The sequence below is a fragment of the Alkaliphilus flagellatus genome, assembly GCF_018919215.1.
GTDB classification, from domain to species: domain Bacteria; phylum Bacillota; class Clostridia; order Peptostreptococcales; family Natronincolaceae; genus Alkaliphilus_B; species Alkaliphilus_B flagellatus.
Genome location: NZ_JAHLQK010000002.1, coordinates 1 through 461373 on the forward strand (window position 1 = coordinate 1; position 461373 = coordinate 461373).

Below are 461373 nucleotides of genomic sequence, written 5' to 3' on the forward strand. Positions count from 1 at the left end.
AGCTGATAGGTACTAATAGGTCGAGGGCTTGACCAATATATTCTAACATTGTATAGTTTTGAGGGAATTATTTTCTCTTGACATATTACTTATTAAAGTGGTATGATTAAAATCCAGTTGAAAAACAACTTGATTTTCAAAAATATCGTGGCAATAGCGAAGGGGTCACACCTGTTCCCATACCGAACACAGTAGTTAAGCCCTTCAGCGCTGATGGTACTTGGCGGGAAGCTGCCTGGGAGAGTAGGTCGCTGCGATATATTTAAGAACACAGTTACAATTTATGTAGCTGTGTTTTTTTATTGTCTAATTTTCTGTAAAATACATGGTTCACTATGAAAAGTTAGTTATCTAATAAAAAGATCTCTGTGCCTATGTTAATACAATGTATATTATTTATCAATATGATTTACATTATTTTGTTGAAGAGTAATTGATATATAATTTTTAAAATAGGCAGGTAACTAAAATATATTGTTGAATTAATTAGTTAAAAGACATTGTAGGGGAGTGAATAAGAATGGTTTGGGGGAAAAACAAGCAACTTGAAAAGATGAATGCCAAGGTCATTGAAATTTCACAAGGAGATTTAACTTCAAGGCTAGAAGTTGGAGGGAATAAACAAGTTAGGGAGCTAGCACAATCTATAAATGAACTTTTATTTGGATTTAGGAATTTTATTGGTAAAGTATATAGTTCTAACGAGAAAACACTAAACTTTACTAAAGAATTAGAACATAATGCAAAGTATATCTCTGATTCTTCAGAGGAAGTAGCGGCTGCTGTAATGGATATTGCATCAGAGGCAACATCTCAGAATCAAGCGATTTTTCAAGCACGAGAATATACAGAGAAAATGGAAAAAGATATATTAAATATTTTAGAACAATCTAAAAAAACACAAGATATATCAAAGGAAATGGTTTCAGTAGTTAAAGATAGCACGGAGGTATTTGAAAAAGCCGTTGATCTACTTAATATAAATACTAATTGGAGCATTAGCCTTTCTAGTAAAATGAAGGATTTAAAGCAAGAGGCTGAAAAGGTTCAGCAAATAACTTATGTAGTTACTAATATTAGTGATAATACAAACTTATTGGCTTTAAATGCATCTATAGAGGCTGCTAGGGCAGGTGAGTCCGGTAGGGGTTTCGCTGTAGTTGCTGATGAGGTTAAGAAGTTAGCAGAACAATCTTCACAATCAGCAGGGGAGATAGAAATTATTATTAATAGTATTATGGAAAAAGTAAATAATATCACACAGGAAATTGAAAACGAGGTAGGTAGGTCTAGGGAAAATATTACAACAATAAACGAAAGTAAAAATCAACTAGGCCATATTTTACAATCTACGGAAAATACATATAATGCAGTTGAAAGTATATATAACTTAGCTGAGGAAGAAGTAAAGATAATACAAATATTTAATGAAGCAATAGAAAAAATTACATTAGCTGCTGAAAAATCAACCTCTTTTGCTCAGGAAGCTGCAGCTTCTGTACAGGAAGAAACGGCTTCGGTGCAAATAATGTTTGAATCTATTAAAAAACTTGGATTAATGACCAGTGATATTCAGACTATTATTAATGGTTTTGTAAAAGAGTTTATTATGGATGGGCGTATGAAAAGTCTAGTTAATAATGGTATTGAAGTATTAAAGAATACCAGCCAAAATAAAAAGGTACATGATATGAATGAATTTGTTTCATGTGAAATACTACTTATAGAAATAAAAAAACATAATTTCTTTGAGCTTTTAGCTGTAATGAATAATACAGGAGATAGCAAAGCTATTGTTCTTAGGGATTCAAGCCATGGCGATGAAGAAATAAGGGGAAATTATGCACATAGACCTTATTTCCAAGAAGCTATTAAAGGGAAAACCTTTATTTCAGAGCCTTATATTTCTTTGTCTTCTAACACATATTGTGTTACCATAGCTGTACCTGTTATAAATGACCAAGGTAATATAATAGGAATTATAATGGGAGATTTATCTTTAGAATAATAAAAAATCCGAATACTAAATATGAAAGAGATGGGTATGTTATGCCTGTCTTTTTTGCATAATAGTATAAAAGACTTGTTTAAATAGCAGATTCTATTTTTTATATAATAAAATAATTTTAAAATTTTTATAAAAAGCACTTTACATACCCTATGGGGGTATGGTATATTTAAAACAAGGGAGGTGATTGTATGGAAAATTGTTGTGGCGTAGATAAAGAAACAAAGAAACCAACAGAAAATTCAATTAAAGCTCAAAAATCTGTTTTAGATAGACTTAATAGAATAGAAGGACAGATTAGAGGTATTAAAAATATGATTGAAAATAACACTTATTGTGATGATGTTATTAATCAAATAGAAGCTTCCAGATCTGCTCTCCATTCTGTACAAATTATTTTATTAGAGAGTCATATAAAGAATTGCGTAGTTGATCAGCTTCAATATGGAGATACTGACGTAATAGAAGAGGTTTTAAAAACCATTAAGAAGTTAACAAAATAATCAAACATAGGGTTACAAAACTATATATTATGAAGGGGTGAAATATTTATGAAAACTACTACTAAAACAGTAAGTGTTAAGGGTATGACCTGCGCTTCTTGTTCATCTGCAGTTGAAAGAAACATTTCCAAGGCAGATGGAGTTACAAAGGCTACTGTAAACCTGGCTACAGAAAAACTTACTGTAGAATATGATACAGAAAAAATAAGCATGGAAGATATGGCAGATAGAATAGATAAACTAGGATATAAACTTGTAGAAGATACAGATGTAAGAGAAATAACTATTCCTATTAAGGGTATGACCTGTGCTTCTTGTAGCGCTGCTGTAGAAAGGGCCTTAAAAAAACAAAATGGAGTAATAGAGGCTAGCGTTAATCTTGCTACAGAAAAGGCTAAAGTGAAATATGATAATGATATAATAAAAATATCTAAAATTAAGCAAGCTATTGAAAAAGCTGGATATAAACCATTAGATGTAGAAGTTGAAATGAGTAGTGATAAAGATAAAGAAGCAAAGGAAAAGGAAATAAAAACTCTTTGGAAAAAATTTATTATAGCTGTTATATTTACTGCACCACTTTTTTATATTTCTATGGGACATATGATGGGGGCACCTTTACCAGAAATTATAAATCCTCATTATAATCCTCTAAACTTTGCCTTAATTCAATTATTTTTAACTATACCTGTTATGTTAGCTGGTAGTAAGTTTTACACTATAGGCTTTAAAACATTGTTTAAAGGCAGTCCTAATATGGACTCTCTAATAGCTATAGGTACTAGTGCTGCTTTTGTTTATGGTATTTACGCTATTATGGAAATAGTCGGTGGAAACCATGATATGGCTATGGAACTATATTTTGAAACAGCGGGTGTTATTATTACTTTAATAATGCTAGGTAAGTATTTAGAATCTGTGTCTAAGGGAAAAACATCAGAGGCTATTAAACAACTAATGGGACTACAGCCTAAGGTAGCAACAATTATTCAGGATGGAAAAGAAGTTAAAATTCCTATAGAAGAAGTAGAAGTAGGACATATCATAGTTGTAAAACCTGGCGAAAAAATACCAGTAGATGGTATAGTAAAAGAAGGATATACTTCTGTTGATGAGTCTATGCTAACTGGTGAAAGTATCCCAGTAGAGAAAAACAAAGGTGATAGAGTAACTGGTGGAAGTATTAATAAAAATGGATCTATTACTTTTGAAGCCACAAAAGTTGGAAAAGATACGGCATTAGCACAAATAATTAAATTAGTAGAAGATGCACAAGGTTCTAAAGCTCCTATTGCTAAAATGGCTGACATTATTTCAGGATACTTTGTACCTATAGTTATTGGTATCGCTATTATTGCTGGTGCAATATGGTATCTAACAGGAAGCTCGCTAAACTTTGCTTTAACTATATTTATATCAGTACTAGTTATTGCTTGTCCTTGTGCCTTAGGTTTAGCTACACCTACAGCTATTATGGTAGGTACAGGTAAGGGAGCAGAATATGGTGTGTTAATTAAAGGTGGGGAAGCATTAGAAACTGCTCACCAAGTTAAAACCGTTGTATTTGATAAAACAGGTACTATTACAGAAGGTAAGCCAAAGGTAACGGATATAGTTGTGCAGGAAGGTATAACAAAAGAAGAACTTCTGCTTCTTGCAGCATCTGCAGAGAAGGGTTCAGAGCATCCACTTGGTGAAGCTATTGTTAAAGCTGGGGAAGAAAAAAACTCAGAGTTGAAGAAGGTAGATAAGTTTATTGCTATTCCAGGACATGGTATAGAAGTTACAATTGAAGATAAAAACATGCTACTTGGTAATAAAAAGTTAATGGATGATAGAAAAATTGCAATTACTCTACAAAGCGAATCAGATAAATTAGCCACTGAAGGTAAGACACCAATGTATATTTCTATAAATGGAGAACTAGCAGGTATTATTGCTGTTGCAGACGTTGTAAAAGAAAGCAGTAAAGCTGCTATAGATGCTCTTCATAAACTGGGAATTGAAGTAGCTATGATAACTGGAGACAATAGAAGAACTGCTGAAGCTATAGCAAAACAGGTAGGAATTGATATAGTATTGGCAGAAGTATTGCCTGAAGATAAGGCTAATGAAGTTAAAAAGCTACAGGCTACAGGCAAGAAAGTTGCAATGGTTGGGGATGGTGTTAATGATGCACCAGCACTGGCTCAGGCTGACATAGGAATGGCTATAGGATCTGGTACAGATGTTGCTATGGAATCTGCTGATATTGTATTAATGAGAAGTGATCTTATGGATGTTGTAACAGCCATTCAGTTAAGCAAGAAGACTATTACGAATATTAAACAAAACCTATTTTGGGCATTTGGATATAATACTGCAGGTATTCCAATTGCGGCAGGGGTATTATATGCACTAGGTGGACCACTATTAAATCCAATGATTGGAGCGGCAGCCATGGCACTTAGTTCTGTTTCAGTAGTTTCAAATGCTTTAAGGCTAAGGGGCTTTAAGCCATCGCACCGCTAGATAGAATTAAAGTACGGCAATACAGAAAAAATCTTAATATATATTTTATATGAAAAACAGGAGGAATATAAAATGAAAAAGAAAATTATGATTGAAGGAATGAGTTGTGGACACTGTTCAGGAAGGGTGGAAAAGGCATTAAAAGATCAGGGGGCTGTAAAGGAAGTGACTGTTGATTTAGCAGGTAAAAATGCTATAGTAGAACTTTCAGCAGATATCTCTGATGAAGCTATTAAAGAAATAATAGAAGATGCAGGATATGATGTAGTAGATATTGAAAACTTATAGAGTTATTTAACAAAAGAGCGTAAAGGATACCAATACTAAAGGGTAGCCTTTACGCTTTTATTTATACATTAATCAGTGCTATTTTAATATCTTACAAAACATTACTTATTATAGTGAAAAATTTAATAAGTATTTAATTTTATATAAAGATGGTTTATTAAATTAAATATGTGTATTATTATCAATAGAAAACCTCTACGGTTAGGTTTATATAGAAATTGAAAGGATGAATTTGGACTTATAAAGTATAAATTGTATAGAAAAGATGTGGTTGTGTAGAATAAATGGGTACAAATACTACAAATGGTAAAAAGTACTTATTGTCTACAGCCATATTATAACATTAAGTATGCTAGAAAAAATATTTGCAAATATGGGATAAGATGTAACAATTCATTAGGGGTGATGATGTGGAGTATTTTTATGAAATAGTTGAGTGGTATGATGGATTTCCAGTAAAAGCATTTATCCATAGTGTAGGGGGATTTAAAACTCATTGGCACAATGAAATAGAAATATTATTAGTGCTGGAAGGAGAAGTAAATATAGGAGTAGGGGATAAAGAGTATACTCTTAAGGAAAATGATCTTATATTGATAAATCGAAATCAAGTGCATAATATTAGCCGTACTAAAAGTGATAATATGCTATTAGCCCTTCAGATAGATCCTAGTATGTTTTCCAATTATTACTCTGAGTTTGCTAAAATGATATTTAATTGTAAATCCTTCATTTATGGTCAGGAAGAACAAAAAGCATTTGACATAATTAGGCATTACATGGCTAAAGTAGTTTGGAATTTTAATAAGAAAAAACAAGGATTTCAACTTACTATAGCTAGTCAAGTGTATTTATTAGCTGATTATCTAGTCAATAATTTTGCTACTGGTATTATAGATAGAGAAAAAGAAGAAATGAATGATAAAGATCTAGCTAGACTTCAGGCAATTTTAATATATATAAATGAAAATTTAGGAAGTAAAATAACTCTTAATGATATCGCTGAAAAAGAGCATTTAAGCTACTATTATGTATCCCACTTTATAAAGGAAAAATTAGGGATGACCTTCCAGGACTATTTAAATACTTTAAGATTAAACAAATCCTTTAGTTTGCTATTGGATAGTAGCAAAACAATAACAGAAATATCCTATGAAAGTGGGTTTTCTAGTACAAAATTCTTTAATAAGCTCTTTAAGGAAAAGTTTAATTGTAGTCCTACTGAATATAGAAAATACAATATGAATGTAGATTCTAAGGTTAAAAGTTTAACAAACAATAAAGAGATTTATAAAAGCAGAACTTATTTAGATGTAAATAGGAAGGCTGGACTAAAAAAGCTACTTAGTTATTTACAACCTCAGGAGATACAAAACCAGGATAAGAATAATTATAAAACCAATGTAGAGTATATTTTTGCGAATGCAGAGGAAAAAGGAAAACACTTCAAACATTATTGGAAAAAGCTAACTACATTTAGTAGGGCTTCTGAAGGACTAAGGGCTCAATGGCAAGGTCAGCTTAAAGAAGTTCAGAGAGAGATTGGATTTGAATACATAAGATTTCACAGTATTTTTTCTGATGATATGATGGTATGTAACATTAACGATGAAGGTAATATTGTGTACAATTGGTCTTATATAGATGAGATCTTGGATTTTTTTAAAGAGGTAAATATAAAGCCATTTATTGAGCTTAGCTTTATGCCTTCAGAGTTAAAAAAGACCGATGAAGTAACATTTTGGTGGAAAGCAAATATTTCTCAACCCAAACATATTAAGCTTTGGACAAATTTAGTAGAAGAATTTATAAAGCATTGCATAAACAGATATGGTTTAAAAGAAGTGGAAACCTGGTATTTTGAAGTATGGAACGAACCAGATATAGAGCATATGTTTTGGATTGGAGGAAAAGATAATTATTTTGAATTTTATAAAGAGACCGCATTAGCAGTTAAATCTGTTTCAGATAGGCTAAAGGTAGGAGGCCCTTCCATTACTCATCAAGCTATTTTTGATGGAACTTGGTTAGAAGATTTTTTAGTGTATTGCAGTCATAATAATCTTCCTTTAGATTTTGTTTCTTTACATATATATCCGGAATCCTATGAGTCTAAGAAAAAAGTACAGAATATAATGTTGAGAAGTAAACAAGGAGAGAGCCAAAATCAATTAGTTGCAGAATGGATAAATATGCAGAGAATATATTTTGATAAGAATCATACCTATGACACGATAAATTCAGCAAAGGATATGATTGATAACTCCTGTCTTTCCGGTCCAGAAATTCATATAACAGAATGGAATGCTTCATCTTATGGAAGAAACTTGATACATGATACATGCTTTATTGCTACTTTTATTATTCGAAATATTGTAAATTGCATAAATACGGTGGATTCTTTAGGTTATTGGACCTTTACAGATATAATGGAAGAAACAAAGGCAGGTATTTCAGCATTTCATGGGGGTTTTGGATTAATTAATAAGAATGGATTGAAGAAACCATCATATTTTGCATATTACCTTCTGTCTAAACTAGGAAAAATAATTATTGAACAGGGTGAAGAGCATATTATTACAAGGGAAGATGAAGATATTCAAGTATTAGCCTATAATTATGCATATTTTGATGACTTGTTTTTAAAAGGAGATACTTCTTCATTAACTAATTCAGAAAGATATTTAGTTTTTGAAGAAAAACCAACAAAAGAGATAGTGATTAATATAAGTGGACTGGAAGGTTACTATAAAATTACAAGATATCAGCTAAACAGGGAAGATGGTTCAGTATTTGATGAATGGATAAAAATGGGTATGCCAGAAAATATGACACAGGAAGAACTAGAGTATTTAGGAGGAAAAGTCCGGCCTAATATTACTGTAGGCTATTTAAAAGTAAAGGGAGAATATAAAGAAAGACTATATATACCTGTACATGGTGTTGAGTTGATAACCTTGGAGAAGAAAATATAGTTAGCTAAAAAGACAAATAGTTAACCATTATTTAGCAAAAATGAGGATGAAATAATAGTAATAAGAAGTTAAAATATATATAAAAAAGGAGCTAAGTAGTTGGCTCCTTTTTTATAGTGTAAGAAAGTATAAACTTCTTGACTATTTAAGTTTTTTAAAGAAGTAGGATGTTGGCAATATTTTAAGCACTTGAAAATTTAGAATAAATTTTAAGTGCGCCATGAGTCGATGCGATAGCATCAGACGAATTTTTTTATATTATATGAAAATAATGGTTTTTACTACTATTAGGAGGAAATATGAAAAGACATGCTGCAATTATTATTTCCATAGTAATCTTTCTGCTTACTATTTCAAGTGTTATTTATATTAATTATTTTCCCAACGATAAGATACCTAAGGCAGAGGCTGGAAGCTTACTGATTCAAGATTGGGATTTTAAAACAAAAGGTACTATCAAATTGATGGGAGAATGGGAGTTTTATCCAGGAAAGTTGATTTTTCCTGAAAGTAATAACAACATATTTGATCAGTATGGGGATATAAAGAAAATTGTACAAGTACCTGGAGTATGGGATAACTATATTTCAGATGAGAAGACTGCATTTGGTGTGGGAACTTATCGTTTAATGATTTATGTACCAAAGGGTGACATATATGGAGTTAAGACTAATATAATTCGTAATGCGAATAGGATTTTTATGAATGGTAAAGAAGTAGGTTCTAGTGGAATTCCTACAGAAAATGTTAAAGGTTTTAAACCCAATATTTTGATGTATACAGGGTTTAATTTGATTGAAGGAGAGCAGGTGGAATTGGTTGTTCAAGTTGCTAACCATGACTATCCTACAGGAGGAATTATTAATGCCATTGATTTTGGACCATACCAACAGTTACTACGTAAAAGAGATGCACAGCGAGCGTTAGATGCTTTTCTTGTTTCTGGATATCTTGTTTTAGGCTTATATTTTTTAGGATCTTTTTTTCAAAGAATAGAAGTAAAGTATATTTTATATTTTAGTTTGTTTTGTATTCTGCAATCAATATATGTATCTACTTTAAACGAACGGTTATTAGACTTAATAGTGCCTAATGTAGAACTTTACCCTTTAGCTGAATTTCAAATACCTATAATGTATTTATCTATTTACTACTTTTTAATGTTTACATATAATTTTTTTAAAGAATATGCCAATAAAAAAATAGTTATAATACTTAGTTGCTTTATATCTTTTATTGGTATTCCATTAGCACTTGATCCCTTTAATATATTTACACTTATAGGTGTAGAGTTGTATACTATTCAAATAATGGTAGCTCTTATAGCAGCAATTAACTATATATATATACTATTGATAATGTGTAGAGCCTTGTACAATGAGGTTGAAGCTTCAGAATATGTATTAACTATCGTTACAACGTTTGTTTGCTATGGTTTGTTGTTAGGATTAAACTTTTTGTTTGAAGTAAGTATTGGAAATATACCGGTAATATTATTTTTACTTATGGTTTTTGGTTTGGCACTATTAATGACCTATCGATTTCAGCTAGCATATCAGCAGGTAGACAAGTTATCTCAAGAACTATTGAACTATGATCGATTAAAGGATGAGTTTTTAGCTAAAACATCCCATGAGCTAAAGACACCATTACATGTTATCTTGAATTTATCCCAATTTTTGATAGAAGGCACTGAGGGCCCATTAAATTTAAAACAACAACAAAGCATTATGGTAATTAATAACGAAGGAAAGCGATTATCAAGTTTGGTGGAGGATTTATTAGACGCCTCTAAGATAAAAGAAAGTGAGATTAATATATATCCTAAACCCGTAGATATAAAGATTATAAGTGATATATTATTAGAAATGAATTATCTGATTCCAGAGGGTAAAGCCATCAAATTTATAAATAATATTCCTAATAATATTCCTTTAATTTATGTAGATGAAAATCGCTTAAAACAAATCATTTCTAATTTGATTCATAATGCAATCAAATATACGGAAGAAGGACAAATAAGTATTTCAGCAAACGTTGAGGAGAATAATGTATATATATCTGTTGCAGATACTGGTATGGGGATTGAAAAAAAATATTGGGAAGCTATTTTCACATCTTTTTATAGTGTAAAAAATCATCAAACCAAAGGACTAAGAGGACTCGGATTAGGGTTAGGAATAACGAAGAATTTAGTAGAATTACACGGTGGAAGGATTTGGGTAACATCCGAAATTGGAAAAGGTTCAATATTTACTTTTACTTTACCCTTGGCAGATCAAAATAATACAACAGATATAAAGGAAGAAGGTACAACAAAACAGGCCAAAGAAGTCGAATATATTGGAAAACCCCTTAAACCATATAAGGAAAATAAAGATAATTTAGGTGTTTTAACCATACCAGAAAGATTAGATGGCATAGGCGAATTTACTATATTAGTAGTTGACGATGAACATCCAAATCTAAAGGTTCTTATCAACCTAATCAAGGCCCTTAACTATACTGTTATTGCTGTAGACAATGGGAAAGATGCTCTAGATATGTTAAAAAACAAAACAATAGATATGATGATTTTAGATTTGATGATGCCTGATATGTCCGGCTATGAGGTATGCAAAGTTGTAAGGCAGGAATATCATATGGTGGAGCTACCTATTTTAATTCTTACTGCTTCTGGCCAATTAACAGATATGCTGACTTCTTTTCATGCAGGAGCCAACGATTTCTTACAAAAACCTATTTGTTCAGAAGAGCTAAAGGCTAGGGTGGAATCCTTAATATCAATCAAAAATTCAGCCCAAGAGGCTGTAAGGCATGAGTTGAATTACTTACATTCTCAGATTAATCAACACTTTTTACATAATACCATAACTACTATAATTGGATTAAGCTATAAGGATAGTGAAAAGACTCGGGAAGCATTATACCACCTATCTACCTATTTTAGAGGGAAATTAGATTTTCACAATTATAATTCTATGATTCCAATAGAAAAAGAAATTGAACTACTTAAAGCTTATTTGGCAATCGAAAAAATGAGATATGGTGAGCGATTGAATATACACTATAACATCGATGAAAGCATTGAAGCATTATTACCGCCTTTAACCATTCAGCCTTTTGTTGAAAATGCAGTACGTCATGGAGTCGCTACAAAAAACTCAAATGGAAACGTGAAAATTTCTGTTCAAAAAGAAGAGCTAGAAGAGGTACGAATTACTATAATAGATGATGGCCCTGGCATTTCTCAAGAAAAACAGAAGAAACTATTACTTGATGAAAATAACAGTATTAGTTTTTCTAATGTATTAAAAAAGCTAAAGCTTATAAAAGGATCAAAGTTTTTATTAGATAGTAAAGAAGGTCAAGGTACAACCATAACTATAGTTTTACCAGAGGTGAAGAATAAATGAGAGTGGTATTAATCGATGACGAAGAAATTGCATTAGATGTTTTAGAAATATTACTGAAACAGATAGATGGAATCCAAGTTGTAGGAAAATTTACAGATCCTAATACAGCGCTAAACCAATTGAAAACTTTAGAAGTTGATGTTGTGTTTTTAGATATGGAAATGGGAGAATTCCATGGACTTAAGTTTGCAGAGAAGCTTATGATAAAAAAATATGATTTGAAAATTGTTTTCGTAACAGCATTTTCTCAGTATGCTTTGGAAGCCTTCGAAGTAAATGCCATTGATTATTTATTGAAACCAGTGAATATGGATCGGTTGAAAAAAACTATTTTAAAACTACAAGAGAGGAATCAAAAATATGTAAGAGACAGAGTCTTATTAGAAACTCAAGATGATAATTTATTTGCTTACACCATGGGAAGCTTTAGGATAATGGAGTCTCAGCCTAATTTAATAAAATGGCGTACAAAAAAAGTAAAAGAACTGTTTGCATATCTATGGCATCATCAGGAAAAACCTATGTGCAGAACACGTATAATAGAAGACCTATGGCCATATGTAACAGCAGACAAGGCAGCTACATTATTGCATACTACGGTATATCAACTTCGAAAAACCATTAAGGAAATTACGAATATAAATCCTATCATCTTAATGAACGAACAGTATATATTAAAACTTGATATAAAAAGCGATTTATTGGAATTAAGAAATATATTACAAGCTGATGAAATAAATAATTCTAATATTGAAAGAGTATTAGAATTATATCAAGGAGATTACTTAGAAGAAGAGAATTATCCATGGGCATTATATGAACAGCAGAAGCTTAGACAATCCTTTTTAAAATATCTAGAAAAATACTTATTTATTGCAAGACAAGAAAAGAAGTTAACTTCATATATTGAAAACTGTCTAGTAAAAATGATGCAATTAGATCCATATAATGAAAAATATGCCTATTTGCTTATGGAGTACTATGGTGAGATAAATGATAAAACTAAACTTATTAATTTATATACATCATTTAGAATAAACATAAAGGAAGAATTAGGTATCAATCTACAGAGAGAAACTATAGAGCTTTATCGTAAATATATAGATTATTAGAAAAATAAATAATTAAGGCACCTAAGGATTTATTATCCTAAGGTGCCTTTTTAGTAGAATAAGTATTGAACTAAGTAAATAGAGCTATAATTGTAAAAAAATTCTTATTTTAAACAGAAAATCATTCTTAATGTTCAGAAAGTGTTCAGACATATTTTGTTAAAATTTACATATGCTTTTATAGTTATAGTATCAGATAAAAATATTATAGGCAATACAGACCTTTGGCCTATAATATAAAGCTATTTCAATAAAGCTGTCATATAAGCTATTTATGAAAGGAGCGGATTATTACAGTGTTGTAAGGAAAATACAATGCAGATTAAATATGATAAGAGCATCAAGCAGTATAAGGTCATTAATTTAAAAGAAGGGAGGACGTTTTTAAAATATGATATTTCAAAAAAGTAGAAAGAAACGAAGAATCAGTGGGTTTATGATTTTAGTTATGTTGTTAACAGTTATGAGCGGTGTTTTTACAGAAGGCTTTTTAGCCTATGCGAATGAAGGAGATACGGATTTAGTAGAAGTAAGTGGTGAAGTTGTTTCTACTGAAAATAATGAAGATGATAATACAGCACAAGAACCAGAGGATTTAGAAGAACTAGAACTGGATGAAAATGAAGAGAACATAGAAGGTAGCGAAGAAGATACAGAAACTATACCTGAAGATGAAATAGAAGAAGTAGCACCTGAAGATGAAACAGAAGAAGTAACTCCAGAGGAAGGCACTACCGAAGAAATAGAGGAACCTATATTATTTCCTATAATACCAATGGGTGAGGCTACAGAAGACCCTAAAGACTTAGGAGATATCTTTACTTTTAAAAGTTTAAAAGTAGGAGAAGAAGAATTTGACGAAAATAGCCAATCAATTATTATAGAAAAGGATATAATTGTAAAACTTGAATATGGCTGGGAAATTGAAAGTGGAGTTGCTGTAAACTCGGGAGATACAGCAAGTATTAAAGTACCACAAGCTTTTAAATTTCCAAAAGATTTTAATGGTAATATAACGGTAGATACAGTAGATGGTAAAACTATTGTAGGTACATTTAATCTATCTGCCGAAACAAACATATTAGAGTTTGTTTTTAATGATGAAATTGCAAGTAGTGGAGTAAAAAATGGTGTTGTAGGTTTTGGAGTAGAATTTAACTTAGAGAAGTTTAATGAAAGCACTATTCAAAAAATCGAATTTAATGACAAAGCAAATAAGGAACTAACAATAACTCTTAAACCTAAGGAAGAAGCCACTGCAATAACTAAAGCAGGGGAACCTGATTCAAAACAAGATGCTAAAGAGATTACATGGACTATAGATGTTATAAATACAGAAAACTCTAAAATAACAGACGCTAAGGTTGAAGATATTATACCTGATGGATTAAAATTACCTACAGAAATAAAAATTTATCCATTAACCCTAGGCTATAATGGTAGTAAAAATATAGGAGTCGAACGTTATATTAGTCCAACAGTAGATGGTAGATCCATTACAGTAGACCTTGGAGAAATAGAAAGCTACAGTGGATATAGGATTGAGTTTACTACTGAAATAGAAGATTATAGTAAAACTTCATTTGAAAATACTGCTGAATTTTCTTATGATGGATCCGGTCCACTAGAAGCAACAAGTACTCCAGTGAAGATTATTAGAAGTAAGCTTATAGAAAAAGACGGGAACCAAGATGGAGAAAAAGATATAATAGAGTGGACTATCGACGTGAACAAAGCTGGACGTAATATAACGGATGCTATTGTTGAAGATGTACTACCAGAAGGATTAACCTTAATTGAGGATTCTATAAAAATATATGAGCTTACAAAAAATGGAGAGAATTGGATCGAAACTGATGTAACTAGTGAATTTGATTCAGGGGATGTTTCTGATATTTCTAATATTGAATTAGGAAATATCGGAACAAAAGCGTATCGAATTAAGTTCAAAACAGATATAGATTATAGCAAAGTGAACAATGGTAATTATGAAAAAGACGGCAATTCATTTACTAATAAAGTAATTTTGAAAGATGGAAGTGCCGAAATCGATTCTAGCGAAAAGAAAGTTTATGTAGCAAGAAAACCTATATTAAGAAAAGAAGGTAGATCTGCTGAAAAGTATGATGACAAAACTATTACATGGACCATACATGTAAATGAAGCTAGGCATCCAATAACAGGAGGAAGAGTTACTGATGAAATTCCGGCAGGGTTAAAGTTGAACAAAGATAATATAAAAATATTTAAAAATAATACAGAAGTAAATGAAGGATATACTATAACTACTAATCCCGAAGAGCCTACTGGAAAAGAAGATACAACTCTAACAATAAATTTAGGGAATATAGGCAAAGACTATTATAAAATAGTATATGTTACAGAAATAACTGACTTTACTGAAGGGAAAATATTTAAAAATGAAGCTTGTTTAACGGGTGATGGTGTTGGAAACGGTGGTACAATACCCCCAGTTCCGGTTAAACCTAAAGATAATTCGTATAAGAAAGAATTTGTTAGCACTGACTATGAAGCAAAAACTATTAGGTGGAGAATTACTATAGACCCAATTAAAGATCCTATAACAAACCTTAAAATTATAGATACTTTCCCCAATAAAGGTTTAATATTGTTAGAAGATACATTAAAAGTGGAACCAGGGCTCGAGAAAGATGCCGATTATACACTTAAACCACTTACTGAGGATAGTGTAACAGGATATCAAAAAGGATTTGAAATTGAATTTAAAGAAAAAGCTTTACCCCTAAATAAGAAAATCACTATTACCTATAAAACTTCTTTTGATCCAGAAAAAGGGATAGAAGATAATACTGCAAATGGATTATATGAAAACAAAGCTCAATTTATAGGAACAACTAAAAGTGGTGAAGATATAGAAAAAGATTCTAAGGATTCAACAACTGTAAATACAGAATCTTGGTTTAGTGGTAAAAAAGAAGGTAAAAGAATACATGAAGGTGAAGAAGGACGAACTAATGGATGGATCAGCGGTAAGGAGAGAAAACTTCAATGGGAAGTATATATAAACTATCTGAAACAAAACCTTGGTAGTAGTGTTACTGTAACTGATACTTGGGAATATGATGGACTTCTTGATGAAGATAGTATTGAAGTTAGACAGTATAAAGTAAACCCAAATGGAACAACAGAGATTCTTAATGACTGCTTAGTAAAGGGAGAAGACTATACAGTTTCTTCTAATGAGGATAAAAAAGAGTTTATACTAACCTTTAATAAAGAAGTTAAAGAAAGATATGTAATAATATATATAACCAGTGTAGATGGTAAATCTAAAAATGAATATATGAATAGAGCTGAAGTTAAGATTGGAGAACAATCATCAACATATGCAGGTACAGTAGCTTATTCCGAGTATGACGAGCTCCTATCAAAGGAAGCTATAAATGTAAATGGGACAAAAGTTTATACAGATGACGAGCTTAACTGGGAGATTATTATAAACAGAAGCTTGTCAGAAATTGAAAATGCTAAGGTAGTAGACACTATAAGCCCAGGTCTTGTATATGTGGTAGATAGTCTTAAGGTATATAAAATTGTTGGTGAAGAAGAGGTTATTCTAACAAATGGGTATACTTTAGAAACAGAAAATAATGATTTAAATGAAACTATTTTAACGATAGAATTTCAAGATAAAATTGATTCTAAGTATGTAATAAGATATAGTACAGTAGTTTCAGCAGAAACTGGAGAAGTTAATAATAAGGTTTCCTTTAGTGGTTCTGAAGAAATAGAAGAAATAATAGAAACCACAAAGCTCAGTGCAAGGCAATTTTCTTGGGTAGGTGGAGAGATAGATCCTAACAAAGGTAATATTAAGCTAATAAAAATTGATGGAGATTCACCTAATGAAAAAATAAAAGACGCTGAGTTCCAATTATACTATTATTTAAATGGCGAAAAGAAACTAGTTGGTGAACCTATTAAGACCGATGCAGATGGAGTGATTTTATTCCAAAATCTATCCTTTAGAACCTACTTCTTGGAGGAAGTTAATCCACCAGAAGGATATCAGGCATTAGAAAAACCAATAGAAATTAAGCTTGATAAGGAAGAAGTAAGCGAGGATTACGATAATAATACAAGAACGAAAACTTTAGAAGTTAAAAACTACAAGCTTGGTTCACTAGCTATCAAGAAAGTAGATTCTAAAGATGAAACTAAGGTTTTAGCTGGAGCAGAATTTAAACTTAATAATACTGAAACTAACAAGGAGTATATTTTAATAACAGATGATAACGGATCAGCAAAGCAAGAAAATTTACCCCAAGGCACATATACTTTAAGAGAAACAAAACCACCAAAGGGATATAAATTAGACTCCAAGACTCGCACCATAGTTATTAGTGGAAGTGATGAAGAAGATAAGGAACTTCATATTGATCTATCTATATCAAATATAAAAACACCGCCACAACCAATTTTAGGTGGGTTAAGTATTAAAAAGGTAGATAGTAAAAATAGTACAATAGTATTATCAGGAGCAGAGTTTGAGCTTAAAGACTCTAAAGGAGAAGTAGTAGCTGTACTAACAACCGACGAAAATGGAGTAGATACGGTTACAGGTTTACCATTAGGGAAATATACACTAGCTGAAACAAAAGCACCAAGAAGATATGATTTAGACGAAACTATTCATAAAATAACAATAAGTAGTTCTATTACTGTTAATTTGGTTTTGGAAAATATTAAAACACCAACTACACCTGGTGGAGAAGAACCAGATAAGCCAGACAAACCAGATAAACCAAATAGACCAACAGAACCAACAAATCCAACGAAACCAACAGAACCAGTAGAACCACAGGAGTATGTTGAGCCAGAAGAGCCAGAGACTCCTGTAATCGAAGAAACTCCTGTAGATGACGGGGTTGAGGTACCAGATGATGGTATACCACTAGGAACTATAACAGATTTTGAAACTGAGAAGCTACCTCAAACAGGTGAAGGAAGTCCTCTTATGATGTATTTGGCTGGGCTGTTACTAATTATTTTAGGTTGGGTAACAATAAGAAAGAAAGCTGCTCAATAAAAGGCATAAGTAACAGAGTTTAACAATAAATATACTTAAAGCATTTAGACAATAAGTTCTCCAACTGAAGAAGATGGAGGACTTATTGTTCCATTAAGTTAAAAGCATCATTATTTCTAATGATGGTAAGAGGAGATAAAATGAGATAAAATGAAAGCTTTTTTTGTAAAAAAGAAAAAATCATTAAATGTTAGAAATAGATTGTACTATTATATAAGTTTATTAATAATTACGTTTATTCTTGTATTTACTGTGACAGCAACGATTATATGGAAACTAGATCAGGATGGACTCCAAATAGATCAAAGTAAGGTTTCTTACTCTAAGGGATCTACACCAGTAACTGTATACTTTTCTGATATATTAAAGACTACTAAGTTAATCCAGTTTGACGAGCAAGAATATATTTATGAGCTTTGGAGGGTGTCACCACATACAGGTGAAAGGTTAATAATAGGTGCATCAACAAAATTGATTAAGCCAGTGGAAAGAGCCTTTAAAATAACAATAAGGGTAATAGTAAGTATGTTAATGGTTCTGTTGATAAAGACTATCTTAGAATTGAAAAACCGTAAGAAGGAACTTGAACAAATTGCCTTTTTCGATATGCTAACAAATCTGCCAAACCGACGTTTGTTATATGACAGATTACAGCAGGCAGTTACCCAAACCCAAGATACTGGAAAAGTCCTAGCTATATGCTATCTTGATATAGATAACTTGAAGCCTGTCAACGATACAATGGGCCACCAAACTGGAGATCTTCTATTGATAGAAATAGCTCATCGTTTTAAGTCTTGTGTAAGATCGGGAGATACGGTAAGCCGTATAGGTGGTGACGAGTTTGTTATTATATTACAGAATCTAAAATCTTTAGAGGAGTGTGATGTAATTCTAAAGCGTATCTTAAAATCGACAAATACTCCAATTATATTGGGACATAATTGTATAGAGACATCTGTTAGTATTGGAGTAAGTTTTTATAGTGGTGATAATAAGGACATAGATACACTAATTAGACAGGCTGACCAAGCTATGTACCAGGCTAAAAGATTAAGTAAAGGCAATTATCATATATTTGGATGCCAGGATATTAATAGTGTATAAATTTATTGGAGGATATAATGAAAAATAGATTATCTATCAAAAATGTACTAGCAATAACATTAATCGTTATTGGTAGTGGCATTATTTTGTACCCAAATTTGCGTAATTTTTATTATGATATAAAACAACAAGAGATTAAGAATAATTATATTAAAAGTATGAGTGCAATTCGTGCTATAGATGATGATACGAACCAAGATATAGATAACATTAAAGAGGATATAATTGAAGAAGATGAAAGTCTTGAAGATCAGATGGTACATCAATCGGAAAATAAAAAGATGTTAGAATTGGATAAAAAATGGCCTGTTGAAGCCACTTTAATAATTGAAAAAATTGATCTATTAATGCCAGTATTAAAAGGTGCAACAAAGGAGCATTTAAATGTTTCTATATCCAGTATTAATAACACTGGAAAGCCTTGGGAAGGAAATAATTATGCAATAGCAGGACATAGAAGTAGAAAATATGGGCGTCATTTTAATAGATTAAATGAATTAGAAATCAACGATGAAATTTCAGTGATGGATACAAAAAATAATGAATTTATTTATAGGGTTTTTAGCAAAGAAATAGTAGACGAGAATGAAATTTCAGTATTGGAAGACCGTAATAAAAGTGAACTAACATTGATTACTTGTGATCCTATTAATGTAAAAAATCCACCAACACGATTAGTCGTGAAAGCCATCCAGATTAATTAAACTTTATTTTGATAAAAGTAAGTATATTTAGCTGTATTAAAAAATTATATGTTAAGCTTATATAAGTTAGGGTATTTATATGATAGCAAGCTAGATAAAAATAATATGATTAATAATAAGAATGTATTTGAGATTATTGATAGTATAATAAAAAAGAAATATTATTAAATAAATTATTAAAAACAAATATTTAAAACAAATATTTAAAACTTTTGTACTATATAAAACTAGGACAAATTGTAGTATAGTAAAAGATAATTAAATATATTTATCAGGTGCTTTCCACCGATAAAGGCAAATCTAGTGAAAGCTAGAGACGCAAAGCTAAAGGGCCTTCCTTAGAAATAAGATGGTAGCCAGTTACCGAAAGGGGAGTTTTTATGTTAAAGCTACGTAAAGTAATTTCTTTGTTAGTTATTATTTTATCAGTATACTCCACGGTAGTCTTTGCACAAGCTTCTACTCCAGGTATTGATAAAACCAAATTAGATGCTGGATTAGTAAGTATTAATTATGATCCTCAAAAACAAGTGACTACAAAAGTAATTATTAGTAAAGGTGATGTGAAATATACTTATAATCTAAAATCAAATAATAGTTTTCCATTACAGTTTGGAGATGGAGAGTATACGATTTCTATTTTAGAAAATGTAGAAGGCAATAAATATAAGCTAGTAAAAAAAGAGGATGTTATTTTAGAATCAACAAATAAAAACGAAGTATTTTTACAATCCATCCAAATGATTCACTGGCATAACGATATGGCTCCCATTAAAAAGGCTAGGGAATTAACTAAAAATGCTCAAAATGATAAAGATAAAGTTACTGCAATATATAATTATATTATAAACAATATTAGTTATGATAATAATAAAACAAACAACATTAGCACAGAATATATACCTTCTATAGAGGAAACATTAAAAGTATCCAAAGGAATATGCTATGATTATTCAGCCTTATTTGCGGCAATGCTTAGAAGTGTAGATGTTCCTACCAAACTAATAATGGGACGTAAAAATGATATTGATACATACCATGCTTGGAATCAAGTATACTTAAAGGATACTAATGAATGGATTACTATAGATACTACTTATGATGCCGCTAAAAAAACAAAATCACCTAATTTAATGATTAAAAACGAAAAAGAATATTCTATAGAAAAACAATATTAAATCCTATTATTATGTATAAAAATTAATTGTATATAGAACTAAAGCAGTTGGCTTTTCTTTAAAGCTGACTGCTTTTTAATTGATTCAATAATTATGTTTAATAACTTATAAACAACATATTCATTATATATAGTGTAGATATATATAATGAATATGAATAATAAGCAGTAATAACAAAGACCATTAAAAGAGCATATACTATTTGGATTTTTTGTTATTATTATACCATTTATTAAGATAAAACCTACCTGTATAATAAATTGAGGCTGTGATTGTGATTAAAAACATAAATATCCAAATGATGTTGAAATGAAAATAATAAAAAAACATCCTATTTATAGTGAAGAACTTCTTTTAAAGCAAGATTCTTTAAGCAAGTGTGCTGCAATAGTAAAATATCACCACGAAAAGTGGGATGATTCAGGATGTCCTGAAGGGATAAAAGGGGATGGAATACCGTACTTAGCAAGGATATTAAGTATAGTAGATGTATATGATGCGCTTACTACAGATCAGCCTTACAGAGAAAAGAATTTTACCCAAGAAGAAGCTTTAGAAATCATCTTGAAAGGTAGGAGTAAACAATTTGATCCCAACTAGGTATCAATATTTATTAACTACTTCGAACAAATAATAGGAAACGGTAATAAATATAAAGGTACTAAAACAAAATTTGATGTAGTAGGAGGTTATTGACATGATGGGAAAAACTCATCTTAAAATAGGGGTATTAAGCTATTGCATAATATTGACAATACCTTTATTTACAGTGATTCCATATGTAACTACAAGTGGAATTAGCCTGGTTCAAATTATTATAGCTGGGATTGCTACACTTATGCCTGACGCAGATAGTCAACATAGTTATATAAATCGCTTAAATCCAGCTACTGGAGTAGCTAATAAGGCAATAGATACAGCCGAGAATATATTAATTAAAGCTGTTACAATTGCATTTACAATAGGAATTGGCCTTTTGATTATAATTAGTCCTGGCAAGTTGATTCAAATGTTAATGGCCATGGGGATTTCATCCAGTAAATCTAAAATACTTATTTATGGGATTGGGATATTGCTTTCCTTACTTGGACTCATAGGTGTTAAAGGCGAGCGAATTTTAAAAAGAATACCCTTTGTTGGTAATATATATAAAAGCGTTATAAAAGGTATCAAGAAGGTAGCTACAGTGTTTAGAAAATATGCATTGATGTCAATTTATATAGGCGCGGGCATATGGATTATTTTTTACAACTTCAACAAGTATAATGATTTAAATTTATATTTAATAGGGCTAATTTTTATAGGCATAGCTATATTTCCACATCGGAGTTTTTTACATTCAATCGAAGGATTAGTTGCACTTACAATGGCAGTATCATATTTAAGCAATAAAATAGGATATCCCCAAGCTACACCAGCTTTTTTCATCGGTTATTTTAGTCATCTTTATTTGGCTGATATATTTACAAAGGAAGGTATTCCATTATCTATATTGCCTAGAATATTGAAAAAGACTGGATTACACACTTATTTAAGAAAGTCTAAGATATATATGATGATATATAGAATTTTAGATATTCGTTTAGTGGTTCCAGTAATGAGCACTGGAAGTAAAAAAGGTAACATTATTGAAGCTAGTTATGTGTTAGCATTATTAGCCATACTTATCGTTTCTGTAGTAAGATATGATGTTGCGATCAGGTTCTTGTAAGGCATGAAATATGAATTAGAAGGTAATAACGAAAAAAGAGAAGAACTAGAATAAAGCTATGATATAATAAACTTATCCTTCCAGGATCTAAGGGAGGTGAGTTATAATTGTCACGACGCACAGAAGAGAAAGAAGAGTACATAATAAAACTTATGACAGCAATCGCAGCCTTAATTACAGCATTAGCAGCATTAATAACCGCAATAAAGTAGAAAAAGCAGGTGTTCGCAGCACCTGCTTTTTCTTTTGTTATAATTGTCCAACGCACATTTATCTTTTTACTTTGCTTATTTATAATATACCACATTTGCCAAGACTTATGCAATAATTTAAGCAAATTTACTGTTAGTTCTCATAAAGTTTGGAAAAAAATATTCTTATTAATTAGATTTCTCATATGTTTATCTCAAATAGTTTGAGTTCTAAACTTAAAAAGTTAGAAAAAAATTACTAAATCTCAAATAGTTTGAACTATTTAAGCTTATATTTTTAGAAATTTTTCAGCTATTCTAGAAGTACTTTTTCTTCTAATTAATATAAATACTTATTTTTACCTACTATTTTTAAGTAACAACTTTATACACACTTAACTCTATTTTTCAATATAGAAAGTGTGATTTACATTTATATACTGTTAAATAGCTTTTCTAGCCTCAAAATAACTAAAATTTCTATCTTAATCAATTTTCCACAAATCAATAATATTTATATCTTTACTATCAGTCTTGCGTACTCACCCTTGCATATCCAAATTTCAAGGTAAATTCCCCCTTTCATCATACATTCACTATACCAAAAGGGGGTTTGAAATGTGTATATTGGTAGATACATTTTGGTTATATTTTTGGTTATGTATTTTAGTAGATTTTGAGTTTTTTAGAGAGTCTCCTTTTCTGAAACCAAAAACGGTCGTTTCAGGTAAATCTCATGATGAAGTTTATGGATATTTATGTTAATATGGAGAAGAGATTGTGAAAAGGTACACTTAAACTAAATGTGCAGGTTAGTTGAAGAAGGAATAATTCTCAGTAATGTAGAATCTATTAAATATTAAACAAGTATTTAAAGGAGAATTTTATGAAAATTAAATATCCAACATCCCTAAAGCCAGACAGTTTAATAGGTGTAACTGCTCCCTCAAGTGGCGTTGAAGAAACATTACATATACTTGTAGATGAAGCAAAGCTACAAGTAGAGAAAAAGGGTTTTAAAGTCTTAATCGGCGAAACTGTACTAACTCAACACAAAGGGAGAAGTGCTTCTAAAGAAAAAAGAGTAGAAGAATTAATGGATTTTCTTCAAGATCATAGTATTAGTGTAATAATGCCTCCTTGGGGAGGTAGTTTTGCAATGGAAATCTTACCATTTATCGATTGGGATAAACTAAAAGAATTGAATCCGAAATGGATATTAGGTTACTCAGATATAAGTACATTAATTTTTGCTTACACTACAATAACGGGTCATGCTTCTGCTCATGGTGTAAATTTCACTGAACTATCAGCTCCTGAATGGGATGGGCTATCTAGTATGTGGATAGATGTACTCAGTTGTAATGAAAATGAAGAAATTACACAATACTCATCTGAAAAATATCAATCCAGTTGGGATAAGGTGTATTCAAATCCTGCTAAAGGATTTTATCTCGATTCACAAACTGAATGGAAAACTTTAAACAAAGAAGATGAAGTGACATTTTCAGGGAGATTGATTGGAGGATGTGTAAATAGTTTACAAGTTTTGGTGGGCACTCCATTTGATAATGTTAATAATTTTGTGAATCAATACTGTCATGAAGAAGGTGTCATTTGGTATCTTGAAACGGTTGGAATGGATGCAGCAGAAATTTATAGAGCTTTATGGCAAATGAAACAAAATCATTGGTTTTCCAATATTAAAGGTGTGCTTTTTGGACGAACGAGTGGATATAAAGATATAGGTGATTTTACATTAACTGATGCCTTGAAGGATGTTTTTGAAAGTTTTAATATCCCTGTTATTCTAGATGCTGATGTTGGTCATACACCCCCACAAAATATTTTGGTGAATGGTGCATATACGACAGTAAAATATAGTAATGGTAAGGGTTCCATCATAATGAAATATATTTAGATACAGAGAGGAAAATAGATGGTTTATTGCTTATTAAAGTAACGGATGCTTTAGCTTAACAAGCCAAATTAAAAAGTCGGTTTCTTAGTGTTAGGAATTCGACTTTTTTAGGTTAGAATTTGCTTAGCGTATAATATCTGCGTTTTGTCGTTAGGACCCCTTATAATACCTTCCTTAGTATTAGATATATTATCTGAATTATATCTATTATATGTTAATACATCATCATAATTAAGAGAAATTGCTTGAGAAATCATTTTAAGACGTTTAGCAGCAGTTACAGAGTTGATTCTATTCTTATATTTTACTTCCTTATACTTCAACTCTTTTAATATCCATTCAACTGGACATGAATTCAGATTGGATAGTCTGTATATATAGCTTAATAAGCTTTCATCATCAAGAGGAACAGGATAACGCAAAAATTTCATTTTATCGCTCTCCTTAAATATAGAAAATGAGAATAACCGTTAAAAGTTATTCTCATTTTTGTCTTTTCATATTTTGCAAAATAACCTTTTCAATATTTTCGAGATAGTTTTTCAAACTTTTTGAGAATTTTTTCAATCTTTTTGAGAAACGACATTTTTTATTTCTATTCATAAATTACACACATTAAAACTGGGAACACAATTCTTTTATAGTATTTTATCGGTTATTCTGACTTTGCTATATAGAGAGGAATACAATTAGCATTAGTCTAAAATTCGAACTTACATTTAATAGATGAGTATAAATTTTAGACTAATACAGAAAGTAGTACTTCATTAGATATTATTCTATTAGGCAGGATATAAATTCGGCAGCTATAGGTAAATTAGATCCACTATATTTAAAGTTTTTTCATTAATTTATTCCCAATACCAATTCAAAGACAATCCAGTCCCTTTAGCATATGATGATATCTAAAATAGAACTAATTTATCCAGGGCAAGCGTGGCCAATGCTATTAGGTTTTTAGTTAGACATAATTACATTACCAGGATACAAGGACCAGATAAAATTTACAGTTATGCTGTTTTAAACGATAATATAGACAAATTATTAGAAGGTAAAAGAGATGTACCTTAAAGAATTTAGAGAAGAACTATTAAAACAAGATCTATCTATGAATACAATTGATGGTTATACCAGGAATATAAAAGGTTTTATAGACCTCTATAAGGAGCCTACAGGTGAGAATTTTAATCCGATGGAAATTATTGAGCTAGACATTAGGACATTTAAAGATTATCTGCAGAACACAAAGAGACAACATTCAAGAACCATAAATCGTAAATTGACAGCTTTAAGAAAATATTTTGAGTTTCTTGCTGCCAAAGATATAATATAAAAAAGTCCCGCCAATACAACTAAGCTAATGGAATATCAAAGAAAAAGAATTGTAGATATTATAGAGGACAATGATTTATATAAAACCAGGATAAAAGTTTATAGCGAAGACAATAAAAGAGATATTGCTATTTTCGAAATCTTTAATAACACCGGAGTAAGGGTTTCGGAGCTCTGTAGTATTCACATTGAAGATGTGAAATTTACGGATGGACAGAAAAAGGCTACTCTTGTTGTGTATGTAGGCAAGGGTAGAAGATATAGAGAAGTACCATTAAATAATGATGCTAGAAAAGCAATTATAGAGTACTTAGCAGTAAGGCCTATTAGTGGAGAGCCTTTTTTATTCATTGGAGAAAGGGGTCCACTTACTAGAAATGGAGTATATAGAATTCTAAATAAATATGCTTACCATGCGAAAATAGAGAGTCTTCATCCACATATGCTTCGCCATAAGTTTGCTCATAGGCTAATTAATAATGGAGTACCAGAATCTACTGTAGGAGAACTTTTAGGACATCAAGATCCTAATTCAACAAGAGTTTATACAAGCCCTACTCAAAAAGATAAGGAAAGAGCAGTAGAATCTATTAATTCACTAGACTAGGATTTAACTTAATATGAGATCCCTTATGATAAAGTACGTCTGTCCAAAATGTAGAACGATAATAAGAGCTACAAAGGATGTAAATGTAGTATATGGAGATTATGACGAACCTTTTGAAAAGCAAGAGAAATAATACTGTAGTAATTACAATGAATAATAGGTGGAGATATTAACACTCTGTCTATTATTTTTTTATGCCCTAATGCAAAAGGGTACGTATAGTATACGAGTCGAATTTTAAGGATCTATAAGTTTATTTAAGAGTTTTAGAAGATTAAGTTACATTTACATATCAACCATTTTTTCTAACTTTAGATCTACTCCCCTTAATTTGTAAGTATTTTTATTTACACATGTCAACAAGCATCAGTATTAGCAAGATTCGATAAAACAAGACATTTTATGTCCGTTTACAAATTCCACTATAAACTCGCTTGAAATTAATATAGGCTGGGGTTTATTTACAAAAAAGGGGGGTTTGTATGGAATTATACCACTTATTGATAAGAGCTAAAAATAATGATGAGGATGCTATCTATGAGATAATAAAAGACTTTGATGCTACCATAAAAAAGCTTAGTAATAGTTTATATTATGAGGAAGCGGAAACTGATTTGATTATTGAACTTCTAAAATTCATACGAAACATTGATATGAAAAAGTTTAAGAATTCAACTCACAAGCAAATAGCCAAGTATATACACATGCATCTGAGAAAAAGAACCCTAGATTTACTTAAGAAGAAAGAGAGCTTAAATATCAAAACATTATATCTAATTTAACTGAAAAGCTAAATTTGGTAGAAGAGATCAAAGAAGATGTATTAGAAATAAAAAAGTTTGTATTCACAGAGAAAACTTAAAACTTCAATGTAGTGACATTTTTACTAAAAATAGAAAAAATAAAAATTTTTATTCAAGAGTGGTTTACATTTTGCCCCTAAAGGTCGCTTGTATATAGTGAGAAGGAAATAACCGGTTAAGAATTCTCAATAGATATTAGGCCACAAAAAAATAATGAATCAAGTATCAAAAATAAAGTAGAGAGAAAAGGGGAGATTTCATATGGCATTACCAAAACTAGGAGAAAAGAGAACGGTTACAAAGTACGTTAGTACAGACCAAATCAGAAAAGAAATTGGCATAGGTGAGAATGTAAGTCTACTTTTATATGTACCTACAACAGTATCTGTAATCTTCGATATTTTTAAAGTAGCTGTAGTCAACTTTTTACCATATACAGTATTTGGACTAACATTAGGACTATATTCAAAGTTCTTGGAGATTATGATAGAAAGACATCTTGATGCAAAAGGATTCAATATTTCAGAACAATATGAATGGAATGTTGATCCAATCATGGGATATGAAGACGTTGCAAAATGGAGATCTATTCCGAGTACAAGGAAATATACAGCAGTATACTAAAAAATGCAGATTTAAAGCTGATATCTATATAATATAGATATCAGCTTTAAACTGTTTTAAGACAGATATTAATTTTAAACTACATTAAAAATTACAGTCTAAACATTCAAATACCCAAATAATTTCATTAAAAATAGCATAAAAAAGATAAATGATATTATGTAAAGACTTATCAATTGAAATTTTCTATCAAGATCAGAAATAGTTTTTCCGCTAGGTAAATAATTCGTATGCAAAAGTAATGCTCTTATAAATGTTATTGAAAACCATAAAAAATACACCACCATACTCTTAATCATAAAATACCTCCTAGCAACTATAAATTTAGTCTATTTCAATTATAACATAATACTATTCCATATATTTCAAAATGTCACTAATTTTTAACATCTGGCAAATTGCTCTACAGTACTTAATGTGGTATGCAATAGTTTATATACGTATTTTGTTAATAGGTACCATTAGTACGCCAACTAAAAATAAACGCCTTAGAAGGCATTCTAGGAGTACTAAAAATAAGTGATAATAAGAGATATTGCATTACAAGATCCTGCCAACATTTCTCGTATAGGCCCACGCTTAAAACCTATTCAGAAATATTTTAATCCAGAAATGAACATGTATATTTAAAATTGCATTAGGCCATGGGCACCACCAATCAAGTAATAAATATACACTTACTATCAAATACTATAATACACAATAGTAAAATTGCTTTCGCCGCCGCCCGATGGCTTCTAGGGGAGGTGCGAGTCTAGATTCGATGCAAAATTTTGATAGGAAAACTAGCACTGTTGTTTTATATTGGGTATTATGATATTTAATAGGAACATAGTATTATGGGAAGATTTTTGGAGGTGCTTTATGGAGCTCTTTTTAGATGAGTATGAGTTAGGGTATTCGGTGTATTTGTTTTCAGACTAAAATCAGATACTGCAGCTCGTGATTATAAAAGAGAAATCAATAGCTTTAAGAAGTTTATAAGTAAAGATATAGTAAGGGCTACTAACTAGGACGTAAATAATTACTTAGAGTTACTGAAGAAAGAAGGGAAGGCTGCTGCTAACATTCCGTGGATCTATAGCCAACTGCTTGTAAGCTTGCAGATATACCTTTGCTTACTAGCGTTGAAATATAAATACTTATAATAAATATACATTATTTTATACTATCATGATACATCTAAAAAGACTCCCAAAGTGCAAGAGTCTTTTTAGATACTAGTTTGTACAGTTTATTATATATCTAATATCTACATAGTCTAAACTATTAATATTAATTAGGTTATATTCAAAAGCTACTTTTTTGATGCAGTGATTCATATATTATTTTAGCTTCATTTAATTTAGGTAATAGTGGTTTGTAGCGTTGTTCAGAATGAGCTAACAGGTCTGCTTTTTGAAAACAGAAAAGGTATGGCATAAGTTCATCTCCTACCAAATTAATTCCTTCTTTAACGCCTTCTGCTGTAGGGATGATTTGATAATCATGATATTTAATAAGTCTACATATCTTATCTATAAAATCTACTTCATATCCAAGTCTTGTTAAAATTAGGTTTGCGATTATTACACTAGCTTCCTCATGTCCCTTAAAACTATCAATATTATTAACAGTAGTTTTTCTATAAGGTTTACCTATGTCATGTAAAAGTGCTGTTATCTTCAAAATTAAATCAAAATCTACTTTGTTCACTGTTTCTAATATGTGATCAAGTACATTGTAAATATGATAAGGCATATTCTGTTCACAATCAATACAAATAATAAGTTCTGGAATAATTCTAAGGATTTCATCCTTATCATCTTTTATATCCTTGCTTGAAACAAGTATATGGTTTAATTTCTCTTTATCTGCTGAATATGTCATACTATCTCTCCTTTTAATAAATCAATATATTATATATTGATCTGTATTACACTAAAAACCTAGTCCAACGCCTTTAACGGTATTGGGCTAGGCTTAACTCATTCTAATTATTGTAACATAACCACATTAACTGATAGATTTCCATTATGGAAAGAAGCTATTTTGCTAGCTTGTCAATAATAGTCATTATCTCCTCAATTTTTTCACGCTGATCCCCTGCTTCAAAGGCATCTTGTACACAACTTCCTAAATGATCATGAAGTACATCTCTGTTAATTTTGCGTAAGATAGCTTGCGTAGCCATAAGTTGATTGGAGATATCAATACAGTATCGGTCATCCTCAACCATCTTTAAAATACCATCTATCTGCCCTCTTGCAGTTTTTAAAAGACGCGTAGCTTGTGCCTTATCTGACTTCATACTCCACCTCATTTCTAATTTAAATTTAGTTGTATTAGCTAAATAAACCTTTCTTTTCTGTAATAAAAACAACATCAAAGTCTACTATAACATCGACTTATTGTTTTATACGGTACCCCTAGGGGGGTGGTTAAGTAAATAATACACCTAATCCTATAATTTGTCCATAGCTTTCAAAAAATATCTTTTATTATTCTCATAATCTCTACGAGTCTAAATTAGTAATTGTAATAGAAGAACCCATTTATGGCTCTTTTATATAAAATAGAAACAAGAGCAGTAACACTCTTGTTTCTATTTTATATAAGAATATTTTTTTATGTCAGTCAGGCAGTTAATTACTTTGACCAATAGGTTGGTCGAACCAGCATCATAGGTAGCTTCGTGAGGGAATCACCCTTAGCCGTATTGAGCTGAGCTTGGGTAAGAAAGATGCTATTTGTGAGATTAGCTCCACTAAGATCGGCATCTCGCAAATCAGCCCCGATGAGATCAGCCCAACTCAAATCGACTCCTCTAAGGTTTGTCGCAATAAGACATGCTCCCCTTAGGTCTGCACCTTTAAGATTGGTTTTTCTTAGGTCTGTGCCAAAATAATCTAATTGACGAGAGTTGGCATTCCGATTGCTTGAAGGAGTGTTCTTTCCACTGCGGGCTTTAGTACGCACCAGCTCGCTGGTATTTTTAAGCAACATGTTAACCTTGGTTCGATGAGCTACAACATCCAGTGCTAATAGAGAATCAATATCAAGAAGGGTAAGTCGTTTAGTATTGTCCAACAATGAACTTATCTCCTTTTTGATACCATGGTCTGTTTGCAGGATAAATGCTTGAGTAAGATACCATAGCATTTCATGAAGCTGCCTCATAATCAGGAACGCCTCAAACATTTGATTAGCAGATTCGGGAGCTTGTCTCCAGTCATGTCCGCCACAGGTAACTTGAGCTATCTTTTGACCAGCACCAAAGCAGTCATAAGCAGTACAGCCCTTAAGACCCTTATCCCTAAGATTTTTGTGAACAGAGCAGGTAAAGTTCGATTGTAAGTTTATGCAAGGCTTACCGGCGTCTTTATTCGTTGGGAAACCTTCCGAAGCTGAAAAGTACAATGCTACACAGCATAGACCGAAACAATTTTCACAGTCAGCACTCAATTCTTTATTACGCTTATCTTCATGTGTATATATCATATTCATTTACCTCATATTAGAAAAATACAAATAACTTTTACTTTTAAAGTATATCATATACAGCGTGTATTTCAACGTCTATATAACCATCGCGTTGTAATTTTTTACGATTCTACAATAAATTATAGCTAAATTATACCGTTACATACAAGGTATTACTATATCCTAACGAGGGTGGTTTATACTAGTCCAGTTTAAAATGAGAAAAAGAAGTACTCAGTTTTAAACCGAGCTATAGTTCAATCAAAGTTTTAATAGCTATAATAAAATCTAGGAATATAATCCTATTTAGATGAAAATGGATTGGAAGGAAATAATATCTACGCTATAATACTTTCTGTAGTCTGTTATAGAAAGAAGAAATGATAAGCTTGTATTTAAGTTTTGCCCTAAAGATATTACACAAGGAGGATTAATTATGAGATATGAAGTTAAGCTTGATGGTTTTGAGGACAAAAAAATCGAAGTTGAAGTGAAATCTATCAGAGGACCTCGTTTATTAATTAATGGCAAAGCTATACCAAAGGATAGAAAAAACAAGATGATACTTTGCCGAGATGATGGAGTTGAAGTTATTGCTACTTGGAAAAGTAATTTTTTAAGTGTTGATGCGGTACCCAAATTAGTAGTTGACGATAAAGAAATTCAAGTTGCAGAACCTTTAAAATGGTATGTTAAGGTATGGTGTAGTTTGCCTCTATTACTTCTTTTGTGGGGTGGTGCACTAGGAGCGATGTGTGGATTTATCGCTATTTCTATTAATTCTAAAATTTTTAGGTCTTCAATGAATCAGTTTCTAAAATTTTTAACAACTATAATAATATCTTTATTGGCGGCAGTTGTATATTTTATAATAGGATCTTTGGCATATTTAGCGTTAGAACCTAATATATAACTATAGATTTTTATTAGCGCAACAGGTTATATTATACTGCATAAAAGTGTTATATTAGAATATTCCTGAAATTTTAAGTATGCTTAATAAAGAAAAAAGTATTGATATTTTAGTACTTTTTTTCAATTGGGACTTATACAAATTTATATTCATACATATTATCCATCTGATGTTTTCTCTTATATAAATAATTTTTATTTCACATAATTATATCATTGATTACTATTTTATAGTTTATTTATAGTAAAATTTATTGCCCAAATAATAAGATAATATATAAAACCTTATTATTTGGGCATATTTAAAATTAAAACTATTAAATTTCTATTTATTTCTTATTTCTATTTCGATATTTATCTACATATTTTAAATGTTCATCATATGTTTTGGTAAACACATGACCGTCCTCTTTTTCACTTAATACATAGTATAGATATTCGTGATCTTCTGGATATAGGGCTGCATGTATGGAAGCCTTACTTGGTGATGCTATAGGTCCTGGGGGTAAACCAATAACTTTATAGCTATTAAATGGAGTAGGTTTTTCAAGATCAGATGTATATATATCCGATTTATGTTCCTTACCTTTGCCAACTCCATATATGACTGTTGCATCAATTTGAAGAAGCATGTCCTTTTCTAAACGATTATAAATTACCCCACTAACCGCAGATCTCTCTCCATCGTGCTTTGCTTCTCGTTCTATTAGAGAAGCTACAGTAAGTATATCATGTATTGAAAGATTTAGTTCTTTTGCTCTATTTTTATATTCATCTGTAAATACATTATCCATTGTTTGTGCAAGACGCTTGACTATGTCTTCAACTGGTTGTTTTTCTGTAAAATGGTAAGTATCTGGATATAAATAGCCTTCTAAATTAAAATAAAGATTTTTAGTATCAAAATCATAATTACCATTATCAAAGTATTTTTGTGTAGCTTCAATAAATTCATCTTTAGTACCAAAACCAAGTTCTTCTACCTTCTGGGCAATTTGATAAAGAGTAAATCCTTCAGGTATAGTTAGTATAACAGGTTTGTCTGGAATACCTTTTTCCAATAATTCAAAAATATCATTTAATGTGGAGTTAGAAGGTATTGAATATGTCCCGGGTTTAATTTTACGGTCTACCCCTGCAGCCTTCGCCTTGTAACGGAACCAAATCTTACTTTTAATTATTCCTTTATCTAATAATGTATTAGATACCGTGTTAAGAGAAGCACCCTGGGGAACTATTATTTCTATAGTATCAACATTGGTAGACGTAGATAAATATGATGGTACAAATAATACAGAGGATCCTACTAGAAGCCCAATAACTATTAATATATATAATATTTTTTTCATTTTACACCTCACAAGTTTCAAATAAAAGCTTTTATACTATTTTAACACTTTATTTAAGAAAGTGCATTAATAATTATTAATTAAGGGGCCGAATAATAGTTTTGAAACCCCTAGTTATTGGATAAAATTGCAGCTAATGGGCATAAGTGCATGGGTTTATAAATTATGCTATAATATCTTTAGTTTATTTAAGGTGGCTTTTTATAATAAAAACCTAATATTAATAGGAAAGAGGAGATTCTTATGATTGAAAAGGAGAGAATAGATGAAACCAATATTATTCGGGGCATTGCTTGTTTATCAGTAGTATTAGTCCACATTACGGCAGGACCTGTAACTACACTTAAAGTGGGTAGTATTCATAGTATTATATTTACTCTATTAAATCGTGGGTCAAGATTTACAACTCCAACTTTTATTTTTCTTAGTGGATTAACGTTATTCTATAGCTATGAAGAAAGAAATTTTAAATATGGAAAATTTTTAAGAAGGAGATTTAATGCTACACTAATACCTTATGGGATTTGGAGCATTATTTATTTTTTGTACTTCTATTCTCAAGGTGTATACACATTATCTCTAAGGACGTTTGTAGAAAATATTTTGTTGGCTAATATGAGCTATCATTTATATTTTATATTAACAATTACACAGTTTTATATATTATTTGGAATATTTCTTTACGGATATAAGAGATTTAACTCCCATATTTTATTAAGCTTATCTTTACTGTTTAACTTGTTATTTTTAAAATATGTATCGATGCCATATTCTGATAGGTTTTTTATGACTTATATATTTTTCTTCTCACTAGGATGCTATGTAGCTAAAAATTTATCTATAATTAAGAAGCTTGTTGTGAAGCTAAGGTACCTCCTTCTAATATGCTATATTAGTGTAGTAATTTATGATAGTTATTTATTTTATCAATACTATATTTTAAATAAAGCAGTAGATGTTTTTGGAGTTTTAGTAATATGGATTTTGTTTGGAACTATTTCAATTTTTTTACTTATGTCTATAGGTATTGGCATTTTAGAAGGATATACAAAAATTACTAATGTTTTAAAAACTATTAGTAAAAGCTCCTATTATGTTTATTTAAGCCATCCATTAATACTTAATATATCGGATAAGTGGCTTTTAGAAAGTGGAATTTACTCTATAACAGGAAGAGCGATACTTAATGCGATTATTGTTTACAGCGTTACATTAGGGTTAAGTATTGGATATACAAAGTTGAAAATAAATATAAAAGGTAGAACTGATATGTTAAATAAAAAAGCTTCTATCTAAATTGTAATAAATTACATAGAATTGAAAGTTATTAACGATTAAAAATAAAAGAAAGCCTAATAAAAGAAGTAAAAGAGCTTAGAAATAAAGGCTTATCTTTTAGTAAAATAAGTAGAAAAACAAATTTAGATAGGAGAACCGTAAAAAAGTATTCTGAAATAGATGGAACTTTTATACATGGATGAATAGGTAAAAAACATAAAAGTAGATTAGATATTTATAAAGAAACTATTGTATCTTTATTAGAAAATTGAGTAAATGGATCTACTATATATAAAAAAATTAAAGAAAAAGGTTATGAAGGATCTAGCTCTCTAGTAAGGAATTTTATTGATGAATTTAGAAAAGGCAAAGGTAATGAGTTAGGCATATTAAAAGAAAAAGTTCTAAGAAGAACCTTAATCAGTCTTCTTTATAAAGAAATAGATTCAGTAAAAGATATAACTAAAAAGCAATTAGATAAAGCTTTAAATGTATATCCAGAGTTAAAAATAATATATGATATAGCTAAAGATTTTAAAGCATTACTTTTTAGTAAAAGAGAATTTGATTTAGAAAGCTGGATGGAACGTGCAAAAACCTTAAATATCAAAGAGTTAAATAGTTTTATTTCGGGCATAAAAAGGGATTTAGAAGCAGTTAAAAGTTCTATTAAATATGGGTTTAGCAATGGGCTAGCAGAAGGAACTGTAAATAAAATTAAAGTAATAAAAAGGATAATGTATGGTAGATGTAGTTTCGAAATGTTGAGAAAAAAAGTATTACTACAGAATTTCAACTAACAGTGGAAAGAACCAATAAAATCTTGACATTAATATCTCCCTTGAATTATATTTACGATTCATGCATAGTAAAGAAAGACCCAAAGGGATAAGAGAAACGCAGAAAGGGGAAAAAATTATGTTCACGAATATATTAGTTGTGGATGATGAAAAGGAAATTGCGGATCTGGTGGAATTGTATCTCCGCAACGAGGGCTTTACCGTGTATAAGTTCTACACCGCTGCCGAGGCACTGAAATGCATCAGCACCACAAAACTGGATCTGGCAATTCTGGATATCATGCTCCCGGAAACGGATGGATTTACCATTTGCTCGAGAATCCGGGAGAGTTATCACTATCCTGTGATTATGCTGACTGCCAAGGTCGAGGATATCGATAAAATCAAAGGCCTTACCCTCGGTGCCGACGATTATATCACAAAACCCTTCAATCCATTGGAAATGGTTGCAAGAGTCAAGGCCCAGCTAAGACGCTATACCCGCTACAATAATTCTGAGGGAAAGACTCTTGAAGATAGTAACGAGTATGATTTTTCAGGGTTGATCATCAATAAGGATACTCATAAATGTTCTCTTTACGGACAAGCCTTGACGCTGACTCCTATCGAGTTTTCGATTCTCTGGTACCTATGCGAAAACAGAGGCAAGGTGGTCTCCTCAGAGGAGCTTTTTGAGGCGGTTTGGGGCGAAAGTTATATGGATAACAACAACACCGTCATGGCACATATCGGACGGATTCGGGAAAAAATGAAGGAAGCACCGAGGAACCCGAAATTTATTAAGACAGTATGGGGGGTTGGTTATCAAATTGAACAAGATGAATGATAGAAGCTTCCGAGATAGACTGACCGTTCGATTATTCAGGCAGTTTACCTTTGTGGTTACCGTATTTACCATAGTGCTAGCGGGAATATTCCTTCTAGGTTACTTTATCGGACATAATGTCATTGATTGGCATGGTCCCTTGAATTTTGCTTTTAAATTCGTTAAAACCATTGACAATTTTAAAATTTATATTTTCATCCTGGTATGGGTGATTGGGTTTCTGGTGATTACGATGAGCTTGTGGAGGAAAACCATAGGCTATGCCACTCAGATGATCAATTCCATCGAGGGCCTGTATGGCTCTGATACAGATCTGGTCAATCTGCCCGATGAACTGAAGGATGTAGAAGACAGACTGAACCAAATCAAGTATAACAGCCTCCGAAATCAACAATTAGCGAGAGAAGCCGAACAGCGGAAAAACGATCTGGTAGTCTATCTTGCCCATGACCTGAAAACACCTCTGACCTCTGTCATTGGCTATTTGACCCTGCTTCGTGACGAACAGCAGATTTCCGCCGAATTGAGAGAAAAATACTTATCCATATCGGTAGAAAAAGCGGAACGCCTGGAAACACTCATCAATGAATTCTTTGAAATCACCAGATTCAATCTCAATGAGATGGTTTTGGAAACCACGAAGGTAAATCTTACACGAATGCTGGAACAGATCACCGATGAGTTTAAACCGATGATGCTTCCCAAGGGTCTGACCTGCAAGGTAAAAGCAGAGAAGGATATCCTGATCCGCTGTGATGTAAAAAAGCTGGATCGTGTCTTTGACAATCTGATTCGGAATTCTATCAACTACAGCTATGAAAACAGTGAGATCCTGATAACTGCAATCCCAAGCGAACAAGTTGTTACCTTGAAGTTCCGCAATCACGGAGATACCATCCCGGAACAAAAGCTAAACCACATCTTCGGACAATTTTATCGTTTGGATACGGCGAGAACGACACAATCCGGCGGAGCTGGCCTCGGACTTGCCATTGCCAAGGAAATTATAGATCTTCATGGAGGTTCGATTACGGCATACAGCGAAAACGACATAATCGAGTTTACCATTGAACTCCCAGTGGAGTTAATAGAAAAAGTAGGAAAATCTTAAGATATTCATCTGTAAATATGAGGTTTTCCTTAAGGATAATCAAATAAAAAGCACTGGTTGATTCAGTATAATAATAGATACTGAGACAATCAGTGCTTTTATTTTGTCGATTTAAGCACATCACATTCATCGTGAAAGTAAAATAAGGGGAGGAATCCAAAATGAATGACATAGGAAAATACCACGCTAAAACCAAAATATCCAGAACCATAAAAGTTTTATCTTATGGGCTGATCGTAGGATTATTATTGATCATAGCATACGCTGCAGATTTTGGACCAGATAATAATCAAAATGCCTTTTCTCGTTTAGAGAACATGGGAGCTTATGATAAATTTACCAACTATGTTGATGGGTACAGCTTGAACGTAGATCAGAATATGAAGGTGGATATGAGCTATTCCGGTGTCGGTGCGGTTTTAGAAAATCAAAACAAAAGAATAGAAATTTATAAGCAGGAGCTGCCTAAAGATGTAAGCCAGACGGCTTATATCAATTACTCCAACAAGTTTTTATCTAATACGGCTAATCATGTAAAAGAATATGAAAGCAAATCGATAAAAAACGGGAAAAACGTTCATATCCTTCAATGGTCTAGACAAAAGCTTAGTCGGGTTGAAAATGATATGAATTACTATGTTTCTATAGAGATACTTTCCGGGACAAGAGTGGTATACACCATTTTGGTGAAATCCACAGTTCCTCTTGATACGACGGGTGGTTACCAGTATCTCATCGATCATTTCACCACTTTTACTCCAACCAAGGCTCCTTACATGAGAGTGGCAAAGTCTGTTCCCGTGGAGGAAAGGGGCTGGAATCAGGAGACAAAGGATGCACTTCAAACATATTTTGGTAAGGATAGTGTTCTGACCTGGGGGATTTTCGAACCTAGCGCGCCGGATGACTTTACCCAGCTGAAGCATCTGGAAACCTCCATGGAATATGAGTTTCCATTCCTGCTGAATTACACTAGCTTTGAAAACAAATATCAGCACCCGAACCTGAAGTCCCGTCTTGAGAACGCGTATAAGAATCATAAAATTCTGGAGCTGACGCTGCAGACCTCATGGAAGCAAGAAGGGGAAGGGAATATGGTCTATGATGTTTTGAACGGGGAATATGATGAATTTTTGAAGGATTATGCCAAGACTGTAAGTGAATTTGACCATCCGGTTCTGTTTCGGCTGGGCAATGAAATGAATGGTGACTGGTGTCCTTATTCGAGCTACCATACTTCCAAGGACACGATGATTTTCAAGGAATTCTACCGTTATGTCTATCAAATATTTGAAGAGGCAAAGGCTGATAATGTGATCTGGGTCTGGAATCCAAACGGAAAATCTTTCCCGGACTTCAACTGGAATGATGCTTCCATGTATTATCCGGGAGACGAATATGTCGATATCGTCGGTTTAACTGCCTATAATACAGGAACCTATTATCCAGGAGAGAACTGGACGGAATTCGATGTTCTGTATGATCCTCTCTATGCTGAGTATGATAAGCTTTATGAAATGCCGATGATGATTACGGAATTTGCTTCCAGCAGTGTCGGCGGAGATAAGAATCAATGGATCAGAAACATGTTTTCCCATATTAAGAAATATGAAAACATTAAAATTGCAATCTGGTGGGACGGCCGTGACTTGGATGCTGACGGAAACGTAGCAAGACCGTATTTTATCGATGAGACACCGGATATTATCCAGACATTCAAGGAACGGCTGAAGACATTCAAGAAATAGCTGAATCGGAAGCCGTTGGATTAGGATCTGCTTACGGTTGATATTACTCATATACCGGAAACAAATCAGGGGGATATTGCATTAGAGTTTAGTATTGGATATACAAAGTTGAAAACAAATATAAAAGGTAGAACTGATATGTTAAATAAAAAGGCTTCTATCTAAATTGTAATAAATGACATATAATTGAAAGTCATTAACGATTACTGTATAATTAGGTTAGTTTAATTAATTATGGAGGTGTTTAATATTTTATCTCAAAAGCTTAAAAGTAGCTCTTCAAATAAAGTAATTTTTTATTGTATTATTTATTTAATAGCATTACAATTTATAATTAATGCCTTTGTTCCAAGTAAAGTAGTATATAACCATAGACTAGATTATGACTTGGTTAAAGATAGGCCGACAAATATAGAAGCAGTTCTAAAGGAAATAAAAACAACAATAGCTAATGAAGAATTGGATGATTATGTTGTTATCTTAGGGGACTCTGTATCCTATAGTAGTCCAGGGCCTTCTAATACTTCCATAGGGTACTATTTAAATCAAATAGCCCAAGATAAAGGGAAAAAATTTAGAATCTTTAATTTAGCAATGCCATCTATGCAGGCGGGCGATATCTATACTTTATTATTAAAAATGGATCAGTATGGAATATCGAGAGATAATGTAATAATTAATGTACTTTATGCAGGGTTTGTAGAGAAACTGGATACACCTCCTGTATTTTGGCTGGATAAGCAACTAAAGCATATGGATCCCATTACTTACAAAGAGATCAATACTTTAGGTGCTAAAGAGGAGAAAAAACAATCACAAATTGTAGCTTTGGCTCAAAATATTAAAGACAAGCTTTATGAAAACATACCTCTTTTTCAATATAAGGATTATTTACAGGTTTATATAAAGGAACAATTAGGGAAGCTTAGAGGTCATGTTGTATATGCTAGTGAGCCAGTACAGCCATGGTATGAAAAACCTTTTTTAAAGGATCTATTGGGAGAATATGAATATCAAGTTGGGTTTAATTCTACTCCGTTTATAATGGATAATACAAACACACAAATACACCTTCTTGATAAAATTATTAATCTTCAAGAAGGAAAGAACACACTCATATATTTAGCTCCTATTAACGAGGAACTGGTAGGAGAATATTTAGATAAAGAAAATTATTTTAAAAATGTCAAGATGATCGATGAATACTTCGAAGAAAAGCCAGTTAAGTATATTAATTATTATGGTAAGATATCTTTTGATTTCTTTTCCGACCAGGTTCACTATACCTCTGATGGATATAAGTATTTAGCGGATTTATTATGGGATCAAATAACAGTGTGGAATCTTAAGTAGATAAGAAACTATTAGATGGAGGGAGAAGCCTATGCTTTTTCACAGCTTTGAATTTATTTTTCTATTAATTATAGCTTTTATTTTATTCTATCTTTTTCCAAAGAAAAGATTATGGATGTTAGCAATAGCTAACTTAGTATTTTATGGTGTATCGGGATTTGGGTATCTTTTAATATTTTTAATTGCATCTTTAATAACCTATTATTGCTCTCGTAAGTTATCGTCTTCAAATGGAAGGATATACTATCTAATTGCAATTATTGTTAACTTGAGTAACCTAGCGTTTTTTAAATATACAGGATTTATTTTAAAAAATATTGAGATGGCTCTTAATATTCATTTTCCATGGCAGGACGCTTTATTAGCAAAAATTATACTGCCTGTTGGTATTTCTTTTTATACATTCCAGCTTATAGCATATATAGTAGATGTTTGGAGAAAGGATATAGAACCTTGTAAATCTTTTGTTGAGTTTTGGGTATTTATTGCATTTTTTGCCCAATTAATTGCAGGTCCGATTATGCGTGGAGAAGAATTTTTACCACAGGTTGAAAGGTTGAAAGAAATTAAATATGATGAAAAAAATATTAGATATGGACTATATTATATTGCAATGGGTATGACTAAAAAGCTAGTATTTGCAGATATACTAGCCCCTAAGGTTCAATATTATTTTGGTCAAGCTAGCCAGTTAGGAACATTAGATTCTTGGTTTGCAGCATACCTGTTTGCCTTTCAAATTTACTTTGATTTTTCTTCCTACAGCGAAATTGCCGTAGGTATTGGCCATTTATTTGGATTAAAAATGGCGATTAACTTCAAGACACCTTATCTAAGTGGAAATGCATCGGAATTTTGGAAGAGATGGCATATTACATTGTCATCTTGGATAAAAGATTATATTTATATTCCATTAGGAGGCTCTAGAAGAGGATTTCCTATGCAATGTGTATTTTTATTAACTGCTATGACTCTTTCTGGTCTATGGCATGGAGCAGCTTGGGGTTTTATTGTTTGGGGTATTTATCATGGACTTCTTAGTGTAGCCCATAAAGTATATACTCGTATGTTAAAAGGCAGAAATCTAACATTTATTAAAAGTAAGGCTTATAGATGGATTACTGTATTTGTATTCTTTCAATTAACTACTATTGGTTGGGTATTCTTTAGGGCACAGAGCCTACAAGATGCTATTCGTATGGTATGGAAGATGATATCTTTCTCAGATATTAGATTCAGTAGTATATATATTTTTTACTTTGGATTTATTGCATTTTTATGGTTTCTACATTTTGTGGAATTTGCTATACGAAACAATGCATATAAACTTATTAATACATGGAGGGTTTATTGCCCAGACTATATTAGGGCAGCGGCTTATGTAATGATATTTATAACCTTAGTAATGTTTACTCAAAGAGAACAAAGTTCATTCATTTATTTTCAGTTTTAGATAAAGCAAAACACCTGTACAGGACAGGTGTTTTTGCTTTATAACGCACAGGAATGTATGAGTATTCTTAATATATTTTTATAAAATGATATTTCAGCAAGCTTCTTAATCTAAAGAGCTCCGACAGAAGTCTATGTTATATCTAATAGATGGTATTTAAAACAGTGTATGTAAATATATTAGAGTTATATAATAAAAAGTTATTATAGGTATAATATATTTTGCATTAGAGGGGTTATAGCTTATGTCGACTAAAAAAAAATTATTAACTGCTTTAAGTATATTAATAGTAATTTTCATAATATATAAATTAGAAAAACAAAGCATACACAGGCCTGGTTTTAATGTAGAATATATACAGCATATTGTCGAATCCTTCGGCATACTAGGAATATTAGTATATATTTTAATAAATTCTATTAGACCGTTTTTATTTATCCCAACTACCATTATGTTCATTAGCGGTGGTGTTATTTTTGGAACTATTAGAGGAAGTATATATACATTAGCAGGACTAATGGCTGCTTCATCCCTATCGTTTTTTTTGGCAAGAAGGTTTCAAAAACCATTTAAAAAGATATTCGGAAATAAGTATTTAAGTAAAATAAATAGTTTAAGTAGTGATCAGGTAATAAGAGGATTATTTGTAATGAGGGTATCACCAGCTTTTCCTTTTGATCCTGTTAGTTATGGTTCAGGGATATCTCATATGTCTTACAAGCAGTTTTGTATTGGCACCCTATTAGGTGCATTCCCTAAGGTGATACTTTATACATTTTTAGGTGATCAAATAGATAATATATTTTCCTTGCAAACATTGATAGTTTTCGTCATATTATTAATTTTAGCCCTGTGTCCATACTTTTTTCGAAAAAAATCTCAAGCTTTCAACAAATAATACATATTTCCCAGGAAATGTTGCAGGATTTTACAAGCTTATGTAGAATTATCCCTTAAGATAGTATTTAAGGGGTGACATTAATGTTTCAAATGCTTATAGGTATCGCTTTTTTAGGACTAATTACTATACCAGTATTCATATTAATTTTAGCTTTACGTCAAAACTTACTTGAATGTTTAAAACCTAAACCTAAAGCAAAGCAAAAACATGTTACAACCAGATCTTATTATAAAGATTCGGATGAGTTATTGCCAGTAAAATTAAGAGTTATAAAATAGTCTATTTCCACATGAATGGGGATAGATTTTTTTATTGATTAAGTCAAATTTGTTTCGAACAATGTACAGGAATAGTGAATAACATAGTAAATATAGGGCAAAATAAAAGGTAAAACAAGTTATTATAATAACTATGGCAGAAAGTTGTACAAAGTTTCAAGAGAATATACTTATTTAACATCTGAGGCTTATGCCTGAGAACGTAAAGTCAAAATTTTTTTATAAGGTTGGTGGATATATATGGATGAGAGATTACAGTGTCATCTTTGCAATAAAGAAGATAACGAAGGAATTATTATACTTAATAAATACATATGTAGAGAGTGTGAACTGGAAATAATATCTCCATCAGTTGATGAACTTAAATATGAAGTAATTAAAAGAAGCATTAAGGATATTTGGAAAGGTGTTTTTATTAATATAAATGTAAATAGTAATGGGATTTCCTTTTAGGAAATCCCATTACTATTTAAGTGAAAATTACAATATCAGACGATATTTTAACACTTAAAAAAATTATCATAAATTCTAAACTCAATAGGAACACATAATTTTACTTAAACCTAGTAACTTCCAATTTTGTTTTTCATATTTTCAAAGGATATTTTTCCTCTTTCACTTTTAACTTGTTCTATAGGGACGGAAAGCATTTGGGAGATTTCTATATCTGACTTTTTACTACCATAAGCCATTAAAAATTCCTTTAAGTTGGTAATTTTATTTTCTCTCATTAGCAGTCACCATCCTTTTCTAAGAACATTTTACATAGAAAATGAAAAAATCCTACACTACTATCAATATTTTGATTTCTAAGACTTTACATTGACTTATATATTACACAGACATAGTCTGTAGTAATATTATTTCTAAAAGATAAAGGTTTTATACATTGAAAGGGGAAAATTTTTTTCTCTCGAATAATATATATAAAGTCGTATTATGATATTACATAACTAAAGTAAAAAAAGGAGGTAAAAAATGACTAGTGCTCCTATTATAGATCAACTATTAAAACTAAATAATCAAGACATAGTATCATTTCATGTCCCAGGGCACAAAAATGGGAGGATTTATAATAAAATTTCATATAAAAACTTTCAAGATATTGTATATAGCTTAGATACTACAGAAATTCCTGGAACTGATAACCTGCATAATGCTAAAGATATAATTAGACAAAGTCAGGATAAGGCTAGCAAAATTTTTAAAAGTGAGGAGACATTTTTTTTGGTAAATGGTAGTACAGCTGGTATATACAGTATGATAATGGCATCCACCTGTCCGGGAGATAAAATACTTATAGATAGGAATTGTCATCAGTCAGTAATAAATGCTAGTATACTGGGCGATTTAGTACCAACATATGTTTATCCTAATATGGATGAAGAACAAGGAATTGCAATGGGAATATTACCAGAAGATATTGAAAAACAATTGATAGAGCATAGTGATATTAAAGCAGTAGTACTTACTTATCCAACTTATCATGGTATTGCATGTGATTTAAAAAAAATAAGGGAAATAGTACATAAATATGATAAAATACTATTAATAGATGAAGCTCACGGCGCACACTTTGGATTAAGTGAATATTTACCTCCATCTGCCTTAAGCTGTGGAGCAGATGGAGTGGTGCAAAGCACTCATAAAACATTACCTTCCTTTACACAAAGCTCTATGCTCCATGTGCAGGGAGATAGAATAGATAGGGAAAAACTGAAGTTTATGCTTAGAATCCATCAAAGTAGCAGTCCATCATACTTATTATTATCTTCTTTAGATTTTGCGGTTATGGTTTATGAAACTGAGGGTAAATATTTAATGAAAGATTTACTTGAAAACATTAATAATTTTAGGGAAATGGTTTATAAACTAGACAAAGTAAGTATAATGAGTAAGGATATAATAGGGATTAATGGAGTCCATGCTATAGACCCTACTCGACTATGGTTTGGATTAAAAGGTATTACAGGATATAGGCTGGAACAAAGACTTAGAGATGAATTTAATATACAGATGGAACTGTCTAATAATTATGGTGTATTGGCAGTAACATCAATTGCTAATGACACACAAGATTTTTACAGGTTGCTAAGTGCTCTTGATATAATTTCTAAAGAAGAAACAAATAAAGGCTTTTATGACTTACAATCTTTTATATATAAAATACCTGAACAGGTTTTTACTCCAAGGCAAGCTTTATATAAGAATAAGAAAAGAGTATTACTCAAGGAAAGTAGCGGCTATACTAGTGGGGAATCTATAATACCATATCCACCAGGTATCCCATTAATTGTTCCAGGAGAAAAAATTAATGATGAGGTTATAGAATATGTTACAGCTATTATTAAGTCTGGTAAAGAGATTTTAGGACTTAAAGATGCTAGTTACCAGTGGATTGAAATATTAGCATAGGTCAATCTATAGAATAAGCAAGGACTTAGTTCTTATGGAGTTTTAGAACTATTAACCATCGAACAAAGTATAAAATAAAATAGCATATGAGGTGATTAGGTGAACAAAGGATTATTTATTACTATAGAAGGTCCAGATGGTGCTGGGAAATCTACACAAATTCCTTTTATTAAGAGATTTTTAGAAAAAAAAGGGTATGAAGTATTATTAACAAGAGAGCCTGGAGGAACTGTAATAGGAGAGAAAATTAGAGGGTTAATCTTGGATAAAAACCATCAAGAAATGTCAGATATTACTGAAGCTCTATTATATGCAGCTTCTAGAGCACAACATGTGGCAGAGCTTATTATTCCAGCTCTTAATGAGGGAAAGGTTGTACTATGCGATAGATTTGTAGATTCAAGTATGGTTTACCAAGGAAAAGGTAGGGGTATAGGGCTAGAATCTATTAGAAACATTAATGACTTTGCTACCAACGGACTAAGGCCTAATCTTACTATTTTACTAGATATAGATCCTGAAGTGGGATTAAAACGTATTAAGGCTACAAAAGAAGTAGATAGATTGGAGCAGGAAAAATTAGATTTCCATAGAAAAGTTTATGAAGGATATATGGAGCTTATTAATATGTATCCAGAGCGTATTAAGGTTATTAGTGGGAATCAATCTATTGAAGACATAAGTAAGGATATTGAAAGTAAATTAAAAATATTAATAGGGGAGGAATAATTTTATGAAATTAATTATTGCTATTGTTCACGATGAGGATGTTCACCATCTTATAGATGATTTAACTAAAGATAAGTTCATGGTGACTAAATTGGCTACTACAGGGGGATTTTTAAAGGCTGGAAATACAACACTGTTAATCGGTGTAGAAGATGATAAAGTAGATAGGGTTATTGAAATTATTAAAAATAATTGCGAAACAAGAAATCAGATGGTTACTTCACCAACTCCAATATCTGGAGCTGCAGGAGTTTTTATTCCATATCCTATAGAGGTTAAGGTTGGAGGAGCAACAATATTTGTTGTAGATATAGAAAAACATTTAAAACTGTAGTAGAAAGTAGGGACAGAGAATGGCCTTTAAAGGTATTGTTGGGCAGGAAAAAGCTATAGAGAGCTTAAAACGAGCTCTAGAGCATGACCAAGTGGCCCATGCCTATTTGTTTGAGGGAGCAGAAGGACTAGGGAAAAAAGCTATAGCTCTAGAACTAGCCTCTGCTCTAGTTTGCAATAGTAATAAGGACAGGCCATGTGGCAAATGTAGTAGTTGTGTAAAGGTAAGCAGTGGTAACCATCCTGAAATTAAAGTAATTGAAGGTAAAGGAACAATAAAGGTTGATGAAATACGGGAGCTTATAAAGGATATACAACTAAAGCCCTATGAAGGCACACGAAAAGCCTATATTATATGTAATGCAGATAAAATGAATATACAAGCACAAAATGCTCTTTTAAAAACATTAGAAGAACCTCCTCTTTATGTTACTTTAATTCTGCTAACTACAAAGGGAAATAGCCTACTGCCTACAATTGTTTCTAGATGTCAAACCATAAAGCTAAATCCTGTACGTTTAGAGGATATAAAATCATATTTAATTAATAATAAAAATATTGATATGGAGAAGGCACAGATGCTTGCGGCTTTTTCTGGAGGTATTGTAGGTAGAGCAATCGAATTATTAGACAACCCTGATTTTCATCAAAGAAGAGAAGGGGTTATTAAACTATGTAACAATTTAATGGGTACAAAACTCCTTATCATATTAGATCAAATTTCGTTTTTCGAGGAACAAAGACCACATACTGAAGAGATTTTTGATCTTATGATTAGCTGGTATAGGGATCTTATGGTATATAAGGAAACAGGAAGTATGGATCTTGTAATAAATGTAGATAAAAAAGAAGTGATAGATTTTCAGGTAAAAGGAATAGATTTAGGGAAAGTTAGAGATATTATTTTTATAATAGAAAAAGCAAAAAATAATTTGAAAAGCAATGTTCAATTTCACTTGAATATAGAAGTAATGCTTTTAAATATCCAGGAGGTATTATCTAAATGGTAACGGTTGTAGGAGTAAGATTCAAAAAGGCAGGAAAGATATACTATTTTGATCCTAGCGACATAGAAATAAATAAAAATGATTTTGTTATTGTTGAAACTGCTAGAGGGGTAGAATTTGGACAGGTTGTAGTTGGGCCAAAGCAGGTTTTAGAAGAAGATATTGTTAGTCCTTTAAAATCCGTTATCCGTATTGCCACAGAAGAAGATGAAAATCAGCATACAGAGAATAAGATAAAAGAAAAGGAAGCCCTAGAAGTTTGTACTGAAAAAATCCGAAAACATGACCTAGATATGAATCTAGTAGATGTTGAGTATACATTTGATAATAATAAAGTCATCTTCTATTTTACTGCAGATGGTAGGGTTGATTTTAGAGAGTTAGTAAAGGATTTAGCTGCTGTTTTTAAAACAAGAATAGAACTAAGACAAATAGGTGTAAGAGACGAGGCAAAAATGCTCGGAGGAATTGGTCCATGTGGTAGATCTCTTTGCTGTTCCACTTGGCTTGGCGATTTTGAACCAGTTTCAATTAAAATGGCTAAGGATCAAAATCTTTCTTTAAATCCTGCTAAAATTTCGGGTATTTGTGGTCGATTATTTTGTTGCTTAAAATATGAACATGATGTATATGCACAAATCCTACAAAAACTACCGAGTGTAGGCTCTATAGTCTTAACTCCAGATGGAGAAGGTATTGTAGTTGAAGCTAATGTATTGTTAGAGTTTGTAAAGGTTAAAATTAATAATCCTAATGATAATAATGGAGAAATTAAATCCTACTTTTTACATGATGTAACTAAGGTTAAAGAAGTTGAAGTTGAGGTAGAAGATGAATTAGATATTCCAGAAGAGCTAAAATCTGAATTGAAAAAACTAGATGAAATATAGATTTATATAGTATGTAATAATAATAAAAGGAAAAGCTTATATAGAATGATTTATACATTACCCTAGGAGGTGGTTATGATGGCTTATGTAATTACTGATGAGTGTATTAGCTGTGGTTCTTGTGAACCAGAATGTCCAGTAGATGCTATTACAGCTGGCTCAGACAAATATGTTATAGATGCTGCAACATGTATCGAATGTGGAGCTTGTGCAAATGTATGTCCAGTAGATGCTCCAGTTCCACAATAGGACCCTTAGATAAGGGTCTTTTTTATTGAAATAAAAAATATAGGTTTTCTAATTACTAAAGTATTATTAACTGATTTTTACGACTTTTATAACTAATGTAACATATTAAATAATCAATGTTTATATATTTATAAGACATTTTTATGGAGTTTGTAAAAAATAGTAGGTCATATTTACTTATTACTATTGCAAAGTTAAGTAATATTTTCTATTATAGTATGGGAGCATTATTATATAGTTATTAATGAAATATATAGCCTGAATTATCTAAAAGTTATAGGAGTTGATATTATGGCAGAACATGTAATAGATAAGGCAAAAAAATGTTTGCAATGTAAAAATCCAAGATGTCAAAAAGGGTGTCCTATCAATACCCCTATAAAAGAAATGATCAATTTGTTTTTAGAAGGAGACATTAATGGGGCTGGAAAAATTGTATTTGAGAACAATCCATTATCTGTAGTGTGCTCTTTAGTATGCCCCCATGAAAGACAATGTGAGGGTAGTTGTATATTAGGAATAAAATCAAGTCCTGTTAAAATAGGTGATATAGAGAACTATATTTCAGACTATAGTTTAAATTTAATAGATTTAAAACCAGATAAGAAACGTAAAGGTAATATTGGAATAATAGGTTCTGGTCCAGCAGGTATCACTATAGCCTTACTGCTAGCCTTAAAGGGATATAATATTACAATATTCGAAGCTAAAGATAAGATAGGCGGAATGCTTAGATACGGAATTCCAGAGTTTAGATTACCTAAAGATATTTTAGATAAAATTAAAAATAGATTAGTAGAGCTAGGGGTCGTAATTAGGCCTAACGTATTAGTAGGTTCTAGAATAACCATTGAAGAGTTGTTTAGAGACGGATTTGATGCTATATTTATCGGTACAGGTGTATGGCAACCTAAAAAGCTAAATATTAGAGGTGAAAGCTTAGGACATGTTCATTTTGCAATTGATTATTTAAAAAACCCTGATGTATATAAATTAGGGAATAAGGTGTGCGTTATTGGTGGTGGAAACGTTGCAATGGATGTAGCTAGAACAGCTATTAGAAAAGGTTCTAAAGAGGTTACTATAATGTATAGGAGAGGCACTGAAGATATGCCTGCAACTAATCATGAAATAGAATATGCTAAAGTAGATGGAGTTAAGTTTGAGTTGTATAGGGCTCCTGTTGAAATTACAGAGGAAGGCATAATTTATATTGAAACTAAGATGGTAGCTGACGAAGCTGGAGAAAGACTTGTTACTGTAGATGGTTCTGAAAGCTTATTTGAGTGTAACTCTATTATGGTTGCAGTTAGCCAAGGACCTAGAACTAATATAATATCAACAACAAAAGGAATAGAAGTAAACGAAAGAGGGTTAGCAATAGTAGATGAACATGGCAGAACTACTAAAGAAGGAGTTTTTGCATCTGGGGATGTTGTTACTGGAGCGAGAACTGTTGTAGAGGCAGTAAAATATTCGAAGCATGTAGCTGAGGCTATTGATAAATATGTTAGTGGAAAATATGAAAAGAAGGCTAATAAAGTATGTTAATTAAAATAAAAATCAAGGGTATAGACATAGGTGCTTATTCTTGATTTTTTTTTAATTTTATTATTTAGAATAAACATATAAAAGGGCATTATTTTATATTTGTATATCTTTTATGTGATAATCATATGAAATTTATATCCAATTTAAAGTATTCAAAAAATAATACGTGATAAAAAAATATCAGGAGTTGAAAAAATATTCTAAAAGATGTATTATTGTCTTATAGAAAGTTATATAAAAAACATACATACAGTACCAGATGATAACAACGAGAGATATCCACTAGGGTAGCCGAAGAAGCAATGTAAAAGATGCCGATTTTTTTGCAGAAACTTTCAGGCAGAAGGATCGTTGTTTGATGGAACTCTGAAGAGCCCGTATATACGGCGCCGTAGGAGAAATACATTTTAGTGTAGAAACTCTCAGGCAAAAATACAGAGGACATGATGGCAGATTTTCTTACTATTCCATTATGTTCTTATTTTTTGCATAAATTATTAGAATATATTTTAAATTTGGGAATAATTTTGTATGGAGGAATTTCCTCATACTATTAATTAAAATGATGTACTAGCTTTAATTTAGGGTAAACTATTATAAAAGAGGAGGAGATATTTATGACCGAGCTGCGCAGAACATCCTTGTATGAAGCACACAAGAGACATGGCGGCAAATTAGTTGATTATTCAGGATGGGAAATGTCAGTACAGTTTGAGGGATTAACAGCTGAACATGAAGCAGTAAGAACAGCAGCAGGAATATTCGATGTATCTCACATGGGGGAAATCGAAGTAAAGGGGAATCAAGCAGAGGATTTTGTTCAGTACCTAGTTACAAATGACATATCTGTGCTTGAAGATAATCAAATTCTTTATACATTCATGTGTTACCCAGATGGAGGAGTAGTGGATGACCTTTTAGTTTATAAGTTTAACAATAATCATTACTATTTAGTAGTTAATGCAAGCAATGCTGATAAAGATTATGAGTGGATGAAGCAAAACTTAGGTAAATATGATGCAGAAATAATTAATATTTCTGATGATGTATCAGAAATTGCTATTCAAGGACCGAAGGCTCAAGAAATATTGCAAGAGCTTACTGACACAGATCTTTCAGAAATAAAGTTCTTCTATTTAAAGAGAGATGTAAATATAAATGGTGCTAACTGTCTTGTTTCAAGAACAGGCTATACTGGGGAAGATGGTTTTGAAATTTACTTAGATCATAAAGATGCTGATTCTTTATGGGAAAAGCTTATGGAAGTTGGTAAAGATAAAGGATTAAGGCCAGCAGGACTTGGAGCAAGAGATACCTTAAGATTTGAAGTTGCCTTACCTCTTTATGGCAATGAAATCTCTCAGGATATTAGTCCTCTAGAAGCAGGATTAGGCTTTTTTGTAAAGTTAAATAAAACTGACTTTATTGGTAAGGATGCCCTTGTTAAGCAAAAAGAAGAGGGATTAAAGAGAAAACTAGTGGGATTTGAAATGAAAGAAAATGGAGTACCTAGACATGGATACGAAGTGATGGCCGATGGAAAGGTTATAGGCTTTGTAACTACTGGGTATAATTCTCCAAGTCTGAAGAAAAATATTGGTTTTGCTCTAGTTGATGCTGAGTATGCAGCCTTAGGTACACCAATAGAAATTAAAGTTAGAAAGAGAACTTTAAAGGCAGAGGTAGTTGGTAAAAAGTTCTATGATAAGCATACGAAAAAATAACTTTAAATAAATATCTAAAGAAATAAAAGATAATAAAAACAATTCAAGGAGGAGTATGGTATGAAAATTGTAGAAGGACTTTTATATTCAAATGATCACGAGTGGGTAAAGGTAGAAGGAAATAAGGCTTACATTGGAGTTACAGACTATGCACAACATGCATTAGGAGAAATCGTGTATATTGAAATGCCAGAAGTTGGAGATGAGTTTGACAAAGGTGATGTTTTTGGTGTTGTTGAGTCTGTAAAGGCAGCTTCTGACTCATATCTACCAGTTTCAGGAAAAGTAGTTGAGATTAATGAAGCTCTAGAAGATTCTCCTGAACTTGTAAACGAAGATGCTTTTGCTAACTGGATTTTAGCAGTTGAATTAACAGATGAATCCGAACTTGGAACATTAATGAATGATGTAGAATACAAAGAGTTTTGCGATAAGGAGGAATAGTATGCATAGGTACATACCTAATACAGACACCGATGCCAAGCGAATGCTGGAGGCTATTGGAGCTAACTCCATGGAGGATCTGTTTAAGGACATACCTAAAGGACTTCAATTAGGTAGAGAACTTAATATAGAAGGACCATATTCCGAAATGGAAATAGTTCGCCATATGAAAGACCTTAGTGGCAAAAACAAAAGTACAGATGATTTAGTTTGCTTCTTAGGAGCAGGGGCATATGATCACTATATCCCTAGCGTAATTAAACATCTAGCGGGAAGATCAGAGTTTTATACAGCTTATACTCCATATCAACCAGAAATTAGTCAAGGTACCCTACAAGCAATATTTGAGTATCAAACTATGATCTGCAACTTAACAGGTATGGATGTAGCAAATGCTTCTATTTATGATGGTGCGACTGCGTGTGCTGAAGCGGCAATAATGGCAGCTGATAATACAAGACGTAAATCTATTGTTGTTTCTTCAACGGTACATCCTGAAGTAAGAAATGTTTTAAAAGTATATATGGGATTTAGAAATATTGAAGTAGTTGAAGTAGATATGCAAGATGGAGTAACAGATATAGACAAATTAAAGTCTGTAGTTGGGAAAGACACCGCAGGAGTTATAATCCAAAACCCGAACTTCTTTGGTATTATTGAAGATATAACAGAGGTTGAAAAAATTACTCATGAAAATAAAGCGCTATTTATTAATTATGTAGATCCTATTTCATTAGGAATATTAAAAAGTCCAGGAGAACTAGGTGCAGATATAGTTGTTGGAGAAGGCCAATCCTTAGGAAATAGCTTAAACTTTGGTGGACCATATTTAGGCTTCTTTGCAACTACATCTAAGTTAGTTAGAAAGATTCCTGGAAGAATAGTTGGTCAGTCTGAGGATGTGGATGGTAAGAGAGCGTTCGTTCTTACATTACAGGCAAGAGAGCAACATATTAGAAGATATAAAGCTACTTCAAATATTTGTTCTAACCAAGGGTTAGTTGCTCTTATGGCTTCTATTTATCTAACTACTTTAGGTAAAAAAGGAATTAGGGAAGTAGCTATGCAAAGTACTCAAAAAGCCCATTATGCTTTTAATGAAATTACTAAGGGTGGTAAGTTTAAACCATTATTTGATAAGCCATTCTTTAAAGAGTTTGCAGTAACTAGTAATTTAGATAGCTCTAAAGTTAATGAAGAGCTATTGAAGAACAACATCCTTGGAGGATATGAACTTAAGAAAGAATATTCAGAGTTAGATAATGGATTGTTGTTATGTGTAACTGAGAAAAGAACTAAGGAAGAAATAGATAAATTAGCTAGAGTAATGGAGGTGATATAATGAATACGGACTACACTAAACTAATCTTTGAAGTTTCTCAAGAAGGTAGAAAGGCATATAGCCTACCTAAATGTGATGTAGAAGAGGTTAATATTGAAAGTCTAATTCCTAGTGAGTTTTTAAGTGATAAGGAATTAGATTTGCCAGAGGTAAGCGAAGTAGATGTTATTAGACATTATACTCAATTATCTAATAAAAATTATGGAGTAGATACAGGTTTTTATCCATTAGGATCTTGTACTATGAAGTATAACCCTAAAATAAATGAAGATATGGCAGATCTTTCAGGATTTAGAAACATACATCCTTACCAGCCAATAGAAACTGTACAAGGAGCTTTAGAGCTTATGTATGGACTAGATAAAATGCTGGCAGAAGTAGCTGGTATGGAAAGAATGACTCTTCAACCTGCTGCAGGAGCGCATGGAGAGCTTGTAGGATTAATGATAATAAAGGCTTACCATGATAAGCGGGGAGATAAGAAAAGAACAAAGATTATAGTTCCAGATTCTGCACATGGAACAAACCCAGCTAGTGCAGCTGTTGCTGGATTTGATATTGTGGAAGTAAAATCAGATAAAAACGGGGCTGTTGACATAGAAAGTCTTAAGTCAGTTCTAAGTGATGAAATTGCCGGATTAATGTTAACAAACCCAAGTACCCTCGGACTTTTTGAAACAAATATTAAAGAAATTGCAGACTTAGTTCATGAAGCAGGTGGCTTATTATATTATGATGGTGCTAACATGAACGCAATTATGGGTGTTACAAGACCGGGAGATATGGGGTTTGACGTAATTCATTATAACCTACATAAAACCTTCTCTACACCTCACGGTGGTGGAGGCCCTGGAAGTGGTCCTGTAGGAGTTAGAAAAGATTTAGTAGAGTTTTTACCTTCTCCAGTTGTAGAGAAAAAAGGAGATAACTATATACTAGATTATGATAGACCACACTCTATAGGTAAAATAAAGAGTTTTTATGGACATTTTGGAATACTTGTTAGAGCATATACTTATATACTTTCATATGGACCTGGACTTAAAGAAGTTAGTGAAAAGGCAGTGCTTAATGCAAACTACATGATGCATAAATTAAAGGAAAAATATTATCTTCCAATAGAGCAAGTATGTAAACATGAATTTGTATTAGGAGGCCTAAATGAGGATATACTAGGAATATCTACACTTGATATTGCGAAACGTCTACTTGATTATGGATACCATCCACCTACAATTTACTTCCCACTTATAGTAAATGAGGCAATAATGATAGAGCCAACGGAAACTGAAAGTGTGGAGACTCTAGATAGATTTATAGATGCGATGAATAAAATTGCTGATGAAGCGAAAGAAAACCCTGAGTTATTGAAGAATGCTCCTCATAATACCCATGTAAGAAGAATAGATGAAGCAAAGGCAGCTAGAAACTTAATAGTTAAGTGGGAAAAAAGTGAGTAAAAACAATAGTTAACATATTTATACTGTTGTAACTCCCTCTTGGAAAAGAGGGAGTTACAACGTTTAATAAAGAAAACTTACTTCAGATGTAGTGCTTAATTTCTCGTCTATAAAAGCGGGAATATTAGCAATATACCAAAGATAAATACTAAGGAGGAAAGATAATGTTGTTTGGACAAGATGGGAATTTAGAACAAGATTTGCTAAAGAGTATAAAGGCATCTATAGATGATAGAGTTGCTAGCGCTTGCGAAACGTGAGACATGGCAAGTGTACTTGCACCCGCCTGGGGCGTTAAAGAAATGGCAGATCCAAATAAAGCACAAGAAATAAGAGAATACATGCAAAGTGTGGCAGGCTCTAATTTCACACTATCATCTGGTGAAACAGTAACTGTAATAAAAGGTGATGTAAAGGAAAAGAATGGTGAGGCAATACTAATTTTTAGATACCAAATAGTAAAATAGTATTGCAGTATCATAAAAAATAAATAAGAATACCCTCTGTTTATATGGCAGAGGGTATTTTTATCAATTATAATATAAGTATGAGGAAATTACACTAGTCATTAATTAAATACTAATATTAATTAGAATTATAATATACGGCTTCTTCATATATTAAGTCATGCAAAAGGGGTGGTTTTATGGAGTGTAGTCATAATAAAGACTGTAATAATAAAGATACAATCTGTGTTTCTAGAGTTCCAATATTTAACGGGCTAAATTGGGATGAGACTATGGAAGTTGCTAACATTACAGAACATATGAAGTTTAGAAAGGGAGAAGTAATCTTTTTGGACGGAGATAGACTAGATAAACTCTATATTATCAATGAAGGCAGGGTTAAAATATATAAAATATCTGAAGATGGTAAAGAACAAATCATTAGAATACTAGAGCCTGGAGATTTTATGGGAGAGCTTTCTTTATTTAAACAAACTCCATCAAATAGTAATGCAGAAGCTTTGGAGGCAACTATAGTGTGTGTTATTGAAGGGAAAAAAATAAAAGATATCTTATATAAAAATCCAGGTATTTCTATTAAAATAACCGAAGAATTAAGTAATAGGCTAGCAAAGGCTGATAACTTAATTGAAAGACTAGTGCTACATGATGTAGAAAGTCGTGTTGCACACATTCTTTTAAGTATGATAGGACCAGATGGGAATGTTAATCTAACTATTAGTAAAAAGGATTTGGCATCTTATATAGGAATGTCTCAAGAAACATTAAGCAGGAAGCTATCACACTTCCAAGCCATGGGTTTGATAAAACTGGTTGGACAAAGGCAAGTAAGTATATTAGATAAAGAAGGCCTAGAGAATATGGCTAATTATTAAGAGAAAGAATTTACTTAATGAGGGAGTTAAGCCTATCTCAACTGAGTCTAGTTTACAATAAGGAGAAGGTCTATGAAAAAAAAGTTAGCTATTTTATGTTATAGCCAGGCAACCCTAAATATGTATTATGAGCAAATAAGAAGTTTGTTCCAAGAAAATCTCCATATTGAAAAATACTGTATAGAGGGTGGCTCTATTACAAAGGAAATAATAGCAGATTTAGTTCTAGTTCCTTCTTTTGATGCCTTTGATAAGGTTCGGCGATTTATTAAAAAAACGGATAAGGTTTTATTCGTACATAGAACAATATCAAAATTAGGACTAGATAAGATTATGGATATTAGGAAAGGAACGGATACTTTCCTTTTGGATGAAAGCATAGAAATGTCAAAGCAGATGGTTTCCACCCTATATCAGATTGGAGTTAATCATATTAACTTAATACCCACATGTCCACAGGAAAAATTGGAACTGGATAATAAAACAATAATCATTTTAGGTAAATCTAGCTATAATCTTGATGGAGCTAAGGAGATTATTAATATAGGAAATAGTTTATTGGATATTAATACAATAATTGAAATTGGAGTCAGATTAGATCTCTTATACATATTAAACAGACAAAATATTGGAAAAAGCTATAGAGAGATTGCAACAGCCAATTATGGCCTTTCGCAGATTTTAGGTATAACAAATATGTCTGAAGGACAATTGGATATACTACTTCAAATTATAGATGATGGAGTAATAGGAATCGACTCTAAAGGAACTATATTTTTATATAACGAAAATGCAGAACAGACAACAGGGTATAAAAGTAAAGAGGTTATGAATAGGGATGGAATAAAATTATTTCCTCAAATTCCATTTAAAAATGTCTTAGAAAATCTACAGTCTGTAAAAGAAATACTAATAAAAATAAATGGTATTGATTTAATAGTATCAGTAGATCCTATTATTCACTCAGAAAGACTATATGGGGCCGTAGCTATTATTAGAAGGTTTAGTGATGCAGAGAAGAAACAGCATAGGTTAAGGGCTAAGGTTATTGGAAAAGGTCATAAAGCTAAATACAATTTTGGAGATATAACGGGAGAAAGCGATGCTATAAAAAAATCTATAGAAATAGCAAAACGAATGGCAAAGTCTAATTCTTCTATATTAATAACCGGAGAAAGTGGAACAGGTAAGGAGCTTTTTGCTCAAGCAATACATAATAATTCCCGAAGAAGAAATTTTCAATTTGTTGCTATTAACTGTGGTGCTCTACCTGAGAGCCTTTTAGAAAGCGAACTTTTTGGATATGAAGAAGGGGCCTTTACTGGGGCCAGAAAAGGTGGTAAGCCGGGTCTATTTGAACTTGCTCATAATGGAACACTATTTTTAGATGAAATAGGAGAAATGCCACCAAGTCTTCAAATGAGACTGTTAAGGGTCCTACAGGAAAGAGAGGTAATGCGCTTAGGTGGAGATAGTATAATAAATGTTGATATTAGAATAATTGCTGCTACTAATAAAAATTTAAAGGAAATAATGGAAACAGGAGAGTTTAGAGAGGACTTATATTATAGACTAAATGTGTTACCCCTTAAAGTTCCTCCATTAAGATCTAGAAAAAAAGACATATTGCCATTGATAGAACAGTTTAAGAGAGAGTTTAGAGGTTCCTTTCAATTATCATTACCTGCAGAGGAATTGATTCTATCATATAACTGGAAAGGCAATGTAAGGGAACTAAAAAACTACATAGAATATTTAGTTAGTTTAGAGATAAAAGAAGTAGATATAAAGGATTTGCCATTCGAAATAGCAGATGTATTAAAAGAAGAAGCATATGATGGAATAAAATATGAAGGATGCGATAAAGCGGTAGAAGAAGAGCTTGTGGAGAATCTTACAAAAGATATAGGGAAAAACTTAGATAAATATATTTTTGTATTAGATGAATTAGAAAAGGCTTTTATACAAAATAAAAGATTAGGACGAAGAAGCATATTATATACAGCAAGGGAAAAGAATATTTTTATTAGCGAACAGGAAATAAGAAATATTATTACTTCTTTAGAAGAAAAGAAAATGGTTAATATTTTTAAAGGACGTGGAGGAACTGTAATTACAGAGCATGGGATAAGAGTATTAAAAGAATTAAAAAGGGTCTGAAGAATTCAGACCCTAATTGTTGCTATACCATATAAGGTTTTTAAATCTCTTTTAGTAAGTTAGCCATTTCAATAGCAGTAACAGCTGCATCATAGCCTTTGTTTCCTGACTTAGTCCCTGCTCGTTCAATAGCTTGCTCGATAGTATCTGTTGTAAGCACGCCAAATATTATAGGAATCTCTGTATCTAGGGAAACGCTAGCAACGCCCTTAGTTACTTCGTTAGATACATAGTCAAAGTGAGGAGTAGCACCTCTTATAACAGCACCAAGGCATATTATGCCATCATATCTTTCAGACTTAGCCATTTTTTTTGCCACAAGTGGGATTTCAAATGCTCCAGGTACCCAAGTAATATCAATATCTGCCTCTTCAACACCGTGACGCTTTAAGGCATCAAGTGCTCCTGATAAAAGTTTGCCTCCAATAAATTCATTAAATCTTCCTACTATAATACCAAATTTTAATCCCTGAGAAATTAATTTACCTTCAAATATATTCATTATTTATGCCTCCTTAAATTTCAACATATGTCCTAATTTTTCTTGTTTAGTTTTTAAATAATAAGCATTTCGCTCATTATGATTCATTTGGATGGGAACTCTTTCTATAATTTCCATGCCATATCCAGCTAATCCTGATAACTTTCTAGGATTATTAGTCATTAGTCGAATCTTTTTGACTCCAAGATCAGCTAATATTTGAGCGCCGATACCATAATCTCTCATATCCTCAGGGAATCCTAGAGCTAAATTTGCTTCAACCGTATCCATTCCCTTATCTTGAAGAGCATAGGCCTTTAGCTTATTTATTAATCCTATGCCTCTACCTTCCTGACGCATATAGACTAATATTCCTCGACCTTCCTTATTAATTTGTTCCATAGCAGTAGCATATTGTTCACCACAATCACAACGTATAGACCCAAAAGCATCCCCGGTAAGACATTCAGAATGGACACGAACTAGGACAGGCTCTCCATCATCTACATTACCCTTCACTAAAGCAACATGATGCTCCCCATTTAATTTATTTTCATAGCCTATGATTTTGAAATCGCCGTATTTTGTGGGCATATTAGCTTCTGTTACATGTTCTATAAGCATTTCATTTTTTCTTCTATATGCAATTAAGTCAGCTATTGTAATTATTTTTAAATCATGCTCTGTTACAAAATTCATTAGTTCGGGGATTCTTGCCATAGTGCCGTCTTCATTCATTATTTCACAAATTACACCAGCGGGATATAATCCAGCAAGTCTTGCTAAATCAACAGCAGCTTCTGTATGACCAGCTCTTTTTAATACCCCGCCTTTTCTTGCTTCTAATGGGAATATATGTCCTGGTTTTCTAAAGTCTGAAGCTTTCGTATCTGGGTCTAAAACTTTTTGGATTGTAAGGGCTCTTTCCTGGGCAGATATTCCTGTAGTGGTCTCAATAGCATCAATAGATACGGTAAATGCGGTTTGATGATTATCAGTATTATGCTGCACCATTTGAGGAATGCACAGATCATTTAGTCTACTTCCAAGAATAGGCATACATATTAGTCCGCGACCATATTTAGCCATAAAATTTATAGCTTCTGGAGTTACCTTTTCAGCAGCCATAAGAAGATCTCCTTCATTTTCGCGGTCTTCATCGTCTACAACTACTATAATTTTACCCTGTTTCATATCCTCAATGGCTTCTTCTATAGTGTTAAATTTGGACATTTTTAATTCACTCCTTTTATTTGATGGATTACAGTGAAGGTTATTTTAAAACTTACAAAAAACCATGGTTACTTAAAAACTCCATATCTACTTCTAGTTTAGAGGGAGCCTCTTCTTTAAAGGATAGAAACCTTTCGATATATTTTCCAATCATATCTCCCTCAAGATTTACTTCCTCACCTATGTTTTTTGTAAGGAGAGTTGTTATTTCCTTTGTGTGGGGAATGACAGACACTTTGAAAATCTCATTATCTACATAAGCAACTGTAAGACTAATTCCATCAATTGCAATGGAGCCTTTATATATTACATACTTTAAAATATTAGAAGGCGCGGCTATGGAAACCCAGATAGCATTGTCTTCTCGTCTAAAATCTTTAATAATACCTACTCCATCAATATGACCGCTTACTAGATGCCCACCTAAACGATCTCCTAGCATTAATGCCCTCTCTAAGTTAACTTTACTTCCAGGTGTTAGGTTATTTAAGTTAGTTTTCCTCATTGTTTCTGCCATAACGTCTACTTGAAAGCTATCAGAACTAAAGGCTATTACGGTTAAACATACACCATTGGTTGCGATACTATCTCCTAGCTTTATATTCTCTAGCACTTTTTTAGCTTTAATGACAATACTTGCAGACCTAGACCCCTTTAAAATCGATTGAACAGTTCCTATTTCTTCAACAAGTCCTGTAAACAAAGGCTATACCTCCTTTTTTATATAGGCTTCTATTATTACATCATCCTTAAATTTGAAAACATCTATATTCTTAAGGAATATGGCATCTTTCATATATGGAATACCCCTTCCACCAACTGGGCTTTTAGCTGAGCTTCCACCTATAATCTTAGGTCCTATAAATGAAATTACCTTATCCACAATTCCTTCTGCGAGAGCTGTATAGTTTAGGGTACTCCCACCTTCTAAAAGTACACTATCAATTTTTCTCTCTCCTAAGGATTTCATAAGATAGGATAAATCTACCTTATTGTTTTTAAGAGGTACAATGATGAACTCTACCCCTAATTCTTCAATATATTTTAGCTTTTCTCTATTAGTGGCTTCTGTTGTTGCTATTATAGTTTTTGTATTATTATCACATTGTAGAACCTTTGCATCTAAAGGGATATTGCCCCTTGTATCTACAACTATTCTAATGGGATTTTTTTTATCTATACTATCTAGCCTGGTTGTAAGTAGAGGATCATCAGCTAAAACCGTGCCTATTCCAACCATTATGGAAGTAAATCTATGGCGCAGCTCATGAACATAGTGTCTAGATTCTTCGTTGGTAATCCAACGGGAATCTCCAGTATAAGCTGCAATTTTACCGTCTAGGGTCATTGCTGTTTTAAGAACACAAAAGGGAAGTCCTGTTGTAATAAATTTAATGAAAACCTCATTTAGCTTTTTTGCCTCATTCTCTAATACACCTATAGCTACTTCGATCCCATGTTGTCGTAATATATTAATTCCTTTACCAGCCACAAGAGGGTTAGGATCTTCCATGGCAACCACAACCTTTTTAATACCTTTTTTAATAATAGTATTAACACAGGGCGGGGTCTTTCCAAAATGAGAGCAGGGTTCTAGGGTTACATACATTGTAGCCCCTGCAACATCTTCTTTAGTATTGTTAAAGGCATTAACCTCAGCATGGGCGTCTCCGTATTTTTTGTGATAGCCTTCGCCAATAATCCTGCCGTCTTTAACTATTACTGCTCCCACTAAGGGATTAGGATTTGTATAACCAATACCGAGCTTTGCTAAATCTAAAGCTCTAGTCATATATAAATAATCCATATTTTCACCTCAATTTTTTAAATATAAAAAAGCCCTGATAAAAATTATCAGGGCTTGGTTCCACAAATTAACCCAATAAGAACTATACAAAAATAGAACTTAAAGAGTATAATAACTTTTCCTTCTTTCATCCAGACTTTACTGTCGGTACTGGAATTGCACCAGTTCTGCCAAATAGGCTCGCGGACTTTACCGCCGGTAGGGACTTGCACCCTGCCCTGAAGGACGTTCAATATTCATTTAACAGCTTAAGATTAACATTGATTTTAAATTAAGTCAATATGTATTTTATAATTTTAAGAATTATTATTAGCTTATTTAGATGAATTCTTAAGTGGTATTTTTAATAGTATAGTGATAAGAATTTAAATGTATTTAAGGGTTTAATGGGTGAAGAAATTTACCCCATTAAACCCTTAATTTATTTAATGGGATAAAAATAAAAGCTACTGTGGCTGAAAAGTCTAAATATTTAGTCATAAAATTTTGGCATAAAATTTGCAAGTCTAATAATAGGATAAATTATTAAAATGAAATCATTATTACTTTACACTTTGATAAAGTATAGATTTTCTAACTATCAATAGCCTTCTAAGAAGTAATAGGTTGGTAATATTTTGAGCACTTGAAATTTTTAAGAAAGTTTAAAGTTTAAGTGCGACATGACTCGATGCAATAGCATCAAACGAATTTTATAAATATAGGAGGGGGACAAAAAATGAAACAATTACTTACAGGTAATGAAGCTGTTGCCCGAGGGGCCTATGAAGCAGGTATTACATATGCTGCGGCTTATCCGGGTACACCAAGTACAGAAATTCTAGAAAACATTGCACCTTACAAAAAGGAAATAATAGCAGAATGGGCTCCAAATGAAAAGGTTGCCTTAGAATCCGCAATAGGTGCTTCTGTTGTTGGTGCTAGATCTTTAGCTGCAATGAAACACGTAGGTGTAAACGTAGCAGCTGATCCATTTTTTACATACGCATATACAGGAGTCAATGGAGGAATGGTACTTGTTTCTGCAGACGATCCAGGATGTCATTCTTCTCAAAACGAGCAGGATAATAGACTATATGCTAGGTTTGCAAAGGTAGCAATGGTAGAGCCAAGCGACAGCCAAGAGTGTAAGGATATGGTAAAGGCTGCTATAGAAATAAGTGAAAGATTTGATACCTTAGTCCTTTTTAGAATGACAACTAGGGTATGTCATGGAAAGAGTCTTGTTGAATTTGGCGAGAGGGAAGAAGTAGGTATAAAGACTTACGATAAAAAGCCTCAAAAATACGGTGCAATACCAGCCCATGCAAGACAGCTTAGAGTAGTATTAGAAGACAGATTAAAGGAATTAGAAAAGTTTTCTAATGAAACAGATCTAAACTTCTTCGAGTGGAACGATAAAAAAGTTGGTATTATTTCATCTGGAGTAGCTTATCAATATGCTAAAGATGTATTTGGAGATACTGTTTCATATTTAAAGCTAGGATTTACCCATCCTCTACCGATGGATAAAATAAATGAGTTTGCTAAGGAAGTAGATACACTTTATGTAATAGAAGAGCTAGAGCCTTATATTGAAGATCAGTTAAAAGCAGCAGGGATTGCCTGTATAGGAAAAGATAAAATTCCTAATATAGGAGAGTTAAATCCTGATATTATTGCAAAGGCATTATTGGGAGAAGAAAGAGAAATAGTTGATTACGACAGGAATGTTGCTGTAAATAGACCTCCAACACTTTGTGCAGGATGTCCACATAGGGGCTTCTTCTACGAGCTAAGCAAGAGAAAAGGTATTATAGTTAATGGAGATATTGGATGTTATGGCTTAGGTATAGCGCCACCACTTAGTACAGTAGATACTATTATATGTATGGGGGCTAGTATTAGTATGGCCCACGGGGCTCAAAAAGTGCTTAACAGACATGAAAGCAATAAGAGAATGGTAGCTGTAATAGGTGACTCAACATTCTTCCATACTGGTGTTAATAGTCTGATCGACACAATGTATAATAGAAGCAATACAATAAATGTTATTATGGATAACAGAATTACAGGTATGACTGGTCATCAGGAGAATCCTGGAACAGGGTATACTCTTCAAGGAATGCCTACAAAGGAGATAGATATCCCTGCTTTATGTAAGGCTATTGGAATAGAGCATATTAGAACGGTTAACCCATTAGACTTAAAAGAAACTAAGGAAGCTTTAGATTGGGCAACAAGCTTAGATGAGCCTTCTGTTATTATTACAAGATGGCCATGTGTTCTTAAAAAACTTTCGACTCAGGACAAAGAAGAATTTGGTGATTATAAAGGATTATGTGAGGTTAATCACGAAAAATGTATTGGATGTAGAATGTGTGTTAGAACAGGATGTCCTGCACTTCGTTTTGATAAGTCAATAAAGAAAGTTACAATTGATAAAAATCAATGTGTAGGCTGTGAAGTATGTCTTCAAGTATGTCCGACAAAAGCTATTAGTAAGGTGGGTGAATAATATGTCAGAGGTTAAAAGTTTATTATTAGTTGGAGTAGGTGGACAGGGAACTATTCTTGCTAGTAAAATATTATCAGCAGGTTTAGTAGATGCCGGCTATGATGTTAAGATGTCAGAGGTTCACGGTATGGCCCAAAGAGGTGGAAGTGTTACTACCCAAGTTAGGTTTGGAGAAAAGGTATATGCTCCTATTATAGGAAAAGGGCAGGCAGATATTTTAGTTTCCTTTGAGGCTATGGAGGCTATTAGATGGCTAGAATATTTGAACCCTAAAGGAAAGGCTGTAGTTAATGAGTATGAAATACCTTCTGCACCAATACTTATGGGAAATGCAGATTACCCAGAAGGAGTGATAGAGAAGATAAAAGAAAAGGTAGATACTAATGTGTTAGATGCAGGTAAGATTGCAGAAGACTTAGGGAATGCCAAAACTATGAATATAGTTCTTTTAGGAGCCCTAGTTAAAGCCATGAATCTTACTGATATAGATTGGGAAAAGGCAATAAGAGAAAGCGTAAAAGAACAATTTATAGACATTAATATAAAAGCATTTAACGAAGGAATGAAGGCAGTATCTTAATCAACCATATTAGAGGAGGAAAACAAGTGTCTTTTAAAATACTAGCTATAAACCCAGGATCAACTTCAACAAAAATCGCAATATATGAGGATACTAAAGAAATATATAAAAAGAATATAGAGCACCCTAGTGAAGAGATCGCAAAATATAAAAGTATTACGGATCAATATGAGATGAGATATAAGCAAATAATGGACTTTTTAAATGAAAATAACTTTAATGTAAAGGAGCTTACAGCAGTGGTAGGTAGGGGTGGCCCACTTCCTCCAGTACGTTCGGGAGCCTATAGAGTAAACGATGCGATGGTTGATAGATTAAAGAACAGACCAATAATTGAGCATGCATCTAATTTAGGAGCAATAATAGCTAAGGAAATAGCAGAATCCATCGGAGTAGAAGCATTTATTTATGATTCTATTTCAGTAGATGAATTAGATGATATTGCAAGAATTTCAGGTGTAGCTGATATAGAAAGACAGAGCCTAACCCATTGTCTTAATATGAGGGCAGCTGCTATAAAGACAGCTGGAAATATAGGTAAAAACTATAAGGAATGTAACTTCGTAGTTGCCCACTTAGGTGGTGGAATATCTTTAAGTGCTCATAAAAAGGGTAGAATGGTAGATATGGTATCGGATGTGGAAGGACCATTTTCACCAGAGAGAGCTGGCGTGCTACCTACTGACAAACTAGTTAGTATGTGTTATACTAATGAACAACCTATTGTAAAGAAAAAACTTAGGGGTAATGGCGGTTTAGTATCCTACCTAAATACAAATAGCGCTCTAGAGGTAGAAAATAGAATTAATAATGGAGACGAATATGCAAAACTCGTATACGAAGCTATGGCTTATCAAATTGCAAAGGCCATAGGTGAGCTTTCTGTGGTGCTGGAAGGCAAAATAGACAAAATTATACTTACTGGTGGAATTGCATATTCAAAAATGCTTACAGATTGGATTGTAAAGAGGGTAGCTTTTATTGCTCCAGTGGAAATATTACCAGGAGAGAACGAGCTAGAGTCTCTAGCGCTAGGGGCTTTAAGAGTGCTTAAAGGGGAAGAAGAAGCATACGAATATGATTTAAATTAGCAAATATATTGATATTGAGGAGAGTGTAGGTTATATGTCTAAAAATCTGTTTAGAAAAGAACTAGATGCACTAAGACCTTATGTTCCTGGAAAACCTATTGAAGAAGTACAAAAGGAATATGGAATAGATCAAATAGAAAAATTGGCATCTAATGAAAATCCTTTAGGGCCTTCACCAAAGGCAGTAGAAGCTATTAAGAGAGAAGCAGAAAATATTAATATTTATCCAGATGCCTATGCAATGAAATTAAAACAAGAAATTGCTAAAAGAACTAATTTAAGTCACGAAAATATAGTTACAGGGAATGGTGGAGAGCAGATTATACAAATAATTGCTCAAACATTTATAAGCCATGGTGACGAAGCTTTAATGGCGGACACTACCTTTGGATTATATGAAACAAGTGTACTTAATATGGGCGGTGTTCCTGTTCAGCTACCATTAAAAAACTATAAGCACGATCTAGATGGATTTATCGAAAAAATTAATGATAAAACAAAGATAATATATATTTGTAATCCAAACAATCCTATAGGCAATATTCTATCAAAGGATGAGATTGAAAACTTTGTAGCTAAGGTGCCAGAGGATATTGTAATTGTATTTGACGAGGCATACTATGATTATGCTAAGGTTAATCCAGACTATCCAGAATCTCTTCATATTTTGGCTAAAAGACCAAATACTATTTTACTTAGAACCTTCTCTAAGGTGGCAGGTATTGCTGGAGTTAGGGTAGGCTATGCCCTTACATCTAAGGAAATTGCAGCTCAGATGGGAAAAGTTAAGGATGTATTTAATGTTAACGTATTAGCCCAAGCTGCTGCATTAGGCGCGTTAGAAGATACAGAGCATATTGAAAAAACTATTAAGTTAAACTACGATTCCATAGCTATTATGGAAAAGTATTTTGAGGAAAATGACTTAGAATATATAAAATCTAATGCAAACTTTATATTTGCAAATATAAATACCCATTCTAAGCCAGTATTCGAAGAGCTAATGAAGCAGGGAATAATCATTAGACCAGGCTACCTATGGAAGTGGGATAATTGGATAAGAGTTAGTACTGGAACTATTGAGCAAACAGAGAAGTTTATTGATAAGCTTGATGGGATTCTTAAGGTTGAAGCGGTTAGTTGTTAGGTAATTTAGGACTTTTTAAAACACCAACTTTGTCTGGTAATAAGATAAGTTGGTGTTTTTTTATGAAATGAATAGTATTTAGAATAAAAATAGCTAAATTCGACTATTTTCAACATTGTTTTTGTTTGTACTATGATATAATCTATTCGAACTTAAAGACTTAATATTGTTTATAATTTGAATATTTCAGTTTTAACAAATGTATTATACTATTTTGGGAGGCGCTATTAATGAAATTATTTTGGAAGATATTTTTTATCTTTCTTATTATCTTTACTGTTATAGGGATAGGGTTTTCAATTACTATAAAAAATACCTTGAAAGAAATTCAGAATCCAAATATTATAGTCGCTGAGATAGATAATGCAAAAACTGATAATGATAATACTTCGAAAGGTCCTATAAATATATTAATTGCCGGTATTGCAGATTACTCATTAGCAGATTCAATAATACTATGTAGCTTTTATCCAGAAAAAAAATATTTAAATCTTATGTCTATACCAAGAGATACTTTCTATCATAGAAAAGGTTTCAACAGAGCAGATCTCAAAAAGATTAATGCAAGCCATGCAGTAAAAGGTGGAAGTGATATAAAGGCTAAATCATTGATAGATTCTGTAAGTGACTTATTAGGCGTTGAAATACATGATTTCATTAAGTTGGATTTTGAAGCTGTTGAAAAATCAATAGATGCTATTGGTGGAGTGAAAATAGATATCGAAGATGATATGTATTATTTTGATTCTGAATATTCGACTCCTCTATTAATTAATTTCAAAAAAGGTAAACAAAAGTTAAATGGAGAGGATTCATTAAAATATTTAAGATATAGAGAAAAGTCAAAAGGAGATTTAGGAAGGATAGAAAGGCAACAGAAATTTATAAAATCATTTATCACCCAATCATTAAACTTAAAAATATTTAAAATTTTAGAGATAGCAACTGAACATGTAGAAACTACAATGAGTGCAAAAGATATAACAAATTATTTAAGTCAATTATATAAAATGAAAAATGAAAATATTAATTTTACTGTATTACCAGGTAAACCAGAATATATAGACGGTGTTAGCTATTATAATCATAATAAGATAGAAACACAAAAATTAATATCGAACATATACAAAATTAGCGAAGGGAAAACTAGATGAAAAAAATTGTAATTGCATTGTGAAGGAGAACCTATTATGAGTCAAAGTATTTCAAAAAATACAAAAAAGCTTCTTGAGTAGCACAAGAAGCTTTTTTGTATTAAAAATCTATTTAATAATGGAAGGAGAAACAATATCTTTCAAAATACTATTTGGAATTTCAAACTCTATTATGCCAGCTGCATAAGGAGCTATTTCGTATTGACCAAAGTAAATAACTAGCTTTCCATCTTTTATAAAGAAGGATTGTTCATCACTAATGCCGCTAAATACTTCTACTTCATCTGGGAAAAACTTATCTGGGTCTTCTTTTATTTGTTTTTGTATTTCTTCATTAATTATTTTTTTGTAGTCACTTCCTTCTTTAAAGAACTCTCCTAAAGCAATTTCTTTACCAGTTCTTAGATCAAAGTTGTAAGGAACTCTTACACTCATACCGTGGGCACCACCAGTGTATTGGTAGTTTAAAACTGTTACGCTTATTAACTCACTATTTGCTGTATGAACTTCGTAATCTACTAATAACTCATATTTATGAAGTTCTATATTTTCTTTTTTTGCATCTTTAAAATCATTCTCAGCCATTTGTGATATTTCTTCTTTTATTTTTAATGCATCTTTTTCAAGAAGAGTGTTTATTTCATTTAAAAGTTCTTTATTATTTTCGCTAGAAAAAACAGGAAGTTTAATGCTACTTTCTAATGCCTCATTATCGTCGGATATTGCTTTAGTTTCTACTTCTAATGTTTGTACCATGCCTTGCTGTTTACTACTATAGGTTGATGGAGTCATTCCATTTGCACAACCTGCAGTCACCGAACCAATTAATATAAGCATTACAGGAATAAAAATTTTTCTTTTCATAAATATCTCTCCTATCAAATTTTATTTAATAATTTAAAGCATAATAAGATTTACTACTTGAGTTTTCTATATTATGTATTGATTTTATAGTATATCTTATGAACTTTTTTTGCTTTACAAACTAATTAAAAAAAATTACAAAAAGGTTAAAGAAAAAGGTAATAGTTACTAATAGGTAAAACTTTAACTTTTTTCATAAGTTTAAGGCCATATTTTATAGCTAGATGAAGAAAACTATAGTAAAATACAGATAAGTAGGTAAGCGAGTATATAAATAAAGGGCAGGTGTTATGTATGCAAGAAGAAAGAATAAAGGTACTAGTTGTGGAGGATGAGTCCTCTATTAGAAAATTTTTATCTATAAATTTAAATAGAGAAGGTTTTGAGGTTTTAGAAGCTGCATCTGGAGAAGAAGCTCTGGATATAATACGAAGAGTACAACCTAGAGTAGTAGTCTTGGACCTTATGCTTCCTGGTATAGATGGATTTGAAGTATGCCAGAGTGTTAGAAAATCTATACCAAATATAGTTATTATTATGCTAACGGCTAAAAGTCAAGACATGGATAAAATAATGGGATTAGAGCTGGGCGCAGATGACTACATGGTAAAGCCATTTAATCCACTAGAGCTAATTGCTAGAATAAGAGCAAACCTTAGAAAAATTGACAATGCAAGGGGTCAATTGAAAAAGGCTATTACCTTTAGAGAATTTGAGTTAGATTTAGAGGCACAAAAGTTCTATAAAAGAGGAATCGAAATAGAGCTCACTCCCATAGAGTTTTCAATGATGAAGATGTTTATGGAAGGCAACAATAAGGCATTTAGTAGAGATGAAATTTTAAATATAGTATGGGGCAAAAATTACTTTGGCGATATGAAAACTGTAGATGTCCATGTTAGAAGAATAAGAGAGAAAATAGAGGATGATCCATCAAGTCCACAAATAATAGAAACTGTTTGGGGAGTTGGTTATAGACTAAGGGGAGCAAAGTAATATGAAGAGTATAAAAAAGAGATTAGCAATTAATTTCATATTTATTGTTGTAATTACCGTTGTTACTCTTGAAATATTTTTGATTAATATAGTTAAGGAAAATTACTATAAAAATTTAGAAGAAAGTCTAAATAATCAAATTAGGCTTTCTGCCGATTTATATTCTAGATATTTTTCTGATGCAACGCTTCACGAAAATATATTAAATAATGTAGATACTTTTTGGAAGCAAACAAAGGCTCAAGTAGAAATATTAGACAAGAGTGGGATGATATTAATGGATTCTATTGGAGTCATTTCACCTAATCCTGTAAATACAGAGGATGTAGTTAAGGCTATTAATGGTGAAAAAGGAACATGGATAGGAAAAGTGGAGTACGATGAACATAAGGTTATGGCTATTTCATATCCTCTAAAATCTGGAGAAAATATTGTTGGGGTATTAAGGTTTATTACATCCTTAAGAGAGGTAAATCAAGATATAAAAACTATAGCTTTAATCTTTATTGGATTTGGAGGTATCGTAATTTTAATATCCAGTCTTGTTGCTGTTTTATTAGCCAACACTATAATAGGTCCATTAAAAAGCGTAACTGAATCTGCTGAAAAAATGGCTCTTGGAGATTTTAAAACAAAAAGCATAAAAAAATATGACGATGAAATTGGAAAACTATCGGATACTTTAAATTATATGGCTCAAGAGATTATGAAGAAGGATGCACTTAAAAATGATTTTATTTCGTCTGTATCTCATGAGCTAAGGACTCCCTTAACCTCTATTAAAGGTTGGGCAATTACTTTAAAGCATAGTTATGATGATCGAGAAATTTTGTCCGATGGATTAGATATTATTGAAACTGAAAGTGATAGATTGACTAATATGGTAGAGGAACTTTTAGATTTTTCTAAGTTTGTATCCGGAAAGATAACTCTTGAAAAGGAAGATTTGAATATTAATAACATAATGGACCATATTAGAAAACAATTAACACCAAGGGCTACTAGAGACAATATAAACTTTAAGGTTATCGTAGAGGATAATATGCCAATTACCTGCTCTGATGGTAATAGGTTAAAGCAAGTATTTATTAATGTTTTAGATAATGCATTTAAATTTACTCCATCAGGAGGGAATGTTGTTTTAACTGCTTCTTATGAAGACAATAATTTTGTTTTTAATATAAAGGATACAGGCTGTGGTATAGCTGAAGAAGATTTGCCAAAGGTTAAAGAGAAATTCTATAAGGGAAAAACTAGTCAATCTCAGAGTGGAATTGGATTATCTATATGCGACGAAATAATTAAGTTAATGGATGGAACATTTGAAATTAGAAGTGAACTTAATAGAGGTACAGAAATAATAATTAGTGTACCATTCGAGGAGTGTGTTTAGATGAAGACAGTTAAGATATTAGTTTTTTTACTTGCTATAAGTCTAATGCTTTCTGCCTGTTCAAGTCCTAGTACAGATTCTGCAGAAAAGATAGTATCTCCTCAAAATCAGCTAATACCAATTAGAGGAACCTGGGAAATATCTGAGGTTTTAATGACTGCTTCTTCTAATGAAGAGGAAGATAAAGAAGAATGGCTGGGTAAAAAGGTACAGTTTTCTGACAGATATATGTCCCTAGGAGAATCTATCTTAGAAAATCCTCAATATCAAATGAAGAGGGTAAATGGAGAAGAATATTTATTGTTCAATTCTAAATCATTACCATCGAATTTTGTATTTCCAAATAAGGAAGTAGAGGTAATTACTGTTATAGATCAAGACAAGTTTTTTTGTGAGGTTTTAATAATAAAAGAGAATGAGCTAATATTTAAAATACAAGGTAATAGTTTTTATTTAAGTAAATTATCAGACGAAGTTGACCAATATATTTCAAGTAAAAGTGATGATGAAAATAATCAAGATATAAATATACAAATGGAAAAAGATAGCTTAATTAGCACTGGTGTTTTAATAGGTCTTAGATCTGAAAATAAGAGTAATAGCGATGACTCTGAAAATGAGTACAACTACAGAACATTGTGGATTTCATCAAAAAATAATGAAATAAATCCTATTTTAGAAATAGAAAATATATTTTTTCCACGTAGAAGTGGGTTTTGGAAAATAGAGACGAAAAAGGCAACACAAGATAGTAGATCAGAACAATATATATTAGCTAATAATGTTTTGATGGAAGACAACAAGGCAGAAATACAATTAAAGGCTAGAATGATGCGGAATGAGGAGATACCTGCAAATGATGACGATGTAACACCAGAGCTGGATTTTTCTAGGTGGGGAGAAAAAATAGGAGAAATAAAAAGGAAAATTAATTATGTTGGTAATGATTATATATCCGTTGAGACTATAGGCAAAGGAGAATATATTGTAGGAAGTGAAAACTGGGAAAGTAGTAAACTACAGATACTGCCTATAGATGGATTGCCTAATGGTCGTGGAGTAAAAATATCAGATATTTTAGATGAAACCGGTGTTATATCTATAAAGTCTGCATGGGAGAGGGCGATTAACTATCTAGAAATAGATAATCCCAATATTTTATATAGGGAAGAATTACTAGAAAACTTTGGAATGGAGAGAAAGCTAGGACATTGGTTTTTAAAAGGAAGAATTAATTATACTAAGGAGAAAGAATTTAATGCAGCTGATTATAGTATTAACTTAATACCGCCTCCCAAGGTAGTAGTTTATGATACTTTATTTGTACCTTGGACAAATATAAAAGATAGAGTACCGAGGGCTTTAGATGCATATACATCTCCTAATAAAGATATAGCTATAGTCCTTACAAAAAGAGAGCTTCTTATTTATGATATATATGGTAATGATTTAGGAAGATATCCTAGGGAGAAATTAAAGCTAAAAGAAGGAGAAACCATTATAATGGCAGAATGGGCAACAGGGCAATATGTAGAAGGCTGGGAAGGTATATTCCAAAAATCTGGAGGTCAGCTATTAGATTAACAGAAAGTTTTATAAAAATATTTAGTGGGATGAGAAGTTAACTTCTCATCCCTTGCTATTTGTTTAATAAAGTATATTTTTATGGAATTAACAAGGATTTTTATAATAGATATAGAATAGTAGAGACAAGATTATTTCAAAATATTAAGAAAATTGATTCTTTTAAACAGGGGGGAAAAGAATGAAGTATTTAGCAAAAAATGATGATGTCTGTATTAAATGTGGAGAATGTGAAAGAGTATGTGCTAAGGCTTTTTTCAAAACAGAGGATGTGAAGAAATCTGCTATTCATATTACAGATGATGAAAAAATTATAAAGGTATGTAACCAATGTGGTGTATGTATTGATATTTGTCCAAGTATGGCTATTAGTAGAGATAGAAACGGTATAGTTAGAATTGATAAAAACAAATGTGTTGGCTGCTTTATGTGTGTAGGCTTTTGCCCTGAAGAAACTATGATGTATCATGATGACTATATAGAGCCATTTAAATGTGTAGCTTGCGGTCTATGTTCAAAAAAATGTCCTACAGGTGCAATTTTTATAGAAGAAAAAGCGGAAGAACAAGTAGCTGCATCAATTGAATAGATAAGAAGGAAAAAGGGGGCGGAATTATGGATTTAAATACTTTAAGAGAAAATAGTATCTTACTTAAGGATTTTTCCTATAATCTAGGGAAGATTGAAAATGGCTATACAAATAGAACATTATATATTAATTTATCGGAAAATAAAATCGAATCAAAGCCAGTTACACAGATGATGAAGGATAAATTTATAGGGGGTAAAGGTTTTGGGCTATGGTATTTATGGAATGGTGTAACTCCTGAAACAAAGTGGAATGATCCAGAAAATGAAATTATTATTGCAGGTGGACCCCTATGTGGTATTACACAGTATCCAGGAGCGGGAAAATCATTAGTATGCTCTATATCGCCACTTACAGGAATACCAATAGATAGTAATGTAGGTGGTTATTTTGGACCACTTCTTAAGTTTTCTGGTTGGGATGCTCTGGAGATTCAAGGAAAATCAAAGAAAGATATAATAGTATATATAGATGGAAATAAAGGAACAGTAGAAATAATAGAGTCCCCTCTAGATGCAATAGACGCCCACGTACTAGGAGAGCAGCTTACGGAAATGTTTGCAGACTCAGAAGAGGACAAGAGGAATGTTGCAGTTGTAACAGCAGGTACAGCAGCTGAAAATACTCGTATTGGACTGCTTAACTTTACTTTTTATGATCCAAGGAGACAGGCTACAAGGTTAAAGCAAGCCGGTAGAGGTGGCATAGGAACTGTATTTAGAGACAAAAGAATAAGGGCTTTAGTAGTTAAGTTTAAAGGAGTTAAGGGAGACCTTAACAATCCTGTAGATAAGTCCATTATAAACAAGGCGGGTGTAAAGTTGCATAAGGAAATATGCAGACTTGATGATAAACAAAATAAAATGAGGAAAATTGGAACAGCTAATATAATAGAGGTAATGGATAAATACGATCTACTTCCTACCCATAACTTTAAATTTGGAGGTCATTCAGATACATATAAAATTGCATCTACTGTATTTATTGAAAAGTATATTACACAAGGTATGGCAGATGGATGCTGGTACGGATGTTCTATGGCCTGTGCAAAGGCAGCAGACAAGTTTGAGCTAAAGACAGGTCCATATAAAGGACAGCTTGTTACTATAGATGGACCAGAATATGAAAATGCTGCAGGGCTAGGGTCTAACTGTGGTATATTTGATCCAGAAGCTATACTAGAGCTAAATTTCTATTGCGATACATATGCAGTAGATACTATATCATTTGGTACATTAACAGCATTTGTTATGGAATGCTATGAAAATGGAATTATTAATAAGGAAATAACCGGTGGGTTAGAGCTTAACTTTGGCAATACTAACGCAGCTTTAGAATTGCTTCATCAGATGTCTCGTGGAGAAGGTTTTGGGAAAATAGCAGGTCAAGGTGTTCATAGAATGAAAAAGCTATTTGTAGAGGAATATGGGGCAGATTCTAATTTTTTATTTGATATAGGAATGGAACAAAAAGGTTTGGAATATTCTGAGTACTTATCTAAAGAATCTTTAGCACAGCAAGGTGGTTATGGACTTACGAACAAAGGCCCTCAACATGATGAAGCTTGGCTTATATTTATGGATATGGTTAATAATCAGATTCCAACATTTGAGGATAAAGCAGAAGCTCTTCATTATTTCCCAATGTTTAGAACTTGGTTTGGCCTTTATGGTTTATGTAAGCTTCCTTGGAATGATATAGTGCCGGAGAGCAATGCATTATCAGATGAGCCAGCTAAAATACCAGAGCATGTTGAAAACTATATTGATATATGTAATGGTGTTACAGGAAAAAATATAAATAAAACTGAGATGATAAGAGAATCTGAAAGAGTATATAACTTTCAAAGAGTATTCAATATTAGAATGGGCAAGGGTCTTAGGGAAAATGATAGGGTTCCATATAGATCCATGGGTCCAGTAACAAAAGAAGAATATATATCTAGGGCAGAAAGATATGATAACCAGCTAAAAGAGCTTTTAGGATATGATGTAACTAGAGAATCAATAGAGAAAAAGATGAAGATATTAAGAGAACATAGAGAAGATCAATATGAAAAACTAACAGATGCAGTATATAAGAGAAGAGGATGGACAAATAAGGGAGTGCCTACAGTAGAGCATTTAGAAGAAATAGGTATGGATTTACCAGAGGTTTTGGAAGTAGTAAAAGGGTACTTATAAAAGTTTTAAATGTCTAGGTGAAGAAACAATTTAATCACTTCATGGATTTCAAAACATTAAAATAGTGAAGGAACGGTGGTTTAATATGGATTATAAAAGGATTATTGAACTAATGATTACTTATCTTGAAGAAGGTGTAATTGTTGTAGATTCAAATCTGAACATTATCTATTTTAATGAACCATCCATAAATATTTCAGGATTTGATCCACGAGAAGCAATTGGTAAAAACTTTTTTCAGGTTTTTCCTAATATTAGTCGAGATAGTAGTACCTTTTACAAAGTGATTAATAGTGGCAAACCTATAATTAATCATGTTCAAAACTATATAAATTATAAGGGAAAGAGTGTTTCCATTGTCACATCAACAATACCAATAATAAATGGATGTAAAATAGAGGGAGCTATAGAGATTTTTACAGATTTCACTAATGTAAGAGAATTATCTGAGAAAATACTTATGCTACATAGTACTTTGCATGGGAAAAGTACAGGAAAGAATAAGTTTTTACCAAATGGTAGTCAATATAGTTTTGCAGATGTAATTGGTGATAGTTCCCCTATGATACAATTAAAATCAAAGGCTCAAAAAGTAGCTAATAGTAGTTCTCCCATGTTTGTATTTGGAGAAACAGGAACTGGAAAAGAGCTTATCGTTCAAGGACTGCATAATTTAAGTAACAGAAAGGATAAACCTTTTATTGCTCAAAACTGTGGTGCATTGCCAGAGAACTTACTTGAAGGTATACTTTTTGGTACAGCCCAAGGTAGTTATACTGGTGCTACGGATAAACAGGGTTTATTTGAATTGGCTGATGGAGGGACATTGTTTTTAGATGAACTAAACTCTATGAATTTAGAGCTACAATCAAAGCTTCTTCGAGTAATAGAGGATGGGGTTATAAGAAGAATAGGAAGTACTACAACAAAGGTTGTGGACGTTAGGATAATTGCGGCATCAAATATTGAGCCTAGAAAACTTGTAGAGCAAAAAATATTAAGGGAAGATTTATATTACAGGTTGAATGTAATATATTTGTGCATACCTCCACTTAGAGATAGAAAAGAAGATATTCCTATGCTAGTCCAACACTTTATTAATACTTGTAATAATAAAATGAATAAATGTATTAAAGGTGTAGATAAAAATGTAATGGAATATTTCTTCAATTATGATTGGCCTGGTAATGTAAGAGAATTAAAAAACATAATTGAATCTGCGATGAACTTTGTAGAAAGTGAATATATAACATTAGAAGATTTACAAATGAATAATATACATTATATCAATAGAATGCAGATAAAATCGGATAATTTAAGTATACCAAATGATATAAGTTTAAAGGATGCTGTAGAGGAATATGAAAAACAGCTTATTCAATCGACTCTTAAAGGAACTGGGGAGAATTGTGCTATGGCAGCTAGAGCTCTTAAAATTCCAAAACAAACACTTCATGGTAAGGCAAAGAAATATGGATTGCTCTAATTAGATAGACAAGTATTAAGATGTAATATTTATAAAACTAAGCCTATTATCCATTCGGCCTAGAATTATTTTTAATAAATATAGTTGTATCTAAATAGTTTGTCCAAATATGCTATATAGGAAACTATAGAATTTGAACTAAGGATATAGTTAGGGTATTCTAAAAGATATAGAGATGATAAATACTGCTTAAATATAAAAATTTTACTGATTGGAGGGATATAAATTATAAAAGTAAATGGAAGAGATTTTCAGTGGGAAGAAAACTTAACTGTTGAAGGTATATTAGAAAAGAAAAAATATACTTTCCCTAAAATTATAGTAAAGGTAAATGGAGAATTGGTTTCTCCAGAAGAATATGGTACAAAAGTAATAATGGATGGCGACGACGTAAAGGTTATACATCTTTTGGCAGGGGGATAATTTCTTTATTAAAAATGCGACAATGAAAATTCAAATTCACTGTCGCATTTTATATTTATAGCTATACAATTTTAGTTGTCCAAGTCTCACAGTTCCAAACATCTGTAACAACATCCCGATAAAATTCAGGTTCGTGACAAATAAGAAGAATGCTTCCCTTATAGTTTTTTAGAGCCCTCTTTAACTCGTCCTTCGCATCTACATCTAAATGGTTAGTGGGCTCGTCTAAAATTAATAGGTTAGTTTCCTTATTAATAAGCTTACATAAACGTACCTTGGCATGCTCACCACCACTTAGTACAACTACTTTACTTTCAATATGTTTTGTAGTTAATCCACATTTTGCAAGTGCTGCACGAACCTCATATTGGCTAAGGGAAGGAAAGTCTTGCCATACTTCTTCAATACAGGTGTTGTAGTTTGCTTCCTTTATTTCCTGCTGGAAATAGCCAGTGGCTAGGTTATCTCCAAGCTCTACATCACCAGAAATAGCCTTTATTTCTCCAAGTATACTTCTAAGAAGTGTTGTTTTACCAAGTCCGTTGGCACCAATTAGAGCTATTCTTTGTCCACGTTCCATTCTTAAGTTTAGTGGCTTAGAAAGAGGCTCATCATATCCTATTACCAAGTCTTTTGTTTCAAATATTAGCCTACCAGGAGTTTTAGCTTCTTTAAAGTTAAATTCAGGTTTTGGTTTTTCGTCTGGCAGCTCTATAATGTCCATTTTATCAAGCTTCTTTTGTCTAGACATTGCCATGTTTCTAGTGGAAACTCTAGCTTTGTTTCTAGCCACAAAGTCTTTTAAATCTGCAATTTCTTGTTGTTGTTTTCTATGGGCAGCTTCAAGCTGTAATTTTTTAGACTCATAAATATTAGTAAAGTTATCATAATCCCCTACGTAACGATTTAATTCCTGATTTTCCATGTGATATATTAAGTTAATAACGCTATTAAGGAAAGGAATATCGTGTGAGATTAAAATAAAGGCATTTTCATATTCTTGTAAATATCTTCTTAGCCACTCAATATGCTGCTCATCTAAATAGTTGGTAGGCTCGTCTAATAGAAGTATGTCTGGCTTTTCAAGAAGAAGCTTAGCTAGTAAAACCTTTGTCCTTTGTCCACCACTTAGGTCCTGTACATCACGATCAAGACCAATATCTTCTAGTCCAAGTCCTCGACCAATTTCTTCAACTTTAGAATCGATAATATAAAAGTCATTATTAGTTAATGTATCTTGTATTGTGCCCATATCCTCAAGGAGTTTTTCTAATTCATCTTCTGATGCGTCAGCCATCTTGTCACATATTTCGTTCATTTCAGTTTCTAGATCAAATAAATATTTAAATGCTCCCTTGAGCACATCTCGTATAGATGTTCCCTTTTCAAGAGCTGTATGCTGGTCTAAATATCCAACTCTTACACGTTTTGACCATTCAATCTGTCCATCATCTGGATCTAATTTTCCAGTAATTATATTCATAAAAGTAGATTTACCTTCACCATTAGCTCCTATAAGACCAATATGTTCTCCTTTTAAAAGACGGAAAGAAACATTATTGAATATGGCACGATCTCCAAAGCCGTGGGTTAGATTTTTAACTGTTAAAATACTCATATTATTCTCCCTTCGATACTGTTATACAATGACATACATAATAGATTATATATGACAAAAGGGATATTTAAAAGAAAATTTTCTGCATTCGTTTTTTAGCCATATACATTGCCCCTATAATTCCAGGATCTTGTATTTGAGACAACTCTATATGTATTTTATTCTTCATAACAGGGTATATATATTGGTTAAATTTATTATTTACCCTTTCGATAAAATTAGGTGTAGAAACTGTAACCCCTCCACCGATTACGAAAATGTGAGGATTTACAACATGTGCAATTGCTGACATTCCTCTTGCTAGTGAATCAACTACTATTTCTGCAATTTCAGATGCTATAGTATTACCATTATCAGCTAAACTAAATATTTCATTAGCATACTGTATATTTAAGCCTTTATCCTTAGCCATTCTTAAAATACTAGTGCCACTTACAAAACTTTCTAAGGATCCATAGTTTAAGTAGCCATGCTTAAATTTACTTTCTTTTACTATAATATTAGCAATTTCTCCTGCATGTCCAGTAGAGCCTGAAATTATTTCTTCATTTATACAAAGACCACCACCAACACCAGTTCCTATAGCAATATAAAAAACTATTGGGAACCCTTTTCCTGCTCCATCTAAAGCCTCTGCAAGCGCTCCTACATTACAATCATTTTCAATAAAACAAGGAGTGTCAAAATATTCTTCTAGAGTTTTTGATAAATGAATATTTTTCCATCCATGAAGATTAACAGCATTTAGTACTATACCTTTGTAAGGGTCTAGTGATCCAGGCATACCGATTCCAATAGCTTCAATATTATAGTTACCTTTAACTGTACTTATCATAGATTTTAATTTTTCTATAATATATTCTGGCCCATTTTCAGCCTCCGTCAATTCTCTTTTTTCTTTTAAAATAACACCTTCATTATTAAGCAAGCCTACACGAATATTTGTACCACCTAAATCGATTCCTATCCAATATTTTTTATCCAATTACATCACCCCACAAAGTTATTTTAGATTTAAAAACTCAGTTAAGGAAAACATACCATGGCATTAGTATACTGTCAAATTAAAAAACATAAAAAATAATATCGTAAATTACATGAAAGTTATTATCTTAAATAATACAAATAACAAAAATTTATTATTAAAAGTCTTAATATATAATTAAATCATAGTGATAAACAGAGGATTAATAAGGGATAATAGGATTTTTCAATGGAAATTGGTAATACTACAATAGATGATGAATAAGTATATATTTTTCAAGAAAAATCAAAATTGAGTTATTTTGCGAGAAATTATACAATTAAAGAGAAGAAAAAATAAAAATTAGAGGTGTTATCAATGGGAACTAATAGTTCAGACAGCGATGATAGTGACAGTGATAGTGATAGTAATAGGAATAATCAATCTGGATTAAAGCTATGGAATTATAAAAAGGAAATTACAATCAACATCACTGATGAAAGCGGTAAAATAGGTTATATAAAGGGAGTGTTACTAAATACAGAGCATATTCTTAAAGAGCTAAAATCTGATGAGGTATTAAAAGTTCTAGAATTTAACGACAAGGAAGATGAGGAAGAAATAAAGAGCTTCTATATTCAAGTATTGTCTAAGGGTGACTGTAGAAACAACGCATTTTATATTACCGAATTGTTCATCGAGAAACAACATCGAGGAAATGGCATAGGTAGAAGGATATTTGATGAGCTACCACGGTTTTTATATGACCACATAGATAGGGATATATCTTGTATATATTTGATGCCTGGACCTTTAGAGAAGATAGACGGGGAAGTAAAATATATTATGAACCCTAATGATGAACAAATGATAGTATTGAAAGAAAAACTTATAAAATTTTATGAATCAGTAGGTTTTGAAAGGATTGGTAAAACAGAGTTTTTTCATAAGTATCAGGTTATTTAGTTTAAAATAATATAGTGAAATATTTAATATATTAAGAAGGAGCCTTGGTAAGTTTACTTACTAAGGTTTTTTTGTATATTAATCCAACTATCAATATTATGAATGAATAATAGGAATTTCTTTTGGTATAGACGAGTTTTGTCTAAGTCAATAAAATGGAAAAATAAAGTATAAATAGGAGTATGAAGGAAACAATACTATTGATAATTTTATTAACTTAAATAAAAAATTTGTATGAAAGTATTCTCAGGATTGTAAACCTAGGGATACTAGATGGAGTGGCTAAGTCATGGCATCTAAAGTACAAATTTTTAATAATGGAGGTACTAATGATTAAAATTGGCTTACCAAGAGCAATGTCCTACTATTATTTATATCCTTTTTTTAAAACATTGATTTCAGAATTAGGTGGAGAAGTGATCTTATCTAAGCTAACTACTAAGGCGACCTTAGAAGAGATGTCTGTCTGTCCTACTGATGAACCTTGTTTAGCAGTTAAATTATATTTTTCCCATGTAAAACAATTAATAGATGAGGATTGTGAATACATATTCATACCTAGATTGATTAGTGTAGAAGAGGGAAATTTTTGTTGTCCTAAAATCATCGGTATAGCAGATATGATTACAAATACATTTGATATTGGTGAAAGAGTACTATCCCCTAGGATAGATATGAGCAATAAACAGCAAATGGTAGAGGATTTACACTATATTGCAAAGTGTCTAGGATTTAAAAAAAATAAAGTCATAGAGGTACTTGATAAGTCTTGGAAATTCCAAAAGGATTTTTCAAAATTTATGGTAGACAATAAACTTACAACTGAGGAAGCTTATGCAATACTAGATAAAAAATCAGGGATTGATCACTATAAAGAACATGAAGAAGATAAGGAACAGGTGCCAGCTATTGGTGTAATAGGGCATCCATATGTTTTATATGAATGGGTAAGTCATAACTTAATACAACGGTTTAGACAATATGGAAAAGTATTTACTCCAGAAATGGTGGATAAAAAACATATTAAAGATCAAATGAAACAGATTTATGAGGGAGAGAAGCTTTGGCATTTTGAAGCACAGATGCTTGGATCAGCTCTTTATTTGATGAAAAATCGTCTAATAGATAGGCTTGTATTAGTAGGTCTATTTGAATGTGGACCAGAATCTATCGTCGAGGCCTATATTGAAGAAGAAGCAGACCGGTTAGGAATTCCACTGTTAAAACTTTTTTTAGATGAACAAACGGGCGAAGCTGGACTAGTGACAAGGATTGAAGCCTTTATGGATACGGATATACAAAACTTAGAGGAGGAAGTCACTGTAGTTCATAAGCCTTTTCATACTGAAAAAGTACTATTAAGAGAGAAGCCTATTGTTGGGTTTCCAGCAATGGGACAATTAGACATTGTTATAGACTCTATATTAAAAGAATGTGGAGTTGAAACTGTCAAGCCCCCAGCTCTATCTACACGCTCTATTGAACTAGGAAAAGAGTTAGCTCCCGAATTTGTCTGCTTACCTTTAACAGCAACCCTTGGTCAGATGATAGAGATGCTAGAATTAGGGGCTAATTCCTTTCTTATGGTTAGTGGAAAAGGAAGATGCAGATTAGGCTGGTATGCACAAATACAGGAACTACTACTAAAGAGAAAAGGGCTATCTTTTAATATGATGATTATAGATTCTCCTTTTCCATTAAGAAAAAATGGACTAAATTTCTTTAACACAATTAAGCAGGTTACAAATGGAGCTAGATTTGATCGAGTTATTAAGAGCTTAGCTCTTGGATATCATAAGCTTGAGGTGTTGGAGAATGCTCAAGCAGTTTGCAGACGGATTAGGGCCTATGAGAGTCAACGTGGGCAGATAGATCAGGTATTTAATCTACTAAGAGCTGGCATTGATCAAGCTTCAGATTATAGGACTGTAACAAAATTTTATAAGAATTTTATGGAAGAGACAGAGACTATTAAATTAGAAGATACAAATCCTTTAAAAGTTGCCCTTGTTGGAGAAATTTGGGTATTGCTAGAGCCATTTGTTAATATGGAAATTGAAAAGTTTTTAGGTAGCAGAGAAAATATTCGAGTTGTAGTAGAAAGGGAACTAACTGTAAGTCATTGGTTGCAAGGAAATATTTTGTATACTAAAAAGGCTGTAAAAAGAGGAAAAGAAATACAGAAAGCCGCATCCCCCTATCTAAAGGAGTATGTTGGAGGGCATGGGCGTGAAAGTATAGGATTAACGGCATTAGCTTCACAAGAGGGAGTTGATGGAGTAATTCATTTAATGCCCTTTACTTGTATGCCTGAAATTGTGGCACATAATATTTTGACACAGGCAAGTGATAAACTTGACATTCCTGTTCTATCGTTTATCATTAGCGATCAGACAGGGGAGGCTGGATTTGAAACGAGATTAGAGGCTTTCTTAGAATTACTATTAGAGAGAAGATTTGAAAAAACATATCCTATGGGGTGGTCATAATGGGTTATTATATAGGTATTGATGTAGGTAGTGTAACTACGAAACTAGCATTAATCGATGAGCAGGGTGAAATGATATGGAGTACTTATTTAAGAACGGAAGGTGGACCAATTGAGGCAATTCAAAAATCTTTTGGTCAGCTTTCTAAGCAAGGCTATGATATAGAAAAAGACATTAAGGGTGTTGGAACAACAGGTAGTGGAAGACATCTAGCTGCCACTATGGTTGGAGCAGATATCATAAAAAATGAGATTACAGCCCATGCTACTGCCGCAAAATTTGTAGAGCCTGAAGTAAGAACTGTAATTGATATAGGTGGTCAGGATTCAAAAATTATATTTATAAAAAATGGGGTATCTGTAGGTTTCAATATGAATAGTATCTGTGCTGCAGGAACAGGGTCTTTTCTAGATCACCAAGCAACCAGATTAGGAATTCCCATAGAGCAGTTTGGCGAATATGCTCTAAGATCTAAAAGTCCTGTAAAAATATCTGGAAGATGTGGTGTTTTTGCAGAGTCTGATCTTATTCATAAACAACAGTTAGGTTATAAAAAAGAAGATTTGGTTGCTGGTTTATGCATCGCCTTAGTGGGCAATTATATAAGTAACGTGGCAAGGGGAAAAAGGATTGAACCAGTTACAATATTCCAAGGTGGTGTAGCTGCTAATGTTGGAATTCGTGCCGCTTTTGAACAGAAATTAGGAATGTCTGTACTTGTTCCAAAATATCATTCTGTAATGGGGGCATGGGGCTCTGCTTTATTAGCGAAACAATGGAAAGCAAGAGTAAACGAAAGCACAAAATTCCGTGGTATAGAGTGCATTAGTTCCTATGAATGTACCCCAAAGACATTTTCTTGTATGGATTGCTCTAATAATTGTGAAATTAACGAACTGTATATTGAAGATCAGCTAGCCAGTAGATGGGGAAGTCGTTGTGGAAAATGGGCAAGTCTTGAAAAGTCTTCAAGTGATCAGGAAGAAATTAGGGACTTTCCATTAAAATCAGGCTTAGAAAAGCAGGCTGTGAATTATGACCTTTAGTGCTAAAGCTTTATAAGTTGGTAATATAGATTTTTATCATAAGTATCAGGCTATTTAGTTAAATATACTAAAGTTAAATATTTAATATATAGAAATAGAGCCTTGGTAAGTTTACTTGCTAAGGTTCTTTTTATTATTTTCTAAATATGTATTTTACATTAATTTATAAAATATATACTATATACAAGGAATTGATGTAAGTATGAAGAATTATATAGAAAACTAGATTCAGGCGGAGTTTTAACTCCACCTGAATCTTAGTTGAACTTATTTCGAGGATGTAGTGCTTGACCTACTGTTTGAATAAACGGGAGTCGTAGCAATGCACCGAAGATGAAATAATGAAATTTCTCAACTTGATAAGGAGGTTATTATTATGCTAGAAGATCTTAACAGGAAAATTCATGATTTGGAATCGAATATTAAAGAGATTAAAGAAGCTATTGCAGCAGGAAACAGTGCTCAAATTGCTTTAGAAAAAGTAATAAAATCTCTTGAAAGTGCTAAGGGCTGGGGTATATGGGATATGTTTGGCGGTGGATTTTTAGTTACTGCTGCAAAGCATTCAAAATTAGATAAAGCCAAGGAACAAGCACAACATGCACAAAGGATGCTCAGTGTATTTAATAGGGAATTATCAGATATAAATTTACCAACAGATATTAATATAGAAATTGGATCCTTTGTAACCTTTGCAGATTACTTTTTGGATGGTCTTATGGCAGATTGGTTTGTACAAGGTAAAATACGGGATTCATTAGACAAGGCAAAGGATACTTATAATAGAGTAAATAGTATATTAAGTACATTACAATCAAGGCTTAAGGAATTAAATAAGGAGTTAGATATGCTAAAAAAGAAATGAGATTATTAATTAAGGGAGCTTAAGACGAAAAGAGGTAATTAGATGAAAAATATATGTTCTAGGGGGAATTTTCATGATTAATGAAGTAAGGGAGTACTACGATAAAGCTGCAGAGGCAGAGTGGAATAGATTAAATAACCCGTACTCAAGAATAGAGTATAATTCTACAGTTTATTTAATAGAAAAGTATTTTCCTAAGACTGGCCATATTATTGATATAGGATCAGGACCAGGAAGGTATTCTTTGGAACTTTTGAAAAAGGGATATAAAGTTAGCCTTTTAGATATATCAAACAATGAGCTAGAGATTGCTAAAAGAAAAATAGAAGAATTTAATCTAAGGTCTGAAGATTATTATTGCAAGAGTGCATTGGAGTTAGATTTTTTACCTGATGAAGCATTTGATGGAGTTTTGGTAATGGGGCCGTTGTATCATATACATTGCCAGAAGGATAGGCAAAAGGTATTGAAAGATGCCTATAGAATATTGAAAAAGAATGGTACTGCACTGATATCTTACATTAATACATGGGGTGCACTTAGGGCAAGTGTAAGTGAGTTTCCGGAGAGTTTTCAGAATATAGAGCATTTTCAGAGATATATTGAAGGAGATTTAAAGTTTTCAGCAGAAGAGAGCTTTACAGTTACATATTTTGCTACACCACCATTGGTATTAGAAGAGATAAGAGAAGTAGGCCTTAAAATAATATCATATGCTGGGGCAGAAAGCTTTTTATCAGGATTAGGCACACAAGTAAATAATCTTTACAGATATATGCCAGATGTATATGAAAACTATTTAAAATCTGCTGCTGAGTATTGCGAATTACCTCAATATAGGGATGCTACGGAACATTTGCATGTTATTGTAAAGAAGGAGTGATCTGGATAGAATCGATTTTTGATATTATTATTGACGTTTTAGAATTCATACTTAAAAGATGGGATAAATTAAAGCTCGGATATAGAGCTATTATATTCGCTCTTGTAGTATTACTATTTAATTTTTGCTACCAGTATTTTAAGTAATTATTTACTGGAGTGATTTCATTTGCATGTAATTATGAAGAAATAAGAACTATTAAAAAATTTGCATAGAGGGATAGAGTATGAAAATTAAACTGGATAAGGCAGATGAATCAAATGCAAAGGAAATACATGAAATGCAAATGGTTTCATTTAAACCTTTATTTGAAAAATATCAAGGCTACGAGATCAACCATGGTAATGAAAAAATAATGATAGAAGTAGGGGTACCATAAATTGAAAGTGGAGGGATATTTATGAATAAAGTAGCGGTTATATATAAATCAAAATATGGTAGTACAAGAAAATATGCAGAGTGGATAGCTAATGAAGTGGCTGGAGATTTGTTTGAGTATTCAGAGGCTAAAGCACAAAATTTATTGTCTTATGACACAATAGTTTTCGGAGGTGGACTTTATGCAAGTGGAATTAATGGTGTATCTCTTATTACTAAGAACTTTCAAACTCTAAAAAATAAGAATCTAATTATTTTTACTGTAGGGCTTGCTTCAACGGATGACAAAGAGATTTTCAAGCCAATTATTGAAAAAAACTGCACAGAAGAAATGCGTAGGAAAATACAATTTTTTCACTTGCGTGGGGGAATTGATTACAAGAGATTAAATTTTGTACATAAACCGATGATGGGGATGCTTAAAATGATGGTTTCTAAGAAAAAACCAGAGGAATTGTCTGAAGATGATAAAATGATGTTAGCCACATATGGCGACAAAGTTGACTTTACCGATATAAAAACAATAGAACCTTTAGTATTATATGTTGAGAAGCTTACTAAATGAAAACTATCTTTGTTTGACGAGTAATCTTATTCTTAAATAAGGAAGAACAGAAGTAATTAATAGAAAAAATACATAGTTTACTAAGTGAAGATAGTGGAAATGAGAAATAGCATAAATATATGTATGCCTTATAAGTTTTAAGAAATTAACACAATATGTGTACATAGACTCTCTTATAGAAAAAGTTTAAATTTAAGCAAATGTGTTTTTTAACCGAGAGAACTGTATAAAAGATATTTAATAGAGCCTGCAAAGATACAACAGATAAATAGACTTTAAAAATCCAATGAGAAGTAAATATTACTGAACTTAAGTTAGTGAATACCTCTAAATATGATATATGAAGCAAACTTGGTGTGGGTAATAAAAATTTAGGTGAAAGTGAGTAACTCATTTGATAGAATTTCTTTTGGGTCTTTAAAATCATAGAAAAATAGAATGATTTGTAATGATTTATGAGATTGAAGATATCGATTTATTGCCATGTACATTCATTAATCCACACATTATATTACCTAAATGATTGATTTTATGTATTGCTTAATAAATTAATTGTAATACTTACTATTCATTACTATTATAAATTTCTAATATTTGACTAAGATCTCTTTCTAGTTTCAAAATAATATATTTCGGTAATATGAAACTGTTATATTCACTACTATGTGTATAAAAAATAATCTCTTTTTTTAGTATTTTATAGGAATAGTATTCTGAAAAGAGAAGTGTATTTATATTTTCATAAGCGATAATGCTCATACATATTACATCCTCTATTTTTTAGTAAGATCTTATCTATTGACCAATTCTTATATCTTACAATATATAAAAGTAAATTTTTATAATAATTGTAAACCTATTTGAAAAAAATTTTAATTTTCTAAGATAAATAACTAATACCAGAATTTTACTAAGTGATACACTATATTTGTAAAGGTTAAATAAATGGCTATAAAAAAGAAAAATAAAGTTATAACAGAAGCTAGGGACTAGTCCCTAGCTTCTGTTATTGATCTTACATATTTTCTTAGTTCATCTTCGCTATTTGTATTTATTACTCTTATAATCTCACTTCCTATAATTACCCCATCTGCTCCATTTTGAAAAACTGTTTTAACTTGATCAGGACTATATATACCAAAACCAACTTGGATAGGTATATCTACTATGTTTCTTATTCTTTTCATTGTAGCAATGTATGCATCTGAAAGCTGACCTTTTCCTCCAGTTGTACCTGCTCCTGACATAACATAAGCAAATCCTTTGTTATTTTGTATTCTTTCTGTTATCATCTCATCAGACATTTCTTGATTATATATTTGAATTAGTTTAGCATTATCATTTTCAGATGCAACAAACTGGTCTGGACATAAAATAACATCGTAAAGATCATTTTTATCTAATAGATTATACTGATCTATACCTTTTTTATAAGACATTATGGTAATAGGAAGGCGTGGATATTTTTTGCGTAGCTCTGATAAATACTCAACTAATATACTTTCATTAAAGCCATTTTGTATTACTTTAGCATGAGTATCAGCGATAGTTTTTCCATCTAAAGAAGGATTTTCAACAGGTATTCCTATTTCAAGGATATCCATTCCTTCTTCAACAAGAATATCTACATGCTTAAAAAACTCATCCTTATTTGGATAACCAAGTGTTAAATATAAAGTAACGCATTTGTTATTATTCTTAAAGATTCTTTCGATATTATTCATTACCCTATTACCCCCAATATCCAACCAAGTATAGGTCCAAAGAATGCATAGTCTGTTTCACAAAGCACTCTCATAACTGACTCATACCCTCCTATATAAGGGATTAAGAAAGCTTGTCCTAAAATAAGAATCAAACCATTAATAAATGAACCTGCAATAGCTCCTCTTCTTCCGCCTGTGGAGTTACCGAATATTGCAGTAATTGCACCAGTAAAGAAAGTAGGTATTAAAGCCGGGAATACTATTATTGGATATTTCATTAATCCTAATAGTCCCATTCCTATTAAGCTTGCAACTAAGCTTGTTATAAATCCTACTATAACTGATGTAGGGTGACTTGGGAATAGTAAAGGTATATCTAATCCAGGTACTGCATTTGGAACTAGTTTATCAGAAATACCGTGGAAAGCAGGGATTATTTCAGAAAGCATCATACGAACTCCAGTAATGATTACTGTTATCCATAATCCAAATGTTAAACCATTTAGGATAGAAAATATTACTATATCCTTTCCGCCACTAATGTTTTCCATAACAAATTTAGGTCCTGATATTAATGAAACTATAAAGAATATAATAGTCATAATAACACTTAATGCAATAGTTGTTTCTCTTAAGAAGCCTAAAGACTTAGGAAGCTTAATATCTTCTAAATCTTTATCTTTGTTTCCAACTACTTTACCAACAGTTGCAGCTATTAAGCAACCTATTGAGCTTGAATGTGCAATAGTGTATCCTTCCCCACCAGGAATATTTTTCATAAGTGGAGCAGTATAAGCACAACTAAAAGTTAAATAAAGTCCTAATAGAATTGAACCAATAATAGTAATCCATAAAGCTGATAAATTTGTTCCTACTGTTAGAAGTGCAGCTATAAGGCCTGCATAAAAGAAAGAAACATGTGCTGAAAGATGTATATACTTAAATTTAGTAAATCTTGCAAGTAATACGTTAACTATAAATCCTAAAGCAAATATCAATGTAGCAGCTGCACCAAAAGTACTCATACTTGATCCAACAGCCGCACCAATATCAGCTACTTCAGCTTTCATTCCAAATACAGTTTGTAGCATAGACTGCATAGGGAGTAAAGTCATTCCCATACTTTGAGCTCCAGTAGTTATAAGCAAAAATCCAACCATAGTTTTAACTGTACCTGCTATAACATCACTAAATTTTTTCTTTTGGGCTACTAGTCCTAATAAGGCAACAATACCAATTAGAAATGCTGCCTCACTTAGCACATTTGATATAAGATACATAATGATGGCTTTCATATATTAACCCCCTTATATAATATGTGTAGACGTTTTTTATAGCTTGTTATTTTATGTTTTTTATAGCTTCTAATAATTGTTCTTTCAAATATTCCTTATCTGTAAGATTATCAATTCTTATTATTTGAGCTGTTGTGTTTCTTATAACATTTGCAAAGTCAGAAGTAGTAACAATTATATCTGCTCCATTTGGATCCAATGAACCTATATCTGTGGCATCAACCTTTGCTTCAATGTTTTCTTTAGTTAATATTTGCTGAGTAAAAACCTTTAGCATCATACTACTTCCTACCCCAGCTCCACATACAGTAAAAATTTTTAACATTTCCTATCATCCTTTCTTTTCCACATTATTATTTTATCTGAAATTAAAATAAAAATTCATATAACTCTTTACTAGTTTTACTGTTTAATATATTATTTAATTTTTCTTCATTTCCGAGTATGTCCATTAGATTTGCTAATGCTTCAATATGTGCTGTGCTGTCAATTGCTGCTAATGCAATTAATAGTTTTACTGGGTCGTTTTTTTCATGTCCAAAATTCACCCCATTCTGAAGTGTTATTATTGCTATAGAAGTTTGCTTAACTCCATCCTCTGGTCTAGCATGAGGCATGGCAATTTGAGGTGCTATAACAATATAGGGTCCTAACTCTGTAACTTTTTCAATCATTGCATCTATATATCTTTCTTCTATACAATCTGAAGAAAGCAACAATTGACCTGCTTTTCTTACAGCCTCTTTCCAACAGTCAGCCTTTACGTTAACAGCTATGTTCTCTAGTTTTACAAATTCATTTATCATACTTTATTCCTCCTGTTTAAGTAGTTCATAAATTTCTTTTTGAGTTGATGAAGTAGTTAATTTTTCTATATTTTCTTTTACAGACAATATTTCTAAAAGGTGTACAAGTGTTTCGATATGTGTATAATTATCTGTAGCCGCTAAAAAAATCACAGTATGAACCGGGTCGTTTTTCTCATGATTAAATTTAACTGGGTTTTTCAAAGTCATAATAGATAATGAGGTTTTATTCACATTGCCATCACCTATTCCGGCATGAGGCATTGCTATTCCTGGAGCAATAACCATATATGGTCCGTGTAATTTGATTTTTTCAAAAATACTGTCTATATATTTTGTATCAATAAAACCTTTTTCAAGTAATGGTTTTGCGGCTTTGTGTATTGCATCTTCCCATGTATTACATTCAACCAAAACTTGTATATTTTCTTTGCATAATATATTTTGGGGTGTCCACGAGCTTTTAGAACTATATAACCTATTAATGTTATTGAAAAGTGATGTTATATCTGTTTGGAGAGCATCAAAGTTTTCTATAGTGCAATGTTTAGATATGATATCCATAACATTCATAATTAGTCCGGTTTTATTATATTTAAAATTGTCATTCATCATTAAATAACTTGAAAGTATCTTTATATCCCTCTTATTTAATAGTGGTGAAACTACAATTACAGGTAGTTTTGTTTTCTTTATAGGAATAGTAGATATAATAAGGTCAATCTTATCAGAGTCCATGTAATTATTTACATCTTGGTAAGATACTGTATCAATTATATTAAATGCTCTAAAATATGATAGTAAGTTTGCTTTTAGCAGTCTAGATGTACCTATACCGCTGGCACAAACTAATAGAATGTTTGTATTTCTGTTTATTTTAGGTCTCTGTGCCTCTATTGCAGCTCCAAAATGCATTGCTATATAAGCAGTTTCATGGTCATTTACCTTAATTTTAAATTGTTGTTCTAAATATATTTTAGCTTCATTACAAGCATCAAATATATACTTGTATTTTGAGATTATTTCTTTTAATAATGGGTTTTGTAAAGGTTTATTGTATTTTAGTCTATGGATAGTAGGCATAAGATGAATGTACAAATCCTTTTTTAGTGAGGCTTGATTAGTAAAAACTATATTCAAATCTTTTTCTACACTTTGTATCATCTTGTCAATTATTAGTAATAGCTCACTATTCTTTTTAAAGTAATTTTCTTGATCACCTACATAGCTTAGCTTAGATCCAATTAAATGCAAAGTAATATAGCCAGTTTCATCTAGAGGGATTCTAAGATTAAAAAATTGTGAAATATTTTTACTTATGCTCTTAGCTATATTAAATTCCTCTTTAGACATTAATTCCTGTAATTGTTCTTTACTCATTAAAATATCTTTACCTAGAGAAACCCGTTCAATTGCTAAAGCTAAATGGGATAATAAGCTTACGAATCCTTCATAGCTAAATTTAATCATAAGTTTTTGTTGAGCTTTCTGTATCTCATCTCTAATAAAATACAAATCAATATTTGGAAACCATTCTTTTAGTGAATCTATATATTTTTCAACAGATTCATTATCATTTGTTTGCTTATGCGGATTAGCTAACTCTTTTAACAATGAACTAATTGCATTTCTTTTGTTTTCTTCATTTCCTTCTACATATATTCCGTAACCTTTTTTACGTATAAGCTTAATTTGGTATTCTTTTAGCCATTTACTAATATCATCTAGATCATTTGCTATAGTAGTTTTACTTACACAAGTTTTTGCTGCAAGGTCTATTAAGTTTACAGCTTTGCTTTCTTTTAGTATGTTTAGTAGAACAAGCTCCTTTCTTTCTTCTGGTGAAAGAACATAAGAATAAAAATCATTACTATTAAGCCTACCTTTAATTAGTTCTCTTTCTTTTAAATTGGATTCTAGAAGTACACCCTTCCTAGGAAGTCTACTCAATGGTTTAAAACCATTGTCTACAAGCCAATTATCCAAAGAATCTAAATCATATCTGATTGTCCTTAGGCTCACATTAAATTGGACAGACATTTCTTTAATTGTAATGAAATTATCCTGCTCTAATAAATAGTTGATAATTAGTGCCTTTCTTTCATCTAACATGCTATTCACTTCCTTGCCACATTATAGTATGAAATGTGAATATCTAATACTTTAGCTTGTTGTAATATATATACCACCAACAGTATGTTTTATCAAGAATTATCAAAAGATTATAACAGGAAATCGTTTCATGATTAATGTGGCAAAAAGTGAATTGAACAACAAGTGATAGGTTTGAATCTTTAGTGTATTTAAAATAATAAATTTGTATGCAAGGAAAATAAAGTTATATGACGAATATGTATAATGAATAAAATATTGGAAATTGTAAGTCATCGAATAAAAGATTTACATAAGGCATAAGGAGTGAAACAGTGGATAAAAAGATTAACACAGTAACTATAATATTAGTATTACTTTCTTTAGTATTAGTTTGTTGGCTTGTATTTGGAGGACCATTTGATACTTTCTATTTAATTTGGAATTTAATATTAGCCTGGGCACCTATGGTGTTTGCACTAATATTTAGGAAAAGCTTAAGAGGGAAATTATCTTCTACAAAGAGTATTATTACATTTTTTTCAAGTTTTTTATGGTTATTCTTTTTTCCGAATGCAGTTTACATAATAACGGATTATATCCATTTAAGTAATGAAAAGTTTTATTATCCAAATCCTAATTATACCCCTTATTCTGGGGAGAGTAGAGTATTATATAACTTTGATCTTCAAACATGGAATAACTTTTTTTCAATAACTTTTGGAGTTTTCTTAGGCTGTGCATTAAGCGTTTTATCACTTTATATATTTCATAAATACATAGAAAAGCGTAAAGGTAGGTTAGTTGGATGGATATTTGCAATTACTGTTCACTTGCTTAGTGGATATGCAATTTATTTAGGAAGATTTATTAGATTTAATTCTTGGGACGTGATTTTTAATCCTTTAAATATAGTAAAATTTGTAATATCTAATATAGATAAAATTGCTGTTACCTTTACTTTTTACTTCTCTCTACTAAGCTTGCTTATTTATGGTATATTTTATTTATTTATATACCTAGGTGAGGATAAGATTACTAATTAAGAAGCATAAGAAAGTTTAAATATTTTTAGGACTTATATTGACTCTCCTGTTAGGGAAGAGTCTATAATTTATTTAAGGGCTCCCAAATATGTGCACATAGGTGATTAAAATGTTTAAAATTGGAGATTTTGCAAGACTAAACAAGGTGACAATTAAAACACTAAGACATTATGACAGTCTTGGTTTGTTACAGCCTGAAAAAATTGATTCTTTTACAAAATATCGGTACTATTCAGCTAGTCAGATGCCAAGGTTAAACCGAATACTTTCGTTAAAGGACATTGGATTTTCTCTGGAAGAAATTGCTTTGATTCTAAATAAGAATATGGATTTAAAGCAAATACAAACTCTTTTGGAGTTGAAGCATTCAGAAATTGCAGACAAAATAAGGAATGAACAAGCAAGATTAAGTCGTATTGAAACTTTTATTAAAATATGTAAACAGGAGGAATATATTATGGAGTATGATATTGTGTTAAAAGAAATTGAACCTGTAAGAGTTGCAACACTAAGAGATATTATTCCAACCTATAGTGATCAGGGACATTTGTGGGAAGAATTGGGATCTCATATAGAAAAGTATGATGCTAAAATACTTCCACCATGTATGGTTATATACCATGATACAGGATATAAGGAAGAGTGTGTTGATGCTGAGGTAGTTGAACCAATTGACGGCGACCTACCTGATACTGAAAGAATTAAGGTGAAAGAGCTGGAGAGTGTAAAAGAAATGGCATGTGTTGTTCATAAAGGACCATACCAGACTCTTAATATGGCTTATAATGCCATCTCCAAGTGGATTGAAGAGAATAAGTATGAGATCATCGGATCACAGAGAGAATTGTACATAAAGGGAGAGTGGATAACTTTAGACCCAAATGAGTATATTACTGAAATCCAGTTTCCAGTACAGAAAATAAAGGGATAAAACTGTATAAATAGCCCTACAGAGTTACTGTTATGAGTGATTCTGTAGGTTTTTTTTACTTAAGATATTGGATTTATATAAAAGGAAAATAAAATTAGGTATCGAATATATATAATTAATCAAATATTTTGAATTCAGATGTATATAAGATATAAATAGAATATTTTTAAAAGTATTCTAAATTTCAGGAGGTAAATATTATAATTGATGAAGTAAGAGAGTATTGGGAATCACCTCAATATAGGGATGCTACAGAACAGTTGCAAGAGCAAACGGAGCAAATCAAATCTCTATTCTTATTCCTTGTCATAGAATAATCAACTCAAATGGGGATTTAGGTGGTTATGGAGGTGGAATGTGTCGAAAGGGGTGGTTATTAAACCTTGAAAGAAATAGTTAGAATTAACAGTATTAATGTGAATTATTAAATTAAAAGATTTAAAAAGACAATAGCCCAAAAATCAGATTTTGATTAAATTGAAATTTGTGTAAAAATCTAAGTTAATAGAAAAAGAGAGTGATTTGCAATGATTTATGAGATTGATTATTGTGATTACTATAAAATAAGTCATTTGATAGAAGATGTGAAAAACTTTCCTGAAGTACGTGCTATTATAGATAACAATAATCCAGGAAAAATATATGTTGATGACAAAGATAAACCTAGATCAGCTTTAGTATGGAATCGAGGAATACAGGGGTTTTACTTTATTGGTGATGATAATAACGATAACTTTTTAAAATATATAAATGAGTATATCAAAGATAAGATAATTAATGGATTAATAGATAAAGAAATAAATTGGTTTGAGATATCCGGTGTTAATATTAAATGGGAGCGAAGGATTGAAGAGCTGTTTAAAGAAAGAGGTGTTAAATACGGATATCAATTAGTATATGGGTTGAATAAAAATAGATTTACATATGAGTCACATTTAATTAATGGCTTTGACATAAGGAAAGTGAATAAAGGGATATTTGAAACGGAGATTAGAAATCTGGATTTTGTTATATCTGAACTGGAGTTGTTTTGGGGCACAATTGATAATTTTCTTGATAATGGAATATGCTATTACGCCATAGAAGACAACAAAATAGTAAGTATTTGTTATTCGGGATTTAAAGCAAGCAAAACTCAAACAATAGGAATAGAAACATTAGAGGAATATAAAAGAAGAGGATATGCTTATGCATTAGCGAGTAAGTATATAGAAGACTGTTATAGACAAGATATCATACCTTACTGGGATTGTAGCGAAGATAATATTGGTTCGAAGAAATTGGCAGAAAAACTAGGATTTGAAAAAAGAGATCAATATAGATGCTATTGGTTCAATTTTTAGTTATAGCTAAAGGTGTATTCCTATTGGGTCAAGCTCACCACATTGTTTCATCGGGTGCAAGCACTACCAGAAAGCATTCCTTAATGGTCCGATTTAACGACATCACAGATACTAAACGTTAGACGTCATATAAGATAAGCATAGACGAGGGGGAAAAACAGTGAAAACAGTTGTAAATTTTTATGAGAACTACGATGAAGAGAGCAGACTTACTATTAATAATGCAAGAAAAATAGAATTCATTATGACAACTAGTGCCTTAAATAACCACATAGAAAGACACCATAAAGTGCTAGAACTTGGTGCTGGAACAGGGGTATATTCTTTTTATTATGCGGGAAAGGGTAATCCAGTAGTTGCTACTGATATCACCCCAAAACATATAGAAATTATTAAACAGAAGTTAAAAGAAAGGGAAGATGCAATAAGTTTACAAGCTGAAGTAGCAAATGCTATCGATTTAAGTGAATATGAATCAGAAGATTTTGATGTAGTTTTGTGTCTTGGACCAATGTATCATCTTACAGATGAACATAATAGATTTAAATGTATTGAAGAATCTTTAAGGGTGTTAAAGAAAGGTGGATTATTAGCGGTTGCATATATAAACAAACATTTTGTATTAAACTCAGTAATGATAAGGGATAAAAACTTTCTTACACATAACTTTATAGATAAGATTTTAAATACAGGGGTTATAAGAGAAGGAGAAGATGAATGTTTCTGGACAGATGCATTTTTTACCACTCCTGATAGTATGGAGTCATTAGTTAATAAATTTGATATAGAAATAATAGACCATATAGCAACAGATGGATTAAGTCCATATTTACGAAATGTTATAGATGAAATGAATGATGAAGAATATAATGCATGGATATATTATAATTTAAAAAGTTGCAGAGAAAAGAGTATTCTAGGGATGAGTAATCATGGATTATTATTATGTAAAAAGAAGTAAATTACAATTTAAATACTTATGTAATTAACATACAGATTAAATGTAGGCATTGTGGTCAACTGAATGATAAAGAGCAAAATTTTATAAAGTCTGTGGTAAGAATATATAATTTAGATTTTTAAATAATCTAAGATAGATTTTTTTAAAAAGTGTGATGAAATAGTAGAATATTGTGCAATAAGAGGAGAAGGCAATTATGATTAAAAAACTTAATTTAAAAGAAACAGAAACAGCAAAAAACGTATTGAAACTACAAATAGCTTCATACAAAGTTGAAGCTGAGATTATAGGTTTCTATGAAATTCCGCCCCTAAAGGATACAATAAATAGTTTGAAAGAATGTAATGAAATTTTTTATGGATATCATATAAAAGACACTTTAGCAGGAATAATTTCATATAAGATTATTGATGATGTTTTAGATATACATAGAGTTGCAGTACATCCTCAATTTTTTAAAATGGGTATTGCAGGAAAACTGATTAACTTTGTAGAAGGACTTGAGAGTAATATAACTAAAGTAGTTGTATGTACTGCAAAGAGGAATCTACCTGCTATTAACTTATATTTAAAAAATGGATATAAAGACATAAAGGATATAGAAATTAGCGAGAATATTTATTTAACAGAGTTTGAGAAAATATTATAATCAAAAATCGAGTAGATCGAATAGTGCGTATTGTTCTTATGTTGAATAGTAGTAAAATTATGTACACTAAAGATTATTTATGTAGTCCCTGTAAATTATAAGTATTGACTACCACCTTGGGGATTGGTTTATGATAGTTTTGAGGTGATTAAAATGCTAATTAAAGATGTTTGTCAAGAATGTAGATTAACAAAAAAAGCAATTGAATATTATGAAAAGCAAGGATTGATAAAGCCCGAGATTCAGGAAAATGGTTATAGAAATTATGATGATAAAGATTTAGCGGTATTAAAGGAAGTATCTATTTTGCGAAAATTAGGTATCAGCATTTCTGATATTAAAACGATCCTTAAAAGTAATAATAAAGCTGTTGCACTATTAAAGTGTAAGTATATTCTGGAATTAAAATTACAGAAGACAAATGAACAGCACAACTGTATTGAACGTTTAATCAGTAACTATGATATTAGTAGAGAATTTAAAATTGTCCAAAACAGTATTGACGAGTTGTTTACAATTAAAGAAAGGCTGATACAAGCATTCCCAGGAACTTATGGAATGTATTTGTGTATTCATTTTGGAAAATTTCTAAATGAAAAGATAGACAGTGTAGAGAAAGAAAATGCATACTATAAAATAATAAGCTTCCTTGATAATATCGATAATTTCGAGATTTCTAAAGAACTTGAAGAATATATGGAAAACTGCTTTCCGATAATGCAGAAGGTAGAGATGGAGAAATTCGATAGCGATATTTTTAATTCTGTTGCTGATATAGAAAGTTATATTGAGAACAATAAAGAAACATTGGAAGAATATATAAAGTTTAGAACTTCAGATGAATTCAAAGATACGCATGCGTATAAAATACAACAATTACTTTTGAAGTTTCATCAAAGTAGTGGTTATTATGATGTTTTTATTCCAAACTTAAAAATTCTTAGTGCCTCTTATGCTGAGTATACAAAAAAGCTTGAGTCAGCGAATAAAATTTTTCTTGAAAAATATCCTCAAACCCAAAATCTATATGATGAGTAGGAATAAAAAGAACATGGGAGCATAATCTGTATCTAATGTGAAAGCTAATACGTATAATTAATAATATAGATTAAGGCAATTAATAATAAAATTGTAAAACGAACATCGAACAACAATTTTTTGAGGAGTAAAGTCAAATAAATTAGAAAAACATAAAATTATATCACTAAATATAGAGTGGGATATATACCAAGAAGAATAGTCTTAGTAGTAATCTACCCTTGAAATAAATAGATCTGAAAGTATATTTATACAAATAACAATTAAATACAGCTATCTGTATATAGACTATGTAAAAGATGACTAGTTCATCTTTTTTTACTATCTAAATCAATTTGATAATTCAAGATATAACACCAAAGAGAAATAAGTTAACTAATGAAATAATTAAGTAGACTGAAACCTTTATGTAAAATTATACCATAAAATGATATAATGGTATTATATAGGTAAATTGAAAGATATAATAGACTATAAATGGACTAAAGATGAAGAATTAGAAATTACCTTTCAGCCAAGTAATCGATTTGCTTTAAAGAAAGAAGTAACTAAGGTGTGGACTATAAGGGCAGAAGATAAAGAAAAAATTGATGAGATATTTAATCGTTACATAGATATAGAAAGGTAAGATTAGAGAGCAAGCTATTGGTTTATTAACAACTTTTATATGTGTTAAGAATAATAGCTAGATAATACAATCCAATCGGGCCGTTATGTTCCCATAGCGGCCTGTTATACTATTGATTGGAGTGTTTTTTGCTCATAAAAAGCCCTCCCATCGCAAAACTGCCACAGGAAGGCCCTTAAAAGCGCGTTATTTAATTACCTACCACTTCCTTATTGGATAAGTAGACAGTTAAAAATTTATTCTATCGGCTTATACTGAAAATATTAAAAATTAAATTCATCTTCCCAGTTAAAACTTCTTGATTCCTCTAAATTTTGGGGCCAATGGCTACACCATTCCGGCACACCGGGCGCTTCCACCCTGTCAAGGCTCGGTGTATATGGTTTTATATCGAGTACGAGCGTACCATCATTGGCGTCAATATAGGCAATTTGAATAATACCTTTTTCGTAGTCAATACGGATAATTTCTATCACAGACAAAGCAATCGGATTTGGGCGGATAGGCGACCTTGTGGCGAAGATACCCATTACAGCTGGGGCCTTTTTATATGGCTGTTGTGTTTCAAGAGTATTCCTGGCTTCTTTATTATCAAAGTCGCTAAACCACCAAATGATATTAAGATGGCTAAATCCGTCTAACGCTTGCAAAGCTGGAATATACTTCGGTTCAAGTTCAATAAACATTCCCCGCTCGTTGACACTGATTTTACCAATAGAGTTTACCTGAAAATTCTGCATATTGCATTCCTCCACATGATTTTTATTTTATCTGTAAATCCAGTGTAGACCCTAACACCATGTGAGAGTCAATATTAAAAAAGCGTCTTACAGAAAAATTCTGCAAAACGCTTTTAACTATATTTTCTCCAGTGAGATTTGAATTTCGGTTAAATATTTATCGGGGCTTTCCTCATTCCACGGCCCCCGGTGAACGATTTGTCTGTTCTGTCCGGTCATTCTATACTGATTATGTTCCTGCAACCAATTTGCAAAGGCGAGATATGCGCCTGCTATGTTCTCAAATTTCCCATATACCATTGTGCAAGCCATTATCGGTACAGACTCCGTATTACGATATACAAAGCCATTCATATTTTCCCCCATTCTGGCCACGGGTGCACATATTTCAATATCAACATCTTTTTCTCTATAATCTGTATCGTGATATATGGTAAAGGTATTGCTTGAAACAGGAATATCATTTTTATCTGCAAAGGCCGACATTTCTTTCCATAATTGACCTTCGGCATAATAATCAGGAACAGTTCGTCTTAAAGAAAACACTTGATAACTGGGAATATATTTGATTGAAACATTGTAGTGTATCGCTATCTTTTCCTGCCGAATATCCTTTTTTGCCAGCTCGATTTTAGATAGTTTATCCTGTTCAGATTTAATCATATTCTCAATTTCTAGACGTTTGTTTTCAAGCTGATTTGTAATAAATTTATTATCCCAATGGTTAAGGGCAACCGCAATTTCAGAAACATTAAAGCCTAAATCCCGCAAGAATATAATCTTGTTTAAAGTGGAGATTTGCTCCGTGGAATATAGCCTGTAATTCGTAAACTTATCGATTTTCGCAGGTTTTAACAACCCTGTTTCATCGTAATACCTTAACATTCGGATTGATACTTGCGTCAATTTGGAAAACTCGCCTATTTTGAACATTCGCACCACCTCTATATTGAAATATTATATCGTGAGTATTCTGAAACTGCAAATAAAATACATTACCCGTCCGTGGCTATCTATCTCGCTATTGTTGGTATTCAGTAGTTGCTTCCTTATTGACCATGCCAATTAGCGATATAAATGAAGCAGTTCTAAGATTCTGGAGGAATAGAGGGTTTAAAGAAATAGAAAAAGTTCAGTTACAATGGGCGGATACCTTATTGGATGCTGTAGTTATGAAAAAGAACTTATAGATAGAATAAATGACAAGCTATCTTCTATAAATAAAATTTATAATTTTCAAAATACTTTTATGAATCTTTGAGAAAGAAACGTTCATTAAACTAATAAGTAGAATGCAAGAGTATGATTATGTATAATAAGAATTAATTATATTTGCTTAATGTGAGGTGTTATATATTTGAAACACACTAAGTAATTATAAATACCTTTTGTAATTTAGGATGAAACTACAAGCTGAAAGGAATGAGTGAAATGGATATAGTTTTTATTTTATTATTGGCAATTTTTCTATTTGCTATTATTTATTTTGCTGTTAGATTAGCCATTATACCATTATTATATAAATCGGAAGAAGTAGTTACAGATAACCAAGACTTCGGTTTAATTTACTTACGAGATATAGAAGTATTAAATAATACTGAACTTGAAGATGTAATTAAATTCTATAGTGACAAAAACTCTAAAATGGAAGATTATAAACAGTATCAAAAATATGTTAAAGTTTTAAATGAATTAAAAGAATTTGGTTATTATACTGATGAAGCATATTTCATTAAAGTAGAAAAACTGAAAAAACATTTTAAAATTGATTAATATTCTATCTAGAATATTGAAATGATTTTTATAAGAGGAACTTCTAATAAGCTTTTAGGAGTTCCTTTTTGATCTAAGAAGTTTCTCTATAGCATAAAATATTAGATCAAGTACAAGGAATTAAGAAAAATATGAAGAATGATATAAATACATATATTTTCCTAATATTAAGAAAAATTACTAATTCAATAGAGGATCAAATGATATTGATAGGAAGAAATATGTATAAGATAGTTTTTAATATAAATATTGTTTAAATCGGGGGAAACTAATGAGTCAAAATGTATATGATAATGATCTATTTTTTGAAAAATATAGGGAGCTTAGAAATAACCAAGATAATTATAATACCCTTATTGAACAACCAGCGATAAAAGCATTGCTTCCTGATTTAAAAGGAAAAACAGTTCTTGATTTGGGTTGTGGATATGGAAACAATTGTATTGATTTTATTAAAAAAGGTGCATTATCAGTTGTAGGCATAGATATTTCTCATAAGATGCTTGAAGTTGCCAGAAAAGAAAATCCAAATGAATTAGTAGAATATATGCTTATGGATATGAATAAAATCGGAAGTTTAACCCAAAGGTTTGATTTGGTTTTTAGTTCTTTGGCATTTCATTATGTAAAAGATTTTAAAAAACTATTGTATGATATTAGAGTTTTACTGAATGATGGTGGAATTTTGCTATATTCTCAGGAGCATCCATATACAACAGCACCTAAAGTTGGACCAACTTGGACAAAGGACGAGTATGGAAATAAAGTGCATTATAACTTATCTGATTATATGCATAGTGGGAAACGATATTCAAAATGGTTTATTGATAATGTTGAAAAATACCATCGTCCAATATCAGAGGTCATTAATTCAATAATATCTGAAGGGTTTATAATTAATAGTATAGTTGAGCCTGTTCCAGATAAATATGCTTTAGATAGAAGACCAGACTTTAAAGATGAATTTGATAAGACTACTTGTATTATTATAAAAGGAACAAAAGCCTAATAGATTAAGATTTTAGAAGATATGTGTATTATACTTTACCTATAAAAATTGTAATACATATTTATTTTACAAAGTAAAAATTATTAGTATTTTGTATGAGAGGAAGTGACTTTAGTGAAAAGAAAAAAGCGAATTAACTACTCGGTGCAGTTAATATAATCTGATAGCAGATTGTACCGGGATTGCCAAATTTGTTATCAGTTAACTGCACTGCTTTTCATCAAAGTAAATTATGAAAAGGAGCATAGTTATGGATTATATGAAATTAAAAGAATACTGGATATCAGAAGAAGAAAAGAGTTTTAAAGGATGGGACTTTTCTTATATTAGTAAAAGAAAATTAGAGGAACCATTGCCATGGAACTATGATAATATAGTTCGCCAATATTTAAAATCTAATTCTATACTATTAGATATGGGTACTGGAGGTGGGGAGTATTTGTTGACTCTAAATCACCCTTATAATAACACATTTGTAACAGAAGCATATCCACCTAACTTTGAATTGTGTAAAAGAAAACTAACACCATTAGGTATTGATGTTAGACAAGTTTTTGATGATAGCTGTTTGCCATTTGAAAATAATATGTTTGATGTAATAATCAACAAGCATGAGAGCTTTGACATCAAAGAGGTTTATAGGTTGCTAAAGCCTACTGGTTTATTTATTACACAACAGGTTGGAGGTTTAAATAATAAAGAATTATCGAGATTTTTAATAAATGATTTTGAAGAGGTCATTAGTAGTGAACATAATTTAGAAAATAATTTGATGTTGATTCAAAACCAAGGATTAACTATTTTAAAGTCAGAAGAATGCTTTCCAAAGCTAAAATTCTTTGATATTGGAGCACTAGTCTATTTTGCAAGAGTTATTGAATGGGAATTTCCCAATTTTTCAGTTGATAGCTGCTTCGAAAAATTATGTCAATTACAATCAATAATTGAGCAGCAAGGATATATTGAAAGTGAAGAGCATAGATTTATTATTGTTGCTCAAAAACCTAAAAAATGACTATCAAGATAGCAAAACTTTGTATACAATCTGCTATAGAAAGGGTGTATGGGTAATGAATAAAAAAAGATAGACATGCTTATTCAAAACTTGGCTAAAAGAAACATAAAAGATTATTTATTTAAACAATTTCGATGAAGCAGAATTAAGGCTATAGGAGATGCTTGTTAAATATAGTAGCTTACTTATATAGGAAATAACATAATTATAAGAAGGTGTTGCTATGAAAAAGAATAAGGGTTATTATTTTATAATTCCCATTATTATTGTATTTTTTAGTTATACCATAGGGTATGCTGCAGATCAGTTGTACCGGTTAATGCATAATGATCATGATGCCCTTGTTATAGGGGAGGTCACAGAGTCATCAGAAAATGAAATTACTGTTGATGTAGAAAAACAAATTGTTAGTTCAAAGGATATAAGCCTAGTCTCACCAAATAAACAAATTACTATAAAAGGAACAATAACAGTGGGAAGAGTTACAGAGTATGCTTTGTTTTATGAAGATAAGTCTACAGAAAGTAGACCTCAAAAGGGTGACTATGTATTAGTATCTATTAATAAAACAGGCAATAATTTTATAAATGCGTGGGGTATTTACAAGCTAGATTCTAAAGATTATAAGACACTTAATATCATTTATCCAAAAGATGCATCAATTTATATTAAAATGGATGCGGCTGCTATAAAATACTTTGTTAACAGTAATGGTACAAAAAATGAATTTAGCTTTGATGGTAATCAAGGTAAAGTATACTCAGGTAAAAAATTAATTTATGATGGAAGTTTAGAAAATGAAAATAGTTCAGTTTATGAGGATATATCTGCATTGGTACATATTGATGAAAATAGTGGAGAGTCCAAAGGCAATACTATATTAAATTTCAACAATAGTACATTATTTCTTGTAACTACGGGGACCATTTTAGCTGTAGGAGTAATTTCTGCATATATGATTAAGAGAAAGTAGATCTATTTTATGAGTGCAGAGTATAAGTTAGTGAAAAGAAAATGAACTATGATGAAAAAAGAATATCTTGATGAGAGCATCTGAAAATGTAGAAACTAATATATTTATAAAAATGCAAGTAGGTCATTTAAAGGATTTTATGGCTTTCTATTATTATAAATGATACATGTTTTAGATATGCATGGTGGGAGGTATTAGTTAAAATTATGAGTTTAAATATTGGAAATAGCATTATGTTTATTATATACGTTGAAAATCAAGAAATATCTAAATTATTTTATCAGGAATTATTAGGGATAGATCCAATATTAGATGTACCAGGTATGACTGAATTTCAACTTTCACAAAATGTAACACTAGGAATAATGCCAGCAGAAGGGATAGTAAGGGTTCTTGAGAATAAAATCCCTAATCCTCAGAATGGAAAAGGAATACCAAGATGTGAAATTTATCTATTTGTTGAAGATCCAGATGATTTCTACTATAGGTTGATAAAGGCAGGAGGTATAGGAATAAGTAAGACAGAATTAAGATCATGGGGACACTATGTTTCTTACGGTTCAGATATTGATGGCCATATAATAGCCTTTGCTAAAAAGTAAATAATAGTTCATAGTTTTATAGTACTTTGGGTATAGCCTAATATTAGGTAAAAGACATTGTAAATTATTATATATTCATAGATGAAAGTACTAAAGTCTAAATATTTAGTAATACAGGTCAAGATTTTATTGATTAAAATACATTATTCTTTGTATAGGAGGTGAAGGCATGGAGAGATGGGAAAAAATCAATGCAGTTCAGCGTATGCAAGACTATATAGATGCACATATAACCGAACCAATTACATTACATATGCTTGCACAATCTGCTGGATATTCACCGTGGCATTGTGCAAGAATATTTAATTGAGGAACTATTGGAAGTTATGAAAAACTATAAACCTGAGATATATGGTTTTGAATGGGCAGATGAAGATGGACCTAGATTTCAGCTTGCTCCCATGGGATACAGGGGTTATATAGAAGCAAGGCCAGTTAGACAAGTAAATGGAAAATAAGATATATGAACTAAGGGGTTAACATTAACGTTGGCCCCTTAGTATTAGGTTATCCAGTATAAACTACTATGGACTTATATTTTCTGCATTAAAAATGCATGCAACAATTTCTTTTGCCTTTACATCACAATATGCTAAATATTCTATCCTATTATTCTTGTAACTTACTCCAAGAATGATAATTGAGTATATTTTATTTGATTTATTTTCTCTTTCATAGGTTTGGTATAACTACTTGACAGAGAATATTTATCTCTCAATTCATTTACAAATTGATATAATTGATTTTTATATGTTTTATCGGCACTACCAGTTTTATAGAGAGCTAATAAATCATTGTATAGATGTGGAAACTCTTGTCGGATAAATTCAAAGAATAATGACCTAGTCTGTCCTCGTAAATAGAGAGTTCCAGGTAACACATAGTGTACATTGACTTCTTGAGCATTTTTAAAAAGTGAATTTATATTTTCAAAACTGTCGGTAATATAGGGAATGATTGGCATAACATGTAATCCAACAGAAGCATTCGTTTTCCTAAATTCTTTCAGCGCAGCAAATCTTCTAAGTGAATCAACACCCTTAGGCTCTATCTGTTTTCGTATATTTTCGTCCATAGTTGTAATAGTGGCAGCAACATTGACATATGTAATTCTTGATAATTCATCAATCAAATCATAATCCTTAGTATTAAATCAGATTTTGTAGATATAATTGCTGGTGTTTTATATTTTATCAACAGCTTAAGTATTTTAGGCATAATTTTATATTCTTCTTCTATTGGCTGATAGCTATCTGTTACTCCACCAATATTGATAATTTCCCTCTTCCAACTGGAGCTACTTAATTGTTCTTCAAGCTTTTGGACAATGTTTGTCTTTATAAAAATATTACCGAAATAATCTTTTGACCCTAGGTACTGATGGGAATACATAGCATAACAATATTTACAACCATGCTCACATCCACGATATATATTTAAGTCCCAACTATATGGCATATGCCTTTTTAATTTAGTACAGGCAACTTCGCAAATTATCTCGTTATATTTTCTCATAAATATCTTTTCCCCTACTTTAGATTACAAAAATATATTGATATTACAAATAGAAATAGCAGAAGAATAAAACTTTCTCATCAACAGCTACTAATTCTTCTGCTACTATTCATTTGTTTATCACTAAAATAATCTAATTCTACTATTTTAGATCTTCTTCACAATAGGAAGCCATACTTCAGATTTATATGTGGGAGATTGTTGGTCTCCTTCAAAATAAATCTCTATATCTGGAGCATTAGCATATTCGTATCCAGATGTCGGTAACCATTCCGTAATAATCCGCTTTTGCAAATCCTGTATAGCATTTGGCATTGCCCCAACACATTCAAAAATTGCCCAAGTAGAAGCAGGGACTTCATACTCAACAGTACCTGGAATAGTTGGTTTATCAGTTGCAACAGCAATGTAATAATTAAAGTCTGTACCATTTATACTAGTACTAACACCAAGTACCCCAAATGGTGGCTGATTCATTAATTCACACATTTTCGGAATTATACCACTTTTAATAGTACCTGCCCAAAATAGTGGTACTCTTGCAAAACTTTCCTCAATGTTCATGTTCATGTGTTCTTTAACACCGATAATTCTAAAAGCATTCTTTTTCTCAATTCTGTAATTCATTTCTGCATCTCCTTTAATTGAAATTTTGAAGGTTATGCGTGGAAAAGCTTTTAGCATTACCCCTTCTGTATGAGCAGCGGATGGCGTAATTCCATGAACATTCTGAAATGCACGATTAAATGATGTTGGTGAATCATAACCATATTTCAGTGCAACATCAATTACCTTCATCTTCCTACTTTGCAAATCGAATGCTGCAGATGTCATTCTTCTACGGCGAATATATTCGGACAACGGTATACCTGCAATATAAGAAAACATCCTCTGGAAGTGAAAGGTTGAGCAGCAAGCAATCTGTGCAGCCTTGTCATAATCAATTGTTTCACTTAAATTATCTTCAATATAATCGACAGCTTGATTAAATCGTTCCAACCATTCCATAACATTACCTCCTTACAATCAAAGTTTAGCACTATAAAACAAATATATCCTCTCATTTAATGCACTAAAATGTAAGATTATATAAAAATTCTATTATCTCTTTATGTATGTGCCAATTTAAAAATGAATCTACAATTCATTCTCCTAAGCTGGATTAAGTACTATTTTTTCTTTTAAAATTTTACTACCTTATTATACCACTTTACTTCAAATAAAGGTCAATATATGAAATGTAAAAACTATTAAACTCTTTTTATTTTCACATAAAATAAAAAAGACCTCTTTTATGCAAAGAGGTCAAAGTCAATGTCACATAGATCTCCGAAAGATTAAATACCGTCCATCAAATTTCTATCAGTAAGGCGGTGACATTGGCTATGTTTTAGAATAGTATGGTCTCAATCCGGTACAAGGAAACAACCAGTCGTCAACTTAAAGGATGGATACAGTCACAACCTAGTTATATCAAGTGTTTAATTGGTGATTTATGCTGCTAAAATTGAGATGTTAATTTTTTCTGTACGTCATAGCTGAGATAACTCCATCGGTGTCTCTCGAAAAAACAAGAATGTTTTTAATATGGCCATCGTCATCGATATAGAACTTGTCAGAAAGACCTACCTGATCTTCTTCAAACAAGTACTCGAAGGATATTTCAAATTTACGACCCTCAAAGTGGTAAGTAATCATACCAGCTTTATCAGGAATAACTTTTTGCACGGATTCTGGAATGAGCGTTGATTCTGCTAGTAGAGCTTCGATATCCATTGGTTCCTCATCTATGTCTTCTTGAGCTGGTGTCTGTTGATCAATCAGTGTCTGAAGATATTTTTCAGCTTTCTCCGGGTTCCCTTTTGATGGGTCTAGAGGCAAATCAAACAGGACATTGACGCCCTCATAATCGGCGTTAGGAATAACCTCACCCGTTTCTAAGTTGAAGTGATAGGCATTGGCATCATAGAACGTGCCAGAGCTAACACCGAGGTACAAGCCTCTGTCTGCAAAAATCTCTATATTATCACATTCCACAATCCGATACATTGTGCCATCTTTTACGAACTCGCTGTAACCGCCATTCATTGTAATAATGTTAAATCTATTAGGATTCTGACCTTTTATAAATGGTGAAACAAAAAACGGAATCTCGCCATATGCCGCATCATGGGTACTTGGCATCGGTGTACCATTGGCATTTGCAATAGCTACCACTGCATAGCTTCTGTTAGGATGAACGATGTCATCAACTGAGCTTTCAAAATCACTGATTTTTTCACCAGATACAATTCCAAGTAAACTCACCTTATAATCTCCACTGATCTGAGTCTGATTAATGGCTAATGCATCTTCCCCCTCAAAGGCAATGGCAAGACTTTCATTGCCCAGATTTTCCGCGATCTGTTTTGGTGTGAGTAACTTCCACACTGCAAATGCTGAAATTGACGTTGATAAGATAAGCATCGCACATATTGCTACAGTGGACATTCTTTTTTTATTTACACGTTTCATTTTACTTCTCTCCCTCACCTGACTAATTATTTTTTGATTTAAACTTTCATCTGGTTCATTATTTGAAGAAATGGCTTGCCGTAACAGCCGATCTAATTTTTCAAAATCCCTCATATCCATTTACCTCCATAAATTCTTTAATCACTTTTCTTGCCTTGTGAAGTCTACTCTTTACAGTACCAGTTGGAATCTTAAGTGCGGAAGCAATATCCTCAACTGATAACTCAGAAGTGTAGTACATATACAGCGGTATTTTTAATTTGTCATTCAATGATGCTGAAGCCATACCAATCATTTTATGAAGTTCATTGCTTATCGCAACAAGCTCTGGCGTACTGGTATCGATTATCTGAGAGGTATTAGCAAAATCATCTTGAAATTCCTCCATCTTTGCAATCCTCTGTCGCCAACCAAATTTTCGCCGCTGATTCTTCCACGTATTCGCTGCAATAGCGATTAGAAACCCCTTTGGATTCTTAGCCTTATCTATTTTGTGATACAGTTCCGTAGCTTTTAAGAAAGTTTCCTGATACAAATCATCAGCTTGGTGTTTATCTCTTGTCAACTGATAGCAAAATCCATAAACAGACTTACCATGGCTTTCAATTAAATGACTTAATTCTGTAACATCCAATCTGCTATTTCCTCCTTTCCCTTAATTTGACGGCATCTTCAGCCTTAAAAAGGCTTATGTATTAATTGATCCTTCATATATATATTGTAATAACTTCTGATCTGGTTCACAAAATTATATCATTTTATAGTATAAAGGAACTTATAATTCATAGCTATTGATAATATGTATACTTTTGACTATCAGTACAATACCTTATAATATTTGAAGGTAGACTTTATGGGGGGAAAGAATATAAAATATGTGTAGAAAGAATATCTTAATGTAGGAGATAAACAAATGAAAAAATTTAAAAAGTTTTATATCGAGATTACAAATGTGTGTAATCTTGCTTGTAGTTTTTGTCCACAAACAAAGAGAAAGCCTGAATTTATGAAAATAGAAACATTTACTAAAATATTAGATCAAATAAAACCTCATACAGATTATATATATTTTCATGTAAAGGGCGAACCTCTTTTACATCCAGAAATAGATAGGTTTTTAGATTTAAGTTATGAAAAAGGATTTAGAGTTAATATAACTACAAATGGAACCCTTATAAATAGAGTTAAGGATAAGGTACTCAAGAAGCCAGCATTAAGACAGGTTAATTTTTCACTTCATAGCTTTGATGGAAATGATGGAGGAAAAAATAAGGAGGAATACATCAATAGTATACTTGCATTTGTAAAGGAAGCCACAGATAATACCGATGTTTTTATATCATTAAGACTATGGAATTTAGATAAGGACAATGTAACAAATCTTCAAAGGAAAAGAAATCGTCAATTACTTGAAATAATAGAAAGAGAATTTAACTTATCCTATAAAATTGAAGAGAAAGTCACTCCAGGTAGTGGGACTAAAATTGCTGATAGAATATATTTAAATCAGGATCATGAGTTTGAGTGGCCAGATTTAAAAGAGAAAGAAGACGAAGGAGAAGGTTTTTGTTATGGACTCAGGAACCAAGTAGCTATATTAGTGGACGGAACTGTAGTACCTTGTTGTCTTGATGGTGAAGGAGTAATTAATTTAGGAAATATAAATAAAACTCACTTTTCTAAAATAGTAGAGAGTGATAGAGCAAATAATCTGTTTAATGGCTTTTCAAGAAGAGAAGCAGTTGAAGAGTTATGCAGGAAGTGTGGATATAGAAAAAAATTTGGTATATAGGTTAATATTATAAAAAATTACTATTCAGTAGACTGTTACTAAATACAGTCTATTTTTTGATTTAAAAGATCTATATAGATTATATCATTGTAGAATGATATACACACTTATTGCTAATTTATGCATTTGAATATGTATACATAATCCGTTATAATAATAATATTATTCAAATGCAGAAAGGGTGGTAAAATGTCAAATTTAATAGAAAAGTGTGCAAGGTTAAGGGATGCTTCCCATTTATTAGCAGCTACTCCCACCAATTCTAAAAATGCAGCATTACATCTTGTAGCAAATAGTTTAAAGAAAAATTCATCATATATATTAGCTGAAAATGAAAAAGATATTGAAGTTGCAATAAAAAAAGGCACAAAAGAGAGTCTGATTGATCGCCTAAGATTAAATGAAGATAGAATTCAAGGAATGATTGATAGCATTAATACTATTATTAAGCTGAATGATCCTATTTGGAAAAGCAATGATGTATGGACCCTGGAAAATGGACTAACAATTAGTAAAATGACTGTACCATTAGGGGTTATCGGAATTATTTATGAATCAAGGCCTAACGTTACTTTGGATGCATTTGCATTAGCACTAAAAAGTGGTAACTGTATTTTATTAAGGGGAAGTTCCTCTGCAATTCATTCTAATAAAGCCTTGGTTAAAGTTATCAAAGAAGGTTTAATGGAAAGTGAAATAAGCCAAGACGTAGTTCAGCTTGTAGATGATCTTGATCGAAGTATTGTGAAGGAAATGCTAACATTAAATGAATATATTGATGTAATTATTCCTCGAGGTGGAGCAGATTTAATTCGTTTTGTGATAGACAATGCTACAGTTCCTACTATCGAAACAGGAGTTGGCAATTGTCATATTTATGTGGATGAGTCAGCTAACTTAGAAAATGCTATTAAAATCATTACGAATGCCAAGGTACAAAGGCCAGGAGTTTGCAATGCTTGTGAAACCACGTTAATTCATGAGAGCATAGCATCTAAGTTTTTACCAATGCTATATGATGCATTAAGCGATAAAGTTGAATTAAGAGGGTGCCCTAAAACAATAGAATTAATTAATATAAAGGGAGCCGTAGATTCGGATTGGGCAGAGGAATATCTGGATTATACCCTTGCAATCAAGGTTGTTTCAGATATAAATCAAGCAATCGACCATATACAAAAATATGGTACGAAACATTCTGAGGCCATTATTACAGAGAACTTTACTAACGCCAATTACTTTTTAAGAAGGGTAGATGCAGCGGCAGTATATGTAAATGCATCAACTCGATTTACAGATGGTGGGGCTTTTGGTTTTGGAGGAGAGATGGGAATTAGTACCCAAAAAATCCATGCTAGGGGACCAATGGGACTAAATGAATTAGTTACTGTAAAGTACACAATTATAGGAAACGGGCAAATTAGAGAATAGAGGGATTAAAATGTTATCGGAAGTAATGAAGAAGAGTAGAAAAATTGTAATAAAAATCGGTAGTAATACACTTTCCAATGAAGATGGTACTATTAATCATGTTTTTATAGAGGAGCTATGCAATCAAGTATCTTTTTTAATCGCTGAAGGAAAGCAGGTCGCAATTGTTACTTCAGGTGCTAGAATTGCTGGCATTAGTAGAACAAATAAGTGGTCTAGAAAAGAGGACATGCATTATAAGCAGGCTTTATGTGCAATTGGACAAGTAGAGCTAATGTCTGCCTATAATAGTCATTTTTCTCAACATGGAATCTATATAGGTCAACTTCTTTTAACAAGAGAAGATTTTTTTGATAAAACTAGAACTTTAAACATGAGAAACACACTGTTTACTTTAGCAGATGAAGGTATAGTACCAATTATTAATGAAAATGATACCGTAAGTGTGGAGCAAATTAAAATTGGTGATAATGATACTCTAGCAGCCTACTCAGCAAGTCTATGGAATGCTGATTTATTGATACTTTTAAGTGATATAGATGGTATTTATGATAAGAATCCTAAGGATTATGATGATGCCAAACTGTTAGAACAGATAGAAAATATAGATATCATGTTAGAAGAAATTGAGATTGGACAATCTAATTCCTTTGGTACAGGTGGAATTACAACTAAGATAGAGGCAGCAAGAATTGTAAATCGTTATGGTATACCAATGATCTTGGCTAATGGGAAGACACATGACATTTTAATGAAGGCCTACAATAATGAAACTAAAGCCACTATATTTTTACCAGAAGAGAAATAAATAGCAATATAATAAGCTTGAGTAGTTAGACAATGTATAAATTAGCTAGTAGTTTTAAGTAGCAAAATAGAAGAGGTGTAACAATGGATAAAAAAATAGGATTTATTGGAGCAGGAAATATGTCATCTACCATAATTGGTGGACTTATTAAGAACTTTAAAGGTATGAATAATTTAATATATGTTACAAATAGATCTAAAGAAAAAGCAGAAAGATTATGTAATGAAGTTAATATAAATTTTTGTAACAGTAATGTTGACTTAGCTAAAACCTGTGATGTAATTTTTTTAGGTATTAAACCAGATATGTATGGAGTGGTTTTAAAAGAAATAGCCCCATATGTAACCGATGATAAGTTAATAATTTCATTAGCGGCTGGAGTAACTACAAATAATGTAGAGGGCTATTTCAAACGACCAATGAAAATAATTCGAATTATGCCTAATATTGCTGTAACTGTTGGGGAGGGTATGATTGCTTTAACCGCTAATAAGAATGTAGCCGAAGAAGAGATTGACCTAGCAACAAACTTACTAAGTAGTATTGGTAAGGTGGATAAAATTGAGGAATATATGATTGATGCAGTAACTACTATAAGTGGTTGTAGTCCAGCCTTTATTGCATTGTTTGTAGAAGCTTTAGCAGATGGAAGTGTATTGCAGGGTATGCCGCGAGATAAAGCATATATATATGCAGCTCAAACCTTAATTGGAACAGGTAAGATGATGCTTGAAAAAGAAATACACCCAGGAGCACTAAAGGATATAGTTTCATCCCCTGGAGGAGTTACTATAGAAGGTGTTTATGCTTTGGAAAAAAGAGGTTTTAGAAGCATTCTTATGGAGGCTGTGGAAGCCTGTGAAAGAAAAATTAAATTATTAAATAGTAAATAAAACTTTGATCTGTGCTGAGGACTCAGAACGATGATGTATTTAATAGCTACTATAAATAAGGAACTAAAAGTTAAAGCTCACAGGTATTTGCCTGTGGGCTTTAAATATTTAAAGTACGGTTAATTAGCAATGAATTGTGGCAGAATTTATATAGCACTATATTTGGTATATGCAATTTTACAAGGAGTAGATAATGGTGAATAAATATATCGAATTTAAAGATGTAAAAAAACTACATGATCTCTGTAGTACTAACATTAGTATTTGCAGTTTTTGTTAATATGGTAATGTATTATAAACTTAAAAATGTAGAAATGGTAGAATCTTTAAAGAGTGTAGATTAGGGAAGCTAGAAACTAATGCTATACATAGATAGATATTAAAATTAATAGAGATATATGGGCTATGGATATTAATTCATGGCCTTCTGTTATTATATAGCAAAAGATATTACACAATTAAAGGAATTAATGGTAAAATGCAGAATAATACAGCAATAGGACAACAAAAGGAGAGGATTTTTATGTCTATTATAATTAAACCAATTGAAGAAATAGATGCAGAAGAACTTTTTGAGTTTGAAGTTGAAAATAGAAGTTTTTTTGAATCGATAATACCTTCAAGAGGTGATGAATATTATAAGTTTGATAATTTTAAATCTATATTGAAGGAAATAGTAGAGGAACAAGAAGAAGGTCTGATCTATATGTACCTAATAAAAGATGCAGATAATAAAATAGTTGGCAGAGTAAATCTTGTATCAGTAATAAGGGGAATCTTTAATAAGGCAGAACTGGGATTTAGGATAGGAAAAAAATATAATGGTAAAGGTTACGCTACAAAAGCTGTTAAGCTTATTTTAGATGAAGCCTTAAATAAACACAAGCTTCATAGAATAGAGGCAGGAACTGCACCAGAGAATATTGGTTCTCAAATTGTATTAATAAAGAATGGATTTGAGTTTGTTGGTAGATCTAAACAGTATATTTACTTAAATGGCAAATGGCAAGACAGTATAAACTTTGAAAGAATTCTAGATTAAGGTTCATTAAGAAAATATGATTAATATTAAACCTATATTATAATGGATAATATGAAATTTATATAAGGATTTGTTAAAGACCTATTTATGTATGGAGGAAAAGTATATGCAAGGATATAATGTTATATTGGTTTATAATATGAATTTAGATAAATTATTGATGTGTAAACGTAAAAAGGATCCTTATAAAGGGTTATACAATTTGGTCGGTGGCAAGATAGAACTTGGAGAAAATGGACTTAATGCGGCGTATAGAGAATTATATGAAGAAACAGGTATTTCAAAGGGTGATATAATTTTAAAGCACCTTATGGATTTTAAATATTACTATCAGAAGTGTTATGTAGAAGTGTATGTAGGCAAACTCCAACATAATGTTAACCTTGTAGAGGAGGCAAATGAGCTGTTTTGGTCAGATTTAAACCATGATTTTTTTGATATGTCTATTTATGCAGGAGAGGGAAATATAGGGCATATGATTGAACAAGTAAACATGTATAAGGATATTATTTTAGGTGAGTAAAGTATTTTATTATAATCATCATATAAAATTGATATAATCTTCAGATCTTATTGACTCATATTGGGTAACTAGAAAGGTATATTTCAAGGTGAAGATTATTTGGTATAAATCATATACCAAAATTTTAGAGTGTAAAAAATTTTAATAAAGGAGAGAAATCTATGAAGAAAGAAATAATTGAGTGGGCTAAAACCATTATAATTTCATTATTGGCTGCATTATTAATAACAACTTTTGCTTTACCAACAATTGTTTATGGAACATCAATGGCTCCTACATTAGATACTTATGATTTATTATTAATAAATAAATTATTATATAAAGTCCAAAATCCAGCTTATGGAGATATTGTCGTTTTTGAATTTGAACCAGAAAGAAAGAACATGATTAAGAGAGTTATAGGAATTGAAGGAGATACTGTTGAAATTAATAATGGTATAGTATCTGTAAATGGCACAGAGTTAGAAGAAGGATATATTTATGATACGGATATTTCTTCAAGGGATTTAAAAATAGTAGTTCCGAAAGGTAAGATTTTTGTACTAGGTGATAATAGGAATGATAGTAGGGATAGTAGAAGTAAGGAGATTGGTCCAGTAGATAAGGATATAATTATAGGAAAAGCCTATTTTAGATTATTTCCATTTCCTAAAATAGGTAAAATAAAATAAGAGCGAATATATTTAGGCTGTGGATGTTAATTCGCAGCCTTTGCTGTAGAATAGTAAAGATATTGCTAATTAAAAGGAATCATTAAGAAAGTGTAGAACAATATAGCAGATATATTTCTTCAATATTGTAAAGTTGAAAGAAGTTTATATTATTCTAATAAGTCAGGCTTAGTTTGTAAAGGAGGAAATGAGATTGATTTTAATAAGAGAGATGAAAATAGATGAAGTTGATAAAATAAAGGAAATTGATCGGTCAGAAAGAATAGAATTAATATATAGATATAAAGAAGGAATATTAGGAGAAATCAAAGCAGGGCATGATTGTCCGAATTGGAGTCAGGATATTATTGATGAAATGATGGAACGTTTTATTTACGAATTGTCTAATGGTGGAACTGCTTTCGGTGCATACGATAAAGAGCTATTAGTTGGATTTGGAGTTCTAGCACATAAATTTAGAGGTAATGATAGGGATCAGCTTCAAGTAGACTTGATGTATGTATCTAGGTCATATAGGAGGAAAGGTATTGCTTCTAGTATTATGAATGAATTAAGTAAAGTAGCATTAAGTAGAGGAGCTAAGTATTTATATATTTCATCAACTGAAACGGAATCAGCAGTTAATTTTTATAGAAGTTATGGAAGTCAAATAACTAATGAAGTCGACAAAGAATTATTCGAAAAAGAGCCAGAAGATATACATATGATAAAGAGATTATAAATGGAAATTAAATAACAAACTTGTTCTTGGAGGACTATAGTATGATAATTTGGATTAATGGAGCATTTGGAAGTGGAAAGACCCATACAGCATATGAGTTAAGTAGGCGAATAGAAAATTCTTATGTTTATGATCCAGAGGAAGCAGGGTTTTTTATACGTGATAATATACCTAAGGAACTGAAGTTAAATGATTTCCAAGATTTTCATATATGGCGAGAATTTAATTATCAAATGCTGGAATATATAAGTAAGAAGTATAGTGGTATTATTATTGTTCCCATGACAATTACAAACCAAATTTATTTTAATGAAGTAGTAGATAGATTAAGACAGGAAGGTATCGATATTAAGCATTTCACATTGATGGCAAAGAAAGAAACCTTATTGAAAAGGCTAAGACAAAGAGGGGATGGAAAAAACTCATGGGCAGCGCAACAAATTGATAGGTGTATTAGCCAATTAAGCAATTCTGTATTTAAGGAACATATACATACAGATGATATGACAATTGATCAAGTAGTTGGTTACATAGGGGAATTGTGTAATATAAAATTACTAAAAGATAATCGAAGTTGGATAAGAAAAAAATGGGATAGGATTATGATTTGGTTTAGACATATAAGAATATTTGGTTGATATAACTTCTAGTTTAAGTTTAATACTTTAGACAACTTATTAAATATATAAGAGAAAAACTTAGAGCAGGATGTGCTATGGGAAGTATTGCAGTATTTTTTTGTTTTTTGACTATACCAATATAGATAGTATTATAGAATGTATAAAAGAATTCTTATTATTAGAAGAATGCTAGGAAATCTATAAATATTTTATAACCAAATTAAATATAAAAAAGAGAACTTTTAGGCGAAATTAATAAATTATAAAACCAATAAATCATTATGGAGGAGTCATAGATGATTAAAATAAGAACCGAAACTGTAAGCGACCATAGTAGTGTTTTTAAATTGAATTATGAAGCATTTGGGAATAGGGAAGATGAATCTAAGCTGATAGAGAGAATCAGATTATCCACACAATTTATTCCAGAGTTATCCATTGTAGCAGAAGAAGATAATGAAATAGTAGGTCATTTATTATTAAGCAAAGCAGAAGTAATAAATGGTGATAATAGTCATGAAGTAATAGTACTGGCTCCAATTGCAGTCAAACCAAGTCTACAAAAAACAGGAATAGGTGGCCAACTAATTCAAGAAGGATTAAAAAGATGTAAGGATTTAGGATATGGGATTGTATTGTTGATAGGACATCCGACATACTATCCTAAATTTGGATTTAAACCAGCGAGAAATTTTGGACTAGAACTAAAACAATTTAAAGTATCGGATGAAGTATTTATGGTATGTGAATTAATAGCAGGAGAGTTAGATAGAATTAAGGGAGAATTAATATATCCTAAATCATTTTTCAGTTGATTCGAAGGTGGGATTCAAGAGTGTGGAATTAGAGTAGGGGGAGATGGGGGAAATGAAATTAAACAAACATAGGAATATAGATACTTTTTTAGAAGAAACCTTAAAGTATTTAGAGCAAAGCGAAGCATTAAATAATCTTATGTTAGGTATTTGCAATACAATTAAAAACAACCCAGATTATTATAGTGATGTTTATCTTGCTACTGTAAAACAAGGAGAGGAATTAGCTATAGCGGCGGTTATGACACCTCCTAATAAACTAGTTGTATATAGCAACAGAGAAGAGTGTGATGACGCAATAGAATTATTAGTAGGTGATTTACGTAATAGAAATATTGATATACCTGGTGTTATAGGTCCTAAAGAACTATCAAAAAGAACTTGTGATATTTGGAGCAAATATAACGATTGTAAGGTAAAATTAGAGATGAATATGAGGGTTTATGAACTAAGGGAAGTAAATAAAAATACAATTGGAGAAGGAATATTAAGACCAGCCGATGAAGAAGACTTAGAGTTTGTAGCACAGGGGCGGTATGACTTTGAAATTGATACTGGATTAAATGCTTCACCAGATAAAGAAAAATGTTATGAGGTAGTTAGAAATAGGCTACCAGAAAAAACTATTTTTTTATGGGAAGATGCAGGTAAAGTAGTATCAATGGCAGCTAAAGCTAGGCCTACACAAAATGGGGCTACCGTTGCTTTAGTTCATACACCAAAGGAATTAAGAAAAAGAGGCTACGCAACCAGTTGTGTGGCAGCATTAAGTCAACATTTATTAGATTCTGGCTATAAGTTCTGTTCTTTATTTACGGATCTAGCAAATCCTACTTCAAACAGTATTTATATGAAAATAGGATATAAACCAGTTGGGGATTATGATAGCTATATTATAGAAAAAGGGGAAATAACAATAACAAAGCTAATACAAATTGAATTATTAGAATAAATATTGACATTATATGTGTTTTCCTGCTAATAAACAGCTGGAAATTCTATAAATCTTTAGTTTAAATATATTATAAAGGAGAGTATTTGCATTGGATAAGTTTACTTTAATTAAGGAAGAAGCTGTTTTAATGGTAATTGATATTCAAGAACGGTTAGTACCAGTAATGAAATATGGTGAGGAAGTAATTGGTAAGACTAATACTTTAATTTCAGTTGCAAAAGATTTAGAGATTCCTATTTTAGTTACAGAACAATATCCCAAAGGCTTGGGTAAGACAGTTTTAGAATTAAATACTAATTTAGATAAAGCATTAACCTATGAAAAAACAACGTTTTCTGGCTATACCGAAGAAGTAATTTCAAGGCTTAATCAACTAGGAAGGAAAAAGATTATTATTACTGGTATGGAGACTCATGTTTGTGTTTTTCAAACTGTTAGAGATTTAATAGCTAATAATTATCAAGTTTTTGTGGTGGAAGATGCAGTATGTTCACGTACAAAAGCAAATTACAAAAATGGCCTAGATTTAATGTCGACTATGGGAGCTGTGATTACTAATACAGAGACAGTGTTTTTTGATTTAATAAAAGAGGCAGGCACTCCTATATTTAAAAAACTGTCAAAGCTAATAAAATAGGTCATATATTTAACGGATAATGTGGAATTCTCCCATCCTCTTTAGGTGGGAGATGGATAACATCTTTTTTATTTGGGCTAAATCCCCAAATAAAAAAAGGTTGAAACATTGGGAAATATATTCCGTTATATATTCAGTAGTATAATTAAGAAAGAGGTATAATCCAATGAAATTAGACACAAATAATCATTCAGTATTCTTATTAAACTATCATTTGGTGTTAGTTATAAAATACAGAAGAAAGGCTATAAACAATGTCATATCTAATAGATTAAAAGAAATATTTGAACATATAAGTCCTAAATATAATATCACTTTAGAAGAATGGAATCATGATAATGACCATGTTCACTTGTTATTCAAAGCACAACCCAATACTGAAATATCAAAGTTCATAAAAGCATATAAAAGTGCTAGTAGTAGATTGATAAAAAAGGAGTTTCCACTAATAAGAAATCAATTATGGCAAGAACACTTTTGGAGCAGAAGCTATTGCCTACTTACAACAGGTGGAGCAACTATAGATGTAGTTAGAAAATACATTGAAAATCAGCAGATAAAGTGAGGTGACATTGTGTTACGAGCATATAAATATAGATTATATCCCGATAAAGAACAAAGACTATATCTAGCTAAAACATTTGGTTGTACTAGACTTATATATAATCTTATGTTAGCTGATAGGATAGATACTTACAATAAATATAAAGATGATAAGGAAGAATTGAAAAAACAAAAATATCCAACACCAGCTCAATATAAAAAGAAATATGAATTCTTAAAAGAAGTTGATAGTTTATCTTTAGCAAATGCACAAATAAATTTAGATAAAGCATATAAAAACTTCTTTAGGGATAAATCAGTAGGATTTCCAAAATTCAAGAGTAAGAAAACAAATAGACATAGTTTTACTACAAATAATCAGAATGGAACAGTATATATTGAAAATGGATATATAAAAATACCTAAACTAAAATCTATGATAAAGATAAAGCAACATAGAGAATTTGAAGGATTAATAAAATCTTGTACTATATCACAAACACCAAGTGAAAAGTATTTTGTATCAATATTAGTAGATATAGAAATAAAGGAGTTAGATAAAATAGATAAAAAAGTAGGAGTAGACTTAGGAATTAAAGATTTTGCAATCACTTCAGATGGAGAAGTGTTTGAAAATCCAAAATGGTTAAGAAAATCAGAAAAGAGACTAACTAAACTACAAAGAGATTTATCAAGAAAGAAAAAAGGTAGCAATAATAGAAATAAAGCAAGATTAAAAGTTGCTAAACTACACGAAAAAATAACAAACCAAAGAAAAGACTTTTTGCATAAGTTGTCTTCTAAAATTATAAACGAAAACCAAGTGATAGTTTTAGAAGGTTTGAAAGTTAGCAATATGTTAAAAAATCATAATCTAGCAAAATCAATATCAGAAGTATCATGGTCTGAATTTAGAATACAATTAGAATATAAAGCAAATTGGTATGGTAGAGAAATAATAATAGCTCCATCTAATTATGCAAGCAGTCAATTATGCTCTAATTGTGGTCACAAAAACAAAGAAGTAAAAAACTTAGCACTTAGAGAATGGATATGTCCAGAGTGTAATACACATCATGATAGAGATATAAATGCTAGTAAAAATCTACTGAAACTAGCAATATAGTTTTGGTATTATCGGGGTAGGAACTACCCTTAGAGCTTGGACAAACTTGGTACATTAGTGCTATTGACCAGGAAGCTCCCACTTCAACGAACGAATGTAAGTAAGTGGTGAGTAGTTCACTGAAATAATATTTGAAGATAAAATAGATCTGGAATAAAAACTTATTTTGTGCTGGAATATTAATAATTATAATATAGTGTAATATTGAGGTGAGTTAAACTTTAGAGGAATGAATACAGGAATGGCATTATTTCTAAATCAAGAAGAAATACAAATAAAAGGGTTTATTAAATAAAAATAAGAAGATTTTAGGTGTTAAAAATGAATAAAAAAGTGATTTTAGTTCATGGATATACTAAACATTATGATGATATGCTTGTTTTGAAGAAAAATCTAGATTTTTTAGGATATGAAGCAATATTAGTTGACTTGCCATTAACCTTTAAATATATAACGGACGCTGCTATTATATTTGAAGAAAGAATTAATGAAATTATATGTAGCTTAAAAGAAGATGAAAAGATTAGTCTTGTAGGCCATAGCACAGGTGGACTAATAATAAGATTGTTATTATCTAATACAAAATATATAGAAAAGATACACAGATGTGTCTTAATAGCTACTCCAAACAAGGGAAGTGAGTTAGCAGATATAGCTTCTAGAATATCTCATATATTTATTAATATTTTTAAGACTTTGAAATCCTTGAGACATGAAAATGTAGAAAAGTTAGATTTAAAGCAAATAGATGGTATTGAAATAGGCGGAATCGCAGGAAATAAAAGTGATTTACTATTAGGCAAATTGTTGAAAAATGAAAATGATGGTAGAGTAGAGGTTAACTCTGTAAAATATAAAGAATTAAAAGATTTTATTATTGTTCCTTACAATCATGAAGAAATTCATTATAAATTTGAAGTAGCAGAACTGGTTGATAACTTTCTAAGAAATGGGAATTTTAACAAATAGTAAGAAGTCGAATTCATATGAATAGATGAATGAAGTGGTTAGAAGGGAGAAAATAGGAATGATTTTAGGAAAAAATACTATTATTAGACCAGCTGAATTAGGGGATGAAGAGTACTTATACAAATGGTGGAATGATGGTGAAATGATGAGCCATGCGACATTGGCTTTCGGTACATTGCAAAGTAAGGAAGCGATAAGAAAAAGCATTATAGAATCCATTGAAGATAGTAGTATATATCCTAAAAGGAAGAGGTTTATAATATGTAAAAAGGATACTTTAGAACCTATTGGTGAAGTAAACTATGGAGACTGGAATGAAAGAAACCAAAAGTGTGAATTTGGCATAAAAATATGTGAAACATCTGAACAGGGAAAAGGCTATGGAAAAGATGCATTATATCATTTTATAGATTTTATGTTTCGATTTTTAAATCTTAATAAGATTGAATTAACGTCAATTATAGATAATATAAGAGCACATAATTTATATAAAAAATTAGGTTTTAAAGAAATAGGAATAGTTAGGGAAGGATATTTTGATAGCAGGACTGGTGTATTTACCGATGTGATGTATATGGATTTATTGAAGAAAGAATGGTTGGAGATTAAATCGAGTATTGAATTTTAAAATATAGGCGATATTATGAATCGAGTTTTAGCACTGGAAATGCTCTAAAAATTTATTATAAAAGATTTGGTTATTGGAGGTGCTATATTTGCTACAGCATAGTTACAATCAATATCTAAGAAAGGTTGAATTATGTAGGGATAAGATATCTTCATTTTCCAAATATCCTTTTTGTTTAGATGCAGTGAAAAATCTATATAGTCTAGATATTCACCCGAAAGTAACCTTTATTGTGGGGGAGAATGGTACTGGAAAGTCAACTATACTAGAGGCCATTGCTACAGCCTATGGATTCAATCCTGAAGGTGGAACAAAGAATTTTAACTTTTCAACTGCTAAAACACATTCGGAATTATATAACTATCTAAGATTAGTCAAGGGATTTAAAGCCCCTAAGGATGGATTTTTTCTAAGAGCAGAGAGTTTCTATAATCTTGCTACAAATATTGAAGAAATGGATAAATATGGGTGTGGGCCCAGAATTATAGACTCCTATGGAGGACGTTCCTTACACGAGCAATCCCATGGAGAATCTTTTTTTGCTGTATTTATGAACCGATTTAGTGGTAAAGGATTATACATTTTAGATGAACCTGAAGCTGCATTATCACCAACAAGGCAGTTGGCTATGCTTTCTAGAATTCACGAATTAGTTCAGAAAGATTCTCAATTTATAATAGCTACACATTCGGCAATTATAATGTCTTATCCCAATTCAACAATTTATGAAATAAATAATGGATTTAATAAGGTTAAATATGAAAACACTGAACATTATCAGATCATGAAGGGATTTATGAATAATACTGAAAAAATGTTGAATATAATTATGGAGCCATAATATAGAATATGGCTAAACAAGGTTTCTAAGAGATGGGGCGATTTTTATTAAAATCCGGCTAGTATTAATAGGAATAATAACTATTATAATTATAATTGCAATGAGTTTAGGGGGTTACTCTTTTATTTCTTCATTTGCTCAGAATATTTTTTATGTACTTTATATTTCTATTTCATTATATTTATTTTATATTCTAAGAAGAGAAGGACAAATTAGATTGCCTCATACTGTACTTATACTTTTATCTATTGTATTGTCAGTTATTATGCTTAGAAACGCTATAATAGCACTTCCACTACTATTTGTACTACCTATGTTAGCGGAAAAACAATCTCATATTATTGTTAAGTGCGTATCGTGGATTACATATATTGGAATATGCCTGTTTTTTTGCTTAATTGTTTTAGTAAGATTTGGATTTGCGAGGACTTATATATTATCTACAGAAATGTCTCCAGACAAGAAACATAGTGCTTCTATTATTGTACACGATGAAGGGGCTTTAGGTGGAAGTATTGAAGTACAATATGAACGATTATATGGAGGTATCATCAAGAAAAGCAGGCCTATTTATATAGATAGGCTAAGTGAACCAAAGATTGAGTGGATTGATAATTATAAGATACAAATAGATGATGTGATTATCAATATTAAAGATAGGGATGTTATTTATAGAAGAAAATAAGGATATTATTAGTGAAAGTTATTTTTTATTTAAACATATACCAACCAAAACATATCATAACTTATATTATAGTATTAAAAATTGTGGCATTTATACATTTGCTGGATATAATGTATCAAAGGCTACTATTATTATTAATATATAATAAAGAGTAAAAATAATATCTGTTATGGGGGCGAGTATATGTGGACTAGGGAACAAATTAAAACAAGAGCGAAGTCAGTACTTAGAGGATCATATTGGAAAGCCTTTTTAGTTAGCATTATTCTAGGTATTGTAGGTGGTGGCACAGGAGGATTTAATTTTAGGTGGAACATTAACAGTAATGATAGCGGGTATGGAAGATATGTTCCGCAATCAATTATGGATAATACAAGACATATGATTCCATATATTATTTCAATAGCTACTATTGCTATTATCATAACTTTATTAATATTCTTATTTAGAATATTTTTAGGCTATGCTATAGAAGTTGGTGGCAAGCGCTATTTTGTTAGGGCAGCAGGTAAAGATGTTGACTTAAATAACATAGGATATTCCTTTAATGGTGAAAGGTATAAGAACATAATAAAAGTTATGCTCTATAGGGGTGTATTGATAATTTTGTGGACTTTACTGCTTGTTATCCCGGGTATTATAAAATCATATGCCTATAATATGGTGCCTTATATTTTAGCGGATAATCCTCAAATAGGATATAAAAGAGCAATTGAGATAAGCAATGGTATGACAGATGGCGAGAAGTTTAACATGTTTATACTAGACCTATCCTTTATAGGTTGGTATATACTAGGTGCATTAGCTTTAGGAATAGGAGTTTTATTTGTTAATCCTTATGTACATGCAACACAAGCAGAATTGTATTTAGTATTTAGGCAGAAGGCTATAGACAGTGGAATATGTTCTGCAGAAGAATTAATGATAGATAGATTAATATAATAGCCACAACAGAAAACATTATTTTTAAAATATTGCAATAAATTAGAAGGTATGTTATATTGATTATAGTAAATACTATTATTGTAAAAAATCTCAGGAGGTACCGTGGAATGAAAACTAAGACAAACAAATCAAGAAAATTAAATATGATTATTTTGTTTGTCAGGTAAATAGGTACCCTATTTTTGTTTAGTTTTTTGCACATCCTTTTTGTATTTAATTTAAAAAGTTTATTAATTATTTAATTGATTAGACTAATATAAAAGGCAATGTAAATACGTAGGCTATGGGTATTATTAATTCATGGCCTTTTATTATTGTCTAAAAAATATAATTTTTTATAACACATAGGGAATTATGTACTTTTTAAACTTAAGATAAGTCATAGTTTTCGTAATGTGTTTCAACAAAGCCAACTTTGACAATCTTTGAAAAGGTTTTGTTCATCAATGGGTACTAATTGCTTCTATATAAATTAAACTCATATTTCTAAAGTAAAAGGGAACCTCGACAAACTTATTTGAGGTTCCCTTTTTGTGTTTTATAACACATAAGAAATTATGTACTTTCTAAATTTAAGATAAGTCATAATTTCCATAATGTGTTTCAACAAAATCAGCATTGAGAAGCTTTGAAAAAGATTTTGCTCTTTTAGATGATTATTTGCATGATTTAACACTATTAATTTTAGAGGAGGAAGTATGAGTTAATGGAGATTATAAATATTGGTATTCTTGCCCATGTAGATGCTGGAAAAACTACAGTAACAGAACATCTTTTATATAAGAGTGGTTCCATAAAAAAGCTTGGCCGTGTAGATGACGGTGATACACAAACAGATTCCATGGAGCTTGAACGCTCCAGAGGTATTACAATAAAAGCCTCAACCATTGCCTATGAATGGAAGGGTGTAAAAGTTAATATTATAGATACTCCTGGCCATATGGACTTTATCGCAGAAGTAGAAAGGTCACTTAGGGTCTTGGATGGCGCAGTACTTGTTATTTCCGCTAGAGAAGGCATTCAATCACAGACAAGGATTATACTTGAAATACTAATGCAAATGAAAATACCCACTGTTATATTTATCAATAAGCTAGATCGAATGGATGCGGATTCTCAGAAGGTAATAGATGAACTTAAAACAGAAATGTTGGTAAAACTTGTTCCTATCCACAAAGCAATAGATGAAGGTACAAAAAATGTTAGGATTGAAAATACTATTTTAGATAATTATGTAGATGAGGATGTATATGAAATATTATCTGATCTTGATAATAGCATACTGAAGAAATATATAAATGAAGAAGCCATTACATTTGAGGAGGTTTGGCAATCTATTTGTAAATATTCAAAAGAAGGCTCATTGTATCCCGTTTTTATGGGAGTAGCACTTTCAGGTCTTGGTATTGAAGAGCTTTTAGATGGCATTAATAAGTGTCTTCCAACCACTAATAATTGTGGAGAAGGGGAGGTATCTGGTGTAGTTTATAAAATAGCAAGGAGTAACGATAATCAGAAGTTGGCCTACATCCGCATGTATAGGGGGACTATTAAGCTGAGGGACACATTTAAGGTGATGGAGGGTGAAACAATTGACAAAATAACAAAAATCCAAGTGTTTCGTAATGGAAAACTATGTGAAACAAATAAGTTAATGGGTGGAGATATGGGAATAATTTCAGGGCTAAATCATTTTCGTATAGGAGATATTATTGGATCTCCTAATGAGAAGATAAAAAATCCATCCTTAACAAGACCAACCCTAAGGGTTAAAGTAAGTGTTCATGAAAAAGAGAATAAAAATAAGCTTTTTAATGGATTATTGGAATTAGCTGAGGAAGACCCTCTATTAGAATGTGATATTGATCTAATAGAAAATGAAGTTTATATAAGTATTTTCGGTGAGATCCAAATGGAAATTATTAAAGATTTACTATCATCTAAACATGGAATAGATTTGAATTTTTCAGAGGTTATGACAATTTATAAGGAAACCATAATTCAAAAGGAAAGTGCATCTGCTAACATGTTTGGGCGTACAAACCCTTTCTATGCAGCCGTTGATTTTGAAGTTGAGCCATTAAAAAGGGGCGAAGGATTGAAATATGTTTCTCAGGTTTCATCCGGATATTTGTCAAAATCCTTTCAAAATGCAGTTGAAGAAGCTGTATTTCAGACATGTCGCCAAGGTATTTATGGTTGGGAAATTACAGATGTACTTATAACATTTAAAGATGCTATTTATGACAGTGTTATGAGCACACCTTCCGATTTTAGAAATTTAACACCTATGGTATTAATGGAGGCTATTTATAAAGCTAAAGTCAAACTTCTTGAACCTATTTATGAATTCCATCTTAAAGTACCAAATGAGGCAGGCAGTCGAGTCGTTGTTGATTTACAAAATATGAGGGCTACATTTTCTGAGACAGGAAGCATGGATAATCAGTTTTATATAAAAGGGTATATTCCTATAGAAACCTCAAAAAACTACAATATTAAATTAGCCTCCTTTACCGAAGGAAAAGGGATATTTTATACAAAGTTTTATGGATATATAGATTTACCGGAAGATGTTATAAAAAGCAAATCAAAATATGGCTTAGATCCTCTTAATAAACGCAAATATTTACTTCAAAAGTCATCGGCAATTAAAAACTAATCTAAGTTATATAGTTATAAAAGGAGAGATATAAATGCTTCTAAACGTAAACAGTATTACAAAATATATCAAGGATAAAAAAATATTAGAGAATATATCATTTAAGATATATGAAAAACAAAAGATAGGTCTTATTGGAGATAACGGAGCAGGTAAGAGTACGTTACTTAAAGTTATTATGAAGGAGATTGTATCCGATGATGGAAGTGTGGATGTAAGAGGTAATATAGGTTATTTGCCCCAGGATTTTTCCATAGATGAGGATAAAACTGTGGAGGAATTTTTAAAGGACTATGAATTTCATCATAATTTAATCCCTACTTTAAGTAGACTTAATCTTAATGAAAAGTATAAACAGAGAATAGAAACTTTAAGCGGTGGAGAAAAGACAAGATTATATATTACTAGAATTATTCTTTCAAAGCCTCAGTTACTTATTCTCGATGAACCTACTAACCATTTAGACTATGAAGGTATTACATGGCTTGTGGATTTTATATCTAAGTTTCAAGGTGGAGTTTTGATTGTAAGCCATGACAGGTACTTTTTAGAAAAAACTGTAAATAAAATATTAGAATTAGAAAAGGGAAGTCTAAGGGAATATAATGGTGGATACTCCTTCTACAAAAATACTAAGGAAAAGGAACTTGAAAGAGAGATAATTGCCTATGAGGCCTATAAAAAAGAGAAAAAGAAGCTAGAATTAGCAGCAATAAAAGTAATGGAAAGGTCTAATAAATATAACAACATGTCTCAAAATGACTTCTATAGAGGTAAGGCTGCAAAAATAGCTAAAAGATCAAAGGCTATTATTTCTAGGTTAGAACAGATGGAGGAGGTTTCCAAACCTAATCAGCCATTAAAAATAAATTTAGCCTTTGGTAAAGAAGGCAAAAGACTAGGGGATATTTTAGTTAGGGGAGAAAAATTAAAAAAGGTATACGACAATACGATATTTGAAAATATTAGCTTTCAAATTCAAAGAAATAAGAGAATTGGGATTATAGGTAAAAACGGTGTGGGAAAGAGTACTCTTTTAAAAGCCATAGTTGGAATTGAAAGTGTTGATGGAAACCTTACTATTTCACCATCGGTAAAAATAGGTTATTTTTCCCAAGAATTAAAAAACTTAGATGAGAATTTAACCTTATTAGATGAAGTAAAAAAGATTGATGCAAATCAAAGCAAGATAAGAAATTTGATGGCATGTATGCTTTTTAAAGGGGAGGATGTATTTAAAAAGATTAGCAATTTAAGTCTTGGAGAAAGGGTAAGAATTATTTTTTTAAAACTTATTTTAGGTGGATACCAGCTTTTAGTTTTAGATGAACCCACTAACTTTTTAGATATTATTTCTAGAGAAAAAATAGAGGAGGCACTATTAGATTATGAAGGTGCTATTTTATTCGTTTCTCATGATCATTACTTTGTTAGAAGAATGGCGCAGGAAATATGGGAAATGGATAATAAGGGGATAACTAGATATTTAGGTGACTATGAATATTATTTAAATAAGAAAAATCAAAAAGGAGAGAAAAACAAGAGAATAGCAAAGGAGGAAATATTAAATCTGGAAATGGAGCTTTCCACTATTTCATTTAAGCTTATTTCCTGTAGTGATAACGAAAAAAAGGAACTTGATAAGAAGTATTCTGAAGTCTTGCAACAGTTGAAATATCTAAAAAGCAACTTTAGATAAACATAGCAAAGGTCCTACTTAGTATAGGGCCTTTGTCATATTAATAGTATTAAACTATGAGTAGTATTCTTTGGGATAAAACTAATTATATGGTATAATATTCCATGGAAAGAGAAAGTTAATTTTATTATCTAAGATATTAACTTTCTATCTATATTAAGCATATGTTAAACATTGGAGGGGATAGATGTGGAAATCAATAGAGAACCAATGGTTTATATTAAAGATCTAAAAATGAAATATGAAGACAAGGAAGTGTTGAAGGGTATTAATCTTGAAATACATAAGGGGCAGATTATAGGTTATATAGGACCTAATGGAGCAGGGAAAAGTACTACAGTAAAAATATTGTTAGGTATAATAAATGGATATGAGGGCACAGTAAAAATATTTGGCGAGGATATTTCTAGCGGTAATGTGAACTATAAAAGAAGAATAGGTTATGTGCCTGAAACTGCGGATATATATGATAATTTAACAGCATACGAATATCTTACATTTATAGGTGAAATCTATGGGATGGAATTAGAACAAATCAATGAAAAGGCCAAAAAACTTATGGCATTATTTAATATTGAGGAAGTATACCACTCTAGAATTTCTTCCTATTCAAAAGGAATGAAACAGAAACTTCTTATTATTTCTAGTCTTTTACATAATCCAGATATTTTATTTTTTGATGAGCCCCTAGGTGGGTTAGATGCTAATAGTGTTATGATCTTTAAAGAAATCCTATCGGAACTGGTACATAGAGGAAAAACTATATTCTACTCATCCCACATTATGGATGTAGTCGAGAAAATAAGCGATAGAATTATATTGTTAAATGACGGACATATAGTTGCCGATGGAAGCTTTGAAGAATTAAAGGAAAAGAGTAAGGAAGGTTCCCTTGAAAATATTTTTAACCAATTAACAGGATTTAATCAACATAAAGAAATTGCAGAGGAATTTGTTGCAGTATTGCAAGGGGTGTAGATATGAAGAATTTTATGTCTTTAAGACTTATAGATAAGTTTAGCTTTATTTATAGTATGATGGGTATCAATTATGAGGTAATGAGAAAAATATTACAGGTAAAGCTAACTATGGATGGCCGAAGGGTTCCTACAATTATGACTAATGACTTAAAGGAGGAAAAAGAAAATTCATTTAAAAAGTCACTGCTTATGTATGGTTTAATTGGGCTTGGCGCCATGGCAGTTATAATACCAGATTTTCCATTATTTTTTAAGATGAATATTATTTATGCTATCATTTTATTTATGGTAATGACAACTATGATTTCGGATTTTTCCTCTGTACTTTTGGACATTAGAGAAAAAAATATATTGCTCTCTAAACCAATTGATGCAAGGACCATGAATGCAGCAAAGGCAACCCATATTTTAATTTACTTGTTCAGCATAACCATAGCAATTGCAGGACCTGCCTTAATAGCGGGTTCCTTTAAATACGGTATTCTATTTGGTATGGTGTTTTTTATACAACTAATATTGGTTTCAGGATTTGTTATTTGGGTTACTTCTCTACTATATTTTGTTATTTTGTTTATCTTTGACGGTGAAAAGCTAAAGGATATTATTAACTATTTTCAAATTACATTATCTATTATTATGGCTTTTGCTTATCAATTTGTGGGGAGAATTTTTGCAGTTTTAGATTTGAATATTGTCTTTACACCTAAGTGGTGGAGCTATTTAATTCCTTCGGTTTGGTTTTCAGCCCCTTACGGTATTTTAATAGATAAAAGCTACGATGCTCACTATATTAATTTTACAATTATGGGTATTTTGGTACCAATTTTAGGCATAATAGCATATTTTAAAGTTGTTGCTCCTTACTTCGAAAAAAGTCTTTTAAAGCTAAACAATAATAGTAGTAAACAGAATAAAGTAGCTGAAGCTAAGGGTAGGAGGCACAAGAAGATAGCAAATATATTTTGTTTTAAGCCTACAGAAAATATATTTTTCCGATTTACACAAAATATGGTTTCTAATGAAAGAAATTTAAAGCTTAGATTATACCCTAGTCTAGTAATTGCTGCAATAGTTCCTTTATCTTTTATTGTAGTAAACTTTGATAAAAGTAGACCCTTTGCAGAATCACTCGCAGAGATATCAGCAGGTAAAGGATATTTTTCAATTTATATTACTATAGGTTTACTGGCAATGTCAATTTCTAGCATATCAACCAGTGAAAAATATAAAGGTGCATGGATATATAAAGCCTTACCAATTAAAAATCCTGGTTCAATTTATAAAGGTGCATTAAAGGGTTTTTTCATAAAATTTATATTGCCTATATATTTATTTGTAAGTATTATATTTTTAATTCCATATGGACTTAACATACTTTTAGATATTGGAATAATGTTTTTAACACTAATTTTAGTAATTATAGGACTATTTCACTGGGATGAAAAACGACTTCCTTTTTCTGAAAACTTTCAACGCAATAAAGGCGATAGTTTGGGGTTGGCTATAACCTCCATGATTTTCATTGCTATTAATGCTACACTACATTGGAATTTAAGAGAAGTACCTATTGCATTGGCTATATATATTGCACTTTTGTTAATATCTCTATTAATAATGTGGATAAAAAGCTTTAAAATTACTTGGTAATGTTAATATTTATATAATATTTATTAATCACAGGTATATGATATAATAGTAAAAAGAAATTATACGAAAACATGGAGAGGAATTACTATGAAAAAATGTTCTATATGTAATAAAAATATGGCAGTAGTTTTTGCAAGTAAGATGGAAAATGGGAAATCTGAAATGAAGGGTATATGCATAGAATGTGCTAAAAAAATGGGCTTACCTATAATAGATCAATTAATGGAACAAACAGGTATGACTGAGGAAGAAATATCTGGTTTATCTCAGCAGATGAACAATGTATTTGAAGAGATGGACTTGGAGAACATGGATGGAGATAACTTCCTAGGCAATTTATTTAAGGGTTCTTTTAATCCCTTTAAAAAGGATAGTGAAGATGAAGTAGATATAGAAGAAGAGGAAGTCTTTGATGATGAAGATGAGTCCATAGAAGAAAAACCTAAGGAGAAGAAGAAGAAAAAAAATAAGAAGAAAAAATATTTAGATACTTATGGTACTAACCTTACAGATAAAGCAAGAAACAAAGAAGTAGATAAGGTAATTGGTAGACATAAGGAGATTGATAGGGTAATACAAATTTTAAATAGAAGATCTAAAAATAACCCAATATTAATTGGAGAGCCTGGTGTGGGTAAAACAGCTATTGCAGAAGGCTTAGCTGTTCGTATTATAGAAGAACAGGTACCTGCAAAACTATTTAATGCAGAGGTTTATTTATTAGATTTGACAGCTATTGTTGCAGGAACCCAATTTAGAGGACAGTTTGAAGGAAGAATGAAGGCTATTATACAAGAGGCTCAGGAATGTGGAAACATAATTTTAGTAATAGATGAGGTTCACAACATTATGGGCGCAGGAGAGGTTCATGGTGGCGTTATGAATGCTGCAAATATTTTAAAGCCTGCACTTGCCCGTGGCGAAATACAGGTTATTGGTGCAACTACATTAGATGAATATAGAAAACATATTGAGAAGGATTCTGCCCTAGAGAGAAGATTTCAGCCAGTGTTAGTTGAAGAACCTACGGTAGAGGATACCATTGAAATCTTAAAGGGAATTAAAGGCTATTATGAAGATTATCATAGGGTTAAAATATCTGATGAAGTAATAGAGTCTGCTGCAAAGCTATCTGAAAGATATATTACAGATAGATATTTACCGGATAAGGCAATTGATGTTATTGACGAGGCGGGATCTAAAGTAAACCTTAGAAATCAGGGGCTTGTAGAAATCGAGTCTTTAAAGGAAGAGCTAAAGGCTATAGAAGAAAAAAAGGCAGAGGCTGCTAAAAATAATGACTATGAAAAGGCTGCTCAGTATAAAGTAGATGAGTGTAAGATTTTAGATAGAGTAGCAGAACTAGAAGAGGAAGTAAACAACAGCTCCATTACAGTGGAGGATGTAGCTTTTGTAATTGAATCTTGGACTAATATTCCTGTAGGCAAGATTACTGAAGAAGAAGCTAGTAGGCTGTTAAACCTTGAAGAGCATCTTCATGAAAGGGTAATAGGTCAACATGATGCCATTAGAAGTTTATCAAGAACTATAAGACGCAACCGTTCTGGTTTTAGAAAGAAGAAAAAGCCAGCTTCATTTATATTTGTGGGTCCTACTGGAGTAGGAAAGACAGAGCTTGTAAGAGCCTTAGCTACAGAGCTATTTGGTAGCGAGGATGCTATGATCCGTGTAGATATGTCTGAATATATGGAAAAGCATACGGTTTCTAAATTAATAGGTGCTCCTCCAGGATATGTAGGATATGATCAAGGTGGACAATTAACAGAGAAGGTTAGAAGAAAACCTTATTCAGTTATACTTTTAGATGAAATCGAAAAAGCTCATCCAGATGTATTTAATATGCTACTTCAAATTTTAGAAGATGGTAGACTAACAGACAGTCAAGGAAGAACTGTATTCTTTGAAAATACTGTAGTAATTATGACATCTAATGCGGGTACTCAACTAAAATCAAGCGGTATAGGTTTTGGTAAAAGGGGTTATGAGGCTTTAGAAAATCGTGTTAAAGAAGCCTTAAGAGAAACATTTAGACCAGAGTTTTTAAATAGAGTAGATGAAACTATTGTATTTACACAGTTATCTAGAGAAGAACTACGTAAAATAGTAGACCTTATGTTAAGAGATGTAATTGAAGATGTTAAGGAAAAAGATATGACAATTACAATTTCCGAAGAAGTTAAGGACTTTGTACTAGAAAAGGGTTATGATGAAAAATATGGTGCTAGACCTTTAAGAAGAACAATACAGAGATATATTGAAGATGAAATTGCAGAAGAATATATTAAAAAGCAATTTGTAGCAGGGGACCATATTAAAGTAGATTTAAAAGATGATAAGGTTGTATTGAGTAAATAGATAAAATAGACATCAGAGACAGATTGCAGAATTATTTTGCAATCTGTTTTTTAAAAATATAGACATAGCTTTTTCGTTTTAATAAAATTGTGCTTTATATAAAATTAGTAATTACTCACTATCAAAATTTAGATTATGCTCATTTGCTTTGTTGTTCATATTGTGTTAACCATTTGCTGAATATATCCATAGCTTTATGAATGATACATAAATTAACCACCATAATTATAAAGCCTAAAATGGAATAGAAGACAACAGTACTCAACTGGAACAATTGCACTATATGTCTAATGATATAAATACAGATAGGCAAACAAATAATGCTTGTAATAATAGCAGGTACATATTTTCTTACTATCAATGTTTGAAAGCAATGTATTACTAAATGTAAAGTAAATGCAATAAACAAACCTACCCATAGGTTATACCAATTCGTCAAGTAAGAAACAACTGTAACTATGCTAATCAAAATAAATTCTTCAGCTACACCAAATGCGAAAGATGATGTTGTAATATTATCAAAATGAGGTAATAACCTTTTTGATAACATAGGAAATCTTTCACATAAATAGCGTCTATTTTTACTTATCCACGGTTGCATGAAAATTATTTCTTCAAAATCGTGAAAAATAAAAAGTATAGGGAAAAACCATACCATTAATTTTATATCATTCATTGTTATACCCTCCTAAAATTCTATTATATAAGTAATATTTATATTTTATTACAAATATGTTCTTGTTGAGATAATGGTAGTTTTTGAATATCTGAAATTAAAGAATTTACATTTGCCATAATATGACCTCCGGGCCTGTAAAGATGGCTTAATTATAGCATATCATTTTCGACATTGATTTAAAACATAGCCAAATTTAAAAGCAGATATAGTGATAAAATCTATAACAACATTTGCTTTAAATATTCTATACTATAGTATAAGATTCTTCTGCATAATAAGTGTAATGGTTTCCACTACTAGAAGACTATTCGTAAAAGTTTGTTGTGACCTTCAAACTTTCTCCTCTTTATAATATATTTTTATTTTTTGTAAGACTCTTTCTGTTGGTTAACTGGTTTCGTCTTACACTATATAAAAGAGATTTAGCTCAAAATAATCAACCACTTTTATAAAATTTTGCTATACGCATCACAAATTCCAAATTTTACAAAATATTTATTATATGGTAGAGTAAATATATAAAAAAGGAGTGATACTATGCAAAATATAAACTGCAATATAGTTCATTTGGGACACAGTAGCTTTTTAGTAGAGACTAAAAATAACATATTAATATTCGACTATTTTAATGACACCCCTGTCCTTTCAGAAAGAAGTATAGAAAATGGAGTACTATCCCCGGAAGATTTTAAAACTGACAAAGATATTTTTGTATTTATAACCCATAGCCATAGTGATCACTATAATCCTGTAATATTTCAGTGGGAAAATGCAAATCCAAATATAAAATATATTTTAAGTAGTGATGTAAAGGAAGAAATAGAAGAAGATCATTTTTACTATATGAGTCCTTATGAAACTCTTCAAATAAAAGACGTAAATATAAAAACATACGGTTCTACAGATAAAGGAGTATCTTTTTTAGTCAATGTAGATAGTATTGATATATTCCATGCAGGAGACCTAAACTGGTGGCATTGGAAGGAATTTACTGAACAAGAGCTTAAAAGAGAGGAAGAAGATTTTAAGAGAGAAGTAGATAATATAATAGGAAATAATGTAGATGTAGCCTTTATACCGGTAGACCCGAGACTCGAAGAGTTCTACCATTTAGCTGGAGTATATTTTGCAGAAAAGATAAATCCTAAACTTCTAGTTCCTATGCATTTTAGAGACAATTTTTACATATGCAAGAATTTTGCAAAGCAGCTAACTAACAGCTCTGTAAAAGTTGTAGAGCTTACACATGTGGGGCAGAGGATTGGGTTTAGCAAATAGAAAATAGGTATAGAATTATTTATTTAAGAATTGATAGTATTTAAGGCAATAAATCCTCGTTGTGTATGGTGTCGTGACCTTTTTAAACAAGTATTAGGACTTATGCCGTTTTTTATATCTAAAATCTGTTGGCAATTTTATCATATTTTAAAATTTGCACAACTCAAGTAATTAAATTAGATAAAAATGAATAAAAAATAAGGCTCTTGATTATTAAGAACCTTTTTATAAAACTTATAAAGTTAATAGTTACTATAAAACATTTCACATATACAGTTTGTAATTATTCTCCTTTAAAAAGAAACTTTAATCATTTTCATATTTTTTGTATTTTTTATATGTACTAACTCCTATTGCAAAGGTAACTGATATTAATATTAAACAAATGTATATAACATTAGCCCAACCTTTATAATTAGGATTTATAAAAATCTCACTATAACTTTTCATTTCATCAAATTTTGACTTATATTTAATAGTGGTAAGAATTAAAATAATTATACTATTAACACTAAAAATTAACAGTGTGTATGCACGTTTTAGTAGTTTTTCTTTCAATTTTATTACCTCTTTCCATATAATTATTTTATATCCTTCTAATATTATACTATATCTTTCATTTTTGAAAAATAATTACCAAAATAGATTTTATTACATAAAATTGAATTAGGGGTGATAATTAAATTATCGCCCCTAATTCGGATTAGCGTTTATTAGTTAAATCTTAAAAAGTAGGATATAACTTGGAACTAACCTCAGATGTTATTTCATTTCCATTTGGATGATAGATAAACTCTTATGTTAATTGGAACAGCAGAAACTATATCATTATAAGGTGTAAATTAAATTCTCATTCTTTAATTTTTATTTTTGCAAGACTCTTTCTGTTGGCCAACTTATTCCGTCTTACACTATATAAAAGATGCTTAATTCAAAATAATCAACCACTTTTTAAATTTTGCTATATGTATAATAGATTACAAATTTTATAAAATATTTATTATATTGTAAAGTAGATATATGAAAAAAGTGATATAATAGGTGAAGATATAGACTAGGACAGAGGATTGAGTTTTAAAAAAAGTATTTAGGGTATTAACTTATAAACAATTCTAAGTGCATATGAATTTTTATATTAAAATTATTATAAAAGAGAGATTCAATGAAAGACTAAGATTGCTAGGAGGGATATATTTGAATCAAACAAAGATTACTGATAATGTATATCAATTATCGGTAAATGTAGAAGATATTTTATTTGAAGGATTATGGGAAATGCCTAACGGGGTATCTATTAACTCTTATATTATAAAAGGACAAAAGACTGCACTTATAGATGGAGTATGCGGTTGGGATGGTGTTCCTGAAACCCTGTTAGCTTTATTAGATAAGTTAGAAATAGATCCAAAATCTATAGAATACTTAATAATAAATCATATGGAACCAGATCATTCAGGTTGGATAGAAGCCTTTAAAAAAATAAATTCAGACTTTAAGATTGTGTGTAGTCAAAAAGGAGCAGAGCTATTAGAAGCATTCTATAACCATAGCGACAATGTAATAATTGTTAAAGATAAAGATACTTTAGATTTAGGAAATGGACATGTTTTGGAGTTTGTAGAAATGCCTAATGTACATTGGCCAGACACTATGGCTACATTTGATACAAAAACAGGTATCTTATTTTCCTGCGATGCATTTGGATCATTTGGTACTGTTAATGAATCTAATTATGATGATTTGTTAAATGAAGAAGAGATAGATTTTTATGAAAAGGAAGCTGTAAGATACTATTCAAATATTATAGGAGCCTTCTCTTTACCTGTTAAAAAAGCTATTGAAAAGTGCGAGAACCTGCTTATTAAAATGATAGCACCGGGACATGGAATTGTTTGGAGAAAAAATCCAAATAAAATAATAGAAGATTATAGTAGATATGTATCTTATCAGAAAGGATTAGCAAAAAAAGAAATAACACTTATATGGGGTTCTATGTATGGAATGACTCAAAAAGCAGTGGATTATGCTATAAAAGAGTTAGAAAAGGAAAATATAAGTGTAAATGTTCATAAAGTGCCGGAAGATTCCTGGGGTACTATATTAGCTTCCGTGTGGAACTCTACAGGAGTAATATTAGCTATGCCAACTTATGAATATAAAATGTTTCCACCAATGGCGGCTGTATTAGAGGAGCTTGGAAAGAAAAAGGCAGTAGGTAGAAAAGCTTTTAGATTTGGATCCTATGGTTGGTCTGGTGGAGCACAAAAGGAATTGGATGAAATTATAGATAAATATAAGATGAATTGGGAGTTTATAGAGCCTGTTGAATTTAAAGGATCACCAAGGGAAGAAGATTTAAATTTAATAGGACTGCGTATAAAGGAATTAATTAATACAGTAAATAATTTATTTTAAATTTGTAATAATAAGATTTTAGAAAGAAGATAGTAAAAAACTCTATCTTCTTTTTTTATTATATAACAAAAATACTTTCCTCGCTTTTTGATACAATAAAAGTAGTTAAAGTTTTCAAGGTTTGCCAGACACTTTTAAAGACTATATATTAATATTTTGAGAAACTACTATCATAAAGAATACAATTATTTTATATTATAGGTTGGTCAAAAAATAACATACTGTTAATTTTATTAAGTTAAAAGCTTCTGTTGTATTATATATAGAAGTCTTTAACTATTTTTATATATATTAATTTGGAGATTTGATAGAATTATACAAATAAAAGTAAGAGCAAAAAAGTATATTTAGAATATATTTATGATATATGATTAATATGGTATGATATCTATAATATGGTATGAATTTAAAAACTAATATTTATTAGAAGAGATATAAAAGAAAAATAAATAATACAATGTAATAGTATATACATTTTATTATGATATTCTAAAATTAAATTTTAGTAATAAGAAAGTATTTACAAGAAAAGATTAATTTTTATAGGGAGAGATTATGTTGAGAAATATAAAGATGATTATTATTTTGTTAATAATTATTATTTTGAATGGATGTACACCAAATATGTTAAATATAGATGACAATAATAATGAAGCAAATAATCTAACAGATGTAAAACATGGTGATGAAACAGATAGCCCTATTAAAATTCACGTAAGGGACTATTATAAAACGTGGTCACATGCTGGACTATATTCCACTTTTTTGGATAGTTATGATTCAAAACTATATATTATGAAAGAAGATAAAATTATTTCTACAATTAAGGACTTCAATTATTCGTCACCAATATTATCGCCTGATGGCAAACACTTTATATCAATAGATGTAGAAGAATTAGATCAAAATAAAAAATATATGTTTTATTTATTTAATACTGAGACAATGGAAAAAGAACTTTATACAGAACTAGATATTGAATTAGAATTTAACAATGAGCATCTATTGGGCACTATCATATGGAACGATCAGGGAATATATGCTGGTAGCACACTTTTCAATGGAAACTATAAATTACTAAGTAATGATTTAATTATGATTAATGCTTCTGGTGAAATACAAGTAGTATGGGAAGATGCTCCTTCTTCCTTAATTGAAGATATAATTGATTATTGGGTATTATATTACGAAGAAGATGATTATGTTGCTTATAATCTTCAGACTAAAGAATCTATAATATATGAAAGTTTTCGAACACCAGCTAATGGACTTAATGATTATAGTAACTTAAAGTTTTTGGAAGCTCCAACAAAGCTAATAGGTAGTAAAACTTCTATTTATGAAGAAAAGTATACATTTATATATGATCACGAAGAGTGTAAAAAGATTAAAATTTATGATGAAGTATTCATAGGATTTTCGACTTCTGGTTTTGCATATAAAAAATATACAGGCAATGAGAATGAACATTATATATATATTAAACCTTGGGATTTTAAATAATTATTTAGTCTAAAAAAGTATGATGAAATGAATCATCATACTTTTTTAAGCTCTATTGCTGAGGCTGAGGATAAACTCTATCCATTACTAGACCTCTAATACTAGATAGCTTACTATAAATTCCTGAACCAGGACAAGTAGTTGCAGTTACATCTTTATGCCCTAAAATATTCGACGGTGAAATATTATTCTTGTAACATAACCATGCTAAAATATCTATCAATTTATTTTGTTGTGTAGAAGTAAAACTACGTATATCATAATTACCATGAAGCATTACCGCAATGCTACGATAATTATAGCCTGGCGCATGGATTCCTTCTTTTGTATCGGTTCTTCCCTCAAGTATAGTTCCATTTATTCCAATACAATAATGGTATCCTATATCGCCCCACCCTTGACCTATGTGAATTTGTTGATATCTTCTCATTGCTGCTTTTTCATCTGGATAAGCTTTTACGATAGCATCATTTGCATCTCCTGCATGATGAACTATTATATATGCTGGGTTTTTGAGATTATTCGTTTTACTCAAATCTACAGCTGTAGCACCCCATCCAGATCTTGATACCATTGAAGGCTTTGGTTGTACTATCATACTCATTATAAATTCCTCCCTATATAAATTATTTTTTTATAAGACTCTTTCTGTTGGCCAACTTGTTTCGTCTTACACTATATAAAAGAGATTTAAATCAAAATAATCAACCATGGCGGAGATAATACAAAAAACTATTGTATATGAATTATTAGAGTATGTAGGAATAGTAAGAGCACTTTCTCATAATCCAGATATGATTATTGCAGATAAACCAACTGAAAATTTAGATAGTACTACAGAACAAAGTTAGGAAATTTCTTAAGTTTACAAATTGGAAACATATTAATAATTATTTAGATAAACTGAGCGTATATACTGATGATAATAAATGAAATTGGAGGAGTATTGTGATGAAAAAAACTAAAAAAATATTATTAGTGTCAGTAGTTGCTGTTATATTAGTAGGGGGGATGTTGGCTTATGGTGCTAACGGAAAGGATAATACGGTAGTTGTATTAGGAAGCCAGAAAGCCGAAATAGATAGTGAGTTGGCTATCAAATCTATGGACAATGTTAAGTTTTTCGAAGGATGTCATTGGCTAAAGGATGGTAAAATTCTAGGGATAAAAGATCAACCAGGGGATGATGAAAGTCAATCTAATGGTAAACTTTGTATTTATAATCCGGAGGATAAAAGTTTTGAAGAGATGGTAACAGCTAATGAAAAAGAATGGATAGGAGTAGGCGCGTTATCTGAAGATCAGAAGTCTGTTTTTTATGGCGTATGGCTAAATAGTGATTCTGATGTATATGATTATTATGTATTAGATTTAGAGTCAAAAACTACAACAAAACTAGTAGAAAAGGTGACAAGGTCTAGTAATCTAGAAAACAATCAAGTAATTGTAGCATCAGGTATGAAGGTTTATCGTTGTGATTTTAAAGGTAATGTTGAAGAAATATCTTTACCAAAAGAGTTAATAGATAAATTAAGTGATTTTAGTTCCTTTAGCTTTGAAGATTATTTAGAGACTTATTATAACTATGAAGTAGTAGAAGGGGAAAGAAGAAAATTAATTGAGTCAGATTATAATTATGGGAAGGAACACAATGCTATTAGGAGTGTGTTTCAAAAAGGACATAAACTTATTTTATGTAGTGCAAATGCCACATATTTTACCTATGATATGGATGAAAAAACATATAAGGTAGGTAGGGAAGGACTCAAAAGATGGGTTGGTGGCAAGGAAAGGACTAAAATAGAATGGAATAAAAATGGAAATGCAACCTTATGGAAGATAAATGGAAATGGTGAGGAAGTAAAGATAATAGAGGAAGGTAAACCTTATTTATCAGTGACAGAATCACCAGATGAGAGCAAAGCTGTATATTATTTTGATGAAAATGGAAAGAGAACAAGTGCAGACAGTGTATATGTTTACGATTTAAATACAGATGAAAAGATAAAAATATTTCCTGAAGTGACAGGACATGCTTACTGGAATAATTCCTCAAAAGAATTTTTTATGACTTCTAATAAATGGGATGAGGATAAAATTCGATATAATGTTACTAGTATAGTGAAATTAAACGATTGATATTTACTAAGTTAATGATAAAATACAATCTATAGATTGTATTTTATCATAGTTTAATTTTTTATATGAAGTTTTATATTTATACTTGGATTATAAAGTTTTCGGGAAGGAATAAATCGAAGGAATTATATGGGTGGTGAGTTAATTATTACAAATAATATAATTAAAGATAATGAAGTGAAGACCATGTTTAAAGTTTTAGTTGTGGATGATGAAAGGGCTATTGCTGATTCAATAGCATATGCACTAAAAAGAGAATGCTATGAGGTTGATGTAGCATATGATGGTGAAGAAGCACTGGAAAAAATAATGAGGCTTAAACCAGATGTAGTTGTTTTAGATGTTATGATGCCAAAATATGATGGATACGAAGTGTGCAAAAAAATTGATAAAAATAGTTCAATAGGTATTCTTATGCTTACAGCAAAAAATGATTTAGTAGATAAGGTCATAGGTTTGGAGCTAGGAGCAGATGACTATTTAACCAAGCCATTTGAGATGATAGAACTTTTGGCAAGAGTTAAATCCCTGTGTAGAAGAATTAATAAAATTTCTTCGGAATTAAATTCAAATAGTATATCTATAATCAATGTGGAAGATCTAAAGATAGATTTGCAGGAACGCACTGTATATGCAGATGGAATATTGATTGAACTTAAGCCTAAAGAGTTTGATTTATTAGTTTTTCTCTTTGAAAATCCTAGACATGTCTTTTCTAGGGATGAAATTTTAGATAGAGTGTGGGATATGGACTATTTAGGTGGAACACGAACGATAGATATACATATTCAAAGAATTAGAAAAAAGTTAGGAAGGCATGGGGATCTGATAAAGACTGTAGCTAAGGTAGGATATAAGGCGGTAAATAATTTTGATAAAATTTAGTATAAAGATAAAATGGACGTTATTTATAGTATTGCTTTTGATAGTAACCATAACATTTACGGGTTTTTTTATGTTGAAAGGGGTTTTAGCTAATCAGATGGCATATTATGAAGAGTTACTTCGAGAAAATAGCAAGATTGCAAATTTATACATTAGAGAGACCTATATATCTTCGGATTCTGATAATTTTGAAGAATTTTATGTAAGAGAAGCAGAAAATTTAGTACTAAATTTGAAAAGAATAATACACTTGCCTATTGCTATGTATGATATGGAAGGACAAATATTATTTAGTGGAGGCAACATATCTGTAGATAGACAACCACCTAATATTATGATAGATGCATTAAAGGATCAGTGTGTTTATGAAGAATATGGAAACGAAATTGTTTATCTGGCACCTATATATGATTTTGATAAGCAAATTGGTGTAATTAAAATTACGTACAGTGCTGAAAGGGAAAGTATTTTTTATAAAGATATAAAATTACTATTTTACAAAATAAGCATAGTATCTATATGCATAGCTTCTTTAATTGGAATTGTGTATTTTTCAAAAATAGCAGAGAATATTTCAAGACTAAAATATTCTGTTGAAGCCATAGAGCAGGGAGATTATGATTCTATTGTAAAACTAGATTCTCAGGATGAACTGGGAGATCTTAGAGAAGGAGTATTTTTTATGGCAAAAACAATAAAGCAAAACATAGAAGATATAACTACTGAAAAGGAAAAATTAGAATTAGCCGTTAAAAAACTTCAAAAATTGGAAAAACAACAAAAAGAATTCATAGGAAACATTACTCATGAATTTAAAACTCCTTTAACAGTGTTGAAAGCACAAATAGATTTAATAAGCCTTTATAGAGATGATGAAGATATGGCTTGTAGGTCGAAAAAAATAGCAGAAAAGGAATTAAAAAGATTAGATGCTATGGTTGAAAATATTCTTTCTTTATCTAGAGTTGAAAAATACGATTTTGAGTTTAAGAGAGAGAAAATTAATACAAAAAAACTTCTTAATGATATCTGCCTGAGAATGGAAGGAAAAGCTTCTAAATTTGGTATTAAAATAATAGAAAACCTTCAAGATGCTTATATTTTTATAGACGCTGAAAGCTTTATGCAGATATTTATAAATCTTATAGATAATGCAATAAAATACAATGTGAGAAACGGACAAATATATATAAGAAGCTATATTAAAGAGGATAAAAATCATATTCAAATTGAAGATACAGGCATTGGTATACCGAGGGAGCATAGAGAAAAAATATTTGAGCCATTTTACACCGTAGATAAAAATAGATCCAAAAATTTTTCAGGTACAGGCATTGGTCTTTCATTGGTCAAGAACCTTGTCGAAAATCAAAGCGGAATAATAAGTCTTGTGGATACAAAAAAATCAACTTGCTTTGAGATAGTGTTTCCTCTTTATAATGAAGAAAGGAAATGTAGGATAAAATGAACAACACTAAAGAAAGTAAAAGAAACTGATGAAGATTACGAATCATACCTTGTTTATGCTTCTAATATAATAAAGTAATTTTTATATGCGGTTGTATAAAAATAGTAAATACATTAGTATAACTATCGAAACAGAAGGTCCTCTCATACGTAAATTCTATAAGATAGTAAATGGCGAAATTGATTTTTAAATTTTGGATGCTTTAATATAGAATAATACTATTTAAATAAACATACTTCATATATACTTTTTTAGAATTTATATTATTTTAGATAAAGAATTGTTAATCATTTTTATATCTCTTGAGTCTGTAAATAATTTTGTGCTTTAGAGTATATAATAAACTCTAATCTGACAAGAAATATTAGATTGGATATAAATAACAATTTTATAACTTTTGTTTTTAGTGTGCCAGGATTATAAGATAATATACATAAAATCTTATAATCTTGGCAATAATTTCTTAAATGGAGAAGTGTATCCTTTATTAGGGTTTAAATTATACTAAAATATTCTAATTAATTTTCTGTCTTAATTTTGAATTTAAACTAAATCTTTATAGATAAGGTTCTATCCTTCCATCAAAGAATATGATTAGCTGATTAAGGATATTATCCCAATTTCTATAGCGCTGGGTCCACTTCTTCATCACATTTTGACTTGATAAGTAAAGCATTTTTTCTAATGCCTGATCATTAGGAAAGACTGATTTAGTTTTTGTAACCTTTCTAAACTGACGATGCAGACTCTCTATTACATTTGTAGTATACATAATTGTTCTAATCTCAATTGGAAACTTGAAGAAAGACGATAATACATCCCAATTTGTTTCCCAACTTTTAATAGCAAACGGATACTTTTTACTCCACTTTTCTTCGAGCTCTCCAAGCTTTAAAAATCCTGATTCTTCATTAATTGAAGCATATACTTCTTTAAAGTCCTTAGCAAATTGCTTTATATCTTTGTAATTAATATACTTAAAAGAATTTCGAAGCTGATGAATAATACATCTTTGAATTTCAGCCTTTGGATAAGCTGTTTTAATAGCGTCTGTTAATCCTGCTAGAGCATCTACACTAAATATTAATACATCTTGTAGACCTCTATTTTTCAGTTCATTTAAGACACATAACCAAAACTTAGATGATTCATTTTCTCCAATCCATATACCCAAGATATCCTTAAAACCGTCTAAAGTAACGCCTAATACAATATAAGCTGCTTTACTTTTAATTTGGCCATCTTCTCTAACCTTGTAATGAATAGCATCTAGGAATACGAAAGGATACAGCGGTTCTAACGGTCTATTTTGCCATTCTTTTATACAAGGCAAAATATTATCAGTAATTTTGCTAACCATCTCAGCAGACATTTCAATACCATAAATATCTTTAATTTGATCATGAATATCTTTTGTAGACATCCCCCTTGTATAAAGAGATATTACCTTTTCTTCTATACCTGATATATCTCTTTTATTTTTTGGAACTACAACTGGCTCGAAATCACCATTTCTATCTCTAGGTACTTCAAGAGACATTTCACCAAATTGAGTTTTAACAGTTTTTTCAGTATGCCCATTGCGTCTATTATCCGTCTTTTTATTATTCCTATCGCCTTTAGAGTAGCCTAATTCTACTTCCAGTTCAGCTTCTAACATTTCCTGTAGAACATCTTTAGAAATATCTTTAAGTATGATTGTAAATCTCCTGCTGTCTTTAAGTTTCCTCCTAGTATCATTTCTCGTAAAACTTCTTTAGGCAATGTACTCATAAAAAATGCTCATCTCTGACATAATATTACTTCTAATTCTTGCCAGAGATGAGCACTTATTTTCACTTAAGCACAGATTATTTTACACTACCCTGTTTTTGTGTATAATTGTATAGAAAAAATTAATAGCTAAACTGGTGGATCATCATTGTTCTATAAAATTGCAAGTTAAATGTTTTGAAATAAGCAAATTTCGACATGCAAAATCTATTTGTTTTGTTAGTATTATATAAAAGAGATTATTTTACCATAATGAAATAAAAATAAAAAGGAAGTGATTTAGTGAAATTAAAATATGTTAGGAAAACCCTTTTGATTACATTAGCTTTAATATCCATTTTTTTATTGACTTTCTGTACTTCGAATCAAACAACATTTAAGGAAAGTGTATTTGGTCAAATATCTAATCCTGATATAGACACTCTATCGATTTACATTTTTAGATACTCTCTTGAAAATTCTAGGGATGATTTTGAGTATAGAACCACTACCGAAAAAGAAAAAATTGATGATTTGATAAAGTATCTTAACACACTTTCGTTACAAAAAATTAAAAATATAGATATTAATGATAAAGATCAAGATATTAAGTATATGATATTATTAAATTATAGGGATGTTGTAAGTGGAGATGATTGCTCTGTTGAAATTACAACACAAGATTATGAAAATCTACAGATTACATTAGAATTACCTAATCAAGTTATTGTTAAAAAAAATTATAAAATATTAAATGATAAATTTGACAAGTATTATCTTGAAAAACTATACGGTTCTATATGAAGATTATAATAAGATATTTTATATAATAAAAGACTCCTTTTTAACTAAGACGTGTTTACTAATCTTGTTAAAGAGAAGTCTTTTATATTTACATATTCTATAGATGACTCTACTTAGGCTTTATATTATTCAATAACAGGATATCGACTAGAAACAGTTCTAATTCCTAGGTTATCGAATACTAAGAAGCCAACTTCTGCTGTAACTGGTTTACCATTATTATCTGAAGATGCTTTCATTATTTTAGTAATACCAGAAAGTCCATTACTTATGCTATTTAGTACGTCGTTTTTTTCTGAAACAGATATTCCACCAATAATAGTAGATATAGCTCCCGCTACAGCATATTTAGTAGGAAGCATAAAGAGAAAGCTCAATATAGTAGAACTTATAGAACCAAGTTTTGTAATTAGCTGTCTTTCTGTTATACTTTCCTTCATTCTTTCATAAACTGCATCTTGAGCATATAGCATCTGTTCTGCTTCATCTTTATCTACTGTTATAGTTTCTACTACCTCTGATCTCCACTTAGGCATAATATATCTCTCCTTTAATATAGTTTTATTTTTTGAAGACTTTTTCTGTTGGCCAACTTGTTTCGTCTTACACTATATAAAAGAGATTTAGGTCAAAATAGTCAACCAACTTTAAAAATTAATTTATAAATAAGATTTACTCTGATAAAACTTGATCTATTTAGTCTTAATTTCGCTGTGTTAATATATAAGATTTAACTTCTTCAATATCTTTTTTTACATCTTCTATAATATTTAACTTATCTGTTAGGGTTGAGATTATTTCTTGATACTTAGACTCACGTTCAACCTGCTTTGCATCTCTCTTTTCCTGCCCCTTCAAGATATAAAAAATAAGAGCTACAGATAATGCTGCCCATATTCCTTGAGTCGAAGCTAGTTTTAATACTTCATTTTCCATTATTACACCTCCTTACTTTATAAAATGAGTTCTTTAAATTGGACTAAAGAGAGTACTATATTAATTTAAAATAATTTTATGGGTACATATGTAAACCATATGTAAAAAGAAATTTAAATATAGATAGAGGAATATGGCGCTTTTAATAAAGTAATTAGAGTGTTGTTAGAGACATGTACAAGAGAAAATGATATTGAAACTCGAGTAGACTTAATATTGATATGTTTTTTTGTCGATACTTAATAATATAAGGAAGATAAATTGCAATCAAATTGTAATATTTTTACAACAATTTATGACATATTATATATTTCAATTGTTGTACAATTATAATAATAAAAAAATTAAGATGCAATTAACGATATATATATTTTTATAAGGTGCTTTAGTTGGTCACGGAAAAGAGACAAAACGAAGTTGTAAGATAAGAAAATATATAATTTTTTTTACCCTTTCACAGAACATAAGTTCTAAATAAAGAGAATATATGGTAAAAAAGTAACTATTTATATAAATATATACAAAATGGTTTACAGAAAATTTTAAAAACTCTTTTATATATTAAAGAAGGTTACAATTAGTTTTACTAAAGAAAAAATAAAATGGGAGGGATCAAAGTATGAATCAATTAGCAGAAAACTTTTTAAAGAGACAAAAGCTTGATGATGAGTTAAAAAGTAACATGTTACCAGGTAGTTTGCAAGATGAGTTCAATAACTATGCTTTTAAAGTATATCTATATGGATATATAAAAAAAACCATAGTTTTCTCTGCAATGCAAATCAAGAAAAAAACTAATCAAATAAGCCAAAGAGAAGAATTGAGCTTAAATATTATTGATCCTAATTTCAATGAAGAAAGAATGAACCTCATTGAGTATAGTCAAAATGATTTTTTAGATGATATAACCGAGTTTGTTGTAAAAGATAGCAGCTGTAGTTATGATGAGATTTCTCATGATAAGAAAATATTAAAGGCTGTTAATACTCTTACAGATAGACAAAAACAAATTTTATATATGTGTGTCATTACAGGGGAAAGTGACACTTTAGTCGCCAAAAAACTTGGTATTACAAAGCAGGGAGTTAATAAAACAAAGAAGGCTGCATTAAACAAATTAAGAAGAAAGCTATATTCAAATATATAAAAAAGTTAAATCAGGAGGGAAGGAGATATGGAAGATAGAGAATTACGGAAAGTTTTTCACAATGCACAAAATGGGGATAAGGATTCTATACAAAAAATACTAGAAATGTTTCAGCCTTTAGTTCATAAAAATAGTTTTATAGATGGAAAGTTTGATGAAGACTGTTTTCAAGAGCTAAATATTAAACTTATAAACTGTATAAAGTCTTTTGAGTTTTCCCCTATAGCTATAGAGGATGTACATAAGTCCTTTGAAGAATTACTGTCTCTGAAAGAATAATTAGTTTATATTAAGTCATAACTAAAATAATATGATTTTAAGTTTATTAGGTTAAAAGCTTCTGTGTTACATATAGAAGCTTTTAATTTTTTATTCAAATATATAAAAATTAATCTGCAAAAAAATATATAAATTGAAATGAAATCGTAATATTTCTATAACAATTTACGACATGTTATTTATTTTAAGTATGCTAGGATTATAATAACAAAACGAATGTAGTTATAGTATAGTTAGGAAAGGGTATATGCCCATTATAACAATTTTATATGTTTGGGTTTCTAGATTTTTTTGAGAATATTGACTTAGGTTCAATAACCTTATTTAGGTTTATTTATGAAGTATATACCAATTTATAGATCTTTTCAGTGCTTGGATTGCTAGAATTTTGTGTATAATATATTTTAAAATAAGAAAGAGTGTATAAGTATTTTTATTAGCGCATCTAGGAGGTTATTGTCATAAAATATTATATGATATAGCTATGTTTATATGAAAAACTGATTACACAAAACATTAGACTAGAGTCTTCGGTACATAATGACTTTCAATATTTAGATCTTCTCAATATACTGTTTCTGGAGGAATATATATGACTAAATCAAAGTCATTAAAATATATGATAATAGCAATACTGAGCTTACTGATAATATATTATCATAACAAATTAATTTTAATGGATAATAAAGCTTATGAATTGCTAGACAGTGATATAAGGTTAAATTATAATATTTTTCATCCATTAGCAGTTTTAATTATAACGATAAGTTATAGTATATACAATAATATAAGTACAAGATACAATAAAATTACTTATTTAATATATATCTGTTTAACATTGATTATAATTATTGGTGCTTGGACTAAAGGTTGGAGTTATTTTGTATTAACACTACTTATTTTAGGAATTTATGCTACAACTTTAAATGGTAAGATTAAAGATTATATTAATTTAGATAAAGAATAAATTATGAATATCCCTAAGTGATTATGATCATTCTTTCTATTGATTATTTCTTATAGAAGATAAATATTATACTTGAAATGAACGATTTTTTCATTCGTAATTTTATTTAATAGCGTATTTTGGAACAAAGTAAATTTTACGATACAATTGTAAAAAGGAGGATATACTTATGGATATAATATTTGGTACATTAGTTTACTTGATTTTTTTAGGTGTTTTAATTTATAGCATTGTTAATCCTAGAAAAACTTTTATGTTGGGAAGAAGATGGCAGTATAAGAATGATATTGAACCGAGTGAAGAGGCATTATTTATACATCGCTTAATTCCGGTAATTATATTGATATTCTTAACTTTTATTTTTATAACTTCACTAATTTATCAATTATAATTAAGTAAAAAATATTAGTTAAAAAATTGCATCTTTATTATTTATTAATTTAAGATAAGAATATATTCTATATATAAGATAAAATAAAGTTTAATAATAAAATAAACTGACCATTAAAAATGTGTCAGTTTATTCTATTATCTACTATTTGATTATTCTATTTCCATCCATACACCATTTGATAAGTATGCAGTAGGCATAACGGCTTGAAAAATTTCTACGTTATCTTTCTTTAATACAGCAATTCTTACTTTACATTCAGTATACCCATTACGTGACATTATTGTTTCTATTCTCAACATATCATAATGGCCATTTTTCATTATGGAATTAGAGTTTGGAACGTCTGATAAAGTTTGAAAAACTAATCCTGCAACTAAATTAGCTATAACAACACTTACTGGAGCAGTGACCCACAATCCTATGCCTGTTATACCTCCTGCTATAATTCTGTTTGCTAACGATGTTTGCGTAGAATGTTGAAATAAACATTCCTCCATACCTCTGTTAATATCTCTTACCTGTTTTAATGTATAGTGTCTGTTTACAACATATTCACTTGTCATTTTTATTTCCTCCCTTTATAATATATATTTTTTTATTTTGCAAGACTCTCTTTATTGGCCAACTTATTTCGTCTTATACTATATAAAAGAGATTTAAGTAAAAAATAATCAACCATTTTAAAAAATTAATATATATTTTTTTCATTAAGTTTTAAAAAATAGAAAAATAGCAATCATTGACATAGGCATAGACATATGACAATACTTTGATGATAATGAGTATCATTACGTGTTGCGATTTAAAATTGTTAACAATAAGAATACATATTTAGCAATCTGGTAGTATGTCAAGAAAAGATTTTTAAAGAAATCAAACAAAACTTTTAAAAGAGGGTAACTTTAATATAACCTATGATTTTTCAAGAAAAAAATAGGCTTAGAAAGAAAAATATTTTATTGAATGTCTCCAACTTTATTGCTGTAGTAGATTTGATTTTTAGTCAGCAAGCTAAAAATCAGACGTACTAATTTACGTGATGTAAGTGCAAGTGCTCTTTTATGACAGTGAGTAGTAACCTCACCGTACTTCTTGCTATAGAAATCCTTGAATTCAGGAATATAGTTCTTAACGCTATTAGCAGCTTCTATTAGGTAATACCTAAGGTACTTGTTACCAGTCTTAGTCATTCTAGTGGTATCAGCTGAATAGTTACCAGATTAGTTAGTTCTCCAAGTAAGACCAGCATATTTAGCTAATGCATCATGAGAGCCAAATTTTCCTTTGCTAATTATTCTATAGTTACATTTTAGCCTTAGGATATCTTAATTAACAATAAAAAAATAAATATGCTTAGACAATGGTTCTAAACATATTATACGAGGAGGTATAAGGATGAAAAATAAACAATTAGATATATTAGTAGAAATTAAAAACTATATTGATAAGAATCAATTTAGTCCAACAATTATATTATGACGATAAACAGATTATATTTTCTAAGGTTGAAAAGAGCTATACAGAAGTTCCTAGGGATGAAGTTAAGCTGGATAATGTATAGTTAAGGAAAGTCGAATAAAGTTGAAGGTTTTTATAGGTTTTTGTAGAAAAATATAGTTACCAACAAGATAAAAATGTGTAATTATTTTTGAATAAGAAGTAGGGGAAAGTTCATGAGAGCACTGGGTATTTGTAATATATCTTTACTTCCAATATTTTTGCTATTTCAGGAATTATCCTATATTTCATCATTAAGTTGGCTGTAATAAAAGAATTAAACAAAGATAAAGTCCCTTAAATAATAATTTTTGAAATTGTTGATATATTATAAAAATTATAAACATAAAAAAGAGAAAAAGGGTGAAGATATGAATTTTGATTTATTTTCAATTCAGGATATCGTTCAGAAATATGCAGATGTAATCGCACAGGTGTCCGGCGTAGATGTAGAGGTAGTGGATAAAAAATTATACCGTGTAGCCGGTACAGGCCTTTATGCAGAAGATGTAAATCAGGACATGTCCTCTGAGGGCTATGTGTATAAGCATATTTTAAATACCGGAGAAATAAGGGCTATTCATAATCCCGGAGAGGATTTTTTGTGTTTTAACTGCCCAAGCCGAAGTAATTGTCAGGAAACCATAGAGATTTCCATGCCAATCAAGGTTCATGAAGAGATCATAGGAATTATTGGACTTGTAGGAAGCAATAAGGACCAAAGGGATTTGATTTTACAAAATGAGAAGCTTTACCTTGAGTTTATTAATCAAATAGCGTATTTTATTGCCGCCAAGGCCTTAGAACAGAAGGAAAAAGAAAGTAAATTATCTATAATAGCTACCTTAGACAGTGTAATTGATCATATGGAGCAGGGTGTATTGATAATGGGAAAAGGCAATATCATAACAAGAGGAAACGAGAGCGCCAAGAAGCAGTTGGGCATATCCACAGTGAAAGGCAAGACCGTGGAAATCATTTATACCGGTGATGAGCTGAACAATACCTCGGAATACAAGATGATAATAGACAATAAAGAGATATTTATTATGGGAGAGGTGTACCCCTTAGAGCTAAGAGATTACCAGTATACCAGCATACTTATCTTTAAGAATATTAAAACTATACATTCTGATCTGTACGAAATGACGGCTACACTAAAAACTGTAGATGCGAAAAATATTATCGGCAGCAGTGAAGCAACAAAAAGATTAAAAAGAAATATAATGAAGGTAGCCGGCTCAAATTCAACAGTACTGATTACAGGAGAAAGCGGAACTGGTAAGGAAATGGTGGCCACCGCCATATGGAGAGAAAGTGACAGAAGGAATCAGAAATTTGTTGCTGTTAACTGTGCCGCTATCCCTGAATCACTACTGGAAAGCGAGCTTTTCGGATATGTTAAAGGAGCCTTCAGTGGAGCGGACCCAAAGGGAAGAATAGGAAAGTTCGAGCTTGCAAATCAGGGGATAATATTTTTAGATGAAATAGGAGACATGCCTATATATCTTCAAGCCAAGCTGTTAAGAGTACTACAAGAAAGGACAATTACCCGTATTGGTTCTAACCAGGTGATACCTATAGATGTTCGGGTTATAGCGGCTACTAATAAGGATCTTAAAGCTATGATAGAGACAAAAAAGTTCCGAGAAGATCTGTATTATAGACTGAATGTTATACCTCTCAGTATTAAACCCCTCAGAGAAAGAAGAGAGGATATTGAAGAACTTACGAATTATTTCATCAAAAGATATAGCCGCTTGCTTAATAAGTTTTACATCTATATTGAAAGAAGTACTATGGAGTTGTTAAAGAACCATATGTGGAGAGGAAACGTAAGAGAGCTGGAAAATACCGTTGAATTCATGGTTAATATGATGGAAAGCGACGGAGTATTAAATGATAAAACCCTTTCGGTGGATTTTTTTAAGGATGTTTCCACAGAGATTATAATCAATAATAACTCTGATACAATAACACCCCTTAAGGAACTGGAGCTTAGGGAAATACAGAAGGCCTTAAGTATTTTTGGGGATACAACGGAAGGAAAAAGAAAGGCAGCGGTGAGCCTGGGCATTAGCTTAACCACCTTTTACAGAAGACTGGAGGAAGTATTGAAGAAATGAAATTATTTTCAAAATGAAAATTCAATTTTAAAAATGAAAATTCAATTTTAAAAATGAAAAACAATTTAAGTAAAATATGTTATTAAATGTAATTGCATTTAAGGGTTAACTTAGACGTTTATTAGCTGGGCTTGTAAGCGTCTTTTTTATTTATTTGGCTTATATCCTTTGAAATATGCACTTTCTGAAACCAGCTATGTAAATGCCATCAAAAAAAATAGTCTTTTTTTTAAATCTCGGCACGAAAATTGCTCAATATTAAAGTGACAGTAACTAATAAGAAAAAGCTATTAATACTGACAAAATGATAGAAGGAGGACGGAACGATGAAAGAAACCTTTAAGATGGTACAATTTGAACGTAAAAAAGGACAGAAATATCCTTTAGGTTTTTTTAACATTGATATAGTTAAGGAGGTGAAGAGCTTCCACGAAAGCTTTCCGGTTTATAACGAAACACCTTTAAGAAATATGGAGAATTTAGCTAAAGAATTAGGGTTAGGAGACATATATGTAAAGGATGAATCCTATAGATTCGGATTAAATGCTTTTAAGGTGCTAGGCGGCAGCTTTGCTTTAGGAAATTATTTAGCTAAGAGACTTAACAGCAGTATAGCAGAAATGCCATATGAGAAATTAATCTCTGAAGAAGTGAGAAAAAAACTTGGAGATATAGTTTTTGTTACTGCCACCGACGGTAATCATGGAAGAGGAGTAGCCTGGACAGCAAAACAGCTAAAACAGCACTCTGTGGTATATATGCCAAAGGGCAGTGCTAAGGAAAGGCTGGACAACATTATTGCAGAAGGAGCAGAAGCTTCAATAACCGATTTAAACTATGACGAAGCAGTACGTTTAGCAAACAGCATGGCTGAAGAAAAGGGTTGGGTAATGGTACAGGATACAGCCTGGGAGGGCTATGAAGACATTCCTACCTGGATTATTCAGGGCTACAGCACCATGGGCTATGAGGCTTATGAACAGTTAAAGAGGCTTGGAGAGGAGAAGCCAACACATATTTTCCTTCAGGCAGGGGTAGGTTCCATGGCCGGTGCTATCACAGGTTTATTCTCAGCTATTTATGGTGAAGATAGACCGATTATAACTATAGTGGAGCCTAATAAAGCTGATTGTATTTACAGAACAGCAGAGGCCGATGACGGAAAGCTACGTTTTGTAACAGGTGATATGAATACTATAATGGCAGGTCTTGCCTGCGGTGAGCCATGTACCATAGGCTGGAATATTCTTAAGGATTATGCGGATAACTTTATATCTTGCCCAGACTATACAGCTGCAGAAGGTATGAGAATTTTAGGAAATCCACCTAAAGGAGATGAAAGGGTCATTTCTGGTGAAAGCGGAGCTGCTACCTTAGGCTGTGTAGCTGAAATAATGACTAACAATAACCTGGCTTGGATGAGAGAAAAGCTTAAGTTAGATGAAAACTCAAGGGTGCTGTTTTTTAGCACAGAGGGAGATACAGACAAAGAAAATTATATAGATATTGTTTGGAATGGAAAATATTCAAGCTATGAGAAAAGATAAATATTAAGAGGTGATAAAAATGTTGAGTAAAGAAAGAGAAGAAAAGGTTATAGCTTTATGTCAGGAGCTTATAAGAGCTCAAAGCTATTCAGGACAAGAGGATAAGGTTGCTAATGCATTGAAAAGAAATTTCGAGGCCCTGGGCTTTGATGACGTAATAATAGATGGATATGGAAACATCATAGGCCATATAAAAGGAAATAAGCCTGGCAAAAAAATACTCTTTGATGGTCATATAGATACAGTTCCCGTAACAAACCCTGATGAATGGACCTATTCACCCTTCGGAGGAGAGATTCACCATGAAAGAATTTACGGAAGAGGCAGCTCAGACATGAAGGGGGCTGTGGCTGCAATGGTTTGTGCCGCAGCAAACTTTGCAAAGGACTGCAATAGAGATTTTGCTGGAGATATTTATGTAGCAGGAGTGGTTCATGAGGAATGCTTTGAAGGTGTTGCCGCAAGATCAATAAGTGAAAGAGTAAAGCCCGACTATGTAGTTATAGGTGAAGCATCTGAGCTTAATATTAAAATTGGGCAGAGAGGTAGAGGAGAAATAATAATCGAAACCTTCGGAAAGCCCTGCCATTCGGCAAATCCTGAAAAAGGTATCAATGCAGTATATAAAATGGCTCATGTAATCGAAGCTATAAGAACCTTAAAGCCAACACACCATGAGGTTTTAGGAGATGGTATTCTAGAGCTTACAGATATTAAGTCAAGTCCTTATCCTGGAGCGTCAGTAGTACCTGAGTACTGTAGAGCTACATATGACAGAAGACTTTTAGTAGGAGAAACAAAAGAAAGTGTATTGGCACCTATAACAGAACTTCTTGAAGAGATGATGAAAAAGGATCCTCAGCTTAAGGTTAAGGCTTCCTATTCTATAGGAAAGGAAATGTGCTATACTGGCAATGAAATTGAGGGAGAGAGATTCTTCCCGGGCTGGCTCTATGATGAAAGGGAAGAATTTGTTCAAGTTGTTTACGCTGAAATAAAGGCTATGGGTTTTAATCCTTCCATTACTGAATATAATTTCTGCACCAATGGCAGTCACTATGCAGGAGAGGCTAACATCAAGACTCTTGGTATAGGGCCTTCAAAAGAAAATCTAGCACATACAGTAAATGAGTACATTGAAATTGAGCAGCTAACTTCAGTAACTCAGTGCTATTACGGAGTTATGAAGGCATTACTTAAATAAAAGTAAAAAAAGAGAATAAACAGGAGGGATTAATATGAACAGTACTCAGATTATGGCATTGGTAATAATTTTGCTATACATGGCGGCAACTGTTGCTCTTGGACTTTTTGTATCAAGCCGTAAAAAGAGCAAGACAGAAAATCAGAGTAACGATGATTTTCTTATGGCAAGTAAATCTCTAGGACCTGTAATGCTTGCAAGTACACTCTTTGCAGCTAATACAGGCGGTGCCAGTACCACGGGTATAGCAACTAATGTTTTTACATATGGAATATCTGCAGGCTGGTACGCTATTGCAGCGGGTATAGGCTTCGTTCTAGTTTCCTTTATTGCTCCTTATTTCAGAAATGCACAGGCCAATACTGTTCCTGAGATAATCAGCAAAAGATATGGTAAGAAATCACATATTTTTACTGCAATTACCTCCATTGCAGCCTTGTTTATGGCCACCGGTGCACAGATAATAGCTACTGCTTCAATAATTAACGTTGTTACCGGAGTTGAATTTAAGATAGCTGCTATAATTACTACAGTGGTTGTTATCATATACACCATGGTAGGAGGATTCAAATCTGTTACAGCAGCAAACATGATGCACGTTTTATTCATAACCATTGGAATGACCATTGCTATGGTTATAATTGTTAACAACAGTGCAGTTGGCGGTTTTTCAGTATTATTTGAAAAGGCCAAGACAGTTACTGATAATTCAGGTAATAACCTTGATCTTATCAGCATGACTAAAATAGGACTTCCAACTATAATCGGATATATTGCCATGTATTTCATGACTTTCCCAACAGGACAGGAAATAGTGCAAACTTACTGCTCTGCAAAGGACGGAAAGTCCGCTAAGGTAGGCTCTATTATCGCCGGTGTTTTATCAGCTGTTTATGCTATGGTTCCCGCTATCATAGGTTTGGTAGCTTATGTATGCATTGATGGCTTTGCAGCAAACGGTGCTCAGAAAAATGCTTTAGCAGAATCAACAATAACATTTGCTCCCGCTGTGGTTGCAGGTATAGTACTTGCAGCTATCGTAGCAGCAACCATGAGCAGTGCTTCCGGTAATATGATTGGTACTGCTACAATGTTTACTAATGATATTTTTAGACCTTATATAAATAAAGGCGTTAAAGATGATAATAAAGAGATTTGGATTTCACGTGTAACAATGGCAGTGGTTGGTATTGTAGGACTAACAGTTGCTTTAACAGCTTCAAACATCATTAGCGTTATGATGGGAGCCTTCGCACTAAGAAGTGCAGGACCTTTCGCAGCCTTTATCTGCGCTATTTTTTATAAAAATGTTACCAAAAGAGCAGGTTTCATATCAATTGTTAGTGGTACTATAGTAGCTGCTATATGGATTTATGGTCTTAATACGCCTTGGGGCCTCAATTCAATGGTTCCCGGCGGCATCATAGCCTTCGCGGTAATATTCTTGGTATCAGCATTAGATAGAAAAATGGGTATTAAGCCTGCACCAGAAATAGAATTTACTGAGCCTGCAGCGGTAGTAGAATTTAAATAGGACTTAAGAGATATATTACATCAATTTTAACAACTAATATTTGTGGGGTGAAAGCTACATGAAAAAATTAATTAAAAATGGCCTTGTTGTTGATGGAAGCGGAAATAAAGGATATAAAGCTGATGTGTTAATAAATGGTGACAGAATTGAAAAAATTGGAGAGAATATTGAAGCTAAGTATGCTGATGTTATTGATGCTGAAGGACTTGTGGTAGCTCCAGGCTTTATTGATACGCACAGTCATAGCGACCTTCAGATTCTTATAGAGCCAGAGGTTATGCCTAAGGTAATGCAGGGAGTTACTACGGAGATCCTTGGTCAGGACGGTATTTCCATGGCACCGCTACCGGTAGAATATATAAGTCCCTGGAGAAAAAACTTGGCAGGACTTGATGGAGATAGTGATGAAATAGATTGGACCTACAAGGATACTGCAGGCTATCTTTCTATGATTGAGAAGGTAAGACCGGGACTTAACGAGTGTTACTTAGTACCTCACGGCAATATACGTATGGAGGCTATGGGATTGGATAATAGGCAGCCTATAGAGGAAGAACTGAATAAGATGGTAGAAATTACAAGAAGAGAAATGGAGGCCGGTGCCTTTGGACTTTCCACCGGACTTATATACATGCCCTGTGCTTACTCTGAATCAAAAGAGATAATTGAAATGTGTAAGGTTGTAGCTGAGTATGACGGAGTATTTGTAATACATCAGCGCAGCGAAGCAGATACAATATTAGATTCTATGGAAGAAGTAATACAAATAGGAAGAGAATCCGGAGTTAGAATTCACTATTCTCACTTTAAGGTTTGTGGAAAGAAAAACTGGGATAAGATTGAAAAAGTTATCGAGCTCTTAGAAAAAGCAAAGGCTGAAGGTATCAGCATTTCCTTTGATCAATATCCTTATGTAGCAGGCAGCACAATGCTTGGTGTTATTCTTCCTCCTTGGGTTCATGACGGAGGAACAGATAGGGTAATCGAACGTCTTAAAGATGCAGAACTCAGGAAAAAGATGATATATGACATAGAAAACGGAATACATGGATGGGATAACTTCGTTGAATTTGCAGGCCTTGATCAGATATTTGTTACCAGCGTAAAGAGCAGCAAAAATGAGGATGCTGTTGGCCTTAGCCTCATAGAATTAGGAAAGCTTAGAGGAAAGGATCCCTATAATGCCACTTTTGACCTTCTACTAGAAGAAGAAAATGCCGTAGGAATGGTAGACTTCTATGGTACAGAGGAGCATGTACAGACCTTCATGAGACTTCCGGAAATGAATGTATGCTCAGACGGTCTCTTAGGAGGTAAGCCTCATCCAAGAGTATACGGAGCCTTCCCAAGAGTACTTGGAAAATACGTTAGAGAGGATAAAGCATTAACTCTTGAGGAAGCAGTTTATAAGATGACCAAGAAGCCTGCTGCCACCTTTAACATAAAGGATAGAGGAGAAATTAAAGAAGGCTTATTGGCAGATATCTGTATCTTTGACAAGGATACAATAATAGACAAAGGAACCTTTACTAACCCTACCCAATATCCTGAAGGAATTGCTTATGTAATTATAAACGGAGAGATGGTTATCGACCACGGCAGACATACTGGAAATCGTGCAGGAAGGGTTATTAGAAGAAAGTAAGATATTTTACGAAAGAACAAATATATATACATTTAGGAGTGTGATTGTAAATGAAAAAGCTAATTTTTACACAGGAGGCACCGGCTGCCATAGGACCATATTCACAGGCTATAGAGGCTAATGGCATGATATATACCTCAGGACAGTTGCCAATTGATCCTATTACAGGAGAAATGCCAGAGGATGTTGAGGAACAGGCAGAGCAATCTCTTAAGAATGTTTTTGCTATATTGAAAGAAGCAGGAGTGGACTCTTCAAAGGTTGTTAAAACCACTGTATTCATAAAGGATATGAGTGATTTTCCACGAATAAATAAGGTATATGAAAGATTCTTTACAGAAAGCTATCCGGCTAGATCATGTGTAGAGGTAGCAAGATTACCTAAGGATGCTCTAGTTGAAATTGAGGTTGTTGCACTAAGATAAAAAATTCTTATGTGATGATTTAATTAAAGACAGCACTTCCAAGAAGCTGAGGGAGATGCTGTTTATTTTTTATAAAATTAACTTCATGTGCTAGTAAATTTACACTAAGATAAGTTTACTAGAATATGAAGTTAAATTAATATTTAAGAACACAGTTTGTTTCTTAAAGAATTCTTAAGAATGTTATTTATCCTTTTTTAAGAATTATAGTGTATAATAAAGTTGCGATTAATGAACTAATTATTTACAAGGGGGATCAATATGAAAATTTCGCGGAAAAAGAAAATTATCATGGGCGTTGTAGCTCTTGCTCTTATTTTAGGTGTGGTTAGTGTAAATGCTAAGCGTAAATCGCCTGCTAACAGTGGGATGGCTGTAAGTGTTTCCGATGTTGTTAAAAAAGACATAAAATCTACTTTAAGTCTTAAGGCACCGCTTGAAGGAACGGAAAGCGTTGAGGTGGTGTCAAGACTTCACTATGAAATACTTTCCATTGATGTTAAGGAAGGAGACAAGGTGGAAAAGGATCAGGTACTTGCGGTGCTAGATGTAAGCCATCTTGAAGAGGAAATTCAGAAGCTTAAGGACAATGTTGAGCTCTTGCAGATACAAAACACTGAAGGAAAAAGCAGTAAGGAAATCTCTGCAGCTTTAGCAGAGCAAAGGCTTAAGGAAGAGCTGGAAAGCAGCCAAAGGAGCTATGAGTCTGCCTTGGAAATGTATAGCACAGCTAAAAGCAGATACGAAAGTATAAAGGTATTATACGATTCAGGAATGGCAAGTAAGTGGGAGCTTACGGACAAGGAAAATGCTCTTAACGAGGCGAAAAGAAAGGTTGATGCCTTTAATGTGGTGGACGGAAAGGTTCAGGCCACCGATGCACAGTTGGCAGAGATAAGAAATGCAAAAATTTCTTCAAACAATGCTTCTGGATCAAAAAGCATAGAAATCGCAAAAAAGGAACTTGAAAGAAAGACAAAGGAGCTTGAGGACTGCAAGGTTAAAAGCTCTATAGCAGGAACCATAACGAGGGTCAATGCAAAGGTGGGCCGTTTTGCCGACGAGATAGATGATAAAAAGCCTATGTTTGAAATTGAAAATATTGATACCCTTAAAATGGTAGCGAATGTAAGTGAATATGATATAGCGAAGATGGAAATAGGGCAAAAGGTTAAAATAAGCGCAGATATTTTAAATGGCGATGAAGTTGACGGCATTGTGTCACGCATAAGTCCCACAGGAGAGCAGAAACAGGGGTCAAACGAGAGAATAATTCCTGTCCAAATTGATGTGACTGGGGATACAAAGGGGCTTATTGCGGGAATTAACGCTTCGGCCAAGGTTGAAACAGCCATTGCTCAAGATGCACTTGTTATTCCTTTAGAGGCACTTATAGATAATGGCGACAATACATATAGTGTTTTTGTTCTTAAAGAAGACAAAACGGTTAAGAAATTAAATGTTTTGCTGGGAGTAGAGGATGTGCTAGAGGTTCAGATCATATGCGATGAGCTTAAAGAAGGAGATAAGGTTGTGCTTAACCCCAATGCCTTTATGACAGACGGAATGAGTGTGATTGTGAATGAGTAGTATTATAAAAATTGAAAATCTCAGCAAAATATACGACACAGGCGCTGTTCAGGTTCATGCACTGCGAGATGTAAGCCTTTCCATAGAGGAGGGGGATTTTGTTGCCATAATGGGTCAGTCAGGCTCGGGAAAATCAACACTTATGAACGTTCTCGGCTGTCTTGACAGGCCTACAAGCGGAGTTTACGAGCTGGACGGAATTAATATTTCTAAAATGGAGAGCAGGGAGCTTTCTTCTATAAGAAACAAAAAAATAGGCTTTGTTTTCCAATCCTTTAACCTGATTCCCCGAACATCTTCGCTTAAAAACGTTGAGCTACCTATGGTGTATGCAAAGATGGGAAAGAAGGAAAGGCGGGAAAGAGCAATAGAACTGCTGGAAAAGGTAGGCTTAGGAGAAAGACTTCATCACATGCCCAACGAAATTTCTGGAGGTCAGAAGCAAAGGATAGCCATTGCAAGGGCTCTTGCCAATAAGCCATCAATTATTTTAGCTGACGAGCCTACGGGAAATCTTGATACTTCTTCTTCTGAGGAAATTATGGACCTTTTTACTGAGCTTAACAATGAGGGAGTAACTGTGATCGTTGTTACCCACGAGGATAACATAGCCGAATACACCAAAAGAATTATACGCTTTCGTGATGGGCAGATTATTGAGGACAGAAGGAGGGAGGCAGAATAATGCTTATTTTTGAAAATATAGGTCTGGCCTTTTCTTCCATCAGAGTAAATAAAATGCGCTCCTTCCTTACAATGCTTGGAATGATTATAGGAATAAGCTCTGTTATTTCAATAGTTTCTCTCGGAGATACTATGAGAAGCGTTATTGCTGCTGAATTTGAAAATGTCGGTACAACTCTGGCCTACAGCTACATAATGTCTGAAAGCGACTATTATACTTCGAACGAGACCTACACCTATGAGGATATAGAGAATATAAAAGAGGCTTTTGGAGATAAGGTGCAATATATAAGCGCAGGAGCCAGAGCTTCTGGAAAAATTAAAAATGGAAGGGTTATGAAGGATGCAAGCCTTGAGGGATTGGCAGAAAACCCTGAGGCGTACAAGAAGCTTAATATTATACACGGAAAGATGTTTTCCAATAACGATATCAAAAATTCAAGGCCCTACATAATTATCGAAGACAAAACAGCCGTGGAGATCTTCGGAGCAGAAAACGCTGTAGGTAAGATTTTGAGAATTCAGGTTAACGAGAATCTTGTGGAGTTTACAGTTACGGGAATTTATAAGAACAATGATTCAGCCCTTAAAAAGCTTTTGGGTGGCAGTGGAACAAGAGCCGTAACCTATGTTCCCGAAACAGCTATAACAGAAAAGGATGGCTTGTTTTGGTCTATTGAGATAAGTTCTTCAAAAGATATAAGTGTTGATGAATTTAAAACAAAGTTCATAAACTATGTGAGCAGGGCAAAGGGGATAAAGCCTGAAAATGTAAGATACTATACTGCCGAGGAGGAAATGAAATCTATTGACGGCATGATGAGCACACTTTCCCTTGTTGTAGGCGCAATTGCAGCTATCTCCCTTGTGGTTGGAGGCATAGGCATTATGAATATTATGCTTGTTTCCGTTACCGAAAGAACGAGGGAAATCGGTATTAGAAAAGCACTTGGATCAAGAACGGAGGATATTCTTCTTCAGTTTCTCGTGGAGTCTGCTATAATTTCGGCGGCAGGGGGAATTATAGGCACGATACTTGGAACAAGCGTTGTGGCAATAGGCAGCATGGCCTTTGGAATAAGTGCCATTGTTAAGCCGCAGGTGGTTATAATAGCAGTTGTTTTTTCTGCTGTGGTAGGTATTTTCTTCGGGCTTTACCCCGCAAGGAAGGCGGCAAAGGCTGATCCTATCGAGGCGCTTAGGTACGAGTAAGGCAGACGCAACGGGGCTATTGCAAAGTATAAATTTTGCAATAGCCCTTTTTTAAAGTTCTTGAAAAATTACTATAGTTAAAATAGTATTATTAAAAAAATAGTATAATGTTAATTTTATTAATTAGAAGCTTTTATAGTGTATATAGAAGTTTCTAATTATTTTTATGTCTTCTTAATATCCTGTGCATATATAAATACTTAATTATATAGAGATAGATTTAGTAATTAAAATACAATGTTTCCGTTAATAAGTAATATATAAATATAAATTGAAATAAAACTGTAATATTTCTATAACAATTTACGACAAAGTATCTATTTTAGGTATGATATACTCGTAGGCAACATAAATAAAATAGTTTAAATGTAGAAAGGATTTGATTATAAACATGAAGAAGTTTAAATATATATTTATAGCATTAATACTGTTATTTTTAGCAACATTCATTTACCAACATTATATATATTATAAAATCCCATATAACCCATTAGTTGAGCTAGACTCTGATACTCTAAATGGTTTCCATTTTAGCGAAAATCACCCTCACCCTAATGATACAATAAAGAAGTCTACTCATAATTTAAATACCACTACTCGTATATTTGAATATTTTAGTGATTTGAATTTAGTGCCTTTAAAAGAGAAATCAAATTGGGATGAAATTCATAACCATGGAGATATTTACTATTCTGGTATGTTTGAATTTGAGACCTCACCAACAAGATATGGGACAGAGGTACATATTAACGAAATATGGCTAGATAATTTAACCATTCTATGGATTAGTTCCCCCAGACCTAAATTTAAAGATGGATATTATAAGATTATAGATGATAAATTTGATTATGAGTATATTAATGACTTAATTACTAATTCTCAAAATTAATGCAAAAGAAAACCTCATTGATTTTAACAAATCAATGAGGTTTTCTTGTATTAATTTAAATTATTACATCGGTATCCAATAACCTCCAACTTTTACTGCTTTAACTATTCCTCTACCTTGAACAATTCTAAATCCCTCATCAATAAATTCAAGAAATGGTAATTGTACTTCTATTAATTCGTAGTTTGGATTGTCATCCATTATATTCCAAAGTTGTTCTAAATAATCCTCTCCATTTCTACAAACATTAATTATGACATCACGCTCACTTGGTGATGAAGTTATTGCTGAAATTGCGGCAGCTGCTAAAGTTACAGCAGTTGGTAACTTAAATGCAAACGATAACACATTTGTAAAAGCCGATAGCCTTTGTCTAAGCTTCTCTTCATTTTGATTAGTAAAACCTTCCATCCTCATTTCAAATTGTGCTCTTTTAATTGAATTTATTTCTTGTTTAGATAAAACAAGCGTATCAATATATTCTTTTCTTCTGCCCATAATAATCTCTCCTTTTATAATATATTTTTATTTTGCAAGACTTTCTCGTCGGCCAACTTGCTTCGTCTTACACTATATAAAAGGAATTTAGGAAGAAATAATCAACTATTTTTAAAAATTAATTTATAAAAATTTTTTCTTGATTAAAACATGTTATACCTTAGTATTTATTTTGCTGTGTTAATATATAGGACTTAACTTCTTCTACATCTTCTTGTACTTACACTACTTATTTTAGGAATTTGTGCTTCAGCTTTAAATGATAAGATTGAAGAGTATATCAGTTTAAATAAGAAATAAATAAAAAATGAGAATTCTAAAAATAGATTCTCATTTTTTAAAATTACTGAAAACAGATCGTGATAATTTAATCATGATCTGTTTTTTTAACTACATCTAATAATTTTATTCAAAGGCAACATATTAAACATTTAATTTAAGATTAAAATATACGGCCCCTTCTACGCAGAAGCTGTCTAATCAATAGTATGAATATGAGGTCACGAAGGAATGGTCTTCGACCAAACCTATCTCGGCCAAATTCTGGAAATTGTTGAGACATAGGCTGCCAATCTTCCCATTCTCCACCCATTTCCATCATAGTTTGCATATAAATATCATCCGCCATACGCTCAACGGTTTCTCTTCTTGGGCAAGGATACATTTCTGGATTATTTGGATGGTCCATCATCATACACATATGCATAACTTTAGGATAAACTCTATGATATATTTCTGGATACATAGATTCTAAACTTTCTGTAGTACATTCCGCAATTGGTGAACAAGTGGGATATCCCATCATTTGATAATAGTCTATATTATTCATAAAACCCCTCCAATATCTTTTGGTGCTATATAATATGCACTTTTTTTATGGATGTTACCTTTATAAGGACTATGATAGAAAACTTTTACTTTTATGTAGAGGATTAATATTATATAAAGTTTCAAAAAGATGAACTTAAAAAAAACTGTAACAAATTCTAAAAAAATTAATACTATGATAACATAGGGAAATTACATTTAAAAAGGAGGAGTATTATGTTATCAAGTAATGCATTTATAAGACAATCTTTAGAAACTCATCTTTTTTTTGCTAGAATTATGAAGGAACACTCATTTTTCTTACAAGTAGGGTTTACACCAAGGGATGTAAGTTACTCTCAACAGGCAGATAACTTGAGAATGGAGTTTGATAAGCTTTTATGGGAGGTTGTTTGCTTATCAAATGGGATTGTAAGCCCTAGTGTTATTCAATCAGGAGAAGTGGTAACACCATATACCCTAAAGGCTGAAAACCTAACCTCATACTATACAGGTGTAAATATACCAACCTATATTACACAGGCAGAAATGGAACTAATGGGTGGAGAATGTACGATGTTCAACCCTATGTTTGAACAGACAATATACATGCTTAATCACAGAGCAATATGTTTAATAACAGCTATAATAGATTTTAAAACCAATGTTTTATCTAATGTTTTATCCTGCAACATGTTTACAACCAACTATCCTTTATTAATTGATCATATTTTAAGGGAAGCAAAATTGTACCTAAGAATGATTGTTAGACTTCAAAACAGAGAAAAAATTGATGTAGAAAAAGAAATCTATGAGCAGGAATTATTCTGGAATAGAATTATGGCAGAGCATTCAAAATTCATACGTGGATTACTTGATCCGACTGAAAATGATTTAATTAATATAGCCAATAATTTTGCTAACGAATTTGATGAATTGACAGAAGCGGTAGAGGAAGCTATTAAAGAGTGCTTACCAATTGATGAAATTACAGATGAAAGTCTAGAAGCTACAAAGAGGGTTAGTGATTTTAACGCCCAAGGCACAGAAGGGTTACTGGATTGTAAGATTAGGTCTATAATAATACCTTTACTAGGAGACCACGTACTTCGTGAATCCAATCATTTCATACGTTTATTAAAGAAGTTTCAGAAGATAGATTAGATTAGAACTATATTAAGGACTGGTTGATTCAATGAGTCCTTAAATTTTTAGTATATAATAGTTGTAGTAAGAAATAAAAAATGTGATTTTTTATTACACTAGATATGTCTCTTTTTTGAGTCATTTGTCTAAAAAAAGATAATATTATCTTTTTTTGTCGGAATATGCTTGAAAAGCTCGATATTTACTAATACATAAGCATATTCTTTTATTTGGATCATCAATTTTGTTAATTTTTTATCTCAAAAATGATAATTTCTATTTTATTAATTAGCTATTGATAATTTTGTGTGTACATTTTTTCGAGAAATATCTATATTTTTATATTTTATTTTGTTAATAAAACATAATCTATTCTAAGCTTGTATAGGTAAAAAACCACTGATTATAGCTATAGTAGCATTTTAAAAACATAATACAGATAAGAAATAGGAAGATAATTTATCTTTCTATTTTTTAATTTAATAAAAAACACTATGTTATTTTTTTGGCAAGGATATTGCAAGTATATTTAAGTATAAAAAACAGAGGAGGATGATCTTATGAAAACAGTAGCATTAAAGGATTTAAATCCTGAAAACATTAAAGTGAATATTGAAGGATCTGTTGCAATTATTATTATGAACAGACCAAAGGCCCTAAATGCACTAAACAATCAAACTTTAGATGAGTTAAATACTATCATTGATAGCATAAGTTCAGATGAGGAGATTTTAGGAGTTATTATAACAGGCGAAGGAAAAGGTTTTGTTGCAGGGGCAGATATTGTTCAAATGCAACCGTACAAAGCAGAAGAAGGCAGGAACTATGCAGAATATGCTCAAGGTACATTTAATAAGATTGAAGCCTTAGGAAAGCCTGTAATCGCAGCGGTAAATGGATATGCATTAGGTGGAGGATGTGAACTATCAATGAGTTGTGATTTAAGAATTGCTTCCGAAAGGGCTGTTTTGGGACAACCAGAGGTAAATTTAGGTGTCATCCCTTGCTTTGGAGGAACACAAAGATTACCTAGGCTTATAGGTAGTGGACGAGCAAAGGAGCTTATTTTTACAGGAAGAATGGTAAAGGCTGACGAGGCAGCTGCTATTGGACTTGTTAACAAGGTAGTTCCTGCTGAAGAACTTTTAAATGAGGCCAAAAACATGATGGGCACTATAATTTCCAAGGCTCCAATGGCTATTAAATATTCTAAGATATCTATTAATAAAGGTGCTGATTTAGATTTAGGTAATGCTCTCGAGCTTGAAAAAGATTTAGCAGCACTTACATTTGCTTCAGAAGATAAGGACGAAGGTATGACAGCGTTTCTCGAAAAGAGGACTCCTAAATTTAATAATAAATAATTTTTGAAAAATATTTTATGACACTTAATTTGTTAATAAAATATTAACACAAACAATAAAAAATGAAAGGAAGGTTAGCACATGTCAGGGGCAGAAATGGTAAGTTTGATTGGCATTATAATTGCACTTGGTTTATTAATGATTTTAGTAATGAAGGGAGTAAACATTTTTATCATAGCTATAGCCTGTTCTGTTATTGTGGCCTTAACAGGAGGGATTAATCTATATGATGCTTTGAAGTCAAATTATATGGAGGGTTTTGTTGGTTTTTTAAAAAATAATTTTTTAATTTTTTTAACAGGTACTTTAATGGGGAAAATGTATGAGGTTACAAATGGTGCTAAAGCAATAGCAAAAATGATTGTTAGGATTTTCGGTGCAAAAATGGCCTTAATATCAATCCCTTTGGCTTGTGGTATCATCTCTTATGGTGGAGTTAGTGCTTTTGTTGCAAGTTTTGCTGTTTTTCCTATCGCTATCGAAGTTTTTAAGGAAGCTGATTTGCCTAGAAGATTTATTCCAGCTGCATTAACATTTGGATGTTCTACTTTTGCTATGGTTGCACCAGGTGCTCCACAGATTCATAATGCTATACCTGCACAAGTATTAGGAACAGACTTAATGGCGGGTGCAGTAATAGGCTTTATTTCCTGTGGTGTTATCCTTCTGTTAGGAGCATTCCTTTTATATAGAATGGTAAATAAGGCAAAAGCCAATGGCGAGCACTTTGTAGCGAAATCTATGGATAATTTTCAGGAAGACACAGAGCTGCCTAATGGAATTATGGCTTTGATTCCATTAATTATCACAATTATACTAATTAATTTTAAGGTTGATGGCAAGCCAATACTTCCCCTTGAAGCAGGCGTATTTGTCGGCTCTATACTAGTATTTATTATTCTAAATAAATATCAAGATAACAAGAGAGTCCTTGATAATGTAGGAGAAGTCTGTAAAACCTCTATATTTTCTATAAGTAATACTTGTGCTGTTGTTGGTTTTGGTGCAGTAGTTCAGGCTTCTCTAGCTTTTCCAGTTGCCGTAAATGCAATGGTTAATATTCCAGGCCCAGAATTTGTTGGTATTGCCGTAGGTACAACAGTTATAGCAGGTATAACTGGTTCTGCATCAGGTGGGTTAGGAATTGCAGCCCCTCTATTAGGGCCTGTTTATTTAGCAAGAGGTGTTGCAGCTGGCGCAATACACAGAACAATGTCCATTTCATCAGCAGCTTTAGATTCATTACCACATAACGGATATATTGTTACAGTTACAAATGGCCTATGTAATGAAACACATAAGGATGCATATGGACCTATATTTTGGCTTACAGTAGTTACTCCTGCAGTTGGTACTATAGTTGCAGTAGTTTTATTTTCCATGTTCCCTATGCTTCCATAACAAAGTAATCAAGTGAAATAAACATATTGTATTAAAAAATAATTCTATTTAATTAAAAGGAGGTTTTGATGTGAGCAAGGTAATTACACGTGAGCAAGCAGCCGAAATGGTAAATGATAATATGACAATAGGTATTGGTGGTTTTGTTGGTTTTGGAGTTCCAGAAGATTTGCTAGTAGCTCTGCAAAATAGATATATCCAAACAAAGTCTCCTAAAGATCTTACAGTTGTACACTGTGCAGCTGTTGGTGATGCAGCTGAAAGAGGGGCAAATCGTCTTGGCGAAGAGGGTCTAGTTAAAAAACTTATTTGCGGTCATATTGGCTTAGAGCCAAGGTTAAACAAATTAACTGTGGAAAATAAATTAGCATCCTACATGCTTCCACAAGGGGTTATTAGTCATATATTAAGAGCAATTGCAGGAGGAAAGCCAGGAGTTTTAACCCATGTTGGCTTAAAAACATTTGCTGACCCTAGACTTGAAGGTTGTAAAGCAAATCAGGCAGCTATAGATTCTGGAGAAGAAGTTGTTTCTTTAGTGAAAATAGAAGACAAAGAGTACCTTCTATATAAATCATTTCCTATGGATATTTGCTTTATCAAAGGTTCTATAGCTGATGAAAGTGGGAATATTTCCCTATGCAAAGAGGCTGTTTTCTCTGATCAGTTGGAAATGGCTGCTGCGGTTCATAATTCAGGGGGTATTGTAATTGCTCAAGTTGACCAGATCGTAGCAAAAGGAACTTTAAAAGCACATGATGTTCAAGTCCATGGTTTTATGGTTGATTATATTGTAGAAGGTAGTAAGGAAAATAGCTTTCAATCCTTTATATGTGACTACTACAGACCAGAATTATCAGGTGAAATAAAAGTGCCTTTAGGAGCTATTGAACCTATGAGGTTAGATCAGAGAAAAATCTGTGGAAGAAGAGGTGCTTTAGAATTAGAGCCTAATACTCTAATTAATTTAGGTATTGGTATACCAGAAGCAGTTGGAGCGGTGGCAGGTGAAGAGGGACTTGCAGATAAGATTACACTTTCTATCGAGTCAGGAGCTCTTGGTGGTGTGCCTACAGGTGGACTTGGCATTGGTGGTACAGTAAACCCTGAATCTATTTACAAACAGCCAGATATATTTGATATTTATGATGGTGGAGGAATAGATATGTCATTTCTAGGTGCCGCTGAAATTGACCCTATGGGTAACGTTAATGTTTCTAAATTTGCAGGAAGAGTTGTAGGACCAGGTGGATTTATAAATATATCCCAAAATGCAAAAAAGGTTTACTTTACAGGTACTTTTAAAGCAGGAAAAATGGAAATGGAAATTAAAGATGGAAAACTTAATATTTTAAAGGATGGCAAAGCTATAAAATTCAAAAAAGAATTAGAGCAGGTGACTTTTTCAGCTGAGTATGCAAATGAAACTGGACAACAGGTTTATTACATTACAGAAAGAGCTGTTTTCAAGCTAACGGAAAAAGGAATTATGTTAATTGAAATTGCTCCAGGAGTTGACTTAGAGAAAGACATCCTTGAAAATATGGAGTTTAAACCATTGATAGCAGAAGATTTAAAATTAATGGATGAAAGAATATTTAAAGATGAGAAGATGGGGTTAACATTTTAAAATCCCATTAAACAAGTGGATAAAATTAGAGCTTATATAATTATTGAAGTCCCTATTTATAAATAGATAACAAGGAGGATTTAATATGGATTTTAAGTTTACAGATAGTCAATTGATGCTACAAAAAGTTGCAAGAGAATTCGCTGAAAAAGAAGTTGGGCCAATTGCAGCAGAAGTTGATAAAACGGGAAGATTTCCAAGAGAGACATTTGACAAGATGGTGAATATAGGATTTACAGGAATTGGTACACCTGTAGAATACGGTGGTTCTGGCGGAGATGATATTGATAAGGTTATAGTTGTTTCTGAAATTGCTAAAAAATGTGCAGCAACAGCAGCTATTTTATCAATACACTCAATTCTTTCTCACGTTGTTTACAAATTTGGTACGGAAGAACAGAAACAAAAATATTTACCACAGGTAACCAGTGGAGGATGCCTTGCTGCCTTCGCCTTGACAGAACCTAATGCAGGATCTGATGCAGGTGCTGCAAAAACAACAGCTATTTTGGACGGAGATGAATATGTTCTTAATGGAACTAAATGTTTTATTTCAAACGGTGGACAGGCCCAACATTTACTTATTTTTGCACTAACAGACCCTTCTAAAGGACTTAAAGGGTTATCTTGTATCCTTGTTGAAAAGGGGACTCCAGGATTTACAATAGGTAAGATTGAAGACAAGATGGGTATTAACGGTTCAGAAACCGTAGAACTTATATTTGATAACTGCCGTGTTCCAAAGGAAAATCTTATTGGTAAAGAAGGTAAAGGATTTATGATAGCCATGAATGCACTTGACAGTGCAAGAATTGGAGTAGGTGCTCAGGCTCTTGGTATAGCAGAAAGTGCTTTAGAGGAAAGTGTAAAGTATATGAAGGAAAGGGTTCAATTTGGAAAACCACTTACAGCTCTTCAAGGTCTTACCTGGTATATATCTGATATGGCAACTAAGACTGAAGCTGCCAAATGGTTAGTATACTACGCAGCACACCTAAAGGCAACTGGACAGAATCACACTAAGGAAGCGGCTATGGCTAAATTAAATGCAGCAGAAACAGCAAGACATGTTACGAACCTAGCATTACAGATTCATGGAGGCTATGGCTACATGAAGGACTATCCACTAGAAAGAATGTATCGTGATGCAAAGATTACTGAAATCTATGAAGGTACTTCTGAAATTCATAAACTAGTAATTTCAAGAGCAGTATTACGTTAGGAGGAGAAAAATGAATATTATTGTATGTTTAAAACAAGTTCCAGATACAAACGAAGTTAGAATTAATCAAGAGACAGGAACACTTATAAGAGATGGTGTGCCTAGTATTATTAATCCAGATGATAAAAATGCTCTCGAGGCAGCTCTTGCAATCAAAGATGAAAGAGGTGCAAAGGTTACTGTACTAAGTATGGGCCCTCCACAGGCAAAAGATGCATTAAAAGAAGCACTTGCTATGGGTGCTGATGAAGCCATCCTTGTTAGTGATAGAGCTTTTGGTGGTTCCGACACATGGGCTACTGCTACTATTCTTGCAGCAGCTATTGAAAAGATTGGCAGTTATGACATTATACTTTGTGGAAGACAGGCTATTGATGGTGATACAGCACAGGTTGGTCCAGAGATTGCTGAATTTTTAGGAGTTCCACAAATCACATATGCGAAGGAAATCAAGGTGGGAGAGGATAAATTAACAGTAACAAGATATACAGAAACAGGAGACTATATAATAGAATCTAAATTACCTGTACTTTTGACAGCTATTAAAGAGTTAAATGTTCCAAGATACCCAAGTGTACGGGGAATTTTTAAGGCTTATGCAACTGATGTAGATGAAATCAAAGTTTGGAGTAGCAATGATTTAGAAGTTGATCATACACAGATCGGGCTTAAAGGTTCTCCTACTAATGTATATAAATCCTTTGTACCAACAAAATCTAAAACAGCGGAAATTATTGAGGGAATCAACGGAAAAGAAAAGGCAACTATTTTAATTAGCAAACTTGTTAATCTGAAGCTTATATAGGAGGTAGGTGTAAACATGGAAAGAGCCAAAGTAAATCAGAATATTAATTTAAATGATTATAATGATATTTGGGTAATAGGTGAACAGAGAGAAGGGAAAATTCATCCTGTAACCATTGAATTAATTGGTGAGGCTAAAAAACTTGCAAGCGAAATTAATAAAAAGGTAGTAGCTGTTGTTGCAGGTTATGAAATTGATGAGGAAGTAAATAAACTCCTTTATTATGGTGTAGATAAGGTTATATATATATCTAGCCCATTATTAAAGAATTTCTCAACAGATGGATATTCAATTTCAATTTCTAATCTTATTCTTGAGAGAAAACCAGAAATCGTTTTAGTTGGGGCTACATCAATAGGAAGAGATCTAGGACCTAGAATTGCAGCAAAAGTTGGTACAGGATTAGTTGCTGACTGTACAATGCTCGATATTGATCCAGAGGATAAAAAACTTCTTCAAACAAGACCTGCCTTTGGTGGTAACCTTATGGCTACTATTATATGTCCAATAAATAGACCTCAAATGGCTACAGTAAGACCTGGGGTTATGAAAAAAGCAGCACATATAGATAGTCCAACAGGAGCTGTTGAAGTAGTAACTCCCGCTATTACAGAGGCTGATATTGTAGCTAAGGTTGTTAAAATAATGAAGAGTAGTAAAAAAACAGTTGATCTTACAGATGCAAAAATTATTGTATCAGGGGGACGTGGTGTAAAAGGACCTGAAGGTTTTGAACTAATTAAAGCTCTTGCGGAAAAATTAGGTGGAGAAATTGGAGCATCTAGAGCTTGTGTTGATTCCGGTTGGATTGACGGTATGCATCAAATAGGTCAGACAGGTACAACAGTAAGACCAGAAATTTACTTCGCTTGTGGTATCTCTGGCGCTATTCAGCATTTGGCAGGTATGAGTGATTCAAAATACATTGTAGCAATCAATACTGATCCAACAGCTCCTATTTTCAATGTTTGTGACCTTGGTATTGTAGGAGATTTAAAAGAAGTTATTCCAGCTATGATTGAAGAAATTGAAAAGAACAAGGCTTTTGAGATATAAGATTTATTATGAAATGAATGGTAAATAATATGAATAGTATGATAAAGAAAGCTTTTATAAGTTAGAGCTTATTGCCAATAGCTTAGTTTAAAAGTATAATAGAATTAGATAGTAGCTTAGCAATAAGCAAATAGGCAGACAGCTACGTCTGCCTATTTAATTTCAGTTCACAAACAGGTAGGTGTGTAACGATTATGGATAATAATTTAGATAGGTATAAATATATATTCGATGAAATACTTACAATGACCGACGATGGGTTTATTGTTGTTGACAGAGAAGGTGTAGTTACAGACATTAATGACCAGTATTGTGATTTTTTAGGTACAAGTAAAGAAAATGTGATAGGTAAAAATATAAAGGAAACTATATCAAACTCGAAAATGATTGATATTATGCAAAATGCTTGCAGAGAAGAAGGAGCTATACACAAGTTTGTAGATGGTGAAACTAAGGAAGTTGATAATAGATTCCTTTTGGTTAGTAGATCTTGCGTTTTCAATGAAAAACAAGAAGTAATTGCTAGTGTAGCTCAGGTGAAGTTTAGATTACAGACCCTTGATTGCGCCCAAAAGTTGATGAAAGAATATGCAGAACTTGAGTTTTATAAGGAAGAATACAATAAAATTAGTACAAATCAATATACATTTGATGGAATGATAGGAAGTAGCAAAAAATTTTTAGGTATTAAAAAAATGGGAATGAGGGCGGCTAAAAACTCTTTTCCAGTTTTACTAACTGGAGAGACAGGGACAGGAAAGGAAGTCTTTGCCAGAGCGATCCATAATGGCAGTGATAGAAGAAGCAAACCTATGGTTAGCATTAATTGTGGCGCGATTCCTTCTGAACTTTTAGAGTCCGAGTTGTTTGGATATGAAGAAGGCTCTTTTACTGGAGCCAAAAAAGGTGGTAAGATTGGGAAATTTCTTCAGGCAGATGGTGGAACTATTTTTCTAGATGAGATTGGTGATATGCCTCCTGATATGCAGGTTAAGCTTTTAAGAGTATTACAGGAAAAAGAGGTCGATAAGATAGGAGGAGCTGAACCAGTTTCTGTAGATATAAGGGTTATAGCAGCTACAAGACAAAACTTAGTTAAAATGGTGAGGGAAGGAAAATTTAGAGAAGATTTATACTATAGACTCAATGTTATTAATATTGAGATGATTCCTTTAAGGGAGAGAAGAGAGGATATACTAATATTTGCAAACTACTTTTTGAACAAAATTAATATTGAATACAAGACTACTACCACTCTAAGCAAGGAGGTTAAACGATGTTTCCAAGGTTATTCATGGCCAGGAAATATAAGAGAATTAGATAATGTTATTAGAAGTTCATATGCATCATGTGATGAATTTATAATACAGTTAACAGATTTGCCTGCTAAAATGGTTTCTAGTCATAATGTGAATAGCTTTTCTGGTTCTGGTGAAAAAATGTTAAAGAACATGGTAGATAGTTATGAGTGTTCTATAATAAAAGAAGTTTTGAAAAAATGTAATTGGAATTGTCAATTAACAGCTAATGAGCTTGGTATTCATAGAAGTCTTTTATATAAAAAGATGGATAAGTTTGGGATTAAGGTAAAGAAAACGCTTTAAATTTGACAGATTTCTTATACTTAATAGCATTGACATATATTTCTTTCTAAACTATAATGTTATTTAATGTTTGTTGAAGGTTTTAAATTAAATGTAAGCGTTAAAGGGGAGTAGCTGCCCGCAAGGGAGATAAAGTCAACATCCTGGTTTAATAACCTGGCTTTATCATGACATTGGTCAATGTGAGACTTTTAACACGAGGAAACTATTGTAGGTTTCTTTGTGTTAGGAGTCTTTTTTATTGCTTAGAAAAGCATAAAATTGTTAGCCATTGAGAATTTTTTTATGACTATTAACTAAAAGGAGGTGTTACCTATATAAAGCTGTATACAGAAATATCAACATGTTAACAATACTGACGGGGGAGGAATGAGGCATGGAGTTTTTTAGAAAGACAGTTGATGAAGTCTTAAAGGAATTTGAAGTAAATAGTGACACTGGTTTAACAGACAAGCAAGTATTAGATAAGGAAAAAAAGTATGGAAAAAACCAGTTTTCTAAAGGAGAAAAAGTATCCATCGGTAGAAAAATAATAGAGGGACTTAAAGAGCCAATGGTGCTTATTCTACTTGTAGCGGCTTTTATAACTATAGGAATGAACATATATAAGTATTTTAACGGACTACATGCAGAGTTTACAGAAAGTATAGGTATAGTCGTGGCTATTTCCCTTTCTGTAGGTATTCAAATATTGATGGAGGGAAAATCAGAAAAGGCCTTTGATGCCCTTAACAATATTAATGAAGATATAAAGGTGAAGGTTCTTAGAAATGGTAATATGGACTATATCAACAAGAATGATGTTGTAGTAGGGGATATAGTTAAAATCGAAACTGGTGATAAAGTCCCTGCCGATGGTAGGTTAATAGAAAGCTCAGATTTAAAGATTGACGAGTCTATGCTAACAGGAGAAAGCATTGCAGTAGCTAAAAGTGCTAACATAGAGGTTGCAAACCATAATGCATCTTTACCAGAACAAGTGAACATGGTTTTTGCAGGTACCTTTGTGACCTTTGGACAAGGTGTGATGGTAGTAACCTCCGTAGGGGACAATACAGAAATGGGCCATATCGCAACAGAGTTAAAGGGTGCTATGGAAACCGCAACCCCTTTACAGGAAAAACTGGACAAATTAGCAAAATCCATATCTACAATAGGGATGGCTGCGTCAGGACTAATATTCTTGTTTGAGATATATAAAATATATACAAACAATACACTATCCTTTGATACAGTTCAAAATGCATTTATGACTAGTATTGCACTAATAGTGGCAGCAGTACCAGAGGGATTACCAACAGTTATTGCTATGACATTGGCACTAAACATAATTAAAATGGCAAGGAGTAATGCCCTCGTTAGAAAGCTTGTAGCCTGTGAGACCGTAGGATGTATTAACGTCATTTGTTCCGATAAAACAGGAACTCTTACAAAAAATCAGATGGAAGTTATAGATGTTTGGAGCAATGGCGATTTAGTTAACCCATCGGAATTAAAAAACAAGTTTATGATAGAAAACTTTACACTAAATAGTACAGCAGATATTAAGATAGAAGAGGGAAATATAAAGTTTATTGGGAACTCAACAGAATGTGCTCTTTTAAAGGCATTTAATGAGACTATATGCTCAATAAGCCCTAAAGCCTGTCCTAATTATATGAATAGTAATTTTGTCTGTGGAGGAGAGTGCAAGAAATACCACCCTACTAAGGAAGAATTTATTAGTTATGGTGATGTTAGACATTATTCCAATATAGCACATCAATATCCATTTACATCTGATACTAAGTCAATGACTACTGTAGTATCGGAAGAAGGGTTTAATAGAGTATATACTAAAGGAAGTCCAGAAAAGATCATTTCCTTATGTAACAGAATAATAGTGGGCAATAAGGTGGAGTCCTTTACAGATGAACTAAAGGAAAGAGTAAATAATGAGATAATAAAGCTACAGAAGGAAGCTAAAAGGGTATTGGCATTTTCTCATAGAGAAATGACTGAATTCTACGAAGACTGGGGCGAAAACCAACAAGAAATAGAAAGCAATATGATTTTTGATGGTTTTGTTTCTATAGCGGATCCACTAAGAGAAGACGTATATGAGGCTATAGATAAGTGTAAAAAATCTGGTATTAATTTAAAAATATTAACTGGAGATAATATTGTTACTGCAACATCTATAGCAAAGCAACTAAATATAGTTAAAGAGGATAGTATTATTATAGAAGCTCAAGAAATTGATAATATGTCTAACGAAGAATTATTAGAAATAATGGATAAAATAATAGTGATTGCTAGAAGTAAGCCTCTTACAAAAATGAGAATAGTAAACCTGCTTAAGGAAAATGGAAATGTAGTTGCAGTTACTGGAGATGGTATTAATGACGCACCAGCCCTAAAAAATGCAGACGTAGGAATTGCAATGGGTATTACTGGTACAGAGGTTTCAAAGGAAGCCAGTGATATTATACTTTTAGATGATTCCTTCTCTACCATTGTAAAGTCTGTGGAATGGGGAAGGGGTATTTATGAAAACTTCCAGAGGTTTATACAGTTTCAGCTAACAGTTAACCTTGTTGCTGTACTAACTGTTATTATTTGTGAAATACTTGGTCGGGATTTACCCTTTACTACAATACAGTTACTATGGGTAAACTTAATAATGGATGGACCTCCAGCTTTATCATTGGGCTTAGAATCCTTAAGAAAGCATTTAATGGAGCAAGAGCCTGTTAAAAGAGATGCAAGTATAATAACTAAAAGCATGCTCTATAGAATTATAACCAATGGATTATATATCGTTATAATGCTTATGATTCTTATTAACAAAAATGTTCTAGGTGGAACATTAGAGCAGCAGTCCAGCATAACTTTTACAACCTTTGTTTTGTTCCAACTATTTAATGCCTTTAACTCTAGAGAACTAGGAGACGAAAGTGTATTTAGCAACTTATCAAACAATAAGTCAATGGTGGCAATCGTAGGTGCAACCTTTGTACTTCAAGTATTTATAACTCAATTTGGTGGAGATGTTTTCAAAACAGCACCATTATCTATTGAAATGTGGGCTAAGGTAATAGGATATTCTTTCTCTGTTGTAGTATTTTCAGAGGTTATAAAATTTGTTAAGAGAAGGGTTAAGCTAAGTAGAGTAAATTAATAGTAGGTTAAAAACAGTTGGTGATTAATAAAAAACTTGTAATATTTACAAAAGAAATATCTCCCTTAACTTTAAAGAGTGTTAAGGGAGATGCTTTATTATCTAAGGAAGTATAAAATTATAGTTAAATATTTACATAATATTTTCAATAGACTTATCCTCAAAGAATGTGTTTCCATTATAAAGAAATAATAGATTATCTATACTGTTGGATTCAATAAACTCTTTTAGATTACCGTCATAGTATCTTAAATCCACCATATAGATTTCTCCATAATGTCCTGTTAGAAAAGGAACTATAGAGTTAGCATAGGAATCCTTAATAATAAGTAGTTTTTCTTTATTATTACTATTAGTAGTTATTTTAATAAGAGGGTGATTTCCTCCTAAAAATATAGTATATTTATCTTTTTTATTGATATTATCCATACTGTAAAGGGATGTAGTTGGCTTATCGGTTCCATAGAAATCAATATTATACTTTTCTTTTGACTTGGGTATATACAAATTAATTGTGTCCGGTGCTATGTTTTTAAATCCACTCTTAGAATATAGTGATCCAAAAAAGCTATCTGTAATTTGCTCTACATTAAAATCAGATTCTTCCTTTGGAATAAAATCCATGGTATTGCCCATCTCTTTGTAGCTGTAGTATGCCCCTTTAGTTGTCCAATGATGGTCTGTCTTATAAAATGTATAGTCATCTTTTTTACTATATAAGGCGTTGTACACATCAATAAACTTAATATCAGTACTAAGAGATTGTTCAACTTTGTTAATAAATGCAAGCTGATTGCTGACAGGAGCATAGGGAGGCAGCTTATCCTTTAATATTTCAACAGCGTTAGGTACTAACATAAAATATTTATTTACTTCAGGTATTGAGGAGGAGAAGCTATTTATAATGTTTATATTATTTTTAAAATCCTCTTCCATTGGTTTATTAAAGTTTTGTAGTAAATAACCATCTCTTCCTAGATATACGCCATTACTGTCCTTTTTACCTAGGATCTTTTCGCTATGGGATTTAACTCCTATCCAAAAGTCTCTAAAGGCAAACTGATCCGCAATATATTTTTCGTAGTTAGTAGTAAAATTGCCATGTAAAAGCTGACCTATATTAAAGGAGGGGGCCTGCTCAAGAACCCTATTTTCCATTTCAGAAAATGTCCTATCGCTGGTTATTATATTAAAAACTAATAAAATTACTATATATGCTGGTAGCATAGTAGCCATAATACGTTTATATGTCTTATCTTTTTGTTTCAAATATATCACTCCTAAAATCTAAAATAAAGAAATGGATTATAGCTTTCATTTACTAAATAAGCAGTACATAGAAACAAGAACAGTAAATATATTAAAGGCATAGCTATTACAGATATGCTCTTTAGTTTGTCCTTTATTTTAGAAGATAAATTGTTCAAAAATGGTGTGGAACATAGAATGAGAAGGATAAAGAGCATAGCATTTGTATAGAGATAGTATAGACCCTGCCCATCAAATAACATATGTTTTCCTAATCCAAACATTGTTTTTATAAAATAAATACCTTCATACATATTTTCAAACTCAAACAATACCCATCCGATTATTACCACTAGTAAAGTATAAATATGGCCTATAAATTTTGGACGATTTTTAAGCCATTTTAATAAAAATATTTTCTCTAAAGTTACAAAAACACCAAAATATAAGCCCCATAAAACAAAGTTCCAGCTGGCTCCATGCCATAGGCCTGTTAAGAACCATACTACAAATAGGTTTCTATACTGCTTTAGACTACCCATTCTGTTACCACCTAGGGGAATGTACACATATTCCCTAAACCATTCACCTAGGGAAATATGCCATCTTCTCCAAAACTCCGTCACACTTTTAGATATATAAGGGTAATCAAAATTTTTCATTAGGTTAAATCCAAACATCTTTCCAAGGCCCAAGGCCATATCTGAATATCCGCTAAAGTCGAAGTATATTTGAAATGTAAAGGCAAGTATTCCGAGCCATGCAGATAATATGGAAAGTTCTGCTAGTGGTGCCCCTTTAATATTAGTCCAAAGAAGTCCAATATTATTTGCTAACAGCACTTTTTTAGTTAAGCCTATAATAAATAACTCTACACCTTCACCAAATAAATCTATACTTTCTCTTCTGTTATCCATCTGGTAGGCAATGTCCCCATATTTAACTATGGGACCTGCCACCAATTGTGGGAACATAGTTACATAAGTTCCAAAGGATATTATATTTTTTTGTACTGGAGCCTTATTTGTATATACGTCTATTGTATAGGACAAAGTTTGAAAAGTATAAAAGGATATACCTACGGGTAGAGGTAGGCTTTTTATTGCAATATTTAAATTAAACAGTCCATTGATGTTGTCTACAACAAAGCCGTAGTATTTAAAAAAACCTAGTATTCCTAGGTTTACAATTACAGAAGTAATTAAAACAGCTTTAGGGATATACTTATGATCTCTATGCTTGTCTATTAGCAAGCCATTCAAATAATCAAAGAATGTAGAAAATAACATTATCAAAATATATATTGGTTCACCCCAGGCATAAAAAACAAGGCTTGCTATAAACAGAACCATGTTTCTAAGTGGCCTAGGAGATATGTAGTATAGAAGTATAGTTAGAGGTAGAAATTGAAAAATGAAAATAAGACTACTAAATACCAATTGTTGTACACCACCTTATAAGAATTTTAAAAGTATATCCTAACTATTACATCAAAAAAAGCAGCATAGCTGCTTTCGCTGAAGATCTATGTTATGGCTTTTTTACTATGTAAGAAAGTATAAATTTTTTAGTTGTTGAGAGATTTTTAAAGAAGTAGAAAGTTGATAATATTTTGTGCACTTGAAATTTAAAAGCTTAAGCTTTTAAATTGAGTGCGCCATGAGTCGATGCGGTAGCATCAGACGAATTTTCTATTTAAAAGAATTATCAAATATACCTTCTACTTTTGCAGCATCTTTCGATACTGTAAGTAGTACATAATTGCCATTGCTTTTTAATACATGCTTTTCTATTAAAAAATATTCCTCTGGTAGATAACTTTCAAAAATTGAACCTTGATCACTTATTCGAGTAGATATTTTTTCTTTAATAGAATCTATATTGCTTTCATCTTTAACTTTAATAATGGCCATCTCATCAGCTTTAATGTTTGTAGAAGCAACATATAGGACAAAGTCTTCAACCTCATCTTCATCAATATCATATAGTTTTTTAAGCTTATTAATATCACCTTTTTTCATTTCAGATATGTCTATAGCTTCTTCTATTTCCTTAGTAATTTCCTCTATAGTGGGAGCTTTAGCTATTGCTTTTTCTGAGGAACAGCCGAGCAGAAAAGTAAGAGATAGGATTGCTAATAAAATGGTTTTAAATGTATTTTTAATTATATTATTGTTATTCATAGTTATTTTCATCTGTTTTTATTCTCCTTTTTGAAATAATGTGGATTTAGCCGCTGTTATATTAAATATTGTTATGTAAATAATTTAACCAAAGTTTATAAAATGGATATTTAAAGTGGATGCCATCGCTTTCATGAAGATCCTTATCTATATTTTCCAATATAGAAGCTACATTAAGATAATTTAGACTTTCATTTTTAGCCATTTCTATGATAGCACTATTAAATTCTTGTATTCTAGCAGTAGTAACAAAGGGTAGTTTTTTTTGCACCTTTGGGTCTACGGGTAATATGGATTGAACATAGATATTTGATTCTGGATATTTATCTTTAATATTATTTATGAGCTCAGTGTAATTTTTAATAAATCTCTCACTGCTCATATTGGCTTCAACTTCATTAGTTCCTAACAATATAAAAACATTCTCCGGTTTTAAGATTTTTATGTTACTAAGTTCTTTATTTGCTTTTAAAAGGGTAAACCCTAGCTTAGCAATAACTTTTTCTTCATCTAAAAGCTCATAGTGGGATAGACCTTCTGTTATGGAATCTCCTATAAATAAGGAGCTTCCAAAAACTTCTTTATAATTAATATCCTCACTATTATCTAATATATTTTTTTGTGAGATATTACTATTTTTATTGGGCTTATTATTTGTTTCTGTATTTGGTTTTGAAGTATCTTTTTCTGCATTAGGTGCTATAATAATGCTATCATCTATATCATTAGGAGGTTTTTTGCTAGTATCATCCTCTGTATCTTCAATTTTATTTAAATTGTCATTATTTTTTGATCCATTGCTTATTGTTTTGTCCTTATTTGATATACCGAAAACTGTTATGCTCTTTAGTACACCTAGATTGTCCATATTTTTTATTATATAATTCTTTATTAAAAAGAAGGTTGATAGAAGTATTAGAATCAGGGCTAATAAAACAGTAATACGCCTTCTAATATATTTTTGTCTTCTTTTACTTCGACTTTGTTTTATCTTCATAGATATTCAACCTCCTATAATCATTTCTATTATTATATATGTATGGATAGTACAAGTTATTTGCACTATTGCACAAATAATTATAGTATATATATCCGATTAAGATGTAAAGAAAAAGTAACAAACAGGAAATTTAGACAATGTATTATTTGGTAATTGTGGAAGTATAAACAAAAACTCAGTTTATGCGAAAGCAAGATCCCCTCAACACTATAATTGTTAAGGGGATCTTTTGATCATTTGAAATTTCTTAAATAAGGATGTTTAAAATTCAAGTGTAATAGGAGTCAATGAGATAGCATTATGCGACCTTTTAATCAACCTCTATTCTTTCTAAAGGTTTAACTGTAGGACCTTCAATTACATCACCAGCAGGAGAAAACCTAGACCCATGACATGGACAATCCCAAGTTCTTTCTGCACTATTCCATTTAACCTGACAGCCTAAATGGGTACAGCCAGTATTAACAAAGTATAGTTTTCCTTCTTCATCTCTATAGGCACCTACTTTTTGTCCATTTATATCTATAATTTTTCCTTCTCCTTTTTCAATATCATTATTTGGGGATCCAGGAAAAAGCTTGCCAGAAATAAAGTTAACTGCTACATCTAGGTTTTCTTTAATGAATGTCCATATGGATCCATCACTTATAAATCGAGATGGGTCATAAACTTCAGCCCAAGGGCTTTCGCCCTTAGTAATAAAGTCTTTTAGGATCATTGCTGATACAGTACTGCTAGTCATTCCCCATTTTTTAAATCCTGTTGCTATATAAATATTAGGATGAGCAGAGTTAATGCTACCTATAAAGGGGATATCATCCATTGTCATACAGTCTTGGGCAGACCATCTATAAAGAACTTCTTCAACTTCAAAGGTTTCATTGGCAAAGTCAACTAAATTTTTATAATGGGTATTTATATCATCTCCATGACCAGTCTTGTGATTTTCTCCTGCTATTAGTATAAGCTCCTCATCGCCAAAGGGATGGGAACGTAAGGATCTAGTAGGCTCTTCTGCACTTATATACATACCATCAGGAAATTTAGATTTTGCCTTAATAGCAATAATATAGGCTCTTTCTTGATAAATTCTAGCAAAATACAATCCTTTTATATTAGAGAGGGGATAATGTGATGCTATTATAATCTTTGAAGCAATAATTTTTTTACCATTTCCCATAACTATAGAATACTTATTATCATCTTCTTCCTCTATATCAACTGCCTTGGTATTTTCGAAAATATAGCTGCCATCTCCAGCAACATCTTCTGCTAGACTCAGTAAATATTTACGTGGATGAAACTTCGCCTGTTCATCAAAGCGTACTGCTGCTTTTATTGGAAAGGGTAGAGGCAGGTCTTCAACATAGGAGGCCTTAATACCTAGATCCTGTGCAGCCTTTACTTCGTTTTTAATTTGATCTACATATGTATCAGACTGAGTATATACATATGCGCTTTGCCAACTAAAATCACAATCAATATTTTTTTCTTCTACAATTTGAGCAATAAACTTTATAGCTTTTTCGTTGGACTCAGCATACTGCTTAGCCTTTTCCATTCCTATTTGATTAATCATCTTATCGTATATTAAATCATGTTGAGAAGTTATTTTAGCTGTTGTGTGACCTGTAATACCATTAAGAATACGATCAGCATCAACAATAGCGACATTTAAACCTTCTTTTTTTAAGAGATATCCAGAAGTAATTCCTGTCATACCTCCACCTACAATAGCTACATCTACATTAATATCCTCTTCTAAAGTAGGGTAATTAGTAGTATCTGTGGAAGCAATCCAATAGGATTCTGGTTCTTTAGTAAAGCCTTTATCTGGAGAATAATATTGTTCCATAGTTTACATCCTTCCTTATATATATTTCTTTATCTAGTTCTATGATGTACCTAATTTTAGAAAATATTCTAGTTAAAATAGAATTGCTCCACATCTCCAACTACCTCAAAGCCAGTATTGAGTCCTTCTCCTGAAAATACAACTTTTTTGCTTTTGCTATCATATAACTTAACCTTCACAGCGGATGTAATACTTTCGCTAATATCCCTATCCATCATGCCGTTTTTAGGAGCTTTTAAAACTCCTCCTTTAGAAAATTTCGCTTTCATTTCTAATATGTATTTAGGGCTAGATATGGAAACATCTAATATATTATTTTTATATTTTAATTTTTTAATTTTCGCACCTGTATATGTAGCAAACATAAGTATTTCATTATCTATTCTCAAAAATGAAAGAAAACCAGTAAAATGACTCCTAAACCAAGGAATTTTAGCAATGGAAAACATTACTGAAACATTATCTTGCAAAAAATGATTGGATTGTAGCCAAATCCATGCTTCTGGAAATGATTTTCCCCAATCCTTCTCTATATAGCCATATCCACTTGTGAAGTCAATTTCAGTATTATTTTCAAAAATCCTACCTTCAATTTCATGATGAATATTAACAATACCGTGGTAACATTCCATAAATGGTATAAATGAAAAGGGCCCCATAATTCCAGGATTAAAAAACTTTTTAGGAAAAGGTACTATATTATTAAATGATAGCTCACCTTTAATTAAAGAATTTTCATCCCTTAAATCCAGCATTATGCCGTTACGATAAAAATGGTTATTTTCAATTTGAACATGAAAATCTTTATTATTAAATTTAAAACTATTAATATCATATTTAAAGTAGTGAACCTTACAGCTATTTGCTTCTATTACTTGAACAAAGGCATGTCTATCATCTTGACACTTTCCATAGGCAACACCAGGAATAATCGCCCATACATTTTTTTTAGGTGAATCTATTAACTTATAATACCAGCCTTCAAAATAGTTTTTTCTTTTATATTGTCCTTGAAACATTTCAGGATTCCAAAGTTTGCGGAATAAATACATTTTATCTTCCCCTATCACTAAAGATGATTGAAAGTCACTCTAAATTGTATTTTTCCCATTGAGAGAAAGGATATTACAAGTACTGTACAAATTTAAGTTATTAATAGCGATTTTAAAAGCAGAATACTTTCATACAACTTAATCTAAGAATCTAGTCACTAAAGTTAAAAGCAGAGATATCGGGAGTAAATTCTAGGAAATTTATTTAATATTAAGATATGCTCACCAGACAGTGTCCGAAAAACCGAGGATAGCTCATATTAGAGCATTCTAAAAAAATGGAATGCTGGCTAGAGTTACTTCATAATACAGATATATTAATTGATGGACGATTTGAAATTGAAAAGAAAAATCTAAATCTAAGATTTAGAGGTTCTGAAAATCAAAGAGTTATTGATGTGAGAAAAACAGAACTAAATAAAAAAATAATTCTTGCTGAATGGGATTAAACACGATAACCAAGAAAAGAAAAAGTTTAAAAAGCTTTAATATTTTTTGTTTATACAATCTCCATAATAAAACTGGATAGTTCTAGAAGTTAAAAAACAAAATTAGAGAAATATTAAATAATAATTTAGATATCTTAAGCGATAATATAGAAATTAATTTTAAATGCACAACAACCTTAAATTAAAGGATATGTTGTGCATTTTTTAGGGGAAAAATATTGTTTATATATTAATAAATTTTTCTTATGATGCCTGTGCGTTGTAAAGAGAAGCATATATACCGCAGTGACGAATTAGCTCGTCATGGGTGCCTATTTCTGCAATTCCAGTTCCATCTAGTACTACAATTTTATCTGCACTTCTTATAGTGGATAATCTATGAGCGATTACAATAGTCGTACAATCCTTTGATATTCTATCTAGAGCTGCCTGAATTTCTCTTTCTGTTTTTGTATCAAGGGCAGAAGTTGCTTCATCTAAAATAAGGATAGGAGAATTACGCAAGATAGCACGTGCTATTGATAGTCTCTGCTTTTGTCCGCCTGATAGACGTACTCCACGTTCACCTATTATTGTATCATAGCCATTCTCAAGCCCTTGAATAAATTCATGTGCATTTGCAGCTTTTGCTGCTTGTATTACCTGTTCCCTACTTGCATCCTTCCATCCATAAGCTATGTTTTCATATACTGTACCATTAAAAAGAAATGTATCCTGCAATACCATACTTATATTATCTCTAAGACTTTTTAAGGTTACATCATTAATGTTGGTTTCGTCAATAAAAATACTTCCTTTCTGTGGATCATAAAAACGATTAAGAAGGCTTGCAATAGTAGTTTTTCCAACACCTGTAGTTCCAACAAGAGCTACAGTTTGACCAGGCTCTATTGTAAGGTTGATATTTTCTAGTACAGTAATTTCGGGTGTATAATTAAAAGAAAGATCTTTAAATTCAATTTTACCATCAACTTGCGATAATTTTTTTGCACCGGGTGTTTCTTTGACATCTGGATTTTCATCCATTACTTCAAAAACACGTTGGCATCCAGCCACTGCATTTCCAGCCATTTCCATTATCCTAGAAAAACTTTTAACAGGTCCATAGAACATGTTAAGATACATTATAAAGGCTACGATATCTCCTATGGTAGCTTCCTGTCTTTCAATAAGAATACCGCCATACATTATAACACCAACAGAGCCTAAAGCAGTAAAAAATGCTAGAAGAGGATAAGTGGTTTCAAAAAAGAAACTAGCTTTTAAGTAGGCTTTGGTGTGTTTAAGTGAAAGAGAGGCAATCTTTTTTTCTTCTCTATCCTGTTGATTAAATATCTGTATTTCTCGTATTCCTGAAAAATTATCCTGTACTGTACCTGAAAGTTCACCTCTTACTTTAGAGTTTTGATGCCATATTGGTGATAGATACTTACTCTGCCATAGAGTAATCACTATAAGAAATGGTATAGTAATAAGGCTTAGTAATGCTAGTTTAAAATTAATTGTAAAGAGGAGGATACCAACACCTACAAAGGTTAATACATTTACAACAAGGTCAGGAATTACATGAGCCAGTAAAATTTCTGCTTCCATTGAATCGTTAATTACCCTGCTTGTTAAATCTCCTGTTCGATTTTTATTAAAAAATCTAAGACCCATATGCTGAAGCTTAGTATATAGTTCAGTTCTCAAATCAGCTACATAATGGAGAGCTGCATGATGATTAAAATATCCTGAAATAGAAGCTCCGCCAGATTGTAATGCTGTAGCTAAAAGCAGCAGTAGCCCTATATTAAAAGCTTTAGTTGCAAAATCTGGATGTCCTTCTGTAGCAATACTCGTAAGCTCTCTTAGAGCCCAAGGGGTATAAAAGCCTGCTATAGTAGAAATAACTAATGCTATAAGAGCCATTATTAGATACATCCAATATTTTTTTGCACCTAAAAATATTCTTAGTGCAATCTTCATAGTGCAAATGCCCTCCTTCCAAAGTTTTGCGTAGTAGATACAGTGTTTAAAATATCGTAAGTAATACAAACAGGTCGCCCACTTTTAGGTTCATTAACAATTTCTGCGTCGATTTGAAAAGTTTTCTTAAGAACTTCTGTAGTCATAACTTTTTGGGGGGAGCCATGCTCTATGATAGTTCCTTTATGTATAGCTATCATATAATCGGAAAACCTTGATGCAAGATTCAAATCATGTAATACCATCACTATAGTGCAGCCCTGATTGCGATTCAAATCAAATAAAAGCTTTAAAACCTCTAATTGATGTGCGAGGTCAAGATAAGTAGTAGGCTCATCTAATAATATTAAATCCGTCTGCTGAGCTAAAGCCATAGCAATCCATACTCTTTGTCGTTGCCCTCCGGATAAAGTATCAACCTCCCTGTGCTCAAACTCAGTAAGCTTTGTTACTGAAAGAGCCCAGCTAATTATTTTCTTATCTTCTGGTGTAAGATTACCAAAGCCTCTTTGGTGAGGGAAACGTCCATATGCTACTAATTCACCTACAGTTAAACCATTTGGAGCAGTTGGGGTTTGTGGTAAAATGGCCATCTTCTTAGCAATGTCTTTAGTAGATACTTTACTGATATCTTCTCCACTAAGATAAACCATTCCGCTTTTAGGCTTTAGAATACGGCCAACAGCCTTTAAGACAGTGGATTTTCCGCATCCATTAGCTCCTATAATAGAAGTTATTTTTCCTTGTGGAATATCCATATTCAAAGACTTAACAATTAATATATCATCATAAGCAATATCTAACTTCTCAGCTCTAATGCTATTCATATCAATAAAACCTCCTTAATTTGCCTTAGCCAATAAATATAAGAAATAAGGCGTACTTAAAACTGTAATAATAATCCCAGTAGGAACATCTGTACCTAGACTTATAGTTCTAGTAATTGTATCTGCTAGTAAAACAATGATAGATGCCGATAGAGATGCTGCAGGCAATAAAAGTTTATGGTTAGGTCCCACAAGTTTTCTTGCCATATGAGGAGAAATCATACCCACGAAAAAGAAATTCCCACCTAAAGCAACACTACCAGAGGACAAAGCTACAGCAGCAATAGATAAGCCTAAAAATTCTGGCTTTACAGACACGCCTAATCCAGTTGCAGTCTGATTTCCTAGATTTAATGTATTTAAAATTTGTGACTTATAAAAAGTATATATAAAAAGAACAATTACCCATGGCGCAAGAATGGAAAGGTAATTCCAGTTATCACCCCAAAGACTTCCTGCACTCCAACGCTGCATAAAATCCATTTGATGCTGATCAAGCTTTAAAGTAAGCAAAGTAGTAAGAGCACCGTAACCACTACTAAGAGCAACACCAGTTAAAATTAGGCCAGTATGAGAAATATCTTTTCCTCGTCTATAAGACAAAAGAAAAATCAATGCAGCAGCAGTCATACCACCTACAAAAGCTAAAAGTGGAAGCGCAATAGCGGAAGATGTTCCTTGAGTGCTAAACATAACAACAAACATCAAAACAAAAAGTCCAGAACCAGAACTTATACCGAGAGTACCAGGACTAGCCATGTCATTTCTAAGGAGACTCTGCATAATACAACCAGAGGTTCCCATACCGATACCAACTAGAATAGATAAAATAATACGGGGAAGACGAAACTCAAAAACAATGAGATTTTCTCTAGCAGTACCCTTACCTATAATTACATTAAAAACCTCTGAAGGAGAAAGGTTCATCTTACCAGAATTAATACTGATTACGGCTATAATAAAAAGAACAAGTACCATAATCATATTAACCATAACACCACGAGAAACAGAATAACGTTGTTTTATCACTCAAACTCCCTCCTTTGTTTTCTTGAAAGATAAAGAAAATAAGGAACACCTACTACAGCAAAAATAATACCGATCGGAGTCTCATAAGGCTTATTAATAAGCCTTCCTACTAAATCAGCAGTTACAGTAAACAAAGATCCATATAAACCTGCTGCAGGTATAATATATCGATAATCAACCCCAACTAAATATCGAACTATATGAGGAACAATCAAACCTATAAACCCAACAGGTCCTACTACAATTACAGAAAGCCCTGTTAAAATTAATATAACAACCGTAGATATCCCTTTAACAGTTCTAGTCTTAAGGCCTAAGCCTACAGCTACGTCATCACCCAGGTTAAGCATAGTAATAGAAGGAGAAAGAGCAATAGAAACGATAACACCTAAAACAAAAAAAGGAAGAACAATGATAAGCTCACTCCACTTAGCACCAGCAGTACCGCCAGCAGTCCAATAAGCTAAAGCGTATGCCAATCTATATTTAATAGATAAATACTGACTAAAGGCACCGAAAAGCATGGAAATAGAAATTCCAGACAAAACAAGTCTCTGGGGTGTCATCCCTCTTTTACCTAAAGAAGCAATAAAATAAGTCATGAAAGTAGCAATGGCAGCACCAACAAAAGCAAAAAGCATCATTTGTCCATAAGAACTACTAGGTAAAAAAGCCATGCAAAGAGCAATGGCAAAAGTAGCGCCGCTACTGATACCCATTAGACCGGAATCTGCAAGTGGATTTCGTGTAGTTCCTTGCATTATGGCACCACATATAGCGAGGCTACAACCGACAATAATGTTGGCAGCAGTCCTAGGAATACGCAAAGTCTGAATAATTTGATGTTCAGTCAAAGCTGGATTAAAGTTGAAAATAGCTTCCCAGGCAGTGGACAAATTCATATCAGCAGCACCAAAAGAAATCGATGCTACCGACATAAGAATAAGAAGTCCAAGGCCTATAATCATGTGCATTATGAAATTAGCTGCGCCATGACGGCGTTTTTTAAGCTGTGAATTCTCCATGTATATATTCCTTTCAATTGTAAATTACTTTGTTAATGAATTCAGTGCATTAACCATATAGTCAAGCTGTGCAGTTAAGCTTGTAACATCTGAGTAAAAAAATAGACCTTGATATTTTCCTGGTATTTCTACTAAGCGACCTTCAGCAACGGCAGGAATACTTTTCCATAAGTCTGTTTTGGCATATTCAGATTCCTTTCCTTCTTGTCGGCACCATAGTATGTAGTCTCCGAAATATTCATGGGCAACCTCATAGCTTAAATGACCGCGCCCTGCACCGGACTCTTCAATGAGTTTTTTAAGCTTATCAGGATAGTCAAGCTTAAGGTATTCGTAAACTAGTGTGCCTCCTCTAGAGCCCGTTTCATAATATATACCGCTCCACTCCCCAGAAGCTCCCCAATCTTCCATGATACTAAAGGTTTTTCCATTAAAAGCATCACTGTTAAGGATTTTTTTCGCATCAGCTAGCTTTGTTTCAAAGGCTTTTATTGCTGCTTCAGCTTCTGCACTTTTTCCTGTAGCATCGCCTAGAAGTTGAATTCTTTCAAGAGAACTTATGCCAGACTCCGGAATAACAAGCACTGGAGCAATTTTCTTAAATTTTTCGAAATCCTCTTCATTGTAAGTTACGATAAGATCTGGATTAAGAGCCATGACATCCTCAGGTTCCCAATTTTCAATTTTTGTAGAACTAGCAAACTTATCGTAGAAAGGCATAGTCTCTTGGTCCCATGCATTATGGCCAACAACATTTAGTCTCAAGGCAAAAACATCACCGATATACCAGTTTACAACAACTCTTTCTGGGTTAGCAGGAACTTCAATATCTCCCATTACAGTACTTACAATACGAGTAGCATTATCTGGAATATTTTCATCAGATATGGCAGGTTCATTATTAGACTGAGGAGCAGTATTGGAGCAGCCTACAACAAATATAGAAGTTATAAGTACAGCAAAAAATAGAGTCATAAACTTTTTCATACAGAATTCTCCTTTATATATTTATTATAAATTTTTAGAATAACATAAGCGCTTATGTTATATGTTTGATATACTTAATTAAGTAAGACTAGACTAACTTAAAAGAATAGTAGCATTTATTTTTTTTACTGTCAATGGAGCAAAGCGGGTCATAGCTTATGTTGAGACATATTTGGATTAGAAGAATATACATATATTTAAGCTGTTGCAATGCATATGATAATAATTCTCAAATAGCATATAAAGTTATAGGAGTATAACTTACTCAAAATGGAGTAGAAAAAGGATTTTACTACGAACCTTATTTAAATTTAGAGGAGAGATCATTATGAATGAATACGAAAAACTATCTTGGGGTGCTATGGCAAATAATTATAATCTAAAAAGCAGACCTTATGGAGAGGGAACGAGCTATAATTTTCCTCCTCATTGGTCGAATGGTTGGATTTCTGAAATGAATCCATCCAAAGGATTATTTGTTGCAAGTGCATGGTTTACTCCAAATAAAGAAATAGTTCATAAGATCCATACGGATAAAGACTGTCTATGGATTTTCTGTATAGACTGTGGCGAAATTTTATATAAACAACAAGGTAAGAGAGTTCAGAAATTTTCTCCGATCACTCATATGGTGATTAATCCTAAAAAGCCATTTAATTTTACTTTTCCCAAGGATGAGCATTATTGTTTCACAAGTGTTTTAATTTCAGAAGAATTCATACAATCTTTCTTAAAAAACCGTAAGAATCCCCCTAAAATTAGTGTGGCAGATGCTCAACTATGGGAAACTCAGCATTTAAATACACCGAATATAATGCTGATTTTGGAACAGATAAGATGGGCTGTTAGAAATTCGGACATACCATTATTAGCATACGAAGGTATGGTTTTACATCTATTGTCTTCAATTGTAAGAAATTTTCCTGAGATTCCGAAGAGAAGATCCAGCAGACGTAATTACGTTACTTGGGAAAATGAACAAAAGATATATAAGATTAAAGAAATAATGGATAAAGATATATTGAATATACCTAGTATAAACGAGTTGTGTAAAGTTGCGGAAATGAGTGAAAGTAAGCTTAGAGAGTCCTTTAAAAATACTTATGGAATTCCTCTATATCAATATATTCGTATTGAAATAATGAAAAGAGGAATGCAGCTTCTATCAGCCGATCATCTAAGTATACGAGATATTTCAGAACTTTGCGGCTATAAAAATGCAGCGAAGTTCTCAGCGGCCTTTAAGGCGGTACATGGAATCACTCCAAGCGAATTTAGAAAAGCATTTAATTTATAAAATTTTAATATAGTAAGGCAATATAGTAGTTTTGTTTCAATCATAATGGAAAGAGTATAATTTACTTTTTATTCTAACCTATGATATACTATGTAAAGTTAGGTTAAGCTAACAAAAGTATATGTTCTAGGGGAGCTGTAATATGAACAAAAAGAAATACGAAGGCTTAAATTTATTTTCTGATAACCTTAATGATGCTCTTAAAATTTGGGCAGAGGCATCGATCTCTTTAATAGATATAAGATATAAAGTTATGTATTGCAATGATGTAGTGAATCAATATATAATGCCAGCAAATACATTTATTTTTACCAATGGAGGTAAAGCAACAGTAATTCTGGATGATGCTGTATTTAATGTAGAAAGACATGGTGTTTTTCATGGAGGGAAAGGAACTGAGATTTCCATATATCCTGCAAGTGATTGGCTTGAATATTATATGGTTTTATACAAGACAGGCGAGCCTGCTTTTTACAAAAGTGAATTTATTAGTTTGATGGGAAAGAGTAATCCATTCAAGCAACAGTATGGTTTCTCAACGGATAATCCAATATTCTTTCTAGAAAAGCTAAAAAAAATGCATGAAAAATGGAAAGAGTCTACTCCATTACATTTATTCTTTGGAAAAGCTTGTTTTTATGAACTTATTTATGAAATATATCGTGAGATAGAAAATAAAAATATTCAAGTATTAAAGGCAGATTTTACAACAATAGCAAAATCTTATTTAGATAAGCACTATAATGAAAATATTTCTATTCATATGATCTCTTCCATACTGGGAGTAAGCGACAGCCATTTAAGAAGAAGTTTTAAAAAGCAATATGGTAAAAGTCCTCAAGAATATTTAACTAGTATAAGACTAAGTGCAGCTAAAGAAATGCTGCTAAGAGAAAACTTTCCTGTACATATGGTAGCAGAAGCTTGTGGTTTTTCTGATGAATTTAATTTCAGCAGATTATTTTCAAAGCACATCGGTATGTCTCCTTCAAAATTTAGAGCGAAAACATCAAAATATATGAGCGATAATAACATGGATAATTTATTCTTTTCTCTTTATAATGAAAAAAGCTTAGTTAGCCTAAGCAAACATAATGAGGAAGGAGAATTTTCTATGTTTAAACAAATAAAAAGTAAAACAGTAATTGCAGCAGCCCTAAGTCTTATGCTTTTATTAACTGCGTGTAGCAATACACCTGCAAATACATCTAACCAAGATCAAGAACAATTAGTTACAAAACAAGAGCAAAGAATGGTTACAGAAGACGGAATAAGAATTGTTAATACAGTTATGGGAGAAATTGGAGTTCCAGCAAATCCCAAAAGGGTTATTGTAGATTATGTAATCGGAGATGTTATAGCCTTAGGTGTTGTACCAATAGGGGTTCGTTCTGCTTTTGAAGGAAGTGCATTTGACGATGTTATACATGATGTAACATCAATCGAGAAGTGGGATCCAGAAGAAATTATGGCTTTAGAACCTGATTTGATTATTTCAGCAGTAAAGGATGAATTTGAAGCATCATCTAAAATTGCACCTACTGTTTTCATTCCTTTTACTGAAATGTCCATGGAAGAGCGGATAACTTTTCTTGGCGAGGTATTGAACAGACAGGCAGAGGCTGAAAAGGCTATCAGAGAATACTATCAAAAAGTAGAAGAAGCTAAAGTAGTTTTAGGGCAACGAGGCATACTTGATAAAACAATCAGTATTTTTTTTGGTGATCCTACAGATGTTGCAGTAGCAGGAGATAAATGGGGACGAGGAGGCGATATTATATATAACGATCTTGGTTTTAGGGCTCCAGATGTTATTCAAAGTGAAATTATAGGGGGCGCCCAGCACAGAGATCTGTCCTTAGAGGTTTTACCTCAATATGTAGGTGATTATATCGTTTTTGATTGGGATTCAAAGCTATTTGAACAACCTACTATATGGAATTCTATACCGGCCTATGCTGAAGGCAGAGTGATTGCCTTAGATTTTGCTTTTTTCTATTATAATGATGTATACTCTCAGAGCAGACAATTAGATTTTATAGTAGATAATTTACTATCGATTACAGGAAACAATTAATTTATATTTCTTAGTAGAAAGTTTTTAAATAAGATTAAAATATATCAATATTCAATTGTTAAGAATTAATTATATAAAATAAGAGGTTCTTTAAAGACTATTGCTCTTTAAAGAACCTCTTATTTTTATTTTGTTTCTTAAAGTATGCAAATTTTAATTTAGATATGATAGAATAAGTTAGGTATAACTAACTTATTCTGTTATTAGGAGATATTATTATGAGAAATAATGAACATGAGAAAGTAATTTTTGATAAAGAAGGACTTTTAGATGCAATAAGAATTTGGAGATATTCAGCTATTGATTTAGTTGATATACGCTATAAACTCATTGACTCAGAAGAAACTCTTAGGGATTATCGCATGCCTACAAGTATGTTTCTATATACCAGCGGTGGCAAGACGGAGGTAATTCTTGATAATAAATCTTACATAGTGGAACGCTTTGGTATTTTCCATGGAGGAAAAGGGACAGCGCTTTCAATAAAGCCTATGTGTAAATGGTTGGAATATTACATAATACTATATAGAGCAGGTGAGCCACCATTTTACAAAAGGGAATTTATTAAGCTTATGGAAAAGAACGATCCATTTAAACAACAATATGGCTTTTCTCCAAGTAATCCAATATTTTTTTCTGAGCAATTGAAAAAAATGTATGAAAGCTGGAAAAATCCAGAGCCTTTGGACTTGTTTTTTGAGAAGGCATCATTTTATCAGTTTATATATGAAATTTACAAAGAATTAGAAAAAGATGATGTTTATATTTTTCAGCAAGATATTGTTGAAATGGCAAAGGTATATATAGAAAAGAATTATAATCAACAGATATCCATGCAAGAAATTGCTAATATTTTAGGCGTTAGTTCGGGGCACTTAAGAACTACTTTTAAAGATAGATATGGATTAAGTCCACAAGAGTATATGATTAGCCTTAGAATTAAAATGGTAAAAGAATATATTTCTCGATCTAATTTTAAAATTAAGGAGATCGCAAAAAATACTGGATTCTATGATGAGTATCAAATGAGTAAGTTGTTTAAAAAGCATGAAGGAATATCACCTATTGCTTATAGAGCGAAATATACATCAAATGTATTCGATATATCCATTGAAAAAGAAGATACTCTTTCCTATAATAGAGAAAGCTTAGTTAGCATAGGCAAACATAAAGAGGAAGGGGATTTTTCAATGTTTAAACAAATAAAAGGGAGATCCATCATTGCGATGGTACTCACTATGATGCTTCTTTTGTCAGCATGCAATTCTACTCCAAAAGGAATATCCATTCAGGATCAAGAGCAAACAATGACAGTACAGCAGGAAAAAGATTCTAAAGAAGAAACTAAGATAGTACATATGGCATATGGCGATGTAGAGATACCGGCTAACCCTAAAAGAGTTGTAGTAGCTTTTGTGCAGGGAGATTTACTGGCTTTAGGTATAACACCAGTAGGAACATCATTTAATGATGATGCAGTATTTTTAGAGAAAATGGAAAATGTAACCGTAATAGATGCATATGATGTAAATGAAGAGGAGATTATGGCATTAGACCCAGACCTAATTATCTGGAGTAATCCTGATGCCCATGGTACTCTTTCAAAAATAGCACCTACGCTTGCAGGAAATTTTCACGGGATGGACTATAGAGATAGATTAAGATTTTTTGGTGAAGTTTTTGGTGTGCCAGATAAAGCAGAGCAGCTTATTAAAGATTTTGAAAATAAAGTAGAAGAATCGAAAAAGCTTTTAAAAGATGCTAATTTAACTGAAAAAACTGTTATACTTCTCGAAAATCAGCAAAAAGGTGTATTGAAAGCTTTTGGAGAAGGCCGGGGCGGGGATCTTATTTATAATCATCTAGGGTTTCCAGCACCTGAAAGAATCCAGAAGGAAGTTATTGACAAAGAAGTATTCTCTATAAATATATCCTATGAGATGTTAAACGAATATTCAGCTGATTATATTTTCTCTAACAAGAATATTGCTGAGCTTCAAGATAACGCTGTTTTTAATAGTCTTGAAGCTGTACAAAAAGGTAGGCTTATAGAGACGCAAACTGGGATGTTCTGGTTTTCTGATATTATGTCAATGAATGCTCAATTAGATTTTATTGTAAATTCGCTTTTAGAGTCTGCAAATAGCTTTAAATAGTTCATCTATAATCCGAAGAGATTAGTTTATACTAGTCTCTTTTTTATATAAATGGAATAAAAAATTTTGTGCAAAATTAATGGTGCACTTCTAAATTTCCTATGTATTGAAAATAAACACCGAAATTTATGAAGCATACTTGTGTTTCCCTATTAAAGTGTACGAAATAATTTGAATATGGTATAATGAAACAAATTAAGGGAATTAAATTATAGAACTATTAAAACTCAATAAATTTATATATAAAAATATTGATTCAATATTAAAATAACAAATATGACAGACCTGAATATAAACTAATAAGTTCTAGTGCTATGCGGTTGGCAAAGTATGAGGAGGAAATAAAATGAATCTTTCAAAATCTCAATCTCATTATATTAAAGTTGTATATGAGCTTTCATCTAATGGTGAAGGAGTTCGTGTGTGTGATATTGCTCAAAAAATGGGTTTTTCTAAAGCAAGTGTAAGTCTGGCTATGACAAAGCTTGAAAAGGAAGGATTACTGCGTAAGGATAAAAAACGTCAGGTTTTTCTTACATCAGAAGGAGAAAAACAAGCTATCCAAATGATGGATAAGTTTGCAATTATTCATAAATTTTTAACAGATACTTTGAAAGTAGATGAAAAGATTGCAATGGAAGATGCCTGTGCTATTGAACATATTATCAGTGTGGATACTCTCTGTGCTCTATGCAGAGAAAGCAGTAAAGTAAATAAGAAAAGTACCTGTATAGAACACTGCAATGTATCAGAGGATAATGTAGCCAATCAGTAAGAAACATATTTATTTAAGAATTAGTTTAATGTGGAAAATATGAAGCGACATTTGAATATTATTCAGAGTCGCTTTTATCTATTATTAGGTTGTTGAATAACTAAAATTACCAATTAAAAAAGCCGAATTACAATTGAAAGATTATTCGCAGTATTAAAACAACGCTATAACTTAGAAAATGTAGCTTTCATTTCTAATATGTATTTAGGGCTAGATATGGAAACATCTAATATATTATTTTTATATTCTAATTTTTTAATTTTTGCGCCTGTATATGTAGCAAACATGAGTATTTCATTATCTATTCTTAAAAAGGAAAGAAAACCAGTAAAATGACTCTTAAACCAAGGAATTTTAGCAATGACAAACACTAAGTATGATTAAAAGTCACTCTAAATTGTATTTTTACCATATTATTAAAATTGAGAATGACAAGATATGAGTACAATTATAACTATACTCATATCTTAATAAGGAGTGAAAAAATGAATTTCAAGAATAATAAAAAATTATTCAATATCTTAAAGATAATAATTATTATAATCTTGATAATAAGTCTTTCAAATGTACTAATAAGATGTACTATCGATTACTTAGTAGATGAACTAGAACCTCTTAACTTTGGTGTTATTGAACTACCAAATTTGTATGCTGTACATAAGATAAGCGCTAGTAACCGAGTTATCGTAAAGATTTCTAATCCTGAAGCAACAGGTGGAGATATTATTATAAGAGCTGATATACGAGAGATAGGATGGAATGATAGATTTGTAATATATAAGCGTGTTTCGATCGACGGACTACCAGCAGAAGTTGGAATTATAGATACAGAAGAAAATGAAGTGTATATACTGCCAAACGGTAATATAGAAGAAAAGCTTTACGAGCTGAATGTTACAGAGGAAATTAAGCTGGAAAAGGTAGAAAATTTTTTCTCAGAAACAAAAGGTGATAGAAATAATTGATATGATAATTCTAAACAATATTTTTTATCTGAATCACTGATTAATCTATTAAGTATATAATTTATTGTAATAGCATAGGTGGGATACAATGGAGGAAGAATATATAGATTAAAGCAACAGTTAAGATATAAAAAAGCCCTTGGCATGCCAAGAGCTTTAAAACCTTTCTAAAAATATTTTATTATTTGTCATCTCATATAACTTTTTATAATATGATTTAGATTTTTCTTTATTTGTATAGGGATAGGTTGAAAGTTCTTCATCAAAATCATATAACCTAGCTAGCATAAGGAGAGAATGTATATCCTCTGGATTTTTTTCTAAAGCTTTTTCATAGCTTTCTATAGCGCCTTTATAGTCCCTTTTCAAAAGTTTTTTATCACCTTCCGTTACTTCTATTTGTCCCAAGGAGAAGTCTGTATCATTTCCTTTAACATAACCATTAGAGCTAGATAACATATTATCATTTTCGTCGTAGGCATTAACTCCCCAAAACAGCTGGACTTTTGGATTAGCATAAGCAAGGAAGGGCTCTGGAATGGGTCCCTTTTCGTCAAAGCTTAAAAAGCTATCCATATATAATATATCTTCTTTTTTAACTAGAGCTTCTGTAGTATAGTATTTTTGACCCAAATCTCTATAACCTGTTGCCCCATTAAAGGATATCCCAAATGTAATGGAATAGTATGCTGCACCATCTAATGGTTCCCATAGAAATTTAATAGTATCATCCTTTATTTCTTCTCCGTTAGCGGGAGCAATTACCTTCATTTTATCTACAAAGTCAATTTCAAAGTCATAGTTTTGACCATCTACTACATTAAAACTATGATCTTTAAAAGGATTACCTTTTAAAATCTTATCTTCTATCTGCTTTAAATCTGTTACAACCCCAATAGCATATCTACCTTCTGGTACATTAGAAAATTCGAAATTTCCGTCTTTATCTGTTTTTGTCCAAAAAGCTTCATTTGTAAATCCATGCATAGTACCATCTTTAGTATCTTGAAATTGTAAAAAAATAGGCAAATCCCTAAAAGGCTGATTTTGCAATGTTACTTTACCTGTTACCTTACCATGTGCATCTTTAGATTTTTTTAATTCCTCAAGCAGGTTCTCAAATTCAGCTTTTTCCCATTCGTTGTCGTATTCTATTATCCAACTAGTAAGTTCCTCTGCTTCATTATAGTAACCCTTTACTTCAAATGCTTTTATAATACCTTTTATTGTGAAAAGATCAATGTATTTTCGTTCTTCATTATTAACTTTGGTATAGAAACTTTTTATCATGTCTATTGCTTCTTTAATATCTCCATCATCAATTTTTATCCTTACATCATTGGAAAGCAGGTCGTATCTAATTCTTTGTGCTGGAAAGCCGGAAAATCTATTGCTCATTTCTTCATAATAGGCCCTAGTATCGGGAAAAAGATAGGCACTAGAATGCTGGGCACTTCCAAAGCCTGAACCAGAGATTATTATTTTGCCATTAGTAGCTGAAATGTATCCTGCCTTTTCAAGGGCATTTTCTGCTGCAGCAGATGTTGGGAAATGTTTATCAATTTTGTCGTAATAACTTTTAGCTGTTAGCAAATCACCATTATAATTAAATCTATCTCCAATTTTAAGCATAATAGATGGAATTAAAGAATATATAATCATAGCTGCGAAAAATGTTATAGATGAAATTAAAACAATGTGTTTTACTTTTAATCTAATTACTTTTTTCATAATTATTTTCACCGTCCTTTTCCTTGACTAACATATGGGTTATACTCCATGGTTTGTATATTAATAATTTCATACCTTGGCTCAGAAATATCTTTTATTAATATAAGGTTACCTATATACATGCCTACTAACACAACAGCTAAAGAAGTAAAGATAGCTAGGGATGGAAGAGGAATGATTAGTTCTTTTTCTAGAAAGTTTTGTAGGAATGATTGTTTTTTAGTATTAATAGGGATATTATATAGTTTATTTTTACTATTTTCTGTTAGACTTACATCTTGAAGGCTTTGATGAAATAAATTTTTTATATCTCTATCAGTTATAGTTCCTTTAATATCTTTTAATAAATTTTCTTTTTTCAATTAATCCAACTCCTTTCTTAAACGCTCTCCAAGCATATTTCTACCTCTTTGCAATCGACTTTTTACACCTGACTCGCCTATATCTAAAATTGTTGCTATTTCTTTAATTTTCATTTCTTCATAATAGTAAAGATATAAGGTTTCTCTATACTTTAAGGGAAGATCCATTAAAATCTCTCTTATTTTTGCTATTTCTTCTTTTTTTATAATTTCATATGTAATTGAGGGGGTTTCACTACTTTCTTTTACACCATCATGGAAAGCAATCCAAGCTTTTCTTCTTTTTTTCCTTAAAGCCTGTTTAGCATTATTTATAGTGATTCTTGTAACCCAAGTAAGTAAGGTGCTTTTTCCACTAAATCTATGGATGTTTCTATAAATATTAATATAGCTTTCTTGTAGAGTATCTTCAGCTAATTGATAATCTCCTATAATTATATAAGCTAAACGGAGGAGTTTTTCTCCATAGTATTCTATCAATTGATGATAGGCTTCAACATCTCCTGCTTTAAGTCTTCTAACTAGGCTCTCTTCGCAATCTTCCATAGATTTTCACCTCCTTTTATCTATTAGATGATTAATATACAAAAAGGTCGCAGAATATTTTTATATTTTATAAACATAATATCTTAAGATAATATAAAAACAAATTATTAATATGTAATAGATTAATAATTTATCTTAGTTTCAAGTGATTGAAATAGTGTTAATTGTTTTGAACACTATGTTTAGATAATTTAAAACTCAGTTTAGATAAAGTTTTAGAATTGTTAACTGTAGGATAAGCTAGTATAATACATATAAATAATGATATTTTGCACGTTACACATGGAAAAATAATTAGTTTTATGGTATATTTATTTAAATATACTAATGCAGATAGAAAGCATGCTGAAAGGAGATTAAAATGGAAAATAAGCCTACTACTTCAAACTTTATTAGGAATATTGTTATACAAGATTTAGAATCAGGCAAACATAAAGAAATTATTACACGTTTTCCACCAGAACCAAACGGTTATTTACATATAGGACATGCAAAATCTATAGTATTAAACTTTGAGTTGGCTGACGATTTTAATGGAAAAACCCACTTGCGTTTTGATGATACAAACCCAACTAAAGAAGATACGGAATATGTAGAGTCCATTAAGGAAGATGTAAAATGGTTAGGATTCGATTGGGAGGAGTTATTCTTTGCATCCGACTATTTTGAAGAAATGTATAATCGGGCTGTACTATTAATTAAAAAGGGATTAGCTTATGTTGATGATTTATCAGCAGAAGAAATTCGTGAGCATAGAGGAACTTTGACTCAGCCAGGAAAAGAAAGTCCGTACAGAAATAGAAGTATTGAAGAAAACCTTGATCTTTTTGATAGAATGAGAAAAGGTGAATTTAAAGATGGTGAAAAGGTTTTAAGAGCAAAGATAGATATGAGCTCTCCAAATATGAATATGAGGGATCCTGTTATTTACCGTATAGTTCATGCAAGTCACCACAATACAGGAGATAAATGGTGTATTTATCCTATGTACGACTTTGCACATCCATTAGAGGATGCTATAGAGGGTATAACCCACTCTATATGTACAATGGAATTTGAAGACCATAGACCTTTATATGATTGGGCTGTTAGAGAGTGTGAAATGGAGTCTCAGCCTCAACAAATAGAGTTTGCTAGACTAAATATGACTAATACTGTTATGAGCAAGCGAAAATTAAAACAATTAGTGGATGAAGGAGTGGTAGACGGTTGGGATGACCCACGTATGCCAACTATTTCCGGATTAAGGAGAAAAGGATATACTCCTAAGGCTATTCGTAATTTCTGTAGAGAAATTGGAGTATCTAAAAACCAAAGTATTGTAGATGAGCAAATGCTAGAGCATTTTATCCGTCAAGATTTAAATGAAATTGCTCCTAGAACTATGGCAGTTTTAAGACCACTTAAAGTAGTTATTACTAACTATCCAGAGGGACAAGTGGAAATGCTGGATGCAGAAAATAATCCAGATGATCCATCAATGGGAGTACGTAAAATTCCATTCTCTCGTGAAATATATATAGAGCAAGAGGATTTCATGGAAAATCCACCTGCAAAATATTTTAGACTATTCCCTGGTAATGAGGTTCGTTTAAAGCACGCTTACTTTATTAAATGTAACGATGTAATAAAGGATGCAGATGGAAATATTGTGGAACTTCATTGTACTTATGATCCAGAAACAAAGAGTGGAACTGGCTTTACAGGAAGAAAGGTAAAGGGTACTATTCATTGGGTAGATGCTAGTAATTCTACACCTGCAGAGTTCAGACTATATGAGCCACTAATATTAGATGAAGATGGGGAAGACGATAAACATTTTTTAGAACAAATTAATCCAAACTCGCTAGAGGTATTACATGGTTTTGTAGAGGATAATATGAAGGATGTAAAGGAACACTATAAGTTCCAATTCTTTAGACATGGATACTTTAACGTAGATCCAAAGCATAATAGTAATGATAATTTAGTATTCAATAGAATAGTTTCTTTAAAAAGTTCTTTTAAGCTTTAATTAAACTAAAAAAACTTATATCTTTAGAATATAAGGAGTAAGTATTATTTTTATAGAGAGAGGCCATTAGGATTTAATAGAAATGGCCTTTCTTTATTGCCTAATACTCTTTACAAAGGAATATTATTAATTATTGTTTTCTTCAATATATGCAACTAAGGCTTTAGACAACTGATCTGGACAGGAGGTACTCTTTCCTCCGCATTTAATACCCTGTAGTCTTTTAATAGCCTCATAAATATCCATACCTTCTACTAACTGACTGATCCCGAAAAGGTTACCAGGACATCCAGATTCAAAGGATACATTGTGTAATTTGTCTTGTTTTACATCGAAGTTTATTTTTTTTGAACAAACTCCTGAAGGTGTATAACTGCCCATATGTAAAGTCTCCTTTCTAGTTAGTGGTGAACTAATAATATACACGACAATTTAAATCATAATAGAAAGTATATAAGAGTGTCAAGGTATATAACAGCATTGTAGTACTTATTATTTAAAGTTAATAAATTAATTACATAAAGTGCTTGAAGAGCTTTTTAAAGATTTGATATAATATTTTGAGTTTGGAAATAAAATTTATAAATTAAAGGAGGTAGTGGCTTTGGTTAAAGAAAATCAACTAACGCAGGGAAGTATATCAAAAGTGCTAATTAAACTAGCACTTCCTATTATGGGAACATCTTTTCTACAAACTGCATATACTATTACGGATATGTTTTGGATAGGAAGGGTAGGTACTAAAGCCGCTGCGGCCGTAGGTACAGGTGGTTTCTTTACATGGCTTGCTATGGCGTTTATCATACTATCTAAAGTTGGAGCAGAAGTAGGGGTTGCTCAATCTATAGGTAGGGATGATGTTAAAGAGGCAAGAAGATACATTAGACATACAATCCAACTAAATGTATTTTTAGCGATTATTTATAGCATTGCGCTTATTACTTTTAGACATTCTCTTATAGGGTTTTTTAATTTAGGGGATACAGAGGTAATTGAAATGGCTACCTCTTATCTTGTTATTGTTTCCCTAGGATTAGTATTTTATTTTATAAATCCAGTATTTACAGGTATTTTAAATGGATATGGAGATAGCAAGACACCATTTTATATAAATATGATTGGATTGATTGCAAATATTGTATTAGATCCACTATTTATACACGGAATAGGCCCTATCCCTGCAATGGGAGTAAAGGGAGCTGCTATAGCGACAGTAATAGCACAAGCTATTGTAAGCTTGGTATTTATATTTAGAATTGTTTTTGCAAAGGGAGAGCTTTTTAATAATATTGGACTTTTAAAAGCTCCAGACATGGATCATATGAAGCATATTATAAGATTGAGCCTACCTGTTGCTTTACAAAATGCATTGTTCTCCATTATTGGAATGTTTATTGCCAAAATAATTGCGCCTTGGGGACACACTCCTATTGCGGTACAAAAAATTGGATCTCAAATAGAGGCTATTTCTTGGATGACGGCAGGAGGCTTCTCTACAGCCCTAAGCACTTTTGTTGGGCAAAACTATGGAGCTAAAAAATGGGATCGTATATATAAAGGATACTTTGTTGCAATTGGACTAGTAAGCATTATTGGAGTGGGAGCAACACTTTTGTTGACATTTGGAGCAGGACCCGTTTTCTCTGTGTTCTTAAATGAAGAAGAAGCAGTTGCACACGGTATTGCATATTTAAAAATATTAGGATTATCCCAGTTATTTATGTGCATTGAAATTACTACAGCTGGAGCCTTTAATGGCTTGGGAAAAACAGTACCGCCTTCTATTATAGGTATTGTATTTAACGCTCTACGTATTCCAGGTGCCATGATTCTATCTGCCCCCCATCTATTAGGATTAAATGGGATATGGTGGAGCATAAGTATAAGTAGTATATTTAAAGGAGTTATATTAACAAGCTGGTTTATTTTATTTCTTAGAAGAAATTCATATCATCTACATGAAAAACAGTTAGAAGCTGTAGCACAACAATTGTAGACTTTTAGAAACCACCCTTAGGGTGGTTTTATTGTATATTTTTAAATATAAACTGTATGGAAAAGTACAAAAAACTACGATAAATTACAAATACAATATATAAAAGTTGCCTTATAATAAATAATAGAAATTGATAAAAAAATAACATTTTATAGAGGAGGCACTTTATGAAAAGCTTTAAAAGGATCAGTATCATTTTATTAGCTATTGTCTTATCTTTATCAGCTGTTGGATGTGGTCAAAAAAATGGTGAAAATGCAGACGCAGATACACCAAATAAAGATGGACAGGTTAAAGAAGAAGTTTATGATGTAGTTGTAATTGGTGGTGGAGGAGCAGGACTTTCTGCTGCAATAGAAGTAAAGGGTGCAGGAGCTAGTGTAGTTGTATTAGAAAAGATGGCATTTATAGGTGGTAATACATTAATATCTGGTGGGGAGTTAAATGCTCCTGAAACATGGATTCAAGAAAAATTAGGTATTGAGGATAGTATAGAACAATATAAAGAAGATACATTAAAGGGCGGAGACAATCAAGCTGATGAAAAATTAGTAACTGTTTTGGCTAACAATGCTCGTAGTGCCATAGAATGGTTAAGGGACGAAGTTAATGTTTCATTTAAAGAAGACTATTTAATGCAATTTGGTGGACATTCTGTTCCAAGAGCAGCTTATCCTGAAGGTGGTTCTGGTGACGAACTTATCAGTAAGCTAGGAACTAAAGTAGAAGAAATGGATATACCTGTAAGAAAACAAACAAAAGCTGAGGAAATCCTTACAGATGAAAGTGGAAAAGTTAATGGAGTAAGAGCCGTAGATAAAGACGGTAACGAAATTATATTTAAAGCAAACAAAGGTGTTATAGTAGCAACAGGTGGATTTGGTTCTAGCTTAGAAATGAGAAAGAAATATAATCCTGAGTACGATGAAAGATATATGAGCACAGATCAACCAGGTTCTACTGGAGATGGAATTGTTATGGCAGAAGAATTAGGCGCTGCTTTAATAGGAATGGAAAATATTCAAACCTATCCAACTTGTAGTCCAGTAACAGGTGTTTTATCTTATGTAGCTGATACTAGATTTGATGGAGCTGTATTGGTTAATAAAGAAGGTAATAGATTTGTTGAAGAATTAGACAGACGTGATGTTATTTCCAAGGCTATTTTGTCTCAAACTGATGGAATGGGTTATTTAATATGGGATACAACTGTTAAAAACAAAAGTCATATGGATAATTATATGAAGGAATTTGATCAGTTAGTGAAACAAGGTACTCTTATTAAGGCAGATACAATTGAAGAAGCAGCAAAGTTTTTCGATATTAATGTTGATCAATTAAAAGAAACTATAGCGAAATATAACGAATATGCTACTAATGGAAAAGATGAAGATTTTAATCGTAGAGGTGAAATTATAGGATTAACAGAAGCTCCTTACTATATTCAGAAAGTAGTTCCTTCTGTACACCATACAATGGGTGGTCTTAAAATCGATACAGAAGCTAGAGTAATAAATAATGAAGGTAATCCTATTCCTGGCTTATTTGCTGCTGGAGAAGTAACTGGAGGAATTCATGGAACAAATAGATTAGGTGGAAACGCAATTACAGATATTGTTGTATTTGGTAGAATAGCAGCTGAAAGTGTGCTTAAGTAAGTAAAATAAATAATAAAGAAAAATCCCTATAAGTTTTTAATTTTATAGGGATTTTTCTTCATATACCTTTTGTAATATGCAATATAAGGGTATACTTTAATAGGTAAATATAGTTGTTGATTATAGAATCGAAAGGCTATGGTGTAGTTTATGAAAACCTTAAGAACAAAAATACTTTTGTATTTTGCTACAGTTACTACAATAATGATTCTTTTATTAGTAGTATTGGTTAGAAATCAAATCAAAAATACTAATATACCATTGACAATAGATTTAAGTCAGCAAATTATTACTGCAAAGTCTGGAGAAGTAGGAGCTTGGATTAACCAGCGGATTGCAGAATTGAAGGTGTTTACTGAAAACGAAACCCTAATTTCTATGGATATGGATAGAATAAAGCCATATATGAGAAAAATGGATGAAAGTCATAGGGCGGAATTTGAATCCTTTGCTATTATCACTCCAGAGGGACATGCCTGGGTAACCAACGATACCTATATTGATGTAACTAACAGATCCTATTTTGAAAAAATAAAGACAGAGGATTTGGATTATGTAATTAGTGATCCAATTATTTCCCGTTCTAATGAAGAGCCTATAGTTGTTATTATCCATACCATAAGAGATGATGCTGGAAAGCCAGTGGGCTATATTAATGGGGCAATATATATATCTAAGCTATCGGCTATTGCATCAGAGGTTAAGATGTATAATGGATTAGCTTGGATATGTGATAGAAATGGACAAGTATTTACTATGGAAGAAGGCTATATAAATAAATCCTTTAACATCTTTGAAAGTGAAACCTATGGCTATATAGGAGCGAAACATATAGGTGGCAAAACAGTGGAGGGGATAGAAGGTATTGATAGAATACAGGATTTTATGGGAAACAATATTATAGTTCTATATGCACCTATTCCCTATGCGGAAGGATGGTCCTTAGGTATTAATTTTCTTGAGAAGGAGATGACTCAAGATACGGACAGACTCCTTCAAATGATTCTAGTTTTTGGATTCTTTATTATTACTAGTTTAATATTAATTTCTCTATTTTTATCATCGTCTATAGTTAAGCCAGTTAAGGAATTACAGGGTTTAATGAAGGATGTGGAGAAAGGAAATTTAGATATTGTTTATTCTCATCCTGGAGAGGATGAAATTGGGCAACTGGGGAAAAGTTTTAACAAGATGGTAAGACAGATTAAGAATTTAATTAACACTGTTTATATAGAACAAAAAGATAAGAGAGAAGCAGAACTGAGGGCGCTACAGGCTCAGATTCAACCACATTTTTTATATAATACTTTAGATACAATCCATTGGATGGCGTTAGAACATCAGGCTTATGATATTGTAGATATGGTAGATGCACTTACCAATCTATTTAGAATATCTATAAGCAGGGGAGAAGAAATAATTCCATATTTAGAGGAGATTAAGCATATTGAAAGCTACTTATTTGTTCAAAAGGTTCGTTATGAAGATAAATTAGAATATGAAATGTATTGGGATGAAAAACTAAAGGAATGTAAGGTTTTAAAGTTAATTATACAGCCATTGGTGGAAAATGCTATATACCATGGTATTAAAGGAAAGAAGGGTACAGGAAAAGTATTAATAGAAGGAAAAATAATAGGTAAAGAAGTGGAGTTAAAAGTAGCAGATGATGGTATTGGAATGGAGAAAGAAAAGTTATCACAAATTATAGATGTATTAGAAGGTAGAAGCAAGGGTGAAGGTGTAGGTTATGGTATGTTTAATGTAAACGAAAGAATTAAGCTTATGTTTGGAAATAAATATGGTATTAGGATTAAAAGTGAATATGGAAAAGGCACAGAAGTTATACTTAGACATCCGCTTATTATAGATAATAGAAAGCTTATAGAGTGAAGGCTTTACAGGCATTAGAACTGTTTAAAATACATCGAAGGAAAGGTGAGGTCCTATGTGGAAAGTGCTTATTGCAGATGATGAACCCAAAATTAGAAAGGGTCTAAAAAGAATAATAGAGTCTTTTAATTTGGAACTAGAAATAGTGGCAGAAGCAGAAGAAGGAGAAATGGCCCTAGATTTAGCAAAGGAACATAGACCCCATATTCTTTTAGTCGATATTAATATGCCTTTTTTAGATGGTCTAGGTTTTATTGAAAAAGTTCATGATTTTTTGCCATATTCTATTGTAATTATAATTACAGGATATGATGAATTTCGTTATGCTCAGAGAGCTATTAAATTACAGGTATTTGATTATTTATTAAAACCTATAAACTCTGAAGAGCTGAAGAATATTATAATTAAGGGAATAGTACATCTACAAAATCAGCCTAAAAATATGGAAAATATAGATGTAATAAATAATAATGAAGAGGAATATAGTCCGATAGTGGTTCTGCTTAAAAACTATATGGATAGTCACTATATGCAGGAAGATTTATCCTTACATGAAGTAGCTGATAAATTTGATATTAGCCCCTCCTATTTAGGTAAGTTAATGAAACATGAACTGGGTAAGACTTTTATAGAATACTTAACAGAAATAAGAATAGAAAATGCTAAAAAGATGCTTCGTGAAGAAAATATAGGCATAAAAATCCATGAAGTAGCACAATTGGTCGGATATAGTAGCCAGCATTATTTTAGTAGAGTATTTAAGAAGGAAGTAGGAGTCAGTCCGATTGAATATAAACAGAACATAAAAATAGAACCATTATAAATTAACTTGTTGTGCTGATTAAAAATTACAAATAAAAAACTCTAGCTATCTACTGACCGATTGCTTTTAAATAGAATCGGATTAAAAATTCATAGTACTTATATCTAAAATTAAGTAGTGTAGAAAATCAATTAATTTTCTACACTACTTGATTCAGATTTTTTTGACTTGTATTTAGAATTTATTTCATTTGCTGTCATTTTAGAACTACCTTCAAAAACTCCATTTTCATCGATTATTAGAGATTTAACAGAAATATCACCAATTACTTTTCCAGTAGAGGTTAGCCTAAGTTGTTCATTGGCCATTATGTTACCGTCCACATTGCCACCTACTATTATATTTGACCCCATAATATTTCCAATAACTTGACTACTTTCACCTATGTAAATATCACCTTCTACTTTTACATCGCCTTTAACATTACCATCAATTCTAATAGTTCCTTCAGCAGTTAATGTTCCTTCAAAGGCTGTATTTTTACCTATAAGTGTATCAAATTTTGAGAAATCTGTTGTCTGTTTTTTACTGAACATAATTATTATCCCCCTATAAAGTGTATTTAATTAAAGATTGAAGATCTTTTAATTCGTTAAAATTAACGATAAAATCTAGTTTTCTATCAGGTCTAATGGATTTATAGGCTCATTATTAAGTCGTACTTCAAAATGAACGTGTGGACCTGTACTTCTCCCAGTACTCCCTACTTTAGCAATAACTTGTCCTTTTTCTATCTGGTCACCTACGGAAACAAGAATTTCTTGATTATGAGCATATATTGAGGTATATCCATAGCCATGGGAAATCATTACTACTTTCCCATATCCGCCATTATATCCAGAATATGTGACAATTCCACTTCCAGCAGCTATGATGTCTGTTCCTAGTTTATTTGAAATATCTATTCCATTATGAAATTCTCTGTTTCTTCCTGTAGGTGAAATACGATATCCAAAGGGTGAAGATATCCTACCAGGATTAGGCATTAGATTGGGGAGTGCATCCAGATATTCTAGTTGTTGTTCAACATTTAAAATAAGTTTTTCCATATTTTCTTTCTCACGATCTATTAACTCTGTTAGGAGGTTTATTTCTTCCTCATATCCTTGAGAAGAAAAAATATTGCTTTGTGCAGATCGAGAGACTATATTTGGTGAATAAGAGTAAGAGAATAAAATATCTGTTGTTTCTGGTAAACTAGTATCTTCATTACTAGTATCTAAACCTACCATGTTTAATACTTGATTTTGAATTTTATTTAAATCTGCTAATTTTTCATCTACTTTTATAGAGTAATTTTTTAATTCAGCTATTTCATATTTTTGACTTTCATTTTCTAATTTCAGCTCAGCAATTTGGTTGTTTGCAGCAATTAGTTTATGCCTTATGCCAAAGTAGCCACTAGAAAATATAATAGAGCTTAAGATTACAAAAAATAAAGATAGAATTATTACCTTTGAAAGCAACTTAGGTAGAGAAAACTTTATAATTTTTTCTGAAGAATTAGGGAGAATCATAAAAGTAAGATTTGACTTTGTTCTATTTTGAAAATGCTTTAGTTTTTTCATAAATAAAAAACCTCCTCGAAACTTTAAGGACAGGCCTAACTGGTATAAATTATTCTACATAAAAAAGAAAATACCTTTTTAAAGTTTTTAAAAAAGTTGTTGCATATTTATTTATATGATTGTATAATATTCCAATAGGATACATATACATAAATATGTATAATTATTAATAAACCGAGGGGGAATTAAAATGAAAAAGTTTTCTAAATCAGCTATTATATCACTTATAATAGGAGTAGCTATTTTATTTACTGCATGTGGTAATGCTACTGCTAGTAATAATAATGCAGAGGAGTCTCTTTCTAAGTTAGATCAAATTAAAAAAGCAGGTAAGATAGTTGTTGGCACAAGTGCAGACTATCCTCCATACGAGTTTCACAAGGAAGTTAATGGTAAGGATGAAATAGTTGGATTTGACATTTCAATTGCAAAGGAAATTGCAAAGGATTTAGGTGTAGAACTTGAAATAAAGGATATGGATTTCGATGGATTACTATTAGCACTAAATGCTGACAAGGTAGACTTTGTAATGGCTGGTATGACTCCAGATCCAGAAAGAGTGAAAGCTGTAGACTTTTCTAAAATATACTATAATGCAGTTCATGGCATAGTTATTAAAGCAGAAAACAAAGATACACTTAAGACAGTAGATGATTTAACTGGTAAAAAAATAGGAGCACAAAAGGGTGCTATACAAGAAAAAATTGCAGAAGCTGAAATTAAAGACCTTCAATTAAAGTCATTGGCTAAAATACCAGATCTAATTCTTGAAGTTAAAAACAATAAAATAGATGCTGTAGTTATGGAAAAGCCAGTAGCAGACTCTTATGTAGATAAAAACAAGGATTTAATGCTTATGGATGTTACATTTGACGATGGTGAAGGTGGTTCTGCAGTTGCTGTTAAGAAGGGAAGTACAGATCTAGTTAATGAGATAAACAAAACTCTAGATCGTTTAATCAAGGATGGATCTGTAGATAAATTTGTACTAGAAGCTATAGAAATGGTAGATGGAGAGTAATAGTACGACTTAAAGGAAGGAAGGGCTAAAAAATGAATTTTAGTTTTTTACCAAAATATTATACATTCTTTATTAATGGAGCAAAAAATACAGTATTACTTGCATTTTTCACCGTGGCCTTAGGCGTAGTATTTGGTGTGTTTTTAGCCCTAATGAGAATTTCCAAAAATAAGGTTCTGAATTTTATTTCAACTGCCTATGTAGAAGTTATTAGAGGGACACCATTACTCGTTCAGATATTTATAATATATTATGGATTACCTGCTATAGGTATTAACTTTCCATCTGTTGCCTTTTTAGGCAGTACTGGCGAAGAGTTTGTGGCAGGAATTATAGCTCTATCAATTAATAGTGGGGCCTATGTTGCAGAAATTATACGTTCTGGTATTCAGTCGGTAGATAAGGGGCAGATGGAGGCAGCCCGTTCCTTGGGTATGCCTTACTCCATGTCTATGAAACATATTATTATACCTCAAGCATTTAAAAATATTTTACCAGCCTTAGGAAATGAATTTATAGTTATTATTAAGGAATCCTCCATAGTATCGGTTATTGGTATAAATGAGCTTATGTATAATGCCAACACTGTAAGGGGAAATACCTTCATACCTCTAGAACCTTTAATAGTGGCTGCAGGAATTTACTTTGTTTTAACATTTACGCTATCTAAACTACTAGGAATCGTCGAAAGGAGGATGAAGGTAAGTGATTAAGGTAGAAGGACTTATAAAAAACTTTGGCAAACTTAATGTATTAAATGGTATAAACACTGAGATTAAAAAGGGTGAAGTTGTAGTGGTTATTGGGCCAAGTGGATCTGGAAAAAGCACTTTCTTAAGATGTCTTAATTTACTTGAGGAGCCTACAGCTGGAGAAATAATATTTTCGGGAAAGAAGGTAACTGACAAAGGTGCTAATATAGATCTGTTAAGACAAAATATAGGAATGGTATTTCAACAGTTTAACCTTTTTCCACATATGACAGTTTTAGAAAATATTACTTTAGCACCTATTAAGCTTAAGAAGATTTCTAAGGAAGAGGCAGAAAAAATAGCTATGGACTTACTTAAGCAAGTAGGTCTTGAAGATAAGGCGGGGGCTTATCCTAACCAGTTATCTGGAGGACAAAAGCAAAGAATTGCCATAGTTAGAGCCTTAGCAATGTCTCCAGATGTAATGTTATTTGACGAACCTACATCAGCCCTAGACCCAGAAATGGTAGGGGAAGTACTAGAGGTAATGAAAAAGCTAGCAAAAGAAGGCATGACAATGATAGTAGTTACCCATGAAATGGGTTTTGCTCGAGAAGTAGGTACTAGACTTATGTTTATGGACGGTGGAAACATTGTAGAAGAAGGTGTGCCAAAGGATGTTTTTGACAACCCTCAAAATCAAAGAACAAAGGAGTTTTTAAGAAAAGTGTTGTAAATTTCATTTATAAAATACTTATAATAAGTATTTAATAGAAAGATAGAATAAAACCACATCTTCTTAGCTATAATAACTAAAAAACGATAGGAGAAATAGCTATGGAAGATAGGAATAAACTCAATGAAATACCTTTAGCTAATGTTAATAGGGAAGAATTAAGGCAGATACAAGAATTAGAGCAGACAATGGGAGATAAATATTATTTAATAGCACTTGAAAAGAAAAGTTAATAGAACTCATGCGATTAGGGAGTAATATAGCTAAGAATAATAGATGAACTGGATTATATAGTTCATCTATTATTCTTTTGAACATATTTAAGAATAATGTATTTTTTAATTCCAGCGATATTATCTATAATATAATTATGCTATAATATATTTTCATAATACAGTACAATAAATAGGGCAAATATGGGGGGACATATATGAAAAAAGCAATTAAAGCAGCATTTCCAGCTACAATACCAGTTATGCTAGGATACCTTTCAGTAGGAATAGCCTTTGGATTGCTATTTGAAAAGTCTGGATATAATTTTATGTGGGCAATTCTTATGAGTGTAGCTGTATATGCAGGATCTATGCAGTTTATAGCTATTAACCTATTAACAAGCGGAGCAGGCTTGATGGAAATAGCATTGGTGACATTATTTGTAAATATTAGACATGTTTTCTATGGATTATCATTTATAGATAAGTTTAAAGGTATGGGAAAGAAAAAAACATATATGATTTATTCTCTTAGTGATGAAACTTACTCACTGTTATGTTCTTCGAAAGCACCTGAAGGTATTGATAATGATTCATTTCTTTTTTGCATTGCACTTTTGAATCAAATATATTGGATAATTGGCACATTTATTGGCTCTATTGCAGGTTCATTGATAACATTTAATACAAATGGAATTGATTTTGCAATGACCGCCCTATTCGTAGTTATTTTTATTGAGCAGTGGTCTACTTATAAAACCCATATTCCAGTACTAATTGGTATTGCATCTACTATTTTATCGCTTTTAATCTTTGGAGTTGATAATTTAATTTTACCTTCTATGGTATTAATAACTGTTGCCCTGATGATATTTGAAAAACAGATAGATAGGAAAACTTCAGAAGATAATGATGGGGAGGTAGTAAATAATGAATGTTAATAATAATTATACTTTAATTGCAATATTAGTTATTGGAATTGTTACATTTGCTATAAGGGTAGCTCCTTTTATTTTATTTGGAAAAGATAAAGCTACACCAAAATATGTACAGTATATAGGTAATTATTTACCTCCTGCAGTTATAGCTATGCTTATAATCTACTGCTTAAGAAACGTCAATATATCTGCATTTCCCTTTGGTATTCCTGAGACAATTGGAGTTATAACAGTAGCAATTTTGCACATATGGAAACGTAATAATTTAATTAGCATAATAGGTGGAACAGCTATATATATGATTGCAATTCAGTTTATATTTATATAATTTGATTTGTTCTAATAAACAATACTATTGTTTTTTTATAATCTAGGAAAGTATGCATTTATAGATTTTTTATGTTAAAATTATATAAATATTAAAAACAAGTAAACTGGAGTGAAATGTACATATGGCTATTAAGATTTTAACTGACAGCACAAGCTATATTGAGGAATCTTTAAGAGAAGCTTTAGATATAAGGGTAGTATCTTTGAATGTAGAGTTTGAAGATATTACTTTTAAAGAAACTGAAATAGACAATGAAAGTTTCTATAAGATGATGGATAAGAAAGGAATACCTAAATCATCACAGCCTTCTATAGCAGATTTATATAATGAAATGGAGAGTGTAGTAAAACAAGGTGACGATTTAATTTGTATTTTTTTATCATCAGATATGAGTGGTGCATACTCAACTGCCCACTTGGCGAAGAATATGATTTTAGAAAATTACCCTAATGCTAATATAGGGATTATAGATTCTAGATCAAATTGTATGCAGTTAGGGTTTGCTACTATAGTAGCAGCAAGGGAGGCTAAAGAAGATAAGAGCTTAGAGCAAGTTAAAGAAGCAGCTGAGAACAATACTAAAAAAAGCAGATTTTTATTTATACCAGCTAATCTAGAATACTTACAAAAGGGTGGAAGAATTGGTAAAGCAAATGCTATAATTGGAGATCTCCTAAAAATTATTCCTATTTTAACTGTAGAAAATGGAGTGACTACAGTATTTAAAAAAGTTAGAACAAAAGGAAAAGCTGTGTTAACCATAGTCAAGCAAGTATTGAAAGATATCGAAGCTCTAGGGCTAGGAGAAATTGTAGTCCATCATATTAACTGTATTGATGAGGCTAAAAATGTAGTTAAACAAATAAAAGAATTTGTAGATGTGGATATTAAGATACAAGATATAGGACCAGTAATTGGGTTACATGTTGGCCCTGGTGCGATAGGGATAGCATATTATACTAAAGAAGATATTAGATAGAAGAAATAGACCTTACTGTTTTTTAGTAAGGTCTATTTTTTTAGAGTACAATATTTATTCTGTTTAATTAAATTTTATCTTAATCCTTTGATAATTGTTTTATTATAATTTCTTGAAACAAATATATATCCAATGCTTTGTAATAAAAGAAATACTACAAAGCAAATAATTGCAACTATAAAATATGAGCCACCAGTTATATTGCTAAGTGCAGCTGCACCTATAAAAAGAAATACGGAAGCTACTATAAAGGGAACAAACATCAGTATGGCAAGATTTTGGAAAATTATTTTAGATAAATCTTTCTGAGAAAGCCCTATTTTAGTTATACTTCTGAATTTTGTTGTTTCTTTTTCTTTTTCAGTAATAAGTCTAAAATAGATCATGCTTGAAGCGGCTAATACAAAAATCACACTGATAACAAACCCTATATATAGCATCAGATTCTTAACAATTTTTTCGGTTTCGTATAGTTCTCCTGCAGAGAAAAAGCCAACGGGATTCTGTCCATTGTCTGTGACAACATCTTTTAAACTTTGAGCTGTTTCAAGGTCTTCTTTCCAATATGCAACATTATAAGCAAATATGCTATTTACTTGAAAGCCTTCGTATTCAATATCTTTGTATATGTTATCATTTATTACACATACAGTGTTAAAAAAGCCCTCAGGAGTTATAGGATTATCACCTTTGCCTACGACCATAGGTTTTATTCCTAAGTCTTTGAAAATAGCATTTATAGTTAAGTTATTTTCAATATTAAAATTTGCTTGCTTTACTCCTCTTATAATGTAAATCTGATTTTTTTCAAGGGATACGGGGATTTCATTTACTGCATGTGCTATTTTATTATAATCGCTTTCCGAAATGACAGCAGCACGAGAGTTTTCTTTGTTTAGTAGATTAAAATAATAGTTCTCATATCCAATTTGATTGCTTAGTGTGTTCTCAAGCAATTCAACATTTTGTGCTCTCTTTTCATTATTTTCTTCAGAAATATAAATATAACTAAAAGGATAAGCTTTTTTTACATTAGGTTCCACATCTGCCTGAGCAGTATAAAGCATAGAAATTGCAGAAAATGCTCCAGTTAAAAGTATAGTTACTAGAAACATCATATTAACATTTATTTTAAGCTTTGACTTAAAATCTGAACCAAGAATCATATTAGTTTTTCTATGGTAGAGCTTGCTTTTTTGAAATATACTTAATATGCCCCTAGAAATTACAGAAAATAAAAAATACAGCGATATAAGAACAAGAACAAGAAATACAGGAGCTCCAATATCTGAAGATAAAAGTGTTTCTATAATTTTCAATTTATTATTAAATACACTAGAAACTAAAAGAAATAGTGTAAATATAGTGCCAATTATCATGAAAAGGGGTGAAAACTTAAGATTGCTTTCATCTGTTTTGTCTGATTTTATCATAGATATTACCTTGTTTCTTCGAATGAATCGAGGTGATATTGTAGAAATTAGAAAAAACATTATCAGAAACATTCCAAGTGTAAGCAATATTGCTTTAGCAGGGAAATACATTTCAAAGCCGCTAACATTCATTATTGTTCTAGATAACATCAATGTTAAAGGAGAAAAAACAAGTCCTAAAATAATTGCACATAGAATTGCCATAATACCTATAAACATATTTTCTGTAAAAACTATTTTGTTAACCTGCTTTTTAGATGCTCCCGTTATCATAAATAGTCCTATTGTTTTTTTTCGTGCTTTCATAAATGAACTGACAGAATAAGAAATAAACATAAACGAGAAAATATATACAAGGATACTTCCTGCCATAAGTGCCATAAACAAAGTTGAACCACTTTGAATTACAGATAAGTCTGGATGAAATATTGAAACTGCAAAACAAAAGAACATAAAAACAGAAAACAGACTACTTAAAAAGTAAGCAAGATATGTCCATTTATCTCTTAGTACATTGTTGAGAGCAAGCCTATTTAAAGTCATCTACTCCACCTCCAAGAAAACTTAACATGTCCATTATTTCCTTATAAAATACAACACGACTATCACCACAGTGAATTTCATTATATAATTCTCCGTCTTTAATAAAAACCACACGTTTACAGAAGCTTGCAACATATGCATCATGTGTAACCATTAAAATAGATGTCCCTAATGTTTGGTTAATCGTTGTAAAAAGCTTCATTACATCCTTTGCTGCTTTAGAATCCAGGTTCCCTGTAGGTTCATCTGCAAGTAATATAGAAGGGTTGTGAATAATAGCTCTTGCAATGGCAACTCTTTGTGCTTGTCCTCCTGAAATTTCAAAGGTTCTTTTTTTCAATAGCTTTGAAATTCCCAGAAGTTCAGTCACCTTATTTAATCGCTCTTTCATGGTTTTTTCAGGAACACTATCTAATGTAAGAGGAAGAATAATGTTTTCCTCTACTGTAAGTGTATTTACTAAGTTAAAATCCTGAAATACAAATCCCAACTCCTGTCTGCGAAATTTAGCAAGTTCATCATCATTTAGTTTATGGGGCGCTTTTCCATTTATATTTATTTCTCCTTTTGTGGGGGTGTCAATTGTGGATATACAATTTAAAAATGTACTTTTACCACTACCTGATGGCCCCATAATTGCCACAAACTCACCTTGCTCTAAGTTGAAATTAATGTTGTTAAGTGCGGTGAAATTAATTTTGCCAATATAAATTTTAGATAGATCTTTTATTTCTAATACATTCATTAGTATTTCCTCCCTATTCTAGGTTATCTACGTATATCATTTCTTTATCATTTACAGTCAGCATTCCAAATTTAGTTACTTTTCCAGTTCTCACATTGTATACTAAGATGAACTCTAATACATCCTTAGGCTCTCCCTTAACATTACCTATTAAATAAATATCCTCAACGCCTTCTGTGCTCATAAGTCCATTGAATTGATTAGATGCACTTTCTTCAGCGATAGAAATATCAAAATCTTTTAGGTCTATTTCCTTATTAAAATATTTTTTAGCATATTCTTGGGTTGTTTTTTTCAGATATGATTTTAATTCTGTAGTTTCATCATTATTATTGCCATTATAATTCAGTGAGCATCCCATAAATGCAATTGTAAACACTATTAATATAAATACTGTTAAAATTTTTTTCATGTTATAATCTCCTTTCCCTATTTGTTGTTTTCATTATAGTATTTAAGCTAAAGTACATCAATTTACCTAACTTACAGTAACATTACATTTTTGTAATGAAAAAATTCGTCTGATGCTATTGCATCGACTCATGACGCACCCAATTTAAAAGCTCAACCTCTAAATGAAGTTGAGCAAAGTCTAAAATTCAATATAAAATGTTGTTTTTTCATTTGGGGTTGAATCAACTGTAATTTTGTGAGATAGTAAATCGGTTATTTTCTTTACTATGTACAAACCAACACCAGTTGATTCACCAAAGCCTCGGCCATTATCTCCCGTAAAAAACAAATCAAAAATTCTGTTAATATCACTTCTTTGAATACCTATACCTTCGTTTGTAATTTTAAGAATGAAGTTTTCATTTCTTTTATAGATTTCAAAGAAAACTAAGGTATCTTTTCTGCCATACTTAATCGCATTGTTTGCAATTTGATAAATAACACATTTCATCCATTTAGCATCTGTATACACATATACATTATCATCTATAGAAAGCTTGGGATATATAGATTTTGTAATAAAAAAATATTTAAGATCATTTATAACATCACTGACAAGTTTTTTTAAATTAATTTTTTCTATTTTCAAATCATTACTAATATCATCTAAGCAAAGAAAGTTAAGGGTTTGCCAAAGGGTGTAGTCTAAGCGCTTGGTTTCCGCTGTGATTCTTTCGAAGTCCTTGCTATCTTCATTATTTTGAGCAATAAGATTTATAACAGAAATAGGAGTCTTCATTTGATGTACACTTTGGTTAATAAGTAATTTATACTCCTCTTGCTTACGACTTAGGTTTGATAATTTCGTATTATATAGTTTAAAATATTCATATAGAGTAATGTCAAAAGCATTTTCAAGAGAAGAAAATGAATTATGTATCAGTATATCTTCTAATGTTTCTGGAGTTGATGATAATTTTTTATATAGCCTATAATTTGAAGCGTATCGATATATTAAAAAACAAACAAGCAAAAAAAAGCTTAGAAAAACAAAGTATCCAAAATTATTTTCAAGCTCCCCTAAAGTATTTAACAAAATTGAAAGTCCCCAAAATGTTGTTGAATACAGAAAAACAATCCATAAATTATCTTTTATAAACAGCTTCATTTATACCACCTCAACAAGCTTATACCCAACGCCTCTAACCGCTTCAATTTCAAAATTTGTATCTACTTCTATGAGTTTTTTTCTTATTCTTGCTATGTTCACATTCAGTGTATTTTCTTCCACAAAGGTTTCATCATCCCAAATAGCTGTAAGTAGCTTTTGTCTACTTATTACCTTTGGGTAATTATCCATTAAAATTGATAAAAGTTCTACTTCTTTTTTTGTAAGAGTAGTTTTTTTAGTTTTATTTTCTAAAGTAAAGCTCTCACAAAATAGCTTTAAATCCCCTAAAGCTTTTGTTCTTTCTGTTTTTACTTCTGCATAGTCTCCATATGCTCTTCTTATATTGGCATTTATTTTCGATACAACTATTTCAAAAGAAAAAGGCTTTGTAATATAGTCATCTGCTCCATTATCCATTGCATATATTTGTTCTAAATCTCCAGTTCTAGCAGAAATAAAGATAATCGGGCATTTTGATATATTTCTAATTTGTCTACACCAATAAAACCCATCAAACTTAGGAAGGTTAACATCAAGTAAAACAAGATTTGGATCATATTTTATAAATTCCGTGGTGATATCATCGAAGTTTGAGCATATCCAACATTCAAAACCATATTTTTCGATATGCTTTTTTAAAAGTTCTGAAATAGATATATCATCTTCTACAATCATTATTCTGTACATGTTAAATATCATTCCTTTCGGGTACTTTTACTAAAAGTACATAAATATTTCTATGAAATTTATTAAAACAAATATAAAATGTCAATGTATATACAAACTATTTCAATTTAATTATATTTTTAATATAAGATTTTGTTAATATCATTTTATGTATAAAATAACATTATATCCTTTGACTAAAAAGGTATGCAAAAAGCATAGTATTATACAATGGTGAAATAGGGTATTATTTAGTTAACAATTCAAATTTTCATGTAACTTAATATATTGAAAATACACGAGGTTAATTATCATAAAACTTAATAAATTTATAATTTATTAAGTATATATTTATTTAGGTCAATTTTCTAACTTTTAGCAGGATATTGCGATATTAAGAGAGAAGAGAAATATAAGATATTTAAGTCGATTATATTTATCTATCAATATAACTAACCATATAAGAAAGGATAATGCAACTTTAACAGTTACATTATATAAGGTAAATAACATGAAAATTATTGATTTAACACATAAAATGCATGAATGTATGCCCGTATTTCCAGGAACAGAGAAACCTATGTTTTTTCCCGCCAATACACTTGAAAAGGATGGATTTGCAGAAACAAAACTTTCTATGTACTCACATACAGGTACCCATATAGACGCACCTAGTCATATGTTAAAGGAAGCAAATTCCCTTGCTCAACTGGAAATTAATCATTTTATAGGAAAGGCAATGGTTATTGATTTTACACATATTGATAATAAGGAAATATCTAAAGAATACCTATTAAAATATGCAAGTAAGCTTGAGGACTTAGATTATGTCTTGTTAATGACAGGATGGAGTAAATATTGGAATAGTGACAAGTATTTTGGTGATTTTCCCTTTCTCACAGAAGAAGCGGCAGAATGGTTGACTAGCTTTAATTTAAAAGGTATTGGTATTGATGCAATATCTATTGATGATATGAAAACTACTACTTTTCCAATACATCATAAATTATTTAAACATAACATGATTGTAATTGAAAATCTGACAAATCTAGAGCTAATAAATAAGGAAGAAAGCTTTATTTTTTCATGCTTGCCTTTAAAGTATGAAAATGCTGATGGATCACCAGTTCGAGCAATTGCTATATTATCATTATAATATCAAATATAAGTTATGTGGTTTAGCATTAATGTTAAGGCATGTTTAAAAAACACTGCAAATATAAACAATAGATAGGCTAAGGAAATAGCTAATCTATTGTTTTTTTATATAAAAAATATTAGTCTAGGGCACAGGGTAGCTATTTAGACTTTACAAGTTTAGCAGGTATTTCTGGCGGTGGCGCTGGAGGACCAGCTAGAGGATGCCTAGGGGCATGAACTATAGTAATGCTGTTTAATATAACTTCTTTTTCAATCAACTTTTGGCTTTCATCATACTTTTCTCTGATTTCTGCCCGTGGAACTACTACTGTTACTTCATGGGGAATTCCCTTGTCTGTTATTCTATTCATCTTTATATATAAGTCTTCAAGTTTTAATTCAATACAATCACATTGAGACTTTGCTTTTCTGCATAAAATAAACTTAGATAATATAGATTGAATGGACATAAAATTTCCTCCCTCCTATATGTACATTATTCAGCTAATATAGATTAGGTGAGGGATAAGTATAGACAATTAAACGGGCATATTCCTATATTTAAGTGGAGTAATACCAGTTAACCTCTTGAAAGACATGTTATAATAATTTTGATTATTATATCCAACAGATAGTGCCACTTCTAATACAGATAAATTTGTATTTAAGAGTAAGCTCTTACTTTTTTCTATTCTAACCTCATTTAGGAACCTTGAATAGGTTTTGCCAGTTTCTTTTTTAAATAAGTCACAAAAATAGCATTTATTGAGGTTTAAATAGCTGGATATATAGTCTAAACTTAAATCTTTATGATAATTATTTTTAGTATAATCCATCGCTTTTCTGATATGAAAATTATAGATTTCCTTACTATGAGATGTATGTAGGCTCATTAGATAAGCTTCCTTTCGAGCAGATAAAATATTTGAAGAAACTTCATCAGTGAAATTCCAGTTATATTTATACTGATATTTAGATACTGAGTTATGCAATTTTCTCATGGAATTAGTTCATCAGTAATAAGGATAAAAATAAATAAACCTAAATATAGTTATAAAAACCTAAATATAGTTAAGATTTTCAAAAGATTAAATGATAAACTTCCATTGAGTGAAAATGATTATCAAATTCATGTTTGTTGAATAATTATATCAGCTTCTATTGAATTATGTCAAATGAACATAGAATATAAGCTCAGGTATACCGATAAGTGATATTAAATAACGATGTTTGTCCTATAAGGTAAAAGTAGTTGACAATGTTTTCTTGATTTGGTACAATTAATCAAAATGTTGAAATTGATAATCAATATCATTAAATTTGTGTTATTGTTACTGTGCACTGTAGTGAAATAGATAGGGTTATTATTTAAGTCACGCATAAAAATATAACATAGATATTAATTTTATCAATTCAATAATTTGCTTGTCTATCAAGCTTATATACAAGGAGGATATGTATGAAAAAATCTAAATTTTTTAAATTAACTATGCTTATGATGGCTTTTGCTTTAATGTTGACAGCTTGCTCAAATCCAAGTAATGAAGCTGTTAAGCCTGAAACGAACCAGCCAGAAAATGAGCCTGCTGAAGTTTTAACGGTTGAAATCACTGATGTTCATGGAACTGTTACTGTCCCTGTAAATCCAAAGAATGTAGTTGCACTAGATAATAGAACTTTTGAAACTTTAGCTGATTGGGGAATTGAATTAGCGGCTGTTCCAAAGCCTGTAATGCCTGCGGATTCACCATATGTAAGTGATAAGTCAGTTCAAGATATTGGAAGTCATGGTGAACCAAATCTGGAAGTTATAGCAGCTGTAGACCCTGAACTTGTAATTATTGGGCAAAGATTTGCTAAATATTATGAGGAAATAAAAAAATTAGTACCAAATGCAGCTGTTATTGATCTTAATTTTGATGTTTCTAAGGAAACTGATACACCTGGAAAAAACTTAGTAAATGGACTTAAGAATTCTACAATCGCTTTGGGACAAATTTTCGATAAAAATAAAGAGGCTGAACAATTGGTAGCTGATTTTGATCAAGCGATCAAAGATGCTAAGTCTGCATATAATGGAACAGATACAGTTATGGGTGTTGTAGTTTCTGGTGGGAACATAGGTTTTTCAGCGCCTCATTCTGGACGTGTTTGGGGACCAATGTATGAAATTTTTGGATGGATTCCAGCATTAGAAGTTGGTGGTGCTACTTCAGATCATCAAGGTGATGATATTTCTGTTGAAGCTATTGCACAAAGTAATCCTGATTGGATTTTCGTACTAGATCGTGATGCTGCAGTATCTTCTGTAACCGATGCAGTTCCTGCTCAGGATGTTATAGATAATTCACCTGCACTTAAAAACACAACTGCTGTTTCTGAAGGAAATATAATTTATGCACCAAATGATACTTACACAAATGAATCAATACAAACTTATCTAGAGTTATTTGAAGAACTTGCAAATGCTTTAGCTAAGTAGTATAAAGGAGTAAAATATAGTGCAAAAAAATACAATACAAAAAATTACAGGGTCTGAGAATTCTCAGACCCAATGTTACAATCACAATAAAATATGGACAAAGCCTTTTATATTAGCGATTATAGCTGTCATTATTTTAGGTGTTATATCACTGTTTACTGGAGTTTATGATATACGTGGCCAAGAGGATGGCATAAATATGTTCTTCATAACTCGTGTTCCAAGAACTGCTGCACTAATGCTTACTGGAGCTGCAATGTCAATGTCAGGTCTGGTAATGCAACTTATTACACAGAATCGTTTAGTCGAACCTACTACAACAGGAACTATTGAGTGGGCAGGTTTGGGACTTATTCTTGTTTATTTATTATTTCCTGCACCAACTTTAGTTCTAAGAATGACTGGTGCAATCCTTTTTTCTTTTATAGGAACTATGATTTACTTTTTATTTTTAAGAAGAGTTAAACTTCGTTCGTCTTTAATTGTCCCAATCATTGGGATTATGCTTGGAGCGGTCATTTCTGCAATTTCCACTTTTGTTGGACTGGCTTTTCAAATGAAGCAAAATATTGAAACTTGGTTTGTAGGCTCTTTTGCATCGGTTCTAATTGGAAAATATGAATATTTATGGTTAATTGTTATAGTTACTTTTCTTATTTTTATTTATGCTGATAGATTGACTTTAGCTGGACTAGGGGAAGATGTTGCAACAAGTCTTGGAGTAAATTATAGCAAGATCGTTCTTTTTGGTACTGGTCTTATTTCTTTTGCAGTTGGAATTGTTGCCGCTGTTATTGGGAACTTACCTTTTTTAGGTTTAATTGTACCAAATATTGTTTCAATGTATAGAGGAGATGATCTTAGGAGCAATTTACCTTGGGTATGTGTGTTAGGCATGGGTACTATAACTGTTTGTGACATAATTTCTAGAACAATTATAATGCCTTTTGAAGTGCCTGTCTCTTTAATACTTGGAACAGTGGGGTCGGTCGTATTTATTGTTATTTTATCGAAACAAAGGAGGCTAAGATGAACGCATTAGTATATAGTAATAAAGAAAATATCGAAATCGATTCTAGCCTTCATAATGAAAATAGGTCAGCTAGAGCTTTTCGTTCTAAAAAAGAAGAAAAACGTTATTGGATTTTGCTGATAACATTGATTGCTTTGGGTGCTCTTTCTTCCTATGGACTTTTGGTTTATAAGAATCCAATTCCAATAGATTCTCCTTCTTTTATCCCAGTTGTTAGAAGAAGGATGGTAGCTCTTGTTGCAATGATTATTGCTGCAATTTGTCAGAGTTTGTCAACGGTTGCTTTCCAATCGATTACGAATAATAGAGTTATAACTCCTTCGCTTTTAGGTTTTGAAGCACTTTACTCAACAATTCACACTAGTACAATGTTTCTCTTTGGTGTTAGCACATTTATAAGTTTTAGCGGTATTGGATCATTTCTATTTCAAGTTGTTGCTATGGTCTTGATGAGTTTGATACTTTATGGATGGTTACTTTCTGGAAAGTATGGAGACTTACAACTTTTGCTTTTGGTTGGAGTTATTATTGGAACTGGTCTGAAGTCTTTGTCGTCTTTTATGAGAAGACTTCTTGCTCCATCTGAGTTCGATATTTTACAGGCAAGATTGTTTGGTTCTGTCAGTAATGCGGATTCTGCATATTTTCCTATTGCAATTCCAATTGTAATAATTGTAGCAATACTTCTTCTGGCTTATTCTAAGAATTTAAATGTAGTGTCACTTGGAAAGAATGTTGGTACTTCTTTGGGAATTAATCATCAATCCAGCGTAATTTTTTCTCTTATATTAGTTTCTGTTTTGATGTCAATTTCAACGGCATTGGTTGGACCACTTACTTTCTATGGATTTTTAGTTGCAACTTTGAGTTATCAAGCGGCGCCAACTTATGATCACAGATATATTTTCCCGATGGCTCTTGCTATAGGATTTTTGATATTAACGGGTGCATACTTTTTTATGTATCATGTATTTCATGCTCAAGGTGTAGTTTCAATTATTATCGAAATGTTTGGTGGAATCACATTTTTAATTGTGATTTTAAGGAAGGGGACTTTATGATAGAGATTGCTAATGCTAGAAAGTTGTATACTGATGAGGTAAAAATAGGACCTTTAAATATTAAAATACCAAAAGCTGGTCTTACGTCTTTAATTGGGCCAAATGGTGCTGGAAAGTCTACGACACTTTTGATGATCGGAAGACTTTTGGATATGGATGAAGGCCAAATTAAGGTAGCAAATATGGATGTTTCTGAATCTAAATCAGAAGACTTAGCAAAAATTTTGACTATTCTAAGGCAAGAAAATCATTTTATAACGAGGCTTACTGTTAGACAATTAGTTGGGTTTGGACGTTTTCCATATTCAAAGGGAAGATTAACTAAGGAGGATGAGGCTATCATTTCTAAATATATCGATTTTTTAGGCTTGACTGATCTAGAAAATAGATATTTAGATGAACTTTCCGGTGGACAAAGACAAAGGGCATATGTAGCAATGGTTTTGTGCCAAGAGACTGAATATGTACTTTTGGATGAGCCTCTGAATAATCTGGATGTTGCTCGTTCTGTTCAAATGATGAAGCATTTAAGGTATGCTGCTAATGAATTTGGAAGAACAATTCTGACTGTTATGCATGATATAAATTTTGCAGCCAAATATTCTGATAGAATTTGTGCTATGAAAGATGGACAAATTGCCGCTTTTGGAACAGTAGAAGAGGTTATGGACCCAGAACTTTTGACAGATATTTTTGAAACGAAAATAGAAATTATCGATGGTCCTCATGGGCCAGTAGCGATTTATTAATTATAAGATTAAATAAAAAATTGTTTTGTTAAAGACAATTTTCAGTTTTTTAGAAAGTAGAGTGAAAATTTTGCTCTACTTTTTTTGGTGCGCCCAGTAGTGGGGTTTTCTTTTTATTAGATTTATTGTAACATTTTTAGCAGGATATTAGGATAATAAAAGAGAAGGTATTTAATAAATATACTATGAATAAAAAGGAGTGATTTTATGCTAAAAGTGGACTTCTATGAGTTAAATACAGTGGAAGATAGTAAACTTCTATTTGCCGTTATTATGGCTAGGTATGAAGGGAAATGGATATTTGTAAGGCATAAGGACAGAACAACTTGGGAAATTCCAGGTGGACACAGAGAAGAAAACGAGAATATAGAATTTACTGCTTCAAGAGAATTGACTGAAGAAACTGGAGCAAAGGATTTTACTATTACACCTGTATGTATTTATTCAGTAGATGGAGGAAAGAGCAAATCTTTTGGCCAGTTGTTTTATTCTGAAGTGCACTGTCTTGACGAATTACCTAATTATGAAATAGGTGAAATTAAACTATTTAATAGTTTACCTGAAAATTTAACATATCCTTTAATTCAACCACACCTATTTAACTTAATATTTAATAAATAAAATCAGTATCGACAGATTATTAATTATCCAATTCTCAGGTTACTTTTACCGTATTCAACAATGATGATGTTATAAAATGTAATAACGAATTTTTTGGTGAAGAGGCTTACAAGGCTAAATTTAAAAAGTCCGATGGGCTAAAAAAATAGATGTTAATTTAAAAGGAGCTAATAATATCATAATAGAGTTTTCTGTTGATAAAAAAAGTGATTTAAATTATTTTCTTTTATTAGATCCAAAATTAAATTAGAATGATAAAGTATAAGAGCTATCAAAAGCATTAGGGACGGTTATTTTTGATTTTGAGAGTCTATAACCTAGATCAACAAAAAATATAGAAAACCTCACTTACAGTGAGGTTTTCGCAGTTCAATCATCTGATTTTAGTGAATATGCCTTTTTTCTATATGTCTGTGGAGTCATGTTCATCTGCGCACAGAATACCCTATTAAAATAAGATGGATCTGAGAAACCACATTCAGATGAAATCCGATAAGCAGGATAATTGGTTGTCTCCAATAATCTGCAGGCATATTGAATTCTCAGTTGAGTGATATACTCAGTAAATGCAACGCCCATTTCCTTTTTAAAAATACGACTGAAATATTTAGGATGCATAAACACCTTGGATGCAACCATTTCCAAAGTTAATTTTTCTCTCAAATGTTCTTTTATATATTTTATGGATTCATTGATGAAGTATTGTTGCTCATCCTCGATATTCATATTATTTTCTTTAGGCTTGTCCTCTATTAGAATATGACTGTTGGATGTCGTTTTTAACATTTTCTGAAATATCTCTTTGAAGACGGTAGGTTTGACAGGCTTTAAAAGATATTCGAAAACCCTAAGATTGATGGCTTTTTGAGCATATGAAAAGTCTGAATGGGCGGACAAAATAGTGATGCAAACGTTAGGTAGAAATTTCCTGATCTCCTGAATGGCAGTCAGACCATCTATTTCAGCAATCATTAAATCCATTATAATAATATTCGGTCTATACTGCCTTGCCAATTGAACAGCTTGAACTCCACTTCCACAAGTCAGTAGCTTATCCTCCGGAAGAAGCTGGTCAAGCACAACTGTTTTGAGGAACTCTTGTTCAAGTATTTCATCTTCTACAATTAATACCACATTCATCGCTAGCACCTCCCAATGGTTGTGTTGGAATCGTGATAGTTACTGTACTTCCAGAGTAGTCAGACTTTACGATTTCCAATCCGTAACGTTCTCCATAATATTGTTTTAAACGTTTATCCGTACTTCTAAACCCTAGACCCGATTTATTTTCAGACTGTTGTATTTTATCTAAAACATCCTTTGGGAAACCATTTCCATTATCCGCAATGGAAATAACGATCACCTTTTTATATCTTTCTGCGTAAATACTGATTTTACCCCCATCACGTTTTGGTGTGATACCATGAATAAGGGCGTTCTCAACAATGGGTTGTATTACCATATTGGGGATTCTGTAAGATTTAATTTTCTCTGGGACGTCTATGGTATATTCTAAACGATTTTTAAATCGTACCTTTTGTATATACAAATATTTTTCTATGTTGTCTATTTCAGAAGCTATAGTATGAAGCTGGTCATCTTGCTTTAAATTGTATCGTAGCAAATCGGAAAGACAGTAGATAAGTTCCTCTGTTGTATGGGAATGCTCAAAATACGCGATTCGGGCGATACAGTTCAAGGTATTAAACAAAAAATGTGGGTTAATTACTAAAGACATGTTTTTAGCTTCTAGATCGATAATCTTTTTCTCAAGCATTTCCTTCTCAATTGATAACCTTGCCACATTTGAATCCACATGACTAACACTCTCTGATAAGTCAAGAGAAATATTATTAGCAATGTGGCGGCACAACTGTTCGTGTATCTTAATTTTATTTAATTCTACAGTTTTCAATGCAGCAATAGCCTTAGCGATAAATTCTAATTCAACGTTTCTGTCATTTTTTAGAGACTGGACATCAATCATATATTTTTTATATTCTGTATCCTGCGAATATACCTGCATACCAGCTATATAACCCAAAGTCTCATCTTTCACCTTAATAGGTAAACAGATGTTTTGGAGTCCATATCGGCAGACAAAGCTACTCTCCTGATGGGGATTGAACTGACTTTTGTAGTCGCAGCATACCTGACCTCTCTTTTCCATGCATACATGGCTGCAAAAATCTGGGGCTGGGATAAGCTCAAGCAAAATATCGCCATTTGTATCTACCAAAAATAAGGAAATATCTGATAAGGATAAAATACCACTATAGCGGGTATATAAATTGGAATTTATAAATTTTTTAAGTGGATTATCGACTTTATTCATTCTTATAATACACCTTCCCGACATGCAATTCTTAATTGAAAAAATAAAAACTGCTGAGTTTATATTAGCTGAAAAGACTTTTTCAAATTTTAAAAAGCTTCTGTTGTTGTTATTTTAATATATAATATTAACAAAGTAAATAACATATCTTGGTTTACAATAAATAGCACACCCAAAAAAGACTACAGATATTTTCAAGATATTAGCTTTTATCGGGTATAAGCAATAAATAAACCTCCCCTTTGTAAGAAATGGGGAGGTCATTTCGAGAATAAAATATTTTTTATCTAATTTTTATGATTTTGAAGATTTATTAATAACACTTTTGATAAATTCTAATCAGATCTTCCTTAGAAGGTTGTTTTGGATTAGTAGGTGTACAGCGATCAAGCATGGCTGTTTGAGCCATTTGGTCCAGTGCTTTCTCAAATTCAGCTTGCTCAATTCCAAGGGCCCTTATATTATCTTCAATACCCAGTGCTTTTTTTAGTCTGCTAACAGCAAGCATGAAATTAACAGCTCCTTCACGACGTGTCCTAGCGGGAAGCTGCAGAACTGTTGCCAGTTTTGCGTATTTTTCGGTAGCATAACCGCTGGCACTTCCATCTAAGTCGGAGTTGAACTCCATCACTGCATCTAACATAAGTGCATTAGAGCGACCATGTGCAATGTGAAAAGTCCCTCCAAAAGCATGGGCAAGGCTATGATTGATGCCAAGACCTGTATTTGTAAATGCCATTCCTGCCATACAGGAAGCATTCTGAACACGATCCCTAGCATTAGCATTATTTATGTCTTTGTAGAGGGTTTCAAGATTTTCGAATATAAGTTTGATTGCTTTTTCCGCAAGAGCATCTGTAAAGTCCGTTGCATTTGTGGAAACATAAGCCTCTATAGCATGAACTAAAACATCTATTCCTGTATCTACTACTACACGTTGGGGGACATGCTGAATACAGGTGGAGTCTAGTATAGCAATATCTGGTGCTATAAACTCGTCTACGATGCATACCTTTTCCCCCTCATCAGAGGTAATGACGGAAAAGTCAGTTACTTCAGAGCCAGTTCCACTTGTAGAAGGAATCGCAATAAAGAGTGGTTTTTTTATTTCCATACCCTCTATGCTTCCAAACTTCCATGCAAAATAAAGAATTCCTTTGGCAGTATCAATGGCAGAACCTCCGCCGATTGCAACTAAAACATCTACATCACTTTCATTATAGAGCTTTAGCCCGTCTGCAATTACTTTAACATCAGGATCAGGGCGCACCCCTGAAAAAACTTTAGAGCTTATTCCCGCTTCGCTTAAGTAGTCTACCGTTTTTTGAAGATATCCCAATGTTTCCATTATGGAATCAGCAACAATAAATGCTCGAGATCCGGAAACCTCTTTTAAAAGCTGTAGGGATTGATTGTTAAAATGAACCTTCGATTTAAGTATAAATTTATCTTTTATAGTAATTACCTCCATTCGTAGGAAATTTTATTAAACAACATAAATAAGTTAATTAATTAACATATCAAGTTAAGCTAATGATTATTTATGATATCATACAAAACAATGGTTTTATTGAAGATTCACCATATAATTGTAGTACTATTGTATCTGATTGAAATCCGACATTGTACAAAATCTTTCTTCTTGAATAATGTCTGTTTAATGTGAATAAAGGTTTACTCTATGTTCAATGATTATCTATAAAAATATCAGTTTTTTATAGCATAAAAATGGTAACTGTCCTAAATAGTTCAGATAGCGTGAACTGGAAGTATGTATAAAGTAATGTATTGATTCTCTAGACTATTCTTGTTATAATAGATTAAACTTCCATTGGTTAACGACTCGCTTTTTAGGTTATTGCTTTCATTTAGAAAGCTGTACCTATCTGAAAATTGGATCCTCATAATGAGAAATAATAAATTTTAATATGTATGGTGGAATTATTGATGAAAATAGAAGAAATAGTACAAAAAAAGCTACGTATCGTTTTTAACGATGAAAGTATTGTATTCGATAAATCTCGTTTTACAGGTGGGCTTACTAATTACAACTATATTATGAATATCAAGGGCAAGGAATATGTTATTCGGCAACCAGGTGGTATGACAGATCAGATGATTGACCGAAAAATTGAAAAGATTAATAATAATATTGCATCGGAGCTGGGATTGAATTCTGAGTGTATTTATTTTGATGAGATCAACGGGATTAAAATTAGCGCATACATTCAAAACAGCAAAAACATTGCTCTTTCAAATCCACATTGTCCTACTAACTTGAGAGCTGTATCTAGTTTAATGAAAAAAACCCACTCTAGCCCAAAGTATTTTCCTAACTCCTTTGATTTTCAGACTGAGTTAAATAAATATGAACAGATAGTTAAAAAGCTTAACGGTGATTTTTTCTTTGATTATACTACATTGAAAAAACAACTACTTGACTTTTTAAAAGAAAATGTGAAAAATGTAATTTCTGTCCCCTGCCATAACGACACAGTTCCTGAAAACTTTGTTCTTGATAATAATGGCAGAACATATCTTATAGACTGGGAATATTCTGGAATGAACGATCCAAGCTGGGATGTGGCTGCGTATATTCTGGAGTCGAAGCTAACAGAAGAGTCAATTGAATACCTTATTTTGGATTACTATGGACAATTACCCACACCTGAAGAAGTATTAAAAATAAAATGCTTTATGTTAGCACAGGATTTGCTTTGGACAGTATGGGCATTAATCAGACACTACAATGGTGACGATTTTCTGGACTACTGTTACATTCGATACGAACGTTTTCGAAAGAACATAAAGGCAATTACAGTTTCATCGGAATACTCCATTGCTGATATGGTAAAGGATTAATCAGTTATATTTATAACTCCTTCTGTGGGAGATTATTGTATGATGTATCATACTGCAACATTTATAATATATAATATAGGGACTTATCACTGGTAAAGCGATAATGTTTAGATAATTTAAAAAAGACACTTTGAGAAATCAAGGTGTCTTTTGTGTTTTTATAGATATTATGAAATAAAAATTTCATTTTGGATGTGAATATTGATGTGCTTAAAGTACAACAAAGTATACAACATATTAGCTAAAAAACAAAATACGATACCATTAGTACAAAAAAGTTACGATAGTACAATAACACTAAGAAATTGAAGGATATTATACAGCAAAGTAGTACGATTTATGCCATGGAAAAATGCCTTGTTAAGTTATTATTAATATGACAAATTAAAATGTTTAAAAATTAAGAAAATCATAGGTAATCATTGCTAAGTAAAAATAAATCTTAAAATAATTAGAATCACATAAAGTTATAGAATCACATAAAATTATGGAAAGAGATCATCATTATATTTATATTTTTATATAGTTTTGCAGGAATTGTAATTTAATTTTTTAAGAGAAAACTTTCTAAAGCTCAAGCCCAAACAAGATTTTGCTATTATTTTAACAAATGCAAAACTATAGCGTGTTTTTTAATGATGATATAAAAAAACAAAAGAAAACCTAAGTGAGGGGAGTTTTGCTAATGAACAAAGCAACACCAGCAGCCAATGCACCTGCAATTGCTGCTAAAAACAAATTATCATCACAGTTCTTCAAAAAAGGTGTAACAATCGGCTTATTATCTGGCCTTGTTTACGGACTGTATACAGCGTTTCTAACGCTGGGTATGGCAAAAGGAGTTTGGGCTGACTGGTATGGTCCTAACACAGCTGGTTTATCCGCTTTCTTTATTACTTTTGTCCTAGGAGCATTAGGAAGTGCAGTAAATGATAGTATCAGTGGTGTTTTTGCATTGATCAACGTAGGAATTAAAGGTAAGATGGGTGACTTTTTTAGAACGATTAAAACTGTTCCTGGGGTTATGATGATTTTGGCAGCGTTAATCGGAGGACCGATCGCCAGTGCAGCATACATTATTGCGATCCAACAGGCAGGTTCTATCGTTATTCCAATTGCCGCTTTAAACACAGCAGTTGGTGCTGTTTTAGGTAAGGTTTTATTCAAGCAAGAGCTGAACAAGAGAATGGTAGCCGGCGTTGCGATTTGTGTTTCAGCTGGTGCTTTAATTGGTAGTACAGGTCTTGGTGGCGATGCACCGGAGGGATTAGTAACTGGAATTGGTATCGCATTGATTGCAGCTTTAGGATGGGGTCTTGAAGGATGCGTGGCTGGTTTCGGAACATCAATGATTGACTCTGAAATTGGAATTACCATCAGACAAACAACATCTGGTTTAGGAAACTTACTTATTTTACTTCCAGTCTTCGGTATAATTGGTGGAAATCCAAAGCTTTCCATGAGCTTAACACTTCAAGCCTTTACTAGTGGTCCTGCAATGATTTGGTTCCTTGTATCTGGTATTTGTGCATATTATACTTTTATGTTCTGGTATAAAGGAAATGGAATGTGCGGTGCTGCTCTAGGAATGGCTTGTAATGGTACTTATTCATTCTGGGGACCTTTCTTCAGCTGGATTTTATTAGGTGTAATCTTTGGAATGGAAGGCATGGAATTACCTCCAGTCGCTTGGGTTGCTGCTGTATTAATGGCAATTGGTATTTCAGTAATTGCAATGAACCCAATGGACTTATTTAAAAAAGAAGGAGGACAAGCTTAATGAAACCATTGAACTATGCTATTTTAAAACATTTCACAAAGGTAAAAGAAGCTTGTACAGAAGAAGTTATTGAGGCTCTAAAGAGTCAATATGGAAGCTTTAAGGCTTTAAATAAGGATGATGTACTAGCTGCATTAATGACTGCAGAGGCTAATGGTCTTCTTGAAGAATCAAGATTTGAACTAGATAAAACAAATGCGTTAAGAATTTACTATCGTGCACACAAAGAAGGTGCAGATACAATAAATAAATATATTAAAGACTGATAATTTGATTCTTACTTAAATTACAGGAGCTTAAATAACAAATGGACATTTATCAAGCAGGAGCAAAATGATTGAAAATAAACTAAACAATAAAGATTTGAAAGGATGAAAATAGGATGAGATACTACGGAGAAGAAGCATTAGGTCTTATTGAAACAGTAGGTATGGTTCCTGCGATTGAGGCGGCAGATAAAATGCTAAAAGCTGCTAATGTTGAACTTGTATCATATGAAAACGTGGGGTCTACTCTTGTTACGATTATGGTAAAGGGTGATGTTGGCGCAGTGAAGGCATCTGTAGAAGCAGGAGCAGCTGCCGCAGCAGCAATAGGTAAATTGACAGCACAAAATGTTATGCCAAGACCTATTCGAGCTATTGGAGATATCGTATCAATATATGATATTGATAAATAAGATAAAAAGGGAGAGAGGAACTACGTATGAGCAATTATAAAGCTTTAGGCTTGATAGAAACATTTGGTATAGTTTATGTTTTGGAGGCTGCAGACGCAATGTGCAAGGCTGCAGATGTTGAATTGATTGGTTTTGAAAACGTAGCTTCTGGCTATATTTCTGTGTTAGTTAGGGGAGATGTAGGTGCATGTAAAGCAGCTGTAGAAACTGGGATAAAAGCTGTTGAAGATATGGGCTCTGAAGTTTATAGCTCAGTTGTTATTGCAAGTCCTCATCAAGATATTGAAAAAATTATTGCACGCTATTCCCTTGAAATCTTGAACGCTTAATAAACCTTTTATATAGATATTTAATGGAAATGAAAAGGAGAGAGATAAATGAACATTATAGATAATGATTTGCTCTCCATCCAAGAGTCTCGAATTCTTATAGAAAATGCAAGGGAAGCACATAAAATGCTGGCAACTTTTCCACAGGAAAAACTAAATGAGATTGTTGAGCGTATGGCAGAAGAAGTTGGAAAATATGCCTGCGAACTTGCAGTTATGTCTCGAGATGAAACTGATTATGGAAAATGGCAGGATAAATATATCAAGAATCGATTTGTTTGCGAATATTTGCCAGCTAGACTTAGAGAAATACGCTGTGTAGGTATTATTAAGGAAGATAAAGAGAATAAGACTATGGATGTAGGGGTACCCATGGGTGTAATTGTTGCATTAAGTCCCGTAACTAGCCCTGTTTCCACCACTATATATAAAGCTTTAATTGCAATAAAGTCAGGAAATGCAATTGTTTTTTCGCCTCATCCTAGAGCGAGGAAGACAATTGGCAAAGCTCTTGACGTTATGATACGAGCTGCTGAAGGATATGGATTACCAGCAGGGGCTCTTTCATATTTGCACACTGTAACACCTGCTGGGACAATAGAATTAATGAATCACAGAGAAACTTCCCTTATTATGAACACTGGTGTTCCAGGAATGCTTAAGGCGGCACATAGGTCTGGAAAGCCTGTAATTTATGGTGGAAATGGCAATGGACCTGCATTTATTGAACGTACAGCTGATATAAAGCAGGCAGTGAGAGATATTATTGCCAGTAAGACCTTTGATAATGGAATGGTATCAGCGTCGGAACAATCTATTGTTGTAGATAGTTGTATTGCAGCAGAGGTTAAACAGGAAATGCAAAACAATGGTGCATATTTCATGACAGAGGAAGAGGCACAAAAACTTGGTTTACTGTTATTTCATTCAGATGGAAGAGTAGACTCTGAAATGGTAGGTAAATCTGCATTAGAATTGGCCAAGAGAGCAGGCTTTTGTGTTCCAAGCAATACATTAGTACTGATTTCTGAGCAGAAATATGTTTCTGATAGTAATCCTTACTCTAGGGAAAAACTTTGCCCGGTTTTAGCTTACTATATCGAAGACGATTGGATGCATGCCTGCGAAAAATGTATAGAGCTATTATTAAGCGAGAGAAATGGACATACCCTTGTTATCCATTCTAAAGATGAAGAGGTAATTCGCCAGTTTGCATTGAAAAAGCCGGTTGGCAGAGTGCTTGTAAATACGCCAGCCTCCTTTGGAAGTATAGGCGCAACAACCAATTTATTTCCTGCCTTAACTCTTGGAAGTGGATCAGCAGGTAAGGGAATGACCTCAGATAATGTTTCACCGATGAATCTAATTTACATTCGTAAAGTAGGATATGGTGTCAGAAATATAGATGATATAACTAATGGAGCTTTAACAAGGGAAAAGATATCTATGGGTTGTATGCCGCAGGCCGAAGAGCATAATCAAGATGGAATTAAGATGTTACATCATATCTTAGAAAAGGTTTTAAAAGAAATAAAATAGTTATTTAGATTTGTTTAAGTATTGTAAATAAATATATACAATCAGATAGTTAAATAAGAAATAATAAAAAAAGAACTGGAGGTAATGATTTTGGATATTCGTGAATTTTCAAATAAACTTGCAGAAGCCACCCAAAATATGTCTACAGAGGAACGATCATCTTTAATAAAGATTTTTGAAGGCATTTCAAAAGAAATCACAAAAAACGATACTACTAGTTACACACAGTCAGATACGAAAGATATGGGAGTTCCAGATGGAATAACAGAACGCCTAAAGAGACTAAAGGAAACCTATTTAAAGTGGCAACCTACTATAACTACACATCGTGCTCGTGCTATTACTAAGATTGCTAAGGAAAATCCTGGTATGCCGAAAACTTTACTAAGAGCTAAAAGTTTTCGCTATTGCTGTGAAACTGCACCTTTAGTAATTCAAGAAAACGAGTTAATTGTTGGGGCTCCTTGTGGTGCACCTCGTGCTGGAGCTTTTTCTCCTGATATAGCATGGAGATGGATGGAAGATGAAATTGATACAATCGGTACTCGTCCTCAAGATCCATTTTATATATCAGAAGAAGATAAAAAGTATATGCGTGAAGAGCTTTTTCCATTCTGGAAAGGTAAATCTGTTGATGAATACTGTGAAGACCAATATCGTGATGCGGGAGTTTGGGAGATTTCAGGGGAATCTTTTGTTTCTGACTGTTCATACCATGCACTAAACGGTGGTGGAGATTCAAACCCAGGTTATGATGTAATCCTAATGAAAAAAGGCATGTTAGATATTCAAAAGGAAGCACAAGACCACTTAAATAAGCTAAGTTATGAAAATCCTGAGGATATCGAGAAAATCTATTACTATAAAGCTGTTATTGAAACTACTGAAGGAGTTATGATTTATGCTAAGCGTTTATCTGATTATGCAGCTGAACTAGCAGCAAAAGAGACAAATCCTAAGCGTAAGGCAGAATTACAAAAGATTTCTGAAGTAAATAAAAGAGTTCCAGCTCATAAACCTAGCACTTTCTGGGAAGCAATTCAAGCTGTTTGGACTGTAGAGTCTTTGTTAGTAGTTGAAGAAAACCAAACAGGTATGTCAATTGGTCGTGTTGACCAATATATGTATCCTTTCTACAAGGCAGATATAGAAAGTGGACGTATGTCTGAATTTGAAGCATTTGAATTATCAGGTTGTATGTTAATTAAAATGTCAGAAATGATGTGGGTTACTAGTGAAGGTGGATCTAAATTCTTTGCAGGTTATCAACCATTTGTTAATATGTGCGTTGGTGGTGTTACCCGTGAAGGTCTTGATGCAACAAACGATCTGACCTATTTATTAATGGATGCAGTTCGCCACGTTAAAATTTATCAACCATCCTTAGCGACACGTATTCATAGTAAGTCACCTAAGAAATATTTAAAAAAGATTGTTGAAGTTGTTCGCTCTGGTATGGGATTCCCAGCGTGCCATTTCGATGATGTTCATATTAAGATGATGCTAGCAAAAGGTGTTTCTATAGAGGATGCCCGTGACTATTGTTTAATGGGTTGCGTAGAACCACAAAAATCTGGCCGTCTATATCAGTGGACTTCTACAGCCTACACACAATGGCCTATTGCTATTGAACTAGTTCTTAACAAAGGTGTTCCACTATGGTATGGCAAGCAGGTTTGTCCTGATATGGGAGATTTAAATAACTTTAAAACTTACGAGGACTTTGAAAATGCTGTTAAAGAGCAGATTAAATATATTACAAAGTTAAGTGGTATAGCTACTGTTATATCACAGCGTGTCCACAGAGAATTAGCTCCAAAGCCTTTAATGTCCATCATGTATGAAGGCTGTATGGAAAAGGGTAAGGATGTTTCTGCTGGTGGTGCTATGTATAACTTTGGTCCAGGTGTTGTGTGGAGTGGTTTAGCAACATATGTAGATTCTATGGCTGCTATTAAGAAGCTAGTATATGATGAAAAGAAATATACATTACAACAGCTGAATGAAGCATTAAAAGCTGATTTTGTAGGCTACGATCAACTAAGAAACGATTGCCTAAAGGCTCCTAAATATGGTAATGACGATGACTATGTAGATTTAATTGCTGCTGATCTAATTAACTTTACTGAGCAGGAACATCGTAAGTACAGAACTTTATATTCTGTTATGTGCCATGGTACGCTATCTATTTCTAACAACACTCCTTTTGGTCAGTTGACTGGCGCATCCGCAAACGGACGTAAAGCTTGGGTACCATTATCCGATGGTATAAGCCCAACTCAAGGAGCAGATTTTAAAGGACCTACTGCAATAATTAAATCTGTTTCTAAAATGGCTTGCGATAACATGAACCTAGGTATGGTTCATAACTTTAAGCTAATGGCAGGGCTATTAGATACAGCAGAAGGTGAGGAAGGCATTATAACATTATTACGTACTGCTTGTGCTATAGGTGTTGGTGAAATGCAGTTTAACTACTTAGATAACAATACATTAATCGAAGCACAGAAACATCCAGAGCAGTACCGCGACCTTATAGTTCGTGTAGCAGGCTACAGTGCATTCTTCGTAGAGCTTTGCAAGGATGTACAGGATGAAATAATAAGCAGAACAATGCTTACACACTTTTAGTTAAGATTATTATAAAATTAATCTAATTTATCCGATGGCTTACAATTTCAAAGCTCACACTTATAGAAGTGGGAGATGAAAATTGAATAGCCCCTGGATAACACGACTTTGCGTTCAACAGGAGTTAAAACTCCTGCTGAACTGAGTCTTAGTTTATCTGAAGGTCGGTGTTCTAGTTTATATAGAGTACCGACTCAGATAGACTAGATTATTATGAAAGAATTAAACGGAGGATTAGACAGTATGAGTAATAAAAAGGCAGCTACAATTGAAAGAAAAGCAGTTATATTTAATGTACAAAAATACAATATGTATGATGGACCAGGAATAAGAACATTGGTATTTTTTAAAGGATGTCCCCTACGCTGTAAGTGGTGCTCCAATCCTGAAGGGTTAGAACAAAAATATCAAGTTATGTTTAAAGGCAATTCCTGTACTGATTGCGGTGCTTGTGTATCTGTTTGCCCCGTTGGAATTCATTCTATTAATCAGGAAGGTAAGCATGTAATAAATAGAGATATTGATTGTGTAGGATGCCGCAAATGTGAAGATGTTTGTACTGAAGCTGCTTTGTCCATTGTAGGACAGGTAAAAACCGTATCGGAGCTTTTAGAAACAATAGAAGAAGATACAGCATTTTATGACATGTCAGGCGGCGGTGTCACTTTGGGCGGTGGAGAGGTAACAATGCAGTCGGAGTTTGCTGCAAACCTGCTTATGGCATGCAAACATGAAGGAATAAATACTGCAATTGAAACCTGTGGTTATGCAAAGGCTGAGGCCATTCTTCAAGTCGCTGAATTTACTGATTTATTCCTTTATGATTTAAAGCATATCGACTCGGAAAAACATTACCAGTTAACAGGGGTACGTAATGAGCGAATCCTAGAAAACCTAAAGGAACTGCTTCATCGTAGGTATAATGTAAAGGTAAGAATGCCTCTTTTAAAAGGTGTAAACGATAGTCAGGATGATATTGAAAGAGTAATACAATTTTTAATGCCTTATAAGGATTACAAGAACTTCAAAGGAATAGACCTGCTACCTTATCATAAATTGGGTGTAAATAAGTACAAGCAGTTAGATATGGAATACCCAATAAAGGGAGAAGTATCATTAAACAATGAGGATTTAGAAAGAATTGAAGGCTGGATTAAGAAATATGATTTTCCAGTTACAGTAGTAAGGCATTAATAAACTAGAGGTTATATAAAAAATCTTCCATTGAAAGATTATAGGATGATTTCTATGAAACCAATATACGGAAGTTATAATTTATCTACAATTATTTGAGGTTTATAATTTCCTATTGGCTATAAAAAATAGACTGAGAGGAATTTTTATGGGAGCTATTATTGAAAAACCTATAGAGCGTATTATACAAGAATCAGTGCCTGGAAAGCAGGTTACAATCGCTCACGTTATTGCATCTCCTATGCAGGATATATATGAACGCTTAGGTATTGATGATAAGGGAGCAATTGGAATCTTAACACTATCACCATATGAAACTGCTATTATTGCAGCGGATATTGTAACAAAGGCAGCAGATGTTGAAATCGGCTTTTTAGATAGATTTACAGGCTCTTTAATTATTACTGGAGACGTGCAGTCAGTGGAAACAGCACTTAATGCAGCAAATGACACATTAAAAACTCTGCTGAATTTTACTACAGCACCTATTACGAGAACATGAGAAAGAAAAGAGTAATGATAATTGGTCCTTCCAAAAGTGGGAAAACCACATTGGCAAATTGGTTAAATAATTATGATGGACCACTTAGAAAAACCCAAGATATTATTTATGGAAAAAATACTATAGACATTCCCGGTTCTTATATTGAAAATACATGGATGTATAAGCATCTGATTTCAGTATCTCAAGATGCATCCCATGTTTTAATATTAGTGGATCAGTCAAGATGTGATAATGTGTACTCACCTGGCTTTGCAAGGTCTTTTAGATGTCCAGTAATCGGTGTAATAACTAAAGTTGATTTAATGCTAGAAAACGAGAAGTTATGCTATAAGCAGTTAAAAGAAATAGGAGTAGAGGAGCCTTATTATAAAATAAGTGTTCCAATGGGAAAAGGTATGGGAGCATTAAAAGAACGCTTGTTTTCAAGACAAGAAAAGTAAAGGGGAATTAATATGAAGTTTATAACCGAAGAAGATTTACGGAACTTATTTAGAAAAGAACCTTTTACTACTTATGAGATAAAAGCAGGAGAAAGACTTACACCCGGAGGACGTCAGTTTTTATTAGATCGAGGGATAAATATGATTGAGGGTGACTCCTTGATTGAAAAAGGTACTGAAGATGAGAAGATGCAGCATAATGAGATAGAAACAAGAAATGACTGGAAGCAGAAAATGTTCTATACAAAGATGAAATCAATGGAAGTATTGTTTCTTATTACTGCAGAAGAACTTTTAAGTAGAGATGTTTTTTTAGCTCAAAGTGTTATAAATTTAGGCAAACAATTTTCAAATATTAAAAGTGACTTAAATAAGGATACTGTTGAAACATTCTGTTGTAAGGAATGTACAGGCATAACAGTAGGTAATATTTATGATGATTTGGATGACTGCTTTGAAATAACAGAGTTCCACATACAATTAGAAAAAGGTAGAGATATCATTATTCTGCATAGATTACGTTGTGCTCTTAGAGAGATAGAACCTTTTGTTTTAGAACTATTTGAGAACAATGACGGTGAAAATGAATTTTGCAAAGGGGTTATCGGGAAGGTTAATCAGAGTATTAATACCTTATCCCAAATGATTTGTTCTATTTTTGGAGGGAAAAAATGTCAAAGAGAGATTTAAATTATGAATATTGTGATCAGCTTATCCGAGACTTCGAAGATGTAGTGGAACAACCAATTGTAAGTAAATCTTCAGTTTACTACACTGGAGTAGATTTAGGTACTGCATGTGTTGTTTTGGCAGTTCTAGATGAAAACTATAAGCCAGTTGCAGGTGCTTACCGATATGCTGATGTAGTTCGTGATGGTATGGTTGTAGACTATATTGGTGCGATAAAAGTTGTTAGAGAATTAAAACAGGAGCTTGAAGTAAAATTAGATGCAGAACTAATTTATGGAGCTGCTGCAATACCACCAGGAACAGATATTTTAGACTCAGGAGCAGTTAAAAATGTGGTTCAGGCTGCTGGCTTTGAGTTAACTAATCTCCTTGATGAACCTACAGCAGCTAATAAGGTTCTTGGGATTCAGAATGGTGCAGTGGTTGACATAGGTGGTGGAACAACTGGAATTTCAATACTAAAAAATGGTGAAGTTGTCTATATTGCTGATGAGCCAACGGGAGGTACTCATTTCTCTTTAGTTGTTTCTGGTGCATATGGAATGTCATTTAAAGAAGCGGAGCTATATAAAAGAGAGCCTAGAAATCATAAAGAGCTATTACCTGTATTAAAGCCAGTAGTTGAAAAAATATCATCTATTATAAATCAACATATTAAGAATCATGATGTGAAGGAAATATATTTAGTTGGAGGAACTTGCTGTTTAACAGGCATTGAAGACATTATAGAAAAAAACACAGGTATTTTTACTCATAAGCCTCAAAATCCTATGTTTGTAACTCCTTTAGGAATAGCATTTAGCTGTACACAAGAAAGTATAGATTAGGAGATGTTTGATTATGGAATTTAGAGTTATTAAATCTCCATCAAAAGGCACTATTGATATTCTTATGAAACGACTAGGAACAGATGTTAATAATACCCTAAGTTGTGTCGATGCTATTGGTCTGGTGCAGGGGAGAATGATAGATATGATCTGTGCAGCTGATATTGCAGAGAAAGCTGTTGGTGTTACAGTAGCAGATATTAGAGGAAGTTGTCCACAAAATATGATAATGATAGCGATCTTTGGTGATACAGCTTCTGTTGAATCAGCTATTTTGGAGATTAAATGCAATTTAGAAAAGGAGAAAGCTATATGTTAGCTGGAAGGTTAATTGATAATGTATGGGCAACTAGAAAAGCAGATTCGCTGAATGGATTAAAATTTATGTTGGCAGAAGTAATTGGCGGTAGTAATATGGGTCAGCGGTTAATAGTTATAGATAACATTGGTGCCGGCATTGGAGATAGAGTTATTATTTGCACGGGATCAGCAGCACGTAGAATGTTAGGTAATGATGATATTCCAGTTGATGCAGCTGTTATCGGAATTATTGATGAAGATTGTAATTTTGAATAAATTCAGGAGGTACAATAATGAATCTTCTTGATATGGTAAGAGAAGCCGGTATTGTCGGCGCAGGAGGGGCAGGGTTTCCTACCCATGTAAAACTTGAATCAAAGGCTGAATATATACTTCTTAATGGGGCTGAATGCGAACCTTTATTAAGGGTAGATCAGCAGCTGATGGAGTTGTTCCCAGATGAAATTATAAAAGGCTTTGAAGCAGCAGGGAAATTTGTTGGTGCAAGTAAAGCTCTTATAGGTATAAAAGAAAAGCATAAAAAAGTAATTTCTATATTGCAGGAGAGAATTGATGCACTTCAGCTAGGGAACTTTGTTGAGGTGAAAGAATTACCAGATATCTATCCAGCAGGTGATGAGCAGGTACTAGTTTACGAACTAACAGGCAGGATCGTCCCAGAAGCTGGTATACCAATTCAAGTCGGATGTGTAGTAGTCAACTCAGAAACTGCATTAAATATATACTATGCATCTATTAAAGAGCCAGTTACACAAAAGTACATTACAGTTGCAGGTGATATTCCTAAGCCTTTAACAGTTAAAGTTCCAGTAGGTACACCTATTATAGATGTCTTAAAGTTAAGTGGCATTGAAAACTTCGATAATTATGCAGTTATCGATGGTGGTCCTATGATGGGTTCTATTATGAGCAATTTAGACGGGTATGTTACTAAGAAAAATAAGGGATTTGTAATTTTAAAAAAAGATCATTATCTAGTAAGAAAAAAATCTGTTAGTCTTGAGCAGGCAAGAAGAGTTAACAGGTCTGCCTGTGAACAGTGCCGTATGTGCACAGATATGTGTCCTCGTTATCTGCTTGGACATGAAATGCAGCCCCACAAGATGATGAATGCTTTAAATTATGCACTAACTGATATTGAAGGTCAAAAGGTGGCACAGCTCTGTTGTCAGTGCAATTTATGTGAATTATTTTCATGCCCAGCAGGGCTTTATCCTAAATTTGCAAATACCTATTTCAAAGAAAAACTGGCAGAGCAAAATATAAGATATAGACCGAAGAAGTCAGAGTTTACAGCCCGTAAAAGTCGAGAATATCGTTTGCTTCCAAGTAAACGTCTTATAGCTAGATTAGGTTTGAATAATTTTGATAAGCCAGCTCCTGTGACAGCAGTTAAAGTAAACTCAGAAATAGTACACATCTCGACGAGGCAGCATGTAGGGGCACCTGCGGTTCCTGTTGTTTCCGTCGGTGATCATGTTGAGCTAGGCCAACAAATAGGTAAAATTCCTGAAGGCAGCTTAGGCGCTACTATACATGCAAGTATTTCAGGAAGTGTAGTTGAAATTGAAACAGATTTTATTGCAATAAGGAGGGACTAATATGCCAAAAGCAATAGGAATGGTTGAATTTGCAAGTATTGCACGTGGAATATATGCAGCAGATCAAATGGTAAAGGCTTCTGATGTAGAAATAGTTACAGCTGGTTCTACCTGCCCTGGCAAATATATTGCAATTGTTCATGGTGATGTTGCATCGGTTAATGATTCAGTGAGTACTGGAGAAAGATTGGCAGAAGAATATTTGGTTGATTCAATTGTTATACCCAATGTTAGTCCTCAGGTATTTCCGGCAATTACAGGTGCAACCATGCCAGATAGTATTCAGGCTTTAGGCATTATCGAATCTTTCGCCCAAGCGACCATGATTATCGCTGCCGATGCAGTCCTTAAGGCAGCAGAGTTACAGCCCTTAGAATTGCGTTTAGGAAATGGATTGGGAGGGAAGTCATTCTTTACTTTCACTGGCGATGTGGCGGCTGTACAGGCTGGTATTGAAGCTGGGAAGTCTGCTGCTAAGGATAATGGTCTCTTAGTAAATATAGAGATTATACCTTCTCCATCCCCTGTATTGGTGACATCTTTACTTTAATATATAAGAATTTATTTGGATAAAAGGTGTCTTAATACTATAGGAGAGGATGTGAAAACATGAAAAAATTGATTTGTGCAAAGGATGTTGAGACTGCTGGAAATCAAGGGAAAAAAGTGATTTATATTGACAGCAATACAATTATTACTCCTTCAGCAAAAGATGTAGCAAAAGCATGTGGAATAGAATTTTCTACAGAAGCACCTGTTTGTGAGTCAAAGAGTGCTTGTGAAGCAAAAGTAGCTGAAACAGTTAAAAACTGTGGTGAAGGACTGGACAGTGAAATGATTTATAATCTACTCAAGGCTATGATGGACAAGGGACTTTTAAATGGAATACTGGATTCAATTATGAAGCCTAAGCCCTATGAAGCTGAAACTGCTTCTAATGGATTAAAGGTAGTACGTGGTAGCTCTGTAAAGTTTGATACTTTTGATACTGGAAGTCCTAATGCAAAGGTATCCTATCAAGAGTTAATCAGTAAAGAAGAGTCTGCTATGAGTGCTGGCTTCCTAACTATTGATCATTCCAAATTTGACTGGGAACTAACTTACGAAGAAATTGATTATGTAATTGAAGGAACCTTAACAGTCACCATTGATGGTAAGACTTTAACAGCATATCCTGGTGATGTAGTCTATGTTCCATCAGGTTCTAAAGTTACTTGGGGTTCCTCTGATAAAGCTAAGATATTTTATGTTACCTATCCAGCCAATTGGGCTGATCTTGTATAAGCTAAAGCTAGGGAGGGTTAGCAATGCAGGCACTTGGATTAATTGAAACAAAAGGACTTATTGCAGCTACAGAGAGTGCAGATGCTATGCTAAAGGCGGCAGCTGTGAATCTCTTAGAAAAAACATATGTTGGTGGCGGTCTCGTTTCCATTGCCATAACTGGTGATGTTGGAGCTGTGAAAGCAGCTGTAGAGGCTGGTGGGGCGGCAGTAAGAAAAATTGACGAAAAACTACTTATTTCACAACATATAATTCCACGTCCACATGAGGAATTAAGCAGCATAATTGTAGCAATAGAAACAGAACAAGAAGAAACACAAATTGAAGAAATTGTAACAATAGAGACAGGACAAGAAGAAACGCTAATTGAGGAAATTATGGTAATAAAAACTGAGCCAGAAGTAGTAATAGTTGAAGATTCAATAGTGAAAGATTCAAAAATAGATGAATCTCAAGAAGAAACAATTGCTTCTATAAAGCTAGATTACAATAAGCTTAATAATAAGGAAGCTGTAGATAAGATGCTACTTGAATATGGCTTAGAAGAAACTATTGAGGCGCTTAGAAAGGTTGCGGTTGCAAAACTTCGAAATCTAGCGCGTGAATATAAGGACTTTGGTATAAAAACAGGGAAAATATCTAAGGCAGACAAGAAACTGCTAATTGCAGAGTTTAGAAAATATTACGAGAATAACTAATTAAATTTAAAATATAGATTAAAACACTATAAAAAAGGAGGGCTATGCTTGGAAAGTATTGATCGTGATTTACGTTCAGTACAAGAAGCAAGAGACCTTGCACGATTAGGAAAAATTGCTGCAAATCAGCTTGCTGACTATACTGAAGAGCAAATTAATAAGATTTTATGCAACATGGTTAGAGTGGCGAAAGACAATGTAGTTTCTCTGGCTAAAATGGCTGTAGAGGAAACTGGATTTGGTAGAGTTGAAGATAAGACATATAAAAATCATATGGCTTCTGTTATGCTTTATGATTCAATTAAAGATATGAAGACTATTGGTGTTATCAAAGAAGATGTAAATCAGCAAGTAATTGATATTGCTGAGCCTATGGGTTTATTAATGGGTATTGTACCATCAACGAACCCAACATCTACTGCTATTTTTAAATCAATAATAGCAATTAAATCACGTAATGGAATTGTTTTTTCACCACATCCTTCAGCATTAAAATGTACACTTAAGGCTGTAAGTCTAATGCATGATGCAGCAGTAGAAGCAGGGGCTCCTGCAAATATTATAAGTAGTATTTCTACACCAACTATACAAGCTACAAACGAGCTAATGAAACACAATGATATTGCTATGATTATTGCAACAGGAGGCCCAGGAATGGTAAAGGCATCCTATAGTGCTGGTAAGCCTGCTTTAGGTGTTGGTGCTGGTAACTCACCAGCTTACATTGAGAGAACTGCTAATATCCAAAAAGCAGTTAGTAACATTATTGCAAGTAAGACTTTTGATAATGGTACAATTTGTGCATCTGAACAATCAATAATTGTAGAAGAATGTAATCGTGAAGAGGTAGTAGCTGAGCTTAAAAAGCAAGGTGGATACTTTATGACAGCAGAAGAAACTATAAAAGTTTGTAAGCTGTTATTTAAGAATGGTCACACAATGAATGCTAAGTTTGTAGGTAGAACTCCACAGGTTATTGCAGAAGCAGCAGGGATTTCAATTCCAGAAGGAACAAAAATTCTAATAGGGGAGCAGCAAGGCGTTGGTGAGGAATATCCATTATCATACGAAAAGCTGACAACAGTTATCGCTTTCTATACAGTGAAGGATTGGCATGAGGCATGTGAACTTAGTATACAACTACTTCAAAATGGTATAGGACACACTATGAGTCTTCATACTGAAGATAGAGATATGGTAATGAAGTTTGCTAAAAAGCCAGCATCTCGTATTTTAGTTAATACAGGCAGTGCCCAAGGTGGAACTGGTGCAAGCACAGGCCTTATACCTTCCTTTACACTAGGTTGTGGTACATGGGGAGGAAGCTCAGTTTCTGAAAATGTTAGTCCAATGCATTTGATTAATATCAAAAGAGTTGCATATGGTTTAAAGGATTGTAGAACATTAGCTTCTGCTGATTCGTCTTTTAACTATCCTGAACTTAATAACTACAAAGTGAATAGTGAAACAGGATGCCGTGGAGCGAGTTCTTCTTTAAATGGAGTAAACATAGATTGTGCAGATAATGAAAAGCTTTTAAATCTAGTGAATGAACTAGTAAAAGCTATGAAGGGAGTCAACTAACATGGACAATTGCGAAGCTGTCTTAAAGCTCTTTCTAGAGGCAGTTCAAGCTAACATGTCTTCAGTAGAAAAAAAAGAAGATATCTATGAAATTCCAGTAGGTGTTTCCAACCGCCATGTTCATCTCTCACAGGCAGATGTGAACTGCTTATTCGGGGATGCCTATCAGATGACCAAAATCAAAGATTTGTCACAGCCTGGACAATATGCTTGTAAGGAAACAGTGACAATCTGTGGACCAAAGGGTGCAATTGAAAAAGTTAGAGTTCTTGGTCCAGTGCGTAGTAAGACTCAGGTAGAAGTGTTAGTAGGAGATTCCTTTAAGTTAGGTGTAGCATCGCCCATAAGGTTATCAGGTGATTTACATGGAACACCTGGCATAACATTAGTAGGTCCAAAGGGTTCTGTTCAAATTACTGAAGGTCTAGTTGTAGCACAACGACATATTCATATGAATTGTGAAGATGCTAAGCGCTTAGGCGTACAAGATGGACAGGTAGTCTCAATTGAGGTTGATGGTCCAAGAGGTGGTATTTACAATAATGTTGCCATTAGATCAAATGATACGTCTGTTTTAGAGTTTCATGTTGACACAGAAGAAGCAAATGCTATGAGTATTAATTCGTTATCTAAAATTAAAATTATAAAATAAAAAACAAAAAAATTAGGAGGAATGAAAAATGAAATATGATGCATTAGGAATGATAGAAACAAAAGGTTTAGTTGGAGCTGTTGAGGCTGCAGATGCAATGGTTAAGGCAGCAAATGTTTACCTAGTTGGTAAGGAGCACATTGGTGGTGGTTTAGTAACAGTAATGGTAAGAGGTGACGTTGGTGCTGTAAAGGCAGCAACAGATGCTGGAGCTGCAGCTGCACAAAGAGTTGGAGAATTAATTTCAGTTCATGTTATTCCACGTCCACATGTTGAAGTTGAAAGTATTCTTCCAGCAGGAAAGTTAGAAAAAGAATCTGTAAAATAAGAAGAATCAATATGACTTTCACTAAACGGTAGAGCTTTAGCTCTACCGTTTAGTTGTTAGTGCATCCAGTGTGGGCAGTAACTAAGGACATAAATTAAAATAATATAGACTATTTCTGCAGATAAATTTTAGAATGACGCTATTGGGTAAAAGAATATTAACTATAAGGACAAATGAAAAGGGGCGTATGGGTAATGAGATCAATTAAATCGAGAATGCTTATAAGTATTTTATCAATTGTTTTAGTAATATTCACATCAATTATCGGATTTTTTACATTTAAATTCAATAGTATAGAAGAAAAAAATGCCATAGATTATGTAGAAGCAGTAACAGAAAAATATGTAGAGTTAGTGCAAAGCGAATTAGAAGATGCATTGACTATTGCTGAAACAATATCTAATGCATTTGAAGGAATGAAACAAAGTGGAAATATCGATAGAGCTACAATGAATGAAATTATGAAAAACACTATAAATAAAAATATAAACTTAGTAGGAGTATGGACAAATTGGGAGCCAAATGCTTTAGATGGGAAAGATAGTGAATATGCAAACACTAATTATCATGATCATACAGGAAGATTTAACCCTTACTGGAATAGAGGGAGTGGTACAGTTGTTCTTGAGCAAGGTGCAGATACATATGATAATTTAGATGAGAATGGATTATGGTATCAAACTTCTAAAAACTCAAAACAATCAGCAGTTTTAAAACCTTTTACTTACAAGCTGCAAGGAAAAGATGTTACTTTAGTTTCTGTTACGTCTCCTGTTATTTATAATGATGAGGTTGTAGGAGTTGTGGGAGTAGATATTTCTTTAGATAGATTACAAGAGCTTATATCAGGTATAGCCTTATATGATAGTGGATATGCTCAATTGGTTACTGAAGAAGGGCTAATTGTAGGACACAAAGATAAAGAGCGTATTGGAAAAAATATATTTGAACTATTAGACAGTGAGGAAATCAAGCAAGCTATATCTAATGGAGAACAATTGATATTGGAAGAAAATATTTCTTTTAATGAAGAAAAGCAAATTTTAATATTGGACCCTGTAATGACTGATAAAACAGACTTTAAATGGTCTTTTATATCTGTTATACCTCAAGATGAAATATATAAGGAATTAAATAAATTTATAACTATAGCTATTATTGTAAGTGGTATAGGAATTCTAATATTAATAGGGTTTATTTTAATTATTACACAATCTATATCGAGGCCAATTGTAGATGTATCCCAATCCATTAAAAAACTATCTAATTTTGATCTAAGTATTGATAAAAATAGTAAATCAAAACAATATTCAAATAGAAAAGACGAAATAGGACTTATGTCTAAATCTTTAGAAACCATGCAGGAAAATTTCATTAGTTTAATTAAAAGTGTTTCAGATACTTCCCACCAGGTAGCTTCTTCTTCTCAAGAGCTAACAGCTATTATTGAACAATCATTTATGGCTTCGGAGGAAATAGCGAGAGCAATTGATGGAATAGCTAGGGCAACTAATGAACAAGCTAATGACACAGAAATAGGAGCAGGAGAAGTTGATATATTAGGAAAAGAAATAGAAAGCAATAAAGAAGGTGTAAATAGATTAAGCAACGCTGCAAATGAAGTAGATAGTTTAAAAAATGATGGAATTAAAATTGTGGAAGATCTTGTTGAAAAAACTAAGGCTAGTAATAGCTCTGTTACTGAAATATCTGAAATTATAATAAATGCTAATCAAAGTGCAGAGAAAATTGAAAATGCCAGTCAAATGATAAAAAGCATTGCAGAGCAAACAAATTTATTGGCTTTAAATGCAGCTATAGAAGCAGCCAGAGCAGGTGAAGCTGGTAGAGGATTTGCAGTTGTTGCAGATGAAATAAGAAAACTGGCAGATGAATCTAACAGGTTTGCAGGAGAAATAACTATAGCCATAGAGGATTTAACAGATAAGACAGAGTATGCAGTTGGCACAATGCAGGAAGTTAGTCAAATAATAAAACTTCAAACGGATAGCGTAGCAATAACAAGCACGAAATTTAATGGGATTGCTTTTGCTATTGAAAATGTAAAAGAAGCAATAGAATCTATTATTCAATCAGGATTAAAAATGGAAAATAAAAAGGAAGAGATTATAGGAGTAATACAGAGCTTATCGGCTATATCTGAGGAAAATGCAGCTACCACAGAAGAAGTATCCGCTTCTGTAGAGGAACAAGCTTCATCTATGGCAGAGATTTCAAATGCCAGTGAGGCCTTATCAAAACTAGCAGAAGAAATGCAAGATGGTATTGCTAAATTTAAATATTAGATAATATGGAATCTAGGCGTATACCAGTACTTCTTTACACTTGATAACTTTGTAGATAATTTATCAAATTTATATTATAATTATAATATAAATTAATAAAAAGAGGTGCTTTATGAGAAAAAAGGTAGTTTTATCATTATCTTTATGTAGCATACTTATTTTTACTTGTGTGTATTCTCAAGACAAGGCAGATTCAAAAGTAAGTGTTCAAGCGGATAAAGAAAACGTTGCATACTTACAGGAAAGTTCTAATGATACTAATAGACTTAAAGATGAACTTATTACTGAAATTGAAAAAGAAAACACCTCTCTACTTAAGGAAAATAAAGAGTTGAGGGAAGAATTAAGTAGACTTAAAAAGCAATTTAACTATATAAAAGAAAATAATGATGCAAAATTTTATGGGCATACTATTTATTTTACATTAAATAAAAGATATCATTCAATGTTTAGGGAAAACTCTTGGAAAGATGGTACTAAGTTTACAGTTAGTGGAAAAATTTATTCTCAAGGTATAGGTTTTGATAGAGCAGATAATGAAGATAGAAGTTATTATTTTGCAAAGCTATATAATGAAGATATGGCATATTCAAAACTAACTGGATATATTGGCATAGACGATTTAGCAAAGGATCTATCCGACTCTGAAGTTACTTTTACCGTATTCAACAATGATGATGTTATAAAGTGTAATAACGAGTTTTATGGAGATGTGCTTTATAAGACCAAATTTAAGAAATCAGATGGATTACAGAAAATAGATATTAATTTAAAGGGAGCTAATAATATTATAGTAGAGTTTTCTGTGGAACAAAGTAGCAATTTGAATTATTTCGTTTTACTAGAGCCTAAATTAAAATAATTATGTTTATCAATAAAGGATATAGAAAACCTCACTAAGTAATAGCGAGGTTTTTTATATTACAGATATTTAAAAGTATGGTCAAGCAGCTCCATGCAGGTTTTAACAGTTATTCCAGATTCGTCATCTAGTGTAGGATTAATTCTACAAAGTCCATTGAAGTTACAAATCTTTCTTTTAATAATTTTTCAATTGTAAATTTACCTTCATCTAAAGTAAAACCGTTAGGCTCAGGTGTTCCTGTACCTGGCACAAGGGAAGGAGCTAAAACATCTATATCAAAGCTTAAGTGAACCCCATCTCTAAAAAGCATTGGGGACGATTTTTTTTGATTGCTATTTTTTATATTTGTATTTAAAAAATATATAGATAGGGACTTAGATATAGATATATCTAATGATAAAGATTGGTACAAGTATGTTATATTGTTAATATAATAACTACCTATATAGTCTATGGAGGCTTAAAAATGTATAATTTACCTAAAATGTTTAATGAATATGACGAAGCAAGACAAAAAGGGTTTATAAAAGTAAAAGATTATAAAGAACAAGGTAGGAAGATAGTAGGCACATTTTGCACTTATACTCCAAAAGAAATAATTGAGGCGGCAGGTGCTATCTCTGTAAGTTTATGTGGTACTAGTGAAGAACCTATACAAGATGCAGAGAGGGATTTGCCTAGAAATCTTTGTCCTTTAATTAAATCAAGTTATGGATTTGCTATAACTGATAAGTGCCCTTATTTTTACTTTTCAGATTTAATAGTTGGAGAAACTACATGTGATGGAAAGAAAAAGATGTATGAATTACTGGGAAAATTAAAATCTATGTATGTGATGCAGCTCCCTCAAAACAATAAAGATGAAGAATCTTTAAATCTATGGAAAAAGGAAGTAATAAAGCTAAAGGAACGCTTAGAAAGTGAGTTCGGAGCAGATATAACTATAGAAAAGTTAAAACAAGCGATAAAACTTGTAAATGAGGAGCGAAGAGCAAAAGAGGAGTTTTATGGATTAGGCAAATTATGTCCACCACCAATGACCGGCCTAGAGATGCAAAAGGTTTTATATGGTTCTCAGTTTAAAATGGATATAAGAGAAAGCATAGAGAATCTAAGAGAACTTACGGACAAAATTAAAAAAGAATATGAATCAGGCAAGACTAATGCGTCTAAAGATGCACCAAGAATACTAATAACAGGTTGTCCTATAGGTGGTGCTTCTGAAAAGGTTATAAAATCTATAGAAGATAATGGTGGAGTAGTAGTATGTTATGAAAATTGCGGAGGAGTTAAAGCTACATACACAAAAGTTGACGAAGAGAAAGATCCTATAGATGCAATAGCAGAAAAATATTTGAGTATACCATGTTCAGTAATGTCCCCTAATGAAGATAGACTTAACCTGATTTCGGAAATAATCCATGAGTATAAGATAGACGGAGTGGTAGAAGTAATCCTTCAAGCTTGTCATACTTATAATATTGAAAGCTATTCTGTAAAGAAATTTGTTACAGAAGAGAAAAACACACCTTATATAAGTATAGAAACAGACTATTCTCAGAATGATATGGGGCAAATTGGAATAAGAGTAGGAACATTTATAGAAATGATGTCTTAAAAAAGGGTAGTATTAGAGGGAGAATTATATGAATACAAATCAAAAATTATTTTTATTTTTTCTAGTAATATGCATCATAGGAATTGGATCTATTTTTATTCTACCTAAAGAAGAATATGTTGCAAATACAGATATGCGTCTAAGAATTGGAGCTGGAGATGATATTACAGGATTACTTCTACAGCAGATCATGAGAACAAGTAATAATATGGGGAGAGAGAATCTCATCAAGGGAGAGGCTCAAAAAAGGATTTTTGAGGACTTTACTTTTAAGGATTGCTGAAGTAACACAGCACAATGGGCCTTGAGCTCAGAAGAAATCGATATGGCCTTTTATTGTAACCATATAGCTTTGCATTTAGTACGTTCTAGTGATGACTTTGAAATTTATGCACCAGTCATTATGAATGGTGAAATTATTGCCTATAATAAGGAACTGGATAATATGTACAAGCTAGGTATGGGCCAAAAGAGAGAACATTTACATAAAGTCTCTAAGGAGAGTTATCCACAGATTCAAGAGATTTTGGAGATGCAACCTATATCCTTGCCGTATTCTTTGGAAGAAGGACAAATAGATGGTGCAGTTATGGATGTAACTGAGGCAGCCTTATTGCCAAAATTCAATTTTGCATCCCTTTCAGAAAATGACTATGTTTCTTTTGTTCTAGTTGTTAGGAAGGATATTATAGATACCAGAGCTTTTAGAGATTTTTTAGATGTGTACAATAAGACAATAGAAGAGTTAAGCCAAACGGAAACGCTTATTACACACATGGGTATGACAAAGGAATTTTGGGATAAAGCAAAATTAAAATTTCTAAGTTTGGAATAGGAAAGGTGGATTAAATGTCAATATCAATACAAGGAATAACTAAAGTTTTTCCCAACAGAAGAGATAAAAAGGCAAATAATATTGTATTACGAGATATCTCATTTGATGTGAGTGAAGGTGAATTTGTTTCCTTATTAGGTCCATCAGGTTGTGGAAAGACAACAACATTGACAATTGTTGCAGGGTTTTTAAAGCATAATGGTGGGAATGTTTTTGTCAATGGGAAAGAGGTGAATAAACCAGGGCCGGATAGAGCTTTTGTGTTTCAAAATTATGCCTTGTTTCCATGGATGAAGGTAAAAGAGAATATTATGTATCCTATGAAGCTGAGAGGTATACCAAAAAGAGAACGTGAGGAGAAACTAAAAAGTTTATTGGAGATGGCACAGCTTAAGGATTATGGAAACTATTATATTCATGAAGTATCAGGTGGCATGAAGCAAAGAATTGCTTTATTGCGAGCTTTAGCTTGTGACCCAGATATTTTGTTAATGGATGAACCCTTAGGTGCTGTTGATTTTCAAATGCGTCAATTACTTCAAATTCAATTAGAATCTATGTTGCAAGCAAACAAGAAGACAACTCTTATGGTTACCCACGATGTTGATGAAGCTATCTATTTAAGTGACCGAGTTATTGTTATGTCAAGAGACCATGGAAAAATATTGGCTGATTTAAAAATTCAGCTTCCTAGACCTAGAGATAGAAAAAATGAAAAATACCATCAATATACTAATGAATTAACTGACATCTTAAGAACTGCACTAGATGGTGATGTTAAAAATCAAGAAGATGAGCAATTGTTAGAATTTATTAATAAATCGAAACAAAAAGAGAGTACAAATAAATCTTATTCTCAAAAATCAGCTCTTCAAGGAAGATAATAAATTTGATTTTAAATTAGATTTAAGACATATTTTGAAATGCTAGGAGGTGAGTAAATAAAAATGAATGCACAACAGAAACAAGTTAATAGAATGGTGCACGCAACTAAAATGAAAGATAGACGTGCATGGAAAAACTTAAGTGGAAAGGACTTTAATTATCATACTCCCATAGCCATTATTATACTAGGAATTATATGGATGATAGCAGCTAGAATTGTAAACAAACCATTTATTTTCCCTTCCCTAGAAAGTGTAATTGAAGCATTTTTTAAAGCGATTACAGATTTATATGTATTGAGAAATATTGGAATTACCATGCGCCGAGTTATGACAGGTGTATTCTATGCATTTATCATAGGGTTACCTATTGGTATGATTATGGGGTATTCAAAAAGTATGTTACGAGCTTTTGCACCATTTATTAATTCACTTAGGCAAGTTCCAATTATGGCCTGGGTACCACTATCCATTATATGGTTCGGTCTTGGAGATGGACCAACAATTTTCATGATTGCATTTACTGGAATATTTACAGTTATTTTAAATACCATTGCTGGAGTCCAGGATATTAGTAAGGAATATTATCATGCTGCTCGTAGTATGGGTGCAAGAACAATTGATATTATTAAAGACATTGTACTTCCTGGTTCTCTACCAGGAATCATCACAGGGATTAGATTAGCAATTGGTATGGGCTGGATGTCGGTTATCTGAGCGGAGTTCATTGCGACGAGTGCCGGGTTCGGTTACTGTATAGTAGAAGCTCAATCTAGAATGGAAACCCATACAATAATTGCGTATATGGTTATAGCTGGATTGATTGGATTTTCCATTGACAAGGTGATGCTATTAATTGAAAGTATGTTATTAAGATGGAAGGCAGACTAGAAAGTATTTTTTAGACAGCAAAACTAGAGGGAGAGATTAACTATGAAAAAAAGGGTGATTTTAACTATTCTTGCATTATCAATGATGCTAGCTGGTTGTACAGATAGCAGTCAACAAAGTGTTGTAATCGAAGATATTGGTTATGACCCTGCTGCAGAGGTAGTAAGGTATGAATTAGAAGAATTAAATGATGCAGACAAGGAATATGTTGTCCAGTTAGGATATAGAGATTGTGATCACATGGTGCCAGCTATTATAGGGGAAAAGGCAGGGATTTATGAAGCTTTAGGGCTTAATGTTGTAGTTACAAAAACAGGTAAGATTATGGAAGCTATGTCCTCAGGAGAATTAGATGTAGGCTATCAAGGTATTGAAGGAGCTATTAATTCTGTTAATCAGGGAGCACCACTATTTATGGCAGCAGCTAATCATTTAGGAGGATCTAGATACTTAGTTGTAAGCAATGACATTAAAGAACCAAAGGACTTAATAGGAAAAAAAATAGCTGTTGGATCTGGGGCAGAAGCAAAGCCAGAATGGCGAAAATGGGCTGAAGAGTTGGGCATTCCAGTTGAGTTAGAAAACTATGAAGTAGTGGATATGTCTGATAAGGATAAAGTTTTTGCATTAAAAGCAGGACAGCTAGATGCCTTTTCTGCCTGCGATCCTTATGGTTCTCTAGTAGAATTTGAAGGTTTTGGTCGTATTATGGCAACTGGTTGGGGTGCACATGTTTCAGAGGATATGGAAGAAGGCTGGGGAATATGCTGTATTTACGCTATGAACAATGATTTCCTAGAGGAACATCCAGAATTGGCGAAAAGATTAGTTCTTGCACATTCTCTTGCTATTAAATACTTGTATGAACATCCATACAATGCAGCTATGATGTTTGCTGATGGATTTGGAACAGTACCAGAAGTTGCACTAAAAACTGTGTATATGAAAACTGTTGCTGAAGGAAGAACAATTACATGGCAATTCTCAGAAGAAAACTTAAATAATTATATTGATTACTTCTATGACTATGAAATTGCAGAAGATAATATTCCAAATATAAATGATATTGAAAAATTCATGTCAACAGATTTACTAGAAACATGTGGTATTGAAGATTTCGATACATTCATTGAAGAAACAAATATTGATAAGGAGTTTCCAGTTGGTATGAGCTATGACGATTGGCTAGCTAAGGCAAAAGCTATAGATGGTATTACAGAGTAGAAGTATAAGAAATAGTTAAAAATATGGCATAAATAAAGATGATGTAACAAAATATTTTGTTACATCATCTTTATTATTTTATAAGTTAACAACAATCTTCCATACCTTCCCCAAACAAATCTTTTAGCTCTGTATCATCAATTAACCTAAATATAGAGTAACCGAAATTCTCATCCTTTGAACCAGATATAATAATTTCTATTGGTCCAGTTTTATCGATATCCTTAAATTCTATTTTTAGGTTTTCTATTGGAGCAGGAATGTGGTCAGATACCTGAAATCCATCTTCTTTATCTATAACTACAAGCATTGCATTTTTTCTTTTAGACTCATTATAGATTACCAGTAAGTCCTTACGTCCATCATCATTTAAGTCTTCATATCCACACTTTAAAACCTCATTGTTTGGAAAATTTTCTCTAAAGTATATAAGAAGTTCATTATCTGGCTCGACCCCTAGTGCCTCTACAGTATTACTTTTTTTTAGAGAAAAAGAATAGAGCCCTAATGAAAAAATTACAAGTATGATTAGTAGAGTTTTAAATTTTTTATTCATATTTTACATCACCTGCTCAGTGCTTTTTTTAAAGAAATACTTAACTTTAGGATATATTCCCTTTAGGAAAAATAGGAAAATGATGAATGAGCATAAGTACTTAACTGGTTCTGGCAAGTTAAAAAGTAATTTATTTGCACTTTCAATGGTATTATCAATCCTATTAAAGTTAACAGCAGGCTTAAACCCAGGCATAAGCCATAAATTAGTTAGATAACCAACTATTAATGAAAAGACAGAGATAGTTACTCCATATATTACAGCAGTTTTTTTACCAATTAACTTATAAATACTAAGTAGCTCAGGAATATTAGTAGCTGCACCTGCCATCAAAAAGGTAATAGCAGCACCAGGTGAAGCACCACTGGCAATTAGAGCAGCTATAAAAGGAATATGTCCAACAGCACAAACATACATGAATGCAGCAAGAACTGCTACATTCCAAAGTGATAGCATACTAGGATTTCCTAAATACTTTTGTATAAATGCATCTGGAAATGCAGTTAGAATAAATCCTCCAAACAACATACCTAAAACTACGTATTTACTTAATACTACAGCTAAATCACCTATTACCCACTGAATACCGGATCTAAATTTTTCTAGTAAAGTGACTTTTTCTATTGGTTTTAATGAATTAGCTATTATTTCTTCTTCTAGACCTTCTTTTCTTAATTCATTGCCTCCCAGTTTATTGCCGATTATTCCTACAATAAAAGGAAGCAAAAGTCCTGCAACTATATTTATTATAGTTATTTCTTTACCTAATAAGCCATAGCTAAGTATTATTGCTATAGGATTTAGTACAGGTGTAGATGCCATAAAAGCTAGTGTGGGCCCTACATATGCTCCAGAGTAGTATAGGCTAATGCCAAGGGGAATTGTACCGCAACTACAAATAGGTAAGCAAGTACCTGAAAGTGTTGACTTTAAAATAGAGCTAAGCTTAGTATTTCCTAAGGCTTTGTGAAATCTCCTAGGAGAAATAACATCATGCAAAAGCCCTGCTACTATGTAACTAAAAACAAGCCAACCAGAAGCTCCATTTAATAAACCTATTGAGGTAAATATAATGTCATTTAAAAAATCTAGTATTAACAATAAAACATCACCTCATATCATCTAGCTCACTAACAGCTAGAGCAATTTCATTTTCGATAATATTCTTAGATATTCGCTGAATTTTCTTTTTTTCATTTATAATTAAAGTTCCTCTAAATATAACTCCATACTTCTTAACATAGCTCATATCTTTGCCTGCTATATAAATCTTCACATCAACCTTATCTTTGTACTTTGCTGCAGCAACCTCTACAGCTCGGGTATACCCATCACAGCTAGGTCAAGTATTAATAAACTCAACTAGAACCTTTGACATTTATACACCTCATTTCTAGTGAATAAAATAACAAAGTCCGCAAAACGGACTCTTTATTGTGGGTTAGAATGTAATTACTTGATCAAGCTCTACTGAACCAAGAGCACCATATAGTACTGGAAAACAACCGATTGCAGCACCCGGTACAAGTCTATTTTCAATTTGTCTCTCAAGTGCACATTGATCACATGCTAATAATATCATACCTGTTTGTTCATGAAGTTTTTGAAGTCTTTCACCTATATCGGTTTCATTCAATAATAAGAAGGTATTATCGAATAAAAAAAACATCCCTACTACCTCAGCACCATGATTGCCGGCTTCTAATTGTGGAATTACCATATCTCTTAAAATAGTTCTTGAATTATCTGAGCTTATAACATATGCAACTTTCATCCAAATTCCTCCCTTCATCGTCAAAATTCGTCTTAATAATAACATATTTGTCTAAAAAATAACAATTGCAATATATTATAATAGAATTCTCATCTATTAATATTATCTATTTAACAATTATTGATTGTGATGTTATCATAACAAGTAAAAGGCAATAAAAGATGTGATATGAATAAGGGTATTGGGGGAATGAGTGAATGATTAAGGGGATATGTAGTTTTTGTGGCGGAAACTGTGGAATTGAACTACTGGTAAAGGACAATAAAATAATTGAAGTTAAGGGGGATAAAAACCACCCCATAAGTAAAGGATTTATTTGTCCAAAGGGAAAGGCCTTACCTGAAATAGTTCATTCTAAAGATAGATTATCCAAGCCAATGAAAAAAGATAAAAATGGTAATTGGATAGAGATAGACTATAAAGATGCTATTGATATTATAACTAAAAAATTAAAATCATTAAAAGATGAATTTGGAGCAGAAGCCTTATCAATGCATACGGGTGAAGCAGGAGTGAGAAGACAGTTTCCAGAGTATGTAAGAAGGTTTTGTCAGTGTTATGGAACACCTAACTACTCAGCAGCAGGAAGTCATTGTCATCTATCAAAACAAATGGCAAACAAGGTGACTATGGGAATGCTACCAAGTGCTGATTATAAGAACAGTAAATGTATAGTTTTATGGGGTTATAATCCAGCGAATGCTCATCCATATATGATGATGGATATAAATGAAGCTGTTAGAAAAGGAGCTAAATTAATAGTCGTAGATCCTAATAGAATACAAACTGCTAAAAGAGCAGATATTCATTTAAAACTTAGACCTGGAACAGATGGAGCATTAGCCCTAGGACTTATTTATGTAATTATTAAGGAAAATAACTATGATAGAAAATTTGTAGAAAACTGGACTGTAGGTTTTGACAAATTAGTGGATTTAGTTAAAGATTATACGCCGGAGTATGTTGAAGGAATTACAAATATTCCTGCTGAAACTATTGTAGAAACAGCTAGAATGTTTGCAAAGAATAAACCAGCAAATATTTCTCCTGGAATAGCAATAGAGCTATTGACAAATGGATTTCAAACCGCAAGAGCAATTTCAATACTTCAAGCAATAACAGGAAATATTGATTTAGTTGGTGGAGCTATGATGAATTCACCTGCACCTTTATCTCCAATAGAGTGGGAAAACCCTAGATATAATAAGAAGCCTATAGGAAGTACTGAGTTTCCTCTATTTTATGAAACCTTTGATGCAGCTCAAGCCAATATTATTAGCGATGTTATACTTGAAGGTAAGCCTTACCCATTAAAAGCTATGATAGTAATAGGAAGCAATCCAATACTGACATGGCCAAATGCTAATAAGTTAAAAAAGGCTTTAAAGTCCCTTGACTTATTAGTTGTAATGGACAACTTTATGACAGAAACCGCAAAACTTGCGGACTTAATTATTCCTGGGAGTTTCTTTGTGGAAAGATATGAAATATGGAATCAAAGGGGCATGTTGAATGAGGGTATCTTAGGCTTGTCATCTAAAATAATTGATAATGAATATGGCACTTCAGAATGGAAGTTTATTAGTGATATAGCAAAAGCCATGGGATACGAGGAAGAACTTCCTTGGAATACAGAAGAGGAGGCTATTGATTATAGGTTTAAAAAACTTGGACTAAGTTTTGAAGAAATATCTGAAATGTATTATGGATATAAATATGAGGATTTTAAAGAAAAGAAATACGAAGAAAAAAGATTTAATACACCTACAGGTAAGGTAGAAATATATTCAAAAAGCTTAGAAGAATTAGGCTATGATCCTCTGCCTATATACTATGAACCACTAGAAAGTCCAATGTCTACTAAGAATTTAGCTAAGGAGTACCCTTTTGTACTTTCTACAGGAGCTAGATATTTAGAATATTACCACTCAAGATATAGAAATATAAAATTCCTTAAGGACTATAAAGATGAGATCGAGCCAACAGTTAAAGTTCATCCTGAGGCAGCAGAAAAAGAAGGTATTAAGAATGGAGATATGGTGAAAGTTGAAAGTTTAAGAGGAAGCATAAAATTAAAGGCAGAAATAACAGGTGATATACTTCCTACAACAGTTCTTATACCTCATGGTTGGAATAATGCAAATGCGAATGAGTTAACAGACAATGAGAAGCTAGATCCTATAAGCGGATTCCCACCAGATAGGGCATTGTTAGCTAAAGTAAAGAAAATAGATTGATATAATAGGCTTTTTATAATAGCTTTTCTTATAGTTTTAGTTAATTATCTTTAGTTATGGAGGCATAAATACATATGGAAGAAAATATTCAATTTGAATATTATTCAACGGAAAAGTTGATGATAGAAAGCATAGATCAGAGATTAAACCAAACTGAGAAAAAGACTAGAAGGTTCTTAATGAATTATACTATTGATAAAGATAAACCATTTAACTTAGTTAGGATAACAGAAGATATAGTTAGAAATATAGGTACTTCAGAAGATAAGTTCAATAATTTAATTAACAGCTTAATTAATAAAAGGGCAATAGTAGTAGATAAAGATAAAAATGTTAATTTTATATATCCTGTTTCGGCACTTCCAACGAATCACAAAGTTACTTTATCAGATGGTAGAAGTTTTTATGCCATGTGTGCAATAGATGCAATAGGAACAGCATTTACATTTAAGCAAGATATAAATATAGATTCAAAGTGTAGCCAATGTGGAGAGTCAATTTATATACAGATAAAGGATGGCAGGCTCTTAAGTTATATACCTGAGGATGCATGCATACTTCATGTAGATTTAAATAAACATAAAAACTGGTCTGGTGATTGTTGAAATGTTATGAATTTCTTCTGTAAGAAGAAAGATTATGATGAGTATGTAGCTAATATGCAATTATCAGAAGATGACATGTTTTGTCTAAATGCAGCAGAAGCATTGCAGGTAGCGAGAATGCTTTTTTTTGTAACAGATATATAATAAGAAGTATAACCGAGGAAGAATAATTTCTCAGTTTTTGAAAGCATAAGGGACAGTGCTTTTTACTTTTAAATCCCTGTTTTAATTATAAAGCTGTACTTATTAGTAGTTTTTTTATATGTTAAACTAATTTTACCATTTTAGCAGGATGTTAGGATATTAAAGAGAAGATATTTAGTAAACCATTATGGAAGCTTCCTTCTAATATGTATGCTTTAAATATTATAAAGGCAGAACTAAACAATCTAGCAAAGGCAATTAAGGGTATTAATATTAAATTGCTATTCTATCCCATTAGATATCAGTTTACTTATAAAACAAAGGAGATAGATACATGTTTTTCATTATGGGAGTGTCCCCTAAACAGGAAGAACTAGATTTTAATCAAACTACAATTTGCTATCATTGTGGAAAGTATGGCGAGTATAAAGTTACCAAAGAATATATGGTTCTTAGTTTGTTTTTTATCCCAGTTTTAAAGTGGAATAAAAAATTTTATGTGAAAACTACATGTTGTGGAAGTATATATTCAATTGATAAAGGATTAGGGGAGCGAATTTCCAAGGGAGAAAATGTAACCGTACATGATAAGGATTTAAAATTAGTACATATGGGTAAAAATTACTATAAAAAAAGATGTTCTAATTGTAGTTTTAAAACTAATGAAGATTTTCAATATTGCCCAAGGTGTGCATTTCCATTTAAGTAAATAATCGCTAGGGACTACTCCTAATGTTTCTTACAGAAACAAAAAGAACCGTCCCCAATGCTTTAATGCTTTCCTCACAATTGTGAGGTTTTTTGTTTGCGAGGCATGTTGCCGAGCCGATGGTCTGAAGGAAGCTGATGGCGGTTGCTGGAACCAAGCGATAGTGAACCAGTGTTGGCATATGTAGTGGATAACCTTCCAAAAAGTAGGGACGTCCCAATATTAGCTTAACTACATATGTTTGGATGGTCGTTTTAGCAACAGGCGAAGTAACTTAACCTTGGAATCACTGTACTCGATGCTGTAGGTGAGGTGGCTGGTATAGGTCAAAAGCCTATGTCAGATGCGAAGGGCGAAGGAGATTTCAAAGTGTATTGGAGGTAATTTTAAGCAAGAGCGAAGGTGTTGAAAGAAGGCTGAGATGCTGGAAGGTACGAACAGTTGGCATAAGATAACTTGCGAACTATCTCGATGACGCAGATATGAAGTAATTAGAGAAATCAAAGATAAGATTGCCATAGAGCTAGAAACGTCAAGGGACTCTAATGAAAAACGTATAGCTTGAGCAAAGAATAACGGAAGATGCAGCAACTAAGGAACAATATACCTTATGTGCTAGATTAGTGTTTATTTCTGTTACAGGATGTAAGTGTTTTATATTTTCATGACCATTATATTTTTCTTCTTTAGGAACGACTGGTACTGGTACGTTTCCTAAATCATAAGCTGTATGACCATTTTCTTTAATCAGATCTATAATTTTATTTTGACGAAGCTTACTAGGTCTATATTGTGCTCCATTCAGACTACAACCATACGTAATAGGAACACCGATTAAAGCTATATCCATATGTCAATTCCTCATTAAATTTATTTAAATCAATTATAGCATTTAAGGTGCAAGATTGTAATAGAACATGCTCGGATGTATGAAAATTCAGTCATTAGCATATAGATACATATAATTAACAAAATAAAAAAAGACTAGAAAAATCTAGTCTTTTCAAATATATTTATTCGTTAATTTTAACTTCATATTCCTTCTTTAATTCATCAACTCTATTAAGATATGTTTCTTGTTGTTTCATAGCCATTAATTGTTGGCTTAATTGACTTTTAACTTCATCGAAGGCTTTTATAGACTCTTCTTTTTTATCAACCACTTTAATAATGTGATAACCAAATTGAGTTTTAACAGGAGCACTAACTTCTCCAGCTTTCATATTAAATGCAGCAGCTTCAAACTCAGGAACCATTCTTCCCTTTGTAAAGTATCCTAAATCTCCACCTTGAGCATTAGATGGGCAGTTAGAATATTTTGTAGCAGCTTCTTCAAATGCTAATCCATCACTAATTTCCTTGGCGATTTCTTCAGCTTTTGCTTCATCATCAACAAGAATGTGGCTTGCTTTTACACTTTCAGGCTCTTTAAACATATCTTTATGTTCGTTATAATAGTTTAAAAGGTCGCCTTCACTTACTTTGATATCTTTTAATAGGTTATGAATTGCAAATTGCTTCAAAATGTTATCTTGCATTCTTCTCGCTTCTTGCATATAAATTTCATCTTTATCAAGTCCATTTTTAACTGCATCTAAGTAAAATAGTTCTTGGCTAACTAACTCTTGTAGTAATTGCTTTCTACCTTCTTCAGAGTTAAATTGCATTGCTCTTTGAGGATCTAAGCTATTTAAAAGCAGGTTAAAGTCTTGCTCTGTTACTTCTCTACCACCAACAGTGGCTAATACCTTTTTATTATCCATTAGTAGACGCTCCTTTATTAGTTTATCTTTATTCTTACCCATAATAACAAAAAAAGTAAAGTATGTCCAATAAACATAGAATGTAGAACTTTGAAAGAATTAATAAAAGTTTTTTTGTATCATAATAGATTATTTTCACATTAATTCTTTGTTATTCATCGAGAATGTTAGGAACGGTTATTTAAATTTGGTTTCTACTTAGAAGCATTTTATTTGTTTTTCAATCTCTCATCTGCAATATCCACAAATTTTTTAATATCTTTTTTAATTAAATCCAAAGAGCTTCTCCAAAAATCAACTGATGTAACATCTATATCCATAACTTTACCCACATCTACAATGTTGTTTTTACCAGTTGCCTCTAGTAGATTATTGTACTCATTAACAAAGGCTTCACCACGTTTTAAATACTCGGAGTAAAGTCCCTTTGAAAATAATAGTCCAAAGGCATAGGGGAAGTTGTAAAAATGGCGTTCTGGCATATAATAGTGAGACTTATTTATCCACATAGATTCATGTAGTACATTATGATCTAACCCATTTCCATAGGCTTCTTTTTGTGCGCTTATCATTATTTCTTTCAGCTCATTAACTGAAAGTGAACTATCTTCACGGCGTTTAAATACTTCGGATTCAAACAAGAAACGACTATATATATCGACTATTACCTGTCCTGCGTCAGAAATAGAGGTTTCTAATATTGCAAATGCTTCTTCTACTGTGGCAGTTTTTAAGGCTCCATTTATAATAATAGTTTCAGCAAATATAGATGCAGTTTCTGCAAGTGGCATTGGGTAACGACTGTTCAATAGACTTGCGTTTTTCAGACAGTGCCCATGATAACCATGACCTAGCTCGTGAGCTAATGTAGTCATGTTACTAAAACTACCATCAAAGTTAGCTAAAATTCTACTTTCTTTAATAGGGTGTAAATTGGAGCAGAAGGCGCCGCCTCTTTTACCAATCCGTGGCTCCGCATCTATCCAGTTTTTATCAAAGGCCTTTTGCGCAAAATCTCCTAGCTCTTTGCTAAATGTATTAAAATTATCCACTATATACTTCTGTGCTTCTTCGTATGTAAACTCCATATCTACATTTCCAATTGGTGCAAACATATCATAGAAAGGTAGCCCATTACTATGTCCTAATAACTCTCCTTTTTTACGATAATATTGGTGGAAGAAGGGTAGGCTTTCCTTCATAGCAGTTAGCATTGCATCTAATGTTTCCATATTCATCCTAGATGTAATAACCGCTTGCTCTAGAGGAGATGCAAAGCCACGTTTTTGTGAGATTGTAATTGATTCACCCTTAATACCATTTAATGCAGCTGCTGAGCTTTCTTCAATTTTTAAATAGGATTTTAATTCTGCCTCGTAGGCTGTTTTTCTTGTAGCGGCATCAGCACTATAGGCCATGTTTCTAACTACAGGTAGAGGAAGCTGTTTCTCTTCTCCATCTATTGTAATATCTACAAGTAGGGTAGAGGATAATAATTGTTGTAATTTAGCCCACGCCTTTGATCCTGTTTGGCTCATTTTAGAAATTAATATTTCTTCCTCTTCGCTCAAAAGATACTGATTATTTAGCATAATATCCTCTAAGTAGAATTGATGTTCCTTTAAAAGAGGAGAAGACTGTATTAGTTCTTCAATATTTTCTATATTACCAAGCCATTTTTCAAATTGGACAGTTGCCTCTGTTAAATTTGAAGCCTTACTTTGAAGTTGATCTGCTACTTTAAGAGCAGTTTCATTTTTTGCATCTACACTAGATACAAGTATAGCATAGCTTAGTAATCTAATATATATGCTACCAAATTCTTGTTGCTTTTTAATATAGTTTTCTATTTTTTCTTTTGCTCCTTCAGTACTTCGCAACTCCTTTTTTACCCAAATAATTAATTCTTTAATATATTCGTTACACTTATCCATATCACTTTTAAATTCTGTTGATTCAAAGGATGTGTAAAGCTCATTTAAACTCCAACGCATAATAATCCCCCTTTTAATTTTAATAAAATATTTAGAAAATTCAGCTATCATAATAATACACTTTATTCATTTCGAATTCAATATATTTCGATAGTCTAATATATTTTGTTTTAAATTTTATGTTTAAAATATCTATAACTCTATAATGTACTTAGAAATTATTAGAAATATACTAAAAAAATTACCTATTGACTAATTAAACAAAATGGTGCATAATGTTTAAATAAGTGCAAAGTGAATAATTAAAGGTAGAGGTGCAGTCTTTAATAGTACTATTGTGGAGGTAAGCACGATGATGCGATAGGAAAGGAAAGGTTGCCGAAGTATATGGCTTAAGCTGAAGAGTCATATAACTGGTCTTACATAAAATATATGTAAGATTGTCACAAATAACCTATTTGTGGAGAGCTATCATTCAAACTAAAACATAAAATAGGCATAATGCTATATCGCCTATATTTGAAAGGTCTTGAGTGAAAAAGCTTAAGGCTTTTTTGTTTTGTTGAAGAGTTCTCCCTCCTAACCGTTTAATCACTACACAAAATTAAGGAGGAGAAGAAAATGAAAAGAAAAAATCTTATCGTAATTACCACTCTAATTTGTATTTTATTATTATCTGTTACTGCTTTTGCAGAACCTACTACAGCGGAAACAAATGCTGCTAGGTTTGGTATTTGGACAATTATACCACCATTAGTTGCTATTATATTAGCATTCATTACAAAAAATGTTATTTTGTCCTTATTTATTGGTGTATTTTCAGGAACTTTTTTATTACAGCTAAATGGTTTTAATGTTAGCTCAGCTTTTATAGGTGGATTTTTAGATATTATTAACAGAATTATAGAATCCTTATCAGATCCATGGAATGCAGGTATTATTCTTCAATGTTTAACCATTGGTGGGTTAATAGCCCTAATTTCTAAAATGGGTGGAGCAAGGGCTATTGCTGAAAGCTTAGCTAAAAAGGCAAAGTCTCCTACTAGTGCTCAGATTATTACTTGGTTAATGGGACTTTTTATATTCTTTGATGACTATGCTAATTCATTAATTGTTGGGCCAATTATGAGACCTATTACTGATAAAATGAAGATTTCAAGAGAAAAATTATCTTTCATTGTTGATGCTACGGCAGCACCTATTGCAGGTATTGCTTTAATATCTACCTGGGTTGGGTTAGAAATAAGTTTAATAAGGGATGGATATTTATCTATTGGTCAAGAGGTGAATGCATATGGTATATTTATCTCTACTATTCCTTACAGATTTTATAATATATTAATGCTATTATTCGTAGTTATTACAGCTGTTTTAGTAAAAGAATTTGGTCCTATGTTAAAGGCTGAAAGAAGAGCAAGAACTACAGGAAAAGTAATGGCTGATAGTTCCAAATCTGCGGTTTTTTCTGAAGACAAGTCCTTAGAGCCTAAAGAAGGAATCAAACTAAGTATATGGAATGCTATTATTCCTATAGGTACTTTAATAGTTTTTGGATTTGTAGGCTTCTACTTCAATGGTTACCAAGCTATAATGGCTGGAGAAGATGTAGCTCTTATTGAACTATTACAAAATTCTCCACTATCATTTGTATCTATTAGAGAAACATTTGGTAATTCCGATGCTAGTATTGTTTTATTCCAGGCGGCGTTACTTGCGAGCATTGTAGCTGTTGTAATGGCTGTTGCACAAAAAATCCTTACTGTTTCAGAAGCACTTGAAACTTGGGTAGATGGTATGAAGTCTTTAGTAATTACAGGAGTTATTCTACTATTAGCTTGGTCATTAAGCAGTGTTATTAAAGAACTTGGGACAGCAGCATTTTTAGTATCTGCTCTATCTAGCACTATTCCAAAGTTTTTATTACCTTCTATTATTTTTATATTAGGTTCAATTATTTCATTTGCAACAGGAACATCCTATGGAACAATGGGAATATTAATGCCTTTAGCTATTCCATTGGCTCATGCTATATCACCGGATGCAACATTTATTGTAGCTAGTGTTGGAGCTGTATTAACAGGAGCTATTTTCGGAGATCATTGTTCTCCAATATCAGATACAACTATTTTATCCTCTATGGGAAGTGGATGCGATCATATTGATCATGTAAAAACTCAACTTTGGTATTCTCTTACTGTAGGCGCAATTACAATATTATTTGGATATATTCCAGCAGGATTAGGTTTGCCGATTTTTATAGTGCTACCGGTAGCTATGGTGGCAGTATGGGCTACTGTATATTTCTTTGGTAAATCTCCTGAAGCACCAGAAAAAGCTAAAGCTGCATAGAAATATAGGATACTACAGATTATAAAATAACAATTAAAAACAGAGGCTACCTTCTAAAAAAGAGGTAGCCTCTATTTGTAAAGTTTTCGAGTATTTCTAGTATTACTAATCTATTAAAAAACTGGAGGATGTAAACATTTTGAGTACTTGAAAATTAGTATAATTTTAAGTATGACATGAAGCTTTACTACGAAAGCAACATCGCAATTTTAAGCTTTTTTTAAGATTTTAACTATCATTTGTTAAGGACTTTTAGCTATAATATAGTTAGCATAGAGTAGAAGGAAGGGTTACTTATGGCAAAGGAAAAAATACTTGTTGTAGATGACGAGAAGGAAATAAGAGATTTAATAGAGATTTACCTAAAAAATGAGGGTTTTGATGTTATTAAAGCATGTGATGGTATAGAAGCCTTAGATATACTGGAAAAAGAAAAAGTTCATCTTATTATACTAGATATTATGATGCCTAAAATGGATGGTATAAAGGCTTGCATGAAGATTAGAGAAGAAAACAATGTGCCTATTATAATGCTTTCTGCAAAGGCAGAAGATATGGATAAAATATTTGGGTTAACTACTGGTGCAGATGATTATATAACAAAACCATTTAATCCGTTGGAGTTAATTGCACGGGCTAAATCTCAAATTAGAAGATATACAAAGCTTAATAGTATAGCTACAACTACAGGTGAGGAAATAGAAATTGACGATTTAATAATTAATGTATCTACTCATGAAGTTAAAATAAATGGTAAGGATGTTAAACTCACACCTAGGGAATTCGATATATTAGAACTATTAGCTAGAAATAGAGGTATGGTTTTTAGTATGGAAAAGATTTATGAAAAGGTTTGGAAGGAGGATTTTTTTGACTCCACTAACACTGTAATGGTACATGTAAGAAAAATCAGGGAGAAAATCGAAGAAAATCCTAGAAGTCCTCGATATATAAAAACTGTATGGGGGGTAGGATATAAAATTGAAAATTAAGCTTAAAAAACCTAGATTTAGATTACTTCGTAAAATGTTTTCGCCAGTTAGAAAGGTATTTACTACTCTAGACAATGTTATCTCATTAGTAAGGGAGCGGGTTGCAAAGAGTGTACGTATGCAATTAATGGCTACTTTTATAGTTTGTCTTCTAAGTGCAATGGTGGTAGCATCTGTAACTGATAGCTATTTATCTAAGCTAAATAGAGATCCTGTTGTAGACTATTCAAATGGAGCAGAGTCCATAGATTACTATGCTAGAAATATTGTACAAGACTTAACTGACTATATACAGGCTAGGTACGACGATAGGCATGAAATAATATGGGAAGAAGAGTATGGTAGAATAGAATTGGACGAATATATTAAACATGTGCTCAATAGATGGAATGGGAAAACAAAGGCTCTTATAGTTGATATGGACGGAAATGTCCTTTATCGTTCTGAAAATGCTACAGAAAACCAGGTAGATCTTCATAATACTATTCGTAATGCCATGAATACCCGTATTGATTCTTATAGGCTTCACGAGAGAGCAGAATTTAGTAGCTTTTACCCTATTACCATAAATGATATAAGGGCATATGTAATTGTTAGTGGTATGCCTGAGGCAAGTATTACCTATCATGAAGGAGGAGGAGGATTTGTTCCTGTAATCCTAGGATTTGCTACCTTTATATTGCTTTTTTACTTCGCAACACAGCAAAAGATGAAATATATTGAAGAACTAGCATCTGGACTTTTAGAAATTTCAAAGGGTAACTTAGACCATAGAATAGTCGGAAAAAGTGACGATGAGCTAGGGTCTTTAGCTAATAATATTAACTTTATGGCAGAGGAGTTAAAAAATAAAATAGAAGAGGAAAGAAGAGCAGAAGTGCTTAAAAATGAACTAATCACCAATGTTTCTCATGATTTAAGAACTCCCCTTACTTCCATTATGGGTTATTTAAATCTGTTGAAGGACAGAAAATATGAGACTTTGGATGAAGCTAAGCAATATTTAGATATTGCTTATGGAAAATCTGAAAAGCTAAAGGTTTTAATAGAGGACTTATTTGAATATACAAAGGTTACAAATCAAGGAATAAAATTATCTCTAGAGAAGGTATATTTAAACGAACTTATAGATCAATTAACTGAAGAGCTAGTTCCCATTTTAGAAGAAAAAGAATTAGTATTTAAAAAGGAATTTTCAAAAGAGAAAGCTATAGTGTTTGCTGATACAGATAAAATGGTGAGAATATTTGAAAATCTTTTGACAAATGCAATTAGATACAGCAAAGAACAGGCAGAAATATTAATAAAAACTACAGTAGGCGAAAAGCATATTACAGTATGCATAGAAAACAAGGGAGAACCTATTAGTCCTGAAGATTTAGATCGTATATTTGATAGGTTTTTCAAGGTTGAGAAATCAAGAACATCTAATTCGGCAGGGTCTGGATTGGGATTGGCTATATCTAAAAACTTAATAATACTTCATGGGGGAAGAATTTGGGCAGATTGTAAAGGGGACACAATACAATTTTTTGTTGAGTTAAATAAATTTTCTTAAAATCACAAATAATACTATTGACATTATAAATGTAATAATATACAATGTAATGAATAAATTTAATACAAACCTTTTAAAGACAATGAGGAAAAGAGTAAGCATGAGGAAGTAGTTTTAGCGAGTTGGTGACAGTGGAAGACCAATACGAAGCCTATGTTGAAGAACATTTCTGAGTTCCTAACCGAAATCTTGATGATAGTAGGCTTAGGCGGAGCCAAACCGTTATAGATTGGAAAGTATCGAAATTGTAGTTTGATAGCATCAGACGACTTTTGAACACTTGAAATTTTTTACTGAAGATTAAAAATTTAGGTGGGACAGGAGTCGAGGCTATAGAAACAGACGACTGTTTCCGTACTGATTTAAGAGAGCCGTTTGGCTAATTAAGGTGGTACCACGGAAGTTAAGTCTTTCGTCCTTATTTTTATAGGGATGAAGGGCTTTTTTTTATTTTCTAAAAATATATTTTTAAAATTGCATCGGCCGTGCAAAAAATTAAAACTGGAGGTAAAACCATGAAAAATATAAAAGAAAGATTAATAATACCAGTAGGATATAAGCCTAGTTTAAATATTAAAGAAACAGAAATAGCTATTAAAAAACTGAAGGATTTTTTTGAAACAGAACTATCTAAAGTTTTAAGATTAACTAGGGTTTCTGCACCGCTATTTCTTTGCCCACAAACAGGAATGAATGATAACTTAAGTGGTGTGGAAAGGCCGGTATCCTTCGACATTAAAGATATGGAAGGACAGTATGTAGAGATAGTGCATTCTTTAGCCAAGTGGAAACGTATGGCACTACATCGGTATAAATTTGAGACTGGAGAAGGTTTATATACGGATATGGATGCCATTAGGAGGGATGAAGAATTAGATAATATTCATTCTATTTATGTAGATCAATGGGACTGGGAAAAGATTATTGATAAAGAAGATAGAAACGAAACTACATTGAAAGAAATAGTTGAAGATATTTACGGTGTTTTTAAAAGCACTGAAGACTATGTGCATAAGCTATATCCTGAGTTAGAGCATGTTTTACCGGAAAAGATTACATTCATTACATCTCAAGAATTAGAAGATATATATCCTAATTTAACATCTAAAGAGAGAGAGAATGCGATAGCTAAAGAAAAAGGCGCAGTGTTTATTATGAAAATAGGAGGAAAGCTAAGATCAGGTGAAAGGCATGACGGTAGGGCGCCAGATTATGATGATTGGGAGTTAAACGGAGATATTATATTTTGGTATCCTACACTAGATATGGCTTTAGAACTTTCATCAATGGGTATAAGGGTAGATGAGGAAAGTTTAGAAAAGCAATTAAAGATGGCAGGTTGTGAGGAAAGAAGTACCTTTGATTTTCATAGATTAGTTTTAGATAAAAAACTTCCGTATACAGTTGGTGGTGGAATAGGCCAATCTAGGATATGTATGTTTTTCTTAAAAAAGGCACACATCGGAGAGGTGCAAGCAACTATATGGCCTAAGGAAATGATCGATACTTGTGAAGAATATAATATAGCTCTGCTTTAGCCTAAATACAGCAACAAAACTTTGAAGACTATTATGAATATGGTATAATGTGAAAATAACAATAATTAGGTATACGAAATAAATAGTATATCTTAATAGTAGAGGGAGAGTTATGCCTATGATAAAACGTTTTGCAAAGTATTACCGAAATCATTTACCATTGTTTTATTTAGATTTTTCATGTGCATTTTTAATGGCAGGATTAGATCTGGTTTTTCCTAATGTTGTTAGAAAAATGATAGATGATATTATACCTGCAAAGAATCTTTCCTTAATTATATGGGCAGGAGTAGGGTTGCTAATTTTATATATTGTTAGGGCAGCTTTACAGTATATAGTTGATTATTGGGGACATGTTATGGGTACAAGGATTGAATATGATATGAGAAAAGATTTATTTAATCATATACACAAACTATCCTTTAGTTATTTTGATAATACAAAAACAGGTCATATTATGTCTCGTATAGTAAATGACTTAAATGAAATTTCAGAGTTAGCCCATCATGGACCAGAAGACCTTTTTATTGCGACAGTTACATTGTTAGGTTCATTTATTATTCTACTAAACCTTCATTGGCCTTTAGCTTTAATTACTTTCTCTGTAGTACCTATGATGTTAGGATTTGCTATCTTTAAAAATAAAAGAATGCAGTTCGCTTTTAGAGAAATGCGTTTAAAAATTGCAGATGTTAATGCTCAGGTGGAAGATAGTGTTTCGGGAGCAAGAGTAGTTAAATCTTTTACTAATGAGTGGTACGAAGAGCAAAAATTTGAGAAGGGGAATATGAACTTTAGAAAATCTAGAGAAGGTGCGTTTAAAGTAATGGCTGGCTTCTTCTCTGGTGTAACCTTTTTTTCCAATTTGATTAATTTAGTTGTAATAGTGTTCGGTGGTATATTTGTATACTATGAACAAATGACATCAGGAACTTTAGTAGGATTTTTACTATATGTTTCTATGTTTTTACAACCAATTCGAAGACTTACAACATTAATAGAGAACTATCAGAATGGTATGTCTGGGTTTGCTCGATTTGCAGAAACTTTAAACTTAGAGCCTGATATTAAAGATGATCCAAAGGCTGTGGAGATTGATAGAGTAAATGGAGAAATTATATTTGATAATGTCACATTTAGTTATAATAATAAAGAAAATGTCTTAGATAGTATAAGCTTATCAATTAAACCAGGAGAAACCATTGCTTTTGTAGGTCCATCTGGAGGTGGCAAAACCACCCTATGCAGTCTAATACCAAGGTTTTATGAAGTGGATAAAGGTAGTGTTAAGGTTGATGGTATAGATATTAAAACGATTACACAGAGGTCACTAAGAGAAAACATAGGTATTGTTCAGCAAGATGTATTTCTATTTTCTGGTACAGTAAGAGATAATATTGCCTATGGACAAATAGGTGCAACAGACGAACAGGTTATAGATGCGGCTAAGAAGGCTAATGCTCATGAATTTATTATGGCACTTGAAAATGGTTACGATACCTATATTGGAGAAAGAGGAGTTAAACTATCGGGAGGACAAAAACAGAGGCTTTCTATTGCTAGAATATTTTTGAAGAACCCTCCAATTCTAATATTAGATGAAGCTACATCAGCTTTAGATAATGAAACAGAAAAGGTTATTCAAGAATCCCTATTCGACCTAGCAGAAAATAGAACAACCTTAGTAATTGCTCACCGCTTAGCTACTATTAGAAATGCAGATAGAATTGTAGTTTTAACTGATGAAGGTATTGCAGAAGAGGGAACACATAAGGATTTATTAGAAAAAGATGCAATTTATGCAAACCTATATAAGACACAGTTTGATGGATTTATGTAATTAAACCCCCTATTGGGGGTTTTGTTTTTTAAACAATATGAAATTAGAACTATAGCCCTATTGTATGTGAAATAAATATATAAAATATTTTGAAGTAAAATAGAGGAGTATATCAAAATATGTCGAATAGATGTCTTGTATATATTTATATATTAAGTAGAGAGAAGATGGATATATATGTCGATTGAAAAAAAGCTAATAGATGGTTTGAAAAACGAATTAAAGTTATCTGAAGATAAGTTAGAGATAGTAACATTTGGCTATAGATTACTTATATATAGCATTTTAGGCTATTCTTTTATAGTTTTAGTAGCTCTATTATTTGGAACATTGGGTGCCTCATTAACTGCAGCTATAACAGCTTCTTTATTTAGAATTTTTTCAGGTGGTGCTCATGCCAGCACCCAAAAAAGATGTACAATTATAGGAGCTGTAATTTTTAATTTAATTGGACTTACAGCTACTATTTGTTATAATAGCATATCTTTGTACTTAATAAATTTGCTCTTCTGGATTACTGCTATAGTCGCTCTAATTACCTTTATTTTATATGCACCAGCTGACACTCCAGGTAAGCCAATTACTACTAAAGTCCAAAGGGATAAATTGAAAAAAATATCTATTGCACTTTTAGTTATTTGGATTGTATTAAGTAAATTTGTTTTTAAAGGGGAAACAAATACATATAAACTATATCTCTTATCTAGCACATTAGGTTTAGCATGGCAAAGTGTAAGCTTATGGCCCTCTACTTATCGATGGATCATATTCAAGTAAAAGAATTAAGGAGGAATAAAAATGAAGAGAAAATTAATGGGATTAATAGTAACACTTTTAAGTTTTTTTGCTTTAGCTAATGTAGCTTCTGCAAGTACTGTAATAAGCTATCAGCCAGAACTTCCAAAGTCTTTAAAAAAATAAGTACAAAATAAGTAAAAATAAGGCCTAGCAAATAATCATTACATCAAGGATGAAGCCATATGCAATACTTAACACATTTTGTACATGCATTTTTAATGTTTGTTGCCCCTTTAAAGTTTTTAAATTATAAGTCGACTATTAAACAAAGAGCCCTATTTACATTAATTTATGGCTTGGCGATAATTTTTTCGAGGAGAATATATGATTTTCTTCCATTGACTTTTGGAACGCATACTATATTACTGGTTATTATAAGCTCAGTATTATTTAAAAATATAGTAAAGGAGATTAGTTGGCTAAAATCTGTATATACAGCTTTAATTCTCTTTATATCTGTATTAATAAATGATGCACTTATACTATTGCCTAGTATGAAATTATTTGATTTAACTGTACAAAAAATAGAGAATAGTAGTTTTTTAATATTATTTTCAATAATTATACCCAACGCTACTTTAATAATAATGTATATTGTTGGACATTTGAAAAATAAAAAAGACAAACAAATTTCTTTAAATAGCTAAAAAATAACTTCAGCCCTTAACAGAGGTTGGAGTTGTTTTTTATAACACATAGAAATTATGTGCTTTTTAAAATTGAGTATAAGTCATAATTTCTGTAATGTGTTTAAATAAAATCCACATTAAGAATCTTTGAGAAAGATTTTGTTCTAATTTACTTAAGTAAATTACATAATGGAATTTAGTACTCAAAGCCTATTGTGTATAAAAAGCAAGCGGAATATTTTTAAAGCAAATAAAGGAATATATCAAGATGTGTCGAATATACTGTTGTTAGCTAGTATTAGTTTCAGATCGTAATAAGTTAAAAAAAAGACAAGTATACACTTTCTAGAATAGTAGGTGAATAAATATTGAAGACTAAAATATTTAGGTTAAGTTTAAATGATAAAAAAGATAATGTTAAAATGTTATTTTTGGCCCAGGTTTTTGTTATAATTGCAACTATGGTTTATTTTAGTTTAGCTAAATGGAACATGATAGAGGAACAGCACCATCCTATTGCTGGAGATAGAGTATTAATGGCTTTACTTATATTATGTGGAGTTGTTGGAATTGGATCAATGTACTTATTTAATGAAGTAGTAAAGTTAATTGAGAAGGAAAAGGATTATGAATTACAAAGAATTAAAATTGTACAAATGCAGGAATTCAATGATTTGTTAAGGGCTCAAAAACATGATTTTTCAAACAATCTTCAAGTAATATGGGGAATGCTAAGTCTTGGAAAAGCTGATAAAGCAAAGGCCTATTTAGAAAACTATACAAATATGTTAAAAATAGACGAAGAAGAACTAGAAGAAATTAATCAAATAAATAATACTTATTTATATACCTTGTTTTTAAACAAGTGCTATATGTGTAAAGACATGGAGATAGATATTCATTATAGTATAGATCCAAATATTTCTCTAGATAGATTTAATCCAATTGACCTTATTAGAATATTTGGCAACTTAATTGATAACGCTATTTATGCTGTAAAGGAGTTAGAAAAACAATATAGAGAGATTTTAGTAGATATATATTGTGATGACAATAATTACTTTTTTAGTGTTTGTAATAAAGGCTCTGTAATACCTAATGATATGAAGAATAAAATATTTAAACAAGGATTCACTACTAAAGGAAACAATGGGAGTGGTATGGGGTTATATAATGTTAATCAATTAACAAATAAGTATAGAGGAAAGGTTTGGGTTGAAAGTAATGAGCATAGCGGAACCCAATTTGTTGTAAATATACCTAAATAAGATGGAAAATAATGTATATACTGTAGGAGTCATATTAGACTATATTTTCTCAAAATTCATTAAAATATAAACTTTTTTAAAAAAGTATCATTATTAATTAGCTGAAATTACAATGTTTGACATAGTATTAAACAAAATTTTTAACAATTCTAAAAAGTTGCTCTATAAATTTGCAATTTTTTTTTATATAATAGTATTGTATACAAGACACAAAATTTTGTCTTTTATAGATAATAATTTTAAATATATATTAAGGGGGAATAAAAATGGCAAGAAAAATGAAAACCATGGATGGTAATGCTGCAGCTGCCCATGTTGCTTATGCTTTTACAGATGTAGCCGCTATCTATCCTATCACACCATCTTCAAATATGGCAGAAAACGTTGATGAGTGGAGTGCTAATGGACAAAAAAACATTTTTGGACAAACAGTTCAAGTAACCGAGATGCAATCTGAGGCAGGAGCCGCAGGAGCAGTTCACGGTTCATTATCAGCAGGTGCTTTAACTACAACATTTACAGCATCTCAAGGTTTATTATTAATGATTCCTAATATGTATAAAATTGCAGGAGAATTATTACCAGGAGTATTTCATGTAAGTGCTCGTGCTATTGCTGGACATGCACTTTCAATATTTGGTGATCATTCTGACGTAATGGCTGCAAGACAAACGGGATGTGCTATGCTTGCTTCTGGTAGTGTTCAAGAAGTTATGGACTTAGCAGGAGTAGCTCATTTAACTGCTATTAAAGGAAGAGTACCATTTATTAATTTCTTTGATGGTTTCAGAACTTCTCACGAAATGCAAAAAATTGAAGTATTAGAATATGATGAGCTTGCAAATCTTGTAGATTGGGAAGCTGTTAAAGCTTTCAGAAATAGAGGATTAAATCCAGAGCATCCATATTTAAAAGGAACAGCTCAAAACCCAGATATTTTCTTCCAAGCTAAGGAAGCTGCTAATACATATTACGCTGCTATTCCTGATCTTGTAAATGATTACATGAAGGAAATAACTAAATTAACAGGTAGACACTATGCTCCATTTACTTACTATGGTGCAGAAGATGCAGAAGACATTATTATTGCAATGGGTTCTGTAACAGAAACAACTGAAGAAGTAGTAGACCACTTAAATGCAAAGGGAGAAAAAGTAGGTCTTATAAAAGTACATCTGTACAGACCTTTCTCAGAAAAATATTTCTTTGATGTTCTTCCAAAAACAGTGAAGAGAATAGCTGTACTTGATAGAACTAAAGAGCCAGGTGCACTAGGCGAGCCATTATACCAAGATATTAGAACATTATTCTTCGATAAGGAAAATGCTCCTCTAATAGTAGGCGGAAGATATGGTCTTGGATCTAAGGATACAATTCCGGCTCAAGTTAAAGCAGTATTTACTAACCTTAAATCAGAAAAACCTAAAAATGGCTTCACTATTGGTATAGTAGATGATGTTACAAACACATCTCTACCTGTAGAAGAGGACGTTGTAACTGCTCCAGAAGGAACAATTAGATGTAAGTTCTGGGGATTAGGATCTGACGGAACAGTAGGTGCAAACAAGAGTGCTATCCAAATCATTGGAGATAATACAGACATGTACGCACAAGCATACTTTGCATATGACTCCAAAAAATCTGGTGGTGTTACAATTTCTCACTTACGTTTTGGTAAGCAGCCTATTAAGTCTACCTATTTAATTGACCAAGCAGACTTTATTGCTTGTCACAACCAGGGATATGTATACCAATACGATCTAGTAAAGGGACTTAAAAAAGGTGGAACATTCTTACTTAACTGTATCTGGTCACCAGAAGAGTTAGAAGAAAAACTACCTGCATCAATTAAAAAATATATTGCAGATAACAACATTAATTTCTATATATTAAATGCAACTAAAATTGCATCTGAAATTGGACTAGGTGGAAGAATTAATATGATTATGCAATCTGCATTCTTTAAGTTATCACAAGTTATTCCAGTGGAGGATGCTATTAAGTACTTAAAGGAAGCTGTTGTAGATTCTTACGGATTAAAAGGTGACAAAATAGTTAATATGAATAACGAGGCTATCGATCGTGGTGTACATGCATTAGTTAAGATTGATGTACCTGCTAGTTGGGGTAGTGTAGTTGAAGAAGCTGCTGCTACAGTTGCTCAAGATGAGCCAGATTTTATCAAAAATATCTTAAGACCAATGACAGCACAGCAAGGTGATGATCTTCCGGTAAGTGCTTTTGTTGATATGGCTGATGGATCATTCCCAATGGGAACTTCAAGCTTTGAAAAACGTGGTATTGCTGTAAATGTACCAGAGTGGTATAGCGACAAGTGTATCCAATGTAACCAATGTTCATTTGTATGTCCACATGCAGCTATTAGACCATTCTTATTAGACGAAGAAGAGGTTAAAAATGCTCCAGAAGGATTCAATACAATAAAAGCAACAGGTAAAGAATTTGACGGATTACAATATAAAATCCAAGTAAGTACATTAGACTGTACAGGCTGCGGAAACTGTGTTGACATTTGTCCTGCAAAAGAAAAGGCTATTGCTATGATGCCTCTTGAGCCACAAGTAGAAACACAGAGAGAAAACTGGGAATACGCAAGAACAGTAACAGATAAATCTCATTTAACAAATAAATTCACATTTAAAGGTAGCCAATTTGCTCAACCTCTATTTGAGTTCTCAGGAGCTTGTGCAGGTTGTGGAGAAACTCCTTATGTTAAGCTAGTTACTCAATTATTCGGAGATAGAATGATTGTTGCTAATGCTACAGGCTGTTCTTCAATCTACGGTGGTAGTGCTCCATCTATGCCATATTGTACAAATTCTAAAGGACAAGGTCCAGCTTGGGCTAACTCATTATTTGAAGATAATGCTGAATATGGATATGGTATGTTCTTAGCTGTTAAACAAATGAGAAACAAAGTAACAGACCTTATGACTGAAGCATTAGAACTTAATATTGCTGAAGAATTAAAAGATGCTTTCAAAGCTTGGTTAGAAGGAAAAGACAATGCAGAAGCTTCTAAGAAAGCTACTTATGAGATGTTACCATTATTAGATGCAGCTAAAGGTAATGATGTAATTGATGAAATAATTGAGAAGAAGGACTTCTTAGTTAAGAAATCTCAATGGATCTTCGGTGGAGACGGTTGGGCTTATGACATCGGTTTCGGTGGATTAGACCATGTAATCGCTTCTGGAGATGATGTAAATATTCTTGTTATGGATACAGAGGTTTACTCAAATACAGGAGGTCAAGCTTCTAAAGCTTCTCCAACAGCAGCTATTGCTAAGTTTGCATCTGCTGGTAAGAGAACCAAGAAAAAAGACCTAGGTATGATTGCTATGAGCTATGGCTATGTATATGTAGCTCAAGTATCTGTAGGGGCAGATAAAAATCAATTAATGAAGGCTATGAAAGAAGCAGAAGCGTATAATGGACCATCTATTATCATTGCTTACTCACCATGTATCGCTCATGGTATTAAAGCAGGAATGGGTAAAACTCAAGAGCAAGGTAAGAAAGCTGTTGAGGCTGGATACTGGCATCTATACAGATTCAACCCAGAGTTAAAAGAGCAAGGACAAAATCCATTTACATTAGATTCTAAAGAGCCTACAGCATCATTTAAAGACTTCTTATTAAGTGAAGTACGTTACGATTCATTAGTTAAGACATTCCCAGAAGTAGCAGATATGCTATTCGAGAAGTCTCAAAAAGAAGCTAATGAAAGATATGAAACATACAAGCGTTTAGCTGGAAAATAATATAAACAAGAGAAGCGGGGCTTATGCCCTGTTTCTTTTTGTTAATAAGAGCATATAATGGGTAATAATAATGGAATAATATATATATGAAAATTAGTTATCTATTATTTCTAGATTAGTATTTAGGGGGATTATGGATGAATGTATTTCAAGTTATTACTATACTGTATACAATAATAACTATAATTATTGGTGTAGATGTATTATTAGACAATCGTGATCCTTCTAGTACGATCGCATGGCTTATGGTTTTATTTCTTTTACCAGGAGTAGGGATTTTTCTATACTTATATATTGGACGAAATCATCGTAAACAGAAAACCTTCATTAAAAAAAGAAGAGAAGATTATATTATTTTAAATCATCTATTGAATGAGCAATTAGTATTTACAAACTATGGAGAATTATTTAAAAGAAATTTTAATGATACTAGAGGAAAGATTATCCCACTTCTATTAAATAATACTCGTTCTCCAATTACGGTAAATAATAAGGTGAAGGTACTGCAGAATGGTGAGATAACTTTTTCAGAAATGTTAGCTTCTATTAATAACGCAAAAGAGCATATTCACATGGAGTATTATATTATAAAAGATAGCCATATAGGTAGAAAGTTTCAGCAAGCATTAATAGAAAAGGCACAGGAAGGACTTGAGGTACGTCTCATATATGATGCTGTTGGTAGCTGGAGGTTGAAAAAGAGTTTTCTTAAACCATTAAAAGATGCAGGAGTGCAAATGGAGGCATTTTTACCTGTAACATTACCTTTGTTTGGAAGTAGACTAAATTATAGAAATCATAGAAAGATACTAGTTGTAGATGGTAAAGTAGGATTTGTTGGCGGAATTAATATAGGGGATGAATATTTAGGAAAAAATAAAAATATGGGCTTTTGGAGAGATACCCATCTAAAACTTCAAGGGGAAGCTGTATATGTACTCCAAGGAATATTTTTAGCAGATTGGTACTTTGTTTCTAAGCAAACTATAGATGATTTAAAGTATTTTCCACCTCAAGGATATTGTGGAGAAAAAATTGTGCAAATTGCATCTAGTGGTCCAGATTCCTATTGGGCATCTATCCACCAAGCATATTTTTCTGCTATTAATAGTGCGAGGGATAGACTGTATATTACAACTCCATACCTTGTTCCAGATGAAGGTATTTTACTTGCATTAAAAACGGCTGCATTAAGAGGTGTAGACGTTAGATTACTTCTTCCGATTAAACCAGATCACAAAACTGTATTTTGGGCATCTAAGTCTCATTTTATTGAGTTGCTAGAGGCAGGGGTAAAGATTTATCAATATGGTAAAGGTTTTGTTCATGGAAAAGTATTTATTGTAGACAATAACTTTACTTCTATAGGTACAGCAAATTTAGATATACGAAGCTTTAATCTAAATTTTGAAGTAAATGCCTTTATCTATGATAAAGAAGTAAATTACAAAATAGCTAGAGATTTTATAGAAGATTTAAGGGTTAGTAAGGAAGTTCTGTTAGATGAATATGAAAAAAGGCCCTTTATACACAAGGTTAAAGAGTCTATAGCTAGAGTTTTTTCACCTATACTATAGAAAAAGATCTAGGGAGTAGCACAAAAACCATCCCTAGATCTTTTATTATATTACAAGAAAAAACTATTCTACTACGATTTCTTGGCTGCTTTCCCATACGCCATGGATATTGCAGTAGCTTTGAGCATAAAGAGTACCGGATTTATTTAATTTTACACTAGTGCATCCTACAGGTTCTGTAAAGTTTTCTCCCTCTCCATGAGCTGTAAATGTGAAGTTAGCAAGCTCCACTGGGAATTTTGCGCCTTCTGCATGAAAATATACTTTAAACCAAGATATGTAGTGTTCTAATGTATTTGGATGACCTATTGCATCACCTACAGATACTTTTAATTCAAAAGTTTCTCCTGCCTTTACTTTTTCAGGAGCATGTATTACTGGAACATGTTTTTCACCTTTCCAATCTCCGCTTTGTAAAAATTGACCAAATGTTTTCATTAAAATCATCCTTCCTTATATGTTATGTGTTTAAGTTTAATCATTATAACCTCAGTTATATATATAACCATTATTTTAGTTTTATAACAATTTTATTCATAAAATAAAGAACTACTTTTGCAGTTCTTTATTTTAATATATAATTTTAAACTATTATTTATATTGAAACTTTTTGTATCTGTTTTATAGCATGTTGCACTTGAGGTATAAGACTAATAATAGCACAAATTAATGTATCAGTTCCAATTATTAATCCATTTACTATAAGTGAGTAAAGTAGTGGATTCATACCCTCTGGTGCATAAGAGCCGAAGAAGATAACACCTGATAGGAAACTCATAAAGAATTTACCAAATCCTCCTATAAGACAAGATATAGCAATGTTTTTACGATATAATCCAGCTAGTCCCAAGGCTCCATAGGCTAAAGGATAGTCTAGAAAAAATTGTGCCCAATGTATTATAAATGGATCTTGGATTATATTGATCATACCAAAGGCAAATCCAGCCAAAATTCCAGGACCGGGACCAAACATTACAGCGAAAATAAACATAGGTAACATACTTGCAGGTGTTATACTACCACCTTGTGGGAAACGATATAGACGTATATAGGAAAGAACAAAAGATAGGGCTACACATAAACTCCCATATACTATTACTTGAGTATAATTAGATTTTTGAACCTCTTTTTTTCTTCTAAAAGCAAAGGCTACAGAAATTAATACTAAGGAAGCTAAAATGATGATGGTTATAGGCTTGAGTTCTAGTAATTTTTCAAACATAATAATACATCCTTTCTTTGTATCTATCACTGTATGCATATAAAAAACGTGAAAAGAAAGCCTTTTCACGTTAATAATGTACATAGAATCCGCTTTTCCTACGCAGGTTTTAACCTACAGGTTCTAAGGGTCGGAATACTCCTCTCAGCACATGGCACCCCCAGCGATAAATATTTTTTTCTTTTATTATAACACAATTTCGAAAATAAGTCTTAGATATTTATTTAGAGATAAGTATTATTTTGTTCTATAAAACTAGTACTTTATACCTATATATATATAAATAGCTTATACTATATATAAAAATATTACATAATTCTACAATATATGATAAAATAGTAACATATTTATATATTGGTATTAATTTCTTATTAGGAGGAAAAAACTGTGAAATCTATACGTAAGCAAATTATAATGTTTTTTGGATTGTCAATTACTACTTTATTAGTAATAATGGGATTTTTTGTTTACACACAAGTTAGTGATACTATTATACCTTTAACCGAAAGCATGATAACCCAGGTAGCTGACGCTAGAGATGGAGAAATATCTCAATGGATGCAAGGAAATAGTCATGAAGTTAAAGCAATATCATCAGAAAAAATTATTAGGTCTGGTAATTGGGAAGAAATAAAACCCTATTTAGAGTATAGAGGTACCCAATTAAGAGAAGATTTCTTATTAATGTGGTTTGCTGACTTAGATGGAAATTTTTATACAACAACTGGTGGTTCAGGCAATATAAGAAATAGAGAGGACTATAAGGCTATTGTAGATGAAAAGAAAGAAATGTACATATCTAACCCTATGATATCCGAAGTAACAAAGGAGCCAATAGTAACAATTGTACATCCTGTTAAGGATGAAGGTGGACAATTAATTGGTGTCTTTGCTGGGGTAATAAAAATTGATAAGCTATCAGAAATTGCTAATGATATTAATATAGGAAATAGTGGATTTGGTATGATCATAGACGGTACTGGTTTAGTTTTGGCTCATCCTGATGATGAAATAAGATTAAAATTAAACCTTAATACTGGTTCTGAAAATGGGTATGAGGGTCTAGAAGAAGCAGCACAAAAAATGGCATCTGGCGAGATAGGTACACAAATATATAAAGATGCAAATGATGAAAGAAGTCTTTTAATATTCTCCTCTATTGATAGCACTCCAAATTGGAGTTTGGCTATTAAGGTACCGGTTGATCAAATAAGACAGGGGAGCGATAGTGTTTTAAATACTATTGTTATACTGACATTAATTGTTATTGCAATAACCTTAATTGTATTTTATATTATATCAGGTTCAATAACTAGACCTATAGTTGAAAGTGCAAACTATGCAAAGCAAATTGCTAATTTAGATGCTTCAAAAAATATACCGGATAAACTTTTAAAAAGAAATGATGAAGTAGGTACTTTAGCAGAATCTCTACAATCAATTATAGATAGTTTAAGGGAGTTTATAGGTGCTGTTGGAAATTCTGCAGACCAGGTTTCTGTTTCTTCGCAAATTTTAGCCACTACATCTGAAGAGTCCTCTGTTGCTGCAGAAGAAGTAGCAAGAACAATAGAACAAATAGCTGAAGGGGCTACAGAACAGGCTAAAAACACTGAAGAAGGAGTAAGAAACACTGATGAATTAGGAGAAATTATTGAAGTAGAGTTAGAGTGTATGGTAGAGCTGATGAAGCAGGCAGATGCAGTTATGCAACTAAAGGATGATGGAGCAGCTGTTGTTTCACAATTAACAAATAAAACTAATGAAAATATTAATGCTATTAAAAAAGTACATGATGGAATTATAAAGACAAATGCTAGTTCGGAAAAAATCGATGAAGCAAGTAAGGTTATACAAAGTATAGCAGAACAAACTAATTTATTAGCTTTAAATGCTGCTATAGAGGCCGCAAGAGCAGGTGAAGCTGGTAGAGGATTTGCTGTAGTAGCAGAAGAGATAAGAAAGTTAGCAGAGCAATCTAGTAATTCTACTAAAGAGATCGAAGAAGTAGTTAGAGAGCTACAAAGCAATTCACAGATTGCAGTTGAAATTATTACTAATGTGGCTGAGATTACTAGAGATCAGGAAAATAGTGTTGAAATGACTAAAAATGCTTTTGATGGAATTTCAGATGCTATTATAATGACAAAAGCGATGATGAATGAGTTAAACGAGGCTAGCAAAAATATGGCAGAAAAGAAGGACGAGATAATAGGAATTATTCAAAATCTATCTGCTATAGCTCAGGAAAATGCAGCTGCAACTGAAGAGGTTTCTGCTTCTACAGAAGAACAATTAGCTTCCATGGAGGAAATTTCTAGTGCTAGCAATGACATGGCTAACTTATCTAATGAATTAAAAGAAGTAATTTCAAAGTTCAAGATTAGCTAATATATATTTTATTAAATAAAAAAGAAATATAAAATAATTGGTAAGAAAATCAAAACTATAGGAATATAGTTGAAAGGATAAATACAATATAATATAATAATAACGGTCAAAGTTTATTTAGAGAAGGAGAAAGAGAAATGAGCTTATATAGTCAATGGAAACAAATTGCCTTTGAACATACAGAGGAACAGCAAGCAGTTAAGTTCTGGAACGAATATTGTGCAGTAGAAAAAGCGATATATGAAAAAGTTTTAGAAGGTCCTACAACTACTATAAATGGGATACTTGCTGGCTTGGCAGAAGAATATGGAGTTGACAATGTTACTTTTGTAGGATTTATTGATGGAATCAATACTAGTCTTCAGTCAGAAATCAATTTAGAAGAGTTAGATGAAAATAGTACTGTAGAGTTAAACATCGATTTAGAAAAGCTGTATTATAATATGTTAGAGGCTAATGCTGAATGGCTTTATACTTTACCTCAGTGGGATAATATTTTTACTGAAGAAAAGAAAAAAGAAATCAAAAAATCCTATAACTCTACTAAAACTGTAGTTAAAGAAGACAAAATAGGTAGAAATGAAGTGTGCCCTTGTGGTAGTGGCAAAAAATATAAGAAGTGTTGTGGTAAATAACTAGTATATATCAGACTGTCTATAGATTAGTAGGCAGTCTTATTATTTTGGATAGCAGTATAGAAATTTTGGGTATGCTATATAGAATGGAGGATTAAAATGGATTTAATTAAATTATATGAAATACAAAAGCAACTAGATGATCGTATACATAGAGAACATGAACTTAATGATAAAAATCTTATTCCATATAAAATATTAGCTCTGCAGGTAGAGTTAGGAGAATTAGCTAATGAAACTCGTTGTTTTAAGTTTTGGAGTAATAAAGGAGCTTCTTCTAAGGAGGTTATTTTAGAGGAATATGTAGACTGTCTTCATTTTATTTTAAGTATAGGCTTGGATAGTGGATTAACAAATATTAATTTAAAGCAAATTAATAATTCTAATGATCTAATAGATCAATTTCAAAATATATTTACCCGCATTATTACATTTCAATATGAGCCTGTAATAGATAACTATGAAAAGTTATTTAATCATTTCCTATTATTAGGGAAAAAATTAGATTTTACAGAGGAAGAAATATATGCCTCTTATTTGGAAAAGAATAGAATTAACCATCAAAGACAGGATGAAGGATATTAAGTAATAAAGAAGAAGGCACTAAGCAAGTGCCTTCTTCTTTATTATTTGTTCTTGCCATTTGCCACTTAGATAAACTATAAGACCAAAAATACAGATTAATCCATTACTAAGTACCATAGCATACCAAACACCACTAGGGCCCCACTGCGTATATTTTTTAAATAACATAATCATTGGAATGCGTATACCCCATAGACGACCCATATCCATCATCATAGCATATATAGTATGGCCAGAGCCTTGGAAGGTACCTACAAACACTTGGAAGAATCCCATTAGTGGTAATGATGCAGATATAAGTCTTAAGTATTCTGTACCTTGTCTAAAAACTTCAGGATCATTCTTTACAAATATTGATACAATATTTGGAGAAACAGTAAATAAGATGATACCACCAACAATCATAAATATAGTAGAAAGTTTCATTGATGTTTTAAAAGCTAATGTAGTCCTATCTTTTTTATTTGCACCTAAGTTTTGACCAATAATAGTAGCAAGAGCATTGCCAATTCCCATAACAGGCATTAATATTAGGGAGTTAATTCTATTTCCTATTCCAAAGGCTGCTAAAGTATCTGCTCCGTATGAAATTACAAATCCATTTAAAATAACAAATCCAAAAGCTGCTGCCGATTGACCTAAGGAAGCAGGTAATCCAATACTAATAATTTCACCAAGGGTTTTTCGATCTAATCCTAAATTGTTTTTGTCTAAATAAATTCCGTTTTTCTGGGCAAATAAAGTGTAAATAGCGTATAATGCAAAAATCATTCTAGATAAAACCGTTGCTATTGCTGCTCCTTTAATACCCATTCCAAAGGTAAATATGAATATTGGGTCTAAAATGATATTAAGAATTACACCCATTACATTTAAAACCATAGGCGTAACTGTATCTCCTTGACCTTGCTTTATAGAAGTGTAAACAAGAAAGAGGAACATACCTGGGATTTCCCAAAACATAATTGATAAATATTCAGTGCTATAGGTAAATACATCACCATTTCCTCCCATAGCCTTTACTATGTAGGGAGTAGAAAAATAACCTATAATACCAAGAATAATAGATAAAATTACAGAAAAGCTAAACATCTGTGTGGCCACTCTTGTTGCATCTTTTTCTCCGTTAGAGCCAACATACTGAGATATTAAAGCAGTTCCAGCAACATTAATACCTGTTCCCACGGATAGGGTTAAAAAAATTACAGGGAATACTAATGTAATGGAGGCCATTTCTAGGGTTCCTAGCTTGCTTACCCAATAAGTATCTGCTAGATTGTAGAGGGTTTGGACCAAATTGTTAAACATAATTGGGGCCGCTAAGGTTAATATAACCTTAGACATGTTTCCTTCTAAGATGAGTTTTTGTTTTTCTTTGTAGTTCATCCTTCTTTAGGCAAAAGCAGTACCCATTTCAATATGGGATGTATTGCCAACTCCTTTCTTTTTGAAAATCCATTCTATTACGTATAGGAAAGTATAAGACTTATTAATATATACTTTCCATAAAATGCATTTCAACAAAAGCTTCTCCAATTTAAAAAGCTTTGATAGAAGCCTTTGTTCATGTATTTAGATACGCTAAATATATTATAGCAGATTTATTTAAAAATTCAAAAACCTTTTTTCTTTTCGATTTTACACATACAGTTGTTAAAAACGGCTTGATTTCCAATATCGGATATACCCATTGGTGTTAAATTATTTACCCCTTGATTCTTCAACCACCATCCCTCGTATATCATTAACACATTTTGGCTTACTCCTTCATTTATAGATGCTACACAAATTATACTTCCGTTTTGGGATGATAATATGATTTCTTCTCCATCATCTATATTGTATTCTTTAAAAGTTTGGCTACTTGCATATACTTTAGGTAATGTTCCAGAGTGCTCATCTATAAAATGCTGAGAATGTAAAGAGTGTTTAGGATGTAATGTTAATAGATGTAGTGGATAATTATCATTTTTGTAGGAAATAAACTCTAAGTCATCTTCAATTGGATTAATAAATTGAAATTTTTTAGAAGGTGTAGCAAAAATCTTGTTTTTCCAAGGTATATTATTTCCATCCAGTTTTAATCTTTTTCCCTTCATATCTTCTAATGAAAGGCCAGTATCCTTTAATAAAGGAGCTAAACTTCTTTCCAAATAGGTTTTTTCATCGGGATATTTTTCTAAAAAGCCTATCATGTTCATTTTTTTAGCTAGTAAGTTAAATATTTCAAATTCACTTTTTACATTTTTGCGGGGTGGCAGTACCCTTTCTGTATAGTAGAAATAAGAGTGCCACATTGATGAAGAAATAAAATCTTCCTCCTCATAAATGTGAGTACATGGTAGTATATAATCTGCCAGTTGAGCTGTATCGGTTAAAAAGTGATCAATAACAACTTTAAAAGGAATAGATTTAAAAGCTTCTATTGTTTTTGTAGTGTTTGGAAGTTGCAATACTGGATTACTCATTGTTACGAATATACCTTTTATATTGCCAGGGTTATCTTCTAAAATATATTGTGAAAAAAGGGAGCGCTTAAATCTAGGAAGCTCGTAGGGTAGTTTATTATCGACATAATTGTTATCAATCCATCTAGAAATATATCTATTGGCATATGTAACACCTCCACCTTCAACACCTATGTTTCCTGTTAAAGCACCTAGCGCATCTATGAGCCTAATATTTTTACCACCATTATAGTATCGTTGTAGACCATAGCCTAAAATAATAGAAGATGGTTTATTTTTAGCATATAGGTCTGTTAATTCTTTTATGTTTTCTAATGAAAGACCAGTTTTATCTATTAAGTCATTTAAATTAAGACCTTTAACATATTCAAAATAACTATGAAAGCCATTGCTATAACTAGCTACAAAGGTAGTATCATATAGATTTTCTTCAAGTATCAGTTTTGCCATAGCCAATGCCAAAAAACCATCAGCCTCTGGACGTATTGGGTAATGATGAGTAGCCATTTGAGCAGTTGCGGTTTTAATAGGATCTATAACTACTATATTGGCTCCATTATCCTTAGCCTTTTTCAAAAAAGGTACTAGATGCATATTGGTATAAACAGGATTTCTGCCCCAAACTATAATAGTTTTAGAGTTCAAATGATCTGCTGGATCGTGGCTTAAAGCCCTACCGAAGTCTAAGGTTTGGGCAGCTATTCCGGCACCCCAGCATAGACTACCTTTAGGGGAGGTAACACCTCCATAACTATTAAAAAATGCAGTATCTATATTTTTTAATAGACCACTATGACCAGAGTCTCTATAGTGTATTAGGGAATTGGAACCGTAGTTGTCCTTTATATCTTTAAGCTTAGAAGCAATTTCTTCTATAGCTTGCTCCCAGCTGATAGAAATCCAATTATCATTTATTTTTTTCATAGGACTAGTTATTCTATTTGGGCTCATTACTCTTTCGATATGATTAATGCCTTTTTGACATAAAAATCCTTTTGTAATAGGATGGTTAGGATCACCTTGAATTTTGATAACTTCATCTCCATCCATAGTTATTTCTATAGCACAGACATCCCAACAGTCCAAGGAACAGGCAGTTTTAATTTTCTTCACAAGTATCTTCCTTTCTACATTCGTATCCTATCATCTTTCTATATTACGTATATATAATTATATCAATTGATTGGCAAAAAAAATAGATAATGGATAAATACGCACCAAATAGTCGAACTATTTTGACTTATATATACAATCCATGTAAAATTATAATAGAGATATATTGAAATAAAGTATTGTGTAATTTTAGTACTAGAGAATTACAGTAACAATGGGTGACGTATGTACCTATATTAATTTTGGAGTTGGTATTTATGCAAACAAAATCTTGGGAAGAATTAAATCATAAACTATTAGTTGCAAAAAAATACATAGAAACTATTATTGATTCTATTAGCACAGGCATTTTTACCACTGGGCCTAATGGTTATATTAAGACAATAAACCGTACTGCCAGTGAAATACTAGGGTTAAGTCAAGAGGAGGTTCTTGGGGTAAATGTTAGTGAAATTATTGAGAAATGGGAAAGTATTCAACAGAGTGTAAGCAACAAAACTACTTATCTAGAGGAAGAGGCTTTTATAAAGGGTCAAAAGGGTAGAATCCATTGTATATTAAGCGCCTATCCGATAATTGAAAGTGAGCAATATAAATATGAAGGTATCGTTTGTACGATTAATGAAATAAAAAGTGTTAGAAATCTAGCTAATAAGGTTATGGGGAAACAAGCCTTATATACATTTGATAAAATTATTGGAAAAAATAAAGAGTTTTCTAAGCTACTTAACTATGCTAAACAAATTTCTAATAGCCCGTCCACTGTGCTAATTACTGGAGAAAGTGGTACGGGAAAGGAAGTATTTGCTCAGTCAATACATAATGAAAGTAGTAGGCGAAATGGTCCCTTTGTAGCAATTAATTGTGGTGCTCTTCCTCGAGATTTAATAGAGTCTGAGTTATTTGGTTATGAGGAAGGAGCTTTCACTGGAGCCATAAGAGGAGGGCGGCCAGGGAAATTTGAACTTGCAGATGGAGGCACTTTATTTTTAGACGAGATTGGAGAAATGCCAATAGATATGCAGACTAATTTGCTTAGGGTGTTGGAAAAGGGAAAGTTGTTTCGAATAGGAGGCAATCGAGAAATAGAGGTAGATGTTAGAATTATAGCTGCAACTAATAGGGACTTGCAGAGGGACACAGAAGACGGTTATTTTAGAAAGGACTTGTTCTATCGTTTGAATGTATTACCTCTAAAATTACTACCTTTAAGAAATAGAAAAGACGATATACCCCTTTTAATTGATTACTTCATTAAGATGAAATCATTAAAGCTTGGCAAAACTCCAATTTCATTATCCAGTGAATTGATAGATAAGATGGTAAGTGATCCTTGGCAAGGCAATATTAGGGAGCTTGAAAATACTATTGAGCGCATTATTAATGCCCCAAATAGCGACTTATGGCAGATTACAGAAACAACTAAAGATGAAGTTATAATAACTATGGATGAAAGTTTGGAGGCTATTGAAAAAGCTCATATTGAAAAAATAATAGACAAATGTGAAGGCAATATTAGTACTACTGCAGAAATCCTAGGTATTGGTAGAAATACACTTTATCGTAAAATAAAAAAGTATAGTATAGTTGTTCTAAAGTAGAACATAGTTACAAAATGGAACAGTTTGTTTACTAAAATATGTATCGTTATGGAACGGGATCATTAATATAAAGGATAATTTATTAGATATATTAGAATATGTAATTTTAAGTTGAAGATGTTGCAATAGATGAGTTAATTACTTATATTTAATATGTAAAAATACTAACCATGGCATAGCTTTTGCTATAATTTAAATGGGCGAGAAGATTTAAAAAATGAGGGGGGTATATATGTACGGCTATCATGGAAAAATTTTACGTATTAATTTAAGAGAAAGAAGCATTAAAAAAGAAGAGCTAGATTTAGATTTAGCTAAAAAGTTTCTAGGAGGAAGGGGCTTAGGAGAGAAAATACTAATGGATGAAGTGGATCCTAAGGTAGATGCTCTCTGTCCCCAAAACAAGCTAATTATTGCAACTGGACCACTTAGTGGTACACCAACTCCAACTGGTGGAAGATATATGGTAGTTACAAAATCACCTTTAACTGGCACAATTGCAAGTTCTAACTCTGGTGGACGCTGGGGAGCAGAGTTGAAGTTTGCAGGATATGATTTACTTATAGTTGAAGATAAGGCAGATAGTCCAGTATACATCGATATTCAAGACGATAAGGTTGAAATTAAAGATGCCTCACATCTATGGGGAAAGGTTACTTCAGAAGTAAATAGTTTATTACGAGAAGAAATAGGTGAAAAGGTAAAGATATTAAATATTGGTCCTGCAGGAGAAAAACTTTCTAATATAGCAGCAGTTATGAATGATATGGATCGGGCAGCTGGTCGTTCGGGAGTTGGAGCTGTTATGGGCTCAAAGAATCTAAAGGCAATTACAGTAAGAGGAACAGGCAAGGTTCCAGTACATAACCCAGAGCTATTAAAGGAAGCAGTATCTAGAGTTAATAAGAAAATAAGAGAAAATGGTGTTACTGGACAGGGACTTCCAACCTATGGTACAGCAGTGTTAGTTAATATTATAAATGAAAATGGTGTGTTTCCAACTAACAATTTCCAATACTCTCAGTTTGAAAAGGCAGAAGATATAAGTGGAGAAACCCTAGCTGAGAAGTATTTAGTTAAAAAGGTAGGATGCTATAGCTGTCCCATCGCCTGTGGACGCTGGTGTAAGGTAGATAATGAAGAGCTTGCTGGTCCAGAATATGAAACTATCTGGGGCTTTGGTTCTGACTGTGGAGTTTCAGATATGAAGGGAATTATTAAAGCTAATGAATTATGTAACGAAATGGGATTGGATACCATTTCAGCATCTACTACTATCGCTGCTGCAATGGAGCTTTATCAAAAGGGATTAATTGCAGAAGATGAGGTGAAGGAAGTTCCGCTTACATGGGGAAACACTGAAGCTATTATAGAGTGGACAAAACGAATAGGATTAAGAGAAGGATTTGGAGATAAACTCGCAGAAGGCTCATATAGATTAGGTGAAATGTATGGTGCTCCTGAAGTATCTATGTCAGTTAAAAAGCAGGAGATACCTGCCTATGATCCAAGGGGCATACAAGGTCAAGGTTTAGCCTATGCTACTTCCAATCGTGGAGGCTGTCATGTTAGAGGTTACCTTATTTCGCCAGAGATTTTAGGATTACCGGAAAAGCTAGATAGATTTAGTATTGAAGGAAAAGCGGCATGGGTAAAAATATTCCAAGACTTAACAGCAGCAATAGATTCTCTTGGATTATGTTTATTTACATCCTTTGCAATGGGAGCAGAAGATTATAGTGATTTATATAATGCTGTTTGTGGAACAGATTATAGTGCCACATCACTGTTAGAGGCAGGAGAAAGGATTTGGAATATAGAAAAACTATTTAATATTGATTCTGGCTTGTCAGTTGCTGATGATACCTTGCCTAAGAGATTATTAGAAGATGGGATTGTTGATGGACCTTCTAAAGGAAATACTCATAGTTTAGCAGAATTACTACCCGAGTATTATGCCCTAAGAGGTTGGGATGAAAACGGTATACCAACTGATGAAAGGCTAGAGCAATTAGGAGTAATAGGAGAAGTCAGTTTAGCATAGTAATCTGATGATAACATATTGAATAGAGTATATAGGGCAGAAGAAGAGCTTCCGAAAGGGCTCTTCTTTTTAATAAAGCAGGAAAGTATATTTTTATAAAGAGTAGGAGTTTATAAAAAACAGTGGTCCATAAGTATTTTACCACTTTAAATTTTTAACTCAAATGAGACAGAAGTCGATGTGATATATGGAGGTGATTTTATGGATATAAAGGTAAGGTTATTTGCAACCCTTAGGCAGAATAGAGGTAAGGAGCTTATAATTAATCTTCCAACAGCATCTACACCTATGGATATTATAAGAAAATTAAGTATATCTAAGGAAGATATTGCTATATTATTAATTAATGGAAGGGATGGAGAGTTTATTGTAGAATTAGTAGAAGGAGATACAGTTTCAATTTTTCCTCCTGTAGGTGGAGGCTAAAAGTTGTAAGAAAGGAGAAGATTAATTATCAGATCTAGACTAAAGGAAAAAATATATCTGTTTATAAACAGACCATATATACCACCAGAGATAAAGAACGAAAAAGGTCCTATCTTATTACATATCAGCGATACTCCAGAAGAATCTTACCAATACATTATGAAGGCTATTAATAATATTAATCCACAATATATTGTGCATACTGGGGATATCGTAGACAATATAAAGTTAGAGACTAATTATAAATATTTACCGCTATATGAAAGAGGTTTAAAAAAATTTATTGATTGTATAGAAGGCCATAGTGCAACCCCCTATTATGTGATGGGAAACCATGATGATATAGATAGTGTTATAAAGTTCTCAAATAAGGGTATTATTTTTAAAAAAGGTGTAATAGAAATAGAAGGGTGCTCATTTTATGTAAGTCACGAGTATGAAAAATCCAATAATAAGACAGACTATTGTCTATTTGGTCATTCCTTTGATCCTGTTCACCATAAAGAGGAGGATAAAGTTGTTTTAAATGGGTTACTCAACATGAATGCTATTGCCTTATCCACAGGAAGAATTTATAAAATTGAATATCCCTTGGGGATAAATTATTATAGAAAAATGGAAAGAGGCAGTATAGGACTATAGAATCATTAGGGGGAGATAACTATGCTTTTTTTAAGAATGGGAGCTAGACTTTTATTTTTAAGAACGGATAAGACAGAAGAGTTGAAAGACTTTATTGTAAAAAAATTGGATGGCAAACCTAGAGAATTTGAACAATGTTTAGATGAATCAACAGAGGATAGTACAATTGTTTTTATAACGGATGCACAACGAGAAAAGACAGATATAGATGATGCAAAATATATTATTTTAATAAGAGAGCCATCTTCTATATTTTTAGCTTCTATTTTAACTAGCCACCTAAGTGGGCTTATACATAGGGCAGATTTGGGACCAGCTTGTCTAATAATGAGAATTGCTGGGGATGAAAACAAAGTAGTAGATAGATTGAAAAAATCCTATGATGGAGAAATTATTTCTTGGAAGGAAGGCATTAGAAAAGGCGAAAAAATGGATACACTACTGGCACTAACGAATAAGCCTATAGGTGGTAAGTTAGGTGGAAAGGATTTTATTGAAAGCTTACTATTATTACCTCATCCTGTTAATAATGTTCAAAAAAGACTTAGGCTAGAGGGGATTGTATTTATCACTCAAAGTATGGATGGTGGACAATGGTACGAATTAAGGATTAATATATATGATTCTAAGGGATACTATTCAGAGCATTATAGAAGACTTATGTTAGTTTTGAATCAGTTAGAGCTAGGAATGGTTTTAGGAGAGACTTGGACGCGGGACCATGCTCTAGTACTATACTCTGTACTAGCCTATCAAGTTCGTTTGTTTACACTTTACCCTCCAGAAAAAGTAAAAAAACTATTATTAGGATTAGAGTATAATGAAGAAGGAGAACGTTTAGTAGACTTTGATCTATACTATCGTAACAAGAAGGTATCTTGGGTAGATATTGAAAGAAAGCAGAAAAAGCGAAATAAAGTAGAGGAATGCAAACAATACAGGAAAGAGCTACTTGAAAAATTACCGGAGGCAACTATAGAAAAGTTGATGCAATTGGAGTTAGAAATTGAGCAAAAGGAATAGTAAAAGCGGCTATGTGTTTTTGTATAAATTTAGACTATTAAAGATTGGATTTATATTTAAGTGGGTATACAAAAATAATATATTATATAAAACATAAAAAGGAGTGAGGGTCATGACATTTATTAATTTACTTGAAAACAGGAAATCTGTTAGGGAGTATCAAAAAAATAAGCTAAGTTCCAATGAAATTAAAGAGCTGGAGAAATTTTTAAAGGAAGTGCGGGTGTTACAAAAGAATATAGAGATTGACTTTGCTTTTATTGAAGATGGTTGGGAAAAACAGGATATTTTAAAAGGAAGGGCAGGCTATGTAGGAAATCCGATTTTAGCCCCTCATTATATTGCATTACTTAGCGAATCTAAGGAAGGATATTTATTAAACACAGCTTATATTTTAGAACAATTAGTGCTAAAGGCAGTAGAGCTTAACATAGGAAGTTGTTGGGTTTCCGTAGAGAAGGATGCAAGTGGATTGAAAGATGCTCTTGGAATAGACAAACCAGGTGAAATAGTTGCTATGGTGGCTCTTGGATATCCAAAGACACGTATACCATTTACTAAAAAGAGTGTAAGTTCACGTATAGGGGTAGAAGATTTTGTATTTAAGGGTCAGTGGGGTAAGTCTATTTCTCATGAGGAGCTAGAGATGATGGGAATAGAGAGAATATTACATAGTATTAGGTTAGCACCATCTTGGGCAAATCTTCAGCCATGGAGACTAATTATAGATAATGATCAGATTATTTTAACTGTAGGTGGAAAAGATGTTGACGAAAAGCATCTTATGTTAGATGCTGGTATTATGATGCTTTATATGGAAAGAGCCTTTAACCAAGAAGGACTAGTAGCAAATTGGAGTATATATACAAAAGAACTGGATGGAGACTTTTCTGAATATAATATACCTTCGGAATACAAAGTTATTGGTACACTACATATTTAAATAAAAACTAAATTAAAAATATTACTAGGGAGGGGTTATGTAAATGTCAACATTATTAAAAGGAAAGGCTGTCGCTGATAATATTAGTGAAGACTTAATAAAAGAAGTGGAGATTCTGAAAGAAAAAGAAATAACTCCAAAGCTTGCAATTATTAGGGTAGGTGCAAGACCAGATGACTTGGCATATGAAAGGGGAGCATTAAACAGATGTGCTAAGGTTGGAGTAGAAACAGAGGTCAAGGAGTTACCAGAAGATATTACACAGGAAGACTTCATCAAAGAATTGAGAAAAATAAATAATGATACAAATATTCATGGAATATTGGTTTTTAGACCTCTTCCTAAACATTTAAACGAAGAAGTTATTAAATATGAAATTGTGCCAGAAAAAGATGTAGATTGTTTTAGTCCTATTAATGCTGCAAAGTTACTAGAGGGAGATGATACAGGTTTCCCTCCATGTACACCTATGGCAGTTATTGAAATTTTAAAGCACTATCAAGTCCCTATGGAGGGGAAAAAGGCAGTGGTTTTAGGAAGATCAATGGTTGTAGGTAAGCCTGCTGCACTATTACTACTTAAGGAAAATGCTACAGTAACAATTTGTCACTCCAGAACCCGAGAACTCTCTAAGGTTACCCAAGAAGGAGATATTTTAGTAGCAGCAATAGGTAAGGGTAAGTTTGTAAAAGAGGATTTTGTAAAAGAAGGGGCAGTAGTTATTGATGTTGGTATAAATGTAGATGAAGAAGGAAATTTACATGGAGATGTGGATTTTGATCAGTGTGAAAAAAAGGCTAGTATGATAACACCTGTACCTGGCGGGGTAGGTTCTGTAACTACTTCAATTTTAGCTAAACATGTAATTAAAGCTTGCAAACTTCAAAATAATCTTTAAAAGCCATCTATCGCTATCACATCGACTTCTGTCGTACTTTTAATTTTTAGATAGAAAATAAAAATAGTCTCTAGGAATTTCCTAGAGACTGGTTTTAACTATATTTTAAATACTTCTACTTGAGACTTTAATTGTCCAGCCAAGTCATTTAAGTGCTCTGCCGCATTAGCTACTTCATCAACAGCTGAAGCAGTTTGTTCCATGGCAGCAGTAACTTCTTCAGAGGCAGCCGCTGTCTCTTCGGACACTGCAGATATATTTTCTATAAAAGAAACAATATAGCTGCTATTTTCAGTCATCTCATCTATGTGGGTAGTTAACCCCTTAATTTTTTTCGTCATTTTCTCTATTGAATCATATATACTTCCAAAGGAAGTGCTCACATCTTCTACTGCTAAAACTTGATCCTCAGTTTGAGATTTTACCTCACCCATTATTGATACTGCATTACTACTTTTTGTTAATATATCCGTAGTAATATGCCTTATTTCATCAGTAGACGAACTAGATTGCTCAGCTAATTTCCTAATTTCTTCAGCAACTACTGCAAATCCCCTACCAGCTTCTCCCGCTCTGGCAGCTTCAATAGCAGCATTAAGGGCTAATAAATTAGTTTGGTCTGCTATAGAGCTAATGGTTTGTAATATTACACCAATTGACTGTGTGTGTTCATCAAGTTCCTTGATAGCTATTTCAACTCGATGAATTGCATCCTTATTGCTATCCGTTTTTTCTGTTAACTCTTGTACAGTTTCAACACCTTTTTCATTGGCACCTACCACCGCATTTGATAATTCTAACATTTCTATAGTTTCATTATTTAACTCATTAAATTTTTCAGATAACTGATGAATCATAACAGCACCTTGCTCTGCATCTCTAGCTTGATCGGAAGCACCTCTTGCGATTTCTTCTACCGTTCTACTAACTTCTTCAGTGGAAGCACTAGTTTGTTGTGAAGATGCAGCTAAACTATCAGCAGCCAAATTAATTTCACTTGAAGCTTTTTGTACATTAAATAACAATTGACTAATATGCTCTATAGTTTTATTTATAGTTATTGATAGTGATCCTATCTCATCATGTGAAGCTATATTAGTACGTACAGTAAAGTCTCCACTACCTATTCTATCCATATCTTTAACTAGTTTACCTGTAGCCCTTGTAATACCTAATGCAAAGAAAATACCGATAATGATAGTAATTAATAGAGATAATCCTCCATATAACATACTTTGATTGAGTATTGTAGAAGTATCATGTTGTATTTCACTAATAAAAACTGTACCTATTATTTTCCAACCAGTTCTGTCTATATTATCAAATACTCCAATACGATCTTTATCTCCATAAGCATATTTTATTGGCTCCATATTGTTGGATTTAATAGCATTGAGAAGATCTGATACTGGAAGCTCTTTTCCTACAAGTTCTTTATCCGGATGTATTATTAAGACACCGTTAGAATCTGATAATGATAAATATCCTTCTTCTCCTATGGTAGCATCTGTTAACATGGTCGATACGCTATCTAAGGACACATCAATACCTACAACACCAATAAACTCATTGCCGTTTCTCGCATTATATACAGGTTTTGAAACCGTAATTGTAAGGTTACCTGTAGCTTCATCCACATATGGACTAGTCCAAAAGATGCCATTATTTTTAATTGCACCTGTATACCATTCTCTAGTTTGAGGATCAAAATCTGCAGACAAATCTGCATAGGGATAAATAAATGTTTCCTTATCTCTTGTACCTAAATAAATAGATTGTATATTTTTATGTGTATCTTTAATGGATTTTAAACTCTCCATCATCCAAGATTTAGATGCCTCAACCGTGTATATTTGCTGAACATTAGCATCTTCTGACAACATATTTGTAGCTTCTTCCATAGAGTTCATAAATACATTAAATGTATCACTCATTCTATGTGTAATTTCATGGGAGCTTTCTTCTAGTGATGTAGTTAAAATTTTATTCGCAACTCGATAGTTAATAAAGCCCAAAAATACAGTAGGTAGCAAAGTTAGCACTACAAGCAGGGTGAGAATCTTCCACCTTAAAGACATTTTCATTATAAATCTCCTCTCATAAAAAATTTGACTATAATTGCTTAGAAAATTGCATATTATAATTTTACAAAATATTTGGTAGAATCCATTATGCAATCTCTTTAGTCAAGTAATTTGCTTAATTATGTAATTGCCCTAAAAATATATTATATAATTCGACAAGTTTTTTAGCAATCCTTTATTTGAGCCCTAGGAAGTTATTGCATTCAATTTAAATCTAAATAAGTCTAAATAGAGTTTGAATTGAAATACGCTATTTTTAAAAAATATATAGAACCTTAGAACTCTTAGCTATTGAATTAATTTATTAAAAAAGGGAAAAATACAATAAACATAGTGTAAGGTGGTGCAATGTTATGAAAAAAAGGTTATTTTTATGTATAAATATCCTTGTAGTTTTAATAGTATTTATAGGATGTTCTAAAATATCAAAGGAAGAAAGTAATAAGAATTTGCCTATTAATATGAAAAAGGGAGAACTTCTCGAAGTAAAATCAGTAGAAAAATTTTCTAGTATTAATGGATTTAAAGTAGAAGATGGCAAGTTCTTTTTTAGTGGAATTAAAAATGATAAATGGGGATTTTATGCATTAGATTTAAATAGTCACAGTCTAGAACAAAGATATAGTCAAGTTGGAGAATATGATGTGTTTATTCCACTAAATGGGCGGGATGCTATATATGTAGATTTAGATGGAAGACTATTTGTTAGACAGAATGGTAATGAGAAAAAAATAGATGAGGAAATATATGGATCTTATAGTCCTAATATATTAGTTTCTCCAGATCAGAAAGGCATTTTATATACTAAGGGAGTTCAGGGAGAATCAGATTTATATAGATATATGCTGGATGAAGATGCTCCTATAAAAATAAAGGATAAGATTTCTAATGATGCATTTTTTACATTTTCATACACAACTCATTGGAGTAACAAAAGCCACTACTTTATATTTGACAATAGAGAAGTTTATGATAGCAATGGTAAATTATATGATACTATAGATGCAACTGCAGCAAAGTGGTCTCCAAATGATGAGATGATTGCCTTTATTAGAGAACCAAAAATATTGAAAAACCAACAAATTTTTGTAGGAGATTGGCAGTCTTACATAGGTACTGAGTTCGCTGTTTATAATATAGATGGCAAAAGTGACAAGACTATATATAAAAATGATATAGGTTTAATAGATGCTATAGATAATATCCAGTGGTCCAAGGATAGTTCCCTTGTAGGACTTTCAGTAGGAAAAATAAACAGGAATACAAATGGAGAACTTGAGAATATAGATTACGAAAAAATATTTATTTATAGCTTTAAAACTAAAATGGGAAAAGAAGTAGGTAATATGCCTTATAACTTTTATGAGGCATTGTTTGACACATACATATATGGAAGCAGTATAGGAAAAAGGGATAGGGTAGAGATTGTTGAGGTTTTTAAAGATAATAGAAAAATCTTTGATAAACCAGTTATTTTGAATAGTAAAGATATGTTTGTTATTTCATATGAGGATAATGCTTATTTAATTAATGGACGAGAGTTAATAGAAATAAATAGAGCAGGAGAGAGTAAAAAGATTATGGATCTTCCCTGGGATATTAGTGAGATGTATTTTGATTCTAAAACACGACAATTAATTATTACTAATAAGAATTATTTTTTATTTGTAATAAAAATGTAATAAATATGTGAAAAAAATGTGTAAAACTGTTTTGTTTAGGGTACTAAACTATTAATGTATAATTTATATGAATTTTTATCGAGATGAGGGTAGGTCATATGAAATATGAAAAAAATCTAGAATCGATTGTATCAATAATTAAACAAGGGGAAAAATCACCGAATCAGTTTAGAATCGGTGTTGAGTTTGAACATATTGTTGTTAAGGAAGATACCTTACAATCTGTTACTTATTATGGAGAGGAAGGTATAGAAGGAATCCTCAACAAGCTACTATTAAAAGGATATAAAGGTAAATATGAAGGAGATTATCTAGTAGGGTTAATGGGAGAAGACAGAGAAATTACATTAGAACCTGGGGGACAGTTAGAGGTCAGCATCAAACCCTGCGATACTATAGATGAGATAAAGTCTATTTATTTTAATTTTTTAAATGACATAGTACCTATATTAGAAGAACGAAATCTATTACTAATGGCAATAGGATACCATCCAAAGTCATCTATTGACCAAATTCCTTTTAATCCTAAAAAAAGATATGAATATATGTCTAAATATCTTGGAGAAAAGGGAAAGTATGCTCATAATATGATGAAGGGTACAGCGGCTCTTCAAGTATCTATAGATTATATTAATGAGGAGGATTTTATTAGAAAATTTAGAGTTGCTAATTTTATTAGTCCATTACTATATTTAATATCAGATAATTCACCTATTTTTGAAGGACAAATTTATTATAAATTTGGTCTGAGAAGTCTTATATGGGAAAATACAGATAAACAAAGAAGTGATATTGTGCCTAATTCCTTAAACAAGAAATTTGGCTATAAAGATTATGGGAAATATATATTAAGTGTTCCGCCTATTTTAGTTATGAAAGATGGAGAGTTTATTGGTACTGGTGATAAGACTGTAGAGCAGATTATGGAAGAATATACTTTTTCTGAAGAGGAAATAGATCATATTATGACCATGGTATTCCCAGATGTTAGGGCAAAAAACTATATAGAACTTCGCATGGGAGATTCTTTACCATATCCATATAACTTCTCCTATATTACCTTAATTAAAGGGATATTTTACAATGAAATTGCTTTGGAGTATTTATACAAACTATCTTTGAGAGCTGAGGATGACCAAATTCATATAGCTAAAGATCTTATGCACGAAAAGGGATTTGGTGGGCACATAGGATCAAAAGCCGTATATGATTTTATTCGTATAATTTTTGATTTAGCTAAAAAAGCTTTAAGTCCAGAAGAGAAGGAAATGTTAATGCCCTTGGAGAAACTATTAATCAATAAAAATAATTTATCCACCATATCTAAAGAGAAAGTCAGAAATGAGGGAGTAAATGGATTAAAGTGGTGCAATTTAAACCAATGGGTGAGAGGGGAAGAAGATGTCCATAACAAGGGAATTATATAATACTTATGAAGATATTGTAATGAAAAACAAAGATGCTTTCCTTAAAGACTATAGTCAAGTAATGCAAAGAGTAGAAGAGTCACCAGCAAAATATAAAGGGAATCCAGTAGAGTTTTTGTATCAGCCGATGCTTTTAGGTGAAGATGATTTTAAGCGTTTTAAAAGTCTTACAGATCAATTGATAAAAATACTAAATAAGGTTATTAATAAATATATAGAGGATGAAAAATTTCGATCTTACTTTGGATTTTCGCCTCTTCTAGAGCAACTTATTTTAAAAGATCCAGGGTATAGTATAAATATACCAATGGGTAGATTTGATATTTTCTATAATCTGGACGGTAGCTTTCAATTTTGTGAATTAAATGCTGACGGTTCTTCAGGAATGGTAGAAGCCAGGGAATTACAAAAAATAATTGGAGAATCCTTTGCAGTAGATAAATTGAAAAAGTCCCATATATTACAGGATTTTGAGTTGTTTGATTCTTGGGCGGAGGCTTTATTAACCAATTACAGGGAATTTAGTAAGAGTGAAGATAAGCCTCAAATTGCAATTATAGACTGGTTAGATGGTAACCCACCTAGTGAGTTTGTAGAATTTAAAAAAACCTTTGAAAACTTTGGATGTAAAACAGTTATTGCAGACCCTAGAGATCTGGTATATAGAGATAATAAGCTCTACTATGGAGACTTTAGAATAGACTGTATATATCGTAGAGCCGTAACATGGGAGATTATAGAAAAGCAAGATGAAGTAAAGGACTTTATTAATGCCTATTTAGATGGAAACATATGTGTAGTAGGGTCTATACGGTCTCAAGTAATACATAACAAAATAATATTTGCAATTTTACACGATTCTACAAAGACACCTTTCTTAACAGAAGAAGAAAGGGAGTTTGTGAAAAAACATATTCCATATACTACTATATTTAATATAGAAAACGAAGAACTATTAGAATTTACTATTAGCAATAAAGATGAATTGGTTTTGAAGCCTATGGATAAATACGCATCAAGAGGAGTACGTATAGGTGCTGATTTTACTAAAGAAGAATGGAAAAATATTATAAAAAAAGAAGCGAAAGACGAATATATATTGCAGCAGTTTTGCAAAATACCTAAACTACCAATGGCTATGGTAAAGGATAATGATATTAAATTTGTAGAAAATAATTACTTAATTGGACTGTTTATGTATAACGGAAAGCTTCAAGGACTATATACTCGTACAGGTACTAAAAATATTATAGGAAGTATAGTGGAGTGTTATACAGTACCTAACTTTATTGTGTCTAAGAATGTATAAGTTTTATAAATATAGAGAGCTTTTTAAAGAAAGAGTAGATTGGTAATATTCTCGGCATTTAATAGGATAGCATTAAACTACCCTTTGTTGCTGATGAGAACTAGAAACTTCAAATAGTAATTATATTCTAAGATATTGAGAGAATTCTAAATTAGAGTTCTCTTTTATTTTTGTATAATAGCATCAGGCGATTTTGTTTTTTTATTGACAAAGGAATATAAGAGGAGTATATTATAAATGAAAATGGTAATCACTTACATTGCTCTAATGATAATGAATTTTAAATTCAAATTTATATAATTACTTGGAGGTGTACTGTAATGACGTTAGATAGTGCAGTAAAGGGACAGAGAATTGAAATACTTAATATACCTGATGCTGGTATTCGTGCTCAGGCTATAAGATTTGGAATTTGTGAAGGAGCACAGCTTATATGCGCAGAAAAACTGCCGGCTGGACCAATTATTTTGCAAAATAGAATGCAAGAAATAGCGATTGGACGTAGACTTGCAGAGACTATACAAATAAAAATTATATAATGAATGTGAGGTATGAGTATGAGTTGTCATGATTTAAATACGGTTGTAGAAATTCCCGAAGGTAGCAAAAAAATAGTATTAGTAGGGAATCCGAACGTAGGGAAATCAGTTTTTTTCAATGCTTTAACAGGTATGTATGTAGATGTATCTAACTTTCCAGGAACTACAGTTGATATTAGCCATGGAAAGTATAAAGATGATTTTGTAATGGATACTCCTGGCGTATATGGAGTATCATCATTTAATGACGAAGAAAAAGTAGCCAGGGACGTTATACTGAATGGAGATATTATTTTAAATGTAGTAGATGCTGTACATTTAGAGAGGGACCTATTTTTAACTCAGCAAATAATAGATATGGGTAAACCTGTAATTGTGGCACTTAATATGATGGATGATGTTAAAAGAAATGGAATGAATATTGATATTAAACAACTTTCAAAAGAGCTAGGTGTTAAGGTAATAGCTACTACAGCCATAAAGGGAGAAGGAATTGAAGATGTAAAAAATGCCCTTTGCTGTGCTACATCAGGAAATCAACTAAATATAGTAAAAAAATATATACCTGCTGTAGAAAATCAAGTTGAAGTGGCTTCAGAGGCTTTATTAGTACTAGAGGAAGATGAAAATGTTATTTCTCGTAATAATGTTACATTTAATGATAAACTCCGAGAAACAATCTATATGGAAAGAAGACGAAAAGTAGATGCAATAATTAATAAGGTAGTTTCTGAAAATACTCAAGGAGCATCTTTTAAAACTAAGCTTGGAAGATGGATGGTTCAACCTTTAACAGGTATTCCTATTTTAGCTTTTACATTATTTATTATGTACCAACTTATAGGGGTATTTGTAGCACAAACAGTGGTAGGAGTTACAGAAGAAGTTATAATGGGCACTTATTATAATAATTTTATTATGAATTTATTCTCTGGATTAATTGTAGAAGAGAGTTTTATAGGGCAGCTATTAATTGGAGAATTTGGATTATTTACTATGACTCCAATCTATTTATTAGGACTTTTATTACCTTTAGTAGTTGGTTTTTATCTTATACTTTCAGCTCTAGAGGACTCAGGATATTTGCCAAGAATAGCTACCCTAGTAGATCGTATGCTTATGAGTTTGGGTCTAAATGGTAGGGCAGTTATACCAATGATACTTGGGTTTGGATGCGTTACTATGGCCACTATTACGACCCGACTATTAGGATCAAAAAGAGAGCGTTTTATTGCAACTATGTTATTAGGATTAGCAATACCTTGTTCTGCACAGATTGGAGTTATTGCAGGATTAGTTGCTCCATTAGGATTTAAATATACTATGATATATGTTATTACTATATTTGCCGTATTTGTAATTGTAGGAACATTATTAAATAAAGTAATGCCTGGAAAGTCAACTGACTTATTAATAGATTTACCACCACTACGATTACCACAGTTATCTAATGTGCTTAAAAAAACTTATACTAAATCTGTTATGTTTATGAAGGAAGCAGGACCATTGTTCGCACTAGGAGCAGTAATAATTACAGTTATGCAGTATACCGGTGCTTTAGATGGAGTAATAGGAGTTTTTGCACCAATAACGCAAGGATTCTTAAAGCTAGATCCTCGAGTAGCTACAGCTTTTATTATGGGTATAGTTAGAAGGGACTTTGGAGCAGCAGGACTGGACTCTTTAGTCAAGGCAGGTTTATTATCCCCTCCACAAATAATAGTATCTTTAGTTGCTATTACTTTATTTGTTCCTTGTATCGCAGCTATCATGGTTATATTTAAGGAAAGAAGCTGGCAAGAATCAGTAGGTATTTGGATTGGTAGCTTTGTAATTTCTTTCTTAACAGCTGGAATATTAGCTCAAATTATTATATAAGTGTAAAAGAGAAGGTGAAGTAATAATGGTTACTTGTCCCAACTGTAAGTTAGAAGTAAAAGATAATAAAGAAGGACGTTGTCCTAGATGTTATACTATTTTAAAAACTTATAAGAAATGTGAAGATTGTAAAGGATGTTCCTTATTTAGAGCATGTAAAAAAGATTAATATAACTCTAAGTTAATCCCCTTTGGACCAAATAAGTATAACCGAAGGGGGTTATTTTAAAATTAAGTTAAATATAAGTGGAATTTATAGGCTATATACTGTAGAATCATATTAAAGAAAAGTTTAAACATACAGATAAGGGTGAGAAGAATGAAGATTAAGCTAGATAAGCAATATTTAAAGTACTCTTTATATGCATTTTTAACAATAGCACTATCCATTGTTTTCTATTTATCATTAGGAAACTTGGGTTATTTTTTACAATGGATATCTATTCAAATGAGTAGCCTTAAGAAGGTTTTAAGTCCTGTTATAATGGCTATTTTCATAGCTTATTTATTAAATCCAGGTGTTAGGTGGTTCGAAACCCAGGTATATAATAAAATTGGTAGAATAAAATCTATTAGGAAACTACCGAGGGTATTAAGTATTTTAACTATATACCTATTTTTATTCGGTCTAATTGCGATGGTAATAGTTTTTGTTGCCCCACAGATTGGTAGTAACATAGCTGAAATTAGCCGAAGAGTTCCAGAATATATAAACTCTACAATTGATATTGTAGATGAATGGTCCAACAAATGGTCTAACGAGCTTAGTTCAGCTAATAATGTTTATAACATTACTGGCCACATTGAAAAAAATATTAATGAAATATTTACAAAGGCAAGTAAATTACTGGATTATGTTTTCAACAATATTGTTATGGGAGTTAGGAATATTACATCTGGAATATTCAATTTTATACTAGGTATAATTATTTCCTTCTATTTATTAGGTGATAAGGAATCTTTTAAGAAGGGAATAGAAAGAATATTACGTGCAATATTTCATGGAAAAACAGTGGATAGATTAAAAGACTTTGGAAGAGAAGCGGATACAATATTTGGGAAATTTATAGTAGGAAAATTTATAGATTCTTTTATTATAGGTGTACTTTGCTTTGTGGGATTAACTATATTAAAAATACGATATGCTTTATTAATTAGTGTTATTGTAGGAGTTACTAACATGATTCCTTATTTTGGACCCTTTATCGGTGCAGTACCAGCAGTAATTATAACATTTTTTGATAGCCCTATAAACGCCTTATGGGTTACAATATTTATATTTATACTTCAACAGTTTGATGGATTAATTTTAGGACCTAAAATCCTTGGCGACAGTGTAGGACTAAGTCCATTTTGGATTATTTTTTCCATAGTTTTAGGTGGAGGACTTTATGGAGTAATCGGCATGTTCCTTGGAGTACCTGTAATAGCTATTGTAATAACCTTTACTAATAGATTAATTGATTGGAAATTAGAAAAAAAAGGTATAAAAAAATATGAAGAAGATATACGACTGAATGAATAAAGAAGTATTTAAAATATTAACTGTAGATAAAAGGAACAATTTTTTATGGATATGTACAAAAAATGCACACGTATAAGCCACATAATATAAATGATATAGCAGCTGTATAATTCAATGTAAAAGAAATGTACAGCTGCTATTTTTGTATATTATACAGAATAAAAGTTGTAGGTTATGATATTCCTTGCTGTATTCAGAAAGATTCAAAGAGTTCCTTAGTGAAAAGTAGTTATGGTGTTTGTTTTTAAATATAAGAAAGTGGTTAATTATAGGGGATAAAAAATTGGCATGGGATTTGCAATACTTGTTAATGATGGAAAATTCAAATAAATGATGTATTAATCATATAAAGGGAGGGTTTTAAATGAGATTAGATGGAAAAATTGCAGTAGTAACAGGTTCAACTTCAGGTATTGGTAAGGCAACTGTATTAAGGTTTGCGGAAGAAGGAGCAAAAGTAGTTGTTTGGGGTATTTCAAATGAAGAGGTTAATCCAGTGGTAACTGAGCTTAAAGATAAGGGAGCAGATGTTTTAGGTGTGGTAGCAAACGTAGTTAATAGCGAAGAGGTTAATAAAACTATGAATGATATCAAAGATCACTTTGGTAAAATTGATATTATTGTTAATAATGCAGGTATTACAGCAGATGCACAAATATTAAAAATGACTGAGGACCAATTTGATAAGGTAATAGCTGTTAATCTAAAAGGAGTATATAATACAGGGCAGGCAGCAGCGAAAATAATGGCTGAGCAAGGCTTTGGTGTTATCTTAAGTACATCCTCGGTAGTAGGTTTATATGGAAACTTTGGTCAAACAAACTATGCCGCAACAAAGTTTGCTGTTATTGGTATGACAAAAACATGGGCAAAGGAGCTAGGTAGAAAAGGTATTAGAGCTAATGCAGTAGCACCAGGATTTATTGCTACAGAAATGACTGCTAAAATGCCTGAAAAGGTTTTAGATATGATGAAGGATAAATCTCCACTAAAAACATTGGGAGATCCATCTGATGTTGCTAATGCTTTCTTGTTTTTAGCCTCCGACGAAGCTAAGTTTATAAGTGGTGAAGTACTATCTGTAGATGGAGCTGTTACATTATAGATTGATATACTAAATGATAATAAAGAGGTGTAATACATGAGAGAAATTGTAATAGTGAGTGCTGCTAGGACACCAATAGGAAACTTCGGTGGGGCACTTAAAGATGTAAGTGCAGCAGATTTAGGTGCAATAGCTATTAAGGGTGCATTAGATAGAGCAGGAATTACAGGAGATATGGTAGATGAAGTTTTTATTGGATGCGTTTTACAAGCAGGAAATGGGCAAAATGTAGCAAGGCAGGCAGCTATTAAAGCAGGTATACCTTATGAAGTATCTTCTATGGTTATTAATAAAATATGTGGATCAGGACTTAGAGCAGTTTCTCTAGGTGCCCAAACGATTATTGCTGGTGATAATGATATTGTAGTAGTAGGTGGAACAGAGAGTATGTCCCAGGCTCCATATGTTTTAAAGGATATGAGATGGGGATCTAGAATGGGAGATACAAAGGCAGTAGATACTTTAATTAATGATGCACTAACATGCGCATTTAATGATTACCACATGGGTATAACTGCAGAAAACCTTGCAGAAAAATACAATATCTCTAGAGAAGAGCAAGATAGATTTGCAGTAGAAAGTCAAAATAAAGCTGAAGAAGCACAGAAAACCGGATTATTTGATGCAGAAATAGTACCTGTCATTGTAAAGACCCGAAAAGGAGATATCCTTGTAGATAAGGACGAGTATATAAAATATGGAACAACTATGGAATCTGTAGAGAAATTAAGACCAGCATTTAAAAAGGATGGTACAGTAACAGCTGCAAACGCTTCTGGAATTAATGATGGAGCTGCTGCATTGGTACTTATGAGTAAAGAAAAAGCTAATGAACTAGGACTTAAACCATTAGCTAAATTGGTAGCCTATGCTTCAGGTGGAGTAGAGCCTGCTATTATGGGTTATGGTCCTGTAGCTTCTACAGAAAAAGCATTAAAAAAATCAGGCTGGAAGGTTGAAGATTTAGATCTTATCGAGGCTAACGAAGCCTTTGCCGCCCAAGCTCTATCTGTAGCTAAGGGACTAAACTTCAATAATGAAATAGTTAATGTTAAAGGTGGGGCAATAGCCTTAGGTCATCCAGTAGGGGCAAGTGGAGCAAGAATTTTAACAACTCTGCTTTATGCAATGGAAGAAAGAGATGCTAAAAAAGGATTAGCAACACTTTGTATCGGTGGAGGTATGGGTACATCTGTGTTGATTGAAGGACTATAATATTAATAAAATGCCACAGGAGGTTAATTCTCCTTGTGGTATTTTTAATGAAAGCTTTGTTATTTTGGCGAATTCTATATAAGTTAATATTTATTGAACATGTACGACATGCTTCCTAGCCCTATAGTTTAAATAAGCCCCGGTTAAAATACAAAGTACACCTAATGTGCTTAACAAATTAGGTATCTCTCTCCATAAGATAATTCCTATAAATATAGAAAATATAGTATTGCCATATGAATAAATAGATAAATCCCCTGCCTCTGCATAACGATAAGCATGGGTCATTAGATATTGAGCAAATGTTGAAAATACGCCCACGGCCAGTAAAGATATAAAAGATACTGTATCTGGCATAACAAAATCACCTAATACCATAAAGGGTATAGTTATAATAGTCGATATTCCTGTAAAGTAAAATACAATCATATGAGGTGTATCAGTTAGTCTTAAATGACGTATCATTGTGTATGCAGAAGCCGCAAATATTGAGGAAAGTATTCCTACTACTGCTGGTAAAATAGTATAGTTAAATTGAGGTTGAGCTATAAAAACCACGCCTATTAATGCTAATATGATAGCAGGAATTTGAAGCTTTTTAATTTTTTCGCCTAAAAACATAGCGGCTAAAATAATTATAAAGAAAGGGTTTAATTGGTTTAATACTACTGCATCAGCTAAGGGAAGATTAGCTATTGCATAAAAATAAAAAACAACTCCTAAAAAACCTAAAATAGCACGATAGGATAAATACTTAGGATTATTTCCTCTAAAACTTTCCCCGGATTTAAAAATCATATATCCAGATACTACAAAACCGACTATATTTCTGAAAAATACCTTCTCCATTGTAGGTATATTACCGGAGAACTTAACTGCGCCTGCCATTAATGCGAAAAATAAAGATGATGCTATCATATATAAAATACCTTTATTCCGATCTGTCACGTTATTACCCCCTTACAAAACTTTGAAAAATCTTCTGTATATTATATTATGATATTATAGTTGAGATGGTACTGTAAAAAATGAAGAATTATATATCTAATATTTATAGAGTTTAATATATTTTAACAATTATTCATTATATATTATTATATAAAAATTTTAAGAGAAATTTAATATTTGATTAAGACCGCTTTAACATTATGCTGATATAATTAAAATAAATCAAGTAGGAATGTTATTAAGTTGAAGAATTGATTTTAATATATGTACAAATATATAGATGAGAAATTGATAGTAAGTACATTAATTGGGTAATATTGTAATATATATAATGGGGGATGAAAGAGTATGTTAACAAACAAATATAAAATAATGATTATGACAGCTTCTGTAGGTTATGGACATGACCAGGCAGCTAAGGTTATAAAAAAACATCTATTAGATAAACACGATAATTTAGATATAGAGATTATTGATTTTATTGATATTTTTCCGTCTACAATTGGAAGTCTTATTAAGACAACCTATTTAAAGATGATAGATATGGTTCCTAGCTGGTATAATCTTTTATACCAAGGAACCATGAGACTTAATCAACAAAGCAAGGTAAGCAGTATATTTGCACATAAATATAAAAAGAAAGTCCTGACACTAATTGAAGCTTCAAACCCAGATGTGATTTTATTTACTAATCCTTTTCCATCAACTCTAGTATCGCATTTAAAAAGGAAAAACAAAATTAACACATATACTGCGAGTATAATTACTGACTATACTGCTCATAGCGTGTGGCTTGACTCTACTATTGACAGCTACTTTGTTGGCAGCAATATTTTAAAACAAGAGATGATAGATAGAGGTATAGAAGGTTCAAAGATACGTGTAACAGGAATACCTATTGAAGGTAAATTTAATACACCAGTTAATAGGGAAGAAAAAATGATAGAATTAGGCTTAGATGTGGATGTACCTACTGTATTAATTATGGGCGGTGGTCTAGGATTAGGATCGATAGAAGAGGTTCTAAAAACTACAGATAAAATTAATAAACCCTTACAGCTAATAGTAGTTGCAGGTAAAAATCAATCTTTAAAGGAAGAACTAGAAAATAGGATATATAATCCGAAGCATAATGTAAAGATACTAGGATTTTGTGATAATGTTCATGAGTTGATGGAATGCTCGCATCTTTTAGTTTCAAAGGCTGGAGGGCTAACAATGACAGAAGCAGTTACTAAAGAGCTACCAGTATTAGTTTTTGATCCTATACCAGGTCAAGAAGTGAAAAATGCTCAATACTTTTCAGATATAGGGGCAGCAATGTATCTAAAAGATTTAAATGAAATAAGAGATGCCATTGAAGAACTATTGTATGAAAGCCCACAAAAGAGAGAAAAGATGGTAAAATGTTGTTCTGTAATTCGTAAACCACATGCTGCAGAAGATGTTTCGAAATTTATATTAAAAAAAATAGACAATAGAGCTTTTAAAAAAACTCCTATGATTAAGTAGGAGTTTTTTTATGGTGGTGCCCAGCATGGATGATAACTTGCTGTCCTCTTGTATTTTTTCTTAATTATTAATGTTTGAAGTAATCGCGGAAATTAGTTTTTTAGGATTAACTATTTTCATATTTTTACCTTCATATTTATTATCTTGTTTTACCCCATCAAGTGTGTCTCCAGTTGATAAAGCTAAATTCCAAAATACATCTGGAGTTATATCTGGATTTACTTCACATGCCAACGCATATAGTCCACTAATGTATGGTATAACCATACTCCACGCACCTTTACTATACATTACATACTCATCTTTTCCAGTTGGGCTGGCTAACCATCTTGCATCCATAGGTACCATTAATATATCCTCTGCTGAATCATATGGTTCCAGATAATAATCTGCACTATATGATTCTATATACTTTGGATCAGACATTGGATTCCTGTTGAGTCCAGCAAAGTGAAGATTATCAGTGTCAAAAAGTCGTGCTGTCACAATAAATATGTTTTCTTGTCTTGCTTTTTCAATAGCATTGTAAATTGCTTCTGCATTTTTGCTGTTTGGATCCCAACCAGATGATATTGATACTACTTTGATTTTGTTGTCTTCTGGTAAATCTTTATTTATTTCAATCATTCTTTCTATAGCGTTTGCTAGGTGTATATATCCATTTTCATACTCTGTATCCTCGTCTAAATATGCAATATAGTATATGTTGGCATCAGGAGCTACCCCTACATCTTTTCCACATAGTATTGATGTTATAGGTGTTCCATGATAGTGAGCTGGTCCATCCATATCAAATATCTCTTCATATACTTTTATATTATCTTTAAATTCTTTATGGTCTACCAATAAGCGCCCATCAATTATCCCTACATTTACACCTTTTCCAGTAATCTTTTCTTTGTGCAGATAATCAATATCTAGTCCTGGTTGTTTACCATACTTTATAATAGTTTCTATATCAAATCCGTCGGGAAGCTTTTTTGGCCATTTTGTTTGACTATCAAATATAAATTGTTCAAAATTTACTTGTGTTAAATCTAAGTCAGATATATCATATCCCCTTAACTCATATCTGCCTCTATTTTCATCAAAAACTTCCTTAATATCTAATAATTTTCCTCTATTATAATTTATGGGTTCTGGATATACTTCTATTTTTTGTTCAAAGTTCTGTTTCTCTCCTGAATCAAATTTTTCAGTTATAGACTGAATTGCTTGGCTTTCACACCCTACAAAAACTGTACTAATTACTACAATAATTAATACTATACTTAATAATTTGTTTCTCACTCTAATACCCCCTTTGTTTCCCACTCTAGTACCCCCTTCAAGATTATTTAACAACAAAACATTTACCTAATTATACCAATAAAAGAACAAGAAGTCTACGCTCTTTGTTGCTTTAATTGATTTAACCCTGAAACTTCCAACTTATCTACTTGTGTCTCCACATTTAATGGGATACCAATATGTATGATTATATTTATTTTTTCAATACATAATGATTGTTTAATAGATAGAATCTATTTTTAATTCTTTATTCCCTATGCTATATTGAAATTATTCAGATATTGTATAAATATTTAACGATTTTATTTAATTTAAAGGGAGGACTTACCAAATGAAAAAAGAAATAAGTATACGAAAAGTTAAAGAGGACGCAGAGGCTTTATATAGAAAGGGAGACTTTTTTTGTTCTGAAGCTATAGTTAGTTCTATTAGAGATAACTTTGAAATTGATATGCCTGAAGAAATGGTGGCTATGGCATCTGGATTTCCTATAGGAATTGGTAAGTCAAAGTGTGTCTGTGGGGCTGTATCAGGCGGAATTATGTGTCTTGGATACTTCTTTGGAAGAACAAAGGGTGGAGACACTAAGGTTCAAAACACCTTAGCACTTGCTAATGAATTACAAGAGAGCTTTAAAAGCAACCATAAGGTTTTATGTTGTAAGGTATTAACACATGGAATGGATATGGGTTCAGGAGAGCATAAAGAACAATGTATTTCTTTTACAGGTGAAATAGCAGAAAAAGCAGCTGAGATTATAGCTAGAGAATTAAACATTGTAAATATCGATAAATAATGGGGTGATGGATATGGGGCAAATCGTTAAAAAAGTACCTATACCAATGGCAGGCTTAATGCTAGGTTTAGCTGCATTAGGCAACTTAATTCAATCCTATGGAGATATGTATAGAAATATATTGGGAGGAGTATCGGCAGTCTTGCTACTTTTACTTATAATAAAGATAGTTACAGACCCTAATGGAGTAAAAGAGAGCATGGATAACCCAGTTGTGGCTAGTGTAAGTCCTACTTTATCAATGGGAATTATGCTTCTAGCTACTTATATTAAACCATATTTTCCTTCTGTTTCCTATGGAATATGGTTAGTAGGGCTTGGATTACATGTTGTTTTAATACTTTACTTTACAAAGAGATACCTGTTAAGTTTTAATATTAAAGAGGTTTTCCCAAGCTGGTTTATTGTTTATGTAGGAATTGTGGTAGGAAGCGTAACTGCACCTGCTTATAATCAAGCCGTAATTGGACAGTATTTATTTTGGTTCGGATTTATTAGCTATATAATACTACTTCCAATAGTTATATATAGGGTTGTAAAGGTAAAGGAAATTCCGGACCCTGCACTACCTACTATGGCTATATTTGCGGCACCTGCTAGTCTTTGTTTAGCTGGATATATAAATTCTTTCCCGAATAAAAATATGGGTATTGTAGGATTTCTAGCGGCATTATCCTTAATTATGTTAGCAGTAGCCCTATTATATATGCCAAAACTATTAAAGCTTCCTTTTTATCCTAGTTACTCTTCATATACCTTCCCATTTGTAATTAGTGGAGTTGCAATTAAGCTTACTAATGGATTTTTAGCGAAGTCTGGCAATACGATAGCTTGGTTAAAACCTATCGTGAAGTTTGAGGAAGTTATTGCCGTATTATTTGTATTATATGTATTGACTAAATATATTCAATTCCTATTCTCAAGTCCAAAGGCAACAGCTGTAAAAGCTTAATAGGTTTGAAATAAAAATATAGTGTAATACTTTAAAACCACCCTAAGAGTAAATATATAGGGTGGCTTTTTCTATTCTCACATTATAATCCTTCCTAGACTGTAAATGCTACCCTCATAACGAATACATCATTTTTAGTAGTAATAAATTATATTTGTAAACTCAACCACCGTATCCAAATTATTGATATAGGTATGCGGAAGGGAGCAGTCAAATTGGATAGAGTCACCTTCTTGGAGCACATATTTCTCTGTAGTCAGCTGAATCGTCAATTCACCCCGAATTACAAAAATGTATTCCTGAGTTTTAGGATTATGACCGTCAGAGTTATGCTTACAATGAGGCTGCAACTCAACCTTAAATAATTCAAAACTTCGGTTGGGATCGGTGGTGTAGTAACAGTAGGAGACAAAGGAATTCTTATTTTCTGACTGCTTCTTACAGTCGCTCTTGCGGATGACAACGGCATCGTCCATTGGAGAATCAATCAGTCGGGTATAAGGCACATTCAGACCGATGGCAATCTTCCAAATTGTGTTGATGGTTGGATTAGACTCACCTTTCTCTATCTGAGAGAGCATTACCTTACTGACACCTGACAACTCGGATAATTGACCGAGACTAAGATTGCGATCTGTTCTTAATCTCTTTAAATTTGTAGAAATTATATAATTTAAGTTCATAGAAATCCTCCTATTGACAAATATATTGTACATTTGTATAATATATCTAACGTTTAATAAAGCGAATGATTGTAAAATATATTGTAGCAGATTGCCATCTAGATTGCAAGCGAAAAGGCAGTTCGAAAGGAGACCATTATGAAGAAGGCAAGGATTCAATTTGTGTTGTCAATGCTGATTGTAGGAAGCATGGGTTTGTTCGTTAGGAACATTCCATTTTCATCTGCTCAGATTGCACTGGTAAGAGGCATATTGGGCTGCGTATTTATATTTGTGTTTAGCTTACTGTCAAGTCAGAAAGTCAGTGGAGAGAAAATAAAAGCAAACCGATGGATTTTGATTGCTTCTGGTATTGCACTTGGAGTGAACTGGATTTTTCTTTTTCAGGCCTATAAGTACACAACCATATCTAATGCGACCATCTGCTATTACTTCGCTCCTGTACTTGTGATGATTATGTCTCCATTGATTTTGAAAGAGTCACTGAATGCGTTAAAGGTGATGTGTATCGTTGCTGCCTTAGTTGGGCTAGTTTGTATTGCAGGGGTAAGCCAGACATTAGGTCAAAATGATTTTGTAGGTATTCTGTACGGTCTTGGAGCGGCGGTTCTATATGCAACTGTCATATTCTTAAATAAGCGATTGAAGGATATTACAGGAATTGAAAGCTCTATTGTGCAATTGGGGATTGCAGCTGTATCACTGCTTCCGTATGTGCTTCTGGTCGATGGGGTCCAGCTTGACAAAATGACAGTAAAGCCGATTGTGTTGCTTTTGATTGTAGGTGTCGTACATACCGGAGTTGTCTACCTATTATATTTTTCGTCTATGAGAGAACTTCCTGGTCAGAGCATAGCAGCTCTAAGTTATATTGATCCAGTAGTCGCTATAATTTTAGCTACCATATTTCTGCATGAAAAAATGACGATAGTGCAGCTAATCGGTGGCATTCTTATACTTGGGGCAACCTTTGTCAATGAGATATATGGGCAAAGAAAAAAATATTGTAGGAGGTGAGTTATGTTGGTGAGACCTCAATTAAACAACTGGACTTGCGAACTACTGCAATATAGTACTACAATATAAATTATATAGAATTTTCAAAAAATATGGAGGGATTTTTATGACTAGAGAAAAAGCTTTAGCAATACTAAAGAAGTATGTAGAAAGTGAAAGTCTTATGAAGCACGCATTAGCAGTAGAAGCAGGTATGCTTGGATATGCTAAAAAACTTAATGAAAATGTTGACAAATGGAGCGTTACAGGATTAGTACATGACATTGATTTTGAAAAATATCCAGATGAGCATCCCTATAAAGGATTAGAAATATTAAAGGAAGAAGGGTTTGAAGAAGATATTATATATGCAGTAAAGGGACATGCAAACTATACAGATACAGAAAGAAAAAGTAATTTAGATAAGGCTCTTTATAGTGTAGATGAGCTGGCTAGCTTTATAGTTGCATGTGTATTAGTTAGACCTTCAAGAAGCTTTGATGATTTAGAAGTAAAATCTGTAAAGAAGAAGTTAAAGGACAAAGCCTTTGCTAGAGCTATAAGCCGAGAGGATATTACTAGAGGTGCAGAGGAGTTTGGTATTGACTTAACAGAGCATATAGAAAATATGATAGGCTTTTTAAGAGATAGGGAAAAAGAGCTTAAAGAAATGGGTTTAAGTTTGATAGATTAATAGAATAAAACATTTGATTAATAGTAATTAAACTTAAGGAGACTTAAGATAGAAATGTACTAATTTGTATCTTAAGTCTTTTTTTATTGAGTGGGCCATGAGTCGATGCAACAGCATCAGACGAATTTTTTTATTAAAATGCTTTATTTGAATTAGTAGTATAATATATAAAAAAGAACAGGTGATTTTTTATGCAAACAGTAAAAGCTTAATAAGTTTAAAATATAATCATAAAAAACCGTCCTAACATAGATATAGGATGGTTTTTTCAATTGAATAAAAAACTTAGCTTCTAATTCTTTGCTGAAGATACATAAGGACTTTTTTATAGTCCTCAATAGTATCTATATCCATTAATATACCGGGGTCTGTAACATTTATAGATGCAAACCCTTTTTTAGTAGTAAAATCCCGTAAGGTCTTGCAAGTAGTATCTTTTGATAATTCTTCTATTAAATAGCTTTTCATCAATAATGGGTGACCTTTTCTTCCATTGTATGTCGGAATGACTATATCTTCATCAATTTTTAACATATCTATGTAAGTTTGTTTATCAACTACAGGATAATCTCCAGGAATTAGAAATACTCTTTCTCCTACAATATGACTAAATCCCATTTTTACCGAACTAAACATACCATCTAAATAATTAGGATTATCAATTAATTCTACTTTAGGATATTTATTCAATATATGATTTATATCTTTTGAACTATGGCCACCTACTACTATGATTCTCGAGCATAGATCACGCATTCCACAAATACATCTCTCAATTACAGCGGATCCATCTATGTTTAGTAGTAATTTATTAGTGCCCAATCTCGTTGATAATCCACCAGCTAAAATTATTCCTTCTACTTTCATATTTTCTAAATTCCATTCTATTTTAAATTAATTACTGAATGAAGAATGTGAATATGCTTATATGCATGGAAAATAATGAATTCTACTTTATTATTATTTAGTATTTTTTAAACTTCACTATTTAAAATGGATTTTATAGCATTTTCAATCTCTTCATATCCTGTGCATCTACATAAATTAGACTGAAGCCACTCTTGTATTACATAATCATTTGCATCAGGGCGAATATTTGCAAGGGCATGACAAACCATTAAAAATCCAGAAGTGCAGTAGCCACATTGAAAACCCCAGTTTTCAACAAAGGCTCTTTGTATAGGAGCGTTTTTTAATCCTTCAATAGTAAGTATTTGCTTACCAATAGCCTCAACTGTAAGCATGAGGCAGGACTTTATAGGCCAGTTATCTACCAAAATGGTACAGGCTCCACAGTCACCATTTTCACAGCCAGGTTTTGCCCCAGTAAGACCTAATTCTTCTCGTAAGGTGTATAATAAAACATCAGAAGGTTTAGCTATTACCTGCCTATCTTCTCCATTTATATTTAAAGTTATGACTGTATTGTTTAAAATTTCAAACATCTAACTTACCACCCCTAACTCACTTAGGGCTTCATACAACATTGTATGTAGCATAAATTTTCTATATTCTGAAGAACCACTAAGATCGTTTAATATTTGGTCAGGCATATTATTTATAGCTTTATTTATTTTTTCATTTACAGAAACTGAATTATCATTTAAAATGTCTTCTATTAAAGAGGATCTAAAAGGATATTCACAAACTCCACTGAAGGCAATGCTTATTCTATTATTATTTTTTAAACCAGCCATTGTAATTAGAGGATAATCTATTTTTTCGTTTTTTGTTCTTTTTACATGTATGTAAGGCATAGAAAGAAATTGGTTATTTGTAACGGTTTGTATAATCATTTCGCCTTCATTAAGCTGAATCCTTCTATCAAATACATCTCTTAAAGGAATTTTTTTGATTCCATCAGTACCTGCTATAACTACTTCACTATCTGCTACCATAAGAGGCAATACAGCTTCACGATATATTATGGTGCCAGCTAAATTACCGCCAAGCGTGATTTTACCTTGTATTGTATGATCTGCTATTCTTTTAACGGCCAAGCTAAGTAATGGAAAAAGATTTAACTCAGCAATATTAGTAAGAGTTATGGCAGAACCGATTATTAACTCATTATTTTGCAATTGATAAATATTACATTCTGGAATAGCCTTAATATCAATGACTGCCTCTGTATATATGTTGTGTGTTCTAGCCATACTAATGAACTCAGTTCCACCACCATAATACATAGGTTTTTTTCCTATAATCTTTAATTTATTAAATAGGTTAACAGCCTCTTCTACTGTTTCTGGCTTATAATATTCAAAATTAAAGGGTATCATAGTAACCTCCAGTTTTTGTTCTCCATATTTCTTCAGGGGATATTGGTAATTTATCAAATTCAGCCTCAGTTGCTAATGATATAGCATTAGCCACAGCAGCAGGTATTCCAAGGATACCATGTTCACCTATACCCCTAGCACCAAAGGGAGCATCAATTTGAGGGGTTTCTATAAAATCAACTATATATTTAGGATTTTCTCCATAGCGCATTAATTTATAAGTTCTAAGAGAAGTGTTTTCTAATATACCTTTATCATCATATGAAAACTCTTCTCTAGTAGCTAGACCTAATCCCATGCTCATGCCACCCATTATAAGTCCTGCAGCAGTTTTAGGATTAATTACTTTACCTATATCAATAATAGTTGCGGCTTTTAACAATCTATAAGTATACATTTTAGAATCGTACTCTATTTCTACAGCTTGGGCGCCTACAGTCCAAGATACACCTGGTTTTCCTTGCCCTGTTTCTTTATTCAGTGGAGTAAGGCGTTTCATCATGTAATTGCCAGAGGCGATAATTTGTCCGCCTATAGAATTACCATCAGCATATTTATAGCCAATGGCTATATTTTTAAATTCAATATATATCCTAGGATCATCTTTTAAATATACTTTTTGATCTGCTACATCTAAATCATCTGGAGTACATTTAAGTAATATTGACCCAATTGAGCATAGCTTTTGTATTAAATCATCAGCTGCTTTAATTACAGCATTTCCAACCATAAGAGTTGTCATGCTTGCAACGGTTTTCCAATGTTTAGGGCTAATTTGAGTATCCACGTCCATAAATACGTGAATTTTGTTAATATCTATTTTAAGTTTTTCAGCAAGTATTTGTGATATTGTAGTTTTCATGCCAGGACCAATTTCAACGGCACCAAAGTTAAGATTAACACTTCCATCAGCATTCATGGTGAGAATAACACCAGAGGTAGCATCTGTAGGAGAAGAGGAGGTCTTCCAAAAACAGCTTATTCCTTTTGTACGTATCATGCCATTATCCGATTCTATTCTTGTACCCTCTTTCCAATTTATAACTTCTTTTAATTTTTGTAAGCAGCTAGTTAAATTACCAGTATTACTTAATGTTATAGGCGCCTGTGTTGGGGAAGAGTTTCCTGGACCTATAGCATTCTTCATTCTTAATTCTAAAGGATCTATTCCTAAGGATGTCGCTAGCTTATCTAAAATTCTTTCAATGCAAAAAGTAAATGCTCCATGACCAAAGCCACGGTAAGCTGTAACATATACCCTATTAGTATAGACAGAAATAGAATCGCACCAAACATTTTCAATATTATATGGGCCGGTACAGTCTGAGGCTATTGCTTTAGCCATGCGTGGTCCACTATCAGTATAAGCTCCACAATCTACATAATAGATACACTCTAAAGCTTTTAGTAAACCGTCTTTAGTAGCACCTATTTTAAGTTTAGCTTCAACACCTATTTTAGATGGGGAGCTAGTTATATCCTCTTCTCTAGAATTAGCTATTTCAACTAATCTTCCTCCAACTGCAGTTGAAGCAAGATATGCTAGAAGTTCAAGATTAACAGTAGCTTTTCCGCCAAATGCTCCTCCAACTAAAGGAACACGAACAATAATATTTCCTTCTGGTATATTATAAAATTTGCTAAGCTGCTCTTGAACTGAAAAAGGAGTTTGAGAAGAAGTATGTATTATCACATTTCCATTTGGTAATATTTCTGCTTTAGCATTTCGGGTTTCCATAGCAAGATGATCTGATTTAGGAAGTGAAAAGTTAGATTCTATAATTACATCACTTTCTTGCCAACCTTGAGCTATATTACCTTTTCTTATTTTTTCATGACTTGCAATATTTGTATTAGGCTTTGGATATACATCATTAACTGGGCAATAGTACTGGCCTAGGTTTTCGTGTATCAAAGGTGCATCTAATTTTATAGAGTCATTTATAGAATTTATTACTGTTAGTGGCTCGTAAATAACTTTTATAAGTTTTACAGCGCTCATAGCCTCTGCCTCACTATTTGCCACTACTACAGCCACAGGCTCTCCAAAATATCTTACCTTATCCTTTGCAATAGGAGGTCTATCTTCAATTACAGGACCGCTTAGTACAGGTAAATAATCACCCGTAATTACAGCTTGAACACCAGCAGCTTTAGCTGATCTTGAAATATCAATGTGTTTTATTAATGCATGGGCATAGGAGCTAGTAAGCACTTTAGCGTATAAAGTATTAGGACTGATTATATCTGCATTATATTTTGCAGCTCCAGTAACTTTATCCCAAGCCTCCTTCCTTGGAATACTTATTCCAATTCTCCCTACATCATTCATAGAGCCCTCTCCTTTTAGATAAATATTTAATAAATAACTATAGACTTTAAAATATTTTTTCCATATATGCTCAATATATTCAATGAATGAGATACCTTTAATAAAGTAAGGACTCATTAGGATTAAAATTTATTGCAATATAGTACTATAATGTGGATCATATAGAATTTTAAAAAATAAATAGATTGTTTGTGACTAGAGAAAAAGAACTTAAAGAAATTGGATTAAGTTGATAAAATAATAGAATAAAATATTTGGTAAACAGTAATTAAACATAAAGAGGCTTAGAGTAAAAATATATTGATTTGTATATCAAATCTTTTTTAAATTTTTTATTAAATGTTTTATTTGAATCAGTATTATGATATAATATATAAAAAAGAACAGGTGATTTTTTATGCAAGTACTTAAAGAAGAAGTAAAGCAGTCAATTTTGGATAGTGGAAAAGCAGAGTTTTTAAATAATGGATTTGAAAAAGCATCTATGCGGCAAATTGCAAAGTCAGCTGGTACTACTATAGGAAATTTATATAACTATTTTAGTAGCAAAGAGGAAATTTTTTATACTATTACTACTCCAGCGTTTGATGAATTTATTTCGCTTTTGAATAATCATGAAGATGAAAGCTTTAAAGATTTTACTTTTGACGAGAGTGTTAATATCGATTTTTTAAAAACTATTATTAAATTTTCTTTTAATAAGTATGATAGTATGTTTGATTCGAGCTTTTTAATTTTGGTTGATGGAAGCGAAGGAACTAAGTATGAAAATATAAAGTCTAAGTTTATTGACTTATTATCAGAACATTTATCAGTTCATCTAAAGAATGTAAATATTTCAAATGAGAAGAAAGAGAACCTCTTTGGATTTTGCCATGCTGTAGCTTCGGGATTCCTAGAAGGAATGATGGATATACTAAGAACCTCCTATTCAAAAGAAGAAAAGAAGAATTTGTTGACAGAATATTTTCTATTTTATATTATTGGTGTATTTAATATAAAGGTAAACAGGTAATTATTATAAACAAATGATTACCTGTATTGCTAGTACTTAACAACTTTATTTTTTTTAATCCAAAAAAGAACGAGTGATTTTTATTATTCTATTTTACATGGAGGGATTATTTTGATAGTAGTTGAAAATTTGAGATTTTCATATCCTTATTCAAAAAAAGAAATATTAAAGGACTTAAATTTCAAAGTAGAAAAGGGACAGATATTTGGATTTTTGGGACCAAGCGGTGCAGGAAAAAGCACAACTCAAAGAATATTAATAGGGCTTATGAAACATTATGAGGGCAAGGCTATTGTAATGGATAAAGAAATAAGAGATTGGAGAGGAGATTATTATGAGAAAATAGGGGTTTCCTTTGAACTACCTAATTTATATCATAAGCTTACTGCCATAGAAAATTTGAACTTTATTCGCTCTTTTTATAATGGGCCTACAGAAGAACCGAGAAAACTTTTAAAGTTAGTAGGATTAGAAGATAAAGCTAACATAAAGGTTAGTAAATATTCAAAGGGGATGAAAATGAGGTTAAACTTCGTTAGATCTTTAATTCATCAACCTCAATTAATTTTCCTTGATGAACCAACTTCAGGATTGGATCCTGTCAGTGGTAAAAGAATAAAAGAGATTATTTTGCAAAAAAAGGAAGAAGGAAAAACTATTTTTTTAACTACCCATAATATGCAGGTAGCTGAAGAACTTTGTGATCAAGTTGCTTTTATAGTAGATGGAGAAATTAAACTTATTAGTTCTCCAAAACAGTTAAAACTGAGGGGGGCTAAATCAATTGTTACCGTGGAATATGAAAGTAAAGGAATGATTCTATCTAAGGAATTTCCTTTAGAGTCTATAGGAGAGAATCAACAATTTATTAAATGTCTCCAAGAAAACAAAGTAAAGACAATGCATAGTCATGAACCAACTTTGGAAGATGTTTTTATTGAGGTGACAGGGAGGGGACTAATATGAAAAGATTAATTAATAGTATTAAAGGTGATATAACTTTACAAATCAAATATGGGTTTTATACTGTGTATATTGTGATCACCTTAATATATATTCTAATTTTAAGATATTTACCAATAGAGCTGGTATCAAAAGGTACTATATTCGTCATTTTACAAGATCCTTCTGTTCTTGGTTTTTTCTTTATTGGTGCAATTATATTATTAGAAAAAAGCGAAAATGTAATAGAGCATTTGGTGTGTACTCCATTAACTATTAATGAATATATAATTTCTAAAGTGATTTCTCTTTCAATTTTATCCTTGATAACAAGCTTAGTTATTGTATTTTTTGCATATGAATACCATGTAAATTATTTTTTATTAGCAATAGGGGTAGCTATGACTTCTTTCCTTTTCATTTTAATTGGTATAGTGGCTGTAGCTCGATTTAACACAGTTAATCGGTATATGTGGAGTTCAATTCCTTACATTATGGTATTGTTTTTACCCTTGCTAGAGCACTTTTCTATAATTAAAAGTCCTCTGTTTTATATTTTCCCCACCTATGCTTCTTTATTGTTGATAAGAGGAGCCTTTTATTCAATTAAGTTATGGCAATTTTTATATAGTATTGTTTATTTGATGCTTTGTATTGTTCTAGTTTATAAATGGTCATATACTTGGTTTTATAAATATATCATATTAGACCAAGGGGGAAAATAGTATGAAAAAGCTTCTTAAATTGATGATTAATGATATAAGGAATATGACAAGAGAACCTATGTTTATTTTAATGACTATAGGACCTTTTATTTTAGCATTAATAGGACGTTATGGTATTCCCATAATATCAAGGGGATTCAAACCCTATATTAATATTTCTGCTCATTATAATATAATTTCCGCTTATTTTTTAGCTTTTCCTGCCTTGCTAATAGGGGTAATGATAGGTCTTCTAATGCTTGATGAAAAAGATGACGGTGTACATTTAGTGTTAATGATTACTCCAATTGAGAAAAAAGGATATATAGCCTATAGAGTATTGTTTCCGACAATGATTAGTTTTTTTTATGCAATAGTTATATTGCCTATTGTAGGTTTCACTACTATATCTTTTATATCCACTATATTAATTGCTATTATGATGTCATTAGAGGCACCAATGGCTGCTTTATTTATATCAAACTTTGCAAGCAATAAAATAGAGGGGTTAACATTGTCTAAAACATTAAGTATTTTAATTTTATCACCTTTATTAGGATATATACTAAAGTCAATATGGCGATGGACTGGAGCTATGTTTCCATATTATTGGTCAATACTGTCGGTTGTTAGAGCAGCTGAAGGTGGAACAGGATTTTGGTTTTTTATTGTCATTGGAATGATTAATCATATCTTAATTCTAACATTGCTTATAAAACGATTTAACCGCAACATATGCTAGAATTCATTTGACGAAAATAAGATATATATGACAAACATATATATCTTATTTTTTATTTCATACGAGGCTGCAAAGAAACAAGCATTAGGTACAAAACAGGTACAGCAGTATATGGAGCAAATAGGCGAAATGATAGAATATACAGTTCAAGGAGCTAAGGAAATTGCAAAAGGAACCTATGAACAATCTGTAACTATGGGAAATATAGATGATATTGCAAAAGGACTAAGTAATACTTCAGGCCAATTAAGTGGCATGGTGTCTAAATTTGAAATAGTTAACACAAACATAACAGAGGATTAACAAATATAACAGAGGATTAACTCAGGGTTAACCATTGAAAAACAACAGGATATTATAATTAATTTGTAAGGTAGGGAATACAAATTAAAACATTGGGATTACGAAGGGAGAATGTAAATTGAAAAAAATAGCTTTATTATTAGCATTAGTAATGGCGGCATCAGTAGCATTAATAGGTTGTGGGAAAGATATACCAACCAACGAAGGTAATAATTCAGGTTCTGTGGAGCAAAATGAAAATAATGAAGTTGATTTTAGTAAATTAGTAGAGATTAAGGGTTCTGATACTATGGTTAACCTTGGACAATTATGGGCAGAACAATTTATGGATAAAAATCCAGAGGCTCAACTGGCAGTTACAGGTGGAGGATCTGGTACAGGGATTGCAGCAATTATTAACGGAACTGCTGATATTGCACAGTCCTCTAGACAAATTAAGGATAAGGAAATGGAAGAGGCAAAGGCTAACGGTTTTGAACTAAAAGAATTTGTTGTAGGTAGAGATGGTATTGCTATTGCAGTAAATAAAGATAACCCTATAGAAGCTGTAACTCTAGAACAATTAAAAGGTATTTTTACAGGAAAGATAACTAACTGGAAAGAGATCGGTGGCAATGATGAAAATATCGTAATTATGTCAAGGGAATCTAACTCAGGAACTTATGTGTTCTTTAAAGAATTTGTATTAAAGGATGAAGAGTACGCTACTTCAGCTCTATTAATGCCATCAAACCAAGCTATAGTTGAAGGATTAAAACAGGATACAAGTGGAATTGGTTATATAGGACTTGCTTATGCTAACGATGAAATTAAGGTTGTACCTGTTAAAAAAGACGATAGTAGCGAAGGTGTAATGCCATCCTTAGAAACTATTAATGCAGGAGACTATCCAGTTTCTAGACCATTATTCTTATATACAGCAGGGAACCCAGAAGGAGTTGTTAAACTATATATGGACTTTATTATGGGACAAGAAGGACAAAGTATTGTTGAGGAAATTGGATTTATTCCAGTTAAGTAGTAGATATTGATTATTAATAGACTTAAAGGTTCGGATGGAGTTAAAGCTCTATCTGAACTTAGTCTTTGCTATAGAAAATATGGTGATAATCGTGAGGTGGTTATATGAAGGAAGCTACTATGAACATACCAAAAAACCAGCATAAGAAAAGTCTTAAGAAGGCTGTTAAAAATCAACTTGGAGAATATTTAATAGAAAAAGCAATTTTTATACTAGGTATCACTTCAGTGGTTATAGTTTTATTAATCTTCTTTTTCCTATTTAGATCTGGAGTAGCACTTTTTAAAGACGTATCCTTGAAAGATTTTTTATTCGGCAAAAATTGGTTTCCAGTATCTAATAATCCCCAATATGGGATTTTGCCACTAGTGGCAGGGTCATTATTGGTAACAGCAGGAGCCATTATTATTTCTGTTCCTATAGGAGTAGGTTGTGCCATATATATTTCCCAGGTGGCAGGACCTAAAGCCAGAACATGGTTAAAGATTATTATAGAGTTTTTATCTGCAATTCCTTCTGTAGTGTTAGGATTTTTAGGCATAGTAGTATTGTCTATATTAGTAAAAAATGCTTTCTCTTTATCAACAGGATTTACTGCATTAACTGGTTCTATATTAGTATCATTAATGGCTTTACCAACAATAGTAAGTATTGCAGATGATGCTATTAATGCCTTGCCTAAGGAGTATAATGAGGCTTCCCTAGCTCTGGGGGCTACAAAATGGGAAACTATTCGATATGTTTTAGTTCCTGCTGCATCTTCGGGAATCATTGCTGCTATAATGCTCGGAATTGGAAGAGCTATTGGGGAAACAATGACTGTTATGATGGTAACAGGAAATGCAGCGAAGATAACTGGAAATATTTTATCCCCTGCTAGAACAATGACAGCTACAATTGCGGCAGAAATGGGGGATACAGTAAGAAATGGTACTCATTACAATGCCTTATTTGCTGTAGGTATTGTACTGTTATTAATGAGTACAGCTATAAATATAATTGCAGATTATGTAGTTTCTCGGTCTAAAAAGGAGGCACAGTAATGGATAAGAAAAAAATTCAAGAAAAAGTTGCCTTTAGCATTTTAACCTTTACTATGCTACTTGTAGTAATACCAATAATACTAATTATAGGATTTATTTTATATAAAGGAATTGGAACTATTAATTGGGGCTTCATAACCGAAATGCCTAGGAAGGGAATGAAGGAAGGTGGAATTTATCCTGCTATTGTTGGTACGATGTATTTAGTACTTGGAACAATGGCCTTTGCACTACCTTTAGGTATTGGATCTGCTATATATTTAAATGAATATGCAAAAAGAGGAAGACTGACAAAGCTAATAAGACTTGCTATATTAAATCTTGCTGGAGTTCCTTCAGTTGTTTATGGTCTATTTGGATTAGGATTATTTGTGTTTTTTTTAGGTTTTGGTACTTCAATCTTGGCAGGTTCATTGACATTAGCGTGTCTCATTCTTCCAGTAATAATTACAGCATCTGAAGAGGCTTTAAAAAGTGTGTCTGCGGAATATAGGGAAGCCTCTTTAGCACTAGGAGCTACAAAATGGCAAACTATAAGGCATGTAGTTCTGCCTCATGCAATGCCTGGAATTTTAACTGGAGCAATATTAGGTATAGGTAGGGCAGCAGGAGAAACAGCACCAATATTACTGACTGTAGCTGCATTCTTTTTACCTAGATTACCAAAATCAATTTTTGATCAGGCTATGGTTCTACCTTATCATCTATATATTATTTCTACTCAAGTACCTAATATGCCTGAAGGTATTCAATACGGAACTGCTCTTGTGCTATTAGGAGTAATTTCTATATTTTTTATTATTGCAACTACAATTCGAATCAAAATGAAAGTAGCTAATCGCAGTTAACTAAGGAATCAGGAGGTAAAATATGTATAAAATTTTAGTTAAGGACCTAGATTTATATTATGGAAGCTTCCAAGCATTAAATAATATTTCCTTAAATATTGATGAAAAAAAGGTAACAGCTTTAATTGGACCTTCTGGCTGTGGTAAATCAACATTTTTAAGAACATTAAATCGAATGAATGATTTAATAGATGGGGTTCGCATAAATGGAAATTTAGAACTAGAAGGGCAAAATATATATGAAAAAGATGTAGATGTAGTTGCCCTTAGAAGAAGGGTAGGTATGGTATTTCAAAAACCAAATCCTTTTCCAAAATCAATTTATGAAAATGTGGCCTACGGTCCTAAAAGATATGGAGTAAATTCTAAAATAGAGCTAGATGAGATTGTTGAGAAAAGTTTAAGAAAAGCAGCTCTATGGGATGAAGTTAAGGATCGATTAAATAAATCTGCCCTTGGACTATCTGGTGGACAACAGCAAAGGCTATGTATTGCAAGGGCATTGGCAATGGAGCCAGAGGTGTTGTTAATGGATGAACCTACATCCGCATTGGATCCAATTGCTACAGCTAAAATCGAAGAGCTTATTATGGAACTGAAAAAAGAGTATACAATAGTAATAGTAACTCATTCAATGCAACAGGCGGCAAGAATATCAGATAGTACTGCTTTTTTCCTAATGGGAGAATTAATTGAAGTAGGGAAGACAAAGGATATTTTCACAACACCTAGAGATAAGCGGACAGAAGACTATATTACAGGTCGTTTTGGATAGAGGGGAGATAAAATGAGAGAAAGATTTATTACCCAATTAAGAGAACTAAATATTAAACTATTAAAAATGGGTTCTATGGTTGAAAATATTATCGAAGTGTCTGTTCAATCCTTAGTAAACAAGGATCTAGATATGGCAAGAAAGGTATACGAGCTGGATGACGAGATAGATGAATTAGAACTGAAGATTGAAAAGGACTGTATGCAGTTACTAGCCCTTCAACAGCCAATGGCAAAGGATTTAAGAATGATAGGAACTATATTGAAAATTATAACGGACTTAGAAAGAATGGGGGATCATGCGGTTAATATTGCTAAGATTACCATTAAAATAGGAGATGCACCTCTTATTAAGCCTCTTATTGATATTCCTAGGATGGCAAAGTTAGCAGAAAACATGGTAAGCAAAAGTCTAGATGCTTTTATGAAGGAAGATGTAGAACTAGCTAAAGAAGTTGCTCTTGAGGATGAAGCAGTAGATGAAATTTATGAAGATATATATATGGAATTGATTGAAATGATGATTGAAAAACCAGAAATTATTCAACAAGCTACCTATCTACTCTTTATTGGTAGGTATTTAGAGCGTATTGCTGATCATGCCACAAATGTAGGAGAACGGATTATTTATATGGTAACAGGGGAAAGGGTGGAAATAAATTAAATAATGTAATATTTATAGCCATGTAATGAATGCAAGATGTCTTGCTGTATCCATTACATGGTTTTTTAGAATTAATATTTTTGGAATTAATAATAGAGGTTTTAAGATTTGATAGAACATATTTTTTTAAAGAGTATATTCAATTTTTTATAAAAAAAAGGAATAAATATTATTAGTATAGAAGAGTATAAAGTGGAACATATTCATTATATATTTGTTTCCTAATTCTCGCTTTATAGAAAGATGAGTTTTAAAACTAAAGTGTATCGGACATGCTTTAAATAGACAGGAAAGGGGGAGATATATTATGAAAAAAATAGGATTAGTACTTGAAGGTGGAGGAATGAGGGGAGTTTATACCAGTGGTGTATTGGACTTTTTTATGGAGAATAATCTGTACTTTCCTTATACAATAGGAGTTTCAGCAGGAGCCGGTAATGCTGTATCCTATATTTCTAGACAAATTGGACGAAGTAAGAAAGCCACAGTAGATTCTATAGATGATCCTAATTATATAAGTTATAGAAACTTGATTCGTCACGGTTATCTATTTCATATGGATTTAATATTTGACGAAATGCCAAATAAACTTATACCCTTTGATTACGAAACCTTCTATAATTCTCAAGAGGAATGTGTAATTGTTGCATCCAACTGTGAGACAGGTAGGCCCGTATATTTTTCTAAAAAAGATTGTAAAGATATAATGATGGTTTGTAGAGCTTCTAGTAGTCTTCCATTAGTTTCTAATATTGTTGAAATAGATGGTATGCCTCTTATGGATGGTGGAATAACGGATTCTATACCCATAAGGAAATCAATAAATGATGGTAATGAAGTAAATGTCCTAATTTTAACTAGGGATAGGGAATATAGAAAGAAGCCTACTCGGGGTAAGTGGTTATTTGAAAAGGCATACGAAAAATATCCAAAGTTCCAAGAGGCTATTTTAAACCGCTACAAATCATACAATAAAACTTTAGATTATATTGATGAACTTGAAAAAGAAAACAAAGTATTTGTTATTAGACCCAGTGAACCAGTCAAAATAAAGCGTATTGAAAAAGATACGGAAAAGCTTACAGAACTTTATAATGCAGGCTATGAAGATGCAAAGGTCATTTTTCCTAAGTTGTTAGAATGGATTAGTGACAAATAAGAAGATAAGTCAGTTTAAAGGTTGAAACCAAATATACCTTTAGGCTGACTTTTTTATTATATGGAAACATTCATTAAAGATGTTTTACCCAATGTATGATGAAAATAATATAAATTTCTGTATACATTAAATAATCAATACAATAATTTAATGATAATGATTATTGCTATTAACCATAGTAATGTGATAAAATAATAAATATAATTCCGAGTTACTAACTAGGAATTAAGAAAAAAACTAAATTAAAATAATAATAAATAAAAAGGAGTTATGAAAATGAGTAAATCGTTGCTTAAAATTAATAACTTACATGTTTCTATAGGAGAGAAAAAAATTTTAAAGGGTTTAAATTTAGAGATTAAACCTGGTGAAATTCACGCAATTATGGGACCTAATGGTGGCGGTAAAAGTACATTATCCAACACTATAATGGGAAGTCCGAAAGGTGTAGTGGAGGAAGGAAGTATTTTACTAGAAGGGGAAGAGATAAATAATTTAACAACAGATGAAAGAGCAAAAAAAGGAATCTTTTTATCCTTCCAATATCCAGAAGAAATTCCTGGAGTAACAGTACAAAACTTTTTAAGAACTGCTTACAATGCAGTTAAAAATGAAAATATTTCAATTTTAAAGTTTGAAAAGCTGTTGAAAGAAAAGATGGCTTTATTAGATATGAAGGAAGAATATGCAAATCGTTATTTAAATGAAGGCTTCTCTGGTGGAGAAAAGAAAAAGAATGAAATTTTACAAATGTCTATTTTAGAGCCTAAGCTTGCTATTTTAGATGAGACGGATTCAGGGTTAGATATTGATGCATTAAGAATAGTATCAGAAGGAGTTAATAAGGCAAAAGCAAAGGATACAGCAGTTCTTATTATTACTCACTATAATAGAATTCTTGATTATATTAAGCCAGATGTAGTGCACGTATTGATGGACGGTAAAATTGTAAAAAGTGGGGACAGTAATTTAGCTAAAATGCTAGAAGACACAGGATACGAAGATATTAAATGATATATTCAAAATAAGTTCTATTAGTATTTTATTTTAAGTCTGTAAAAAATGTATATTACAACTCTGCTTAAGGAGGTAAAATAAGTGAGCAAAAAATATATAGAAGATATCGATTTTAGTCGTTATGACGTTAAAAATGAAGTTAGATTTAGCTATAAAACAGAAAAAGGTCTAACAAGAGAAATAGTTGAAGCCATATCCAACCAAAAGAATGAGCCAGATTGGATGAGAGATTTTCGATTAAAGTCCTTAGATATTTACAATAGCAAACCAATCCCGACTTGGGGGGTAGATCTTAGTGAACTAGATCTAGATGAAATAATTACTTATTTAAGACCAGACACTAAAATGAATCATACTTGGGATGATGTGCCAGATGATATTAAAAATACCTTTGAGTTGTTAGGCATTCCAAAGGCAGAAAGGGAAGCCTTGGCAGGTGTAGGGGCCCAATACGATTCGGAAGTAGTATACCACAGTATGCAAGATGAATTAGCAAAGCAAGGTGTTATATTCACTGATATGGAAACTGCTGTAAGAGATCATGGAGAAATGGTTAAGGAATATTTTATGACGAAATGTGTTCCTCCAAATGATCATAAATTTGCAGCCTTACATGGTGCAGTGTGGAGTGGAGGTAGCTTTGTTTATGTGCCACCTGGGGTGAAGGTAGAAATCCCACTACAAGCATACTTTAGAATGAATGCTCCAGGTTCTGGGCAGTTTGAGCATACTTTAATTATTGTAGATAAAGGGGCAGAACTTCACTTTATTGAAGGATGCTCAGCGCCCCAATATTCAGTCCATAACCTACATGCGGGTTGCGTGGAGCTTTTCGTAAAGGAAGGTGCTAGATTAAGATATAGTACAATTGAAAACTGGAGTCGTAATACTTATAACTTAAATACAAAGAGGGTTATCGTTGAAAAAGATGGAATAATGGAATGGGTATCTGGGTCCTTTGGCAGTAAAGTTTCTATGCTATATCCTTGTACAGTTTTAAAGGGTGAAGGTGCAAAGGTGGACCATACTCAAATTACCTTTTCAGCTAAGGGTCAAAACTTAGATACAGGATCTAAAATAATCCATGCTGCACCTAATACAACATCTAGAGTTATTTCAAAGAGTATTTCTAAGGATGGAGGTATTGCATTTTACAGGGGATTATTAAGAGTTGCTCCTAATGCACATGGTTGCAAGGCAAATGTGGAGTGTGAATCCCTAATGTTAGATAATGAATCAAGAGCGGATACTGTACCGATTATTGAACTTATGAATGATGATATAGATATTGGGCATGAAGCAAAGGTAGGAAGGATTAGCGAAGAACAAATATATTATTTGATGAGTAGAGGAATTGGAGAACAAGAGGCAAAAGCAATGATCGTAAGGGGATTTGTTGAACCTATTGCAAACTCTTTGCCTTTAGAATATGCGGTTGAACTTAATCGATTAATTAAACTAGAGCTAGAAGGAGCAATAGGTTAGGAGGGAGAAAAATGATAATAGTACAGCCAATGGATGAAAATACTTGTACAGAAATAAGTAGAGAAGATTCTCTATATGTGCAAGAGGAAAGAAATAAAGCATTAAAATTGTTTTTGAATGAATCTGTGCCAAAGTGGAAGAGGGTAAAGCTAAATGATTTCAAAGTTCCAAGTTACAGTAGATATGAATATCCATATTTTAAAATGGGAGTAGAAACTGAATTTGGCCTAGAGAAAATATCAGCTGCCCTTAATAATAACTCTAAAGTTAAGGAAGTCATTAATATAAATAAAAGTTTCGGCGTTGGCAAAAAGTTTACATCAATGGTTGAAGCCTTTTACAATGCTGGAATAATGCTCCATGTTCCTAAAAATACTCAGGTTTCAAATGTTATTAAAATTGATTACAGATTGGATAGAGATAACCCACTACTATTAGATTACAACATTATTTTGGCAGAACAGAGCAGTAAGGTTACCATTGTAATAGACTACAATAGCGAGAATGGAATGGATGACCTATTCCACAATGGAGTTACTAAAATAATTGCAAAGGCAGATTCAGAAGTAAATATTGTTAAACTACAAAGAATGCAGGATAGTTCCTATCACTTTGACTCTAACATCGCTATAGTAGAAGGAGATGCAAGGGTAAATTGGTACACAATTGAAATGGGAAGTTTTTTGAGTGCAACAGATTTCAGCACCTATTTAGACGAAAGAGGAAGCGAAGGTACACTTAAGTCTTTATTTTTAGGTGATGGAGAAAGAAAACTAGATATGTCTTATCAAATGATACATCTAGGTGCTAATTCAAATAGTGATATTCAAAGCCACGGAGCATTAAAGGATAAATCCTACTCTATTTTTAGAGGTAACTTAGACTTGAAAAAGGGTGCTAAAAAATCTGTTGGAGCAGAAAGTCAAACAGTTCTCTTGTTAGATAAGGAAGTCCGCTGCGATGCTTTACCTGTGTTGCTTTGTGAAGAGGACGATGTAAAAGCTAATCATGCAGCTAGTGCAGGGCAATTAGAAGAAAGTAAGCTTTATTACTTGATGAGTAGGGGACTATCTATGTTGGAAGCAAAAAAACTTATTATAGAGGGCTCTTTTAGACCTATGATAGATAAAATTCCTGTGGTAGAGATACGAAAAATTGTAGAAGAGGAAGTTACAAGGAGGATTATCCATGGATAATACTTTTGATATTAAACAAATAAGAAAAGATTTTCCTATACTTCAGACAACTGCCTACGGAAAACCCTTAATATATTTAGATAGTGGAGCCACTACTCAAAAACCTGTTCAAGTAATTAAGGCTATGGAGAGATACTATAAGGAGCAAAATGCCAATATCCATCGTGGAGCACACTACTTAAGTATAATGGCTACGGAGGCCCATGAAACTGCAAGAGAAAGAGTTGCAGGCTTTATAGGAGCGTCTAACTCAAGTTCAATTATATTTACAAGAAATGCTACAGAAGGGATAAATTTAATAGCATATGCTTGGGCTATGGATCATCTTAAAGCAGGAGATGAAATTATTCTTACTATAGCAGAACATCACAGTAATATACTCCCTTGGCAATACGTTGCACAAAAAACTGGAGCAATTTTAAAATATATTTATTTGACAGAGAATGAAAGATTAGATATAGACCAGTATAGAAAAATGATTAATAGTAAAGTAAAGCTAGTAACAATTCAGCATATGTCTAATGTTTTAGGTATTATCAATCCTGTAGAGGAAATTATTAGTCTAGCCCATGAAAAAGGAGCGAGGGTTTTGGTAGATGGAGCTCAAAGTGTTCCACATATGCCGGTTGATGTGTCTAAACTAGACTGTGATTTTCTAGTGTTCTCTGCTCATAAAATGTGTGGGCCAATGGGGATAGGTGTACTATATATTAAGGAAAATATGTTAGATCAAGTAAACCCATTTCTCTTTGGTGGAGAAATGATTGCAGAAGTGGAGGAGCAAAGTGCAACCTTTGCACCAGCTCCACTAAAGTTTGAGGCAGGGACACCAAATGTAGGTGGAACTATTGGTCTTGTAAGTGCTATTGACTATTTGCAATCCATAGGAATGGATAAAATTTTAGAGCATGAAAGGCAGCTTACTTCCTTTGCAATAAAAAAAATGTCCTCTTTAGATTTTATAAAAATACACGGACCTTTAAATATGGAAAACAGAGGAGGAGTTATTTCCTTTAGTGTAAAGGGAGTTCATCCCCATGATGTGGCTACTATATTAGATCAAGATGGTATTGCTGTTAGAAGTGGTCATCATTGTGCCCAACCTTTAATGAAATACTTAGATGTACCAGCTACATCTAGGGCAAGCTTTTATATTTACAACACTATGGAGGAAGTAGAGATATTTATTGATAGACTTAAAAATATAAGGAAGTGGTTTAAATATGGATCTTAACCAATTATATTCTCAAGTTATTTTAGAGCACTATGAAAATTCCCCTCATCGTAGAGAAATGGAGGGGGATCACATATGTGAGAGGGGATATAATCCCCTTTGTGGTGATGATATAACGCTACAGGTAAAGTTTAATAGAAATATTATTGAGGATGTAGCTTTTAAAGGTAAGGGCTGTGCTATAAGCCAGGCTTCTACTTCTATGCTTATTGATCTTATAAAGGGAAGAAATGTAGAAGAAGTTTTAGAACTTATTGATGAATTTTTGAAGATGATTAAAAAGGAAGATGGGGATTATGAAATTCTGGAGGATGCCCAGATTCTACAAGGGGTTTCAGACTTTCCGGCTAGGATTAAATGTGCAGTTTTAGCATGGCATACACTTAAAAATATAATTGTAAAACAATATGAAATGAGCAAGTAATAAATAACGTATATTGATTAATCTACATTATTAAAAAGTTGTTTTAAAAAGACAAGAACTATGGTATGATGATATAGTGTGATACAATTATAACAATTTTGGAGGTGTCTAGTTGTGGATAAACAACAAAAAATTGCACTTATTTTAATGCCTATATTAGCAATTGGTATTTTGGCAGGCGGAATGTTTATGTCAGGTAAAGCGAATCCAGCTTCAGCTGCTACTTATACAGACGGTGTATACGAAGGTGAAGGAGAAGGATTCGCAGGAGCAATTAAAGTTAAGGTTACAGTAGAAGGTGGAAAGATTGCTTCTATAGAGCTATTAGAGCATGGTGAAACAGAAGGAATCGGCGACAAGGGAGCAGAAGCAGTTATTGCAAGCATTGTTGCAGAGCAAAAAACAGATGTGGATGTATCATCTGGAGCTACATTCTCAAGTAATGGTGTAATGGAAGCTGTTAAAAATGCTTTAGCTGGTGCTGGAGGATCACAAAGCTTTACAGATGGAGAGTTTGAAGGTGAAGCAGAAGGATTCCACGGAGTTCTTAAGCTTAAAGTTAAAGTAGATGGCGGAAAGATCACTTCTATAGAATTATTAGAGCATGGCGAAACTGAAGGGATCGGTGACGTAGGAGCTCAAGAAGTTATTGATAGAATTATTGCAGAACAAAAAATAGATGTTGATGTATCAACTGGAGCTACATTCTCAAGTAATGCTGTAATGGAAGCTGTTAAAAATGCTTTAGCAGGAGGAACTGGTGGGGCAGAAGAAACTGTTGAAGAAATTGAATTTATTGATGGAGTTTATGAAGGAGCTGCAGAAGGCTTCCATGGAGATATTAAAGTTAAAGTAGAAGTTAAAGATGGAAAGCTTGTAATTGTAGAGGTTTTAGAGCAGGATGAAACAGAAGGAATCGGTGATGTTGCTTTAGAAGAACTTGCAAAAAATATGGTTACAGAGCAAAATATTGAAATTGACAATGTATCAGGAGCAACTTTCTCAAGCAAAGGAATTAAAGAAGCTGTTAAAAATGCTTTATTATCTGCTGGTTCTGCAGAAACTGTAGAAGCTGTTGAGGAAATTGAATTTGTTGATGGAGTTTATGAAGGAGCTGCTGAAGGCTTCCATGGAGATGTTAAAGTAAAGGTTGAAGTTAAAGACGGAAAGCTTGCTAAAGTAGAAATTTTAGAGCAAAGTGAAACAGAGGGAATTGGTGATGTTGCCCTAGAAGAATTAGCAAATGCTATGGTTGAAAAGCAAACTGTTGAAGTTGATGATGTATCAGGAGCGACTTTCTCAAGTACAGGAATTAAAGAAGCTGTTAAAAGTGCATTAAAAAGTACATCTAAATAAATAAGAATACTTAAATAAATAAGAATACTAAAAAAACCTCGAAGAAGCTCGAGGTTTTTTTAGTATCTAGAATTCGATACAATGTTATTAGATAATCCTTATTTACTTACTGCCCTTTTTTTTTCATTATTATCTACCTTGGTAATACTAAATCCAGTATATCCATAAATTATAGCAACAATAGGATTAATTATATTTAAGAAAGCAAATGGTGCAAATGCAAATGGTGAAACTAATAGAGCACTGTGCATAAAAGCTCCACAGGTGTTCCAAGGTATTAATGCTGATGTTAAAGTACCTGCATCCTCTAAGGTTCTTGATAATACTTTAGGATGAATTCCCCTTTCATCATAAACATCTTTGTACATTCTACCAGGTATTACGATTGATAGATACTGGTCTGCAGCAAGGAAGTTAACTGCTATACTAGTTAAAATAGTAGCTGTAATTAATGAACCTGTACTGTTGGCAAATCTTAAAATATTATTCCCAATAGCTTGAAGCATTCCGGTTTTTTCCATAATACCGCCAAATGTCATAGCTAATAAAATTAGGGAAACTGTCCACATCATAGAGTCTAATCCACCACGGTTTAAAAGCTCATCAACCATTTCAACACCACTTTCAATTTCGAAACCATAGTGAGCAGCATTTATAATATCTCCTATGTTGGACTTTTGGAATATGGCAGCAAATATACCACCAATTGTAGTACCCGCAATTAAGCCTGGTAGTGCAGGAATTTTAAGTACTACTAAAATAATAACTATAACTGGTGGAAGTAAGAGTAAAGGTGAAATATTAAAGTTGCTTGATATTCCATTTAAAATAATATCGATATTAGCTGTATCTAGTACTTGCCCTGAATATTTAATACCTATAATACCATATAAAATTAGTGCTATTATAAAGCTAGGAAGAGTAGTATAAAGCATATGCTGTATATGCTCAAATAGTGTAGTTCCTGCCATTGCAGGTGCTAGATTTGTAGTATCTGAAAGAGGTGACATCTTATCTCCAAAGTATGCACCTGAAACAATTGCACCGGCTACTATTTCCATAGGTATACCTAATCCTTGACCAACTCCCATAAGTGCTATACCTACAGTACCGGCTGTAGTCCAAGAACTACCTGTAGCTAGAGAAACTATGGCACATATGATTGATGTAGCTACTAAGAATATTCCAGGTGATAAAATCTTTAATCCGTAATAAATCATTGTAGGAACTGTGCCACTTAAAATCCAAACCCCAATTACAGTACCTATTATCATTAATATTAATATAGCTTGCATTGCCATTTGAATAGTTTCAATTGATCCCTTTTCTATCTCATCCCATTTATATCCTAATGAGAATATAGCTATTCCAGCAGCTACTACAATAGCAACAATTATAGGAATATGAGGATCCGCTTCAAACTTTGTAATTGCTATAAATAAGGATGCTACCAATACAGCAATAGGGATTAAAGCATGAACAAGCGTGGCTTCTTTTTTTGTTTTCATAAAAATAAATTCCTCCCCCAAAATAATGTTAATTAATTAACTATTCTGTTTTAATAATTAAGCTATATTTTAAATCCAATCCTCCCTTCCAAAATACGTAAATTAATACTCTGCTTAAGTTAAGTTATCATCTAGCCCGAACCCTAACTCCTGTGATTTAAAGAGGTAGACTTTATTTAAGTTTTTCTACTTGATACAAAAGTTTTAAAAAAACTGGCTATTGAATCAAGTATAATTATAAATATATTACTATAAGTTTATAGAAAATTCAAACATATTTTTAAATAGATGATATATTAAAAGCAAAAGATATACTTCCAAAAATAAGAAGATTACTTAACCTAAAAGTCGTTTACAAGATTTTAGTACCATGTTATTATATAGTTGAAATGTTTTAAATGGTCAGTCAACGTTTATTTTTTAACTATTTATTAAGATAAAGCTTAGAGGATATTAATAGGTTATTGAAGTTTTTGTAGAATAAAATATATTTTTATACTACAAAAACACATCTATGTTGGAAGGAGTGGGGATAAATGGCTTGTTGTGAAGAAAAAAAGGATTATAAGAGCACAGCAAATGTTACAGTCCAGGATGAGGGCAAGTTGGCATCAATTCTTAGTAAGTATGAGGGGAAAAAAGGGAGTCTTATTAGCATTTTACAAGATGTTCAGGAGCACTATAACTATTTACCAATAGATGCTCTAAACTATATAGCTAAGAAGACTGGTATTAAGCCTGCTAAGATACATGGCGTTGCTACATTCTATACTCAATTTCGGTTAAAACCAGTAGGTGAAAATTTAATAATGCTTTGTCAAGGTACCGCCTGTCATGTAAATGGATCTAAGGGTATTGAGGAAGCAATTAATGAAGAATTAAAAATAAAAGACGGAGAAACAACAGAAGATAATTTATTCACTTTAATAAATGTAGCCTGTCTAGGTTGTTGTAGCCTATCACCAGTAATGATGATAAATGATGAAACATATGGTAAGTTAACACCAGAAAAAACAAAGAGCATTATTAGGGAAATTAAGGATAAACAACAAATAAAGGGGGCTTAATATATGAAAATTATTGTGGGGCAAGGTAGCTGTGGGATAGCTGCCGGTGCTAATAAAGTATATGATGCCATAGCAGAAGAAATAAAAAGTATGAATATAGATGTAGAGCTAACTACTACTGGCTGCATAGGAATGTGCTATTTAGAACCAATTGTAGATTTTATTGATGATAATGGAGAAAAAACAGTTTTTGTAAAAGTTGATGCTAAAATGGCTAAGGAAATTGTTAATGGTATAGCTCAAAATAACGAGAACTCAAATAAGTATTTAATAGATGAGATTGATAAAGGTATTCTATCTAAACAAAAACGTGTGGCTTTAAAAAACTGTGGAGTAATCAATCCAGAAAGTATTGATGAATATATAGCTTCTGGCGGATATAAGGCTCTTAAAAAATGTCTTGAAAGTATGACCCCAGAGGATGTTATAGAAGAGATTAAAATTGCAGGGTTAAAGGGAAGAGGAGGAGCAGGTTTTCCAACATGGTTTAAGTGGAATGCAGCAAAGCAATCTCCAGGGAATGTTAAATACGTGGTTTGTAATGCAGACGAAGGTGATCCAGGCGCCTTTATGGATAGGAGTATATTAGAAGGTGATCCTCATAATTTAATAGAGGGAATGATAATAAACGGATATGCAATAGGAGCTTCGGAGGGAATTGTTTATGTAAGAGCCGAGTATCCATTGGCTATAAAACGATTAAATAATGCAATAGAACAAGCTAGAATTAGAGGTTATTTAGGAAAAAACATTTTTGGATTAGATAAATTTGATTTTGATTTAAGAATTAAAGCAGGTGCAGGGGCATTTGTATGTGGGGAGGAAACAGCACTTATTGAGTCTCTACAAGGTGAGAGAGGTATGCCTAGATTAAAGCCTCCCTTCCCAGCACAAAAAGGCTATTGGGATAAGCCTACTAATATTAATAATGTTGAAACCTTTGCAAATGTACCGTGGATATTAGCAAACGGTGGAAGTGCATTTTCTTCTATGGGTACAGAAAATAGTAAAGGGACAAAAGTTTTTGCTCTAACTGGCAAAATTAATAAAGGTGGACTAGTCGAAGTTCCTATGGGAATACCTCTAAGGGAAGTAATATTTGATATAGGTGGAGGGATTATCGACAATAAACAGTTTAAGGCAGTACAAATGGGTGGGCCATCTGGAGGATGTATACCTGCTAATCTTTTAGATACATCAGTGGACTATGAGTCTATTTCTAGAGTAGGAGCTATTATGGGTTCTGGCGGTATGGTTGTTATGGATGAAACAACCTGTATGGTAGATATGGCAAGATTTTTCCTAGACTTTACCCGTAAAGAATCCTGTGGAAAGTGTATTCACTGTAGAATAGGTACAAAAAGGATGCTAGAGATATTAAACAGAATTTGTGAGGGTGAAGGACGAGAAGGAGACATCGAACTTTTAGAAGATCTAGGAGAAAAAATAAAGGAAGGATCCTTATGTGGACTAGGTCAATCAGCACCAAATCCAGTACTAAGCACTATTAGGTACTTTAGAGATGAATATGAGCGTCATATTAATGATAAGAAGTGTCCCGCTAAGCAATGTACTAATTTATTAGAATATATGATTTTAGATGATAAATGTATTGGATGTGGTCTTTGTAAACGGAACTGCCCTGTTAATGCTATTGCAGGAGAACGTAAAGAAGCTCATAAAATTAACCAAGAAATATGTATTAAGTGTGGTAAGTGTTATGAAGTTTGCAAGTTTAGCGCAGTGACAGTTGACTAATACACATAGGGGGGAATAAAAAATGCCTAATATTAGGATGAATATAAATGGTACCGAAGTAATTGGACATAAGGGACAGACTATTTTAGAAGTAGCAAAAGCTAACAACATTGAAATTCCCACACTTTGCTATGATGAAAGAGTTAAGATATATGGTTCCTGTGGGCTTTGTGTTGTTGAAGTAGAAGGCACACCTAAGCTTTTAAGAGCCTGTGCTACAGAAGCTGCTGATGGTATGATAGTTGCTACTAATACGCAAAGAGTTAAGGGGTCAAGGAAGATTGCCTTAGAACTACTTTTATCAGATCACGTTGGAGATTGTAGACCACCTTGCGTTTTAGCCTGTCCGGCGGGTACAGATTGTCAAGGATATGTAGGGCTTATTGCCAATGGACAATATAAAGAAGCAGTAGAATTAATAAAGGAAAAACTACCACTACCAGCTAGCATAGGTAGAGTTTGTCCTCATCCTTGTGAAACTGCCTGTAGAAGACAAACCTTAGATGATCCAATTTCAATTGCTTGGTTAAAGAGCTTTGTAGCGGACATTGATCTAAAAGACCCTAATGTATTTATGCCAGAAATGAAACCATCTACAGGTAAAAGCGTAGCTATTATCGGTGGAGGGCCAAGTGGACTTACTGCTGCCTACTATTTAGCTAAAGAAGGGCATAAACCAGTTATATACGAGGCAATGCCAGAGCTTGGTGGTATGCTAAGATACGGTATTCCACAATATAGATTACCAAAGGAAGTCTTAAATAAGGAAATTGATATTATTAAAAAAATGGGAGTAGAAATGCTAACCAATATTAAAATTGGTAAAGACATAGACCTAACTCATTTAAGAGAAAATTACGATGGGGTATATGTTGCAATAGGTGCATGGAACAGTACAAAGCTTAACTGTGCTGGAGAAGACCTACAAGGAGTTATTGGAGGAATAGACTTTTTAAGTAAATTTGCAGTTAATGAGCCTATTAGAATAGGTGAAAGGGTGGCAGTAGTTGGTGGTGGAAATACAGCTATGGATGCTTGTAGAACAGCCATCAGATTAGGTGCAAAAGAAGTCTATAACATATATAGAAGAACAAAGGATGAAATGCCTGCAGAAGCGGTAGAAATAGAAGAAGCAGAAGAAGAAGGAGTTAACTTCAAGTTTTTAGTTAATCCTATCGAAATAATAGGAGAAAATGGGAAAGTGTCTAAAGTAAGACTTCAAAAAATGAAGTTAGGTGAGCCAGATGAAAGAGGCAGAAGAAGACCGATTCCAATAGAAGGTGAAGAAGATATAATCGAAGTAGATTCTGTTATAGCTGCAATAGGCCAACAGGTAGATATAAAAGGTTTTGAAGATATTTCACTGACTAGATGGGGAACTATTTATGCCGATGAAAACTCGTTCCTTACAAATTTACCTGGAGTATTTGCAGGAGGAGATGCTACTAATAAAGGTCCTGATATTGCTATTACTGCAATTGGAGAAGGAAAGAAAGCGGCAGATATAATTTGTAAATATTTAGAAGGCAGAGTTATTCCCTATGAAAATCCTTTCTATGTGACTAGAGATAATGTACCAGAAGAAGAATTTGCTCATATAAAAAGAGAATATAGACCTAAAATGTCTCATTTAGCACCAGAGGTAAGAAAGAAAAATTTTGAGGAAATCGTTACAGGATATACAGAGGAAGATGCTAAAAGAGATGCTATGCGTTGTTTAGAGTGTGGTTGCCATGATGTATTCGAATGTAAGTTGTTAGAATACTCTAATGAATATAAAGTAGAACCCCAAAGATTATCTGGAGAAATGCACTATCGTCAAGAGGATGATGGGCATCCGTTCATCATTAGAAATTCTGATAAATGTATTTTATGTGGACTTTGTGTTAGGGTTTGTGATGAAGTTGTAGGTGCTACTGCTCTTGGACTTTTAAATAGAGGCTTCGATACTATAGTTCAACCAGCTTTTGATCTGCCTTTAAAGGATACAGATTGTGTAAGTTGTGGTCAGTGTATAAGTGTATGTCCTACTGGAGCATTGCAAGAAAGATTAACTATAGAGAAATCTGTACCTCTTGTTACTAAAACAACTCATACGGTTTGTTCACATTGTAGTGTGGGTTGTAATATGGATTTAAATACTAAAGGAGATCTATTAGTTAGGGCATTACCTAGAAAAGAAAATCCTTTAGACGATGAGCTTCTTTGTGCAAAGGGACGTTTTGGTTTTGATGGAGCTCAAGCTGGAAAGAGAATAACTAAGCCATTAATTAGAAAAGAAGGAAAGTTAGAAGAAGTAACCTGGGATGAGGCTCTACTGTATACAGCTAAAAAGGCACAAAGCTTAGGGCTTTTATATGGTAGCAATTCTTTAGCTGTTTCCGTTTCAGACAGATATACAAACGAAGAAATTTATTTAATATCTAAGTTTGGTAAAGATGTATTGAAAACTCAAAACATAGGTTCCTTCAATAATACTGTGAGTGGACTTGAAGATGTTTTAGGTTATGATGCATCTACTAACACATTTGATGAGTTAACTGGAGCAGAAACCATTGTTCTTGTTGGATCCAACATTATGAAAAATCACCCTATAGCAGGATTTAAGATTAAAAAAGCTATAGAGCAAGGAGCTAAATTAATAGTAATAAATCCTGAAAAAACTAAAATAGACGGTATGGCTCATATTAAGGTTAATCCTTCTAATAGTACGCTATTTTTAAAGGAAATCTTGAATGCTCTTATTAATGGTGGTTTTGCACCTAAGGCTAATAGTTGTCAAGGATTTGAGGAACTAAAGGAAAGTTTATCAAATGTTCAAATTAGTCCTCAAGCTGCTGATATTGCACAAATATATGGAAAATCTAAAAGGGCTATAATCCTATTTGAGCAGAAGAATATTACCTCTGATGCTGCAGCGCTTTTAGCGAATATGGCAGTTTTAAGTGGACATATTGGCAAGCCACGTAGTGGTATTATTCAATTAAAGCAAAACAATAATAGTCAAGGGCTTAAAGACATGGGAGTTTCTAAAGGCTATAAAGAGTTAGAAAAATCTATAGACAATAAAGATATTAGAGGTCTACTAGTATTTGGAGAAGATATACCCCATATTGACCTTAATAACTTAGATTTTCTAATGGTTCAGGATACCCATCTTACAGATACAGCTGAAAAGGCAGATGTAGTTTTACCTGCTGTAAGCTTTGCGGAATCCAGCGGAACCTACACTAATACTGAGAGAAGAATACAAAGATTAAATAGAGCCATTAAGCCACTTGTTGAATACGAAAATTGGCAGGTAATTGTAAAACTTGCAAACACATTAAATAAAGACTTTGAGTATTATAGTCCAGCTGAAATATTACAAGAGATTGAAATGACAAAACCAGAATATTTTGGACTAAACAAGGTAGATGGCAAAGATGCATTCTGGCCAATAAATGGTAGTAGAGTATTGTATGGAAATGGATTTAATTTTACAGATGGTAAGGCAAGACTTAAAGTTGTAGAGGATGGTAAGTTATTTGTAAATAATATAAACACAAATAATTTAACAAATGCCTTTATACAGTATTTAGAAAAAGAAGAGCTTATATAAAAACATAGCCCTCCACATTTAAATATGGAGGGCTATGTTTTGCATAGTAGCAAAAAATCACAGACTGTGTTTACTTTACATTTTAGATTCTAAATCGGTTACTAGTTCTAATGGAGATATTATGTTTCCTAACTTATATTGTTTATCATTTTTTTGCAGTGTGATTGTTTTCCCTGTTCTTAGAGCTTTAGACAAAAATGTAGCTGGGGTAATGTCCGGATTAACTTGACAAGCTAAAGCATATAATCCTGCCATATAAGGTATGGACCAGCTTACACCTCCTTGTCGATAAAATGCATAGTCCTCTATACCAGTAGGGCTTGCTGTTACCCTTGAGTCTGATGGCATTAATAATACATCTTGGGGTAAGCGAAGGGATCCATCATAAAAGCCCTTAGCTATATGTAGATTTGGTTCATAGGAAGAAAACTCATTAGGGTTGCTTAAAGGGCTTCTACCTAAGTGACCTATGAAATAACCATTGTAGGTTTCTTGTAAGCCAGCTGAAACAACAAATATACCTTGTTTTTTTGCCTCTTTTACAGCCTCCATAACTTCAGTATATCCTTCTTCGCCTTCATGCCAAGCTACTGAAATTGAAATAACTCTGATCTTATTTTCCTCTGGAAGAAGTTCATTTATTTCTAAAACTCTATTTATGGCCTGAGCCAACCATGTAAAGTTCAATTCAGTGATATTGTTTTTAATTTCACTATTAGGTGCTGCAATGTAATAGAGGTCAGCCTCTGGTGCAACACCTACACTTTTACCAACTGCAATGGAAGCCACAGCTGGACCATGCATTTCTGCTTCCTCACTAACCTTATGTATTTCTTCGTAGAACTTAAGGTTATCCTTATATTCTACATGGTCAACAAGAAGTACTTGGTCTATAATTGCTATACCAATCCCTTTACCTGTTATTCCTTTTTTATGTAACTCATTTACTTGGAGTCCTGGATTTTTACCAAATTCTATTATTTTATCAATATCAAAATCCTTAGGAAGTTTTTCAGGCCATTTCGTTTTACTATCAAAATCTGCATACATTAAATCATTAATTCTATCTTCAATATCTAAATTTGATAAATCGGTGCTTCTTAAATCAAGCTGCCATAAAAGGTCTAAATCCCAATCCAATGAGGACAACTCATCAAGCTTTCCTCTGTCATAGTTTGCTACCTTTGGATGTTTTGTAATTTGAATTTCGGTTTCGAGAGATTTATCTGTCATATCCACTTTAGCACTACATGATGTCATAATAATGGACAAAGCTAGAATAAAAATAAAGACTATTTTTCTCATTTAAATACCCCTTTCTGTTACTCCTGTAATTGACTAGTATTTTTTATTATAATTTTATATTGTATGTTAAGTGTAATTCGATTTTTTAAAACTAATTCCTCTAATTATTTGAAAAATTAAAATTTAAATGCAATACTTTTTATTTTGGTATATTTGAAGGATTAAAGGGTATTAATGTAGAAGAAAGATTATAAAGAAAACTTGGTCCAAAGAGAGTTTTAACTCTCTTTGGACCATAGTTGTACTTATCTCGAGGATGTAGTGCTTGACATCCCGCTCATAGAAGCGGGAGTCTTAGCAATACACCGAATATGAAAATTATTTATGATGGAGGTTTTCGAATGAAGGTGCAAGTAATTAAAGATCAAATTAAAGATGTTATGACTGATGCAATAATCATTGGTATTTATGAAGGTGTAAAAAGCTTAAGTAGTGCATTACATAGCATTGATGAGCAACTAGGTGGCATTATTTCAGAAATGATCAGCAATGAGTCCTTTAAAGGAAAAGAGGGAGAAACCTTATTGGTGCATAGTCTTGGTAAGGTTCCAGCTAAGAAAATACTGTTATTAGGACTTGGACAGGAAGAAAACCTTAAGGAAGATACTATACGTAGATTAGTGGCTAAGGCAGTTAAGGAAGTAGAAAAAGTTAAAGCAACCACAGTTGCAATTATGCCTATAGGTTTAGATAGAAATATTGCTGCTGAGATGGTTGGACAGTGCATTATGGAAGGGGCAATGTTAGCATTATATAAATTTAATAAATATAAAACAACTGATAAAAGCGGATCAGAATTGGGTATAAAAGAATTATACATACTAAATGAAGATGTATCAGCAAATGAGCGACTAGAAAAAGGAATTGGAGTAGGAGAAAAACTAGCAAATGGTACTATTATAGCTAGAGATCTTGTTAATGAACCAAGTAATGTATTAACACCGACAGCAATGGCTAATAAAGCTATTGAAATTGCAAATAGACATGGTCTTGAAGTTAGCATTCTAGAAAGAGAAGATATGGAAAAGTTAGGAATGGGAAGCTTCTTAGGAGTAACTAAAGGAAGTGAAGAACCACCTAAATTAATAGCTATAAAATATTTTGGTAACAAAAATAATGATGAAATCATAGGATTAGTAGGAAAAGGATTAACTTTTGATTCTGGTGGAATATCCTTAAAGCCAGGTGCAGGAATGGATGAAATGAAGAATGATATGGGTGGAGGTGCTTCCGTATTAGGTGCGATGGATGTAATCGGAGCTCTTAAGCCAAAAGTTAATGTTATTGGTATAGTAGGTGCTTGTGAGAATATGCCTTCAGGTAAAGCTTATAAGCCAGGAGATATTCTAACTTCTATGGATGGAAAAACAATAGAAGTACTGAATACTGATGCAGAAGGTCGACTAGTTCTTATTGACTGTATCACATATGCCATACAGCAAGGAGCTACAAAATTAGTAGATTTAGCTACATTAACAGGAGCTTGTATTGTTGCTCTAGGTAATATAACAACGGCTCTCATTTCCAATAATGATGATTTTGTAAAACAGGTAGAGAAAGCAGCTGAAAATGCAGGAGAAAGGGTATGGCAATTACCTTCATTTCCAGAGTATAAGGAATTAATTAAAAGTGATATAGCAGACCTTAAGAATGTTGGAGTTAGAGGAGCTGGTACAATTACTGCAGGATTATTCCTAGGAGAATTTGTGGGAGAGCGTCCTTGGGTGCATATGGATATTGCTGGTACAGTTATGACATCTAGCGATAAAGGCTACAATGTTAAAGGTGCAACTGGTGTAGCTGTAAGAACACTTTACCATTTGGTAAAATCTATGGAAAAGTAAAATAAAAATAATTTGGATGTTTGTATATAAATGTAATATACTAATAAGGCTATAGTCAAAATACTATAGCCTTAATTAAACTATATATCCAGAAGGAGGAAAAATTATGAATATAAATTTAACTGATTCTGCTAGAGAAGAAATATTAAAACAAAATGCAAAGGATAAGGGTGTAAGAATATATGTAGCGTCTATGGGCTGAGCGGGCCCCAGCTTTTCATTGTCTCTGGAAGAGGCAACAGAAACAGATGTAGAAACAGATGTAAATGGTATAAAATTTGTAGTTGATAAAGATCTTCATAAGCGTTTTGGAGCTGTTAAGGTGGATTACGGCACTAAGATGTTTAGAAAAGGCTTTATGATTTCCTTAGAAAGCGACGATGGTGGAGGTTGTCACTAGTAAGTTTTTAAAGGTGTGAAGTTTGTGTAAATTTTAAAAATCACGATATGTGTAAATAAAAAAGTCGAATTGATATATTATCAATTCGACTTTTTAACGTAATAAATCTTTATTGACATTTTTAGCTAACACAAATAGGATGTGCTGACCCGTCTTCTAATATTCTGAAAAGTTGAAGCTGATCCTTTCTAGAGTAGAAAATTTCCACAAAACAATTACTACAAAAATATCTAGACTTACTTAGTTTTCCAGTATTCTCATTACCGCATATAGGGCACTTCATTTTAATTCCTCCTGTTCTTTAAAACAGTAATATATTTATATTATATCATTCTGAAATGAAAATTTTGCAACTCGAAATAATTGGTTAAAATATTGCCATTAATATCATTATAATATAAAAAGTTAAATTCTGGCAAGATAAAAATAAAAATATCATACATTATATGCTACAAAAACAGTAGTTATGCACAATGAAAACAGCTTTCTCATATTATATATTACAATAACCCTATACTTAGCCTATGGCTTTTAAAATTACTATATACAAGTAGTTATAGAGTGGGGGAAGTTGATGTAAATAAAAAGCATATTGCGAAAGACTAGGAGGGTTAAATTTGTATGATGAAAGTAGAGAAGTTTATATAAATATATATGATAAAAAAGCTGACAAAATAGTGATAAATGAACTGGAGGAACTGGTGAAACAGTTAGTGGCATGGAGTATTCCACTAAACTTTCATATAGAGGCTTTAAAGTGTCAAAGCATTATTATGAGAACTAAGTTAGTTAGACAAATGAGAGCTTATGGAGGATGTGGTGTAAGTCAGCAGAAGGAAGCTGATATTTTAATGGAGAATTTTGTAGGAGTTATACCGCTAGAGCGGTATAAAGAAATATGGGGGAGAGATTACGAAGATTATGTTAAAAAGATAGAAGCAGCTGTAATGGAGACCAAAGGGTCTGTTTTACTATTTAATAATAAGCCGATTGATGCGAGGGCTCATCTAGTATGTGGAGGATCTACAGAAAATAGCGAAAATGTTGAGGGCAATGTTGTTCAGTATTTAAGAAAAGTACTTTGTAATCATTGTCAAAACAGCCCGTATTCTTTAAACTATAAGGATATTCCTATAGAAGAGGTAGAAAATAAATTAGGAGTAAAGCTAACTAATGATGAGGTTTTGAAGGATACTACTATTGATAATATTATTGATGATGTTCTTAGGGATGAGCAAAATAGAGTAACAAAAATAAAAATTGGTGGTAAAGAGTTTAAAGGAAAAGAAGTAATGGATATTTTGAATATAAATTCAACTAGATTTGGATGGAGACCACAAATAATGCGCTTTTTTACGATAGGTAAGGGCGATGGTTTAGGTCTTTGTCAGTATGGTGCAAATAATATGGCCTGTGAGGGTAGTTCGGCAGAAGAAATTTTAAAATATTATTATACAGGGATTGAAATTAAAAAAATACAAAATCCATGTATAAATATGCCCTTAAAAGGGAAACTAGTAGTGATTGATCCTGCCCATGGTGGTGAAGATAGTGATGATCATGTTGGAAGCCAAGGATTAAGAGAAAAAGATGTTAACCTATCTATAGCTTTACACTTAGAAAAGGAACTTCAAAGTTTAGGCGCAGAGGTTTATTTAACTAGACGAGAAGATATTGTTGTACATTTAAATGATAGAGCTCAAATGGCCAATAGTATTGCACCTCATTTCTTTATTAGTATTCATCAAAATTATTTTAATCATCCTTCTAAATCTGGAACAGAAATTTATTATTTCCGAGGAGATACAGTTGCTAAAGAACTTGCAAGAGAAATAATGACTGCATTGACAGAGGAGATTGAGACTCTGGATAAAGGTATAAAGCCAGCTGACTTTTTCCTATTAAGGGAAGTTATTGTTAGTTCTATCCATGTGGAAGTAGCCTACATCTCTAATTTTGCAGAAGAAAAGATGCTAATGGATGATAGCTTTAGAAAGAGAGCTGCTAAATCCATCGCAAAGGGATTTGTTAATTTCTATAGATATATTTAGTTAAAATAAAATAAGAGAATTAACAATTCTCTTACTTTATGTATAATAAATATTTAAAAAACAAATATATGCTATTTGACAAACAATCCATTTGCATTTATAATATATGGTCAACTATTTGACAATAGTTATCAAATATGTTATGATATAATTGTCAAAGTTGCGAAAGAAGGTGATTACTTGGCAATCAAAACTCCACTTGATGGAACAAATCAATTACAAGAGATTAGAAAGAACATTGAAGGATATGTTGGACAAAAAATTGTTCTTAAGGCTAATAAAGGAAGAAAGAAAACTACTGTTCGAGAAGGAATCTTAGAGAACACATATCCCAATATCTTTATCGTAAGAATTGATGGAAAGTTTGATGACAATGTTAGAAGAGTTTCCTACAGTTATTCTGATATTCTTACAGAAACAGTTGAAATCACCGTGTGTAGTGACAACAAGAGTATTAAAGTTAGTTAATATAAACGCCACCCTAATGGGTGGTCTTTATTTTTATAATCAATGAGACAGCATTATACGAGTTTAAATTTTTATACATTAAATGTATAAAAACTCTATAAACCTTATAAATACTAATATTGAATTATGCATAAAAATTGGATATACTATTATTAGAATAAAAAGACAATTCATAAAAGTTTAAAACGGAGGCGGAAAAACTATGCTAAATGGTGGTTTTTTAAATATTACATCGGAAATAGGCAAATTAAAGGCAGTACTTCTTCATAGACCAGGTCGAGAATTAGAGAGATTAACACCTCAATATTTACAAGAACTTCTATTTGATGATATACCATGGCTTAATAGAATGAGGCAGGAGCATGATGGCTTTGCAAAGGTAATGACTGGCAGAGGAGCTGATGTATATTATTATGAAGAATTATTAGAAGAAGTTTTAAAGAATAAAGATATACATGAATCCTTTGTTGAAGATTTAGTAAAGATCTGTAACATTGGTAATGAACTATTAGAAAAAGGTATTATAGAATACTTATTAACAAAAACGCCAGCAGAAACTGTGGAGATAGCTATATCAGGACTACATAAAGATGATTTACCAGAAATTAAACGTGAACCTTGTTTATTAGATTATATTAAACAAGAATATCGTTTCTATATAAATCCTCTACCAAATCTATATTTCACCAGAGATCCAGGAACCGTTATTGGTCAAGGTCTATCTATTAATAAAATGGAAATGAGTGCTAGAAATAGGGAAACTATGTTTTTACGATATATTTATAAATACAACCCATTATTTAATGGGAAAAATACTCCTCAATGGTACGATTACAATGAAAAACACAGTATAGAGGGAGGAGATATTTTAGTATTAAGTGATAAAGTGGTGGCGATTGGCTGTAGTGAAAGGACTTCAGCTAATGGTATAGAAATTTTAGCCCAAAGACTTTTTGAAAATAGTAACATAGAAAAGGTGCTAGCTGTTAAAATTCCATTTACTAGAGCATATATGCATCTAGATACGGTATTTACAATGGTTGATTACGATAAGTTTACAATTTATCCTGGAATAGAGGATAGGGTTAGTGTATATGAGTTAACCAAGGGTAGGAAGATGCCAAAGATTACACCTATAGATACATTAGAAAACAGTTTGAAGTCAGCCTTAGGACTTCCAGCTATAAAACTAATTAAAACTGGTAGAGGAGATGCCATTACAGCGGCTAGGGAGCAATGGAACGATGCTACTAACACCCTAGCTGTTGCACCTGGAGTAATTATTACATATAATCGCAATGAGATATCAAATGAATATTTAAGAAATAATGGAATAGAAGTTATAGAGATTGAAGGATCTGAACTGGTAAGAGGACGAGGTGGTCCAAGATGTATGTCTATGCCTCTTGTGCGTGAAGAGCTTTAGTATTGATGGTTTAAAGATTTAGAGTAAAACAATACATATTAAGGGGGTATTATAATGGACATTGGTAAAAGAGCTGAAGAGCTAGCTATAGGGCTTACAAGTATCCTTAGTGTTGTAGGTACTAAAGAAGAAAATAATGTGGTTAAAAGAATCTATAAATTCTTTGGTGAAATGGATTATTTTAAGAATAATCCTGAAAACTTAAAATACGTAGATGTTATAGACGATGAGATTGGTAGAAAATCTACTTTGGCTACGATTAAAGGAAAAAAGGGAAATTCCAATAAGACAGTTATTTTAATTGGACATACAGACACTGTTGGTATAACGGATTATGGTGACTTAAAAGAGTATGCTACTAAACCTTTAGAATTAATTGAAAAATTAAAAGAAGTAATCATTCCTGAAGAAGCCAGAATTGATTTAGACACTGGAAATTATATCTTTGGTAGAGGAATTTTTGATATGAAATGCGGAGTAGCAATTATCATGACCATAATGGAAGAACTAGCTAAAAACGTAGATAATCTAGAGGGAAATGTTATATTTGCTGCTGTATGTGATGAAGAAGGCAACTCTGGTGGAATGCTATCTGTAGTACCTGAATTAGTTAGGCTTAAAGAGTCGGAAGGCTATGAATACTTAGCAGTTATAGACACTGATTATAGTGCTCCTAGATATGTTGGCGATGAAAATAGATATGTATACATAGGTACTGTTGGTAAACTAATGCCTAGTTTCTTTATAGTAGGTAAAGAAACCCATGTGGGGGAACCCTATAAAGGATTAGACCCTAATCAAATATCTTCTAGCATAACTAAGGAATTTAACTTAAATATGGAGTACTGTGATGTGGCTGAAGGAGAAGTGTCTCTTCCACCAATTACTTTGAGGCAACAAGACTTAAAAACAGAATACTCAGTACAAATTGCGAAGACTTCATATCTTTACTTTAACTATGCTACCCATATATCTACTCCTGATGAAGTAATGAACAGAATGTTAGTAGGAGCTTTTAAAGCTTTCCAAAATACTATAGATGAGTTAAATAATCAATATAAGAGTTATTGTAAAATGAGTAGTTATCCTTATGCGGAGTTACCTTGGAAAGCAAGAGTTATTACTTATGAAGAGCTAGTTGAAAAAGTTAGGGCTGAAAAAGGTGAAGAACTTAATTTAATGCTTGAGAAATTAAATAGAGAGCTACTTGATAATGATAAAATTGATGAAAGGGTTTTTGCATTAAAACTTGTAGAGCAAGTACATAAAATGTGGTCTGATAAAGAACCTGTAGTTATAGCTTATTTCTCACCACCATATTATCCTCACATTTATGTAGAAGGTAATGAAGTTAAAGAGAAAAATCTTCTAAGAGCTGTTGATGATGCTATTGAAGCTGCTGACAACAAATTTAATATAGTTAGAAAAAAATTCTATCCTTATATATCAGATTTAAGCTATGCTGCTGCACCAAAAGAAGATTCTATCATCGGAGTTTTAAAAGAAAATATGCCAGGTTTTGGTGTAAAATATAATCTTCCACTTAAAGAAATGCAAGAACTTAACCTTCCTGTAGTAAATATAGGACCTTTCGGCAAAGATGCTCATAAGTTTACAGAGAGAGTAGAAAGAGATTATTCCTTTAATGTGCTTCCGAAGATGGTTTATGATACTATTTTAAATTTATTAAAGTAGGCTAGTACTAGAAAAATGATAAAATATATATGGTGATTAAAATGAACTACGTATACATATTAGAATGTGCTGATAAGAGCCTATACACTGGATGGACTAATAATTTAGAGAAGAGAGTTAAAACCCATGGAGATGGGAATGGTGGGAAATATACAAGGGCTAGACTTCCTGTAAAGCTTGTATATTTTGAAGAGTATGATGATAAAGTATCTGCCCAGAAGAGGGAATATGAAATAAAGCAGATGAGAAGAAAGGAAAAATTAAAATTAATTGAAAGCGCCATTGTCGAATAATGGCGTTTTTTGTCGATATGATAATAAAGGATTTTGTAGAGAAATGTATAATTATATACCTGTTAAACGGAAAAATATATACAGTATTTGAAAAGGGCAAAATTATCGAAAGATAATGACGCAAAGCCTTGGGCCTAAAGTATATTTTACTATGGTAGCCGGGTTGCCGAAAAGGATAATCCAATTATATAAGGATTATCCTTAGCTTTGTGCGCTTTTGTACAAAGCTTTTTTTATTTTAAAGTTATATTATCTATGAAAGGAGGCTAAAAATATGTCGGAAGAAGTAATGGAGCAGGATTATGTCGATGATGGAGTATGTAAAAACTGCAATAGTCCTCATGTTGAAGAGGGATATAATCTAGCACTATGTAGAGAGTGTAGAGAAGAATTTGTTAGGAGACCCATACCTCTATGGGTTAAGGGATTTATTATAATATTAATATTTACGTTTATTGCTGGTATAATGAGATTTCCTCAAACATTAATCAGTGGTATTGCCTATGAAAGAGGGAAAAAGGCAGAAACAGCCCACAAATATAAAACAGCTATGGAGGAGTATGAAAAGGCATTAGAACAGTATCCAGACTCCACATTAATATTAGCTAAACTGGCGGTTACCTACTATCATAATAATAAAATTGAAGAAGCCATTAATACTATTGATATAATTGGTGGTAGAGATCTGGACGAACAGGATTTAGTTGAGGAAGTTAATGAAATTATGGATAAAATATCTAGGAATTTTTATCCAAGCGAGGAGTTAGTGAACGTATTAGATCAATATGATCTAGGAACCCAAGAGTTTTTTAATGAATTAGAAAATTGGGTTAATAAAAATCCAGAGGATGTTTTTGCTATTTATTATTTAGCTAATGTCTATTACGATCAAGGAAGATATGATGAATCAGAAGAGTATATGAATAAAATACTTAGTATTGATCCCACATTTTATGATGGCTATTTATTTCTTTCTGCACTTTATAGGGAAAGAGGCGAGTTCGATCGAGGCATTGAATATTGCAACAAAGTTTTAGAACACAATATTGAAAATCCACGTGCTTATGTTGGATTAAGTAGAATTGAACTTAAAAGATATGAAGATAAAGCAGCATTGGACTTTGCAAAAAAGGCTTATGAGATTAGTCCGCAGGAACCCTATTTTATATCAAATCTTGCCTTAGCATATCATTATAATAATATGGAAGAAGAAAGAAATAAAACAATGGATTTACTTAGAAATCAGCAAAATCAGTACAGTAATAGGGAGATAAAATGGTTAGAAGATGTTATTTCAGGGCTGATCAAATTAAGATAGTAGATAATATAGGAAAAATGTTGAATTGTATTTATGCCTATAAAGATGAGAGGAGGTAGAATTAATGTATATAATACCAGGTTTTTTGGTTTCTATAACAACCTTTCCAGGTGTAATTGTTCACGAACTTGCACATCAGTTATTTTGTAGAATTACAAGGGTTGCAGTATTAGATGTTTGTTATTTTAGCCTAAAAAATCCAGCTGGATATGTAACACATGAGATTCCTACAGAGCCTATTAAACAGTTATTAATAGGAATAGGACCATTTTTAATTAATACTATCCTAGGTGCTTTGATAGCTCTTCCAGGAGCTATACCAGTAATTAGGTTTGGTGATGGTCATACAGTAGATTACTTTTTTATATGGCTAGGTATTTCTATAGCAATGCATGCTTTTCCTAGTATTCAAGATGCTAAAAATATTTGGAATGGAATTAAAAAAGAAGAAACACCAATATGGATTAGAATATTAGCTACACCTATTGTTGGACTTATTTATCTATGCACTATTGCATCTGTATTATGGTTTGATGTTATTTATGGTATGTTTGTAGCTATGTTAATTCCAAATATTATTATAAACCTATTGGCTTAGTTATTAAGTATCAGTTTCAATCTATAATATTATTGAGATTAAGGTTAATTCCTTTAGATAGAATAGCAAAAAAAGAAGTGAAAATCCTGCATTTTCACTTCTTTTTTTTATTTAATAACATATATATGTAAAAGAGAAATTTTATTGGACTAACTAAAATGGTAATAAATTTTTTAACATATTTTGTACACAACAAAATATAGTATAGTAAGGATTTTAAAAGATTTCGGGAGGAGGCAAATGTATGTCTGTTGAACTAATAAGAGACTTGTTTAAATTGGATCAAGTAGTAGGTGAAAATATTGCTCAGACAATTGTAGAAGGAGATATTCTAGTACCTGATACAAAGCCTGACATTACAAGAGTTTTATCTGCCAATGGTAAAGTACAATTAACTAAGCAAGAGATAATGGATAACAAAATTGCTGTAGAAGGGACTACATATTTTAAGATTTTATATGTTTCTGAAAAAGGAGAACAACCTCTTTACAGCATAGATAGTAGCACAGAATTTAAGCAAAGTATTGAAATTGAAGGTATTAATTCTAAAATGAAGAGTGAAGTAGTAGCAGAAGTTGAACACGTTGACTTTAATATAAACAACGATAGGAAAATTGGGGTAAAGGCTGTAATTAACTTAACTGGTAAAGGTATTGAAGAAAAGACTATGGAAATTACTAAGGATCTTGCAGGCCTAGAGGATATTCAAGTGTTGAAGGAAACATTTCAATACACTGATATTGTAGGAGTCAACAAATCAGAAACATTAGTAAAAGATAATTTCGAAATAGATGAAGATGAATATGAGATTAAAGAAGTTTTAAAATGGGATGCTACAGTACTAGAGAGGGAAACTAAAATTACCGATGGAAAAGTAATTGTAGGTGGTATAGTAAATATCGATTTATTATATGTTGATGAAGATGATGAAAATCCATTAAAGATAATTAAAAGAGAGATTCCATTTACTCACTTTGTAGAAATTACGGATGCTTTTAGTGATATGAAATATAAATTAAAACTTTCTGTTGACGAACTTTACTATGATATTAAAGAGAATATTCGTGGTGAGAGAAAGATAGTAGAAATTGAAGGGGTAATTAAAGTAGAGGCCAAGGTTATGGACACTCAAAGTAGGGAGATATTGGTTGATACATATTCACCAAGTAAAGTGCTTAAAATCAACAAAAAGCAGATTGAATTAAACGAAAATATTGGTATGAATAGAGCACATGTACTTTTGAGAGAAACTTTAGATATACCTCATGGCCATCCTCCTATTAATGAAGTATTTTCTGTTAATGTTAAACCAATTTTAACAGACTATAGTCTTGTAGTAGATAAAACTATGATAGAGGGAATATTAGAAGCTACAATTATGTATAAGGCAATGGAAGGAATACAACCTTTATATAGCTTTATTCAAGAAGTTCCATTTAAACATTATGTTGATCTTGAAGGTCTACAAGAAGATATGGAAGCTGAAGTTGAATTATTTATAGAAGAAACAAACTATAATGTTATAAATGGAGAACAGGTTGAGCTGAAGATAAATGTAGGAGCTACCTGTGAAGCATATTGTAAAAAAGTTATAGATGTAATTGCAAATATTGATGAATTAGAAGAAGATGTTAATATAACATCAAGACCGAGTTTAACTATATATTTTATGCAACCTGAGGACACTCTGTGGAAGGTTGCTAAAAGATATCATACAACTGTACAAAGGATTATGGAAACAAATCAAATTGAGAATCCAGTAGCTGTTAAAGCTGGAGATCATATTATTATTGAAAAAGTTCACAACTTTAAGCTATAGTAAAAAGGACTGTCTTATTGACAGTCCTTTTATGCTTTTGTTAAGTATTGCAGAAAAAGCCCTTATTAATATATAATAATAGATGATTTATCAGATATAATGTTGGTTGAGGAGAGAAAACAATGAAACAAATAAATTTGAAATCTAGGGCAAAGATTAACCTATCATTAGATGTGATAGGCAAAAGGCCCGATGGTTACCATGAAGTAGAAATGATTATGCAGCAAATAAATTTATATGACAATATATGTATTAGAGAAAGAGATGATAAAGAAATAAAAATCTTCACCAACTGTGAATATATTCCTAAAAATGTTTCGAATATTGCATATAAGGCAGCGGATAGGCTCCGAAGGGTATTATCTATTTCTAAGGGGGTAGATATTTATATAGATAAGCAAATCCCAGTAGCAGCTGGGCTAGCAGGTGGGAGCTCTAATGCAGCCGCAGTTTTAAAAGGCCTTAATCATCTATGGGATCTAAGGCTTTCCACAAAAGAGCTTATGGATATAGGGGTAACCATTGGAGCAGATGTTCCATTTTGTATTTTAGGAGGAACTGCCTTAGCAAAAGGTATAGGAGATAAACTGACTCCTATAGATTCTAATATTAAAAATACTTGGATAGTATTAGCTAAACCTCCCATATCTGTATCCACTGGGGAAGTATACGGACAGTTAGATTTGTCTAAAATAACAGATAGACCTAATACAACTCAATTAGTTGATGCTATTAAAGAAGGTAATATTTATGCTTTATCAAGTAATATGGGTAATATATTAGAAACTGTAACAGAAACAAAATATAATATTATTACTGAGATTAAAAGAAGAATGATGGAATATAATGCCTTAGGAGCGATGATGTCTGGAAGTGGTCCTACAGTTTTTGGTATATATAAAAATTATGAAAAAGCAAAATCCGCATATGAACATCTATCCTTATTTTATAAACAAACATATATGGTTCAAACCTATAATGGAGGTAAAAAAATTGGATAATTTAGAAAAGCTATACATAGAAAACTATAAGCCTTTAAGGGAAATCGTTTTTGAATATTTAAGACAATCTATATTAGATGGTAAGCTAGAACCTGGAAAAAGACTGATGGAAATTCAGATGGCAGAGCAGTTGGGGGTTAGTAGAACGCCTGTAAGGGAAGCTATACGAAAACTAGAACTAGAAGGTCTAGTAGTTATGGTTCCTAGAAGGGGCGCCTATGTTGCAGATGTTTCAATAAAGGATGTCTTAGAGGTATTAGAAGTACGAATGGTATTGGAAGGATTAGCAGCATCTTTAGCAGCGGAAAGAATGTCCGACGATGAAATTAATGAACTTACATCTGTTTGTGATGAATTTAAACGTTATTACGAAGAAGATAATATTGAAGGAATGATCCAGAAAGATGTGGAGTTCCATGATCGTATTTTTAATTCCACAGGCAACAATAAGCTGAATCAAATTTCTCAAAGTTTAAGGGAACAGATCTATCGCTTTCGTGTTCGTTATATTTCCCGATATAATAAGGCTAAAGAACTTGTAGACGAGCATCAGGCCTTATTAGATGCAATACGTAATAGGGATCCAGACAAGGCCTATAAATGTGGAATGAAGCATATAGAGAATCTAACAGATCATATGATGGAGCAATTACAAATATATAAAGAAGAATAAAAGTAATAGTTTGAATGTTAGAACTTTTAGGTAAGTATTTGCTAAGTTAGGGGGTTAACTAATGAAAGCCATTATATTAGCAGGCGAAGGAGAGCAGGACATTAAATATTTTGGACAAGGAAAAGCATTAATTAATTTTAAAGGGAAGCCTTTAATAGAGTACACTATAGATGCCTTAACCCAGTCAGAAATGATAGAGTATATATTAGTTGTGGGTAATAAAGCCCTCTTAACTCCATATATAGGTAATAAGGTAGATGAAATAATCGATCAAGAAAAGAATATGTTAGATAATCTAATGAAGGGAATATCATATTTCGAGGAGAATGAAAAAATCCTAATATCTACCTGTGATATACCATTAATTACTTTTCAGGCTGTACAGGACTTTATAATTAAGTCCCTTAATTTAAATGCTGACCTATGTTATCCTATTATTGAAAGATCGATATGTGAAGGTAACTACCCAGATGCTAAACGTACATATGCTTCTTTAAAAGAAGGAGACTTTACTGGAGGTAATTTAATAATGGTTAATCCATTTAAAGTTAAATCTATTGAAGATCATATTAGACTCCTTATAAAGCATAGAAAAAATCCATTAAAAATGACAAGAGCATTAGGGCCAAAGATTGTTTTACAAATGCTTTCAAAGCGTCTTACAATTGAAAAACTTGAAATCTATATAAAAGAAAGATTTAATATAGAGGGCAGAGCACTAATTACCCCCTACCCCGAAGTCGGTAGCGATATAGATCGTATAGAAGACATTGAAATATTAGAAAAATATATTTAAAAGACCTAAGGAAAACCTTATTCCTTAGGTTTTTTATTGTTATAAATGAATATAAAAATGTAAAAGTGTAAAGATTATTAAATAATATTTCAGATATAGAAAGCAAGGCACATGTATTTGATAATATAGAAAAATTGTCTTAAGTAGGTAATAAATGGGGGAGATATAGTGAATAAGGATGAGAAACTATCAGGTTTTGAAATAGTTACGATATCAACTTTATTAATGGTAGGTACCGGTATTTTATCCCTGCCAAGGTTTTTGATCGAAGCCTCGGAAGTAGATACTTGGCTAATAATATTATCAGGAGGAATAATTCTAGCTATAGTTGCATTTATATATGGGTACATTATAAGCCGATTCCCAGGTAAGGGATACTTTGAAATACTTTCAATAACTTTAACCAGACCTATCGCATATATATTATCCACTATATATATTATTTACATAATAATTCTAATGGGACTAAATATAAGGATATTTGCTGAAGTGCTTAAGGGATCATTATTCCCTATGACACCAATAGAGATTATTATATTAGCTATGATACTAACAGGCGGTTACGGAGCAAGACTAGGATTAGAGACTTTAGGTAGGTTTGCAAAGTTACTGTTTCTAGTTATGACACCAGTAACCATAATTATGTTTAGTCTAGCATGTTTTGATGCCGATTTTTCTAATCTGCTTCCTATTTTTAAAATTAGTTTTGAGGAATTAGCTTTTGCAGTTCCCAGGGTATTTTATAGTTTTATAGGTTTTGATGCTATATTGATTTTGGGCATGTTTTTATACAATCCACAAGATGCTAAGAAGACAGGACCTACATCTGTAGCATTAGTAACGCTTTTATATTTATTTATAAACACAGTAACCTTAGCAAAGTTTGGTGCAAAACAAACCTTAGTATTGGTATGGCCCACTTTAAATTTAATAAGAAGTATAGATATTCCTCTAGCATTTATTGAAGATATGACAAGTATAGGTGCAAGCCTATGGGTTTTCTCGGTATTCATGTCCTATTTACCTAACTGTATGGCTAATAGTGTATTGCTTGGTCAAATGACTGGATGTAGAGAAAATAACTTTTTCTCTGTATGTCAACTACCACTTATTTATTTAACTGCTATGCTTCCGAGTAACATCACTCATATATATGTAATTTTGGATGGAACTACTAAATACTTAGGTCCTTTATTTTTATTTATAGTACCAACACTTATTTTAATAGTAATAGGGATGAAGGGCTTAAAAAATAAAGTAGTAAAATCTGAGTCTTAGCTTAGAAAATTAAAAGGAGAATTAACTATGAACATAATTTTATATTATATTAGGACATTATTTAACGTTAATATGCTAGTTATATTTATATTAGTAGGGCTATTTTTGCTCTTAAGAGATGTACCACTTTTAAAAAAGAAAAAGCTTAATAAAGAAAGTAACATTGCAAATGCATTAGCTTATATATATATATTTGGAAGTATTGCTTTATTTATAATTGCAAAGATGATATAGACTTAGGAGGAATTTAGATGAGCCTGTGGGAAAGTTTATTTGGTAAAAAAAGTGAAAATGAAAATATAAAACCAGAAGAAACCAAGGTGGGTAAAAGCCTGGATGAAAATCTAGAGTCTATTAAAAACATGCTGATAGATTGTGATGATATTGTATATAGAAATATTAAAGTAGGAACAGATGAAAGCTATAGAGCAACATTAATATATATAGATGGTATGGCAGATAAGAATTTACTAAATGACTATGTACTTAAAAATTTAATGGTATCTAGCAGAATCACTCCTCCTAATGCAAAAGTTATTAAAAAGGAACTAAGTAATATTCTAAAGGATAAGACTCTAACCGTATCAGAGATGAAGGAAGTAGAGACTATTGAACAAGGAATTCTAGATATATTAAGTGGAGATACAGTACTTATACTAGATGATTATGAAAAGCTAATTATCATTGCATCTAAGGGCTGGGATGGCAGATCTATTTCTCAACCTGAAACAGAATCTGTTATTAGGGGACCTCGGGAGGGTTTTGTAGAAACCATTAGAGTTAACACTGCCTTAATTAGAAGAAGGATTAGGGATCATAAGTTAAAAATAAAGGGGTATAAAATTGGAAAGAGATCCCAAAGCGATGTGTGTGTTATGTATATTGAAGATATAGTTAATCAAGATGCATTAAAAGAGGTGGACAAAAGGCTAAGTGCAATAGATATAGATGCAATAATTGATAGTGGATATATAGAACAGCTTATAGAGGATAATTGGCGTTCGCCATTCCCACAAATACAAATTACAGAAAGGCCAGATGTTGCATCAGCAGCTCTATACGAAGGTAAGATAGCTATTATAGTGGACAATAGTCCTTTTTCACTAATAGTGCCAGCTACTTTAAATGCTATGATGCAATCTGCTGAAGATTACTACGAGCGGTGGGGGATTGCCACATTTATTAGGATTTTGAGATATATTGGCGCTGCCATATCTTTATATGCTCCAGCACTATATATTGCAGTTACAGCCTTTCACCCTCAAATGCTCCCTTCCAAGCTGTCTATGTCAATAGCCGCTAATAGAGCAGGGGTTCCATTTCCTTCTGTAATAGAGGCTATTATTATGGAAATAACTCTAGAAATATTAAGGGAAGCAGGGGTACGGCTACCTGGGCCCATAGGAGCCACCATAGGTATTGTAGGTGGTCTTGTAGTTGGACAGGCAGCGGTAGAAGCAGGAATAGTAGGACCTATAATGGTAATTGTAGTAGCAATAACTGCTATATCATCCTTTGCTATTCCAAGTTATAGCATGGCAATTGGTCTTAGATTATTAAGATTTTTACTAATAATTGTATCTGCAACTTTGGGTCTATATGGTATTATGTTAGGAACAATACTAATACTAGCACATTTATGCAGCCTAAAGAGCTTTGGAGTACCATATTTAGCTCCTTACACAACCTATATTAGACAAAGTACAGACTTAAAGGACACATTCATTAAGGCTCCGCTACCATCTATGCATAATAGAGATACAACAGCTAATAAAAATCAAAGTAAAAGAATGCAGGATCGTAGGGAAGAGGATTTAGATAAAGAGGAGTGAAGCTAGATGCAAGATAACAACGATATAATCCCAATAGGGCAGATGATATTTATTTTAATGATAGCTATGGTAGGTACAGGTATACTTACCTTACCCCGAGATTTGGCGGAGGTAGTACCCTATGATCATTGGATTATTTTATTGGCTGGAGGATTGGTAGCAATAGTAACGGTTCTAATCCATGGGGCAATTATAAGACTAAAACCTAGGAAGCAATACTTTGAAATACTTTGTGATGCATTAACTAAACCTATTGCCTATATAGTAGGGTTTATATATGTAATATATTTAATAGGATTTATTGGATTACTTGCAAGGATTTTCAGTGAAGTTATAAAGGTGTATTTACTTACAAACACGCCTATAGAAGTAATAAATATAAGTGTATTAGCTGCTGCTATTTATTTAGCAAGAAAAGGAATAGAAGTATTAGGAAGAATGATGGAGTTTTTATTTCCAATTCTTATAACAATTACAGTATTTATATTTGCTTTATCCTTTACTAGGTCAGATTTTGCAAATTTACTTCCAGTATTTGAAATTACCCCTACTGAAATTTTAAAGGGAGCACCCACTATTATACTTAGTTTTATAGGTCTTGAAATGATACTTTTTTTCGGAGCCCACTTAGATGAACCTAAAAAGGCTACAAAGGCTTATATTGCTGTTGTGGCAATATTGCTGTTCTACATGTTAGTTATAACAGCAACCCTTGCACAATTTGGGCCTATACAAGTAAAAGCTTTACTTTGGCCAACGTTAGACTTGTTTGACACTATAGAATTGCCAGGACTTTTTATAGAAAATATCCAGGTATTAGTTATGAGCCTATGGGTATTAGCTATATTTTCTACTATGGCCCCTATGTTTTTAGCGGCGACAGTTATGACTAAATCATTAACTAGCTCCAAAGATCATGCTTATTTGGCTGCACCATTTTTGCCACTTATATATTTCGTTTCTATAATTCCTGAAAACATATCTATGACATACGAAATGATGGATATATATACTAAATATGTTGCGAGTACTATGATTTTTGTAATTCCACTAATTGTTTTAATATCTTTAGTTATACAAAAAAGACTAAGGAGGGAGGAAAAGGCTAATGTATAAAAGGAAAGCTATTTTTCTACTATTAATTTCATTTTTACTAACTGGATGTTGGGATAAAGTAGAAATAGAAGACAGAGCTCACATTAGCGCTGTAGGCATTGATAAATATTCTTCTGCCGAAGGGGATAAGGCAGCAAATATAGATGAAGAAACAACAGATATTAAAGAAGCTAAGGATACTGGAAGAAATAAGTATACCTTTACATTTTCATTTCCAAACGAAACGAAGGAGGAAGTGACAGATATTGTTATTTCAACTGTTGGAGATGCTCTATATAGCGTATCTAGAATAATGTCAGACCGTACTAATAAAGAACTATTTTTAGGACATCTAAGGACTATAATTATAGGTGCGAATGTTGCTAAAGACCCAAAGTCATTTCGAGAAATATTAGATGGAATAGAGAACAATGAACTTTTAAGTAGAAGGGTTGTACTTGCAATGACAGATGATTCTGCAGGGGATATTATTAAGATTAATCCATCCATGCAGCCAAGGCTGGGGCAATTTATTTCAGAAATATTTAGAAGAAGAGATAGAACTCCTAGAGTACCTAGTGGGTCTGTAGGGGATATACTTAAAGACCTACATGAAACTGGAAACGCACTTATACCTAAAATAACAGCTGGAAAAACTGATGTAAAGGTGGCTGGTGCTGGTGTAATTAGCAACTATCAGTTTAATGGTTGGTTAGGAGAGGTAGAAACTGCACATTTAATGCTTTTAAAGGGTGAAACCCGTATATTAGGAGGCGCGATAGTTAGCTACAAGGGGCATAGTATTCCTATTGATATGAGGCCACAAAAACCTAAAATGAGCCTAATAGAGAACGAGAATAATATAAAAATTTTAATAGAAATAGAGGCAGAGGCAGACGTTAAACAAACATATTTTGAGTCTAAGGAAGATATGTTAAAAGTTGAAGTTATTAAAGAAGTAGAAGAGCTGGCTAATAGAGAAATAAAGCAAAGAATAGAAGAAACAATATATAAAATTCAAAAAGAATTTGCAACAGATGTAATAGGAGTGGATAGATTTTTAAGACAACGCCACTATAGTTTGTGGAAAAGTGTAGAAAAGGATTGGAAAGATATTTTTCCCAATATAGATATTGAAGTAAAGATGGATGTTAAAATACGAAGGATAGGTTTAGTTAGATAGTAGGTTATATAAAAATATACTTGTATAAAATTTCCCCTAATTGTACATAATGAGAGTATAACAATCAAATGGATGAAAAGGGGAAATGAAGATGTATAAAAAATGGGCTAATAAATTAGTAGTATGTTTTTTAACGGGATTAGTTTTAATAAATGTTCTATATGTAAATGAAGAAGTTAAAGCTCTAGAAAGAAGGGGAGAAAACTTAATACGTTTCCATGTGTTGGCTAATAGTGATTCTCCAGAAGATCAAGAGCTAAAGCTTAAAGTAAGAGATAAAGTGATAGATGCAATGGCTGAAGACTTAGAGAAGTCTAAGGATGTAAATGAAACTAGAGAAATTTTAGCGGCTAATTTAAGAAAAATAGAAGAAGTTGCGAAAGAAGAGATAGAGCGAAATGGAGAAAAATATGATGTAAGGGCATCTTTAGGAGAGCATAAATTTCCAACTAAAAGATATGGTAATGTGGTTTTCCCTGCAGGGATATATGAGGCACTGCGTATAGAAATAGGTAAGGCTAAAGGACAAAACTGGTGGTGTGTAATGTTTCCACCACTATGCTTTGTAGATGTAAAGCATGGACTAACAGATGAAAAAACAAAGCAAGAATTAAAGAGTGCCTTAACGGAGGAAGAGTACTATCTAGTATATAGTAGTGTAAATGAAAAGGAGTTACCACTTCAATTAAAATCTAAAGTGTTTGAACTTTTTAAATCCTCAAAAAGACAATTGAGTCGCCGTTAATCTCCTTATTTTAAAATAAAACTTACAAAAAGACAGTCAATCAATTCAATTTGATCGACTGTCTTTTTGTGAAGAGAAGAGGTTTAATTGATTCTAAGATCATGTTGAAATTTATAATTAATTTGCAAACTTTATACAATGATGATTCTTATAAAATGTTGAATAATAAGACAAACAAAGGTAGAATATTAATTATATAGGAAAGAAGGTGTTAATGTGGGAAAGATGAATGTAATGGTAATATTCGGTGGAAAGTCGGGAGAACACGAGGTTTCATTAATGTCAGCTACCTCTATACTTAGGGCAATGAATAAGGATAAATACAATATTATTACTGTTGGAATTACTAAAGAAGGTGTTTGGAAGTTATATGAAGGACCTATAGATGAGATTCAAAGTGGAGCTTGGGAGAAAACTGCAGATGAAGGAGCACAAAATGCAGGTTTAAATACACAGATGTCCTTATTGCCAACTGAGAAAGGCAATGGGATGATAACTTTTGGTAATGGAAGGATTGAAAAAGTAGACGTTGTTTTTCCAGTTCTTCATGGTCCATTTGGAGAAGATGGAACAATACAGGGGTTATTTGAAATGATAAACATACCCTATGTAGGAACAGGGGTTTTAGCTTCTTCTGTAGCAATGGATAAAGCAATATCGAAAAAACTTTTACAGGTAGATAGCATTCCACAGGCAAAGTATGATGTAGTTATGTTTAAGGAATATAAAAAAGATAAGATGGAAGTTATATCTAGAATAGAAGAGAAATTTAAATATCCTATTTTTGTTAAACCTGCTAATATGGGATCAAGCGTAGGTATAACAAAGGCTAATACTAGAGAAAAACTAAAGGAAGCTATTGAACTGGCAGGAAAATATGATAGGAAGATTGTAATAGAGGAAACTATTATTGGTAAGGAGATAGAATGTTCTGTACTAGGAAATGATGATCCTATTGCATCTCTACCAGCAGAAATAATACCATCAGCGGAGTTTTATGACTATAATGATAAATATTTTGCAGGGACTAGTAAATTTGCAATACCAGCTAACTTACCGGAGAGTATACTTAATGAAGTAAGAGATATGGCTATTAAGGTATATAAGCTTTTAGACTGTAGTGGACTATCTAGGGTAGATTTTTTTGTTGAGAGCAATACTAATCGTGTTTTACTTAACGAAGTTAATACAATGCCAGGGTTTACAAAGATTAGCATGTATCCTAAAATGTGGGAAGCTACAGGAATTAAATACGAAGATTTAATAGATAGATTAATAGAACTAGCTATTGAACGTTTTAACGAGAGAGGTAATTAATATAAGAGAAGGAGAGTAAAATGAAATCTACACGTATGATAAGGGTTATAGGGATACAACAGAATTCTGATGGTGAGGAAAGTACAATTGAACTAACTACAGAAGGTTCTGTTTATGAAAAAAATGGCAGTTATTATATTCTTTATGATGAGTCAGAAATTTCAGGAATGGAGGGATCAACAACTAGAATAAAGATAGAGAACAATAAAAAAGTATCTATGAAACGCTCTGGAGCCTCTGCTGTAGACTTTATATTTGAGCAGGGAAAAAAATATGAGAGTAATTATATGACTGCCTATGGGGACTTTACTATGAAGGTAACAACAAATGTATTAGATGTAGAAATTAGTGAAGAAACAGGAAAGGGAAAAATAGATATAGATTATGATTTAAAGATTTTAGGAGGCGTAAGAACTTCTAATAAATTACAAATACAATTGATGTAATTTTGTATTTAATAAGGGGAATATAGACGAAATATCTTTAGTATGATAAAGTTATAGTGAAAACTGAAAATTAAAAACATTTATAGAAGGGGGAAGATTTATGTTATTGGTTGATAGACCTATTAGAGAGTTTGTAGATGCGGTAGAAAGCAAAGAGCCAACACCAGGGGGTGGAAGTGTAGCTGCTTTAGCAGGAAGTCTTGGAGCTGCTCTTACAGCAATGGTTGGTAATTTAACCTTTGGTAGAAAAGCCTATGAAGCTTTAGATGAAGCAACAAAGGCAACTTTAAATAATAATTTTAATGAGGTTGCTAAACTAAAAAATAGATTAAATAAACTAGTAGATAAAGATGTAGAAGCCTTTGAAGGATTTATGCAAGCTCTAAAAATGTCAAAGGAGACAGAAGAGGAAAAGACAGCAAGGAAGAAAGCTATGGAAAATGCAACAATAGAAGCTCTTGAAGTACCACTAACAACTGCTAATGAATGCCTTAGCATACTTAAATTGCAAAAAGTATTTGCTAATTATGGAAATGTAAATGCAATTACAGATGTAGGTGTAGGAGCATTAATGGCTTATGCTGGAGTAGAGGGAGCTTTATTTAACGTAATTATAAACCTACAAGGTTTAAGTGATAATACTTATGTGGAAGACAAAAAGGCAGAGTGTGATAATATTTTAGCTGAAGCTAAAAGGCTTAAAGAAGAGGTACTGTCTATTACTTATTCTAAATTAGCTTAAATAAATAGTAAAAGAAACAAGGAAATTATATAGATTTCCTTGTTTCTTTTTTGTTAAAAATAATAAAGGATTTCTTCTAAATATTTAGAACTGTACAAAGGGGGTGGGAAATAATGAGAAGGCAAAATGGGATTACTGTTGAAGATGTTTTAAAAATGGAATGTATGGAAAAGTGCAAGCTAATTGCAGGATTTAATGGGTTGCATAATACAGTTTCAAAGGTAAATATTATGGCAGATCCAGAAATTTTAGATTGGGTAGACCAAGGAGAATTTTTGCTAACTACAGCGTATTCCTTTAAACTTGGAGGATTAGAAGAACAAAAATTATTTATAAAAGAATGTGCAAACAAAGGGTTAGCAGGTATAGGAATAAAGATATATCCATATTTAGAGTCCTTTCCAATTGAAATTATTGAACTGGCCAACGGACTAAATCTTCCCATTATAGACTTATACTATGGAACTCCCTTTAGTGATATAATGACACCTGTTTTTAAGGAGATTTTTAACAAACAGACATCTTTGCTGCAAAGATTAGAAAGAGTCCACGAGCAATTGATGGATGTAGTACTAGAAGGTGGAACTATAGGGGATATTGGAAGGGTAACCTGTGAAAATTTAAGAAATCCTCTTATAATTAAGATTGGGTTTCCGGATCAATGGTTTTTGCAATTGGAATCTATTGATAATATCACTAAAAATATTCTATTTGAAAATGCAAAAAAATTTTACGATCCCAATTCTACAAAAAGTGCCGAAAGAAAGTTTAACGAAGGAATAGAAATAATCGAAGGGAAGCCCATCCGGAGGATGGTAATGCCTATTGTTCTAAAAGACAGTATATATGGGCATATTTTTTCCTGGGCTATTAATACTCCATTGGGGGGATTTGATCTTTCTGTATTAGAAAATGCATCAACTATAATTTCCTTAGAAATATTAAAGCAACTTTCTGTAAGGGATGTTGAAAATAGATATAGATCGGAATTTTTGGAAGACCTACTTTCTATGGAGGAGAAAAGAAAGGAAAAGGCAGAGGAACGAGCTCATTTATTTAAGCTAGATATTAATGACACCTTCATTATAGTGTTGATACATACTGATGAGAAAGAAGAAATTATGGTTGATAATTTTGACCATAGATTAGTAACCTTATATAGTGCCTTGGAAGGGTTAATAGAAGAGTATAGTTTAAAAGGTTTCGTTGCTAGGAGAACTGATAGCGTATATATGTTATTGGCTTTTCATAATAAAAATAAAATAGATTCTACTATTAAATCATTTAGTAGCAATTTGGAAAACTTATTAAAGAAGAAATTTGAAAAACTTAACTATAAAATAGGAATAGGAAGAGCTTATGAAGGTTTAAGAGAGGTACATAAAAGCTATATGGACTCTTTAAAGGCTATACAAGCTGTGGAAATATTAAATGAAAAATCTTTAGTATTTTTTGAAGATCTGGGTGTATATAAAATACTTTTTCAAGATCATTTGTGTGATGAGCTAGATAGATTCTATAATATGACTATTAAGCCACTTGCAGCCTATGATGAAAAAAAATCGACAGAATTAATTAAAACCCTAGAAGCTTATTTTATGTACAATGGCAATTTAAAAAAGATTTCAGAAGTACTTTTCACCCACTACAATACTACGCTTTATCGAATTGAACGGATACAGAAAATTACAGGTCTAAACCTAGAAAACTCAGAACATAGGCTGAACCTGCAAATAGGGCTTAAAATCAAAAAGTTACTAGATAATATACCTAAAAACTAGTCTGAAAATACTGATATTTCGATAAGTGATTTTAATAAAGTTATTTTGTGGAAGAGTCGATAAAATTGTAAAGATATTTAGCAAATCCGCCGATATATATTAAATAACGAATAATGGGGGGGGTTTGACAACATGAAAAGTATACGAAATAAATTAATTGTTATCTTTACACTAATATTACTAATTACATCATTAGCATTAGGCGTTGTATCTATTCAAACTGCTTCAAATAGGCTTATTGATCAGGAGAGTGAGTTCTTAGAAACTCTATCTATAGAAGCCTCAAAGTATATTGAAGCAAGAACCAATCAACAATTAAGCCACAATGAAACATTAGCAGCCAATATGCATTTAATCGACAGTCTATCCTGGGAGAAGAAGGTAGATTTTTTTGAAAGGGAAGCAAAAAGGGCAGGTTATAATAATTTTGCTATAGTAGATTTGAGTGGTAATTCAACTACTATAGATGATGAAATGATTAATTTTAATGTAAGTAATAGAGATTATTTCAAAAAGGCATTGTCTGGAGTATCTGCTATATCCGATGTTATAATTAGTAATGCAGATAATGATACAATAATTGTATATTCATCTCCAATTATTCAAAATGGACAAGTAATAGGAGTATTAAATGGTGCTAGAAAAGGAGATATACTGAGCGAGATTGTAAGTGAAATGAATTATAGAGAAACTGGAGGTTTCTTTATAGTAAATGAAAATGGAACCATTGTAGGAGATGAGGATAGGGATTTGGTTATGCAACAGTATAATCCGATAGAAGAATCGAAAAATGATCCAGCTTCAGAATCTTTAGCTAATTTTATTAAAAGTAGTATTTCAGAAAAAACATCTGGAAAAGGAAATTATACATATAAAGGAACAGAAAAAATGGCAGCCTTTGCTCCAATAGGTAATAGTGGATGGACTATATTTGTAGGGATAGATAAACAAGAAGTATTATCAGGTGTAAATCAACTAAGAAATAATTTAGGTTTGTTTACATTAATTGCAATTGTATTAGGAGGATTAATCACATTTTTTGTTAGCAAAGGTATTGCAACGCCAATTGTATTGCTTACAGGTTTTGCACAGAAGGTGGCTAACTTAGATATTACTGAAGATGTAGAAAATAAACTTCTTCTGAGAAAGGATGAAATAGGAGAACTAGGTCGTGCATTTAAAGAAATAATATACAGTTTGAGAGAATTTATAAAAAATGTATCCTATAATTCTGAGCACCTAGCATCCTCTTCGGAAGAGTTAACCGCTGTTACTCAACAGTTAGTTGTGACATCAGAAGAAGTAGGCAGAACTATTGAAGAAATTGCAAAAGGGGCAAATGATCAGGCCAAGGATACTGAAGAAGGTGCAATTAATATTGATGAATTAGGTAAGCAAATATTCAAAAATCATCAAGATATTTTGAATTTAAGTAGTGCATCGGAAGAAGTAAATATTCTAAAGGATGAAGGTTTAAATATATTAACTGATCTTGTAGAAAAAAACACAGAGTGTAACATGGCTATGAAGGAAGTAGGAGAAATTATTGCTAATACGAATAAAAGTGCGGAAAAAATAGAAGTCGCTAGTGAAATGATTAAAAATATAACAGAACAGACTAATTTATTGGCATTAAATGCAGCAATTGAGGCGGCACGGGCAGGAGAAGCTGGTAAGGGATTTGCGGTAGTGGCAGATGAAATAAGAAAGCTATCCGAACAATCCAATCAATTTACACAACAAATTACTGATATAGTGGTAGATTTAACTAATAAAACTGGTGAAGCTGTAAATACTATGGGCGAAGTTGATAAAATAGTTATGTCTCAAACTGAGAGTGTAGAACTAACGAATATTAAATTTGAGGGAATTGCTGATGCGATAGACAAAGTAAAGGAAGCAATAGAAGATATTAATCAATCTGGAAATGAGATGGATAGAAAAAAAGAAAGTATTATAGAGACTATCCAAAATCTATCAGCAATATCTGAGGAAAATGCAGCAGGAACAGAAGAAGCAGCAGCATCTGTAGAAGAGCAAATAGCATCTATAGAAGAAATTGCTAATGCTAGTGAATCTTTAGCAAAGCTTGCTGAAGAAATGCAGGAGAGTATTTCTAAATTTAAATATTAGGAGTTAAATAAATATTCTCTGTTGACATAATAATAACATTTGGTTATAATACATAAGTAGATTTTTCCAAAATCATAATTGATAAATAATCAGAAGCACATGGGCAGCTTTATAAAACACCCAGTTGCTTCTGTTTTTTTATTTTTGTAGGCAGAGGAGGAATAAGATATGAAGAAACTACTAAAAGATAAGAAATTTTTTATTTTATTATTTACACTAGCTTTACCGATTACTTTTCAAAATCTGATCAGTTCATCCCTTAATCTAATTGATAATTTGATGATTGGTAAGCTAGGAGAAACAGAAATTGCTGCTGTAGGCTTAATCAATCAGTTCTTTTTTATTTTTATGTTATGTTTATCTGGTATTAATGCTGGAGCCAGTATATTTATGTCTCAATATTGGGGAAAAAAGAATATAGATAGAATAAAAAAGGTATTAGGTTTAAATATTATATTAGGGTTATTAACAGCTATTGTATTTTCAATTGTGGGGCTGGTATTTCCTAGTTTTGTAATTAAAGTGTTTACTAAAGATCAACATGTTATTGCTTTAGGTACTACTTATTTAAGATTTGTTGCTGCTAGTTTTATTATGACAAGTATTACACAAGCATATTCTACTGCATTGAGAAGTACAGAACAACCAAATACTCCGATGTATGCTAGCTTAATAGGGGTTGCTTGTAATGCTATTTTAAACTGGGTATTAATTTTTGGAAACTTGGGCTTTCCCGCCATGGGTGTTAAGGGTGCAGCTATAGCTACAACTATAGCGAGAGGAGCGGAAATGCTTTACGTTTTAAGCAGAGTATATGGGGTTAATAATATTATTAGTGTAAAGCTTAGAGAAATATTTAGCTTTAATAGAGAATTTGTAATGGTATACTTTAGGACATCCTATTCAGTAATTATAAATGAAATTATATGGGCTTTAGGTATGACAGCCTATTCAGTTGTTTATGCTAAAATAAGTATTAGTGCTGTAGCTGGGATGCAAATTGCAACTACAATAAGTAATATTTTTATGGTAGTATGTATTGGTTTAGCTAGTGCCTCTGCTATAATGATAGGAACTCAGATTGGGGCAGAGAATGAAGATATAGCTAAGGACTATGCATTTAAACTAGGAGTATTATCACCTTTTATTGGAATATTGATAGGAATAGGTATATGGGTTTCTGCTCCTTTTATTTTACAATCCTTTAATATTAGCCATACAACATATGAATCGACCCTTATGGTTTTAAGAATTATGGCAGTATTTTGTCCACTACGCTTCTTTAATGTTCTTATGATAATTGGTGTATTTAGAGGCGGAGGAGATACAACATATTCTATGATAGTCCAGGGAGTTACCCTATGGCTATATGCAATTCCACTTTCATTTGTTGCCGCAGTCTATTTTAAAGTATCATTGCCTATGGTATACTTTATTATCTGTACAGAAGAAATTATAAAAGCAATCTTTGAGGTTAAAAGATTTTTATCGAATAAATGGATGTGCAATGTAATTGAACAAGTTGCATAGCAATAAAAGGCTAAAATTATTATAAACATTTAAAAATATATAAATCACCTAGTATCTATTTTAAAATAGATACTAGGTGATTTATTAATATTTAATTTCTATAGTTCTATTTAAAAGAATATAAGAATAGAAATAAGAAAAGGACAGACTAATTAAATTAACTAAACACTTTCTCTATATAAGAAATTATCAGAATATTTAAAATTATGGAATTTCAAATTTGCATATTGTTTCCTATATCTACTCTCTTGATATTTATATGAAATAGCAAACCCTGTAGAAAGTGTTAAGTTAAAAAAGAAATTATTAAAGGGGATGAAAATTTTGAAAAGATTTTTAGTGTTACTAGTAGCATTAATTATGATTTTGAGCCTAGCAGCTTGTGGGAACAAGCAAGGCACAGCGGCAGTACCTAAATATAAAATAGGTATTATGTCTGGTACGGTATCTCAAGGTGAAGAGGAGTTTAGAGCGGCTGAAAATATGAAGGCAAAATACGGTGATATGATTGTTACCAGTACGTATCCAGATCGCTTTATGCAAGAGCAGGAAACTACGATTACTAATATGATGGCTATGGCATCTGACCCAGATGTAAAAGCTATTGTTATGACTCAAGCTGTACCAGGTGCAGCAGCAGCTGTTGACAGAGTTAGAGAGATTAGACCAGATATGCTATTTATATTAGGATCCCCCCAAGAAGATCAAGATGTTATTGCATCTAAGGGTGATATTGTACTGAACACAGATGATTTAGGTAGAGGAGAACAAATAGCAGAGCATGCTTATAATATGGGTGCAAAAACTTTAGTCCACTACACATTCCCAAGACATATGTCTATTGAATTCTTAGCTGTAAGAAGAGATAGAATGAAGGCTAAGGCAGAAGAACTAGGTATGAAATTTGTGCAAGAGGATGCCCCAGACCCAACAGGTGATGCAGGAGTTCCTGGAACACAACAATTCATTATTGAAGATGTGCCAAGAAAAATTGCTGAATATGGTAAAGATACAGCCTTCTTTGCTACTAATTGTGCTATGATGGAACCTCTTATTAGACAAAGTGTAGAAGGTGGAGCTATATTCCCAGTACAATGTTGTCCGTCTCCTTATCATGCAATGCCAGCTGCACTAGGTATTGCTGTTCCTGATGAAAAGGCGGGGGATTTAAGTTATATAATCGATGAAATAGGCAAGAAAGTTGAAGAAGCTGGAATGAAAGGAAGAGTTGCTACTTGGCCAGTTCCTGTAAACATGATGTTTATTGAAGGTGGAGTAGAATATGCTAGAGCTTACTTAGAAGGTAAGACAAATGGAAAAGTGGATAAAGAAAAACTTGTTGAAGTTCTAGAAAAAATAGCAGGTGCTTCTGTTCAATTAACAGAGTATGAAGGTCATAACAACTATTTCCTATATCTTTCAGATCATATTATTTTTTAACCTTCTAGAAAAGTGTAAATTTTAAAAATTAAATTTCTACCTACAAGATTGCCAGTAGATGGCAATCTTGTACTATTAATTCCTTATGAGTAATAACAAAGGAGGTATAAGCGTTGGAAAAGGAAGAGTATGTATTACAGATGAATAATATTGCAAAGGAATATTACGGAACCCGTGTGCTAAAAGGGGTGGATTTATGCGTTAAACCAGGAGAAATCCATGCTCTGTTAGGTGAAAATGGAGCAGGTAAGTCTACATTAATGAATATACTTTTTGGAATGTCTGTAATTCACTCAACAGGCGGGTTTGAAGGGGATGTGCTAATAGATAATGAAATTACCCATGTTAAGTCCCCTATAGAGGCTATGGAGCTAGGTATTGGTATGGTACATCAAGAATTTATGTTAATACCAGGATATTCAATTACTGAAAACATAAAGCTTAATAGAGAAATAAATAAGGATAATTTTATAAATAAATTTTTAGGGTCAAAATTAAAGATATTGGATTTTAAAAATATGAGTAAGGATGCTAGAGCAGCCCTAGATACGGTAGGAATGGATGTGGATGAGTGGGTAAAGGTCGCAGGATTACCTGTTGGCTATATGCAGTTCATTGAAATAGCAAGGGAACTGGATAAGAAGAATTTAAAAATTATTGTATTTGATGAACCTACTGCCGTTCTTACAGAAAGCGAAGCCAGTAGACTTTTGAAGGCTATGAAAAAAATTGCTGACTCTGGGATTGCGATTCTTTTTATTACCCATAGACTAGAAGAGGTAATGGAAGTAGCTGATAATATAACTATTTTACGGGATGGAGAACTTGTAGCAAAGGTTAAAAAGCAAGATACTAATCCATTAGAACTTGCAGAGTTAATGGTTGGAAGAAAAATAGATGGAATTTTAAACAATACTACTAGTAGTATCCAGAATAAAAGTACAATATTATCTATTAAAAACTTAACTGTACATATGCCTGGCGAAGAAGTAAAGGGAGTGAACCTAGATATTAAAGAAGGTGAGATTTTAGGAATTGGAGGTTTGGCGGGTCAAGGAAAGATTGGTATTGCTAATGGAGTTATGGGACTGTATCCTGCTAGTGGAGAAGTTTATTTAAAGGAGAGAGAGCTTAAGTTAGGTGATCCTAAGGAAGCTCTTAAAAATAATTTAGCTTTTGTATCTGAAGATAGAAGGGGCACAGGCTTGCTTTTGGACTCATCTATCGAATTAAATATTGTTATTACAGCTATGCATAATCAAAGAAAGTATATTAAAAATTATGGACCATTTACTCAAATAAAATCAAAGGAAATTAGGGAATATAGTTTAAAAATGATAAAGGATTTAGATATTAGATGTACTGGCCCAACTCAGATTACAAGAAGGTTAAGTGGAGGAAATCAACAAAAAGTTTGTATTGCTAGAGCTCTTACATTAGAGCCTACTATTTTATTTATTTCTGAGCCTACTAGAGGGATAGATGTTGGGGCTAAAAAATTAGTTTTAGAAACATTAGTTAAGCTTAATAAGGAATTAGGAATGACAATAGTTATGACTTCTAGTGAGCTTTCTGAATTAAGATCAATATGTAATAGAATAGCTATCGTAACCGAAGGTAAAATACAAGGTATATTAAAACCAGATGACAGTGATGCTAACTATGGGTTGATGATGGCAGGCAATAAGTTGGAAACCCTTAGCAAAGGAGTTGAATAAATTGAAAGAGAGAGTAAAGCAATTTATTGAAAAGTTTGGTCTTCCTCGAATTATTATTGTAGGGTTTTTAATTTTTCTTTCTATTTTAGCAGCTATTGTGAAAATACCTTTTGGAGAATTAATTAAAGATTCCTTAGTTAGAACAGGAATGAATGGTGTATTAGTCTTAGCCATGGTTCCAGGTATATTAAGTGGTGTGGGATTGAATTTTGGCCTGCCTTTAGGAATACTTTGTGGTCTTTTAGGTGGACTTATAAGTATAGAGCTAAACCTTTCCGGAGGGATAGGATTTTTTGCAGCTGTATTGTTTTCTATACCACTTGCTGCAATAGTTGGATTTGGATACGGTTGGCTTTTAAATAAGGTAAAGGGCTCAGAAATGATGGTAGCAACATATGTAGGGTTTTCAGCGGTATCTTTAATGAGTATCGGTTGGATGATTCTACCCTTTAAGAGTCCAGAAATGGCTTGGCCTATAGGTAAGGGTGTCAGAACTACCATATCCCTAGCAGGTAGATTTGATAAAATATTAAATGATTTTGCAACTTTTAATATAGGTAGTATAACTATTCCTACGGGCTTAATTTTATTCACATTAGCTCTTTGTGGTATTGTTTGGATTTTTCTAAGAAGTAAAACAGGTGTTGCCATGAAGGCTGCGGGGGATAATCCTAGATTTGCTATGGCAGCTGGAATTAATGTTAACAAACATAGAATAATAGGTACAATATTGTCCACTATTTTAGGGGCAATAGGTATTATAGTTTACTCTCAAAGTTTTGGTTTCCTTCAATTATATCAAGCACCGATGTTTATGGGCTTTGCAGCTGTAGCTGCTATATTAATTGGTGGAGCTACTGTAAAAAAGGCATCAATCTCTAATGTGTTAATAGGAACCTTTCTATTTCAATCTCTTTTAGTTGTTGCATTGCCAGTTGCAAATAAAATTATGACCTTAGGAAGCCTAGCGGAAATAACAAGAATTATAGTAAGTAATGGTATAATTTTATATGCACTTACACAAGTTCGTGGAGGTGAATAATATGATTGATAAAATAAATGACACTGAAAATCAAAAGGATAATTTAAAGGAAAAAATAAAGAACTTACTAACAAATCATATGGTAACAGTGGTATTTGCAGTACTTTGTTTGATCGGATTTAAGGCTTCAGGATTAACATTTTCTTTTTATTTAAATGATATTATTACTAGAATTTCTAGAAATGCATTTTTAGTATTAGCCCTTATTATTCCAGTACTAGCAGGAATGGGTCTAAACTTTGCTATAGTTTTGGGTGCAATGGCTGGGCAAGCAGCTATTATTGCAGTGGCTCATTGGGGAATTACAGGATGGCAAGGGATTCTACTGTGTGCAGTAATAGCAGCACCCTTAGCAATTATTTTTGGATATTTAACAGGAAAGCTATTAAATAATACTAAGGGGCAGGAAATGATAACAAGCTTAATTTTAGGTTTTTTTGCGAATGGTATTTATCAAATGGTATTTCTTATTTTAGTTGGATCTATAATTCCTATGAAAAATGAGGAACTTATTTTAAGCACTGGGGTAGGGGTTAGAACTACAATAGACCTAACTGGCAAATTGAAATATGGTTTGGATGATATTTTTAAGCTTTCATTTCCTATGTTTGTATTATTACTTTCAGTTGTTTTAGCTATATACATTATTTGCAAATATTACAAAACTAGATATCTAAAAGAATTTAATAATAAAAAATATAAGACCATTGGTGTAACTAGCCTATTATTAATAATTTTTAGTATTATATCTATGAATGCTTCTGCATTGTTTCAATCCTTTGGAAATTCCTCAGAATTTGCAAGAAAAATTTTGTTAGAATTAATTATGATTAATAATGTGAAAGTACCAATAGCAACAGGAGTTTTAATTACCCTATTATGCTTGTTTAATATATTTATTTCAAAAACAAAGATTGGGCAAGATTTTAAATCCGTTGGCCAAGATATGCATATTGCAACCGTATCTGGTATTAACTCTAATAAAATTAGAGTTATTGCAATCGTAATTTCTACAGTACTTGCCGCATGGGGACAGATTATTTATCTTCAAAATCTTGGTACCTTTAGTACATATGGTAGCCATGAGCAGGTAGGTATGTTTGCAATAGCAGCTCTTCTAATAGGAGGAGCCTCAGTAACTAAGGCAACCATTGGTCAGGCCTTATTAGGTACAGTTTTATTTCATACATTATTTATTGTTTCGCCACTAGCAGGTAGGAATTTATTTGGTGACCCACAGCTGGGAGAGTTTTTTAGAGCCTTCGTAGCTTATGGAGTGATAGGACTTTCACTAGGTATGCATGCTTGGAAGCAACAGATACAGGCAAAACATAAATTATAGCTTAAAAAGCCCCCAGATACTTAAGTATCTGGGGGAGTACTATTTTTATAGAGTATCGTCTCCAGGATTCCAGTCAATAGGGCATAGTCCGCCAGATTGTAGACCTTGAAGTACTCTTAATGTTTCATCTACACTTCGTCCAACATTTAAATCGTGTACTACTGAATATCTAAGTACTCCTTCAGGGTCTATAATAAATAATCCTCTTAAGGCAATTCCTTCTTCCTCTATTAGTACACCATAATCCTTAGCTACTTGGTGAGTCATATCAGAAGCTAATGGGAAGGATAGTTGTCCTAATCCACCTTGATCTTGAGCTGCATTTATCCAAGCTTTGTGGGAATGCTCACTATCTGTACTTACACCAAGCACCTCTGTATTAAGCTTATTAAAGTCCGCTAGTCTTTTGTTTATTGCTGTAATTTCTGTCGGGCATACAAAGGTAAAGTCTAGTGGATAAAAGAACATTACTAACCACTTTCCTTTATAATCATCTAAAGAAACCTTTCCAAAATCCTTACCATCACCGTTAGCTGTGTTCATTGCAAAAAAAGGTGCTTTTAACCCAACCATTCTTTCTGCCATAATAAAACCCTCCTTATCAATCATATGTTATTGTAATTTAATACTTGTCCAATATATATATTCCCAAATAAATCGATCCTAAACATTAATGATTATTATTTTCAATAAAATTATAATTTGCTATATTTAGCATGATTTATCTCATTATCATTGCCTACTGGAAAATATGTAGTTTTTGTTATTGAAGTGGAGAATTTTTTAATTGTGGCTACTTTATTTTAAAATTAATCTTTATACAAGGTGTAATATGACATGGTGTTGTCATATAATTGTGATATTCTATACTTAGGTGATGAAAAATGCAAATGAATAGATTATTTGAAATTATATATATTTTATTGGGCAAAAAAAGAATAACCGCAAAAGAGCTATCTGAACATTTTGAAGTCTCACAGCGAACGATTTATCGGGATATTGAAACACTTTCAGCTGCTGGAATACCAATTTATACGAATAAGGGAAAAGGCGGAGGTATTAGTCTGTTGGATAATTTTGTGTTGAATAAATCCATTCTTTCTGAACAGGAGCAAAATGAAATATTGATGAGTTTACAAACACTAAATGCTGTGCAATTTCCTGATATAGAGCCTGTGCTTCACAAATTAAGCACTCTTTTTAAAAAGCAAAGTATGAATTGGATTGATGTTGATTTTTCTCATTGGGGGAGTGATGAGAATGAACGGCAAAAATTTAACTTACTAAAAACAGCTATTCAAAATGGAAATGTTCTAATCTTTGATTATTTTAGCTCTTATGGTGAAAAAACGAAAAGAACCATTGAGCCTATAAGGCTTATTTTTAAAGAACAAAGCTGGTATATTTATGGATTTTGTAGGTCTAAAAATGATTTTAGACTATTTAAAATCACACGGATAAAAAATTTGAGTCAATTAAATGAAACCTTTAGGAGAGAGAGTCCTAACAATATTTACAATGGTTTTCAAGATCATAATAATAAAATAGTGGAGCTTGTTTTAAAAATTGAGGGTAAAATGGCCTATAGGATTTATGATGAATTTAATCCAGAATACATTTTGAAAAACTTGGATGGAAGTTTTACTGTAACTGCAATTTTTCCAGAGGGTGAATGGATATATTCTTATGTGCTGTCCTATGGTGATTTTGCAGAGGTTTTAGAACCAAAGCATGTTCGGGATACTATAAAAAGAAGACTTGAAAATGGATTGAAAAAATATCTATAATATGACACCTAGGTGTCAATTTATTAATGATATACTGATTATAACCTGGGGGGAAATATGCAAAATTTGTAGTGCAAAGGGATAGGATATGAATTATGCAGAAATTCATATGTACATTTCTTTGAATTAATTAGGAGGAAATATATGAATAAATTAGATTATAAAAAAGACTATAAAGATCTATATCTTCCGAAAAAAAGTCCAGTTATCGTTACAGTGCCATCTAATAAACTTAAAACCGTATTACGGTATAAGATTGAAGCTGAGGTGAAGTAAAATGAAGATTATAAAAGTTGATTATCATAATATTGATATGGAGCATATTTGCTGTGCAATTACAGATAAAAAAGGAGAAAGCTGTGCTTCCCTAAAAAAAGCATGGATGAAGGAGCGCTTTGATGATGGATTGATCTTTAAAAAGCTTGATGTGCGGGGGAAGGTTTTTATTGAGTATATTCCTGCTGAAAATGCTTGGTGTCCTGTAGAAGCTGATGGATATATGTTTATTAACTGTTTCTGGGTTTCAGGCAAGTTTAAAGGACAAGGTTACGGGAATAAGCTGTTAGAAGAATGTATCAAAGATTCAAAGCAGTATGGAAAGAAAGGATTGGTCATTCTTTCCTCAAAAAAGAAGATGCCTTTTTTATCGGATCCCAAATATTTGAAATATAAGGGCTTTCAATTATGCGATGTTGCTGATCCTTATTTTGAACTGCTGTATCTACCTTTTGAAAAGGATGCAGAAAAACCAAGATTAAAAGAATGCTGTAAAAAGGGTGTAATTGATAAGATGGGAATCGTCTTATATTATTCGAATCAGTGTCCACATACTGAAAAATACGCCACCCTGCTTACGGAAATCGCTGGTATAGAAGGTATTGACTTTACTCTAATAAAGTATCAAACAAAAGAGCAGGCACAAAACTCACCTGCACCATTTACAACATACAGTCTTTTTTATGATGGCAAATTTGTAACTAACGAAGTGTTATCGGAAAAGAAGTTTAGAAACTTTCTTGCCGAACGGGGATTGTAAAATGGAGTTTATTAAGGCAAAAACAATCATTTCAAGCTATGCTACTAATAATTCTTGGTTTGGGAATAATTACAATATGAATATTTATAAGGGTTGTTGCCATGGCTGCATCTACTGCGATAGTCGTAGTGAATGTTATCGTGTAGAGAACTTTGATGAGGTAAGGGCAAAAGAAAATGCACTTGCCTTAATTGCACGTGAGCTTAAATCAAAACGTAAAACTGGTGTTATCGGCACTGGATCAATGAGTGATCCATATAATCCATTTGAGAAAGAGTTTAAGCTAACAAGAGGGGCACTTGAGCTGATTGATCGTTATCGGTTCGGAGTTTCTATTGCTACAAAAAGTGATTTGATTTCAAGAGATATAGATATTCTAAAAGCAATAGCAGTACATTCTCCAGTGATTATCAAGATGACAATCACAACCACTGATGATCAATTGTGTAAAAAGATTGAGCCAAATGTGGCTGAATCATCGCAACGATTTGCCACAATAAAAAAACTGACTGATAATGGTATTTTTACAGGCATATTGTTAATGCCTGTACTTCCATTTATAGAAGATAATGAAGAAAACATCAGTAGCATTGTTAAGCTTGCACATGAAAATGGAGCAAAATTTATATACCCTGCTTTCGGAGTGACCTTACGACAAAATCAGAGGGAATGGTATTATAATAAGTTGGAAGAACGCTTTCCATTCATTAAAGAGAAATACATTAGGCAATTTGGAAATGCCTATGAATGCCCTTCTCCAAAGGCAAAGGAGCTATGGAAATTGTTTCGAGGTGAATGTGACAGACATGGTATTTTTTATAGGATGAATGATATTATCAAAAATTATAAGCAGGGGTATAAAGATGTTCAGCTCTCATTTTTTGATTAAGCATTTTATTTGTTTTTCAAAGCCGTGTGCTTGGATAAAAAAAACACTTGTTTTTGTCTTTTAAATTAAAATTCTTTTAGTTTTTACTTAACACAGGCCATGAATATCATCATGAGACTACAGATTTATATGATAAAATAATCAATTATATTAAACCAGATATATTTGTTATATTCCTCATAGTGGATGTTCTTTAGGAGCATACTAATACCAATAATTAACATACACCAGTATACCTGCTTATCCAAAAAATAGTTGTAAACTCTTTGTTAATGTGGCACTATATATATATTCAGTTAATAATATAATGTTTGTTTATGATATATATGGGGTGATTTTATGGAAAATAAAAATAAGGCTGTAATTTTAGGTTCAAATTATTATATAGGTTTAAGTACGATTCGTTGTTTAGGTATTCATGGTATATATACTGTAGCTGTAGATTATTCAGATAAGAATAGATATGGTGCAGAATCTAAATATTGTTCAGAAAAGCTTATTGCACCTCACTATAGACAAAATAAAGAAGATTTTATTAGTTTTTTAAAGGATTATGCAAGGAAACAAAGTGCACCTCCTGTACTTATTCCCTGTCATGATTCATATGTTGAGGTTATTGATGAATATTTAGATGAATTAAAAGAATATTATCTTATCCCACAAACTGAAAAGGGATTATACACTAGGGCAATGAATAAAGAAACATTACATCGACTAGCAACAGAAAAAGGAGTTCTTGTACCAGAAACAGTTAGGGTAAATGAGGATAATTTTTTTGAAAAAATAGAAACTATAATTAAATATCCTTGTATAGTTAAGCCTACAGATTCATCATCTTTTGTAGCAAAATTTAGAAGAAAGATATTTAAAGTTAATAATAGGAAAGAATTAGAGGAAGCTTTAGAAAAAGCACATAATGCAGAACTAGAAGTAATTGTGCAAAGAATTATACCAGGCTTTGATGATCATATGCATACATTTGATGCATATTTAAATCAGGATGCAAAGGTAACTCACTGGACAACCTGTCAGAAGTTTCGTCAATATCCTATAAACTTTGGAGCATCTGTTTACACCGGACAAAAGTATATTCCAGAGCTTTATGAAATTGGTGCTAAATTTTTAGAAGATATAGGATATAAGGGATTTGCTGAAATAGAATTTAAAAAAGATGCTGAAACAGGGAAATATTACTTAATAGAAATCAATGTAAGAATTACAAACTTTAATAGTTTATTATATAAAGTTGGACTTAATATTCCATATATAACTTATAGAGAATTAACAGGAGAACCTTTAGAACCTAAAGCTATTACAGAAAATACAAATCGAGTATTTTGGTACCTATATGAAGATTTGTTAGCTATAAGAGACTATATTAAAACTGGACAACTTTCTTTAGGTGATGTAATAAGCTCATTATTTAAGCCTAAGGCTTATGCAATATGGAGTCTAGATGACCCTAAGCCGACTTTTAGCTTTTTTAAAATGATGGCTAGTAAACTATTTAAAAGATAAATAATCTGAGTAAAAGACAGATTATAAGAAGGTAGAAAAGAGGAATAATAAATGGTAAGATTAGAAAATCTGCTTAAATCTATACAGATTAAAAAGTCTTATAATGAAAAAGACTTAAATATTGATGGAATTTCATATCATTCTAAAAAGGTAACTAATGGACACCTGTTTGTTTGTATAAAAGGATATAAAACTGACGGACACAAATATTTGCCTCAAGCTATAGAGAATGGGGCAGTAGCTGCTATTGTTGAAGAGTTTCAAGCGGATATAAGCATTCCTCAATATGTTGTTGAAAATAGTAGGATAGCATTAGCTAGATTAGGTGCAGCTTTTTATAATAATCCATCTAAAAAAATGAAAATGATAGGAATTACTGCTACTAATGGTAAAACAACTACTTCATTTATGACAAATGCCATGTTAGAAAATGAAGGGCTTAAAACAGGATTAATTGGAACTGTATTAATAAAGATGGATGATTATTGTACTCCTGCTGAACTTACAACACCAGAGTCTTTAGATTTACAATATTATTTAAGCCAAATGGTAGACAAGCATGTTTCCCACGTAACTATGGAGGTTTCATCTGCTGCTTTAGAGACTTATCGTGTTGAAGATGTTGATTATGATATTGTTACATTAAATAATATAAGTCGAGAGCATATTGATTCTCATGGTTCTTTTGAAAAATACTTTGAAGCTAAATCTAGTTTAATAAGGAATGCTAGCGAAAAGAGCTTTGCTGTTCTTAACTTAGATTGTCCTTACTCAGCATCGCTTATAAATGAAACAAAGGCTCAAGTTATAACATTTGGTGTTAATAGTAGAGAAGGCCATATTGCTTGTAAAAATTTAGATTTAACTACTGGAAGAGCTAAATTTGTACTAGAAATCTTAAAATCTTTTGAAATAAACGGTACTTCATATGAACCAACAGAATTTGAAGTACAGCTATCAGTACCAGGGCTACATTCTGTATATAACTCTATGGTAGCTATTACAATAGCACTTTTATGTGGAGTATCTATTTCTACAATACAAAAAACATTAAAAACTTTCGCAGGTGTTGAAAGAAGATTCCAGTTTATCTTTGAAGAAGATATTAAAATTATTGATGATCACTTCGCTAATTCTGGAAATATAGATGTTACTTTGGAGACACTAAAGTATATGGATTATGAAAAACTTCATGTTGTTTATGCAATAAGAGGGGAAAGAGGACCTACAGTAAATAGAGAGAATGCTGAAACTATTGTAAAATGGGCATCTAAGCTTGGATTAAATGAAATAACTGCTACTAAGAGTGTATCCCACGTAACTTCTAAGGATAGAGTTACAGATGAAGAACTGCAGGCATTCCAAGAAGTAATGGATAAAGCAAAAATTAAGGTTAACTTATATGATGAGCTACCAGATTCTATATCTCATGCTATTTCTAATGCTAAAACAGGAGATTTAATTTTATTAGCAGGCTGTCAAGGGATGGATTTTGGAGCAGAAATCGCATTAAAGCAACTTGCTGTAATGAAAGATAATTTAAAAGAGGTAAGGTAGGTAAAAATATGAAATATAAGAATTTAGGTGTAATAGGTGGCATGGGACCTAAAGCAACATCAGTATTTTTTGAAAAGATAATTGAAAATACAGATGCAAATAAAGACCAAGATCATATAAATATGATTATACTTAACCATGCTACCCTGCCAGATAGGACTACTGCTATTTTTGAAAATACAGGAGAAGTTTTTTTAGAACATATTAAAGAGGACATAAGGCTACTTGAAATGGCTGGAGTCGATAATATAGCTATACCATGTAATACGGCACATTACTTCTATGATGATATTAAAAATATGACAGATATTAATATAATAAATATGATAGAGGAAACTGCCAAAGATGTATATAACAAATATGGTGAAAAAAGTAAAGTAGGTATACTAGGAACTAAAGGAACTATAAATAGTGGAATATATGAAAAAGCATGTGATAAATATAATATTAAACTACTTGTTCCAAGTGAAAGTGTTCAAGATCAAACTATGAAAATAATATATGATAATGTTAAAGGCGGCTTAACGGAAGATGCTAGTAAACTGGAATCCTTAATAATGGATTTTATAGAAGAAGAGAATTGTAAATGTGTTATTATAGCATGTACTGAGCTATCCAGTATTAACCTAAGTGCTGAAGTTAAAAAGTACTGCATAGATGCTATGGAGATTCTAATTAATAGATCTATAGAGTTATCTGGAAAAAATCTTAAGAAATAAACCGATAGAATATTTTATTGATTTTATAATTAATTTATAAAACCCATCTAAAACCTATATTAAATAGTTTTAGATGGGTTTTATTTATATAGCTAACAAATCAACCTGTTCTAAATTGAATTATATAGAATATTTTATATATAGTGTGACTTCGCTTTGAATTTAGGAATAAATAGAACAAATGGTTCTACTCAAAATCAAAGAAGTCCTTATTTATTAAAATACATATGAGATTATGTATTAAAGCCTACATACTTTCATATGGGTTAAAAAAGAATGGGAGGAATAAAAATGAGTACAACTTTATTGGTAGGGATTAATATCGTTGTAATGGCTGCCATTATTTATGGACTTATGACGATGAAAAAGATGAACTTTTCTTTTACAACTAGGGTACTTTTAGCACTTGCTGTTGGAATAGTATTTGGTGCTATATTACAATTAATCTATGGTGACTCCTCTGAAGTAGTATCTAAATCTAATAGCTGGTTTGCTGTTGTAGGTACAGGGTATGTAAGATTGCTTCGTATGATAGTAATTCCACTTATATTTATATCTATAACTAGTGCTATAGTTAATCAAAAATCTAAAAATTTAGGAAAAATGGCGATTCTAATACTTGCTGTACTTTTAATTACAACTGCTATATCAGCATTTATAGGTGCTGGTACTGCAAAAATTTTCAATTTATCTGCTGAAGGATTACAATCAGGTGAAAGTGAGCAAAGAGCTTCTGAAAGATTAGAAACTAATCTTGAATCATTCCAAGCAAAGCCGATACAAGAGCAAATTGTAGAAATAATACCTATAAATCCATTTTATTCTATGACGGGTCAAGGTAGCTCTGCTACATTATCAGTTGTAGTATTTGCAGCTTTTTTAGCTATAGCTACTTTAGAAATTAGGTATTCTAAACCAGAATCTGCCGAGTTGTTCGCAAACATAATTAAAGCACTGCACGATGTTATTATGCGTATGGTTACTATGGTATTGAGATTAACTCCATATGGAGTATTAGCATTAATGACTCGAATAGTTTCATCTAGTAATTTTAGTGAAATATTGAGATTAGTTCAGTTTGTAATAGCATCTTATGTGGCTCTAATAATTATGTTTGTAATCCATCTAATAATTTTATCAATATTTGGATTAAATCCACTTATCTACCTGAAAAAATCTGCAACTACTTTAATGTTTGCATTTTCTTCAAGATCAAGTGCGGGTACGCTTCCTTTAAACGTAGAAACTCAAATAGATAAGTTAGGTGTGTCTGATGGTCATGCAAACCTATCTGCATCACTTGGAACTAGTATCGGACAAAATGGCTGTGCAGGTATATACCCTGCAATGTTAGCAGTTATGATAGCTCCGACTCTAGGAATCAATCCTATGGCTCCAGCATTTTTAATTAAGCTAATTATTATAACAACTCTAGCTTCATTTGGTATTGCAGGGGTTGGCGGTGGCGCTACATTTGCAGCACTAACAGTTTTTTCAGCCATGGGCTTACCTGTAGGCTTAGTCGGACTTTTAATAGCTATAGAACCACTAATAGATATGGGTAGAACAGCACTTAATGTAAGTGGATCTATGTTATCTGGATTATTATCTAGTAAATTTATGAATGAATTAGACCTAGAAAAATATAATAGTGAAATTAAAGTAGATGCTTAAAATATTGTTTTAAATATATTATTATAATTAATTAAACAGGGGTGATTTACATGAAAATTACTGTTGATAACAAGGCTTTAAAATTTTTAAAGTCTAAAGGAGAAAATACATTAGAAATTTGGATAAAAGGATGCTCAAGCTGAGGCACCGGTGAGCCACAACCATCGGTTTCGATGGGAAAACCTCAAGACATAGATAAGTACTATATGTATAAAGTTGGAGATATAGACGTATATGTAAAGTCTGATGTTAAGGCTAAAGACGATGAAATTAAAGTTAAATATATAAAGATTTTATGGACAGAAAAATTATCTGTTGAAGGGATCTTAATTTAAAATAAATGCCTAGAAAAGATAAATGCTTTTCTAGGCATTTATAGCAATGTAAAAACTACTTACTAAATTCCTAAAAGAGAAAGGGGCAATTAAAATGTCTATGAATTCTATAAATAGCCGTATAAAGGATATATCTCCACTTATAGGGAACACCCCATTACTAGAGATAAAGTTAAAATATAAAAGTGAAGATCGGATTATATTTGCTAAAGCAGAAAATTATAATTTAACGGGCAGCATAAAAGATAGAATGGCTATCCATATACTAAAAAAAGCATATGAATCAGGTACTTTAAAAGAAGGAGATAAAATTGTAGAGGCAACTAGTGGAAATACAGGTATAGCTTTTTCGGCTATTGGGAGTTATTTAGGACATACTGTTTCTATTTTCATGCCAGACTGGATGAGTGCAGAACGAAAAAACTTAATAAGAAGTTATGGTGCAAATATAGAACTAGTAAGTGCTGATCAAGGTGGATTTTTAGGAAGTATTAGGATGACTGAAGAATTAGCTAAAACAAATGATAATGTATTTTTACCTTGTCAGTTTTCTAACAAATATAATTGTAAAGCCCATTACGAAACTACCGGACCAGAAATTGTAAAACAGCTTAGCAAACTTAATCTTAAGGTCGATAGCTTTGTAGCAGGAGTAGGAACAGGAGGAACGATAATGGGAGTAGGAGGCTATTTAAAAGACCAGAATCCTAATGTTAAACTTTACCCACTAGAGCCTGCTAGCTCGCCTACACTAAGTACAGGCTATAAGGTAGGCAAGCATAGAATGCAAGGAATTTCGGATGAGTTTATTCCTTCCATAGTTAAATTAGAAAAGCTAGATGATGTAATAGCTGTAGACGATGGAGACTCCATAATTATGGCACAAAAGTTAGCTGCTAAATTAGGTCTGGGAGTAGGAATATCATCTGGTGGAAATTTTCTAGGGGCTTTAAAAGCTCAAGATATGTTAGGTAAGGATAGTGTAGTTGTAACTATATTTTCTGATGATAGTAAAAAGTATTTAAGCACAGACTTAATGAAAGAAGAACCAGTAAAAGACGATTTTTTATCTCAACATATTGAGTTAGTTAGTGTGAAGGCTTATAAAATGAAGTAATGCAGAAAGTATAATAGGTATAAAAAAGCTAAGAGCCGCTTAAAATCATATTTTAAGCGGCTCTTAGCTGTATTACTATTAATCTATTAAAATATACTTGAAATCATATTATCTTAACAAATTATTTACTATATAACTTCACAATTTCTAGAATAACCTCCATGGCTTTATTCGTAGATTTTACACAAATATATTCATATTTACTGTGGAAGTTATGGCCTAAACTAAACTTCCCCTCATAAGCCTATTGTTTGTGAATTTTAAATATGATAATATAAGAAATTGTTATGTCTATGTTTTTTACTTTATGAAAATAAAGAAAAAATGATTATAAGTTCTTAAAGCAGGAATAAGGTCTAGTGATAGAGCATATATAGGGCTATTTTGCAATTCTATTAGATAGTGCATGTATAAAAATGACAATTTTTTAACAATTTAGAGCTTTTCAAAAAAATATAAGGAGGAATAAATATGTCTTTAAAATCCAAAATATTTATCGGTTTTACTGTTTCTGTTTTATTAATATTTTCAATACTTTCTTATTATACTTCTAGTATGACAACTAAAATTATAATTGAAAGAGAGCAGGAGATGTTGGAAGTATTAAGACAATCTGTTCAGATTCAAATGGAAAAGCAGTTAGAGGCTGCAGAAATAAGTGTTTTAGCATTAGCAAACAATATGGAAGTTAAAAGAAGCTTTGCAGAGAGAAATCGTGAAGGATTAGAAAAAATGCTTGTACCTGCATATAAAAGTATTTCTTCAAAAATTTCTCAAGTACAGTTTCATCTACCTGATTCTACATCTTTTCTTAGATTGCATCAGCCAGAAAAATTTGGGGATAGTTTAAAAGATTTTAGATTTACAGTGAATGAAACAAATGCTAAAAAAGAAATTATTAAAGGTCTTGAAGAAGGTGTTGGTGGCTATGGATTTAGAGCTGTAGTTCCAATGTCTTATGAAGGTGTACATACTGGTAGTGTAGAATATGGTAGTGACTTTGGAATAAATTTTTTAGAAGGATTAAAAAACAATTATTCTGGGGAATACTTTATATATAATCTAGAAACTAATGCAGATTCTAATTCTAATATGTTAGCTTCCACTAGTGAAGATAGCTGGAAAATCGAAAATGACGATCATTTAGAAAGATTAGGCAATGACGAAACATTATATTTAACTACTGAAGATAATAGATACAATGTAATGCTTATTCCTTTTAAAGACTATAGGGATAATGTTCGTGGTTATTTTAAAGTAGTAAATGATAGATCCTCTTTAGTTCAGCAAATAAACGGAATAAAAAGAAATTCTATATTATATACAGTAGGATTATCATCTATAGCACTTGTGATATTCTACTTATTTTTAAATTATTCATTGAAACCTATTAAAGAACTAATAAATGTAACTGAAAAGGTAGCATCTGGAGATTTAACTCAAAAAATTACTGCTAATACAAAGGATGAAATAAGTATACTTGCAAACTCCTTTAATATAATGACATCTAGCCTTAGAGATGTTATTTCTCGTGCTGGAAATGTATCGGAGAATGTAGCTACTATAAGTCAACAGTTATCCGCTTCATCTGAAGAAGTATCCGCTTCGGCTGAAGAAGCTGCAAGCACTATTACTCAAGTGTCAATAGCTGCTCAAAATCAATTTGATTCAATAGAAGTATCAAGAGATGTTATGGATACTATGGTTGAAAATATTAAAAATGTTACTACAAATATAGGTAATATAAATATATCATCTAAAAACACATTAGACTCTGCACAAGAAGGTATATTATCTTCTAAAGATGCTGTAGAAAAAATGAACAACTTAAAAGATTCTACAGAAAAAACAGCAGAGGAAATATTTAAACTTAACGAAAGTTCAAGAGAGATTGAAAAAATTGTAGTTACTATAAGTGATATTGCAGAGCAAACTAATTTATTAGCTCTTAATGCAGCTATTGAAGCTGCAAGGGCTGGCGAGGCAGGAAGAGGCTTTTCTGTAGTAGCTGAAGAAGTAAGGAAACTGGCGGAACAGTCCTCACAGTCTTCTAGACAAATTGCAGAGCTTATATCAAATATTCAATATGAAGTAAATGAAACAGTAAGAGCAATGGAATCTAACAATAAAGAAGTGGAGTATGGAGTAGCTAGCGTAACAGAATCTAGCAATCGGTTTTCAGATATACTCAATGAAATAAATATTATAGTAGGGCAAATAGAAGAAGTTACAACACTGACCCATGGAGTATATACAAATGCTTCAGAAGTTACAGATAGTTTTGATATTATGACAGATCTCTCTCGTGAAACAGTAGATTCTTCCAGCAATGTTGCTGCTAGCTCCCAGGAGCAAACAGCAGCAATGGAGGAAATAGCAAATGCAGCAGCAAGTCTTGCAACCACAGCATCCGAGCTTAGAGATTCCATTTTAATATTTAAATATTAACCAAAACACCACTAGAATATAGGAGGCAAACTAAACGCTTCATTGATACACTAGTGGTGTTTTGTTTTAGAAAAAATTAGCCAATAATTCATATCCTAATATCAGTGGATTTTTATATTTTTATTTGCTATACAACTCCACAATTTTTAGAATGACTTCAACAGCTTTATTCATAGATTCTACACAAATATATTCATATTTACCGTGGAAGTTATGGCCTCCTGTAAAAATATTAGGACAAGGTAGACCCATAAATGAAAGTCTTGCGCCATCGGTACCGCCTCGAATAGCCTTAATAATAGGAGTAACTCCTACCTCCTCCATAGCTAATTTAGCAGTATCTATTATATGCATTACAGGCTCAATTTTTTCTTTCATATTATAGTATTGATCTTTTATTACAACCTCTATAGTATTTTCTCCGTATTTACCATTTAAATAATCGACTGCATTTTGCATTAATGTTTTCTTTTCCTCGAAAGAATCTTTAAAATGATCCCTTATTATGTAGTTAGCCTTAGTTTCTTCCACATCTCCATTTATTGATGTAAGTAAGAAAAAGCCTTCGTAACCTTCAGTATATTGAGGTTTTTGATTTTCAGGTAGCATTGAATTAAGTTCCATAGCTATTTCCATAGAATTGATCATTTTATTTTTAGCTGTTCCAGGGTGAATATTTCTACCATGAATAGTTACTTTAACCCCTGCGGCATTAAAGTTCTCATATTCAAGTTCACCTATTTCTCCACCATCAATTGTATACGCAAAATCTGCACCAAACTTTTTAACATCAAAATGGTCTGCCCCTCTACCAACTTCTTCGTCTGGAGTAAAGGCTACTTTAATGGTCCCATGTTTTACTTCGGGATTATTAACGAAATATTCAACAGCACCCATTATTTCAGCTATACCCGCCTTATTATCTGCGCCAAGGAGAGTTGTGCCATCTGTGGTTATTAAGGTTTTTCCTATATATCTCTTTAAATCTGGAAAGTCTGCTGGAGATAAAACTATATTTTTCTCCCCGTTTAAAATAATATCCTCACCGTTGTAGTCTTCTACCATTTTAGGCGTGACATCTTTACCAGACATATCAGGACTAGTGTCCATATGGGCAATAAAACCTATTGTAGGAACATCTTTGTCCATATTAGATGGTAGAGTTGCCATAACATAACAGTTTTTGTCCACAGATGCATCACTCAGTCCTAGTTCTTTAAGCTCCTTCACTAAAAGATTTGCTAGTTCAAATTGGGTTTCAGTGCTAGGAACATTTTGAGAGTCATGCTCTGATTTTGTATCAATAGTTACATAGTTTAAAAACCTTTTAATCATATTTTCCATATATATCACTCCTTTCTAATCAATATTTTATAATATTTATTAAATAAATGATAGGAAGATTGAATTAAAATATTTATCAGCCCGTGTAAAGCTTATATTGGACAGATTATAGATATTTTTTTATTTCTTCTATTATCTGATTTACGAAGAAGGAATTTCTAAATAAAAAGAGACACCTTCAACTTCATTTTTAACTCTAATATTACCATTAACTAAAGAAATAACACGATGAACAATGGCTAGTCCGAGTCCGACTTCTCCCTGAGGTCCTTTCTGAAATTTACCAAAGATATCATCTATGTTTTCAGCTGAAATGCTTGGTCCATCGTTCCAAATACGAAGGTATGCTAATTTTTCATTAGGATATTCCGAATTTGCTAAAGATATAAGGATTTTACTCTGGGCATAACGGGTTTGATTATCTAATAAATTTTCTAAAACTACTCGCCATTGATCTATATTCCCTTTTACAAAAGTGGGTGAAAGTTTCAAGGTCCAATTTAGCTCACTACGTCGCCAACGAAATCTTTCTACTACATCTTTTATGAGTTGATCCATAGCCACCTGTTCATTGGATGGATTGTGAGTAGCTAAGTAGTCAAGCTTTGTTAAGTAAAGGAGGTTGTTAATAGATTTTTCTAAACGCATTGCCTCTTCTTCAATGGTCCTGACACTAGTTGTTAAATTCCCTTTAGGATATATGCCATCCTGAATTGCCTGTGTATAGCTACGAATCACCATAACAGGCGTTTTAAGCTCATGGGATGTATGTTGTAGGAAGGATTGTTGAGCTTCATCCTGTTTGATAAGTTGATTTCTCAGTTGTTCCATAGACTGACCTAATCTTCCAATTTCATCTTCTCTTTGTAATTGTATAGGTTCCTGCCAATCTCGATTAGCAAGCTTTTTAACTCTCATTTCCAAAGTAACTAAAGGTTTAGATAAATACTTTGCTAACCCTAAAGAAGGCAACCAGCTTAGTATAAAAACTAAACTCATTATAAAAACTAACCTTCTTAAGAGGGTCTGTACTAAATCTTCACGATATGAGTCCCACATGTAGGAAACTAGAAAAATATTTTGATCCAATACTTTCTCTTTAGCAACCACATAAAAAATTTTTTGATCTCCGATTTGTCCACTATATCGTTGAACATCTGATGTTTGATCTTTTATGTGGTCTCTGACCGTATATAAAAATTCTACAGGAAGACGAGATGCAATAACTTCTTGACTATCCTCTATTAGTATAAAATGATTAACTGTTCGGATATCCTGAATTTGTTGCTTTCTATCTGGTAGAATGCCGGTTTTCCATGTTTCTCTGGAAAACTCATTATTAAATCGATTAAGAGTTAAACTTTGTGCACTCTCGATGGTAGCATAAATTTCCCTAGTAAAAAAATCTCGTAGGGTCCAAGGAAACAGTATTGATAATAGTATTGAAATACTTAACATTATAGCTGCAAAAACTAACCAAATCTGCATTGATAATGGAAGGTTTTTCATGACTTCACCATCCTATAGCCATATCCATACATTGTTTCAATACGCAACTTAGACATTTTTTTCCGAAGTCGTCTAACTAGATCGTCTACTACACGGTCAGTTCCAAAATAATCATTACCCCAAATATAAATGAGGAGCTGTTCGCGAGTTAAAGCTTGTCCTTGATTTTTAGTGAAACAAAGAAGGAGATCGAATTCTTTAGAGGTGAGATCTATTACTTCATTTTGGAATATAACTTTCCTGCTTACTTCATCTATACTATATGGAGGAATAGTTTGTGGCTGATATTGATTCGGGTAGACACGCTCTAGAAGTTTTCGAGTTCGAATTACCAGTTCCCGAGGTAGAAACGGCTTAGATAAGTAATCATCACTCCCTAGCTCTAAACCAATAACTCGATCTAAGTCAGCATCTCTTGCAGATATAAAAATGACGGGAATTTGTGGGGAAGTGGCTTTAATTTCACCAATGAGCTGATAACCATCTACATCAGGGAGCATAATATCTAATATCCATAAATCAGGTGGGGAACTAATCTCTTTTCTTGCTTTTTCACCAGTAAAAAAAGAAGAAACATTCCATCCTTCTTTTTTTAAATAAGAAGTAAGAACTAAATTTAAATTACTATCATCTTCTACTAAATAGATTCGAAATGACATAGCATCAACCTCCTTAATTTAGATTATAGCAAAAAGGACGTGAAATTTCACGTCCTTTGAATCTTGCTTGGGAGGTACGTATTTTGTTCTAAGTTTAGATTAAACTACTGATTTCTTTATTAGAAGAGTCTTTTCTTTGTATTTTAACTCGAAAACCTTCAGGTATCAATTCCTTCATTTCTTCATGAAACTGATCCTCAGTAATTTCTCCATTTTCTAGTTTAGTCCTAAGCTCTTGTAATTTTGTCTTAACTTCCTCAGAAATCGCTATTCTTTCATGACGAGATCCCTCTGGCATCAATTCCTTCATCTCTTCGCGGAACTGTTCCTTTGTAATCTCCCCACTATCTAGTTTAGCTTTGAGCTCTTCTAATTTTACTTTAACTTCCTCAGGAATCTCTATTTTTTCAATAAGCTTTTTTTCCACACCTTTAAATTGAGATCTCTCTGGCATCAATTGTTTCATCTCTTCGCGAAACTGTTCCTTAGTAATTTCTCCACTATCTAGTTTAGCTTTCAGTTCTTCTAATTTTATCTTAACTTCTTCAGTAACCTCTATGTTACTATAAAAAACTTCATTTTCATGTGAAGATCTATTGGTAATTACTGTTCTAAGTCCTCCAAACCCTTTTGTATTTTCTGAAACATTTGCATTATTATCAGCAAAAGCAGCTGTAGGAATTAATAGAGTTAGCGAAAGTGTAGCTGGGATAATACTTTTTTTCCAATTCATAAAATCTACTCCCTTCAAATTATTGATGTCTATAAGGTACCTCCTGATTAATAGTATAGGAGAAAACTGTGGAATAATTGTCATGGAATTATGGGAAATTATGAAATGTAGGAGTAACTTATTATAGATAAATATATAAATACCTAGTGTAATTTTTTTATAGAATTTTATATAGATGTTTTTACTGTTATGTTCTAAAATTGATTGTAAAACCATCTAAAACTTATTGATAGGTTATATTGGGTTTTTATTTATATAAGAAACTTAGCTGAGATATGGATTTATTTTGTATTCCCGAATATATTATTTCAAATTCATCATCTTCATCTGCCATACCTAATATATAAAGAAGAGGTAGATAGTGGTCTTTGGTTGGTATAGACAAAGTTTTCATATCTCCATACTTGATAAGCTCTTCGAAATCTTTTCTTTCTAAAGATTGCATTACTTCTCTTTCAAAATCTATAGCCCAATTATAAGGTTCAGAATCCCCACGTAAATCTGCTTTAAATAAGTTATGTACAAGATTGCCACTTCCTAAGACTAGTACACCTTTTTCGCGTAAAAATCTCATAGATTTTCCTAGGTTATAATGATACTCAGCTGGTTGAGCCATATCCAAACTAAGAGCAACTACAGGAATATCTGCCTTTGGATACATAAACTTCATTATAGCCCATACACCATGGTCCAGCCCATAATCCCTAGATGGAACTATGTCCAATTCTTTTAACATGTCCTCAATTTCAGGATATCCGGGACAATCGTATTTAATCTTATATAATTCTTCAGGAAACCCATAAAAATCATAAATTAAATGGGGGTTGCTTGCAGTAGTAATAGCAGTAACTCCATCTGACATCCAATGGGCAGTAATTACTAAAATTGCCTTTGGTTTGGGGAGATTATTCCCAATATTATAAATACTTCGAGTGTAGGGATTGTCAGAGATTATATTCATAGGTGATCCATGACCGATAAATCCAATTGGAAGTTTATTTGACATTTAATTCAGTCCTTTCAAAAGTTTTTAATAGTGTACTCTTTTAAATAAATATATATTACCCTAAACTATGATGATTTATCATAGAGACTAGTTGTTTTCAATGGGATTTTTAAAGGTAGTGCCATTATATAATAGTTCTTATTCACATATACATATCTAAGATCTAATTCTTTAAGCTCCTCTACTAAAATCTTTGTTAGATCAAATTAGGCATTATTTGTTATAATAACAGAGATGGTTTGAATAAAATACTAACTTACTTATATAATATTTTATTTAAGGAGAATTTGAATATATGAATTATTTTAAGAGATTAGAAGAGATTATTAGTGAAAACCTAAATAGTAGGGGTATGGATAAAGCCTATCTAGCTGGTGAAATTGAAAATGCAGCAAAGGAACTTATAAAATCAGATACTATTATAATTGTTACTGGATTCGTAATTAAAGATACATTGACTGGAGAAACCGATGGGCCATTAGGTGCTATTTCGGTTGCTAGCGCATTAGAGAAACTAGGGAAAAGTGTAGTTATTATTACAGATATATATTCTAAATCAATGCTAGAAGCTGCTTTAAAGTTGGTAGGTTTAAAAGCACCACTAGAAATATTTATTAAAGGTGAGGAGGATATTCTTTCTCAAAGTATACTGAGTACATATAAGCCAGATTGTTTACTAGCAGTAGAAAGACCAGGTGAAGCTTCCAATGGTAATATTTATTCTATGAGAGGAGAATGCCTTAGTGATATTATTCCAAGTATGGACTGTTTGTTTAGGGAAGCAGGGCGCTTAGGATTAACTACAATTGGTATTGGTGATGGTGGAAATGAAATTGGAATGGGAAAAATAAAACAGTATGTAATAGAAAATATTCCAAATGGGGATATAATAGCGGCATCCTTTGTTACAGATTATCTTATAGTAGCGGGTGTATCTAACTGGGGCGGACACGCTCTAGCTTCTGCCCTTTCCATGTTTTCGCAAGAGGACTTACTTTATAATGTTGAAACAGAAATACAGGCTTTAGAAGCTATAGTAAATGCTGGAGCTGTAGATGGTTTGACTAAGGAAAGAACCTTAACAGTTGATGGTATAAGCTTAGAAAATAATATTAGAATTTTTGAGATGATAAAATCCACAATAGAAGAAAGTCTAGCACTAGATAAAGGTGCATCTTGATATAATTCCTTTTCTTTTATAATTAGTCAATATGACACTAGAAAAATTTTAGATTGGTAAATCTTGCTTATTGGCTTTAAATACATTCATGTAACAAGTTATGATACAATTCTAATAGATGAAGCAATTTTGAAATAAAATACATAAGAAAAGCAGGTGAAATAATGAGAAGCAAGAGTAAAAGTCTTATTCTTATACTATTAATTTTGTTAACATTGATTTCAAGCTCAATATTTATTTCTGCACAAAGCGAAGTTACTATTAAACTAAATAATACTAAAATTAGTTTCCCTGATGTTAAACCATATATGGATGCTAAAGCTGGTAGGGTATTCGTTCCAGTTAGCTTTGTAGCAGAGCGTTTAGGAGCAGAAGTTAAGTGGGATCAAGCTAATAAGGCAGTAGATATTATTAAAGATAATACTAATATGAGATTTAAAATCGGAGAAAAAAGATTTACACTGAATGGTATAAATAAATCAATGGATACTGTTGCTTTCTTAAAGGATGAAAGGACTTTTGTTCCTTTAAGATTTATTAGTGAAAGCTTAGGCATAGATATTGAATGGGACCAAAAGACATACACAGTATCATTGAAGGAGAGAAATATCAATAAAGAATTTGTTGTTCAAGGTATTTCGGTAGGTTTAACCGAAGAAGATCTAATTTCTAAGCTAGGGCAACCTGATAGGAAGGATTTAAGTAAATACGGATTTGAATGGTATATTTATAATAGGGATTATAGTAAATATATTCAGGTGGGAGTAAAAGATAAAAAGGTAGTAGGTATATATACAAATGTAGATAATTGGAAGTCAACAAAGGGAATAAAGATAGGCATGGAAAGAGCAGAGGTAGAGAGGCTACTAGGAAAATCTTTAAACAGTGTTAGAAAAGGTAATACTGTTTACTCTATATATAATGTAGATGAAAAAGGACTTTATCTTATTGATGGAAGCTATGTATCTATTTTCTATGATATTCATGAAAATAATACTGTAACATCTCTGCAGATTATAGATGAAGATATAGAGCTTGGGTTAGATGGATATTATGGGATATACAGTGAAAAGCTAAGGAATAGCTTTGAAAGACAGATATTTGATCTTGCAAATGTTATTAGGGTAAGGAATGGTTTAGAACCATTTACATGGAGTGACGATGCAATGATTAGTTCAAGAAAACATAGTCAAGATATGGCTGATAGTGATTATTTTGAACATATTAATTTAAAAGGGGAAAGTCCTTTTGACAGAATGAAAAAGGAAGGTATAACCTATATATCAGCGGCTGAAAATATAGCTGCTGGAACTTCAGATGCTATTGAAACACATGAAGGCTGGATGAACTCAAGTGAACATAGAAATAGTATTTTAGGTGAATATAAAACCATTGGAGTAGGTGGAGCCTACAACTCAAGTAGCACATATAAATACTATTACACACAAAACTTTTTTACAGGGATATAAACAAAGACTCAGCTTATATGGAATTTTAATTTCATCATTATATAAATATTAAAAGAAAAACTACTAGGTACATTGAATATGCCTAGTAGTTTTTCTTTTAATTACAAATAATATAAGATTAGAGTATATTTTCACCTAATAAATTGTTTATAGCTTCTGTGCTATAGTTTATTATAAGTTCTTTAGGAAAATCTATTTCTTCCATAATATCTATACAATTAGTAAATTCTCCAATATCATAGGAAATATGAGCATCACTACCAAATATAACTTTAGTTTCATATTTTTTGCATAGGTTTAAAATAGATTTTACGTTTTCATAGGCTCCTGTTCTAAAGCTATCAGGCTTTAAAGAAGAATTATTAACTTCAAGGGCCACATTATATTTTTTAGAAGCCTTTACTATAGCCTCATGATCTATAGGATATCTAGAATCATCAGGATGAGCTATAATTTTTACATAAGGATTTTTCATGGTATTTATAATAGCATTAGTGTTTTCTTCAATTGTACCTGGATTAATGCAAGGTGGATGTAAACTAGCTATAGCGTAGTCTAATTTTTCTAAAATCTCTACAGGCATGTCGATATTTCCTTCATAGTCCATAATATTAGCTTCTACACCTTTTAGTAAAATTAATTCATCTATTTTTCTAGGCACTACGGATAAATTAGAAAAGTAAAATACGTGAGTACTGCCAGGCATAGAAGGTGCATGATCTGCAATACCTAAAACCCTAAGGCCTTTCTCCTTAGCTCTTGATATCATTTCCTCCATTGTACTGTAAGCATGTCCACTAACAATAGTATGACAGTGTATATCTATTAGTGCTTTCATTTGTTCAACCCTTTCAAATTCTGTTTATTTAAAGAATCTATTATTTAAATTATATCATATTAGTCAAATCCTTTTCCTATTCAACTACTAATAATGTCTTAGCAAATTTACTAATACCTATAGCTCCAATTGGTGCAGTTATAATTATGGATAAGACTGAAATAGCTAGAATAAGATCTCCAGAAGCAACACCTAAAGATAGTGGTATGGAGCCTATTGCAGCTTGGACTGTGGCCTTAGGTACGTATGAGATAACACAAAATACTCTTTCTTTAAAATTTAAAGCACTTCCTATTAAGGAGATTAATACGCCTATACTTCTACCTAAAAGTCCTAGTAGTATTAATATAATACCTACTTTTCCACCGCCAGCAGCTACACCGATATTTACCTCCGAACCCACTAATACAAAAAGAAGTATCTCTGCAAATACCCATACTTTATTAAGCTTTACAGCTAATCTTTTACCTATGTCAGGGCTCTTCTCTAATATTATAAATCCTATGGTCATAACACCTAATAATCCTGCCAGTTGAACTCTATTCTTTAAAAGATCTTCCAGTGCAGAAATAAGAATTCCTAATCCGAGAATAATTAATACCTTTTTTGTATCACGAATAGGATATTTTTTAAAAAGTTTAATTAATATTAAACCTGTCATAACACCAATAGCAATACCTAAAATAATAGCTAATGAAATTTCAAGGATTTTAATACCTATATTAACCTGTTTTCCACTATATAAGCCTAAAAATGTACTAAATATTGTAATAGCAAAAACATCATCTATTGAAGCACCTGCCAATATTAAAGTTGGTATATTTTTGTTAGTCCCTATTCTATTCTCCATAAGATTTAACATTTGAGGTACTACCACTGCTGGAGAAACTGCGGCAATTATAAAACCAAGTATTCCACCTTGAATAAAAGAAAAACTTAAAAACCTAATGGAAGCAAATGCAATAAAAAATCCTTCTATTAAACCTGGAATACAGCTTAATTTTATAGCTGTTTTTCCTATTCCGCTCAAAGATTTTTTATTTATTCCTAGTCCAGCCCTTAATAAAATAATAATTAAGGCAATTCTTCTAAGGTCTGCAGAAATGCTGAGTATATCAGTACTAAGTATATTTAGCCCATATGGACCTATAACTACTCCAACAACAAGCATTCCTAATAGTCCTGGTAAATTAATTTTTTCCAAAACTGCATTTACAAATAGTCCAAGCAAAATAATTATGGCCAAATCTACTGCCATTATAACACCTCCTTAATATTAAACAAAAAAACTCCTACAGATACAATTATATAATTGAATCTGTAGGAGTCATTAGCCTTTGGCAATTATGGTGAACTCCATCACCTTATATTATGTTTTATTTTAATTACACTATACTTTAAATTTATATATAGGTCAAGATAAAAGTATTGAGTAATAATATTATAGATAAAAATCTTATAATGGATATATAAATATGTTATTATTGTTTTTAAGTAGATTAGGAGGTATGTTTATGGAATGTAGAACTGGCTGTGGAGCCTGTTGTATTGCGCCTTCAATATCATCACCAATACCAGGTATGAATGGTGGTAAACCTGCAGGCATTAGATGTATTCAACTAACAACGGATAATAAATGTATGTTATTCGGAAAAAAGGAAAGACCAGCTGTATGTATTAATCTAAGGGCATCGGATGAAATGTGTGGCAAAGCTTCAGAAGAAGCTTACTCATATTTAGAATATCTTGAGAAGGCTACAGCTATTATTAATATATAATATATATTTTATAATAAATTGGGGGAGGGATATAATATGATATTTTACTTTACAGGTACAGGAAATTCTCTACAAGTAGCTAAAGATATATCTAAGTATCATGGAGAAAAGCTTTTTTCTATATCTGCTGCAATGCATAAGGGAGAAGAGAGCTATGAATACATCCTAAAGGATGATGAAAAAATAGGCTTTGTTTTTCCTGTATATGCTTGGGGTGCTCCTAAGATGGTATTAGATTTTATTGCAAAACTAAAACTAAGTAACTTTAAAGATAATTATGTTTTTGCAGTAGCCACATGTGGAGAAAATATAGGAAGTACTATGAAAGCCTTTGAAGATAAGCTAAAGAAAAGAAATATAATTTTAAATAGTGGATTTTCTGTAGTAATGCCAAGTAATTATATGATTATGGGTATGGATGTAGATTCCATAGAGGAGTCTAAGAAAAAGTTATTAAAAGCAGATAAAATTTTAAAAGAAATAAACAAAGTGATAGAAGAAAAGCAAAAAGGTATTTTTCAATTGGAAAAAGGACATTTGCCGAATATATTAACATCTGTTATAAATCCGTTATTTACGAAATTCTCAATTAGTACAGAGAAGTTTTATGCAAAGGACAATTGTATCTCCTGTGGTATTTGTGAAAAGGTTTGTAATACTAAAACTATAAGGATAGATAGAAAGCCTACTTGGGGAGATAAGTGTACTCAGTGCCTGGCCTGTATAAATATTTGTCCGGTTAGAGCTATAGAATATGGTAAAGCTACAGTAAAAAAAGGAAGATACAAAAACCCAAATATAACTGTGGATGAGTTAGTAGTGGAATAAATTAAAGGGGACGATTCCTTGGCACTATGTGGCAAAGGAACCGTTCCCTTTAATTATTTAAGGCTTTAGAATATCGTCCCATTTAGCTAATTCCACCTTATCATTACTTATATCTTTAATTTTAACAGAATTTTTAAACCGATTAAGTCTATCTTTAGCCATATTTATCATTTTTAGAACTCCTGCATTCTTTGTTGTTGATGTTCCTCTAATTAGTTCATTTAAGGCAGGGTCATTAACTATAATAGTTATTTCGTCATCCTGATACTTTTCTAATTCTTTCAAAACAGTCAACAGTGCAAATGGACCTACTACTGCCGGTTTTTTATAATCTTTTAGAAGGGACTCTTTTAATATAAGATCTTCACCGTTATAAATACGATATCTGATCTCTATATCTTCTCCTTCATAATATGCTGAAATTCCAGCCAAATAAACTGTAATCATTTAAACCACCATCTCTTTCATTTGTGATCTTTTTTATGTAATATATCCTTTATTATAGAACAAACTAATATTATTTAATACTTAAATTTATAAAAGGAGTGATTTTTTGAATAAGCCAGGAAGGACTCCCTTAATGAGAGCTAAAAATCTAGAAAAGTATCTAGGTGTAGAAAAAATATATTTAAAACTTGAAGGAACAAATCCTTTTGGACATAAGTTTGATAGAATTTCTGAGGTAATAGTTAAAGATGCGCTAAGTCATAAAAGTAAAGGTCTTTTAGTGGATGGTTCTGACGATTATATTAATTCAATTATCCATTTTTGTTATAAGAATGATCTAAGTGTAAAAATTCCTTTATTCAAAACCGAGAGATGGAAGGAAAATTTATTTGATAATAAGTTTATTATAGACTTTAGAAGAAAAAAAATAGATAATAAATATCAGTTTGTAGATAAATATTGTAGAGAAAATAATTTCTATAATGCGTCTAATCAGTATGCAAATAGACATCTTAGTATGATCTCTCTGCAGAAAATAGGCGAAGAGATCGCTGAAAAATTAGGAGATAATATAAGTACCGTATTTACTCAGCTGAGTTATGGATATACAGTATCAAGCCTCTATAACGGGTTTGTCAATAAGTGGGTTGAAGGGGATATAAATAAATATCCTAAAATATTTTCATGTACCATACCAAAGGGGAATGCTATATTTGATGATTATAAGAGAAATATGAAGATAGGTGATCTTGAAGAGTATGACATAAAGGTTAATAAATATACAAGAAATCTATTTACGGGAGAAGGGGTACTTCTTGGAGATACTTTGAAAGCTATACATGATACAGATGGTAAAATAATATCTATAGATGAAAAAATTTTAAAAGAAAGTGTTCAAGTTCTAAGAAAACAAGAAAATATAATACTATCTACGGAAGAAGGTTATTCATTTGCTGGATTTTACAAGCTTGCTAAAGAAGGAAAGATAAAAGATGGAAAGCATGTAATAGTTCTGAATGACGGTAAAAGTGACCTAGAGCTTTATCGAGTTACTAACTTTGACAGATATTCTAAAGAAACAATTGTACAGTGGATAAAAGAGTGGCTACAAAATTATTCGGACCCTATACAAGAAACTGAAGATGCAGTTGAATCTGCAGTAAAATCTGGATTTATAATTATAGCCCTTAGAAATAACGTACCTCAAGCTGTATGTGTAGTTGTAAACCTCAATTTTAAAGACTTTATTCCTACATATCATCTAGGTTATATAGCTACAAAGGAAGGAAATAAAGGCCGAGGTATAGCTACAGAGCTTATTAATCAAATAATAGAACTAACAGATGGTAAGTTATCTCTTCATGTAGACCTGGATAATAAAAGGGCTAGAAAGCTATATGAAAAGTTAGGGTTTAAAACAGCATATTATAGAATGATATATTCTGCTGAATAATATAAGATAATAAAAAGCCATGCTGACAATAATATTAAGAAAATAAGATTGTTCAGTATGACTTTTTATTTTTAAAAAATATAATCAGTATTATCTTTTCTATCTCTAAATTCCTTGGAAAAGCATTATATTATTTTGCTAATCCTCGAAGATATTTACGTCTTTTAAACTTATATACAAACAATATAGCTAATATCATAATTAAAGTACATACTCCTGCCACTATTAAAGAAGGAATAAGGTTTCTAGTGTTTGATCTATTCCTACCTCCACCCATGTCTCCACCAGGAAAACCTTCACCTCTTCCAGGACCATTTTGGAAATTTTCTAGATTCATATTTGGAGGCATATTTTTCATAAATTCTATTGCTGTATCATCAAGTCCTAATTCTTTTAGCTTGTTAATTTGAGAATCAGTTAATTCTTCTCCATCAGCTGTTTGCATAATTGCCATAATCTCTTCCATATTTTCTGGGTTAATATTATCCTGCATAAAGCCACCTTGCATATTGTTATAAGGATTATCTCTATTTATATTTTCTTGGTCTCCAACATTAGGAGGGTTACCCATATTCATATTATCTTGATTCCTATTATTAGGACGATTCTCATTACCCATATCATTAGGCATATTACCTGGTTGACCCATATTATTAGGTCTATCCCTATTATTGCCATCACCAGCTCCGTTAGGTCCGGCCATTCCACCAGCTCCACCACCCATACTACCAAGGGCATTTAAGTCCAAATCTACTGTACCAGCTGTTGTTTCTCCTGCTAATTGTGCAATAACACTTTTAGCCCTTAGTTTACCAAATTCCTTAAGAACAGGAAGGGATGCAGTATATTGCTCGTAGGTGTAAAATGCAGTTGCATCATTTTTTACATATTCATTTATTAAATTATCTAGATTACTAACAGTTGTTTTAAACAGTCCACTATTAAAATATAACTTAACTGCTTCCTCTAAATATTTATTATAAATCTCTTTATACTCTGGAACTTCAAGTAGTTTGCTAATAAGAGGGTAATTTTCTCCATTGCCGCTATAAGGAGTATTAATTGAAAAATCTACTGCTTGTTGCCCATTCCTAACTTGAAAACCTCCAAAAGCCATATTAAGATCCCAAGGTAAAACAGAGAATACACCATCTTTTTCATATAGAAGATAATTATGATTAAAATTACCGACATAACTATCTAGGTTAACCAATAACGTGTTTACGGCAAAATAGCGTAGTATTTCATCAACGTCCAAGGATTTTTCTAAGTCTGTTCCATTATTAAGGTTTTTAATCATTTCAACTACCTTATCAAAATCCTTATCTGTAATTTTTATTTGAGCGTTATCTTTAATACCCTGGTAGCTGGAATGATTTTCATCTACCCACTTTAGCGAAGAACCAGTATCTTCAGCTTTATAAAGATTGCCATAATCCTCACCAAAATTTCTACTTAAAAAATTTTCTTCAGTAGCTTCTACTGCAAGATAGAGTCCCCAAGGTTCGTCATTTATATTTATATTTGCAAAGGAATTTAGAGGGGTAACTATATCCATTTTTTCAAACAAATCATAGGCAAGATATTCCTTCATATAGGTTGCGTCGGTTATCATATTATTGATAACTAATTTATCAAGTCCATAATAGTTTTGGCCCTTAACATATTTATCAAATTTTATTTTAAAGCTAAATCGATCTGTTGTATCATCCTGTGCAACAGTTCTAAGGCTAGAATTTCCCTTTGGACGAATACCAACATTATAAAAAGTTTCACCATTTATAGTTATATCAGCACTTCTATACTCTTCATCTAAAGCATTTTCTATAATCCAATCCCAATCTTCTTGTTTCATTTTTATACTAATTTCTGCTATCTCATCTTTTTTGAACAAACGGCTAGCATACTCCACTTCAGTAGTTGAAGATGGAGTTATGCCTAAGCTTTGGGGAGATAATATAAAAATAGATGTAAAGATTATAGTAACAATCATCAAAATTATTATAATTAAATTGATATGTCTATTTCCTAACATTTAACATCACTCCTAAGACATATATTCACCGTTGTAGCTTACAAGTACAGCGTTATTTACTCCTTCAAACTTAGTTATATCGTTGATAAATGTTGTGGACATATTTTTAAGTCTTATTTCTACAGATAGTTCTATATTATTGCCAGATGATACGGTTTTTGATTTTATAACATATTTGCTAACTCTACCTCTTATAAACTCTATTACATTATCTTCGCATTTATCTCCACTCATATTAACAAGCACTATATAGGGATTATCTGTACTTTTCTTATTAACAAATACAATTAGTACTAGACCTATAAAAAGTGATCCTAATACTGCAAGGGGAATAAGCCCTGCACCAATGACAATACCAACACTTATGGACCAAAATAAGAAGGCAATATCGATGGGCTCTTTAACAGCAGAACGGAATCTGACAATAGAAAGTGCACCAACCATACCAAGAGATAGCACTACATTAGATGTAATTGCTAGAATTATAAAAGTTGTAACCATTGTCATTGCCATAAGGGAAGCACCAAAGTTAATAGAGTACATTACACCTTTAAATGTTTTTTTGTAAACTAAGAATATAAATAAGCCTAATACAAAGGCAAGGCCCATGGCCAGAACCATATCTAAAAGAGAGAAAGATGTTACTTTTTCAAGAAAACTTGACTTAAAAATATCATTAAAAGTAATTTGTTTTGCTGCATTCATTTTTCAAACCTCCATTATTAATATTTTAAATTAGCCATATATTCTACAAGCTGCATATTTAGAAACTGATGTGCTTCTATGCTCATTTGTTTGTAGCATATCGCTTATTATCTCAGGTAGAAACTCATCAAATTTAACCTCTAAAATGCTATATCCTGTAGGATACATGCCTATTGTAGGTAAATTTGGATTAAGCAAATCCTTAGAAAAAATACCAGTTTTAATATTACTATCTATAGTAATTCTCACATTACCAGGTTTATACATATAGGCTTCTCTAGTGTAGTCCACCACAGTCTTAGGTCGTAAAAACTCGTTTTGCATTTTAATATAAAGCTCTAAAAGTAAAGGGTTATTAGAGTCTAACATCCAAGCTATGTCTCCTTCTACTATACGTTTACAGTTTTCATAGCTTATTTGCACAGAATCCTTTAAACATAAGCCTCTGGTTTTACTTTTTTTTTCAAGTTTTATAAACGAAGGATCATCATTATAAAAACGAATTCTAAACTTTTCACGATTATTAACTCCATTTATTTTTTCTAAAAGGGCTTTGTCATTAAAGTTATCAAAGTATAAACTTCTAATTTTATATTTGCCATCTTCAAGAGCAAAAGTATCTGGACTCATTATTTGTTTTAACCTAGTTCTTAAAATACAATTGTCTAAACTATTAATAAAATGTTTTATTTCATGTCTGAATTTTGGTTTATTCATTTATTTACCTCCTTTCTATTATCAATGTCCACATATTTAATTTACAGTATGATCCTTAATTTAATCTTAAACTGAAGATCAAATTGAATAATTTTAAATTTAATCTTGTTTTAAGCTTTGTATGCTATAATAAAGAAAATTTATATCAATATATAGTCAAGTTAAAAATATAAAAATAAAAGGCGTGATATAAAATGAAGGTTTTGTTAGTTGAGGATGAAAAACAATTATCAGAAGCATTAATGCAAATTTTAAAACAAAATAAGTATATGGTAGATGGGGTTCATAACGGTGAAGATGGCCTGGACTATGCTTTAACAGGTATTTATGATGTAATAATCTTGGATATAATGCTACCAAAACTAAATGGACTTGAAATATTGAAAAAGATAAGAGAAGAAAATATTTCTACTCCTGTTATATTGCTTACAGCTAAAGGAGAAGTATCAGACAAGATAAAGGGGCTGGACTGTGGTGCCGATGATTATCTTCCAAAACCATTTTCTACAGATGAGTTATTGGCAAGGCTAAGAGCATTAACTAGAAGAAAAGGCGAAGTGATAAACGATGACACATTGTATTTTGGAGATTTTTCTTTAAATTTATCTACCTACATACTTGAAGGTAGGAAAGGTAATGTAAGACTAGCACTTAAAGAATTAGAAATACTTAAATATTTTCTATTAAGGACTGGAATAGTAGTCAACAAAGAGGATCTTATAATAAAGATATGGGGGTATGAATCTGAAGCCGAGAATAATAATATAGAAGTATATATATCTTTTTTACGGAAAAAACTTCAATATATTGGGACACAAGCTAAAATATCTACCATTAGGGGAGTAGGTTATAAATTGGAGGAGTAAATATGTTTAAAGAATTAAAACAAAAGTTTGTTATTATAAACATGTCCCTTTTAACCTTTGTTTTTGTAGCTATTTTTATTGCAATATATATACTAACCGCATTCGGTGGGGAGCGTCAACTAGCTTTTGATCTTGATAAAATTATCAATGCCCCTCCAAAGCCATTCCCAGGAGGGCCGAGGGTAGCTACAAGTCTAGTTGTAGAGTTAAATAAAAACAATGAAATTATTGTATTCTCCTCTTTTATAGCTATGGAGGAAGATATTATTAAAGAGGCCGTATCGAAAGCCATAGAAATACACGAGGATTCTGGAAAAATTAAAGCGGGAGATTTTAATTATTCTTTTCTTAAAAGAGAAACTCCTTTTGGCACAAAAATAGCATTTGTTGATAGAAGTCCGCTTCAGGAAAGTTTAAGAGATATTTTGATTATCTTTGTTATAGTAGGTGGGGGAAGCCTTATTGTATTATTTTTAATTAGTGTATATTTAGCTAATCGTACTATTAAACCTATTAAAGAAGCCTTTGAAAAACAAGAGCAGTTTGTTGCAGATGCATCCCATGAGCTTAAAACTCCACTGGCCATAATTAAAACCAATTTAGCTGTAATTTCAGCGAATCAAGAGGAAACTATAGAAAGCCAGTCAAAGTGGATCGGTTTTATACACTCACAAACCGAAAGAATGTCAAATCTTATTAATGATATGTTGTCTTTAGCTAAAATGGATTCATTAGAACAAGCTTTACTTTTCCAAAGTTTTAATTTAAGTAATGTGTTAGATGGAGTCTTATTATCCTTTGAGGCAGCCCTATTTGAAAATAGTATTGAACTAGAGACAGATATTCAGGAAGAGATATATTTTTACGGGCATAAGGAAAGTTTTGAGCGTTTAATTAACACATTAGTAGATAATGCAGTGAAAAACACACCCAAAGGTGGTGTGATTTCAGCAAATTTAAGATATAAAAAAAGTAATATAGAAATTGTTATAAAAAACACTGGGTTAGGGATTATGCCTGAAAATACTGATAAAATATTTGAAAGGTTTTATCGTGAAGATTCTTCTCGTGCAAGAGAGAGTGGTGGCTATGGCCTAGGTTTAGCTATTGCAAAATCAATTGTACAAAAACATAACGGTAAAATATATGTTGAAAGCAATATTGGAGTTGATACTTCATTTATTGTGAAGCTACCTCAAAGCAGGGTATAAGGATTGGCAAAATATATTAAGGGTACAGTTAATCGACATAATGTGTCGACTAACTATACCCTTTGTTTATCATTAATTATTCTTCTGCAATTATTCCGCCAAATTCCAGTTTATCTTCTAATAAAGATAAACCTCTTTTAATAAATATTACACCAGTAAGAGCGGCAATAGCATCTGTTACTGGATATGTTATCCATGCTCCCTTTACACCCATAGTGTTTACTAAAACAATAACTATAGGTATGAATAATAACAGTTGTCGGTATATAGATAAAAAGAAACTAACTCTCGCTTTATTTATTGCTTGATTATAGTAAATAGAAACATAGTAAATTCCAATAACTGGGAAAATAATAATTGTAGTTCTAAAGGCTTTAACCGTTTCGACTAAAATATCAGCTTCTTTTATAAAACTTGCAAATATTTGAGTTGAAAAGATCATCATTCCACTCCATAAAATTACCGAAGTAGCGGAAACCATTTTAGTTGTTATATCAATAATTTTATTTAGTTTTTGATAATCTTTAGCGCCATAATTATAGGCTGCCAAAGGCTGCATTCCAGAACTAATCCCAATAATAGTAATATACATAAACATAGATACCCTTGTAATTGCTCCTACAATGATAATAGCTGTATCTCCACCAGTAGGTAGTAATAGATTATTTAAAACAGCTATTACTATAGCATCTGATATTTCAACTATAAAGGTTGCAAATCCTATCGATATAATAGATCTTGATATATTTAAATCAAAGGACATTTTAAGTTTTAAATTAAAATCTCTTTTACAGCTATACATTTTTACTAAAGCGTAGATAAAACCAATAGTTTGTGATGAAATAGTTGCAATTGCAGCTCCTGCTACGCCCATTCCAAATATTGCTACTAATAAATAATCTAACACTATATTAACAATAGTACCAATGGAAAGTGCAGTTACAGTTACTTTAGGATTACCAAGTGCAATAATGCAATACCCAAAGATATTAGTAAAACTCAAAAATAAACTGCCTATTAAAACTATTGAAATATATTTTTCGGCAATTGGATATATTACATCACTTGCACCTAAATTGTAAATTAAACCTTTTCTAAATAAAAAGATTAATATTGGAAGCACTATAGAAAATATTAGTCCTAAAGTGATAGCGTTAGCAATATTTTTATTTACCTTACTATAATCCTTTTCACCTAAGGATCTAGCAATAGAAGTAGAAGTACCAACTCCTATTAGTAGAGATGTAGCTATTATTAATCTTTGAATAGGAAAGGCAATGCCTAAGGCCCCAACAGCATTGGCACTTACATATTTACCTACAAAAAATGTGTCTACCATATTGTAGAGCTCCGAAACTAAAATGGTTATTACTCCAGGTACAGCAAATTGAATTAGTGCTTTTAATACATTGTTCTCTCTAAATATTTTAGTTTGATCTTTCATATTATCACCTCATAGTCAACGCGGCTTAGTAAAACCTACCAGCTGGCTTATTTAGTTGTACTTTACGTTAATTTTCATTTTATATTTTATTTCCTGTATTGTTTCGTTCCTCTAACTATTATATCATAGGATATTCCAATGTCATAACTTTAAAGAAGTTTTAAGAAAAATGATGAAATTTATAGAACATTAAAGCGAAGAAGTAAGCGCAGCAGCAGCTATGGTAGAGATAGCTAATAGATACATAACAATCAGTATACACTACATAAAAAGTCTAAGATATTTAATTTTATCTTAAACTTTTTTACTAGAAGAAGCGTATAGTTAAGCCTATATGGACAATATAAAACTAGTTTAGTAAAATAAAATTAAAGGGGGAGTTTAGATGGATATAGTAAATGATTATACTATAATTAAAATGAAAAAGCAAAAGAATATAGCACTTATTGCACATGATAATAGAAAAGAAGATTTAGTAAATTGGGTGAAAGCAAATAAAGATAGGTTAGAAAATCACTTTTTATGTGGAACTGGAACTACTGCTAAGCTTATTGCAGACACTGCTGAGTTACCAATTATAGCTTTTAAAAGTGGACCTTTAGGTGGAGATCAGCAGATAGGATCTCGTATAGCAGAAGGGAATATAGACTTTATGATATTTTTTTGGGACCCATTAGAAGCCCAACCTCATGACCCTGATGTTAAAGCATTACTTCGTATTGCAGTTCTATATGATATACCTGTTGCAAATAATCGTTCTACAGCGGACTTTTTACTTTCTTCTCCGCTGATGAATGAGGAATACGATAGGAAAATAATTGATTATTCTAAAAGGATAAGTAGTAGGGCTAAAGAGTACAGTAATAATATAGGTAATAAATAAAAAGCCAATGAAAATTTAGATAAGGAGAGCTCATATGATTAAAAGAATAACAATAAAATTAAATGTTATTGAAGGAATGCTTTATTACTGGCAAGCAACTGCTGAAAAAGAAAAGGTAGGAGAGAATTATATAATTAATATGGCAGAACTACCTGAAATGACTTATCTATATGATAGTGAATTTAACCAAGAATCTATGCGAAAAGTACTTAGTGCCGTGTCTAACAGAGAAGTTTTAAATAGTGATAGCAAAAAAGAAAGAAAGTTTTGGAACAATAATATGTGGATGCTAGAAGATTTAGAGTATACAAATATGATGGTTAAGCCATTAAAGACTTTAAATTTAGATTCAATAATAGATGAATTAAATAGTAAAAATGGGTCAGAGAAATATGAAGAACTTGAGGTGATTTTCCTACCTGGACATCAAGATGAATATTCGATTGTAGGAAACAAACTAATTATTAATTTTTTTAGAGTTAAGCCAGATTTATATGATGAATATAAAATAATGATTGGAGAAACTTTATTATTAGACTATATTGAGGAAAAATTGATAGAATTGATTAGTGAGTAAATATTTTATCTAAAACAAATAAAAGACCTAAACACTTCTAACCAATTAGTGTTTAGGTCTTATTAAGTTTAAAAAACTTTTTATTAATTTTTTTAATAAAGGCTCTCGGCTTAGTCCAACTTTAATCTTAAATTTTGCTATTGTGGTAGATGGAAAAACACCCTGTCTATTAAGTTCAAATATAGGGTCTCCAGTTTTTACGAAGCCTTCTTTAACTGTAAAGGCCATCTTATATTCCAAATCATGTAGAATCTGAATGGTTTCATCCGTATAGTGACCATATGGGTAAGCAAAGTAGGGATTATGTACAAGCTCTAGGTTTTTCCTTAGATCCTCTTTTACTTCTGCCCTAGGCTTGGTTACTACATAACTTTTATTATCATCAGTTAAGTAATGAAGTTTATGTGTATGACATGCAAACTTAAAAACATCTTGGCTTAACTCCATCTCTTCCCAGCTAAGATATTGTATCTGAGTAGGGTCGAATGAAACTGTTGTATCGGAAATTCTATCCGTAATCATAAATATTGTGGAAATAAATCCGTATTCTTTTAAAATTGGATAGGCATATTCATAATTACTCTTGTAGCCATCATCAAAGGTAATTAGAACACTCCTTGAAGGTAGCTCTCTTTCTCCAAGTATAAATCCTTCAAGCTCTTCTAAGGTTATACTACTATATCCTTCGTTGTATAATAATTCCATTTGTTCTTGGAAATTTTCTACGGATATAATAGAAGCATTATTTTTCATAGTATTCTCTTCATCTTTAAGTAGATGATGATAGACCAAAACAGGAATTTTTTTAGCAAACCTAGTTGAATCAGAGATAGAGCTATTATCAATACCTGCAGGTTTTACCATATTAGGAGAATAGATAGATCTAACAATAAGAGCTGTAAATATTAAAGTTAGTATTAGTAACAATAGTGATTTTTTACTCATGGTGTATCTCCTTCTTAAATAGTATAGGAACAATTAGTTAGTAACCTGACGTATCCATTCGCTTGTTCTTAATCTTTTTAATGCGAATACTACCTTTGTTACTTCCTCTAATCCTACCAATAGTACTACTATTTCTACTGGAAATTTAAACACAAATGATCCTAGAAAAGCTAAAGGGACTCCTACTCCCCACATAGTTAAGGCTTCTACCTTGAGGGCATAACCTGCATCCCCTCCACCTCTTAAAATGCCTACTATAGTAACTACGCCAAGTACTTTTATACACATTATAAGAGAAGTAATATATAAAATTTTTAATGCGCTATTGTGCACTTCTTCTGAAATATTAAAGAATGAAAGTACAGTGGGTGCACTAAGGGCAAGTATAATTCCTATAAAAATCCCTACAATTATAGAAAGTTTTACAAATCTTCTTGTATATTCCTTGCCTTCCTCTATGTTTCCAGCTCCAACTTGATGTCCTATCATTACCGCGGCACCGTTTGCAAGACCAAAGGTAAATACCATAAAAATATTTTGAATTGTAGTTGTAATCTGTACAGCAGCCATAGCCTGTGTGCCTAAATTACCATAGGCAATAGCATAAATAATCATAGCTATAGCCCAACACATATCATTTATAACTACAGGAATAATAGTTCGTAAAGCTCTTTGTATAAAGCTTTTGTTTATATCTAACATTTGTTTCCACTTAGCTGATAAAACTCCTTTTTTAGCATAAATATAAAAGATTAAAACTATAGCTTCCACTATTCTAGCAATCAGAGTAGCAAGGGCAGCTCCTTTTACACCCATTGCAGGGAAACCTAAGTGTCCAAAGATAAAAATATAGTTTAAGCTTGCATTTACTAGTAGGGCTACTATGCTAACTAGCATAGGTGCAACTGTATCTTCGACACATCGGGATGATACTCCAAATACTAAGGATACAGCAGTAAAAACATAGCTTATAGAAACTATCTTTAAATAATGTATCCCAAGCCCGATTACATAAGGGTCTTTATTAAACAGTTTCATTATTGTCTCTGGCATTATAAAGGCTATTATTGTGAAAAGAATAGAAAATATTATACTGGATATTAGGCTGAGTCCTAAGGTTCTACGAATATTTTCTTTATCTTTTTGTCCCCAATATTGAGATATAAATATTCCAGCTCCGCTTGTTATACCAACTATTAGAAGATTAAATAAAAAGAAATATTGGTTAGCTATACCTACGGCTGCAATTTCAATTTCTCCTATTTTACCTATCATTATAGTATCCACCATGTTAATAGAAGATGTAATAAGATTTTGTATAACAATTGGTATTGCTAGTTTTAATAGTGTATTATAAAAAATTGATTGTTTGTTTTGTAATTTTTCTACTGTCATTGTTATCACCTTTCATTAAATAAGGACTCAGTTTATGCGGAGTCTTACAGTCTCTAACTATCAATAAAAAAACACCTTGAGGATTCAGACAAAGTGTTTTTGTACTGTTTTGTTTTCACCATACATGTATGCTATTATACCATATAAAAGATATTTCTGCTATTGAATGTACATTACTTTGTTCAAAAGGGGGACTAAAAATGAATATAGATATAAATTTACCCATAGCATTGTTTAATGGAACTGTTGCCACTGCCAATAAATAGAATAAATATATCCCATGCAATCTAAGACTTCGAGAAATTGTTATATAGAAAAGAGAAGATAAACTCCATAAAATTGTATGGAGCTTCTTCTCTTTTTAAATGATTATTAATCTTCAAATAATGGAGTAGATAAATAACGTTCACCTGTGTCGGGAAGAATTACAACAATGTTTTTTCCTGCATTTTCAGCACGTTTTGCAAGCTCTGTTGCTGCAAATATAGCCGCACCAGATGATATTCCTACAAGAAGACCTTCTGTTTTAGCAAGTTCTTTCCCAATTGCAAAAGCATCCTCATTACTAACTTTAATTATTTCATCATAAATTTTTATATTAAGAGTATCTGGAACAAAACCTGCACCAATACCTTGAATTTTGTGCGGCCCTGCCTTGCCCTCTGAAAGAACAGGTGAGTCAGTAGGCTCAATTGCCACAATTTTAATATCAGGATTTTTTGATTTTAAATATTCACCAGCCCCTGTTATTGTTCCTCCTGTACCAATACCAGAAACAAAAATATCAACCTTACCATCAGTATCATCCCAAATTTCTGGTCCTGTTGTTCTCTTATGGATCAACGGATTGGAAGGGTTAGAAAATTGACTTGGAATAAATGAGTTTTCTATCTCTGCTGACAGTTCATCAGCTTTCTCAATTGCACCCTTCATACCTTTTGCGCCATCTGTAAGTACAATCTCTGCCCCATAGGCTTTTAAAAGATTACGTCGCTCTATACTCATTGTTTCAGGCATTGTAAGAATTATTCGGTATCCTCTTGCAGCTGCAACAGATGCAAGACCTATTCCTGTATTCCCACTTGTCGGTTCAATGATAACTGAATTAGTTTTTAGTAGGCCTTTTTCTTCAGCATCAACAATCATTGCATAGGCAATTCTGTCCTTTACGCTGCCTGCTGGGTTAAAATATTCTAGTTTTGCAATTATTTTTGCACCCAAATCATGCTTCTTATTATAGTTTGAAAGCTCTAGAAGTGGGGTTTTCCCAATAAGCTCAGTTAAACTTTTGTGAATTTTTGACATGATCAACACCTCCATTTATACCATACTAAATCGGTATGTTTAGTATGGTATTATTATATTCTTTTAGTTTAAAATTATCAATAGTTTTCCCAAGAATTTTAATTTAATAAAAAATAAGTAACGGAATTTATTTAAATATTTAAAATAATGACATGAAAATTTCGTATATAAAATAAATTATGATACCATGGAAAGTAGAGTAAAATATGGCGAAATCCAAAGGAATAACGAAAAAGTTTCTAAGAAGATAAAAGACAATTAAGGGGGCATAATTTTATGACAAATAGTATAATTTCATGCAATAAAAAAGAACAGCGATGTAGTCATATAGTAAAAAATATTATTTTATTAAGTATGTTGATAGGAATAACATTTATTGGCTTTAAAAACTATCTATTATTCCATATAACTGTAGAACTATTTGCTATCATTATTGCTGGTACTATTTCCATCATTGGTATCAATACTTATACAAATAATAGAAATCAGAGTTTAATTTTTTTAGGAATTTCCTATGGATTTGTTGCTTGTTTTGATTTGCTTCATGCTCTTACATATAAGGGAATGATGATTTTACCAATTGAAGGAGTAGATATACCTACACAGCTTTGGATTATTGCTAGGTATATAGAAAGTACCTCGCTTTTTATAGCAGGGTTTTCTTGGAAGAAAAATATTAATTTTCAAAAAATTATCGGATCTTACTTTATTGTTTCTGTGATTTTACTCTTAAGTGTAATTGGTGGGGATATATTTCCTAGTGCATTTATAGAAGGGGTAGGGCTAACCTATTTTAAAATTATAAGTGAATATCTTATTTGCGGCATTTTAGCGGCTAGCATAATATTATTCCATAAAAATAAAACCCTATGGAATAAAAAAACTTATTCTTATATAATAGCATCAATTTTAATTTCTATTCTATCAGAATTTTTTTTTACTTTATACATAGATGTATATGACATATTTAATATGATAGGTCACATCTTGAAAGTAATTTCTTTTTACTTAATGTATAGAGCTATTATAAAAATTGCAATTAAAATGCCTTATGAAGAGCTTAATAAGAGTGAGCAGAGGTATCGCAATTTAATTGAATTATTTCCTGATGGAGTATTTGTAATCAAAGACGATAGAATTATTTTAGCAAATCATAGATTCAGTCAATTGCTAGGTTTTGAAAATTCCATGCAGTTAGTAGGAAAACATTTAAAAGATTACGCTACGCAAGATTGGTATCCTATAATAGATAAATATACAAGAACAATTAATCCAAATGATAAAAAACAAATTTTTAGAGAGGAAGTGTTGTCCTTAGAGGGAAGAGATATTATTTCAGAGGTTATAATGGCTCCTTTTCAATATGAAACTCATAATGCGACCCTCATTGTTTTACGAGATGTGTCGGAGCGAAAAAAGGCTCAGGAACTTGAAAAAAGTATGGAGGAAAATAGAAAGAGATTAGAGGAGTCTTTAGAATACGATAGAATGAAAACTGAGTTTTACAGTAATTTATCTCATGAAATGAGAACTCCTCTAAATTTAATTTTTAGTACAGTACAAATTCTAGAATTAGAGTTAAAAAATAAATTGATAGATGCTAATGATCCCGTCATCAATAAATATATTCTTTTATTACGACAAAATTTCTATAGAATGTTAAAGTTGGTAAATAATCTACTGGATATTACAAAGATGGATGCTGGATATTTTAAATTAGACCTTAAGGCTCATAATATCGTTAATGTTGTAGAAGAAATTACATTATCCATTGTGGATTACACAGAAAAGAAAAATATTACTTTATTATTTGATACAGAGGTGGAGGAAAAAATAGTATATATTGATCCTAATGCTATAGAGAGAATTATATTGAATCTTTTATCAAATGCTATTAAATTTACGGATGCTGGGGCAGACATAATTGTGAATATTTATGATAGACAAGATAAAATTTTAATTTCTGTAAAGGATACTGGTATAGGAATTCCTAAAGATAAATTGAAAGGAATATTTGACCGTTTTACCCAGGTAGAGAAAACACTAAAAAGAAACCAACAGGGAACAGGGCTAGGATTATCATTAGTAGAAACTTTAGTGAAATTGCATGGTGGAAAAATTTATGTTTATAGTGAACTTGGAAAAGGAACGGAATTTATCATAGAACTACCTACTCAAAATATAGACTATGAAACTTGTCATATAGAAGATTATGGAGTAGACGAATGGCAAAGTAAGTATGTAGAACGTATTAATATAGAACTTTCGGATATATATCCTACTATTCAAGCAAAATAGAGACGATTTCGCCATATTTTAATTTAATTCACAAAAACCACTTACAACTTCTATTATAAGAAGTTGTAAGTGGTTTTTGCTATATTTGGATTAGTAGTTGGTACTGTTGTAGCAATTGAGGTAATTATTTAGAATCCTTTGGTAATGATTTTGATGCACTGATAGCAGGAAGTACATAGCGAATATATACTTTAAATTAAAATATTTTTTTATGAAATTTTTATTTAACGCTAAAATGAACCGTTATTCTGATTATTTGTCAATAGCTTATTGCATAATTAATAATTATCAGAGCCATACTACCTAAGAGATATACTAGTAAAAATATGGGGATTTTAGATGAGAATCAAAAACATAAACCAATACATTGTGGAAAGGTATTTAGTGTGTAAAGTTATCTTATAGCGTCACGGCTAGTAGTGTATAGTAAAATTATAGATTCTGTAACTAGGGAGATATCTGAATGATGTTTAGACAATTTCATGCTAAAAATTTCTAATATGGTGGTATGCTATTAAAATTATTAAAGAAAAAGGCTAGTTAATCCTACATACATCACATGATTCAAGTAAGAATGAATAGTAATAGTGATAAAATAAAAAGGGAGTGTAAAAATGAGTAATACGACAATGGCTTTAGTGGTTAAATTTATCATGACTTTCATTGCTGCATGGCTTACTTTAGGAGTAATGGATAGAAATCCATTATTATGGGTAGTGATTGTATCAATAGTAGGTACAGTATTAAACTATATATTAGGAGATTTAGTAGTGTTACCAAATCTAGGAAATATTATAGCTTCTATTGGAGACGGTATAATGGCAGCAGCCCTTGCCTACATAGTTGACCTGTTTACGATAGATTTTAATACTACATTTAGTGGATTGGCAGTTTTCGCATTGATTGTAGCGGTAGCAGAATACTTTTTTCATATATATTTACTTCAATCCGATACAGTCGCTCCTAAAGAAAAGTAAATGCAATAAAGATAGGGAGGGATAACCTTCCTATTTTTATTTATCTACAAGTAGCCTATCGCGTGGTATATACTTTTGAAATGATATGATTTTTGATAAAAGAAGTTAAAAACCTATACCCTTGAACATACAAGAGGTTCAAGGGTATAGGTTGAAAAATGGTCTATTCATGTAGGCTATTTAGTTCATTTGATTGGGGTTAGGTTGCTGTCTTGGGTTATCAAAGCTTGGCGGAGTAGGATTTGGGGATTCAAAATGTCTATCTGGTGAAGATAGATCAAAATAGAGTTTTGAATCAGGAGTTACCCCAAAATCTCTATTAGAGCCAGTATCTTGAATTTTATTTAGTGCCTCTCTAAATAGTGCATTGTGAGCTTCTTCTCTATTTAATAGAAAATCAATTGTTTCTCTTACATACTTATCATCGATTTGCCGGTAAAGGTATTCATATACTACCTTTGCCCTTTGCTCAGCAGCTATATTAGATAATAGGTCTGCGGCTAAATCCCCAGTTACATTTACATAATTAGCTGTAAAAGGAGCTCCTGAACCATTTACTAAAGCTGGAGCCAATCCTGTTAGAACTTGATTTTGTATTTCACCTAGGGAAACATTTTCAACATTTAAGTCATGTCCATTCAGTAAGCTAATTGTTTGTGCTATCATTTCCATATGACTTAGCTCCTCTGATCCAATATCTAAAAATAAATCTCTAATAGCAGGATCCTTAATACGAAAACTTTGAGATAGATATTGTAGAGCTGCCTTGAGTTCACCGTTGGCTCCTCCAAGCTGCTCTTGAAGTAGTGCAGCATATTGGGGATTAGGTCTTTCAACTTTTACTTCTCGAAGTAATTTTTTATCATGTTTAAACATATGTAACACCTCCAACTATATTATTTTGATAAAGCACCTTTTTTATACCAGAATTTTAGGAGTTTATATTTATTTGATTTCATACAGTATTAGCTAAAAACCTAGGGCTATTCTATAGATTTAATCATAAATAGAAAGGAAGAATAGCATGAAAAAAGTAGGTCACAAGCCTCATGAGATTGGATTCTTGTTAAGTAAAAATTAAGTTTTAGTTAATTCTAATCTATCTTATAAAGTGTTGATTTTAGCTGAATCTTTGTATTATAATGATTCTATTGATAGAAAAGGTGGTGGGATTTTATGAAAGATAAAATTACATTGGCGGAAGCGTTCCTTATCCTTAAAAATAAAGAAAATGAATTGGATGAGGTATTAACTTCTAGATTTGCGTGCCTTCAAAATACTTATAAGAAGGTAAATGGACAAAAAGAACTTATGCATGAGCCACATGAAATATCAGTAAATGAATTAACATCAAAATCAGAGATATTAATGAAAGAAATTAGAAAATTAAGGCTTATAGTTGCTAAGGCTAATCTAAAAACCTTAGTAGAATTTACAATAGACGGAGAAAAGATTAGTTTACAAGAGGCTATTTATCTTGTAAAGCAATATAGAAATGAGTTGCCTAGATTAAAGCAAATGGGCGAAATGAGAAGCCACAGTGAAATTGTAGACCCTACTCCAAGATATACTCCTCAAGTGTCTGGTGGCATAGATCGTAGTTATGAGCAAGTAATGGAGCCTAGTTTTGATACTAAGGAATATAGAAAAAAAGCAGAAAAAATGGAGGTTCTTATTACTAAATTAGAAGTAGCAATTAATCAAGCAAATTATTCTATTTTTGTTGATTTAGATGGAATAGAAGTAAAACAAATATAACTAGAATTCTTAGGATGATAAGAGTAAAGATTAGTTTCTTGGTGTAAGGGAACTCTTCATTTAGTTGTGGATACTATAAAATCCCTCTTATCGCATAAAGGTGCTACTTTTATGAGTGAAGACGGTTCTCTCATGCGAACTATGGACATGGGTGGGAGTAGTACCAAATTTACTACAAAAAAATAAATCTATAGAGATTGAGCTTTTTAAATTGTGAAGCGGACAGTTGAAAGATTACATTTGACAAGTTATAAGACTGACAATTCTCAAATTAAAACTGACAATTGAATCTGATATGGTAAATCAAAAACTTAATGGTCTCGTCATAAAAGTAGCCAATCAATATAAATAATTAAGGGTTCGGTTTATTTACGTATTACGTAAAAAACTGAACCCTTGTATCGTTAAAATTATAATAGTAGGTGATTAATTTGCCAAGGATACCTGAAAACTTGATAGAGAAGATTGAATCTATACCAGTGAAACCGGGAATTTATCAAATGATGGATATTGATGGGAATATTATATATGTTGGCAAAAGTAAGACCCTCAAATCGAGAGTAAAATCCTATTTTTGTAAGGAACATAAATTGAATAAAATAAAGAGAATGGTATGTAATATACATGATATCAATTATATAGTTACTGATACACATTTAGAAGCCCAAATACTTGAATGTGCTCTTATAAAAAAATTAAAGCCGATATATAACAAACAATTTAAAAATGACAAAAAGTATATGTATTTAAAAATAGAGAACTATAATAGATTTAAACCAATATCAATGGTATATGATAGACAAAGCGAATATTGCTTTGGACCATATAGAAATAAAAATATTTTATTAGATACAATTAAATTTTTTCAGAACATATATCCAATGACAAAATTCGGGAACATATATGAATTTAAGTATAAAATATTGCTACAATCCATGGATAGGGAGAGCTTTGAAAAGAATAAAGAATGTCTAATAGAAATATTTAATAATAAAGAATGTATGTTGAATTTTTTATCTGACCTTCAAGGAAAGATGGAGAGGGCAGCCTCTGAGCTACAGTTTGAGATGGCTACAATTTATAGAGATATGATAAAGCATATAAAGTATTTGTATGATAATAACACAAATGAGTCACATGAAATAAGTGATAAAATTTTGATGGGAGAAAAAATAGATGATGGATACAAGATTTTTTATATTTCAAAGAATCGAATTATATTAAAAAAGAGATATAAAGAGCTAACAAAAGAATCCATAGGAGAGTTTTTGAAACAAGCTCAAGAACTAGAAATTAAGGTCCCTCATGTTATAGATGAAAAAAGAGATTTAGACTTTAAGAAGATAGTTAATAAGGAAGTTAAAGATGACGCTTTAAAGGCTATACTATTTATTCATAATGACTATAGTGTGGATGAGTTTATAAATAATATGTGTTAATTTAAAATTTTCTGTTATTTCTTTGATTTGACTAAAATTTTGGAGTATAATTTAAATTATACCCCAGCTCACGGAAATAAGGAAAATAAAGATACTGGATTACAATTAAATACTAATGAATAATGAAAAAGGAGAAGAAGCACTATGAAAACACGTCGAGAAGCATACGAATTACTTACAAAATATAATACGAGCAGTAGTCTGATAAAACATGGATTTGCAGTTGAAGCTGTTATGCGCTATTTTGCACGACAGTTTGGAGAAGATGAGGAATATTGGGGAAATATCGGACTGATTCATGACCTCGATTATGAACTTTATCCTGAAGAACACTGCCATAAAACAAAGGAAATTATGGAGAAAGAAGGAATAAGTGAGGATATAATACGTGCTGTGATTTCACATGGATGGAATATATGTACTGATGTAAAACCAGAACATAAAATGGAAAAAGTTCTTTATACGATTGATGAGCTTACAGGCCTTATTACAGCTACAGTTTATATGCGTCCAAATAAGAGTATACTTGACCTCGAAGTCAAATCCGTTAAGAAGAAATTTAAATCAACAGGCTTTGCTGCTGGAGTTAATCGTGAAGTAATACTTGCAGGCTGTGAAATGCTGGAAATGGACCTTGATACGGTTATTCTTTGGACAATAGAGGGTATGAAGGAGGCGGCGAAAGAACTGGAGCTTGTAGGGGAACTATAAACTTGCAAAAACAAAAATAAATCGTATAAATATTTCTGATTGTGCTAATGCTTATGTGCATTTTTTATTATTGATAGTTACTTTTAAAATGTACATAAGCAATTTATGCACTTAAAATTAACTCATCAACCTTGACTCCTAAGGCTTGAGCCAATGCGACTACTTTATTAAAAGAAGGATTCTGTTTTGTTCCCCTCTCTAACTCTTCAATATAGCTTTTTGACATATGGGTTAAGTTTGAAATATCCAGTGTTGTAGACCATTTAGCATAAAAATCCTCCTTTAAAATATATGTTTTGTTATATTTTATATTATATAGATGATGTTATTTTGCAATTCTAAATTGAGCGTATTGTTCTTGTGCCCGATTATCTACTATATTTTTTATTTGAAACCAATTTGTTACACGGGTGACCGTTGGTGGTAGAGGACCTTTATTATAGGTACAGTCAATAAGTAACACATCAAATCCATACATAGCAAGCTGCAAGGCATTTTCATATCGATCCTCAATAAAAATATCACAAGCTAACTCCTCCGCCTTAGCAACTTTATCATGGCTACCTAGTAATGATAATGAGTCCATTAGTATGTTATGATATTTAAACCACTTATTAGTTACATTTTTCATCCTTTCATCTCTAGCAGTAATAAAATGAATTTTATGTTGTCCATACCAGTTACAAAGAATTTCTTTTGCATCTTGTCTTATCTTCGCTTCTTCATGTAGAATCTCTCCATATAAGGTATAGAATTCATTGTAATCTTCCCTAGGTATTCCTAAAACTTCATGTATTTCATAAGATTGTACATCTTTAGGTGTAATCTTAGTATTAAAATAATCATTTGCTCTAGAAATCCAATAATAAGCTTCGGTAACTGTTCCATCAATATCGATACATAAATTTAATTGTTGCATTATTTTCACTCCTTCTATTTTATTCTGATTTAATTATACAAAACTAGTTTAAAGTTTAATTTAACGACAGGTTAAGTTTGTGTAAAGTTTGGCGGTGCTACATCTATTGTTGGAATGTGTATTTGCTGTATAATTGAATACAAAAACTTTAAGATGCATCAGGCATAAACAAATTATTTTAAATGTTGTCCATAAAAAATGTAAAAAAAGCTGATGTATAGAGGTTATATCCTCAATACATCAGCTCTTTACTTTTATTCAAAAACTCTCATTCTATAAGCCTGAATAGCAGTTGCACTTAATTTTTTCATAAGCTTATTATTTACATAAGACCCAATAACTGCACCTATTCCAGGAATCATTTGTAAAAGCTTCGCTAAATCGATATAATCCCTGTATTCTTGCTGAAAACTTTTCCAATCAAAGCTATTGATATCATTAGGAAGGGATTTACTGTACTCTTCCCAATTCTCCATTTTTTCAAAAACTTCATTAACATGACCCTTACTCGAAAAAGCAAGTTGAAATATATTAAGAATATAAAGCCTTTCTTTGTAATCTGAAACATCAAATCCATATATACTAGCAACATCATAAAGAAACTTTATTTTAATACTTAAAAGTAATGGTAGGTCTGTAAGCCCTAAAACAATTCCACCAGCACCAGTTGCGGCACCTTCAATTATTGCAGTGGTTTTATAAATCTTAGTTTTTTCTTTAACTAATTTTTCTCTTTCCATGAGTGATAGGTTTTTAATGGGAGGTTTAGTAACATATTTAGATCCAAATAAGACTGCTTTAGTTAAATTTTTAATAGCAGAAGTAATAATTTCATGATATGCATCTGGCAATATGTCATTAAATTTATTTTGAACTCCCTTTGAAGCCTTGTCTATTATAGAAGGCTTTTTTCTCATTTTACTCTTCCAGATTTGTAGCTCATGTAGAGCCTTATCGTCATAAGAAATCATATAATCACCAATATACATTATTTTTTATTTAGTTAAACCTATTAATAGTATAAACCAAACATGACTCTTTATCACCATAACTTGTAAGAAAAAATAACTCTAGGTTTTGTAGTAATAAAAAAGTACAGGATATTAAACTCTCTAACATCTCTGTACTTTTTCATATACATTTAAAAATAATAATTTTTATCTATTCCTCCACCAAGGCCACAGCCCTAATAGGCGAACCAGATCCATCTCTTATTTTAAGAGGCAATCCAAAATATAAAAATCTTTTATTTACCAGCTTATCAAGATTACATAGGTTTTCTGTATTTGTAATGTCGTACTCTCCACATACTAAATGTCCAGAAAAGTCTAGATCATCTGGATGATCTATGGCTGGAGCATCCACTCCGATATTTACAACACCCTTTTCTGCAAGCCACTTTGCAGCGTTATAACTAAGTCCTGTATATGTGGTTTGCCACTTATCTGTACCAAAATTCCTATCATAATGGCCTGTGTATAGAAGGATAATATCTCCACGTTCCAGCCTTTGTCCAGATTTAGAGAGGGCAGTTTCTAAATCATTAGGCTCGATTTTCTTTTAGCATCTAAAGATATGTTTTGATAAGATTTCTATTTACTGTATCAGGAACCAGATTATATTTTCATGCTATTCAAAGTAGCATTACCCGTTTTCTAAACTTATTGCATAACTTTATTTTTAAATCCAATTGTGTATTCATTGTATTTTTTTCTAATTGTTGTCAACTGTCTCTGTTAGTGTTTACTTTACTAAATTAGTGTGTGATTTCTTAAAACGGTTAGGGGACTTAAAAGTTATCTTGCCAATTGATACTCGTATAACTGCACTTATATAAAGAAGGTCAGTAAATATAGTAATTTGGTATTTTAATGACGAACAAAGTCGGATTACGTCGAACGAAATATAAAGGATTTTTGGTTATTTTGTAGAAAAATAAAATCTCGAAAGATATTATTTACATAATTTGCATTTTAAAATATAATCATTAATTTCATATAAAGTTAAAGGCAAACCTATTGAAAGATAGAGACGCAAAGCCACGGGTCTAAAGCATTTGCTATGATAGCCGGGCTGCTGAATTTTGAATCTAGGGTACCCTATGTTTTCTCGGCATAGGGTATTTTATTATGCCTTTTTATATTATTTGGAATATTCCAATATTTAAAATTAAAACACAAAATTTGATTAGGAGGAATTTCATGAAAAAGTATTCAAAAGGTTGTTTAATTTCTTTGTCAGTAGTCTTCATTATCCAATCCATTATAATTCCTGTATCGGATCCTACAATGGGTTTTAATGCTTATGCTATTGAAGGTCAGCTTAGTACAGATGACCATTCTCAATCAACGTTGGAGGATATAGAAAATGAATCTGCTTCAGAAGATTTAGAGGATCATCTCAAGGAACCTGTTTCAGAAGACTTAGAGGAGCATCTCAGTGAACTTGATGAAGAAGGAATACTAGAAATCGAATTAATTAGCGGAGAAAGCAATAAAAATTCAAGTGTCAGCGATGAAGTCTATGGTATTGTGAATGTAATTATAGATATAACGCCACCCTCTATTCCAGAAAACTTAAAAGTTGAGGAAATTTCAGACAGTTACATCGCCTTGTCTTGGGATGAATCCATAGATGATCAAGAAGTAAAAGGATATATCTTATATAGAGATGGAGATGAAATAGCTATCGTAGATCGTAACTACTATCAAGACGACGATTTGGATACATCAACTACCTACGAGTATTCTGTGGCTGCCTTTGATTATTATGATAATATTTCTGAAAAAAGTGATCCTATAAAAGTAACGACATCCATTAGAATAGGTAACGGAGTAGGCTTAAAAGGAAAATATTATGACGATGACAGACTTATTGATAAAAAACATGAACAACTAGATCAAACAATTAATTTTAATTGGCAGCATGCATCCCCTGCTCCTGGTGTTAGTGGAGATGAATTTTCAGTCAGTTGGACTGGGCAAATAGAACCTATATTTTCAGAGGAATATACAATCTATATTGAAGCTCATGGAGGTGCAAGACTATGGATTGATGTTGAAAATCTCAGCCTAAAAAAAGGCAGAATACATGTTAGGAATGGTTGGTATCTTGTTGATAAAAAAGGTGATGTTGATGGCTCACTTGAAATCGGAATATATGAGAAAATGAGACTGGATGGAACTTATGAGTATGCATTTGCAAATGCAGGCTCGTCTAAGTTTAAGGAAGAGAAAGAAGACTGGTACGAAAACGGATTACAATTATTCGGGGCTTCACAAGACCTGAAGGATTCTGTTCGGTATTCGGAACAATTCGTTGAAGATATCACAGCTATTGATGAAAATGCAATAATAACTTTTGTGGGGCATTCAAAAGGTGGTGCAGAAGCCGCTGCAAACGCAGTTGCAAATAATAAAAATGCAATTCTATTTAACCCTGCAACAGTTAATTTAAAAGCTTATGGTCTTGATAGTTCGGAATATACAGCATCTATGATTGCGTATATTGTAGAAGGTGATATTTTAAACACTGTAGAAGGTTGGTTTTCAAAACCTATTGAAAGTGTAGTTGATTTACCTATACAATACCCTGTTAATACGTGGAATCCAAAGAGGAACATAGATAATGGTATTAAAAATCATTCAATGGATGCAGTAAAAGATGCAATTAAAGAAAGGGAGGAAAACAATAAATAATGAGTAGAAAGATGATTTATATTATATTTATCATTATAACTTTTTCTGCCATATTATCTTCTTGTCGATTAGAGGGCAAAGGTAAGGAAAAGGAAGAATATAAGATTACTAATATAAGTATTTACAAAGGTACTCCAGTGTGGAAGTTAGCATTAGCTGTCAGAGATCAAGAAGTTAAAATTATCGAAAAAATAGCGCAAGATAAACCTGAGCTTATTGATTATCAAGAGCCTAAATATGGAGCAACTTTACTATTATGGGCTATAGGAATGGAGAAATATAATTCTGCAGAGGCACTGTTAAAATGTGGTGCTGATCCAAACATAGCATCAACAGTTCAAGGAAATACCCCACTTTTTATAGCTGCAGGATATTCTTGGGTAGATAAAGATGCGAAGAAGGATCCGAAATATGTACAACTCTTATTACGCTATGGTGCTAATCCAAATATTGCTTATAGCGGGTATGATGATGAAGGGAATGAGTTGATTACTGAGCCGGGGACTACTCCTCTTATGTACTCTATAGGTTCTGGTATTGAAAAGACAATAGCATTAGTAGAAGCTGGGGCTGATATTGAATATAAGACTGAAAGTGGTAGAACTGCTTCAGTTTTTGCATTGAAACATAGTGGCGAACCTGAATATGCTTATTATCTAATAGTTCAAAGAAAGGCAACTATTTCAGAACCATACTATACAAGACCAGTCAACATTAGTGCATATAAAAAGAAGGAACTATATCCAGTCGACTTGCTGAGAAGATGGATATTTGATCTTGGTTCAGAAAAGTACAAGCTAAAAATGGAAATAGTTGATGAATTCTCTAGACAAGGTGTGAACTATTGGGATACTGAAATTGACAAACATACACTAGATCAGATCAAGAATTTGTATCCAGATTCAAGGGAAGAATATATACAAAAGTATTAAGCATTTTTGAATAAGTAATTGCATAAATTAGCATGACTGTCAGCATTAAAGTTAATCATAAGCGGTGGAAAGACAAAACAAAGTCCTTCCATCGCTTTCTTCCGTTTTTGAGACGCCAAAACTCACTGCAAAGACAAGGGTGGACAATGGGACGTCAGCCTGTGCCAAAAATGCAATAATTGGTAAGAAAATTTTGATATAACATGCATAAATTCGCCCATAATAGTAGTAAGGACGGCGATAGCATGAGATATATAGAAGGTATCCATAGAAAAAGTAAGATTGCCTTTCCAGAATATGTAGATGACTACATTACAGAGGATAATTCTGTAAGGATAATAGATGCTTTCGTAGAAACATTAGATGTAGGTTCATTAGGATTTAAAAATGCAGCCCCCCAGAAGAGAGGCAGACCTGGATATAACCCCAAAGACCTACTTAAACTATATATTTATGGCTATATGAACAAAATTACTTCATCAAGAAAGTTAGAAAAAGCGACTCAAACAAATATAGAGGTAATGTGGTTGTTAAGGAGATTAACACCAGATGACAAGTCTATATCCGAATTTAGAAGAAACAATAAAAATGCTATTAATGAAACATTTAAACGCTTTACATCTCTGTTAAATGAATGGGATCTTTTCGGTAAAAAGGTAATAGCAGTTGATGGTTCTAAGTTTAGGGCCTGTAATTCAAAGAAAAATACCTTCAGTACTAAAAATTTAAATCGAAAGATCAAATACTTAGAAGAGAAGATACAAAACTATATGACAGAAATAGAAGAGAATGATAGCAAAGAATCTAGCACTCATAAGCCAACTAAAGAACAAATTCAAGCAAAGATTAAAGACCTTAAAGAGCGAAAAGGGAAATATGAAGGGTATAAAGAAGAAATAGAAAAAAGTGATATAAAAGAAATATCAACAACAGATCCAGAATCAAGATTAATGGCTGCAAATAACAACGGAGTTGAGGTATGTTACAATGTCCAAACCGCAGTAGATAGCAAGCATAAGTTAGTAGTAGACTGTGATGTTATAAATAATCCAACTGATCATGGTATGTTAAGTAAAATGTCTGAAGGTGCAAAAAAGTATTCGATGTGGAAGAACTTAAAACTTTAGCAGACAAAGGTTATTACAATGTAGCGGACTTAAAAAAATGTGAAGAAGAGGATATCATAGCTTATATTTCTAAGCAAGTTTTTCCAAACTCAACAGGTGAAGTAGACTTTTATTTAGATAAATTTATATATGATAAAGAAGAGAATATTTATATATGTCCTAAAGGAGAAAAACTTTACTCTAGAAGAAAAAATCCTATTGATGAAAATACAAAAGAAATAGTATACTAAAACTTTGAAGTTTGTGGTATGTGCGGCTTTAAAGATAAATGTACAAAGGATAAAAGAGGTAGACGAGTGAGGAGACCCATAGATCAAGATATTTTAGATAGAGCAGACCATAGAATGATGGAAAACAAAGAACTCTATAGACAAAGACAAATGATTGTAGAACATCCCTTCGGGACCATAAAGCGAGGGTTAGGCATGACGTATTTTCTGACAAAAGGTATGCAGTCAGTAAAAGCGCAGATTTCTTTTGCTTTTTTAGCCTATAATATGAAACGAGCAATAAATATATTAGGAGTAAAGGAAATAATTCGGAGACTAACAGGTAAAAAGGTATTTGTTAGCCTCTAAAAAGACACGGGGACGTTTCAATTGTCTTAAAGTAATTAATGTATTATGCTTAAGTAGGGTGATATTATGGCAAGAGAAGCAAGAAAAAGAAGTAATACGGGAATCTATCATGTTATGTTAAGAGGAATAGACAAAAGAGATATCTTTCTAGATGATGAGGATAGGAAGAAGTTTATTGAAAATGTTATAAGAGCTAAAGAAGCTGGAGGATTTGAAATATATGGTTATTGTCTAATGGATAACCATATACATATGTTAATTAAAGAAGATGAAGAAATTGGAATAAGCATCAAACGTATTACAGTAGGATATATTGGATGGCATAATAATAAATATGAAAGAACAGGTCATTTATTTCAAAATAGATATAAGAGTGAACCTGTTGAAACAGAAAATTATTTAATAACAGTGTTAAGATATATTCATCAAAATCCGGTTAAAGCGAGAATCATAGATAAGTTAGAGAATTACAATTGGAGTAGTCATAAAGAATATTTATTAACATATCAAGGGCATAGTTCATTTATAAATACAGAATTAATTAAATCTTACTTTAGAACGGCAGAAGATTTTATCAGTTATATGAATGTCCAGAATAGTGATGAATGTTTAGAGTATAAGCCTGTTAAAAAGTATAATGATGATACTTTTAAAAAAATAATTCATAAAAAATATAATATTAATGATTTAAATAAATTATCAGTTGAGGAAAGAAATAAACTAATTAAAAATATTTATAATGAAACAGATATAAGTATTCGGCAATTAAGTAGAATATTAGGGATAGGGAAGACCATTGTAGAAAGGGCAGTCAAAAAAGACGATTGAAACGTCCCCTTGTCTCCCCCCTTGAAACGTCCCCTTGTCTCCCCTTGTCTCCGTACCCAATTGTCCAAAATGTACTTCGGAATATACTTATGGGGATGGAAGTCTTTTAATTTGTCCAGAGTGTGGTCATGAATGGACTCTAGATTTACATATTAAAATAAAGCCCCCATTGTCTCTTTTATCTCATTTATCAACAAAAATTATTAATAAGTATTAATTTGGTATGATTTTTGCACGAAATATTTACATAGCATTAATTATAAATAAGAGGAGGATAAGGATGAAAGAGATTGTAATTGCAAGTGGTGTAAGAACAGCTATTGGGAGCTTTGGAGGTGCTTTATCAAAGGTTTCAGCAGTAGATATGGGCGCTGCTGTTATTAAAGAGGCATTGAAGCGAGCAAAAATTGAATCGAATATGGTAGATGAAGTATATATGGGTTGTGTGCTTCAAGCAGGTCTTGGACAAGGCGTTGCACGACAGGCTTCTATAAAGGCTGGAATTCCGCAAGAAGTGCCAGCTACAACTATTAATATGCTATGCGGTTCAGGACTAAAAACAGTATCTATGGCTGCTCAAACTATTATTGCTGGAGATAATGATATCGTTGTAGTTGGTGGGACAGAAAATATGAGTCAATCCCCTTATTTAGTTCCTAATGGCAGATGGGGTATGAGAATGGGAAATAGCGATATTGTAGATTCTATGATTAATGATGGATTAACTGATGCATTCAATAATTACCATATGGGTATCACTGCTGAAAATCTAGCAGAAAAGTACTCTTTAACAAGAGAAGAACAGGACCAGTTTGCTGCAGAAAGTCAAAATAAAGCTAGGAAAGCAATTTCAGAAGGAAAATTTAAGGATGAGATTGTGCCAATTGAAATTTCACAAAGAAAAGGAGAACCAATAGTTATAGATACTGATGAGTATCCTAAGGCAGGCATAACTGTAGAATCTTTAGGAAAATTAAGACCTGCTTTCAAAAAAGATGGAACTGTAACAGCTGGAAATGCTTCTGGAATTAATGACGGAGCTGCTGCTCTAGTATTAATGACAAAAGAGAAGGCAGATGAGTTAGGAATAGAACCATTAGCAACATTAGTATCCTATAGCAGTGCAGGAGTAGATCCTTCTATTATGGGAATTGGTCCAGTTCCAGCGACAGAAATGGCACTTAAAAAAGCTAAATTAACAATTGCTGAAATGGATTTAATCGAAGCAAATGAAGCCTTTGCTGCTCAAGCCCTATCAGTAGGAAAGGAATTAGGATGGGATAAAAACAAGGTAAATGTAAATGGAGGAGCTATAGCCTTGGGACATCCAATAGGAGCTAGTGGTGCTAGAATTTTAGTAACTTTACTTTATGAAATGAAAAGAACAACTGCAAAATATGGTTTAGCGACATTATGTATTGGTGGAGGAATGGGAACAGCAGTAGTTGTTAAACGTTAGATTTAGAAGCAGCAAAAACTCCTTAGTTATGGTTTTTTTGCTGCTTTTTTAAAACTAGATTTTATGATAATAATATATATATATCAGGAATTCTGGGGGTGATTAAAATTAATATTAAAAAACAGGAGTATTTAAGTCTAAACTCTCTAGATATAACAAAGGATAACTTTGAAGAGCATCTAGACCAAGTTTTATTTTTACTTAGCCTATACAAGAATATATTTAATGATATATATAATTGGGTTGTTGTAGTTGATAAAGAAGGATTTATAGTTATGATGAACAAAAAATATTGTGATTTTATTGGAATAAAGCAAGAGGAAGCTATAGGCAGACATGTTACAGATGTTATAGAGAATACAAGAATGCATATTGTTTTAAAAACTCGGCAAAAAGAGATCGGTGATATACAGGAGATAAAGGGTAATCAAATGATTGCTGACAGAATCCCAATATACATAGATGGAGAGTTTATTGGAGCTGTAGGTACTGTAATTTTTAAGGACCTAGTAGAGTTTGATGTATATGTAAAAAACATCCTAAAAATGGAAAAAGAACTGGAATTTTATAAAAAGGAATTAAAGAAAGCTTTAGGAAGTGCATATACCTTTGATAATATCATTGGAGAGAGTAGTGCTATAAAAAGAGCAAAAGAAATGTCTAAAAAAGTAGCTTTATCAAAATCAAATGTATTAATACTAGGTGAAAGTGGAACGGGAAAAGAGCTATTTGCCCATTCTATTCATAATGCAAGCCCTAGAGGAGACTACCCTCTTATAAAAGTAAATTGCGGTGCTATACCTTCAGATCTTTTAGAATCGGAACTTTTTGGATACGAAGAAGGGGCATTTACTGGTGCTAAAAAAGGAGGAAAGCTTGGTAAATTTGAATTGGCTAATAAAAGTACTATTTTCTTAGATGAAATAGGAGATCTTCCTCTTAATATGCAGGTTAAAATATTAAGAGTTATTCAAGAGAGAGAAATTGAACGAATTGGAAGTGTAAAAAGTCAGAAAATTGATGTTAGAATAATAGCTGCAACTAATAGAGATTTGAAAGAAATGGTGAAGAAAAAACTATTTAGAGAAGATTTGTACTATAGATTAAATGTAATCAATATTAATGTTCCTCCTCTTAGAGAACGTATAGAGGATATACCTTTGTTAACACACCACTTAATGAAAAAGCTTTCTAGTGAAATGGAAAGACATGTAACTGAAATTTCTCCGAATGCCTTAGAGGCTTTAACAAATTACCATTGGCCAGGGAATATTAGAGAGCTAGCTAATTTAATTGAAAGAGCATTAAACATGGTAGAGAAGGAAGCAATGATCACATTAGACCATTTTCCTTACTATATACGTAGAAAAGCTAAGCCAGATATAGGCGTATCTTTAGATACTTTAGAAATGCAACTAGACGGTACTTTAAAAGAGATATTTGATGAAATAGAGAAGAAAGCCATACAGCAGACCTTACTAAAGTATGATGGAAATAAATTAAAAACAGCAAAGAAATTAGGTATTAGTCGTACAAATCTTTATGAAAAGATAAAAAAGTATGATTTAGATATGTAAAGAAAATGAACAATGTAATAAAAAATTACACTTATTAAAAATTTTTAATTAAGCAACAATTACTACTATTGAAAAATCAATAAGATTTCTTCGAAATAGATATTATTTTTTGAAAAATCTGAAAATTAATGTAAATATTATGGACAGTACAAACTAAATAAAATATAAAATCCTCCTTTTCCATAAGGGTCAGTATAAAAAAGTATCTAAGAGCAGTATAAATCACGTGTTTATAAAGTTGGCATGTGTTTTGCAAAAGTATTAACTGACTAATTATGGAGGGAGGATTTTAATATGGCAGTAAAATTTATGACTGCAGAAGATGCAGTAAAGTTAATTAAGTCAGATAGCGTAGTAGCAACAGGAGGATTTGTAGGGAATGCAGTACCTGAAGAACTTGAAATTGCGCTAGAAAAAAGATTTTTAGAGTCATCTGAACCTAAAAATTTAACGTTGGTATATGCAGCCGGACAAGGAGATGGAAAAGATAGAGGATTAAATCATTTAGGCCATGAAGAGTTGTTAAAAAGAGTTATTGGAGGACATTGGGGCTTAGTTCCGAAAATACAAAAGCTTGCGTTTGAAAACAAAATAGAAGCTTATAATTTTCCACAGGGGTCTATTTCTCATTTGTTTAGGGATATAGCAGCTAATAAGCCAGGAACTATTACAAAGGTAGGGTTAAAAACTTTTGTTGATCCTAGGGTTGAAGGCGGTAAACTTAATACAAAAACAAAGGAAGATATGGTGGAACTAATCGAAGTATTAGGAGAAGAGTATTTAATTTATAAGGCTTTTCCAATTAATTTTGCTTTAATAAGAGGAACATATGCAGATGAACATGGAAATATTTCTATGGAAAAGGAAGCAGGAACACTTGAAGTTTTATCTATAGCTCAGGCATGTAAAAATTCAGGTGGAAAGGTAATCGTTCAGGTAGAAAAAGTCGTTAAGGTAGGAAGCATTGACCCAAAACTTGTAAAGATACCAGGAATTTATGTAGATACTGTTGTAGAGGTAAAAGATGCAGGTAATCATATGCAAACCTTTGCCGAAGCTTATAATCCTAGTTATACAGGAGATGTAAGAGTTCCTATTGATTCTGTTAAACCATTAGAATTAGATGAAAGAAAAATTGTTGCTAGAAGAGCAGCTATGGAGCTAGTTCCTAAAGCAATAGTTAATCTAGGAATAGGAATGCCAGAAGGGGTTGCAGTAGTTGCTAATGAAGAAGGAATAGGAGACGAGATGGTATTAACAGTAGAACCAGGGCCAATCGGTGGAATACCAGCAGGTGGGTTAAGCTTCGGAGCAGCAATAAATCCCGAAGCAATTATAGATCAGCCTTATCAGTTTGATTTCTATGACGGTGGAGGATTAGACGTTGCTTTTTTAGGATTAGCACAATGCGATAAAATAGGAAATATTAATGTAAGCAAATTTGGTCCGAAAATAGCTGGTGCAGGCGGTTTTATAAATATTACTCAAAATGCTAAAAAAGTTATATTCTGTGGAACCTTTACAGCAAGTGGTTTAAAACTTGAAGTTGAAGAAGAAAAGCTAAAGATAGTACAGGAAGGAAAAGTAAAGAAGTTTATTTCTCAGGTAGAACAGATTACATTTAGTGGAGAATATGCAACAGATGCAAAGCAAACCGTACTTTATATAACAGAAAGAGCAGTATTTATTTTAGGGTCAGAGGGTATTATTCTAACAGAAATAGCTCCAGGAGTAGACTTACAAAAAGATATACTGGATCAAATGGAGTTTAAGCCAATCATTAGTAAAGAGCTTAAGGTAATGGATTCTAAAATCTTCAAACCAGAAAAAATGGGATTAACTATTTAGAGAGGGGGAAAATAAAATGTTAGGAATAATAATTGGATTAGCATTATTAATGATATTGGCATATAAGGGGATGTCTATTATTTGGGTAGCTCCAATATGTGCTCTTGTAGTTGCTTTTACGGGAGGCTTAGAGTTATTACCAGTCTATACAGGCTCATATATGGAGGGATTTGTTGGTTTTACTAAAGCTTGGTTCCCTGTGTTTATGTTAGGTGCAATATTTGGTAAAGTGATGGACGAATCTGGTGCTGCACAATCTGTTGCAACATGGATTTCTAAAGTTATAGGCACTAAATTTGCTATACTTGCAGTTGTAGCAGCTTGTGGAGCTTTAACTTATGGTGGAATTTCTTTATTCGTAGTTGTATTTGCTGTTTATCCTATAGCTATTGCATTATTTAGAGAAGCAAATATTACTAGAAAATTGATACCAGGAACTATTGCATTAGGTGCATTTACTTTCACAATGACAGCTGTTCCTGGAACTCCGCAGACACAAAACTTAATTCCTATGAAGTACTTTGGTACTACCCCTATGGCAGCTCCTATTATGGGTATTGTTGGCGCTATTATAATGTGCGGTGGAGGAATAGTGTGGCTGACTTATAGAGAGAAAAAGTTTGCGGCGGCAGGAGAATTTTTTACAGAGCCTGCTAAGAATAATGTAAAGGTAGTAGACGAAGAATCAGCAGCTACATCAAAAGAGCTTTCGAAAGATTTACCTAATCCAGCTTTGTCAGCATTGCCTTTAATATCCGTAATTTTATTATTGAACTTATTTGGACTAGATATAGTAATATCCTTAGCAGTAGGAATACTTTTGGCTATAATATTGAACTTTAAGAGATTACCGAAGCTAATAGACACCATTAATGGTGGAGCAGCTGGCTCAGTAATGGCAATCATTAATACAAGTGCTGCTGTTGGATTTGGATCAGTAGTTAAAGCAGTTCCTGGTTTTACTGCATTAACTTCAATGCTATTAGGGATCAAAGGAAATCCGTTGATTTCCGAAGCAGTAGCAGTAAACCTACTTGCAGGAGCTACAGGCTCTGCATCTGGTGGTATGGGAATAGCATTGGAAGCATTAGGAACTAAATATGCTGAGCTAGCGGTTAGTTCAGGAATTCCTTTAGCAGCATTCCATAGGGTTGCATCTTTAGCAAGTGGAGGCTTAGATACATTACCTCATAATGGTGCAGTATTAACTTTACTTGCAGCAACTTCAATGACTCATAAAGATTCTTATTTAGATATTTTCATGGTAGCTTGTGTTATACCAGTAGCTTCAGTAATTGCAGCTATTATTTTAGCTAGTATTGGTTTAGTATAATAACTGCTATGTAGTGGGAGTGATATCTCACCTATAGTCAACTTTATATAATAGGGAAGTTTTACTTCCCTATTATATAAAAATAGCAAGGAGTGATGTTGAATTGAAAAAAATAGGCGTTATTGGATCTGGTACAATGGGAACTGGAATCGCTCAGGTGTTTGCTGAATTTGGGTATGAAGTCATACTGAGAGATATAAAAGAGGAATTTGTAAATAGAGGAATAGGACTTATAACGAAAAACTTAAATAAAAAAGTTGAAAAGGGAACATTAACTGATCTTGATAAAAATAAAACTTTAAATAGAATTAAGGGAACCGTAAATATAGCAGATTTAAAAGAGGCAGATATTATAATTGAGGCAGCAGTAGAGAATATGGATATGAAAAAGCAAATTTTTTCTGAACTAGATAAAGTATGTAAGGCAGAAGCCATACTAGCCACCAACACATCTTCCTTATCAATTACAGAAATAGCTAATGCTACTAATAGACCGGATAAAGTGATAGGGATGCACTTTTTTAACCCAGTGCCTGTTATGAAATTAGTAGAGGTTATTAAAGGAATTGCTACTTCAGAAGAAAGTAAATCTATTATTGTTGAAATAACAAAGAAAATAGATAAGACACCTGTAGAGGTAGATGAGGCTCCAGGCTTTGTAGTAAATAGAATTTTGATACCAATGATTAACGAAGCAATTGGAATACTAAGTGATGGTGTTGCTACCGCAAATGATATTGATGAATCTATGAAATTAGGAGCAAATCATCCTATAGGACCGTTAGCACTTGCAGATTTAATTGGAAACGATGTTTGTCTAGCCATTATGGAGACAATGCATAAAGAATTTGGAGACGATAAATATAGACCCCATCATTTACTAAAAAAAATGGTGAGAGGTGGCTTCCTGGGAAGAAAATCTGGAAGAGGTTTTTATATCTATTAAATAAATTACTAAACATAACTATAGACTTTAAAAGGAGGATAAATAATGAAATTCAAAGATAAAGTAGTTTTAGTTACTGGTGCAGCACAAGGAATTGGGAAGGCAACAGCTCTTAAATTTGCACAAGAGGGAGCAAAGGTTGTAACTGTGGATATAAAACTAGAGTTAATGGATGAAGTTTCTTCAGAAATCAAAGAATTAGGAGCTGAATTATTGACTTATGGAGTAAATGTAGTAAACAGAGAACAGATTCAAGACATGGTATCCGATGTTGTGGCTAAATGGGGTAAAATAGATATATTAGTAAACAATGCAGGAATTACTGCTGACAGTCAGCTTACAAAAATGGAAGAAGATGCTTTTGATAAGGTTATCGCTGTTAATTTAAAAGGCGTATATAATTGTACGCAAATTGTTGTACCTGTAATGGTTGAAAACGGCGGCGGAGTTATTCTAAATGCATCGTCCGTAGTTGGACTTTATGGAAACTTTGGACAGACAAATTATGCAGCTACTAAATTTGGAGTAATCGGTATGACAAAAACATGGGCTAAGGAATTAGGCAAAAAAGGTATTCGTGTAAATGCTGTAGCACCTGGGTTTATTGGAACACCTATGGTTTCTAAAATGCCTGATAAGGTAATAGATATGATGAAAGGAAAATCACCTTTAAACCGATTAGGTACACCAGAGGATATTGCTAATGCTTATGCATTCCTTGCATCAGATGAAGCAGGATTTATCACTGGGACAACTTTAAGTGTAGATGGGGGCGTTGTACTTTAAGACTGTCAATAAATAGTACACAGTTCAAAAAGTGAACATGGTATATTTAGCTGAAAAAGCTATGAAAGATAAAATGACTGTAATTATATTTTACAGTCATTTTATTTTTCGTTTAATAGTTATATTATTAACAAAAATAAAAAAATGAAAAAATATTTTATTAGTATCTGTATAGATACTATTTAGCAATAGAGCTAAGTAAGTAGGTATTAATCAGATAAATGCTACAAAAATATATTTAAGAAAAATATGAGGTTACTATAAAGTTGGTATAATAATTGCAGTAAATATTGTTAAATAAAAAACAAGGAGGTTTTATAATGGTAGGGAAAAAAATTAGCGAATTAAAAATCGGAGATAAAGCTTTTTTTCAAAAAACTATTACTGAGACAGATGTATATTTATATGCTGGAATTACTGGTGATTTAAATCCAGCACATATCAATGAAGTAGCGGCAAAGGACAGCTTGTTTAAAGGAAGAATCGCTCATGGCATGCTAACAGCCGGTTTAATATCTGCTGTATTGGGAATGCAGCTACCTGGACCAGGAACAATTTATATGGGTCAAGAATTAAAGTTTTTAGCTCCAGTAAGATTTAATGATACAATTCTAGCCACTGTAGAAGTAATAGAAATTAATATTGAAAAAAATAGAGTTAAATTAAGTACTACATGTACAAATCAAGAAGGTGTAGATGTTCTATCCGGCGTTGCAACAGTGATGCCACCTAAGTAAACAAAGATTCAGTAAATATGGAATGGAGGAGTAGTGATGAACTTTAGCTTATTAAAGGAGCATTTAATGCTTAAAAAGTTATATCAAGAGTTTGCCCAAAAGGAAGTAGAGCCATTTGCAGAAGAAGTAGATGAAAAAGAAGAGTTTCCTGTTGAAACAGTAAAAAAGCTAGTCCGTTATGGATTTATGGGAATACCTTTTCCAAAGGAATATGGTGGATCTGGTGGAGATAATATTGCATACGCTATGGCTGTAGAGGAACTTTCTAAGGTATGTGCAACTACTGGGGTTATTGTGTCTGCCCATACATCTCTATGTGCAGCACCTATATATGAATTTGGTACAAAGGAGCAGAAAGACAAATATTTATATCCTTTAGCATCAGGAGAAAAATTAGGAGCTTTTGGATTAACAGAGCCTAATGCAGGCACCGATGCATCTGCTCAGCAAACAACTGCTATATTAGATGGAGATTGTTATATTTTAAATGGAAGTAAAATTTTTATTACGAATGCAGGATACGCAGATATTTATATTATTATGGCTATGACTGATAAGTCTCAAGGAACAAGAGGTATTTCAGCATTTATTGTTGATGCAGATACACCTGGATTTAGTGTGGGCAAAAAAGAATCCAAGCTTGGTATTAAAGGATCATCCACCTGTGAATTGATATTTGAAAACTGTAGAATCCCTAAAGAGAATCTTTTAGGAAAAGAAGGAAAGGGATTTGGTATTGCAATGAAGACCTTGGATGGAGGAAGAATTGGAATAGCAGCTCAAGCCTTAGGAATCGCACAGGGGGCTTTAGATCAAACAATTGCCTATGTAAAGGAAAGAAGGCAGTTTGGAAAACCTATTTCTTACTTCCAAAATACTCAATTTCAATTAGCAGAGATGGGAACGAAAGTTGAAGCAGCTAGGCTTTTGGTATATAAAGCAGCTTATTTAAAGCAAGAGGGATTAACTTACTCAAATGAAGCTGCAATGGCAAAGCTTTTTGCTTCAGAAACAGCCATGGAAGTAACTGTAAAAGCAGTTCAGTTGCATGGAGGCTATGGATATACAAGAGAATATTCTGTAGAGAGAATGATGAGAGATGCCAAAATTACAGAAATATACGAGGGTACATCAGAGGTTCAAAAAATGGTAATCTCTGCACAATTGCTTAAGTAGAGGAGGAAATAACGTGAAAATTATTGTTTGTATAAAACAAGTTCCGGATACAACTGAAGTAAAATTAGATCCAAAAACAGGGACATTAATTCGTGATGGAGTACCTAGTATTATTAATCCAGATGACAAAAGTGGTTTAGAAGCAGCACTAAGGATTAAAGATGAAATAGGAGCTCATGTAACAGTTATAACAATGGGGCCACCACAAGCAGAGGTAGCTATTAGGGAAGCATTTGCTATGGGTGCAGATCGAGGTATTTTATTAACAGATCGTGCTTTTTCAGGAGCGGACACTTGGGCTACATCTAGCACCTTAGCCGCAGCTATTCGAGAGCTAGAATACGATTTAGTTATTGCGGGAAGACAGGCTATAGATGGAGATACTGCACAAGTAGGACCGCAAATAGCAGAGCATTTAAATTTACCTCAGGTAAGCTATGTGGAAGATTTAAAATTAGATGGAGATAAAATAATATTAAAAAGGGTTTTTGAAGACGGATACCATATGGTAAGAGTAAAAACACCTTGTTTAATTACAACGATAAAAGAGATGAATGAAGCAAGATATATGAGTATTGGCGGAATTTATGATGCTTATAACAATAAAGAAGTTGAAGTATGGAATTTAAGTAATATCAATGTGAATATAGGAGATATTGGGCTGAAGGGTTCGCCTACAAAGGTAAAAAAATCCTTTACTAAGGGAGCAAAGACAGCAGGCAAGATTTTTGTAGTGGATGCAAAGGAAGCAGCAGAAATTATAGTAGATAAATTAAAGGAAAAATATATTATATAGTTAGGAGGAAGAATATGAGCTCTTTAGGCTATAAAGGAATTTGGGTATTTGCAGAACAAAGAGATGGAGAAATACGAAATGTATCATTGGAGTTATTAGGAAAGGGTAGAGAACTTGCAGACGAATTAAAAACTGAATTGACAGCAATATTAGTAGGTGAAGGAATAGGAGATGCATCTAAGGAATTATTATATTATGGTGCGGACAAAGTAATTGTAGCAGATCACCCTATGTTAAATCTATATGTAACAGAGCCTTATACGAAGGTAATGTGTGAGGCAATTAAGTTATATAACCCAGAGATTATATTAATTGGTGCTACAGCCATAGGTAGAGATTTAGCGCCAAGGATATCAGCTAGAATACACACTGGTTTAACCGCAGATTGCACAAGCTTAGAAATTGAAGAGGAAACAAAAAATCTCCTAATGACAAGACCAGCATTTGGAGGCAATATTATGGCCACTATCATTTGTCCAGAGCATAGACCGCAAATGTCAACAGTAAGACCTGGAGTTATGGTTAAAAGAACTAGGGATGAAGGAAGAAACGGAGAAATTATAGAACTTAAACCAGCCCTAAATGAAGATGATATGAATGTTGAGATAATAGAGGTAGTTAAAGAATCAAAGAAAAAAGTAAAGATTGAGGAAGCTAATGTACTAGTATCTGGTGGAAGAGGATTAGGCAAAAAAGAAAGCTTTGAACCATTAGAAAAATTAGCCAAAGAATTAGGTGGTTTAGTATCTGGTTCTAGAGCAGTTGTTGATGCAGGGTGGATAGAAAGAGAATATCAGGTAGGGCAAACTGGAAAAACTGTAAGACCAGACCTTTATATAGCTTGTGGTATTTCGGGCGCAATCCAGCACGTAACAGGTATGGAAGAATCTGAATTAATAATAGCTATTAATAAAAATGCGGATGCTCCTATATTTGAGTTGGCAGATGTTGGAATTGTAGGAGATGTTAATAAAGTGATTCCGGCATTAATAGATGCTTTAAAAAATTCTAAATAATAAATGTAAAGACAGAGGGACGTTTCTATTGTGTGAAAAAGAGAGGGAACTTTAATCGTCTTGATAGAATAAAAGATAAAGGGGCTGTCTCAAAATAGATAACTTGTCTAGGACTGAGACAGTCTCATGGTTGAAACAAGATTTATCATGAGAAGTCAGCAGAGGTCATAGTACTAGAGCAGTCATAAATGCTTTGGGAAGGACTGAACAATAGGAGGTCTTAGAAACTTGAAGAATTCGAGAGATATACAAAGATTGCAGAAAACTTCATATGAAGACTGGTCATGGCAGGTAGGAATGGAATTCCAAGAAACCATGGGAGTGCATAGTATTCCTACGGCATTCGAAAGTGGAAGAGACGATGGAAAATTATACGCCGATAGGCTCCTTGAGAAAATATTGGACAGAGATAATCTAAAACTTGCTTTTAAGAGAGTTAAAGCCAATAAGGGAAGTCATGGAGTAGATGGAATGAAGGTGGATGAACTTCCACAATTTCTAAAACAAAATGTCCGAACACTCAAGGAAAGTATATCGGAGGAGACATATCGTCCCAAGCCGGTTAGGCGGGTAGAAATACCAAAGCCTGATGGGGGAATAAGACTACTTGGTATTCCAACGGTAGTTGATAGAATGATTCAACAGGCAATTGCACAAATCTTAAGCCCGATACTTGAAAAAACCTTTTCAGAGAATAGCTATGGATTCAGACCTAAAAAAAAGCAAAACAAGCAATCAACAAAGCAAAAGAATATATGGGGCATTGATATAAATGGGTTGTAGACATAGACCTTGCAAAATATTTCGATACCGTAAATCATGATAAGCTCATGGCATTAGTCGCCAGAGAAATCAAAGATAAAAGGGTATTAAAGCTCATCAGACTATTTCTACAAAGTGGAGTGATGATAAACGGAGTATACATAGATACGGAAGGAGGATGTCCTCAAGGGGGACCCTTAAGTCCGTTGCTTAGTAATATCATGCTCACAGAATTTGACAGAGAGCTTGAAAAGCGGGGGTATAAATTCTGCCGCTACGCGGATGATTGTAATATCTTCGTCAAAAGTGCAGTGGATAGACCATGGAGAAGGAAATTTCTAGGGTTTACCTTCTATCAATTTTACGGAAAGATAGGGATAAAAGTACATCAAAAATCCATAAACAAGTTCAAGAACAAAATAAAAGAAATCACCTCAAGAAGCAGTGGGAAAAGCATGAAATATAGAATGGAAAAGCTAAAACAGTGCGTAATTGGGTGGATTAACTACTTTAGAATAGCAGACATAAGCAAGCTAACAAGAAAACTTGATGAATGGACGAGACGAAGGATTAGAATGTGCTTTTGGAAGCAATGGAAAAAGATTAAAACCAAGCATGATAACCTAGTAAGACTTGGAACCAGTGAACCAAAAGCATGGGAATACGCCAATACAAGGAAATGCTACTGGAGAATCTTCAATAGCCCTATTCTTAAAGCAACTCTTACAAACACTTATCTCGAAAGCATAGGATATACAAGTATTCATAAAAGATATAAACAAGTACATTAGTTCCTGTTGAACCGCCGTATACCGAACGGTACGTACGGTGGTGTGAGAGGTCGGTAGATAAAATAATTATCTACCTCCTACTCGATTGAATCTATTTAATAAAGGAGGACGAAACAACATCTTTCAAAACACTACTTGGAATTTCAAACTCTATTATGCCAGATGAATAAGGGGCTATATCATATTGTCCAAAATATATAAATAATTTTCCATCTTTAATAAAGAAAGATTGATCATCACTAATACCACTAAACAGTTCTACTTCATCTGGGAAAAACTTATCTGGATTTTCTTTTATTTGTTTTTGTATCTCTTCATTAATTACCTTTTTATAGTTACTTCCTTCTTTAAAGAAGTCTCCTAAGGCAATTTCTTTACCAGTTGTTAAGTCGAAGTTGTATAGAACTTTGACGCTCATACCATGAGCACCACCGGTGTATTGATAATTTAAAGTTGTTACGCTTATTAGATTATTATTTGCTGTATGAACTTCGTAATTTATTAGTAATTCATATTTACGAAGCTCTATATTGGATTTTTTGGCATCTTTAAAATCATTTTCAGCCATTTGTGACATTTCTTCTTTTATTTTTAATGCGTCTTCTTCAATAATTGTGTTTATTTCATCTAAAATCTCTTTATTATTATCATTAGAGAATACAGGAAGTTTAATACTACTTTCTAATGCTTCATTATCATCAGATATTGATTTGGTTTCTACTTCTAATTTTCGCACTATATTTTGCTGTGTATTATTATTGGTTGATAGTGTTATTCCATTTGCACAACCTGCAGTTATTGAAGTAATCAACATAAGCATTACAGGGATAAAAAACTTTCTTTTCATAAATATCTCTCCTATCAAATTATATTTAACATTTTAAAGCATAATAAGACTTAATACCTAAAGTTTTATGGTATGTATTAGTTTTGTTATCTGTATTTTAATATTATACTTTTTGCTTTAATGCAAGAGCGACTAAACGCATTAGGATACAGAGATCAATATGGCAGACGATTGCTCGAAGATGGAAAGTTTGGTAAAAATACTGAAGCAGCAGTAAATATTTTCAAAGATGAGAATGGACTATGGAACTATGGAGAATATATGGTAGCATATTAGGAGAAATAAGTTATAGTTTCTGCGAAGATTTCTCAGATGGAATGGGTGAAATTCAGCTCGATACCTACGGACTATGGAGATATATAGATTCCACAGGAAAGGTAGTTGTTGGTCCCAAATTTGAGTTTGCATATCAATTTAACAATGGAATTGCAGAGGTATGGCAAAATGGTAAACTTGGGTATATAAATAAATCAGGTAAGTTTATTTGGAAACCAACATACTAGAATAAATTTTGAAGTCTAGGTGTAATGGGTGACAAGTTTCTTCTGTGAAAAAGCATTAGGGTTTTAACTATGAATATGTAATATTATAGTAATTCACAATGAAGAAATGATTCTTTTAACACAATGTGCTAAAAGAATCATTCCTTGTTTTGTAATTTACTCCTCCACTAATGCCACAGCCCGAATAGGGGATCCAGAGCCATCACGGATTTTAAGAGGTAACCCAAAATATAAAAATCTTTTATTTACCAGCTTATCAAGATTACATAGGTTTTCTGTATTTGTAATGTCGTACTCTCCACATACTAAATGTCCAGAAAAGTCTAGATCATCTGGATGATCTATGGCTGGAGCATCCACTCCGATATTTACAACACCCTTTTCTGCAAGCCACTTTGCAGCGTTATAACTAAGTCCTGTATATGTGGTTTGCCACTTATCTGTACCAAAATTCCTATCATAATGACCTGTGTATAGAAGGATAATATCCCCACGCTCCAGTCTTTGTCCAGATTTAGAGAGGGCAGTTTCTAAATCATTAGGTTCGATTTTCCTTATAGGTGGTATGTGGGATAAGTCTATACATATGGCACTTCCCCAAAAATACTCTAGAGGCATTTTGTCTATAGTAGCACCAGAGGGTTTATACTCCCACACAGCATCACAGTGGGTTCCGCCATGCTCGCTAATAAGCAGGTTTCGTGCGGAGAAACCTAATTTTTTACTTCCTGTGGCCTCCATGTTTTCTTTATGGGTCATATTAGTCATTATAAAAGTTGGTTGATGCATTGGAAAAACTGACATTCCTTGAAAAATCTCCTGAGACAAATCAATTAAACGTAAAGCCATTTTTATTGCTCCTTTCTTATTATAGGTTGTTTGTAATTTCATCATATACCTAAAAATCTTAACATATTATTTATATGAAGTATTTGTTTACTAAAATTACTTCTAAGCCTAGAAAGGAATAATTAAGATTGAGTGAGTTGTATATACAATACCACTTAATTTAATATAATCCTTCTTTTATTTTATCTCATAGTATCTTAGTAATTTTAAAAAAATTCATAGATTAATATTGAAAATTAAAGGGTTATAGTAGAGGCAATAAAGCCTATGCTTAAGTATTTAAAAATATAATCGTAGATTTTATACAAAAACCACTTAATTTAACATATTGATTTAATGGATTATTTGTAAAAAGACTCCAAAGGATAAAAAAAAATTTTATTGAAATTGTTGGTAATATTTTAAAAAATTTAAAATTTATTAAATATTGAAAAATAAATAAATATATACAAGGAGGTTTTGAAATGTCAACAGAAAAACAATATGTATTGGCTGTACCAAACTTTAGTGATGGAAGAAGAAAGGATGTAATTGAGAGTATAGTTAATGAGCTAAAAGATATAGAAGGGGTAAAGCTTGTGAGCTATGAGCCAGAACATGACTTTAACAGAACTGTTGTAACTGTAATAGGGGAGCCTGAGCCTTTAAAGGAAGCACTACTTAAGATGGCAGGGAAAAGCTATGAGCTAATAAATATGGAAGAACAAAGTGGAACCCATCCAAGAATTGGAGCCCAAGATACTATTCCAATATTCCCATTTAAAAACATAACAATAGAAGAGTGTATAGATCTTGCAGAGGAAATAGGCAAAGAAGTATATGAGAAGTATAATGTTCCTGTTTATTTTTCAGGATTTAATGCACGTTGTGAGGAGAGAAAAGCTCTGTCATTTATTAGAAAAGGTCAATATGAAGGATTAAAGGAAGTCGCTCATTTAGATGAAAGAAAACCAGACATTGGTCCAGCTGGACTACATCCAACAGCAGGAGCAACTATAGTAAGTGCAGATAATGAAGGATTAACTGCTTACAATATTTTTTTAGCAACGGAGGATCTTGAAATTGCCAAGAAAATAGCTAAGGGAGTAAGGGGACCTAGTGGTGGATTTTCCACAGTAAGAGCAGTAGGAATTAAATTCCCGGAAAGATCTGGAGTTGTAGTTTCGATGAATATGTTTGATTGTGCTTCTACACCTCTTTATAGAGCATTTAATTTTGTAAAAGGTGAGGCAGCCCGATATGGAGTAGCAGTAACGGGCTCAGAAATAGTAGGACCTGTAAAACTAGATTATCTTCTTAACTCTTTAGAATATTATTTGGGACTAGAAAACTTTAGAAAAGATCAAATACTAGAAAGTCATTTAATAAAGTAAAAAGTCGTCTAATACTATCAACTATTAAATAAAAGGGGGATTTAAAATATGAAATATGATGTAATTGTCAAAAATGCGAGAATTCCACAGGGAGATAACACAATACTTACGAATATACTCATTAAAGATGAAAAGATTGCAGGTTTTATTCAAGATTTAGAAGGAATTGAGTATGTTAAAGAGATTGATGCAGAGGGATATTTAACTATTCCAGGATGCTTTGATTCCCATACCCACTTTATGGACCCAGGATTTACCCATAGAGAAAACTTCTTAACAGGAACTTCCTCAGCAGCTGCTGGTGG

Annotated in this window: 422 protein-coding genes, 1 rRNA gene, 5 pseudogenes, 10 riboswitches and 1 other annotated feature (1 of these 439 only partly in view); of the genes and pseudogenes, 320 read left to right on the top strand and 108 right to left on the bottom strand. The window is 32.2% G+C overall.

The genetic code is table 11. The features are described 5' to 3' along the window. Positions 1–143 precede the first annotated feature (143 nt). The 15 genes and pseudogenes from rrf to KQI88_RS05020 all read left to right on the top strand — a co-directional run bounded on the left by rrf (position 144) and on the right by KQI88_RS05020 (position 24696). Positions 144–260: ribosomal RNA gene (gene rrf / locus KQI88_RS04950) — 5S ribosomal RNA — on the top strand. A gap of 260 nt (positions 261–520) precedes the next feature. Then, positions 521–2008, top strand: coding sequence for a methyl-accepting chemotaxis protein (locus KQI88_RS04955; RefSeq protein WP_216415259.1), 1488 nt, complete (start codon positions 521–523; stop codon positions 2006–2008). A 191-nt stretch (positions 2009–2199) separates the two neighbouring features. Further along, a complete protein-coding gene (locus KQI88_RS04960) occupies positions 2200–2511 on the top strand; it encodes a metal-sensitive transcriptional regulator (protein ID WP_212381159.1) in 312 nt (103 codons plus the stop codon). Between the two features lie 48 nt (positions 2512–2559). Continuing rightward, positions 2560–5022: a heavy metal translocating P-type ATPase gene (locus tag KQI88_RS04965; RefSeq protein ID WP_216415260.1), complete on the top strand. Its 2463-nt coding sequence runs from the start codon at positions 2560–2562 to the stop codon at positions 5020–5022. Between the two features lie 72 nt (positions 5023–5094). After that, positions 5095–5310 carry a heavy-metal-associated domain-containing protein gene (locus tag KQI88_RS04970; protein ID WP_216415261.1) on the top strand — a complete coding sequence of 72 codons (216 nt, stop codon included), beginning with the start codon at positions 5095–5097 and terminating at the stop codon, positions 5308–5310. A gap of 410 nt (positions 5311–5720) precedes the next feature. Next, positions 5721–8285: a GH39 family glycosyl hydrolase gene (locus tag KQI88_RS04975; protein WP_216415262.1), complete on the top strand. Its 2565-nt coding sequence runs from the start codon at positions 5721–5723 to the stop codon at positions 8283–8285. 299 nt (positions 8286–8584) lie between these two features. Beyond that, entirely contained in the window at positions 8585–11701 is a 3117-nt protein-coding gene (locus tag KQI88_RS04980) for a hybrid sensor histidine kinase/response regulator (RefSeq protein WP_216415263.1), read from the top strand. Beyond that, entirely contained in the window at positions 11698–12813 is a 1116-nt protein-coding gene (locus KQI88_RS04985) for a response regulator (RefSeq protein WP_216415264.1), read from the top strand. The genes KQI88_RS04980 and KQI88_RS04985 overlap by 4 nt, the downstream gene beginning before the upstream one ends. 391 nt (positions 12814–13204) lie before the next feature. Beyond that, positions 13205–17884, top strand: a complete 4680-nt coding sequence (locus KQI88_RS04990; RefSeq protein WP_216415265.1) for a collagen binding domain-containing protein — start codon at positions 13205–13207, stop codon at positions 17882–17884. A 150-nt stretch (positions 17885–18034) separates the two neighbouring features. Further along, entirely contained in the window at positions 18035–18991 is a 957-nt protein-coding gene (locus KQI88_RS04995) for a GGDEF domain-containing protein (RefSeq protein ID WP_216415266.1), read from the top strand. Between the two features lie 17 nt (positions 18992–19008). After that, positions 19009–19695, top strand: a complete 687-nt coding sequence (locus tag KQI88_RS05000) for a class D sortase (RefSeq protein ID WP_216415267.1) — start codon at positions 19009–19011, stop codon at positions 19693–19695. Between the two features lie 283 nt (positions 19696–19978). Then, a riboswitch (cyclic di-GMP riboswitch) is annotated at positions 19979–20063 on the top strand. A 12-nt stretch (positions 20064–20075) separates the two neighbouring features. After that, positions 20076–20873, top strand: coding sequence for a transglutaminase-like domain-containing protein (locus KQI88_RS05005; protein WP_216415268.1), 798 nt, complete (start codon positions 20076–20078; stop codon positions 20871–20873). A 300-nt stretch (positions 20874–21173) separates the two neighbouring features. Further along, positions 21174–21473, top strand: a pseudogene (locus KQI88_RS05010) (HD-GYP domain-containing protein); the annotation flags it as partial. Between the two features lie 97 nt (positions 21474–21570). Further along, positions 21571–22584 carry a metal-dependent hydrolase gene (locus KQI88_RS05015; RefSeq protein WP_216415270.1) on the top strand — a complete coding sequence of 338 codons (1014 nt, stop codon included), beginning with the start codon at positions 21571–21573 and terminating at the stop codon, positions 22582–22584. Positions 22585–23661: 1077 nt separating this feature from the next. Further along, complete coding sequence (locus tag KQI88_RS05020) at positions 23662–24696, top strand: S66 family peptidase (RefSeq protein WP_216415271.1); 1035 nt, start codon at positions 23662–23664, stop codon at positions 24694–24696. 107 nt (positions 24697–24803) lie between these two features. On the opposite strand, the gene KQI88_RS05025 is transcribed toward KQI88_RS05020, so the two are convergent. Next, positions 24804–25127: a TniQ family protein gene (locus KQI88_RS05025; protein WP_216415272.1), complete on the bottom strand. Its 324-nt coding sequence runs from the start codon at positions 25125–25127 to the stop codon at positions 24804–24806. Between the two features lie 629 nt (positions 25128–25756). On the opposite strand from KQI88_RS05025, the gene KQI88_RS05030 reads away from it, so the two are divergent. The 5 genes from KQI88_RS05030 (at position 25757) to KQI88_RS05050 (ending at position 28062) form a co-directional block, all read left to right on the top strand. Beyond that, complete coding sequence (locus tag KQI88_RS05030; RefSeq protein WP_216415273.1) at positions 25757–26029, top strand: phage integrase N-terminal SAM-like domain-containing protein; 273 nt, start codon at positions 25757–25759, stop codon at positions 26027–26029. A 27-nt stretch (positions 26030–26056) separates the two neighbouring features. Further along, positions 26057–26635, top strand: a complete 579-nt coding sequence (locus tag KQI88_RS05035) for a tyrosine-type recombinase/integrase (protein WP_216415274.1) — start codon at positions 26057–26059, stop codon at positions 26633–26635. Positions 26636–27117: 482 nt separating this feature from the next. Then, entirely contained in the window at positions 27118–27417 is a 300-nt protein-coding gene (locus tag KQI88_RS05040) for a helix-turn-helix domain-containing protein (RefSeq protein ID WP_216415275.1), read from the top strand. Next, entirely contained in the window at positions 27405–27497 is a 93-nt protein-coding gene (locus KQI88_RS18640; RefSeq protein WP_408629717.1) for a hypothetical protein, read from the top strand. Before KQI88_RS05040 ends, KQI88_RS18640 begins: the two co-directional genes overlap by 13 nt. Before the next feature lie 202 nt (positions 27498–27699). Next, positions 27700–28062 (top strand): hypothetical protein, encoded by a 363-nt coding sequence (locus tag KQI88_RS05050; protein ID WP_216415276.1) that lies wholly within the window; start codon positions 27700–27702, stop codon positions 28060–28062. 1290 nt (positions 28063–29352) lie between these two features. On the opposite strand, the gene KQI88_RS05055 is transcribed toward KQI88_RS05050, so the two are convergent. The 3 genes from KQI88_RS05055 to KQI88_RS05065 form a co-directional block, all read right to left on the bottom strand. Beyond that, on the bottom strand, positions 29353–29931 hold the full coding sequence (locus KQI88_RS05055; protein ID WP_216415277.1) for an HD domain-containing protein: 579 nt from the start codon (positions 29929–29931) through the stop codon (positions 29353–29355). A 157-nt stretch (positions 29932–30088) separates the two neighbouring features. Further along, positions 30089–30352 (bottom strand): metal-sensing transcriptional repressor, encoded by a 264-nt coding sequence (locus KQI88_RS05060; RefSeq protein ID WP_216415278.1) that lies wholly within the window; start codon positions 30350–30352, stop codon positions 30089–30091. A 338-nt stretch (positions 30353–30690) separates the two neighbouring features. Continuing rightward, positions 30691–31542 carry a pentapeptide repeat-containing protein gene (locus tag KQI88_RS05065; RefSeq protein WP_216415279.1) on the bottom strand — a complete coding sequence of 284 codons (852 nt, stop codon included), beginning with the start codon at positions 31540–31542 and terminating at the stop codon, positions 30691–30693. A gap of 418 nt (positions 31543–31960) precedes the next feature. On the opposite strand from KQI88_RS05065, the gene KQI88_RS05070 reads away from it, so the two are divergent. Further along, the gene (locus tag KQI88_RS05070; RefSeq protein WP_216415280.1) at positions 31961–32437 is read left to right on the top strand and encodes a hypothetical protein; all 477 of its coding nucleotides are present in this window, start codon (positions 31961–31963) and stop codon (positions 32435–32437) included. 328 nt (positions 32438–32765) lie between these two features. Here KQI88_RS05070 and mltG read toward each other — a convergent pair whose 3' ends face one another. Next, the gene (mltG, locus tag KQI88_RS05075) at positions 32766–33785 is read right to left on the bottom strand and encodes an endolytic transglycosylase MltG (protein WP_216415281.1); all 1020 of its coding nucleotides are present in this window, start codon (positions 33783–33785) and stop codon (positions 32766–32768) included. 243 nt (positions 33786–34028) lie between these two features. Here mltG and KQI88_RS05080 point away from each other — a divergent pair, with 243 nt between their 5' ends. From KQI88_RS05080 to KQI88_RS05125, 10 genes are all read left to right on the top strand, one after another. Continuing rightward, positions 34029–35081 (top strand): acyltransferase, encoded by a 1053-nt coding sequence (locus tag KQI88_RS05080; RefSeq protein ID WP_216415282.1) that lies wholly within the window; start codon positions 34029–34031, stop codon positions 35079–35081. Between the two features lie 281 nt (positions 35082–35362). Beyond that, positions 35363–35863, top strand: a complete 501-nt coding sequence (locus KQI88_RS05085; protein WP_330656125.1) for a transposase — start codon at positions 35363–35365, stop codon at positions 35861–35863. 118 nt (positions 35864–35981) lie between these two features. After that, on the top strand, positions 35982–36689 hold the full coding sequence (gene vanR / locus KQI88_RS05090; protein ID WP_216415283.1) for a VanR-ABDEGLN family response regulator transcription factor: 708 nt from the start codon (positions 35982–35984) through the stop codon (positions 36687–36689). Then, on the top strand, positions 36682–37800 hold the full coding sequence (locus KQI88_RS05095; RefSeq protein WP_216415894.1) for a sensor histidine kinase: 1119 nt from the start codon (positions 36682–36684) through the stop codon (positions 37798–37800). The genes vanR and KQI88_RS05095 overlap by 8 nt, the downstream gene beginning before the upstream one ends. 161 nt (positions 37801–37961) lie before the next feature. Continuing rightward, entirely contained in the window at positions 37962–39548 is a 1587-nt protein-coding gene (locus tag KQI88_RS05100) for a glycoside hydrolase family 26 protein (RefSeq protein ID WP_216415284.1), read from the top strand. A gap of 234 nt (positions 39549–39782) precedes the next feature. Beyond that, positions 39783–40901: an SGNH/GDSL hydrolase family protein gene (locus tag KQI88_RS05105; protein ID WP_216415285.1), complete on the top strand. Its 1119-nt coding sequence runs from the start codon at positions 39783–39785 to the stop codon at positions 40899–40901. A 31-nt stretch (positions 40902–40932) separates the two neighbouring features. Then, on the top strand, positions 40933–42354 hold the full coding sequence (locus KQI88_RS05110) for an MBOAT family O-acyltransferase (protein WP_216415286.1): 1422 nt from the start codon (positions 40933–40935) through the stop codon (positions 42352–42354). Between the two features lie 244 nt (positions 42355–42598). Continuing rightward, on the top strand, positions 42599–43252 hold the full coding sequence (locus tag KQI88_RS05115; RefSeq protein ID WP_216415287.1) for a TVP38/TMEM64 family protein: 654 nt from the start codon (positions 42599–42601) through the stop codon (positions 43250–43252). Between the two features lie 83 nt (positions 43253–43335). Beyond that, a complete protein-coding gene (locus KQI88_RS05120) occupies positions 43336–43533 on the top strand; it encodes a hypothetical protein (protein WP_216415288.1) in 198 nt (65 codons plus the stop codon). Between the two features lie 240 nt (positions 43534–43773). After that, positions 43774–43986 carry a sigma factor G inhibitor Gin gene (locus KQI88_RS05125; RefSeq protein ID WP_216415289.1) on the top strand — a complete coding sequence of 71 codons (213 nt, stop codon included), beginning with the start codon at positions 43774–43776 and terminating at the stop codon, positions 43984–43986. Between the two features lie 110 nt (positions 43987–44096). Here KQI88_RS05125 and KQI88_RS05130 read toward each other — a convergent pair whose 3' ends face one another. Then, the gene (locus KQI88_RS05130) at positions 44097–44264 is read right to left on the bottom strand and encodes a hypothetical protein (protein WP_216415290.1); all 168 of its coding nucleotides are present in this window, start codon (positions 44262–44264) and stop codon (positions 44097–44099) included. 247 nt (positions 44265–44511) lie between these two features. Here KQI88_RS05130 and KQI88_RS05135 point away from each other — a divergent pair, with 247 nt between their 5' ends. The 14 genes from KQI88_RS05135 (at position 44512) to KQI88_RS05200 (ending at position 59179) form a co-directional block, all read left to right on the top strand. Next, positions 44512–45948: an aminotransferase class I/II-fold pyridoxal phosphate-dependent enzyme gene (locus KQI88_RS05135; protein ID WP_216415291.1), complete on the top strand. Its 1437-nt coding sequence runs from the start codon at positions 44512–44514 to the stop codon at positions 45946–45948. Positions 45949–46047: 99 nt separating this feature from the next. Further along, the gene (tmk, locus tag KQI88_RS05140; RefSeq protein WP_216415292.1) at positions 46048–46677 is read left to right on the top strand and encodes a dTMP kinase; all 630 of its coding nucleotides are present in this window, start codon (positions 46048–46050) and stop codon (positions 46675–46677) included. A 4-nt stretch (positions 46678–46681) separates the two neighbouring features. Continuing rightward, the gene (locus KQI88_RS05145) at positions 46682–47011 is read left to right on the top strand and encodes a cyclic-di-AMP receptor (RefSeq protein ID WP_216415293.1); all 330 of its coding nucleotides are present in this window, start codon (positions 46682–46684) and stop codon (positions 47009–47011) included. A gap of 19 nt (positions 47012–47030) precedes the next feature. Then, positions 47031–48020, top strand: a complete 990-nt coding sequence (gene holB, locus KQI88_RS05150) for a DNA polymerase III subunit delta' (RefSeq protein ID WP_216415294.1) — start codon at positions 47031–47033, stop codon at positions 48018–48020. Beyond that, complete coding sequence (locus KQI88_RS05155; RefSeq protein WP_216415295.1) at positions 48014–48907, top strand: PSP1 domain-containing protein; 894 nt, start codon at positions 48014–48016, stop codon at positions 48905–48907. Before holB ends, KQI88_RS05155 begins: the two co-directional genes overlap by 7 nt. Positions 48908–48985: 78 nt before the next feature. Next, complete coding sequence (locus KQI88_RS05160; RefSeq protein ID WP_216415896.1) at positions 48986–49156, top strand: DUF362 domain-containing protein; 171 nt, start codon at positions 48986–48988, stop codon at positions 49154–49156. A gap of 291 nt (positions 49157–49447) precedes the next feature. After that, entirely contained in the window at positions 49448–50707 is a 1260-nt protein-coding gene (locus KQI88_RS05165) for an NAD(P)-dependent oxidoreductase (RefSeq protein ID WP_216415296.1), read from the top strand. A 259-nt stretch (positions 50708–50966) separates the two neighbouring features. Then, positions 50967–51068, top strand: a riboswitch (glycine riboswitch). A gap of 3 nt (positions 51069–51071) precedes the next feature. Then, a riboswitch (glycine riboswitch) is annotated at positions 51072–51147 on the top strand. Between the two features lie 177 nt (positions 51148–51324). Further along, positions 51325–52431 (top strand): glycine cleavage system aminomethyltransferase GcvT, encoded by a 1107-nt coding sequence (gene gcvT, locus KQI88_RS05170; protein WP_216415297.1) that lies wholly within the window; start codon positions 51325–51327, stop codon positions 52429–52431. Between the two features lie 60 nt (positions 52432–52491). Continuing rightward, the gene (gene gcvH / locus KQI88_RS05175) at positions 52492–52875 is read left to right on the top strand and encodes a glycine cleavage system protein GcvH (protein WP_212381213.1); all 384 of its coding nucleotides are present in this window, start codon (positions 52492–52494) and stop codon (positions 52873–52875) included. A gap of 1 nt (position 52876) precedes the next feature. Continuing rightward, positions 52877–54217 carry an aminomethyl-transferring glycine dehydrogenase subunit GcvPA gene (gcvPA, locus tag KQI88_RS05180; RefSeq protein WP_216415298.1) on the top strand — a complete coding sequence of 447 codons (1341 nt, stop codon included), beginning with the start codon at positions 52877–52879 and terminating at the stop codon, positions 54215–54217. Then, positions 54217–55677, top strand: a complete 1461-nt coding sequence (gcvPB, locus tag KQI88_RS05185; RefSeq protein ID WP_216415299.1) for an aminomethyl-transferring glycine dehydrogenase subunit GcvPB — start codon at positions 54217–54219, stop codon at positions 55675–55677. Before gcvPA ends, gcvPB begins: the two co-directional genes overlap by 1 nt. 263 nt (positions 55678–55940) lie before the next feature. Then, entirely contained in the window at positions 55941–56144 is a 204-nt protein-coding gene (locus KQI88_RS05190; protein ID WP_216415300.1) for a hypothetical protein, read from the top strand. A gap of 179 nt (positions 56145–56323) precedes the next feature. Beyond that, the gene (locus KQI88_RS05195) at positions 56324–57019 is read left to right on the top strand and encodes a Crp/Fnr family transcriptional regulator (protein WP_216415301.1); all 696 of its coding nucleotides are present in this window, start codon (positions 56324–56326) and stop codon (positions 57017–57019) included. Positions 57020–57091: 72 nt separating this feature from the next. Continuing rightward, a complete protein-coding gene (locus KQI88_RS05200; RefSeq protein ID WP_216415302.1) occupies positions 57092–59179 on the top strand; it encodes a sigma-54 interaction domain-containing protein in 2088 nt (695 codons plus the stop codon). A 40-nt stretch (positions 59180–59219) separates the two neighbouring features. Here the strand turns inward: KQI88_RS05200 and ribH are convergent, their stop codons facing one another. The 4 genes from ribH to ribD are packed head-to-tail and all read right to left on the bottom strand — an operon-like array spanning position 59220 to position 62700. Further along, positions 59220–59681: a 6,7-dimethyl-8-ribityllumazine synthase gene (ribH, locus tag KQI88_RS05205; protein WP_216415303.1), complete on the bottom strand. Its 462-nt coding sequence runs from the start codon at positions 59679–59681 to the stop codon at positions 59220–59222. A 3-nt stretch (positions 59682–59684) separates the two neighbouring features. Further along, entirely contained in the window at positions 59685–60893 is a 1209-nt protein-coding gene (locus KQI88_RS05210; protein ID WP_216415304.1) for a bifunctional 3,4-dihydroxy-2-butanone-4-phosphate synthase/GTP cyclohydrolase II, read from the bottom strand. 52 nt (positions 60894–60945) lie between these two features. Then, positions 60946–61596: a riboflavin synthase gene (locus tag KQI88_RS05215; protein ID WP_216415305.1), complete on the bottom strand. Its 651-nt coding sequence runs from the start codon at positions 61594–61596 to the stop codon at positions 60946–60948. A 3-nt stretch (positions 61597–61599) separates the two neighbouring features. Beyond that, on the bottom strand, positions 61600–62700 hold the full coding sequence (gene ribD / locus KQI88_RS05220) for a bifunctional diaminohydroxyphosphoribosylaminopyrimidine deaminase/5-amino-6-(5-phosphoribosylamino)uracil reductase RibD (protein WP_216415306.1): 1101 nt from the start codon (positions 62698–62700) through the stop codon (positions 61600–61602). A 115-nt stretch (positions 62701–62815) separates the two neighbouring features. Then, a riboswitch (FMN riboswitch) is annotated at positions 62816–62930 on the bottom strand. A 488-nt stretch (positions 62931–63418) separates the two neighbouring features. Between ribD and iorA the strand changes: the two genes are divergently transcribed. From iorA to KQI88_RS05245, 5 genes are all read left to right on the top strand, one after another. After that, the gene (iorA, locus tag KQI88_RS05225) at positions 63419–65197 is read left to right on the top strand and encodes an indolepyruvate ferredoxin oxidoreductase subunit alpha (protein WP_216415307.1); all 1779 of its coding nucleotides are present in this window, start codon (positions 63419–63421) and stop codon (positions 65195–65197) included. 1 nt (position 65198) lies between these two features. Beyond that, positions 65199–65777, top strand: coding sequence for an indolepyruvate oxidoreductase subunit beta (locus tag KQI88_RS05230; RefSeq protein WP_216415308.1), 579 nt, complete (start codon positions 65199–65201; stop codon positions 65775–65777). Between the two features lie 26 nt (positions 65778–65803). Then, positions 65804–66868: a butyrate kinase gene (gene buk, locus KQI88_RS05235; protein WP_216415309.1), complete on the top strand. Its 1065-nt coding sequence runs from the start codon at positions 65804–65806 to the stop codon at positions 66866–66868. 34 nt (positions 66869–66902) lie between these two features. Further along, positions 66903–68015, top strand: coding sequence for a histidinol-phosphate transaminase (hisC, locus tag KQI88_RS05240; protein ID WP_216415310.1), 1113 nt, complete (start codon positions 66903–66905; stop codon positions 68013–68015). Positions 68016–68245: 230 nt separating this feature from the next. After that, the gene (locus tag KQI88_RS05245; protein WP_216415311.1) at positions 68246–69169 is read left to right on the top strand and encodes an LCP family protein; all 924 of its coding nucleotides are present in this window, start codon (positions 68246–68248) and stop codon (positions 69167–69169) included. Between the two features lie 108 nt (positions 69170–69277). Here KQI88_RS05245 and KQI88_RS05250 read toward each other — a convergent pair whose 3' ends face one another. Continuing rightward, complete coding sequence (locus KQI88_RS05250) at positions 69278–70033, bottom strand: DUF3298 and DUF4163 domain-containing protein (protein ID WP_216415312.1); 756 nt, start codon at positions 70031–70033, stop codon at positions 69278–69280. A gap of 294 nt (positions 70034–70327) precedes the next feature. On the opposite strand from KQI88_RS05250, the gene KQI88_RS05255 reads away from it, so the two are divergent. The 7 genes from KQI88_RS05255 to thiS all read left to right on the top strand — a co-directional run bounded on the left by KQI88_RS05255 (position 70328) and on the right by thiS (position 78687). Further along, complete coding sequence (locus KQI88_RS05255; protein ID WP_212381250.1) at positions 70328–71029, top strand: response regulator transcription factor; 702 nt, start codon at positions 70328–70330, stop codon at positions 71027–71029. Between the two features lies 1 nt (position 71030). Beyond that, complete coding sequence (locus KQI88_RS05260; RefSeq protein ID WP_216415313.1) at positions 71031–72422, top strand: sensor histidine kinase; 1392 nt, start codon at positions 71031–71033, stop codon at positions 72420–72422. Beyond that, positions 72423–74006, top strand: a complete 1584-nt coding sequence (locus KQI88_RS05265) for a hypothetical protein (protein ID WP_216415314.1) — start codon at positions 72423–72425, stop codon at positions 74004–74006. A gap of 181 nt (positions 74007–74187) precedes the next feature. After that, a complete protein-coding gene (locus KQI88_RS05270) occupies positions 74188–74595 on the top strand; it encodes a 4Fe-4S dicluster domain-containing protein (RefSeq protein ID WP_216415315.1) in 408 nt (135 codons plus the stop codon). 26 nt (positions 74596–74621) lie between these two features. After that, positions 74622–76778, top strand: coding sequence for an aldehyde ferredoxin oxidoreductase family protein (locus tag KQI88_RS05275; RefSeq protein WP_216415316.1), 2157 nt, complete (start codon positions 74622–74624; stop codon positions 76776–76778). A gap of 85 nt (positions 76779–76863) precedes the next feature. Then, entirely contained in the window at positions 76864–78264 is a 1401-nt protein-coding gene (locus tag KQI88_RS05280; protein ID WP_216415317.1) for a sigma-54 interaction domain-containing protein, read from the top strand. A gap of 228 nt (positions 78265–78492) precedes the next feature. Continuing rightward, positions 78493–78687 carry a sulfur carrier protein ThiS gene (thiS, locus tag KQI88_RS18645; protein ID WP_408629718.1) on the top strand — a complete coding sequence of 65 codons (195 nt, stop codon included), beginning with the start codon at positions 78493–78495 and terminating at the stop codon, positions 78685–78687. A 61-nt stretch (positions 78688–78748) separates the two neighbouring features. On the opposite strand, the gene KQI88_RS05290 is transcribed toward thiS, so the two are convergent. After that, positions 78749–80305 (bottom strand): ABC-F family ATP-binding cassette domain-containing protein, encoded by a 1557-nt coding sequence (locus tag KQI88_RS05290; RefSeq protein ID WP_216415318.1) that lies wholly within the window; start codon positions 80303–80305, stop codon positions 78749–78751. A gap of 67 nt (positions 80306–80372) precedes the next feature. Continuing rightward, positions 80373–81290 carry an ROK family protein gene (locus KQI88_RS05295; RefSeq protein ID WP_216415319.1) on the bottom strand — a complete coding sequence of 306 codons (918 nt, stop codon included), beginning with the start codon at positions 81288–81290 and terminating at the stop codon, positions 80373–80375. Between the two features lie 357 nt (positions 81291–81647). On the opposite strand from KQI88_RS05295, the gene KQI88_RS05300 reads away from it, so the two are divergent. The 7 genes from KQI88_RS05300 to KQI88_RS05330 all read left to right on the top strand — a co-directional run bounded on the left by KQI88_RS05300 (position 81648) and on the right by KQI88_RS05330 (position 88461). Then, entirely contained in the window at positions 81648–82235 is a 588-nt protein-coding gene (locus KQI88_RS05300; protein ID WP_216415320.1) for a GNAT family N-acetyltransferase, read from the top strand. Positions 82236–82564: 329 nt separating this feature from the next. Continuing rightward, a complete protein-coding gene (locus tag KQI88_RS05305) occupies positions 82565–84724 on the top strand; it encodes an acyl-CoA dehydratase activase-related protein (RefSeq protein ID WP_216415321.1) in 2160 nt (719 codons plus the stop codon). Beyond that, positions 84724–85770, top strand: coding sequence for an acyl-CoA dehydratase activase (locus tag KQI88_RS05310; protein WP_216415322.1), 1047 nt, complete (start codon positions 84724–84726; stop codon positions 85768–85770). Before KQI88_RS05305 ends, KQI88_RS05310 begins: the two co-directional genes overlap by 1 nt. Before the next feature lie 376 nt (positions 85771–86146). Continuing rightward, entirely contained in the window at positions 86147–86635 is a 489-nt protein-coding gene (locus tag KQI88_RS05315) for a hypothetical protein (protein ID WP_216415323.1), read from the top strand. A 73-nt stretch (positions 86636–86708) separates the two neighbouring features. Further along, the gene (locus tag KQI88_RS05320) at positions 86709–87518 is read left to right on the top strand and encodes a class I SAM-dependent methyltransferase (RefSeq protein WP_216415324.1); all 810 of its coding nucleotides are present in this window, start codon (positions 86709–86711) and stop codon (positions 87516–87518) included. Between the two features lie 226 nt (positions 87519–87744). Further along, positions 87745–87897, top strand: coding sequence for a hypothetical protein (locus tag KQI88_RS05325; RefSeq protein ID WP_216415325.1), 153 nt, complete (start codon positions 87745–87747; stop codon positions 87895–87897). A 21-nt stretch (positions 87898–87918) separates the two neighbouring features. Beyond that, positions 87919–88461 carry a flavodoxin domain-containing protein gene (locus tag KQI88_RS05330; protein WP_216415326.1) on the top strand — a complete coding sequence of 181 codons (543 nt, stop codon included), beginning with the start codon at positions 87919–87921 and terminating at the stop codon, positions 88459–88461. Positions 88462–89450: 989 nt separating this feature from the next. On the opposite strand, the gene trpA is transcribed toward KQI88_RS05330, so the two are convergent. From trpA to KQI88_RS05355, 5 genes are read right to left on the bottom strand one after another with little or no spacing between them, the layout of a single operon-like run. Then, positions 89451–90185 (bottom strand): tryptophan synthase subunit alpha, encoded by a 735-nt coding sequence (trpA, locus tag KQI88_RS05335; protein ID WP_216415327.1) that lies wholly within the window; start codon positions 90183–90185, stop codon positions 89451–89453. Continuing rightward, positions 90185–91462 carry a PTS ascorbate transporter subunit IIC gene (locus KQI88_RS05340; RefSeq protein WP_246579159.1) on the bottom strand — a complete coding sequence of 426 codons (1278 nt, stop codon included), beginning with the start codon at positions 91460–91462 and terminating at the stop codon, positions 90185–90187. Before KQI88_RS05340 ends, trpA begins: the two co-directional genes overlap by 1 nt. A gap of 46 nt (positions 91463–91508) precedes the next feature. Then, positions 91509–91787 (bottom strand): PTS sugar transporter subunit IIB, encoded by a 279-nt coding sequence (locus KQI88_RS05345; protein WP_216415328.1) that lies wholly within the window; start codon positions 91785–91787, stop codon positions 91509–91511. 43 nt (positions 91788–91830) lie between these two features. Beyond that, positions 91831–92268, bottom strand: coding sequence for a PTS sugar transporter subunit IIA (locus tag KQI88_RS05350; RefSeq protein ID WP_216415329.1), 438 nt, complete (start codon positions 92266–92268; stop codon positions 91831–91833). Positions 92269–92271: 3 nt separating this feature from the next. Next, entirely contained in the window at positions 92272–94380 is a 2109-nt protein-coding gene (locus KQI88_RS05355) for a BglG family transcription antiterminator (protein WP_216415330.1), read from the bottom strand. Between the two features lie 314 nt (positions 94381–94694). Between KQI88_RS05355 and KQI88_RS05360 the strand changes: the two genes are divergently transcribed. The 8 genes and pseudogenes from KQI88_RS05360 to KQI88_RS05395 all read left to right on the top strand — a co-directional run bounded on the left by KQI88_RS05360 (position 94695) and on the right by KQI88_RS05395 (position 100955). Beyond that, entirely contained in the window at positions 94695–95405 is a 711-nt protein-coding gene (locus KQI88_RS05360; RefSeq protein WP_216415331.1) for a DUF1361 domain-containing protein, read from the top strand. A gap of 109 nt (positions 95406–95514) precedes the next feature. Continuing rightward, complete coding sequence (locus KQI88_RS05365) at positions 95515–96336, top strand: MerR family transcriptional regulator (protein WP_216415332.1); 822 nt, start codon at positions 95515–95517, stop codon at positions 96334–96336. 262 nt (positions 96337–96598) lie between these two features. Then, positions 96599–96736: pseudogene (locus KQI88_RS18560) on the top strand (methylated-DNA--[protein]-cysteine S-methyltransferase); the annotation flags it as partial. A 127-nt stretch (positions 96737–96863) separates the two neighbouring features. Then, a complete protein-coding gene (locus tag KQI88_RS05375) occupies positions 96864–97679 on the top strand; it encodes a GNAT family N-acetyltransferase (RefSeq protein WP_216415333.1) in 816 nt (271 codons plus the stop codon). Positions 97680–97839: 160 nt separating this feature from the next. After that, the gene (locus KQI88_RS05380) at positions 97840–98640 is read left to right on the top strand and encodes a class I SAM-dependent methyltransferase (RefSeq protein ID WP_216415334.1); all 801 of its coding nucleotides are present in this window, start codon (positions 97840–97842) and stop codon (positions 98638–98640) included. A gap of 196 nt (positions 98641–98836) precedes the next feature. After that, positions 98837–99289 carry a GNAT family N-acetyltransferase gene (locus tag KQI88_RS05385; protein WP_216415335.1) on the top strand — a complete coding sequence of 151 codons (453 nt, stop codon included), beginning with the start codon at positions 98837–98839 and terminating at the stop codon, positions 99287–99289. Positions 99290–99442: 153 nt separating this feature from the next. Continuing rightward, the gene (locus KQI88_RS05390; RefSeq protein ID WP_216415336.1) at positions 99443–100327 is read left to right on the top strand and encodes a MerR family transcriptional regulator; all 885 of its coding nucleotides are present in this window, start codon (positions 99443–99445) and stop codon (positions 100325–100327) included. A 454-nt stretch (positions 100328–100781) separates the two neighbouring features. Further along, positions 100782–100955, top strand: a complete 174-nt coding sequence (locus tag KQI88_RS05395; RefSeq protein ID WP_216415337.1) for a hypothetical protein — start codon at positions 100782–100784, stop codon at positions 100953–100955. A gap of 263 nt (positions 100956–101218) precedes the next feature. Here the strand turns inward: KQI88_RS05395 and KQI88_RS05400 are convergent, their stop codons facing one another. Both KQI88_RS05400 and KQI88_RS05405 read right to left on the bottom strand, forming a co-directional pair. Then, positions 101219–101695 (bottom strand): SAM-dependent methyltransferase, encoded by a 477-nt coding sequence (locus tag KQI88_RS05400; RefSeq protein ID WP_216415338.1) that lies wholly within the window; start codon positions 101693–101695, stop codon positions 101219–101221. A 117-nt stretch (positions 101696–101812) separates the two neighbouring features. Then, complete coding sequence (locus KQI88_RS05405) at positions 101813–102628, bottom strand: MerR family transcriptional regulator (protein ID WP_216415339.1); 816 nt, start codon at positions 102626–102628, stop codon at positions 101813–101815. A 498-nt stretch (positions 102629–103126) separates the two neighbouring features. On the opposite strand from KQI88_RS05405, the gene KQI88_RS05410 reads away from it, so the two are divergent. The 7 genes from KQI88_RS05410 to KQI88_RS18010 all read left to right on the top strand — a co-directional run bounded on the left by KQI88_RS05410 (position 103127) and on the right by KQI88_RS18010 (position 107525). Then, complete coding sequence (locus tag KQI88_RS05410) at positions 103127–103468, top strand: hypothetical protein (protein ID WP_216415340.1); 342 nt, start codon at positions 103127–103129, stop codon at positions 103466–103468. Between the two features lie 271 nt (positions 103469–103739). Further along, complete coding sequence (locus KQI88_RS05415) at positions 103740–104477, top strand: class I SAM-dependent methyltransferase (protein ID WP_216415341.1); 738 nt, start codon at positions 103740–103742, stop codon at positions 104475–104477. Between the two features lie 250 nt (positions 104478–104727). After that, positions 104728–105492, top strand: coding sequence for a methyltransferase domain-containing protein (locus tag KQI88_RS05420; RefSeq protein ID WP_216415342.1), 765 nt, complete (start codon positions 104728–104730; stop codon positions 105490–105492). Between the two features lie 223 nt (positions 105493–105715). Next, on the top strand, positions 105716–106465 hold the full coding sequence (locus tag KQI88_RS05425) for a hypothetical protein (RefSeq protein WP_216415343.1): 750 nt from the start codon (positions 105716–105718) through the stop codon (positions 106463–106465). A 206-nt stretch (positions 106466–106671) separates the two neighbouring features. Then, positions 106672–107067, top strand: coding sequence for a VOC family protein (locus tag KQI88_RS05430; RefSeq protein ID WP_216415344.1), 396 nt, complete (start codon positions 106672–106674; stop codon positions 107065–107067). A 169-nt stretch (positions 107068–107236) separates the two neighbouring features. Next, positions 107237–107377 (top strand): hypothetical protein, encoded by a 141-nt coding sequence (locus KQI88_RS18005; protein WP_246579160.1) that lies wholly within the window; start codon positions 107237–107239, stop codon positions 107375–107377. 16 nt (positions 107378–107393) lie between these two features. Next, positions 107394–107525 (top strand): hypothetical protein, encoded by a 132-nt coding sequence (locus tag KQI88_RS18010; RefSeq protein ID WP_330656077.1) that lies wholly within the window; start codon positions 107394–107396, stop codon positions 107523–107525. Positions 107526–107689: 164 nt separating this feature from the next. Here the strand turns inward: KQI88_RS18010 and KQI88_RS18430 are convergent, their stop codons facing one another. The 5 genes from KQI88_RS18430 to KQI88_RS05455 all read right to left on the bottom strand — a co-directional run bounded on the left by KQI88_RS18430 (position 107690) and on the right by KQI88_RS05455 (position 111730). Then, the gene (locus tag KQI88_RS18430) at positions 107690–108199 is read right to left on the bottom strand and encodes an SPL family radical SAM protein (RefSeq protein ID WP_330656078.1); all 510 of its coding nucleotides are present in this window, start codon (positions 108197–108199) and stop codon (positions 107690–107692) included. Then, positions 108196–108582, bottom strand: a complete 387-nt coding sequence (locus tag KQI88_RS18435; RefSeq protein ID WP_330656079.1) for an SPL family radical SAM protein — start codon at positions 108580–108582, stop codon at positions 108196–108198. The genes KQI88_RS18430 and KQI88_RS18435 overlap by 4 nt, the downstream gene beginning before the upstream one ends. A gap of 147 nt (positions 108583–108729) precedes the next feature. Then, a complete protein-coding gene (locus tag KQI88_RS05445) occupies positions 108730–109590 on the bottom strand; it encodes an AraC family transcriptional regulator (protein WP_216415345.1) in 861 nt (286 codons plus the stop codon). Positions 109591–110097: 507 nt separating this feature from the next. Continuing rightward, positions 110098–111210 carry a hypothetical protein gene (locus KQI88_RS05450; RefSeq protein WP_216415346.1) on the bottom strand — a complete coding sequence of 371 codons (1113 nt, stop codon included), beginning with the start codon at positions 111208–111210 and terminating at the stop codon, positions 110098–110100. Then, complete coding sequence (locus KQI88_RS05455; RefSeq protein WP_216415347.1) at positions 111197–111730, bottom strand: RNA polymerase sigma factor; 534 nt, start codon at positions 111728–111730, stop codon at positions 111197–111199. The genes KQI88_RS05450 and KQI88_RS05455 overlap by 14 nt, the downstream gene beginning before the upstream one ends. A 279-nt stretch (positions 111731–112009) precedes the next feature. Here KQI88_RS05455 and KQI88_RS05460 point away from each other — a divergent pair, with 279 nt between their 5' ends. The 24 genes from KQI88_RS05460 to KQI88_RS05575 all read left to right on the top strand — a co-directional run bounded on the left by KQI88_RS05460 (position 112010) and on the right by KQI88_RS05575 (position 137105). After that, positions 112010–112888, top strand: coding sequence for a radical SAM/SPASM domain-containing protein (locus tag KQI88_RS05460; RefSeq protein WP_216415348.1), 879 nt, complete (start codon positions 112010–112012; stop codon positions 112886–112888). 189 nt (positions 112889–113077) lie between these two features. Beyond that, the gene (locus KQI88_RS05465) at positions 113078–114319 is read left to right on the top strand and encodes a glutamate-5-semialdehyde dehydrogenase (protein WP_216415349.1); all 1242 of its coding nucleotides are present in this window, start codon (positions 113078–113080) and stop codon (positions 114317–114319) included. A 10-nt stretch (positions 114320–114329) separates the two neighbouring features. Then, complete coding sequence (gene proB / locus KQI88_RS05470; RefSeq protein ID WP_216415350.1) at positions 114330–115127, top strand: glutamate 5-kinase; 798 nt, start codon at positions 114330–114332, stop codon at positions 115125–115127. Positions 115128–115210: 83 nt separating this feature from the next. Further along, positions 115211–116020 (top strand): pyrroline-5-carboxylate reductase, encoded by an 810-nt coding sequence (proC, locus tag KQI88_RS05475; protein ID WP_216415351.1) that lies wholly within the window; start codon positions 115211–115213, stop codon positions 116018–116020. 523 nt (positions 116021–116543) lie between these two features. Then, positions 116544–117062, top strand: a complete 519-nt coding sequence (locus tag KQI88_RS05480) for a GNAT family N-acetyltransferase (protein WP_216415352.1) — start codon at positions 116544–116546, stop codon at positions 117060–117062. 106 nt (positions 117063–117168) lie between these two features. After that, positions 117169–117585: an NUDIX hydrolase gene (locus KQI88_RS05485; RefSeq protein WP_216415353.1), complete on the top strand. Its 417-nt coding sequence runs from the start codon at positions 117169–117171 to the stop codon at positions 117583–117585. A 161-nt stretch (positions 117586–117746) separates the two neighbouring features. Beyond that, positions 117747–118256, top strand: a complete 510-nt coding sequence (gene lepB, locus KQI88_RS05490; RefSeq protein ID WP_216415354.1) for a signal peptidase I — start codon at positions 117747–117749, stop codon at positions 118254–118256. Between the two features lie 193 nt (positions 118257–118449). Continuing rightward, the gene (locus tag KQI88_RS05495) at positions 118450–118977 is read left to right on the top strand and encodes a GNAT family N-acetyltransferase (protein ID WP_216415355.1); all 528 of its coding nucleotides are present in this window, start codon (positions 118450–118452) and stop codon (positions 118975–118977) included. Between the two features lie 41 nt (positions 118978–119018). Next, positions 119019–119615, top strand: coding sequence for an AAA family ATPase (locus KQI88_RS05500; protein WP_216415356.1), 597 nt, complete (start codon positions 119019–119021; stop codon positions 119613–119615). 278 nt (positions 119616–119893) lie between these two features. Continuing rightward, positions 119894–120412: a GNAT family N-acetyltransferase gene (locus tag KQI88_RS05505; protein ID WP_216415357.1), complete on the top strand. Its 519-nt coding sequence runs from the start codon at positions 119894–119896 to the stop codon at positions 120410–120412. Positions 120413–120464: 52 nt separating this feature from the next. After that, positions 120465–121364, top strand: coding sequence for a GNAT family N-acetyltransferase (locus tag KQI88_RS05510; protein ID WP_216415358.1), 900 nt, complete (start codon positions 120465–120467; stop codon positions 121362–121364). Between the two features lie 91 nt (positions 121365–121455). Further along, complete coding sequence (locus KQI88_RS05515; RefSeq protein WP_216415359.1) at positions 121456–122004, top strand: hydrolase; 549 nt, start codon at positions 121456–121458, stop codon at positions 122002–122004. Positions 122005–122170: 166 nt separating this feature from the next. Continuing rightward, a complete protein-coding gene (gene tnpA / locus KQI88_RS05520; protein ID WP_216415360.1) occupies positions 122171–122569 on the top strand; it encodes an IS200/IS605 family transposase in 399 nt (132 codons plus the stop codon). A gap of 9 nt (positions 122570–122578) precedes the next feature. Then, positions 122579–123673, top strand: a complete 1095-nt coding sequence (gene tnpB / locus KQI88_RS05525; RefSeq protein ID WP_216415361.1) for an IS200/IS605 family element RNA-guided endonuclease TnpB — start codon at positions 122579–122581, stop codon at positions 123671–123673. 321 nt (positions 123674–123994) lie between these two features. After that, the gene (locus KQI88_RS05530; protein WP_216415362.1) at positions 123995–124642 is read left to right on the top strand and encodes an alpha/beta fold hydrolase; all 648 of its coding nucleotides are present in this window, start codon (positions 123995–123997) and stop codon (positions 124640–124642) included. Between the two features lie 58 nt (positions 124643–124700). After that, the gene (locus KQI88_RS05535) at positions 124701–125270 is read left to right on the top strand and encodes a GNAT family N-acetyltransferase (RefSeq protein WP_216415363.1); all 570 of its coding nucleotides are present in this window, start codon (positions 124701–124703) and stop codon (positions 125268–125270) included. Between the two features lie 88 nt (positions 125271–125358). After that, complete coding sequence (locus KQI88_RS05540) at positions 125359–126111, top strand: AAA family ATPase (protein ID WP_216415364.1); 753 nt, start codon at positions 125359–125361, stop codon at positions 126109–126111. Positions 126112–126328: 217 nt separating this feature from the next. Beyond that, complete coding sequence (locus tag KQI88_RS05545) at positions 126329–126796, top strand: DUF5412 family protein (protein ID WP_216415365.1); 468 nt, start codon at positions 126329–126331, stop codon at positions 126794–126796. 183 nt (positions 126797–126979) lie between these two features. Next, positions 126980–127738 (top strand): DUF975 family protein, encoded by a 759-nt coding sequence (locus KQI88_RS05550; protein ID WP_216415366.1) that lies wholly within the window; start codon positions 126980–126982, stop codon positions 127736–127738. Between the two features lie 709 nt (positions 127739–128447). Next, positions 128448–130403 (top strand): tetracycline resistance ribosomal protection protein, encoded by a 1956-nt coding sequence (tet, locus tag KQI88_RS05555; protein WP_216415367.1) that lies wholly within the window; start codon positions 128448–128450, stop codon positions 130401–130403. Positions 130404–130437: 34 nt separating this feature from the next. Then, complete coding sequence (gene abc-f / locus KQI88_RS05560; protein WP_216415368.1) at positions 130438–132102, top strand: ribosomal protection-like ABC-F family protein; 1665 nt, start codon at positions 130438–130440, stop codon at positions 132100–132102. 189 nt (positions 132103–132291) lie between these two features. Continuing rightward, positions 132292–133080: an ABC transporter ATP-binding protein gene (locus KQI88_RS05565; protein ID WP_330656082.1), complete on the top strand. Its 789-nt coding sequence runs from the start codon at positions 132292–132294 to the stop codon at positions 133078–133080. A gap of 2 nt (positions 133081–133082) precedes the next feature. Next, complete coding sequence (locus KQI88_RS05570; RefSeq protein ID WP_216415369.1) at positions 133083–134729, top strand: hypothetical protein; 1647 nt, start codon at positions 133083–133085, stop codon at positions 134727–134729. An 87-nt stretch (positions 134730–134816) separates the two neighbouring features. Next, positions 134817–137105, top strand: a complete 2289-nt coding sequence (locus KQI88_RS05575; RefSeq protein WP_216415370.1) for an ATP-dependent Clp protease ATP-binding subunit — start codon at positions 134817–134819, stop codon at positions 137103–137105. Positions 137106–137244: 139 nt separating this feature from the next. Here the strand turns inward: KQI88_RS05575 and KQI88_RS05580 are convergent, their stop codons facing one another. Then, positions 137245–137781, bottom strand: coding sequence for an HXXEE domain-containing protein (locus tag KQI88_RS05580; RefSeq protein ID WP_216415371.1), 537 nt, complete (start codon positions 137779–137781; stop codon positions 137245–137247). A gap of 540 nt (positions 137782–138321) precedes the next feature. Between KQI88_RS05580 and KQI88_RS05585 the strand changes: the two genes are divergently transcribed. Further along, entirely contained in the window at positions 138322–139062 is a 741-nt protein-coding gene (locus KQI88_RS05585; protein WP_216415372.1) for an MBL fold metallo-hydrolase, read from the top strand. A gap of 306 nt (positions 139063–139368) precedes the next feature. Here KQI88_RS05585 and KQI88_RS05590 read toward each other — a convergent pair whose 3' ends face one another. Next, positions 139369–139620 carry a hypothetical protein gene (locus tag KQI88_RS05590; protein WP_216415373.1) on the bottom strand — a complete coding sequence of 84 codons (252 nt, stop codon included), beginning with the start codon at positions 139618–139620 and terminating at the stop codon, positions 139369–139371. A gap of 636 nt (positions 139621–140256) precedes the next feature. On the opposite strand from KQI88_RS05590, the gene KQI88_RS05595 reads away from it, so the two are divergent. Then, on the top strand, positions 140257–141477 hold the full coding sequence (locus KQI88_RS05595) for an FprA family A-type flavoprotein (protein ID WP_216415374.1): 1221 nt from the start codon (positions 140257–140259) through the stop codon (positions 141475–141477). Between the two features lie 558 nt (positions 141478–142035). Beyond that, positions 142036–142980, top strand: a complete 945-nt coding sequence (locus KQI88_RS05600; RefSeq protein ID WP_216415375.1) for a hypothetical protein — start codon at positions 142036–142038, stop codon at positions 142978–142980. A 52-nt stretch (positions 142981–143032) separates the two neighbouring features. On the opposite strand, the gene KQI88_RS05605 is transcribed toward KQI88_RS05600, so the two are convergent. Then, positions 143033–143584 carry a peptidoglycan recognition protein family protein gene (locus tag KQI88_RS05605; protein WP_216415376.1) on the bottom strand — a complete coding sequence of 184 codons (552 nt, stop codon included), beginning with the start codon at positions 143582–143584 and terminating at the stop codon, positions 143033–143035. A 106-nt stretch (positions 143585–143690) separates the two neighbouring features. Here KQI88_RS05605 and KQI88_RS18015 point away from each other — a divergent pair, with 106 nt between their 5' ends. The 4 genes from KQI88_RS18015 (at position 143691) to KQI88_RS05625 (ending at position 147472) form a co-directional block, all read left to right on the top strand. Beyond that, positions 143691–143831 carry a hypothetical protein gene (locus KQI88_RS18015; RefSeq protein ID WP_246579161.1) on the top strand — a complete coding sequence of 47 codons (141 nt, stop codon included), beginning with the start codon at positions 143691–143693 and terminating at the stop codon, positions 143829–143831. Between the two features lie 100 nt (positions 143832–143931). Beyond that, positions 143932–145119: a hypothetical protein gene (locus KQI88_RS05615; RefSeq protein ID WP_216415377.1), complete on the top strand. Its 1188-nt coding sequence runs from the start codon at positions 143932–143934 to the stop codon at positions 145117–145119. Between the two features lie 129 nt (positions 145120–145248). Then, positions 145249–146004: a response regulator transcription factor gene (locus KQI88_RS05620; protein WP_246579162.1), complete on the top strand. Its 756-nt coding sequence runs from the start codon at positions 145249–145251 to the stop codon at positions 146002–146004. Continuing rightward, entirely contained in the window at positions 145991–147472 is a 1482-nt protein-coding gene (locus KQI88_RS05625) for a sensor histidine kinase (protein ID WP_216415378.1), read from the top strand. The genes KQI88_RS05620 and KQI88_RS05625 overlap by 14 nt, the downstream gene beginning before the upstream one ends. A gap of 556 nt (positions 147473–148028) precedes the next feature. Here KQI88_RS05625 and KQI88_RS05630 read toward each other — a convergent pair. Then, a pseudogene (locus tag KQI88_RS05630) lies at positions 148029–149245 on the bottom strand (IS256 family transposase). 312 nt (positions 149246–149557) lie between these two features. Here KQI88_RS05630 and KQI88_RS05635 point away from each other — a divergent pair. Then, entirely contained in the window at positions 149558–150028 is a 471-nt protein-coding gene (locus tag KQI88_RS05635; protein WP_216415379.1) for a hypothetical protein, read from the top strand. A 125-nt stretch (positions 150029–150153) separates the two neighbouring features. Here the strand turns inward: KQI88_RS05635 and KQI88_RS05640 are convergent, their stop codons facing one another. Next, positions 150154–150564, bottom strand: coding sequence for a hypothetical protein (locus KQI88_RS05640; protein WP_216415380.1), 411 nt, complete (start codon positions 150562–150564; stop codon positions 150154–150156). Between the two features lie 166 nt (positions 150565–150730). Continuing rightward, a complete protein-coding gene (locus KQI88_RS05645; protein WP_216415381.1) occupies positions 150731–150964 on the bottom strand; it encodes a BhlA/UviB family holin-like peptide in 234 nt (77 codons plus the stop codon). Between the two features lie 619 nt (positions 150965–151583). Here KQI88_RS05645 and KQI88_RS05650 point away from each other — a divergent pair. The 4 genes from KQI88_RS05650 (at position 151584) to KQI88_RS05665 (ending at position 153748) form a co-directional block, all read left to right on the top strand. Next, positions 151584–152111, top strand: a complete 528-nt coding sequence (locus KQI88_RS05650; RefSeq protein ID WP_216415382.1) for an RNA polymerase sigma factor — start codon at positions 151584–151586, stop codon at positions 152109–152111. A 27-nt stretch (positions 152112–152138) separates the two neighbouring features. Beyond that, a complete protein-coding gene (locus tag KQI88_RS05655; RefSeq protein ID WP_216415383.1) occupies positions 152139–152390 on the top strand; it encodes a helix-turn-helix domain-containing protein in 252 nt (83 codons plus the stop codon). A 592-nt stretch (positions 152391–152982) separates the two neighbouring features. Then, a complete protein-coding gene (locus KQI88_RS05660) occupies positions 152983–153357 on the top strand; it encodes a hypothetical protein (RefSeq protein WP_216415384.1) in 375 nt (124 codons plus the stop codon). A 169-nt stretch (positions 153358–153526) separates the two neighbouring features. Then, the gene (locus KQI88_RS05665; RefSeq protein WP_216415385.1) at positions 153527–153748 is read left to right on the top strand and encodes a hypothetical protein; all 222 of its coding nucleotides are present in this window, start codon (positions 153527–153529) and stop codon (positions 153746–153748) included. A 152-nt stretch (positions 153749–153900) separates the two neighbouring features. On the opposite strand, the gene KQI88_RS05670 is transcribed toward KQI88_RS05665, so the two are convergent. Together KQI88_RS05670 and KQI88_RS05675 are read right to left on the bottom strand one after the other, a co-directional pair. Next, positions 153901–154314: a hypothetical protein gene (locus KQI88_RS05670; protein ID WP_216415386.1), complete on the bottom strand. Its 414-nt coding sequence runs from the start codon at positions 154312–154314 to the stop codon at positions 153901–153903. A 393-nt stretch (positions 154315–154707) separates the two neighbouring features. Further along, positions 154708–154959, bottom strand: a pseudogene (locus tag KQI88_RS05675) (transposase); the annotation flags it as partial. A 660-nt stretch (positions 154960–155619) separates the two neighbouring features. On the opposite strand from KQI88_RS05675, the gene KQI88_RS05680 reads away from it, so the two are divergent. From KQI88_RS05680 to KQI88_RS05725, 10 genes are all read left to right on the top strand, one after another. Then, the gene (locus tag KQI88_RS05680) at positions 155620–157374 is read left to right on the top strand and encodes a sigma 54-interacting transcriptional regulator (protein WP_216415388.1); all 1755 of its coding nucleotides are present in this window, start codon (positions 155620–155622) and stop codon (positions 157372–157374) included. A 326-nt stretch (positions 157375–157700) separates the two neighbouring features. Further along, positions 157701–158921: a diaminopropionate ammonia-lyase gene (gene dpaL / locus KQI88_RS05685; RefSeq protein WP_216415389.1), complete on the top strand. Its 1221-nt coding sequence runs from the start codon at positions 157701–157703 to the stop codon at positions 158919–158921. A 19-nt stretch (positions 158922–158940) separates the two neighbouring features. Further along, the gene (locus tag KQI88_RS05690) at positions 158941–160125 is read left to right on the top strand and encodes a YgeY family selenium metabolism-linked hydrolase (RefSeq protein WP_216415390.1); all 1185 of its coding nucleotides are present in this window, start codon (positions 158941–158943) and stop codon (positions 160123–160125) included. A 34-nt stretch (positions 160126–160159) separates the two neighbouring features. Next, positions 160160–161659, top strand: a complete 1500-nt coding sequence (locus tag KQI88_RS05695; protein WP_216415391.1) for a sodium:solute symporter family protein — start codon at positions 160160–160162, stop codon at positions 161657–161659. Between the two features lie 58 nt (positions 161660–161717). After that, positions 161718–163304, top strand: coding sequence for an N-acyl-D-amino-acid deacylase family protein (locus tag KQI88_RS05700; RefSeq protein ID WP_216415392.1), 1587 nt, complete (start codon positions 161718–161720; stop codon positions 163302–163304). A 50-nt stretch (positions 163305–163354) separates the two neighbouring features. Further along, a complete protein-coding gene (locus tag KQI88_RS05705) occupies positions 163355–163729 on the top strand; it encodes a RidA family protein (RefSeq protein WP_216415393.1) in 375 nt (124 codons plus the stop codon). A 261-nt stretch (positions 163730–163990) separates the two neighbouring features. After that, positions 163991–165319, top strand: coding sequence for an efflux RND transporter periplasmic adaptor subunit (locus tag KQI88_RS05710; protein ID WP_216415394.1), 1329 nt, complete (start codon positions 163991–163993; stop codon positions 165317–165319). After that, complete coding sequence (locus KQI88_RS05715; protein ID WP_216415395.1) at positions 165312–166004, top strand: ABC transporter ATP-binding protein; 693 nt, start codon at positions 165312–165314, stop codon at positions 166002–166004. Before KQI88_RS05710 ends, KQI88_RS05715 begins: the two co-directional genes overlap by 8 nt. Then, a complete protein-coding gene (locus KQI88_RS05720; RefSeq protein ID WP_216415396.1) occupies positions 166004–167215 on the top strand; it encodes an ABC transporter permease in 1212 nt (403 codons plus the stop codon). Before KQI88_RS05715 ends, KQI88_RS05720 begins: the two co-directional genes overlap by 1 nt. 391 nt (positions 167216–167606) lie before the next feature. Continuing rightward, positions 167607–168104, top strand: coding sequence for a hypothetical protein (locus KQI88_RS05725; protein ID WP_216415397.1), 498 nt, complete (start codon positions 167607–167609; stop codon positions 168102–168104). A 63-nt stretch (positions 168105–168167) separates the two neighbouring features. On the opposite strand, the gene KQI88_RS05730 is transcribed toward KQI88_RS05725, so the two are convergent. Both KQI88_RS05730 and KQI88_RS05735 read right to left on the bottom strand, forming a co-directional pair. Next, positions 168168–168602: a hypothetical protein gene (locus tag KQI88_RS05730; RefSeq protein WP_216415398.1), complete on the bottom strand. Its 435-nt coding sequence runs from the start codon at positions 168600–168602 to the stop codon at positions 168168–168170. Positions 168603–169044: 442 nt separating this feature from the next. After that, on the bottom strand, positions 169045–169431 hold the full coding sequence (locus KQI88_RS05735; protein WP_216415399.1) for a hypothetical protein: 387 nt from the start codon (positions 169429–169431) through the stop codon (positions 169045–169047). Positions 169432–169646: 215 nt separating this feature from the next. Between KQI88_RS05735 and KQI88_RS05740 the strand changes: the two genes are divergently transcribed. The 9 genes from KQI88_RS05740 (at position 169647) to KQI88_RS05780 (ending at position 182797) form a co-directional block, all read left to right on the top strand. Then, on the top strand, positions 169647–170573 hold the full coding sequence (locus tag KQI88_RS05740) for a DUF2935 domain-containing protein (protein ID WP_216415400.1): 927 nt from the start codon (positions 169647–169649) through the stop codon (positions 170571–170573). Between the two features lie 542 nt (positions 170574–171115). Next, on the top strand, positions 171116–171919 hold the full coding sequence (locus tag KQI88_RS05745; RefSeq protein ID WP_216415401.1) for an enoyl-CoA hydratase-related protein: 804 nt from the start codon (positions 171116–171118) through the stop codon (positions 171917–171919). Between the two features lie 81 nt (positions 171920–172000). Beyond that, entirely contained in the window at positions 172001–173320 is a 1320-nt protein-coding gene (locus KQI88_RS05750) for a GntP family permease (protein WP_216415402.1), read from the top strand. A 70-nt stretch (positions 173321–173390) separates the two neighbouring features. After that, the gene (locus tag KQI88_RS05755; RefSeq protein ID WP_216415403.1) at positions 173391–174950 is read left to right on the top strand and encodes an acyl CoA:acetate/3-ketoacid CoA transferase; all 1560 of its coding nucleotides are present in this window, start codon (positions 173391–173393) and stop codon (positions 174948–174950) included. 85 nt (positions 174951–175035) lie between these two features. Beyond that, complete coding sequence (acrC, locus tag KQI88_RS05760) at positions 175036–176172, top strand: acryloyl-CoA reductase (protein ID WP_216415404.1); 1137 nt, start codon at positions 175036–175038, stop codon at positions 176170–176172. Between the two features lie 10 nt (positions 176173–176182). Continuing rightward, the gene (locus KQI88_RS05765) at positions 176183–176977 is read left to right on the top strand and encodes an electron transfer flavoprotein subunit beta/FixA family protein (protein ID WP_216415405.1); all 795 of its coding nucleotides are present in this window, start codon (positions 176183–176185) and stop codon (positions 176975–176977) included. A 15-nt stretch (positions 176978–176992) separates the two neighbouring features. Continuing rightward, entirely contained in the window at positions 176993–178033 is a 1041-nt protein-coding gene (locus tag KQI88_RS05770) for an electron transfer flavoprotein subunit alpha/FixB family protein (RefSeq protein ID WP_216415406.1), read from the top strand. A 194-nt stretch (positions 178034–178227) separates the two neighbouring features. Beyond that, complete coding sequence (locus KQI88_RS05775; protein WP_216415407.1) at positions 178228–179637, top strand: sigma-54 interaction domain-containing protein; 1410 nt, start codon at positions 178228–178230, stop codon at positions 179635–179637. Between the two features lie 93 nt (positions 179638–179730). Continuing rightward, a riboswitch (yybP-ykoY riboswitch) is annotated at positions 179731–179880 on the top strand. A gap of 133 nt (positions 179881–180013) precedes the next feature. Then, complete coding sequence (locus KQI88_RS05780) at positions 180014–182797, top strand: cation-translocating P-type ATPase (protein ID WP_216415408.1); 2784 nt, start codon at positions 180014–180016, stop codon at positions 182795–182797. 132 nt (positions 182798–182929) lie between these two features. Here KQI88_RS05780 and KQI88_RS05785 read toward each other — a convergent pair whose 3' ends face one another. The 6 genes from KQI88_RS05785 to KQI88_RS05810 form a co-directional block, all read right to left on the bottom strand. Further along, positions 182930–184066: a DHHW family protein gene (locus tag KQI88_RS05785; RefSeq protein ID WP_246579163.1), complete on the bottom strand. Its 1137-nt coding sequence runs from the start codon at positions 184064–184066 to the stop codon at positions 182930–182932. Positions 184067–184077: 11 nt separating this feature from the next. Next, positions 184078–185484, bottom strand: a complete 1407-nt coding sequence (locus KQI88_RS05790; protein WP_216415410.1) for an MBOAT family O-acyltransferase — start codon at positions 185482–185484, stop codon at positions 184078–184080. 252 nt (positions 185485–185736) lie between these two features. Beyond that, positions 185737–186240, bottom strand: a complete 504-nt coding sequence (locus KQI88_RS05795) for a DUF4358 domain-containing protein (RefSeq protein ID WP_246579164.1) — start codon at positions 186238–186240, stop codon at positions 185737–185739. A 49-nt stretch (positions 186241–186289) separates the two neighbouring features. Next, positions 186290–187225 carry a GDSL-type esterase/lipase family protein gene (locus KQI88_RS05800; protein WP_216415411.1) on the bottom strand — a complete coding sequence of 312 codons (936 nt, stop codon included), beginning with the start codon at positions 187223–187225 and terminating at the stop codon, positions 186290–186292. A 313-nt stretch (positions 187226–187538) separates the two neighbouring features. After that, entirely contained in the window at positions 187539–189083 is a 1545-nt protein-coding gene (locus KQI88_RS05805) for an FAD-dependent oxidoreductase (protein WP_216415412.1), read from the bottom strand. A gap of 68 nt (positions 189084–189151) precedes the next feature. Continuing rightward, positions 189152–190135: a tocopherol cyclase family protein gene (locus KQI88_RS05810; RefSeq protein ID WP_216415413.1), complete on the bottom strand. Its 984-nt coding sequence runs from the start codon at positions 190133–190135 to the stop codon at positions 189152–189154. 278 nt (positions 190136–190413) lie between these two features. Between KQI88_RS05810 and KQI88_RS05815 the strand changes: the two genes are divergently transcribed. Next, complete coding sequence (locus KQI88_RS05815) at positions 190414–190584, top strand: 4Fe-4S cluster-binding domain-containing protein (RefSeq protein ID WP_216415414.1); 171 nt, start codon at positions 190414–190416, stop codon at positions 190582–190584. A 243-nt stretch (positions 190585–190827) separates the two neighbouring features. Here the strand turns inward: KQI88_RS05815 and KQI88_RS05820 are convergent, their stop codons facing one another. The 5 genes from KQI88_RS05820 to KQI88_RS05840 are packed head-to-tail and all read right to left on the bottom strand — an operon-like array spanning position 190828 to position 196420. Then, positions 190828–192552: an ABC transporter ATP-binding protein gene (locus KQI88_RS05820; protein ID WP_216415415.1), complete on the bottom strand. Its 1725-nt coding sequence runs from the start codon at positions 192550–192552 to the stop codon at positions 190828–190830. After that, positions 192549–193379, bottom strand: a complete 831-nt coding sequence (locus KQI88_RS05825; protein ID WP_216415416.1) for an ABC transporter ATP-binding protein — start codon at positions 193377–193379, stop codon at positions 192549–192551. The genes KQI88_RS05820 and KQI88_RS05825 overlap by 4 nt, the downstream gene beginning before the upstream one ends. Before the next feature lie 15 nt (positions 193380–193394). Beyond that, positions 193395–194408 (bottom strand): FecCD family ABC transporter permease, encoded by a 1014-nt coding sequence (locus KQI88_RS05830; protein WP_216415417.1) that lies wholly within the window; start codon positions 194406–194408, stop codon positions 193395–193397. Next, positions 194405–195433 carry a FecCD family ABC transporter permease gene (locus tag KQI88_RS05835; protein WP_216415418.1) on the bottom strand — a complete coding sequence of 343 codons (1029 nt, stop codon included), beginning with the start codon at positions 195431–195433 and terminating at the stop codon, positions 194405–194407. The genes KQI88_RS05830 and KQI88_RS05835 overlap by 4 nt, the downstream gene beginning before the upstream one ends. Before the next feature lie 24 nt (positions 195434–195457). After that, positions 195458–196420 carry an ABC transporter substrate-binding protein gene (locus tag KQI88_RS05840; RefSeq protein WP_216415419.1) on the bottom strand — a complete coding sequence of 321 codons (963 nt, stop codon included), beginning with the start codon at positions 196418–196420 and terminating at the stop codon, positions 195458–195460. A gap of 328 nt (positions 196421–196748) precedes the next feature. Here KQI88_RS05840 and KQI88_RS05845 point away from each other — a divergent pair, with 328 nt between their 5' ends. The 5 genes from KQI88_RS05845 to KQI88_RS05865 all read left to right on the top strand — a co-directional run bounded on the left by KQI88_RS05845 (position 196749) and on the right by KQI88_RS05865 (position 203690). Beyond that, positions 196749–197717 (top strand): helix-turn-helix domain-containing protein, encoded by a 969-nt coding sequence (locus KQI88_RS05845; RefSeq protein WP_216415420.1) that lies wholly within the window; start codon positions 196749–196751, stop codon positions 197715–197717. A gap of 142 nt (positions 197718–197859) precedes the next feature. Next, positions 197860–199794 (top strand): helix-turn-helix domain-containing protein, encoded by a 1935-nt coding sequence (locus tag KQI88_RS05850; RefSeq protein ID WP_216415421.1) that lies wholly within the window; start codon positions 197860–197862, stop codon positions 199792–199794. Positions 199795–200012: 218 nt separating this feature from the next. Continuing rightward, positions 200013–201950 (top strand): ABC transporter substrate-binding protein, encoded by a 1938-nt coding sequence (locus tag KQI88_RS05855; protein WP_216415422.1) that lies wholly within the window; start codon positions 200013–200015, stop codon positions 201948–201950. Between the two features lie 346 nt (positions 201951–202296). Beyond that, positions 202297–202725: a metal-dependent transcriptional regulator gene (locus tag KQI88_RS05860; protein WP_216415423.1), complete on the top strand. Its 429-nt coding sequence runs from the start codon at positions 202297–202299 to the stop codon at positions 202723–202725. Between the two features lie 485 nt (positions 202726–203210). Continuing rightward, complete coding sequence (locus tag KQI88_RS05865; protein WP_216415424.1) at positions 203211–203690, top strand: hypothetical protein; 480 nt, start codon at positions 203211–203213, stop codon at positions 203688–203690. Between the two features lie 156 nt (positions 203691–203846). Here KQI88_RS05865 and KQI88_RS05870 read toward each other — a convergent pair whose 3' ends face one another. The 3 genes from KQI88_RS05870 to KQI88_RS05880 are packed head-to-tail and all read right to left on the bottom strand — an operon-like array spanning position 203847 to position 206329. After that, complete coding sequence (locus KQI88_RS05870; protein ID WP_216415425.1) at positions 203847–205421, bottom strand: hypothetical protein; 1575 nt, start codon at positions 205419–205421, stop codon at positions 203847–203849. An 8-nt stretch (positions 205422–205429) separates the two neighbouring features. Continuing rightward, positions 205430–205783: a hypothetical protein gene (locus tag KQI88_RS05875; protein WP_216415426.1), complete on the bottom strand. Its 354-nt coding sequence runs from the start codon at positions 205781–205783 to the stop codon at positions 205430–205432. Then, a complete protein-coding gene (locus KQI88_RS05880; protein ID WP_216415427.1) occupies positions 205784–206329 on the bottom strand; it encodes an RNA polymerase sigma factor in 546 nt (181 codons plus the stop codon). It lies immediately after the preceding gene. 361 nt (positions 206330–206690) lie between these two features. Here KQI88_RS05880 and KQI88_RS05885 point away from each other — a divergent pair, with 361 nt between their 5' ends. Next, positions 206691–208343, top strand: a complete 1653-nt coding sequence (locus tag KQI88_RS05885; protein ID WP_216415428.1) for a glutamine--tRNA ligase/YqeY domain fusion protein — start codon at positions 206691–206693, stop codon at positions 208341–208343. Positions 208344–208469: 126 nt separating this feature from the next. On the opposite strand, the gene KQI88_RS05890 is transcribed toward KQI88_RS05885, so the two are convergent. Further along, positions 208470–208724: a TIGR03905 family TSCPD domain-containing protein gene (locus tag KQI88_RS05890; RefSeq protein ID WP_216415429.1), complete on the bottom strand. Its 255-nt coding sequence runs from the start codon at positions 208722–208724 to the stop codon at positions 208470–208472. A 223-nt stretch (positions 208725–208947) separates the two neighbouring features. Here KQI88_RS05890 and KQI88_RS05895 point away from each other — a divergent pair, with 223 nt between their 5' ends. The 4 genes from KQI88_RS05895 (at position 208948) to KQI88_RS05910 (ending at position 214713) form a co-directional block, all read left to right on the top strand. Further along, positions 208948–210339, top strand: a complete 1392-nt coding sequence (locus KQI88_RS05895) for an MATE family efflux transporter (protein WP_246579165.1) — start codon at positions 208948–208950, stop codon at positions 210337–210339. Positions 210340–210506: 167 nt separating this feature from the next. After that, complete coding sequence (locus KQI88_RS05900) at positions 210507–211997, top strand: flavocytochrome c (protein ID WP_216415430.1); 1491 nt, start codon at positions 210507–210509, stop codon at positions 211995–211997. Positions 211998–212147: 150 nt separating this feature from the next. Continuing rightward, positions 212148–213890 (top strand): cache domain-containing sensor histidine kinase, encoded by a 1743-nt coding sequence (locus KQI88_RS05905; protein ID WP_216415431.1) that lies wholly within the window; start codon positions 212148–212150, stop codon positions 213888–213890. 55 nt (positions 213891–213945) lie between these two features. Next, positions 213946–214713: a response regulator transcription factor gene (locus tag KQI88_RS05910; protein WP_216415432.1), complete on the top strand. Its 768-nt coding sequence runs from the start codon at positions 213946–213948 to the stop codon at positions 214711–214713. A gap of 131 nt (positions 214714–214844) precedes the next feature. Here KQI88_RS05910 and KQI88_RS05915 read toward each other — a convergent pair whose 3' ends face one another. Together KQI88_RS05915 and KQI88_RS05920 are read right to left on the bottom strand one after the other, a co-directional pair. Then, positions 214845–215249, bottom strand: a complete 405-nt coding sequence (locus tag KQI88_RS05915; RefSeq protein WP_216415433.1) for a bactofilin family protein — start codon at positions 215247–215249, stop codon at positions 214845–214847. A gap of 75 nt (positions 215250–215324) precedes the next feature. Further along, on the bottom strand, positions 215325–216281 hold the full coding sequence (locus KQI88_RS05920; RefSeq protein WP_216415434.1) for a M23 family metallopeptidase: 957 nt from the start codon (positions 216279–216281) through the stop codon (positions 215325–215327). A 190-nt stretch (positions 216282–216471) separates the two neighbouring features. Here KQI88_RS05920 and KQI88_RS05925 point away from each other — a divergent pair, with 190 nt between their 5' ends. The 7 genes from KQI88_RS05925 to KQI88_RS05950 all read left to right on the top strand — a co-directional run bounded on the left by KQI88_RS05925 (position 216472) and on the right by KQI88_RS05950 (position 221190). After that, a complete protein-coding gene (locus KQI88_RS05925) occupies positions 216472–217302 on the top strand; it encodes a transporter substrate-binding domain-containing protein (RefSeq protein ID WP_216415435.1) in 831 nt (276 codons plus the stop codon). A gap of 32 nt (positions 217303–217334) precedes the next feature. Beyond that, a complete protein-coding gene (locus KQI88_RS05930) occupies positions 217335–218015 on the top strand; it encodes an amino acid ABC transporter permease (RefSeq protein ID WP_216415436.1) in 681 nt (226 codons plus the stop codon). After that, positions 218008–218730, top strand: coding sequence for an amino acid ABC transporter ATP-binding protein (locus tag KQI88_RS05935; protein WP_216415437.1), 723 nt, complete (start codon positions 218008–218010; stop codon positions 218728–218730). The genes KQI88_RS05930 and KQI88_RS05935 overlap by 8 nt, the downstream gene beginning before the upstream one ends. A gap of 101 nt (positions 218731–218831) precedes the next feature. Further along, entirely contained in the window at positions 218832–218963 is a 132-nt protein-coding gene (locus KQI88_RS18280) for a hypothetical protein (RefSeq protein ID WP_281417547.1), read from the top strand. A gap of 197 nt (positions 218964–219160) precedes the next feature. Further along, on the top strand, positions 219161–219883 hold the full coding sequence (locus KQI88_RS05940) for an AzlC family ABC transporter permease (RefSeq protein ID WP_216415438.1): 723 nt from the start codon (positions 219161–219163) through the stop codon (positions 219881–219883). Further along, positions 219873–220208: a branched-chain amino acid transporter permease gene (locus KQI88_RS05945; RefSeq protein ID WP_216415439.1), complete on the top strand. Its 336-nt coding sequence runs from the start codon at positions 219873–219875 to the stop codon at positions 220206–220208. Before KQI88_RS05940 ends, KQI88_RS05945 begins: the two co-directional genes overlap by 11 nt. A 124-nt stretch (positions 220209–220332) precedes the next feature. After that, complete coding sequence (locus tag KQI88_RS05950; RefSeq protein WP_216415440.1) at positions 220333–221190, top strand: DegV family protein; 858 nt, start codon at positions 220333–220335, stop codon at positions 221188–221190. Positions 221191–221264: 74 nt separating this feature from the next. On the opposite strand, the gene KQI88_RS05955 is transcribed toward KQI88_RS05950, so the two are convergent. From KQI88_RS05955 to KQI88_RS05975, 5 genes are all read right to left on the bottom strand, one after another. Further along, positions 221265–223166, bottom strand: a complete 1902-nt coding sequence (locus KQI88_RS05955; protein WP_216415441.1) for an ABC transporter permease — start codon at positions 223164–223166, stop codon at positions 221265–221267. Continuing rightward, complete coding sequence (locus KQI88_RS05960) at positions 223153–223911, bottom strand: ABC transporter ATP-binding protein (RefSeq protein WP_216415442.1); 759 nt, start codon at positions 223909–223911, stop codon at positions 223153–223155. Before KQI88_RS05960 ends, KQI88_RS05955 begins: the two co-directional genes overlap by 14 nt. 13 nt (positions 223912–223924) lie before the next feature. Further along, positions 223925–224323 (bottom strand): hypothetical protein, encoded by a 399-nt coding sequence (locus tag KQI88_RS05965; RefSeq protein WP_216415443.1) that lies wholly within the window; start codon positions 224321–224323, stop codon positions 223925–223927. 180 nt (positions 224324–224503) lie between these two features. Further along, complete coding sequence (locus tag KQI88_RS05970; RefSeq protein WP_216415444.1) at positions 224504–225472, bottom strand: sensor histidine kinase; 969 nt, start codon at positions 225470–225472, stop codon at positions 224504–224506. Continuing rightward, on the bottom strand, positions 225473–226162 hold the full coding sequence (locus KQI88_RS05975; protein WP_216415445.1) for a response regulator transcription factor: 690 nt from the start codon (positions 226160–226162) through the stop codon (positions 225473–225475). It lies immediately after the preceding gene. 490 nt (positions 226163–226652) lie between these two features. On the opposite strand from KQI88_RS05975, the gene KQI88_RS05980 reads away from it, so the two are divergent. Next, entirely contained in the window at positions 226653–227297 is a 645-nt protein-coding gene (locus KQI88_RS05980; protein WP_216415446.1) for a cyclase family protein, read from the top strand. Positions 227298–227439: 142 nt separating this feature from the next. Here KQI88_RS05980 and KQI88_RS05985 read toward each other — a convergent pair whose 3' ends face one another. Next, complete coding sequence (locus KQI88_RS05985) at positions 227440–227751, bottom strand: hypothetical protein (protein ID WP_216415447.1); 312 nt, start codon at positions 227749–227751, stop codon at positions 227440–227442. A 69-nt stretch (positions 227752–227820) separates the two neighbouring features. Further along, positions 227821–228174, bottom strand: a complete 354-nt coding sequence (locus KQI88_RS05990) for a helix-turn-helix domain-containing protein (RefSeq protein WP_216415448.1) — start codon at positions 228172–228174, stop codon at positions 227821–227823. A gap of 566 nt (positions 228175–228740) precedes the next feature. On the opposite strand from KQI88_RS05990, the gene KQI88_RS05995 reads away from it, so the two are divergent. The 5 genes from KQI88_RS05995 to KQI88_RS06015 all read left to right on the top strand — a co-directional run bounded on the left by KQI88_RS05995 (position 228741) and on the right by KQI88_RS06015 (position 233227). Continuing rightward, positions 228741–229763: a siderophore ABC transporter substrate-binding protein gene (locus tag KQI88_RS05995; protein ID WP_216415449.1), complete on the top strand. Its 1023-nt coding sequence runs from the start codon at positions 228741–228743 to the stop codon at positions 229761–229763. Positions 229764–229782: 19 nt separating this feature from the next. After that, on the top strand, positions 229783–230796 hold the full coding sequence (locus tag KQI88_RS06000; protein ID WP_216415450.1) for an ABC transporter permease: 1014 nt from the start codon (positions 229783–229785) through the stop codon (positions 230794–230796). After that, positions 230793–231857, top strand: coding sequence for an iron chelate uptake ABC transporter family permease subunit (locus KQI88_RS06005; protein WP_216415451.1), 1065 nt, complete (start codon positions 230793–230795; stop codon positions 231855–231857). The genes KQI88_RS06000 and KQI88_RS06005 overlap by 4 nt, the downstream gene beginning before the upstream one ends. Continuing rightward, a complete protein-coding gene (locus tag KQI88_RS06010) occupies positions 231854–232606 on the top strand; it encodes an iron ABC transporter ATP-binding protein (protein ID WP_216415452.1) in 753 nt (250 codons plus the stop codon). The genes KQI88_RS06005 and KQI88_RS06010 overlap by 4 nt, the downstream gene beginning before the upstream one ends. A gap of 207 nt (positions 232607–232813) precedes the next feature. Further along, the gene (locus KQI88_RS06015; RefSeq protein ID WP_216415453.1) at positions 232814–233227 is read left to right on the top strand and encodes an NUDIX hydrolase; all 414 of its coding nucleotides are present in this window, start codon (positions 232814–232816) and stop codon (positions 233225–233227) included. Positions 233228–233596: 369 nt separating this feature from the next. On the opposite strand, the gene KQI88_RS06020 is transcribed toward KQI88_RS06015, so the two are convergent. The 3 genes from KQI88_RS06020 to KQI88_RS06030 form a co-directional block, all read right to left on the bottom strand. Continuing rightward, positions 233597–234367, bottom strand: coding sequence for a response regulator transcription factor (locus KQI88_RS06020; protein ID WP_216415454.1), 771 nt, complete (start codon positions 234365–234367; stop codon positions 233597–233599). Next, the gene (locus KQI88_RS06025) at positions 234339–235586 is read right to left on the bottom strand and encodes a sensor histidine kinase (protein WP_330656088.1); all 1248 of its coding nucleotides are present in this window, start codon (positions 235584–235586) and stop codon (positions 234339–234341) included. The genes KQI88_RS06020 and KQI88_RS06025 overlap by 29 nt, the downstream gene beginning before the upstream one ends. A 289-nt stretch (positions 235587–235875) precedes the next feature. Beyond that, positions 235876–237033 (bottom strand): 1-propanol dehydrogenase PduQ, encoded by a 1158-nt coding sequence (locus tag KQI88_RS06030; RefSeq protein ID WP_216415455.1) that lies wholly within the window; start codon positions 237031–237033, stop codon positions 235876–235878. Positions 237034–237497: 464 nt separating this feature from the next. Between KQI88_RS06030 and KQI88_RS06035 the strand changes: the two genes are divergently transcribed. From KQI88_RS06035 to KQI88_RS06145, 23 genes and pseudogenes are all read left to right on the top strand, one after another. Then, positions 237498–238424 (top strand): choline kinase family protein, encoded by a 927-nt coding sequence (locus KQI88_RS06035; RefSeq protein ID WP_330656089.1) that lies wholly within the window; start codon positions 237498–237500, stop codon positions 238422–238424. 955 nt (positions 238425–239379) lie between these two features. Continuing rightward, positions 239380–240204, top strand: coding sequence for a hypothetical protein (locus KQI88_RS06040; protein WP_330656090.1), 825 nt, complete (start codon positions 239380–239382; stop codon positions 240202–240204). Further along, on the top strand, positions 240204–240470 hold the full coding sequence (locus KQI88_RS06045) for a hypothetical protein (RefSeq protein ID WP_216415457.1): 267 nt from the start codon (positions 240204–240206) through the stop codon (positions 240468–240470). Before KQI88_RS06040 ends, KQI88_RS06045 begins: the two co-directional genes overlap by 1 nt. Positions 240471–240586: 116 nt before the next feature. Further along, positions 240587–240883 (top strand): BMC domain-containing protein, encoded by a 297-nt coding sequence (locus tag KQI88_RS06050; RefSeq protein WP_212381425.1) that lies wholly within the window; start codon positions 240587–240589, stop codon positions 240881–240883. A 26-nt stretch (positions 240884–240909) separates the two neighbouring features. Continuing rightward, on the top strand, positions 240910–241212 hold the full coding sequence (locus tag KQI88_RS06055) for a BMC domain-containing protein (protein WP_216415458.1): 303 nt from the start codon (positions 240910–240912) through the stop codon (positions 241210–241212). A gap of 48 nt (positions 241213–241260) precedes the next feature. Next, on the top strand, positions 241261–242751 hold the full coding sequence (locus KQI88_RS06060) for an aldehyde dehydrogenase family protein (protein WP_216415459.1): 1491 nt from the start codon (positions 241261–241263) through the stop codon (positions 242749–242751). 84 nt (positions 242752–242835) lie between these two features. Then, entirely contained in the window at positions 242836–245382 is a 2547-nt protein-coding gene (cutC, locus tag KQI88_RS06065; RefSeq protein ID WP_334300597.1) for a choline trimethylamine-lyase, read from the top strand. A 243-nt stretch (positions 245383–245625) separates the two neighbouring features. Next, positions 245626–246576 (top strand): choline TMA-lyase-activating enzyme, encoded by a 951-nt coding sequence (gene cutD / locus KQI88_RS06070; RefSeq protein WP_216415461.1) that lies wholly within the window; start codon positions 245626–245628, stop codon positions 246574–246576. Between the two features lie 148 nt (positions 246577–246724). Continuing rightward, the gene (eutS, locus tag KQI88_RS06075; RefSeq protein WP_216415462.1) at positions 246725–247078 is read left to right on the top strand and encodes an ethanolamine utilization microcompartment protein EutS; all 354 of its coding nucleotides are present in this window, start codon (positions 246725–246727) and stop codon (positions 247076–247078) included. Beyond that, entirely contained in the window at positions 247075–247521 is a 447-nt protein-coding gene (locus tag KQI88_RS06080; RefSeq protein ID WP_216415463.1) for a EutP/PduV family microcompartment system protein, read from the top strand. Before eutS ends, KQI88_RS06080 begins: the two co-directional genes overlap by 4 nt. A gap of 12 nt (positions 247522–247533) precedes the next feature. Beyond that, on the top strand, positions 247534–248211 hold the full coding sequence (locus KQI88_RS06085) for an ethanolamine utilization protein (RefSeq protein WP_216415464.1): 678 nt from the start codon (positions 247534–247536) through the stop codon (positions 248209–248211). Continuing rightward, positions 248193–249038 carry an ethanolamine utilization protein EutJ gene (gene eutJ, locus KQI88_RS06090; RefSeq protein WP_216415465.1) on the top strand — a complete coding sequence of 282 codons (846 nt, stop codon included), beginning with the start codon at positions 248193–248195 and terminating at the stop codon, positions 249036–249038. Before KQI88_RS06085 ends, eutJ begins: the two co-directional genes overlap by 19 nt. Before the next feature lie 13 nt (positions 249039–249051). After that, positions 249052–249357 carry a BMC domain-containing protein gene (locus KQI88_RS06095; RefSeq protein WP_216415466.1) on the top strand — a complete coding sequence of 102 codons (306 nt, stop codon included), beginning with the start codon at positions 249052–249054 and terminating at the stop codon, positions 249355–249357. Then, positions 249351–249614 carry a EutN/CcmL family microcompartment protein gene (locus KQI88_RS06100; protein ID WP_216415467.1) on the top strand — a complete coding sequence of 88 codons (264 nt, stop codon included), beginning with the start codon at positions 249351–249353 and terminating at the stop codon, positions 249612–249614. Before KQI88_RS06095 ends, KQI88_RS06100 begins: the two co-directional genes overlap by 7 nt. Before the next feature lie 17 nt (positions 249615–249631). Continuing rightward, positions 249632–250960 (top strand): 4Fe-4S dicluster domain-containing protein, encoded by a 1329-nt coding sequence (locus tag KQI88_RS06105; protein WP_216415468.1) that lies wholly within the window; start codon positions 249632–249634, stop codon positions 250958–250960. Position 250961: 1 nt separating this feature from the next. Continuing rightward, positions 250962–251510 (top strand): BMC domain-containing protein, encoded by a 549-nt coding sequence (locus KQI88_RS06110; protein WP_216415469.1) that lies wholly within the window; start codon positions 250962–250964, stop codon positions 251508–251510. A 59-nt stretch (positions 251511–251569) separates the two neighbouring features. Continuing rightward, complete coding sequence (locus KQI88_RS06115; protein WP_216415470.1) at positions 251570–252244, top strand: cupin domain-containing protein; 675 nt, start codon at positions 251570–251572, stop codon at positions 252242–252244. Positions 252245–252267: 23 nt separating this feature from the next. Then, positions 252268–252549: pseudogene (locus KQI88_RS18565) on the top strand (BMC domain-containing protein); the annotation flags it as partial. 441 nt (positions 252550–252990) lie between these two features. Further along, positions 252991–254526, top strand: coding sequence for an acetaldehyde dehydrogenase (acetylating) (locus KQI88_RS06125; RefSeq protein WP_216415472.1), 1536 nt, complete (start codon positions 252991–252993; stop codon positions 254524–254526). Between the two features lies 1 nt (position 254527). Further along, complete coding sequence (locus KQI88_RS06130) at positions 254528–255178, top strand: phosphate propanoyltransferase (protein WP_216415473.1); 651 nt, start codon at positions 254528–254530, stop codon at positions 255176–255178. A 28-nt stretch (positions 255179–255206) separates the two neighbouring features. Then, a complete protein-coding gene (eutM, locus tag KQI88_RS06135; RefSeq protein ID WP_216415474.1) occupies positions 255207–255506 on the top strand; it encodes an ethanolamine utilization microcompartment protein EutM in 300 nt (99 codons plus the stop codon). A 194-nt stretch (positions 255507–255700) separates the two neighbouring features. Further along, positions 255701–257812, top strand: coding sequence for a methyl-accepting chemotaxis protein (locus tag KQI88_RS06140; RefSeq protein ID WP_216415475.1), 2112 nt, complete (start codon positions 255701–255703; stop codon positions 257810–257812). A 112-nt stretch (positions 257813–257924) separates the two neighbouring features. Beyond that, entirely contained in the window at positions 257925–258674 is a 750-nt protein-coding gene (locus KQI88_RS06145; RefSeq protein WP_216415476.1) for an NPCBM/NEW2 domain-containing protein, read from the top strand. Positions 258675–258801: 127 nt separating this feature from the next. Here KQI88_RS06145 and KQI88_RS06150 read toward each other — a convergent pair whose 3' ends face one another. Further along, positions 258802–258987: an arginase family protein gene (locus tag KQI88_RS06150; protein WP_216415477.1), complete on the bottom strand. Its 186-nt coding sequence runs from the start codon at positions 258985–258987 to the stop codon at positions 258802–258804. 156 nt (positions 258988–259143) lie between these two features. Between KQI88_RS06150 and KQI88_RS06155 the strand changes: the two genes are divergently transcribed. The 5 genes from KQI88_RS06155 to saoX all read left to right on the top strand — a co-directional run bounded on the left by KQI88_RS06155 (position 259144) and on the right by saoX (position 264129). Next, positions 259144–260295 (top strand): double-cubane-cluster-containing anaerobic reductase, encoded by a 1152-nt coding sequence (locus KQI88_RS06155; protein ID WP_216415478.1) that lies wholly within the window; start codon positions 259144–259146, stop codon positions 260293–260295. A gap of 28 nt (positions 260296–260323) precedes the next feature. After that, the gene (saoB, locus tag KQI88_RS06165) at positions 260324–261130 is read left to right on the top strand and encodes an ABC transporter substrate-binding (seleno)protein SaoB (protein ID WP_408629716.1); all 807 of its coding nucleotides are present in this window, start codon (positions 260324–260326) and stop codon (positions 261128–261130) included. 14 nt (positions 261131–261144) lie between these two features. Beyond that, positions 261145–262014: an ABC transporter ATP-binding protein SaoA gene (gene saoA / locus KQI88_RS06170; RefSeq protein WP_216415481.1), complete on the top strand. Its 870-nt coding sequence runs from the start codon at positions 261145–261147 to the stop codon at positions 262012–262014. 63 nt (positions 262015–262077) lie between these two features. Further along, positions 262078–262905 (top strand): ABC transporter permease subunit SaoP, encoded by an 828-nt coding sequence (gene saoP, locus KQI88_RS06175; RefSeq protein ID WP_281417548.1) that lies wholly within the window; start codon positions 262078–262080, stop codon positions 262903–262905. 42 nt (positions 262906–262947) lie between these two features. Further along, on the top strand, positions 262948–264129 hold the full coding sequence (gene saoX, locus KQI88_RS06185; RefSeq protein WP_216415483.1) for an ABC transporter substrate-binding subunit SaoX: 1182 nt from the start codon (positions 262948–262950) through the stop codon (positions 264127–264129). An 85-nt stretch (positions 264130–264214) separates the two neighbouring features. On the opposite strand, the gene saoC is transcribed toward saoX, so the two are convergent. The 4 genes from saoC to saoD all read right to left on the bottom strand — a co-directional run bounded on the left by saoC (position 264215) and on the right by saoD (position 266459). Continuing rightward, a complete protein-coding gene (saoC, locus tag KQI88_RS06190) occupies positions 264215–264685 on the bottom strand; it encodes a Cys-Cys-COOH (seleno)protein SaoC (protein ID WP_216415484.1) in 471 nt (156 codons plus the stop codon). A 3-nt stretch (positions 264686–264688) separates the two neighbouring features. Then, positions 264689–265786, bottom strand: a complete 1098-nt coding sequence (saoE, locus tag KQI88_RS06195; protein ID WP_246579166.1) for an efflux transporter SaoE — start codon at positions 265784–265786, stop codon at positions 264689–264691. 7 nt (positions 265787–265793) lie between these two features. Continuing rightward, complete coding sequence (saoT, locus tag KQI88_RS06200; RefSeq protein WP_246579167.1) at positions 265794–266063, bottom strand: thioredoxin-like (seleno)protein SaoT; 270 nt, start codon at positions 266061–266063, stop codon at positions 265794–265796. A 63-nt stretch (positions 266064–266126) separates the two neighbouring features. Further along, complete coding sequence (gene saoD / locus KQI88_RS06205; RefSeq protein WP_216415485.1) at positions 266127–266459, bottom strand: DsrE-related protein SaoD; 333 nt, start codon at positions 266457–266459, stop codon at positions 266127–266129. Positions 266460–266656: 197 nt separating this feature from the next. Here saoD and KQI88_RS06210 point away from each other — a divergent pair, with 197 nt between their 5' ends. The 3 genes from KQI88_RS06210 to KQI88_RS06225 all read left to right on the top strand — a co-directional run bounded on the left by KQI88_RS06210 (position 266657) and on the right by KQI88_RS06225 (position 270154). Continuing rightward, positions 266657–268696, top strand: a complete 2040-nt coding sequence (locus KQI88_RS06210; RefSeq protein ID WP_216415486.1) for a molybdopterin-containing oxidoreductase family protein — start codon at positions 266657–266659, stop codon at positions 268694–268696. Positions 268697–268770: 74 nt separating this feature from the next. After that, the gene (gene saoL / locus KQI88_RS06215) at positions 268771–269445 is read left to right on the top strand and encodes a MerB-like organometallic lyase SaoL (protein ID WP_264328342.1); all 675 of its coding nucleotides are present in this window, start codon (positions 268771–268773) and stop codon (positions 269443–269445) included. A 334-nt stretch (positions 269446–269779) separates the two neighbouring features. Continuing rightward, a complete protein-coding gene (locus KQI88_RS06225; protein WP_216415489.1) occupies positions 269780–270154 on the top strand; it encodes a zinc ribbon domain-containing protein in 375 nt (124 codons plus the stop codon). A gap of 532 nt (positions 270155–270686) precedes the next feature. Here the strand turns inward: KQI88_RS06225 and KQI88_RS06230 are convergent. The 3 genes from KQI88_RS06230 to KQI88_RS06240 all read right to left on the bottom strand — a co-directional run bounded on the left by KQI88_RS06230 (position 270687) and on the right by KQI88_RS06240 (position 273911). Further along, positions 270687–271004 carry an arginase family protein gene (locus KQI88_RS06230; RefSeq protein WP_216415490.1) on the bottom strand — a complete coding sequence of 106 codons (318 nt, stop codon included), beginning with the start codon at positions 271002–271004 and terminating at the stop codon, positions 270687–270689. 163 nt (positions 271005–271167) lie between these two features. Further along, entirely contained in the window at positions 271168–271917 is a 750-nt protein-coding gene (locus KQI88_RS06235) for a peptidylprolyl isomerase (protein WP_216415491.1), read from the bottom strand. A 209-nt stretch (positions 271918–272126) separates the two neighbouring features. Continuing rightward, the gene (locus KQI88_RS06240) at positions 272127–273911 is read right to left on the bottom strand and encodes a M3 family oligoendopeptidase (RefSeq protein ID WP_216415492.1); all 1785 of its coding nucleotides are present in this window, start codon (positions 273909–273911) and stop codon (positions 272127–272129) included. A 241-nt stretch (positions 273912–274152) separates the two neighbouring features. Beyond that, positions 274153–274330: riboswitch (Lysine riboswitch) on the top strand. A 142-nt stretch (positions 274331–274472) separates the two neighbouring features. Between KQI88_RS06240 and KQI88_RS06245 the strand changes: the two genes are divergently transcribed. The 11 genes from KQI88_RS06245 (at position 274473) to cls (ending at position 290185) form a co-directional block, all read left to right on the top strand. Further along, entirely contained in the window at positions 274473–276200 is a 1728-nt protein-coding gene (locus tag KQI88_RS06245; protein ID WP_216415493.1) for a Na+/H+ antiporter NhaC family protein, read from the top strand. Between the two features lie 296 nt (positions 276201–276496). Continuing rightward, the gene (locus tag KQI88_RS06250; RefSeq protein WP_216415494.1) at positions 276497–277192 is read left to right on the top strand and encodes a response regulator transcription factor; all 696 of its coding nucleotides are present in this window, start codon (positions 276497–276499) and stop codon (positions 277190–277192) included. After that, positions 277182–278750 carry a sensor histidine kinase gene (locus KQI88_RS06255; protein WP_216415495.1) on the top strand — a complete coding sequence of 523 codons (1569 nt, stop codon included), beginning with the start codon at positions 277182–277184 and terminating at the stop codon, positions 278748–278750. The genes KQI88_RS06250 and KQI88_RS06255 overlap by 11 nt, the downstream gene beginning before the upstream one ends. A 73-nt stretch (positions 278751–278823) precedes the next feature. Then, positions 278824–279173: a binding site (T-box leader), on the top strand. A 92-nt stretch (positions 279174–279265) separates the two neighbouring features. Next, positions 279266–280288, top strand: coding sequence for an aspartate--ammonia ligase (gene asnA / locus KQI88_RS06260; protein ID WP_216415496.1), 1023 nt, complete (start codon positions 279266–279268; stop codon positions 280286–280288). 118 nt (positions 280289–280406) lie between these two features. Beyond that, complete coding sequence (locus KQI88_RS06265; RefSeq protein ID WP_216415497.1) at positions 280407–282128, top strand: ABC transporter ATP-binding protein; 1722 nt, start codon at positions 280407–280409, stop codon at positions 282126–282128. Between the two features lie 177 nt (positions 282129–282305). Next, positions 282306–282905 carry an accessory gene regulator ArgB-like protein gene (locus KQI88_RS06270; RefSeq protein ID WP_216415498.1) on the top strand — a complete coding sequence of 200 codons (600 nt, stop codon included), beginning with the start codon at positions 282306–282308 and terminating at the stop codon, positions 282903–282905. Positions 282906–282926: 21 nt separating this feature from the next. Beyond that, complete coding sequence (locus KQI88_RS06275) at positions 282927–283049, top strand: cyclic lactone autoinducer peptide (protein WP_216415499.1); 123 nt, start codon at positions 282927–282929, stop codon at positions 283047–283049. 59 nt (positions 283050–283108) lie between these two features. Beyond that, positions 283109–283573, top strand: a complete 465-nt coding sequence (locus tag KQI88_RS06280) for a hypothetical protein (RefSeq protein ID WP_216415500.1) — start codon at positions 283109–283111, stop codon at positions 283571–283573. Between the two features lie 350 nt (positions 283574–283923). Beyond that, positions 283924–284823, top strand: coding sequence for a sensor histidine kinase (locus KQI88_RS06285; RefSeq protein WP_216415501.1), 900 nt, complete (start codon positions 283924–283926; stop codon positions 284821–284823). Positions 284824–285089: 266 nt separating this feature from the next. After that, positions 285090–288608, top strand: a complete 3519-nt coding sequence (gene nifJ, locus KQI88_RS06290) for a pyruvate:ferredoxin (flavodoxin) oxidoreductase (protein WP_216415502.1) — start codon at positions 285090–285092, stop codon at positions 288606–288608. Positions 288609–288745: 137 nt separating this feature from the next. Continuing rightward, positions 288746–290185, top strand: coding sequence for a cardiolipin synthase (gene cls / locus KQI88_RS06295; protein ID WP_216415503.1), 1440 nt, complete (start codon positions 288746–288748; stop codon positions 290183–290185). Positions 290186–290248: 63 nt separating this feature from the next. On the opposite strand, the gene KQI88_RS06300 is transcribed toward cls, so the two are convergent. Further along, positions 290249–290623, bottom strand: a complete 375-nt coding sequence (locus KQI88_RS06300; RefSeq protein ID WP_216415504.1) for a class II SORL domain-containing protein — start codon at positions 290621–290623, stop codon at positions 290249–290251. Between the two features lie 157 nt (positions 290624–290780). After that, positions 290781–291407, bottom strand: coding sequence for an energy-coupled thiamine transporter ThiT (thiT, locus tag KQI88_RS06305; RefSeq protein WP_216415505.1), 627 nt, complete (start codon positions 291405–291407; stop codon positions 290781–290783). Between the two features lie 77 nt (positions 291408–291484). Next, positions 291485–291579: riboswitch (TPP riboswitch) on the bottom strand. 215 nt (positions 291580–291794) lie between these two features. On the opposite strand from thiT, the gene KQI88_RS06310 reads away from it, so the two are divergent. The 3 genes from KQI88_RS06310 to KQI88_RS06320 all read left to right on the top strand — a co-directional run bounded on the left by KQI88_RS06310 (position 291795) and on the right by KQI88_RS06320 (position 295018). Beyond that, complete coding sequence (locus KQI88_RS06310; RefSeq protein WP_216415506.1) at positions 291795–293798, top strand: methyl-accepting chemotaxis protein; 2004 nt, start codon at positions 291795–291797, stop codon at positions 293796–293798. A gap of 137 nt (positions 293799–293935) precedes the next feature. Next, complete coding sequence (locus tag KQI88_RS06315) at positions 293936–294433, top strand: SEC-C metal-binding domain-containing protein (protein WP_216415507.1); 498 nt, start codon at positions 293936–293938, stop codon at positions 294431–294433. A gap of 99 nt (positions 294434–294532) precedes the next feature. Beyond that, positions 294533–295018: a dUTP diphosphatase gene (locus tag KQI88_RS06320; RefSeq protein WP_216415508.1), complete on the top strand. Its 486-nt coding sequence runs from the start codon at positions 294533–294535 to the stop codon at positions 295016–295018. An 18-nt stretch (positions 295019–295036) separates the two neighbouring features. Here KQI88_RS06320 and KQI88_RS06325 read toward each other — a convergent pair whose 3' ends face one another. After that, a complete protein-coding gene (locus KQI88_RS06325; protein ID WP_246579168.1) occupies positions 295037–296404 on the bottom strand; it encodes an MATE family efflux transporter in 1368 nt (455 codons plus the stop codon). Between the two features lie 227 nt (positions 296405–296631). Further along, positions 296632–298599, bottom strand: a complete 1968-nt coding sequence (locus KQI88_RS06330; RefSeq protein ID WP_216415509.1) for a molybdopterin-dependent oxidoreductase — start codon at positions 298597–298599, stop codon at positions 296632–296634. A 257-nt stretch (positions 298600–298856) separates the two neighbouring features. Here KQI88_RS06330 and KQI88_RS06335 point away from each other — a divergent pair, with 257 nt between their 5' ends. From KQI88_RS06335 to KQI88_RS06365, 7 genes are all read left to right on the top strand, one after another. Further along, positions 298857–300200, top strand: coding sequence for a sigma-54 interaction domain-containing protein (locus KQI88_RS06335; protein ID WP_216415510.1), 1344 nt, complete (start codon positions 298857–298859; stop codon positions 300198–300200). Positions 300201–300432: 232 nt separating this feature from the next. Then, positions 300433–302244: an aldehyde ferredoxin oxidoreductase family protein gene (locus tag KQI88_RS06340; RefSeq protein WP_216415511.1), complete on the top strand. Its 1812-nt coding sequence runs from the start codon at positions 300433–300435 to the stop codon at positions 302242–302244. A gap of 201 nt (positions 302245–302445) precedes the next feature. Further along, the gene (locus KQI88_RS06345) at positions 302446–302670 is read left to right on the top strand and encodes a MoaD/ThiS family protein (protein WP_216415512.1); all 225 of its coding nucleotides are present in this window, start codon (positions 302446–302448) and stop codon (positions 302668–302670) included. A gap of 123 nt (positions 302671–302793) precedes the next feature. Continuing rightward, positions 302794–303312, top strand: coding sequence for a metallophosphoesterase (locus tag KQI88_RS06350; protein ID WP_330656127.1), 519 nt, complete (start codon positions 302794–302796; stop codon positions 303310–303312). Between the two features lie 21 nt (positions 303313–303333). Then, on the top strand, positions 303334–304335 hold the full coding sequence (locus KQI88_RS06355) for a hypothetical protein (protein ID WP_216415513.1): 1002 nt from the start codon (positions 303334–303336) through the stop codon (positions 304333–304335). A gap of 112 nt (positions 304336–304447) precedes the next feature. Beyond that, on the top strand, positions 304448–305278 hold the full coding sequence (locus tag KQI88_RS06360; RefSeq protein WP_216415514.1) for a nitroreductase family protein: 831 nt from the start codon (positions 304448–304450) through the stop codon (positions 305276–305278). Positions 305279–305321: 43 nt separating this feature from the next. Next, positions 305322–306176, top strand: a complete 855-nt coding sequence (locus KQI88_RS06365) for a bifunctional 5,10-methylenetetrahydrofolate dehydrogenase/5,10-methenyltetrahydrofolate cyclohydrolase (RefSeq protein ID WP_216415515.1) — start codon at positions 305322–305324, stop codon at positions 306174–306176. Positions 306177–306274: 98 nt separating this feature from the next. On the opposite strand, the gene KQI88_RS06370 is transcribed toward KQI88_RS06365, so the two are convergent. Then, complete coding sequence (locus KQI88_RS06370; protein WP_216415516.1) at positions 306275–308260, bottom strand: methyl-accepting chemotaxis protein; 1986 nt, start codon at positions 308258–308260, stop codon at positions 306275–306277. 353 nt (positions 308261–308613) lie between these two features. On the opposite strand from KQI88_RS06370, the gene KQI88_RS06375 reads away from it, so the two are divergent. The 8 genes from KQI88_RS06375 to KQI88_RS06410 all read left to right on the top strand — a co-directional run bounded on the left by KQI88_RS06375 (position 308614) and on the right by KQI88_RS06410 (position 318940). Then, positions 308614–309942, top strand: coding sequence for a TolB-like translocation protein (locus tag KQI88_RS06375; protein WP_216415517.1), 1329 nt, complete (start codon positions 308614–308616; stop codon positions 309940–309942). Positions 309943–310040: 98 nt separating this feature from the next. Next, positions 310041–311369: a glutamate--cysteine ligase gene (locus tag KQI88_RS06380; protein WP_216415518.1), complete on the top strand. Its 1329-nt coding sequence runs from the start codon at positions 310041–310043 to the stop codon at positions 311367–311369. Continuing rightward, positions 311344–312678 (top strand): circularly permuted type 2 ATP-grasp protein, encoded by a 1335-nt coding sequence (locus KQI88_RS06385; protein ID WP_216415519.1) that lies wholly within the window; start codon positions 311344–311346, stop codon positions 312676–312678. The genes KQI88_RS06380 and KQI88_RS06385 overlap by 26 nt, the downstream gene beginning before the upstream one ends. Before the next feature lie 320 nt (positions 312679–312998). Further along, entirely contained in the window at positions 312999–313217 is a 219-nt protein-coding gene (locus KQI88_RS06390) for a FeoA family protein (protein WP_212381524.1), read from the top strand. Positions 313218–313235: 18 nt separating this feature from the next. Beyond that, positions 313236–315095 (top strand): ferrous iron transport protein B, encoded by a 1860-nt coding sequence (gene feoB / locus KQI88_RS06395; protein WP_216415520.1) that lies wholly within the window; start codon positions 313236–313238, stop codon positions 315093–315095. A gap of 319 nt (positions 315096–315414) precedes the next feature. Next, positions 315415–316620: an AI-2E family transporter gene (locus tag KQI88_RS06400; RefSeq protein ID WP_216415521.1), complete on the top strand. Its 1206-nt coding sequence runs from the start codon at positions 315415–315417 to the stop codon at positions 316618–316620. 364 nt (positions 316621–316984) lie between these two features. Next, on the top strand, positions 316985–317725 hold the full coding sequence (locus KQI88_RS06405) for a beta-ketoacyl-ACP reductase (protein ID WP_216415522.1): 741 nt from the start codon (positions 316985–316987) through the stop codon (positions 317723–317725). Positions 317726–317761: 36 nt separating this feature from the next. Continuing rightward, positions 317762–318940 carry an acetyl-CoA C-acetyltransferase gene (locus KQI88_RS06410; RefSeq protein ID WP_216415523.1) on the top strand — a complete coding sequence of 393 codons (1179 nt, stop codon included), beginning with the start codon at positions 317762–317764 and terminating at the stop codon, positions 318938–318940. Positions 318941–319030: 90 nt separating this feature from the next. Here the strand turns inward: KQI88_RS06410 and KQI88_RS06415 are convergent, their stop codons facing one another. Then, a complete protein-coding gene (locus tag KQI88_RS06415) occupies positions 319031–319888 on the bottom strand; it encodes a DMT family transporter (RefSeq protein WP_216415524.1) in 858 nt (285 codons plus the stop codon). Between the two features lie 348 nt (positions 319889–320236). Between KQI88_RS06415 and KQI88_RS06420 the strand changes: the two genes are divergently transcribed. Next, on the top strand, positions 320237–321400 hold the full coding sequence (locus tag KQI88_RS06420) for an MGDG synthase family glycosyltransferase (protein WP_216415525.1): 1164 nt from the start codon (positions 320237–320239) through the stop codon (positions 321398–321400). 60 nt (positions 321401–321460) lie between these two features. On the opposite strand, the gene KQI88_RS18290 is transcribed toward KQI88_RS06420, so the two are convergent. Beyond that, entirely contained in the window at positions 321461–322690 is a 1230-nt protein-coding gene (locus KQI88_RS18290; RefSeq protein WP_216415526.1) for a S8 family peptidase, read from the bottom strand. A gap of 331 nt (positions 322691–323021) precedes the next feature. Here KQI88_RS18290 and KQI88_RS06430 point away from each other — a divergent pair, with 331 nt between their 5' ends. Both KQI88_RS06430 and KQI88_RS06435 read left to right on the top strand, forming a co-directional pair. Next, the gene (locus tag KQI88_RS06430) at positions 323022–323486 is read left to right on the top strand and encodes a C-GCAxxG-C-C family protein (protein ID WP_216415527.1); all 465 of its coding nucleotides are present in this window, start codon (positions 323022–323024) and stop codon (positions 323484–323486) included. Between the two features lie 13 nt (positions 323487–323499). Beyond that, positions 323500–324438 carry a TDT family transporter gene (locus KQI88_RS06435; protein WP_216415528.1) on the top strand — a complete coding sequence of 313 codons (939 nt, stop codon included), beginning with the start codon at positions 323500–323502 and terminating at the stop codon, positions 324436–324438. Between the two features lie 134 nt (positions 324439–324572). Here KQI88_RS06435 and KQI88_RS06440 read toward each other — a convergent pair whose 3' ends face one another. Next, a complete protein-coding gene (locus KQI88_RS06440; protein ID WP_216415529.1) occupies positions 324573–325121 on the bottom strand; it encodes a helix-turn-helix domain-containing protein in 549 nt (182 codons plus the stop codon). 138 nt (positions 325122–325259) lie between these two features. Between KQI88_RS06440 and KQI88_RS06445 the strand changes: the two genes are divergently transcribed. Continuing rightward, the gene (locus KQI88_RS06445) at positions 325260–326138 is read left to right on the top strand and encodes a DMT family transporter (RefSeq protein ID WP_216415530.1); all 879 of its coding nucleotides are present in this window, start codon (positions 325260–325262) and stop codon (positions 326136–326138) included. A gap of 106 nt (positions 326139–326244) precedes the next feature. Continuing rightward, positions 326245–326811, top strand: coding sequence for an HDIG domain-containing metalloprotein (locus KQI88_RS06450; RefSeq protein WP_216415531.1), 567 nt, complete (start codon positions 326245–326247; stop codon positions 326809–326811). A 285-nt stretch (positions 326812–327096) separates the two neighbouring features. Here the strand turns inward: KQI88_RS06450 and KQI88_RS06455 are convergent, their stop codons facing one another. The 4 genes from KQI88_RS06455 to KQI88_RS06470 form a co-directional block, all read right to left on the bottom strand. Continuing rightward, on the bottom strand, positions 327097–327678 hold the full coding sequence (locus tag KQI88_RS06455; protein WP_216415532.1) for a nucleotidyltransferase family protein: 582 nt from the start codon (positions 327676–327678) through the stop codon (positions 327097–327099). Between the two features lie 107 nt (positions 327679–327785). Then, a complete protein-coding gene (locus KQI88_RS06460) occupies positions 327786–328256 on the bottom strand; it encodes a (2Fe-2S)-binding protein (RefSeq protein WP_216415533.1) in 471 nt (156 codons plus the stop codon). After that, the gene (locus tag KQI88_RS06465; protein WP_216415534.1) at positions 328257–329093 is read right to left on the bottom strand and encodes an FAD binding domain-containing protein; all 837 of its coding nucleotides are present in this window, start codon (positions 329091–329093) and stop codon (positions 328257–328259) included. After that, positions 329080–331425, bottom strand: coding sequence for a xanthine dehydrogenase family protein molybdopterin-binding subunit (locus KQI88_RS06470; protein ID WP_216415535.1), 2346 nt, complete (start codon positions 331423–331425; stop codon positions 329080–329082). The genes KQI88_RS06465 and KQI88_RS06470 overlap by 14 nt, the downstream gene beginning before the upstream one ends. A gap of 397 nt (positions 331426–331822) precedes the next feature. On the opposite strand from KQI88_RS06470, the gene KQI88_RS06475 reads away from it, so the two are divergent. The 17 genes from KQI88_RS06475 (at position 331823) to KQI88_RS06555 (ending at position 347352) form a co-directional block, all read left to right on the top strand. Then, positions 331823–332440 (top strand): TetR/AcrR family transcriptional regulator, encoded by a 618-nt coding sequence (locus KQI88_RS06475; RefSeq protein ID WP_216415536.1) that lies wholly within the window; start codon positions 331823–331825, stop codon positions 332438–332440. 111 nt (positions 332441–332551) lie between these two features. Next, on the top strand, positions 332552–333406 hold the full coding sequence (locus tag KQI88_RS06480) for an ABC transporter ATP-binding protein (protein WP_216415537.1): 855 nt from the start codon (positions 332552–332554) through the stop codon (positions 333404–333406). Beyond that, positions 333403–334107: an ABC transporter permease gene (locus tag KQI88_RS06485; protein ID WP_216415538.1), complete on the top strand. Its 705-nt coding sequence runs from the start codon at positions 333403–333405 to the stop codon at positions 334105–334107. The genes KQI88_RS06480 and KQI88_RS06485 overlap by 4 nt, the downstream gene beginning before the upstream one ends. 1 nt (position 334108) lies before the next feature. Beyond that, the gene (locus KQI88_RS06490) at positions 334109–334828 is read left to right on the top strand and encodes a hypothetical protein (protein ID WP_216415539.1); all 720 of its coding nucleotides are present in this window, start codon (positions 334109–334111) and stop codon (positions 334826–334828) included. 27 nt (positions 334829–334855) lie between these two features. Beyond that, on the top strand, positions 334856–335131 hold the full coding sequence (locus tag KQI88_RS06495; protein ID WP_216415540.1) for a methyl-accepting chemotaxis domain-containing protein: 276 nt from the start codon (positions 334856–334858) through the stop codon (positions 335129–335131). 118 nt (positions 335132–335249) lie between these two features. Beyond that, positions 335250–336152 carry a PstS family phosphate ABC transporter substrate-binding protein gene (locus KQI88_RS06500; RefSeq protein WP_216415541.1) on the top strand — a complete coding sequence of 301 codons (903 nt, stop codon included), beginning with the start codon at positions 335250–335252 and terminating at the stop codon, positions 336150–336152. 104 nt (positions 336153–336256) lie between these two features. Then, entirely contained in the window at positions 336257–337195 is a 939-nt protein-coding gene (pstC, locus tag KQI88_RS06505; protein WP_216415542.1) for a phosphate ABC transporter permease subunit PstC, read from the top strand. Further along, on the top strand, positions 337195–338043 hold the full coding sequence (pstA, locus tag KQI88_RS06510; RefSeq protein WP_216415543.1) for a phosphate ABC transporter permease PstA: 849 nt from the start codon (positions 337195–337197) through the stop codon (positions 338041–338043). The genes pstC and pstA overlap by 1 nt, the downstream gene beginning before the upstream one ends. A 22-nt stretch (positions 338044–338065) precedes the next feature. Then, positions 338066–338818, top strand: coding sequence for a phosphate ABC transporter ATP-binding protein PstB (gene pstB / locus KQI88_RS06515; protein WP_216415544.1), 753 nt, complete (start codon positions 338066–338068; stop codon positions 338816–338818). Positions 338819–338830: 12 nt separating this feature from the next. Further along, positions 338831–339481: a phosphate signaling complex protein PhoU gene (phoU, locus tag KQI88_RS06520; protein ID WP_216415545.1), complete on the top strand. Its 651-nt coding sequence runs from the start codon at positions 338831–338833 to the stop codon at positions 339479–339481. 307 nt (positions 339482–339788) lie between these two features. Further along, positions 339789–340640, top strand: coding sequence for a patatin-like phospholipase family protein (locus KQI88_RS06525; protein WP_216415546.1), 852 nt, complete (start codon positions 339789–339791; stop codon positions 340638–340640). A gap of 276 nt (positions 340641–340916) precedes the next feature. After that, positions 340917–341654 (top strand): Fe-S cluster assembly ATPase SufC, encoded by a 738-nt coding sequence (gene sufC / locus KQI88_RS06530; RefSeq protein ID WP_216415547.1) that lies wholly within the window; start codon positions 340917–340919, stop codon positions 341652–341654. Positions 341655–341738: 84 nt separating this feature from the next. After that, positions 341739–343142 carry a Fe-S cluster assembly protein SufB gene (sufB, locus tag KQI88_RS06535; protein WP_216415548.1) on the top strand — a complete coding sequence of 468 codons (1404 nt, stop codon included), beginning with the start codon at positions 341739–341741 and terminating at the stop codon, positions 343140–343142. A gap of 11 nt (positions 343143–343153) precedes the next feature. Continuing rightward, on the top strand, positions 343154–344338 hold the full coding sequence (gene sufD / locus KQI88_RS06540) for a Fe-S cluster assembly protein SufD (RefSeq protein WP_216415549.1): 1185 nt from the start codon (positions 343154–343156) through the stop codon (positions 344336–344338). Next, entirely contained in the window at positions 344331–345572 is a 1242-nt protein-coding gene (locus tag KQI88_RS06545; RefSeq protein WP_216415550.1) for a cysteine desulfurase, read from the top strand. The genes sufD and KQI88_RS06545 overlap by 8 nt, the downstream gene beginning before the upstream one ends. Then, a complete protein-coding gene (gene sufU / locus KQI88_RS06550) occupies positions 345562–345996 on the top strand; it encodes a Fe-S cluster assembly sulfur transfer protein SufU (protein WP_216415551.1) in 435 nt (144 codons plus the stop codon). Before KQI88_RS06545 ends, sufU begins: the two co-directional genes overlap by 11 nt. Before the next feature lie 114 nt (positions 345997–346110). Further along, positions 346111–347352, top strand: coding sequence for an FMN-binding protein (locus KQI88_RS06555; RefSeq protein ID WP_216415552.1), 1242 nt, complete (start codon positions 346111–346113; stop codon positions 347350–347352). A gap of 98 nt (positions 347353–347450) precedes the next feature. Here the strand turns inward: KQI88_RS06555 and nhaC are convergent, their stop codons facing one another. Next, the gene (nhaC, locus tag KQI88_RS06560) at positions 347451–348860 is read right to left on the bottom strand and encodes a Na+/H+ antiporter NhaC (RefSeq protein ID WP_216415553.1); all 1410 of its coding nucleotides are present in this window, start codon (positions 348858–348860) and stop codon (positions 347451–347453) included. 536 nt (positions 348861–349396) lie between these two features. Between nhaC and nuoE the strand changes: the two genes are divergently transcribed. Genes nuoE through KQI88_RS06575 form a run of 3 tightly spaced genes read left to right on the top strand, consistent with a single transcriptional unit; the run spans position 349397 to position 355286 of the window. Then, positions 349397–349927 (top strand): NADH-quinone oxidoreductase subunit NuoE, encoded by a 531-nt coding sequence (gene nuoE / locus KQI88_RS06565; protein ID WP_216415554.1) that lies wholly within the window; start codon positions 349397–349399, stop codon positions 349925–349927. Between the two features lie 3 nt (positions 349928–349930). After that, positions 349931–351685, top strand: coding sequence for an NADH-quinone oxidoreductase subunit NuoF (locus KQI88_RS06570; protein WP_216415555.1), 1755 nt, complete (start codon positions 349931–349933; stop codon positions 351683–351685). 22 nt (positions 351686–351707) lie between these two features. Further along, a complete protein-coding gene (locus tag KQI88_RS06575) occupies positions 351708–355286 on the top strand; it encodes a molybdopterin-dependent oxidoreductase (RefSeq protein ID WP_216415556.1) in 3579 nt (1192 codons plus the stop codon). Between the two features lie 75 nt (positions 355287–355361). Here the strand turns inward: KQI88_RS06575 and KQI88_RS06580 are convergent, their stop codons facing one another. After that, positions 355362–356591: a S8/S53 family peptidase gene (locus tag KQI88_RS06580; RefSeq protein WP_216415557.1), complete on the bottom strand. Its 1230-nt coding sequence runs from the start codon at positions 356589–356591 to the stop codon at positions 355362–355364. Between the two features lie 341 nt (positions 356592–356932). On the opposite strand from KQI88_RS06580, the gene KQI88_RS06585 reads away from it, so the two are divergent. Continuing rightward, the gene (locus KQI88_RS06585; protein ID WP_216415558.1) at positions 356933–358435 is read left to right on the top strand and encodes a leucyl aminopeptidase; all 1503 of its coding nucleotides are present in this window, start codon (positions 356933–356935) and stop codon (positions 358433–358435) included. Positions 358436–358655: 220 nt separating this feature from the next. Beyond that, a complete protein-coding gene (locus tag KQI88_RS06590; protein ID WP_216415559.1) occupies positions 358656–358835 on the top strand; it encodes a hypothetical protein in 180 nt (59 codons plus the stop codon). 121 nt (positions 358836–358956) lie between these two features. Here KQI88_RS06590 and KQI88_RS06595 read toward each other — a convergent pair whose 3' ends face one another. Beyond that, positions 358957–359118 carry a hypothetical protein gene (locus KQI88_RS06595; protein WP_212381595.1) on the bottom strand — a complete coding sequence of 54 codons (162 nt, stop codon included), beginning with the start codon at positions 359116–359118 and terminating at the stop codon, positions 358957–358959. Positions 359119–359452: 334 nt separating this feature from the next. Here KQI88_RS06595 and KQI88_RS06600 point away from each other — a divergent pair, with 334 nt between their 5' ends. The 27 genes from KQI88_RS06600 to KQI88_RS06730 all read left to right on the top strand — a co-directional run bounded on the left by KQI88_RS06600 (position 359453) and on the right by KQI88_RS06730 (position 390597). Beyond that, complete coding sequence (locus KQI88_RS06600; protein WP_216415560.1) at positions 359453–360886, top strand: N-acetylmuramoyl-L-alanine amidase; 1434 nt, start codon at positions 359453–359455, stop codon at positions 360884–360886. Between the two features lie 180 nt (positions 360887–361066). Continuing rightward, on the top strand, positions 361067–361354 hold the full coding sequence (locus KQI88_RS06605) for a Veg family protein (RefSeq protein ID WP_216415561.1): 288 nt from the start codon (positions 361067–361069) through the stop codon (positions 361352–361354). Between the two features lie 202 nt (positions 361355–361556). Next, the gene (arcA, locus tag KQI88_RS06610; RefSeq protein WP_216415562.1) at positions 361557–362780 is read left to right on the top strand and encodes an arginine deiminase; all 1224 of its coding nucleotides are present in this window, start codon (positions 361557–361559) and stop codon (positions 362778–362780) included. Between the two features lie 54 nt (positions 362781–362834). Next, positions 362835–364475, top strand: a complete 1641-nt coding sequence (locus KQI88_RS06615; protein WP_216415563.1) for a M20/M25/M40 family metallo-hydrolase — start codon at positions 362835–362837, stop codon at positions 364473–364475. A gap of 41 nt (positions 364476–364516) precedes the next feature. Continuing rightward, positions 364517–364768, top strand: coding sequence for a GIY-YIG nuclease family protein (locus KQI88_RS06620; RefSeq protein WP_216415564.1), 252 nt, complete (start codon positions 364517–364519; stop codon positions 364766–364768). Positions 364769–364853: 85 nt separating this feature from the next. After that, positions 364854–364939: riboswitch (cyclic di-GMP riboswitch) on the top strand. Between the two features lie 103 nt (positions 364940–365042). Continuing rightward, positions 365043–366086, top strand: a complete 1044-nt coding sequence (locus KQI88_RS06625; RefSeq protein WP_216415565.1) for a tetratricopeptide repeat protein — start codon at positions 365043–365045, stop codon at positions 366084–366086. Positions 366087–366150: 64 nt separating this feature from the next. Next, positions 366151–366684, top strand: coding sequence for a metalloprotease family protein (locus KQI88_RS06630; protein ID WP_216415566.1), 534 nt, complete (start codon positions 366151–366153; stop codon positions 366682–366684). A gap of 244 nt (positions 366685–366928) precedes the next feature. Beyond that, the gene (locus tag KQI88_RS06635) at positions 366929–368503 is read left to right on the top strand and encodes a DUF3794 and LysM peptidoglycan-binding domain-containing protein (protein WP_216415567.1); all 1575 of its coding nucleotides are present in this window, start codon (positions 366929–366931) and stop codon (positions 368501–368503) included. Positions 368504–368625: 122 nt separating this feature from the next. Then, positions 368626–369504 carry a 4-(cytidine 5'-diphospho)-2-C-methyl-D-erythritol kinase gene (ispE, locus tag KQI88_RS06640; RefSeq protein WP_216415568.1) on the top strand — a complete coding sequence of 293 codons (879 nt, stop codon included), beginning with the start codon at positions 368626–368628 and terminating at the stop codon, positions 369502–369504. Beyond that, positions 369497–370177, top strand: a complete 681-nt coding sequence (locus tag KQI88_RS06645) for a GntR family transcriptional regulator (RefSeq protein WP_216415569.1) — start codon at positions 369497–369499, stop codon at positions 370175–370177. Before ispE ends, KQI88_RS06645 begins: the two co-directional genes overlap by 8 nt. A 61-nt stretch (positions 370178–370238) precedes the next feature. Continuing rightward, positions 370239–370973 carry a nucleotidyltransferase family protein gene (locus KQI88_RS06650; protein WP_216415570.1) on the top strand — a complete coding sequence of 245 codons (735 nt, stop codon included), beginning with the start codon at positions 370239–370241 and terminating at the stop codon, positions 370971–370973. 168 nt (positions 370974–371141) lie between these two features. Continuing rightward, on the top strand, positions 371142–372251 hold the full coding sequence (locus tag KQI88_RS06655) for a GerAB/ArcD/ProY family transporter (protein WP_216415571.1): 1110 nt from the start codon (positions 371142–371144) through the stop codon (positions 372249–372251). 27 nt (positions 372252–372278) lie between these two features. After that, positions 372279–372485 carry a CLC_0170 family protein gene (locus tag KQI88_RS06660; protein ID WP_216415572.1) on the top strand — a complete coding sequence of 69 codons (207 nt, stop codon included), beginning with the start codon at positions 372279–372281 and terminating at the stop codon, positions 372483–372485. 17 nt (positions 372486–372502) lie between these two features. Continuing rightward, positions 372503–374083: a spore germination protein gene (locus tag KQI88_RS06665; protein WP_216415573.1), complete on the top strand. Its 1581-nt coding sequence runs from the start codon at positions 372503–372505 to the stop codon at positions 374081–374083. 6 nt (positions 374084–374089) lie between these two features. Then, complete coding sequence (locus tag KQI88_RS06670; protein ID WP_216415574.1) at positions 374090–375199, top strand: GerAB/ArcD/ProY family transporter; 1110 nt, start codon at positions 374090–374092, stop codon at positions 375197–375199. Beyond that, complete coding sequence (locus KQI88_RS06675) at positions 375192–376361, top strand: Ger(x)C family spore germination protein (RefSeq protein WP_216415575.1); 1170 nt, start codon at positions 375192–375194, stop codon at positions 376359–376361. Before KQI88_RS06670 ends, KQI88_RS06675 begins: the two co-directional genes overlap by 8 nt. Before the next feature lie 91 nt (positions 376362–376452). Then, a complete protein-coding gene (gene spoIIR, locus KQI88_RS06680) occupies positions 376453–377106 on the top strand; it encodes a stage II sporulation protein R (protein ID WP_216415576.1) in 654 nt (217 codons plus the stop codon). Between the two features lie 225 nt (positions 377107–377331). Beyond that, positions 377332–378423: a D-alanine--D-alanine ligase family protein gene (locus KQI88_RS06685; RefSeq protein WP_246579186.1), complete on the top strand. Its 1092-nt coding sequence runs from the start codon at positions 377332–377334 to the stop codon at positions 378421–378423. 20 nt (positions 378424–378443) lie between these two features. Next, positions 378444–378869, top strand: coding sequence for a DUF1934 domain-containing protein (locus KQI88_RS06690; protein ID WP_216415578.1), 426 nt, complete (start codon positions 378444–378446; stop codon positions 378867–378869). Between the two features lie 100 nt (positions 378870–378969). Then, positions 378970–379611 (top strand): cyclodeaminase/cyclohydrolase family protein, encoded by a 642-nt coding sequence (locus KQI88_RS06695; RefSeq protein WP_216415579.1) that lies wholly within the window; start codon positions 378970–378972, stop codon positions 379609–379611. Positions 379612–379724: 113 nt separating this feature from the next. Beyond that, a complete protein-coding gene (locus tag KQI88_RS06700; protein ID WP_216415580.1) occupies positions 379725–381392 on the top strand; it encodes a PucR family transcriptional regulator in 1668 nt (555 codons plus the stop codon). A 132-nt stretch (positions 381393–381524) separates the two neighbouring features. Continuing rightward, positions 381525–383525 (top strand): methyl-accepting chemotaxis protein, encoded by a 2001-nt coding sequence (locus KQI88_RS06705; protein ID WP_216415581.1) that lies wholly within the window; start codon positions 381525–381527, stop codon positions 383523–383525. 168 nt (positions 383526–383693) lie between these two features. Beyond that, positions 383694–385055: an MATE family efflux transporter gene (locus KQI88_RS06710; RefSeq protein WP_216415582.1), complete on the top strand. Its 1362-nt coding sequence runs from the start codon at positions 383694–383696 to the stop codon at positions 385053–385055. Positions 385056–385370: 315 nt separating this feature from the next. Continuing rightward, the gene (locus KQI88_RS06715) at positions 385371–386495 is read left to right on the top strand and encodes a DUF3798 domain-containing protein (RefSeq protein ID WP_246579169.1); all 1125 of its coding nucleotides are present in this window, start codon (positions 385371–385373) and stop codon (positions 386493–386495) included. Positions 386496–386608: 113 nt separating this feature from the next. Beyond that, on the top strand, positions 386609–388213 hold the full coding sequence (locus tag KQI88_RS06720) for a sugar ABC transporter ATP-binding protein (RefSeq protein WP_330656100.1): 1605 nt from the start codon (positions 386609–386611) through the stop codon (positions 388211–388213). A 1-nt stretch (position 388214) separates the two neighbouring features. Next, positions 388215–389255 carry an ABC transporter permease subunit gene (locus KQI88_RS06725; RefSeq protein WP_216415583.1) on the top strand — a complete coding sequence of 347 codons (1041 nt, stop codon included), beginning with the start codon at positions 388215–388217 and terminating at the stop codon, positions 389253–389255. A gap of 1 nt (position 389256) precedes the next feature. After that, positions 389257–390597, top strand: coding sequence for an ABC transporter permease subunit (locus KQI88_RS06730; RefSeq protein ID WP_216415584.1), 1341 nt, complete (start codon positions 389257–389259; stop codon positions 390595–390597). Between the two features lie 45 nt (positions 390598–390642). Here the strand turns inward: KQI88_RS06730 and KQI88_RS06735 are convergent, their stop codons facing one another. Next, positions 390643–391182: a peroxiredoxin gene (locus KQI88_RS06735; protein WP_216415585.1), complete on the bottom strand. Its 540-nt coding sequence runs from the start codon at positions 391180–391182 to the stop codon at positions 390643–390645. 305 nt (positions 391183–391487) lie between these two features. Here KQI88_RS06735 and KQI88_RS06740 point away from each other — a divergent pair, with 305 nt between their 5' ends. The 11 genes from KQI88_RS06740 to KQI88_RS06780 all read left to right on the top strand — a co-directional run bounded on the left by KQI88_RS06740 (position 391488) and on the right by KQI88_RS06780 (position 403677). Next, positions 391488–392384 (top strand): helix-turn-helix transcriptional regulator, encoded by an 897-nt coding sequence (locus KQI88_RS06740; protein ID WP_330656101.1) that lies wholly within the window; start codon positions 391488–391490, stop codon positions 392382–392384. Positions 392385–392528: 144 nt separating this feature from the next. Further along, the gene (locus tag KQI88_RS18295) at positions 392529–392660 is read left to right on the top strand and encodes a hypothetical protein (RefSeq protein ID WP_281417551.1); all 132 of its coding nucleotides are present in this window, start codon (positions 392529–392531) and stop codon (positions 392658–392660) included. 1 nt (position 392661) lies between these two features. Beyond that, complete coding sequence (locus KQI88_RS06745; RefSeq protein WP_216415587.1) at positions 392662–393420, top strand: N-acetyltransferase; 759 nt, start codon at positions 392662–392664, stop codon at positions 393418–393420. A gap of 1 nt (position 393421) precedes the next feature. Next, positions 393422–394309, top strand: a complete 888-nt coding sequence (locus KQI88_RS06750; protein ID WP_216415588.1) for an SPL family radical SAM protein — start codon at positions 393422–393424, stop codon at positions 394307–394309. Positions 394310–394648: 339 nt separating this feature from the next. Continuing rightward, positions 394649–395827 carry a carboxylate--amine ligase gene (locus tag KQI88_RS06755; protein ID WP_216415589.1) on the top strand — a complete coding sequence of 393 codons (1179 nt, stop codon included), beginning with the start codon at positions 394649–394651 and terminating at the stop codon, positions 395825–395827. Between the two features lie 51 nt (positions 395828–395878). Continuing rightward, positions 395879–397384, top strand: coding sequence for a Mur ligase family protein (locus KQI88_RS06760; protein ID WP_216415590.1), 1506 nt, complete (start codon positions 395879–395881; stop codon positions 397382–397384). Between the two features lie 8 nt (positions 397385–397392). After that, positions 397393–398103, top strand: a complete 711-nt coding sequence (gene cuyB, locus KQI88_RS06765; protein WP_216415591.1) for a cysteate racemase — start codon at positions 397393–397395, stop codon at positions 398101–398103. Positions 398104–398394: 291 nt separating this feature from the next. Next, complete coding sequence (locus tag KQI88_RS06770; RefSeq protein WP_216415592.1) at positions 398395–399777, top strand: L-cystine transporter; 1383 nt, start codon at positions 398395–398397, stop codon at positions 399775–399777. A 50-nt stretch (positions 399778–399827) separates the two neighbouring features. Beyond that, positions 399828–400112 carry a CC/Se motif family (seleno)protein gene (locus tag KQI88_RS18445; protein WP_330656103.1) on the top strand — a complete coding sequence of 95 codons (285 nt, stop codon included), beginning with the start codon at positions 399828–399830 and terminating at the stop codon, positions 400110–400112. Positions 400113–400206: 94 nt separating this feature from the next. Beyond that, complete coding sequence (locus KQI88_RS06775) at positions 400207–401229, top strand: PLP-dependent cysteine synthase family protein (RefSeq protein ID WP_330656104.1); 1023 nt, start codon at positions 400207–400209, stop codon at positions 401227–401229. Between the two features lie 471 nt (positions 401230–401700). Next, positions 401701–403677: a methyl-accepting chemotaxis protein gene (locus KQI88_RS06780; RefSeq protein ID WP_216415593.1), complete on the top strand. Its 1977-nt coding sequence runs from the start codon at positions 401701–401703 to the stop codon at positions 403675–403677. A gap of 120 nt (positions 403678–403797) precedes the next feature. On the opposite strand, the gene pepT is transcribed toward KQI88_RS06780, so the two are convergent. From pepT to ygiD, 5 genes are all read right to left on the bottom strand, one after another. Further along, the gene (pepT, locus tag KQI88_RS06785; RefSeq protein WP_216415594.1) at positions 403798–405021 is read right to left on the bottom strand and encodes a peptidase T; all 1224 of its coding nucleotides are present in this window, start codon (positions 405019–405021) and stop codon (positions 403798–403800) included. A 141-nt stretch (positions 405022–405162) separates the two neighbouring features. After that, the gene (locus tag KQI88_RS06790; protein WP_216415595.1) at positions 405163–406530 is read right to left on the bottom strand and encodes a sensor histidine kinase; all 1368 of its coding nucleotides are present in this window, start codon (positions 406528–406530) and stop codon (positions 405163–405165) included. Beyond that, the gene (locus KQI88_RS06795) at positions 406527–407189 is read right to left on the bottom strand and encodes a response regulator transcription factor (RefSeq protein WP_216415596.1); all 663 of its coding nucleotides are present in this window, start codon (positions 407187–407189) and stop codon (positions 406527–406529) included. Before KQI88_RS06795 ends, KQI88_RS06790 begins: the two co-directional genes overlap by 4 nt. Positions 407190–407283: 94 nt before the next feature. Then, positions 407284–407922: an SHOCT domain-containing protein gene (locus KQI88_RS06800; protein ID WP_216415597.1), complete on the bottom strand. Its 639-nt coding sequence runs from the start codon at positions 407920–407922 to the stop codon at positions 407284–407286. A gap of 247 nt (positions 407923–408169) precedes the next feature. Further along, complete coding sequence (gene ygiD / locus KQI88_RS06805) at positions 408170–408928, bottom strand: 4,5-DOPA-extradiol-dioxygenase (protein ID WP_216415598.1); 759 nt, start codon at positions 408926–408928, stop codon at positions 408170–408172. A 295-nt stretch (positions 408929–409223) separates the two neighbouring features. Here ygiD and KQI88_RS06810 point away from each other — a divergent pair, with 295 nt between their 5' ends. Next, positions 409224–410108: a DUF4392 domain-containing protein gene (locus KQI88_RS06810; protein ID WP_216415599.1), complete on the top strand. Its 885-nt coding sequence runs from the start codon at positions 409224–409226 to the stop codon at positions 410106–410108. A gap of 164 nt (positions 410109–410272) precedes the next feature. Then, positions 410273–411577, top strand: coding sequence for a CAP-associated domain-containing protein (locus tag KQI88_RS06815; protein ID WP_216415600.1), 1305 nt, complete (start codon positions 410273–410275; stop codon positions 411575–411577). Between the two features lie 118 nt (positions 411578–411695). Here the strand turns inward: KQI88_RS06815 and KQI88_RS06820 are convergent, their stop codons facing one another. Continuing rightward, complete coding sequence (locus tag KQI88_RS06820) at positions 411696–412415, bottom strand: phosphatase (RefSeq protein ID WP_216415601.1); 720 nt, start codon at positions 412413–412415, stop codon at positions 411696–411698. A gap of 76 nt (positions 412416–412491) precedes the next feature. Beyond that, a complete protein-coding gene (locus tag KQI88_RS06825) occupies positions 412492–413673 on the bottom strand; it encodes a cation:proton antiporter domain-containing protein (protein ID WP_216415602.1) in 1182 nt (393 codons plus the stop codon). 56 nt (positions 413674–413729) lie between these two features. Beyond that, a riboswitch (Fluoride riboswitch) is annotated at positions 413730–413788 on the bottom strand. Between the two features lie 141 nt (positions 413789–413929). Between KQI88_RS06825 and KQI88_RS06830 the strand changes: the two genes are divergently transcribed. Together KQI88_RS06830 and KQI88_RS06835 are read left to right on the top strand one after the other, a co-directional pair. Beyond that, positions 413930–414193, top strand: coding sequence for a YkgJ family cysteine cluster protein (locus KQI88_RS06830; RefSeq protein ID WP_216415603.1), 264 nt, complete (start codon positions 413930–413932; stop codon positions 414191–414193). Between the two features lie 36 nt (positions 414194–414229). Next, positions 414230–415021: an EFR1 family ferrodoxin gene (locus KQI88_RS06835; protein WP_216415604.1), complete on the top strand. Its 792-nt coding sequence runs from the start codon at positions 414230–414232 to the stop codon at positions 415019–415021. A 57-nt stretch (positions 415022–415078) separates the two neighbouring features. Here the strand turns inward: KQI88_RS06835 and KQI88_RS06840 are convergent, their stop codons facing one another. Then, entirely contained in the window at positions 415079–415468 is a 390-nt protein-coding gene (locus tag KQI88_RS06840; RefSeq protein WP_216415605.1) for a hypothetical protein, read from the bottom strand. A 106-nt stretch (positions 415469–415574) separates the two neighbouring features. Between KQI88_RS06840 and KQI88_RS06845 the strand changes: the two genes are divergently transcribed. Then, positions 415575–416921, top strand: coding sequence for a pyridoxal-phosphate dependent enzyme (locus KQI88_RS06845; RefSeq protein WP_216415606.1), 1347 nt, complete (start codon positions 415575–415577; stop codon positions 416919–416921). A gap of 130 nt (positions 416922–417051) precedes the next feature. On the opposite strand, the gene KQI88_RS06850 is transcribed toward KQI88_RS06845, so the two are convergent. The 3 genes from KQI88_RS06850 to KQI88_RS06860 are packed head-to-tail and all read right to left on the bottom strand — an operon-like array spanning position 417052 to position 420378. After that, positions 417052–418956, bottom strand: coding sequence for a CotH kinase family protein (locus KQI88_RS06850; RefSeq protein ID WP_216415608.1), 1905 nt, complete (start codon positions 418954–418956; stop codon positions 417052–417054). Between the two features lie 12 nt (positions 418957–418968). Then, the gene (locus tag KQI88_RS06855) at positions 418969–419661 is read right to left on the bottom strand and encodes a DUF4956 domain-containing protein (RefSeq protein ID WP_216415610.1); all 693 of its coding nucleotides are present in this window, start codon (positions 419659–419661) and stop codon (positions 418969–418971) included. Positions 419662–419691: 30 nt separating this feature from the next. Continuing rightward, positions 419692–420378, bottom strand: coding sequence for a polyphosphate polymerase domain-containing protein (locus tag KQI88_RS06860; RefSeq protein WP_216415612.1), 687 nt, complete (start codon positions 420376–420378; stop codon positions 419692–419694). 194 nt (positions 420379–420572) lie between these two features. On the opposite strand from KQI88_RS06860, the gene KQI88_RS06865 reads away from it, so the two are divergent. Together KQI88_RS06865 and KQI88_RS06870 are read left to right on the top strand one after the other, a co-directional pair. After that, positions 420573–421244 (top strand): response regulator transcription factor, encoded by a 672-nt coding sequence (locus tag KQI88_RS06865; protein ID WP_216415614.1) that lies wholly within the window; start codon positions 420573–420575, stop codon positions 421242–421244. Positions 421245–421246: 2 nt separating this feature from the next. Then, complete coding sequence (locus KQI88_RS06870; RefSeq protein ID WP_216415616.1) at positions 421247–422455, top strand: sensor histidine kinase; 1209 nt, start codon at positions 421247–421249, stop codon at positions 422453–422455. Positions 422456–422531: 76 nt separating this feature from the next. Here KQI88_RS06870 and KQI88_RS06875 read toward each other — a convergent pair whose 3' ends face one another. Beyond that, positions 422532–423899: an MATE family efflux transporter gene (locus KQI88_RS06875; protein WP_216415618.1), complete on the bottom strand. Its 1368-nt coding sequence runs from the start codon at positions 423897–423899 to the stop codon at positions 422532–422534. A 385-nt stretch (positions 423900–424284) separates the two neighbouring features. On the opposite strand from KQI88_RS06875, the gene KQI88_RS06880 reads away from it, so the two are divergent. After that, entirely contained in the window at positions 424285–424782 is a 498-nt protein-coding gene (locus KQI88_RS06880) for a methylglyoxal synthase (RefSeq protein ID WP_216415620.1), read from the top strand. A gap of 34 nt (positions 424783–424816) precedes the next feature. Beyond that, on the top strand, positions 424817–425359 hold the full coding sequence (locus KQI88_RS06885; protein WP_216415622.1) for a TDE2712 family protein: 543 nt from the start codon (positions 424817–424819) through the stop codon (positions 425357–425359). Between the two features lie 45 nt (positions 425360–425404). Here the strand turns inward: KQI88_RS06885 and KQI88_RS06890 are convergent, their stop codons facing one another. The 3 genes from KQI88_RS06890 to cysK form a co-directional block, all read right to left on the bottom strand. After that, on the bottom strand, positions 425405–426304 hold the full coding sequence (locus tag KQI88_RS06890; RefSeq protein ID WP_216415624.1) for a polysaccharide deacetylase family protein: 900 nt from the start codon (positions 426302–426304) through the stop codon (positions 425405–425407). 33 nt (positions 426305–426337) lie between these two features. Continuing rightward, complete coding sequence (locus KQI88_RS06895) at positions 426338–427699, bottom strand: MATE family efflux transporter (protein WP_216415626.1); 1362 nt, start codon at positions 427697–427699, stop codon at positions 426338–426340. Between the two features lie 372 nt (positions 427700–428071). Beyond that, positions 428072–429004: a cysteine synthase A gene (cysK, locus tag KQI88_RS06900; RefSeq protein ID WP_216415627.1), complete on the bottom strand. Its 933-nt coding sequence runs from the start codon at positions 429002–429004 to the stop codon at positions 428072–428074. Positions 429005–429280: 276 nt separating this feature from the next. Between cysK and KQI88_RS06905 the strand changes: the two genes are divergently transcribed. Both KQI88_RS06905 and KQI88_RS06910 read left to right on the top strand, forming a co-directional pair. Next, positions 429281–431302 carry a sensor histidine kinase gene (locus KQI88_RS06905; protein WP_216415629.1) on the top strand — a complete coding sequence of 674 codons (2022 nt, stop codon included), beginning with the start codon at positions 429281–429283 and terminating at the stop codon, positions 431300–431302. A gap of 614 nt (positions 431303–431916) precedes the next feature. Beyond that, entirely contained in the window at positions 431917–432279 is a 363-nt protein-coding gene (locus tag KQI88_RS06910; RefSeq protein ID WP_216415631.1) for a DUF2512 family protein, read from the top strand. A 180-nt stretch (positions 432280–432459) separates the two neighbouring features. Here the strand turns inward: KQI88_RS06910 and KQI88_RS06915 are convergent, their stop codons facing one another. Next, on the bottom strand, positions 432460–433155 hold the full coding sequence (locus KQI88_RS06915) for a manganese catalase family protein (RefSeq protein WP_216415633.1): 696 nt from the start codon (positions 433153–433155) through the stop codon (positions 432460–432462). A gap of 300 nt (positions 433156–433455) precedes the next feature. Between KQI88_RS06915 and KQI88_RS06920 the strand changes: the two genes are divergently transcribed. The 3 genes from KQI88_RS06920 (at position 433456) to KQI88_RS06930 (ending at position 436187) form a co-directional block, all read left to right on the top strand. Further along, entirely contained in the window at positions 433456–434037 is a 582-nt protein-coding gene (locus KQI88_RS06920; protein WP_216415635.1) for a hypothetical protein, read from the top strand. A 431-nt stretch (positions 434038–434468) separates the two neighbouring features. Beyond that, entirely contained in the window at positions 434469–435476 is a 1008-nt protein-coding gene (locus tag KQI88_RS06925; protein ID WP_216415637.1) for a GIY-YIG nuclease family protein, read from the top strand. 144 nt (positions 435477–435620) lie between these two features. Continuing rightward, entirely contained in the window at positions 435621–436187 is a 567-nt protein-coding gene (locus KQI88_RS06930; RefSeq protein ID WP_216415639.1) for an HDIG domain-containing metalloprotein, read from the top strand. Between the two features lie 103 nt (positions 436188–436290). Here the strand turns inward: KQI88_RS06930 and KQI88_RS18570 are convergent, their stop codons facing one another. The 4 genes from KQI88_RS18570 to KQI88_RS06950 all read right to left on the bottom strand — a co-directional run bounded on the left by KQI88_RS18570 (position 436291) and on the right by KQI88_RS06950 (position 438660). Then, the gene (locus KQI88_RS18570; RefSeq protein ID WP_334300600.1) at positions 436291–436497 is read right to left on the bottom strand and encodes a helix-turn-helix domain-containing protein; all 207 of its coding nucleotides are present in this window, start codon (positions 436495–436497) and stop codon (positions 436291–436293) included. A gap of 15 nt (positions 436498–436512) precedes the next feature. Then, positions 436513–437106, bottom strand: coding sequence for a 5' nucleotidase, NT5C type (locus KQI88_RS06940; protein WP_216415643.1), 594 nt, complete (start codon positions 437104–437106; stop codon positions 436513–436515). 254 nt (positions 437107–437360) lie between these two features. Next, entirely contained in the window at positions 437361–438095 is a 735-nt protein-coding gene (locus KQI88_RS06945) for an EcsC family protein (RefSeq protein ID WP_330656113.1), read from the bottom strand. 172 nt (positions 438096–438267) lie between these two features. Continuing rightward, entirely contained in the window at positions 438268–438660 is a 393-nt protein-coding gene (locus KQI88_RS06950) for a cyclase family protein (RefSeq protein WP_330656128.1), read from the bottom strand. Positions 438661–439104: 444 nt separating this feature from the next. Beyond that, positions 439105–439187, top strand: a riboswitch (cyclic di-GMP riboswitch). A gap of 153 nt (positions 439188–439340) precedes the next feature. On the opposite strand from KQI88_RS06950, the gene KQI88_RS06955 reads away from it, so the two are divergent. From KQI88_RS06955 to KQI88_RS18310, 19 genes are all read left to right on the top strand, one after another. Next, on the top strand, positions 439341–440804 hold the full coding sequence (locus tag KQI88_RS06955) for a PA14 domain-containing protein (protein WP_216415647.1): 1464 nt from the start codon (positions 439341–439343) through the stop codon (positions 440802–440804). Continuing rightward, complete coding sequence (locus KQI88_RS06960; RefSeq protein ID WP_216415650.1) at positions 440804–441736, top strand: ankyrin repeat domain-containing protein; 933 nt, start codon at positions 440804–440806, stop codon at positions 441734–441736. Before KQI88_RS06955 ends, KQI88_RS06960 begins: the two co-directional genes overlap by 1 nt. A 245-nt stretch (positions 441737–441981) precedes the next feature. Further along, the gene (locus tag KQI88_RS06965; RefSeq protein WP_216415652.1) at positions 441982–442863 is read left to right on the top strand and encodes a transposase; all 882 of its coding nucleotides are present in this window, start codon (positions 441982–441984) and stop codon (positions 442861–442863) included. Next, positions 442842–443093 carry a hypothetical protein gene (locus KQI88_RS06970; protein ID WP_216415653.1) on the top strand — a complete coding sequence of 84 codons (252 nt, stop codon included), beginning with the start codon at positions 442842–442844 and terminating at the stop codon, positions 443091–443093. The genes KQI88_RS06965 and KQI88_RS06970 overlap by 22 nt, the downstream gene beginning before the upstream one ends. Positions 443094–443111: 18 nt before the next feature. Next, entirely contained in the window at positions 443112–443441 is a 330-nt protein-coding gene (locus tag KQI88_RS06975) for a transposase (protein ID WP_216415655.1), read from the top strand. Between the two features lie 66 nt (positions 443442–443507). Beyond that, positions 443508–444269, top strand: coding sequence for a transposase (locus KQI88_RS06980; protein WP_216415657.1), 762 nt, complete (start codon positions 443508–443510; stop codon positions 444267–444269). A 34-nt stretch (positions 444270–444303) separates the two neighbouring features. Then, positions 444304–444486 (top strand): hypothetical protein, encoded by a 183-nt coding sequence (locus KQI88_RS18745; RefSeq protein WP_216415659.1) that lies wholly within the window; start codon positions 444304–444306, stop codon positions 444484–444486. A gap of 63 nt (positions 444487–444549) precedes the next feature. Beyond that, entirely contained in the window at positions 444550–445728 is a 1179-nt protein-coding gene (locus KQI88_RS06990; RefSeq protein ID WP_216415661.1) for an acetyl-CoA C-acetyltransferase, read from the top strand. Positions 445729–445826: 98 nt separating this feature from the next. Then, entirely contained in the window at positions 445827–447305 is a 1479-nt protein-coding gene (locus KQI88_RS06995) for a sigma-54 interaction domain-containing protein (RefSeq protein ID WP_330656116.1), read from the top strand. Between the two features lie 294 nt (positions 447306–447599). After that, positions 447600–449153, top strand: coding sequence for an acyl CoA:acetate/3-ketoacid CoA transferase (locus tag KQI88_RS07000; RefSeq protein WP_216415663.1), 1554 nt, complete (start codon positions 447600–447602; stop codon positions 449151–449153). 16 nt (positions 449154–449169) lie between these two features. Further along, positions 449170–450486 (top strand): GntP family permease, encoded by a 1317-nt coding sequence (locus KQI88_RS07005; RefSeq protein WP_216415664.1) that lies wholly within the window; start codon positions 449170–449172, stop codon positions 450484–450486. Between the two features lie 103 nt (positions 450487–450589). Further along, positions 450590–451432, top strand: coding sequence for a 3-hydroxybutyryl-CoA dehydrogenase (locus tag KQI88_RS07010; protein ID WP_216415666.1), 843 nt, complete (start codon positions 450590–450592; stop codon positions 451430–451432). A 45-nt stretch (positions 451433–451477) separates the two neighbouring features. Further along, complete coding sequence (gene fabG, locus KQI88_RS07015; protein ID WP_216415668.1) at positions 451478–452218, top strand: 3-oxoacyl-[acyl-carrier-protein] reductase; 741 nt, start codon at positions 451478–451480, stop codon at positions 452216–452218. 320 nt (positions 452219–452538) lie between these two features. Then, a complete protein-coding gene (locus KQI88_RS07020) occupies positions 452539–452955 on the top strand; it encodes a MaoC family dehydratase (protein WP_216415670.1) in 417 nt (138 codons plus the stop codon). Positions 452956–452991: 36 nt separating this feature from the next. Continuing rightward, positions 452992–454131 carry an acyl-CoA dehydrogenase gene (locus KQI88_RS07025; RefSeq protein WP_216415672.1) on the top strand — a complete coding sequence of 380 codons (1140 nt, stop codon included), beginning with the start codon at positions 452992–452994 and terminating at the stop codon, positions 454129–454131. Between the two features lie 13 nt (positions 454132–454144). Continuing rightward, positions 454145–454927 (top strand): electron transfer flavoprotein subunit beta/FixA family protein, encoded by a 783-nt coding sequence (locus KQI88_RS07030; RefSeq protein ID WP_216415674.1) that lies wholly within the window; start codon positions 454145–454147, stop codon positions 454925–454927. A 14-nt stretch (positions 454928–454941) separates the two neighbouring features. Next, positions 454942–455943, top strand: a complete 1002-nt coding sequence (locus KQI88_RS07035; protein ID WP_216415675.1) for an electron transfer flavoprotein subunit alpha/FixB family protein — start codon at positions 454942–454944, stop codon at positions 455941–455943. Between the two features lie 228 nt (positions 455944–456171). Then, positions 456172–456726 carry a reverse transcriptase domain-containing protein gene (locus tag KQI88_RS18305; RefSeq protein ID WP_281417553.1) on the top strand — a complete coding sequence of 185 codons (555 nt, stop codon included), beginning with the start codon at positions 456172–456174 and terminating at the stop codon, positions 456724–456726. Between the two features lie 2 nt (positions 456727–456728). Next, complete coding sequence (locus KQI88_RS18310) at positions 456729–457496, top strand: group II intron maturase-specific domain-containing protein (protein ID WP_330656129.1); 768 nt, start codon at positions 456729–456731, stop codon at positions 457494–457496. Positions 457497–457587: 91 nt separating this feature from the next. Here the strand turns inward: KQI88_RS18310 and KQI88_RS07045 are convergent, their stop codons facing one another. Continuing rightward, on the bottom strand, positions 457588–458343 hold the full coding sequence (locus KQI88_RS07045) for a DUF3298 and DUF4163 domain-containing protein (protein ID WP_216415677.1): 756 nt from the start codon (positions 458341–458343) through the stop codon (positions 457588–457590). Positions 458344–458463: 120 nt separating this feature from the next. Between KQI88_RS07045 and KQI88_RS18655 the strand changes: the two genes are divergently transcribed. Together KQI88_RS18655 and KQI88_RS07055 are read left to right on the top strand one after the other, a co-directional pair. Further along, positions 458464–458619, top strand: a complete 156-nt coding sequence (locus tag KQI88_RS18655; protein WP_216415679.1) for a peptidoglycan-binding domain-containing protein — start codon at positions 458464–458466, stop codon at positions 458617–458619. Further along, positions 458586–458846, top strand: a complete 261-nt coding sequence (locus tag KQI88_RS07055; RefSeq protein WP_216415681.1) for a WG repeat-containing protein — start codon at positions 458586–458588, stop codon at positions 458844–458846. Before KQI88_RS18655 ends, KQI88_RS07055 begins: the two co-directional genes overlap by 34 nt. 156 nt (positions 458847–459002) lie before the next feature. Here KQI88_RS07055 and KQI88_RS07060 read toward each other — a convergent pair whose 3' ends face one another. Then, a complete protein-coding gene (locus KQI88_RS07060) occupies positions 459003–459695 on the bottom strand; it encodes a cyclase family protein (RefSeq protein WP_216415683.1) in 693 nt (230 codons plus the stop codon). A gap of 464 nt (positions 459696–460159) precedes the next feature. On the opposite strand from KQI88_RS07060, the gene ftcD reads away from it, so the two are divergent. After that, positions 460160–461068 (top strand): glutamate formimidoyltransferase, encoded by a 909-nt coding sequence (gene ftcD / locus KQI88_RS07065; protein ID WP_216415685.1) that lies wholly within the window; start codon positions 460160–460162, stop codon positions 461066–461068. 48 nt (positions 461069–461116) lie between these two features. After that, positions 461117–461373, top strand: partial view of a dihydroorotase gene (locus tag KQI88_RS07070; protein ID WP_216415687.1) — the beginning only. The gene runs 1159 nt beyond the window's last position; the window shows 257 of its 1416 coding nt (coding positions 1–257); the start codon lies at positions 461117–461119; its stop codon lies off the right edge, out of view.

Excerpts from the sequence above, each read along its gene's own strand:
- proB (WP_216415350.1), top strand. The coding sequence starts at position 114,330 with ATGTTATCGGAAGTAATGAAGAAGAGTAGAAAAATTGTAATAAAAATC.
- KQI88_RS06840 (WP_216415605.1), bottom strand. The coding sequence starts at position 415,468 with ATGATTACAGTTTATTTGGCTGGAATTTCAGCATATTATGAAGGAGAA.
- KQI88_RS05690 (WP_216415390.1), top strand. The coding sequence starts at position 158,941 with ATGTTGAGTAAAGAAAGAGAAGAAAAGGTTATAGCTTTATGTCAGGAG.
- KQI88_RS05325 (WP_216415325.1), top strand. The coding sequence starts at position 87,745 with ATGAAAATTAAACTGGATAAGGCAGATGAATCAAATGCAAAGGAAATA.
- KQI88_RS05190 (WP_216415300.1), top strand. The coding sequence starts at position 55,941 with ATGGCAAGTGTACTTGCACCCGCCTGGGGCGTTAAAGAAATGGCAGAT.
- KQI88_RS05250 (WP_216415312.1), bottom strand. The coding sequence starts at position 70,033 with ATGAAAAGAAAAATTTTTATTCCTGTAATGCTTATATTAATTGGTTCG.
- KQI88_RS05355 (WP_216415330.1), bottom strand. The coding sequence starts at position 94,380 with ATGTTAGATGAAAGAAAGGCACTAATTATCAACTATTTATTAGAGCAG.
- KQI88_RS06375 (WP_216415517.1), top strand. The coding sequence starts at position 308,614 with ATGAAAAAAAGGTTATTTTTATGTATAAATATCCTTGTAGTTTTAATA.
- KQI88_RS05425 (WP_216415343.1), top strand. The coding sequence starts at position 105,716 with ATGAAAAAGAATAAGGGTTATTATTTTATAATTCCCATTATTATTGTA.
- KQI88_RS05885 (WP_216415428.1), top strand. The coding sequence starts at position 206,691 with ATGGAAAATAAGCCTACTACTTCAAACTTTATTAGGAATATTGTTATA.
- KQI88_RS04985 (WP_216415264.1), top strand. The coding sequence starts at position 11,698 with ATGAGAGTGGTATTAATCGATGACGAAGAAATTGCATTAGATGTTTTA.
- KQI88_RS05915 (WP_216415433.1), bottom strand. The coding sequence starts at position 215,249 with ATGTTCAGTAAAAAACAGACAACAGATTTCTCAAAATTTGATACACTT.
- KQI88_RS06445 (WP_216415530.1), top strand. The coding sequence starts at position 325,260 with ATGAAGAAGGCAAGGATTCAATTTGTGTTGTCAATGCTGATTGTAGGA.
- KQI88_RS06025 (WP_330656088.1), bottom strand. The coding sequence starts at position 235,586 with ATGTCGGGAAGGTGTATTATAAGAATGAATAAAGTCGATAATCCACTT.
- KQI88_RS05710 (WP_216415394.1), top strand. The coding sequence starts at position 163,991 with ATGAAAATTTCGCGGAAAAAGAAAATTATCATGGGCGTTGTAGCTCTT.
- KQI88_RS06745 (WP_216415587.1), top strand. The coding sequence starts at position 392,662 with ATGAAGATTATAAAAGTTGATTATCATAATATTGATATGGAGCATATT.
- KQI88_RS06420 (WP_216415525.1), top strand. The coding sequence starts at position 320,237 with ATGTTAACAAACAAATATAAAATAATGATTATGACAGCTTCTGTAGGT.
- KQI88_RS06270 (WP_216415498.1), top strand. The coding sequence starts at position 282,306 with ATGTCGATTGAAAAAAAGCTAATAGATGGTTTGAAAAACGAATTAAAG.
- KQI88_RS06360 (WP_216415514.1), top strand. The coding sequence starts at position 304,448 with ATGACATTTATTAATTTACTTGAAAACAGGAAATCTGTTAGGGAGTAT.
- KQI88_RS05825 (WP_216415416.1), bottom strand. The coding sequence starts at position 193,379 with ATGAATAGCATTAGAGCTGAGAAGTTAGATATTGCTTATGATGATATA.
- KQI88_RS05480 (WP_216415352.1), top strand. The coding sequence starts at position 116,544 with ATGTCTATTATAATTAAACCAATTGAAGAAATAGATGCAGAAGAACTT.
- KQI88_RS06700 (WP_216415580.1), top strand. The coding sequence starts at position 379,725 with ATGAGAAGGCAAAATGGGATTACTGTTGAAGATGTTTTAAAAATGGAA.
- KQI88_RS06975 (WP_216415655.1), top strand. The coding sequence starts at position 443,112 with ATGTGCGGCTTTAAAGATAAATGTACAAAGGATAAAAGAGGTAGACGA.
- sufC (WP_216415547.1), top strand. The coding sequence starts at position 340,917 with ATGAGTAAATCGTTGCTTAAAATTAATAACTTACATGTTTCTATAGGA.
- tnpA (WP_216415360.1), top strand. The coding sequence starts at position 122,171 with ATGAAATTAGACACAAATAATCATTCAGTATTCTTATTAAACTATCAT.
- KQI88_RS05275 (WP_216415316.1), top strand. The coding sequence starts at position 74,622 with ATGGATTTAAATACTTTAAGAGAAAATAGTATCTTACTTAAGGATTTT.
- KQI88_RS05120 (WP_216415288.1), top strand. The coding sequence starts at position 43,336 with ATGTTTCAAATGCTTATAGGTATCGCTTTTTTAGGACTAATTACTATA.
- KQI88_RS05260 (WP_216415313.1), top strand. The coding sequence starts at position 71,031 with ATGAAGAGTATAAAAAAGAGATTAGCAATTAATTTCATATTTATTGTT.
- KQI88_RS05200 (WP_216415302.1), top strand. The coding sequence starts at position 57,092 with ATGAAAAAAAAGTTAGCTATTTTATGTTATAGCCAGGCAACCCTAAAT.
- KQI88_RS05305 (WP_216415321.1), top strand. The coding sequence starts at position 82,565 with ATGATTAAAATTGGCTTACCAAGAGCAATGTCCTACTATTATTTATAT.
- KQI88_RS04980 (WP_216415263.1), top strand. The coding sequence starts at position 8,585 with ATGAAAAGACATGCTGCAATTATTATTTCCATAGTAATCTTTCTGCTT.
- nifJ (WP_216415502.1), top strand. The coding sequence starts at position 285,090 with ATGGCAAGAAAAATGAAAACCATGGATGGTAATGCTGCAGCTGCCCAT.
- KQI88_RS06140 (WP_216415475.1), top strand. The coding sequence starts at position 255,701 with ATGAGATCAATTAAATCGAGAATGCTTATAAGTATTTTATCAATTGTT.
- KQI88_RS05800 (WP_216415411.1), bottom strand. The coding sequence starts at position 187,225 with ATGAAGATAAAACAAAGTCGAAGTAAAAGAAGACAAAAATATATTAGA.
- feoB (WP_216415520.1), top strand. The coding sequence starts at position 313,236 with ATGAGTTGTCATGATTTAAATACGGTTGTAGAAATTCCCGAAGGTAGC.
- KQI88_RS06615 (WP_216415563.1), top strand. The coding sequence starts at position 362,835 with ATGGACATTGGTAAAAGAGCTGAAGAGCTAGCTATAGGGCTTACAAGT.
- KQI88_RS05505 (WP_216415357.1), top strand. The coding sequence starts at position 119,894 with ATGATTAAAATAAGAACCGAAACTGTAAGCGACCATAGTAGTGTTTTT.
- KQI88_RS06670 (WP_216415574.1), top strand. The coding sequence starts at position 374,090 with ATGCAAGATAACAACGATATAATCCCAATAGGGCAGATGATATTTATT.
- KQI88_RS06275 (WP_216415499.1), top strand. The coding sequence starts at position 282,927 with ATGAAGAGAAAATTAATGGGATTAATAGTAACACTTTTAAGTTTTTTT.
- KQI88_RS05700 (WP_216415392.1), top strand. The coding sequence starts at position 161,718 with ATGAAAAAATTAATTAAAAATGGCCTTGTTGTTGATGGAAGCGGAAAT.
- KQI88_RS06815 (WP_216415600.1), top strand. The coding sequence starts at position 410,273 with ATGAGAAGCAAGAGTAAAAGTCTTATTCTTATACTATTAATTTTGTTA.
- KQI88_RS05965 (WP_216415443.1), bottom strand. The coding sequence starts at position 224,323 with ATGAAAAAAATTTTAACAGTATTTATATTAATAGTGTTTACAATTGCA.
- arcA (WP_216415562.1), top strand. The coding sequence starts at position 361,557 with ATGCTAAATGGTGGTTTTTTAAATATTACATCGGAAATAGGCAAATTA.
- KQI88_RS06945 (WP_330656113.1), bottom strand. The coding sequence starts at position 438,095 with ATGTATATTGGTGATTATATGATTTCTTATGACGATAAGGCTCTACAT.
- KQI88_RS05230 (WP_216415308.1), top strand. The coding sequence starts at position 65,199 with ATGTCAGAGGTTAAAAGTTTATTATTAGTTGGAGTAGGTGGACAGGGA.
- KQI88_RS05775 (WP_216415407.1), top strand. The coding sequence starts at position 178,228 with ATGGATAATAATTTAGATAGGTATAAATATATATTCGATGAAATACTT.
- KQI88_RS06210 (WP_216415486.1), top strand. The coding sequence starts at position 266,657 with ATGATTAAGGGGATATGTAGTTTTTGTGGCGGAAACTGTGGAATTGAA.
- acrC (WP_216415404.1), top strand. The coding sequence starts at position 175,036 with ATGGATTTTAAGTTTACAGATAGTCAATTGATGCTACAAAAAGTTGCA.
- KQI88_RS06225 (WP_216415489.1), top strand. The coding sequence starts at position 269,780 with ATGTTTTTCATTATGGGAGTGTCCCCTAAACAGGAAGAACTAGATTTT.
- KQI88_RS05745 (WP_216415401.1), top strand. The coding sequence starts at position 171,116 with ATGAAAACAGTAGCATTAAAGGATTTAAATCCTGAAAACATTAAAGTG.
- KQI88_RS06150 (WP_216415477.1), bottom strand. The coding sequence starts at position 258,987 with ATGCTTTTTAGAGATGGGGTTCACTTAAGCTTTGATATAGATGTTTTA.
- KQI88_RS06760 (WP_216415590.1), top strand. The coding sequence starts at position 395,879 with ATGGTAAGATTAGAAAATCTGCTTAAATCTATACAGATTAAAAAGTCT.
- KQI88_RS06795 (WP_216415596.1), bottom strand. The coding sequence starts at position 407,189 with ATGTCATTTCGAATCTATTTAGTAGAAGATGATAGTAATTTAAATTTA.
- holB (WP_216415294.1), top strand. The coding sequence starts at position 47,031 with ATGGCCTTTAAAGGTATTGTTGGGCAGGAAAAAGCTATAGAGAGCTTA.
- KQI88_RS06545 (WP_216415550.1), top strand. The coding sequence starts at position 344,331 with ATGGATAATACTTTTGATATTAAACAAATAAGAAAAGATTTTCCTATA.
- cls (WP_216415503.1), top strand. The coding sequence starts at position 288,746 with ATGAATGTATTTCAAGTTATTACTATACTGTATACAATAATAACTATA.
- KQI88_RS05345 (WP_216415328.1), bottom strand. The coding sequence starts at position 91,787 with ATGTTAAAAATTTTTACTGTATGTGGAGCTGGGGTAGGAAGTAGTATG.
- gcvT (WP_216415297.1), top strand. The coding sequence starts at position 51,325 with ATGACCGAGCTGCGCAGAACATCCTTGTATGAAGCACACAAGAGACAT.
- KQI88_RS05070 (WP_216415280.1), top strand. The coding sequence starts at position 31,961 with ATGAGATATGAAGTTAAGCTTGATGGTTTTGAGGACAAAAAAATCGAA.
- KQI88_RS06890 (WP_216415624.1), bottom strand. The coding sequence starts at position 426,304 with ATGAGTAAAAAATCACTATTGTTACTAATACTAACTTTAATATTTACA.
- KQI88_RS05125 (WP_216415289.1), top strand. The coding sequence starts at position 43,774 with ATGGATGAGAGATTACAGTGTCATCTTTGCAATAAAGAAGATAACGAA.
- fabG (WP_216415668.1), top strand. The coding sequence starts at position 451,478 with ATGAAATTCAAAGATAAAGTAGTTTTAGTTACTGGTGCAGCACAAGGA.
- KQI88_RS06800 (WP_216415597.1), bottom strand. The coding sequence starts at position 407,922 with ATGAATTGGAAAAAAAGTATTATCCCAGCTACACTTTCGCTAACTCTA.
- KQI88_RS06115 (WP_216415470.1), top strand. The coding sequence starts at position 251,570 with ATGAAAAAATTGATTTGTGCAAAGGATGTTGAGACTGCTGGAAATCAA.
- KQI88_RS05770 (WP_216415406.1), top strand. The coding sequence starts at position 176,993 with ATGGAAAGAGCCAAAGTAAATCAGAATATTAATTTAAATGATTATAAT.
- KQI88_RS05820 (WP_216415415.1), bottom strand. The coding sequence starts at position 192,552 with ATGAAGATTGCACTAAGAATATTTTTAGGTGCAAAAAAATATTGGATG.
- dpaL (WP_216415389.1), top strand. The coding sequence starts at position 157,701 with ATGAAAGAAACCTTTAAGATGGTACAATTTGAACGTAAAAAAGGACAG.
- KQI88_RS06390 (WP_212381524.1), top strand. The coding sequence starts at position 312,999 with ATGACGTTAGATAGTGCAGTAAAGGGACAGAGAATTGAAATACTTAAT.
- KQI88_RS06155 (WP_216415478.1), top strand. The coding sequence starts at position 259,144 with ATGTATAATTTACCTAAAATGTTTAATGAATATGACGAAGCAAGACAA.
- KQI88_RS05015 (WP_216415270.1), top strand. The coding sequence starts at position 21,571 with ATGATGGGAAAAACTCATCTTAAAATAGGGGTATTAAGCTATTGCATA.
- KQI88_RS07020 (WP_216415670.1), top strand. The coding sequence starts at position 452,539 with ATGGTAGGGAAAAAAATTAGCGAATTAAAAATCGGAGATAAAGCTTTT.
- KQI88_RS05100 (WP_216415284.1), top strand. The coding sequence starts at position 37,962 with ATGAATGACATAGGAAAATACCACGCTAAAACCAAAATATCCAGAACC.
- KQI88_RS05385 (WP_216415335.1), top strand. The coding sequence starts at position 98,837 with ATGATTAAAAAACTTAATTTAAAAGAAACAGAAACAGCAAAAAACGTA.
- KQI88_RS06340 (WP_216415511.1), top strand. The coding sequence starts at position 300,433 with ATGTACGGCTATCATGGAAAAATTTTACGTATTAATTTAAGAGAAAGA.
- saoD (WP_216415485.1), bottom strand. The coding sequence starts at position 266,459 with ATGAAAGTTGCATATGTTATAAGCTCAGATAATTCAAGAACTATTTTA.
- KQI88_RS05805 (WP_216415412.1), bottom strand. The coding sequence starts at position 189,083 with ATGGAACAATATTATTCTCCAGATAAAGGCTTTACTAAAGAACCAGAA.
- KQI88_RS05620 (WP_246579162.1), top strand. The coding sequence starts at position 145,249 with ATGGGTGGTGAGTTAATTATTACAAATAATATAATTAAAGATAATGAA.
- KQI88_RS05095 (WP_216415894.1), top strand. The coding sequence starts at position 36,682 with ATGAATGATAGAAGCTTCCGAGATAGACTGACCGTTCGATTATTCAGG.
- KQI88_RS05005 (WP_216415268.1), top strand. The coding sequence starts at position 20,076 with ATGTTAAAGCTACGTAAAGTAATTTCTTTGTTAGTTATTATTTTATCA.
- KQI88_RS05945 (WP_216415439.1), top strand. The coding sequence starts at position 219,873 with ATGAATGTTAATAATAATTATACTTTAATTGCAATATTAGTTATTGGA.
- gcvPB (WP_216415299.1), top strand. The coding sequence starts at position 54,217 with ATGAATACGGACTACACTAAACTAATCTTTGAAGTTTCTCAAGAAGGT.
- KQI88_RS06820 (WP_216415601.1), bottom strand. The coding sequence starts at position 412,415 with ATGAAAGCACTAATAGATATACACTGTCATACTATTGTTAGTGGACAT.
- KQI88_RS04965 (WP_216415260.1), top strand. The coding sequence starts at position 2,560 with ATGAAAACTACTACTAAAACAGTAAGTGTTAAGGGTATGACCTGCGCT.
- KQI88_RS05030 (WP_216415273.1), top strand. The coding sequence starts at position 25,757 with ATGTACCTTAAAGAATTTAGAGAAGAACTATTAAAACAAGATCTATCT.
- KQI88_RS06880 (WP_216415620.1), top strand. The coding sequence starts at position 424,285 with ATGGATATAGTAAATGATTATACTATAATTAAAATGAAAAAGCAAAAG.
- KQI88_RS05905 (WP_216415431.1), top strand. The coding sequence starts at position 212,148 with ATGAAAACCTTAAGAACAAAAATACTTTTGTATTTTGCTACAGTTACT.
- KQI88_RS05865 (WP_216415424.1), top strand. The coding sequence starts at position 203,211 with ATGAATTTCAAGAATAATAAAAAATTATTCAATATCTTAAAGATAATA.
- KQI88_RS05855 (WP_216415422.1), top strand. The coding sequence starts at position 200,013 with ATGAGAAATAATGAACATGAGAAAGTAATTTTTGATAAAGAAGGACTT.
- cuyB (WP_216415591.1), top strand. The coding sequence starts at position 397,393 with ATGAAATATAAGAATTTAGGTGTAATAGGTGGCATGGGACCTAAAGCA.
- KQI88_RS05420 (WP_216415342.1), top strand. The coding sequence starts at position 104,728 with ATGGATTATATGAAATTAAAAGAATACTGGATATCAGAAGAAGAAAAG.
- KQI88_RS18015 (WP_246579161.1), top strand. The coding sequence starts at position 143,691 with ATGGCGGAGATAATACAAAAAACTATTGTATATGAATTATTAGAGTAT.
- KQI88_RS05715 (WP_216415395.1), top strand. The coding sequence starts at position 165,312 with ATGAGTAGTATTATAAAAATTGAAAATCTCAGCAAAATATACGACACA.
- KQI88_RS06100 (WP_216415467.1), top strand. The coding sequence starts at position 249,351 with ATGTTAGCTGGAAGGTTAATTGATAATGTATGGGCAACTAGAAAAGCA.
- KQI88_RS05850 (WP_216415421.1), top strand. The coding sequence starts at position 197,860 with ATGAACAAAAAGAAATACGAAGGCTTAAATTTATTTTCTGATAACCTT.
- KQI88_RS05300 (WP_216415320.1), top strand. The coding sequence starts at position 81,648 with ATGGGAACTAATAGTTCAGACAGCGATGATAGTGACAGTGATAGTGAT.
- KQI88_RS05450 (WP_216415346.1), bottom strand. The coding sequence starts at position 111,210 with ATGAGGGATTTTGAAAAATTAGATCGGCTGTTACGGCAAGCCATTTCT.
- KQI88_RS05410 (WP_216415340.1), top strand. The coding sequence starts at position 103,127 with ATGGATATAGTTTTTATTTTATTATTGGCAATTTTTCTATTTGCTATT.
- KQI88_RS05340 (WP_246579159.1), bottom strand. The coding sequence starts at position 91,462 with ATGAAAGCCATCATTATGTATCTTATATCAAATGTGCTAAGTGAGGCA.
- mltG (WP_216415281.1), bottom strand. The coding sequence starts at position 33,785 with ATGAAAAAAATATTATATATATTAATAGTTATTGGGCTTCTAGTAGGA.
- KQI88_RS06570 (WP_216415555.1), top strand. The coding sequence starts at position 349,931 with ATGAAAATTATTGTGGGGCAAGGTAGCTGTGGGATAGCTGCCGGTGCT.
- KQI88_RS05680 (WP_216415388.1), top strand. The coding sequence starts at position 155,620 with ATGAATTTTGATTTATTTTCAATTCAGGATATCGTTCAGAAATATGCA.
- KQI88_RS06695 (WP_216415579.1), top strand. The coding sequence starts at position 378,970 with ATGTTATTGGTTGATAGACCTATTAGAGAGTTTGTAGATGCGGTAGAA.
- KQI88_RS05405 (WP_216415339.1), bottom strand. The coding sequence starts at position 102,628 with ATGTTCAAAATAGGCGAGTTTTCCAAATTGACGCAAGTATCAATCCGA.
- KQI88_RS05105 (WP_216415285.1), top strand. The coding sequence starts at position 39,783 with ATGGAGGTGTTTAATATTTTATCTCAAAAGCTTAAAAGTAGCTCTTCA.
- KQI88_RS05165 (WP_216415296.1), top strand. The coding sequence starts at position 49,448 with ATGGCAGAACATGTAATAGATAAGGCAAAAAAATGTTTGCAATGTAAA.
- KQI88_RS06830 (WP_216415603.1), top strand. The coding sequence starts at position 413,930 with ATGGAATGTAGAACTGGCTGTGGAGCCTGTTGTATTGCGCCTTCAATA.
- KQI88_RS06455 (WP_216415532.1), bottom strand. The coding sequence starts at position 327,678 with ATGAAAGTAGAAGGAATAATTTTAGCTGGTGGATTATCAACGAGATTG.
- KQI88_RS06085 (WP_216415464.1), top strand. The coding sequence starts at position 247,534 with ATGAAGTTTATAACCGAAGAAGATTTACGGAACTTATTTAGAAAAGAA.
- KQI88_RS06575 (WP_216415556.1), top strand. The coding sequence starts at position 351,708 with ATGCCTAATATTAGGATGAATATAAATGGTACCGAAGTAATTGGACAT.
- pstA (WP_216415543.1), top strand. The coding sequence starts at position 337,195 with ATGGATAAGAAAAAAATTCAAGAAAAAGTTGCCTTTAGCATTTTAACC.
- KQI88_RS06990 (WP_216415661.1), top strand. The coding sequence starts at position 444,550 with ATGAAAGAGATTGTAATTGCAAGTGGTGTAAGAACAGCTATTGGGAGC.
- KQI88_RS05575 (WP_216415370.1), top strand. The coding sequence starts at position 134,817 with ATGAAAAAATGTTCTATATGTAATAAAAATATGGCAGTAGTTTTTGCA.
- KQI88_RS05970 (WP_216415444.1), bottom strand. The coding sequence starts at position 225,472 with ATGAAGCTGTTTATAAAAGATAATTTATGGATTGTTTTTCTGTATTCA.
- ispE (WP_216415568.1), top strand. The coding sequence starts at position 368,626 with ATGAAACAAATAAATTTGAAATCTAGGGCAAAGATTAACCTATCATTA.
- KQI88_RS05930 (WP_216415436.1), top strand. The coding sequence starts at position 217,335 with ATGAATTTTAGTTTTTTACCAAAATATTATACATTCTTTATTAATGGA.
- gcvPA (WP_216415298.1), top strand. The coding sequence starts at position 52,877 with ATGCATAGGTACATACCTAATACAGACACCGATGCCAAGCGAATGCTG.
- KQI88_RS05080 (WP_216415282.1), top strand. The coding sequence starts at position 34,029 with ATGATTGAAAAGGAGAGAATAGATGAAACCAATATTATTCGGGGCATT.
- KQI88_RS18435 (WP_330656079.1), bottom strand. The coding sequence starts at position 108,582 with ATGAGAAAATATAACGAGATAATTTGCGAAGTTGCCTGTACTAAATTA.
- KQI88_RS06675 (WP_216415575.1), top strand. The coding sequence starts at position 375,192 with ATGTATAAAAGGAAAGCTATTTTTCTACTATTAATTTCATTTTTACTA.
- KQI88_RS05415 (WP_216415341.1), top strand. The coding sequence starts at position 103,740 with ATGAGTCAAAATGTATATGATAATGATCTATTTTTTGAAAAATATAGG.
- eutS (WP_216415462.1), top strand. The coding sequence starts at position 246,725 with ATGGGAGCTATTATTGAAAAACCTATAGAGCGTATTATACAAGAATCA.
- pstB (WP_216415544.1), top strand. The coding sequence starts at position 338,066 with ATGTATAAAATTTTAGTTAAGGACCTAGATTTATATTATGGAAGCTTC.
- KQI88_RS06775 (WP_330656104.1), top strand. The coding sequence starts at position 400,207 with ATGTCTATGAATTCTATAAATAGCCGTATAAAGGATATATCTCCACTT.
- KQI88_RS06630 (WP_216415566.1), top strand. The coding sequence starts at position 366,151 with ATGTATATAATACCAGGTTTTTTGGTTTCTATAACAACCTTTCCAGGT.
- KQI88_RS06885 (WP_216415622.1), top strand. The coding sequence starts at position 424,817 with ATGATTAAAAGAATAACAATAAAATTAAATGTTATTGAAGGAATGCTT.
- KQI88_RS05980 (WP_216415446.1), top strand. The coding sequence starts at position 226,653 with ATGAAAATTATTGATTTAACACATAAAATGCATGAATGTATGCCCGTA.
- KQI88_RS05115 (WP_216415287.1), top strand. The coding sequence starts at position 42,599 with ATGTCGACTAAAAAAAAATTATTAACTGCTTTAAGTATATTAATAGTA.
- KQI88_RS05315 (WP_216415323.1), top strand. The coding sequence starts at position 86,147 with ATGCTAGAAGATCTTAACAGGAAAATTCATGATTTGGAATCGAATATT.
- KQI88_RS06905 (WP_216415629.1), top strand. The coding sequence starts at position 429,281 with ATGACAAATAGTATAATTTCATGCAATAAAAAAGAACAGCGATGTAGT.
- KQI88_RS06430 (WP_216415527.1), top strand. The coding sequence starts at position 323,022 with ATGAAAAAAGAAATAAGTATACGAAAAGTTAAAGAGGACGCAGAGGCT.
- KQI88_RS05025 (WP_216415272.1), bottom strand. The coding sequence starts at position 25,127 with ATGAAATTTTTGCGTTATCCTGTTCCTCTTGATGATGAAAGCTTATTA.
- vanR (WP_216415283.1), top strand. The coding sequence starts at position 35,982 with ATGTTCACGAATATATTAGTTGTGGATGATGAAAAGGAAATTGCGGAT.
- KQI88_RS06490 (WP_216415539.1), top strand. The coding sequence starts at position 334,109 with ATGAAAAAGCTTCTTAAATTGATGATTAATGATATAAGGAATATGACA.
- KQI88_RS06860 (WP_216415612.1), bottom strand. The coding sequence starts at position 420,378 with ATGAATAAACCAAAATTCAGACATGAAATAAAACATTTTATTAATAGT.
- KQI88_RS05900 (WP_216415430.1), top strand. The coding sequence starts at position 210,507 with ATGAAAAGCTTTAAAAGGATCAGTATCATTTTATTAGCTATTGTCTTA.
- KQI88_RS05660 (WP_216415384.1), top strand. The coding sequence starts at position 152,983 with ATGACTAAATCAAAGTCATTAAAATATATGATAATAGCAATACTGAGC.
- KQI88_RS06865 (WP_216415614.1), top strand. The coding sequence starts at position 420,573 with ATGAAGGTTTTGTTAGTTGAGGATGAAAAACAATTATCAGAAGCATTA.
- KQI88_RS06385 (WP_216415519.1), top strand. The coding sequence starts at position 311,344 with ATGTCCATAACAAGGGAATTATATAATACTTATGAAGATATTGTAATG.
- KQI88_RS06980 (WP_216415657.1), top strand. The coding sequence starts at position 443,508 with ATGGCAAGAGAAGCAAGAAAAAGAAGTAATACGGGAATCTATCATGTT.
- ribD (WP_216415306.1), bottom strand. The coding sequence starts at position 62,700 with ATGGATTATTTATATATGACTAGAGCTTTAGATTTAGCAAAGCTCGGT.
- spoIIR (WP_216415576.1), top strand. The coding sequence starts at position 376,453 with ATGTATAAAAAATGGGCTAATAAATTAGTAGTATGTTTTTTAACGGGA.
- KQI88_RS05050 (WP_216415276.1), top strand. The coding sequence starts at position 27,700 with ATGGCATTACCAAAACTAGGAGAAAAGAGAACGGTTACAAAGTACGTT.
- KQI88_RS06705 (WP_216415581.1), top strand. The coding sequence starts at position 381,525 with ATGAAAAGTATACGAAATAAATTAATTGTTATCTTTACACTAATATTA.
- KQI88_RS06240 (WP_216415492.1), bottom strand. The coding sequence starts at position 273,911 with ATGCGTTGGAGTTTAAATGAGCTTTACACATCCTTTGAATCAACAGAA.
- KQI88_RS06780 (WP_216415593.1), top strand. The coding sequence starts at position 401,701 with ATGTCTTTAAAATCCAAAATATTTATCGGTTTTACTGTTTCTGTTTTA.
- KQI88_RS06145 (WP_216415476.1), top strand. The coding sequence starts at position 257,925 with ATGAGAAAAAAGGTAGTTTTATCATTATCTTTATGTAGCATACTTATT.
- KQI88_RS05940 (WP_216415438.1), top strand. The coding sequence starts at position 219,161 with ATGAAAAAAGCAATTAAAGCAGCATTTCCAGCTACAATACCAGTTATG.
- KQI88_RS06715 (WP_246579169.1), top strand. The coding sequence starts at position 385,371 with ATGAAAATTTTGAAAAGATTTTTAGTGTTACTAGTAGCATTAATTATG.
- KQI88_RS05810 (WP_216415413.1), bottom strand. The coding sequence starts at position 190,135 with ATGTATTTATTCCGCAAACTTTGGAATCCTGAAATGTTTCAAGGACAA.
- KQI88_RS05465 (WP_216415349.1), top strand. The coding sequence starts at position 113,078 with ATGTCAAATTTAATAGAAAAGTGTGCAAGGTTAAGGGATGCTTCCCAT.
- KQI88_RS06005 (WP_216415451.1), top strand. The coding sequence starts at position 230,793 with ATGAACGCATTAGTATATAGTAATAAAGAAAATATCGAAATCGATTCT.
- lepB (WP_216415354.1), top strand. The coding sequence starts at position 117,747 with ATGAAGAAAGAAATAATTGAGTGGGCTAAAACCATTATAATTTCATTA.
- KQI88_RS06810 (WP_216415599.1), top strand. The coding sequence starts at position 409,224 with ATGAATTATTTTAAGAGATTAGAAGAGATTATTAGTGAAAACCTAAAT.
- KQI88_RS05570 (WP_216415369.1), top strand. The coding sequence starts at position 133,083 with ATGAAGAATTTTATGTCTTTAAGACTTATAGATAAGTTTAGCTTTATT.
- KQI88_RS18655 (WP_216415679.1), top strand. The coding sequence starts at position 458,464 with ATGCAAGAGCGACTAAACGCATTAGGATACAGAGATCAATATGGCAGA.
- KQI88_RS06685 (WP_246579186.1), top strand. The coding sequence starts at position 377,332 with ATGAATGTAATGGTAATATTCGGTGGAAAGTCGGGAGAACACGAGGTT.
- KQI88_RS05655 (WP_216415383.1), top strand. The coding sequence starts at position 152,139 with ATGGAAGATAGAGAATTACGGAAAGTTTTTCACAATGCACAAAATGGG.
- KQI88_RS05585 (WP_216415372.1), top strand. The coding sequence starts at position 138,322 with ATGCAAAATATAAACTGCAATATAGTTCATTTGGGACACAGTAGCTTT.
- KQI88_RS05780 (WP_216415408.1), top strand. The coding sequence starts at position 180,014 with ATGGAGTTTTTTAGAAAGACAGTTGATGAAGTCTTAAAGGAATTTGAA.
- KQI88_RS06475 (WP_216415536.1), top strand. The coding sequence starts at position 331,823 with ATGCAAGTACTTAAAGAAGAAGTAAAGCAGTCAATTTTGGATAGTGGA.
- abc-f (WP_216415368.1), top strand. The coding sequence starts at position 130,438 with ATGCTTCTAAACGTAAACAGTATTACAAAATATATCAAGGATAAAAAA.
- KQI88_RS05400 (WP_216415338.1), bottom strand. The coding sequence starts at position 101,695 with ATGCAGAATTTTCAGGTAAACTCTATTGGTAAAATCAGTGTCAACGAG.
- KQI88_RS05990 (WP_216415448.1), bottom strand. The coding sequence starts at position 228,174 with ATGAGCCTACATACATCTCATAGTAAGGAAATCTATAATTTTCATATC.
- pepT (WP_216415594.1), bottom strand. The coding sequence starts at position 405,021 with ATGGAAAATATGATTAAAAGGTTTTTAAACTATGTAACTATTGATACA.
- KQI88_RS07035 (WP_216415675.1), top strand. The coding sequence starts at position 454,942 with ATGAGCTCTTTAGGCTATAAAGGAATTTGGGTATTTGCAGAACAAAGA.
- asnA (WP_216415496.1), top strand. The coding sequence starts at position 279,266 with ATGAAAAATATAAAAGAAAGATTAATAATACCAGTAGGATATAAGCCT.
- KQI88_RS06030 (WP_216415455.1), bottom strand. The coding sequence starts at position 237,033 with ATGGAGGTAATTACTATAAAAGATAAATTTATACTTAAATCGAAGGTT.
- KQI88_RS07005 (WP_216415664.1), top strand. The coding sequence starts at position 449,170 with ATGTTAGGAATAATAATTGGATTAGCATTATTAATGATATTGGCATAT.
- sufD (WP_216415549.1), top strand. The coding sequence starts at position 343,154 with ATGATAATAGTACAGCCAATGGATGAAAATACTTGTACAGAAATAAGT.
- saoX (WP_216415483.1), top strand. The coding sequence starts at position 262,948 with ATGAAAAAAAGGGTGATTTTAACTATTCTTGCATTATCAATGATGCTA.
- KQI88_RS06095 (WP_216415466.1), top strand. The coding sequence starts at position 249,052 with ATGGAATTTAGAGTTATTAAATCTCCATCAAAAGGCACTATTGATATT.
- KQI88_RS05145 (WP_216415293.1), top strand. The coding sequence starts at position 46,682 with ATGAAATTAATTATTGCTATTGTTCACGATGAGGATGTTCACCATCTT.
- KQI88_RS04955 (WP_216415259.1), top strand. The coding sequence starts at position 521 with ATGGTTTGGGGGAAAAACAAGCAACTTGAAAAGATGAATGCCAAGGTC.
- hisC (WP_216415310.1), top strand. The coding sequence starts at position 66,903 with ATGTCTAAAAATCTGTTTAGAAAAGAACTAGATGCACTAAGACCTTAT.
- KQI88_RS18005 (WP_246579160.1), top strand. The coding sequence starts at position 107,237 with ATGGAGAGATGGGAAAAAATCAATGCAGTTCAGCGTATGCAAGACTAT.
- KQI88_RS06325 (WP_246579168.1), bottom strand. The coding sequence starts at position 296,404 with ATGAACTACAAAGAAAAACAAAAACTCATCTTAGAAGGAAACATGTCT.
- KQI88_RS07025 (WP_216415672.1), top strand. The coding sequence starts at position 452,992 with ATGAACTTTAGCTTATTAAAGGAGCATTTAATGCTTAAAAAGTTATAT.
- eutJ (WP_216415465.1), top strand. The coding sequence starts at position 248,193 with ATGTCAAAGAGAGATTTAAATTATGAATATTGTGATCAGCTTATCCGA.
- cutD (WP_216415461.1), top strand. The coding sequence starts at position 245,626 with ATGAGTAATAAAAAGGCAGCTACAATTGAAAGAAAAGCAGTTATATTT.
- KQI88_RS06245 (WP_216415493.1), top strand. The coding sequence starts at position 274,473 with ATGAAAAGAAAAAATCTTATCGTAATTACCACTCTAATTTGTATTTTA.
- cutC (WP_334300597.1), top strand. The coding sequence starts at position 242,836 with ATGATTTTGGATATTCGTGAATTTTCAAATAAACTTGCAGAAGCCACC.
- KQI88_RS05705 (WP_216415393.1), top strand. The coding sequence starts at position 163,355 with ATGAAAAAGCTAATTTTTACACAGGAGGCACCGGCTGCCATAGGACCA.
- KQI88_RS05720 (WP_216415396.1), top strand. The coding sequence starts at position 166,004 with ATGCTTATTTTTGAAAATATAGGTCTGGCCTTTTCTTCCATCAGAGTA.
- KQI88_RS05245 (WP_216415311.1), top strand. The coding sequence starts at position 68,246 with ATGAAATTATTTTGGAAGATATTTTTTATCTTTCTTATTATCTTTACT.
- proC (WP_216415351.1), top strand. The coding sequence starts at position 115,211 with ATGGATAAAAAAATAGGATTTATTGGAGCAGGAAATATGTCATCTACC.
- KQI88_RS06300 (WP_216415504.1), bottom strand. The coding sequence starts at position 290,623 with ATGAAAACATTTGGTCAATTTTTACAAAGCGGAGATTGGAAAGGTGAA.
- KQI88_RS06015 (WP_216415453.1), top strand. The coding sequence starts at position 232,814 with ATGCTAAAAGTGGACTTCTATGAGTTAAATACAGTGGAAGATAGTAAA.
- KQI88_RS05350 (WP_216415329.1), bottom strand. The coding sequence starts at position 92,268 with ATGATAAATGAATTTGTAAAACTAGAGAACATAGCTGTTAACGTAAAG.
- KQI88_RS07045 (WP_216415677.1), bottom strand. The coding sequence starts at position 458,343 with ATGAAAAGAAAGTTTTTTATCCCTGTAATGCTTATGTTGATTACTTCA.
- KQI88_RS06825 (WP_216415602.1), bottom strand. The coding sequence starts at position 413,673 with ATGGCAGTAGATTTGGCCATAATTATTTTGCTTGGACTATTTGTAAAT.
- KQI88_RS05460 (WP_216415348.1), top strand. The coding sequence starts at position 112,010 with ATGAAAAAATTTAAAAAGTTTTATATCGAGATTACAAATGTGTGTAAT.
- KQI88_RS05375 (WP_216415333.1), top strand. The coding sequence starts at position 96,864 with ATGATTTATGAGATTGATTATTGTGATTACTATAAAATAAGTCATTTG.
- saoC (WP_216415484.1), bottom strand. The coding sequence starts at position 264,685 with ATGAATAAAAAATTTAAAACTCTACTAATCATACTTGTAATTTTTTCA.
- KQI88_RS06410 (WP_216415523.1), top strand. The coding sequence starts at position 317,762 with ATGAGAGAAATTGTAATAGTGAGTGCTGCTAGGACACCAATAGGAAAC.
- KQI88_RS06790 (WP_216415595.1), bottom strand. The coding sequence starts at position 406,530 with ATGAAAAACCTTCCATTATCAATGCAGATTTGGTTAGTTTTTGCAGCT.
- gcvH (WP_212381213.1), top strand. The coding sequence starts at position 52,492 with ATGAAAATTGTAGAAGGACTTTTATATTCAAATGATCACGAGTGGGTA.
- KQI88_RS05880 (WP_216415427.1), bottom strand. The coding sequence starts at position 206,329 with ATGGAAGATTGCGAAGAGAGCCTAGTTAGAAGACTTAAAGCAGGAGAT.
- KQI88_RS06960 (WP_216415650.1), top strand. The coding sequence starts at position 440,804 with ATGAGTAGAAAGATGATTTATATTATATTTATCATTATAACTTTTTCT.
- thiT (WP_216415505.1), bottom strand. The coding sequence starts at position 291,407 with ATGTTTGAAAAATTACTAGAACTCAAGCCTATAACCATCATCATTTTA.
- KQI88_RS06320 (WP_216415508.1), top strand. The coding sequence starts at position 294,533 with ATGGATTTAATTAAATTATATGAAATACAAAAGCAACTAGATGATCGT.
- KQI88_RS05265 (WP_216415314.1), top strand. The coding sequence starts at position 72,423 with ATGAAGACAGTTAAGATATTAGTTTTTTTACTTGCTATAAGTCTAATG.
- KQI88_RS06855 (WP_216415610.1), bottom strand. The coding sequence starts at position 419,661 with ATGAATGCAGCAAAACAAATTACTTTTAATGATATTTTTAAGTCAAGT.
- KQI88_RS05310 (WP_216415322.1), top strand. The coding sequence starts at position 84,724 with ATGGGTTATTATATAGGTATTGATGTAGGTAGTGTAACTACGAAACTA.
- KQI88_RS06055 (WP_216415458.1), top strand. The coding sequence starts at position 240,910 with ATGAGCAATTATAAAGCTTTAGGCTTGATAGAAACATTTGGTATAGTT.
- KQI88_RS06660 (WP_216415572.1), top strand. The coding sequence starts at position 372,279 with ATGAACATAATTTTATATTATATTAGGACATTATTTAACGTTAATATG.
- KQI88_RS06930 (WP_216415639.1), top strand. The coding sequence starts at position 435,621 with ATGAAAACACGTCGAGAAGCATACGAATTACTTACAAAATATAATACG.
- tet (WP_216415367.1), top strand. The coding sequence starts at position 128,448 with ATGGAGATTATAAATATTGGTATTCTTGCCCATGTAGATGCTGGAAAA.
- KQI88_RS05665 (WP_216415385.1), top strand. The coding sequence starts at position 153,527 with ATGGATATAATATTTGGTACATTAGTTTACTTGATTTTTTTAGGTGTT.
- pstC (WP_216415542.1), top strand. The coding sequence starts at position 336,257 with ATGAAGGAAGCTACTATGAACATACCAAAAAACCAGCATAAGAAAAGT.
- KQI88_RS05135 (WP_216415291.1), top strand. The coding sequence starts at position 44,512 with ATGACTAGTGCTCCTATTATAGATCAACTATTAAAACTAAATAATCAA.
- KQI88_RS05270 (WP_216415315.1), top strand. The coding sequence starts at position 74,188 with ATGAAGTATTTAGCAAAAAATGATGATGTCTGTATTAAATGTGGAGAA.
- KQI88_RS06355 (WP_216415513.1), top strand. The coding sequence starts at position 303,334 with ATGCTTTTTTTAAGAATGGGAGCTAGACTTTTATTTTTAAGAACGGAT.
- KQI88_RS18010 (WP_330656077.1), top strand. The coding sequence starts at position 107,394 with ATGAAAAACTATAAACCTGAGATATATGGTTTTGAATGGGCAGATGAA.
- KQI88_RS05020 (WP_216415271.1), top strand. The coding sequence starts at position 23,662 with ATGAAAATTAAATATCCAACATCCCTAAAGCCAGACAGTTTAATAGGT.
- KQI88_RS06690 (WP_216415578.1), top strand. The coding sequence starts at position 378,444 with ATGAAATCTACACGTATGATAAGGGTTATAGGGATACAACAGAATTCT.
- KQI88_RS05815 (WP_216415414.1), top strand. The coding sequence starts at position 190,414 with ATGGAATGCTGGCTAGAGTTACTTCATAATACAGATATATTAATTGAT.
- KQI88_RS05670 (WP_216415386.1), bottom strand. The coding sequence starts at position 154,314 with ATGACAAGTGAATATGTTGTAAACAGACACTATACATTAAAACAGGTA.
- KQI88_RS07060 (WP_216415683.1), bottom strand. The coding sequence starts at position 459,695 with ATGGCTTTACGTTTAATTGATTTGTCTCAGGAGATTTTTCAAGGAATG.
- KQI88_RS06440 (WP_216415529.1), bottom strand. The coding sequence starts at position 325,121 with ATGAACTTAAATTATATAATTTCTACAAATTTAAAGAGATTAAGAACA.
- KQI88_RS06435 (WP_216415528.1), top strand. The coding sequence starts at position 323,500 with ATGGGGCAAATCGTTAAAAAAGTACCTATACCAATGGCAGGCTTAATG.
- KQI88_RS06740 (WP_330656101.1), top strand. The coding sequence starts at position 391,488 with ATGAATAGATTATTTGAAATTATATATATTTTATTGGGCAAAAAAAGA.
- saoA (WP_216415481.1), top strand. The coding sequence starts at position 261,145 with ATGTCAATATCAATACAAGGAATAACTAAAGTTTTTCCCAACAGAAGA.
- KQI88_RS05280 (WP_216415317.1), top strand. The coding sequence starts at position 76,864 with ATGGATTATAAAAGGATTATTGAACTAATGATTACTTATCTTGAAGAA.
- KQI88_RS18295 (WP_281417551.1), top strand. The coding sequence starts at position 392,529 with ATGAATAAATTAGATTATAAAAAAGACTATAAAGATCTATATCTTCCG.
- KQI88_RS04960 (WP_212381159.1), top strand. The coding sequence starts at position 2,200 with ATGGAAAATTGTTGTGGCGTAGATAAAGAAACAAAGAAACCAACAGAA.
- KQI88_RS05255 (WP_212381250.1), top strand. The coding sequence starts at position 70,328 with ATGCAAGAAGAAAGAATAAAGGTACTAGTTGTGGAGGATGAGTCCTCT.
- KQI88_RS05985 (WP_216415447.1), bottom strand. The coding sequence starts at position 227,751 with ATGTCCATTCAATCTATATTATCTAAGTTTATTTTATGCAGAAAAGCA.
- nuoE (WP_216415554.1), top strand. The coding sequence starts at position 349,397 with ATGGCTTGTTGTGAAGAAAAAAAGGATTATAAGAGCACAGCAAATGTT.
- KQI88_RS06650 (WP_216415570.1), top strand. The coding sequence starts at position 370,239 with ATGAAAGCCATTATATTAGCAGGCGAAGGAGAGCAGGACATTAAATAT.
- KQI88_RS05430 (WP_216415344.1), top strand. The coding sequence starts at position 106,672 with ATGAGTTTAAATATTGGAAATAGCATTATGTTTATTATATACGTTGAA.
- KQI88_RS05110 (WP_216415286.1), top strand. The coding sequence starts at position 40,933 with ATGCTTTTTCACAGCTTTGAATTTATTTTTCTATTAATTATAGCTTTT.
- KQI88_RS05530 (WP_216415362.1), top strand. The coding sequence starts at position 123,995 with ATGAATAAAAAAGTGATTTTAGTTCATGGATATACTAAACATTATGAT.
- KQI88_RS06105 (WP_216415468.1), top strand. The coding sequence starts at position 249,632 with ATGAATCTTCTTGATATGGTAAGAGAAGCCGGTATTGTCGGCGCAGGA.
- KQI88_RS05155 (WP_216415295.1), top strand. The coding sequence starts at position 48,014 with ATGGTAACGGTTGTAGGAGTAAGATTCAAAAAGGCAGGAAAGATATAC.
- KQI88_RS06110 (WP_216415469.1), top strand. The coding sequence starts at position 250,962 with ATGCCAAAAGCAATAGGAATGGTTGAATTTGCAAGTATTGCACGTGGA.
- KQI88_RS05510 (WP_216415358.1), top strand. The coding sequence starts at position 120,465 with ATGAAATTAAACAAACATAGGAATATAGATACTTTTTTAGAAGAAACC.
- KQI88_RS05055 (WP_216415277.1), bottom strand. The coding sequence starts at position 29,931 with ATGACATATTCAGCAGATAAAGAGAAATTAAACCATATACTTGTTTCA.
- KQI88_RS06400 (WP_216415521.1), top strand. The coding sequence starts at position 315,415 with ATGAAGATTAAGCTAGATAAGCAATATTTAAAGTACTCTTTATATGCA.
- KQI88_RS06050 (WP_212381425.1), top strand. The coding sequence starts at position 240,587 with ATGAGATACTACGGAGAAGAAGCATTAGGTCTTATTGAAACAGTAGGT.
- nhaC (WP_216415553.1), bottom strand. The coding sequence starts at position 348,860 with ATGAAAACAAAAAAAGAAGCCACGCTTGTTCATGCTTTAATCCCTATT.
- KQI88_RS06665 (WP_216415573.1), top strand. The coding sequence starts at position 372,503 with ATGAGCCTGTGGGAAAGTTTATTTGGTAAAAAAAGTGAAAATGAAAAT.
- KQI88_RS05860 (WP_216415423.1), top strand. The coding sequence starts at position 202,297 with ATGAATCTTTCAAAATCTCAATCTCATTATATTAAAGTTGTATATGAG.
- KQI88_RS06870 (WP_216415616.1), top strand. The coding sequence starts at position 421,247 with ATGTTTAAAGAATTAAAACAAAAGTTTGTTATTATAAACATGTCCCTT.
- KQI88_RS05130 (WP_216415290.1), bottom strand. The coding sequence starts at position 44,264 with ATGAGAGAAAATAAAATTACCAACTTAAAGGAATTTTTAATGGCTTAT.
- KQI88_RS07055 (WP_216415681.1), top strand. The coding sequence starts at position 458,586 with ATGGAACTATGGAGAATATATGGTAGCATATTAGGAGAAATAAGTTAT.
- KQI88_RS06965 (WP_216415652.1), top strand. The coding sequence starts at position 441,982 with ATGAGATATATAGAAGGTATCCATAGAAAAAGTAAGATTGCCTTTCCA.
- KQI88_RS05500 (WP_216415356.1), top strand. The coding sequence starts at position 119,019 with ATGATAATTTGGATTAATGGAGCATTTGGAAGTGGAAAGACCCATACA.
- KQI88_RS06450 (WP_216415531.1), top strand. The coding sequence starts at position 326,245 with ATGACTAGAGAAAAAGCTTTAGCAATACTAAAGAAGTATGTAGAAAGT.
- KQI88_RS05640 (WP_216415380.1), bottom strand. The coding sequence starts at position 150,564 with ATGCCTAAGTGGAGATCAGAGGTAGTAGAAACTATAACAGTAGATAAA.
- KQI88_RS06595 (WP_212381595.1), bottom strand. The coding sequence starts at position 359,118 with ATGAAGTGCCCTATATGCGGTAATGAGAATACTGGAAAACTAAGTAAG.
- KQI88_RS06750 (WP_216415588.1), top strand. The coding sequence starts at position 393,422 with ATGGAGTTTATTAAGGCAAAAACAATCATTTCAAGCTATGCTACTAAT.
- KQI88_RS05580 (WP_216415371.1), bottom strand. The coding sequence starts at position 137,781 with ATGAATGATATAAAATTAATGGTATGGTTTTTCCCTATACTTTTTATT.
- KQI88_RS05040 (WP_216415275.1), top strand. The coding sequence starts at position 27,118 with ATGGAATTATACCACTTATTGATAAGAGCTAAAAATAATGATGAGGAT.
- KQI88_RS06875 (WP_216415618.1), bottom strand. The coding sequence starts at position 423,899 with ATGAAAGATCAAACTAAAATATTTAGAGAGAACAATGTATTAAAAGCA.
- KQI88_RS05725 (WP_216415397.1), top strand. The coding sequence starts at position 167,607 with ATGAAGAAGTTTAAATATATATTTATAGCATTAATACTGTTATTTTTA.
- KQI88_RS05955 (WP_216415441.1), bottom strand. The coding sequence starts at position 223,166 with ATGACTTTAAATAGGCTTGCTCTCAACAATGTACTAAGAGATAAATGG.
- KQI88_RS05995 (WP_216415449.1), top strand. The coding sequence starts at position 228,741 with ATGAAAAAATCTAAATTTTTTAAATTAACTATGCTTATGATGGCTTTT.
- KQI88_RS05615 (WP_216415377.1), top strand. The coding sequence starts at position 143,932 with ATGAAAAAAACTAAAAAAATATTATTAGTGTCAGTAGTTGCTGTTATA.
- KQI88_RS05735 (WP_216415399.1), bottom strand. The coding sequence starts at position 169,431 with ATGAATAATATAGACTATTATCAAATGATGGGATATCCCACTTGTTCA.
- KQI88_RS06915 (WP_216415633.1), bottom strand. The coding sequence starts at position 433,155 with ATGTTTAAACATGATAAAAAATTACTTCGAGAAGTAAAAGTTGAAAGA.
- KQI88_RS06405 (WP_216415522.1), top strand. The coding sequence starts at position 316,985 with ATGAGATTAGATGGAAAAATTGCAGTAGTAACAGGTTCAACTTCAGGT.
- KQI88_RS05695 (WP_216415391.1), top strand. The coding sequence starts at position 160,160 with ATGAACAGTACTCAGATTATGGCATTGGTAATAATTTTGCTATACATG.
- KQI88_RS18280 (WP_281417547.1), top strand. The coding sequence starts at position 218,832 with ATGGAAGATAGGAATAAACTCAATGAAATACCTTTAGCTAATGTTAAT.
- KQI88_RS06525 (WP_216415546.1), top strand. The coding sequence starts at position 339,789 with ATGAAAAAAATAGGATTAGTACTTGAAGGTGGAGGAATGAGGGGAGTT.
- cysK (WP_216415627.1), bottom strand. The coding sequence starts at position 429,004 with ATGTCAAAAATTCACAAAAGTTTAACTGAGCTTATTGGGAAAACCCCA.
- KQI88_RS06585 (WP_216415558.1), top strand. The coding sequence starts at position 356,933 with ATGAAGGTGCAAGTAATTAAAGATCAAATTAAAGATGTTATGACTGAT.
- KQI88_RS06580 (WP_216415557.1), bottom strand. The coding sequence starts at position 356,591 with ATGAGAAAAATAGTCTTTATTTTTATTCTAGCTTTGTCCATTATTATG.
- KQI88_RS06080 (WP_216415463.1), top strand. The coding sequence starts at position 247,075 with ATGAGAAAGAAAAGAGTAATGATAATTGGTCCTTCCAAAAGTGGGAAA.
- KQI88_RS07000 (WP_216415663.1), top strand. The coding sequence starts at position 447,600 with ATGGCAGTAAAATTTATGACTGCAGAAGATGCAGTAAAGTTAATTAAG.
- KQI88_RS05390 (WP_216415336.1), top strand. The coding sequence starts at position 99,443 with ATGCTAATTAAAGATGTTTGTCAAGAATGTAGATTAACAAAAAAAGCA.
- KQI88_RS06010 (WP_216415452.1), top strand. The coding sequence starts at position 231,854 with ATGATAGAGATTGCTAATGCTAGAAAGTTGTATACTGATGAGGTAAAA.
- KQI88_RS06370 (WP_216415516.1), bottom strand. The coding sequence starts at position 308,260 with ATGAAAATGTCTTTAAGGTGGAAGATTCTCACCCTGCTTGTAGTGCTA.
- KQI88_RS06380 (WP_216415518.1), top strand. The coding sequence starts at position 310,041 with ATGAAATATGAAAAAAATCTAGAATCGATTGTATCAATAATTAAACAA.
- KQI88_RS05870 (WP_216415425.1), bottom strand. The coding sequence starts at position 205,421 with ATGAAAAAAGTAATTAGATTAAAAGTAAAACACATTGTTTTAATTTCA.
- KQI88_RS06625 (WP_216415565.1), top strand. The coding sequence starts at position 365,043 with ATGTCGGAAGAAGTAATGGAGCAGGATTATGTCGATGATGGAGTATGT.
- KQI88_RS06850 (WP_216415608.1), bottom strand. The coding sequence starts at position 418,956 with ATGTTAGGAAATAGACATATCAATTTAATTATAATAATTTTGATGATT.
- KQI88_RS05035 (WP_216415274.1), top strand. The coding sequence starts at position 26,057 with ATGGAATATCAAAGAAAAAGAATTGTAGATATTATAGAGGACAATGAT.
- KQI88_RS05910 (WP_216415432.1), top strand. The coding sequence starts at position 213,946 with ATGTGGAAAGTGCTTATTGCAGATGATGAACCCAAAATTAGAAAGGGT.
- KQI88_RS04990 (WP_216415265.1), top strand. The coding sequence starts at position 13,205 with ATGATATTTCAAAAAAGTAGAAAGAAACGAAGAATCAGTGGGTTTATG.
- KQI88_RS05925 (WP_216415435.1), top strand. The coding sequence starts at position 216,472 with ATGAAAAAGTTTTCTAAATCAGCTATTATATCACTTATAATAGGAGTA.
- KQI88_RS06470 (WP_216415535.1), bottom strand. The coding sequence starts at position 331,425 with ATGAATGATGTAGGGAGAATTGGAATAAGTATTCCAAGGAAGGAGGCT.
- KQI88_RS06465 (WP_216415534.1), bottom strand. The coding sequence starts at position 329,093 with ATGATACCCTTTAATTTTGAATATTATAAGCCAGAAACAGTAGAAGAG.
- KQI88_RS06130 (WP_216415473.1), top strand. The coding sequence starts at position 254,528 with ATGGACAATTGCGAAGCTGTCTTAAAGCTCTTTCTAGAGGCAGTTCAA.
- KQI88_RS06250 (WP_216415494.1), top strand. The coding sequence starts at position 276,497 with ATGGCAAAGGAAAAAATACTTGTTGTAGATGACGAGAAGGAAATAAGA.
- KQI88_RS05740 (WP_216415400.1), top strand. The coding sequence starts at position 169,647 with ATGTTATCAAGTAATGCATTTATAAGACAATCTTTAGAAACTCATCTT.
- iorA (WP_216415307.1), top strand. The coding sequence starts at position 63,419 with ATGAAACAATTACTTACAGGTAATGAAGCTGTTGCCCGAGGGGCCTAT.
- KQI88_RS06495 (WP_216415540.1), top strand. The coding sequence starts at position 334,856 with ATGACAAACATATATATCTTATTTTTTATTTCATACGAGGCTGCAAAG.
- phoU (WP_216415545.1), top strand. The coding sequence starts at position 338,831 with ATGAGAGAAAGATTTATTACCCAATTAAGAGAACTAAATATTAAACTA.
- KQI88_RS05195 (WP_216415301.1), top strand. The coding sequence starts at position 56,324 with ATGGAGTGTAGTCATAATAAAGACTGTAATAATAAAGATACAATCTGT.
- KQI88_RS06635 (WP_216415567.1), top strand. The coding sequence starts at position 366,929 with ATGTCTGTTGAACTAATAAGAGACTTGTTTAAATTGGATCAAGTAGTA.
- KQI88_RS06365 (WP_216415515.1), top strand. The coding sequence starts at position 305,322 with ATGTCAACATTATTAAAAGGAAAGGCTGTCGCTGATAATATTAGTGAA.
- KQI88_RS06770 (WP_216415592.1), top strand. The coding sequence starts at position 398,395 with ATGAGTACAACTTTATTGGTAGGGATTAATATCGTTGTAATGGCTGCC.
- KQI88_RS06265 (WP_216415497.1), top strand. The coding sequence starts at position 280,407 with ATGATAAAACGTTTTGCAAAGTATTACCGAAATCATTTACCATTGTTT.
- KQI88_RS06895 (WP_216415626.1), bottom strand. The coding sequence starts at position 427,699 with ATGACAGTAGAAAAATTACAAAACAAACAATCAATTTTTTATAATACA.
- KQI88_RS05960 (WP_216415442.1), bottom strand. The coding sequence starts at position 223,911 with ATGAATGTATTAGAAATAAAAGATCTATCTAAAATTTATATTGGCAAA.
- KQI88_RS05890 (WP_216415429.1), bottom strand. The coding sequence starts at position 208,724 with ATGGGCAGTTATACACCTTCAGGAGTTTGTTCAAAAAAAATAAACTTC.
- KQI88_RS06920 (WP_216415635.1), top strand. The coding sequence starts at position 433,456 with ATGAAAGATAAAATTACATTGGCGGAAGCGTTCCTTATCCTTAAAAAT.
- KQI88_RS06060 (WP_216415459.1), top strand. The coding sequence starts at position 241,261 with ATGAACATTATAGATAATGATTTGCTCTCCATCCAAGAGTCTCGAATT.
- KQI88_RS05445 (WP_216415345.1), bottom strand. The coding sequence starts at position 109,590 with ATGGAATGGTTGGAACGATTTAATCAAGCTGTCGATTATATTGAAGAT.
- KQI88_RS04970 (WP_216415261.1), top strand. The coding sequence starts at position 5,095 with ATGAAAAAGAAAATTATGATTGAAGGAATGAGTTGTGGACACTGTTCA.
- KQI88_RS05060 (WP_216415278.1), bottom strand. The coding sequence starts at position 30,352 with ATGAAGTCAGATAAGGCACAAGCTACGCGTCTTTTAAAAACTGCAAGA.
- KQI88_RS06460 (WP_216415533.1), bottom strand. The coding sequence starts at position 328,256 with ATGTTTGAAATTTTAAACAATACAGTCATAACTTTAAATATAAATGGA.
- eutM (WP_216415474.1), top strand. The coding sequence starts at position 255,207 with ATGAAATATGATGCATTAGGAATGATAGAAACAAAAGGTTTAGTTGGA.
- KQI88_RS06730 (WP_216415584.1), top strand. The coding sequence starts at position 389,257 with ATGATTGATAAAATAAATGACACTGAAAATCAAAAGGATAATTTAAAG.
- KQI88_RS06835 (WP_216415604.1), top strand. The coding sequence starts at position 414,230 with ATGATATTTTACTTTACAGGTACAGGAAATTCTCTACAAGTAGCTAAA.
- KQI88_RS05835 (WP_216415418.1), bottom strand. The coding sequence starts at position 195,433 with ATGGAGAATTCACAGCTTAAAAAACGCCGTCATGGCGCAGCTAATTTC.
- KQI88_RS05845 (WP_216415420.1), top strand. The coding sequence starts at position 196,749 with ATGAATGAATACGAAAAACTATCTTGGGGTGCTATGGCAAATAATTAT.
- KQI88_RS06710 (WP_216415582.1), top strand. The coding sequence starts at position 383,694 with ATGAAGAAACTACTAAAAGATAAGAAATTTTTTATTTTATTATTTACA.
- KQI88_RS05535 (WP_216415363.1), top strand. The coding sequence starts at position 124,701 with ATGATTTTAGGAAAAAATACTATTATTAGACCAGCTGAATTAGGGGAT.
- KQI88_RS05840 (WP_216415419.1), bottom strand. The coding sequence starts at position 196,420 with ATGAAAAAGTTTATGACTCTATTTTTTGCTGTACTTATAACTTCTATA.
- ribH (WP_216415303.1), bottom strand. The coding sequence starts at position 59,681 with ATGAATATATTTGAAGGTAAATTAATTTCTCAGGGATTAAAATTTGGT.
- KQI88_RS06315 (WP_216415507.1), top strand. The coding sequence starts at position 293,936 with ATGAGCTTATATAGTCAATGGAAACAAATTGCCTTTGAACATACAGAG.
- ygiD (WP_216415598.1), bottom strand. The coding sequence starts at position 408,928 with ATGTCAAATAAACTTCCAATTGGATTTATCGGTCATGGATCACCTATG.
- KQI88_RS05950 (WP_216415440.1), top strand. The coding sequence starts at position 220,333 with ATGGCTATTAAGATTTTAACTGACAGCACAAGCTATATTGAGGAATCT.
- KQI88_RS06280 (WP_216415500.1), top strand. The coding sequence starts at position 283,109 with ATGCAATACTTAACACATTTTGTACATGCATTTTTAATGTTTGTTGCC.
- trpA (WP_216415327.1), bottom strand. The coding sequence starts at position 90,185 with ATGAATAATATCGAAAGAATCTTTAAGAATAATAACAAATGCGTTACT.
- KQI88_RS05365 (WP_216415332.1), top strand. The coding sequence starts at position 95,515 with ATGTTTAAAATTGGAGATTTTGCAAGACTAAACAAGGTGACAATTAAA.
- KQI88_RS05210 (WP_216415304.1), bottom strand. The coding sequence starts at position 60,893 with ATGTCCAAATTTAACACTATAGAAGAAGCCATTGAGGATATGAAACAG.
- KQI88_RS06345 (WP_216415512.1), top strand. The coding sequence starts at position 302,446 with ATGGATATAAAGGTAAGGTTATTTGCAACCCTTAGGCAGAATAGAGGT.
- KQI88_RS06940 (WP_216415643.1), bottom strand. The coding sequence starts at position 437,106 with ATGCAACAATTAAATTTATGTATCGATATTGATGGAACAGTTACCGAA.
- KQI88_RS05330 (WP_216415326.1), top strand. The coding sequence starts at position 87,919 with ATGAATAAAGTAGCGGTTATATATAAATCAAAATATGGTAGTACAAGA.
- KQI88_RS05645 (WP_216415381.1), bottom strand. The coding sequence starts at position 150,964 with ATGGAAAATGAAGTATTAAAACTAGCTTCGACTCAAGGAATATGGGCA.
- KQI88_RS05065 (WP_216415279.1), bottom strand. The coding sequence starts at position 31,542 with ATGATATATACACATGAAGATAAGCGTAATAAAGAATTGAGTGCTGAC.
- KQI88_RS06335 (WP_216415510.1), top strand. The coding sequence starts at position 298,857 with ATGCAAACAAAATCTTGGGAAGAATTAAATCATAAACTATTAGTTGCA.
- KQI88_RS06620 (WP_216415564.1), top strand. The coding sequence starts at position 364,517 with ATGAACTACGTATACATATTAGAATGTGCTGATAAGAGCCTATACACT.
- KQI88_RS06045 (WP_216415457.1), top strand. The coding sequence starts at position 240,204 with ATGAAACCATTGAACTATGCTATTTTAAAACATTTCACAAAGGTAAAA.
- ftcD (WP_216415685.1), top strand. The coding sequence starts at position 460,160 with ATGTCAACAGAAAAACAATATGTATTGGCTGTACCAAACTTTAGTGAT.
- KQI88_RS06230 (WP_216415490.1), bottom strand. The coding sequence starts at position 271,004 with ATGGATATAGCTTTAATCGGTGTTCCTATTACGTATGGTTGTAGTCTG.
- KQI88_RS05730 (WP_216415398.1), bottom strand. The coding sequence starts at position 168,602 with ATGGGCAGAAGAAAAGAATATATTGATACGCTTGTTTTATCTAAACAA.
- KQI88_RS05000 (WP_216415267.1), top strand. The coding sequence starts at position 19,009 with ATGAAAAATAGATTATCTATCAAAAATGTACTAGCAATAACATTAATC.
- KQI88_RS04995 (WP_216415266.1), top strand. The coding sequence starts at position 18,035 with ATGAAAGCTTTTTTTGTAAAAAAGAAAAAATCATTAAATGTTAGAAAT.
- KQI88_RS05290 (WP_216415318.1), bottom strand. The coding sequence starts at position 80,305 with ATGAGTATTTTAACAGTTAAAAATCTAACCCACGGCTTTGGAGATCGT.
- KQI88_RS05975 (WP_216415445.1), bottom strand. The coding sequence starts at position 226,162 with ATGTACAGAATAATGATTGTAGAAGATGATATATCTATTTCAGAACTT.
- KQI88_RS05795 (WP_246579164.1), bottom strand. The coding sequence starts at position 186,240 with ATGAAAATAACTATGAATAACAATAATATAATTAAAAATACATTTAAA.
- KQI88_RS05750 (WP_216415402.1), top strand. The coding sequence starts at position 172,001 with ATGTCAGGGGCAGAAATGGTAAGTTTGATTGGCATTATAATTGCACTT.
- KQI88_RS06235 (WP_216415491.1), bottom strand. The coding sequence starts at position 271,917 with ATGGATAATAAAAAGGTATTAGCCACTGTTGGTGGTAGAGAAGTAACA.
- KQI88_RS06735 (WP_216415585.1), bottom strand. The coding sequence starts at position 391,182 with ATGGCAGAAAGAATGGTTGGGTTAAAAGCACCTTTTTTTGCAATGAAC.
- KQI88_RS06910 (WP_216415631.1), top strand. The coding sequence starts at position 431,917 with ATGAGTAATACGACAATGGCTTTAGTGGTTAAATTTATCATGACTTTC.
- KQI88_RS05320 (WP_216415324.1), top strand. The coding sequence starts at position 86,709 with ATGATTAATGAAGTAAGGGAGTACTACGATAAAGCTGCAGAGGCAGAG.
- KQI88_RS05550 (WP_216415366.1), top strand. The coding sequence starts at position 126,980 with ATGTGGACTAGGGAACAAATTAAAACAAGAGCGAAGTCAGTACTTAGA.
- KQI88_RS05650 (WP_216415382.1), top strand. The coding sequence starts at position 151,584 with ATGAATCAATTAGCAGAAAACTTTTTAAAGAGACAAAAGCTTGATGAT.
- KQI88_RS05765 (WP_216415405.1), top strand. The coding sequence starts at position 176,183 with ATGAATATTATTGTATGTTTAAAACAAGTTCCAGATACAAACGAAGTT.
- KQI88_RS05605 (WP_216415376.1), bottom strand. The coding sequence starts at position 143,584 with ATGAGTATGATAGTACAACCAAAGCCTTCAATGGTATCAAGATCTGGA.
- KQI88_RS05160 (WP_216415896.1), top strand. The coding sequence starts at position 48,986 with ATGGCTTATGTAATTACTGATGAGTGTATTAGCTGTGGTTCTTGTGAA.
- KQI88_RS06020 (WP_216415454.1), bottom strand. The coding sequence starts at position 234,367 with ATGAATGTGGTATTAATTGTAGAAGATGAAATACTTGAACAAGAGTTC.
- KQI88_RS06485 (WP_216415538.1), top strand. The coding sequence starts at position 333,403 with ATGAAAAGATTAATTAATAGTATTAAAGGTGATATAACTTTACAAATC.
- KQI88_RS06755 (WP_216415589.1), top strand. The coding sequence starts at position 394,649 with ATGGAAAATAAAAATAAGGCTGTAATTTTAGGTTCAAATTATTATATA.
- sufU (WP_216415551.1), top strand. The coding sequence starts at position 345,562 with ATGGATCTTAACCAATTATATTCTCAAGTTATTTTAGAGCACTATGAA.
- KQI88_RS05485 (WP_216415353.1), top strand. The coding sequence starts at position 117,169 with ATGCAAGGATATAATGTTATATTGGTTTATAATATGAATTTAGATAAA.
- KQI88_RS05920 (WP_216415434.1), bottom strand. The coding sequence starts at position 216,281 with ATGAAAAAACTAAAGCATTTTCAAAATAGAACAAAGTCAAATCTTACT.